Source organism: Nocardia sp. NPDC052566 (assembly GCF_044547285.1).
In the GTDB taxonomy this organism is placed as follows: domain Bacteria; phylum Actinomycetota; class Actinomycetes; order Mycobacteriales; family Mycobacteriaceae; genus Nocardia.
This window is the reverse complement of record NZ_JBIUAF010000003.1, coordinates 914400-1293504: the sequence shown is the minus strand read 5'-3', so window position 1 is coordinate 1293504 and position 379105 is coordinate 914400. Positions and strand designations below refer to the sequence as shown.

The 379105-nt window shown below is 68.1% G+C and carries 338 protein-coding genes, 3 tRNA genes, 1 rRNA gene, 3 pseudogenes and 1 riboswitch (1 of these 346 running past the window's edge); of the genes and pseudogenes, 143 read left to right on the top strand and 202 right to left on the bottom strand.

What is annotated here, in order from left to right:
* From ACIG5A_RS19660 to argS, 24 genes are all read right to left on the bottom strand, one after another.
* A 16S ribosomal RNA gene (locus tag ACIG5A_RS19660) occupies window positions 1-71 on the bottom strand; the annotation flags it as partial.
* A 449-nt stretch (window positions 72-520) separates the two neighbouring features.
* Window positions 521-1780: a UDP-N-acetylglucosamine 1-carboxyvinyltransferase gene (gene murA / locus ACIG5A_RS19655; protein ID WP_397241742.1), complete on the bottom strand. Its 1260-nt coding sequence runs from the start codon at window positions 1778-1780 to the stop codon at window positions 521-523.
* Between the two features lie 279 nt (window positions 1781-2059).
* Entirely contained in the window at window positions 2060-2641 is a 582-nt protein-coding gene (locus ACIG5A_RS19650; protein ID WP_397241740.1) for a cob(I)yrinic acid a,c-diamide adenosyltransferase, read from the bottom strand.
* A 120-nt stretch (window positions 2642-2761) separates the two neighbouring features.
* On the bottom strand, window positions 2762-3178 hold the full coding sequence (locus tag ACIG5A_RS19645; RefSeq protein ID WP_397241884.1) for a DUF2550 domain-containing protein: 417 nt from the start codon (window positions 3176-3178) through the stop codon (window positions 2762-2764).
* Window positions 3179-3834: 656 nt separating this feature from the next.
* Window positions 3835-4212 carry a F0F1 ATP synthase subunit epsilon gene (locus ACIG5A_RS19640; RefSeq protein WP_397241738.1) on the bottom strand — a complete coding sequence of 126 codons (378 nt, stop codon included), beginning with the start codon at window positions 4210-4212 and terminating at the stop codon, window positions 3835-3837.
* 6 nt (window positions 4213-4218) lie between these two features.
* Window positions 4219-5667 carry a F0F1 ATP synthase subunit beta gene (gene atpD / locus ACIG5A_RS19635; protein ID WP_397241736.1) on the bottom strand — a complete coding sequence of 483 codons (1449 nt, stop codon included), beginning with the start codon at window positions 5665-5667 and terminating at the stop codon, window positions 4219-4221.
* 22 nt (window positions 5668-5689) lie between these two features.
* A complete protein-coding gene (locus ACIG5A_RS19630; protein ID WP_397241734.1) occupies window positions 5690-6661 on the bottom strand; it encodes a F0F1 ATP synthase subunit gamma in 972 nt (323 codons plus the stop codon).
* Between the two features lie 54 nt (window positions 6662-6715).
* Complete coding sequence (gene atpA, locus ACIG5A_RS19625; protein WP_397241732.1) at window positions 6716-8356, bottom strand: F0F1 ATP synthase subunit alpha; 1641 nt, start codon at window positions 8354-8356, stop codon at window positions 6716-6718.
* Between the two features lie 52 nt (window positions 8357-8408).
* A complete protein-coding gene (locus ACIG5A_RS19620) occupies window positions 8409-9218 on the bottom strand; it encodes a F0F1 ATP synthase subunit delta (RefSeq protein ID WP_397241730.1) in 810 nt (269 codons plus the stop codon).
* Window positions 9219-9237: 19 nt separating this feature from the next.
* Window positions 9238-9795: a F0F1 ATP synthase subunit B gene (locus tag ACIG5A_RS19615; protein WP_397241728.1), complete on the bottom strand. Its 558-nt coding sequence runs from the start codon at window positions 9793-9795 to the stop codon at window positions 9238-9240.
* 5 nt (window positions 9796-9800) lie between these two features.
* On the bottom strand, window positions 9801-10049 hold the full coding sequence (locus ACIG5A_RS19610; RefSeq protein WP_397241726.1) for an ATP synthase F0 subunit C: 249 nt from the start codon (window positions 10047-10049) through the stop codon (window positions 9801-9803).
* A 76-nt stretch (window positions 10050-10125) separates the two neighbouring features.
* The gene (gene atpB, locus ACIG5A_RS19605) at window positions 10126-10974 is read right to left on the bottom strand and encodes a F0F1 ATP synthase subunit A (RefSeq protein WP_397241724.1); all 849 of its coding nucleotides are present in this window, start codon (window positions 10972-10974) and stop codon (window positions 10126-10128) included.
* Between the two features lie 268 nt (window positions 10975-11242).
* Window positions 11243-11695 (bottom strand): hypothetical protein, encoded by a 453-nt coding sequence (locus tag ACIG5A_RS19600; protein ID WP_397241722.1) that lies wholly within the window; start codon window positions 11693-11695, stop codon window positions 11243-11245.
* Between the two features lie 24 nt (window positions 11696-11719).
* Entirely contained in the window at window positions 11720-12865 is a 1146-nt protein-coding gene (locus ACIG5A_RS19595; RefSeq protein WP_397241720.1) for a glycosyltransferase family 4 protein, read from the bottom strand.
* Window positions 12866-12869: 4 nt separating this feature from the next.
* Window positions 12870-13535 (bottom strand): L-threonylcarbamoyladenylate synthase, encoded by a 666-nt coding sequence (locus ACIG5A_RS19590; RefSeq protein ID WP_397241718.1) that lies wholly within the window; start codon window positions 13533-13535, stop codon window positions 12870-12872.
* 329 nt (window positions 13536-13864) lie between these two features.
* Complete coding sequence (prmC, locus tag ACIG5A_RS19585) at window positions 13865-14809, bottom strand: peptide chain release factor N(5)-glutamine methyltransferase (protein ID WP_397241716.1); 945 nt, start codon at window positions 14807-14809, stop codon at window positions 13865-13867.
* A gap of 103 nt (window positions 14810-14912) precedes the next feature.
* The gene (gene prfA / locus ACIG5A_RS19580; RefSeq protein ID WP_397241714.1) at window positions 14913-15983 is read right to left on the bottom strand and encodes a peptide chain release factor 1; all 1071 of its coding nucleotides are present in this window, start codon (window positions 15981-15983) and stop codon (window positions 14913-14915) included.
* An 81-nt stretch (window positions 15984-16064) separates the two neighbouring features.
* Complete coding sequence (gene rpmE, locus ACIG5A_RS19575; protein WP_397241712.1) at window positions 16065-16295, bottom strand: 50S ribosomal protein L31; 231 nt, start codon at window positions 16293-16295, stop codon at window positions 16065-16067.
* 644 nt (window positions 16296-16939) lie between these two features.
* Window positions 16940-19009 (bottom strand): transcription termination factor Rho, encoded by a 2070-nt coding sequence (gene rho / locus ACIG5A_RS19570; protein ID WP_397241710.1) that lies wholly within the window; start codon window positions 19007-19009, stop codon window positions 16940-16942.
* Between the two features lie 311 nt (window positions 19010-19320).
* On the bottom strand, window positions 19321-20253 hold the full coding sequence (gene thrB, locus ACIG5A_RS19565) for a homoserine kinase (protein ID WP_397241882.1): 933 nt from the start codon (window positions 20251-20253) through the stop codon (window positions 19321-19323).
* A gap of 25 nt (window positions 20254-20278) precedes the next feature.
* Window positions 20279-21346, bottom strand: a complete 1068-nt coding sequence (thrC, locus tag ACIG5A_RS19560; protein ID WP_397241708.1) for a threonine synthase — start codon at window positions 21344-21346, stop codon at window positions 20279-20281.
* Between the two features lie 74 nt (window positions 21347-21420).
* On the bottom strand, window positions 21421-22773 hold the full coding sequence (locus tag ACIG5A_RS19555) for a homoserine dehydrogenase (RefSeq protein WP_397241706.1): 1353 nt from the start codon (window positions 22771-22773) through the stop codon (window positions 21421-21423).
* Window positions 22773-24191 (bottom strand): diaminopimelate decarboxylase, encoded by a 1419-nt coding sequence (lysA, locus tag ACIG5A_RS19550; protein WP_397241704.1) that lies wholly within the window; start codon window positions 24189-24191, stop codon window positions 22773-22775. Before lysA ends, ACIG5A_RS19555 begins: the two co-directional genes overlap by 1 nt.
* Before the next feature lie 112 nt (window positions 24192-24303).
* Entirely contained in the window at window positions 24304-25962 is a 1659-nt protein-coding gene (gene argS, locus ACIG5A_RS19545) for an arginine--tRNA ligase (RefSeq protein ID WP_397241702.1), read from the bottom strand.
* 103 nt (window positions 25963-26065) lie between these two features.
* Between argS and ACIG5A_RS19540 the strand changes: the two genes are divergently transcribed.
* The 3 genes from ACIG5A_RS19540 (at window position 26066) to ACIG5A_RS19530 (ending at window position 27923) form a co-directional block, all read left to right on the top strand.
* Window positions 26066-27040, top strand: coding sequence for a DUF3105 domain-containing protein (locus ACIG5A_RS19540; protein WP_397241700.1), 975 nt, complete (start codon window positions 26066-26068; stop codon window positions 27038-27040).
* Between the two features lie 4 nt (window positions 27041-27044).
* Window positions 27045-27752 (top strand): DUF305 domain-containing protein, encoded by a 708-nt coding sequence (locus ACIG5A_RS19535; protein WP_397241697.1) that lies wholly within the window; start codon window positions 27045-27047, stop codon window positions 27750-27752.
* Window positions 27753-27850: 98 nt separating this feature from the next.
* Window positions 27851-27923: transfer RNA gene (locus ACIG5A_RS19530), tRNA-Arg, on the top strand.
* 565 nt (window positions 27924-28488) lie between these two features.
* Here the strand turns inward: ACIG5A_RS19530 and ACIG5A_RS19525 are convergent.
* Complete coding sequence (locus ACIG5A_RS19525) at window positions 28489-29886, bottom strand: FAD-dependent oxidoreductase (protein ID WP_397241695.1); 1398 nt, start codon at window positions 29884-29886, stop codon at window positions 28489-28491.
* Between the two features lie 254 nt (window positions 29887-30140).
* On the opposite strand from ACIG5A_RS19525, the gene ACIG5A_RS19520 reads away from it, so the two are divergent.
* Window positions 30141-30614 carry a hypothetical protein gene (locus ACIG5A_RS19520; RefSeq protein WP_397241693.1) on the top strand — a complete coding sequence of 158 codons (474 nt, stop codon included), beginning with the start codon at window positions 30141-30143 and terminating at the stop codon, window positions 30612-30614.
* Between the two features lie 3 nt (window positions 30615-30617).
* Here ACIG5A_RS19520 and ACIG5A_RS19515 read toward each other — a convergent pair whose 3' ends face one another.
* A complete protein-coding gene (locus ACIG5A_RS19515) occupies window positions 30618-31076 on the bottom strand; it encodes a T6SS immunity protein Tdi1 domain-containing protein (protein ID WP_397241691.1) in 459 nt (152 codons plus the stop codon).
* 159 nt (window positions 31077-31235) lie between these two features.
* Between ACIG5A_RS19515 and ACIG5A_RS19510 the strand changes: the two genes are divergently transcribed.
* The 9 genes from ACIG5A_RS19510 (at window position 31236) to ACIG5A_RS19470 (ending at window position 40541) form a co-directional block, all read left to right on the top strand.
* A complete protein-coding gene (locus ACIG5A_RS19510; protein WP_397241689.1) occupies window positions 31236-31790 on the top strand; it encodes a hypothetical protein in 555 nt (184 codons plus the stop codon).
* A 25-nt stretch (window positions 31791-31815) separates the two neighbouring features.
* Window positions 31816-32640: a crotonase/enoyl-CoA hydratase family protein gene (locus ACIG5A_RS19505; RefSeq protein ID WP_397241687.1), complete on the top strand. Its 825-nt coding sequence runs from the start codon at window positions 31816-31818 to the stop codon at window positions 32638-32640.
* 114 nt (window positions 32641-32754) lie between these two features.
* Window positions 32755-34179, top strand: a complete 1425-nt coding sequence (locus ACIG5A_RS19500; RefSeq protein WP_397241685.1) for a metallophosphoesterase family protein — start codon at window positions 32755-32757, stop codon at window positions 34177-34179.
* 74 nt (window positions 34180-34253) lie between these two features.
* Entirely contained in the window at window positions 34254-34649 is a 396-nt protein-coding gene (locus ACIG5A_RS19495; RefSeq protein WP_397241683.1) for a nuclear transport factor 2 family protein, read from the top strand.
* Window positions 34650-34717: 68 nt separating this feature from the next.
* On the top strand, window positions 34718-35314 hold the full coding sequence (locus ACIG5A_RS19490) for a hypothetical protein (protein WP_397241681.1): 597 nt from the start codon (window positions 34718-34720) through the stop codon (window positions 35312-35314).
* 9 nt (window positions 35315-35323) lie between these two features.
* Entirely contained in the window at window positions 35324-36733 is a 1410-nt protein-coding gene (locus tag ACIG5A_RS19485) for a metallophosphoesterase (protein WP_397241679.1), read from the top strand.
* A gap of 144 nt (window positions 36734-36877) precedes the next feature.
* Window positions 36878-37903: an iron ABC transporter substrate-binding protein gene (locus ACIG5A_RS19480; RefSeq protein ID WP_397241677.1), complete on the top strand. Its 1026-nt coding sequence runs from the start codon at window positions 36878-36880 to the stop codon at window positions 37901-37903.
* Window positions 37904-37905: 2 nt separating this feature from the next.
* On the top strand, window positions 37906-39459 hold the full coding sequence (locus tag ACIG5A_RS19475; RefSeq protein WP_397241675.1) for an ABC transporter permease: 1554 nt from the start codon (window positions 37906-37908) through the stop codon (window positions 39457-39459).
* Window positions 39456-40541 carry an ABC transporter ATP-binding protein gene (locus ACIG5A_RS19470; RefSeq protein WP_397241673.1) on the top strand — a complete coding sequence of 362 codons (1086 nt, stop codon included), beginning with the start codon at window positions 39456-39458 and terminating at the stop codon, window positions 40539-40541. Before ACIG5A_RS19475 ends, ACIG5A_RS19470 begins: the two co-directional genes overlap by 4 nt.
* On the opposite strand, the gene ACIG5A_RS19465 is transcribed toward ACIG5A_RS19470, so the two are convergent.
* A tRNA-Cys gene (locus ACIG5A_RS19465) sits at window positions 40513-40584 on the bottom strand. The genes ACIG5A_RS19470 and ACIG5A_RS19465 overlap by 29 nt on opposite strands.
* An 85-nt stretch (window positions 40585-40669) precedes the next feature.
* On the opposite strand from ACIG5A_RS19465, the gene ACIG5A_RS19460 reads away from it, so the two are divergent.
* Window positions 40670-41218, top strand: coding sequence for a MarR family winged helix-turn-helix transcriptional regulator (locus tag ACIG5A_RS19460; RefSeq protein ID WP_397241671.1), 549 nt, complete (start codon window positions 40670-40672; stop codon window positions 41216-41218).
* Window positions 41219-41347: 129 nt separating this feature from the next.
* Window positions 41348-42406, top strand: coding sequence for an Hsp70 family protein (locus tag ACIG5A_RS19455; RefSeq protein WP_397241669.1), 1059 nt, complete (start codon window positions 41348-41350; stop codon window positions 42404-42406).
* Here the strand turns inward: ACIG5A_RS19455 and ACIG5A_RS19450 are convergent, their stop codons facing one another.
* The 9 genes and pseudogenes from ACIG5A_RS19450 to ACIG5A_RS19410 form a co-directional block, all read right to left on the bottom strand.
* Complete coding sequence (locus tag ACIG5A_RS19450) at window positions 42407-43183, bottom strand: enoyl-CoA hydratase (protein ID WP_397241667.1); 777 nt, start codon at window positions 43181-43183, stop codon at window positions 42407-42409.
* Complete coding sequence (mmsB, locus tag ACIG5A_RS19445) at window positions 43180-44070, bottom strand: 3-hydroxyisobutyrate dehydrogenase (protein WP_397241665.1); 891 nt, start codon at window positions 44068-44070, stop codon at window positions 43180-43182. Before mmsB ends, ACIG5A_RS19450 begins: the two co-directional genes overlap by 4 nt.
* Window positions 44067-45125: an enoyl-CoA hydratase/isomerase family protein gene (locus tag ACIG5A_RS19440; RefSeq protein WP_397241663.1), complete on the bottom strand. Its 1059-nt coding sequence runs from the start codon at window positions 45123-45125 to the stop codon at window positions 44067-44069. The genes mmsB and ACIG5A_RS19440 overlap by 4 nt, the downstream gene beginning before the upstream one ends.
* Entirely contained in the window at window positions 45122-46261 is a 1140-nt protein-coding gene (locus ACIG5A_RS19435; protein ID WP_397241661.1) for an acyl-CoA dehydrogenase family protein, read from the bottom strand. Before ACIG5A_RS19435 ends, ACIG5A_RS19440 begins: the two co-directional genes overlap by 4 nt.
* Before the next feature lie 3 nt (window positions 46262-46264).
* A complete protein-coding gene (locus tag ACIG5A_RS19430) occupies window positions 46265-47764 on the bottom strand; it encodes a CoA-acylating methylmalonate-semialdehyde dehydrogenase (protein WP_397241659.1) in 1500 nt (499 codons plus the stop codon).
* A gap of 99 nt (window positions 47765-47863) precedes the next feature.
* The gene (locus tag ACIG5A_RS19425; RefSeq protein ID WP_397241657.1) at window positions 47864-48832 is read right to left on the bottom strand and encodes a DUF2157 domain-containing protein; all 969 of its coding nucleotides are present in this window, start codon (window positions 48830-48832) and stop codon (window positions 47864-47866) included.
* Between the two features lie 246 nt (window positions 48833-49078).
* Entirely contained in the window at window positions 49079-49627 is a 549-nt protein-coding gene (locus tag ACIG5A_RS19420) for a hypothetical protein (protein WP_397241655.1), read from the bottom strand.
* 777 nt (window positions 49628-50404) lie between these two features.
* Window positions 50405-51187 (bottom strand): hypothetical protein, encoded by a 783-nt coding sequence (locus ACIG5A_RS19415; protein ID WP_397241880.1) that lies wholly within the window; start codon window positions 51185-51187, stop codon window positions 50405-50407.
* Window positions 51188-52377: 1190 nt separating this feature from the next.
* A pseudogene (locus ACIG5A_RS19410) lies at window positions 52378-53049 on the bottom strand (hypothetical protein); the annotation flags it as partial.
* A gap of 202 nt (window positions 53050-53251) precedes the next feature.
* Here ACIG5A_RS19410 and icmF point away from each other — a divergent pair.
* Complete coding sequence (gene icmF, locus ACIG5A_RS19405) at window positions 53252-56467, top strand: fused isobutyryl-CoA mutase/GTPase IcmF (protein ID WP_397241653.1); 3216 nt, start codon at window positions 53252-53254, stop codon at window positions 56465-56467.
* 60 nt (window positions 56468-56527) lie between these two features.
* Window positions 56528-57607, top strand: coding sequence for an amidohydrolase family protein (locus ACIG5A_RS19400; protein ID WP_397241651.1), 1080 nt, complete (start codon window positions 56528-56530; stop codon window positions 57605-57607).
* A 65-nt stretch (window positions 57608-57672) separates the two neighbouring features.
* On the opposite strand, the gene ACIG5A_RS19395 is transcribed toward ACIG5A_RS19400, so the two are convergent.
* The gene (locus tag ACIG5A_RS19395; RefSeq protein WP_397241649.1) at window positions 57673-58317 is read right to left on the bottom strand and encodes a DUF998 domain-containing protein; all 645 of its coding nucleotides are present in this window, start codon (window positions 58315-58317) and stop codon (window positions 57673-57675) included.
* An 11-nt stretch (window positions 58318-58328) separates the two neighbouring features.
* Window positions 58329-58760 (bottom strand): hypothetical protein, encoded by a 432-nt coding sequence (locus tag ACIG5A_RS19390; protein ID WP_397241647.1) that lies wholly within the window; start codon window positions 58758-58760, stop codon window positions 58329-58331.
* A 99-nt stretch (window positions 58761-58859) separates the two neighbouring features.
* Between ACIG5A_RS19390 and ACIG5A_RS19385 the strand changes: the two genes are divergently transcribed.
* The 4 genes from ACIG5A_RS19385 (at window position 58860) to ACIG5A_RS19370 (ending at window position 61991) form a co-directional block, all read left to right on the top strand.
* Window positions 58860-59510, top strand: coding sequence for a TetR/AcrR family transcriptional regulator (locus ACIG5A_RS19385; protein WP_397241645.1), 651 nt, complete (start codon window positions 58860-58862; stop codon window positions 59508-59510).
* Between the two features lie 98 nt (window positions 59511-59608).
* On the top strand, window positions 59609-61105 hold the full coding sequence (locus ACIG5A_RS19380) for a flavin-containing monooxygenase (RefSeq protein ID WP_397241643.1): 1497 nt from the start codon (window positions 59609-59611) through the stop codon (window positions 61103-61105).
* Between the two features lie 34 nt (window positions 61106-61139).
* Complete coding sequence (locus ACIG5A_RS19375) at window positions 61140-61547, top strand: DUF3224 domain-containing protein (protein WP_397241641.1); 408 nt, start codon at window positions 61140-61142, stop codon at window positions 61545-61547.
* Window positions 61548-61583: 36 nt separating this feature from the next.
* Window positions 61584-61991 (top strand): DUF3224 domain-containing protein, encoded by a 408-nt coding sequence (locus tag ACIG5A_RS19370; protein WP_397241639.1) that lies wholly within the window; start codon window positions 61584-61586, stop codon window positions 61989-61991.
* Between the two features lie 53 nt (window positions 61992-62044).
* Here ACIG5A_RS19370 and ACIG5A_RS19365 read toward each other — a convergent pair whose 3' ends face one another.
* Both ACIG5A_RS19365 and ACIG5A_RS19360 read right to left on the bottom strand, forming a co-directional pair.
* Window positions 62045-62809, bottom strand: coding sequence for a helical backbone metal receptor (locus ACIG5A_RS19365; protein ID WP_397241637.1), 765 nt, complete (start codon window positions 62807-62809; stop codon window positions 62045-62047).
* Window positions 62806-63381 (bottom strand): TetR/AcrR family transcriptional regulator, encoded by a 576-nt coding sequence (locus ACIG5A_RS19360; RefSeq protein ID WP_397241635.1) that lies wholly within the window; start codon window positions 63379-63381, stop codon window positions 62806-62808. Before ACIG5A_RS19360 ends, ACIG5A_RS19365 begins: the two co-directional genes overlap by 4 nt.
* Before the next feature lie 61 nt (window positions 63382-63442).
* On the opposite strand from ACIG5A_RS19360, the gene ACIG5A_RS19355 reads away from it, so the two are divergent.
* The gene (locus ACIG5A_RS19355) at window positions 63443-63628 is read left to right on the top strand and encodes a hypothetical protein (protein ID WP_397241633.1); all 186 of its coding nucleotides are present in this window, start codon (window positions 63443-63445) and stop codon (window positions 63626-63628) included.
* 186 nt (window positions 63629-63814) lie between these two features.
* Here the strand turns inward: ACIG5A_RS19355 and ACIG5A_RS19350 are convergent, their stop codons facing one another.
* Window positions 63815-64582 carry an SWIM zinc finger family protein gene (locus tag ACIG5A_RS19350; protein ID WP_397241631.1) on the bottom strand — a complete coding sequence of 256 codons (768 nt, stop codon included), beginning with the start codon at window positions 64580-64582 and terminating at the stop codon, window positions 63815-63817.
* On the bottom strand, window positions 64579-67362 hold the full coding sequence (locus ACIG5A_RS19345) for a DEAD/DEAH box helicase (RefSeq protein ID WP_397241629.1): 2784 nt from the start codon (window positions 67360-67362) through the stop codon (window positions 64579-64581). The genes ACIG5A_RS19350 and ACIG5A_RS19345 overlap by 4 nt, the downstream gene beginning before the upstream one ends.
* 151 nt (window positions 67363-67513) lie before the next feature.
* Between ACIG5A_RS19345 and ACIG5A_RS19340 the strand changes: the two genes are divergently transcribed.
* Entirely contained in the window at window positions 67514-67876 is a 363-nt protein-coding gene (locus tag ACIG5A_RS19340; protein WP_397241627.1) for a hypothetical protein, read from the top strand.
* A 1-nt stretch (window position 67877) separates the two neighbouring features.
* On the opposite strand, the gene ACIG5A_RS19335 is transcribed toward ACIG5A_RS19340, so the two are convergent.
* Window positions 67878-68696, bottom strand: coding sequence for a sulfurtransferase (locus ACIG5A_RS19335; protein WP_397241625.1), 819 nt, complete (start codon window positions 68694-68696; stop codon window positions 67878-67880).
* A gap of 224 nt (window positions 68697-68920) precedes the next feature.
* Between ACIG5A_RS19335 and ACIG5A_RS19330 the strand changes: the two genes are divergently transcribed.
* On the top strand, window positions 68921-70141 hold the full coding sequence (locus ACIG5A_RS19330) for a benzoate/H(+) symporter BenE family transporter (RefSeq protein ID WP_397241623.1): 1221 nt from the start codon (window positions 68921-68923) through the stop codon (window positions 70139-70141).
* 43 nt (window positions 70142-70184) lie between these two features.
* Here the strand turns inward: ACIG5A_RS19330 and ACIG5A_RS19325 are convergent, their stop codons facing one another.
* The 4 genes from ACIG5A_RS19325 to pdhA all read right to left on the bottom strand — a co-directional run bounded on the left by ACIG5A_RS19325 (window position 70185) and on the right by pdhA (window position 75339).
* Window positions 70185-71534, bottom strand: a complete 1350-nt coding sequence (locus ACIG5A_RS19325) for a nucleobase:cation symporter-2 family protein (RefSeq protein WP_397241621.1) — start codon at window positions 71532-71534, stop codon at window positions 70185-70187.
* Between the two features lie 152 nt (window positions 71535-71686).
* On the bottom strand, window positions 71687-73111 hold the full coding sequence (locus ACIG5A_RS19320; RefSeq protein ID WP_397241878.1) for a dihydrolipoamide acetyltransferase family protein: 1425 nt from the start codon (window positions 73109-73111) through the stop codon (window positions 71687-71689).
* Between the two features lie 134 nt (window positions 73112-73245).
* A complete protein-coding gene (locus ACIG5A_RS19315; RefSeq protein WP_397241619.1) occupies window positions 73246-74229 on the bottom strand; it encodes an alpha-ketoacid dehydrogenase subunit beta in 984 nt (327 codons plus the stop codon).
* Complete coding sequence (pdhA, locus tag ACIG5A_RS19310) at window positions 74230-75339, bottom strand: pyruvate dehydrogenase (acetyl-transferring) E1 component subunit alpha (RefSeq protein WP_397241617.1); 1110 nt, start codon at window positions 75337-75339, stop codon at window positions 74230-74232. It lies immediately after the preceding gene.
* A 150-nt stretch (window positions 75340-75489) separates the two neighbouring features.
* On the opposite strand from pdhA, the gene ACIG5A_RS19305 reads away from it, so the two are divergent.
* Genes ACIG5A_RS19305 through ACIG5A_RS19295 form a run of 3 tightly spaced genes read left to right on the top strand, consistent with a single transcriptional unit; the run spans window position 75490 to window position 77513 of the window.
* A complete protein-coding gene (locus tag ACIG5A_RS19305) occupies window positions 75490-76005 on the top strand; it encodes an Lrp/AsnC family transcriptional regulator (RefSeq protein WP_397241615.1) in 516 nt (171 codons plus the stop codon).
* Between the two features lie 34 nt (window positions 76006-76039).
* Window positions 76040-76654 (top strand): antibiotic biosynthesis monooxygenase family protein, encoded by a 615-nt coding sequence (locus ACIG5A_RS19300; RefSeq protein ID WP_397241613.1) that lies wholly within the window; start codon window positions 76040-76042, stop codon window positions 76652-76654.
* 52 nt (window positions 76655-76706) lie between these two features.
* Complete coding sequence (locus tag ACIG5A_RS19295; protein WP_397241611.1) at window positions 76707-77513, top strand: SDR family oxidoreductase; 807 nt, start codon at window positions 76707-76709, stop codon at window positions 77511-77513.
* Between the two features lie 9 nt (window positions 77514-77522).
* On the opposite strand, the gene ACIG5A_RS19290 is transcribed toward ACIG5A_RS19295, so the two are convergent.
* Both ACIG5A_RS19290 and ACIG5A_RS19285 read right to left on the bottom strand, forming a co-directional pair.
* Window positions 77523-77945 (bottom strand): acyl-CoA thioesterase, encoded by a 423-nt coding sequence (locus ACIG5A_RS19290; protein ID WP_397241609.1) that lies wholly within the window; start codon window positions 77943-77945, stop codon window positions 77523-77525.
* Window positions 77942-78895 (bottom strand): AraC family transcriptional regulator, encoded by a 954-nt coding sequence (locus tag ACIG5A_RS19285; protein WP_397241607.1) that lies wholly within the window; start codon window positions 78893-78895, stop codon window positions 77942-77944. Before ACIG5A_RS19285 ends, ACIG5A_RS19290 begins: the two co-directional genes overlap by 4 nt.
* An 80-nt stretch (window positions 78896-78975) precedes the next feature.
* On the opposite strand from ACIG5A_RS19285, the gene ACIG5A_RS19280 reads away from it, so the two are divergent.
* Window positions 78976-79824 carry an SDR family oxidoreductase gene (locus tag ACIG5A_RS19280; RefSeq protein WP_397241605.1) on the top strand — a complete coding sequence of 283 codons (849 nt, stop codon included), beginning with the start codon at window positions 78976-78978 and terminating at the stop codon, window positions 79822-79824.
* Between the two features lie 421 nt (window positions 79825-80245).
* Window positions 80246-81385, top strand: a complete 1140-nt coding sequence (locus tag ACIG5A_RS19275; protein WP_397241876.1) for an MFS transporter — start codon at window positions 80246-80248, stop codon at window positions 81383-81385.
* Here ACIG5A_RS19275 and ACIG5A_RS19270 read toward each other — a convergent pair.
* From ACIG5A_RS19270 to ACIG5A_RS19255, 4 genes are all read right to left on the bottom strand, one after another.
* Window positions 81363-82487 carry a DUF5925 domain-containing protein gene (locus tag ACIG5A_RS19270; RefSeq protein ID WP_397241603.1) on the bottom strand — a complete coding sequence of 375 codons (1125 nt, stop codon included), beginning with the start codon at window positions 82485-82487 and terminating at the stop codon, window positions 81363-81365. The genes ACIG5A_RS19275 and ACIG5A_RS19270 overlap by 23 nt on opposite strands.
* Before the next feature lie 129 nt (window positions 82488-82616).
* Window positions 82617-84029: an NAD(P)(+) transhydrogenase (Re/Si-specific) subunit beta gene (locus ACIG5A_RS19265; RefSeq protein ID WP_397241874.1), complete on the bottom strand. Its 1413-nt coding sequence runs from the start codon at window positions 84027-84029 to the stop codon at window positions 82617-82619.
* Between the two features lie 17 nt (window positions 84030-84046).
* Window positions 84047-84346 carry an NAD(P) transhydrogenase subunit alpha gene (locus ACIG5A_RS19260; protein WP_397241601.1) on the bottom strand — a complete coding sequence of 100 codons (300 nt, stop codon included), beginning with the start codon at window positions 84344-84346 and terminating at the stop codon, window positions 84047-84049.
* Complete coding sequence (locus ACIG5A_RS19255) at window positions 84346-85497, bottom strand: Re/Si-specific NAD(P)(+) transhydrogenase subunit alpha (protein WP_397241599.1); 1152 nt, start codon at window positions 85495-85497, stop codon at window positions 84346-84348. Before ACIG5A_RS19255 ends, ACIG5A_RS19260 begins: the two co-directional genes overlap by 1 nt.
* Window positions 85498-85970: 473 nt before the next feature.
* On the opposite strand from ACIG5A_RS19255, the gene ACIG5A_RS19250 reads away from it, so the two are divergent.
* The 3 genes from ACIG5A_RS19250 to ACIG5A_RS19240 are packed head-to-tail and all read left to right on the top strand — an operon-like array spanning window position 85971 to window position 87919.
* Window positions 85971-86420: an HIT family protein gene (locus ACIG5A_RS19250; protein WP_397241597.1), complete on the top strand. Its 450-nt coding sequence runs from the start codon at window positions 85971-85973 to the stop codon at window positions 86418-86420.
* On the top strand, window positions 86417-87256 hold the full coding sequence (locus ACIG5A_RS19245; protein WP_397241595.1) for a maleylpyruvate isomerase family mycothiol-dependent enzyme: 840 nt from the start codon (window positions 86417-86419) through the stop codon (window positions 87254-87256). The genes ACIG5A_RS19250 and ACIG5A_RS19245 overlap by 4 nt, the downstream gene beginning before the upstream one ends.
* A 9-nt stretch (window positions 87257-87265) precedes the next feature.
* A complete protein-coding gene (locus ACIG5A_RS19240; RefSeq protein WP_397241593.1) occupies window positions 87266-87919 on the top strand; it encodes a Type 1 glutamine amidotransferase-like domain-containing protein in 654 nt (217 codons plus the stop codon).
* Here the strand turns inward: ACIG5A_RS19240 and ACIG5A_RS19235 are convergent.
* A complete protein-coding gene (locus ACIG5A_RS19235; protein WP_397241591.1) occupies window positions 87900-88406 on the bottom strand; it encodes a GtrA family protein in 507 nt (168 codons plus the stop codon). The two genes, ACIG5A_RS19240 and ACIG5A_RS19235, sit on opposite strands and share 20 nt — an antisense overlap.
* 208 nt (window positions 88407-88614) lie before the next feature.
* Here ACIG5A_RS19235 and ACIG5A_RS19230 point away from each other — a divergent pair, with 208 nt between their 5' ends.
* The gene (locus ACIG5A_RS19230; protein ID WP_397241589.1) at window positions 88615-89973 is read left to right on the top strand and encodes an FAD-binding oxidoreductase; all 1359 of its coding nucleotides are present in this window, start codon (window positions 88615-88617) and stop codon (window positions 89971-89973) included.
* Window positions 89974-90001: 28 nt separating this feature from the next.
* Window positions 90002-90295 (top strand): annotated as a pseudogene (locus ACIG5A_RS19225) (GNAT family N-acetyltransferase); the annotation flags it as partial.
* A gap of 378 nt (window positions 90296-90673) precedes the next feature.
* Here ACIG5A_RS19225 and ACIG5A_RS19220 read toward each other — a convergent pair.
* The 5 genes from ACIG5A_RS19220 to ACIG5A_RS19200 form a co-directional block, all read right to left on the bottom strand.
* On the bottom strand, window positions 90674-103918 hold the full coding sequence (locus ACIG5A_RS19220; protein WP_397241587.1) for an amino acid adenylation domain-containing protein: 13245 nt from the start codon (window positions 103916-103918) through the stop codon (window positions 90674-90676).
* 19 nt (window positions 103919-103937) lie between these two features.
* On the bottom strand, window positions 103938-104654 hold the full coding sequence (locus ACIG5A_RS19215; RefSeq protein ID WP_397241585.1) for a DUF6875 domain-containing protein: 717 nt from the start codon (window positions 104652-104654) through the stop codon (window positions 103938-103940).
* Between the two features lie 391 nt (window positions 104655-105045).
* Entirely contained in the window at window positions 105046-106203 is a 1158-nt protein-coding gene (locus ACIG5A_RS19210) for an acyl-CoA dehydrogenase (protein ID WP_397241583.1), read from the bottom strand.
* 163 nt (window positions 106204-106366) lie between these two features.
* Window positions 106367-107053: a TetR family transcriptional regulator gene (locus tag ACIG5A_RS19205; protein WP_397241581.1), complete on the bottom strand. Its 687-nt coding sequence runs from the start codon at window positions 107051-107053 to the stop codon at window positions 106367-106369.
* Between the two features lie 54 nt (window positions 107054-107107).
* A complete protein-coding gene (locus tag ACIG5A_RS19200; RefSeq protein WP_397241579.1) occupies window positions 107108-107650 on the bottom strand; it encodes a GtrA family protein in 543 nt (180 codons plus the stop codon).
* Window positions 107651-107689: 39 nt separating this feature from the next.
* Between ACIG5A_RS19200 and ACIG5A_RS19195 the strand changes: the two genes are divergently transcribed.
* Both ACIG5A_RS19195 and purE read left to right on the top strand, forming a co-directional pair.
* On the top strand, window positions 107690-108910 hold the full coding sequence (locus ACIG5A_RS19195) for a 5-(carboxyamino)imidazole ribonucleotide synthase (protein ID WP_397241577.1): 1221 nt from the start codon (window positions 107690-107692) through the stop codon (window positions 108908-108910).
* Window positions 108903-109406 (top strand): 5-(carboxyamino)imidazole ribonucleotide mutase, encoded by a 504-nt coding sequence (purE, locus tag ACIG5A_RS19190; protein WP_397241575.1) that lies wholly within the window; start codon window positions 108903-108905, stop codon window positions 109404-109406. Before ACIG5A_RS19195 ends, purE begins: the two co-directional genes overlap by 8 nt.
* A gap of 11 nt (window positions 109407-109417) precedes the next feature.
* On the opposite strand, the gene ACIG5A_RS19185 is transcribed toward purE, so the two are convergent.
* From ACIG5A_RS19185 to ACIG5A_RS19175, 3 genes are read right to left on the bottom strand one after another with little or no spacing between them, the layout of a single operon-like run.
* The gene (locus ACIG5A_RS19185) at window positions 109418-110728 is read right to left on the bottom strand and encodes a sensor histidine kinase (RefSeq protein ID WP_397241573.1); all 1311 of its coding nucleotides are present in this window, start codon (window positions 110726-110728) and stop codon (window positions 109418-109420) included.
* A gap of 15 nt (window positions 110729-110743) precedes the next feature.
* Window positions 110744-111421 (bottom strand): response regulator transcription factor, encoded by a 678-nt coding sequence (locus tag ACIG5A_RS19180; RefSeq protein ID WP_195130004.1) that lies wholly within the window; start codon window positions 111419-111421, stop codon window positions 110744-110746.
* A 40-nt stretch (window positions 111422-111461) separates the two neighbouring features.
* Entirely contained in the window at window positions 111462-111989 is a 528-nt protein-coding gene (locus ACIG5A_RS19175) for a PH domain-containing protein (protein WP_397241570.1), read from the bottom strand.
* A 156-nt stretch (window positions 111990-112145) separates the two neighbouring features.
* Here ACIG5A_RS19175 and ACIG5A_RS19170 point away from each other — a divergent pair, with 156 nt between their 5' ends.
* On the top strand, window positions 112146-113099 hold the full coding sequence (locus ACIG5A_RS19170) for an acyl-ACP desaturase (protein WP_397241568.1): 954 nt from the start codon (window positions 112146-112148) through the stop codon (window positions 113097-113099).
* Window positions 113100-113202: 103 nt separating this feature from the next.
* Here ACIG5A_RS19170 and ACIG5A_RS19165 read toward each other — a convergent pair whose 3' ends face one another.
* Together ACIG5A_RS19165 and ACIG5A_RS19160 are read right to left on the bottom strand one after the other, a co-directional pair.
* On the bottom strand, window positions 113203-114003 hold the full coding sequence (locus ACIG5A_RS19165) for a biotin--[acetyl-CoA-carboxylase] ligase (protein WP_397241566.1): 801 nt from the start codon (window positions 114001-114003) through the stop codon (window positions 113203-113205).
* Between the two features lie 16 nt (window positions 114004-114019).
* On the bottom strand, window positions 114020-114187 hold the full coding sequence (locus ACIG5A_RS19160) for a hypothetical protein (RefSeq protein ID WP_397241564.1): 168 nt from the start codon (window positions 114185-114187) through the stop codon (window positions 114020-114022).
* Window positions 114188-114426: 239 nt separating this feature from the next.
* On the opposite strand from ACIG5A_RS19160, the gene ACIG5A_RS19155 reads away from it, so the two are divergent.
* From ACIG5A_RS19155 to ACIG5A_RS19145, 3 genes are all read left to right on the top strand, one after another.
* Entirely contained in the window at window positions 114427-116067 is a 1641-nt protein-coding gene (locus ACIG5A_RS19155; protein ID WP_397241562.1) for an acyl-CoA carboxylase subunit beta, read from the top strand.
* Window positions 116068-116221: 154 nt separating this feature from the next.
* Window positions 116222-116545, top strand: coding sequence for an acyl-CoA carboxylase subunit epsilon (locus ACIG5A_RS19150; RefSeq protein ID WP_397241560.1), 324 nt, complete (start codon window positions 116222-116224; stop codon window positions 116543-116545).
* 2 nt (window positions 116546-116547) lie between these two features.
* Window positions 116548-117180, top strand: coding sequence for a nucleoside triphosphate pyrophosphatase (locus ACIG5A_RS19145; RefSeq protein WP_397241558.1), 633 nt, complete (start codon window positions 116548-116550; stop codon window positions 117178-117180).
* On the opposite strand, the gene ACIG5A_RS19140 is transcribed toward ACIG5A_RS19145, so the two are convergent.
* The gene (locus ACIG5A_RS19140; protein ID WP_397241556.1) at window positions 117106-117885 is read right to left on the bottom strand and encodes a helix-turn-helix transcriptional regulator; all 780 of its coding nucleotides are present in this window, start codon (window positions 117883-117885) and stop codon (window positions 117106-117108) included. The two genes, ACIG5A_RS19145 and ACIG5A_RS19140, sit on opposite strands and share 75 nt — an antisense overlap.
* Window positions 117886-118051: 166 nt before the next feature.
* On the opposite strand from ACIG5A_RS19140, the gene ACIG5A_RS19135 reads away from it, so the two are divergent.
* Entirely contained in the window at window positions 118052-118966 is a 915-nt protein-coding gene (locus ACIG5A_RS19135) for a sulfurtransferase (RefSeq protein ID WP_397241554.1), read from the top strand.
* 195 nt (window positions 118967-119161) lie between these two features.
* The gene (locus ACIG5A_RS19130) at window positions 119162-120964 is read left to right on the top strand and encodes an acetyl/propionyl/methylcrotonyl-CoA carboxylase subunit alpha (RefSeq protein WP_397241552.1); all 1803 of its coding nucleotides are present in this window, start codon (window positions 119162-119164) and stop codon (window positions 120962-120964) included.
* Here the strand turns inward: ACIG5A_RS19130 and ACIG5A_RS19125 are convergent.
* A complete protein-coding gene (locus ACIG5A_RS19125; RefSeq protein WP_397241550.1) occupies window positions 120957-121232 on the bottom strand; it encodes a hypothetical protein in 276 nt (91 codons plus the stop codon). The two genes, ACIG5A_RS19130 and ACIG5A_RS19125, sit on opposite strands and share 8 nt — an antisense overlap.
* Window positions 121233-121309: 77 nt before the next feature.
* Here ACIG5A_RS19125 and ACIG5A_RS19120 point away from each other — a divergent pair, with 77 nt between their 5' ends.
* Window positions 121310-122245 (top strand): patatin family protein, encoded by a 936-nt coding sequence (locus tag ACIG5A_RS19120; RefSeq protein WP_397241548.1) that lies wholly within the window; start codon window positions 121310-121312, stop codon window positions 122243-122245.
* Window positions 122246-122657: 412 nt separating this feature from the next.
* Here the strand turns inward: ACIG5A_RS19120 and ACIG5A_RS19115 are convergent, their stop codons facing one another.
* Together ACIG5A_RS19115 and ACIG5A_RS19110 are read right to left on the bottom strand one after the other, a co-directional pair.
* The gene (locus tag ACIG5A_RS19115) at window positions 122658-124220 is read right to left on the bottom strand and encodes a protein kinase (RefSeq protein ID WP_397241546.1); all 1563 of its coding nucleotides are present in this window, start codon (window positions 124218-124220) and stop codon (window positions 122658-122660) included.
* Window positions 124221-124608: 388 nt separating this feature from the next.
* Complete coding sequence (locus tag ACIG5A_RS19110; RefSeq protein ID WP_397241544.1) at window positions 124609-127215, bottom strand: serine/threonine-protein kinase; 2607 nt, start codon at window positions 127213-127215, stop codon at window positions 124609-124611.
* Between the two features lie 42 nt (window positions 127216-127257).
* Here ACIG5A_RS19110 and ACIG5A_RS19105 point away from each other — a divergent pair.
* The 3 genes and pseudogenes from ACIG5A_RS19105 to ACIG5A_RS19095 all read left to right on the top strand — a co-directional run.
* A pseudogene (locus tag ACIG5A_RS19105) lies at window positions 127258-127647 on the top strand (DUF1707 domain-containing protein); the annotation flags it as partial.
* Between the two features lie 122 nt (window positions 127648-127769).
* Window positions 127770-128108, top strand: a complete 339-nt coding sequence (locus tag ACIG5A_RS19100) for a hypothetical protein (RefSeq protein ID WP_397241542.1) — start codon at window positions 127770-127772, stop codon at window positions 128106-128108.
* 4 nt (window positions 128109-128112) lie between these two features.
* Entirely contained in the window at window positions 128113-128766 is a 654-nt protein-coding gene (locus ACIG5A_RS19095; protein ID WP_397241540.1) for a Uma2 family endonuclease, read from the top strand.
* On the opposite strand, the gene ACIG5A_RS19090 is transcribed toward ACIG5A_RS19095, so the two are convergent.
* From ACIG5A_RS19090 to ACIG5A_RS19080, 3 genes are all read right to left on the bottom strand, one after another.
* The gene (locus tag ACIG5A_RS19090) at window positions 128767-129957 is read right to left on the bottom strand and encodes a hypothetical protein (RefSeq protein ID WP_397241538.1); all 1191 of its coding nucleotides are present in this window, start codon (window positions 129955-129957) and stop codon (window positions 128767-128769) included.
* 136 nt (window positions 129958-130093) lie between these two features.
* On the bottom strand, window positions 130094-131404 hold the full coding sequence (lat, locus tag ACIG5A_RS19085) for an L-lysine 6-transaminase (RefSeq protein WP_397241872.1): 1311 nt from the start codon (window positions 131402-131404) through the stop codon (window positions 130094-130096).
* A gap of 103 nt (window positions 131405-131507) precedes the next feature.
* Complete coding sequence (locus ACIG5A_RS19080) at window positions 131508-131960, bottom strand: Lrp/AsnC family transcriptional regulator (protein WP_397241536.1); 453 nt, start codon at window positions 131958-131960, stop codon at window positions 131508-131510.
* An 85-nt stretch (window positions 131961-132045) separates the two neighbouring features.
* Here ACIG5A_RS19080 and ACIG5A_RS19075 point away from each other — a divergent pair, with 85 nt between their 5' ends.
* The 7 genes from ACIG5A_RS19075 (at window position 132046) to ACIG5A_RS19045 (ending at window position 139240) form a co-directional block, all read left to right on the top strand.
* The gene (locus ACIG5A_RS19075) at window positions 132046-133575 is read left to right on the top strand and encodes an aldehyde dehydrogenase family protein (RefSeq protein WP_397241534.1); all 1530 of its coding nucleotides are present in this window, start codon (window positions 132046-132048) and stop codon (window positions 133573-133575) included.
* 64 nt (window positions 133576-133639) lie between these two features.
* Window positions 133640-133713, top strand: a tRNA-Met gene (locus ACIG5A_RS19070).
* Window positions 133714-133862: 149 nt separating this feature from the next.
* Window positions 133863-134162 carry a hypothetical protein gene (locus ACIG5A_RS19065; RefSeq protein WP_397241532.1) on the top strand — a complete coding sequence of 100 codons (300 nt, stop codon included), beginning with the start codon at window positions 133863-133865 and terminating at the stop codon, window positions 134160-134162.
* 113 nt (window positions 134163-134275) lie between these two features.
* Window positions 134276-135535 carry an MFS transporter gene (locus ACIG5A_RS19060; RefSeq protein ID WP_397241530.1) on the top strand — a complete coding sequence of 420 codons (1260 nt, stop codon included), beginning with the start codon at window positions 134276-134278 and terminating at the stop codon, window positions 135533-135535.
* Window positions 135536-135582: 47 nt separating this feature from the next.
* Window positions 135583-137937 (top strand): tetratricopeptide repeat protein, encoded by a 2355-nt coding sequence (locus tag ACIG5A_RS19055; RefSeq protein ID WP_397241528.1) that lies wholly within the window; start codon window positions 135583-135585, stop codon window positions 137935-137937.
* Between the two features lie 208 nt (window positions 137938-138145).
* Window positions 138146-138769: a hypothetical protein gene (locus ACIG5A_RS19050; protein ID WP_397241526.1), complete on the top strand. Its 624-nt coding sequence runs from the start codon at window positions 138146-138148 to the stop codon at window positions 138767-138769.
* A 15-nt stretch (window positions 138770-138784) separates the two neighbouring features.
* Window positions 138785-139240 carry an SRPBCC family protein gene (locus tag ACIG5A_RS19045; RefSeq protein WP_397241524.1) on the top strand — a complete coding sequence of 152 codons (456 nt, stop codon included), beginning with the start codon at window positions 138785-138787 and terminating at the stop codon, window positions 139238-139240.
* A 79-nt stretch (window positions 139241-139319) separates the two neighbouring features.
* Here ACIG5A_RS19045 and ACIG5A_RS19040 read toward each other — a convergent pair whose 3' ends face one another.
* The 3 genes from ACIG5A_RS19040 to ACIG5A_RS19030 all read right to left on the bottom strand — a co-directional run bounded on the left by ACIG5A_RS19040 (window position 139320) and on the right by ACIG5A_RS19030 (window position 144880).
* The gene (locus ACIG5A_RS19040; RefSeq protein ID WP_397241522.1) at window positions 139320-142793 is read right to left on the bottom strand and encodes an indolepyruvate ferredoxin oxidoreductase family protein; all 3474 of its coding nucleotides are present in this window, start codon (window positions 142791-142793) and stop codon (window positions 139320-139322) included.
* A 303-nt stretch (window positions 142794-143096) separates the two neighbouring features.
* Entirely contained in the window at window positions 143097-143936 is an 840-nt protein-coding gene (locus tag ACIG5A_RS19035; protein WP_397241520.1) for an SDR family oxidoreductase, read from the bottom strand.
* A complete protein-coding gene (locus ACIG5A_RS19030; protein ID WP_397241518.1) occupies window positions 143933-144880 on the bottom strand; it encodes a patatin-like phospholipase family protein in 948 nt (315 codons plus the stop codon). Before ACIG5A_RS19030 ends, ACIG5A_RS19035 begins: the two co-directional genes overlap by 4 nt.
* Before the next feature lie 68 nt (window positions 144881-144948).
* Here ACIG5A_RS19030 and ACIG5A_RS19025 point away from each other — a divergent pair, with 68 nt between their 5' ends.
* Window positions 144949-145590, top strand: coding sequence for a TetR/AcrR family transcriptional regulator (locus ACIG5A_RS19025; protein WP_397241516.1), 642 nt, complete (start codon window positions 144949-144951; stop codon window positions 145588-145590).
* On the opposite strand, the gene ACIG5A_RS19020 is transcribed toward ACIG5A_RS19025, so the two are convergent.
* Window positions 145580-146125: a histidine phosphatase family protein gene (locus ACIG5A_RS19020; protein WP_397241513.1), complete on the bottom strand. Its 546-nt coding sequence runs from the start codon at window positions 146123-146125 to the stop codon at window positions 145580-145582. The genes ACIG5A_RS19025 and ACIG5A_RS19020 overlap by 11 nt on opposite strands.
* Window positions 146126-146221: 96 nt before the next feature.
* On the opposite strand from ACIG5A_RS19020, the gene ACIG5A_RS19015 reads away from it, so the two are divergent.
* The 8 genes from ACIG5A_RS19015 to ACIG5A_RS18980 all read left to right on the top strand — a co-directional run bounded on the left by ACIG5A_RS19015 (window position 146222) and on the right by ACIG5A_RS18980 (window position 157168).
* The gene (locus ACIG5A_RS19015; protein WP_397241512.1) at window positions 146222-151189 is read left to right on the top strand and encodes a DEAD/DEAH box helicase; all 4968 of its coding nucleotides are present in this window, start codon (window positions 146222-146224) and stop codon (window positions 151187-151189) included.
* Between the two features lie 318 nt (window positions 151190-151507).
* Entirely contained in the window at window positions 151508-152284 is a 777-nt protein-coding gene (locus ACIG5A_RS19010) for a DNA-formamidopyrimidine glycosylase family protein (RefSeq protein WP_397241511.1), read from the top strand.
* A gap of 278 nt (window positions 152285-152562) precedes the next feature.
* Complete coding sequence (locus ACIG5A_RS19005; RefSeq protein ID WP_397241510.1) at window positions 152563-152736, top strand: hypothetical protein; 174 nt, start codon at window positions 152563-152565, stop codon at window positions 152734-152736.
* Window positions 152737-152795: 59 nt separating this feature from the next.
* Window positions 152796-154157, top strand: coding sequence for a hydroxysqualene dehydroxylase HpnE (hpnE, locus tag ACIG5A_RS19000; RefSeq protein ID WP_397241509.1), 1362 nt, complete (start codon window positions 152796-152798; stop codon window positions 154155-154157).
* 62 nt (window positions 154158-154219) lie between these two features.
* Window positions 154220-154795 (top strand): TetR/AcrR family transcriptional regulator, encoded by a 576-nt coding sequence (locus tag ACIG5A_RS18995; protein ID WP_397241870.1) that lies wholly within the window; start codon window positions 154220-154222, stop codon window positions 154793-154795.
* Between the two features lie 96 nt (window positions 154796-154891).
* Window positions 154892-155092, top strand: a complete 201-nt coding sequence (locus tag ACIG5A_RS18990; RefSeq protein WP_397241508.1) for a hypothetical protein — start codon at window positions 154892-154894, stop codon at window positions 155090-155092.
* Window positions 155093-155222: 130 nt separating this feature from the next.
* Complete coding sequence (locus ACIG5A_RS18985) at window positions 155223-155882, top strand: response regulator transcription factor (protein WP_397241507.1); 660 nt, start codon at window positions 155223-155225, stop codon at window positions 155880-155882.
* Window positions 155883-155923: 41 nt separating this feature from the next.
* Window positions 155924-157168 (top strand): sensor histidine kinase, encoded by a 1245-nt coding sequence (locus ACIG5A_RS18980; RefSeq protein WP_397241506.1) that lies wholly within the window; start codon window positions 155924-155926, stop codon window positions 157166-157168.
* Between the two features lie 21 nt (window positions 157169-157189).
* On the opposite strand, the gene glpD is transcribed toward ACIG5A_RS18980, so the two are convergent.
* Window positions 157190-158923, bottom strand: a complete 1734-nt coding sequence (gene glpD, locus ACIG5A_RS18975) for a glycerol-3-phosphate dehydrogenase (protein WP_397241505.1) — start codon at window positions 158921-158923, stop codon at window positions 157190-157192.
* Window positions 158924-159165: 242 nt separating this feature from the next.
* Here glpD and glpK point away from each other — a divergent pair, with 242 nt between their 5' ends.
* Window positions 159166-160665, top strand: a complete 1500-nt coding sequence (gene glpK, locus ACIG5A_RS18970; protein WP_397241504.1) for a glycerol kinase GlpK — start codon at window positions 159166-159168, stop codon at window positions 160663-160665.
* Here glpK and ACIG5A_RS18965 read toward each other — a convergent pair.
* The 4 genes from ACIG5A_RS18965 to ACIG5A_RS18950 form a co-directional block, all read right to left on the bottom strand.
* Window positions 160647-161834: a PLP-dependent aminotransferase family protein gene (locus ACIG5A_RS18965; RefSeq protein ID WP_397241503.1), complete on the bottom strand. Its 1188-nt coding sequence runs from the start codon at window positions 161832-161834 to the stop codon at window positions 160647-160649. The genes glpK and ACIG5A_RS18965 overlap by 19 nt on opposite strands.
* 136 nt (window positions 161835-161970) lie before the next feature.
* On the bottom strand, window positions 161971-163017 hold the full coding sequence (locus ACIG5A_RS18960; protein ID WP_397241502.1) for a hypothetical protein: 1047 nt from the start codon (window positions 163015-163017) through the stop codon (window positions 161971-161973).
* Between the two features lie 73 nt (window positions 163018-163090).
* On the bottom strand, window positions 163091-164083 hold the full coding sequence (locus ACIG5A_RS18955) for a hypothetical protein (RefSeq protein ID WP_397241501.1): 993 nt from the start codon (window positions 164081-164083) through the stop codon (window positions 163091-163093).
* 307 nt (window positions 164084-164390) lie between these two features.
* Window positions 164391-165791 carry an NAD(P)H-quinone dehydrogenase gene (locus ACIG5A_RS18950; protein ID WP_397241500.1) on the bottom strand — a complete coding sequence of 467 codons (1401 nt, stop codon included), beginning with the start codon at window positions 165789-165791 and terminating at the stop codon, window positions 164391-164393.
* Between the two features lie 402 nt (window positions 165792-166193).
* On the opposite strand from ACIG5A_RS18950, the gene ACIG5A_RS18945 reads away from it, so the two are divergent.
* Entirely contained in the window at window positions 166194-166670 is a 477-nt protein-coding gene (locus tag ACIG5A_RS18945) for a gamma-glutamylcyclotransferase (protein WP_397241499.1), read from the top strand.
* A 73-nt stretch (window positions 166671-166743) separates the two neighbouring features.
* Here the strand turns inward: ACIG5A_RS18945 and ACIG5A_RS18940 are convergent, their stop codons facing one another.
* The 3 genes from ACIG5A_RS18940 to ACIG5A_RS18930 form a co-directional block, all read right to left on the bottom strand.
* Window positions 166744-167910, bottom strand: coding sequence for a M20 family metallopeptidase (locus ACIG5A_RS18940; RefSeq protein ID WP_397241868.1), 1167 nt, complete (start codon window positions 167908-167910; stop codon window positions 166744-166746).
* Between the two features lie 17 nt (window positions 167911-167927).
* Window positions 167928-169157, bottom strand: coding sequence for a M20 family metallopeptidase (locus tag ACIG5A_RS18935; RefSeq protein WP_397241498.1), 1230 nt, complete (start codon window positions 169155-169157; stop codon window positions 167928-167930).
* Between the two features lie 65 nt (window positions 169158-169222).
* The gene (locus tag ACIG5A_RS18930; RefSeq protein WP_397241497.1) at window positions 169223-169924 is read right to left on the bottom strand and encodes an enoyl-CoA hydratase-related protein; all 702 of its coding nucleotides are present in this window, start codon (window positions 169922-169924) and stop codon (window positions 169223-169225) included.
* Between the two features lie 246 nt (window positions 169925-170170).
* Here ACIG5A_RS18930 and ACIG5A_RS18925 point away from each other — a divergent pair, with 246 nt between their 5' ends.
* The 3 genes from ACIG5A_RS18925 to ACIG5A_RS18915 all read left to right on the top strand — a co-directional run bounded on the left by ACIG5A_RS18925 (window position 170171) and on the right by ACIG5A_RS18915 (window position 172816).
* Window positions 170171-170950 (top strand): purine-nucleoside phosphorylase, encoded by a 780-nt coding sequence (locus tag ACIG5A_RS18925; protein ID WP_397241496.1) that lies wholly within the window; start codon window positions 170171-170173, stop codon window positions 170948-170950.
* Window positions 170951-170952: 2 nt separating this feature from the next.
* Window positions 170953-172494, top strand: coding sequence for a phospho-sugar mutase (locus tag ACIG5A_RS18920; protein ID WP_397241495.1), 1542 nt, complete (start codon window positions 170953-170955; stop codon window positions 172492-172494).
* Between the two features lie 94 nt (window positions 172495-172588).
* Window positions 172589-172816: a hypothetical protein gene (locus ACIG5A_RS18915; RefSeq protein WP_397241494.1), complete on the top strand. Its 228-nt coding sequence runs from the start codon at window positions 172589-172591 to the stop codon at window positions 172814-172816.
* A 6-nt stretch (window positions 172817-172822) separates the two neighbouring features.
* Here the strand turns inward: ACIG5A_RS18915 and upp are convergent, their stop codons facing one another.
* Window positions 172823-173446 carry a uracil phosphoribosyltransferase gene (upp, locus tag ACIG5A_RS18910; protein WP_397241493.1) on the bottom strand — a complete coding sequence of 208 codons (624 nt, stop codon included), beginning with the start codon at window positions 173444-173446 and terminating at the stop codon, window positions 172823-172825.
* A 145-nt stretch (window positions 173447-173591) separates the two neighbouring features.
* On the opposite strand from upp, the gene ACIG5A_RS18905 reads away from it, so the two are divergent.
* The 5 genes from ACIG5A_RS18905 to ACIG5A_RS18885 all read left to right on the top strand — a co-directional run bounded on the left by ACIG5A_RS18905 (window position 173592) and on the right by ACIG5A_RS18885 (window position 177101).
* Entirely contained in the window at window positions 173592-173915 is a 324-nt protein-coding gene (locus ACIG5A_RS18905; protein ID WP_397241492.1) for a type VII secretion target, read from the top strand.
* A gap of 3 nt (window positions 173916-173918) precedes the next feature.
* Window positions 173919-175022 carry a C40 family peptidase gene (locus ACIG5A_RS18900; protein WP_397241491.1) on the top strand — a complete coding sequence of 368 codons (1104 nt, stop codon included), beginning with the start codon at window positions 173919-173921 and terminating at the stop codon, window positions 175020-175022.
* Window positions 175019-175396, top strand: a complete 378-nt coding sequence (locus ACIG5A_RS18895) for a hypothetical protein (protein WP_397241490.1) — start codon at window positions 175019-175021, stop codon at window positions 175394-175396. Before ACIG5A_RS18900 ends, ACIG5A_RS18895 begins: the two co-directional genes overlap by 4 nt.
* An 88-nt stretch (window positions 175397-175484) precedes the next feature.
* Window positions 175485-175805 carry a YbaB/EbfC family nucleoid-associated protein gene (locus ACIG5A_RS18890; RefSeq protein WP_397241489.1) on the top strand — a complete coding sequence of 107 codons (321 nt, stop codon included), beginning with the start codon at window positions 175485-175487 and terminating at the stop codon, window positions 175803-175805.
* A 42-nt stretch (window positions 175806-175847) separates the two neighbouring features.
* On the top strand, window positions 175848-177101 hold the full coding sequence (locus tag ACIG5A_RS18885) for a primosomal protein (protein WP_397241488.1): 1254 nt from the start codon (window positions 175848-175850) through the stop codon (window positions 177099-177101).
* A 141-nt stretch (window positions 177102-177242) separates the two neighbouring features.
* Here the strand turns inward: ACIG5A_RS18885 and ACIG5A_RS18880 are convergent, their stop codons facing one another.
* From ACIG5A_RS18880 to ACIG5A_RS18870, 3 genes are all read right to left on the bottom strand, one after another.
* Window positions 177243-177914 (bottom strand): hypothetical protein, encoded by a 672-nt coding sequence (locus tag ACIG5A_RS18880; RefSeq protein ID WP_397241487.1) that lies wholly within the window; start codon window positions 177912-177914, stop codon window positions 177243-177245.
* A 113-nt stretch (window positions 177915-178027) separates the two neighbouring features.
* Window positions 178028-179125: an adenosine deaminase gene (locus ACIG5A_RS18875; protein ID WP_397241486.1), complete on the bottom strand. Its 1098-nt coding sequence runs from the start codon at window positions 179123-179125 to the stop codon at window positions 178028-178030.
* Window positions 179126-179297: 172 nt separating this feature from the next.
* Window positions 179298-180584 carry a thymidine phosphorylase gene (locus ACIG5A_RS18870; protein ID WP_397241485.1) on the bottom strand — a complete coding sequence of 429 codons (1287 nt, stop codon included), beginning with the start codon at window positions 180582-180584 and terminating at the stop codon, window positions 179298-179300.
* On the opposite strand from ACIG5A_RS18870, the gene ACIG5A_RS18865 reads away from it, so the two are divergent.
* On the top strand, window positions 180575-180952 hold the full coding sequence (locus ACIG5A_RS18865; protein ID WP_397241484.1) for a hypothetical protein: 378 nt from the start codon (window positions 180575-180577) through the stop codon (window positions 180950-180952). The two genes, ACIG5A_RS18870 and ACIG5A_RS18865, sit on opposite strands and share 10 nt — an antisense overlap.
* A 12-nt stretch (window positions 180953-180964) precedes the next feature.
* On the opposite strand, the gene ACIG5A_RS18860 is transcribed toward ACIG5A_RS18865, so the two are convergent.
* Window positions 180965-181366, bottom strand: coding sequence for a cytidine deaminase (locus ACIG5A_RS18860; RefSeq protein WP_397241483.1), 402 nt, complete (start codon window positions 181364-181366; stop codon window positions 180965-180967).
* 290 nt (window positions 181367-181656) lie between these two features.
* Between ACIG5A_RS18860 and sdhC the strand changes: the two genes are divergently transcribed.
* From sdhC to ACIG5A_RS18840, 4 genes are all read left to right on the top strand, one after another.
* Entirely contained in the window at window positions 181657-182055 is a 399-nt protein-coding gene (gene sdhC / locus ACIG5A_RS18855; protein WP_397241482.1) for a succinate dehydrogenase, cytochrome b556 subunit, read from the top strand.
* 82 nt (window positions 182056-182137) lie between these two features.
* Window positions 182138-182569 (top strand): succinate dehydrogenase hydrophobic membrane anchor subunit, encoded by a 432-nt coding sequence (locus tag ACIG5A_RS18850; RefSeq protein WP_397241481.1) that lies wholly within the window; start codon window positions 182138-182140, stop codon window positions 182567-182569.
* 14 nt (window positions 182570-182583) lie between these two features.
* Complete coding sequence (sdhA, locus tag ACIG5A_RS18845; RefSeq protein ID WP_397241480.1) at window positions 182584-184350, top strand: succinate dehydrogenase flavoprotein subunit; 1767 nt, start codon at window positions 182584-182586, stop codon at window positions 184348-184350.
* Window positions 184350-185117: a succinate dehydrogenase iron-sulfur subunit gene (locus tag ACIG5A_RS18840; protein WP_397241479.1), complete on the top strand. Its 768-nt coding sequence runs from the start codon at window positions 184350-184352 to the stop codon at window positions 185115-185117. Before sdhA ends, ACIG5A_RS18840 begins: the two co-directional genes overlap by 1 nt.
* Window positions 185118-185201: 84 nt before the next feature.
* On the opposite strand, the gene ACIG5A_RS18835 is transcribed toward ACIG5A_RS18840, so the two are convergent.
* Window positions 185202-185669 (bottom strand): DUF4189 domain-containing protein, encoded by a 468-nt coding sequence (locus tag ACIG5A_RS18835; protein ID WP_397241478.1) that lies wholly within the window; start codon window positions 185667-185669, stop codon window positions 185202-185204.
* A 118-nt stretch (window positions 185670-185787) separates the two neighbouring features.
* On the opposite strand from ACIG5A_RS18835, the gene ACIG5A_RS18830 reads away from it, so the two are divergent.
* Window positions 185788-186198, top strand: a complete 411-nt coding sequence (locus tag ACIG5A_RS18830; RefSeq protein WP_397241477.1) for a DUF2000 family protein — start codon at window positions 185788-185790, stop codon at window positions 186196-186198.
* A 7-nt stretch (window positions 186199-186205) separates the two neighbouring features.
* Here ACIG5A_RS18830 and ACIG5A_RS18825 read toward each other — a convergent pair whose 3' ends face one another.
* The 4 genes from ACIG5A_RS18825 to ACIG5A_RS18810 all read right to left on the bottom strand — a co-directional run bounded on the left by ACIG5A_RS18825 (window position 186206) and on the right by ACIG5A_RS18810 (window position 188650).
* Window positions 186206-186670: a DUF4189 domain-containing protein gene (locus ACIG5A_RS18825; RefSeq protein WP_397241476.1), complete on the bottom strand. Its 465-nt coding sequence runs from the start codon at window positions 186668-186670 to the stop codon at window positions 186206-186208.
* Between the two features lie 77 nt (window positions 186671-186747).
* Window positions 186748-187650: an alpha/beta fold hydrolase gene (locus tag ACIG5A_RS18820; RefSeq protein ID WP_397241475.1), complete on the bottom strand. Its 903-nt coding sequence runs from the start codon at window positions 187648-187650 to the stop codon at window positions 186748-186750.
* Between the two features lie 46 nt (window positions 187651-187696).
* Complete coding sequence (locus tag ACIG5A_RS18815) at window positions 187697-188380, bottom strand: RadC family protein (RefSeq protein WP_397241474.1); 684 nt, start codon at window positions 188378-188380, stop codon at window positions 187697-187699.
* A 66-nt stretch (window positions 188381-188446) separates the two neighbouring features.
* Window positions 188447-188650 carry a type II toxin-antitoxin system VapB family antitoxin gene (locus ACIG5A_RS18810; protein WP_397241473.1) on the bottom strand — a complete coding sequence of 68 codons (204 nt, stop codon included), beginning with the start codon at window positions 188648-188650 and terminating at the stop codon, window positions 188447-188449.
* A gap of 213 nt (window positions 188651-188863) precedes the next feature.
* Between ACIG5A_RS18810 and ACIG5A_RS18805 the strand changes: the two genes are divergently transcribed.
* A complete protein-coding gene (locus ACIG5A_RS18805) occupies window positions 188864-189760 on the top strand; it encodes a phenylalanine 4-monooxygenase (RefSeq protein WP_397241472.1) in 897 nt (298 codons plus the stop codon).
* Window position 189761: 1 nt separating this feature from the next.
* On the opposite strand, the gene ACIG5A_RS18800 is transcribed toward ACIG5A_RS18805, so the two are convergent.
* Both ACIG5A_RS18800 and ACIG5A_RS18795 read right to left on the bottom strand, forming a co-directional pair.
* Window positions 189762-190382, bottom strand: coding sequence for a TetR family transcriptional regulator (locus ACIG5A_RS18800; RefSeq protein WP_397241471.1), 621 nt, complete (start codon window positions 190380-190382; stop codon window positions 189762-189764).
* Window positions 190372-191886: an MFS transporter gene (locus ACIG5A_RS18795; protein ID WP_397241470.1), complete on the bottom strand. Its 1515-nt coding sequence runs from the start codon at window positions 191884-191886 to the stop codon at window positions 190372-190374. The genes ACIG5A_RS18800 and ACIG5A_RS18795 overlap by 11 nt, the downstream gene beginning before the upstream one ends.
* 138 nt (window positions 191887-192024) lie before the next feature.
* Between ACIG5A_RS18795 and ACIG5A_RS18790 the strand changes: the two genes are divergently transcribed.
* Window positions 192025-193305, top strand: coding sequence for a D-alanyl-D-alanine carboxypeptidase family protein (locus tag ACIG5A_RS18790; protein ID WP_397241469.1), 1281 nt, complete (start codon window positions 192025-192027; stop codon window positions 193303-193305).
* Window positions 193306-193311: 6 nt separating this feature from the next.
* Here ACIG5A_RS18790 and yhjD read toward each other — a convergent pair whose 3' ends face one another.
* Genes yhjD through ACIG5A_RS18775 form a run of 3 tightly spaced genes read right to left on the bottom strand, consistent with a single transcriptional unit; the run spans window position 193312 to window position 196396 of the window.
* On the bottom strand, window positions 193312-194331 hold the full coding sequence (gene yhjD, locus ACIG5A_RS18785) for an inner membrane protein YhjD (RefSeq protein WP_397241468.1): 1020 nt from the start codon (window positions 194329-194331) through the stop codon (window positions 193312-193314).
* Between the two features lie 37 nt (window positions 194332-194368).
* Window positions 194369-195400: a tryptophan--tRNA ligase gene (trpS, locus tag ACIG5A_RS18780; protein ID WP_397241467.1), complete on the bottom strand. Its 1032-nt coding sequence runs from the start codon at window positions 195398-195400 to the stop codon at window positions 194369-194371.
* 21 nt (window positions 195401-195421) lie between these two features.
* Window positions 195422-196396, bottom strand: a complete 975-nt coding sequence (locus tag ACIG5A_RS18775; protein WP_397241466.1) for an oxygenase MpaB family protein — start codon at window positions 196394-196396, stop codon at window positions 195422-195424.
* Between the two features lie 75 nt (window positions 196397-196471).
* On the opposite strand from ACIG5A_RS18775, the gene ACIG5A_RS18770 reads away from it, so the two are divergent.
* Window positions 196472-197113, top strand: coding sequence for a TetR/AcrR family transcriptional regulator (locus ACIG5A_RS18770; RefSeq protein WP_397241465.1), 642 nt, complete (start codon window positions 196472-196474; stop codon window positions 197111-197113).
* 57 nt (window positions 197114-197170) lie between these two features.
* Here the strand turns inward: ACIG5A_RS18770 and ACIG5A_RS18765 are convergent, their stop codons facing one another.
* Genes ACIG5A_RS18765 through ACIG5A_RS18755 form a run of 3 tightly spaced genes read right to left on the bottom strand, consistent with a single transcriptional unit; the run spans window position 197171 to window position 198980 of the window.
* The gene (locus tag ACIG5A_RS18765) at window positions 197171-197665 is read right to left on the bottom strand and encodes a barstar family protein (RefSeq protein WP_397241464.1); all 495 of its coding nucleotides are present in this window, start codon (window positions 197663-197665) and stop codon (window positions 197171-197173) included.
* Window positions 197665-198168: a ribonuclease domain-containing protein gene (locus tag ACIG5A_RS18760; protein ID WP_397241463.1), complete on the bottom strand. Its 504-nt coding sequence runs from the start codon at window positions 198166-198168 to the stop codon at window positions 197665-197667. Before ACIG5A_RS18760 ends, ACIG5A_RS18765 begins: the two co-directional genes overlap by 1 nt.
* On the bottom strand, window positions 198165-198980 hold the full coding sequence (locus tag ACIG5A_RS18755; protein ID WP_397241462.1) for an exodeoxyribonuclease III: 816 nt from the start codon (window positions 198978-198980) through the stop codon (window positions 198165-198167). The genes ACIG5A_RS18760 and ACIG5A_RS18755 overlap by 4 nt, the downstream gene beginning before the upstream one ends.
* A gap of 63 nt (window positions 198981-199043) precedes the next feature.
* On the opposite strand from ACIG5A_RS18755, the gene ACIG5A_RS18750 reads away from it, so the two are divergent.
* Window positions 199044-199940 carry an alpha/beta fold hydrolase gene (locus ACIG5A_RS18750; RefSeq protein ID WP_397241461.1) on the top strand — a complete coding sequence of 299 codons (897 nt, stop codon included), beginning with the start codon at window positions 199044-199046 and terminating at the stop codon, window positions 199938-199940.
* Between the two features lie 88 nt (window positions 199941-200028).
* Window positions 200029-200694, top strand: a complete 666-nt coding sequence (locus ACIG5A_RS18745) for a hypothetical protein (RefSeq protein ID WP_397241460.1) — start codon at window positions 200029-200031, stop codon at window positions 200692-200694.
* Between the two features lie 59 nt (window positions 200695-200753).
* On the opposite strand, the gene ACIG5A_RS18740 is transcribed toward ACIG5A_RS18745, so the two are convergent.
* From ACIG5A_RS18740 to ACIG5A_RS18720, 5 genes are all read right to left on the bottom strand, one after another.
* Window positions 200754-202016, bottom strand: coding sequence for an acyl-CoA dehydrogenase family protein (locus tag ACIG5A_RS18740; protein WP_397241459.1), 1263 nt, complete (start codon window positions 202014-202016; stop codon window positions 200754-200756).
* A 69-nt stretch (window positions 202017-202085) separates the two neighbouring features.
* Window positions 202086-202964: an SDR family oxidoreductase gene (locus tag ACIG5A_RS18735; RefSeq protein ID WP_397241458.1), complete on the bottom strand. Its 879-nt coding sequence runs from the start codon at window positions 202962-202964 to the stop codon at window positions 202086-202088.
* A gap of 24 nt (window positions 202965-202988) precedes the next feature.
* Window positions 202989-203867 carry a MaoC/PaaZ C-terminal domain-containing protein gene (locus tag ACIG5A_RS18730; RefSeq protein WP_397241457.1) on the bottom strand — a complete coding sequence of 293 codons (879 nt, stop codon included), beginning with the start codon at window positions 203865-203867 and terminating at the stop codon, window positions 202989-202991.
* A gap of 27 nt (window positions 203868-203894) precedes the next feature.
* The gene (locus tag ACIG5A_RS18725) at window positions 203895-204335 is read right to left on the bottom strand and encodes an SRPBCC family protein (protein ID WP_397241456.1); all 441 of its coding nucleotides are present in this window, start codon (window positions 204333-204335) and stop codon (window positions 203895-203897) included.
* 35 nt (window positions 204336-204370) lie between these two features.
* Window positions 204371-205576 carry a lipid-transfer protein gene (locus ACIG5A_RS18720; protein WP_397241455.1) on the bottom strand — a complete coding sequence of 402 codons (1206 nt, stop codon included), beginning with the start codon at window positions 205574-205576 and terminating at the stop codon, window positions 204371-204373.
* Between the two features lie 388 nt (window positions 205577-205964).
* Here ACIG5A_RS18720 and ACIG5A_RS18715 point away from each other — a divergent pair, with 388 nt between their 5' ends.
* Entirely contained in the window at window positions 205965-207614 is a 1650-nt protein-coding gene (locus ACIG5A_RS18715) for a purine-cytosine permease family protein (protein ID WP_397241454.1), read from the top strand.
* A gap of 288 nt (window positions 207615-207902) precedes the next feature.
* Here ACIG5A_RS18715 and ACIG5A_RS18710 read toward each other — a convergent pair whose 3' ends face one another.
* From ACIG5A_RS18710 to ACIG5A_RS18700, 3 genes are all read right to left on the bottom strand, one after another.
* A complete protein-coding gene (locus ACIG5A_RS18710) occupies window positions 207903-208547 on the bottom strand; it encodes a TetR/AcrR family transcriptional regulator (protein ID WP_397241453.1) in 645 nt (214 codons plus the stop codon).
* Window positions 208548-208621: 74 nt separating this feature from the next.
* On the bottom strand, window positions 208622-209179 hold the full coding sequence (locus ACIG5A_RS18705) for a TIGR03086 family metal-binding protein (RefSeq protein ID WP_397241452.1): 558 nt from the start codon (window positions 209177-209179) through the stop codon (window positions 208622-208624).
* Between the two features lie 34 nt (window positions 209180-209213).
* Complete coding sequence (locus ACIG5A_RS18700; RefSeq protein ID WP_397241451.1) at window positions 209214-210431, bottom strand: alpha/beta hydrolase family protein; 1218 nt, start codon at window positions 210429-210431, stop codon at window positions 209214-209216.
* A gap of 93 nt (window positions 210432-210524) precedes the next feature.
* Between ACIG5A_RS18700 and ACIG5A_RS18695 the strand changes: the two genes are divergently transcribed.
* Entirely contained in the window at window positions 210525-211106 is a 582-nt protein-coding gene (locus tag ACIG5A_RS18695; RefSeq protein ID WP_397241450.1) for a TetR/AcrR family transcriptional regulator, read from the top strand.
* Here the strand turns inward: ACIG5A_RS18695 and ACIG5A_RS18690 are convergent.
* Window positions 211080-212249: an MFS transporter gene (locus tag ACIG5A_RS18690; RefSeq protein WP_397241866.1), complete on the bottom strand. Its 1170-nt coding sequence runs from the start codon at window positions 212247-212249 to the stop codon at window positions 211080-211082. The genes ACIG5A_RS18695 and ACIG5A_RS18690 overlap by 27 nt on opposite strands.
* A gap of 267 nt (window positions 212250-212516) precedes the next feature.
* The gene (locus ACIG5A_RS18685) at window positions 212517-212726 is read right to left on the bottom strand and encodes a hypothetical protein (protein WP_397241449.1); all 210 of its coding nucleotides are present in this window, start codon (window positions 212724-212726) and stop codon (window positions 212517-212519) included.
* Between the two features lie 314 nt (window positions 212727-213040).
* Between ACIG5A_RS18685 and ACIG5A_RS18680 the strand changes: the two genes are divergently transcribed.
* Window positions 213041-214381 carry an FAD-binding protein gene (locus ACIG5A_RS18680; protein ID WP_397241448.1) on the top strand — a complete coding sequence of 447 codons (1341 nt, stop codon included), beginning with the start codon at window positions 213041-213043 and terminating at the stop codon, window positions 214379-214381.
* Window positions 214382-214640: 259 nt separating this feature from the next.
* Here ACIG5A_RS18680 and ACIG5A_RS18675 read toward each other — a convergent pair whose 3' ends face one another.
* Window positions 214641-215858 carry an NADP-dependent isocitrate dehydrogenase gene (locus ACIG5A_RS18675; protein WP_397241447.1) on the bottom strand — a complete coding sequence of 406 codons (1218 nt, stop codon included), beginning with the start codon at window positions 215856-215858 and terminating at the stop codon, window positions 214641-214643.
* A 303-nt stretch (window positions 215859-216161) separates the two neighbouring features.
* Entirely contained in the window at window positions 216162-217658 is a 1497-nt protein-coding gene (locus ACIG5A_RS18670) for an MFS transporter (RefSeq protein WP_397241446.1), read from the bottom strand.
* A 132-nt stretch (window positions 217659-217790) separates the two neighbouring features.
* Between ACIG5A_RS18670 and ACIG5A_RS18665 the strand changes: the two genes are divergently transcribed.
* From ACIG5A_RS18665 to ACIG5A_RS18655, 3 genes are all read left to right on the top strand, one after another.
* On the top strand, window positions 217791-218570 hold the full coding sequence (locus tag ACIG5A_RS18665) for a TetR/AcrR family transcriptional regulator (protein WP_397241445.1): 780 nt from the start codon (window positions 217791-217793) through the stop codon (window positions 218568-218570).
* 47 nt (window positions 218571-218617) lie between these two features.
* Window positions 218618-218728, top strand: a riboswitch (SAM riboswitch).
* 83 nt (window positions 218729-218811) lie between these two features.
* Window positions 218812-220140, top strand: coding sequence for a bifunctional o-acetylhomoserine/o-acetylserine sulfhydrylase (locus ACIG5A_RS18660; protein ID WP_397241444.1), 1329 nt, complete (start codon window positions 218812-218814; stop codon window positions 220138-220140).
* 115 nt (window positions 220141-220255) lie between these two features.
* A complete protein-coding gene (locus tag ACIG5A_RS18655; protein WP_397241864.1) occupies window positions 220256-221365 on the top strand; it encodes a homoserine O-acetyltransferase in 1110 nt (369 codons plus the stop codon).
* Between the two features lie 4 nt (window positions 221366-221369).
* Here ACIG5A_RS18655 and ACIG5A_RS18650 read toward each other — a convergent pair whose 3' ends face one another.
* Window positions 221370-222038 (bottom strand): TetR/AcrR family transcriptional regulator, encoded by a 669-nt coding sequence (locus tag ACIG5A_RS18650; protein WP_397241443.1) that lies wholly within the window; start codon window positions 222036-222038, stop codon window positions 221370-221372.
* Between the two features lie 182 nt (window positions 222039-222220).
* Between ACIG5A_RS18650 and ACIG5A_RS18645 the strand changes: the two genes are divergently transcribed.
* A complete protein-coding gene (locus ACIG5A_RS18645; RefSeq protein ID WP_397241442.1) occupies window positions 222221-223168 on the top strand; it encodes an oxygenase MpaB family protein in 948 nt (315 codons plus the stop codon).
* A 39-nt stretch (window positions 223169-223207) separates the two neighbouring features.
* Here the strand turns inward: ACIG5A_RS18645 and ACIG5A_RS18640 are convergent, their stop codons facing one another.
* Window positions 223208-223585, bottom strand: a complete 378-nt coding sequence (locus ACIG5A_RS18640) for a winged helix-turn-helix transcriptional regulator (RefSeq protein WP_397241441.1) — start codon at window positions 223583-223585, stop codon at window positions 223208-223210.
* Window positions 223586-223654: 69 nt separating this feature from the next.
* On the opposite strand from ACIG5A_RS18640, the gene ACIG5A_RS18635 reads away from it, so the two are divergent.
* Window positions 223655-224296: a nitroreductase family protein gene (locus ACIG5A_RS18635; protein WP_397241440.1), complete on the top strand. Its 642-nt coding sequence runs from the start codon at window positions 223655-223657 to the stop codon at window positions 224294-224296.
* A gap of 13 nt (window positions 224297-224309) precedes the next feature.
* On the opposite strand, the gene ACIG5A_RS18630 is transcribed toward ACIG5A_RS18635, so the two are convergent.
* Window positions 224310-224552: a DUF3017 domain-containing protein gene (locus ACIG5A_RS18630; protein WP_397241862.1), complete on the bottom strand. Its 243-nt coding sequence runs from the start codon at window positions 224550-224552 to the stop codon at window positions 224310-224312.
* A gap of 211 nt (window positions 224553-224763) precedes the next feature.
* Between ACIG5A_RS18630 and ACIG5A_RS18625 the strand changes: the two genes are divergently transcribed.
* Both ACIG5A_RS18625 and ACIG5A_RS18620 read left to right on the top strand, forming a co-directional pair.
* On the top strand, window positions 224764-225396 hold the full coding sequence (locus ACIG5A_RS18625; protein ID WP_397241438.1) for a carboxymuconolactone decarboxylase family protein: 633 nt from the start codon (window positions 224764-224766) through the stop codon (window positions 225394-225396).
* A 90-nt stretch (window positions 225397-225486) separates the two neighbouring features.
* On the top strand, window positions 225487-225951 hold the full coding sequence (locus tag ACIG5A_RS18620) for a tRNA (cytidine(34)-2'-O)-methyltransferase (RefSeq protein WP_397241437.1): 465 nt from the start codon (window positions 225487-225489) through the stop codon (window positions 225949-225951).
* Window positions 225952-225972: 21 nt separating this feature from the next.
* Here the strand turns inward: ACIG5A_RS18620 and ACIG5A_RS18615 are convergent, their stop codons facing one another.
* From ACIG5A_RS18615 to ACIG5A_RS18595, 5 genes are all read right to left on the bottom strand, one after another.
* Window positions 225973-226206, bottom strand: a complete 234-nt coding sequence (locus ACIG5A_RS18615) for a DUF167 domain-containing protein (RefSeq protein ID WP_397241436.1) — start codon at window positions 226204-226206, stop codon at window positions 225973-225975.
* Entirely contained in the window at window positions 226160-227140 is a 981-nt protein-coding gene (locus ACIG5A_RS18610; protein WP_397241435.1) for a DUF4349 domain-containing protein, read from the bottom strand. Before ACIG5A_RS18610 ends, ACIG5A_RS18615 begins: the two co-directional genes overlap by 47 nt.
* Window positions 227141-227214: 74 nt before the next feature.
* A complete protein-coding gene (locus tag ACIG5A_RS18605; protein WP_397241434.1) occupies window positions 227215-228189 on the bottom strand; it encodes a M48 family metalloprotease in 975 nt (324 codons plus the stop codon).
* 60 nt (window positions 228190-228249) lie between these two features.
* Window positions 228250-231567 (bottom strand): error-prone DNA polymerase, encoded by a 3318-nt coding sequence (locus ACIG5A_RS18600; protein ID WP_397241433.1) that lies wholly within the window; start codon window positions 231565-231567, stop codon window positions 228250-228252.
* A gap of 68 nt (window positions 231568-231635) precedes the next feature.
* A complete protein-coding gene (locus ACIG5A_RS18595) occupies window positions 231636-232085 on the bottom strand; it encodes a MarR family winged helix-turn-helix transcriptional regulator (RefSeq protein ID WP_397241432.1) in 450 nt (149 codons plus the stop codon).
* A 48-nt stretch (window positions 232086-232133) separates the two neighbouring features.
* On the opposite strand from ACIG5A_RS18595, the gene ACIG5A_RS18590 reads away from it, so the two are divergent.
* On the top strand, window positions 232134-232607 hold the full coding sequence (locus ACIG5A_RS18590) for a MarR family winged helix-turn-helix transcriptional regulator (protein WP_397241431.1): 474 nt from the start codon (window positions 232134-232136) through the stop codon (window positions 232605-232607).
* A gap of 100 nt (window positions 232608-232707) precedes the next feature.
* Here the strand turns inward: ACIG5A_RS18590 and ACIG5A_RS18585 are convergent, their stop codons facing one another.
* Window positions 232708-233163 (bottom strand): hypothetical protein, encoded by a 456-nt coding sequence (locus ACIG5A_RS18585; protein WP_397241430.1) that lies wholly within the window; start codon window positions 233161-233163, stop codon window positions 232708-232710.
* A 154-nt stretch (window positions 233164-233317) separates the two neighbouring features.
* Between ACIG5A_RS18585 and ACIG5A_RS18580 the strand changes: the two genes are divergently transcribed.
* A complete protein-coding gene (locus ACIG5A_RS18580) occupies window positions 233318-234268 on the top strand; it encodes an SDR family NAD(P)-dependent oxidoreductase (protein ID WP_397241429.1) in 951 nt (316 codons plus the stop codon).
* A 16-nt stretch (window positions 234269-234284) separates the two neighbouring features.
* Here the strand turns inward: ACIG5A_RS18580 and ACIG5A_RS18575 are convergent, their stop codons facing one another.
* The 3 genes from ACIG5A_RS18575 to ACIG5A_RS18565 form a co-directional block, all read right to left on the bottom strand.
* Complete coding sequence (locus ACIG5A_RS18575; protein ID WP_397241428.1) at window positions 234285-234851, bottom strand: hypothetical protein; 567 nt, start codon at window positions 234849-234851, stop codon at window positions 234285-234287.
* Window positions 234852-234926: 75 nt separating this feature from the next.
* Window positions 234927-235835 carry a sucrase ferredoxin gene (locus tag ACIG5A_RS18570; protein WP_397241427.1) on the bottom strand — a complete coding sequence of 303 codons (909 nt, stop codon included), beginning with the start codon at window positions 235833-235835 and terminating at the stop codon, window positions 234927-234929.
* A 62-nt stretch (window positions 235836-235897) separates the two neighbouring features.
* Window positions 235898-236650, bottom strand: a complete 753-nt coding sequence (locus ACIG5A_RS18565; protein ID WP_397241426.1) for an alpha/beta fold hydrolase — start codon at window positions 236648-236650, stop codon at window positions 235898-235900.
* Window positions 236651-236782: 132 nt separating this feature from the next.
* On the opposite strand from ACIG5A_RS18565, the gene ACIG5A_RS18560 reads away from it, so the two are divergent.
* Window positions 236783-237481, top strand: a complete 699-nt coding sequence (locus tag ACIG5A_RS18560) for a class I SAM-dependent DNA methyltransferase (RefSeq protein ID WP_397241425.1) — start codon at window positions 236783-236785, stop codon at window positions 237479-237481.
* Here ACIG5A_RS18560 and ACIG5A_RS18555 read toward each other — a convergent pair whose 3' ends face one another.
* Window positions 237482-239089, bottom strand: coding sequence for a DNA polymerase Y family protein (locus ACIG5A_RS18555; protein WP_397241424.1), 1608 nt, complete (start codon window positions 239087-239089; stop codon window positions 237482-237484).
* Between the two features lie 192 nt (window positions 239090-239281).
* On the opposite strand from ACIG5A_RS18555, the gene ACIG5A_RS18550 reads away from it, so the two are divergent.
* The gene (locus ACIG5A_RS18550; RefSeq protein WP_397241423.1) at window positions 239282-239506 is read left to right on the top strand and encodes a hypothetical protein; all 225 of its coding nucleotides are present in this window, start codon (window positions 239282-239284) and stop codon (window positions 239504-239506) included.
* 3 nt (window positions 239507-239509) lie between these two features.
* On the opposite strand, the gene ACIG5A_RS18545 is transcribed toward ACIG5A_RS18550, so the two are convergent.
* Window positions 239510-240253 carry a hypothetical protein gene (locus ACIG5A_RS18545; RefSeq protein ID WP_397241422.1) on the bottom strand — a complete coding sequence of 248 codons (744 nt, stop codon included), beginning with the start codon at window positions 240251-240253 and terminating at the stop codon, window positions 239510-239512.
* A gap of 294 nt (window positions 240254-240547) precedes the next feature.
* Between ACIG5A_RS18545 and ACIG5A_RS18540 the strand changes: the two genes are divergently transcribed.
* Entirely contained in the window at window positions 240548-241666 is a 1119-nt protein-coding gene (locus tag ACIG5A_RS18540) for a serine/threonine-protein kinase (RefSeq protein ID WP_397241421.1), read from the top strand.
* Between the two features lie 46 nt (window positions 241667-241712).
* Here ACIG5A_RS18540 and ACIG5A_RS18535 read toward each other — a convergent pair whose 3' ends face one another.
* Both ACIG5A_RS18535 and ACIG5A_RS18530 read right to left on the bottom strand, forming a co-directional pair.
* Entirely contained in the window at window positions 241713-242348 is a 636-nt protein-coding gene (locus tag ACIG5A_RS18535; RefSeq protein ID WP_397241860.1) for a response regulator, read from the bottom strand.
* Window positions 242349-242518: 170 nt separating this feature from the next.
* Window positions 242519-243874, bottom strand: a complete 1356-nt coding sequence (locus ACIG5A_RS18530; RefSeq protein ID WP_397241420.1) for a PspC domain-containing protein — start codon at window positions 243872-243874, stop codon at window positions 242519-242521.
* 523 nt (window positions 243875-244397) lie between these two features.
* On the opposite strand from ACIG5A_RS18530, the gene ACIG5A_RS18525 reads away from it, so the two are divergent.
* The 6 genes from ACIG5A_RS18525 to ACIG5A_RS18500 all read left to right on the top strand — a co-directional run bounded on the left by ACIG5A_RS18525 (window position 244398) and on the right by ACIG5A_RS18500 (window position 252010).
* Window positions 244398-245045, top strand: a complete 648-nt coding sequence (locus ACIG5A_RS18525) for an MspA family porin (RefSeq protein ID WP_397241419.1) — start codon at window positions 244398-244400, stop codon at window positions 245043-245045.
* 159 nt (window positions 245046-245204) lie between these two features.
* Window positions 245205-249278 carry an AAA family ATPase gene (locus ACIG5A_RS18520; protein ID WP_397241418.1) on the top strand — a complete coding sequence of 1358 codons (4074 nt, stop codon included), beginning with the start codon at window positions 245205-245207 and terminating at the stop codon, window positions 249276-249278.
* Between the two features lie 153 nt (window positions 249279-249431).
* Window positions 249432-251084, top strand: coding sequence for a PspC domain-containing protein (locus tag ACIG5A_RS18515; RefSeq protein ID WP_397241417.1), 1653 nt, complete (start codon window positions 249432-249434; stop codon window positions 251082-251084).
* Entirely contained in the window at window positions 251077-251286 is a 210-nt protein-coding gene (locus tag ACIG5A_RS18510) for a hypothetical protein (protein ID WP_397241416.1), read from the top strand. The genes ACIG5A_RS18515 and ACIG5A_RS18510 overlap by 8 nt, the downstream gene beginning before the upstream one ends.
* Window positions 251287-251390: 104 nt before the next feature.
* Window positions 251391-251639 (top strand): type II toxin-antitoxin system Phd/YefM family antitoxin, encoded by a 249-nt coding sequence (locus tag ACIG5A_RS18505; RefSeq protein ID WP_397241415.1) that lies wholly within the window; start codon window positions 251391-251393, stop codon window positions 251637-251639.
* The gene (locus tag ACIG5A_RS18500; RefSeq protein ID WP_397241414.1) at window positions 251636-252010 is read left to right on the top strand and encodes a type II toxin-antitoxin system VapC family toxin; all 375 of its coding nucleotides are present in this window, start codon (window positions 251636-251638) and stop codon (window positions 252008-252010) included. The genes ACIG5A_RS18505 and ACIG5A_RS18500 overlap by 4 nt, the downstream gene beginning before the upstream one ends.
* 13 nt (window positions 252011-252023) lie before the next feature.
* Here ACIG5A_RS18500 and ACIG5A_RS18495 read toward each other — a convergent pair whose 3' ends face one another.
* Both ACIG5A_RS18495 and guaA read right to left on the bottom strand, forming a co-directional pair.
* Window positions 252024-252473, bottom strand: a complete 450-nt coding sequence (locus ACIG5A_RS18495; protein ID WP_397241413.1) for a hypothetical protein — start codon at window positions 252471-252473, stop codon at window positions 252024-252026.
* Window positions 252474-252599: 126 nt separating this feature from the next.
* Entirely contained in the window at window positions 252600-254171 is a 1572-nt protein-coding gene (guaA, locus tag ACIG5A_RS18490) for a glutamine-hydrolyzing GMP synthase (protein ID WP_397241412.1), read from the bottom strand.
* 121 nt (window positions 254172-254292) lie between these two features.
* Here guaA and ACIG5A_RS18485 point away from each other — a divergent pair, with 121 nt between their 5' ends.
* The gene (locus ACIG5A_RS18485) at window positions 254293-255087 is read left to right on the top strand and encodes an alpha/beta fold hydrolase (RefSeq protein ID WP_397241411.1); all 795 of its coding nucleotides are present in this window, start codon (window positions 254293-254295) and stop codon (window positions 255085-255087) included.
* A 57-nt stretch (window positions 255088-255144) separates the two neighbouring features.
* On the opposite strand, the gene ACIG5A_RS18480 is transcribed toward ACIG5A_RS18485, so the two are convergent.
* A complete protein-coding gene (locus ACIG5A_RS18480; protein ID WP_397241410.1) occupies window positions 255145-256308 on the bottom strand; it encodes a GuaB3 family IMP dehydrogenase-related protein in 1164 nt (387 codons plus the stop codon).
* A 148-nt stretch (window positions 256309-256456) separates the two neighbouring features.
* Entirely contained in the window at window positions 256457-258001 is a 1545-nt protein-coding gene (guaB, locus tag ACIG5A_RS18475) for an IMP dehydrogenase (RefSeq protein WP_397241409.1), read from the bottom strand.
* 204 nt (window positions 258002-258205) lie between these two features.
* On the opposite strand from guaB, the gene ACIG5A_RS18470 reads away from it, so the two are divergent.
* Window positions 258206-258619 carry a DUF5319 domain-containing protein gene (locus ACIG5A_RS18470; protein WP_011207424.1) on the top strand — a complete coding sequence of 138 codons (414 nt, stop codon included), beginning with the start codon at window positions 258206-258208 and terminating at the stop codon, window positions 258617-258619.
* A 152-nt stretch (window positions 258620-258771) separates the two neighbouring features.
* Here ACIG5A_RS18470 and ACIG5A_RS18465 read toward each other — a convergent pair whose 3' ends face one another.
* The 3 genes from ACIG5A_RS18465 to ACIG5A_RS18455 form a co-directional block, all read right to left on the bottom strand.
* Window positions 258772-259896, bottom strand: a complete 1125-nt coding sequence (locus ACIG5A_RS18465; RefSeq protein WP_397241408.1) for an anti-sigma-D factor RsdA — start codon at window positions 259894-259896, stop codon at window positions 258772-258774.
* Complete coding sequence (locus tag ACIG5A_RS18460; protein ID WP_040864971.1) at window positions 259889-260467, bottom strand: sigma-70 family RNA polymerase sigma factor; 579 nt, start codon at window positions 260465-260467, stop codon at window positions 259889-259891. Before ACIG5A_RS18460 ends, ACIG5A_RS18465 begins: the two co-directional genes overlap by 8 nt.
* A 155-nt stretch (window positions 260468-260622) precedes the next feature.
* A complete protein-coding gene (locus ACIG5A_RS18455; protein ID WP_397241407.1) occupies window positions 260623-261534 on the bottom strand; it encodes a hypothetical protein in 912 nt (303 codons plus the stop codon).
* A 622-nt stretch (window positions 261535-262156) separates the two neighbouring features.
* Here ACIG5A_RS18455 and ACIG5A_RS18450 point away from each other — a divergent pair.
* The 3 genes from ACIG5A_RS18450 to ACIG5A_RS18440 all read left to right on the top strand — a co-directional run bounded on the left by ACIG5A_RS18450 (window position 262157) and on the right by ACIG5A_RS18440 (window position 263706).
* Window positions 262157-262450 carry a WhiB family transcriptional regulator gene (locus tag ACIG5A_RS18450; protein ID WP_040704593.1) on the top strand — a complete coding sequence of 98 codons (294 nt, stop codon included), beginning with the start codon at window positions 262157-262159 and terminating at the stop codon, window positions 262448-262450.
* A 427-nt stretch (window positions 262451-262877) separates the two neighbouring features.
* Window positions 262878-263453 (top strand): sigma-70 family RNA polymerase sigma factor, encoded by a 576-nt coding sequence (locus ACIG5A_RS18445; protein WP_397241406.1) that lies wholly within the window; start codon window positions 262878-262880, stop codon window positions 263451-263453.
* Between the two features lies 1 nt (window position 263454).
* A complete protein-coding gene (locus ACIG5A_RS18440; protein WP_397241405.1) occupies window positions 263455-263706 on the top strand; it encodes a hypothetical protein in 252 nt (83 codons plus the stop codon).
* Between the two features lie 75 nt (window positions 263707-263781).
* Here the strand turns inward: ACIG5A_RS18440 and groL are convergent, their stop codons facing one another.
* A complete protein-coding gene (gene groL, locus ACIG5A_RS18435) occupies window positions 263782-265392 on the bottom strand; it encodes a chaperonin GroEL (RefSeq protein ID WP_397241404.1) in 1611 nt (536 codons plus the stop codon).
* A 92-nt stretch (window positions 265393-265484) separates the two neighbouring features.
* On the bottom strand, window positions 265485-265784 hold the full coding sequence (gene groES / locus ACIG5A_RS18430; protein ID WP_397241403.1) for a co-chaperone GroES: 300 nt from the start codon (window positions 265782-265784) through the stop codon (window positions 265485-265487).
* Window positions 265785-266574: 790 nt separating this feature from the next.
* On the opposite strand from groES, the gene ACIG5A_RS18425 reads away from it, so the two are divergent.
* On the top strand, window positions 266575-268125 hold the full coding sequence (locus tag ACIG5A_RS18425; protein WP_397241402.1) for an Hsp70 family protein: 1551 nt from the start codon (window positions 266575-266577) through the stop codon (window positions 268123-268125).
* A gap of 20 nt (window positions 268126-268145) precedes the next feature.
* Here the strand turns inward: ACIG5A_RS18425 and tsaD are convergent, their stop codons facing one another.
* The 8 genes from tsaD to ACIG5A_RS18385 form a co-directional block, all read right to left on the bottom strand.
* The gene (gene tsaD, locus ACIG5A_RS18420) at window positions 268146-269189 is read right to left on the bottom strand and encodes a tRNA (adenosine(37)-N6)-threonylcarbamoyltransferase complex transferase subunit TsaD (RefSeq protein ID WP_397241401.1); all 1044 of its coding nucleotides are present in this window, start codon (window positions 269187-269189) and stop codon (window positions 268146-268148) included.
* Window positions 269186-269737 carry a ribosomal protein S18-alanine N-acetyltransferase gene (gene rimI / locus ACIG5A_RS18415; protein ID WP_397241400.1) on the bottom strand — a complete coding sequence of 184 codons (552 nt, stop codon included), beginning with the start codon at window positions 269735-269737 and terminating at the stop codon, window positions 269186-269188. Before rimI ends, tsaD begins: the two co-directional genes overlap by 4 nt.
* A gap of 34 nt (window positions 269738-269771) precedes the next feature.
* Window positions 269772-270452 carry a tRNA (adenosine(37)-N6)-threonylcarbamoyltransferase complex dimerization subunit type 1 TsaB gene (tsaB, locus tag ACIG5A_RS18410; RefSeq protein WP_397241399.1) on the bottom strand — a complete coding sequence of 227 codons (681 nt, stop codon included), beginning with the start codon at window positions 270450-270452 and terminating at the stop codon, window positions 269772-269774.
* 69 nt (window positions 270453-270521) lie between these two features.
* Entirely contained in the window at window positions 270522-270968 is a 447-nt protein-coding gene (gene tsaE, locus ACIG5A_RS18405) for a tRNA (adenosine(37)-N6)-threonylcarbamoyltransferase complex ATPase subunit type 1 TsaE (protein ID WP_397241398.1), read from the bottom strand.
* Window positions 270961-272046, bottom strand: coding sequence for an alpha/beta fold hydrolase (locus tag ACIG5A_RS18400; RefSeq protein WP_397241397.1), 1086 nt, complete (start codon window positions 272044-272046; stop codon window positions 270961-270963). The genes tsaE and ACIG5A_RS18400 overlap by 8 nt, the downstream gene beginning before the upstream one ends.
* Complete coding sequence (gene alr / locus ACIG5A_RS18395; protein WP_397241858.1) at window positions 272046-273197, bottom strand: alanine racemase; 1152 nt, start codon at window positions 273195-273197, stop codon at window positions 272046-272048. The genes ACIG5A_RS18400 and alr overlap by 1 nt, the downstream gene beginning before the upstream one ends.
* 687 nt (window positions 273198-273884) lie before the next feature.
* Window positions 273885-275345, bottom strand: coding sequence for an NAD(P)H-hydrate dehydratase (locus ACIG5A_RS18390; protein ID WP_397241396.1), 1461 nt, complete (start codon window positions 275343-275345; stop codon window positions 273885-273887).
* A 55-nt stretch (window positions 275346-275400) separates the two neighbouring features.
* Entirely contained in the window at window positions 275401-275658 is a 258-nt protein-coding gene (locus ACIG5A_RS18385; protein WP_397241395.1) for a hypothetical protein, read from the bottom strand.
* On the opposite strand from ACIG5A_RS18385, the gene ACIG5A_RS18380 reads away from it, so the two are divergent.
* Entirely contained in the window at window positions 275657-275887 is a 231-nt protein-coding gene (locus tag ACIG5A_RS18380) for a cupredoxin family copper-binding protein (RefSeq protein WP_397241394.1), read from the top strand. The two genes, ACIG5A_RS18385 and ACIG5A_RS18380, sit on opposite strands and share 2 nt — an antisense overlap.
* Window positions 275888-276008: 121 nt before the next feature.
* Here ACIG5A_RS18380 and ACIG5A_RS18375 read toward each other — a convergent pair whose 3' ends face one another.
* Window positions 276009-276476 (bottom strand): MarR family winged helix-turn-helix transcriptional regulator, encoded by a 468-nt coding sequence (locus tag ACIG5A_RS18375; protein ID WP_397241393.1) that lies wholly within the window; start codon window positions 276474-276476, stop codon window positions 276009-276011.
* Window positions 276477-276589: 113 nt separating this feature from the next.
* Here ACIG5A_RS18375 and ACIG5A_RS18370 point away from each other — a divergent pair, with 113 nt between their 5' ends.
* A complete protein-coding gene (locus tag ACIG5A_RS18370; protein WP_397241392.1) occupies window positions 276590-277777 on the top strand; it encodes an MFS transporter in 1188 nt (395 codons plus the stop codon).
* 117 nt (window positions 277778-277894) lie between these two features.
* Here the strand turns inward: ACIG5A_RS18370 and glmS are convergent, their stop codons facing one another.
* Complete coding sequence (glmS, locus tag ACIG5A_RS18365) at window positions 277895-279778, bottom strand: glutamine--fructose-6-phosphate transaminase (isomerizing) (RefSeq protein ID WP_397241391.1); 1884 nt, start codon at window positions 279776-279778, stop codon at window positions 277895-277897.
* A 36-nt stretch (window positions 279779-279814) separates the two neighbouring features.
* Here glmS and ACIG5A_RS18360 point away from each other — a divergent pair, with 36 nt between their 5' ends.
* A complete protein-coding gene (locus ACIG5A_RS18360; RefSeq protein WP_397241390.1) occupies window positions 279815-280672 on the top strand; it encodes a dienelactone hydrolase family protein in 858 nt (285 codons plus the stop codon).
* Here ACIG5A_RS18360 and ACIG5A_RS18355 read toward each other — a convergent pair.
* Entirely contained in the window at window positions 280669-281235 is a 567-nt protein-coding gene (locus tag ACIG5A_RS18355; protein ID WP_397241389.1) for a TetR/AcrR family transcriptional regulator, read from the bottom strand. The two genes, ACIG5A_RS18360 and ACIG5A_RS18355, sit on opposite strands and share 4 nt — an antisense overlap.
* Before the next feature lie 147 nt (window positions 281236-281382).
* Between ACIG5A_RS18355 and ACIG5A_RS18350 the strand changes: the two genes are divergently transcribed.
* On the top strand, window positions 281383-281799 hold the full coding sequence (locus ACIG5A_RS18350) for a YciI family protein (protein WP_397241388.1): 417 nt from the start codon (window positions 281383-281385) through the stop codon (window positions 281797-281799).
* A 6-nt stretch (window positions 281800-281805) separates the two neighbouring features.
* Window positions 281806-283080, top strand: a complete 1275-nt coding sequence (locus tag ACIG5A_RS18345; protein ID WP_397241387.1) for an RNA polymerase sigma factor — start codon at window positions 281806-281808, stop codon at window positions 283078-283080.
* Window positions 283081-283639: 559 nt separating this feature from the next.
* Here the strand turns inward: ACIG5A_RS18345 and ACIG5A_RS18340 are convergent.
* From ACIG5A_RS18340 to ACIG5A_RS18320, 5 genes are all read right to left on the bottom strand, one after another.
* The gene (locus ACIG5A_RS18340; RefSeq protein ID WP_397241386.1) at window positions 283640-283933 is read right to left on the bottom strand and encodes a hypothetical protein; all 294 of its coding nucleotides are present in this window, start codon (window positions 283931-283933) and stop codon (window positions 283640-283642) included.
* A 34-nt stretch (window positions 283934-283967) separates the two neighbouring features.
* Entirely contained in the window at window positions 283968-285599 is a 1632-nt protein-coding gene (locus tag ACIG5A_RS18335) for a hypothetical protein (RefSeq protein WP_397241385.1), read from the bottom strand.
* Window positions 285599-285907: a hypothetical protein gene (locus tag ACIG5A_RS18330; RefSeq protein ID WP_397241384.1), complete on the bottom strand. Its 309-nt coding sequence runs from the start codon at window positions 285905-285907 to the stop codon at window positions 285599-285601. Before ACIG5A_RS18330 ends, ACIG5A_RS18335 begins: the two co-directional genes overlap by 1 nt.
* A gap of 265 nt (window positions 285908-286172) precedes the next feature.
* Window positions 286173-286481, bottom strand: coding sequence for a DUF6802 family protein (locus tag ACIG5A_RS18325; protein ID WP_397241383.1), 309 nt, complete (start codon window positions 286479-286481; stop codon window positions 286173-286175).
* Window positions 286482-286550: 69 nt separating this feature from the next.
* Complete coding sequence (locus ACIG5A_RS18320; RefSeq protein WP_397241382.1) at window positions 286551-286745, bottom strand: PspC domain-containing protein; 195 nt, start codon at window positions 286743-286745, stop codon at window positions 286551-286553.
* Between the two features lie 147 nt (window positions 286746-286892).
* On the opposite strand from ACIG5A_RS18320, the gene ACIG5A_RS18315 reads away from it, so the two are divergent.
* A complete protein-coding gene (locus ACIG5A_RS18315; protein ID WP_397241381.1) occupies window positions 286893-288566 on the top strand; it encodes an ABC-F family ATP-binding cassette domain-containing protein in 1674 nt (557 codons plus the stop codon).
* 10 nt (window positions 288567-288576) lie between these two features.
* Here the strand turns inward: ACIG5A_RS18315 and ACIG5A_RS18310 are convergent, their stop codons facing one another.
* The 6 genes from ACIG5A_RS18310 to ACIG5A_RS18285 all read right to left on the bottom strand — a co-directional run bounded on the left by ACIG5A_RS18310 (window position 288577) and on the right by ACIG5A_RS18285 (window position 295876).
* Window positions 288577-288783: a hypothetical protein gene (locus tag ACIG5A_RS18310; protein WP_397241380.1), complete on the bottom strand. Its 207-nt coding sequence runs from the start codon at window positions 288781-288783 to the stop codon at window positions 288577-288579.
* A 63-nt stretch (window positions 288784-288846) separates the two neighbouring features.
* Window positions 288847-290220, bottom strand: a complete 1374-nt coding sequence (gene glmM, locus ACIG5A_RS18305) for a phosphoglucosamine mutase (RefSeq protein WP_397241379.1) — start codon at window positions 290218-290220, stop codon at window positions 288847-288849.
* 199 nt (window positions 290221-290419) lie between these two features.
* A complete protein-coding gene (rpsI, locus tag ACIG5A_RS18300) occupies window positions 290420-290935 on the bottom strand; it encodes a 30S ribosomal protein S9 (RefSeq protein WP_397241378.1) in 516 nt (171 codons plus the stop codon).
* Window positions 290932-291375, bottom strand: coding sequence for a 50S ribosomal protein L13 (rplM, locus tag ACIG5A_RS18295; RefSeq protein WP_397241377.1), 444 nt, complete (start codon window positions 291373-291375; stop codon window positions 290932-290934). The genes rpsI and rplM overlap by 4 nt, the downstream gene beginning before the upstream one ends.
* Window positions 291376-291540: 165 nt before the next feature.
* A complete protein-coding gene (locus ACIG5A_RS18290) occupies window positions 291541-293256 on the bottom strand; it encodes a hypothetical protein (RefSeq protein WP_397241376.1) in 1716 nt (571 codons plus the stop codon).
* 76 nt (window positions 293257-293332) lie between these two features.
* Window positions 293333-295876: an FHA domain-containing protein gene (locus ACIG5A_RS18285; protein ID WP_397241375.1), complete on the bottom strand. Its 2544-nt coding sequence runs from the start codon at window positions 295874-295876 to the stop codon at window positions 293333-293335.
* A 173-nt stretch (window positions 295877-296049) separates the two neighbouring features.
* Between ACIG5A_RS18285 and ACIG5A_RS18280 the strand changes: the two genes are divergently transcribed.
* Window positions 296050-297495, top strand: a complete 1446-nt coding sequence (locus ACIG5A_RS18280) for a metallopeptidase (RefSeq protein ID WP_397241374.1) — start codon at window positions 296050-296052, stop codon at window positions 297493-297495.
* Window positions 297496-297535: 40 nt separating this feature from the next.
* Here the strand turns inward: ACIG5A_RS18280 and ACIG5A_RS18275 are convergent, their stop codons facing one another.
* Window positions 297536-298831, bottom strand: a complete 1296-nt coding sequence (locus tag ACIG5A_RS18275; RefSeq protein ID WP_397241373.1) for an FHA domain-containing protein — start codon at window positions 298829-298831, stop codon at window positions 297536-297538.
* Window positions 298832-299113: 282 nt separating this feature from the next.
* Between ACIG5A_RS18275 and ACIG5A_RS18270 the strand changes: the two genes are divergently transcribed.
* The 10 genes from ACIG5A_RS18270 to ACIG5A_RS18225 all read left to right on the top strand — a co-directional run bounded on the left by ACIG5A_RS18270 (window position 299114) and on the right by ACIG5A_RS18225 (window position 312763).
* Window positions 299114-300208 carry a hypothetical protein gene (locus ACIG5A_RS18270; RefSeq protein ID WP_397241372.1) on the top strand — a complete coding sequence of 365 codons (1095 nt, stop codon included), beginning with the start codon at window positions 299114-299116 and terminating at the stop codon, window positions 300206-300208.
* 83 nt (window positions 300209-300291) lie between these two features.
* Window positions 300292-301485, top strand: a complete 1194-nt coding sequence (locus ACIG5A_RS18265) for a hypothetical protein (RefSeq protein ID WP_397241371.1) — start codon at window positions 300292-300294, stop codon at window positions 301483-301485.
* A gap of 45 nt (window positions 301486-301530) precedes the next feature.
* Window positions 301531-302718, top strand: coding sequence for a hypothetical protein (locus ACIG5A_RS18260; protein WP_397241856.1), 1188 nt, complete (start codon window positions 301531-301533; stop codon window positions 302716-302718).
* A gap of 8 nt (window positions 302719-302726) precedes the next feature.
* A complete protein-coding gene (locus ACIG5A_RS18255) occupies window positions 302727-303953 on the top strand; it encodes a hypothetical protein (protein WP_397241370.1) in 1227 nt (408 codons plus the stop codon).
* Between the two features lie 367 nt (window positions 303954-304320).
* Window positions 304321-305751 carry a DUF222 domain-containing protein gene (locus ACIG5A_RS18250; RefSeq protein ID WP_397241369.1) on the top strand — a complete coding sequence of 477 codons (1431 nt, stop codon included), beginning with the start codon at window positions 304321-304323 and terminating at the stop codon, window positions 305749-305751.
* 263 nt (window positions 305752-306014) lie between these two features.
* Complete coding sequence (locus ACIG5A_RS18245) at window positions 306015-307202, top strand: hypothetical protein (RefSeq protein ID WP_397241368.1); 1188 nt, start codon at window positions 306015-306017, stop codon at window positions 307200-307202.
* A gap of 13 nt (window positions 307203-307215) precedes the next feature.
* Entirely contained in the window at window positions 307216-308445 is a 1230-nt protein-coding gene (locus ACIG5A_RS18240) for a hypothetical protein (RefSeq protein ID WP_397241367.1), read from the top strand.
* A gap of 173 nt (window positions 308446-308618) precedes the next feature.
* Window positions 308619-309839 (top strand): hypothetical protein, encoded by a 1221-nt coding sequence (locus ACIG5A_RS18235; protein ID WP_397241366.1) that lies wholly within the window; start codon window positions 308619-308621, stop codon window positions 309837-309839.
* A gap of 15 nt (window positions 309840-309854) precedes the next feature.
* A complete protein-coding gene (locus tag ACIG5A_RS18230; RefSeq protein ID WP_397241365.1) occupies window positions 309855-311075 on the top strand; it encodes a hypothetical protein in 1221 nt (406 codons plus the stop codon).
* Window positions 311076-311191: 116 nt separating this feature from the next.
* Window positions 311192-312763, top strand: coding sequence for a serine/threonine-protein kinase (locus ACIG5A_RS18225; protein WP_397241364.1), 1572 nt, complete (start codon window positions 311192-311194; stop codon window positions 312761-312763).
* Window positions 312764-312856: 93 nt separating this feature from the next.
* Here ACIG5A_RS18225 and ACIG5A_RS18220 read toward each other — a convergent pair whose 3' ends face one another.
* The 4 genes from ACIG5A_RS18220 to eccCa (ACIG5A_RS18205) form a co-directional block, all read right to left on the bottom strand.
* Window positions 312857-313156 (bottom strand): WXG100 family type VII secretion target, encoded by a 300-nt coding sequence (locus ACIG5A_RS18220; RefSeq protein ID WP_397241363.1) that lies wholly within the window; start codon window positions 313154-313156, stop codon window positions 312857-312859.
* A gap of 28 nt (window positions 313157-313184) precedes the next feature.
* Window positions 313185-313499 (bottom strand): WXG100 family type VII secretion target, encoded by a 315-nt coding sequence (locus ACIG5A_RS18215; protein ID WP_397241362.1) that lies wholly within the window; start codon window positions 313497-313499, stop codon window positions 313185-313187.
* Window positions 313500-313645: 146 nt separating this feature from the next.
* The gene (locus ACIG5A_RS18210) at window positions 313646-315082 is read right to left on the bottom strand and encodes a type VII secretion-associated protein (RefSeq protein ID WP_397241361.1); all 1437 of its coding nucleotides are present in this window, start codon (window positions 315080-315082) and stop codon (window positions 313646-313648) included.
* A gap of 17 nt (window positions 315083-315099) precedes the next feature.
* Window positions 315100-319131 (bottom strand): type VII secretion protein EccCa, encoded by a 4032-nt coding sequence (gene eccCa / locus ACIG5A_RS18205; protein ID WP_397241360.1) that lies wholly within the window; start codon window positions 319129-319131, stop codon window positions 315100-315102.
* A 172-nt stretch (window positions 319132-319303) separates the two neighbouring features.
* Here eccCa (ACIG5A_RS18205) and eccD (ACIG5A_RS18200) point away from each other — a divergent pair, with 172 nt between their 5' ends.
* From eccD (ACIG5A_RS18200) to ACIG5A_RS18190, 3 genes are all read left to right on the top strand, one after another.
* Window positions 319304-320770: a type VII secretion integral membrane protein EccD gene (eccD, locus tag ACIG5A_RS18200; protein WP_397241359.1), complete on the top strand. Its 1467-nt coding sequence runs from the start codon at window positions 319304-319306 to the stop codon at window positions 320768-320770.
* A 203-nt stretch (window positions 320771-320973) separates the two neighbouring features.
* Window positions 320974-322368 (top strand): type VII secretion-associated serine protease mycosin, encoded by a 1395-nt coding sequence (mycP, locus tag ACIG5A_RS18195; protein ID WP_397241854.1) that lies wholly within the window; start codon window positions 320974-320976, stop codon window positions 322366-322368.
* Between the two features lie 106 nt (window positions 322369-322474).
* A complete protein-coding gene (locus ACIG5A_RS18190; RefSeq protein WP_397241358.1) occupies window positions 322475-323245 on the top strand; it encodes a potassium channel family protein in 771 nt (256 codons plus the stop codon).
* 45 nt (window positions 323246-323290) lie between these two features.
* On the opposite strand, the gene eccB (ACIG5A_RS18185) is transcribed toward ACIG5A_RS18190, so the two are convergent.
* A complete protein-coding gene (eccB, locus tag ACIG5A_RS18185) occupies window positions 323291-324775 on the bottom strand; it encodes a type VII secretion protein EccB (RefSeq protein WP_397241357.1) in 1485 nt (494 codons plus the stop codon).
* A gap of 112 nt (window positions 324776-324887) precedes the next feature.
* Between eccB (ACIG5A_RS18185) and eccE (ACIG5A_RS18180) the strand changes: the two genes are divergently transcribed.
* Entirely contained in the window at window positions 324888-326531 is a 1644-nt protein-coding gene (gene eccE / locus ACIG5A_RS18180) for a type VII secretion protein EccE (protein ID WP_397241356.1), read from the top strand.
* A gap of 3 nt (window positions 326532-326534) precedes the next feature.
* Here eccE (ACIG5A_RS18180) and ACIG5A_RS18175 read toward each other — a convergent pair whose 3' ends face one another.
* Window positions 326535-327095: an NADPH-dependent FMN reductase gene (locus ACIG5A_RS18175; RefSeq protein ID WP_397241355.1), complete on the bottom strand. Its 561-nt coding sequence runs from the start codon at window positions 327093-327095 to the stop codon at window positions 326535-326537.
* 73 nt (window positions 327096-327168) lie between these two features.
* Between ACIG5A_RS18175 and ACIG5A_RS18170 the strand changes: the two genes are divergently transcribed.
* Together ACIG5A_RS18170 and ACIG5A_RS18165 are read left to right on the top strand one after the other, a co-directional pair.
* Window positions 327169-328005 carry an NAD(P)H-binding protein gene (locus ACIG5A_RS18170; RefSeq protein ID WP_397241354.1) on the top strand — a complete coding sequence of 279 codons (837 nt, stop codon included), beginning with the start codon at window positions 327169-327171 and terminating at the stop codon, window positions 328003-328005.
* Window positions 328006-328113: 108 nt separating this feature from the next.
* Window positions 328114-329136 (top strand): GAF domain-containing protein, encoded by a 1023-nt coding sequence (locus ACIG5A_RS18165; protein WP_397241353.1) that lies wholly within the window; start codon window positions 328114-328116, stop codon window positions 329134-329136.
* Between the two features lie 106 nt (window positions 329137-329242).
* Here the strand turns inward: ACIG5A_RS18165 and ACIG5A_RS18160 are convergent, their stop codons facing one another.
* Window positions 329243-330250, bottom strand: a complete 1008-nt coding sequence (locus tag ACIG5A_RS18160; protein WP_397241352.1) for an NAD-dependent epimerase/dehydratase family protein — start codon at window positions 330248-330250, stop codon at window positions 329243-329245.
* Window positions 330251-330255: 5 nt separating this feature from the next.
* A complete protein-coding gene (locus tag ACIG5A_RS18155; protein WP_397241351.1) occupies window positions 330256-331074 on the bottom strand; it encodes an S-methyl-5'-thioadenosine phosphorylase in 819 nt (272 codons plus the stop codon).
* Window positions 331075-331286: 212 nt separating this feature from the next.
* On the opposite strand from ACIG5A_RS18155, the gene ACIG5A_RS18150 reads away from it, so the two are divergent.
* Both ACIG5A_RS18150 and ACIG5A_RS18145 read left to right on the top strand, forming a co-directional pair.
* Window positions 331287-332222 (top strand): DMT family transporter, encoded by a 936-nt coding sequence (locus tag ACIG5A_RS18150; protein ID WP_397241350.1) that lies wholly within the window; start codon window positions 331287-331289, stop codon window positions 332220-332222.
* Window positions 332223-332285: 63 nt separating this feature from the next.
* Window positions 332286-332609 carry a metal-sensitive transcriptional regulator gene (locus ACIG5A_RS18145; RefSeq protein WP_397241349.1) on the top strand — a complete coding sequence of 108 codons (324 nt, stop codon included), beginning with the start codon at window positions 332286-332288 and terminating at the stop codon, window positions 332607-332609.
* Here the strand turns inward: ACIG5A_RS18145 and ACIG5A_RS18140 are convergent.
* Entirely contained in the window at window positions 332606-333421 is an 816-nt protein-coding gene (locus ACIG5A_RS18140) for an NmrA family transcriptional regulator (RefSeq protein ID WP_397241348.1), read from the bottom strand. The two genes, ACIG5A_RS18145 and ACIG5A_RS18140, sit on opposite strands and share 4 nt — an antisense overlap.
* Before the next feature lie 238 nt (window positions 333422-333659).
* On the opposite strand from ACIG5A_RS18140, the gene ACIG5A_RS18135 reads away from it, so the two are divergent.
* Entirely contained in the window at window positions 333660-334568 is a 909-nt protein-coding gene (locus ACIG5A_RS18135; RefSeq protein ID WP_397241347.1) for a LysR family transcriptional regulator, read from the top strand.
* A 161-nt stretch (window positions 334569-334729) separates the two neighbouring features.
* On the opposite strand, the gene ACIG5A_RS18130 is transcribed toward ACIG5A_RS18135, so the two are convergent.
* The 13 genes from ACIG5A_RS18130 to infA form a co-directional block, all read right to left on the bottom strand.
* The gene (locus tag ACIG5A_RS18130) at window positions 334730-335641 is read right to left on the bottom strand and encodes a TAXI family TRAP transporter solute-binding subunit (protein ID WP_397241346.1); all 912 of its coding nucleotides are present in this window, start codon (window positions 335639-335641) and stop codon (window positions 334730-334732) included.
* A gap of 13 nt (window positions 335642-335654) precedes the next feature.
* Window positions 335655-337181: a sensor histidine kinase gene (locus tag ACIG5A_RS18125; protein WP_397241345.1), complete on the bottom strand. Its 1527-nt coding sequence runs from the start codon at window positions 337179-337181 to the stop codon at window positions 335655-335657.
* Window positions 337153-337812, bottom strand: a complete 660-nt coding sequence (locus tag ACIG5A_RS18120) for a response regulator transcription factor (protein WP_397241344.1) — start codon at window positions 337810-337812, stop codon at window positions 337153-337155. Before ACIG5A_RS18120 ends, ACIG5A_RS18125 begins: the two co-directional genes overlap by 29 nt.
* A gap of 46 nt (window positions 337813-337858) precedes the next feature.
* Window positions 337859-339304, bottom strand: a complete 1446-nt coding sequence (locus ACIG5A_RS18115; protein ID WP_397241343.1) for an MFS transporter — start codon at window positions 339302-339304, stop codon at window positions 337859-337861.
* Window positions 339305-339560: 256 nt separating this feature from the next.
* Window positions 339561-340394: an LLM class F420-dependent oxidoreductase gene (locus ACIG5A_RS18110; protein WP_397241342.1), complete on the bottom strand. Its 834-nt coding sequence runs from the start codon at window positions 340392-340394 to the stop codon at window positions 339561-339563.
* Between the two features lie 50 nt (window positions 340395-340444).
* Window positions 340445-341314, bottom strand: coding sequence for a tRNA pseudouridine(38-40) synthase TruA (gene truA, locus ACIG5A_RS18105; RefSeq protein ID WP_397241852.1), 870 nt, complete (start codon window positions 341312-341314; stop codon window positions 340445-340447).
* A 95-nt stretch (window positions 341315-341409) separates the two neighbouring features.
* Complete coding sequence (rplQ, locus tag ACIG5A_RS18100) at window positions 341410-341946, bottom strand: 50S ribosomal protein L17 (protein WP_397241341.1); 537 nt, start codon at window positions 341944-341946, stop codon at window positions 341410-341412.
* 49 nt (window positions 341947-341995) lie between these two features.
* On the bottom strand, window positions 341996-343054 hold the full coding sequence (locus tag ACIG5A_RS18095; protein ID WP_067785162.1) for a DNA-directed RNA polymerase subunit alpha: 1059 nt from the start codon (window positions 343052-343054) through the stop codon (window positions 341996-341998).
* A gap of 105 nt (window positions 343055-343159) precedes the next feature.
* A complete protein-coding gene (rpsD, locus tag ACIG5A_RS18090) occupies window positions 343160-343765 on the bottom strand; it encodes a 30S ribosomal protein S4 (RefSeq protein WP_397241340.1) in 606 nt (201 codons plus the stop codon).
* A 21-nt stretch (window positions 343766-343786) separates the two neighbouring features.
* Window positions 343787-344200 carry a 30S ribosomal protein S11 gene (gene rpsK, locus ACIG5A_RS18085; RefSeq protein ID WP_397241339.1) on the bottom strand — a complete coding sequence of 138 codons (414 nt, stop codon included), beginning with the start codon at window positions 344198-344200 and terminating at the stop codon, window positions 343787-343789.
* A 10-nt stretch (window positions 344201-344210) separates the two neighbouring features.
* The gene (rpsM, locus tag ACIG5A_RS18080; protein ID WP_397241338.1) at window positions 344211-344585 is read right to left on the bottom strand and encodes a 30S ribosomal protein S13; all 375 of its coding nucleotides are present in this window, start codon (window positions 344583-344585) and stop codon (window positions 344211-344213) included.
* Window positions 344586-344789: 204 nt separating this feature from the next.
* On the bottom strand, window positions 344790-344903 hold the full coding sequence (rpmJ, locus tag ACIG5A_RS18075; protein ID WP_011207363.1) for a 50S ribosomal protein L36: 114 nt from the start codon (window positions 344901-344903) through the stop codon (window positions 344790-344792).
* Window positions 344904-345020: 117 nt separating this feature from the next.
* Window positions 345021-345242 carry a translation initiation factor IF-1 gene (gene infA, locus ACIG5A_RS18070; protein ID WP_003418601.1) on the bottom strand — a complete coding sequence of 74 codons (222 nt, stop codon included), beginning with the start codon at window positions 345240-345242 and terminating at the stop codon, window positions 345021-345023.
* Window positions 345243-345581: 339 nt separating this feature from the next.
* On the opposite strand from infA, the gene ACIG5A_RS18065 reads away from it, so the two are divergent.
* Complete coding sequence (locus tag ACIG5A_RS18065; RefSeq protein WP_397241337.1) at window positions 345582-349268, top strand: AAA family ATPase; 3687 nt, start codon at window positions 345582-345584, stop codon at window positions 349266-349268.
* Between the two features lie 100 nt (window positions 349269-349368).
* On the opposite strand, the gene ACIG5A_RS18060 is transcribed toward ACIG5A_RS18065, so the two are convergent.
* Complete coding sequence (locus ACIG5A_RS18060) at window positions 349369-349821, bottom strand: DUF4254 domain-containing protein (RefSeq protein ID WP_397241336.1); 453 nt, start codon at window positions 349819-349821, stop codon at window positions 349369-349371.
* A gap of 221 nt (window positions 349822-350042) precedes the next feature.
* Between ACIG5A_RS18060 and ACIG5A_RS18055 the strand changes: the two genes are divergently transcribed.
* The 4 genes from ACIG5A_RS18055 (at window position 350043) to ACIG5A_RS18040 (ending at window position 354034) form a co-directional block, all read left to right on the top strand.
* On the top strand, window positions 350043-350852 hold the full coding sequence (locus tag ACIG5A_RS18055; RefSeq protein ID WP_397241335.1) for a GntR family transcriptional regulator: 810 nt from the start codon (window positions 350043-350045) through the stop codon (window positions 350850-350852).
* On the top strand, window positions 350849-351439 hold the full coding sequence (locus tag ACIG5A_RS18050) for a GNAT family N-acetyltransferase (RefSeq protein ID WP_397241333.1): 591 nt from the start codon (window positions 350849-350851) through the stop codon (window positions 351437-351439). Before ACIG5A_RS18055 ends, ACIG5A_RS18050 begins: the two co-directional genes overlap by 4 nt.
* Window positions 351440-351617: 178 nt before the next feature.
* Entirely contained in the window at window positions 351618-352787 is a 1170-nt protein-coding gene (locus tag ACIG5A_RS18045) for a hypothetical protein (protein WP_397241332.1), read from the top strand.
* 8 nt (window positions 352788-352795) lie between these two features.
* Window positions 352796-354034, top strand: a complete 1239-nt coding sequence (locus tag ACIG5A_RS18040; protein ID WP_397241331.1) for a hypothetical protein — start codon at window positions 352796-352798, stop codon at window positions 354032-354034.
* Window positions 354035-354058: 24 nt separating this feature from the next.
* On the opposite strand, the gene eccCa (ACIG5A_RS18035) is transcribed toward ACIG5A_RS18040, so the two are convergent.
* From eccCa (ACIG5A_RS18035) to eccD (ACIG5A_RS18025), 3 genes are read right to left on the bottom strand one after another with little or no spacing between them, the layout of a single operon-like run.
* Window positions 354059-358114: a type VII secretion protein EccCa gene (eccCa, locus tag ACIG5A_RS18035; RefSeq protein ID WP_397241330.1), complete on the bottom strand. Its 4056-nt coding sequence runs from the start codon at window positions 358112-358114 to the stop codon at window positions 354059-354061.
* A gap of 7 nt (window positions 358115-358121) precedes the next feature.
* Window positions 358122-359519: a type VII secretion-associated serine protease mycosin gene (mycP, locus tag ACIG5A_RS18030; protein ID WP_397241850.1), complete on the bottom strand. Its 1398-nt coding sequence runs from the start codon at window positions 359517-359519 to the stop codon at window positions 358122-358124.
* A 41-nt stretch (window positions 359520-359560) separates the two neighbouring features.
* Window positions 359561-361042: a type VII secretion integral membrane protein EccD gene (gene eccD / locus ACIG5A_RS18025; RefSeq protein WP_397241329.1), complete on the bottom strand. Its 1482-nt coding sequence runs from the start codon at window positions 361040-361042 to the stop codon at window positions 359561-359563.
* Between the two features lie 284 nt (window positions 361043-361326).
* On the opposite strand from eccD (ACIG5A_RS18025), the gene eccA reads away from it, so the two are divergent.
* Window positions 361327-363147 carry a type VII secretion AAA-ATPase EccA gene (eccA, locus tag ACIG5A_RS18020; RefSeq protein ID WP_397241328.1) on the top strand — a complete coding sequence of 607 codons (1821 nt, stop codon included), beginning with the start codon at window positions 361327-361329 and terminating at the stop codon, window positions 363145-363147.
* Window positions 363148-363166: 19 nt separating this feature from the next.
* On the opposite strand, the gene eccB (ACIG5A_RS18015) is transcribed toward eccA, so the two are convergent.
* Window positions 363167-364660 (bottom strand): type VII secretion protein EccB, encoded by a 1494-nt coding sequence (gene eccB / locus ACIG5A_RS18015; RefSeq protein WP_397241327.1) that lies wholly within the window; start codon window positions 364658-364660, stop codon window positions 363167-363169.
* Window positions 364661-364863: 203 nt separating this feature from the next.
* Here eccB (ACIG5A_RS18015) and eccE (ACIG5A_RS18010) point away from each other — a divergent pair, with 203 nt between their 5' ends.
* Window positions 364864-366600 carry a type VII secretion protein EccE gene (eccE, locus tag ACIG5A_RS18010; RefSeq protein ID WP_397241326.1) on the top strand — a complete coding sequence of 579 codons (1737 nt, stop codon included), beginning with the start codon at window positions 364864-364866 and terminating at the stop codon, window positions 366598-366600.
* Between the two features lie 93 nt (window positions 366601-366693).
* Here eccE (ACIG5A_RS18010) and ACIG5A_RS18005 read toward each other — a convergent pair whose 3' ends face one another.
* The 14 genes from ACIG5A_RS18005 to ACIG5A_RS17940 all read right to left on the bottom strand — a co-directional run.
* On the bottom strand, window positions 366694-366996 hold the full coding sequence (locus tag ACIG5A_RS18005; protein WP_397241325.1) for a hypothetical protein: 303 nt from the start codon (window positions 366994-366996) through the stop codon (window positions 366694-366696).
* Window positions 366997-367050: 54 nt separating this feature from the next.
* Entirely contained in the window at window positions 367051-367344 is a 294-nt protein-coding gene (locus ACIG5A_RS18000) for a WXG100 family type VII secretion target (protein ID WP_397241324.1), read from the bottom strand.
* A gap of 98 nt (window positions 367345-367442) precedes the next feature.
* The gene (locus ACIG5A_RS17995; protein ID WP_397241848.1) at window positions 367443-368225 is read right to left on the bottom strand and encodes an ESX secretion-associated protein EspG; all 783 of its coding nucleotides are present in this window, start codon (window positions 368223-368225) and stop codon (window positions 367443-367445) included.
* 5 nt (window positions 368226-368230) lie between these two features.
* A complete protein-coding gene (locus ACIG5A_RS17990) occupies window positions 368231-369217 on the bottom strand; it encodes a PPE domain-containing protein (protein ID WP_397241323.1) in 987 nt (328 codons plus the stop codon).
* A gap of 27 nt (window positions 369218-369244) precedes the next feature.
* A complete protein-coding gene (locus tag ACIG5A_RS17985; RefSeq protein ID WP_397241322.1) occupies window positions 369245-369577 on the bottom strand; it encodes a PE family protein in 333 nt (110 codons plus the stop codon).
* Between the two features lie 10 nt (window positions 369578-369587).
* A complete protein-coding gene (locus ACIG5A_RS17980; RefSeq protein ID WP_397241321.1) occupies window positions 369588-370919 on the bottom strand; it encodes a hypothetical protein in 1332 nt (443 codons plus the stop codon).
* The gene (locus ACIG5A_RS17975) at window positions 370916-371233 is read right to left on the bottom strand and encodes a type VII secretion target (RefSeq protein WP_397241320.1); all 318 of its coding nucleotides are present in this window, start codon (window positions 371231-371233) and stop codon (window positions 370916-370918) included. Before ACIG5A_RS17975 ends, ACIG5A_RS17980 begins: the two co-directional genes overlap by 4 nt.
* 137 nt (window positions 371234-371370) lie before the next feature.
* The gene (locus ACIG5A_RS17970; protein ID WP_397241319.1) at window positions 371371-371670 is read right to left on the bottom strand and encodes a YbaB/EbfC family nucleoid-associated protein; all 300 of its coding nucleotides are present in this window, start codon (window positions 371668-371670) and stop codon (window positions 371371-371373) included.
* 26 nt (window positions 371671-371696) lie between these two features.
* Window positions 371697-372092 carry a hypothetical protein gene (locus ACIG5A_RS17965; protein WP_397241318.1) on the bottom strand — a complete coding sequence of 132 codons (396 nt, stop codon included), beginning with the start codon at window positions 372090-372092 and terminating at the stop codon, window positions 371697-371699.
* Window positions 372083-372874: an ESX secretion-associated protein EspG gene (locus ACIG5A_RS17960; protein ID WP_397241317.1), complete on the bottom strand. Its 792-nt coding sequence runs from the start codon at window positions 372872-372874 to the stop codon at window positions 372083-372085. The genes ACIG5A_RS17965 and ACIG5A_RS17960 overlap by 10 nt, the downstream gene beginning before the upstream one ends.
* Window positions 372871-374691 carry a hypothetical protein gene (locus ACIG5A_RS17955; RefSeq protein WP_397241316.1) on the bottom strand — a complete coding sequence of 607 codons (1821 nt, stop codon included), beginning with the start codon at window positions 374689-374691 and terminating at the stop codon, window positions 372871-372873. The genes ACIG5A_RS17960 and ACIG5A_RS17955 overlap by 4 nt, the downstream gene beginning before the upstream one ends.
* Before the next feature lie 142 nt (window positions 374692-374833).
* Window positions 374834-375385, bottom strand: coding sequence for a hypothetical protein (locus tag ACIG5A_RS17950; protein WP_397241315.1), 552 nt, complete (start codon window positions 375383-375385; stop codon window positions 374834-374836).
* A gap of 11 nt (window positions 375386-375396) precedes the next feature.
* On the bottom strand, window positions 375397-376083 hold the full coding sequence (locus ACIG5A_RS17945; RefSeq protein WP_397241314.1) for a hypothetical protein: 687 nt from the start codon (window positions 376081-376083) through the stop codon (window positions 375397-375399).
* Window positions 376076-379105, bottom strand: the 3' portion of a protein-coding gene (locus tag ACIG5A_RS17940; protein WP_397241313.1) for a hypothetical protein. 4797 nt of this gene lie beyond the right edge of the window; the window shows 3030 of its 7827 coding nt (coding positions 4798-7827); the start codon falls outside the window, past its right edge; it ends in the stop codon at window positions 376076-376078. The genes ACIG5A_RS17945 and ACIG5A_RS17940 overlap by 8 nt, the downstream gene beginning before the upstream one ends.

The following is a 379105-nucleotide window of genomic DNA, read 5'->3' as shown; positions in this document are numbered from 1 at the left end:
TACCGCTCGACTTGCATGTGTTAAGCACGCCGCCAGCGTTCGTCCTGAGCCAGGATCAAACTCTCCGTTGAAGACTCTTGACTCGCCCGAAGGCGCAATCAGAAGAATTAACCAGAGTCCGAAAACCTTGGCAAAACAAAACGCCAGCAAAAAGATTTGCTGACTAAAATGTCCAACCTCTACACACGGGGGTATGAGAGGCTAGAACCAATAAATAATTGGCACTGACATTCATCGACACACTATTGAGTTCTCAAAGAACACACGCACACACCATCTCACGAGCTTTCGCCCGGTTGATCGGTGAGGCAACTTTTCAAGCTTAGCTCAGCAGTGATCCCAGATCAAAATCGGGGTCTCGTTGAGCTAGTGTGAGCGTCAGGCGCTCCTCGTACTACCTCGTGTCCCTGGCCTCTCGGCTCCGGGTCGGTGTCCGTGTCGCTCTGACTCGAATAAAGTTACGTGGCGGTGTGCACGATGTCAAATCGGCTGGTCAGGAACGTTTTTCGGAAACCGGAGATCAATCTGCCGCGCCGACCCGCTCCACCAAGCCGCCCAAAGCCTGCAGCTGCTCGACGAAATTCGGGTAACCGCGGTCGATGTGGAACACGTCGTGTACTTCGGTCACCCCGTCCGCGACCAGACCGGCGAGTACCAAACCGGCGCCGGCCCGAATATCGGACGACCACACCGGCGCACTCGACAAACGCGGAATACCGCGCACCACCGCGTGATGCCCATCGGTCCGCGCATCGGCGCCGAGCCGAATCATCTCCTCCACGAAACGGAACCGCGCCTCGAAGATGTTCTCGGTGATCATCGAGGTGCCGTCGGCGATCGCCGCGAGCCCGATGGCCATCGGCTGCAGATCGGTCGGGAAGCCGGGGAAAGGCAAGGTGGAGAAGTTCACCGCGCGCGGACGCTCGGCCTGCACGACGCGGAAGCCGTCCTGCTCGAACGAGATACGCGCGCCCGCGGAACGCAGCTTGTCCAGCACCAGCGAGAGATGCTTCGGGTTCACACCGGTCACCCGCACGTCGCCCATCGTCATCGCGGCGGCGATGCCCCAGGTCGCGGCGACGATGCGGTCGCCGATCACCCGGTGCGTGGTCGGCGACAACTGCTCGACGCCCTGAATGGTGAGCACCGAGGTACCCGCGCCGCTGATCCGCGCACCCATCCGCACCAGCATGTTGCACAGATCGACGATGTCGGGTTCGCGCGCGGCGTTATCGATCACCGTCTCCCCCTGCGCGAGCACGGCCGCCATGAGGATGTTCTCGGTGGCACCGACCGAGGGGAAGTCCAGCCGGATCCGCGCGCCCTGCAGCTCGTCGGCCTTGGCGACGACGCAACCGTGCTCGATCTCGCTGGTCGCGCCGAGCAGGCGCAGACCGGCCTGATGCATATCCAGCGGACGCGAACCGATCGCGTCACCACCGGGCAGCGCGACGACCGCGCGCTTGCACCGCGCCATCAGCGGACCGAGCACGCACACCGACGCGCGGAACTGCGTCACCGCGGGAAAGTCCGCGTGGTACTTCGGCTCGGCGGGCGTCGTGATGGTGACGACGCTCCCGTCGATCACCACATCGCAGCCGAGGCCGCGCAGCACATCGCCCATCAGCGGAACATCGAGGATGTCCGGGCAGTTGGTGATGGTCGTGGTGCCCTCTGCCAGCAGGGCAGCGGCCATCAGCTTGAGGACGCTGTTCTTAGCTCCCCCCACAGCGACTTCACCGACGAGTCGATTCCCGCCAGTAACCAAAAACCGTTCCATGCCGCCTCTCCGCGTATTCGGCGCACCGTTGCGTGCAAGGATAGTTGGGGCGTGGCCGCGCGGTACGCGAGCCAGCTTAGTTAGGCAGATCCCCAGTCAGTGTTACCCAGGTACTCACGATTTCACGCTCCCCCGCCTCCCCGCGGACTTCAGGCCAGACCTGGGTGCCACGAGTTTTGCGTCGGCGGCCGGCGGTGTCATCGTGACTGGGTTTTGGGCGTACCCGACGAGTTACCCATGTGCTCACGAAATCAGTTGCCCGGTTGTCGGAAAGAGATCTCATGTTGTGCTCCGGCCGCCGCCTGGCACCCACAACACATCGCCGCCCGGGTTGGCGACTCGGCTCAGGATGAACAGCAGGTCCGACAGCCGGTTCAGATACTTGGCCGGGAGCACGCTGGTGTCGTCGGGATGCGCATCGATCGCCGCCCAGGCCGACCGTTCGGCGCGACGGGACACCGTACGCGCGGTGTGCAGCAGTGCGGCCAGCGGGGTGCCGCCGGGCAGGATGAACGAATTCAGTGCGGGCAGTTCGGCATTGAATTCATCGCACCAGGCCTCGAGCCGGTCGATGTAGGGCTGGGTGATCCGCAGCGGCGGATACTTCGGCTCCTCGACCACGGGCGTCGACAGATCGGCGCCCGCATCGAACAGATCGTTCTGCACCTGCCGCAGCACCGTCAGAATTTCCGGTGCGGGCTGCCCGAGCGCGATCGCGACGCCGATGGCGGCGTTCGCCTCATCGCAGTCCGCGTACGCAATCAGCCGCGGATCGGTCTTCGCCACCCGGGAGAAATCGCTGAGACCGGTGGTCCCGTCATCGCCGGTTCGCGTGTAGATCCGCGTCAGATGAACGTTCACGACTGCGCCTCGCTGACGCTCGGCTCCGTCGCGCCCGTGGCGTGCTGTGACATGGTTCGCTCGCTCCGCTCGCTCACGGCCACCACCCTAGCCCTGATCACGTGACGATCGGATCCGGTATCAGCGCATCCGTCGGGTGCGGTCCGACGGGCGGGATTCGACCCAGGACAGGAATGCCGCCAGCGAACCGCGGTCGAGGGCGAGCTCGAAGCGGCCGTCGGTATCGGACACTCCGATCACCGCGATCTCGTCGGTCATGATGTCGTATTCGTCGCCGCGCGGACCGCGACGATCACCGATCTCGATGCCCTGGCGCCGGATCGTGGAATCGGGGCCGAGTTTGAGGCTGGATAACTTGAAGAAGACCATCCGGTCCTCGTCGTACCGAATCAGCCCGTGCCGCCAGCCCTGTCCCCCGCGTGCGGGCAGTACGCGCAGGATGGCGGCGGTGCCGCCGCGGCGCAGCATGATCAGCCGATAGGTCGAGGCCAGCGCCAGGAACACGAGCGTGAGCACCAGAATGATCAGGAGAACCATCCCGGTCTGCAATGCCGTACGTCCCTTCGCTTCGCCGCCGTGTCGTCCACACCGCCGTTCGGTCATTCAACCATGGACCCGAGTTTACAAACGGCGCAGCCATGTCATGAGCAAACGAACCCGTTCGGGCGGTCGGACCGCCGTCGTCGGCGGGCAGGCCCCCACCGTCCCCATCGGGGTGCGCCGCCGGATCCGGGTGGCAGATCCACGAACGGCCGCCGGGAAATCTCGAGCTTGGCAGCGATCGAAATACGCGCATACCGGAACAGACATCGGAATTGCCGACTCGCCGAAATATGCTTCCGCGGCACGACAGTCGGCCCGAATCGTGGGCAACACCCGCCGCGCCGGTTCCCGATCGTCCGACACAGCAGAGCAAGCCCCGAGACCCGTCAACGCGTCCATACCATGCCTGAGCTGCATCGTTGAGTGCCCGCGCCAGTGCAACACAGAAGGGCGCGGAACCACTCCACAAGGCCGAACCGGAATCACAAGAAGAATAGAGGCGCCATTTCTGCACTTGCCCACCAAATCGAGACAAGCACATGACACACCCGAACTACCGCACTCAGTTCCTTCCACGCGAAAAGATCGGCAAATACAGAAAAGCCGGTCATTCCAGAAGAATGACCGGCTTTCTGAACGGCTGAAAAGCGCTAGACCTCCGCGTTGGCCTCGACCGCGCGCACCTGAGCCTGTGCCGCCTTCTGCTCCTCTTCGGAAGCATCCTCGTTGGCGAGCACGGCGCGGGCCGCCTCGACGTCGACCTCGGCCGCGAACTCCGCGGACTCGGCCAGGACGCGGACCGTGGTCGCGGTGACCGAGAAGAAGCCACCGTGCACCGCGGCGACGATGCGCTCGCCCTCGGTCGGCACGATGCTCACGATGCCGCCCTCGACCAGCTGGCCGAGCAGTGGCTCGTGGCCCGGCATGATGCCGATCTGCCCCTCGGTGGTCTGCGCACTGACGAACGACGCCTGGCCGGACCAGAGCAGTCGCTCGACAGCGACGAGATCAACTGACATTTCCGCCATTGGTGACTACTTTCCGGCGATCTTCTTCGCGGCCGCCTCGACGTCGTCGAGACCACCGCAGGAGTTGAACGCCTGCTCCGGGAAGTGGTCGAACTCGCCCTTGCAGACCCGGTCGAAGTCGTCGATGGTCTGCTCCAGCGGCACAACCGAGCCCACCTGACCGGTGAACTTCTCGGCCACGATGAAGTTCTGGCCGAGGAACTTCTCCAGACGACGGGCGCGACCGACGAGGACCTTGTCCTCTTCGGAGAGCTCGTCCATGCCGAGGATGGCGATGATGTCCTGAAGTTCCTTGTACTTCTGCAGGATTCGCTTGACCTCGTTCGCCACCGCGAAGTGCCGGTCGCCGACGATCGAAGCCTCGAGGATACGAGAGGTCGAGGTCAGCGGGTCGACGGCCGGGTAGATGCCCTTCTGCGAGATCGGGCGGGAAAGCTCGGTCGTCGCGTCCAGGTGGGCGAAGGTGGTGGCCGGCGCCGGGTCGGTGTAGTCGTCGGCGGGCACGTAGATCGCCTGCAGCGAGGTGATCGAGCGGCCACGGGTCGAGGTGATGCGCTCCTGGAGCTCACCCATCTCGTCCGCCAGCGTCGGCTGGTAACCCACGGCGGAGGGCATACGACCCAGCAGGGTCGAGACCTCGGAACCGGCCTGGGTGAAGCGGAAGATGTTGTCGATGAACAGCAGCACGTCCTGGTGCTGCACGTCGCGGAAGTACTCGGCCATGGTCAGGGCCGAGAGCGCGACGCGCATACGGGTGCCCGGCGGCTCGTCCATCTGGCCGAAGACGAGGGCGGTGTCCGGGAGGACGCCCATCTCTTCCATTTCCAGGCGGAGGTCGGTGCCCTCACGGGTGCGCTCGCCGACGCCGGCGAACACCGAGGTGCCGGAGAACTCACGCGCGATACGGGTGATCATCTCCTGGATGAGCACGGTCTTGCCGACACCGGCACCACCGAACAGACCGATCTTGCCGCCCTTCACGTACGGGGTCAGCAGGTCGATGACCTTGATGCCCGTCTCCAGGATCTCGGTCTTGCCTTCGAGCTGATCGAAGCTCGGGGGCTTGCGGTGGATGCCCCACTGCTCGCCGTCGCGGCCGAGGCCGGGGGTGTCGAGGCAGTCGCCAAGGGCGTTGAAGACGTGGCCCTTGACGACGTCACCGACGGGCACCGAGATCGGCTTGCCCGAGTCGGTGACGGTGGCGCCACGGACCAGGCCGTCGGTCGGCTGCATCGAGATGGTGCGCACGATGCCGTCGCCGAGGTGCTGGGCGACCTCGAGCGTCAGGGTCTTGGCCACCGAGGCCAGGGCGATCTCGGCGTGCAGAGCGTTGAAGAGCTCTGGGATCGAGCCGCGCGGGAACTCGACGTCCACGACGGGGCCGATGACCCGGACGACGCGGCCTGCGGCGGCGCCGGTCCGGCTCGTGTTGTCTTGAGAGACAGCTGCGGTCATTGGTTGGGTTCTCTTCCTGCGCTTAGTCGCGGTCCGAGCTCGACGCCAGCGCGTTGACGCCGCCGACGATTTCGCTGATTTCCTGCGTGATCTGGGCCTGACGCACCGAGTTCGCCTCGCGCTGAAGCACACTGGCGAGTTCGTTCGCGTTATCGGTGGCGGCCTTCATTGCGGTGCGCCGAGCCGCGGACTCGGATGCCGCTGCCTCGAGCAACGACGCGTAGATACGCGTATTGATGTACTTGGGCAACAGCGCCGCAAGCAGCCGATCGGCGTCGGGCTCGAATTCGTACTGCGCCGTGACCTGTGCCGTAGGCGAGTCGGTCACGATGTCCTCGCCCATATCGAATTTTTCGTCGACGAAGCTCACCTGAATCGGCGCCAGGCGGCGCACCTCCGGGGTCTGCGTCAACATCGATACGAAACGGGTGTAGACAATATGCAGCTCATCGACGCCGGCGATGGTGTCCGAGCCACCGGGCGTCGGCACCTCACCATCGGAACCAGCCATGAAGCTGTCCACCAGGTGGTGGCATGCCTCCGAGGCGTCGCTGTACTTCGGCTGCTGCGAGAAGCCGAGCCACGAACCGACCAGCGGCCGGTTGCGGAAGGTGTAATACGTGAGGCCCTTCTTGCCCATCACGTACAGCACCGGCTCCTTGCCCTCGCCGCGCAGCGTGGTCATCAGCTCTTCGGCGCGCTTGAGCACGTTGGAGTTGTAGCCACCGGCCATACCGCTGTCACTGGTGATCACCAGCACGGCGGCGCGGCGCGGGTTCGCCCGCTCGGTCAGCAGCGGGTGCGCGAGGCTGGTCGAGGCACTCGCCAGCTCCCCGAGCACCTTGGTGATCTCTTCGGCGTACGGCTTGGCGGCCGCAACCCTGGCCTGGGCCTTGGAGATTCGCGAAGTCGCGATCAGCTCTTGGGCCTTGGTGATCTTCTTGATCGAATTCACACCACGAATGCGGGAGCGCAACTCACGCAAGCTTGCCATCGGTCACCCTCCCTTCATTCGCCAGATTCGGAAAACGCATCAGCGGACCCGCGCCTACTTCTCGACGTGCTTGCGGGTGACCGACAGCGACTCGACCTCTTCGTGGTCCAGCTCGCCCGCGGCCGCCTCGTTCACCACGCGGCTGCCGTCGGAGGCGAGGAAGCCGTGCTTGAACTTGTCGGTGGCGCTGCGAATCTGCTCCGCGGCCTCACCGTCGAGCGGCTTGCTGCCGCCCTGCAGCGCGTCGAACGCGCCCTGCGCGGTGCGGTGCAGGTCCTCGAGCAGCTCGCGGTTGAAGCGCCGGATGTCGCCGACCGGAACCGTGTCGTAGAAGCCGGCGTCGACCAGGTAGATCGAGACGATCTGGTCCTCGACCGCGACCGGCGAGTACTGATCCTGCTTGAGCAGCTCGACCCAGCGGGCGCCACGCTCGAGCTGCGCCAGCGACGCGGCATCGAGGTCGGAGGCGAAGGCGGAGAACGCCTCCAGCTCGCGGAACTGCGCCATTTCCAGACGCAGCGAACCGGCGACCTTCTTCATGGCCTTGGTCTGGGCGGCGCCACCGACACGGGAGACCGAGGTACCGACGTTGATCGCCGGGCGGACGCCCTTGTTGAACAGGTCGGACTCGAGGAAGACCTGGCCGTCGGTGATGGAGATGACGTTGGTCGGGATGAACGCCGAGATGTCGTTGGCCTTGGTCTCGATGATCGGCAGACCGGTCATCGAGCCCGCGCCCATCTCGTCGGACAGCTTGGCGCAGCGCTCCAGCAGACGCGAGTGCAGGTAGAAGACGTCACCCGGGTACGCCTCGCGGCCCGGCGGGCGGCGCAGCAGCAGCGAGATGGCGCGGTAGGCCTCGGCCTGCTTGGTCAGGTCGTCGAACACGATCAGGACGTGCTTGCCCTGGTACATCCAGTGCTGGCCGATGGCCGAACCGGTGTAGGGCGCAAGCCATTTGAAGCCGGCGGAGTCGGACGCGGGGGCCGCGACGATTGTGGTGTACTCCAGCGCACCGTGCGCCTCCAGCGCGGCCTTCACGCCCGCGATGGTGGAGCCCTTCTGGCCGATGGCGACGTAGATGCAGCGGACCTGCTTCGTCGGGTCGCCGGTCTCCCAGGCCGCCTTCTGGTTCAGGATGGCGTCGATGCAGACCGCGGTCTTGCCGGTCTTGCGGTCGCCGATGACCAGCTGACGCTGGCCACGGCCGATCGCGGTCAGCGCGTCGATGGCGGTGATGCCGGTGGCCAGCGGCTCCTCGACCGGCTGACGCTCCAGCACGGTCGCGGCCTGCAGCTCGAGCACGCGCTGCTCGTCGGCCTCGATCTCGCCGAGACCGTCGATCGGCTGGCCGAGCGGGTTCACGACGCGGCCGAGGAACTTGTCGCCGACCGGCACCGAGAGCACATCGCCCGTCCGCCGGACCTCCTGGCCCTCTTCGAGGCTGGCGTACTCGCCGAGGATGACGGCGCCGATCTCGCGGTCCTCGAGGTTCAGCGCGACGCCGAGCACGCCGCCCGGGAACTCGAGCAGCTCGTTGGCCATCGCCGAGGGCAGGCCGGAGACGTGCGCGATGCCGTCGCTGGTGTCGGTGACGACACCCACTTCTTCGATGGAGGTTTCGGGGGTGTAGCTCTGGGTGTAGCTCTCGATCGCGCTACGGATCTCGTCGGAGGAGATCGTCAGCTCCGCCATGTTTTTCCTGCTCTCGCTCTGGTCTCGAATGTCGGGGGGTCTGGGTTGCGCGCTAGGCCAGTGCCCTGCGCAGCCGCTCCAGTCGGCCGATGGCGCTGCCGTCGATCACATCGTCACCGATGTGCACGACCAGCCCGCTCAGCAGAGTCGGGTCGACCTGCACGTGCACGGTGACCTGCTTGCCGTAGATGCGCTGCAGCGAAGCGGCCAGCCGCTCGCGCTGCTGCGGCGTCAACGCGATCGCGGCGCGCACATGCGCGACGATCTGCTCGCGACGGGCCGCCGCCAGGTCGGACAGTTCGTCGAAGGCAACTCCGACGCCGGCCTTCTGCCTGGACACCACCTGCTCCGCGAGGGTCTGGGTGATGGTTTCGGTCTTGCCTGCCAGCAGGCCGCCGATCAGTTCGCGCTTGGCCGAGGCCGACTTCGCGCGATCCGCCAGCGCCTGTTCCAGGTCGGGGTTGTCGCCGATGATCCGGCCCAGCCGGAACAGCTCGTCCTCGACCGCGTCGAGCCGGCCGCTGTCGGCCGCCGACTCCAGCAACGCTTCCTGTCCGAGCAACACCAGGGTGTCGACCAGGTCGCTGGTCCTGGACCAGTCCTGGGCGACGGCCGTGGTCAGCACCGCCAGGGAGGCGGGGCTGACCTTGCCGCCGAAGACCCGCTCACTGAGCTCGGCGCGCACCGAGCCGGGCACCGACACGTCCGCGAGCGCAACACGCAGCGAACGCTGGTCGTCCAACACGGCGACTACGGCGAACAGTTCCGACCCCGTCGTGGCGGCCACACTGTCGCTTCCGGTCAGGGCCGCGCGAAGCGCCTCCCGTGACCGGGAGCGTGCCTCGCGGCTCGCTGCGTACATGCTTCTCACTTTCGCGTCGCTACCTTCCGACCCCGATGCCTGCATTCGACTCGTCGAGTTCGCTCAGGAAGCGCTCGATCGAAGCCGCCTGCTTAGCTTCGTCCGAAACCGACTGTCCGATAACCTTTTCGGCCAAATCGACGGCCGTGCGGCCGACCTCGGAACGCAGTTCGGTCAGGATCTGCTGGCGCTGGGCTTCCAGCTGGGTGTGGCCCGCGGCGACGATGCGGTCGCTTTCGGCCTGGGCCTCCGCGCGCATCTGCGCGAGGATCTGCTGCCCCTGGGTACGTGCGTCCTCACGGATGCGAGCCGCCTCGAGCCGGGCGTCGGCAAGCTGCTGCTGGTACTGCTGCAGCGTGAGCTGTGCCTCTTCCTGTGCGGCCTCGGCACGCTGGATGCCGCCCTCGATCTTCTCGGAGCGCTCGTCGAGCACCTTCATCAGACGAGGAATGACGTACTTGTAGAACAGCACGCCGATGATCGCAATGCAGACCACCGACCAAACGATGTCGTAGATCTCGGGGACAAGAGGATTCACATCCTCTCCGCCCGACGCGAGTACAGAGAACTCGTTCATCGGAATCAGAAGATGAAGCCGGCGACGAGACCGATGAGCGCGAGCGCCTCGGTGAACGCGATACCGAGGAACATGTTGGTCCGGATCTGGCCGGACAGCTCGGGCTGACGGGCAATGCCCTCGATGGCCTTACCGACGACGATGCCGACGCCGATGCCGGGGCCGATGGCCGCCAGACCATAGCCGATGGCGCCATAACCCTTGATCTTGTCGCTGTTGGTGGCGGCTTCCTGGGCCAGGTACGCGAGGCTCATGAGTTCCATTTCCCTTTCTGTTGCTCATCTGCCGGTCGGCCGATGTAGCAGGTTTCCGGTAGTTGTTTCGGTCGGGTCAGTGATCGGCAGCGTGCTGCGCGAGTCCGATGTACACGGCGGTCAGCAGTGCAAACACGTAGGCCTGCAGGAAGATGACCAGCAGTTCGAAGAGGGTGAATCCGAGTCCCGCGAGCAGCGAGAACGGGGAGAACACCTTCATCCACGCGGTGGCGTCGAACAGGAAGAACCAGGTCGCGCTGAAGAAGAGCACCAGCATGATGTGACCGGCAAGCATGTTCGCCATGAGTCGGACCGTCAGCGTGAACGGACGCAGTACAAAGGTCGAGATGAACTCGATCGGGATCAGCAGCACGTGCAGCAGGGGCGGAACATTCGGGACCACGATGCTGCTGCGCATGTAGGTGAGGAATCCGTACTTCTTGATGCCCACGTAGTTGAACGTGATGTAGGCGAGTACGGCCAGCACCAGCGGCATGCCGATTCGGGCGTTCGACGAGATGTTCAACCCCGGAATGACACCGGAGAAGTTCAGAAAGAGGACGGTGAAGAAGATGGTCGCGATCAGCGGAAAGTACTTGCGGCCGGATTCCTTACCAAGGACCTCGTCGCAAATCTGCTCCTTGACGAACACCAAACCGGATTCGGCGATGTTCTGCAGACCGCGCGGGACAATGCGGGGGCTCCGGAATGCGACAAGCATGAACGCGACCAGAACTGCCGTCATGAGGATGCGGATGAGCATCAAACGATCGAGCTCGAACGGCCCTGCATGGATCAGCACCGATGGAGGGAAGAAGTCGGACAGCGATGGCGCGTGGAACTCGCCCGCCATAGTGGTGACGCTCAGCGTTCTCTCCCGTGTTCGGGCCGTGGGTTCGGTCGTTCCCACGGTTCGATCGGACATTGACGATCAATTTGGTCGACTCAGGTCGGCTCGAATTTCGTCAGCAGCTGTGCGGCGCTCGCGCCATTGGCGTCTGTACGTGTGTCGGCGACATCGTCGACATGCAGAACCGGAACCCCTCAGAGCCCGGCACGGCAGTAAGCATAGCGGCCGGTAACAGGATCGCGGTGATCCCCCCTCGCGTCGGTGCTCGGGTTGCTTGGTCGCTTGCTTACCAACACTTTACCAAGTTATCTACGACGCTGTGTAGGTGGGGGAAGAATCGGGGTTACTCTCCGGTTCGATCGGCGTCGCCCGCGGGGGTCGTCACGTACGGAACCTTCTGGCGCAGAACGCCGTACGTCTCCGCGCCGAGCACGATCAACAGCGCGCCGACCACGGTAAGGAACAGCACGACCCGGTCGTAGAAATCGAACCGGTTGAGCACCGCGATCACGATCAACGCCACCAGCATCTTGCCGACCCAGCTGACCAGCATGACCAGGCCCGCAGTGGTCGGCGGCAGCTTCGCGCCGAACAACACGACGGCCGCCGTGGTGAGGATGAACCCGCCGCCGATCGCGGCGCCGATGAGCGCACCCCAGAGGCCCGACAAACCGGACACGGCGGACCCGATCGCCACCGCGAGCACCACCAGCACGGCCAGGCCGATCAAGCCGTAGCGCAGCGCGGAACGCAGCGGTGCGTCGGGACCGGGGACAGGGGTGGGCTCGAAGGTCACGGGTCCCGACTTTACCTTGGGCCTTTACCCGGGCGACGATCCGTCACTGACGGGCTGCTCCCGGCGCATGCCTGGAATCGCGGTCACCACGAGGGCGAAGACCAGGCCGCCCGCCATCGACAGCACCACGACGCGCCAATCCATCAGCGAGCTGCCGACCGCGCCGAACGCGAGCACGCCGACCCACAAATAGATGAGCAGAACCACGCGCCGGTGCGAATGTCCGATCTGCAACAACCGGTGATGTAAGTGCATTTTGTCCGGAGTCGAAAAACTCACTCCCGCACGCACGCGACGCACGATGGCGAGCAACAGATCGAGCACCGGAATGAACATCACCGCGCCGACGAGCAGCAGCGGCGAGAGCAGACCGACGATGTCGCGCCCCCCGTACCCCTGCAACGGAATTCGGCCCGACGCACCGGTCGACACCGCGGCGAGCATCAACCCGATGAGCATGGAACCGGAGTCGCCCATGAAAATTCGGGCGGGCTGGAAATTGTGCGGCAAGAAGCCGAGACACGCACCGGCCAGCGCGGCGGCAAGCAACGCGGGCGGATATGTGTCCACCGAGCCGCCCTGGTCATAGAGCAGGCCGACCGAGAATACGAAGACCGCGCCCGCGCAGATGAAACCGAGCCCGGCCGCGAGACCGTCCAGGCCGTCGACGAAATTCATCGCGTTGACCAGGGTGACGGTGATCCCGACGGTGACCAGACCGCCCGAGAGCGCATCGAGCACCACGGTGCTGTCGGTGAACGGGTTGTAGATGACGTACCAGCTCAGCCCCATCACCGCCATCACTCCGGCCGCGGTGACCTGGCCGGCGAATTTGGTGAGCGCGTCGAGACCCCAGCGGTCGTCGACGATGCCGACGAGCACGATCAGCGTCGCCGCGACCAGCACCGCCGGAATATCGGGCGCATAGTCGAATCCGCGCCGCAGCGCGGGCAATTGGTGCGCGAACAGCACGGCGGCGACCACGCCGACATACATGCCGACACCGCCCATCCGCGGAATCGGTTTGACGTGCACGTCGCGCTCGCGCGGCACCGCGACGGCGCCGAACGCGATGGCGAGCACGCGAATCCCCCCGGTGGCGAGGAACGTTACCGTCGCCGAGATGAGGAGCACGAGCAGCAGCTCGCGCAAGGGGACAACTGAACCCATGCAGTCACCGCGCCGGGGCGCTGCTCAGCGCCTCCGGGGACATACCGAGCACCTCGGCGATATCGGCGATGGGCACCGCGCCCTCGCGCAACACCCGCGGCTGATCGGCGGTCAGGTCGACGATCGTGGACGCGACGGCATGTTCGGCAGGACCGCCGTCGAGGTACACCCCGACGAGGTCGCCGAGCTGATCGCGGGCCTCGGCGGCGGTCTTGGCGGGCGGCTGCCCCGAAACGTTGGCGCTGGACACCGCGAGCGGGCCGACCTCACGGAGCAGCTCGAGCGCGACCGGGTGCAGCGGCATCCGCAGCATCACCGTCCCGCGCGTGTCACCGAGATCCCAGGCGAGCGAAGGCGCTTGCTGCACAACAAGACTCAGGCCACCAGGCCAGAACGCCCTGATGAGCTCGCGCGCCTGCGGGCGCACCGAGAACACCAGGCCATCGATGGTGTGCCAGGATCCGACGAGCACGGGCACGGGCATATCCCGTCCGCGGCGCTTGGCCGCGAGCAGCGAGCTCACCGCCGTCGAATCGAACGCGTCGACGGCCAGGCCGTACAGCGTGTCCGTCGGCAGCACCACCAGCCGCCCCGATTTCAGGGCACTCGTCGCTGCGGACAGTCCCGCGGCGCGCGAGTCGGGATCCGCGCAGTCGTAGACGGTACTCACGGCCCACAGCTTAGCTCCCCCGCCTCCCCGGGTTTTCAGGCCAGACCCAGGTGCCACTGCTGTCGTGCACGCGGCAGGCGGATTCCCAGGTGGGCAAGTTGGCCGGTCCCCGGTGAGTTACCCATGTGCTCTCGAAATCAGTTGTCGCCTTGGCATGACGGTGTGATCCGTCGCGGAATGCGCACAGACCCATGCAACAGTGCCGGGCTCCTGCATGAGTGCGAAGCGGCGTTTCGTCGCGCTGTTTGCAGACCGACGAGGATTGCGCGAGATCGCTGCCGGACGCGCGTTCGCCAGGGTCGACAACGGTGGCTGGGCAGCGGCCGCGGTCAGGCCGACGCGCGTCCGTCGGCACGCGTACGACGGGCCGTGACGAAGCGTGGTTTGCCCGCCAGATCAGGGTGTTCCACCACCTCGTCGAATTCGCCGCGGTTCATGAGCAGCGCGGCGAGACTCGACCCGTTGGTGTCGTCGTGTTCGATGGCGGTGGCGCCGCCGGGGCGCAGCAGGCGGGCGATGGTGGGGACCATCGCGCGGATGACGTCGAGGCCGTCCGCACCGCTGAACAGGGCCAGGTGCGGATCATGGTGGGACACTTCGGGTTCCAGCTCCGCACCGGCCGGGATGTAGGGCGGATTGGACAGCACCACGTCGACGCGGCCGATCAGCTCGGCCAGCAGCGCCGAGTCGGTGACGTCGGCGGCGTGCAGGGTGATCGCGGTATCGCCCGCCTCGATGCGGTCATCGGCATTACGGCGGGCCCATTTCAGCGCCTCCGGATCGAGCTCGACCGCATGGACCTCGGCATCCGGGCGGGCGTGCGCGACCGCCAGGGCCAGCGCGCCGGAGCCGGTGCACAGGTCGACGACCACCGGCGCGTGATCGTGCGGCAGCGTCTCCAGATGGGCCAGCGCCCAGGCGAACAGCAGCTCCGTCTCCGGGCGCGGCACGAAGACGCCGGGGCCGACCGCGAGGTCGATCTCCCCCATCGCGGCGAGGCCGGTCAGGTGCTGCAGCGGAATGCGGCGCGCGCGTTGGTCGATCAGCGCGCGGAACGCCGCGAGCAGCTCCGGCTCGACCATCGGCACCAGCATGAGCCTGCCGCGCTCGATGCCGAGCAGGTGCGCGGCGAGCTGCTCGGCGTCGGCGCGCGGGCTGTGCACCCCAGCCGCCCGCAACGTCTCGACCGCCTCATTCAGCGCCGGGCGCAATGCAATTCGGGGCTCGCCCGCCCCTCCGCGACTTTTGCCGGTCGTCGGTACCCCGTCGGTCACGTTCCGATCCGACGGTTGGGTGCCCCCTTGATTTTTGGGCGTGCCCGACGAGCTACCCATGTACCCACCAAATCAGTCGATCCGTTTTCGAAGCCATTCCGCGTTACTCTGCGGCCATGCGCGCTTCGCGGTCCGCTTTGCCCAGTGCGTCGAGCAGCGCGTCCATATCGCCGTCGAGGACGGCGTCCAGGTTGTGCGCCTTGAAGCCGATGCGGTGGTCGGCGATGCGGTTCTCCGGGAAGTTGTAGGTGCGGATGCGCTCGGAGCGGTCGACCGTGCGGATCTGGCTTGCGCGCCCGGCGGCGGCCTCCTGATCGGCCTGCTCCTCGGCCAGCGCCTGCAGCCTGGCGGCGAGCACCTGCATGGCGCGCGCCTTGTTCTGCAGCTGAGAACGCTCGTTCTGGCAGGTCACCACGATGCCGGACGGTAGGTGGGTGATGCGGACCGCGGAGTCGGTGGTGTTGACGCCCTGACCGCCCTTACCGGAGGAGCGGTAGACGTCGATGCGCAGATCGGTCTCGTCGATCTGCACCTCCTCGACCTCGTCGGGTTCCGGATAGATCAGCACGCCCGCCGCGGAGGTGTGGATGCGCCCCTGCGATTCGGTGACGGGAACGCGCTGCACGCGATGCACACCGCCCTCGAACTTCAGGCGCGACCAGACTCCGTCGCGCGCGGCGTCGCGGCTCTTGATCGACAGCGTCGCATCCTTGTAGCCGCCCAGATCGGAGACGGTGACGCCGAGCACCTCGACCTTCCAGCCGTGCCGTTCGGCGTAGCGCACGTACATACGGGCCAGATCGGAGGCGAACAGCGCCGATTCCTCGCCGCCCTCACCGGATTTCACCTCGAGCACCACATCGTCGCCGTCGTGCGGATCACGCGGGGCCAGCAGGTCGGCCAGCGTCTGCTCCAGCTGCTCGACCTGCTCTTCCAGATCGGGCACCTCGGCGGCGAAGGCGGCATCGTCGGCCGCGAGTTCGCGCGCGGCGGACAGATCGTCCTGCGCGGACTTGAGCTTGTTGTAGGTGGCCATCACCGGGGCCAGCTCGGCGAATCTCTTGCCGACCCGGCGCGCGGCGCCCGCGTCATTGTGCAGCGCCGGATCGGCAAGCTGCATTTCCAGACCGGCGTACTCGGCCAGAATGTCGTCGATCGCGGACGGTTGCGTCACTGTGCTTCCTTCTCTTGCTCCGGACCCATACAAAGCACCGACGCCCGGCCTGCGATGCAGGACCGGGCGTCGGCGAGGAAGCTACTTGGCGTCGGCGTTCTTGCCGGCACGCTTGCCGTAGCGAGCCTCGAAGCGGGCCACGCGGCCACCGGTGTCGAGGATCTTCTGCTTGCCGGTGTAGAACGGGTGGCACTGCGAGCAGACCTCGACGGTGATGTGTCCCGACTCCTTGGTGCTGCGAGTCTGGAAGGTGTTGCCGCAACCACAGACGACCGTGGTGTCGACATACGTCGGGTGAATTCCTGCCTTCATGGGTGTCCTCTCGATATTGGCCGCCGGGTCGTCCTGTCTGGACGTGAACCGGAGCCGACTTAGGCGGGAGGTCTGCTAGTTGAGCAGACGCAACGACCGTTCAGTATGCCAGACCAGCCGTTACGCTCCCAAAACGCCCCCGCCGCGCGGTTTGTTCCCCACGTGAACACAACGCCGCGCGGCGCCGCAACCCGCCAAAGCATTGCGCACCCCGTCCAGAGCGAGTCTTACGAGCGACCGTTCGCGGCCGCAATAAGACACAGGTAGTCCGCTACTCAGGAACACGAACAGCATCGTTCATAGAGTTTGGATCCTGAAGCAACGCGGGCACATCGGCGTGCCGAGACAGGAAGGAGAAACCCATGAACACCAAGGTCGCCCTGGCGATCATCGTGGGCCTGGTTCTCACTGTCGCGGCGGGCTGGCTTGCCGTACCCGATCGCCCGGCCTACGCGGCGCCGGAAACGACGTATTACAGCTCCGCGCATGCGGTTTCGACCGCATCCGGCGGTGCGGGATCGACCGCGCTGATCCTCGGCTTCCTGATCATCGGCGCCGCGGCAGTCGGACTCGCCTTCTTCAGCCCGCAACCGCCGAAGGGACCCCGCGTCGGCGGAGCCCCTTCGGCTGTTCGTGTGTTCTCGCTACTCGTCGAGCGCGCCCGGTGCGGTCTTGCTGACCTGCATCAGGAACTCGAGGTTGTTCTTGGACTTCTTCAGACGGTCGATCAGCAGATCGATCGCCTGATGCGAATCCAGGCCGGACAGTACGCGCCGCAGCTTGTGCAGCACCGCCGCCTCGTCGGGGCTGAGCAGTAGCTCGTCCTTGCGGGTACCGGACGGGTTGACGTCCACCGCCGGGAACACGCGCCGTTCCGCGATCTTGCGGTCCAGCTTGAGCTCGGCATTGCCGGTGCCCTTGAACTCCTCGAAGATGACCGTGTCACCGGTGGAGCCGGTCTCCACCATCGCGGTCGCGATGATGGTGAGCGAGCCACCGTTCTCGATGTTGCGCGCCGCGCCGAGGAACCGCTTGGGCGGGTACAGCGCGGTCGAGTCGACACCACCGGAGAGGATGCGGCCCGAGGCAGGCGAGGAGTTGTTGTACGCACGACCCAATCGGGTGATCGAATCGAGCAGCACCACAACGTCTTTGCCCATCTCCACCAGGCGCTTGGCACGCTCGATGGCGAGCTCGGCGACCGAGGTGTGGTCTGACGGCGGCCGGTCGAAGGTGGAGGCGATGACCTCACCCTTCACCGAACGCTGCATGTCGGTGACCTCTTCGGGACGCTCGTCGACCAGCACGACCATGAGGTAGCACTCGGGGTTGTTGGTCGCGATGGCGTTCGCGATGTCCTGCATGATCGTCGTCTTACCGGCCTTCGGCGGCGAAACGATCAGTGCGCGCTGGCCCTTGCCGATCGGCATGATCAGATCGATCACCCGGGTGGTCAGCTTGTTCGGCTGGGTCTCCAGCCGCAGGCGCTGATTCGGGTAGAGCGGGGTCAGCTTGCTGAACTCGGGACGCCGCTTGGCCGCCTCGACGTCGCCGCCGTTGACGGTGTCCAGGCGCACCAGCGGATCGAACTTCTGCCGCTGGTTGCTCTGCTCGCCGTCGCGCGGCGCGCGCACCGCACCGGTGATCGCGTCACCGCGGCGCAGGCCGTTCTTGCGGACCAGGTTCATCGAGACGTAGACGTCGTTCGGTCCGGCCAGGTAGCCCGAGGTGCGGACGAACGCGTAGTTGTCCAGCACGTCGAGGATGCCCGCGACCGGCTGCAGCACGTCGTCCTCGCGGATCTCGAGCTCGCGCGCCTCGCCACCGGCGGCGCCGCCCTCGCGGTCACGCCCACGACGACGCTCACGGAACCGGCGACCCCGCCTGCCACGACCGCCCTCTTCGTCGTCGCCGCCGCGACCACCGTCGCCACGGCCCTCACCGCGGTTGCCCGCGTTGCCGTTGCCGTTCTGGCTCTGGTTGCGGTCGCCCTGATTGCGCTCACCCTGGCCGCGCTCACCCTGGCCGCGCTCGCCCTGGTTGCGCTCGCCCTGGTTGCGCTCGCCCTGGTTGCGCTCACCTTGATTGCGCTCGCCCTGGTTACGCTCGCGCCGACGCTCGCCCTGTTCGGCATCCTGCTTCGGCTCGTCACCACGCGCCTCGGCGGGAGCGGCCTCGCCGCCGCCGGAACGCGCCTGGTCACGGCCGCGACGCTGCCTGCCACGGCCACGCTGACCCGCCTCGCGACCCGACTCCTCGGTGGTCTCGGTCGTGGCGGACGCGCCGGACGAGGTCTCGGCGGGAGCGGACGCGGTGGCCGGAACGGACTCGGCGACAGCCTCTTTCGCCGGAGCGGCGGCCTGCGGCGTGACATCGAGGGTCGCCTGCTCGGCCCGCGCGGGCGGGGTGTCCTGAGCCTTTTCCGGCTTCACGGACGGTGCGGCAGATTCGGCCGCCTTCGCCGTCGGCTTTCCGGCCTGATTTTCCTTGATGGCGGCGATCAAATCGCCCTTGCGCATTCCAGAGGTGCCTCGGATACCGAGCTCCCCCGCGAGCGCGCGCAACTGCGGCAACAACATTCCAGTCAGCCCCGATCGTGCGACGTCGGTTTGTTCGCTCATCTTCGAAATCTGTCCGGATTCACTTTCGCGGCCGCCCGTGGTCGTTGGGTTGGAATCCACCCCGGGTGTCGCGAGCAGGTCCGTATCTGTCACGGAAATCCTTTCCTTCCCTCGATTGCCGTGTGCTGTTTCGAGGGTTTCGTCCCGCAGTCCGGGCATTCTGCCGGACTCGGTTTCTGCCGTATCACCTGCCCCGCCGGAACCGGCGGCTTCGCCACCGGTAGTGAAAGGTGGGAGAGATCATTCCAGTTGCGCAGCTACGCAGCACCCCCATGGCCTGGAGGCTCGAGCCTGGAGCCTGCTGGAGCGATTGCCCTGATGAAGCACCGGCGTCTGATGCGCACGATGTACGGACTCGCTCAGGATAGCTGGCTATTGGGAATCTCGGCAAGGCAGACGCGCCGTCAGTAGGTGATGACGCCTTCTGCCACTCCGGGCTCGATCACCCGAAGGCCGTCCACGGTCGCGATTTCGCGGAGTTCCGCCGGAAAATCGCTGGTACACAGCGCGAGCACGGTCGGGCCTGCACCGGAAACGGTGGCCGGGATACCGGCCGCGCGCAGCCGCTCGATCCACGCGGTGGTCAGCGGCAGCGCGGGTGCGCGCTGGGTCTGGTGCAGCCGGTCCGCGGTCGCGGGCAGCAGCAGATCGGGCCGCTGGGTCAGCGCGACCACCGCGAGCGCGGCGCGGCTGACGTTGAACGCCGCGTCGCCGTGCGGCACCGACTCGGGCAACAAACCCCTGGTGTGCGCGGTGGCGGAGCGTTCCTCGGGGATCAGCACGACAGGTCGCAGCTCCGGATGCGGTTCGAGCCGCACGGCGCGATAGGCGCGCGCGTGGTCGGCCGCCACCTCGGTCTCGGTCCAGGACACCACGATGCCGCCGAGCACGCTGGCGGCCGCGTTGTCCGGGTGACCCTCGAATTCCGAGGCGAGCTGCACCAGGTGGGCGCTGTCGGTGGCCAGCGCTGGATCGAGCTGCGCCGCAAGGGCACAACCGGCCGCCAGGCCGCCGACCACGGCCGAGGCCGACGATCCGAGTCCTCGCGAATGCGGAATCGCGTTGCGGCACACCACATCGAGGCCATCGGCCCAGGCGCCCGCCGACTCCAGGCCGCGCTCGATCGCACGAACCACGAGATGCGAAGGGCCCCAAGGCACGTCGTCGGCGCCCTCCCCCTCGACCCGGATGGTGAGCCCGGAATCGGTGGTGCGCACCTCGATCTCGTCGTAGATGCCCAAAGCCATACCGAGCGAATCGAAGCCGGGGCCGAGATTCGCGGTGGACGCGGGCACCCGCGCGGTCACGGTGAGACCGGCGGGCAGCGTCCGCGACATCAATTGGCTATCACGCGAATTCAACTCAGGCCAGCTTCAGCTCGTGCGCCACGGCGATCGGATCGACCGCGATCGCCTGCACCTGCGGCATGCCGAGCAGCGCGGTGTCCGGATCCTTGAGACCGTTGCCGGTCACGGTGCACACCACGGTGAGCCCGGAATCCAGCCAGCCCTCCTTGCGCGCGGCGAGCACGCCTGCCACGCTGGCCGCCGAGGCGGGCTCGACGAAGACACCCTCGGTAGCCGCGACCAAGCGGTACGCCGCGAGGATCTCCTCGTCGGTGGCGGCGCGGAAGGCGCCGCCGGACTGCTCCTTGGCCTCCATCGCACCGTTCCACGACGCGGGCGCGCCGATCCGGATGGCGGTCGCGATGGTCTCCGGATCCTTCACCGGAGCGCCGTTGACCAGCGGCGCCGCACCGGCGGCCTGCACGCCGAGCATGCGCGGCAGCGAGGTGGTGATGCCGTCGGCGTGGTACTCGCGATAGCCGCGCCAGTACGCGGTGATGTTGCCCGCGTTGCCCACCGGGAGCGCGTGCACATCGGGCGCCTTGCCGAGCACATCGCAGATCTCGAACGACGCGGTCTTCTGGCCCTCGATGCGGGCCGGGTTCACCGAGTTCACCAGGCCGACGCTGGGGAATTCCGCGGTCACCTTGCGCGCCAGCTCGAGGCAGTCGTCGAAGTTGCCGTCCACCTGGATGATCTTCGCGCCGAGCATGACGGCCTGGGCCAGCTTGCCCATCGCGATCTTGCCCTGCGGGATCAGCACCGCGCACTCCATGCCCGCGCGGGTCGCGTAGGCGGCGGCCGATGCCGAGGTGTTGCCGGTGGAGGCGCACAGCACCGCCTTCTGGCCGCGGTACTTGGCGTCGGTCATCGCCATCGTCATGCCGCGGTCCTTGAACGAACCCGTCGGGTTCGCGCCCTCGACCTTCAGGTACACCTCGCACCCGGTGAGCTCGGACAGATGCGGCGCGGGCACCAGCGGAGTGCCGCCCTCGAACAGGGTGACCGGCTCCCACTCGGCCGCACCCGCCAGCCGATCGCGGTACGCCGCGATCAGACCTGGCCAGCGGGAATGCACCCCCACCTGCGGTTGCACACCAGTAGGCCCACCCGCCACCCGGCCACCACCCCTCGAGGAATCGCTACGCGATGCCGTAGTCATTCTTCGGTGCCTTCCAATCTGAGAACACTGGTCACGGATGTGACGGACTCCATCTCCGCCAGGGCGGCGACGGTATCCGCGAGCGCCGACTCCACGGCGTGGTGGGTAACCACGACCAGGCGAGCGCCCGTACCGTGACCCTCTTGGCGGACGGTCGAGATGCTCACCTCGTGCTTGGCGAATTCGCCCGCGACCTTGGCCAGCACACCTGGACGGTCGGCGACCTGCAGGTTCACGTGATAGCGGGTGGGCGTATCGCCGATCGGCGCGATCGGTAGCTCAGCATAAACCGATTCGCCCGGAGCCCGGCCACCGTAGAACTTGTTGCGCGCGGCCATCACCAGATCGCCGAGCACCGCGGAGGCGGTCGGTGCGCCGCCCGCCCCCTGGCCGTAGAACATCAGGCGTCCCGCGTTCTCCGCCTCGACGACCACCGCGTTGAACGCGCCGTTGACGGCGGCGAGCGGGTGTTTGCGCGGGATCAGCGCGGGGTAGACGCGCACCGAGACGCGCTCCTTGCCGCCCTCTTCGGGACCGGGCTCGCCGGGACCGGCGGCGACGCGCTCGCAGATGGCGAGCAGCTTGACCGTGCAGTTCACCGCGGACGCGGTCTCCAGATCCTCGGCGCTGATCTTGGAAATGCCCTCGCGGTACACATCGGCGGCGGTCACCCGGGTGTGGAACGCCAGCGAGGCCAGGATCGCGGCCTTGGCGGCGGCGTCGTAGCCCTCCACGTCGGCGGTCGGATCGGCCTCCGCGTAACCGAGGCGGGTGGCCTCCTTCAGCGTCAGCTCGTAGTCGGCGCCGGTCTCGTCCATCGCGGAGAGGATGAAGTTGGTGGTGCCGTTGACGATGCCGACCACCCGATTCACCCGATCGCCGGACAGCGACTGGATCAGCGGGCGGACCACCGGGATGGCGCCCGCGACGGCGGCCTCGAAGTACAGGTCGGCGCGGTTGCGCTCGGCGGCCGCGGCCAATTCGCCGGTGTAGTCGGCAAGCAGCGCCTTGTTCGCGGTCACCACGGATTTGCCCGCGTTGAGCGCGGACAGGATCAGCGCGCGCGCCGGATCGATGCCGCCCATCACCTCGACGACGAGGTCGACATCGTCGCGGGTGACGAGCGCGTCGGCGTCGGTGGTCAGCAGGTCGGCGGGGATGCCGCGGTCGACGGCCAGATTGCGCACCGCGACACCGCGCAGCACCACCGGTGCGCCGACGCGGGCACGCAGGTCATCGGCGTGCTCGCGCAGTACGCGCACCACCTCGGTGCCGACCGTGCCCATACCGAGAACCGCGACGCCGATCGGATGATCGGTTCCCCAGATACCGTTCTTCGCGTTCGTCATCACTTAACCTCCAAGCTGAGCAGGTCTTCCACCGTTTCCCGGCGCAAGATGAGGCGCGGTTCGCCATCCTTGACCGCGACCACGGCCGGCCGAGTCAATTGGTTGTATCGGCTCGACATCGAATAGCAGTACGCACCCGTCGCGGCGACCGCGACCAGATCACCGGGGCCGACATCGGCGGGCATCCAAGTGTCGCGGATGACGATATCGCCGCTCTCGCAATGCTTTCCGACCACGCGGGCGACCACGGGCTCGGCATCCGAGGACCGCGAGACCAGGCGGCAGTCGTAATCGGCCTGGTACAGCGCGGGACGGATGTTGTCGCTCATGCCGCCGTCGACGCTCACGTAGCGGCGGCGCAGGCCACCGTCGAGCGAGACATCCTTGATGGTGCCGACCTCGTACAGGGTGACCGTGCCGGGACCGGCGATGGCCCGGCCCGGCTCCACCGCGATCTTCGGTTGGGGCAGGCCGATCTGCGCGGCCTCCGTGGCGACCAGGTCGCCGATCTTGGCGGCGAAATCGTCCAGCGGCGGCGCGTCGTCGCTCGGCAGGTACGAAATACCAAGGCCGCCACCGAGATCCAGGGTCGAGATCTGCGCGGTGCGCTCGACGCCGAACTTGTCGATGGCGTCGTGCAGCAGGCGCAGCATCCGGCGCGCGGCGATCTCGAAGCCATCGATCTCGAAGATCTGCGAGCCGATGTGGCTGTGCAGGCCTACCAGGCGCAGGTTGTCGGCCTCGAAGACGCGCGCGAGCGCCTCCATGGCATCGCCGCCCGCGATCGAGAAGCCGAACTTCTGATCCTCGTGCGCGGTCGAAATGTATTCGTGGGTATGGGCTTCCACGCCGACGGTGACGCGCACCAGCACGTCCTGCACCACACCGGCGCGGCCCGCGATCGCCTCGAGCCGCTCGATCTCGATCAGCGAGTCGACCACCACGTGGCCGACGCCGGCGGCCACCGCGGCCTCCAGCTCCACGGCCGATTTGTTATTGCCGTGCAACGCGATTCGCTCGGCAGGGAAGCCCGCGTGCAACGCGATGGCCAGCTCGCCGCCGGAGCACACGTCCAGCGAAAGGCCCTCGTCGCGGATCCAGCGCGCGATCTCACCGCACAGGAAAGCCTTGGAGGCGTAGTGGACTCGGGCATTCGACCCGAAGGCGCGCACCATATCGCGGCAGCGGGAACGGAAGTCGTCCTCGTCCACGACGAACAGCGGGGTGCCGAACTGCGCGGCCAGCTCGTGCACCGGCACACCGGCCAGGTGCACGACACCGTCGGCGTCGCGAGAGGCGTTGCGCGGCCACACATGCGCAGGTAGGTCGATCATCTCCTGCGGATCGCTCGGCCGCTGCGCCAGATTCGGGGCGTGCGGGATCTCGGCATGCCGTGGACCCGCGGGGTGCGCGCTCATCGTTCCTCTGTTCCCTTCATCACCGCGGCCCCCGCGCCGCTGATCTCGAATTCGTGCAGTACCACGCCCGGCGCTGTGAACGCCGGTGTCGCGGTGGATAGTTCGCCGTCGTTCACATGCGCTCCGGCGCGCTGACACCCAGCAGGGCCAGGCCGTTGGCCAGCACCTGACGGGTGGCGTTGACCAGCACCAGCCTGGCGGCGTTCGTCGGGCTGACCGGCTCGTCGCCGAGCGGCAGCACACGCAGGTTCTTGTTGGTCTGGAACCGGTGGTAGGTACCCGCCAATTCCTCCAGGTAGCGGGCGATGCGATGCGGTTCACGCAGGCTCGCCGCGCTGGCCACCGCGCGCGGGTACTCGCCGATCGTGCGGATCAGCTCACCCTCTTCGTCCGCCGTGAGCAGCGCGAGATCCGGTGTCACCGAATCGTATTCGAATTCGGCGGCGTTGCGCCCGATCGATGCGGTGCGCGCGTGCGCGTATTGCACGTAGTAGACCGGGTTTTCGTTGCTCTGGCTGGTCCACAGGTTCAGATCGATATCGATGCTCGAGTTCACCGACGAACGCACCAGTGAGTAGCGCGAGGCATCGACGCCGATGGACTCGACCAGGTCGTCGAGGGTCACCACGGTGCCGGCCCGCTTGCTCATCTTCACGGCCGCACCGTCTTTGACGAGGTTGACCATCTGGCCGATGAGCACCTCGACGGTCGCCGGATCGTCGCCGAACGCGGCGGCGGCGGCCTTCAAACGGCCGATGTAGCCGTGATGGTCGGCGCCGAGCATGTAGATGCACAGGTCGAAACCGCGCGAGCGCTTGTTCTGGAAGTACGCGATATCGCCCGCGATGTAGGCGGCGTTGCCGTCGCTCTTGATGACGACGCGGTCCTGGTCGTCACCGTATTCGGAGCTGGCGATCCACCAGGCGCCGTCCTTCTCGTACAGATCGCCGGAATCCTTGAGCTTGGTCACGGCCTGCTCGACCGCGCCGGACTCGAACAGCGAACTCTCGTTGAAGTACACGTCGAAATCGGTGCCGAACTCGTGCAGCGACTTCCTGATCTCGGCGAACATCAGCTCGACGCCCTCGGCACGGAACAGCTCGAGCCGCTGATCCTCGGGCAGCGCGGGCGCCTCGGGATGCGCGGCGACGATCTTCCCGGTGATCTCGCCGATGTAGTCGCCCGCGTAGCCGTCGGCGGGGGTCGGCTCGCCGATCGCGGCGGCCACCAGCGACCTCGCGAACCGGTCGATCTGCGCGCCCTGATCGTTGAAGTAGTACTCGCGCACCACCTCGGCGCCCTGCGCGGCCAGGATCCGGCCGAGCGCGTCGCCGACCGCGGCCCAGCGGGTGCCGCCCAGATGCACCGGACCGGTCGGGTTGGCGGAGACGAACTCGAGATTGATCCGGGTGCCGTCCAGCGCGTCACCGCTACCGAAGCGCGCACCCGCCGCGACGACCTGCTCCAGGATCGCGCCCTGCGCGGCCTTCGCCAGCCGGATGTTCAAGAAGCCGGGCCCGGCGACCTCGGCGGTATCGATCCCCTCGGCCGCGCTCAGCGCATCGGCGAGCCAGCCCGCCAATTCCCGCGAATTCGCCCCTGCCCGCTTACCCACCTGCAGCGCTACATTCGTGGCATAGTCACCGTGTTCCGGATTACGGGGTCGCTCCACGTTGACCTGGTCGGGCAGGACTGAAGCGTCGAGTCCGCGTTCGACAAGCACCTTCGCCGCGGTCGCACGAAGGAGATCTGCAAGGTCAGCTGGAGTCACGAGTCTCTATCCTATGGTCTGGGCAGGTGTGCGCCTCGAGCGGGCACCATGGGGGCAACCTCGCACCACAGCGTTCCATCACGTGAAAAGAGCAGAACAAGCGATGCCGAACAGGACCAGCGCCAAGTCGGCCAAGGCCGTCAAGGCCACGGGAAAGCTATCCGCTTCCCGAAAAGGGAGTAAAGGCAGCGGCAAACTCGGCAAGCAGCGCAACATTCCCTGGGCCGTCCTCGGTGCCGCGGTCGTCATCATCGCGTTGATCGGCGGGCTCGCCTACAGCATCGTGCCGAAGTATCTCGATAAGGCCGAGCTGGAGAAGTTCACGCCGAGCGCGGAAAAGCAGGATCCGTCCGACAGCATCGGCGGCGTCACCAAGACGAAGTACGAGCAGGGCCTGCACGTCGCCGCGACCCAGCGGGTCGCCTACGACCATCAGCCGCCCTACGGCGGACCGCACGACAGCGCGTGGGCCACCTGCACCGGCATCGTCTACCCGAAGCCGATCCGCACCGAGAACGCGGTGCATTCGCTCGAACACGGCGCGGTGTGGATCGCCTACAACCCCGACAAGGTCGATGCCGCGGGCGTCGATGCGCTGAAGTCGAAGGTGCAGGGCAAGCAGTACACGATGATGTCGCCCTACCCCGGCCTGGACACGGCGGTCTCGCTGCAGTCGTGGGGGCACCAGCTGAAGCTCGACAGCGCGACCGACAAGCGCATCGGCCAGTTCCTCACCGCGCTGCGGCGCAATCCCTATGCCTACCCCGAGCGCGACGCGACCTGCTCGACGCCCGCGTTCGACACCAACAACCCGCCGCCGTTCGACGCCACCGCGCCCGGACCCGACGCGGTGCCGATGGACGGCAAGGGCGCGACCAAGGCGGTCGACGAGGCGCCGATGCCCGGCGGCATCCCCGGAATCCCCGGTGTGCCAGGGGTTCCCGGCGTGCCCGGTCTCCCCGGACTGCCGGGCGCGCCGGTAGTGCCGCCTGTTCAGCCCGCGCCTGGCGCGCCCGGTGTGCCTGGTGCGCCGACTCAGCCCGGTGCACCCGCGCCGGTGCCGCCGGCGGCCGGGTAGTCGGATGGCGGACGATCACGCGGTCTCCGAGGTCGGTGCGCAGCGACGCAATCAGCGCACCGCCCTGCTCGTACTCGGCGTGATCTGCGCCATCCTGGTCGGCGTCGCGATCGGCACGCTGATCCGGCTGCCGCTCGAACAGTCCGCCGAACCGAAGCCCGGCGCGGTCGACATCGGATTCACCCAGGACATGTCGACCCACCACGCCCAGGCCGTCGAGATGGCGGGCATCGCGCTCATCGGCTCCACCGACAACGACGTGCGCAGGCTGGCCTACGACATCCTCACCACTCAGCAGGGCCAGATCGGCCGGATGCACGGCTGGCTGGAGATGTGGGGTCAGCCGGAGCAGAGCGTCGACGGCTTCATGGGCTGGATGGTCGATAAATCCACCGGTGGCCACCACTCCGGCGCCGCACCGTCCGGCCACGCCATGTCCGGCCCGGTCTCGACGATGCCGGGCATGGCGACCCCGGCGGAGCTCACCGCACTGCGCCAGACCACCGGCCCGCAGTTCGACACCATGTTCCTGCAACTGATGCTGCGCCACCACCAAGGCGGCCTGACGATGATCCAGTACGCCGCCGAGTACGCCGACACCACCGCCGTCCGCGCCCTGGCCGACACCATGGAAAAAACCCAGACCAGCGAAGCCAAGCTGATCACCACCATGCTCACCACCCGCAACGCCACCCCCCTCCCCCCAACCTGAATCCCCCCAGCCGCCCCGCTTTTTGGCGCACGGCTCCCGATGCGATACGCTTGGCCCCGCCCGATCGGCAGCCCAAAGCCACCGATCGACTTATCCCCGCCCTCGTAGCTCAGGGGATAGAGCGTCTGCCTCCGGAGCAGAAGGCCGCAGGTTCGAATCCTGCCGAGGGCACAACGAAGGCCCCGACCATTCACGGTCGGGGCCCTTCTCATTCTCAGCTCACCTCGATGTCACGAGTTGTCACAACGTGGCCCAAAGTCTTCGCCGGGGACACAGGCGCCCACATGGCCGAGCCGCACGACACCTTCCCGTCCAACGGATCGGGCTCGCATACGGTATGCCAACCACCTACACTCGACCTTGTCACGCAAGTGATGCTGGACGGTGGGACGCCGCGGGAACGACGCCCCACCTGGTGGGTTTTACCCAGCCCGCATCCAGCGGACCAGCACGAGCGCTCCGGCGACCACAGCAGCGGCTGTCAAGACGATGCTGTAGTCGACCGGAGCCTCTTGCTTTTTTTCCGGCGATGTTTCGCCATTCCCCACCACCTCCTCACTGGGCGCGATGTCTGGACCATGTCCATCGCCCCTCGCCAGGAGGTGTGCTCACCCTGTGGCACCGGCGCGACAGGAATCGTTGGAAATCAACGGCTTCCATGACGCCGATGCTCGAAAGGCGACCGGGCGGTTCGGATATCTACCAGGAGGAATCGCGAGGCGGAGCGCTGCTTGGCTCAGATGCCTTGGGGGAAGGTGAAGAAGTAGGTCGGGTCGTAGGTTCGGCGGATCTCGGCCAGGCGTTCGTAGTTGTCGCCGTAGTAGGCCTGGCGCCAGTTCGGGAGGGTGGGGTCGGGTGAGTTGATGTAGGAGCCGCCCGAGGAGCTTTGCCGGAGGATGGTGCGGCCGGTTTCGGTCCAGTGTTGCGCGGCGGTACGCACTTCCGCCGTTGCGGCGGTGGCGCCTTCGGCGGTGAAACCGCCGAAGAAGAGGGTGTTGCGGTGGGGAAATGCGGTGGCGGCGTGGTCAATTCGGTTGCATGCGCCGCCCATGGCGCCGAGTTCGAGTGCTCGGATCTGACCGGGCGGGCGGTGGTCGTCGAAATGGGCTAGCAGCCTGGTGATTTCGTCGGCCGGCAGTGGGCGTTCGACGAAATGGCCTTGGGTCAGGACATATCCGTCGCGCGGCCAGATCGGGGACGTCGGGTCCGGTGCGTCGGCCTCGGCGACGCCGAACATCGCGGCAACGGTGTGCCAATGCGAGTTGGTCTGGATCATGCTGCTCGCGGGTTCCGTGCCGGCAAGCGCGGTCAGCTGACGTAGCCACGGCAGCAGGTCGGTATCCGCGCCGAGCCAGCCACCGCCGACCTGGACGGCGCCGCCTTCGTCGGCGTCCTCCCGCGCGACGCGCAGTGTGGAGGTGAGCTCATCCGGTGCCTCGGCCAGCAGTCTCTGCCAGGCGTCGAGCACGCGCGCCGCCGACGCCCACGGCCAAGTCAGCAGGTAGCTGGTGATCTCGCTGCTCGGCACCGGCTCGAAGGTCAGCGCGGTGACGACGCCGAAATTGCCGCCACCGCCACCGCGCAAGGCCCAGAACAGGTCCGGGTGGCGATCGCCGTCGCAGTCGACGACGGTCCCGTCGGCAAGCACCAGGCTCGCCGCGCGAAGCCGGTCACAGGTGAGGCCGTATTTGCGAGTCCACAGCCCAACGCCGCCACCCATTGTCAGGCCCGCGATGCCGACCGAAGGGCACAGACCGGTGGGAATCGTGATGCCACGATCGCGGAGCGCGCTGTGCAGGCCGAAGTTGTCCACGCCACTACCGACTTCGACCAGCCCGTCGGTGAATTCGATCTCGGCGAGTCCGCGTACGTCGATGACCAGCCCCGGGCCCGTGGAGTAGCCCGCCAGGCTGTGCCCACCGCCGCGCACGGCGACCGGCAGTGCCGCGGCACGGGCGAACAATACGGATTCGCGGACGTCGTCGGCGCTGGCGCAGCGCACCACAGCGCGGGGGCGGATGGTGTCGTACGCGACGATCTGCAGCGCCCGCGCCTCGTCGTAACCGGCGTCCTCCGGCAGCACGACGGTCCCGGCAATGGATCGCCGCAGCGCCGACCAATCGGCGTGGTTCATCGCATACTCACTTCCTCGTGGAGGTTTCGCGGATTCGCCCAGCGCGTCTGGCTCGGCAGTGCGCATCGAGCGACAGCGAACAGTACGCAAACCGGTCCGATGTGTCAGCTCATTTTCTCGCCGACCGCCATCGTCGCCGTGTCGGAGCAGATCAACGCGGATATACACCGCGAGTTCGATCGCGCGAATGCCCAGGAATTGGGGGCCGGGGAAATCTGTACGGGGTAGCGGGTTATGCCGCAGACTTGGCCCCGATGTATCAAACTTCCGCGATTGTTCCCGTGGCGCATCGGCGCTGGCTGCTCCGCAATGCCATTGTCGGCGCGGCGGTGGTGAATCTCGCCGTGGCCGGGATCCCCGCCGCGATCGTCACGCTCGACTACGCGGTGGTGCCGTTGTGGGCTACGCCGTTGATCGGGGGGCCGAGCATCATCACGCAGACGCTCGGGACGCTGGTCATGCTGCCAACCGTCACCACGGTGCTCAGTGCGGCGCATGTGCGCCGCGATATTCGGGCGGGGCGGCTCGCGCCGCTGGCGGGATTCGCGGTCCGGCCGCATCGGGCGACTTCGGTCGCCGCGCTCGGTTTAGCCGTATTCGCCTGTGCCGCAATAGCGTCCGGCGGGCTGGCGCCGCTGCACTTCGTGCTCTACTCGGCGATATTCGCCGCGGCCCTCAGCATCATCCTGACTCCGCTCATCGCACTGCGCGCCATGGCGCGCCAGTGATCGTCAGCCCTGGCCGACGACCTTGATGCGGGTGCCCGCGGGAATGTCGCGGACCTGCTGGTGCAGCTGACCGAGGATGCCGAGCGCGGTGACGAAGTCCACCACCTGGACATTGCCGACCGCGAGCGCGCCACCGAGGACCGGCGGATGCACGAAGTCGTAGACCTGGTCGGCGCTCGGCTCGAGCCCCTGCTCCGAGACCGCGAGCGCGAGCCCGGCGAGCAGGTACTTCTGCATGCCGTCGTCGGTGTTCAGCACCGCCTCCAACTCCTCGACGGAGTCCCAGACCCTGGTCAGCTCGCCGCCGATGGTGTCGAGCCACCACAGTCCGTCCTCGGCCTGGAGGAAGACATCGCCGAACGGCGAGGTGCACAGCGGTGTCTTCCCCGCCAGCCCGATCCACATCCAGGACGACAGCGCGCCCTCGTACTGCTCTCCGGTGAAATCCCTGATCAGTTCCACTCCGCGAACCTACCCCCGCGGAGCCGCCATGGCGGCGCACATCGAACGACACCCCGAACGGAATTGTTCGCCCCACCCGGGTGATTCACCCGGGATCGGCTGTCGGTGCGATCGGATATCGTGGCGCCGCAACACCATTGATACCGAGGGGGAGGTCCGATGACCGCGTATTTTCCGTTGTTGAAGCCCGCCGATTGGGAGCATCGCGAGCTGGTGCCGCATTGGCGAACCGGCCCGGCGGGGTCGAAGGCCCCGATTGTGGCGATGGCCGAGGATATAGGCGACGGCTACGCCATTACCGGTTTCGATCCGGAAAAGGACGATACCGAACAATTGTGGGCCGCGATGGCGGCCAATCTGGACGGGCTCCGATACGAGTGGTCGGTGAGCGAACTCGCCACGATCCGATTGATGACCTGCTCCGGAAACGATTTCGCCGCCGAGATGGTGCTGGATATCGCGTCCATGCGGCTGGCGCACGAACATCTGGCCAGCGATCGGCTGCTGGTCTCGGTACCACGGCGCACCTGCATCTACGTAGTGCCGTACCACCTGGATCCCGCTCAGGCACTGGTCTTTTCGCACGTCGTCCGCACGACGTACAACGACGACTCCTACGGCAACGCCCCGATCACCCCCGGCGTCTACATCGTCGAGGGCGGCCGGATCAGCGGGTTCATCGACGAAGCGGAGATGCTCGCCCCCGCGAGCTGATCGAGGCCCACTGCTAGGGTGAATTATGGCAGACACCATAATCGCAACCGAGGTGAGCGGATCGGTCATGACCATCACGCTCAACCGACCGGACAAGCTGAACGCGTTCAACTCGGTGATGCTCAGGGAGTTGGCCGAGGCATACACCGAGCTGACGCGGAACAAGGCGCTGCGCGCCGGGGTGCTCACGGCGAACGGGCGCTACTTCACCAGCGGCCTCGACCTGCAGGAGCTGGCGCCGAAGCTGGTCAACGAGGTGGTCGCGACCGCGCTCAAGCCGCTGCCGTTCGAGCTGGTCAAGGGGTTCGTCCCCAAGGGTGGCGTCGATCCGTGGGGCATCACCACCGCACCGTGCCCCAAGCCGATCGTCACGGCGGTGGAGGGACGCTGCTTCACCCTCGGCATCGAACTGCTGCTGAGCGCGTCGATCAACGTCGCGAGCACCACGGCGTCGTTCAGCCAGTACGAAGTGAGCCGCGGGCTGCTGCCGTTCGGCGGCGGCACCGTGCGCTGGCCGCTCGCGGTCGGCACTCACAACGCGAACCGGTGGACCCTGACCGGCGAGGATTTCGATGCCGCCGAAGCGCACCGCATCGGGCTGGTCCAGGAGTTGACCGCGCCGGGCGAGGCCGCGGCCAAGGCGCACGAGATCGCGGAAACCATTGCCAGGCAAGCACCACTCGGCGTGGCGGCGGTCTTGCGCAACGGGCGGCTCGCACAGGACAAGGGCGCGGCGAAGGCATTGAGCAAGGTGCGCCTGGAATTCGCGCGAATCCTGTTGAGCAAGGATGTACGTCGCGGCTTCCAGGCCTTCCGCAACCGCGAACAAGCCGACTTCCGAGGCAACTGATCACCGAGCATTCGCGAAAGCTATCGGTCGCGTTCACGACCGCGCTGAGCGCCGTCGATAGCATCGGCTCATCCGTGGAATCGGAGGACGAGCCATGCATCGCGAACAGCCGAGATGAGCCGCTACGGACCGTCCCGCCGGACGGTATTCGGCACCGTCGCACTGGCGGCCGCGCTACCCGCCCTGATCGCGGCACGGCCGAGTTACACACGGGCACAATCGAATACGATCATCGCCAATGATCTGGAGGTGGTCACGATCACCGACAGCTCGGTGGTGGTCACCTGGACGACGACCACACGCGGCGAGCACGGGCGGCCGCTGCCCATCCCCACCGATACCGAATTGCGCCTCGCCCCGGCCGATTCCGTGCGCGCACCCGTCGCGGTCTACTCACAGGCCGATCCCACACCGTTCCACTACGCCGAAATCCACGGCCTGGAACCGGGGCGCGGCTACCGATTCGAGGCGTGGTCGGCCGGAACGCGCGCGACGCCGGCATGGAACGTGACCACCCAGCGTGCCGGAACACCCGAATCACGCGGCGTATTCACCACTTTGGTACCGCCACCGGGGCGTCCGCTGCGCACCTTCGCGCTGGCCAACGATATCCACTTCGGCGAACCGGTGAGCGGCCTGGTGATCCGCGACCTCCCCCGCGCGATCCGGCAGGATCCCGGCCACCCGCCGTACTCGGAATTGATGCTTACCGCACTGCTGGACGACCTGCGTACCCCCGACCGCGCCGTCGACCACCTGATACTGGCAGGCGACCTCACCCATGAGGCGGCGCCCGCCGATTGCCGTGGCGTGCGGGCACATCTGGACGCGTGGGGCACCCTCGGCCGGGACTACTTCGTCTGCCGTGGCAATCACGATCGCCCGCATATCGGCGCCGAGTACGCGAGCGGCCCCCAACTACCCGGGCTGCCCCACCACGATTGCTGGGGCGCGGAATTCCATCCGCGCCAGGAATTGCGCTCGCACGATATCGGCGGACTCCGCGTGATCGGCCTGGACACCACCGAACTCGACGCGGCACGCGGCCGGATCGAGCCCGCGCAGTTCGATAACCTGCGACAACTGCTGCGCAGCGACAGGGACTGCCCAACACTGATATTCGGCCATCACCCGGTGACCAGGGATTCCGCCTACACCAATTTCGGCGGTCCCGGATTCATCCTCGACCGGCGCGGCGCCGCCGAACTGCACGAGCTGTATCGAACGGCGCCGGGCGTTTTCCTGCAGCACAGCGGCCACACGCATCGAAACCGCCGCAGCACACCGGATATCCCGATCGATGTGGAATTCCTCGAGGTCGCGGCGCTGAAGGAGTATCCGGGCGGCTACAGCATGCTGCGCCTGTACGAGGGCGGCTACATGGTCAGCTTCCACAAGACCCGCGGCGAAGCCGCCCGACGCTGGAGCACGCGAACCCGCAAGCAGTACTTCGGCTTACAGCCCACCTACGCACTCGGCAGCACCGCCGATCGCAATCACGTTGTGCACCGGGATTTTTCCGGTCTTCGCCCGGCGTGACCGAGGCCATGGCGTGGTGCGAATCGATCATCTAGTGTGATTGTTCTAGAACGATCACACTACAAGGAGTGCCGATGTCAACCACACTCGATGTCGTCAAGGGCTTCTACGCGGCCACCCAGACCCACGACGACGAGGCCATCGTGGCCATGCTGCATCCGGATTTCCAGGCGCGGACCGCTCCCGGCATGCCGTGCGGGGCGGGCGGCTCCTTCCACGGCACCCGCGATGCGATGATGCGCATCTGGGGCGCGGTCTTCCGCGATTTCGACACCGCGGCCTACGCCGAGACCTGGCAGGAAACCACCGACGGTACCGTCGTGGTGACCGGGCACTACCGCGGCGCCGCCCGTGCCACCGGCCGCGCCTACGAGGCCGAATTCGCGCACTTCTGGCGGGTCACCGACGGCCGTATCTCCTGGCTACACCAGTACACCGACACCGCGGCGTGGCGGGCCGCGCTCGAGTGAACGCACCGCGCTCACCGCGCGAGGTGCCGTAATCTTCGTGGCACGAGGGTGCGACGGAGGACGGGACGATGACATATCCGCCGGGCGGACAACAGCCGTACGAAGAACCGCAGTACCCGGGGCAGCCGTTCGACGGGCCGACGTCCTATCCGCCGCCGCCCGACTACCCGCGGCAGCCGCCGATGGCACCGCCTCCACCGCCGCGGCGCAAAAGCAAGCTCGGGCTGATCCTGGCGCTCGTCGCGGTGTTCGCCATCGCGGTCGTCGGCGTGCTTGCCGGCGGTCTGGTGCTCACTTCGCAGGGCAAGGGCCCCTTCGCCTCCGACGAGAAGCGCGTCGAGGCCGCGATTCGCGACTACTACCGGACCCTCGACGCCGACGGCTTCGTCGCGGCGGTCGGCAAGATGTGCGCCGCCGACCGCGCGGAGCTCGACGGGATGACCAACGAGCAGCGGGCACAGCTGGAGACGGCCAAGTTCGCGATCACCATCGACAAGATCGACAAGATCGTCGTCTCCGGCGATCAGGCCACCGCCCACATCACCGGCAAGCTGACGATGACGTTTCCCGGCGAGGAACCCGACTCCGACACCTCCACCGACGAGCACGTCAAAAAGGAAGACGGCAAGTGGCGGGTCTGCTCCTTGCAATCCGGCAAGAACTGACCGGCGCGGATGAGTCGGGACCAGCGAGCCACCTGTTGCGGACTGTCGCGCCGTAGCCTGCTGCGTGCCGCGAGCGCGGCCGCCCTGCTCCCCGTGGTGCGCGCGGGTTCGGCAGGCGCGCAACCGAATCCGCTCATCGCCACCGATCTGGAGGTGGTGACGATCACCGAGAGCTCGGTGATCCTCACCTGGACGACGCTGACACCGGGCCCGGCGGGCCTGCTGCCGACGGACGCCGGCACGGAGGTGCTGCTCGGCCCCGCCGACGCGACGCGCGCACCGGCGACGGCCTTCGCCGACGCCGAGCCGACCCCGTATCACTACGCGGAACTCGACGGCCTCGAACCGGGACGCACCTACCGATTCGAGGCGAGATCGAACGGCGTGCGCGCCACCCCGGCACTCACGCTGACCACGCTTGCCCCTGGAACCCCCGAGGCGACAGGCGAATTCACCACGCTGGTGCCGCCTCCCGGCCGCCACCTGCGCACCGTCGCGCTGGCCAACGACGTGCACTACGGCGAAGAGGTCAGCGGACTGCTCGTCGGCGACTTCCCGCCCGGCTTCCGCCAGGACGAGCCGCCCTATCCCGAGGTGATGCTGGCGGCCATGCTCGACGACCTGCGTCGGCGCGGCGCCGAAAAGCTGCTGCTGGCAGGCGATCTCACCAGCGAGGCGAAACCGGCCGAGGCGCGCGCGGTGCGCGCCCGGCTCGACGGGTGGGGCCGGTTCGGGCACGACTATCTCGTCACCCGGGGCAATCACGATCGCCCACACGTCGGGTACCGGGACTGCCCGGCGCTGCCGTCGGCCACCGACCACCAGGACTGCTGGGCCGAACAGTTCACCCCGCGCCAGCAGTTGATCGAACACGAGACCGGCGGCCTGCGCATCATCGGCCTGGACACCAGCGAGCTCGACGGCTCCGGCGGCAGCATCGAGCGCCCGCAGTTCGACCGCCTCACCGAACTGCTGCGCGCCGATCCCGATCGCCCGACGGTGCTGTTCGGCCATCACCCGATCACCATCGAGTCGGGCCTGACCAACCCCGCGGGGCCCGGCTTCGTCCTCAATCGGGCCGACAGCGCCGAACTGCAGGATCTCTACACGCGCTCCCCCGGCGTTTTCCTGCATCACAGCGGCCATACCCACCGCAATCGCCGCACCCGTCCCGACGCCCAGTGCGCCGTCGAATTCCTCGAGGTGGCCGCGGTGAAGGAGTATCCCGGCGGCTACTGCCTGCTCCGCCTCTACGAGGGCGGCTACACGGTCAATTTCTATAAAACCCGCACCGCGGCCGCCCGCCGCTGGAGCACGATCACCCGCGGTGAATACTTCGGGCTCGTCCCCGATTACACCTCCGGCACCACCGCTGACCGCAATCACGTTGTACTGCGGGACTTTTCGGGACTGTCCTGAATCATCGGCCGCGCGGGCCATTTCCGCCGCCGGACCGATACCATCCGCGCACGTCGCACGCGGTACGGTGCTTAGGTAAGCCTCATCATAGGCGGGTTATCAACCGCCGCGACGAGGGGACCGCGGCGTGTCGAAAGGACAAGCATGAAGTCGATCAGGTGGAAAGCGATTTCCGGAGCGCTGGCCGTAGCAGTGGCGGCACTCGGGGTAACGGCCTGCTCGAATTCCTCGTCGAATGACGCGAGTGAGATCACCGTCTACAACGCACAGCACGAATCGCTGACCAAGGAGTGGGTCGCGGCGTTCACCAAGGAGACCGGTATCAAGGTCACCCTGCGTCAGGGCGGCGACACCGCGCTCGGCAATCAGCTGGTCGCCGAGGGCGCCGCCTCACCCGCCGATGTCTTCCTCACCGAGAACTCCCCCGCCATGGCGCTGGTGGAGAATGCCGGGCTCTTCGCCGATGTCGACAAGGACACGCTGGCCCAGGTACCGGCACAGTACCGCCCGTCCACCGGCAAGTGGACCGGAATCGCGGCCCGCTCAACGGTTTTCGTCTACAACAAGGACAAGGTCGCGGCCGATCAGCTGCCGAAATCGCTGCTCGATCTGGCGCAGCCGCAGTGGAAGGGCCGCTGGGGCGCCGGCGTATCCGGCGCCGACTTCCAGGCCATCGTGGCCGGTCTGCTCGCGCTGAAGGGCGAGGACGCCACCAAGGCCTGGCTGAAGGGCATGAAGGACAACGCGACCGCGTTCCCGAACAATGTCGCCACCATGAAGGCGGTCAACTCCGGCCAGCCCGACGGCGGCGTGATCTACCACTACTACTGGTACCGCGACCAGGCCAAGACCAAGGAGAGCAGCGCGAACACCGCGCTGCACTACTTCAAGAACCAGGATCCCGGCGCGTTCGTCAGCGTCTCCGGCGGCGGCGTACTGAAGTCGAGCAAGAAGCAGGAAGCAGCGCAGAAGTTCCTGAAGTTCATCGCGGGTAAGCAGGGTCAGGAGATCCTGCGCGACGGCGATTCGATGGAGTACCCGGTCGCCGCCGACGTCGCGGCCAACAAGGCGCTGCCGCCGCTGGCCGACCTGCAGGCGCCCGCCGTCGACCCGAGCAAGCTCGATGCCAAGAAGGTCACCGAGTTGATGACGCAGGCGGGTCTGCTCTAGTCATGGCCGTCCGGACCGCTGTCGCCTCCGCCCGGGTCGGCCGACCCGGGCCGCTCGTCACGACCGTCGCGCTGCTGCTTGTGGCCGCGACCTTCGTGCCGCTCGGCTACATCGTGTCCACGCTGTTCTCCACCGGCCTGCACGATGCGGCCGAACTGGTGTTCCGGCCGAGAGTCGGTGAGCTGCTGCGCAATACGGCGGCACTGGTGGTATGCACGGTGCCGATCTGCGTAGTGCTCGGCGTCGGCCTGGCTTGGGTGGTCGAACGCACGAACGTGCCGGGAGCCGGGTGGTGGGGGCCGGTGTTCGCGGCACCGCTCGCGGTGCCCGCCTTCGTCAACAGCTACGGCTGGGTGAGCGTGTTCCCGACCATGCACGGGCTGTGGGCGGGCGTGGTCATCTCGACCATGTCGTACTTCCCGCTGGTCTACCTGCCCGCCGCGGCCACCCTGCGCCGCCTCGACCCCGCGGTGGAGGAATCCGCGCGGGCGCTCGGGTCGGGCCCGGTGGCGGTGTTCGCGCGAATCGTGCTGCCGCAGTTACGGTTGGCGATCCTCGGTGGCGGATTGCTGATCGCGCTCCATCTGCTCGCCGAATACGGCGCGTTCGTGATGGTCCGATTCGACACGTTCACCACCGCGATCTTCGAGCAGTACCAGTCCAGCTTCGCCGGGCCTGCGGGCAGCATGCTCGCCGGCGTGCTCGTGCTGTGCTGCCTGGTGCTGCTCGCGGCCGAGGCCGGCGCGCGCGGTCGGGCGCGCTACGCGCGGATCGGCAGCGGCGCGCCGCGCGCGGCGGCACGGGTCCGCTTGGGCGGCAGCACGATTGCCGTGCTCGCCGTGCTGGTCGCGGTGACCGCTGGCGCGCTCGGCGTTCCGCTGTGGACCATCGTGCGCTGGCTGCGCATCGGCGGCGCGCAGGTCTGGGATTTCACCGAGATCGGCCAGTCGCTGGGGCAGACCGTCGCGCTCGCGGCGCTGGCCGCGCTGCTCACCACGCTGTGCGCGTTCCCGGTCGCCTGGATCGCGGTGCGCTCCACCTCGGCGTTCGCCCGAATCATCGAGGGCGCCAACTACATCACCAGCGCACTGCCCGGCATCGTGATCGCGCTGGCCATGGTGACGGTGACCATCCGCTGGGCGCCGCCGCTCTACCAGACGATCAGCATGGTGATCATCGCGTACGTGCTGATGTTCCTGCCGCGCGCGCTGGTCAGCGTGCGCGCCGGGCTGGCGCAGGTGCCGATCGGGCTGGAGGAGGTGTCGCGCTCGCTCGGAAAGTCCGGGCCCGCCACCTTCTTCCGGGTGACGCTGCGGCTCACCGCACCGGCCGCGGCCGCCGCGGGCGCGCTGGTCTTCGTCGCCGTCGCCACCGAGCTCACCGCGACGCTGCTGCTGGCGCCCAGCGGAACTCGCACGCTGGCCATGCGGTTCTGGTCGCTGTCCGGCGAATTGGACTACGCGGCCGCCGCGCCGTACGCGCTGATCATGATCCTCGCGGCGGTTCCGGTGACCTATCTGCTGTTCACCCAATCCAGAAAGGCGGCCGGACTATGACAAGACTTGTCGTCAAAGACGTTTCGAAGAAATTCGGATCGACCCGAGTGCTCGGCGGCATCTCTCTCGACGTGCCGAACGGCACCGCGACCGCCGTGGTCGGCTCCTCCGGATGCGGTAAGACCACCCTGCTCCGCGTCATCGCCGGATTCGAGTGCCCGGACGCCGGTTCGGTCGCCATCGGCACGGAAACCGTTGCGCGGGACAAATTCTCGATGCCGCCGCAGCGACGCAACATCGGCTATGTCGCGCAGGACGGCGCGCTGTTCCCGCATCTGACCGTCGGCCAGAACATCGCCTACGGCCTGCGCAAGGGCCTGCGCGGCCGCGGCGCCAGCATAGGCAGGGTCGCCGAACTGCTCGAAATGGTCTCGCTCGACCCGTCTTACGCCGATCGCCGCCCGCACCAGCTCTCCGGCGGCCAGCAGCAGCGCGTCGCACTCGCACGCGCACTCGCGCGCAAACCGGACGTGATGCTACTCGACGAACCGTTCAGCGCGCTGGATGCCGGGCTGCGCGCCACCACCCGCCAGGCCGTCGCCGAAACCCTGCGCGCCGCGGGGATGACCAGCATCCTGGTCACCCACGACCAGGAGGAGGCGCTGTGCTTCGCCGAGCAGGTCGCGGTGATGCGCGAGGGCAGATTCACTCAGGTCGGCGCGCCCGAACGGGTCTACGCCGCCCCCGCCGACCTGTTCACCGCACGCTTCCTCGGTGACTGCGTCCTGCTCGACGCGGTGGTCGAGGCCGACATCGCCAAGTGCGCGCTGGGCAGGGTGCCGGTGCAGCCCGGCGCGCCGAGCGGTGAGGTCACCCTGATGCTGCGTCCGGAACAGCTTGTCGCCCATGTGGTTCCGGACAGCGAGCCGAGCAGCGGCGTGGTGCGCGATGTCGAATTCCGCGGCGCGGATGTGATGTTGACGATCGCGCTGGACGGCGATGCCGAGCCGGTGCGGGTGCGCAGGGCCAGTGTCGCGGCGCCCGCGTGCGGGCAGCGGGTGCGCCTGGACGTGCTAGGGGCCGCCGTAGCGTACGAGCGGCCCCTGCACACAGAGCGAGCGGCGGGAATTGAACCCGCGTAAACGGCTTTGCAGACCGTTGCCTCAACCACTCAGCCACGCCCGCCTCGCATTCCATGGTGCCGTCCGGCGCGCGGCGCGCCCACCGTTGCACTCACGATGATCCAAACGTCGCATGGGATGATCGGAATATGTCTCGGCCACGCCCACTTCCGCTCGATCCGATCGCGGAGGCCCACCGCCAGTGGACCGGCCACGGCTGGAGCGACGTGGCCGATGGCATGGCCGCGGTGACCTCGCTGGTACGCGCCCAGCAAATCGTGATGGCCCGGGTGGACGAGGCGCTGCGACCGACCGGTCTGACCTTCTCCCGCTACGAACTGCTGATGCTGCTCAGCTTCAGCAAGACCGGCGGACTGCCGATGGCCAAGGCCAGCGCGCGCCTGCAGGTGCACCCGACGAGCGTCACCAACACGGTGGACCGCCTGGAGGCCGCCGAGCTGGTGAAACGGGTGCCGCATCCGAGTGACCGGCGGGCCACGCTCATCGAAATCACCGATGCGGGAAGAGAATTGGTTGCCCGGGCAACCACCGAGTTGAACAGGAAGGTCTTCGCGCTGCCCGGCCTGCCGCCGGACCGGCTGCACACACTTCTGCAACTGCTCGCGGAGTTCAGGCATGCGGCGGGCGACTTCGATTCCGGCGATGATCCCGCCCGCTGGGAGCCCGCCGAGCAATGATCCAGCATCCGTACTGGTCGGTCCCCTACGCTCCCGAAAAGACCATCCGGTAACGGTCCGGCATCCAAGTAGCGAATTTCCCGCCCCGTCGGCTTGGCATGGGCGAATAAAAGGTTCACGATGGAAGCCATGGTGCTGGTCTTGGGGGTATCGGCGGGCGCTGGTGGCGCACGCGCGATGCTGACGCATTCCGATCAGCCACACCTCCCGCCCATCGATCGCTGCCAGGTGCCGCGCCGCGCGGGCGGCAGCGTCGAGGAGGCCGTCTTCGAGGCGATCCGCCAGATGAACGGTTCGGCCGAACGTCGCGACGAGCTCATCACCGGCACCGCCGTCACCTGCCGCTGTCCGCTGCACGCCGAGGCGATCCGGGCCGCCGCGGGCCGCGGCAGGCTCACCATCGTCGACGAACCGCTGGCCCAGCTGCGCTACCTGCGCTTCACCGGTCGATTACCGGACGAGGGCTCGGTGATCCTCTACGACCTCGGCAGCTCCGGCCTCACCGTCACCCACGCCGACTGCCGCACCGACACCATCCTGTCCAGTAAGCGCAGCACGGTACTCGGCGGCGACGGCTACGACGCGCTGCTGCGCTGGCAACTGGCCCGCGGCGGCGTGCTCACCGACAAACTGACCAGCCGCAGGCATCGTGAAGCGCTCAGCAGCGCGCGGGTGGTCACCGCGATGGACACCAGCTCCGGCGGCCGCGCCGTGGTCACCCGCAGCGACCTGGCCGAACTGTGCGCGGCGGGTATCCACCACTCCGCGTCGTTCGTGCGGCAGCTGATCGACGAGACAGGGGTACAGCCCGAGGCGCTCGTCCTGCTCGGCGGTTGCACGCGCAGCCCGGGCATCAGGGAGTCGATCACCGAACTGATCGACCTGCCGGTGATCTACGATCCGGAGCCGGAATACGTTTCGGCACGCGGCGCCGTGCTGCTCGCCGCCGAGCGCCCGGCCGGTGATGTGCGGATGGCGCGGGCGCGCGCGGGCGCGATGGCGGCCAAACTCGCGCCGGCGACCGTCGACCGCCGCAAGATCGCCGCGGCGGTCGCGGTCACCGTCGCGCTCGGCGCCACCATCGCGGGATTGCTTGCCATGGACCGCAATTCGGCACAGCCGGCGGACGGCGGAAATGCCACGACCTCGGTAGAGATCGTCGGCACTCCCACCAGGCCGAACCCGTGATCAGCGATTGGTGAACTTCGCCGGGCGCTTCTCGACGAAGGCGGCCATGCCTTCCTTCTGGTCCTCGATGGCGAACAGCGAGTGGAACACCCGGCGCTCGAACCGAAGTCCTTCGGCGAGTGTGGTTTCGAAGGAGCGGTTGACCGACTCCTTGGCAATCATGGTGACCGGCAACGACATCGACGCGATGGTCTCGGCCACCTCGAGCGCGGTATCGAGCAGCTGGTCGGCGGGCACGATCCGGGAAACCAGCCCGGCCCGCTCAGCCTCTTCGGCATCCATGTTGCGCCCCGTGAGCACCAGATCCATCGCCTTGGCCTTGCCGATGGCGCGGGTCAGCCGCTGCGAACCACCGATACCGGGGATGACACCGAGCTTGATCTCCGGCTGCCCGAACTTGGCGGTGTCGGCGGCGAGCAGGATGTCGCAGATCATTGCCAGCTCACAGCCGCCGCCGAGCGCGTACCCCGCGACCGCGGCGATGGTCGGCTTGCGGAACTGGGCCAGCCGGTCCCAGCGGGCGAAGAAGTCGTTCATGAACATGTCCATGTACGACTGCGGCTGCATCTCCTTGATGTCCGCCCCCGCGGCGAAGGCGCGCTCCGAGCCGGTGATCACCACGGCGCCGATCGCGTCGTCGCGCTCGAGCTCGTCGAGCGCGGCAATGACGTCGTCGAGTACCTGCGCGTTCAGCGCGTTGAGCGCCTTCGGGCGGTTCAGCGTGATCCAGCCGACACGGCCCTTGCGCTCCAGCAGAATCGTCTCGAATTCAGTCACTCGGCACCCTCGTGGTCGGAACGGTTACGGATATCGGTGACGATAGCCGAGAAGTCCTTCGCCGAATCCGTCTGGTTGAAGCGGGTGTAGATCGCCGCGGCGAGCGCGCCGAGCTGGCCGTCGATACCGTTGTCGCGCAACGCGTTCGCGGCAAGGCCGAGATCCTTGGTCATCAGCGCGGTGGCGAAGCCGGGCTGGTAGTCGTTGTTGGCCGGGCTGGTCGGTACCACGCCGGGGACGGGGGCGTAGTTGGTCAGCGCCCAGCTCTGGCCCGAGGCCGTGGAGACGACGTCGAAGAACGACTGATGGCTCAGGCCCAGCTTCTCACCGAGCACCAGCGCCTCGGACAGGCCGATCATCGAGATGCCGAGCAGCATGTTGTTGCAGATCTTCGCCGCCTGGCCGACGCCGGAGCCGCCGCAGTGCACGACCTTGCCGCCCATCACCTCGAGTATCGGCAGCGCGTCGGCGAAGTCGGCGTCGCCGCCGCCGACCATGAAGGTCAGCGTGCCCGCGGCCGCGCCGGCGACACCACCGGAGACCGGGGCGTCCAGCGCGCGGTGGCCCGCGTCGGTGGCGAGCACGGCCGCGGCCTTCGCGTCGGCGACGTCGATGGTGGAACAGTCGATGAACAGCGTGCCCGGCTTGGCGGCGGGCAGCACCTCGGCGTATACGTCGAGCACCAGTGTGCCGTTGGGCAGCATGGTGATCACGGTGTCCGCGTCGGCGGCCTCGGCGGCCGTCGCGACGACGGTGGCGCCGTCGCGCTCCGCCTGCTCCTGCGCCGCGGGCACCGGGTCGAAGGCAAGCACGTCATGGCCCGCCTTGACAAGGTTGGCGGCCATCGGCGCGCCCATGTGGCCGAGGCCGAGGAATCCGATCTTCACTGCTGTGTCTCCAAACCCAGTTCTTTGTCGCCCAATTCGGCGAAGTACGCGTCGACCTGCGCGGTGGTGACGTCGGCCAGGGTGGCGGGCGACCACTGCGGGTTGCGGTCCTTGTCGATCACCTGCGCGCGGATGCCCTCGACCAGATCGTGCGAAGACAGCGAGGCGATGGAGACACGGTATTCCTCGTTCAACACCGCCTCCAGGCTTTCGGCCGTACGGGCCGAACGCAGCGAGCGCAACGTGACCTTCAGTGCGACAGGTGATTTCGCGAGGATGTCGGCGGCGGCCTTGGCGGCCTCCTGCCCACCGTCGGCGTGCAGCCGCGCGACGATCTCCTCGACCGTGTCCGCGGCGTAGCAGGCATCGATCCAGCCCTGCTCGGCGAGCAGACCGGATTCCGGTGCCTGCGTGGCGAATTTGGCGATGGCAATATCCGCGGTCTCGGTGCGCAGCGTCTCCAGCAGCGCGGGCAGATGCTCCGAGGTCACGTAGTAGTCGGCGAATCCCGCGGCGATCGCGTCGCCCGCGTCCATCCGTGCCGTGGTCAGCGCGACGTGCGTGCCGATCTCGCCCGGCGTGCGTGAAAGCAGGTAGGTGCCACCGACATCAGGGATGAAGCCGATGCCGACCTCGGGCATGCCGATCTTGGAACGCTCGGTGACGATGCGGTGGCTGCCGTGCCCGGACAGACCGACGCCGCCGCCCATCACGATGCCGTCCATCACCACGACGTACGGCTTGCGGTAGCGGCCGATCAGCGCGTTGAGCATGTATTCGTCGCGCCAGAACACACCGCTCGGCGAATCCGTGCCCGCCGCACCGGATGTGGCGTCGGTGTGGATGGCGACGATATCGCCGCCCGCGCACAGGCCGCGCTCACCCGCGCCGATCACGGCGACAGTGTTGATCTCGTCGTCCTCGGCCCATTCCCACAGCGCATCGGTGATGGCAAGCGCCATCGGGTGATTCAGCGCGTTGATGGCCTTGGGCCGGTTCAGCGTGATCAGGCCCAGCCCGTCACGCTTCTCGATGATTACCTCAGGCTCACTCATGCCGCTCCTACCACCGAGCGGGCGACAACCACCCGCATGATTTCGTTGGTGCCCTCCAGAATCTGGTGCACCCGCAGATCGCGGACGATCTTCTCCAGCCCGTATTCGGCCAGATAGCCGTAGCCGCCGTGCAATTGCAGCGCCTTGTTGGCGACCTCGAAGCCCGCGTCGGTGGCGAATCGCTTCGCCATGGCGCACAGCTCGACCTTGTCGGCGGCGTCGGCGTCCAGCGCCGCCGCGGCCCGCCACAGCAGGGTCCGCGCCGCCTCCAATTCGGTACGCATATCGGCGAGCTGGAACTGCAGCGCCTGGTTCTTCAGCAGCGGGGCGCCGAATGCCTGACGCTCGGCCAGATACGGCACCGTCTTGTCCAGCGCCGCCTGTGCGCCGCCGACCGAGCAGGCGGCGATGTTCAACCGCCCGCCGTTCAGGCCGTTCATGGCGATGCGGAATCCGTCACCCTCCGCGCCGAGCATGTTGGCCGCGGGGACGCGGGCGTCTTCGAAGATCACCTGGCGGGTCGGCTGCGCGTTCCAGCCCATCTTCTTCTCGTTGGCGCCGTAGGAGACACCGGGAGTGTCGGCGGGCACGATGAACGCCGAGATCCCGCTGGCCCCAGCGCCTCCGGTGCGCGCCATCACCACGTACACGTCGGTGGCGCCCGCGCCGGAGATGAATTGCTTTGCGCCGTTGAAGATATAGTCGTCACCGTCGCGAACGGCCTTGGTGCTCAAGGCCGCCGCATCCGAGCCGACACCCGGCTCGGTCAGCGCGTAACTGGCGAGCAGTTCCATCGACGTCAGGCCGGGCAGCCAGCGCTCGCGCTGTTCGGCGTCGCCGTAGCTGTCGATCATCCAGGACGCCATGTTGTGGATGGAGATGTAGGCGGCGATGGCGGGGCAGCCGGTGGCGAGCTGCTCGAAGATACGCACGGCATCGAGCCTGCGCAGGCCCGAGCCGCCGACATCCTCGCCGATGTAGATGCCGCCGAGGCCGAGCGGGCCCGCCTTGCGCAGCACGTCTATCGGAAAGTGCTTCTGCTCATCCCATTCCAGGGCGTTCGGGGCGAGGAACTCGTCCGCGAAACCGCGTGCGGTATCGCGGATCGCACGTTCGTCGTCGTCGAGGATGAACATCGGCTAGTCCATCGTCGGGATGACGAAGGCATTGCTCTCTTTGAGGCCGGAGGGCCAGCGCTGCGTCACCGTCTTGGTCTTGGTGTAGAAGCGGATCGAATCCGGGCCGTGCTGGTTCAGATCGCCGAAACCGGAACGCTTCCAGCCGCCGAAGGTGTGGTAGGCGATCGGCACCGGAATCGGCACATTGATGCCGACCATGCCGACCTGCACGCGCGCGGCGAAGTCACGGGCGGTGTCGCCGTCGCGGGTGAAGATCGCGACGCCGTTGCCGTACTCGTGCTCGTTGGCCAGGCGCAGGCCCTCCTCGTAGTCCTCGGCGCGCAGCACGCTGAGCACCGGGCCGAAGATCTCCTCCTTGTAGATCCGCATCTCCGCGGTCACCCGGTCGAAAAGCGTTGCGCCGACGAAGTATCCGTCCTCGGCGCCGTCGACGGTCAGGCCGCGGCCGTCGACGACCAGCTCGGCCCCCTCATCGATGCCGATCTGGACGTAGTCGTTCACCCGGTTGACACCGTCCAGGCCGACCAGCGGGCCGAAATCGGCGCCGGGATCGTCGGAGCGGCCGATGTTGAGCTTGTGCACCCGCTCGGTCAGCTTGGCCACCAGGCGATCGGCGGTCTCCTCGCCGACCGGCACGGCCACCGAGATGGCCATGCAGCGCTCACCCGCGGAACCGTAACCGGCGCCGATCAATTGGTCGGCGACATCGTCGAGGTCGGCGTCGGGCATGACGATCGCGTGGTTCTTGGCGCCGCCGAAACACTGGGCGCGCTTGCCGTTCGCCGTCGCCGTCTCGTAGATGTACTGCGCGATCGGGGTGGAGCCGACGAAGCCGACCGCCTTGATCCGCGGATCGTGCAGCAGCGCGTCGACGGCCTCTTTGTCGCCGTTGACCACGTTGAACACGCCGGCGGGCAGTCCGGCCTCGAGGAAGAGCTCGGCCAGCCGCAGCGGCACCGAGGGGTCACGCTCGGAGGGCTTGAGCACGAACGCGTTTCCGCATGCCAGCGCCGGACCGGCCTTCCACAGCGGGATCATCGCCGGGAAGTTGAACGGGGTGATGCCCGCGACGACGCCGAGCGGCTGCCGCATCGAGTACACGTCGATACCGGTGCCCGCGCTCTCGGTGTACTCACCCTTGAGCAGATGCGGGATGCCCGCGGCGAACTCGATCACCTCGAGGCCACGCTGGATATCACCCTTGGCGTCGGCGATCGTCTTGCCGTGCTCCGAGGACAGCAGCGCCGCAAGGGAATCCATCTCGTCCTGCACCAGCGTCAGGAACTTCATCAGCACCCTGGCCCGCTTCTGCGGGTTGAACGCCGCCCATACCCGCTGCGCCTCCGCGGCATTCGCGACAACCGCCTCCACCTCGGCCTTGCTGGCGAGCGGCACCCGCGCCTGCACCTGGCCGATGTTCGGGTCGAACACGTCCCCGAAGTTGCCGGAGGTGCCCGCTACATGCTTGCCACCGATGAAGTGGGTGAGTTCGCGAACCATGCCAGTCCTTTCCACGCGATATGCGGCCATCCTATAGTTGGATGTCCAAGTAAATAGCGGGCAGGCTGCGAATGTGATTCATCCCACCCCGACGGCGGGCTAGTCGGTGCTCTTTTCCCTGGTCAGAAGGTAGGCCGCGACGGCGAGGACGATGGCGCCGAGGACAACAACGGTGACCGCGGCGGCCAGATTGTTGTCGGTCCACCGGGCCACGGCCTCGGTGACCGCGAGGGCGAGCGCAAGGCCGCCGCCGATGACGAGCACCAGGGAGCGATGCGTCGCGTAGAGCGCGAAGCAGGCGATCGCGATCAGCGCGGTCACCACATAGGCCCAGTGGTCGTGGTCGAAATCCAGTGTCTGCGCGGCGATTACGCTGATGACGAGGGCGGCCAGATAGCCAGCCCAGGTTTCGGCGATCACGCCGGCACGGGTGAGCGCGAACCAGGCGATGCCCACCGCGAGGACGCCGATGCTCAGCCAGGTGTCGCTCGCGTCCGTCCATTCGTCGATCAGCGCGAGCACGGCGATCGGGCTGAAGATCGAGCAAGCGAGCAGGCCGAGCACCGACGGGACGGCCGCATAGCCGAGGACGGCGACCGCGAGACCGGCGAGGAAGGCGAGCACGAGGCCGTTGCCGCTGCCGGAACTGTTGTCCAGAGCGACGCCGACCATTCCGGTGACGGAGACCGAGGTCAACGCGAACAACGCGCAGGCGAGGCGAACGCGCGCGGTGCGCGGGCCCTCGCCGCGGCGGAACAGCGCGCCGCGCCCGCCCGCGGACCACAATCCGGCGACCACCAGCAGTACCGACACCACCGCGAGCAGGCAGACCCGCCCGACCCTGGCCAGGTCCTCCCACGAGGACGCGACGACCAGGCCGACGCCACCGAGCAGCAGACCGGCGCCCGCGTACGCGGCGGTCTCGGCGAGCACCCTGCCCAGCGGCGGCCGGGACTCCGCTCGATCCTCCTCGATGGCCGCCGCCACCGCACCTAATTGCGCTTCGGTCAAAACGCCCTGGTCGACCAGCCGTCGCACGGCCGCCCCCACCCGATTCTCGGTCCCCATGTAGGCAGTATCGCCCCGCAAGAGCCCGGTAGTAACGATCTACGCCCGAACGATCAGATCGCGTCCGTCGCACGCTGGGTATGTGCCCAACCGGAGGGCAGGCAGCGAGATCCGACGGCGGCGATCCGGACCGCGTGGCCATGGCCCCGCCACGTTGCCCGAGATCGGGTGCGCTGCTCGGCGAGCGAGTGTGCACTCATGGCGGAGATACCGGCGATTCGCCACCCTCACACTCGGCGACCATTTCTATTCCTCGGGGCCGAGTTCCACGAGGGTTCCGGGGTGCGCGAGGGAGGCGACGGTGATGCGGCCGCCCTTGGCCTGATCGATGATCTGCCCCTGCCATGCGACGAAGCAGGAGGCGATCTCGCTGTTGTACGCGCGGGCCAGGATCGGCGCGAGCGTCTTGGCCAGATCGCCCTCGGCGGCGATGAGCTGGCCGCGATAGGGACCGTAGTACGGCAGAATCGCCTCCAGCACAACGGCTTCCACGCCTTGCACCCTGGCGATGAGCGGATCGATCAACGGCTGATTCGCGGTGATCACCGGTGCGATCTCGGCGAGCACCGGCCCGACCAGCTGCAAGATCGGCTGATAGACCGAGCCGAGCGCGAAGGCCTCCGAGGAGAACGGCCCCGCCAGCGGCGCGAGCCCGATCAGCGATGCGAGACCGCCCGACTGCTTCGGCGCGGGCCAGCCGAGCGGGCACGGCGGTTGCGTACCGACCGGCACGGCGGCGAACGGACTCGCCTGGCCCGGCACAGCGCTGGGCGCCCCACCCGGTGACAGCGGCACGGCGTTGTTGGGTGCACCCGGTGAAGTACCAAGCGGGACCGCCGAATTCGGTCCGGTGCCCGTACCGATCGGAACAGACGAACTCGGCCCGGGCGCCCCGTTACTCCCCTGCGTCGGCGCACCGAGCGGGACTGCCGCCCGCGGGCCCGTAGCGATCGGGACAGACGAACTGGGTCCCGGCGCCGCACCTCCTTGCGTCGACGGGCCGGGCGGCGCTGCCAGGCCCGGCGATGCACCAAGCGGCACAGCACTATTCGGCAACGACCGGGGTCCGGGAGTGGTAGCGGCGACCCCACCCAGCGGATGGTCTGCAGAGGGCGGTTGACCACCCGGTGCCGTAACCGCGTCGCCGGGCGCAGAGGTCGCACCGCCGGGCGCAGGCTCCACGCCCGGGGCCGCGGCCGCGGCAATCGCGGCGACCGACTGCCCCTGCGAAACCGCAACGGCGGCACCCTGATCGTCGTCCCGAACGATCAGCGTGGTGATCGCGACGGCACTGCCGACCACGGTCAGCGCCGCCACCGCGCGCACGGCGCGCACCCCGACGGTTCGCCGCGAAATACTCTTCAGGCTCATCGCTTCGCCCGCTTTCTATTCACTTCGGCGGCGGTCGGCCGCGCCGCCGATAGACCGGAGAACCGCCACTCCCGCGACATCGCCACGGCGGCAGCTGGTCCGCCCGGGCGAACGGCAGCTCGGGCGAAGCCACCATGGCGGCAGCTGGAATGCGGAGGGCGGATGATGCTGCTCGGATTCATCGGCAGTGCTCCTTTCAGGTCAGTTCGTTGGTGCCACAGGTGGTTTCGGGGCGGCCGAGTCGGGTTCGAAGGTGCCCTGCAGGTGCCAGACGCCGGTGAAGCCGTTGAAGGGGCCGCCGACGATCAGGCTTGTCCACTGGAGGGTGAACGCCCTGGTCTTCGGGTCGTAGCTGCCGGTGGCCGACGGGCCTTGGGCGGCACCGGATTTCGGCCGGTCGAACCACTGGTGGGCGACCCAGTCCCAGACCTGCTGCACCTGCTCGGCGCCCGCCACTTGCGGGCCCTGCTTCTCCGGCGGCTTCGGCGCGCCCTGGTTGAACTCCTGGTCGTTCCACGACGCGGCCCAGGCGGACAGATCCGCGGTGAGCTTGCCGTTGTCGTTGACGACGGTCGGCGGCGGCACCTGCCGCTGGGTCTGCGGATCGGTCGGATTCGTCGAGATGCCGAACTCCACGGCGAAGAACCTGGTCGGCTTCGTGATCGACGCGGAAAGCGAATTACCTTGCGCAAAACCGGGTTTCGGCTCGCTCTGATACCCGCCGACGCGCAGGCCACCTGCCGTCCCCGGCTCGAGCAGCGTCGTCGCCCCACCTTGCGCAGGCGAATCCCCATTGGGCATATACGGCCCCTTGTCCGGTGTCCCACCCGGCTGCACCATCCGGAACCAGGTGCCCGTGACGGTATCCCCGGATACCGCACCCGGAGTAAATCGCAGCAAACCCACCAACCGTTCCGGCGCGCTCGCCGTCGGCACCTCACCACCGCTGGAACATCCCGCCGCAACCAGCGTCCCGGTGACCATCAGCGCACCGATCCCCGCCCGCGCAACACCCCGACGAGCCGATGCACTCCACCGCGCAAGCGCACGCCGAGAGTCCACCGCGGAGTTGAAAGCACTGCGCACCAAGGGATCCCGACGGTCGCCAGATCGACGAGCAGACAACGCGGGGTGGTCCTGCCCAGGATTGCGAGCGGACGGTGCGGAATGCGGGCCCGCGGCTCGACGTGGGTTGCGCAGGCCGGACAGTGCGGCGGCCAGAGCCGAGACGCCGGGAATGATGTAGAACCAGGCGAGGCCGCGGAAGGCCGTGAAGCCGAAGGGTTTTGTGGCGTTGTTCAGGGCCACGACGGCGTCGAAGTTGGTGACGTTGTCGTTCATGGCGCCGATGAGGGCGGCGAAGCGGGAGGTCATGGGTTGCCAGCCGGATTCGAGGGCGGTGATGCCGGTGAGGTCGGCGCCGGGGTGGGCCGCGCGGACGTCGGCGGTGTATCTGCTGTTCAGTTCCCCGTCCGCGGCCACCAGGGTGACGAAGTAGCCCTGAAGTGTGCGCACCTCGTCGTGGGTGAGGATCGGAGTGAAACCATCGATCAGCGGCTGGGCCGCGGGTGCGGCGGGGAAGAGTCCGCCGGTGATCGGTACGGCGATCAGCGTGAGCGCCGCGAGCGCCGACGCCGCACGCCATGGCGCGCCGCGCTTTCCGTTGCGCGCCGCACGGAAGCCGAGGACACCCGCACCGGCGAGCACCAGGCCCGGCAGCGCCAACAGCCATGGTAGAGCACCGAATGACGCTGCACTGGAGAGCTTTTCGTAGTTCCCACGGTTGGCGTCGATCGCGTCGAGCATGCCGGACATCTCGGCGTGAATGCTCGGATAGTCACTCACGAACTGATCGACCCGGTCATAGCGTCCCGGCTGTTGATCATGTGAGCGCAGCGTGAGCACGTTGGTGCGCGCATCGTCGAGCACCTGAAGATCGGCGCGGTAGCCCGCGATGCTCGACTCGGTCATATACGGCGCAAACGCATCGATCATCGCCTCCCCCTTGACCGCGCGCAGGAACATCCCGGTCGCCAGGGGCGCCACGATCAGCAGCACGCCGAGCACGGTCAGCACCACGAACGGCCAGCGCGCCGCGGCGGGCGCCGGGGCCCGCTCCACGCTGGAGACGTAGTCCGCGTAGGCGGGCAGCCCGGAGGCGGCGGTCACTGCCCACCGCGGTATTGCCCGGCCAGATGCCACAGCCCGGTGAAGTTGTTGAACGGGCCGCCGACGATCTGGCTGGTCCATTCGATGACGAAATTGCCCGCGCCGTCGATACTTCCGCTGATCCGGCTGGTCTTGCCCGGCAGTCCGCCGCCGGGCTTGGGCGAGCCCTGGTTGAACACCTGGTTGTTCCAGGTGACCCCCAGGCTGCTCAGATCGCCCGACAGCTGCCCGCCGTCGGCGAACAGTTGCGGCAGCGCGGTGGCCGCCCCGGTCTGCGGATCGGTCGGGTTGGTCGCGGTGGCGAAATCGACGCCGTAGAAGCGGACCGGGGTGGTCACCCGCCCGGACTGGGCATTGCCCGCCGCATCGAACGCGGCGGCCGGCTGCGGCTGGTAGCCACCGCTCACCAGCCCGCCGTCGCTACCGGCGGCCAGCGGTGTGACGGTCTGATCGCTGCAGCGCGAATCGCTGTTCTGCAGGTAGGGCCCGCCCGCGTCGCCGGTGGGCAGGATCATCCGGAAGAAGCTTCCGGTCACCACGCCGTCGGCGCAGACACCGGGTGCGAGCGCGAACAGGCCGTTGAGCGGCGCGGGTTCCGCGTGCGCGAACGGGGCGACGGCGGTCGCGCAGCCGAATGCGGCCGCGACGGCGGCGAGTCGAGCGAATTTTCGAGCCATGACGCGTCCTTCTGAAGAGTGCAGATGGATTGCTTGTGCGGCCAGCACACTCATCGCAACTCGAGTCCGCGCAAATGTCGCGATTTGCATTCACGGTGAAGAAAACCCCGCCCGCGCCTTCATGGCGATGTGATCGGCATCACCGTAGTATTAGTTTGACGTCCTAGTATCGGGCGCCAACAGGACTCGCCGAAGGAATCCCGTGGCCGACACCGCACCGCATCCGCCAGCCAATCCCGTCCGCTTCGTGACCTCGGCCGCGCTGTTCGACGGGCACGACGCGGCGATCAACATCATGCGCCGCATCCTGCAGTCACAGGGCGCGGAGGTGATCCACCTCGGGCACAACCGCGCGGTCAGCGAGGTGGTCGACGCGGTGCTAACCGAGGACGCGCAGGGTGTGGCGGTCAGCTCCTATCAGGGCGGGCACGTCGAATACTTCGAGTATCTGGCCGACGCGCTGAAAAAGGCCGGGGCAGAGCATGTTCGAATATTCGGCGGTGGCGGCGGAGTAATCGTCGCCGAGGAGATCGCCAGGCTCGCCGAATCCGGGGTGACCATCTTCTCCCCCGAGGACGGGCAGCGACTCGGCTTGCCCGGCATGATCAATCAGCTGATCCGGGCCTGCGATGTCGACCTGTCCGCCGCGCCACCGGCGCTCGACGCGGTGCTGACCGGTGAGCGGGCCGCGCTCGCCCGCGCCATCACCTGCCTGCAGCAGGGTGCGCTGAGCGAGGCCGACCGGCAGGCGCTCGCGGCGGCGGCACAGGCCCGCCCGGTCCCGGTACTCGGCATCACCGGCACCGGCGGTTCCGGAAAGTCCTCACTCACCGACGAATTGGTGCGCAGGCTGCGTTCGGATCAGCAGGACAAGCTGCGGGTAGCCATCCTCGCGGTGGACCCGACGCGCAGGCGCGGCGGCGGCGCACTGCTCGGCGACCGGATCAGGATGAACGCGCTCGACGGCGATCACATCTTCTTCCGCTCGCTTGCCACCCGCGGCGGGCGCGAACTGCCGGACAATATCGACGCGATCATCACCGCATGCAAGGCGGCGGGTTACGACCTGGTGATCTTGGAGACGCCGGGTATCGGCCAGGGCGACGACGCGGTCACCGAGTTCGTCGACGTCTCGATGTATGTGATGACACCGGAATTCGGCGCCGCCTCCCAGCTGGAGAAGATCGGCATGCTGGATTACGCGGATGTGGTCGCCATCAACAAGTTCGAGCGCCGCGGTGGCGCCGACGCGCTGCGTGACGTCTCCCGCCAGCTGATCCGCAACCGCGAAGCCTTCGGTGCGACGCCCGACGAGATGCCCGTATTCGGCACCAGCGCGGCGACTTTCAACGATGACGGCGTGACCGCCCTGTATCAGCACCTGACCGGACTGCTCACCGAGCACGGTCTGCGCATGGAGCCTGGCGCGCTGCCACGGGTGAACACCCGCGCGTCCACCCGGTTCGCCCAGATCATCCCGCCCGCTCGGGTGCGCTATCTCGCCGAGATCGCCGAGACCGTCCGCGGCTACCACGCCGAGACGGCGATACAAACCGTTGCCGCGCAACGCCTTCAGCGGATCGAGCAGGTGGCGGCCGAGCTGCCGGAGGACACCGCCGTCGCAGAGCTACTGGAACGGGCGCGCACCGAGGTGTCCGCGAGCAATGCCGCACTGCTCGCGCAGTGGCCCGCCATCGCCGACTCCTACCGCGGCGACGAGCAGGTGGTCCGGGTGCGCGACCGGGAAATCCACACGCCACTGCGCCGGGAAACGTTGTCCGGCAACTCGATTCCCCGCGTCGCGCTGCCGCGGTTCACCGATCACGGTGAGCTGCTTCGGTTCCTGCGCGCCGAGCACCTACCCGGCCGATTCCCGTTCACCGCAGGCGTTTTCCCGTTCAAGCGCGACAACGAGGACCCGGCCAGGATGTTCGCCGGTGAGGGCGATCCGTTCCGCACCAACCGCCGCTTCAAGGTGCTCAGCGAGCACGCCGAGGCCAAAAGGCTGTCCACCGCGTTCGATTCGGTGACCCTCTACGGCCACGATCCGGCCGAGCGCCCCGATATCTACGGCAAGGTCGGCACCTCCGGCGTCTCGATCGCCTCCATCGAGGACATGAAGGCGCTCTACGACGGCTTCGACCTGACCGCGCCGACCACCTCGGTGTCGATGACCATCAACGGGCCTGCGCCGACCATCCTGGCGTACTTCCTCAATACCGCGATCGACCAGGCACTCGAGCGCTTCTCGGCCGCCGAGGGGCGCGAACCAACGGCGGCGGAAGCCGCGGCGATCCGAGCCGAGACGCTGGCGACCGTGCGCGGCACCGTACAGGCCGACATACTCAAGGAGGATCAGGGCCAGAACACCTGCATCTTCTCCACCGAATTCAGCCTGCGCATGATGGCCGATATCCAGGAATGGTTCGTGCGCAACGAGGTACGCAACTTCTACTCGGTATCGATCTCCGGCTATCACATCGCCGAGGCGGGCGCGAACCCGATCAGCCAGCTCGCGTTCACCCTCGCCAACGGATTCACCTATGTGGAGGCATATCTCGCGCGCGGTATGCGGATCGACGATTTCGCGCCGAATCTGTCGTTCTTCTTCTCCAACGGCATGGATCCGGAGTATTCGGTGATCGGCCGGGTGGCCAGGCGGATCTGGGCGGTGGCGATGCGGGATCGCTACGGGGCCAACGAGCGGTCGCAGAAGCTGAAGTACCACGTCCAGACCTCGGGCCGCTCATTGCACGCACAGGAGATGAGCTTCAACGACATTCGCACCACGCTGCAGGCGCTCATCGCCATCTACGACAACTGCAACAGCCTGCACACCAACGCCTACGACGAGGCGGTCACGACGCCGACCGAGGATTCGGTGCGCCGCGCGCTGGCCATCCAGCTCGTCATCAACCGCGAGTGGGGCGTCGCCATGAACGAAAACCCGGTCCAGGGCAGTTTTCTCACCGACGAGCTCACCGATTTGGTCGAGGCGGCGGTGCTCGCCGAATTCGACAGGATCAGCGAGCGCGGCGGCGTGCTCGGTGCGATGGAGACCGGCTATCAGCGCGGCCGCATCCAGGACGAGTCGATGCTCTACGAACATCGCAAACACGATGGCTCGCTGCCCATCATCGGGGTGAACACCTTCCGCAACCCGCACGGCGAACCACACCGGGTGCTCGAATTGGCCCGCGGCACCGAGACGGAGAAGCAGTCACAGCTGCACCGCGTCCGCGACTTCCAGCACCGGCACCGCGACGAGGCGCATGCCGCGCTGGACCGCCTCGACGCGGTCGCGCGGACCGACGACAACATTTTCGAGGTGCTGATGGACGCGGCGCGGGTCTGCACGCTGCAACAGATCACCGACACCTTCTTCACGGTCGGGGGCCAATATCGTCGCAATGTGTGAATCCGGCTGAGCCGCATGTGACAATCGGCGGGTCAACGGCGTAGGCGACGGGTCTCAGGCATGGACTTTCCCAATATCCGCATCATCGACGCGCATATGCATCAGTGGGATCCGTTCACCACACCGCGCGATTTCGGCCCGCTGGCCAAGCTGTTCCGATTTCTGCCGCTGCCGATCGATATGGCGATGCGGCTCGGACCGCGGCGCGATATCCAATTCGCCGGTGACCCTTCGGCTTATCTGCACCCGTACCTGCCATCGGATTACCGCGCCGACGCGGCGGATACCCCGGTCGCGGCCGTCGCCCATATCGAGGTCGAGTGGGCCGCCAAGGAACCGCTGGCCAAGGCCGACGAAACCGCGTGGGTGGCCCGGCTTCCGTTCGATGACGGCGGGCCCGAACTCGGCGCGATCCTCGGCAGCGCGGACCCGGCGGCGCCCGGCTTCGCGGCGGTGCTCGACGCGCACCTCGCGGCGTCCCCGCTGTTCTGCGGCATCCGCACCATGGTCGCGCACCATCACGATCCGGCGGTTCGGTCGTTCACCAAGACCGAAAGCGTGCTCACCACAGGGGAATTCCTGGACGGCTTCGCGCACCTCGCCGAACGCGAGCTCGGCTTCGAGGCTTGGGTGTATTCCCATGCGCTGCCGGATGTTTCGGCGCTGGCCCGGCGCTACCCCGAGGTGCCGATCGTGCTCAACCACCTCGGCACGCCCGCGGGCATCTTCGGCGCCGTCGGCAAGCGCACCGGGACGAATCCGAGCCTGCGCCGGGAGATCTTCGTCCGATGGCGCGACGATCTGGCCGAGCTGGCGAGTCATGCGAATGTGGTCGCGAAGGTCAGCGGGTTGATGATGCCGATCCTCGGCCACCCCGTACCACGGCGCGGCACCGCGACTCCCGTGTCCGTGCTGCTGGATCGGGTCGCTCCGCTCGTCGAACACGCGCTCGATGCCTTCGGCGCCGACCGGCTGCTCTGGGGCTCGAATTACCCGGTGGACAAACCGATTACGAGCATCGCCAACAGCGTGCGGACCATCGCCGAGGCGATCACCGGCCACGGCGGCGGCGCCACCGAGCTCGGGCAGGTCTTCCACGGCACGGCGGCGCGGGTGTACCGAATCAATTCCCCCAGTTGAGCTTTCACAACAAGAAGACGCTCACCGCGCGCAATGCGCAGTGAGCGTCTCCTGAAGCAGCACTGTCAGGCGGGATGCGCTGTCGCGAAGCCGTTGCGGCCCGCGAGTGCGGGCATCGCCAGCAGTGCCCGCACCGAGATCCAGCCCCAGCCGATGATCGAGCCCACCGCAAGCGTCAGGCCGCCCTGATCGGGACTGCTGAACGGCAGCACCAGGTAGACCACCGCGACCACCACCGTAACCACCGACCGAATCTTGTGTCCCTCGGCGTAATAGCGCCGTGCGAGCACCAGCAGCGCCGCGACGAGCACGACACCGGCGACGAGGGCAGCGACGCCGTGCAGGGTGCCGTGCCAGGTGATCTTCTCGTCACCACCGACCGGGTAGCCCTTGTACGGATCGGCGACGAACACGCCCGCGGCGACGAGCCCCGCACCGAAGACGGCGAGCAGCCGTGGCGCCCACACCCGCCCCGGCCCCTCGGTGAACACCCGCCGGAAGCCGAAAGCACCGAGGATGTAAAGGATTCCGGTGACCACGAAGTTGGCCATCTGCACCCAGCCGAGGTCACCCGCGCTGAGCTGGCTGAGCATATGCGGGCCGAGATCGAAGCCCGGCCTGGTCGCCGCCATGGTGAAGGCGACCACGAAGAACAGTGGCGTGGCCAGCACACCGCAGGCCAGCAGAAGATCGGTTCGCTTGTCGTACATCGTTTCTGTCCTTACCGGTCGATCCGGGTCATCGTCGATTCGTATCCCCCGCCGCCCGGATAGACCCAGGCGCCGGAAAGTGTGTTGCCGTCCGCGCTGAAGGTGCCGCGGTAGTACGCGGGCGACCCCTTCTGCCCACCCCAGATCGTCAGCGTGTCGCCCGCGAGCTCGTAGACGTAGTCGAGGGTGTCCCCCTCGCTGCTGTAGAAGCGCGTCTTCAGCTCGTCGCCGGGCCGTTCGGCGCCGAACGGCTTCTCCCTGCCGATCACTTCGAGGCCGCTGAAGGTGTGGCCGTCGTGGGTGAGCGCGGCTTCCTGGAGCAGGAAGTGCCCGCCGTCGAGCCAGCGGTAGGTGGAGGTGCCTTCGGCGCCGCCGCTGACCCGCCACGTACCGACCAGGCGGTCGAGTGCGGCCAGCGCGGCGTCGGTCGGATGGGTGGTCATCGGAGTTTCCTTTCGTCGCTCTGGAACTAGACGGTACAGTACTACAAACGGAACTGGATCGTCTAGTACTATCGAAGAAACGGAAGGAGAGCAGGGCTGATGCAGCAGATCGCACCGATGCCGAACGAGGGAACGAGGTCGGCGCAGCGGCGCGCGGCGATCGTCGACGCCGCGACCACCGTGTTCCTGCGCAAGGGCTACCCGGCGGCGAGCATGGACGAGGTCGCGACGCTGGCCGCCGTCTCCAAGCAAACCGTCTACAAGCATTTCCGCGATAAGGAGACGCTGTTCGTCCACATCATCCAGGGGCTGATGACCAGCGCGGACGAGGCGATCCAGAGCGCGTCGGACGCGCTCGGCGATTCCGCCGACCTGCCGCGCGATCTGCGCGCACTGGCCAGGGTGCTACTCGAGTCGCTGCGCAGGCCGCGGGTGCTCCAACTGCGGCGGGTGGTGATCGGCGAGGCAGAGCGATTCCCCGAACTCGGCCGCGCCTATTGGGATCTGGCATTCCAGCGCGGAATCGATTCGCTCGCCAAGGGATTCACGCGGCTCGACCAGCGAGATGTGCTGACCGTGCCGGATCCGGAACTCGCGGCGCAGCATTTCGCCGGGCTGGTGCTGTGGGGTCCGATCAACCACGCCATGTTCTACGGCGTGGACGATCCGGCGGCCGCCGCCGATATCGATCGGCTCGCCGACGCCGGTGTCGAAGCGTTCCTGGCCGCCTACGGACGGCGCAGCGGTTGACGCGCAGCGGTTGACGCCGCCGCCGGTCCGGCGCCTAATGGGAGACGGAGCCTTCGGTGTCTGTGACACCGAAGGGCGTTGGGACAGGAGATCGAACGATGACGTTCAGCCACCCCGCCGAGGTCGACCACGAGGTGATCATCGTCGGCGCCGGATTCGCCGGCATCGGCGCCGCGATCAAGCTGCGAGAGGCCGGATTCGACGACTTCATCCTGATCGACGACGCCGACGGCGTCGGCGGCACCTGGCACTGGAACACCTATCCCGGTGTGGCCGTCGACATTCCGTCGTTCAGCTATCAGTATTCGTTCGATCAGCGCGCGGACTGGTCGCGGGTGTACGCGCCGGGGCACGAGCTGAAGGCCTACGCGGAATCGTGCGTGGACAAGCACCGGCTGCGGCCGCGAATCCGGTTCTCCACCACCGTCACCGATGCCGCGTTCGACGAGGACGCGCGCTGCTGGCGGGTGCGCACCGATGCGGGCGACGAGCTCACGGCGCGCTTCCTGATCAGCGCGACCGGCGCGCTCACCCGGCCGAAGATGCCCGATATCCCTGGAGTTTCGGAGTTCGGCGGCGTCACCATGCACACCTCGCGCTGGGATCACTCGCAGGATCTGCGCGGTAAACGCGTCGCCGTCATCGGTACCGGGGCCTCTGCCGTGCAGGTGATTCCGGAGATCGCGCCGCGGGTCGAGCGACTCGTCGTCTTCCAGCGCACGCCGATCTGGTGCCTGCCGAGGCCGGACGCGGCGCTACCGACACCGATCCGCTGGGCACTGCGCGTACCCGGCGGAAAGACGGTGACCCGCTTGGTCAGTCAGGCCTACGTGGAGATCACCTTTCCGATCTCCGCGCACTACTACGGCACGCTGCCGATGGCCACCTTCGCCGAGCGCTCCGGGCTCGCGCACCTGCACAAGCAGGTGAAAGACCCGGTGATCAGGGAAAAGCTCACACCCCGTTACGGTCTCGGCTGCAAACGACCGAGCTTCTCCAACGACTATCTGGCCACCTTCAATCGCGACAACGTCGTCTTGGAGACCGCGCCGATCACCGAGATCACCGAAACCGGTGTGCGCACCGGGGATACCGAATATCCGGTCGACGTGCTCATCCTGGCGACCGGATTCAAGGTGATGGAATCGGGCAACATGCCGACCTACGGCCTGCGCGGCATCGGCGGACGCGATCTCGAAAAGTTCTGGGACGACAACAGATTGCAGGCCTATGAGGGTGTCAGCGTGCCCGGCTTCCCCAACTTCTTCTCGGTGATGGGCCCGTACGCCTACAACGGCTCCTCGTATTTCGCGCTGATCGAGAATCAGACCAGGCACATCCTGCGCTGCCTGCGGCACGCCCGCGCGGGCGGCGCGACACTGGTCGAGGTGACCGAGGCGGCCAACGCCCGCTTCTTCCAGGAGATGCTGGCCCGCCGCGGCGGCCAGGTCTTCTGGCAGGACAGCTGCGCGCTGTCCAACAGCTACTACTTCGACAAGCACGGCGATGTCCCGCTGCGACCGTCCACGACGGTCGAAGCGGCATGGCGCAGTGGACACTTCGATCTCACCGACTACCGCTTCGCCGCGACCTGAGCGGGTGCCGGTTGCTCGCGGTACGCTACCGCGCGTGAAAGCAATCGGTACCTTCCCCGCGGGCCCGTTCGTCCCGACCGATGTGGTCGCGGATCCGACCATCACCACCGCACTTCCGGTCAACGTCGCCACCGTCGCGAAGGAATATCAGGGCGAGATCACCGGGCGCTCGGCCACCGTATTCACCTCGGCCTTCGATCAGCAAGCGGGCGTCGGTACCTACATCGCGATGGAATCCTTCGACGGTGCGCTCAACGGTCGCTCCGGCACCTTCAACTTCGCGCATTCGGCGACCATCGCGGGCAGCGATCGCAGCAACGAGTTCTTCCTCATCGTCCCGTCCAGCGGTACCGGCGACCTGACCGGCATCACCGGCACCGGCGGCATGACCGTCGCCGCGGATGGCACCCACACCGTCTGGTTCGACTACGAACTGCCCTGACCCAGCGTGTCGGTACCCGTCGCTACCATCTGGCACATGAAAGCAATGGGTACCTTCGCCGTGGCCGCCTTCGTCCCCACCGACGTGGTGCCCGATCCGGCCATCGCGACCGCGCTGCCGGTCGGCGTCGCGACCATCGAGAAGGAGTATCAGGGCGCGATCACCGGCCGGTCGGCCACCCTGTTCACCTCGGCGTTCGACATGCGGACCGGCGCGGGCACCTACATCGCGATGGAGTCCTTCGAGGGCTCGCTCGACGGCCGGTCCGGCACCTTCAACTTCGTGCACTCGGCGACCACCTCCGGCGAGGACCGCGGCAACGAGTTCTTCCTCATCGTCCCGTCCAGCGGCACCGGCGACCTGGCGGGCATCACCGGAACCGGCGGCCTGTCCGTGGATGCCGAAGGCGGCCACAGCATCTGGTTCGACTACGAACTTCCGTGAATCGGTCGGCTCATCCACTCGGCGCTCACCCGGATCACCAGGGTCGGATCTCGTCAGCGCAGCGCGCGCTCGATACGTTCGGTGAGCGTGGCTCGCGCGGTGGCCAGGGAAGGGCCGTACCAGGTCAGTGCACGGCCCTCGACCAGGACGCTCGGAACGCCGGGAAATGCTTCCGGGCCATCGGTTTCGGTGAAAACGTAGGGTTCATCGGGTAGGACGGCGAGGTCGACGCCGGCGCGGAGTTCGTCCTCCGTCAGCCGCGGATATCGGTCGGCGCGGTCGGCGTGCACTAGGTGCAGACCGAGGCGGCGGGCCAGGTCGCCGGTGAAGGTATTGCGGCCGACCACCATCCAGGGATTGCGCCAGATCGGGATCACCGCGTTGCGCGATCGCGCCGGCGCCGGTGCGGCCCAGGACTTTTCGGCGTCGGTCAGCCATTTCGGGATACCGACGCCGAGTGCCTCGGCACACAGTCGCGACAGCGAGGTCAGCGCCTCGTCGACGGTCTCGATTCTGGTGACCCACACCGGAATTCCCGCTCGGCGCAGGCGATCCACATCGATACGCCGGTTCTCCTCCATATTGCACAGCACCAGATCCGGTGCCAGCTCGACGATTCGGCGCACGTTCGGGTTCTTCGTCCCGCGCACCCGTTCGAGCTGGAGATCGGCCGGGTGCGTGCACCAGTCCGTCACGGCGACAAGGAGTTCCGGGCAGGTGACCGCGACGGCCTCGGTCAGCGACGGCACCAGCGACACCACCCGCCGCACCGGCCGGTCGAGCGCGAGCGGCTTACCGAGATCGTCGACAGTGGTCACGGCTGCGCCGCACCCGAGCTCAGCTCCGTGACCACCGTCGGGGGCATGGTCAGCACCCGGCGGGCGAGCACGCCCAACTCCTCCGGCGGTACCGCAGGGAGCATATTTCCCGCACCGAGCACGAGCAGATAGAGAATCCGGGCCGTGTGCAACGCATCGACCTCGGCATATCCGCTCTCCTGCAACAGGGTTCGCAGAATGGCGAGCCGCGAGGCGTCGACCCGCTCCTTGGTCGCGGCGGCGACCGGATCGTCGAGCGCCCATGCGCGGATGGCGATCTCCAGCCGTGCCGGCTCGTCGTCCGCGAGCACCAGATCCATCAGCAACTCGAGGCGCCCGCGCGCGTCGAGCTGCTCCGCCGCCGCCACCTCGCGGATGTAGCGGGTGGTGTGCACCTCCTCGAAGTGCGCGAGCAGCGCCGCCTTGAAGCCCGACATGCTCGAAAAGTGATGGTAGAACGAGCCGGTACTCAGCCCGGTCGCCGCGACCAGCTTATCGATGGTCAGCCCCGTCGGCCCCGCCGTGCCGAGGATCACCAACCCCGAATCCAGCCATGAACTCTTGCCTGCCACACCGTCCAGCCTATAACATAACTTTTGTTCTGTTTTGGGATCGCTCACTCCGGAGGTCGCGATGACCGCGATTGCATCCACATCCTCCGTCACGTCCGCTCGCTGGGCAGCGCCCGTCCAGCTCGCCGCCGCCGCCGTGCTCTGGATCGCCTGCCTGTACTTCCCCGAACCCGTCATCGCGATGTCCGGACTCGCCGCGCTGTGCTTCGCCGCGGTACTGGTCGCCGGGCCACGCGCGCGGGTGTGAAAGGTTCGGCGAAAGGGCAGCGGCCGGGCAGTTCCCGACCCGACCAGGCGGGCCCACACTGAGAGAGGCACCCGGCACCGGGAGCCCGGCCCCCCGGTAACACCGGACGTGATCCCGTCCCCGAGGAAGTCGGGGGTAGCCGCCAGCCTCGATGCCGGGTGCTTGCCAAATCGGAAGACGGCCCGATCAGCGGCCGAATGTGTCGTAGAGCGCGCGCAGAGCGCGCAGGCCCGCCGCGGCCGTCTGCTCGTCCTCGGCGGTCATGCGCAGCGCCTTGCGCAGCAGTAGCGGATCCAGATCATCGATGGCCGAACGGAATTCGAGCTTCGGCAGGTCGGGCAGCGTGCCGCGGTCACCGTACGGGTCATCGGATCGCGGTTCGGCCGCTTCACGCTCGATCCCCGAGATGAGCGCGTCGAGATCCACCCCGCGCAGGGTGAGTATCTCCCTCGGCCGCTCGTCGAGCCGCTCGGCGATCACGTAGCACACCGCGGCAGCGTGTTTGCACGGCCAGCCGGGATCGGGACAGGTGCAGGAGAAATCCAGATCCGCCGCGGTGGTCGGCAGCAGATGTGGGCCCAAACCGGCCGGCAGTGCGCCCGAGGCGATTTCGGCGAGCATGCCGGGCGCCGCGCGGATGGTGTCGATGAGCAGCTCACGCTCCTCCTCGCGCAGCGGGCGGACGGTGAACACCGCGGTGAACGGACGCGGTTGGCTCCCTTGCACTTCCGCGGTCACCGCACCCGGATCGATCCGGTAGTTCACCACCTGCCCCGCCCTGGCGTAGGTGCGGCCACGGGCCAGCCTGCCCGGCTCGGCCATCGCCTCGACCGCGTCGATCAGCGCCTTGCCCCACCAGGTGCGGCCGAATCCGCCGCGCCTGCTGCGCGTGGTGACACCGCCGTCGACCGGCCTGCGCTTGCCGTACTGGCTGTAGTCGATGTAGACGTTCATTCGCCCACCGCCCCCGCGCCGAGGGTGAACAGCTCGCGCAGGTCGTCGGTGCTTAGCTCGGTGACCCAGTTCTCCCCCGCACCGACCGCGAGATCGGCGAGCTGGCTTTTACCGCTGATCATTTCGTCGATCCGCTCCTCGATGGTGTCCACGCAGACCAGCTTGCGCACCTGCACGTTGCGCCGCTGGCCGATGCGGAAGGCGCGGTCGGTGGCCTGGTTCTCCACCGCCGGATTCCACCAGCGGTCCAGGTGCACAACGTGATTGGCGGCCGTGAGGTTGAGTCCGGTGCCACCGGCCTTGAGCGACAACAGCATCAGCGGCGGACCGTCCTCCTCCTGGAAACCGGCGACCATGCCGTCGCGCCGCTTCTTCGGCACACCGCCGTGCAGAAACGGGATCGTGGTGCCGAAGCGCTCGGTCAGATAGGGCGCGATGAGGTCGCCGTACTCGCGGAACTGGGTGAACAGCAATGCCTTCTCGCCGTCGGCGAGCACCGACTCGAGCACGTCCTCCACCAGGGCGAGCTTGCCCGAGCGATGCGAACCGCGGTGCAGCACACCCGATCCGTCGCCGAGGAAGTGCGCGGGATGGTTGCACACCTGCTTGAGCCGGGTGAGCGCGCCGAGTACCGCGCCCTTGCGCGCCATCCCCTTCGCGTCCTTGATCTTTTTCAGCATGTCGTCGACCACCGCCTGATACAGCGCCGCCTGCTCCACCGTGAGGTTGGCGCGCACCGTCATCTCCAGCTTCTCCGGCAGATCGGAGATGACGGCGGGATCGGTCTTCACCCGGCGCAGCACGAACGGCCGAGTGATCGTGCGCAGCCGGGAGATCGCGTTCTCGTCGCGCTCGCGCTCGATCGGCACGGCGAAGCGCGCACGGAACGACTGCGGCGTGCCGAGCAGCTTCGGCATCGCGAAATCCAGGATCGAGCGCAGCTCCTCCAGGCGGTTCTCCACTGGAGTTCCGGTGAGCGCCAAGCGATGTCGCGCCGGGATCGACCGTGCCGCCCGCGCCTGCCTGGTACCCGCGTTCTTGACGTGCTGCGCCTCGTCGAGCACCATCCGCTCCCACTGCTGCCTGCCGAGTTGCTCTGCGTCCCTTGCCATCAGCGAGTAGGTGGTGATCACCAGATCCGCCTCGGCCACCGCGGCATCCAGCTCGCCACCGGACAGCCTGCCGACGCCGTGATGGACGAGCACGCGCAGATCCGGCGCGAACCGCTCGGCCTCGCGCTGCCAGTTACCGACCACCGACATGGGGCACACCAGCAGCGTCGGCCCCGGCTCCGCCGTCTCGCGCTCGTGCACGAGCAGCGCGAGCACCTGGACCGTCTTGCCGAGACCCATATCGTCGGCGAGGATCGCGCCGAACCCCAACCGGCTCATGGTGGCCAGCCAGGTCAGGCCGCGCTGCTGATAGGGCCGCAGCTGCGCCTTCAGGCCGACCGGCGGCGCGACAGGCTCGGCTTCCCGCTCGTGATCGAGGATTTCGGCGGCCCAGCCGGTCGCGGTGACCTCGGTGATCGGCACCCGGTCGACCCGGGTGCCCGCCAGCTCGCCGAACAGGTCGGCGAGGGTGATCTCGGAATCGTCGGTGTGCGCCGCGACGTAGCGTGCCGCGGCGGCGAGCATCTTGTGGTCGGCCTGCACCCATTCCCCGCGCAGCTGCACCAGATCCGATTTGGCGCGCACCAGCCGCTCCATCTCGGCCTTGGTCAGCACGGTGTCGCCGAGCGCGAGCTCCCAGTGGTACCTCACCAACCCAGGCAGGCCGACGATGCTCTCCGCGGCGGGCACGGCGCTCTCCACCCGCAGCCGCATGGTCGGCTCACTGATATTCCACGCGCGCGGTAGCAGCAGACGAATTCCATTGTCCTGCAAGGCATGTGCGCCGTGCTCCACCAGATCGGCGACCACCGCGGTCGGCAGCAGCAGGTCCAGCGATTGCGGATCGCTCGGCAGGTCGCGCAGCCGCGGATACACGCGCTGCGCCTCGCCGAGCTTCTCCACCGCCAACCGCAGCCTGGTCGGATCACCTTGCAGTGGAACGGGATTCGGCGCTTCGCCCGGATCGCGCAGGCAGACCTCCAGCCGCCACAGCGCCACCGTCTCGTCCTCGGTGCCGTAGTCGCCGTCCGGTTCGAGCAGCCGCAGCACCAGATCCGGTTCGTCACCGGTCATGCTGTCGCGCCAGCGCTCGAGCACCTCGGCGAGTTGATAGTTACCGCCGTCCAGCGCGGTATCGCCGACCAGCGCGGACACCAGCGGGTGCGATGCGGCGGAGGACGGCTCGAGCAGCATCCTGGCCAGCGGGTCGGCCAGCTCGGTGACCATGTCGTCGAGCACCGTCCGCGGCGCGCCCGCCACCCGCAGCGCTTGCGGCATGACCGCGGCCAGTTCGGCCAGCCAGGCGCGTTGACGCCGTCCGCCGACCAGCCGCCAGCGCACCCACCACTCGCCGTCCTCGCGGCGTAGTTCGGGCACCACCCGCCCGGCCCGCACCCACCGTTCGACGCCGTGCGCCACGTGGGCGAGAAATCGCAGATCCCCCGATACCGCGTCGATCGGCAGCCGCTGCAGCAGCGCCGTCGCGGCGGCCGCCGGAGCCATCGCATGCGCGCGGACCTGCTGTTTTGTCCCCTCCGGGGTCAGCACCTCGGCGCGATGGCGGAATTTGGACGCCGCGAGCACGCCGCCGAGCGGCTCGGGCACCGCGACCGGTTGCTCCTGCCACAGCAGCAACCCAGATCCCGGTGACCACAGACCGTGCAGCATTGGCCCATCCAAGCAGGTGCGACCGACACGCTCCGCGCGCCCGCCGCGCCCGCTCTCTGGATTTCTCGGCATAACGGGCACATACTGGAAAAACCGCTGGTCACGCATAAGAGCCGCAGCTGGGTGTCACACGGAAGCGGAGGGCAGCAGCATGACAATTCTGCTCCAAGTCCTAGAGCAGAGCTTCACGCCGACCACACCATGGGAACGGCGAAAATTCACCTTCGTCAACGCGGACAAAATCGTCGGGATGCGCCTCGACGGACAATCCGGCGTCTGGCTCGACCTGTCCCGCCCCGGTGAATCCCAGCGGCTGGCTCGCACCATCGACCCGCGCGAGGCGATCAACTTCCTGTTGGCCACCTTCGCCAAGATCGCCGAATGCGAGGAACGCGGCGGATCCTGGCTGATCGGACACGACGGGATGCGCACGGAGTCCATCGCGGCCACCCGCTTCCCGCATCGCGCGAGCGAGGTCGCCGACGACGAACTCCTCGCCCGCGCCTGGCTGTGAATCAGCCCCCGGTGGCCACCGGCCGCTTCGGATCGTTCGACCACTGCGACCACGATCCTGGATACAGCGCGGCCTCCACCCCCGCCACGGCGAGCGCCGCGATCTGATGTGCGGCGGTGACGCCGGATCCGCAATACACCGCGACCGGTCCGTCACCGAAACCCGAGAAGCGACTTCGCAATTCGTCCACGCCACGGAAGCGGCCATCGGCGTCGATATTGTTCGCGGTCGGCGCGCTCACCGCGCCGGGGATGTGGCCGGCCCGCGGATCGATCGGCTCGACCTCACCGCGATACCGCTCGCCCGCGCGCGCGTCCAGCAGCACGCCCGGCCACTTGGCCGCCGCGTCCGCGTCGATGGTCGGCAGCTGCCCCGGGGTCAATTCGACATCGCCCGGCGCGGGATCCGGCTCGGCGCCCACCGCGAGCTCGCCGCCCGCGGCGGTCCACGCGGGCAGGCCGCCGTCGAGGATCCGCACGTCCGCGATGCCCGCCCAGCGCAGCAGCCACCACGCGCGGGCCGCCGCCATGCCGCCGGTCGCGTCGTAGACGACCACCGGATCACCGGCCCTGATGCCCCAGCTGCGCGCGCACTTCTCCAGCTGCGCGACCTCGGGCAGCGGATGCCGCCCGCGCGCGGGGGACGGCGGGGCGGCGAGCTCGGTCTCCATGTCGACAAAGATCGCACCGGGAATGTGGCCGTCGAGATAGTGCTGCGGGCCGTCCGGGTCGCCTAGCGCCCAGCGCACATCGAGCAGGCGAAAACGATCGTCCGCCAACGCTTCCCGCAGCTCCTCCGGAGATATCAGCACCGCGCTCAAAGCTAAGCTCCTAGTCCAGAATCGGCACCATTGCACTGACTACGACCACCCTACGCATCCGGCCGTCGTGATGTCGGCGTACCCCGTGGGTACCGGGGAGTAAGGCGCGCATCGGATTCGGGCGCTCAAACCTGTGGACTGGACCCTTCGCTCGCCGCGAATTCAGGCCAGTTTTCGGGGATTGGCTGTGCCGGACCTGGGGTTTTCTCGGCAGGATCCCAGCAATGGCGAAAGTATTGACCGCGCCCGGCATACCAGTCGAGTCACCCGAATCGGCGCCACCGGCCGGCATCGGGCAGCCGCTCGGCGCGGGGATCGTGACCGCGCTGGTCGGGTTCGTCAGCGCGTTCGCGGTGGTGCTCAGCGGGCTGACCGCGGTCGGCGCGACACCGGCGCAGGCGGCCTCCGGACTGCTCGCGCTGTGCGTCACGCAGGCGATCGGCATGATCGTGCTCAGCTACCGGTACCGGATGCCGATCACGCTGGCCTGGTCGACACCGGGTGCGGCACTACTGGCGGGCACCGGCGCGGTCGCGGGCGGCTGGCCCGCGGTGGTTGGCGCGTTCGTCGTCACCGGCGTGCTGATCGTGATCACCGGGCTGTGGCAGCGCCTCGGCAACCTGGTCGCCGCGATCCCGACCGAGATCGCCCAGGCCATGCTGGCCGGCGTGCTGCTTCCGCTGTGCCTCGCGCCGGTGAAGGCCGTGCAGACCAGCCCGGCGGTGGTCATCCCGGTGATCCTGGTATGGCTGGTGCTGCAGCGGTTCGCCAAGCGCTGGGCGGTGATCGCGGCCTTCGTCACCGCGGCGATCGGCGCGGGCATCAGCATCGCGGTGCAACATCGGCGGCTCGATGTCGCGGCCATGGTGCCCGCGGTGGATCTGACCGTGCCGCACTGGAATTGGCAGGCGATGATCGGCGTCGCGGTGCCGCTGTACATCGTCACGATGGCCTCGCAGAACATTCCGGGCACCGCGGTGATGAGCTCGTTCGGCTACCAGGTACCGTGGCGCGCCGCGATGACCGTCACCGGGATCGGCACCATCCTCGGCGCACCGGCGGGCGGCCATGCGATCAACCTCGCCGCGATCAGCGCCGCGCTGTCGGCCGCGCCCGCCGCCCACCCCGACCCGAAGCGCCGCTGGATCGCGTCGTTCACCTCGGGCTGTGGCTACCTGGTGCTCGCTCTCGGCTCCGCCGCACTGGTCACCCTGATCGCCACCGCACCCAGGGGCACACTGGAAACCGTTGCGGGCCTTGCCCTTCTGGCCACGCTGGCCGCAGCCCTTGCAGGCGCACTGCGCGCCGAGGAGCACCGCGAAGCCAGCGTCGTCACCTTCCTCATCGCTGCCGCGGGCGTCGGCTTCCTCGGCATCGGCGCGGGCTTCTGGGCCCTCCTCGCAGGGTTGGCCGTCCGCCAGGTCCTGACCCACCGCACCAACTAAGCCCGCGCACCGATTGTGGCGCCCTCGGTGCACGGCGGAGTCGTCAGACTCGGGCTGGGACAGGCGGTTCGGGGGTGGGGTCGCGGCGGGCGAGGGCGCCGAGCCGGGTGTGGTTGAACAACAGGTTCAAGGCGAAAGCTGTGCCAGCGCCCAGGGTTACGCCGCTGGTGAGCAGGATCTGGGCCGAGGTCGGGAATTTGGTGAACATGCCGTGCACCATTTCGGGGAGCAGGCCGACGCCGATCGCGGCGGCGGCGATGGTGGCGTTGATCCGGTCGGAGAGATCGGCGCGGCGCAGGGTGTTCACGCCGACGACGGCCACGGTGGCGAACAGCACCAGGCCGACACCGCCGATCACCGGCTTCGGCACCGCGGCGACCACCGCGCCGATTTTCGGCACCACACCGAGCACCACCAGGATCACCCCGCTGGTCGCGGTGACGTAGCGGCTGAACACCCTGGTCGCCGCGACACTGCCGACATTCTGATTGAAGATCGTGTCGATGAAGGCGGTGAAGATGCCGCCGAGCACGCCGGACAGCCCGTCACCGATCAGACCGCGCGCCAAATCCGCCTTGCCGATGGGCTTTCCGGTGATCTCGCTGACCGCGAGCATGCTCGCCGTCGACTCCGCGAACACCACAGCCATCACGATGCTCATCGCCACCACCGCGGTGATCGGGAACTGCGGCGCACCGAAATGGAAGGGCTGCGGGACACCGGCCCATGCGGCGTCACCGATCCCCGCCGTCTGCACCAAGCCCATCGGAACGGCGATGAGAATGCCGACCACCAGTGCGATCAGCACACCGAGCTGTGACCACACCCCGCGCCCGACACAGATGAACCCGACCGCGACGAGCACCACCACGGCGGCGAGCCCGATATTGCCCGGCGACGCGAACGACGGCGCCTTCGGATCGGCGCCGACGATCAGCCCGCCCGCCACCCCGATCAGCGAGACACCGACCACGGTGAGCACCGTCCCGGTCACCAGCGGCGGAAACAACCGGACCACCTTGGCGAACGGCCAGGCCAGCGCGATCCCGATGACACCGCCGACCAGCATCGAGCCGTACACCGCGTCGAGCCCGTACTGCTTGGCGATCAGCACCATCGGGTTCAGCCCGACAAAGGTAGCGCCACAAATGATCGGCAACCGCACACCGGCCAACTTGCCGAGCCCGAGGCTCTGCACCAGCGTGATCAGCCCCGCGACCAGCAGATCCGCACTGATCAGCAGCCCGACCGTTGCCCGGTCCAACCCCACCGCCGCACCGAAAACCAACGGCACGGTGATACACCCGGTGTACATGATCAGAACGTGCTGAATGCCGAACGCGAGCTGCCTGCCGAACGGCAACCGGGTATCGACGGAATGCGCTACTCCCATAGGTACAAGATCTAGCCCGCGTTCTTTACGCCAACCGCCCCGAATGTTTCCCCAGCGTGACATCACGTCCTCCTGCCTTCCCGCACCCAGTCTGATTTCCCGCACACCGGATCGCAGGCGAAACGGTGCGCGGGAGATCAAAAGGTGTGCGGCTACAGGCGGCTGAGGAGGGTGAGCGGGTCTTCCAGCAGGCTGGCGGTGGTGGCGAGGAAGCGGGCGGCTTGTTCGCCGTCGATGAGGCGGTGGTCGAAGCTCAGGTTCAGGGTGGTGATCCAGCGGATCGCGAGCTCGTCGCGGAAGACCCAGGGGCGCTTGCGGATCGAGCCGAGGCAGAGGATGGCCGACTCGCCGGGATTGACCAGCGGCAGACCGGTGTCGACGCCGAAGACGCCGACGTTGCTGATGGTGAAGGTGCCGCCGCGCAGGTCGGTGGGGGTGGCGCCGCCCGAGCGCGCGGTGTCGACCAGCCAGCCGATCTCCCGGCACAGGTCGCGCAGGCTCAGCGACTGGGCCTCTTTGATATTCGGCACGAGCAGTCCGCGATCGGTGGCCACCGCGATGCCGAGATTCACGTAGTGCTTGGTGACGATCTCCTGCGCCTGCTCATCCCAGAACGCGTTGATACCGGGAAATTCGGCGAGTGCGGCCACCACCGATTTGGCGACCAGCGCCAGTGGCGTCAACGAGAGCTCGGCGAAGGATTTGGTGCTGCGCAGATGATCGAGCAGTTCCATCGACGCGGTGACATCGACGGTGACCGAGGTGCCCGCCTGCGGGATGGTGCGCGCGCTGGCGATCATCGCGGCGGCGGTGCGTTTGCGGATACCGGTGATCGGGACGCGCTCCTCGCGGACCGCGGGTCGGCTGACACCGGCATGCTGATCCGCCTGCGGCGCTGGGGCATTCGGTGTGGGGCGCTGCGCGAGGGAACGCGGCTGCGAGACCGGGACGGCGCCGCGGACATCGTCGACGGTGACCGCGCCGTCCGGACCCGACCCGGCCACGAACCACAGGTCGATGCCGAGTTCCTTGGCCAGCTTGCGCGCACCGGGTGTCGCGGCGGCCCGCGTCGCGCCGAGCTGTGGTCGCGCGTAGGGCGAATCCGGTTCGGTGGCAACAGATTCAGGAACGTATACGGTGGCATCGGCTCCGGGATCGGTCGCTCGCGTTTCCACCGGGGCCCGTTCCGTTCCGATCGCGGCCCCATCGGGTGCCGGTGACGTATCCGGCTGCGCGGCAGCGGGTTCGGAGGTCATCGCGCTCGGCCTGCGCCGTCGCGATACCGCCTCGCCCTCCGGCCCGTACCCGACCAATACCGAGGTCCGCTGTTCCTCACCGGCGGCCGCGGTCCCGTTCGCACCGCTCGGCATCGATTCGGGCGCGGGGGCTTTCGCATCGCCGGCCACCCGGATCAGCGGCGCCCCCACCAGCACCGTCTCGCCCGGTTCGGCGAGGAGTTCGACCACCTGCCCCGCGAACGGCGACGGCAGCGAAACCACCGCCTTCGCCGTCTCCACCTCCGCGATGATCTGATTCAACTCCACCGTGTCGCCGACGCTCACCGACCAGGACACCAGCTCGGCGTCGGAGAGTCCCTCCCCTAGATCGGGTAGCCGGAATTCCAGGACATCTCGGCGGGCAGTGTCTTCCACGTTGGCACCTCTCACGAGTTGAGGGACGCTGCGCTTGTCGATTCGCTCGCTGCGCTCGCTCATGCGGCGAGCGACCGATCGACCGCGGCGAGAATGCGGTCGGGATCGGGCAGGTGGTGCTTCTCGAGCTTAGCCGGGGGATAGGGGATGTCGAACCCGCCGACACGCAGTACCGGCGCCTCCAGGTGGTAGAAGCAGCGCTCGGTGATCCGCGCGGCGATCTCGGCGCCGAGCCCGGCGAAGACCGGTGCCTCGTGCACCACGACCAGCCTGCCGGTCTTGGTCACCGACTCCTCGATGGTGTCGAAATCGATCGGCGAGAGGCTGCGCAGATCGATCACCTCGAGCGAATGTCCCTCCTCGGCGGCGATTTTCGCCGCGGTGAGCGCGGTCGCCACGCTGCCGCCGTACGCGACGACGGTGGCGTCGGCGCCGGTCGCGCAGACCCTGGCCCGGTCGAGCGGCAGGTCACCGCCTGCGTCGAGCGCCGCGAAGTCGACATCGGCCTTGTCCCAATACCTGCGCTTGGGTTCGAAGAAGATCACTGGGTCGTCCAGCGCGATCGCCGCGCGGATCATCACGTACGCATCGGCCGGATTGCTCGGGCTCATCACCCGCAGCCCCGCGGTGTGCGCGAAATACGCCTCGGGCGATTCGGAGTGGTGCTCCACCGAACCGATGCCGCCGCCGAACGGAATGCGAATGGTGATCGGCGCCTTCACCTTTCCTTGCGTCCGGTAGTGAATCTTGGCCACGTGCGAGACGATCTGATCGAAGGCCGGATAGACGAACCCGTCGAACTGGATCTCGCACACCGGCCGGTACCCGCGCAGGGCCATCCCGAAAGCCGTTCCGACGATGCCGGATTCGGCCAGCGGTGTATCGACGACGCGGTTGTTGCCGAAGTCCTTCTGCAGCGTGTCGGTGACCCGGAATACGCCGCCGAGTTTGCCGATGTCCTCACCCATCAGCAGGACCTTCGGATCATCCTCCAGTGCCCGGCGCAGGCCGGTATTGAGGGCGCCGGCGAAGGTGGTTTTCATTTAGGGGACTCCTTCCGATGGCGCGGCCGACTCACTGGGATCGCCAGCCAAGTACGCCGCGTACTCCCGCCGCTGTTCGGTGATCAGCGCGTGCGGGGTGGCATAGACGTGGTCGAACAGGTCCATCGGCGCCGGATCGGGCATCTCGATGGTCGCGGTGCGGACGCGATGTCCGACCTCGTCGGCGTGCGCCTTGACGCGCGCCTCGAATTCCGGGTCGAGCAGCGATTCGCGCTCGAGCAGTCGGTGCAGCCGATCGATGGGGTCGCGGCGCGACCATTCCTCCAGCTCGGCGGACGGGCGGTAGCGGGTCGGATCGTCGGCGGTGGTGTGCGGTCCCATCCGGTAGGTGAGCGCCTCGACGAACGAGGGGCCGCCGCCATTGCGCGCCCTGGCCACCGCCTCCCTGGTGACCGCGAGTACCGCGAGCACGTCGTTGCCGTCGACCTGCACGCCGGGGATGCCGTAGCCGTAGGCGCGGCGCACGATCGGCGTCTGACTCTGCACCCGCACCGGCTCGCTGATCGCCCAGTGGTTGTTCTGGCAGAAGAACACCACCGGCGCGCTCCAGCTTGCCGCGAAGCCGAGCGCCTCGGCGATATCGCCCTGGCTGCTCCCACCGTCGCCGAAGTAGGCGATGGTGGCGATCTCCGCGCCGTCCAGATGCGCGGCATAGGCATAACCGGTGGCGTGCAAACCCTGCGAGCCGACGATGATGTTGGGGTTGGTCATATTGACCGCGTTCGGATCCCAGCAGTAGTGCGCCACTCCGCGCCAGAGTCTGGTGATCTCACTGGGATCGACGCCGCGGACATAGGCGACGCCTGCCTCGCGATAACTGCAGAACACGTAGTCGTCGGCGTGCAGCGCATGCGCGGAACCGACCTGTGCCGCCTCCTGTCCCAGCAGCGGCGCCCACAGCCCGAGCTGGCCCTGACGCTGCAGCGCGGTGCCCTCGGCATCGATCCGGCGAGCCACCACCATGTCCTCGTACATGCGGCGCAACTGCTCCGGGCCGACGTCGGCGACCAGTGCGGCGTGCTCGCGATCGAGCACGCGTCGACCGTCGGGCTGGATCAACTGAACCGGATACACAGACCTGTCTGGCATCGCTGGTCGCCTCCTTACGACAGGGCCGCGGGGCGCGTATGTGTCCTGTACCACATAGCTTCCACCAGAATGCGAACTGCGCAAGTGATAGACACGCGGTTGAGCAGAATGCTCAATTCTGGACGCCGGGATGCTGTCATACTGAGTCGCATGACCAGTCGAGAAACGGTCGACGTGACCCTGGACGCCACCGATGCCCGGCTGTTGCTGGAGCTCAACGCCAATCCGAGGGCAACCGGGGTCGAGCTGGCCGCGCGGCTGGGTCTGTCCCGCAACACCGTGCAGGCCAGGCTGGCCCGCTGGGAGGCGGGCGGCGTGCTCGGCAGCTTCGAGCGAAGGGTACAGCCGCGCGCGCTCGGATATCCCCTGTCCGCGTTCGTCGCGGTGGTTGTCGATCAGCATCAGCTGGATTCGGTGGTGGACGAACTCGCCGAGGTGCCCGAGGTGACCGAGGTGTGCGGCATGACCGGGCTGACCGATCTGACGGTCCGGGTGGTCGCCCAGGACGCCGACGATCTGTATCGAATCGCCGGGCAGATACTGAAGATTCCCGGCGTGGAGCGCACCAATATGGCGCTGGTTATGCGCGAGCTGGTCGGGCCGCGCGCCGCGCCGCTGCTCGACCGATTGGCTGGTTCCGGCCGGGCGGCCGCCGAATCTTCTTGACCTCCAGTGCGATCGAGGTTGGAGTATGGGCGGTATGACCTACATCGTCATTGACGCCACCGAGCTGCCCATCCCGCGAATCGACGAGTTCGTCGAGCAATGGCGGGCACGCGCCGAGATCATCAGCACCGCCGACGGATTCCGGGAGGCACGCCTGCTCCGCGCGGTCGCGCCGGACGCCGCACTGCCACTTGTCATGGTGGCGCACTGGGACAGTCGCGAAGCGAAGGACACCGCACTGAAAAATCCCCGTCTCGAGAACTCGGCCGCCGAGTACACCCAGGTACACGGCGGTGGGTACGAGATCGCCGCCGAATACCATTCCGGCACAACGGCCGATGGTTCCGGCGTGGAATTCGTCAACGCCTTCGAACTCCCCGCCGAGCGCATGGACGAATTCCTCGCCCACTGGCGCGGCCGCGCGGAAGTGATGGTCAAGGCGCCCGGGTTCCACTACAACCGGATGCACCGGGCACTCGACCCACAGAGCCGCTTCCAAGCGGTGAACGTGGCGCACTGGGCGAGCGCGGACGAGTGGCGGGCGGCGGGTGCGAACCCGGCCTTCCAGCAGCGCCTCGCCGCCGCACCTCCGTTCTTCACCGCCAACCCGGCCCTCTACGACGTGGCGGCGCGGTTCTCCCCACGCTGATCTTCGCACCGGACCGAGCCGAAGCCCCGAACTCGGCTACTAGGGTGCAGAAATGGAGATTTCGGGCAAGGTTGCGATCGTCACGGGAGCCGGCGCGGGGATCGGGGCGGCACTGGCGCGGCGGCTCGCCGCCGGTGGCGCGCGGGTGGTGGTCGCCGATATCAACGCGGCGGGTGCGGCCGAGGTGGCCGCGTCGATCGGCGCCGACGCGGTCGCCGTGGACGGTGATGTCGCCGACGAGCGGGTGATCCGCGCGATGATCGAGCGCGCCGAGACCGAATTCGGTCCGGTCGACCTGTATTTCGCGAACGCGGGCATCGGCGGCGGGCCAGGGCTCGACAGCACCGATCAGCAGTGGACGGCCGCGCTCGAGGTCAACACGCTCGCGCACGTCCGCGCCGCACGGTTGCTCGTTCCGGCCTGGATCGAGCGCGGCAGCGGCTATTTCGTGGCCACCGCGTCGGCGGCCGGGCTGCTCACCCAGCTCGGCTCCGCGCCGTACGCGGTCTCCAAGCACGCCGCCGTCGGATTCGCCGAGTGGCTGTCGGTCACCTACGGCGACAAGGGAATCGGCGTCAGCTGTGTCTGCCCGATGGGCGTAGACACCCAACTGCTGCACTCCGGTTTCGACGACCCGGACCATGCCGCCGACGCCGAACTCGCGATCAAGGCGGTCACCACCGCGGGCGCGGTGCTCGCGCCGGAACAGGTCGCCGAACTCGTCGTGGCAGGCGTTGCCGCCGAACACTTCCTGATCCTGCCGCACCCGGAGGTGCTGGAGATGTACCGGCACAAGGGCGCCGACTACGACCGCTGGCTCGCGGGCATGCGGCGATTCCAGGCCGCGCTGCGCGGGTAGCGGCCTGCGTCAGTCGGTGACCAGGGTTTCGGCGGCGGTGCGGATGACGGCCGGGATTTCCACCGGTTTGCGGGATTCGGCGTCGACGTAGACGTGGACGAAGACGCCGGTGGCGGCGAGTTCGAGTGCGCCGTCGGTGTCGCGGAAGATGGCCAGGTCGTAGGTGATGCTGGAGCGGCCGAGGCGGGAGATGCGCAGGCCGACCTGTACCTGGTCCGGGAAGCTCAGTGAGCCGAGGAACTGGCATGAGGTCTGCGCGACCACGCCGAGCGCGGGCAGGTCGCGGATGTCGGTGCCGGTGGCGTGCATCAGCCACGCGTTGACCGCCGTGTCGAAGTACGAGTAATAGGTCACGTTGTTCACGTGGCCGTAGTGATCGTTATCCGCCCAGCGGGTGGGGACCGGCCAGAGCACCGGATACTGCGTGGTCACCCGGCCGACGATAGCTCAGCCGCCGCGCCGCCATGGCGGTGGTCGCGCGGGCTGATGCCGAAGTGCCGTTTGAAGGCGGTGCTCAACGCGAACGCACTGCCGTAACCCACTTGGCGGGCAATGGATTCCACCGTCGCCTCCGACTCCTGCAGCAGGTCGGCGGCGAGCGCGAGCCGCCATTCGGTCAGGAACGCCATCGGCGGTTCGCCGACCAGATCGGTGAATCGGCGGGCGAGCGCGGCCCTGGATACGCCGACCGCCTCGGCCAGGCCTGCCACCGTCCAGCCGTGCGCCGGATTGTGCTGCAGCAGCCGCAATGCCTTGCCGACCAGCGGATCGCTGTAGGCGTGATACCAGGCAGGCGCGTCGTTGCGGGCGAACCAGGCACGCAGCGCGGCGATGAGAACCATATCGAGCAGGCGGTCGAGCACCACGGTCTGCGCGGGCTCGTCCTTGGTCGCCTCGTCGACGAGGATGTCGAGCAGCCTGGTGTCGAAATCGCCGCGCTGCAGCACGATGATCGGCGGCAGCGCGCGCAGCAGCCGCTGGCTCGCCGCACCGGCCGACTCGTAGGTGCCGGTGACCATCATGGTCGCGCCTGCCGGGTCGGTCCCCCATTGGCGAACACCGAGATTCAATGTCTCGCAGAGGATTTCACCGTCCGGCGTCTTCGTCACCTGACCGGGATGGATGATGATCTGCGGTTCGGTGGCCGGGTCGTCGGCGATGGTGTAGGGCTCGGGGCCGCGGAAGATCGCGACGTCACCGGCGGACAGCTGCCGTGGCGCGCCCTTGCCGGTGCTGATCCAGGCGCCACCGCGAATCATCGAGACCACCGTCAGCGGCGCCTGGTCCTGGATGCGCAGCGACCACGGCGGATCGAGTAGCGAGCACATCACGAACGCACCACGGGCGCGTGGACCTTCGAGCAGACTGGCGAGCGCATCCACGAGTCAACGGTAGACGATCGCGCATGATCATGAGCCGCTGAACTATGTTTCGTCGCGGCCCGCGCCGATGTACTAGAGGCATGACAAACAGCAACGCAAACCAGGCACTGACCCTCGTCACCGGCGGCACCGGCAAGACCGGCAGCCGGGTCGCCGAACGGCTCGCCGCGCTCGGCCACCCGGTCCGGGTCGGCTCTCGCAGTGCCGACATCCCGTTCGACTGGGCCGACCGTGGCACCTGGTCCGCCGCGCTGACCGGCGTCGACGCCGTCTACGTCGCCTATCAGCCCGATCTGGCCGTGCCCGGCGCGCCGGATACGCTGCGCGCCTTCGCGGCGGCGGCGAGCGCAAGCGGTGTGCGCAAGCTGGTGCTGCTGTCGGGTCGCGGTGAGCCGGAGGCGGTGGAATGCGAACAGATCGTGCAGGGCAGCGGACTCGACTGGTCCATCGTGCGCTGCAGCTTCTTCGCCCAGAATTTCAGCGAGGGCGCGTTCACCGACTACATCCTGGCCGGCGAGGTCGCGATGCCCAACGGCGATGTGCCGGAACCGTTCGTGCACGCCGACGATATCGCCGACGTCGCGGTCGCCGCGCTGACCGACGACCGCCACAACGGCGAACTGTACGAGCTGACCGGCCCGCGGGCACTGACCTTCGCCGAGGCGGTGGCCGAGATCGCCGCGGCCACCGGTCGCGAGATCGCCTTCATCCCGATCGGCCGAACGGAATTCGTTGCGGGCCTGACCGAATACCAGGTCCCCGCCGATGTGGTCAGCCTGCTCGACTACCTGTTCGGCACCATCCTGGACGGCAGGAACTCCGCGACCGCCGACGGCGTGCGGCGCGCACTCGGCAGGGAGGCAAAGGATTTCACCGATTACGCGAAGGAGACATCCGCCACCGGAATCTGGAATGCCGAGCGGCAGTGACGGGTTGGAACAACTGACACCCGTGGACATGGGTCTCAGCGCCGAGACCCACCCGAACCGGAACAACCGGGTCGACGTAGCCCCGGACCGGCACCGCGGAGGTTGGTCTCGGCGTCCTCGCCGAGCCCCTACGATTCGGCCCGCTCCCCTCACCGGCGGGCCAGTCGGGGCGCCGCGCTGCGCGGATGGCACCGCTGCCACACAGCCCTCGACTTCCCGCATGCGATTCGGGGTACGGGAAATCATGAGGTGCGCGGCCTGTGTCAGTCGGTGACACCTGCGGTGGCCGATCGACAGTCGGCACCACGGGATCGGTCGGCCCACTGCCGACGCGGTGATCGCCGGTACCGTCGGACTGGTGCCGACGCAAACGCTCGAGCGTCACCTCCGAGTCGCGCGCGCCGCGGTGTTCGCGGTGTTCATGCTCAACGGATTCATGCTCGCCATGTGGGTGGTGCATATCCCGGCGATCACCACCCGAACCGGGGTCGATCCGGCCGCGCTAGGCACGTTCATCGTGTTGATGGCGACAGCGGCCATAGTCGGAATGCGGGTCGCGGGGCCGCTTGCCGATCGGTTCGGCAGCCGGACGCTGGTCGGTGCGGCCGCCACCATCGGCTCCTCGGCGGTGCTCGGGCCCGGCCTCGCGACCAACCCGCTGACGCTGGCAATCGCGCTGTGCTGCTTCGGTTTCGGCAACGGCGCGCTGGACGTCTCGATGAATACCCAAGCGGTCCATGTGGAACGCGCCTACGGCCGCCCGATCATGGCCGCCTTCCACGCGCTGTTCTCCGGCGGCGGACTGCTCGGTTCGCTCATCGGCGCGGCAACGCTGCGCGCGGGCTTGGATGCCCGCCTGACGCTGTCGCTCGCGGCGGGCGCGGGCATAGTGGCCACCATCGCGCTGGTGCCGTGCCTACTCCGCGACACCAACGGGGCCGAATCGACACCTGAGGTCGTCGAACCGTCCCGTGCCGTTTCCGCACCGCGCGCGACGCCGAATCGGAGCCGAAAGGTGCTGGCGCTGGGCGTGATCGCGTTCGGAATCCTGCTCGCCGAAGGGGTGGCCAACGATTGGAGCACCCTGCACATGCGCGACCACCTCGGCGCCGACGAGGCGACGGCCGCACTGGCTTTCGGCGCGTTCTCGGTCACCATGACGGCGGGCCGGTTCACCGCCGACCGGTTCAGCGGCGCGTTCGGCCGCGTCGCGGTGGTGCGCTACGGCACCGCGCTCGCCGCGCTCGGCCTCACCCTGGTGATGGCGTCGCCGTGGATTGCGCTGACGCTGCTCGGCTGGGCGTTGACGGGCCTCGGCCTCTCCGGCGTTGTCCCGCAGATCTTCACCGCCGCGGGCAATCTCGGCTCGGCCACGGCGGCCACCGACATGTCGAAGGTCTTCGGCCTCGGCTACTTCGGCCTGCTCGCCGGGCCCGCCGTGCTCGGCTGGCTGACCCTGGTCATCCCGCTGACCGCGACCATGGCGGTCCCACTCGTCGTCGTCCTGCTGTGCTGCTGGCAGGCCGGAGCGGTCGCTCCTACAGGTACAGTCCCGGATTGACCTCGTCGGGACGGCCGGCATGAATCACGGTCTCGCCGTTGCGGAGAGCGGAGAGTTCGGCCAGCGTGGCACCGTCCGGATGCGGATCGGCGCCGGCGTGACCGGCACGAGCGAGCCAAGCGGCGGATTCGGCACCGGAGAGTCGGCCGACCTCGATCTGCGCCAGACAGCGCCCGGGACGCACGACCGCGGGGTGCAGCCGGGACAGGTCCTCATTGGTGGTGATGGCGACGAGGACGTCACGGCCCTGGCCGAGCATACCGTCGGTCAGGTTCAGCAGGCGGGAAAGCCCCTGTCCCGCTGCCTCTTTGGCCTCACCGCGAATGAGCTCGTCGCAGTCCTCCAGCACCAGCATGCGCCAGCGCTGCTGCTCCTCGTCGTCGCTGTGCACGCCGGCGGCGACCTCCATGAGGTAGCCGGGCTTGCCGAACATCAGCTCGGGATCGAGCACGCAGTCGAACTGGCACCAGGAGGCCCACGCACGGGCCAGTGCGCGCAGCGCGGTGGTCTTGCCAGTGCCCGGCGGTCCGTGCAGCAGCACGAGCCTGCCGCGGACCTCCGCGGCGGTGAGCGCCATCAGCTGGTCCATGGCGGTACCGGCATCGGCGGCGTAGTTGCCGCGGATATCGCCCCACGCCGGTGCGGAAATGGTCCGGCCGCGCCGGGACGGCCCGCGCGTATCCATGTACCAGAAACCCATTTCGATGGTCTCGGACACGGTGACCTGCGCGACCGCATCGCGGATCGATTCGGCGAGCACCGATCGCGCCAGCTCGTCGCTGACCGCGGTGACCTCGACCATCGCCGAACCACCTGTCCAGCGGATCGCGCGCAGCGTCCAGCCCGGCCCGACCGCGAGCAGCTGGCCGCTGTCGTCATCGTCGAGCACGGAGCGCAGCACCTGCGCCTGCGCGGGCCGCAGCGGCGCGTTCGGGTCGACCCGCTCCAGGTTGGCTTTGCGGGCGTACGGCTGATCGCCGCGCAGGAACGGGGCGAGCGCGAGCGCGTCGAGCGCGTCGCGGGTCGAATAGCTGGAGTCGATGGTCACGCCCCACGGCAGCCGCTCGGCGAGATCGTCCGAGGGCTCCCCCGGACCGATCAACCGAAGAGGCTCTGTACGTGAAGAAGACACTCGAAGCATGATCGCCCGCGCGCCGAAGCGGTGTCCACTGAATAAAACGACGGCCCGCCGACCTCGGGGAGAGGTCGGCGGGCCGTACGGCGCAACCGCCTACAGCGCCTTCAGTTCCTCGGTCACCGCGCCGACGGACTTCTTGGCGTCGCCGAACAGCATCGAGGTGTGATCCGCGTAGAACAGCGGGTTGTCGATGCCCGCGAAGCCGGAGTTCATCGAGCGCTTCAGCACGATGACGCTCTTGGCCTGGTCGACGTTGAGCACCGGCATGCCGTAGATCGGGCTGCTGGAGTCCTCGCGGGCGGCCGGGTTGGTGACGTCGTTGGCGCCGATCACCAAAGCGACATCGGTGCGGCCGAATTCGCCGTTGATGTCGTCCATTTCCTTGAGTGCGTCGTAGGACACCTCGGCCTCGGCGAGCAGCACGTTCATGTGGCCCGGCATGCGACCGGCCACCGGGTGGATCGCGTACTTGACCTCGACGCCCTTGGCCTCCAGTAGCGCCGCCATCTCCTTGACCGCGTGCTGTGCCTGCGCGACGGCCATGCCGTAGCCGGGCACGACGATCACCTGGTTGGCGTAGGCCATCTGAATGGCGGCGTCCGCGGCCGAGGTGGCCTTGGCCTGCTTCTGCTCACCATCGGAGGCGCCGGGAGCCGTTCCGCCGCCGCCGAATCCACCGGCGACGATGGCGGGGATGGATCGGTTCATCGCCTTGGCCATCAGGTTGGTCAGGATGGTGCCGGACGCGCCGACGATCATGCCCGCCACGATCATCGCGGTGTTGTTCAACGCCAGACCCGCCGCGGCGGCGGACAATCCGGTGAGCGCGTTGAGCAGCGAGATCACCACGGGCATATCGGCGCCGCCGATCGGCAGCACGACCATCAGGCCGAGCACACCGGCGAGCACCAGCACCGCGATCATCCACACTTGCGGCACACCATCATTGGTGGCGCCGATGCCGATCACCACGGCCGCGGCGATGGCGCCCGCGAGCAGCAGCAGGTTCAGCGGCTGCTGCAGCTTGCCGATGCCGATCGGCTTGCCGGGCAGGATCTCCTGCAGCTTGCCGAAGGCGATGAGCGAGCCCCAGAACGAGATCGAGCCGATGATCGCCGCGAACAGCGAGCCGATCACGATGTGGACCGTCGGCTCCTCGTCGAAGTGCGAAAAGCCTTGGCTGTTGATGAATTCCGACCACGCGATGAGCGCGACGGTGCCACCGCCGACGCCGTTGAACGCGGCGACGAGCTGGGGCATCGCGGTCATCTTGGTGAACTTCGCCGGCGGCACGCCGAGCGCGACGCCGACCACCAGACCGGCGACGATCAGGATCCAATTACTGGTGTGGCGCACCGAAATCAGCGTCGCCACCACGGCGATGACCATGCCGACGGCCGCGATCAGGTTGCCGCGCACCGCGGTCTTCGGACCGGTCAGGCCCATCAGGCCGTAGATGAACATGCCGAAGGCCACGATGTAGAGGCCGTTGACCAGGTAGGTCACATTGTCGAAGGTGTGCATTACTTGGCCGCCTTCTTGCCTTTGAACATGCCGAGCATGCGGTCGGTCACCACGAAACCACCGATGACGTTCAAGGTTCCGAACACGACGGCGATGAACAGGATGATCTGCGTGAGGATCGACGGGTTCTCGACATTGCCGAGCGTGACGAGCGCGCCGAGCACCACGATGCCGTGGATGGCGTTGGTGCCCGACATGAGCGGGGTGTGCAAGGTGTTGGGCACCTTGGAGATCACCGCGAACCCGACGAATCCGGATAGCACCAGAATCGCGATGTTGGCGAGCAGTTCGGTATACATCAGGCATCTCCGCTTACGTTTGTCGGTTCGCTCGGCAGGCCTCGCTCGTGCGTGACGCAGGAATCCGCGAGCACCTGATCACCGAAGTCGGGGGCGAGCTTTCCGTCCACCAGCATCAGTTCCAGCAGTGCCGCAATGTTTTTCGAGTACAGCTCGCTGGCGTGCTCCGGCATGGTCGCGGGCAGGTTCAGCGGCGAGGCGATGGTCACCTCGTGCTTGACCACGATCTCGCCCGGCTCGGTCAGCTCGCAGTTGCCGCCGGTCTCGCCGGCCAGGTCGACGATGACGCTGCCCGGCTTCATGCCCGCCACGGCGGCGGCGGTGACCAGCCGCGGCGCCGGACGGCCTGGGACGAGCGCGGTGGTGATCACCACGTCGAAGCCCTTGATCGCGTCCTCCAGCGCCTGCTGCTGCTGTGCCTTCTCCTCGTCGGTGAGCTCGCGGGCGTATCCGCCCTCACCGGCCGCGTCGATGCCGAGGTCGAGCCACTGCGCACCGACCGAGCGCACCTGATCGGCGACCTCGGGGCGCACGTCGTAGCCGGTGGTGCGCCCGCCGAGGCGCTTGGCCGTCGCGAGTGCCTGCAGGCCCGCGACACCGACGCCGAGCACAAGCACGGTGGCGGGCTTCACGGTGCCCGCCGCGGTGGTGAGCATCGGGAAGAAGCGGGTCGATTCCGACGCCGCGAGCAGCACGGCCTTGTACCCCGCGACATTGGCCTGCGAGGACAGCGCGTCCATCACCTGGGCACGCGAGATGCGCGGGATCGCCTCGACCGCGAAGGCTTGCACCCCAGCGGTTTTCAGCGCGCCGATCTGATTGTCGGCATTGCGTGGGGCCAGGAACCCGATCAGTGTCTGTCCCGCGGTCAGCTTGGCCACCTCGGCGTCGCTCGGCGGCGCCACCTTGACGACCACGTCGGCCGACCACGGATCGCCGATCGTCGCACCGGCTTCGATGTAGGCGGCGTCGGGAATGAGCGCACCGAGTCCGGCACCAGCCTCGACCACCACGTCCACGCCGTGCTTCAGCAGGCTGGGAATGATCTTCGGCACCAATGCGACTCGTCGTTCGCCCGCGTTCGACTCGCGAACAACTCCGACACGCGCGCCACGTGACGACGAATCGCCTACGCTCTGCGTTGTCTCCACTGTCTGACTTCCTTTTCGTGCGGGGGTCGAGCCTTCCGCGTTGATCGCTGAGGGCACTGCGTCGTCGGCACTTCAGGGGATATTACTTTTGAGTAAGTTGGCTTAAATCTTCGCAACTGTACCCGCCCCTGTGAATGTAGTTGAGATGCCCGTCACAGTTCGATGCCGGATTTCGGCGTTATGTCGGGATTCCGTATGGGATGACGGACATCGTGACTACCTCCGTACCCGTCCATCGATTCGATCGCTGTCGAGTTCGATGGTGATCGGCCCCGGTGTGCTGGGACAAGACCGAACGTCCAGGTCCATTACTTACCCGGAGGTTGGCGAACAGGTCAGACGGTCGGGGCGCGAACGAACAGTGACGGGCGTCATGTCCACGCCGTAAGGTCTGCAATGTGAGCGAGCTTGTGAGCGAACCATGATGCAGCGACGTCTGTCAGGCCGGAGCCGAGCGCCAGCGAGGCGCAGGCATGACTGACTGCGTCTTCTGCCGGATCGCGGCAGGCGAGGCTCCGGCAACGAAGATATACGAGGACGACACCCTGTGCGCATTCCTCGACATCCGGCCGATCGCCCGCGGCCACACGCTGGTGATCCCGAAGCGGCACGCCACCGAGCTGGAGGATCTCGACGCCGACCTCGGTGCGCAGATGTTCCGCGCCGGGCATCGGCTCGCGCTGGCCATCCGGCGCAGCAGCCTGTCCGCCGACGGCGCGAACCTGGTGCTCAACGACGGCACGGCCGCCTTCCAGACCGTGCCGCATGTGCACCTGCACGTGATACCGCGCAATCACGGCGACAAACTCCGCTTCGCGGCGGGCCTGCTGCTGCGCCGCCCGCACGAGCCGATGACCACCGCCGAAGCCATCAAGGGCGGCATCGCGGCGCTCGAAGCCGAGGACGAAGGGAAATCCGCATGACCGACCCGACCCTGGAGCGGATCGGGCTCACCGCCCGGCTGTCGGAGCAGTGGGACGCGATCGCCGCGCTCGTCGCCGACCTCGACGAAACCCGGTGGCGGACACCGTCACCCCTGCCGGGCTGGACCGTCTTCGACGTGGTCGCGCACGTGATCGGCACCGAATCCTGGCTACTCGGCGAGAAGCCGCCCGCACAGGATCCGGCGCAACCGAACGTCGACGTGCGCACGCTGCCGCACGTACGCCACGAGACGGCGGTATTCAACGAGATCTGGGTGCAACGGCTGCGGCCGCTGTCCGGCGTCCGGCTGCTCGAGCTGTTCGGCGAGGTCACCGAGCGCAGGCGCAAGGCGCTCGCGGCATTCGGTGACACCGAGTGGCAGGCCGAGACGCCCTCGCCGATCGGGCCGACCAGCTACGGCCGGTTCATGCGGGTGCGGCTGTTCGACTGCTGGATGCACGAACTCGATATCGCCGACGCGCTCGGCGTGCGGGTCGACGAGGGTGGCCCGCGCGCGGAGTCGGCCTTCGCCGAGTTCGCCGGATCGATCCCCCGGGTGGTCGTCAAACTGGGGAAAGCGCCCGCCGGATCCAGGGTGACCTTCGCGGTGACCGGCCCGCTGGCCAGGAATCTGCACATCCAGGTGGCCGACCGCGCCGCCTACGTCCCGGCGTTCGACGAACCGGCGACCGTCGAGATTCGTTTGGACTCCGGGCTTTTCGTCCGCCTCGGCGGTGGCCGGAGCACCGCCGACGACCATCGCGGCGAGATCGAATACACCGGCGACGCCGAGCTGGGTTCCCGCATCGCGCGCAACCTGGCCTTCACGTTCTGACGGCCCACTATGCGACTGTTCCTGTCCAGCTACCGATTCGGCGCGCACTACGACCGGTTCGCCGCGCTGGTCGGTGGTCCCGGCCGAATCGCGGTGATACCCAACGCCTGTGACTCCTGGGCCGATGCATGGGCCTCGGCGGTCACCAGCGACCTGGTGCCGCTGCGCAACCTCGGCTACACCCCCGAGGTGCTCGATCTGCGCGAATACCTCGGCCGCCCCACTGAAGTCGCGCGGCGGCTGGCCGAATACCCGGCGGTGTGGGTGCGCGGCGGCAACACCTTCGTGCTGCGCACCCAATTCGCCCGCAGCGGAGCCGATCTCGCGCTGCGTCGGCTGCTCGCCGAGGACGCACTCGCCTATGGCGGTTACAGCGCGGGCGCCTGCCTGCTGACGCCGGATCTGCACGGCATAGAGGCGATGGACGATCCGGACCAGGTGCGCACCACCTGCGGTGTCGAACCACGCTGGGACGGACTGGGTCTGGTCGATCGGCGGATCGTCCCGCACGTTGCGTCCGCCACCGACCCGAACGGCGAAAGCGACCGGCTCGCGCAGCGCTACCGCGCCGAGGGCGTGCCACACTGGGCGCTCACCGACGACGACGCCATCGTCGTCGACGGGACGCGGATCGAGGAGCTGATCACTCCACCGGCGACATGACCTCGGCCGGTTCGCGACGGCGGCGGAACACCACCCAGCGCATGGCGCTGTACATGTAGACCGCCTCGCACGCGCCCGCGAGCAGGCGCGACAGGTGGTATTCGAGACCGAGCGCGGTCAGGCCGCTGCCGACGCCGAGGATGAACGCGACGTAGTTGATCACGACGACCACCACGTACAGCGCGGCCTGCCTGCCGACCGGCGCGTGCGAGTGGAAGTTGAAGGTGCGGTTGAGCACGAAGCTCAGCCCGAACGCGCACGCGTAGGCGAGGCTGACCGACAGCCACACCGGCAGGCCGAGGCCGCCGTGCAAGCCGGTGAGCAGCGCCAGATCCACCGCGAAGGTAAAGCTGTTGATCAGCGCGAAGCCCAGGAAGGTCGGCGCGACAACACGATTCAGCCGCAGCGGCAGGCGGGCGACGACCGCGGCACACCACCGGTTGAACCGGTCCGCGATGCCGTCGGTCGTCGTCGCCAGCTCGTGCACGCGGCCAGCCTGCCAGCGCCAAGTGTCCGCCAGGTGAGCATCGGGCAAACTAGGCGGCCAGCGCGGTGACCCGCGCCGCAACCATAGGGCCGCAGGCCGTGCTTGTGCGGATCGACGGTGACCGAATCGCGGGCGGCGATGGGACCCTGTCACGGCCGATCGAACGCCGCATGCCCAGCGAGGGGAACCTAGCGTTAACTTAAGAGTTGTGGACCTGCATGATCTCATCGACAGCCTACCCGACGGCACGGTAGTCACCGATCCCGACCTGCTCGCGAGCTATCGGCAGGACTGGGCGCGCGACCCCGGCGCCGGGACACCGCTCGCCGTCGTCCGCGCGACCGGCACTGCCGATGTCGCCGCTACCCTGCGCTGGGCGCACGAGCACAAGGTGCCCGTTGTGCCGCGCGGCGCCGGTTCCGGGCTGTCCGGCGGCGCGACCGCGGTGGACGGCGGCATCGTGCTGAGCACCGAACGGATGCGTGCGATCACCGTCGATCCGGTCACCAGAACCGCGGTGGCACAGCCCGGTCTGCTCAACGCCGAGGTGAAACGCGCTGTCGCCGAACACGGTCTGTGGTACCCGCCGGACCCCTCGTCGTTCGAGATGTGCTCGATCGGCGGTAACGCCGCAACCAACGCGGGCGGGCTGTGCTGCGTGAAGTACGGCGTGACCACCGATTACGTGCTCGGCATGGAGGTGGTGCTCGCCGACGGCACGGTGGTGCGGCTCGGCGGGCCACGGCTGAAGGATTCGGCGGGGCTCTCGCTGACCAAGCTGTTCGTCGGCAGCGAGGGCACGCTCGGTGTGATCACCGAACTCACCCTGCGCCTGTTGCCCGCTCAGCCGCCGCAGAGCACCGTCGTCGCGACCTTCCCCTCGCTGACCACCGCCACCGAGGCCATTCTGGCGATCACCGGCACGCTGCGGCCGTCCATGCTCGAGTTCATGGATTCGGTGTCGATCAACGCGGTCGAGGACGAAATGCGCATGGGGCTCGACCGTTCCGCGGCGGCACTGCTGGTGGCCCGCTCGGACGCGCCGGGCGAATTCGCGAGGCACGAGGCCGAGATCATGGTGGCCGCCTGCGAAAAGGCCGGTGCGACAGAGGTTTTCCACACCGAGGATCCGGAGGAGGGCGAGGCATTCGCCGCCGCACGGCGTTTCGCCATCCCGGCGGTGGAGAAGATCGGGCCGCTCCTGCTCGAGGACGTCGGCGTTCCGCTGCCGCGCCTGGGGGACCTGGTCACCGGCATCGCGGAGATCGCGGCGCGCAATGATGTGCTGGTCTCGGTGATCGCGCACGCAGGCGACGGCAACACCCACCCGCTGATCGTGCACGATCCGGCCGATCCCGCGAACACCGAACGCGCGCACTGCGCCTTCGGCGAGATCATGGATCTGGCCATCGCGCTCGGCGGCACCATCACCGGCGAACACGGTGTCGGCAGGCTGAAGAAGGCCTGGCTGCCCGATCAGCTCGGCCCGGACGTGATGGCGCTGACCCGCCGCATCAAGGACGCGCTCGACCCGAACGGCATCCTCAACCCCGGCTCGATCCTCTGAGGGAACATTCCCGCCACCGAAGGAGTTTCACCCGATCATGACGACAAGGCTCGAGCACAACGTCGCCGATACCCGTTTCGAGATCTACATCGACGACACCCTGGCGGGCTATGCCGACTACGCGGAGCGCGAAGACCCGAAAGTGCGCGACTTCCACCACACCATGACCTTCCCCGAATTCCGCGGCCAGGGCGTCGCGGCCAAGGTCGTCGAATACGCACTGGACGACTCACGCGCCCAAGGCTTCTCGATCATCCCCACCTGCTGGTACGTCGAAAAGTACATCGCCGCCCACACCGAATACGCCGACCTCGTCGCGTAGGCCGCTACCTGGTCTTTCGACCGAAACGAAAGCATCCGGGAATCACCGGTATTCGTCGGTGAGCTCATCTAGTGTGGTGCCACCTCCCTTCGCGGGGCGGAGGACATAGGTCCTGACTCCGCGCCCAGGAGGGAGGTGTGGGTCTATGGGGAATCATCGAACGATTGCCGGAAGGCACCGGAAGAAGGTGCCCCGGTCAACTGGGCTGCTGTTAGCGCCAGCGTCGCCGCAGTTGCCGGGGCAATCTACTTCTTGGTCCGACGGTTGAGGACCAATTGATCCACGGGCAGGGCGTCTGTACAGGGCGCTCTGCCCCAACCGTCATCACTCAAGGTGACAGAAGCCACTGTACCTCGCAGCGGGTGCCGTATGCAGCGGCTATCGGCCCATTCGCAGGTATTCGGCCAGGATCGGGCCGATGGCCGCGAGTGACTCCGGGGTGATCAGTTTGTTGTGTTCGTGGCCGGTCTGGTGGTTGGTGATGTCTCCGGTGAGGTAGGGGCGCCAGGTGTCCGCGTTCGATGCCAGGCCGGGGCGGGTGTTGGTGCTGCTGAAGAAGAGGATGTCGCCGTCGAAGACGGCGGGGCGGTAGTCGGCCGACTGACGGATCAGGCGGAGATAGTCGTCGTAGAGGCGTTGCAGGTCCTCGGGTGTGAGAGCGGCGAAGGCGCCGCCCGCATCGCGCAGCAGTGCCGCGGCGCGCTCGGGTAGCGGGGTGTCGTCGGCGGCGGCGAGCTGGGCCGGGTCGATGCCGCCGAACTCGGCGAGCAGGAATTCGGCCGGTGCCATGGCGTCGTCGGTGAGCGGTTCGATGTCCGCGCGGCCGTCCATGATGACCAGGGCGGAGACGCGTTCACCTCGCCGCTGCAATTCGATCGCAACGGCGTGCGCCAGCGGACCACCCGCGGAGTAGCCGAGTATCCGATACGGGCCGAGCGGCTGGGTCATCAGGATCTCGTCGGCGTAGCGGGCCGCGCGTTCGGTCAGTGACCGGTCCGGTTCGTCGTCGGTGACGGCGGGCGATTGCAGGCCGTAGATCGGGTAGCCCTGATCGAGGTGCGGCACCAAACCGGCGTAGCCCCACGCCAATCCGATGGCCGGATGCACGCAGAACAGCGCGGGACCGTCGCCGGAACCGCGCAGCGGCAGCACCTGACGCAAAGCGGGATCCACTGCGGCGCTGCTGCCGTCGAGGATCCGCTGCGCCAGCGCGCCCGGCGTCGGGTCACCGAACATCCACTGCACCGGCATCGCGAAACCGAGCTCGTCCCTGATCATCGCGACCAGCCGGATCGCCACCATCGAGGTGCCGCCGAGCTCGAAGAAGTTGTCGTCCAACCCGACTCGGTCCGCGCCGAGCACCTGCTCGAACGCCGCGACGACCGCGTGCTCGGCGGTCGTCACCGGCGGCCGGTACGGCATGTCCTTGCGGTGCAACGCCGTTGACGGCGGCGCCTGGTAGACGGCGGTGCCGGGTGGCGCCGTCACGTCGAGCGCGCCGACCACGATCGCCGGATGCGCGGTGACCGCGTCGAGCACCTCGACATATCGCCGCGCCAGCGCTTCCGCGGTCTCCTCTTCGAACAGGTCACGGGAGAAGGTCAGCGTGCCGCGGATGCCCGCGGGCGCACCCTCCTCGTCGTGCTCCTCGACCAGCATCCACTCCAGGTCGAATTTCGCACCGACGGCGGGCAATTCGACCGGATGCACATCGAGTCCGGTGAACCGGATCTGCTCGTGATCGAAGTTCTGCAGCACAAGCAGCACCTGGAACAGCGGGTGGTGCGCGGTGGACCTGGTGGGCGCGAGCACCTCGACGAGCCGTTCGAAGGGGACGTCCGCGTTGCCGAAGGCATCCAGATCCGTCTCTTTCGTTGCGGCGAGCACGGTTTCGAAGGTGGCCTCGGCGTCGACGCGGCTGCGCAGCACCAGTGTGTTGACGAACATGCCGACCAATTCGTCCAGTTCACCGTCGCCGCGCCCGGCGATCACCGAGCCGATCGCCACATCGGGTTGCCCGGACAGCCGTGACAGCAGTACCGCGAGCGCCGCGTGCGCGACCATGAACACGCTGACCCCGTGCCAGCGGGCGACCTCCCTGATCCGTTGCTGCACGGCGGTGTCGATGGCGAAGTCCACCATCGTCGCACGATGGGTCAGCACCGCCGGCCGCGGATGATCGGTCGGTAGCATGGGCACGTCGGGCAGTCCGGCCAGCGCGCCGCGCCAGTATTCGAGTTGCCGATGGGCGACCGTGCCGGGTTCGGTATCGTCGCCGAGCAATTCGTGCTGCCACAGCGCGTAGTCCGCGTACTGCAGCGGCAGCGGATTCCACTGCGGCGCGGCCCCCGCCAGCCGAGAGGCCCAGGCCACCATCACATCCCGGGTCAACGGCGCCAATGACCAACCGTCGGAGGCGATGTGGTGGGTGACCACGATCAGCAGCGCACGCCCCTGGTCCGGGCGCAGCAGCCAGACCCGCATCGGCAGCTCGCGGGTCAGATCGAACCCCTTGGCGGCCAAGCGCATCGCGCTCTCCACCGTCGTGCCCGCGGCCACCTCGGCGACCTGCAGCGGTATCTCGATCTCGTCCATGCCGACGATGCGCTGGTACGGCTCGCCGGTGACGTCGACCGGGTAGACGGTGCGCAGCGATTCATGCCTGGCCAGCACGTCGGCCATGGCGTCGGCGAGCACCGTCGCGTCCACGTCACCGGACAGCTCGAAGGCTCCCGGCACATTGTGCGCGGGCGAGGACGGGTCGTAGCGATTGAGGAACCACATGCGCCGCTGCGCCGCCGACAGCGGAATGTGTTCCGGCCGTTGCCGCGGCCCCGGACGCGGGCCGGGCGGGGTGGCGGCGGTACGCACGGCGAGCGCGAGTTCGGCGACGGTCGGCGCGTCGAAGACGGTGCGCACCGGGATCCTGGCGTTCAGCGCCGCACCGAGCCGGGCGGCGATCCTGGTCGCGATGAGCGAATTGCCGCCGAGGGCGAAGAAGTTGTCGTCCAGGCCGATGCGCTCGATGCCGAGCAGTTCGGCGAAGACCTCCGCGATCGCCCGCTCGGTCGGGGTGCTCGGCGGGCGGTAGCGGCCGGACCGGATATCGGGCGCGGGCAGTGCGCGCCGGTCCAGCTTGCCGTTGGCCGTGCGCGGCAGCTCGGGCAGCACGATGATCGACGAGGGCACCATATATGACGGAAGTCGTTGCGCCACCTGGTTCTTCAGATCATCCGCGTCGAATGCCGCCGAATCCGCCTGCACCACATAGGCGACGAGCAGTTCGCCGACCGCGGGATCGGTGTACACCTCGGCGACCGCCTGCTCCACCGAGGGGTCGGCGAGCAGCGCCGAGGTGATCTCGCCGAGTTCGATGCGCAGCCCGCGCAGTTTGACCTGCAGATCGGAGCGGCCGAGGTAGTGCAGATCGCGACCGCGCCAGTAGACCAGGTCGCCGGTCCGATACATCCGCTCGCCCGGCGCACCGTACGGATCGGCGAGGAAGCGCGCGGCGGTCAGATCGCCACGGCCGTGGTAGCCGCGCGCCAGGGCGAGGCCCGACACATACAGCTCGCCGACCACGCCCTCCGGCACCGGCCGCAGCCGTCCGTCGAGCACCATGGCGCGCAGGCCTGGCACCGGCCCGCCGATGGTCACCTCGTCGCCGGGGGCGAGCGGCGCGCTGCCGGTCGCCCAGATGGTGGTCTCGGTGGGCCCGTAGTCGTTGAAATGCGTGCGCCCCGGCGCCGCCCAGCGGGCGACCAGCTCCGGCGGGCATTCCTCACCGCCGGTGATGATCGCCCGCAGCGCGGTGCCGACGGTCGCCGGATCGACCGACGCCAGCGCCGACGGCGTCAGCGCGATATGGGTAACCCGCTCCCCCGCAAGCAATTCCGCCAGTTCCACGCCGCCGAACGCGGTGGGCCCCGCGATCACCATGGTCGCCGCGGGTCCGACCGTGAGCAACAGCTCGAGCACCGCGGCGTCGAAACTCGGGGAGGCCAGGTGCGCGACCCTGGAGTCCGGCGTCGAGCCGAGCCGATCCCGCTGTATCTCGGCCACATTGGCCAAACCGGCGTGGGTGACGACGACGCCCTTCGGCCGCCCCGTCGAGCCGGAGGTGAACAGGACATACGCGGCCTGCTCCGGTCGCAGTGCCGCGCGCTCGTCCACTTCGATCGCGGATTCCTCGGTGGCGGCGAGTATTCCGGCGGTCGCCGGATCGTCCAGCACCAGCCAGCGCACCGCATCCGGCAGCGCGGGCGCGAGCGCCGCGGTGGTGATGCCGATCGTCGCGGCGGAGTCGGCGAGGATCTGCGCGATCCGCTCCGCCGGATAGGCGGGATCGACCGGGGCGAACGCCGCACCGGTCTTGGCCACCGCCCACACCGCGAGCACCGACTCGATGGAGCGGCGCAGCGCGAGCACGACCAGCGTCTCCGGGCGGGCACCGGTCCGAATCAGCGTTCTGGCCAACCGATTCGAGCGCTCGTCGAGTTCGCGGTAGGTGAGCGCGACCGTACCGTCGGTCACCGCTGTGCCGTCCGGGTTGGCGGCCACCGCCGCCGCGAGCAGTTCGGGCAGCGTCCGCGGTGCGGCGACGGCAGGCTCGCCGCGCGACAGCATCTCGGCATGTTCATCCCGGTCGAGCAGCTCGATATCGCCGACCGGCGCCGCCGGGTCCGCCACCACCGCGCGCAACAGCCGAAGCCAGCGCGCCGCAAGGCGCTCGACCGTTTCGGCGTCGAAAAGGTCGGTGGCGTAACCGATTCGCACCGCGAGCCCGCCGCCCTGCCGCTCCGCCACCGTGACACTCAGGTCGAACCGGATCGCCTCCTGATCCAGCTCCAGCGCGCCGACCCGCAGATCGGGCAGCGCGAATTCGACCGGCGCGAGGTTCTGGAAGATCAGCATGACCTGGACGAGCGGATGCCTGGCCGCCGAGCGCGCGGGCTCGAGCACATCGACGAGCCGCTCGAACGGCACGTCGGCGTTGGCGAGCGCGTCGAGATCGGCGCGGCGCACCCGGTCCAGCAGACCGACGAACGGCTCCGCCCCGTTCACCTCGGTGCGCAGCACCACGGTGTTGACGAACATGCCGACCACGGCATCGAGCTCGGCGGCGCCGCGACCGGCGACCGGGGTGCCCATCGCGATATCCGTGGTGGCGCCGAGCCTGGCGAACAGCGCGGCGAGCGTGCCGTGCAGCACCATGAACAGCGAGCTCTGGTTGGCACGTGCCAGCGCGTCCAGGCCCGCGGTGAGCTCGGTATCGATCGTCCGCAGCACCGTGCCCGCGCGCAGCGACGCCGTCGCGGGCCGCGCGCGATCGGCGGGCAGCGCCAGCTGATCCGGCAGTCCGGCGAGCGTCTCGCGCCAGAACTGAATCTGCCTGGCCAGCAGCGATTCCGGATCGTCGGCGGCGCCGAGCCGGTCGTGCTGCCACAGCGCGTAGTCGGCGTACTGCACCGCGAGCGGCGTCCAGACGGGCACGCCGCCCTGCCTGCGCGCGATGTAGGCGGCCATCAGGTCGCGCGCCAGCGGCCCCATCGAGAAGCCGTCGGCGCTGATGTGATGGGCGACCACCACGAGCACGTGCTCGTCATCCGAGAGACGGAACAGCCGCAGCCGCACCGGAATCGCGGCGGTCACGTCGAATCCCGCGGTGACAGCTTCGATTACCGCTCCGGGGAGCTCCGATGCCGCGGTCACGATCGGCTCGAGGTCGAGCGCTACCGCATCGGCGGGCAGGATCACCTGATGGCCGACGCCGTCGCGGGCCGGGTAGACGGTGCGCAGCGACTCGTGCCGGTCGAGCACATCGTGCAGTGCGCCGCGCAGCGCGTCGAGATCGAGCTCTCCGTTGAGCCGCAAGGCAATCGGGATGTTGTAGGCACCGGAATCGGGGTCGTATCCGTTGACGAACCACATCCGCTGCTGTGCGGGCGAGAGCGGGACAATCGGCGGCCGCGGCCCGCGCCGCGGCCCCGCCTCGGCCAGGCCACCGGTGACACGCACCCGCTCCGCCAGCGCGCGTACCGTCGGCGCCTCGAAGATCGTGCGCACCGGCACCTGGGCGCCGAGCGCCGCGCCGATGCGCGCCGCGACCCGTGCCGCGGACAGCGAATCGCCACCGAGCGCGAAGAAGTCGTCGGCCGCACCGACCCGATCACGGTGCAGCACCTCGCCGAACGCCTCGGCGATCACCCGTTCCCGGCCGATCGGCTCGACGTAGTCGGCCACCGCCAGTTCGGGTTCGGGCAGCGCACGCAGGTCGACCTTGCCGTTGCCGGTGAGCGGCAACGATTCCAGCACCGTCACCGTCGCGGGCACCAGATGCCGCGGCAGCCGCGCGGTGGCGTATTCGAGCATCCGTGCCGCCGTCAGCTCGGCGCCCGCGGCCGGGACGACATAGCTCGCCAGCGCGTGGCCGCCCGCCGCGCCGTTCCTGGCCACGGTGACCGACATGGCCACGCCGTCGCGGGTGCGCAGCACCGCGTCGACTTCGCCGGGCTCCACCCGGATTCCGCGCACCTTGACCTGAGAGTCGTTGCGCCCCACATACTCCAGCCGCGCGTGCGAGACGCGCCGGACGAGGTCGCCGGTGCGGTACATCCTGGCGCCCGGCGTCCCGAAGGGATCGGCCACGAACCGTTCCGCCGTCAGCGCCTGCTGGCCCGCGTAGCCGCGCGCCAGGCCGGGACCCATCAGATACAGCTCGCCCACCGTGCCGTACGGCACCGGGCGCAGCCACTGATCCAGCACCGCGAGCCCCATGCCAGGCAGCGGCGCGCCGAGGCCGATCGGCTCACCGGGGGCGAGCGGCGGTGTGCAGGTGGCCGCGGCCGTGGCCTCGGCGGGACCGTAGGAGTTCAGCAGCGTCCGACCGGCGCCGAGCCGTGCGGCCAGCTCCGGCGGGCACGCCTCACCTCCGGTGATCACCACCCGGACACCGGACATGGCCGCGGTCGGCACGGTCGCGAAGACACCGGGGGTGGTGATCACATGGGTGGCCGCGGCTTCCACGATCACCCCGCCGAGCTCGGCGCCCGCGCTCGCCTCCGGCGGTGCGATCACCAGGGTCGCCCCCGAGGCCAGCGTCCACAGCCACACCAGCACGGCGGCGTCGAAACTCGGGTTCATGCACAGCAATACCCGGTCACCGGGATGCGCGGCGGCGCGCGCGCCGATGCCTGCGACCAATCCGGACAGACCCGCGTGCGTGACCGCGACGTTCTTCGGCGTTCCGGTCGATCCCGAGGTCGCGATGATGTAGGCCGGATGACCGGCGCGCAGCGGTGCGCGCCGGTCGGCGTTCTTGATCGGCGCATCGGCCGCACTGTCGACGGCGGCGCGCAGCACCGGATCGTCGAGTTCCTGCCAGGACACCGAATTCGGCAGGTGCGCACGGTGTTCGGCATCGGTCACGCCGAATGCCGCGCCCGTGCCCGCCGCGATGACGGCGATCCGCTCCGCCGGATGCAGCACGTCGACCGGCACGAACGCGGCGCCGGATTTGGCGATCGCCCACACCGCGACGAACCACTCGACCGAGCGCGGAAGGGCAAGCAGTACGGCCGATTCCGGGCCGGCGCCGCGTTCGATCAATACCCGGGCCAGCCGGTTCGATCGCGCGTCGAGCTCGGCGTAGCCGAGTTCGGTCGTCCAGCCGCACACCGCGATTCGGCCGCGCCGCGCGCCAACGGCGAGCAGGTCGGGCAGCAGGCGCAGCGGTTCCGGCCTGGCGCGCAGCACCTCCGCGCTGTCGGCGGGCACGCCGCCGCGCACCTGCGCGACGCGCCGCGTCGGATCGCCGCTGAGCCGCTCCAGGATCCGCGCCAGCCGCCCGACCATGTCCACGGCCTCGTCGGCCTCGAAGAACCGCGGCGCGTAGGTGAGCACCAGCCGCAGCCGCTCACGGGCGTAGGCGGCCAGGGCGAGTGGATAGTGGGTGCCATCGCGGCCGCGGAAGTCCTCGACCCGCAGGCCGGCTCGATCGGTCGCCGCGGACAGCGCCGCCGCGTCCACCGGATACGACTCGAACACGGTCGCGGTGTCGAACAGCGGACCGAGCCCGACTTCGGCCTGGATCTCGGTGAGGCCGAGGGCATGCTGTTCGAACAGCGCGCTCTGCTCACGATGCACCCTGGCCAGCAGTTCGCCGACGGATTCGGCGGGCGAGAGCGCGATCCGGATCGGGATGGTGTTCACCAGCATGCCGACCATCCGCTGCGCCCCGGCCACTTCGGGCGGGCGCACGGAGACGGTCGCGCCGAACACGATGTCGGCGCCGCCGGTCAACTCGGCGAGCAGCAGGCCCCAGCCGACCTGCACGATGGTGTTCAGCGTGACGCCGCGTTCGGCCGCGGCGCGCGCGAGCTTCGTCGAATTGCGCTCCGGCAGCGGCACATCGATGCTGCGCGTCGGCGGCATGTTCGCCTCGCCCGCACGCAGGCGCCCACCCCTGGTCGGGGTGACCAGCGTGGGCCCGGACAGCCCGGCCATGGCGGTGCGCCACGCCGCCCGCGCGGCAGCGGCGTCGCGCGCGGTGAGCCATTCCAGATAGCGGCGATAGGACACCGGCGCATCGAGCACCGATTCCGCACCGGCACTTGCGCTTTCGTAGATGGCGAGCAGTTCGGCGAACAGCAGCGGCATCGACCAGCCGTCGAGGATCAGGTGGTGATTGGTGATCACCAGGCGCACCATGCCCGGTCCGCGCCGTAGGCAGAGGAACCGCAGCAGCGGCGGCGAATCCAGCTCGAACGGCACGGCGAGCTCGGCATCGGCCAGCGCGTCGCAATCCACCGGTCCGGCATCGACACAGCGCCACGGCAGCACCGGATCCGCGAGCACCACCTGCACGGCGGCGTCGCCGGTCGGCACGAACGCGGTGCGCAGCGCGTCGTGCCTGCGGACGAGCGCCTGCGCGGCCGCGGCGAGCCGGTCGGTGTCGATATCGCCCGCGAGATCGATCACCGCCTGCACCGAATAGCCGTCGGTGCGGCCACCGGCCAGCTGCGCGTGGAACAGCAGCCCGCGCTGCAGCGGTGCGAGCGGCCACACGTCGGTGAAAGCCGGGTAGCGCGACTCCCATTCGTCGATCTGGCCCTGGGTGGCCGACACCAGCGGCAGATCCGAGGGGGTGAACCCGCCGGCCCCCGGTTCGGCGAGCAGCGCCGCGATATCGGCCGCCGCCGACATCCAGTGGCGGACAAGCCGTTCCACGTCATGCCGGTCGATCACCGAGGACGTGTACTGCCATACCGCGTGCAGGACGGGGCCGTCCGCGCCGTCGATGGATACCGCGTCGAGCGCGATCACGGCGGTGGCGGGCAGCTCGGGATCGCCGGTGCCGCCCAGCTCGGTGCCCGCGGCCACCGGCAGCCACGGTCCCGCGGCGGCGCCGAGCACCTGCCCGAGATAGTTGAACCCGACCTGCGGCAGTGCGCGCAGCCGCGGACCGGTCTCCGGATTCAGGTAGCGCAGCAGTCCGTAGCCGAGCCCGCCACTCGGCACGGCGCGCAGCTGCTCCTTGACCGCCTTGATCGCGGTCGCCGGCCCGTCGAGGCCGGTCAGTCCGAGCCGCAGCGGCACCTGGCTGGTGAACCATCCGACGGTGCGGGACAGGTCGGCGCCTGGCACCGCGTGCTCCTCGCGGCCGTGGCGTTCCAGCATGACGAGCGCGGACTCGCGGCCGGGGCGCCACCGGGCCAGCGCGATCGCCAGCGCGGTCAGCAGCGCCTCCTCGACGCCGCAGCGGAACGCCGCCTGCATCCGCTCGAGCAGTGGCGCGGTGGTTGCCACCGGCAGTGCCACCTCGATGCGCTCGACATCGCGGCGCAGGTCCACCGCGGGATCCAGGTCGCGACGCCCGAGCGGCGGATCGGCGGCGGCGAGCATCCCGGTCCAGTAGCCGAGCTCATCGGTCCACGAATCCTCCAGTGCGGCAGCGGAAAGCGCGTGTGCCCAGGTGCGCATGGAGGTGCCGACCGCGGGCAACTCCGGCGCCAGACCGGCCGATACCTGCCCCCACGCGGCGATCAGATCGGCAATCACGATGCGCCAGGACACCGCGTCGAAAACCAGGTGGTGCACGACGATGGCGAGCCGCCCGGCACCGGCGGGTCCGGCGTCGAGCCAGGTCGCGGCGAGCATGCGGCCCGCAGCCGGATCGAGGCGGTCCTGCGCGGCGGTGAGCGCGGGCGCCACCACCACGTCGTCCTCGACGCACGCGGTGCGGGTGAGCAGCGCGCCCGCATCGACCTCGGCCGCGGGCCGCACCTCGAGCGCGCCACCGATCAGCCTGGCGCGCAACATATCGTGCCGATCCAGAACGGCCTGCATGATCCGTACGAGGGTGGGCCTGTCGATGCCGGGCGGCAGCGCGAGCACCATGGATTGCCCGAAACGCTGCCAGCCCGTCGGGTTGTCGAGCAGCCAGGACACGATGGGAGTGCGCGCCACCGTACCGACACCGGCACCCGGCAACTCGCGCAAGACCTTTCGCTGTTCCGTCGGCGCGGTGGCCACCCTGGCCAACCCCGCGGGCGTCGGATGTTCGAAGACATCGCGCGCCGCGAACACCAGCCCGGCGGCACGGGCACGCGACACCAGCTGGATGGACAGGATCGAATCGCCGCCGAGCGCGAAGAACGATGCCTCCGCGCCGACCTCTGGCAGGCCGAGCACCTCGGCGAACAGCGCGCACAGCACCCGCTCGGTCTCCGTGCCCGCCGCCGTGACCCGTTCGGGCACAACGGGTTCCGGCTCAGGCAACGCCTTGCGATCAATCTTGCCGTTACCGGTCATCGGCAGGGCGTCGAGCACGGTGATCGTGGCGGGCACCATATGGCCGGGCAGTCTGCGAGCGCAGAACTCACTCAGCGCCGACACATCGAGTTCGGTGCCGCGCGCGGTGGGCACCACATACGAGGCCAGCGCCGACCCGCCGACCTCGGTGCGCCGCAGCACGGTCACCGCGATATCGACCGAGGCGTGCGCGGCCAGCACCGCGTCCACCTCGCCCAGCTCGACGCGCATGCCGCGCAGCTTCACCTGGAAGTCGCTGCGGCCGACGTATTCCAGAATCGGATGACCGTTGCCCGACTCGGCGGCCACCGCGCGCCAGCGGACCAGGTCACCGGTCCGGTACATCCGGCTGCCCGGCGGACCGAACGGGTTCGCCACGAAACGCTCGGCGGTCATCCCGGCGCGCCGGGCATATCCGCGGGCCAGACCCGGTCCGGCGAGGCAGAGTTCACCGGCCGTGCCGATCGGCACCGGCCGCAGCCGACGATCCACCACGAGCAGCCCGACACCGGGAACCGGCGCGCCGATGCCCGATGGTCGATCCGAAACGAGCCCCTCGGTGAAGGTGGCCGCGACGGTGGCTTCCGACGGGCCATAGGAATTCACCAGCTTGCGACCGGGCCCGAACCGCGCAACCAGCTCCGGCGGGCACGCCTCGCCACCGGTGGACACGGCACGTATCCCGTCGAGCGCGTCCGCGGGCAGTGAGGCGAGCACCGCGGGCGTCGAACACAGTTGGGTCACTCGGAAATCGCGGATCGCCGCGGCAAGCCCGGCGCCCGCCACCGCGTCGTTGTCGGCGATCACCAGCGTCGCGCCGGACCCGAACGCGACGAACAGCTCGAGTATCGATGCGTCGAAACCCGGGTTCAGGCAGTGCAATACCCGCGATCCCGGCCCTGCCTCGTAGGAATCGCGCACCGCGGCAGCGAGTCCGGCCAGCCCGGCATGGGTGACGACGACGCCCTTCGGCGTACCCGTCGAACCGGAGGTGAACACGATGTAGGCGGAATTGTCCAGTGCCGCATGCGATCCCGGCTCGCGCCCGAGCCCGGTGGAATCCGCGAGAACGTCCGGATCGTCGAGCGTGATCCAGGTGATCCCGTCCGGCAGCTCGGGAAGCTGCGCGGAGACCGTAATACCCAGTCGCGCACCGGATTCAGCGGCCATCTGCGCGACACGGCCGGCGGGCACGCCATTGCCCACCGGCACATAGGCCGCACCGGAGCGCGCGACGCCCCACAGCGCGAGCACCGACTCCACCGAACGCGGCAGCGCGACAAGCACACTGGTCTCCGGCCCCGCGCCACGGTCGATCAGCCTGCGCGCCAGCCGATTCGACAGCACATCGAGCTCACCGTAGGACAGCGTGCGCTCTCCGCACAGCACCGCGGGCGCGGCGGGACCCGCGGCGCGCAGTCCCGCCTCGAGCACCTGGGGCAGCAGCCGGGGGTCCGGAGCTGCCGCACCCTGCATCCCGGCGGTCAGCTCACGCTCGTCGTCCAGGAAGTAGTCGAGCTCGCGCACCGGCGTATCCGGTGCGGCGGCGAGCATCGACTCGAACAGCACCATGAATCGGTTGTGGTGGCGGGCAAGCGATTCCGCATCGTAGAGCGCGGGATTGGCGTGGAAGTCGACATGGATCGGGCTCTGCGCGCCGTGCTGGTACAGGTTGACGAACAGGTCCTCGATCGGCCCCGAGGTCAGCACGTGCAGGCTCGACCGCACGCCGGTGAAATCGACCTCGGTGGGGAACAGCATGATGTTCACCACCGGGCCGACGAAGCCGCGCCCGCCCCCGACCTCGCCCTGTCGCATCTCCTCGTGCCGGAATCGCTGATGGCGCAGCGCGCCGGACACCTCGACCCGGATCGCGGCGACGATATCGGCGATCGTGCTGGTATCGGTGACCTCGACGCGCAGCGGCACCACATTGGCGAGCATGCCGCCCGAGCGCCGCAGCAGCGCGGTGGTCCGGCCGGACACCGGCAGGCTGAGCACCACATCCCGCTGACCGGTCAGCCGCGCGTAATACAGCGCGAGCGCCGCCATCAGCAGCGCGGGCGCACCGACCTCCAGCCGCTTGGCGGCACCGTCCAGCCGCTCGGACTGGTTGTCCGACAACATGATTCGATGCTGGCGGCCGAGCGCATGAGCCGGCGCCGCCGCCTCGACCAGGCTGCACCGGTCCGGCATGCCCGCCGTCCGCTGCGCCCAGTACTCGGCATCGGTGCGGAACCGGGACGAGTCGCGATAGCTCATCTCGACCTCGTGCAGTTCGCGCAGGCTCGCCGCACCGGCGGGTTTCGGCTCGGTGCCTGCCAGCGCCGCGTTGTACAGCTCGGCGACCCGGTACAGCAGGCTCGCCGAACCGAACCCGTCGAGCTCGATGTGATGGACCCGCGAGTACCACAGCACCCGCTGCGGGCCGACCCGGATCAGCGCGGAGACACCGAGCGGCTCGCCGAGCAGGTCGATCGGCGCGGTCACATCGGCGCGCATCCAGCGCATCGCCTCCGCATCCGGATCCGCCGCATCGCTCAGATCGAGGTAGGTCACCTCGGGTTCGATCCGCTGATCAACGACTTGCCAAGGGCGCGAGTCCTTTTCGGTGAGCCGCAGCAGGCCTGAGCCGAATTCGAGCGCGCCCTGCGTCGATGCCTTGCGCAGCAGCTCGATATCGAGCGGGCCGACCATCTCGATGTACTGCGCCTCGTACAGCGGCACCCCCGGGTCGAGCTGCTGGGCGTACCACATGCCCAACTGGGCAGGCGACAGCGGAAATTCAGTGGTCGAAACCTGATGTGTCATTACCCCGGTCCCCCCGGTGTCAATCGGCGCTCTGCCCTGCGGGCAGGCGTTCATCCCCCGATTCGGCCTGGTAGGCCGGTATATCCGTATCCGCGGCCGCGGTGAGTCGGCTGACCACCGCGTGCCGCACGTGCGCGGGCAGCGCAGGCGCGAACTTCTTGACGTAGGCCGACATCCACTCCGGCCGTTCCAGCAGGAACGGGAAGTCGGTGGCCATCATGGAGCGCACCACCAGCATCGGCACCGGCGCGTCGAGCGGACGGTAGTCCTTGTTCCACAGACCCGGCTGGTCGCAGCCGGGATAGAACTGCCCGAGCATGGCGCCCCGCTGCACGAACGTGCTCTTGAGCTCGTCGTGCAACTCGTCGATCAGCGAGTACTCGGTCAGGCCAGGCAGGGCGGTGATGAGCGTGCGCAGCACGGCCGCGCCCCCCTCGGTGGGCGGCAGCTCGGGAAACAGCTCCAGCGCGTCCTCGAGTACCAGCCGGACGAACGACGGCCACGGCCGCGCGCCCGCTATCCGGCCGACCCACATGAGATCCCGCCGGATCGAAGGTCCGACGTACGGGCACACGGGCCCATCGCGTCCGAGCTCCGGTGTCGTCTCGGTCAAATGATCTTCGGCCCAGGCCCGAACCACCCCGATGGTGCTTCTGGTGAATGGACACTCTATTTCGGTATTGGACAGCGGGATCCAATTCATCCCCGACCGCGGTCCGATAACGATCTTGGTCATGAGTCACCTCGTCACGTTACGTGATCGAGTATCCACCTATTGACCGACAAATTGCACGGGTATATCGGTACCCAAATTCCTGGGGCATGCGATCGAGAAATCAAGTGGGTAAACGTGTTAACGTGGCGGCCACTTCCGTCGATATAGCGCTTCAAGTGTCATGAACCGACTCTGAGCTGCAAAGATCACGCTACTACGCACACCGGTCAGCCGCTTATTAATCCCCGAAATCCCAACTGTAATAACTACTGTCGGCGAGGTAACGAATACGTCACCGATAACAGCGGAAGACAACTTCTCGGATTCGATTCCATTTCGGATCAGCTCGGCTGCCCCAAAAAACTGGGTGGCCGGGACCAAGTCCGAACCACCCAGTTGGAATTCAACGAAGTCAGCGCAGCAACGCCCGCGACATCACGACACGCTGAATCTGGTTGGTACCCTCATAGATTTGGGTGATCTTGGCGTCGCGCATCATACGCTCGACCGGGAAGTCGGTCGTGTAGCCGGCGCCACCGAACAGCTGGACCGCGTTGGTGGTGACCTCCATGGCCACATCGGAGGCGAAGCACTTCGCCGCGGCGGAGATGAAGCCGAGGTTCTTCTCACCGCGCTCGGCCTTGGCCGCCGAGGTGTAGACCATCAGGCGGGCCGCCTCGATCTTCATCGCCATATCGGCGAGCATGAACTGGGTGTTCTGGAAGTCGGCGATCGACTTGCCGAACTGCTTGCGGTCCTTGGTGTAGGCGATGGCCGCGTCCAGCGCGCCCTGCGCGATGCCGACGGCCTGCGCGCCGATGGTCGGGCGGGTGTGGTCGAGGGTCTGCAGCGCGGTCTTGAAGCCGGTGCCCGGCTCGCCCACGATGCGGTCGCCGGGCACCCGGCAGTTCTCGAAGTACAGCTCGGCCGTCGGGGAACCCTTGATGCCGAGCTTGTGCTCCAGCGGGCCGACCACGAAGCCCTCGTCGTCCTTGTGTACCAGGAACGCCGAGATGCCGTTGGCGCCCTTGTCCGCGTCGGTCACCGCCATCACGGTGTACCAGGAGGACTTGCCGCCGTTGGTGATCCAGCACTTGGAGCCGTTGATGACCCAGTCGTCGCCGTCGCGCTTGGCGCGGGTGCGCATGCTCGCCGCGTCCGAACCGGCCTCGCGCTCGGACAGCGCGTAGGAGGCCATCTCGCCGTTGACGATGTCCGGCAGCACCTTCTGCTTCAGCTCCTCGGAGCCGTTCAGGATCAGGCCCATGGTGCCGAGCTTGTTGACCGCGGGGATCAGCGAGGAGGAACCGCAGACGCGGGCGACCTCTTCGATCACGATGCAGGTGGCCACCGAGTCGGCGCCCTGGCCGCCGAACGCCTCGGGCACGTGTACGGCATTGAAGCCCGCCGCATTCAGCGCGGACAGCGCCTCGTCCGGGAAGCGGGAGTTACCGTCGACGTCCTTCGCGTGCGGGGCGATCTCCTTCTCCGCCAGGCCGCGGATGGCCGCGCGGAGTTCGTCGTGGAAGTCCTCGAGCTTGAACAGGTCGAAATCGGGGTTTCCCGCCATGGGGGCACACTCCTGTTTGTTTGGTCTTGATCGCTGCCGGTCCGCAGGCTTCGAGCGCTGTGCGGCACTCAGTGCCACATCTGCGCTCAGTATACGCCTAACGATTCACACCACATGCGAATACTTCGTGGCACTCAGTGTCAGCTACCACACTCGATCCAGGTCAGAGCGTACCGAGCTTGCGGCTGAGCAGATCGGCGACCTGCCGTGGCGGCATATCCCGCGGGAACACCGCGACCACCAGGTCGTCGGCCGAATGCCCGGATCCGCCGCCGCGCGGGATCGCGGCCAATTCGACCCGCAGATCCGCGGCACCCGCGTCGGATTCCCCGCGCACCATGCGGCGCAGCAGATAGTTGTGCGTGGCGGTCACCGCGGCGGTGAACTGCACGCGCGCGAGGTCCGGCGCATCGGGCAGCTTGTCGCGCAGATAGTCGGTGAACAACCGCTCGTAGCGGAAGACGGTGACGATCTCGCGCTCCCGCAGCGCGGGCACTCTGCGCACCACCTGATACCGCCGCGCGGCGATCTCGCGCCACTGGGTGAACCGCTCGAACACCTGGACAACGGCCGCGCACACGGCCTCCCACGGATCCTCCCGCGCCCCCGCCAGATACGCGGCGGCCTGCGTCAGCTGCGCCTCGTGATCGGCGAAGATCACATCTTCCTTCGACCGGAACTGGCGGAAGAACGTCCGCCGCGAGATACCCGCCGCCTCCGCGATCTCGTCGACCGTGGTCGCCTCGTACCCCTTCTCCGCGAACAACCGCAGCGCCTGATCCACCACGGTCAGCCGGAACCGCGCCGGATCCGCCCCGGGCCGCGCATGAGCGATGTCGTCAGATGTCACCGCAACACCGTAGCCACGGCCGGGCCCGCCCGGACCGATCCGGGCCGCGAAGGTCTAGCTGTGGCCGAGTTGTTCCTCTTCGAGCAGATCCTCGAACTCCTCGATGACCTCGTTGATCTCGTCGGGGAACACCCAGCGGCGCATCGCCCAGAAGCGGAAGGCCATCTGCAGCAGGTTGCCAATGATGAAGGCGCTGATGAAGTCGGCGATGTTCTCGACGGTGAAGCTGACATCGGGCTGGCGCAGGTCGAAGACGTAGCTCGAGATCCACAGCGGGATGAAGCTCAGCACCACGCCGACACCGCTGACCACGAAGAACAGCAGTGCCTCGTGGTGGCGCTCGCGGCCGCCGCGGTTCTTGAACGACCACTCGCGGTTGAGGATGTAGGACGCGATCACCGCGACGATGCCGGAAATGATCTTGGCGGTGACCGGCTTGGTCTCGAGCACGGTCCACTTCAGCGCGTAGAAGATGCCGCTGTCGATCACGAAGGTGGTGGCGCCGACGATCGCGAACTTGATCAGCTCACGGTGGCGGTACGCGATCTCCCGCAGCGGTTTGGGGAGGACGCTCACCACGTCGTCGACAAAAGACACAAGTTCCGAGTGTACCGGTAGAGGTCAAAGCCATCGGACATGACAAGATTGCCCGACGTGAGCACCCGTTCGTTCGATTCCTCGGCTTTGCCCACCGTGACCATGATCGGTGGCGGTCAGCTGGCCCGCATGACACACCAGGCGGCCATCGCGCTCGGCCAGCGGCTCCGGGTGCTCGCCGAGCACCTCGACGATCCGGCCGCGCAGGTCAGCCCCGACGTCGTGCTCGGAAGTCACACCGATCTCGCGGCGCTGCGCAAGGCGGCGGTCGGCTCGCACGCGCTCACCTTCGATCACGAGCACGTGCCGACCGAACATCTCGAGGCTCTGGTCGCCGAGGGCGTCAACGTGCAGCCGCCGCCCTCGGCGCTGATCTACGCGCAGGACAAGCTGGCCATGCGCACCAAGCTCACCGAGCTCGGGCTGCCGGTACCCGCGTTCACGCCGGTCGCCACGGTGGCCGAGGCGCTGCGCTTCGGTGCCGCGCAGGGCTGGCCGATCGTGCTGAAGGCGGTGCGCGGCGGGTACGACGGGCGCGGGGTGTGGATGCCCGAATCCGCCGCCGAGGCCGAGACGATCGTCACCGAGCAGCTGGCACACGGCGTCGAACTGCTCGCCGAGGCCAAGGTCGACTTGAAGCGTGAGCTGTCGGCCATGGTGGCCCGCTCGCCGTTCGGGCAGGCGGCCGCCTGGCCGGTGGTGGAGACCGTGCAGCGCAACGGCCAGTGCGCCGTGGTGATCGCGCCCGCACCCGAGCTGTCCGACCAACTCGCCACCGCCGCAGAGGCTTTGGCGCTCGAGCTGGCCAACGGGCTCGGCGTGGTCGGCGCGATGGCGGTGGAGCTGTTCGAGACGCGCGACGGCGAGATCCTGGTGAACGAGCTCGCGATGCGTCCGCACAACTCCGGCCACTGGGGCATGGACGGCGCGCGCACCGGCCAGTTCGAACAGCACCTGCGCGCGGTGCTCGACTACCCGCTCGGCGACACCAGCCCGCTGGCGCCGGTCACCGTGATGGCGAACATCCTCGGCGCGCAACAGGCTCCGGCGATGTCGATGGATGAGCGGCTGCATCATCTGTTCGCGCGGATGCCCGAGGCGAAGGTGCACATGTACGGCAAGGGCGAACGGCCCGATCGCAAGATCGGGCATATCAACATCCTCGGCGAGGACGTCGTCGTGGTGCGGGAGATGGCGGAGCGGGCGGCACATTGGATGTCGCACGCCGTATGGACCGATGGATGGGATCCACATGAGTGACGTTGTACAGGTCGGCCTGATCATGGGCAGCGACTCCGATTGGCCCACCATGGAAGCCGCCGCGGAAGCGTTGGCGGAGTTCGGCATTCGCTTCGAGGTCGGCGTGGTCTCCGCGCACCGCACCCCGCAGCGCATGCTCGACTACGCCCGCGACGCCGCCGGCCGCGGCCTGAAGGTGATCATCGCGGGTGCGGGCGGCGCCGCCCACCTCCCCGGCATGGTCGCCTCCGCCACCGCCCTCCCGGTGATCGGCGTGCCCGTCCCGCTCAAATACCTCGACGGCATGGACTCCCTGCTGTCGATCGTGCAGATGCCCGCGGGCGTCCCGGTGGCCACCGTCTCGATCGGCGGCGCCCGCAACGCGGGCCTGCTCGCCGTGCGTATCCTCGCGTCGGCCGACCCGGCCTTGCGCACCCGCATGGAACAGTTCCAGGCGGGCCTGGAAAAGATGGTCCTGGAGAAGGACGACGCCCTGCGCACCAAACTCCTGGGCTGACCCGGCTCCGGTTACCGAGGCTCGGTGACCTGAGCGTTTTGCGGGCGCGCGAGGGCGGAGGAGCCGAGGAAGACGGCGAACGAGGCGGGTTTGCGGCGCTGGAGTTCGAGGCGGCCACCGTCGGCCTCGACGAGGGCACGGGCGAGGGCGAGGCCGACGCCGGTGGAGCCGCCCGCGGAGAAGCCGCGGTCGAAGATGTGGGGGGCCAGTTCGTCGCGGACGCCTTCACCTTCATCGGCGACCTCGACGCACACCAGCGGTTCGCGGCCGCCACCGGGGACGACGGTGCGGACCGAGACGGTGCAGGTGCCACCGCCGTGCATGAGCGCGTTGTCGACGAGGACCGCGACGGCCTCGCGCAGCCGGGATCCGGTGATCGGCGCGCGCAGCGATTCGTCGCCGATCAGCGTCAGCGTGCGGCCCGCCTCGGAGAAGGGGTGCTTCCATTCCGCGACGACGCCGCGCAGCTCCTCCATCACCGGCACCGGGTCGCGGTCGGCGGCGTCCTCGTCGCGCGAGGCGCGGACCAGGTCGTCGATCGCGTCGGTCAGCCGGTCGACCTGCGCCATGGCCTCCTCGGCCTCGTGCACCACCTCGGGATCCGAATGCGCGGACAGCTCGTCCAGGCGCAGCCGGACCGCGGTGAGCCTGCTGCGCAGCTGATGGGAGACATCGGCGACCAGCGCGTGCTCGCGCTGCAGCCGCCCGGCGATCTCGACGGTGGCCGAATCGAGCACGTCGGAGACGCGATCCAGTTCGGAGATGCCGTGCCTGCGCGGGTCGGGCCGGAAATCACCCATCGCCAGCCGCGCCGCCCTGGCCGCCACATCGCGCAGCGGATCGGCGACCCGGCGCGCGGTGACCATGGCCACCGAGACCGCCGCACCGAGCGAGGCGAGCACCGCGAGGCCGACCACCGCCACCGCCTGGCGCTGCATGGCGTGCATCGGCGAGGACGGCACCTCGAGCCGCAGCGACACCGACGTGCCGAGAGACAGCGATTCGACCAGCGGATCACTCACCTCGGTGACCCCGACCTGTAATTGCGCCACGCTGTCGGCCGGCGCCGGATACACGATGGTCAGCTTGCCGCCCTTGGGCACGAGCGGCCGGATCGAGCGGGTGTCCAGCTCGCCGAGCACCATGCCGTCGCCGTGCTCCTGGTCGATGATCTCCCTGGCGATCTGATCGAGCCTGCCGCGCAGATCGGTGCGGGTGATGTCCTCCACCCACAGGAAGGCCGTGTAGGTGAGCGGCACGCCGAGCACCACCGTGGTCAGGGTGAGCACGGTGAGCATGGATCGCAGGATTCTGCGCCGCACGTCAGTCGGTGTTCATCAGTCGGTGTTCAACCGGAAGCCGACACCGCGGACGGTGACGATGCGGCGCTCGGCCATCGGGCCCTCGTCCCCGATCTTGCGGCGCAGCCAGGACATGTGCATGTCCAAGGTCTTGGAGCCGCGCAGTTCGGCGTCGCCCCACACCTCACGCAGGATGGTCTCGCGCGGCACCACCTGGCCCGCCCGATCGATGAGGACCTTGAGCAGCTCGTATTCCTTGTTGGCCAGGCCGATCTCGACTCCGTTCACCAGTACGCGGCGCGCGGCGGGCTCCAGCCTGATGCCGCCGACCTCGACGGTGTCGTCACCGATCCCGCTGCGCCGCAACAGCGCTCGTACCCGGGCCAGCAGTTCGGCGAGCCGGAACGGCTTGCCGACGTAGTCGTCGGCGCCCGCGTCCAGCCCGACGACGAAGTCGACCTCATCGGTGCGCGCGGTGAGCATCAGCACGGCCAGGTCGGCCCCGCGGGCGCGCACCTGGCGGCACACCTCCAGCCCGTCCATGCCTGGCAGCCCGAGGTCGAGGATCAGCAGATCGTGGCCGCCCTCGAGCGCACGGCGCAGCACGGCGGGCCCGAAGCTCTCGACCGTGACCGAGTAGCCCTCACGGCCGAGCGCACGCGACAGCGGCGCGGCGATGGCCTCATCGTCTTCGGCCAGGAGTACGGCGGTCATGTCCCCAGATTAGTGACCCGCGCCGGAAACGCCGCGCAGGTCACCGGTAGCCGCCGTTGTCGTCCCTGCCGCGCTCGACATCGAACACCTGGTGGTAGAGCAGCGCGTGCACCTGCTGGACGGACGGGATGTCGTCGTATTCGAGCGGCTCGGAGGAGGACGACTCGATGATCAGGGTGCCGGTGCCGAGCATCCGGTCGAACAGCCCGTGCCGGAACTGCACGCTGGAGATCCGGCTCATCGGGATGTCGATGCCGGTATGGGTGAGCACGCCCTGCCGGATCAGCACCCGCCGGTCGGTGATGATGAAGTGCGTCGACTTCCAGCTGATAATCCTTGCGGCACAACGCCATACGATGATGACGAGCCATACCGCCAGTATCGCGATCAGCACGCCCATGCGCACGGCGGGGTCGTCGATCTTGCGCGAGGCGACTCCAGCGCCGAATCCGGCGAGCGCGGTCACCACGATGAGCGTGACGATCGGCCAGAAGAGCATCTTCCAATGCGGATGACGGTGGAGTATCAGTTGCTCGTCGGGCGCGAGCACATCCTCCGGATAACCCATGTGCGCACCCTACCGCGTGAAGATGCCAGAATCGCTGACACCGAAGCGCGCCGTCCTGCACAATCGTGGCTTTGCGGGGGCCGCTGCTGCACAAGAGAATCCTGCCCGTTCGTCGTCTGTCCGTGTGATCAGCTTTGCTCGACTACAGGAGGCCGCGTGACCAAGGACCTGACCCAGCTGGAAATCCTCACCGAACTCGAACCGGTGGCCGAACAGAATCTCAACCGTCACCTTTCCATGGCGAAGGACTGGCACCCGCACGACTACGTGCCGTGGGACCAGGGCCGCAACTTCGCCGCGATGGGCGGAATCGATTGGGAGCCAGGACAATCCACGCTGACCGAGGTCGCCAAGGTCGCGATGATCACCAACCTGCTCACCGAGGACAACCTGCCCTCCTACCACCGCGAGATCGCCGAGAACTTCTCCACCGACGGCGCGTGGCGCACCTGGGTGGGCCGCTGGACCGCCGAGGAGAACCGGCACGGCATCGTGCTGCGCGACTACCTGGTGGTCACCCGCGGCGTCGATCCGGTCGCGCTCGAAGAGGCGCGGATGATCCACATGACGCAGGGCGCGCACTCCCCCGACGACTGGGGCGGTTTCCTGGAGAACGTCGCCTACGTCACCTTCCAGGAGCTCGCGACCAGGGTCAGCCACCGCAACACCGGCAAGGTCTGCAACGACCCGATCGCCGACCGCATGCTCCAGCGCATCGCCGCCGACGAGAACCTGCACATGATCTTCTACCGGACCATGTGCGGCGCGGGCATCGATCTGGCGCCGGACCAGGCGATGATGGCGATCACCAAGATCCTCACCCACTTCGTCATGCCCGGCGCGGGCATGCCCAACTTCCGCCGCAACGGCGTACTGATGGCCAAGCACGGCATCTACGACCTGCGCCAGCACCTCGAGGAGGTGGTGCAGCCGGTGCTCAAGCAGTGGAACATCTTCGAGCGCAACGATTTCGGCGCGCGCGGTGAGCAGGCACGGGACGAGCTCGCCGCCTTCCTGGAGAAGCTCGGCAAGGACGTGCTCAAGTTCGAGGAGCAGCGCGACCGGATGTTCGCCAGGGAAGCCGCGAAGGGCAATCTGCAACCGGCCTGAAACCACTACAGCCGCACACCTTTCGATTTCCCGCAGACCGATGGGCAATTAGGTCTGCGGGAAGTCGGAACGTGTGCGGCTGTTCTTTATCGAGCGGAGCTTGTCATTGGGCAGGGCGCAGATGGGTGACGTCGGCGGCGGAGACCGGCAGGCTGTCGATCAGCAGGCGGCCGGTGTCATCGATGTCGGTGGCGATGCCGGTGCGCACCTCGCCGCCGGGGAGTTCGGCGCGCACCTCGCTGCCGAGGGTGACGCAGCGCGCACGATAGGCGGCGGCGAGATCGGCGCTGGCCCAGTTCGCGTCCTGCCACGCGGTGAAGCGCGCGGCGAATTCGGTGAGCAGTGCGAGCGCCAACCGCGTGCGATCGACAGCACCGGCACCGGCCAGCGTCAGCGACGTGGCATGCGGCACCGGCAGTTCCGCTTCGGCGAGGCTCACGTTCAGTCCGATGCCGACCACAACGGCGGGCGCACCGCCGCCCGCCGCGACCTCGGCCAGAATGCCCGCGACCTTGCGCCCATCGATCAGCACATCGTTGGGCCACTTGAGATTCGCCTGCACGCCGGCGGTCGCGCGCACCGCGTCGACCACGGCGACACCGGTCAGCAGCGGCAGCCAGCCGAGCGCCGCCGGCTCGATACCGCGCAGCCGCACCAGCAACGACATGGCGATCTGCGCCCGCGGCGGGCTCACCCAGGTCCTGGCGTGCCTGCCGCGGCCCGTCTCCTGCGCCTCCGCGATCAGCACGCTGTGATCCGCGCCGGGGTCACCGGCCCGCGCGATCAGATCGGCATTCGTCGACCCGGTCGACTCGACCACATCGATCCTGGAAAAGAACTTCAGTCCCGGCGACTCGATGAGACTGCGCCGCAACTGCTCTGCATCCAACGGTGGCCTCTGCACATCGGCAGGCTACTCGCTACCCGACCAGGGCGTAGTCACCCACCGTGACCAGACGCTCGGCGGCCTCGTCGAGGTATTCGAGATAGTCCGGATCTGTGACGGCAGGCGCGGCGTGCCCCCTTCGCCCTCGGATGCTCGTCGCGGCCGTGGCGTATTCGGCGACGATTCGACTCCATGCCCACATTGCTCGCTCCTCCCCTGAGCCCGAAAATACGATGCTGCGAGTGTATTTCGGCACCGGTGCCCGGCGACAGCGATTTTCCGCGGGCACGGTCCAGGACGGCATGGCGCGACGTGGGCGAATGACCAGGAAGTTCACCGGGATTCGCGGGTCCGAAATATGATCTAGCTGCGAGTTCTCTACTCGTCGGTAGCCGGTGCTCGGTTAGAGAGAAGCACTGCCACTGGTTACACTCCGAAGCCATGACGAGTGTCCAGCAGCAGCCCGCGCAGGAATCGGCGGGCGCCCCCGATATCCACACCACCGCCGGGAAACTGGCTGACCTGCGGAATCGGCTGGAAGAGGCCAAGCACCCGATGGGTGAGGCCGCGGTCGACAAGGTGCACGCCAAGGGCAAGATGACCGCCCGCGAGCGCATCCTTGCCCTGCTGGACGAGGGCTCGTTCGTGGAACTCGACGCGCTGGCCAGGCACCGCAGCGTCAACTTCGGCCTGGAGAGCAACCGGCCGCTCGGCGACGGCGTGGTGACCGGTTACGGCACCATCGACGGCCGCGACGTCTGCCTGTTCAGCCAGGACGTCACCGTCTTCGGCGGCAGCCTCGGCGAGGTGTACGGCGAGAAGATCGTCAAGGTCATGGATCTGGCGCTCAAGACGGGCCGCCCGCTGATCGGCATCAACGAGGGCGCGGGCGCGCGCATCCAGGAGGGCGTCGTCTCGCTCGGCCTGTACGGCGAGATCTTCCACCGCAACATCCAGGCCTCCGGCGTGATCCCGCAGATCTCGCTGATCATGGGCGCGGCCGCGGGCGGGCACGTCTACTCCCCCGCGCTGACCGACTTCGTGGTGATGGTCGACGGCACCAGCCAGATGTTCGTCACCGGTCCGGACGTCATCAAGACGGTCACCGGCGAGGACGTCACCATGGAGGACCTCGGTGGCGCGCACACCCACATGACGAAATCCGGTGTGGCGCACTACGTCGCCTCCGGCGAGCAGGACGCGCTCGACTATGTCAAGGAGCTGCTGAGCTACCTGCCGAGCAACAACCGCGCCGAGGCGCCGCGCTACCCGGCCACCGACCCGATCACCGGCGCCATCGAGGATTCGCTCACCGACGAGGACCTCGAGCTGGACACGATCATCCCGGACTCGCCGAACCAGCCGTACGACATGCACGAGGTGATCCGCCGCCTGCTCGACGACGACGAATTCCTCGAGGTGCAGGCCGAGCGCGCGATGAACATCATCGTCGGCTTCGGCCGCATCGACGGCCGCAGCGTCGGCATCGTGGCCAACCAGCCGACCCAGTTCGCAGGCTGCCTCGATATCGACGCCTCGGAGAAGGCCGCGCGCTTCGTGCGCACCTGCGACGCCTTCAACATCCCGATCATCACCCTGGTCGACGTGCCCGGCTTCCTGCCAGGCACCGGCCAGGAGTACAACGGCATCATCCGGCGCGGCGCGAAGCTGCTCTACGCCTACGGCGAGGCCACTGTGGGCAAGATCACCATCATCACCCGCAAGGCCTACGGCGGCGCCTACGACGTCATGGGTTCCAAGCACATGGGCGCCGACGTGAACCTGGCCTGGCCGTCCGCCCAGATCGCCGTGATGGGCGCGTCGGGCGCGGTCGGCTTCGTCTACCGCAAGCAGCTGCAAGAGGCAGCCAAGGACGGCTCCGACGTCGATACGCTGCGGCTCGAGCTGCAGAACGAGTACGAGGACACCCTGGTGAATCCGTACGTCGCCGCCGAGCGCGGCTATGTCGACGCGGTCATCCCGCCGTCGCACACCCGCGGCCAGATCGTCTCGGCGCTGCGGCTGCTCGAGCGCAAGATGGTGAGTCTGCCGCCGAAGAAACACGGCAACATTCCGCTGTGATGCGCGCTACCCTCGGTAGGCCGCGCACACTGGTTACAGAGAGCATGAGTCGAGCTTGCGCCGTCCCGCCGGGGTTGATTGCGTCACCTCCAGGACATCGAGTTAGGGAACACGCCCGATCGAGGCAGAGAGAGGATCTGGCACTGTGACAGCCGTGGCAGAAGAAGATGTGTTGACCGCCGCCGAACTGGATCTCACAGTCGACCCGATCATGGACGAGGTCGAGTCGACCGTGGCCGCCGAGGTGGACGCCGTCCCCGCCGCGACCGAACAGCCGTTCATCCGGATCGAGAAGGGCTCGCCGAGCGACGCCGAGGTCGCGGCGCTGGTGTGCGTGCTCACCGCCGCCGCGAACAGCGCCGCCGCCACCGGGCCGACCGGCCCCCAGGATCAGTGGGGCCGCCCCACCCTGATGCACCGGGGATCGTCACCGTTTTCGCCCTACGCGTTCCCGGCACTGTCGCACCTGCGCGACTGAACGTGACAAGCCTGGTTCTCGCCTCCGCGTCACCGGCCCGCCGCGAGGTACTCCGCTCGGCGGGCGTCGAACCCGTCGTGCACATCTCCGGCGTCGACGAGGACGCCGTGGCCGCCGCGCTGCCCGCGGGCACCTCGCCACAGACCGTCGTCGTCGAATTGGCGCGGGCGAAGGCACGCGATGTCGCCGCCACTGCCGCGCTGCCCGCCGATTGCGTTGTGGTGGGCTGTGATTCGATGCTGCTGGTGGACGGCACCCTGCAGGGCAAGCCGCACACCCCGGAGGTGGCACGCGCCCGCTGGACCGAAATGGCAGGGCGCAGTGCGGATCTGGTGACCGGACACTGCGTACTCCGCCTGACGGACGGGGAGATCACCGCCGAGGCGGTCGACTGTAGTTCCACCACAGTGCATTTCGCGAAACCCGATCCGGACGAGCTGGACGCCTACATCGCCACCGGCGAGCCGCTGCAGGTGGCGGGGGCGTTCACGCTCGACGGCCTCGGCGGCTGGTTCGTCGATCGCATCGAGGGCGATCCGTCGAGCGTGATCGGGATCGGCCTACCACTGCTGCGCCGACTGCTTGGCGATGTTGGGGTCGGCATTGCGCAACTGTGGAGCCACCCGCCCGCCTGACGGCGCGATCATCGGCTCGACGGCAGGCTCGGCGACCACCGGGACCGGCGCGGGTTCCGGCTCGCGATGCGCGGCGAGCAGCTCCAGCCGGACCACGCACAGTTCCGGCTCGACGAACGGGTGCAGCCGCACGTTGATTTCGCCACGCGCGCCGTTGCGTTCGAGCACCTCTTTGATCAGGCCGAGATGCACGCCACACACCACCTCGGAGTGCGTACGGGCCAATTCGCGCAGCGGGCACGCGGTGAGCCGCACCATGGCCTGCTCGGGGGTCTCCGACGCGGGATCGCGCTCCGGCGCGAAGCCGAGCTCCGAGGTGAGCGTCATGACGACGTCTTTGGCGTCCTCCAGTGACTCCACCGGATGGTCGACGGCGTCGAGTTTCGCACCCCAGGCCCGGCCCGCGGCAATGGCCGCCTCCGAGCGCCTGCGCGGATCGGGACCGAGCTGATCAGCGAGAACCTGCGCCAACTCCTGATAGCCGACCGATCGCTGCACCGCGCTGTATCCGATGCGCGGGCGGCCGCGGCCGCGCGGCGGCTGCTGGAATTGCCGCACCAGGGATTCGCGGGTGAGTACATCCAGATGAAACCGAACGGTGGTGACGTGCTGCCCGGTGATTCTGGCCAGTTCCTGGGCATCGAGGGGCTCGCTGGCGCCACGTAGGATCGCGAGCAGTCGCCGCCGCGGCCAAGAATCGGACATAGCTCACCCCTCCTCCCGGGAGACTTTATCGGATGTGGGTGCGATTTATTCGCCCATTCAGCCGATTCGTGATCTGAAACGAGTTTCACTATCGCCCCACACATACCATCGCTGTGAGACCCGAACCGCCGTAACCACCGTCTACCACGCGTGAAGGACCACAATCGTGCCCGTTGCCCCGGACCCACAACCCGCATTCGGTGCCTACGCGCATCCTCACCGACTAGTAACCACAGAGTGGCTGTCGGCAAACATAGGCGCGCCGGGACTCAAGATCGTGGAGTCCAACGAAGACATATTGCTGTACGACATCGGGCATGTTCCGGGTGCTACCAAGATCGATTGGCGGGGTGATCTGAACGATCCGGTCACGCGCGACTATATCGACGGATCGCGTTTCACCGAACTGATGCGCACCAAGGGAATCGACCGCGACGATACCGTGGTCGTCTACGGCGATCGCGGCAACGCGCAGGCGGCGCACACACTGTGGCTGTTCACCCTGTTCGGCCACGAGGACGTGCGGTTGCTGGACGGCGGCCGCGACGCGTGGATCTCCGAGGAGCGCGACACCACCTTCGATCTGCCCTATCCGGCGCGCAGCGAATATCCGACGGTGCGCCGCGACGATTCGACCGCGCGCGCCTTTCGCGAGGACGTGCTCGCCCATCTCGGCAGCCCGCTGATCGATGTGCGCTCGCCGGAAGAGTATTCGGGCGAATTGATCCAGCCGCCGATCAATCCGGAGGACGCGGCGCTGCGCGGCGGGCATATTCCCACCGCGGTGAACATCCCGTGGACCGCGGCATTCGGCGCCGACGGGCGCATGCGCCCGCGCGCGGAACTCGACGTGATCTACGGCGCGCACGGCGCGCAAGACGACCTGGTCGTCTACAGCCGGGTCGGCGAGCGCTCCAGCCACACCTGGTTCGTGCTGACCTACCTGCTCGGCTTCGACACCGTGCGCAATTACGACGGTTCGTGGACCGAGTGGGGGAACTCCGTGCGGATGCCGATTGCCAAGGGGGATGAACCCGGCGAGGCGCCTACGGTAAGTTCTCGGAAGAGTCGAAGCCGGTAATACGCGAACGGCTTTCATCACATTCGACAGCGCGGTGTGATCCACCACCTACTGTTCAGTAGGACTGGCCGAGTTCGGCGTCTGTTGGCAGACTGCCTACACTCGCCCGAGACGTAAGTTGTGGACCACGGGAGCGGAGCCTGCGCAGCGACCTATCCCCCGCGAAGCGACCAAAGATTGCAACCAGGAGGCTCAGTGCCCAGCCATGCCAGCGCGCGGATCACGAAGGTACTCGTAGCTAACCGAGGCGAGATCGCCGTGCGCGTGATCCGGGCGGCCAAGGATGCCGGAATCGGCAGCGTCGCGGTCTATGCGGAACCGGACGCCGATGCCCCCTTCGTCAAGCTCGCCGACGAGGCCTTCGCCCTCGGCGGTCAGACCTCGGCCGAGTCCTACCTCGTGTTCGACAAGATCCTCGACGCCGCGTCGCGCTCCGGCGCCGACGCCATCCACCCCGGCTACGGATTCCTCTCCGAGAACGCCGACTTCGCCCAGGCCGTCCTCGACGCCGGGCTGATCTGGATCGGCCCGTCCCCGCAGTCGATTCGCGACCTCGGCGACAAGGTCACCGCCCGCCACATCGCCGAGCGCGCCAAGGCGCCGATGGCCGCGGGCACCAAGGACCCGGTGAAGAACGCCGACGAGGTCGTCGAATTCGCGAAGCAGTACGGCGTGCCGGTCGCCATCAAGGCCGCCTTCGGTGGCGGTGGCCGCGGCATGAAGGTCGCGCACTCCATCGAGGAGATTCCGGAGCTGTTCGAGTCGGCCACCCGCGAGGCGATCGCGGCGTTCGGCCGCGGCGAATGCTTCGTCGAGCAGTACCTCGACAAGGCACGCCACGTCGAGGCGCAGGTCATCGCCGACAAGCACGGCAACGTGATCGTCGCGGGCACCCGCGACTGCTCGCTGCAGCGCCGCTTCCAGAAGCTGGTCGAGGAGGCCCCCGCGCCGTTCCTCACCGACGATCAGCGCGCGCGGATCCACGCCTCCGCCAAGGCCATCTGCAAGGAGGCCGGCTACTACGGTGCGGGCACCGTGGAATACCTGGTGCAGGGCGACACCGTCTCGTTCCTCGAGGTGAACACCCGTCTGCAGGTCGAGCACCCGGTCACCGAGGAGACCGCGGGCATCGACCTGGTGCGTCAGCAGTTCCGCATCGCCAACGGCGAGGAGCTGGAGTTCACCGAGGATCCGAAGCCGCGCGGCCACTCGATCGAGTTCCGCATCAACGGCGAGGACGCAGGCCGCGGCTTCCTGCCCGCCCCCGGCCCCGTCGCGGTGTACAAGGAGCCGACCGGCCCCGGCGTGCGCGTGGATTCCGGTGTGGTGCAGGGCAGCGTCATCGGCGGGCAGTTCGACTCGATGCTTGCCAAGCTGATCGTCACCGGCGAGAACCGCACCCAGGCGCTGGAGCGGGCGCGGCGCGCGCTCGCCGAGTTCGAGGTCGACGGTCTGGCCACGGTCATCCCGTTCCACCGCGCGATCGTCGAGGATCCGGCGTTCATCGGTGACGGCGCGAAGTTCGACGTCTACACCAAGTGGATCGAGAACGAGTGGGTCAACACCGTCGAGCCGTTCACCGGTGGCGGCGCGCCCGCCGATGAGGACGAGGAACTGCCGCGGCAGAAGGTCGTCGTCGAGGTCGGCGGCCGTCGCGTCGAGGTCTCGCTGCCGGGCAACTTCACCGTCGGTGGCGGCGGGTCCGCCGCGGGCAACGGCGCAGGCGTGGTGCGCAAGAAGCCCAAGCCGCGCAAGCGTGGCGGCGCGGGCGCCGGTGCGGCCTCCGGTGACGCGGTCACCGCACCCATGCAGGGCACCGTCGTCAAGGTCGCCGTGGAAGAGGGCCAGGCCGTCGAGGCGGGCGACCTCATCGTGGTGCTCGAGGCCATGAAGATGGAGAACCCGGTCAACGCGCACAAGGCGGGCGTGGTCACCGGTCTGTCCGTCGAGGCGGGCGCCGCGATCACCCAGGGCACCGTGCTGGCCGAGATCAAGTAGGCATCGCACCGCCGCGGCCCGTCGACTCGACCGAGTCGACGGGCCGCTGGCGTATCGTCCGGCGGATCGTCCACCGGGTGCGGCACTGCATCGTTGCGGCGAGACCACTGTTCGCCTCGCGGGTTTGCGCGGAGGACAACGAGCGGTGCCGGTACCCGGCGGCGGCGCGGCCGCCGGTGAGCTTGCCGGTTTCCGTGCGCCCGTAGGCGCCGTCGGTACCGAGGAACTCGAATCGCGGCCGCGCGAGGTGCTGCCTGGTCGAGGACAAGTAAACAACCGGCGAATACCGTCCGGCGGGACCGCTGGTCTTCGACGCGCCTTCCGCGGCTGTCGTATCGTGGTCCGGTGACCAGTTCGTCGAGTGGGTCCGCCGTCGCGGACGTGATCCGCGGGCGCCGGGCGTCGGCGAGCCGCGACGACGGCAATCGGCTCGTGCTCGTCGTCGAGGGCGGCGGCAGTCGGGGCGTGTACTCGAGCGGGATGGTGTCCGCGCTCGAAGAGCTGGGTCTGTCAGGCATTTTCGACGCCGTCTACGGCACCTCCGCGGGCGCGATCAACGGTGCGTGGCTGCTGTGCGGGCGCGCGATCGCAGGCATGCGGGCATGGACCGATCCGGCGATCATGCGCCGCGCCATCGACCCGGCCAGGCTGCTGCGCGGGCGGCCCGCCTTCGACCTGCACTACCTGGTGCATCAGGTGTACGACGGCCTGGAGCCGATGGATTTTCCCGCGATCCTGGCCAACCAGACCACCTTTCACCCCATCGCCACCGATATCCACACCGGCCACGCCGTCGATCTGCACGAGCACATCGTCGACAAGCCGACGCTGATGACCGCGCTGCGCGCCTCGGCCGGTCTGCCGATCCTGGCGGGTCCACCGGTCCCGCTCGGTGGCGCGCAGTACTTCGACGGCGGCCTCACCGAAACCGTGCCGATCCGCAGCGCGGTGCGCGCCGGCGCCACCCACGCCCTGGTGCTGCGCACCCGCCGCACCGACGAGCGCCGCCCACCCGCCTCCCGGCTGCACAGCATCGTCGGCGGTGGCTACATGCGCATGCGCGCCCCCGGCGCATACCGCGCCTGGCTGCAGCGACCCCACCAGCAATTCATCGAAGACCGCTTCCTCGCCGACCAGGGCAACGCGGTCCTGCAGATCCACCCACCCCTCGGCTCCCCCGATATCGGCAGCGCCGCAACGGATACCGACCTACTCGCCAGGGCACTGCACATCGGCCGCCGCGCCGTCCACGACGCCCTCGCCGCCCTCCGCACCGCCTGACATCCCGCGCTGCCGCCGAGCGCAGTCGAATGGCCCTGCGACACGCCGTAATCGAGGGCCATATGACTGCGCTCGCCGGACCTCGTATCCCAGCGCCGCTGACCACTGCACCGGCTCGATGGCAGGGCCGCATCGGACCACGATGGGTGTGCACCGCGTGGAGCAGCCGAACCGAGCCGTCTGACACCACCCGGTTCTTGTCCGCCGAGCGCAGTCGAATGGCCCTGCGACACGCCGTAATCAGGAGCCATTTGACTGCGCTCGCCGGATCTCCGCCTTTCCGGCCGCAGCCCAGCTCCACGGGCCGGTCGCAAGGGTTGCCCGGCAATCACCCGGGGATCGGGCGAACGGACGCTCGAATCCCCGGCCGGACGCGCCTCGAGTTCCTCGGCAGTGCCCGCGGTCTCACCGGTTACCGATTCGCCCAGGGGAGGGACAGCGACGGGACGGTCACCTGCGGGATCGGGGCGTAGGGGTTCGGTTGCTCCTCCGGTGGGGAGTCGACCACCGCTACCGGTGATGGGGGTTGCGGGGCGGGGGCGGTGCCGTCCGGGTCGGCGAGGACCACCAGTGCGGCGCAGCCCGCGGCGAGCAGGAATGGGGAGAGCAGTAGGAGCAGGCTCCACAGGATGACTCGGGAGGCCATGCTTCTGCGACGTCGCCGCTGCGGCCGTTCGGGGGTGGGAAATACGCGTCGTCCACGGACGGGGGCTGGTGCGGGTCTGCGCCATAGGTACCACTGGCGCGGCTGCGGCGACCACAGCCGCGGATTCGGTGGGGCCACTGGTCTTTCGGCGCGCACGAGCGCGTGTGCCGGTGCGTGGCGGGTCTCGATCCGAGTGGGCGGCAGGCCCGCCTGGACCGTGGCGTTACGCCGATTCGACGCGCGGGTCTCGATCCGAGTGGGCGGCACACCCGCCGGGAACGCGCCGTTGGGGCGATTGGACGCGCGCGTCTCGACTCGGGCCGGGCGCATGCCGGGGCGATTCGTCGCCGGGTAGGGCGGGGGTGACTGCCGAGTCGCTACCTTGGTTGGCCGCGGCGGAGCCGGATAGCGGGTGGACGGGTCGAACGGCGGGTGGGTGGCGACTCGGGTCGGCGGTAGGCCGGGATCGGGTAGGTGTTTCGTCGGATTCGGCGGCACCGCGGCCGGTGGGTACGCCGCGCGATTCACCGCGATCCGTGCGGCGGTGGCGAATTCGCCCGCAGCCGAATAGCGCGCGTCGGGATGCTTGGCCATACCACGAGCGATGACCTCGTCCAGTTCGCGCGGGACGGCGGGATTGCGGACGGCCGCGCGCGGCGGCTCGGTGAGCAGGTGGGCGTGCATCTGCTGGGCCGGGTCGGTATCGCCGTAGGGGCGGCGGCCGGTCACGCACTCGTAGAGCACGCAGGCAAGCGAGTAGACGTCCGAGCGCGCGTCGGTCTTGCCGGTGAAGCGTTCCGGCGCCATGTACGCCCAGGTCCCCATCGCGAAACCGGTTGCCGTGATCGCGGTTTGGCCGGTGCGGTGCGCGACGCCGAAGTCGATGAGGAACGCGGCGCCGTCGGGCCGGACGACGATATTGGACGGCTTCACATCCCGGTGCACGAGGCCGGCACGATGGGCCGCGTCGAGCGCCGCCGCCACCTGTCCGATGATGCCGACCGCGACCGCGGGCGGTATGAGTCCGTCGGTGCTCAGCCGTGCCCCGAGGTCGGTGCCTTCGATGAACGCCATATCGATGAACAACCGGCCGTCGATCTCGCCGTGCGAGTGAATGGCGGCGACATGCGGGCTGCGCAGCGCCGCGATGATTTCGGCCTCACGCTCGAAGCGCTTGCGGTATCCGGCATCGGCCGCGAGTTCGGCAGGCAGCAACTTCAGCGCGACCCGGCGCTCCGCCACGGTGTCGTAGGCGAGCCAGACCTGCCCCATCCCGCCCTTGCCGAGCATTCGCTCCAGCCGGTACCGCCCGAACCCGATATCCCCCATCGCCGAACCTCCGTGTCACCGTTGACAAATCGCCGCAGCACACCGAAAGCCCAGCTCACGGTAGAAATTTCAAGCGCCGAGCCTGCCTTGGAGCCTACCGCCCAACCAACGCATCGATCATGTGACCTACCCAACGTTCTGGACACGACCGGCGCACCGGCGAAACCAATCGACTGCACCGAGAGACTGTTCCGCGAGCCTGGTCCGAGTATGCCGAACCACCGTCGGCCCCGAACGGCGCCGAGAACCGGTCAGCACGCCCTGTTCCGCGCGCCGAGCAGGCCGAGGAGGTGACAGGGCTCTGCCGCATATCGGGTCCGCCCGCGGCGGAAGTTCGTCGAGCGCGTCGAGAATTGCGTGGCGATCGAATGCTCGACAGTGCGACAGCTCAGGCGGGAGTCAATACGGTGACGGTGCCCTCCTTGTAGTTGGTGATGTAGGCGACGTGCGTTTGCGGGTCGACGGCGATGCCGGAGGGGTAAGGGCCCGCATCGATGCTCGCGGCGACCGTGTTGGTTGCGGTGTCGACGACCAGGACCGGTTCCGCCACTTGGCCGTTCGGTGTCGAGGTCCGCCCCTGCGCGTTGGTGGTGATCAGGGCGGTGTTGGCCTGCGGGTCGATGGCGATGTGCTGCGGGCGGGCGACCTTCACCGTGGCGGTGATCGCGTTGGTGCGGGTGTCGATCACGTAGAGGGATCCGTCGCCGACGAGGTAGGCGGTGCTCGTCTTCGGATCGACCACCACATCGGTGGTCGACTTGCCGAGTTTCAGCGTCGCGGTCACCGCATTGGTGCCGGTATCGATCACCGACACCGCGCTGCCCGGGTAGCTCGCCACATAGGCGGCGCGTGTCTGCGGATCCACCCCGACATCGGTGGCGTAGGAGAGACGTTTGACGGTCGCGGTCACCTTGTTGGTCCTGGTGTCGATCACCGAGACCGAACTGCCGGAGTTGTCGCCGACCATACTGCCTCGATTGGCGACATAGGCGGTGTGCGACGCGGGATCGAGCGCGATGCCCTGCGGATTCTCCCCGACACCGATGGTGGCGGTGACGGTGTTGCTCTGCGTATCGATGACGGACACCCGGCCGCTGACGCTGGCGACGTTGTCCGTGCCCGGCTGCGCCGGCACCGACGGCGGCGTCCAGCTGACATACGCGGTGTGCGATGCCGGATCGAGCGCGATACCGCTCGGGTACGAACCGATCTCGATGGTGGCGGTCACCCTGTTGGCGCGGGTGTCGATCACCGAAACGGTGCCCTGGTCGGGCTTGTCACCCGTGTTGACCACGTACGCGGTGTGCGCCAGCGGGTCGATGGCGATATCCGACGGGCCGGCGCCAACGGAGATCTTGGCGGTCACGGTCCGCGGCGTTACCGCGGTGACCGGGACAGGCGGCGGCGCCGGAGTACCGGCCGCACCGGGTGCGGCTTCGCCCGCGGCGGCACTACCCGGCGCCGTACTCTGACGCCAGAACCACACCGCACCGCCACCCGCCGCGGCGAGCAGCACGACCAGCGCAACCAGAGACAGCTGGATCATCTTCTTGCGTTTGGCTTTCGACGCCTGCCGCGCACGTTCCTCGCGCTGCCGCCCGGCCTGCGCACGCGTCCGCCATCGCGTATTCGCCTCTGCTCCATCCGCATCCGAACGCACCTCGGGCGAGCCACCTCGCGATGCGTTGACGGAACGTGGATTCCCCTCTTCCCCACCATGATTCGAAAAAGTCTCCGGGCCGTCCAGCCAGTCCTGCCGCCCGCCCACCGAACCGACCCCCGGCTCCACCCCCTGCGATACCGACCCGGGCCGATCGTCGGCCCACGCTTCGCGCGGCCCCACCGGATCCGAGTGATGTGTTCCCGAATATTGCTCCATCGCAGTGGAATTCGCGTACACGACCGCGTCGGACCGCGCAGCGCCCTGCGCGGAACCGTGGACTTGTGAATACGCTTCGGGCGCGCCGATATCGGGGGACGGCGGCAGTGCCGACGCGGGCAGGATCGGCAGCACCGCCGTCACCTCGGCATCCGCGAGCGCGCTCAGTGCGGCATAGGCGGCACGGGAGAAGTCGTCGGCGGTGACGTATCGGCGGTCCGGATCCTTGTCCATGCCGCGGGCGATCACATCGTCCAGCGCGGCGGGCACGGCCCTGTTGACGTCCGCCGCGAGCGGGGGCGGCACCGTGAGGTGTGCGCGCATCTGGTCGGCCGGGTCGGTATCGCCGTATGGCCTTCGGCCGGTGAGTGTTTCGTAGAGAACGCAGGCGAGCGCGTAGATGTCCGAGCGCGCATCGGCCTCGCCGCTGAAACGCTCCGGCGCCGTGTAGGCGAGGGTGCCGATCGACGGGCCGGTGCCGGTCAGCGCGGCCTGCCCGGTGCGGTGCGCGACACCGAAGTCGATCAGGTAGGCGAATCCGTTGGCGTCGACGATGATGTTGGACGGTTTGACGTCGCGGTGGATCAGCCCCTCCCGATGTGCGACGTCGAGGGCGGCGGCGGTCTGCGCGATGATGTCCACCGCGGCCACCGGGGTCAGCGGGCCGTCGGTGCCGAGCATCGTCGCGACGTCGGTGCCCTCGATGAAAGCCATGTCGACGTAGAGGCGGCCGTCGATCTCACCGAAGGTGTGGATCGGCACGATGTGCGGACTGCGCAGTCGCGCCGCGAGCCGCGCCTCCTGTTCGAACCGTCGCCGGTAGGTCTCGTCCTCGGCGAATTCGGCGGGCAGTACCTTCAGCGCGATTGTCCGGTAGGTGGACATGTCATAGGCGAGCCAGACCTGCCCCGTCCCGCCGTGACCGAGGGGCCGCTCCAACCGATAGTGACCGAACCGGTCCTCCCCCATTGCCGCGAATCCTCTCGTGTCCACATCGACAACGGCCGCGCGCACGACGAAAGTCGTAGCGCCCGGCCGTAATTGGAGCATAGTGCGCCGCACCGGCCGATGCCCGCGCACAGCGGCGAATCCGCCCCGCCGGACAGTGCTGGTCAACTGCCCGGCACCGAGGGCGGCGCGGAGGCTAGCCTTTGTTGTATGAGTGAGGTCCCCGAGATCCGCATCGGCACCGCGGAACGCGAGGAGGCGCTACAGCGGCTCTCGGATCATTTCGCCGCAGGCCGGCTCAGTGTCGCCGAATTCGACGAGCGCAGCGCGGTGGTCGCGACCGCGCTGACCCGCGGCGACCTGGAGCAGGTGTTCACGGACCTGCCCGTGCCTGCGGCCCCCGCCCCACCACCGGTCAAGAAGCCGAATGCGTTCCTGGCGGCATTGCCGGAGCGGGCGATGCCGGTGATCGTCATCGCGGCGATCATCCTGTTCTTCGTCACCAACCAGTGGCTGTGGTTCCTCGCCATCCCGCTGGCTGGCGCGCTGCTGTTCGGCGGGCGCCACAACCACGACGAACGCCGCCGAGGGCATGACAAGCGCCGCCGGGTAGATCTCGACAAGCACCAGCAACGCATCGATCGTCACCGGGATCGGCTGGAGCGCAGGCAGGACCGGCTCGACCGCCGCCACGGCAAGCCCGACGATCAGGACCGAGGCTGATGGAACCCGTCGAGATCAACGCGGGCGCCTGGTACCTGCGCGCGCTGCGCGCCGACGAACGCATCGATGACCGGCCCGCCCTCGCCGAGGGCGGCATCACCGATCCGGACTACGTCGCCATCCGCACCGCTCAGTGGGACGCCGAAACCCACTTCTCCTGGGCCGTCTGCGAACCCACCACCGCCGAACTCGTCGCCGAAATCATCGTCACCCCAACCGGTGACACCTCAGCCGACCTCTCCGGCTGGGCCCGCTCCGGCTACGAGCCCGCGCTCGAGACCGGCGCGACCGCGGTGCGCCGATTCATGGAGGGCGCCCTCGGCCTGCGGATACCATGACCACATGTCGATTCCGCACATCGAGCGGCCCGATCTCCCGGAGTACATGACCTGGGAGGAGCTCGAACGCCTTCCCGAGGAGATCGCGGAACAGATCGAGCTGTGGGATGGTCGTGTCGTTTGGGTGCGGCGTGGGCCTTCCGAGCACCAGGTTTACACAGCAAACCTGTTCAATGCTTTGCGCCGAGCCGCGCGAAAGTCGATGTCCGAGTGCCCAGAGCAGTGCTGGCAAGTCGCGCTCGAGACGAACGTCTTCTTGGGCAAGAGCGGGAAGTCCAATTTCCTCACGCCAGACTTCCTGGTGTTTCGATGCATCGAGGAATACAAGGACGTTCGCGCCACCGATACCCTGCTGGTTGGCGAAGTACACTCGCCCTCCAACACGCAAACCGACATTGAGGCCAAGAAGTTCCGCTATGCCAGCGCTGGCATCCCGTGGTATTGGGAGGTTGCACTCGCGCGCAACCCCCGTGGCATCGCAAGTATCCGCGCATATGTCCTCGAGACCGGCCACGGCCGGATACCGCAAGGTGTTCGTCCGCTACGCACAGCGAACTACATCGTGGCCGGTGAGTGGACGCCGCAGGACAACGAGAACGGTGTCGAGATCGATTTCCCGTTCCCGATCAGCATCCCCTGGTCGGACCTCGACTACTGATCAGCGCATGACGCCGGTGTGCCCGGTGGAGTAGCGGCCCGGCTGGGGCCAGACCGTGAGGCCGTGCGGGCCGCGGCCGACGGGGATCTTCGCCAGCAGATTCCAGTTGGCGATGTCGACCGCGTAGACGACGCCGTGGTGGCGGCCGGATACCCAGAAGATATTTCCGTCGGCGGAGATGTTGCCCATATCGGGGCTGCCGCCGCCGGGGATCTCCCACTTGCGCACCAGTTGATTGGCGGCGAAATCCCAGACCGAGATGGTGCCCTCGTGCCGGTTGGTGATCAGCATCTGCTTGGAGTCGCGGGTGACGTACAACCCGTGCGCCCCCTTGCCGGTCGGGACGAACCCGGTGTTCTCGAAGGTGAGCGCGTCGATGGTGTACACGCCGTCGGCCATCATGTCGGCGACGAAGAAGGTGCGCCCGTCGGGTGACAGCTTGACGTCCTGCGGCATGCCGGAACGCCCGCCCGGCAGATCGATCAGCTTGAGCTCTTTGCGCTGCGCGACGTCGAAAACCATCATGCGCCCGGCGAATTCGCAGCTGGCCACGGCGAAGCGGCCGTCGGCGGTGAAGTCCATGTGGTCGATGCCCGCACAGTCGGGCACCGCCATGGCGTGCACCTTCTGCCAGGTGCGCGGATCGTAGAAGTCCAGCGACTTGTCGGCCTCGGCGACGACGAGCGCGAACTGACCGTCCGGCGTGTAGTACATGTTGTAGGGATCGCGGACCGGCAGCGCGTCGCCCGGCTGTCCCGTACGCGGATCGATCGGCCGCAGGCTGCCACCGCCGATCGGCAGATCGTTGGTGACATAGAGGGTTTGCATGTCGTAGGCCGGCACCACATGCTGCGGCTCGGTACCGCCCGCGGGGAAGGTATCGATCACCTGGAAGGTGGCCGGATCGATCACCGAGACGGTGTGCGATTCACTGTTGGGCACGTACACCAGCGGCCGATGATCGGCCACCGCCGGGCTCAGTTCCCGGTTCGCGGCGTACACGTCGGTCGGCGAGAGCGGCGGCGGCATGCCGGGCAACAGGTTCGACATGTGCGGTGGCATCGTCGTGGCGGTTGCGGCCACGCTGGTGGTGGCCTGCGTACCCGCCGAACCCGCCTCGCTGATGGAGGAGCATCCGGCCGCCGCGACAACGGCGATCGATAAGAGCAGTGGTGCCGCACGTCGGTTCACGCGCTGCACCGTGCCAGGGTGTGGTGAAGACGAGATGACATGGCAGCGAAGCCTAGGCGCTGGTCACCTGATAGGGCGGCAATCCGCGCCGCGCGCCCGAATCATCCTGATTCGCAGCACATGTCATCTCATCGAATCACACCAGGTCGGCGAGCACCCGATCCAACGCGTCCACCGCGGTATCCAGCTCGGCGCCGGTGACGGTGAGCGGCGGACGGAAACGAATGCCGCGATCGCCGGTGCCGAGGATCAGCACCTGCTCACGCTCACGCAGTGTGGTGAGCACCCGGTCCCGTAAATCCGCCGAGGACAAGGTGATCGCGCACATCAGCCCGCGCCCGCGCGGTTCGGTGACGCTGGTGTACTTGTCGGCCAGCGTGCCGAGCCGGTCGAGCAGATGCGCGCCGAGCGGGCGGGACCGCGCGATGAGCTCATCGCGTTCCAGCACCTCGAGAATGCGCCGCACGCGCACCATATCGGTGAGGTTGCCGCCCCAGGTCGAGTTGAGCCGGGAGCTGACGTTGAAGACGTTGTCGGGCACCTCGTCGACGCGCCCGCCCGCCATCACACCGCACACCTGGGTCTTCTTACCGAAGGCGACCACGTCCGGCTGCAGGCCGAGCTGCTGGTAAGCCCAGGTACTGCCGGTCATCCCGACGCCGGTCTGCACCTCGTCGAGCACGAACAGCGCGTCGTTGGCGTGGCACAGCTCCTGCATATACCGCAGGAATTCCGGGCGCATGTGCCGGTCGCCACCCTCGCCCTGGATCGGTTCGGCGATGAAACACGCGATGTCGTGCCGGTTTTCGGCGAACGCGCGGCGCGCCTGGTCCAGCGCGTGCGCCTCGGCGGCCTCGATGTCGACGTCGTCGGCCAGGTACGGCGTGTCGATGCGCGGCCAGTCGAACTTGGGGAAGCGCGCGACCTTCACCGGATCGGTGTTGGTCAGCGACATGGTGTACCCCGTGCGGCCGTGGAACGCCCCGGTCAGGTGCAGCACCTTGGTGCCGAGTTCGGCTGGGCGGCCGTTGGATTCGTTGTGCCTGCTCTTCCAGTCGAAGGCGACCTTCAGCGCGTTCTCCACGGCGAGGCCGCCGCCGTCGATGAAGAACAGGTGCGGCAGGGCGGGATCGCCGAGCACGCGCGCGAAGGTGTCGACGAACCGGGCCATCTCGACGGTGTAGATGTCGGAGTTGCTCGGTTTGTTGAGCGCCGCGGTGGCCAGTTCGGCGCGGAATTCCGCGTCGTCGGCCAGTGCGGGGTGGTTCATGCCCAGCGCGTTGGACGCGAAGAAGCCGAACATGTCTAAGTAGGCGGTGCCGTCGAGTTCGTCGACCAAGCGGCAGCCGCGGGATTGCCGCAGATCAAGCACTAGGTCGAAGCCGTCGGCAAGGATGCTCGCGGACAAGATCTCATGTACCCGGTTGGGGGTGGTGACCGGTGTGATGTCACCACCCGCGCGGGTGCGCTCCAGTTCGAGGGTCACACCCCGAGGGTACGTAAATATTTACGGAATCTCTACAGATTTGCGTAATAAGTCCGCGTAACAGCTACTTGTCATAGAATGTCTGCAGAATGATGGTGCTTCGTGTCCGGACGTTGGCCGTCGCCCTGATCTCCTGCAGCAGCTGTTCCAGGTGCCGCGGCGAAGCGACTCGGACGAGCAACATGTAGCTTTCGTCGCCCGCCACCGAGTGGCACGCCTCGATTCCCGGGATGTGCTGCAAGAGTGCGGGCGCGTCGTCGGGTTGGGACGGATCGAGAGGAGTGATCGCGACGAATGCCGACAGCAACTGACCGAGCGCCTCGGGGTCGACATGCGCCGTGTATCCCCGGATCACGCCGCGCGCTTCCAGCCTGCGCACCCGCGACTGCACCGCGGACACCGACAGACTCGCCTTTTCGGCCAGGTTCGACAGGGTGGCCCGACCATCGGCCATCAGTTCACGAATCAGTAGCCGATCGATGTCGTCGAGCACGGGTCGTGCCGGTGTATCCGCCATCAGCGAAGGCTAACCCAGCAACCCCACCTCGGGGCAGAAACACCTATGAACTCCACAGCGGTCGAAAGGTATAGCGGAGCAACAGATGACAGACGTACTCGGCGATCAGACCACCCGGGAACTGGCGGAACGTGCGGCGACCCTGCTGCGCGCACTCGGCGCCGACGCACCGGAGCCAGGGGCCTTGGCGGCCCGCACCCCGATCACCGGCGGGCAGCTCATGACGCTGTCGGCAAGCTCACTCGACGAGGTGGACGCGGCCATCGGCCGGGCCGCAACGGCATTCGAGTCGTGGCGCACGGTACCGGCGCCGGGCCGGGCGGCGGTGGTGCGCAGGCTGGCCGAGCTGCTGGTCACGCATAAATTCGAGCTGGCCGAGCTGGTCACCTTGGAGGCGGGCAAGATCGGCGCCGAAGCCGCGGGCGAGGTGCAGGAGATGATCGACATCTGCGAGTTCGCCATCGGGCTCTCGCGCCAGCTCTACGGGCGGACCATGCCCTCGGAGCGGCCCGGCCACCGGCTGATGGAGACCTGGCACCCGCTCGGCGTGGTCGGGGTGATCTCGGCGTTCAACTTCCCGGTCGCGGTGTGGGCGTGGAATACCGCCGTCGCACTCGTCTGCGGTGACACCGTGGTGTGGAAGCCGTCGGAGACCACACCGCTCACCGCACTGGCCTGCCACACGCTGTTGCGCAGGGCCGCCGCCGACGTCGGCGCGGATCCCCAAGTGCACCAACTGATTCAGGGCACCGCCGAGGTCGGCGCGCGGCTGGTGGACGACGAGCGGGTCGCGCTGGTGAGCGCGACCGGTTCGGTGCGGATGGGGCAGACCGTCGCGCCGAAGGTGGCGGCGCGGTTCGGCCGCTGCCTGCTGGAGCTCGGCGGCAACAATGCCGCGATCGTCACGCCCTCAGCCGATCTGGAGCTGGCGGCGCGGGCCATCGTGTTCTCGGCGGCGGGCACCGCCGGGCAGCGGTGCACCACGCTGCGCCGGTTGATCGTGCACGCCGACGTGGTCGGGCCACTGCTCGAGCGGGTCGAGAAGGCGTATCGGCAACTGCGCGTAGGTAATCCGCTCGAGGACGGCGTGCTGGTCGGCCCGCTGATCAACGAGCGCGGTTATGCCGGGATGCGCGCCGCGCTCGACCAGGCGGTCGCCGACGGCGGCGAAATAGTCTGCGGCGGTGAGCGTGTCGACGGATTCGGCGACGACGCCTACTACGTGCGCCCGGCGATCGTGCGGATGCCCGCGCAGACGGCGGTGGTGCGCGAGGAGACCTTCGCGCCGATCCTCTACGTGCTCGCCTACCACGACTTCGACGCGGCCGTCGCACTGCACAACGCGGTGCCGCAAGGACTTTCGTCGGCGGTGTTCACCCGCGACCAGCGCGAGGCCGAACGCTTCCTCGCCGCCGACGGCTCCGACTGCGGCATCGCCAACGTCAACATCGGCACCTCCGGCGCCGAGATCGGCGGCGCCTTCGGCGGTGAGAAGCAGACCGGCGGCGGCCGCGAATCCGGCTCGGACTCGTGGAAGGCCTACATGCGCCGCGCCACCAACACCGTCAACTACTCCGACGAACTGCCACTGGCCCAGGGCATCCGCTTCGAGTGACCTGACCTGCCCACCGATACCGATTAGGTCGTACGGCCACCCGCGTGTAATGTTTCTCGTGCAGCGCGGGGTGGAGCAGCTCGGTAGCTCGCTGGGCTCATAACCCAGAGGTCGCAGGTTCAAATCCTGTCCCCGCTACTAGAGAACGGGCCTCGGAACCATTGGTTCCGAGGCCCGTTCTGCTTATGTTCGCAATTGTGTGAATTCGGGCATCGGGCACAGCGGCTGCCGGTTCCCGCTACGCTCGCTCCGCCAACCCCACGCGCTTCCGTCGAGGAGGTTTGTCGTTGCTGCTGTACACGTGCCTGAATGTGTGGTGTCTGGATTCGCGGCACGACACTCCGCTGTGCCCGTACAAGCCGCCGTCTCAGCTGGGGTCGATGACTCCGGCCGAACTGACGACGGTGGGGCACCTGCACCGGCTCAACGCGGCCGGCGCGTTCGACAGAGGCCCATTGCTGCCGCGCATCACCGTCAACCGGCGGCGCGCCCGGGTGAAGCGGACGTCCGCGGATCCTTGGCGACCGTTGCTGGTGTTCTGCCTGGTCATCACACTGATCGTGGTCGGGCTCACGTCCCTGCTGTGAAACCTGTCGGCAGCGCGAATCACTCTGCGAACCAGATGGATTGACGCCGCACCGGAGTCGGTGCTGGGCTGTTCGGTGCGCGATAGCCGCGATCGGACAGAAGGGCGGGCCGGGTGTCGGGGGCGGGCCGGACAGTCGAACGGGTCACCTACGCGGCCATTTTCGCCGAGCGCGAGTTCCGGGCGCTGTTCCTCAGCCGGTCGCTGTCCACCATCGGCGATTACCTCGCCCGCGCCGCGCTGACCATCGCGGTCTTCACCGAAACCGGGTCCGAGGCGCTGATGGGCGTCACGTTCGCCCTGACCGTTCTCCCCGACCTCATCGGCGGACCGCTGCTCGCCGGTCTCGCGGATCGGCTCCCCCGTCGCGCGGTCATGATCACCGCCGACCTCGGGCGCGCACTGCTGTTGCTGGTCATGGCGATTCCGGGGATGCCGCTGATCGCGTTGTGGGCGTTGCTGTTCGCGATCCGGCTGGTGGACGCGCCCTTCAACAGCGCATACCTGTCCACCATGTCCGTCGTCCTGCCCGGCAAGAAGCTGGTGCGCGGGTCCGCGATCACCCAGCTGGTCAACCACCTCTCGTACACGATCGGCTACGGCCTCGGTGGCGTGGTCGTCGCGCTCACCGGGCTGTCCCCCGTCCTGATGTTCAACTCTGCCACCTTCCTCCTGTCCGGGATCGTGATCCTGCTCGGTGTGCGTGCCCGCCCGGCCACCGCCGACGCCGATGCCCGGCCGACCCTGCTCGGATCCGCCCGTGCCGCAACCCGCTACATCGTCGGCGACCCACGGCTGCGGTTGATCATGCTGTTCCCGTTTGCCATCGCGACCACCCTCGCGACCGAGACGCTCGCGGCACCGTACGCGGCACAGATCGACCACGGGCCCGCCGTCGCCGGATTGCTGATGGGCGCGGGCCCCGCGGGCATCGTCATCGGACTGTGGCTGCTCCCCATGCTCATCCCCGACCAGCGGACCCGGCACCTCGCGGTCCTGTCCGTCATCAGCTGCGCCCCGCTGGCACTGTTCTTCACGGTGCCCGCGGCAGCGATGGCATGTGCGCTGATCGTGATCTCGGGAATCGCCCTGTACTACTGGATTCCACTCGCCGCCGATTTCACCCAGGCCATCCCGGACAGCATGCGCGGCCAAGCGGTCGGCCTGCTCACGACAATGATGCGAGTCACCCAGGGCTTCGCCATCCTGATCTTCGGCCTGGCAGCGCAGTACGTCCAGTCCGCAACGGTGATCGCGTTTTCCGGAACGATCGGCACGATCATGGTGATCGGCCTGTCTCTCGCCTGGGCGTCGGCAAACCGGTCGGCACAACTCACGCCGGCATCCGACACCGGCGCGAAACCGGGCTGCTGAAACGTCTTTCGGCTTACCATGCAGCCAATCGGACGATGGGGGCGACGATGAGGCTGCCGGATCGCTCGACGTCTCGGGCGGTGCTGATCGGAACGTCGCACTACCAGGCGGATTCGGGCTTCGAGCGACTACCGACCGTCGCGCGGAATCTGATCGAACTCGCCGAGGTGCTGCGTGAGCAGACGGAGCTGCCGGATACGAACATTCGCGTTGTCGCGGATCCGGCGGACAGTGCCGCGTTCCTCGGTGCGCTGCACCCGGCCGCTGCCGAGGCCGAAGACCTGCTGCTGTTCTACTTCTCGGGACACGGTGTCGCGTTGCGGGACAACGACCTCGGGCTCACCCACGGTGGTTCGCGGAGTGCCCATCCGGCGTGGACGACGGTGCCCTATCGGCTGATCCGGCAGGAGATCCTCGACTCCCGCGCCAGAATCAAGCTGGTCATCCTGGACTGCTGCCACAGCGGAAAGGCCTTCGCCGCAGGAACTTTGGCGGCGGCCGAGCAGAACCGGGCTCTCGAGGAGCTCGCCGGAATCGACGGCAGCTACGTGCTCACGGCCACCGACACGAAGACCAAATTCGCCGCGGCGAGGGGTGCGCTCGGCTGCACGGCTTTCACCGGCGCACTGGTCGAAGTGCTGCGGACGGGCCCACCCGCGGGGATGGAGTACCTGACGGTCGAGGTCGCCTATCGGGAGCTCAAAGCCACGATGCAGCGTGCCGGTCTGCCGGTGCCCCAGGCCAGCGGCCGCAATACCGCGCTGGCGCTCGCACTCGCCCGAGCCGCCGCCGACACCGGCGGGTACAGCGCCGACGCCATGTACCGCAGGGCCGAGGACTATGCGCAGGCCGGGCGGGACGACGAGGCGCAGCGATGGTACCGCGCGGCCGCCGAACTCGGACATGCCGCGGCGATGGGTGATCTGGGGATACTGCTGGAGGACCGGGGCGAGGTCGCCGACGCCGAAACCTGGTATCTGCGCGCGGCGAACAACGGCGATCCGGTCGGCATGTACCGGCTCGGGATCAGGCTGGCGCAACGCGGACAGGACGCGAAGGCCGAGCGCCTGTATCGACAGGCGGCGAGCAACGACCACGCCGCGGCGGCATACGAACTCGGCGCCATCACCGAGGCGCGCGGCGAAGTCGAGGAAGCCGAGGGCTGGTTTCGGCAAGCCGCGGCAGGTGGATACGAACCAGCCATGATGGCTCTTGCGCGCATAATGCAGGGCCGTGGGGAAACCGAAGAGGCCGAGGATTTCTACCACTCGGCCGCCGACAGCGGAAACACCACGGCGATGGAGCATCTCGGCTGGATACGGTACAACCGCGGCGAAATCGACGGGGCCGAACGCTGGTATCGCGCGGCCGCCGAAGGCGCGAACGCATCTGCGATGGAGAGTCTCGCCTCGATACTGCGCCACCGAGGCGAACTGACCGAAGCGGAACAGTGGTATCGACGCGGGGCCGAAGCCGGAAACGCTTCCGCGATGGCGCATCTCGGCTCGATACTGCACCGACGAGGCGAACTGACCGAAGCCGAGCAGTGGTATCGACGCGGAGCCGATAACGAAAACGCCGCGGCCATGGTCGATCTCGGAAATCTGTTGGCGGAGCGCGGCGAGGTTTTCGAAGCGGAGAATCTCTACCGCAAGGCCGCGGGCAGCGAGAACGCCATTGCAATGGTGTACCTTGCCGACCTGCTCGACGTTCGCGGCGAGAGCATCGAGGCACAGCAGTGGCTCAGACGAGGGGCCGACCTCGGCAACACCACCGCGATGAATCGGCTCGGCGCCATGATGGAGCGCCGAGGCAATATGGCCGCTGCGGAACACTGGTACCGGATGGCCGCCGCGCAGGGCAGCAGCGCGGCCATGGTGGATGTCGGCTGGCTGCTGGAGCGGCATGGTTCGATCGCCGAGGCGGAGCGCTGGTACCGGCGCGCCATCGAGGGCGGAAACCTCCACGGCATGAACAACTTCGGCACACTGATGGAGCGCCGTGGCGCGCTCGCCGAGGCCGAACAGTGGTATCGGAAAGCCGCGGAGGGTGGGAGTCTGCTCGCCATGGCGAACCTCGGCTGGCTGCTGTACCAACGCGGCGAGATCGCCGGTGCCACCCGGTGGTACCGTGCGGGCGCCGAGACCGGAGACGCCGACGCCATGAACAACTATGGCACCTTCCTGGAGCGACGCGGGCACCTCGCGGACGCCGAGGGGTGGTACCGCAAGGCCGCGGAGAGCCAGCACCTCGAGGGTATGAACAATCTTGCGCGCCTACTCGAAGGGCGCGGCGATCTCCCCCAGGCCGAACAGTGGTATCGGCAGGCAGCCGATGGCGGCAACGCCGACGCGGCCGCCAATCTCCGCGCCCTCCTGGAACGCCGCCGCGGGCAGTCGTAGCACTGCACCGTCCCCTATCCGGAGTCCGCCGAGATCCTGCGGCGTTGGAAGAGCAATGCCCGGCTGGCGGTCCGGGCCTTGTGCGTGGGTCGTGGATAGGGCACGAGCTGCCAGCACCGCGAAAGTCGTTGCATTGCCGCAGTAATGAGCTGGTCGCTCGCATCGATGAACCGATTGGTTTGTTAGCGGTATCGGTTTGGGAGGTCGAATGAAGGCACTGATTCTGGCGATCGCGGCGGTTGCCGCGGTGGGCGGGCTCGCGGGATGTGCGACCGAGAACGGGAAGACCGCGGCCCCGTCCGGCACGAATGTTTCGAGCCCGGCGACAGCCGACGGTTCGACGCAGGACAACCAGGGCGGCTCGCCAGGCACCACCAAGGCGAAAGCGCCGCAGGCCACCAGCACGACACTGCCGTCGCGCGACGACGCGAACGTCGACGCACGTGATTTCCAGCAGGGCGACAAGTTCTACTTCCAGTCGCCGAGCGGAAATATCCTGTGCGGGTTCATCAATGCCGACGGCATCGGCACGGGCTGCCAGGTGATCAAGGCCACGGTGGTTCCCGATGAGCTGAAAGGCTGTGGTACCCAGCCGAATCGGACGGTCGCCGCGGAGATCAACGGCGGCAGAGCGAAGTTCCGCTGCCTGACCCAGGGCCTGTTCGTCGGACAGCCGCCCCACGGCAGCACCCAGGGCGGCGGCAAGGTCCTGGAATACGGCCAGACCATCATCGTCCGCGGCACCGCGTGCACCTCACTGACCTCCGGCGTCCGCTGCGATTCGGGTGGGCACGGATTTCTCATCGCCGCCGACGCGCAATCGCTGTTCTGATGCTTCGATGAGTTCATGACCGACACCGAATCTCCTCGCATCGTGACCGCGAGCCGCGAGATCGCGGCCGGGGCGGGACAGATCTTCGAACTGATCGCCGACCCGGCACAGCAGCCGCACTGGGACGGCAACGACAACCTGGCGCAGGCCGCGGCCGGACAGCGCGTGCACGCCATCGGCGATGTCTTCGCCATGACCCTCACCATAGACACTGTCCGGGAGAACCATGTGGTGGAGTTCGAGGAAGGGCGCCGCATCGCCTGGCTCCCGGCAGAACCGGGTCAAGAACCGCCCGGCCACCTGTGGCGCTGGCAACTCGAACCACTGGGCGAAGCGCGCACGCGGGTGACCCACACCTATGACTGGACACAGCTGACCGACGAGAAACGCTTGCCGCGCGCCAAGGCGACCACCGCCGACAAGCTCCTCGCATCGATCGACAGGCTCGGTGAACTCGCCGAACGCTCCTGAGCGACAACGCGAAACGGCCCGGAGCACAAGGCTCCGGGCCGTTTTCTGTGCGGTCCGGGGGCGTCAACCCGGACCGGTCTCAGACGCGCGGGGGCTCGATGCCCAACTCGCGCAGGCGGTTTCCATAGAGTTCGACGTTGGCGAGTTTGATGTCCTCGTAACCGCGCACGATGTCGGTGAGTGCCGCGGCTTCGACGGCGCGGTCGTAGTCGGCCGGGTCGAGGTGGTTGGCGAGGCTGGTCACCATCTCGGTGTAGTGGGCGAGCAGTTCGCGTTCCACCCGGCGGACGTGGGCGTAGCCGAAGGGATCGAACTTGGTGCCGCGCAGGCGCTTTCCCTTCGCGAGCACGCGCAGGGCGAGGTGGCTGCGCGGGCCGAGGCCGATCTTCTTCTTGCGGCCCATGGCCCGCAGGATCGGCGGGTGCAGCCGGTAGGTGAGGTTCGCGCCCTCGGGTAGCTGGGCCGTCACGTCGTCCAGGAACGCCGGGTCGGTGAGACGGCGGGCCACCTCGTACTCGTCCTTGTACGCGGTGAACTTGTACAGGCCGCGAGCCACCTCCTCGCTGAACTCGGTGCGGGTGGTCACCCGCCGCTGGGCGTCCCAGATGTCCTGCACGGTGCGCACGTACTCGCGGGCGATCCGCACGCCCTGGAAGCCGATCAGCTCCACCGCGCGCAGCTCGACCAGCCTGCGGGTCTCCCCCGTCGCGGTCAGGCTCGCGAAAAGCTCTGCGGGCACGGCGATCTCGGCGGCCTTGCGCTGCTTCCTCGCGGTCGCGGCGGCGAAGGTGTCCGGCTGGGCGATGGCGACGCGGCCCCAGCGGAACGCCGCGATATTGGCGTTCACCGCGACACCGTTGATCTCGATGGCCTCCTCGATCGCGGCGGCGGGCAGGCGCAGGCCACCGGTCTGGTAGGCGGCGCCGACCATGAGGAAGTTGGCGGCCGCGGTATTGCCGAACAGCACCTCGGCGGCGGCGAGCGCGTCGAACGAACGCACCTCGCGCGACACCTGCTCGAGCCGGGACAGCAGGGTCTGCTCCTCCGGGTACCGAACGGCCTTGTCGTACACCATGTCCCCGGTCGGGGTCTGGCTGGTCGACGCGACGGAGACCGTCGTCACCTTCGAGCCGTACGCCAGATTCTTGTTGTCGGTGGCCGCGAGCAGATCGAACGCGACGATGCAGTCGGCCGAGCCGGGCGTTAGCCGGTTCGCCGGCTCCAATTCCCCTGCGACGAAACGCAAGTGGGAGACCACCGGGCCCGCCTTCTGGCTCAGGCCGATCTGGTCCAGGCTGGCCACCTCGTAGCCCGCGCGCAGCGCGGCCGTCGCGAGCACCTGGTTCACGGTGACGATACCGGTGCCGCCGATACCGGCGAGGAACACATTCTGCGTCGTGGTCGGCGCGCCGTCACGGCGATCGGGCAGCACGGGCGGCACGGCCCGCTGAACATCCTTGCGCTTCTTGGCCTTGCCCGGCTCAGGTAGCTCCACCGTGACGAACGACGGGCAATCGCCGTCCATGCAGCTGTAATCGGTGTTGCACGAGGTCTGGTCGATGCGGGTCTTGCGGCCGAATTCGGTGTCGACCGGCTGCACGGACAGGCAGTTGCTCTTGACGCCGCAATCGCCGCAGCCCTCGCACACCGCCTCGTTGATGACCACCCGGGTGGTGCGCACCGGCAGCGTGCCGCGCTTGCGCTGGCGGCGCGCGTCGGCGGCGCAGTGCTGGTCGTAGATGAGCACGGTGACGCCGGGCATTTCGCGCAGCGTTCGCTGCGCCTCGTCCAGCCGATCCCGGTGCCACAGCACGGTTCCCGGCGCAAGATCGCGCTTGCGATACTTCTTCGGCTCGTCGGCGCAGATGATGATCTGCTTGACGCCCTCGGTGGTGAGCTTGTGCGTCAGCATCGGCACCGCGAGCGCGCCCTCGGCGTCCTGTGCGCCGGTCATCGCGACGACGTCGTTGTAGAGCAGCTTGAAGGTGATGTTCACACCCGCGGCGATACATGCCTGCACGGCGAGCTGCCCGGAGTGGAAAAACGTTCCATCACCGATGTTCTGGAACAGATGCGGCACCGAGGTGAACGGCGCCTGGCCGATCCACTGCGCGCCCTCGCCGCCCATCTGGGTCAGGCCGGTGACCTTGCTGTCCTCGCGACCGGACATGGTCACCATGGTGTGGCAGCCGATGCCGCCGCCGGCCAGCGAACCCTCCGGCACCGCGGTGGAGCGGTTGTGCGGGCAGCCGCTGCAGAAGTAGGCGGCCCGCTTGGCGGGCAGCACGGACAGCGACAGCGGCTGCGGCAGTGGCCTTTTCGTCTCGAGGTAGCCGTCGAGCGCGCGGCGCAGCGGGCCGATGATGCGGCCGGTGGTCAACTCGCCGTCCTGAGCGAACAGCGGGCGGCCCGTGGCATCGCGCTTACCGATGATCTGCGGCGCGTCGGCCGTGCCATACAGGATGTCGCGAATTTGGGTTTCGATGAAGGCGGTCTTGTCCTCGACGACAATCAGCCGGGTCAGGCCGTCGGCGAACTCGCGCACGCGATCGGGCGCGATCGGGAACGGCATGCCGATGCGCAGCAGCCGGACCCCGGCGCGCAGCAGTGCGGCGTCGTCGACGCCCAGATCGATCAGCGCCTGCCGCACCGCGTCGAAAGTGGTTCCGGTGGCGGCGATTCCGATCGTCGCCGCCGGTGGATTCACCTCGATGACGTCGAGTTCGTTGAGCGCGCTGTATGCCTTGACGATCTCCCACCGCGGCCCGTACAGATCGGCCTCGGCGATCACGCTGTCGGTCGGTGCGGCCATCGGGCGCTGCAGGTAGCTGAACGGCCGCCCCTCCCACTCGATTTCGGGCACCACGATGTCGATGTCGCCGACCTCGCCGTCCACCGTCCACGCGCCGTCGGCCACGTCGGCGACGATCTTCAGCGCGACAAGGCATCCCGAGGCGCGCGACAGGGCGACGCCGTGCAGGCCCATCGTGATGATCTCCCTCGCATTGCGCGGGAAGAGCACCGGAATGTTCAGCGCGGCGAGGGAGCGCTCGCTGACCGCGGGCACGGTCGAGGATTTCGAGGCCGGATCGTCGCCGACCAGCAGCAGCACCCCGCCGTCGGCGTTCGCGCCGTACATGTTGGCGTGGCGCAGCGCATCCGTCGACCGATCGAGGCCGGGCCCCTTGCCGTACCAGACGCCAACGACGCCGTCGTGGGTGGCGTTGCCCGCGGGCAGCTGGGCCTGGCTGCCCCACACCGAGGTGGCCGCGAGCTCCTCGTTCAGTCCTGGCACGAAGGAGATGTCGTGCTCGGCGAGCACATTCGGCATACCGGCCAGCATCTTGTCGACGCCGCCGAGCGGGCTGCCCTGATAGCCGGAGACGAAGGTGCCGACGCGGCGGCCCGCGCGCAGATCGCGGACGTGCTGTTCGACCAGCTGTCTGGCAATCGCCTGGACACCGGTGAGTACTACGGTTCCGGCACCGACGCGATAGCGATCGGCGAGGTCGTACGGAGCCGGGATCAGTTCGCGGTCAGCGAGCTCGGTCATTCGGTTCCACCCGTCTGCTCGGGCACCGATCGGGCGCCGTCGCATCGTTGTGCACTTAACGCCGATATCCTGTCTCGGAGGCGCGAAACGCACAATAGTGGCCAGAATTGTTGCTCACATTGCGCAATCACGACGCACACCATTGGGCATCGACTGAGCATGATGCTAGGCGAATTGTGACCCCGGACACGCAACGTCCGATTCGGGCGAGTCGACCGATGGCGCGGATTCCGCGGCGACCGCGGCTACGACAACGGCCCGGAGATGCACTCCGGGCCGTTGGACGCTTCTACCGCTCGGCGATCACTTGGTGATCGAGCGGACCTGCTCCTCATATTTGGCGCGGGTCTCGGTGTCGGCGGGGTGTAGGGCGCGCTCACCGTCGAAGAGCCTGCGCACGAGCCGGACCGCGCGCTCGGGGGCGGCGGCCAGGGCCACATCGATCGGGCCGAGATAACTCGGGACGGCGACCTCGGCCTTGCGGGTACCGCAGGTGTGCAGGATGGCGGCGGCGACATCCTCCGGATCGACGGTGGGCATGCCCTTACCGAGCGTCATGCCGGAGGACAGGCGGGTGCGCACCGCCGACGGCATGACGGTGCTGACGCTGACGCCGTACTCGGCGAACTCCAGCCGGGTGGCGGCCGAAAGGCCAACGGCGGCAAACTTGCTCGCGTTGTACACGGCCAGGCCGGGCAGCGGGAGCTTGCCCGCGAGCGAGGCCACGTTGACGACATGCCCACGGCCACGCGCGATCATGCCGGGCACCACGGCGCGCATACCGTTGATCAGGCCCCACACGTTGATATCGATGGTGGCGTGGCCGACGGCGTCGGGTTCGTCGAGGAAGGCGCCCGCGGGCATCACACCGGCGTTGTTGACCAGGATGTCGACGCGGCCGAACTCGGCGACGACCTCGTCCCACTGGTCGCGGACGCGCACGTCGAGTTCGAATGCCTTGGCGCCCAAGGCCGCCGCGGCGGACTCGGCGGCCGCGGTGTCCACATCGCCGATGGCGACCTCGGCGCCCTTGCCCGCGAACAGCTCCGCGGTGGCCTGGCCGATGCCGCGACCCGCGCCGGTGATCAGCACGCGGGCGCCCTTCAGATCGATCTCCGGGTAGCCGTGTCCGAGGATTCTCATGCGAAAGCTCCTTGTGCGAGCGCCCGGCGCGTACTGCGCAGGCTGTGTTCGAAGGTGTCGAGGCGGCGGCGGGCATCCATGAAATTCGGACCCATCACCGCGAGGTCGTCGGCGGTCGCGCCGAGGAAGAGCACGCGGGTGCCCGCCGCGCGCACCTGGGCGATTTCGGCAGCGAGCTTGGCGCTCATCCGATTTCGCAGCTGACGCTCGAACCGGTGGCCGATATTCGACGCGGGCACGCGGCCCGCCGAGGCCATCGGCGCGAGCACCACGAGTTCGTCGAGCTGTTGTGCGGCAAGCAGATCCACCGACGCGGTCGATGCCGCGCCGCCGTCGAGGTAGCCGCGCTCGCCGATCCGCACGGGCGGGAACCAGCCGGGAACGCCCCAGGAGGCGCGCAACGCCGCACCGAGTGGCGCGGCGGGCGCATCGGGGGAACCGAATGCGACGCGCTGCCCGGTGCCGATGTCGACCGAGACCAGCCAGGTCGCCGGGTGTGGCACCCAGTCACGGCCGGGGTTCAGCCCGTCGGCGAGGCGCTGCAGCCACGCCGCGTCACCGGCACCCTTGGGCAGCAGCCCCGCCCCCGCGGTGAGCAGTGCCTGCCCGGAACCGAGCCCGCGCACGGTCAGCCGCGGCGCGCCGAGCCACGGTCGCGGCAGCGGTGGCAGCCTGCCCGGATCGACCCGGATGTGCTCGGCCAGCACCGGATTCGTCGCGGCGCCGCGCTGCATGGCGACCAGCTCGTCCACCGCGATTCCGCTGCCGAGCATGGTCGCCAGCTCCGCGCCCGCCGACGTGCCGATGAGCACGTCGGCTGTGCGCGGATCCCAGTCGAGTTCCTCGGCCACCGCGTCGAGCGCGGCCACGATCCACGCGGCCCCGAGCGTGCCGCCACAGCCGATGGCCAGGCCACGCCGCTGTGACCCGTTTTTGTTACCCATAGTTCTAGACACTAGCAGCTTTCAAATACTGGCGGTATCCGAAATCTGTCAGTACGTAGAATCGGGGCATGGCACGTCTGACCCGCTCCGAAAGCCAGGCCCGCACCAGGGCAGACCTCGTCGCGACGGCGCGCGACCTGTTCCTGGCCGACGGCTACGCGAAGACCAGCCTCGAGCGGGTCGCCGAGGAGGCCGGCTACTCCAAGGGCGCGGTGTACTCGAACTTCCGCACCAAGAAGGAGCTCGGCCTCGAGGTGCTCGAGCTCATCCACGCCACCAAGTTCGGCGAGGTGACCGACCTGATCGCGGCGGGCGACTCGCTCGACGACCGGCTGGCCCGGTTCCAGGAGTGGGCCGAGCGCACCGTCGGCGATGTCGGCTGGACGCTGCTCGAATTCGAGTTCGCCACCGTCGCCCGCGACGATCCCGAACTGCAGGCCGCGCTCGTCTCCAGCCTCGGCGTGGTGCGCGGCGCCGTCGCGACACAGATCCAGGACCTGGCCGACACACTCGGCGTCGCGCTGCCGATGCCCGTCGAGGACGCGGCCTCGGCGGTCCTCAGCTTCGGCATCGGCCTCGGCATGCAGCGCGCCATCGACCCCTCGGTGCCCGCACGGCTGATCACCGACGCCCTGCGCATGCTGCTGACCGGCGGTGACGGCCCGCTGCGCGGCTACGCCGCGAACGACGCGGGCGCCGTCACGCGGTGAAGTGCAGCGTCCACTCGCCGCGATAGTGCAGGCGGGTGACGCTGCCCGGCGGAATGTCGATGCGCCAGAACGATTTCGGCGGCGCGTCCAGGGTCACCAGCAGCGCGGCGCGGATCACCGCGGGATGGGTGACCGCGATGGTCGACATCCCGTCCGAAGCGATCTCGGCCATCCAATACCTGGTCCGTTCGATCACGTCCATCACCGATTCGCCACCGTGGCCGCGGAACTTCGGGTCGGTGAGCCAGGCGTAGAGCTCGTCCTGCGGCACCGACATCAGTTCCCCGCCGCGCCACGCACCCGCGTCGAGATCGCGTAGTCGGGTGTCCTCCTCGCCGGGCAGACCCATCAGCGCGGCCGTTTCGACGGCCCTGCGCTCGGGCCCGGTGAGCACTCGTGCGGCGGTGAGCGGGCCCGCGGCCGAGATTGCCCGGCGGCCCGCCTCGGTCAACGATTCGTCGACTGGAAAACGTGCCTTTCGCATCGCCTCGGTCATGCCATGGCTGACCAGGTCGAGTCTGAGCACCTTTTGCACGGTTGGAAGCGTACGGCGCTGGGTACGTAGCCGTACTTCGATTGCTCCGCCTTCGCTGCCACAACAGTTGTCGGTGCCCGGGTGCAGACTGAAGCAATGGCCCAGTTCTCCACCGCCACTCAGGAGTGGTTCGACGGCGCCTTCCCCGCGCCGACCTCCGCTCAGCTCGGCGCATGGCAGGCCATCGCGGCGGGGGAGCACACGCTCGTCGTCGCGCCGACCGGTTCGGGTAAAACGCTGTCGGCATTCCTCTGGGCGATCGACCAATTGGCGGTGCGGGAGCGGCCCGCGGTCAAGGCCCCTTCCGCGGGCACGTCGGTGTTGTACGTTTCGCCGCTGAAGGCGCTCGCGGTGGATGTGGAGCGCAATCTGCGTGCTCCGCTGGTCGGTATCACCCAGACGGCGAAGCGGTTGGGGCTCGATCCGCCGGAGATCACCGTCGGCGTCCGGTCGGGCGATACCAGCGCGGCGGACCGCAGGTCGATGCAGCGCACGCCGCCGGACATCCTGATCACCACGCCCGAATCGCTGTTCCTCATGCTCACTTCGGCGGCGAAGGAGTCGCTGCGGAATGTGCGCACGGTGATCGTGGACGAGGTGCACGCGATCGCGGGGTCCAAGCGCGGGGCGCATCTGGCGTTGTCCCTGGCTCGGCTGGATCTACTGACATCAGCGTCGCGCAGCGACTCGATGGGGGGTGGTGGTCGGGCGACGGGCGGGCCGGAACGTCCCGCGCAGCGAATCGGGCTGTCCGCGACCGTTCGTCCGCCCGAGGAGGTGGGGCGGTTCCTGGTCGGCAGCGCGCCGATCACCATCGTCTCCCCGCCCGCGCCCAAGACCTTCGACCTGTCGGTCCGCGTGCCCGTCGCGGATATGACCGAGCCGGGTGAATCCGATCAGCCAGGGTCGATCTGGCCGCATGTGGACGAGGCGATCGTCGATCTCGTACTGGAACACCGGTCTTCGATCGTGTTCGCGAATTCGCGGCGGCTGGCCGAGCGGCTCACGGCGCGGCTCAACGAGGCGTACGCGGCAAGACTCGGCGAGCCGGTCGACGCTGTGCCCGATGCGGCGCTCGCGGGGCCCTCCGTGGTTACACAGGCTGCCGCCTACGGGCCTGACGCTCGCGCCGGGCACAAACCGCCCGCCCAGCTCGGGGCGTCGACCGAGGTGGTCCACGGCGCCGAGCAGCTGCTCGCGCGGGCGCACCACGGCTCGGTCAGCAAGGAGCAGCGCGCGATCATCGAAGACGATCTGAAAAGCGGGCGGCTGCGCTGCGTCGTCGCCACCAGCAGCCTCGAGCTCGGTATCGATATGGGCGCGGTGGATCTGGTGGTGCAGGTCGAGGCGCCGCCGTCGGTGGCGAGCGGGCTGCAGCGGATCGGGCGGGCCGGACATCAGGTCGGCGAGATCTCGCGCGGCGTGCTGTTCCCGAAGCACCGGACCGATGTGATCCATTGCGCCGTCGCCTCGCAGCGGATGACGGCAGGGCAGATCGAAGCCATCCAGATCCCGGCGCATCCACTCGACATCCTGGCCCAGCAGACGGTGGCGGCCTGCGCGCTGGAACCGATCGATGTCGACGCGTGGTTCGACACGGTGCGCGGGACAGGCAGTTACGCGACATTGCCGCGATCGGCCTACGACTCGGTGCTCGATCTGCTCGCCGGGCGCTATCCGTCGGACGAATTCGCCGAACTGCGGCCGCGGCTGGTGTGGGATCGCGACGCCGGCACGCTCACCGGGCGGCCCGGCGCGCAGCGGCTCGCGGTGACCTCGGGCGGTGCGATTCCGGACCGCGGGTTGTTCGCGGTGTACATGGTGGGCGAGAAGGCCTCGCGGGTCGGCGAACTCGACGAGGAGATGGTCTACGAGTCCCGGGTCGGCGATGTGTTCGCGCTCGGCGCGACCAGCTGGCGGATCGAGGAGATCACCTTCGACCGGGTGCTGGTGACGCCCGCGTTCGGCCAGCCGGGGCGGCTGCCGTTCTGGCACGGTGACGGGCTCGGGCGGCCGGCCGAATTGGGTGCGGCGCTGGGCGAATTCGTGCGCAAGGCCGGGCAGGCGGACACGAGTGGCGGCCGGGCGGCACCGGGAACAGCCGCGACCGCGGTGCCGGGCATGTCCCGAACGGCCGCGACACGAGCGGGGAAGGGACGCAAGAGCCAAGCGGATGACGACGACTTCACCGGGATCATGCGCGCCGCTGGCCTCGATGACAACGCGGCAGCGAATCTGCTGGCGCTGATCGATGAGCAGCGTACGGCGACAGGGCATTTGCCCACCGACAAGACGCTGGTGGTCGAGCGATTCCGGGACGAACTCGGCGACTGGCGGCTGGTGCTGCATTCGCCCTATGGCCTGCCGGTGCACGCACCGTGGGCATTGGCCATCGGCGCGCGGCTGCAGGAGCGGTTCGGCGTGGATGTCGCGCCGAACGCCTCGGACGACGGAATCGTGGTGCGACTGCCCGACACCACCGACGATCCGCCGGGCGCGGAACTGTTCGTCTTCGAACCGGACGAGATCGATGACATAGTCACCGAACAGGTCGGCGGCTCGGCACTTTTCGCGTCCCGGTTCCGCGAGTGCGCGGCGCGCGCGCTGCTGCTGCCACGCCGCGATCCCGGCAAGCGGGCGCCGCTGTGGCAGCAGCGGCAGCGTTCGGCTCAGCTGCTCGACGTGGCCCGCAAGTTCCCCGACTTCCCGATCCTGCTCGAGACGGTGCGCGAATGCCTGCGCGATGTCTACGATCTGCCGTCGCTCCGCGATCTGCTCGGCCGGGTAGCCCGCCGCCAGCTGCGGCTGGTCGAGGTGGAGACCGCGACACCGTCACCGTTCGCGAACTCCCTGCTGTTCGACTACATCGGCCAGTTCATGTACGACGGCGACAGCCCACTGGCCGAACGCCGCGCCGCCGCACTGTCTTTGGACTCCGGCCTGCTCGCCGAGCTGCTTGGCCGAGTCGAGCTGCGCGAACTGCTCGACGCCGCGGTCATCGAACAGACCGAGCGAGAGCTGCAACGACTCACTCCGGAGCGGCACGCACGCGATGCGGAAGGCCTGGCCGATCTGCTGCGACTACTCGGACCACTGACTCCCGAGGAGGCCGCAGCGCGTTGCGTCGGCGCGACAGAGCCAGCGAACACAGAAGACAGCAGCGCTGCGACGGGGAGCGCGGCGGACGTCGACGGCGGACCCGAAGCACCCGCCGAGGCGGGTAGTGGCGGGCTGGCTCGTGAATGGTTCACCGAACTGGTGAAAGCCCGGCGCGCGCTGGAGGTTTCGTTCGCGGGGCGGACCTGGTGGGTCGCGGTCGAGGATGCTTCGCGACTGCGGGACGCGCTCGGGGTGCCGCTGCCGATCGGGACACCCGCCGCGTTCATCGAGCCCGTCGCCGATCCGCTCGGCGATCTCGTCGGGCGGTACGCCCGGACGCACGCGCCGTTCAGCACCGAGGCGGTCGCCGCGCGCTTCGGTCTCGGCACCGCCGTGGCCGCTACCGCCCTGCATCAGCTGACGCTCGAAAAGCGGGTGGTGGAGGGCGAATTCACGCCGGGAGCGGCGGGCTCCGAATGGTGCGACACCCAGGTGCTGCGCAGGCTGCGCCGCCGCTCGCTTGCCGCGGCACGACACGAGGTGGAGCCCGTCGCCACCGCGGCGTTCGGCCGCTTCCTACCGTCCTGGCAGCATGTCGGCACCGGCGAGCTGCGCGGTGTGGACGGCGTCGCCACCGTGGTGGAACAGCTTGCCGGCGTACCGATTCCGGCGTCGGCATGGGAATCCCTGATCCTGCCCACCCGGGTACGCGACTACTCCCCCGCCTATCTCGACGAGCTCATGGCCACCGGCGAGGTGATCTGGTCCGGCCACGGCTCGATCACCGCCAAGGACGGCTGGATCGCCATGCACCTGGCCGACCAGGCCCCGTTCACCCTCCAACCCCCCGACGAGATCGAGCTGACCGAAGTCCACCTGCGCCTACTGACCGCACTCGGCGCCTCGATCGCACCGTGGACACCGCTACTCGCCGAGGACGGGACAGCCACGGTCGGGCCCCCAGTGATCGACCGCCCAGTACTGCTCGACGAACCGCAGCCCCCCGCGCCGCCGATGCTGCCGCCGGTCTTGCATGGCGGCGGCGCGTACTTCTTCCGGCAGCTTTCCGATGCGACCGGGCTACTCGACGATGCGCGGGTGACGGGGGCGCTGTGGGATCTGGTGTGGGCCGGGATCGTCGCGGGTGACACGTTCGCGCCGGTGCGTGGGTTGCTGTCCGGGACCGCGCGGACCAGCACCGCGCATCGGACGCCGCGGCGGATACCACGGGGACGCGCGTACCTGCCCCGGCAGTCGATGCCGACGCGGTCCGGGCCGCCCGCGGTGGCCGGACGCTGGTCGCTGCTGCCGGATCGGGTGTCGGACAACACCGTTCGCGCGCATGCGACGGCGGACCAGCTGCTGGAGCGCTACGGCGTATTGACCAGGGGCTCGGTGCAGAACGAGGGCGTGGCGGGCGGTTTCGCCCTCATGTACCGGGTGCTCACCGAATTCGAGGACCGCGGTCGTTGCCGCCGTGGGTATTTCGTCGACTCGCTCGGCGGCGCCCAGTTCTCCACCACCGATGTGGTCGACCGGCTACGTTCGTTCGACACCGAGCGCGTGCGTGCTACCGAACGCTCCGAGCTGGGCAAACCCCTCGCCCTGGCGGCCACCGATCCGGCCAATCCCTATGGCGCGGCGCTGCCGTGGCCGAAGGGCGACGGCGACAGCGGCCACCGCCCCGGCCGTAAGGCGGGCGCGCTCGTCGTCCTCGTCGCCGGTGAACTGGTCCTCTACCTCGAGCGCGGCGGCAAAACCCTGCTCACCTTCACCGAGGACCCCGCCGCCCGGGACACCGCCGCCCGCACCCTCGCCCAGCTCGTCCACGACCGCCGCGTCGAATCCCTCGTCATCGACAAGGTCGACGGAGAATCCGTGCACGGCAACACCTTCGCCACCTTCCTCACCGACGCCGGCTTCGCCAACACCCCCCGCGGGCTGCGCCTGAGGCGACAACCGTGAGCAGCGGCCCCCGCCTGCGCCGCTCAGGCGTCGACAGTGCCTATCGACGCAGCCGTTCCGGCGTGCCCGTCGTCGCCCCGGCCGACGGAGTTCCGACGCAGGGCGACGCCCCCGCCGCGCCCCGCGGCGACAGCGCCCACAAAAGCAGCTGTTTCGCTGCTCCCGTCGTAGACCAGGTCGACGGAGATCCCTGGCAAGGCAACCCCGTCCCGACTGGTCGTACCGAGTCCTTCTGCTCCGCGCCGCACCGCGTCAGGTTCCCGCGCTCTCCGGGCCGAAGCAGCTTCGGCCACAACATCGCACGGGCTGCGGAGCAGCATGCCTGAGGGAGATACGGTTTTTCGCACCGCGGAGCGGCTGCGGGCCGCGCTGGTCGGGAAAGAGCTGACGCGCAGTGATTTTCGGGTGCCGCGTTATGCGACGGTGGATCTGGTCGGGCAGCCGGTGGACAGCGTCGGCAGTTACGGCAAGCATCTGTTCGTCCGGACGCCGACGGTCAGCATCCACACGCACCTGAAGATGGAGGGCGAGTGGCGGGTGTTCCACTGCGGGCAGCGGTGGACGAAACCGCGGGTGACCGCGCGGGTGGTGCTCGGGACGGCGGAGCTCGAGGCGGTCGGGTTCGCACTCGGCACGGTCGAGGTGCTGCGGCTTGCCGATGAGCATCAGGCCGTCGATCACCTGGGTCCCGATCTGCTCGGCCCGAATTGGGATGTGGCCGAGGCGGTTCGGCGGCTACAGCACCAGCCCGGCCAGCCGATCGGCCTCGCCCTGCTCGACCAGCGCAATCTCGCGGGCATCGGCAACATCTATCGCAGCGAAATCTGCTACCTGCGCCGCGTGCACCCGGCCACCCCGGTGGCGGCGGTCCCCGACCTGCTCGCCCTGGTCAACGAGGCCCACCGAGTGCTGAACACCGCCGCCGCCCGTCCATGGCGCCACCTCGCCTACGGCCGCACCCGCCGCCCCTGCCAGCGCTGCGGCACCCCCATCGTGGTCCACCTCCTCGGCGACACCGCCCCCGACTCCGACCGCCTCGCCCGCCGTGAACGCGGCGTCTATTTCTGTCCGCGCTGCCAGCCGCCACCGACCTGACCCGCCGTTCGGACTACCGATCCGGCCCGACGTCCGCCGACCTGCCGACCGGATCCGACACGGCCGCCTGTGACGCCGAAGGTGCGCTCAGACGGGAGCCACTCGCGATTCGCCGCCCTGAGTGCCCGCTCGGCGACCATCTCCCCCTGCCTGACGCCGCGCGGCGACCCGGCGAAACATTGTTCTCGATGTAATTTGCCATCCAGTTGCTAACGCTCAAGGCTCGGCGCGCGACAACCCTTGCGGCCGGCCGAACAGACGACAGGAGAGCAGGGCACATGGTGGCAGCATCGAGAACGGGCGGACGCATGTTCCTCGCGATTGCTGCCCGGCTACTCGTGACCGCGCTCGCCGTGCTCGCCACGACGATCTTCAGTTACCTTCTGCTGCATCCGGATTCGACGGGATCGCAGTCGACGCCACCCGCCTCGGTCGCCCCGCCGCACCCTTGACCGGCCCACACCTCAGGTCTAACTTACAAGTTGTCAGTTAGACCTGAGGGAGTGCGGCAATGAATGATCCGCGACAGTATGTTGTCATCGGCGGCGGCCTGGCCGGACTGGCCGCCGCGGTCTGGCTGGCCGAGGCGGGCAAGCAGGTCACCCTGCTGGAACGCCGCGGCCGGCTCGGCGGACGCACCCACGCGATGAAGGTCGACGCGGCCGACGACCTGCCCGACAACGGCCAGCACGTCATCGCCAGCGGCTACGACCATCTGTTCCGCTATCTGACCAGCGTCGGCACCCGTGAGTACGTCCGCTTCCCGCAGCGCGCCACCCTGCGCTGGCCGGACGGGCGCAGCGTCACCATGGCCACGAAGGGCCCCGCCGCACTGCGCACCTTCTTCGGCGCCCATCCCGACGCGAGCCTGATCGAGCGCGTGCGCGCGGGCATCGCCACCGTCCGCCTCGGCTGGCAGTGCCTGCACCAGCCCGCCGATCTCGCCGACCTCACCACCGAGCAGTGGTTCCACCGCATCGGCATGCCCGCGAAAGCGCGTGAGGCACTGTGGGATTGGCTCGCCCTCGGCGTCGCGGCCGAACCGGTGCAGCAGGAGTCGGCGAAGGTGCTCGCCGATGTGCTTGCCACCGGCATCCGGCTCGGCATCAAGCATCGGCGGCCCGCGACCATCGGCTATCCGACCACCGACCTCGACACGCTGTATGTCACCGGCGCCCAACGGGTTTTCGAGCGCTACGGGGTCACGGTGCGCCATCGCGCTGTCGCCAGGCGCATCCACATCGCCGACGGCAGAGTGACCGGAGTCGCGCTGGCCGACGGCAGCATCGTGCCCGCCGACGCGGTGGTCTGCGCGGTCCCCAACTCCAATGTCGGCGGCCTGCTCGACGAACTGCCCGAGCACGCCGAACTCTATGCGGCCGCGGACAAACTCGGCTACACCCCGATCGTCAGCACCAACCTGTATCTGGACCGCCCGCTCGGCACCGCCGCCGAATTCGAGGCGCTGATCGGCGGCACCGGCGTCATCGACGAGGTATTCGACCGGCAGAAGATGACCGGCCGCAGCACCGACCGGGCGTGGCTGTACTGCCTGACCACCAGCGGCGCCTACGAGCAGATCCACAAGTCCAACGAGGAGATCGTCACCGAGCAGATGGCACTGCTGCGCCGCTACTATCCGGCCGCCGAGGAGGCGAAAGTGCTTCAGGGGCATGTGGTCCGGATGCCGAAGGCGACCTTCTCGCAGGTCGTCGGCACCCACGGACTGCGCCCCGACCAGCGCACCTCGGTGCCGACGCTGGTGCTGGCCGGCGACTGGACCGCGACGGATTGGTCGGCGACCATGGAGAGCGCCGTGCAGAGCGCCGCGAGGGCGGTCGATCTTCTGCTTGCGCTACCGTCTGTGCCGTGACCACAGCGGGGGGAACGGACCCGGAGGCGGCAGCGGAGCCGCCCGCCGCACCGAAGCGGCGCATGTCGGCGGCCGACCGGCGCGCCCAACTGCTCGACGTGGCACGCGACATCGTGGCCACCGAGGGCTTCGGCGCCGTGACGATCGACCGGGTGGCCCGCGAGGGACAGGTCGCGCGTGCGCTGGTCTATCAGCAGTTCACCGACCTGTCCGGGCTGATGACCGCACTGCTCGATCGCGAGTCGGCGATCGCGTTCGCCGGGGTGCGCAGCGTCGACTGGTCCACCGATGCCGCCATCGATATCGATGCGGTCGGCCGCGGCGTGCTCGCATACCTGCACGCCGCTCCGACCAGCTGGCAGATCATGCTCAGCCCGCCCGAGGGCGGCCCGCCGGGCCTGCGCGAGCGGCTCGAACTCGGCCGGGCCTACGCGCGCACGATCGGCGCCCGCCACATGTCCCGCTACACCGGCGTCACCATCGACCCGAACGGCCCGACCGAGCGAATCCTGCTGGCCGCCACCGAGGAACTGGCCCGCCTGCATCTGGCCGATCCGCAGCGCTATCCGGACGAGCTGGTGCTGCGCTATGTCCGCACACTGGCCGACTGGGCGGCCGGCGTGGAAAATCCCCGCTGACCCGCCCGCCAGGCGGCATCACGAAATTCTCATGGAGCACTTGGTTACCTATCTCCGGCGCACAGAACGGGCGCCGCTAGGAGGAGGAGAACCACCATGAAGATCAAGTCCGCGATCGCCGCCAGCGTGTTCGTCATCGGCGCCCTCGCCGCGGGTACCGGTATCGCCAACGCCGCGTGGATCGGCAACTACGCGACCTACGACGGCTGCGCCGCCGACGGCAACTCGCCCAAGACCGGCGGCACCCAGTGGGAGTGCGTCCAGGCGGGCGACGGCTGGGATCTCTACACCTACTGAAATTTTATAGGTTTATCAAGGGGTAGGGGTGGCCCGAGGGGCGTCGGGCCACCCGCAATACCGTTAGCTCAGCGAACAAAAGTGAAACAAATATGGTCCTCGCTGCTGAGCGGCCATATCATCAACGCTCGTGCGAGTACTGGTGGTAGAGGACGATGAGGGCCTTGGCCTGGAAGTGGCCGCTGGCCTGCGCTCGGCCGGATTCGCGGTCGACCTCGCCAACCATCTCGCGGACGCGGACTTCAAGACCTCGGTCAACACCTACGACTGCCTCGTCGTCGACCGTGGCCTCCCCGACGGGGACGGTCTCCAGCTGGTCGCCGCCAAACGGCAGGCCGGGCACAGCGTGCCGGTGCTCATGCTCACCGCGCGCGACGGCATCGCCGACCGTGTCGCCGGATTCGAGCACGGCGCCGACGACTACCTGGTGAAACCCTTCGCGCTGCCCGAACTCACCGCACGCGTGCGCGCGCTGTGCCGCCGCCGCGAGCATCCGGCCCCGGCCCGGCTCATATTCGGCGATATCGACATCGACCTGCCGCGCCGCCGCGTGATGCGCGCGGGCATTCTGCGCTCGCTGACCCCCAAAGAGTTCGCCGTGCTCGAACTGCTCGCCACCCGCGCGGGCAACGTCGTCTCGCGGACCGAACTCATCGAATGCTGCTGGGACGAAATGGCCGAGCCCGCATCGAACGTCGTCGACGCCGTGATCGCCCAGCTGCGCCGCAAACTCGGAGCTCCCCCGGTGATCGAAACAGTTCGCGGCACCGGCTTCATGATCGGAATCTGACCATTCGCACCACCATCTCCACGTCAGATGCCCGCCCTGCCGTGGCCCGGCTACGCCGGACCCGCTGGCAGCTGACCGCGCTGATCACCGCGATCACCGCGACCTGTTTGATCATCCTCGGGCTCGTGGCCGCCACCATCGACGGGCGCTCACGCGACAAGACCGTCGACGACTCCCTGGATCGGGTGACGACCGCGCTGTGGCACGGCGTCAATCTCAAACCCGAAGAAGACGTCATCGACACCGACCAACTCAAGAAGTACGACGTCGCGAACGGCGATATGGGCGTACTGATCCTGACCGCCAACAGCGACGGCAAGTGGGTCGACACCTACGACCACCTGCGTTCCTGGATGCCGAGCGAAGAGAGCACCAGGGCGCTGGCCGACGACGTGTTCCAGACGGACCAGACGCTGTTCCGCAACGACGTCGACAGCGTCGGGCGCCCCATCCGGCTCGCCGCGCGGTCGCTGACCTTCGAGGACACCGAGGTGCGCGCGGCCATCATCGTCGGAACCAATCCCGGTGCGCGCGACAAGGATCGGGCGCTGCTGCTGTGGGGTCTCGTGGTCGGCGGGCTGGTGCTCGTCATCGCGTCCGCCTGTGCCGCACACGTGCTGTCGGGACGCAGCCTGCGCCAGGCCGTGGTGATGGTCGACGAACAGGAACGCTTCCTCGGCGACGCCGCGCACGAATTGCGCACGCCGCTGGCCACCTTGCGGCTGGTCTCCGAACCGCGCAGGCGCACACCGCACGAGGTCGAGCGCGCGCTGCTCGACGCGCGGGCGCTCGGCGACCGGATGGAACGAATCGTGGCGGGCCTGCTCGCCCGCGCCAGAATGCAGGCAGGCGTCACCAAGATGGAGCGGGTGCAGCTGCTGCTGGATCAGCTCGCCGAATCGGTGGTCGAGGAATTCCACGGCAAGAACATCGAGGTGCGCACCGAACCCTCGGTGGTCGTCGGCGATCCGGCACTGCTGAGTCTCGCGGTGCGCAACCTGGTCGAGAACGCCATCACGCACGGTGCGGTCAATCCGAACGCGCCCGTCGAGGTGTATGTGGCGCAGGGGCGGGTCAGCGTGCGCGATCACGGCGCCGGGCTGAATCCGCAGGTGTCGAGCAATCCGTTCCAGCGGGGCGTGACCAGCGGGCGCGGCAGTGGCATCGGGCTCGCGCTGGTTGCCTGGATCGCGGATCTGCACGGCGGTAGCGCGAGCATGGAGCCCGCGGCGGGCGGCGGCACGATCGCCTCGATCGCGCTGCCACCGCCGCCGCTCAGTTCCTGACGTGACCGAGTTCCTGACCTACTAGCTGTCCAGCGGGACCGGCTCCAGGATCTCCGGGCGGGGTTCCGGAGCCGCGATCCGCAGCGCGTCGGCGGACGTATCGTCGGGCTGGGTCTGCGAGCGGACCTCCGCGTCGACACGGGCCTGGTAGGTCTTCACCTCACGGTCGATCTCGTCCTCGTCCCAGCCGAGGATCGGCGCGACCAGGTTGGCCACCTGCTCGGCGCAGTCCGCGCCGCGATGGGAGTACTCGATGGAGATCCTGGTGCGCCTGGCCAGGATGTCGTCCAGATGCAGCGCGCCCTCGGCGGCGGCCGCGTACACCGCCTCCACCTGGAGGTAGGAGGGCGCGTCGGTAATCGGCTGCAGCAGTTCGGGTTTGCCGTCCGCCAGTGCCATCACCTCGTCGATGAGCGAGCCGTAGCGGTCCAGCAGGTGCTTGATCCGGTACGGATGCACGCCGTACGCCTCGGCCAGCTGCACCGTCTGATTCACCAGCGCGAAATAGCCGTCGGCGCCGAGCAGCGGCACCTTCTCGGTGATCGACGGCGAGACGCGGGCCGGAATGTCCTGTGCCGCTTCGTCTACCGCGTCGTAGGCCATCACCCGGTAGGTGGTGTACTTGCCGCCGGCGATGCCGACCAGGCCGGGCGCGACCCTGGCCACCGCGTGTTCGCGCGAGAGCTTGGACGTCTCGTCGCTCTCCCCGGCCAGCAGCGGCCGCAGGCCCGCGTAGACGCCGGTGATGTCGCCGTGCGTCAGCGGGGTGACCAGCACCTGGTTGACGTGATCGAGCAGATAGTCGATATCGGCCTTGGTCGCCGCGGGATGAGCGAGGTCGAGATTCCAGTCGGTGTCGGTGGTTCCGATGATCCAGTGCGCGTCCCACGGAATGACGAACAGCACCGAGGTCGGGGTGCGCAGGATGATGGCGGTATCGCTGACGATGCGATCGCGCGGCACCACGATGTGCACGCCCTTGGACGCGCGCACATGGAACCGGCCCTTGTTGTGCGAGAGCGCCTGCACCTCGTCGGTCCACACGCCGGTCGCGTTGATCACCACGTGCGCGCGCACCTCGCTGGTCCGCCCGTCCTCGCTGTCGCGGATCTTCACCCCGACCACCCGGTCGGCCTCGCGGAGGAAGCCGACGACCTGGGTGGAGGTGCGGATCACCGCGCCGTAGTGCGCGGCGGTGCGTGCGACGGTCATGGTGTGCCTGGCGTCGTCGACGACGGTGTCGTAGTAGCTGACGCCGCCGATCAGCGAGGTGCGCTTCATGCCGGGGGCCAGCCGCAGCGCGCCCGCGCGGGTCAGGTGCCGTTGTCCCGGAACGGATTTGGCGCCGCCCATGGTGTCGTACAGCACCAGGCCCGCGGCCACGTACGGCCGCTCCCACGCCCGGTGGGTCAGCGGATAGAGGAACCGCAGCGGTTTGACCAGATGCGGCGCCAGCGTGGACAGCGCGAGCTCGCGCTCGCGCAGCGCCTCGCGCACCAGGCCGAATTCCAGCTGCTCGAGGTACCGCAGGCCGCCGTGGAACATCTTCGACGAGCGGCTCGACGTGCCGGAAGCCAGGTCGCGGGCCTCGACAAGCGCCACCTGCAGCCCGCGGGTCGCCGCGTCGAGCGCGATGCCCGCGCCGACCACGCCACCGCCGATGACGACGACGTCGAAGTGCTCCTTACCGAGCCGCTCCCACGCCGATAGCCGCTGTTGCGGGCCGAGGAACTGCGATTCCGGTTTCTTGGTCATGCTCGACTCCTCCAGCCGACGCCTGCGTCGGGTGTAGACGACGTTTGGGTCTTCTCCGGGCACACGATCGAGCTGCTCTGGTACAGGCTATGCGAATCGCTACGGATCTCCGGTTCCCGCGCACTATCCGTGTCGCCGACCACTACCGATGGGTAACCAAGATCGACACTAACGCAGCGCCGTCCGCGCCGCGAGGGACGCAAATGGGACACACCGCGCGCTTCGTTTAGTAGCCTGCACGAATGCGTCGCTATATGGCCGCCATCGATCAGGGCACGACATCGAGCAGGTGCATCGTCTTCGACCGGCAGGGTCGCGTCGTCGGCGTCGCCCAGCGCGAACACGAGCAGATCTTCCCGCGGCCCGGCTGGGTCGAACACGATCCGGAATCCATCTGGCGCAATACCGAATTCGTCCTCGGTGAGGTACTGGAGCGCACCGGTGTCGCCGCGGGCGAGATCGCCGCGGTCGGCGTCACCAACCAGCGCGAGACCACGGTGGTGTGGGATCGCGCCTCCGGCAAGCCGATTCACAATGCCATCGTCTGGCAGGACACTCGCACCGACCGGCTGGTCACCGAACTCGGCGGCGACCTCGGGCCGACCAGATACCAGGACCGCACCGGCCTGCCGCTGTCCACCTACTTCGCCGGGCCGAAGCTGCGCTGGATCCTCGACCACGTCGACGGCGCGCGCGAGCGGGCCGCGGCGGGCGAGCTGTGTTTCGGCACCATCGACAGCTGGGTGCTGTGGAACCTGACCGGTGAGCACATCACCGACGTGACCAACGCCTCGCGCACCATGCTGATGGATCTGCGCACGCTGCAATGGGATCCGGACATCTGCGCGGAATTCGGGGTGCCGGAATCGATGCTGCCGCGCATCGTGAGTTCCTCGCAGGTGTACGCGGAGATCAACTCCGGTCCGCTGCAAGGCATTCCGGTGGCAGGGATACTCGGCGACCAGCAGGCTGCGACCTTCGGACAGGCCTGCCTGTCGCCCGGCGAGGCCAAGAACACCTACGGCACCGGCAATTTCATGCTGCTCAACACCGGGACGACGCCGGTGCTCAGCAAGCACGGACTGCTCACCACGGTCTGCTATCAGCTCGGCGCCGAGGACGCGGTGTACGCGCTCGAGGGCTCCATCGCGGTGACCGGCTCGCTGGTGCAATGGTTCCGGGACAACCTTGGCATCATCGGGTCCGCCGAGGAGATCGAGCCGCTGGCCGCCAGCGTCGCCGACAACGGCGGCGCCTACATCGTGCCCGCGTTCTCCGGGCTCTTCGCGCCGCGCTGGCGCCCGGACGCGCGCGGCGTGATCGCCGGGCTCACCCGTTTCGTCAACAGGGCGCACCTGGCGCGAGCGGTGTTGGAGTCCACCGCTTTCCAGACCCGCGAGGTGGTCGACGCGATGCGCGCCGACGCCGAATCCGAACACCTCGACCTGGAGCTGACCACCCTCAAGGTGGACGGCGGCATGGTCGGCAACGACCTGCTGATGCAGTTCCAGTCCGACATACTCGACGTGCCCGTCGTGCGCCCGGTGGTGAACGAAACCACCGCGCTCGGTGCGGCTTACGCCGCAGGCCTCGCGGTCGGCTACTGGTCGGGCACCGACGACATCCGCGCCAACTGGGCCGCCGACAAGACGTGGTCGCCGACCATGTCCGACACCGACCGCGACGACCACCTCACCGCATGGAACAAGGCGGTCGAGCGCACCTACAACTGGGTGGACTGAGCGGCGCGGGCCAGGCGGTCGATGGCCTGTTCCAGGGTCGCCGCCTCGGAGGTGGTGAAGCACATGCGCATCGAGTTGCGGTAGCCGCCGTCGACGGCGAAGGCGGAGCCCGGCACATAGGCGACGCCCGCGTCGAGCGCCTTGGGCAGCAGCGCCTCGGTGTCGGTGCCGTCGGTGAAGTCGGCCCAGACGAACATGCCGCCGGAGGCGTCGGTACAGGTGGCGCGGTCGCCGAAGCGAGCGCGGAAGGCATGCACCAGCGCCTTGGCGCGGGCGCCGTATGCCGCACGGACGGTATCGATGTGGGCGGTGAGCCAGGCCTCGTCGGCCAGCAGTTCGGCGGCGATCTGGTGGGTGAGCGCCGAACCACACAGGTCCGCACCCTGTTTCAGCAGTTCGACCGCGCGGCACACCGGATCGGGCGCGACGAGCCAGCCGACCCGCAGCGCGGGCGAGAGGATCTTCGACGAGCTGGACAGCCGAATCACGTTGCGGGAGTAGGTCGCCACCGGCGCGGGCGCCGGATTGTCGAACCACAGCTCACCGTACGGATCGTCCTCGATCACCCAGAAGCCGTGCGCGTCGGCCAATTCCGCGAGCTCGCGCCGCCGCGCCGGGCTCATGGTGACACCGCCGGGATTGTGGAAGTTGCTCACCGTGTGCACGAATGCCGGGCGCTCACCGCGCGCGAGCAGTTCGGCGAGCAGATCCGTGCGCATGCCCTCGCGGTCGAGCGGGACCGCGACGATGCGCGCGCCGGCGGCCCGGAACACTTGCAGTGCACCGACATACGCCGGATCCTCGACGATCACCAGCGCGCCGGGATCGAGCAACACCTCGGCGAGCAGCGAAAGCGCCTGCTGCGAGCCGTGTGTCACGAACACCTCCTCGACCGGCACGGTGCGGCCGAGCTTCGCCGATTCCCGCGCGGCGAGCACCGCGCGCAGCGCGGGCCAGCCGGGCGATTCGGTGTACTGCAGGCAGCTGTTGTCGCTGAGCGCCCCTTCGGCGGCCTTGGCCAGCCGCTCGCGCGGCATCAGGTCCGCGTCCGGCAGTCCGCCCGCCAGGCCGATGATGTCGGCGCGGCTGGTGAGCTTGAGCAGATCGCGAATCGCCGAGCTCTTCAGCTCGCCGAGCTTGTTCGCGAGCGGTGGGAAGACCGGCGACATGGAAACCTCCGAAGAATGCCCTGATGCGGGGATGCTCCCACTGTCGCATACGAGCGATCATGGGATGAAATTCGTTTCCCGAATGATGGGACCGGCGGACGAACAGGCGGACCGGCGACGGTCGCGTGCGGTGGAGCTAGCGCTCGCCGATGGACTTGACCAGGTACTTGTCGTCGCGGTGTGCGGTGACCACCGTCTGCTTGTAGACGTTGGTCGTACCGTCCGGGCGGTGCTCTGTCAGATCGACGTCGTAGGCGCCGGAGCCGACATCGGTGATCCGCACGCAATGGGTGGTGCCTGCGGGTATCTGCTCATCGATGGCCTTCTGGATGATCTCGGCCGACGACACGTTCTCGTTGTCGGGCGCGACGAACTTCCTGGCTCGCTCGCCGCTGCGCTCGACATAGAACGCGTACTGGAAGCCGAAGATCGCGCCCGCGCCGCTGGCGGTGTCACCGGGGCCGTTGCCGACCGTCACCTTTCCGTCCTTGCTGGCCGGACAGCTCAGCGTCGCACCGGGGCTCGCCTGCGGCGTCTTCGGCCCATCGGGCTCGTTGCCACTGGTCAACGCGATGATGAGGGCGGCGATGCCGACCAGCACCGCGACCGCGGCGACGCTGCCGGACACGATCAACGGCGTGCGGGAGCGCTGCTTCGGCGGCGGCGGCGCGGCCCGCTGGAAGCTCGGCGCCAGCCGCTGCGCGATCGGATCGTCGGCCCACGACAAGCCCGGCGGCGACGCGGGCGATGCCGGCGGCTCGGCCGGTTCGTCCGCACGGTTCCACCATGTCTCGCCCTGGGGTTCGGCGGGCATGGTCGAATGCCGGACCGTCGGATCGGAGGACGCGGGCGGCTGCGCCGGGGTCACCGGCGGCGCTGGAACAGGCGGCGCCGGGAAGACCGTGGTGTCGGGCGCACGGTACTGCGGTGCGGGCGGCACCGCGTCGGAGGCCGGTCGCCAACCGAGCTCGGGATGATCTGCGGCGGGGTCGGGCCACTGCGCGCCGCCGGATTCGGCCACCGGTCCACCGAAGCCGGCGACGGGCGGGCCGAACTCGGTGACGGGCGGCCCGAATTCCGCTACCGGAGGCCCGAATTCGCCGCCCGCGGCGGAGATCGGCGGGCCGAACTCGGACGCGGAGCGGTCGGACTCGTTGTCCTTCGCATCACCCTCGGAGGCCACGCCCCATCCTTTCCCCAAGACACATGGGTGGGGCGGCCGCGAACGGCCGCCCCACCCATCGAATCAGTACGTGTCAGTACTGCAGCGACCCACCCCACTGGCTGTGCACGCCACCCACGTCGACCGACTGCGGCGCCACATCACCCGGCGGCACGATCGGCGGCAGTTTAGCCTGCCTGGCGGCCTCCAGCGCCTCGGCGCCACCGGGCTGGGACTGAATCCAGTGCTCCACCGCGGCCTTCGCCATATTCAGCTGGGTGGTGTCGAGGATGGTCTCGGACTTGTTGTCCGCCAGGCCCTCGCCACCGGTGTAGCTGGTGACCTTGATGGTGTTGACGTCGATGAACTCGACCGACAGACCGGCCTCACCGACGCCGGTCGGCGTGCGGTAGCCGATGGTGCCTACGTAACCGGCCTGGTTGCTGAAGTGGTGGGTGTTGGCGACGAAGCCGGGCAGCACCGCGCCGCCGTCGACGTTCGCGCCGACCTCGAGGTGCGGGCCCTCCATCTCGACGACCGGAGCGGCGGGCGCCGACTCCAGCCGCGGCGACTGCCAGCGCGGGTTCTGCACCACGGTCTGCGTTTCCGCGGGCTCGGCCGGTGTGCCGGTATCGGCACCGGGGGTGGCGGGCTTCGCGGCACCGGGCTCCGCGGGCTTGGGCTGCTCGACGCCGGGCGCCGGATTCGGAATCGAGGCGGGCTTGTCCTGCCCGCTCTGTCCCGGCACCGGCAGCGGCGCGACACGCGGGGTGGTCACACCGGGCTGCGTCGGCGAACCCGGCTTAGTGCCCGGGTTCGGCATCACCTGATTCGGATCCGGGGTGGTGACGCCGGGCTGGCTCGGGCTCGGGCTCGGCGACGGCTTGGTGGTCTCCGGCTGCTTCTGCTGATCCGGCTTCGGCGTCTCCGCGGTCGGCGCGTCGTTGCCGGTGCCCGGCTGGGCCGGGGCGGTCGGCGGCACGGTCGGGACGACAGTGGGCGGATCGTTCGGAGCTGCTCCGGCGGGAGCGGCGAAGAGGGTGGCCACGGCGGCCGCGGTGGCCAGTGGCAACGACGTGCTCGCCATCGCTCGCTCTACCCGAGTCGGCTTACGATGTTTCACTTTTCGCTATCCCTTTCCCGAGCGCGACCGGGCCCGGCCGCGCTCAGTCGTCCCTGACGAGACGCTCGGTCACGGAACGACCCGGGGGCTTTCGGCGCTCCCGGTTTGGAAAAGTGAACTCCCCCAACACGACAACCACACGACCGCCCGTCGATCGCATCTCTTGCGGGAAGTGAACCACAAGTGAGCCGGACAGGCAACGCGAACCAAACGCACCAAATGACAAGAACACTCGCGAATGCAAGCCCCCTGAATCAGCGGCGGCCCGAGATCAATCCAAGTCGTCGTGGCGCATCAGCTGACGGGCCGCTTCGGTCACCGAACCGGTGAGCGACGGGTATACCGAGAACGTCTGCGCGAGATCGTTCACGGTCAGATTGTTCTGTACCGCAAGGGCGATCGGCAGGATCAGCTCGGACGCGATGGGCGCGACGACGACGCCGCCGATGACCACACCGGTCGCGGGACGGCAGAAGATCTTGACGAAACCGCGGCGCAGGCCCGACATCTTGGCGCGCGGGTTGGTGTTCAGCGGCAGCATCACGGTGCGCGCCGGTACCTCGCCGTTGTCGATGGCGGTCTGGCTCACACCGACGGTGGCGATCTCCGGACGGGTGAACACCGCGGAGGCGACCGTCTTCAACCGGATCGGGCTGACGCCCTCGCCGAGCGCGTGGTACATGGCGATGCGGCCCTGCATCGCGGCCACCGAGGCGAGCGGCAGCAGGCCGGTGCAGTCGCCCGCGGCGTAGATGCCGGGCACCGAGGTGCGCGACACCCGGTCCACCCGGAGATAACCACCGCGGTCGAGTTCGATGCCGACCCGGTCGAGGCCGAGGCCGCCCGTGTTGGGCGTGGAGCCGACGGTCATCAGCGCGTGTGTGCCGGTCACCGTGCGACCGTCGGACAGCTTCACCACGATGCCCTCCGCGGTGCGCTCCACCGCGTCGGCGCGCGCGTGCTTGACCAGTTCCACACCACGCTCGGCGAACGCGTCCTCGAGCACGAGCGCGGCATCCTGGTCCTCACCGGGGAGCACCCGGTCGCGGCTGGACACCAGCTTCACCCGCACACCCATTTCGGTGTAGGCGGAGACGAATTCGGCGCCGGTGACACCGGAACCGACGACAACCAGGGTTTCCGGCAGCTCTTCCAGGTCGTAGAGCTGGCGCCAGTTCAGGATGCGCTCGCCGTCGGGTTCGGCGCCGGGCAGCACCCGCGGGCTCGCACCGGTGGCGATCAGCACCACCTCGGCCTCGACGATCTGCTCGGTACCGTCGGCCAGCTTCGCCAGCACCCGGTGCGCGAGACCGAAGACGGGATCGAGCAGTTCACCGCGGCCCGGCAGCAAGGTGACGCCGGCGGCCTGCAGTTTGGAGCGGATATCGGAGGACTGCGCCAGCGCGAGTTCCTTCACGCGCGCGTTCACCTCGGGCAGCTGGATCTGCGCCTGGCTCGGGTCCAGGGTGATGCCCAGGGCACGGGCCCGGCGCAGATCGGTGCGCACACCGGTCGAGGCGATGAATGTCTTGGACGGGACGCAATCCCACAGCACGCACGCGCCGCCGATGCCGTCGCAGTCGATCAACGTCACCGAGGCGCCGTGCTGAGATGCCACCAGCGCCGCCTCGTAACCGGCCGGTCCGCCACCGATGATCGCAATGCGGGTCATTGATACCTCCGCTTCGAGCAGTTGAACCGGGATCTCCGGTACCCCCATACGTTATCGGGCGAGCACTCCGCAACCCCCATTGGTTCACACTGTTCGCGGCCCCAACCGCCCGATAGAGAGCGACGTCACGCGCCACCGCCGAACACGCCCATCCCGTGGTCCGCGAGCAATGTCACGCTCCCAGCCCCGTACAGCGCGAGTCTTACGAGCGCCGTTCGCGGCCCGTCTCGCGTCCGAGCGGCCGAAGCGCATGCGCCGAAGGCGCGAGTCTCGGCCGCTCGGACGCGAGACACCAGGGGGCCGCGAACACGCCGCGCCGCAGGCGCGGCAAATCAAACACAGGCGCGGTAAATCGAACACAGTTATGGGTGTTCTCGGTGAGTTATTGGCTACCCTTTCCTGGTGCCGATCTACGCCGCCTATGGGTCCAACATGGACTCATCGCAGATGCTCGAGCGCTGTCCGCACTCCCCCCTGTCCGGAACGGGCTGGTTGGAGGGCTGGCGGCTGACGTTCGCCGGCGATGACATCGGGTGGGAGGGGCCGCTGGCCACCGTCGTCGAAGAGCCGGGTTCCCGGGTCTTCGTCGTGCTGTACGACGTGTCCCCGGAGGACGAGCAGCGGCTCGACCGCTGGGAGGGCTCCGATTTCGGGATACACAAGAAGATTCGGCTGCGGGTCACCCGCAGCCCGGAGGTCGGGACCGAGCCGACCCTGGCATGGCTGTACGTGCTCGACGCCTACGAGGGCGGCCTGCCCTCGGCAAGGTACATCGGCGTGATCGCCGACGCCGCCGAGAAGGCGGGCGCGCCAGAGGATTACGTGCACGCGCTACGCACGCGCAACAGCCGCAATGTCGGCCCCGGAAACTTCGGCTAGAGGCAAGAACGGCCGCCCCGATCGGGGCGGCCGTTTCGCGAAGTGTTGTTCAGTTGCTCAGGATTGCGACTACTCAGGCTTGCAACACGATGTTGCTGAGCACCCGCACACCGACGGCCAGCGCACGCTCGTCGATATCGAACGTCGGCTGGTGCAGGTCGAGCTGCTCGCCGTGTCCGGACCAGACGCCGAGGCGGGCCATCGCGCCGGGCACTTCCTCCAGGTACCAGGAGAAATCCTCGCCGCCGCCGGACTGCATGGTGTCGGCGAGCGAGTCGGCGCCGAGTTCGCGGATCGCGTTCTCGAACATCCTGGTCGAATGCTCGTCGTTGACCACGGGCGGTACACCGCGCTTGTAGTTGAGCTGATAGCGCACCCCGGTCGGGGCGAGCAGCCCGTCCACGATCTCGCGCACCATCGGTTCCAGCAGCGACCAGGTGGCGTGGTCGCCGGTGCGCACGGTGCCGGTGAGCATGCCGGTCTGCGGAATCGCGTTGGGCGCCTTGCCCGCCGAGACCGCGCCCCACACCATCACGGTGCTGGTGCGGGGGTCGATGCGGCGGCTGAGCAGCCCGGGCAGTCCGGTGATCACGGTGCCGATCGCGTAGACCAGGTCGCTGGTCAGATGCGGACGCGAGGTGTGCCCGCCCGGTGAGTCGAGCACCAGCTCGATGGTGTCGGCGGCCGAGGTGATCGCGCCGACCCTGATGCCGACCCGGCCGACCTCGAGCCGGGGATCGCAGTGCAGCGCGAAGATCCGGTCGACGCCCTCCATCGCGCCCGCGGCCACCATGTCGATGGCGCCACCCGGCATCACCTCTTCGGCGGGCTGGAAGACGAACCGGACACCGACCGGCAGGTCGAGCTCGGCCAGCGCGAGCGCGGTGCCGAGCAGGATCGTGGTGTGCGCGTCGTGCCCGCAGGCGTGCGAGACGCCCGGCACGGTGGAAGCGAAGCTGAGCCCGGTGAACTCTTGCAGCGGAAGGGCGTCCATATCGGCGCGTAATCCGATGCGCGGTCCGTCCATCGGCCCGATGTCACAGAGCAGGCCGGTGCTACCCGGCATCTTCTGCGGCGTGAGTCCCGCCTTGGTCAGCCAGGCCGAGACGAACTCGGTGGTGGCGAACTCGGTGCGGGAAAGCTCAGGGTTGGCGTGGATGTGCCTGCGCCACTGGACCAGATCGACCGTGTGCTCGGCCAGCCATGCCTCGACCGCTTCCTGCCCGGTGGTCGATACCACCGAGCGGCCGGTAGTGCTCACCGGTGCTCCTCCTGTCGTTGAACTAACCGTTGCAACAACCTGTCTTTGTGTTCTCCATCGCGGGCGACGGTGATAGCGGTACGCGCGAGCGCGAGCGCGCCGTCGGTGACCGCGCGATCCGCCGAGGCATTGACGCTCGCCTCGGCGAAGCCTGGTTGGTGTGTCACTGCGCCACCGGCATCAATGCCGATGACCGGGTGGATGCCCGGGATGACGTTGGTGACGTTGCCCATGTCCGTACTCCCGAGCGGTCGCTGCGCCTCGAGCTCCGGTGCGATCGGCACCCGCCCCAATCCGGTTATCTGTTCGCGGTAGGCAAACAGTAACGCCGGGTCCGGGGTCAGCTCGGTATATGTCGGCGCGACCGTCCGGATTTCGTGTGTGCAGCCGGTCGCGAGGGCACCCGCCGCGAAGCAATCCGACGCCCGTCGCATCAGATCGTCGAGGGATGCGGAGTCGACTGCGCGTAGGTAATACAGCAGTTCCGCACGTCCGGGCACGATATTGGGGGCTACGCCTCCGTCGCCGACTATACCGTGCAGTTGCTGTCCGGGCTGGAGATGTTGCCGCAGCAATCCGAGGGCAACCTGGGTGACGGTGACCGCGTCACCGGCGTTGCGCCCGCGCTCCGGCGCGGCGCTCGCGTGCGCCTCCCTGCCGTGGAACACGATCGACAGATCCGACATGGCCAGCGACCGCGCGCCGACGATGTCGAAGGGGCCGGGATGCACCATCATCGCCATCGCCACGTCGTCGAACACGCCGTGCTCGAGCATCAGCACCTTGCCGCCGCCGCTCTCCTCGGCGGGCGTGCCGAAGACGAGCACGGTGAGGTCGAGCGCGTCGGCGACCTCGGCCAGGCCGAGCGCGGCGCCGACCGCCGAGGCGGCAATGATGTTGTGCCCGCAGGCGTGTCCGATCTCGGGCAGCGCGTCGTACTCCGCGCAGATGCCGACGGTGAGCGCGCCGCTGCCGTAGCTGGCGCGGAAGGCGGTCGGCAGGTCGGCCACACCGGTCCGGATCTCGAAGCCGCGCTCGGCCAGTGGCGCGATGGTCTTGGCGACGCTGCGCGATTCCTCGAACGCGAGCTCGGGCTCGGCGTGGATGGCGTGCGAGAGCTCGATCAACTCCGCGGCCGCGGCCGAGATCGCCTTGTCCGCCGGGGCATAGGCGACCGTGCGGTCCTCGCCTGGCGAATCATCTCGGCCGCTGCGCGGTGGTGGCATGGCACACAGTGTTGCACTGCGTCACGAATCGGGCGCAGCGGGTCGTCAGGTACGCCGACGGGTTATCAGCCGGCGAACGCCAGGTTCTCCGGGGTGGTCGGCACCGCGAGACCGGCGAGCGCGGTGGCGTGCAGCGCGCTCTTGATGATCGGCAGATTCGGCTTGCGGTTGCCCGCCAGTGCCGCCGCGCGGGCGACGGCGCTCGCCAGCAACGCATCGGCATCGGCCTTGGCATCGACGATGCCCGCGGCGATCGCCTCGTCGGCCGGGTAGCGGTAGCCGGTGGTCATCGCCTGCACGCAGACCTGGTTGGTCAGCCGCTCGGTCAGCAGGGCGTTCATGCCGACGGTGAACGGCATGCCGAGGTGCACCTCGGGCAGGCACCAGAAGCCGCGGTCGGCGCGCATCACCCGGAAGTCGTGCGAGGTGGCCAGCATGGCGCCCGCGCCGAAGGCGTGGCCGTTGAGCGCGGCGACGGTCGGCAGCGGGAACTGCAGCAGGCGGGTGTAGAGCGAGTGCACGCGGTCCAGGTAGCCGTAGCGCGCGTCCCAGTTGCCGAACAGGTAGTCGGTGTCGAGACCGTTGCTGTAGAACTTGCCGCTCGCGGTGGTCACCAGCGCGCCGGGCCCTTCACTGGCCTCGACCTTGTCCAGCAGACCATGGAATTCATCGATCCAGTCCGGATGGAAGCGGTTCTCACTGTCGGTCTGCCCCTCGTTCCCGAGGTACAGCACGAACACATCTCCGTCACGTTCCAGATACGGCATGCGAGCAGATTAGCGCGCCGCGCCGCCGGTCTTCTACTCACGGGTAGCAATCCTCACAGCTACCGCGCTCGACCGTCGAACACCCGATTCGCTCCGCCGGAGGGCGCACCCCTTCAAAGCACTGAACACCCCGTCCGGAGCGAGTCTTACGAGCGACCGGTTGGCGGCCGTCAAGGGCCGCCAACCCGTGCCGCCGGAGGCGGCACAAATCCAACACAGCGCGGCAGATTAGATACAGTTCGTTACATGCTTGCCGAACAGGCCGCTCAGGCGATCGCCGAACGTACTGGAGTGCAGCGCCACCGGGTCGCGGTGGTGCTCGGATCGGGGTGGCAGGAGGCGGCCGCGGAGATCGGCACGCCGACGGCCTCGGTGCCGATGCCCGAACTGCCCGGGTTCGGGACGCCGAGCGCGCAGGGGCATGTCGGCATGGTGCATTCGGTCGCCGTCGGCGACACGCCGGTGCTGCTGCTGATGGGCCGCCAGCACCTGTACGAGGGCTATCAGCCGACCGAGGTGGTGCACCCGGTGGCCGCCGCGGTCGCCGCGGGCGCCGAAACCGTGCTGCTCACCAATGCGGCGGGCGGCATCAGGGACGGCCTGCGGGTCGGTGAGCCGGTGCTCATCAGCGATCATCTCAACCTCACCGCGCGCACCCCGTTGACCGGCGCGACCTTCGTCGATCTCGTCGACGCCTGGGATCCCGAATTGCGTGCGCTGGCAAAGGATATCGATCCGAGCCTGACCGAGGGCGTGTACGCGGGCCTGACCGGGCCGCAGTACGAGACCCCCGCCGAGATCAAAATGCTGCGCACCATCGGCGCCGACCTGGTCGGCATGTCGACGGTGCTCGAGGCCATCGCCTGCCGCGCGCTCGGCGCCAAGGTGCTCGGCATCTCGCTGGTGACCAATCTGGCCGCGGGCGTGACCGGCGCGCACCTGTCGCATGCCGAGGTGCTCGCCGAAGGGCACGCCGCCGCACCGCGATTGGGCAAACTGCTGCGCGGCGTGCTGGAACGGCTGTAGCCGTGCTCCGGTTCGGCACGGCCGGGCTGCGCGGGCCGCTGCAAGACGGTCCGGACGGGATGAACGTCGATACGGTGTCGCGGGCGACCGCGGGCCTGGCGGACTGGCTGCGCGGGCGCTGCCTCGGCGGCGGCGTTGTCGTCGTCGGCCGTGACGCGCGCAACGGCTCCGCCGAGTTCGCCGCCGCCACCGCGGAAATCTTTGCCGCCGCCGGTTTCTCGGTGCTGACGCTGCCGCGCCCGCTGCCGACTCCGCTCGTCGCGTTCGCGGTGCGCGAGCTCGGCGCGGTGGCCGGTGTGCAGATCACCGCGTCGCACAATCCGGCGACCGACAACGGCTACAAGGTCTACCTGGACGGCGGAGCGCAGCTGATCCCGCCCGCGGACGCCGAGATCGAAACGGCGATCGACGCGGTGCGCGAACCGATTCCGCGCGCCGATCCGGCGGCGGGCGGCCTCGATCCGCGGATCACCGCCGCGGTCGGCGACGGAAACGACGCGGGCGAGGAACTGGTGCGCCGGTATCTTGCGCGGGTCGCGGCGCTGCCCGGGGCGATCGGCGGTGCGGGCGCGCGCGCCGATATCCGGATCGCGCTCACCGCGCTGCACGGGGTCGGCGGCGCGACCGCGGTGGCGGCGCTGCGCGCGGCCGGATTCGCCGATGTGCACGTGGTCGCCGAGCAATTCGAGCCCGACCCCGCGTTCCCCACCGTCGCGTTCCCCAATCCGGAGGAGCCCGGCGCCACCGACCTGTTGCTCACGCTCGCCGACCGCGTCGGCGCGGATCTCGCGATCGCGCTCGATCCCGATGCCGACCGGTGCGCCATCGGCGTGCCGACCCCGGCGGGCTGGCGGATGCTGCGCGGCGACGAGACCGGCGTGCTGCTCGGTGACCGGGTGCTGCGCACCGCGCCGCCGGATGCGCTGGTGGCCACCACGATCGTGTCCTCGCGGCTGCTGTCGAAGGTGGCGACGGCGCGCGGCGCGCGCTACGCCGAGACGCTCACCGGCTTCAAATGGCTCGCCAGGGCGGGCGACGGCCTGGTCTACGCGTACGAGGAGGCGATCGGCCACTGCGTCGACCCCGCGGCGGTGCGCGACAAGGACGGCATTTCCGCCGCCGTGGTCGCCGCCGATCTGGTCGCCGCGCTGAAGGCGGCCGGGCGATCGCTGATCGACGAACTCGACGACTACGCGGTCGAATTCGGGCTGCACGCGGGCGATCAGGTCTCGCTGCGGCTCGCCGACGTGGCCGACGGCGCGGCCATGGTCGCGCGGCTGCGCGCGGCGCCGCCCGACGAAATCGCCGGTGCGCCGGTCAAATACACCGACATGTCGCAGGTGCGCGGCCGAATGCGCACCGACGCACTGGTTTTCGAGGGCAGCTCGGCGCGCATCGTGATCCGTCCCTCCGGCACCGAGCCCAAGCTGAAGTGCTACCTGGAGGTCGTCGAACCGGTCGACGATCGGGCGGGCCTGTCGGCCGCGAGAACCAGCGCGGCACAACAGCTCTCGGCGCTGCGCGCGTTCTGCGAGCAACTCTGACCCGGCCGCGGGCTCCCATACCCGCCGCCGGGCCCGAAGATGACCTTCGGCCGATTCCGCGACCAGCGCGGACACGCTCAGGGATCATCGCTGAATGGAGGAATTGCATTGCACCCACTGCGGTGCGACGGGGCTGGAGCTCGGATACATCGAGGACACCGGCCTATCCGCGTGGGCACGCGCCCGGTGGATTTCCGGACCGCTGCAGCGCAACCGGCTAGGTGGCGTGCAGCGATCAGGGGGCCTGCGCTATCCGATCGACGCCTATCGGTGCCGCGAGTGCGCACATCTGGAACTGTTCGTCCAGCCGGACGGTGAGTGAGCCGGGCTAGCGCGGCCCGAATTGGCGGTCACCGGCGTCGCCGAGGCCGGGGACGATGTAGGCGTCGGAGTTGAGTCCGGCGTCGATCGCGGCGGTGACCAGGCGGACCGGCAGTCCCGATGCCTCCAGCGCGGCAATGCCTTCCGGTGCGGCGACGACGCAGATCGCGGTGATATCGGTGGCGCCGCGCGCGGCGAGCAGCTCGAGCGTGTGCCGCATCGAGCCGCCGGTGGCCAGCATCGGGTCGAGGACGTAGACCGGGATCTCGGACAGATCGTCGGGCAGCGATTCCATGTACGGCACCGGCTGATGGGTCTGCTCGTCGCGGGCGATGCCGACGAAACCGACCCTCGCGTCGGGGATCAGCTCGGCGGCGGCCTCGACCATGCCGAGCCCGGCGCGCAGGACCGGAACGAGCAGCGGCGGCGCGGCGAGGCGCGCGCCCTCGGCGAACGCGACCGGCGTTGTCACCTGGAATGTGGTCACCGGCGCCTCGCGCAGCGCCTCGTAGATCAGGATGCCGGTGAGATCGCGCAACGCGGCGCGGAAGACCGGATTGGCCGATCGGAAGTCCCGCATGGTGGTGAGCAGGGCGGCGGCGAGTGGATGAGCCACGGTGTCGGTGCGCATGAGGGAACGATAAAGTCGGTTCGGGTTCACCGCCGATCCTCCACCCGATTTTTCTTGTGCGGTGCGGGAACCGATCGGGAAGAGGGCGCGTCGAACTAAGTGGATGACGTACTCTGCCTGGGAACCACAGATGGGGGAAGCTCTGATGCGAAAGATGTCTGCGGACACCGAAGGCATCGCAGCCTATGCCGCGAGTGCCGATGTGATGTCCGGTGAGATGGCCGCGGCGGGCGTCAGCGCGGCGGGGGCGGAACCCGCGCTTCTCGGCCCGATCTTCGGCCTCGTCGGCGGCGATTTCATGGCCGCCTACGCCGCGGTGCACGCGGGACACGTCGCCGCTATCGGCCAGCTCGCCGCGGTGCTCACCAGCATCGGCGGCGCGACCTCGGTGGCCGCTGCCGCGCTGACCGAAACCGACCGGAGCACAACGGACGCCATCACGTCCGCGAGCTCCGGACTGGACGTGTGACTCATGCTCGATCTCAGCGCACTGGCCACACCGCTCTTCGATCTACTCGCCAGCTTCGGGCCCGGCGTACTGCCCACCGACGGCCCCGCGGACCAGCTGCGCCGGACCTCGACCACCGTCGATCAGGTGCACCAGCTCGGGCGCGACAGCATCAACGCGATGAACACCGCGTGGGACGGCGTCGCGGCCGATGCCGCCACCGCCAAGGCACTGCGGGTGCAGACATCGGCGGCCACCATCTCCGATCGCGGCAACGACATGGCAACCGTGGTCGGCCAGGCCGCCGCCGAGGTCGAGACGGGCAAGAAGGACCTCACCGGCATCGCGCAGTCGTTCGTCGACACCGTGGCCAAGACCGGGCCCGCGCTGGCCACCCCGGAGGGGCTCGCCTTCATCGTCGGCTCCGCCATCGACCATCTGAACCAGGCGCTCGGCGTGGTCGGCCGGGTGCAGAACGAGCTCGGCACGCACACCGCCGCGATGTCCGAACTCACCCCGCCGCCGCCCACCGCGCCCGCGCTCGCGGGGGTGGGCACACAGGCCACGCAGGGCGTCCAGCAGGTGCTGTCCGCGGTGACGGGACTGGCGGGCAGCGCGGGCCAGACGCTGAGCGGGCTGCTCAAATCGTCCAGCACGGCGGGCACGCCGAATACCCAGGGCTCCTCCCCCGGCACGCAACAGGCGCCGTCGACACCGGGCAAGCCCACCGGCACCGGGGTGAAGATCCAGCTACCCGACGGCAGCATCGTCGAGGCGCCCAACGAGAAGGCCGCGACGGCCGTGCGCGCGGCGCTCGGCGCCGTCGGCACGCCCTACGTGTGGGGCGGCAATACACCGGGGGTCGGTCTCGATTGCAGTGGGCTCACCCAATGCGCCTACGGTGAGGCCGGCGTCGACCTGCCACGGCTGGCCAACCAGCAGAGTGTCGGCCAGCCGGTGTCACCGGGCGACCTGATGCCGGGCGACCTGGCCATCTGGGATGGCCACGTGGCCATGGTGATCGGCAACGGGCAGTTCGTCGAGGCAGGCAACCCGGTCCAGATCAGCGCGATTCGAACGGAGAACATCGGCATGGACTTCTACGGCTTCTACAGGCCGACGGCATGAGCGAGCGCAGCGAGCGAAATACCGGCACAGCTGCGCCGAAGCCACCGATCCCCAACGTCACAGTGGCGGGTAGCACCAACAGATCGGGCACCATCTCGGTGCGCGCCACCGACCAGGGCATGCCGGTGGAGATCACCTTCGAGCGCAGCGAATACCGTTACGGCGCACAGACTCTGGCGAACGAGATCCTGCGGCTCACCCAGCGCTCCACCATCGTCGCCAAGGCGCGCCGACGCGAGCAACTCGCCGAATCCGGCATGCCGGACGACATCCTCGACAAGCTCGGCCTGCCCACCCGCAAGGCCGCTGTCGACGAACTCGACCGCATCGACGACGCCGACACCGGACCGACGACCTGGATGAGGCCCGTATGAGTGAGCGCAGCGAGCGAACAATGAGCACAGCCACCGTCGCGGTCATGACGGAGCCGAGCGCCGGCGAGACACGGTTATGAGCGCGGAGATGGATGCTCTGGTCGCACAGGCGACGCAGAAGCTGGAGGCGTTGGAGGCCGCGCTGTACGGCCTGAAGCAGGTGCGCGGCCGGTTCACCACCGAGGACGGCGCCGTGTCGGCCGAGGTCAACAGCGATGGCGCGCTGGTCGCGCTGCAGCTGTCGGAGTCGGTGACCGCCATGCCGCCCGCCGAGGTCGGCCGGCTGATCCTTTGGGCCTGCAGGCAGGCCGCGGAGGACGCGGGAACCCAGCGCTCGAAGGTCGTTGCGACACTGAACGAGTCGTTCGTCCCCGGCCAACAGGACGCGCCGGGAACACTTGGGGGGTAGGCCGGATAGTGCCTGAGCCGGAAGCTCGATAGGCTTCCGCACATGGCTTCTGGAGACATCGTCCCGATCGAGCTCGGCCTGACCGACGGCGATCTCGTCACCCTGTGGGCACCGCGCTGGCGAGACGGTGACGACGAGTGGGAGGCGTTCCTCGGACACGAGGACTCCCTCTACGGTTTCGAGACCGTTGCCGAGCTGGCCGCGTTCATCCGGACCAACTCCGACAACGACCTCGTCGACCATCCCGCATGGAAGGTGGTCGCCGGGCTGTCGGCCGTCGAGCTGGAGCCCGAGGAGAATTTCACCTTCGATCTGGTCGCCGTGCCCGAACTGGCCGCGGGCGATCCGGAGGTGGACACCGTCGCCGAGCTGGAGGACACCCTCGGCATGGTGCGCAATATCGGCGAGGTGTGCGAGCTGGAGGTGGTGACCAAGTTCTTCGGGTCGCATCCGGTGCTCGGCGCGCTGCCCGGCGGGGTCAGCGCCTTCGTCGGCCGCGACGGCGAGGAACTCTGGGACCAGATCGGCGCCGCCATCGCCAAGGACTGGGACGCCGTGCTCGACGCCATCGACTCGGTGGTGCGCACCCCGGACGTGGACGCGGAGGCGGTCGCCGTCGCGGAGGCCGAGCTGCTGGCCGCCGAGGAGAACGTGGTCGACGCCGACGATGCGGCCGACAGCGATGAGGACGAGGAGTTCGAGGCGGTCGACCTCGACGAGGAGGACGACGAAGACGAGGACGAGGACGACTCGTTCTGGAGCGAGGTCGGCATCGACCCGGTCAAGATCGTCACCGCCGACGGCACGTACTTCACGCTGCGCTGTTACCTCGACGACGAACCGATCTTCCTCGGCAAGGACGGGTCGATCACCGTGTTCGGCTCCGAGCGCGCGCTGGCCCGCTACCTGGCCGACGACCACGAGCACGATCTGTCGCGGGTGAGCACCTACACCGATGTGCAGACCGCCGCGGTGGACGGTTCGCTCGAGGTCGAGGTCACCGAGGAGAACGTCTACGTGCTGCCCGGCCTCGCCGACGATCTGGCCGAGGGCCCGGAGACCGTCGACGTCGAACAGCTCGATCTCGCGGTCGAATTGTTCACCGACGCAGCCGATTACGCCGAGGACGACGCGGTCGAGCGTGCACTCGCCCAGTCCACCCCGCTCGGCTGGTACGTCTCCTACCTGCTCAACCCCGACCCGACCCGGCTGGCCCCGAACCCGCCGTTCGCCGACGAGGCCCAGGGCTGGCGGGAGCTGGAAAGAGCGTTCGAGGCCAGACTCGACCAGCAGTAGCGCTAGTTCAAGCGGAGCTTGTCCGCCTCCCCGCGACTTTTGGCCAGACCGAGTGCCTGGCCAGTCAGCGTTGGCGGCCGGCGGTTGGCACCGTGGCTAGGTTCTGGGCGTACCCGGCGAGTTACCCATGTACTTACGAAATCAGTTGATGCGTTCCTGGTTCAAGCGGATCCAGACCTGTTCCGCGCGTCCGAGGAGGCGGTCGTCGGCGCCGTAGAGGGCGGTGGCGGCGTAGGACTTTCGGCCGTGGTCGCCGTGGTTCTCGCCGACCGCCACGCACGGTTCCCCGACCTCCGGGAGTGCGTGCACGGTGGCGGTCATCGACCCGAGGACGGCGGGCCGGTCGAACATATCGGGCAGCGACCAGCCGCCGGGACAATCCATCGCGGCCCACATCAGCGCGGTGTCCACCGGCAGCGAGTCGTCCGGCGTCCACGGCGCAGCCACCCGGCCGTCCCCGACGGCCCCGGCCTCGATACGCAGACCGTCCTGGCGAGCGCTGCCACACACGAAGCAGGACGAGAACATCTCGTTGCCCTGGTAGGCACTCGCCGCCACAGTCGCCTCCGCGAGCGAAACCGCCTGCGGCACCTCACGTTCGAACGCTCCGCCGCGAGACTCCGCGATCAATGTCGCGCCATCGAACAGACTGCCCGCATGCACCCGCAACGCGATATCGAGCGGCGGCGGACTCCGCAGCACCACCGTCACCGCGTCCTCATCCCGCTGCCCGGCAAGCAACCCCGCCACATAACCACCGTTACCGGAATCGGGCGGGCCGTTGAACCGTCTGGGGATCCGCAAAACCTTCACGGTTAGCCACGCTAACTTGCCGCGCCTTGTCGCAGCTGCACACCCCTGTGCGAGCTGCACACCCTTTACAGAGGGTGTGCAGCTGCGACAAAGGTGTGGACATTCGGCCTGCGCTAGCCGAGCAGGACGGCGTAGCCGGGTTTGATGATGTCGTCGATGATGCGGAGGCGTTCGGGGAAGGGGATGAAGGCGGACTTCATGGCGTTGATGGTGAAGCGCTCGAGGTCGCTCCAGCCGTAGCCGAAAGTGTCGGCGAGCTTGAGCATTTCGCGACTCATGCTGGTGTCGCTCATGAGGCGGTTGTCGGTGTTCACCGTGACGCGGAAGCGCAGGCGCGCGAGCAGATCGAAGGGATGCTTGTCCAGCGAGGGCACCGCACCGGTCTGCACATTCGACGACGGACACAGCTCGAGCGGAATCCGCATGTCCCGCACGTAATTCGCGACCAGCCCGAGCTGAGCGTCCTCGATCGCGCCGGGCACGGTGATGTCGTCGGTGATGCGCACGCCGTGGCCGAGCCGGTCGCAGCCGCAGAACGCCAGCGCCTCGTGGATCGAGGGCAACCCGAACGCCTCACCCGCGTGAATGGTGAAGTGCGCGCTGTTGGCCCGCATGTATTCGAAGGCGTCCAGGTGGCGGCTGGGCGGGAAACCCGCTTCGGCGCCCGCGATATCGAAACCGCCGACGCCACGATCGCGGAAACGCACTGTCAGCTCGGCGATTTCGCGCGAGCGCGCGGCATGGCGCATGGCGGTCAGCAGGCAGACCACCACGATCGGCCTGCCCGCGGCGGCCGCCGCGGCCTCGCCCTCGCGGAACCCGGCGAGGGTGTGCTCGACCACCTCGTCGAGCGTCAGCCCGCGCTCCAGATGCTGTTCGGGTGCGAACCGCACCTCGGCGTAGACCACACCATCCTCGGCGAGGTCCTCCGCGCACTCCCTGGCGACGCGGCGCAACCCCTCCGGGGTCTGCATCACCGCGACAGTGTGCGCGAACGTCTCCAAGTAGCGTTCCAGCGATCCGCTGTCGGCCGCGTCCCGGAACCAGGCGCCGAGGGTGGTGGCGTCGGTCGCGGGTAGCTGGTCGTAACCGCAATCGGCGGCGAGCTCCAGCACGGTCGCGGGCCGCAGGCCACCGTCGAGGTGGTCGTGCAGCAGCGCCTTCGGAGCTTGGCGGATCGAGGCAAGGGTCAAAGGCATCGGTCCTGTCATTCCCACACGCTAGCCGCTCCGCCTCCCCGTGTCTTCAAGCCGGACTCAGGTGCGACGTAGGCAACGTCGGGGGCCGGCGGTGTGTCGGTGGTCACGTCAGCCCGTACCCGCCGAGTTACCCGTGTACTCACGAAATCAGTTGGCTCACAGGCCAATGCGGCGCATCAGCACTTCAGATTCCGATCCGGTCGAGCAATAGCGGAGTGGCCGCAACCTTTTCGGCACCGATGGTCACGGCATCGCCGAGCGCGGCGAGCGCCCCGGGAATCGCCTCCGTCGTATCCGTGTGCACGGTGAACAGCGGCTGCCCCGCGATCACCGAATCGCCCGGCTTGGCATGCATTTCGACGCCGGCGCCCGCCTGCACCACGCTGCCCTGCCTGGCCCGGCCCGCGCCGAGCCGCCATGCGGCGATGCCGACGCCCATCGCGTCGAGGCGGGTCATCGTGCCGTCCCGCTCGGCACGGACGATCTCGGTGTGGCGCGCACGCGGCAACGCGGCATCCGGGTCGCCACCCTGGGCGCGGATCATCGACCGCCAGTGGTCCATCGCCCTGCCGTCGGCGAGCACCTCGGCGGGATCGATATCGAGACCGGCGAGCGCCACCATCTCCCTGGCCAGGGTCAGCGTCAGCTCGACCACATCGGACGGCCCGCCGCCCGCGAGCACCTCCACCGATTCGGCGACCTCGAGCGCGTTGCCCGCGGTACGGCCGAGCGGGGTATCCATCGCGGTCAGCAGCGCGACCGTGCGCACGCCCGCGTCGGTGCCCAATTCGACCATGGCCGTTGCCAATTCGCGAGCACCGTCCTCGGTTTTGAGGAATGCGCCCGAGCCGACCTTCACATCGAGCACCAGCGCCGAGGTGCCCTCGGCGATCTTCTTGCTCATGATCGAACTGGCGATCAGCGGCACCGATTCCACGGTGCCGGTGACATCGCGCAGCGCGTACAACCGCTTGTCCGCGGGCGCGAGATCCGCGCCCGCCGCGCACACCACGGCGCCGATCGCGGGGTCCGCCAATATCTCTCGCATCCGCGACGCCGAAATATCGGCCTGCCAGCCGGGAATCGACTCCAGCTTGTCCAATGTGCCGCCGGTGTGCCCCAATCCGCGCCCTGACAACTGTGGCACCGCCGCACCGCACGCCGCGACCAGCGGCGAAAGCGGCAGCGTGATCTTGTCGCCGACGCCGCCGGTCGAATGCTTGTCGACGGTCGGGCGCGGCAGGCCGGTGAAGTCCAATCGCTGCCCCGACGCGATCATCGCCGCGGTCCAGCGCGCGGTCTCCCGCCGCGTCATACCGCGCAGCACCACGGCCATCGCCAGCGCCGACATCTGCTCGTCGGCCACCACCCCGTTGGTGAAACCGTGCACCACCCAGTCGATCTGCTCATCGGACAGCTCCCCGCCGTCCCGCTTGGTCGTGATGATCGAAATCGCGTCCAGTGCCGTCACCCGGCAAGCATGGCACGGGACACCCGTTCGTCCCCTGGTTCTTGCCGGTCGGCTTCGATAGCCTTCCCGCATCACTGATTCGAGGATTGGGGGTAGCAATGTCTTTTATCGACTTCGATCGCCGACTCGGCACGCTCGAGACGCGCATCGTCGACGTCGAGGAGTGTCACAGGGAGTCGATCCTGGCGCTCAAACGGCATGACGCCAAGACCGACATCGTGAGCAGGCGACTGATCGACGGCATGAATCGGCTGGGGAGCGGCATGGCGCTGATGATGGAGCGGATGGGCATTGCCCACACCGGCTTCCCGGAACTGACCATGCCGACCGAGGAAGAGATCGACGCCGAACTCGAAGAGAGTTCCTGACGGAGTCACGCCCTACAGCTGCCCGGCGTCCAAGTCCTCGGGACCGAAGGCGTCGGGCAGCAACGTACGTAGTGGAACGGGCCCGTTCTTATGGTCGATCAACAGATCCGGCCCGCCGTGTTCATAGAGGAGCTGTCTGCACCGCCCGCACGGCAGCAGAATTTCGCCGCGGGAATCGGTGACCGAGACGGCGAGTAGACGTCCACCGCCGCCCGAAATCAAGTTACCGACGAGTACACATTCGGCGCAGAGGCCCAATCCATATGAGACATTCTCCACATTGCACCCGCGCACAATTCGGCCATCGGAACTGTGAGCCGCGGCGCCGACCGGAAACCGCGAGTACGGCGCATAGGCATTGCGCATAACTTGAATCGCATTGTCGCGCAAGACATTCCAGTCGACTTCCGGCATCTGCGGCCTCCACGGAGCTCGGCTTCACCAGGCCGCGCGAGTACCGCGACGCAACCCGTTACGCATCAAGAAAGGTAAACCTAACTCCGCCGACTGTAGCGCAACGCACGGCACGGCGAATTAGTTCCGCGATTCAGAGGGGATTAGAGTCCACAACAGATCGGTTCAGGTTCCCGGCGGCGGGCACGCGCTTCGGAACAAAGCGCAGCCACCTGGGCATTTGCCCTCCACGCAGCCGGAGAAGGACCTGCCAACCGGGTCCATCAACGACGTTGGAGGCACCGCACTCTATGACCACGATTGAAGCTCCGGCCCAGCCGAAGCGGAAGACGCTGTACCGAGGCGACCCTGGCATGTGGTCCTGGGCGCTGCACCGGATCACCGGCGTCACCCTCTTCTTCTTCCTCTTCGTGCACGTGCTGGACACCGCGCTGGTCCGGGTCAGCCCGAACACCTACAACGAAGCGATCGAGACCTACAAGAACCCCATCGTCGCGCTGATGGAGATGGGCCTGGTCGTCTGCGTGGTCTTCCACGCGTTCAACGGCCTGCGGGTGATCCTGGTCGACTTCTGGTCCAAGGGACCGAAGTACCAGCGCCTGATGCTCTGGATCGTCCTCGCCGCCGTAGTCCTGGTGGCCGCCCCGGCGATCGGCCGCATGTTCTTCTACCTCTTCACGGAGCACTGATCATGAGTGAGCGAAGCGAGCGAACAATCAACACAGCCGCACCTGCGGTCATGTCGGCGCCGAGCTTCAGCGAGGTGCAGGCATGAGCGCACCCGTCCTCGGTAAGTCTTACGACCGGCCCGCGAGCCTGGATCTCCCCCGCTCGCCGCGCGCCAAGTCGAACAACAACTTCGAGAAGTACGCCTGGCTGTTCATGCGCTTTTCCGGCGTGCTGCTGATCGTGCTGATCTTCGGCCACATGTCGATCATGCTGCTGCTCGACGGCGGCGTGAAGCGGCTGAACTTCGGCTTCGTCGCGGGCCGCTGGGCCAGCCCGTTCTGGCAGATCTGGGACCTGACCATGCTGTGGCTGGCCCAGCTGCACGGCGGCAACGGCCTGCGCACCGTCATCGCGGACTACTCCCGCAAGGACTCGACGCGGTTCTGGCTGAACACGCTGCTCGCCATCTCGATGATCCTGATCGTCGGCGTCGGCACCTACGTCATCTTCACCTTCGACCCCAACATCAGTTAGGAACAGCGACTTCGATGAGTGATCCCCGGATTCAGGAGCACCGCTACGACGTCGTCATCGTCGGCGCAGGCGGCGCGGGCATGCGGGCGGCGATCGAGGCCGGGCCCCGGGCGCGCACCGCTGTGCTGACCAAGCTGTACCCGACGCGCAGCCACACCGGCGCGGCCCAGGGCGGCATGTGCGCCGCGCTGGCCAATGTCGAAGAGGACAACTGGGAGTGGCACACCTTCGACACCGTCAAGGGTGGCGACTACCTGGTGGACCAGGACGCCGCGGAGATCATGGCCAAGGAGGCCATCGACGCGGTGATGGACCTGGAGAAGATGGGTCTGCCGTTCAACCGGACCCCCGAGGGCAAGATCGACCAGCGGCGCTTCGGCGGCCACACCCGCGATCACGGTAAGGCGCCGGTCCGCCGCGCGTGCTACGCCGCCGACCGCACCGGCCACATGATCCTGCAGACGCTGTACCAGAACTGCGTCAAGCACGACGTGGAGTTCTTCAACGAGTTCTACGTGCTCGACCTGGTGATGACCGACACCGAGCGCGGCCCGGTCGCCACCGGTGTGGTCGCCTACGAGCTGGCCACCGGCGAACTGCATGTCTTCCACGCCAAGTCGATCGTGTTCGCCACGGGCGGCTCGGGCCGGATGTACAAGACCACCTCGAACGCGCACACGCTGACCGGCGACGGCATGGCGATCGTGTTCCGCAAGGGCCTGCCGCTGGAGGACATGGAGTTCCACCAGTTCCACCCGACAGGCCTGGCCGGTCTCGGCATCCTCATCTCCGAGGCGGTCCGCGGCGAGGGCGGCATCCTGCGCAACGCCTCCGGCGAGCGCTTCATGGAGCGCTACGCCCCCACCATCAAGGACCTCGCGCCGCGTGACATCGTCGCCCGCTCGATGGTGCTCGAGGTGCTCGAGGGCCGCGGCGCCGGACCGAACAAGGATTACGTCTACATCGACGTGACCCACCTCGGCGAGGACGTGCTCGAGGAGAAGCTGCCCGACATCACCGAATTCGCCCGTACCTACCTGGGTGTCGACCCGGTGAAGGAACTGGTGCCGGTCATGCCGACCTGTCACTACGTGATGGGTGGCATCCCGACCCGCATCCGCGGCGAGGTGCTGCGCAACAACACCGACGTGGTGCCCGGCCTGTACGCCGCGGGCGAATGCGCGTGCGTCTCGGTGCACGGCGCCAACCGTCTCGGCACCAACTCGCTGCTCGACATCAACGTGTTCGGCCGCCGCGCCGGTATCGCCGCCGCCGAGTACGCGCACCGCACCGAGTTCGTGGACATGCCGGAGAACCCGGCGCGGATGGTGCAGGACTGGCTCGCGCTGATCCTGTCCGATCACGGCAACGAGCGCGTCGCCGACATCCGCACCGAGCTGCAGTACACGATGGATATGAACGCCGCGGTGTTCCGCACCGAGGACACCCTCAAGCAGGCGCTCACCGATATCCACGCGCTCAAGGAGCGCTACACCCGGATCACCGTGCAGGACAAGGGCAAGCGCTACAACAGCGACCTGCTCGAGGCCGTCGAGCTCGGCTTCCTGCTCGAGCTGGCCGAGGTCACCGTGGTCGGTGCGCTCAACCGCAAGGAATCGCGCGGCGGTCACGCCCGCGACGACTACCCGGACCGCGACGACGTGAACTTCATGCGGCACACGATGGCCTACAAGGAGGGCGCGGAGCTCATCTCCGATATCCGCCTCGACTTCAAGCCGGTGGTGCAGACCCGCTACGAGCCGATGGAGCGTAAGTACTGATGACTGCCGTACTCGAGACCCCGTCCAAGCCTGCACCGGTCCCCGACGGTTCGACCATGGTCACCGTCAAGGTCGCCCGGTTCAACCCGGAGGACGACAAGGGCGCGCACTGGGAGTCGTTCCAGGTGCCGGTCCTGCCGTCGGACCGCTTCCTGAACGTGCTCATCTACATCAAGTCCTACCTCGATGGCACGCTCACCTTCCGCCGCTCCTGCGCGCACGGGGTGTGCGGTTCGGACGCGATGCGGATCAACGGGGTGAACCGGCTGGCCTGCAAGGTCCTGATGAAGGACATGCTGCCCAAGGACGGCAAGTCCATCACCGTCACCGTCGAGCCGATCCGTGGCCTGCCGACGGAGAAGGACCTCGTGGTGAACATGGAGCCGTTCTTCGACGCGTTCCGCGCGGTGAAGCCGTACCTGATCACCTCGGGCAACGAGCCGACCCGCGAGCGCATCCAGAGCCAGGCCGACCGGCACCGGTTCGACGACACCACCAAGTGCATCCTGTGCGCCTGCTGCACCACCTCCTGCCCCGTGTACTGGAGCGACGGCAGCTACTTCGGCCCGGCCGCGATCGTGAACGCGCACCGCTTCATCTTCGACAGCCGTGACGAGGGCGCCCGCGAGCGCCTCGACATCCTCAACGACGTCGAGGGCGTGTGGCGCTGCCGCACCACCTTCAACTGCACCGACGCGTGCCCACGTGGCATCGAGGTCACCAAGGCCATCCAGGAAGTCAAGCGCGCCCTGCTCTTCGCCCGCTGACCCCCCGCCCGCACAAAGGCCGCCTTCATCTTTCGATGGAGGCGGCCTTTGCCGTTGGGTGAGCAGTCGTGGCGTGATCAGCCGTTACGCCCTCGGCAGGGTGCGCCCGCCCGGGGCCGAGGGGCCGCCGCCGTTCGCGGTGCAGATCGACAGTTTGACGTGGGCGGCGCTCGGGGTGGCGGAGCCGAGGCTGGGGAATTTCGGGGCGCGGGGGCCGAGGAAGTTGATCGCGGTCTGCTCGGCGTCGGACTTGTTCACGCCCCAGGCCCAGGCCAGGCTGCCGTCGGGCGCCTCGGCCACCGCGCCACAGGCGTTGACGAAATAGACGTACGCCGAGCAGTCGCGACCGCCGCCGCACTGCTCATCGGCCAGGCGACCCGCTTCGGCGGGAGTGGTCACGTTGACCGCGTAGCCCAGGTTGCCGGTCTGGAACGAAATGGCAATCGCGCCATAGTAATCAACGCCCGCGTCGGCGACACCTCCGGCGAAGCCGGTCAACGCCGCGGCCGACACCATGGTGAATGCCGCGGCGGCCCAACGGGATATGAACATAGGAGCCCCTCCGGAAATTCGAGACCACTCATACTGACCGATGAGTCGCTTTTTCCCAAGGGATATCCGCGCACCAGCGTTCAAGACCGACGGCGGGCCAACGGCGGACGATCGGGGCATGACCAAGACCAAGACCAAGATTGCCGTCGTGCTCAGTGACGAACTCGCCACCTGGCAGAAGCTGAACGTGACCGCGTTTCTCGCCAGCGGGATCGCGGTCGGCTGCGAATCCACCGGCGAGGCATACCAAGACGGCTCCGGCGTGAAATACCTGCCGATGTTCGCGCAACCGGTCCTGGTCTACCTCGCCGACGCCGCGCAACTGCGCACCGTCCATCAGCAGGCGCTCGCCCGCGACCTGCCCGCCACGATCTACCCCGTCGACCTGTTCGACACCTTCACCGACGAGGACAACCGCGCGGCGGTCCGCGCCGTGCCCACCGACCAGCTGCGGCTCGCGGGCCTCGCCGTGCGCGGACCGCGCAACACGGTCGACAAAGCCCTCAAAGGCCTTGCGCTGCACCCGTGAACGAGGTTCACGTCCGCGCGACGGCGCTTCCGCTCGGCGTGGACGATCCGCCCTCGACGGTGCACACCGCGAGTTCGACGCGCGCGGCGCCGGGGGTGGCCGAGCCGGGATTGGGGAATTTCGGGGCGCGCAGCCCGAGCAGATCGACCGCGCTGCGCCCGGTGTCGGCGCGGTTGACACCCCAGGTCCAGGCCAGGCTGCCGTCCGGCGCCACCGCGACCGCGCCGCATGCGTTGACGAAGTTCACGTACACACCGCAGTCGACCCGCCCGCATTGCTCGATGGCGATGCGTTCGACCTCGGCCGCGGTGGACAGGTTCACCGCGTATCCCAATTCCCCGGTCTCGAACGAGATGGCGATGGCGCCGTACCGATCGCCGCCGCCTGCGTGGGCTGTGCCTGCCGCGGCCATGGTCGATGCCGTGGCCGACATCGCGGCGAACGCCACGGCGGCCCAACGAGATATGGACATGTCAGTCCCTCCGAATGAGATCGAGAACACTCATCCTGATGGACGGAACGCGTTTTCCCAAGGGCGAATATCTACCGTTACCGAGCCGAGTCGACAACATCGCGAACGGCCTGGACAACGGCATCGGGTTCGTCGAGCTGGATGGTGCTGTGCTTGGCATCGGGCAGCGCACGGTACTCACCCCGCGAGAACGTTTGCGCCATCGCGGAATACAGCGCCTCCTTGCTGTCGGCGAGCTCACGCGCCGCCTTCTTGGACAGCACGAGCCGCTGGCCCGCGTCGGCGCCGAGCGCGCCGAGCGCGATGAACGGGACATCCGCCACCTTGCCGCCCGCGCGCAGCTCACCGGCCAGCGCGACCGTCGTGCCGCGCTCCTCGGCGCCGATCCGCATCCACTCCGGGTCGACGTGCCCGGCGACGAGTGCGTCGCGAACCGGCGCGGGCCATGTGGCGAACATCTTCTTGTAGAAGGGCCGCGACAGCAGCCGGATGAGTCCGGTCTGGACGCGGCCGGGGATCGCGGCGGGCGTCTTGTCCAGGTGCAGGCTGTCCGGCATGTAGGTGTCCCACTCCTCATAGAAGGACTCCAGCGCGACCAGTCCGGCCACGTCGTCCGGGAACAGCTGGGCGAAGCGACGCGTGTAGGCGCCGCCGAGCGAATGCGCGACGAGCACGTAGGGCGCGGGCACCTCGGCGACGCGCAGCAGCTCGCGCAGTTCGATCGCGACTTGCGCCGCGGTGCGCGGCAATTCGCGCCGATCACTCCAACCGGTGCCGCCGCGGTCGTAGAGCACCGAGGTGGTGAACTCCGCGATCCGCTCATGAATGTTCAGGTAGTCCAGGCCGACAGCGCCTGCGCCGGGCAGGAACACCACCGCGGGTCCACCCTCGCCCGCGCGGTGCAGGAAGAGCCGGCGTCCGTCCACCTTGTAGAACTGCCCGATCGGCGGGACGACTGCCGACTCGCGTACCTGCTCCACGCTTTCCTCCTGTCGCGGCGTCGCCGCCCGGTTCGTTCCGGCGCCGTCACTCCCCGATGCGTGGCAGCGGTGTCGCGCTGACCCAGCGCTCGCCCGCGACCACCACGTGATCGAGGAAACGCAGGCCGACGGTGCGCGACGCATCGCGCAGCAGGGTGGTCGCGCGGCGGTCGTCGAAGCTCGGACTCGGATCGCCGGAGGGGTGATTGTGCACGACGGCGAAGGCGCGGCCGTCGTGGCGCAGCACGGTGTTCAGTATCTCACGCACCGGAACGGCCACCTGATCGATCGCCCCCTCGGCAACGAATACCGTGCGCCGCAGGTGATTCTGCGCATCACAGACCAGTACGAGCAGCCGCTCGACGCGCGCGCCCGCGAACAGCGGGCGCGCGGCGGCGACCACATCGGCCGCCTCGTCCAACCGGAACCGCGGCTCCGGGCTGACCCGCGCCCTGGTGCCGAGCTGGAAGGCGGCGATGATCGCCGCGGCCTTGGCGGGCCCGACACCGGCCCGCCGGGACAGTTCCTCGGGGCGCGCCGCCGAAAGACCGGCGATGCCACCGTGTTCGGCGAGCAGGTCGGCGGCGAGTTCCAGCGCGCTCTCACCGCGCCTGCCCTGGCCGAGCAGCAGCGCGAGTAGTTCGCTATCGCTCAGGGCATGCGAACCGAGGGTGAACAGGCGCTCCCTCGGACGTTGACCGATGGGCAGGTTGGCGATGGGTACCGACATCAGCGACCCCCTCGAAGACGGTGGAGGACTTGGATATTGCCAGGCCCCACCGACAAGGTCGGGCGGCTATACCTCGACCGCGAGCACCTCGGGTACGGTCGAGCCGGACAGCGCGATACCCGCCAGCTTCTCCAGGTGCCGCAACTGGCGGTCGTGGACGACGATCCGGCGCAGCGCCTCGTTGACGGTGGCGTTGCTCGTGCCGGTGCCCATGATGGCGGCCGCGGCGGCGAGCAGCTGCTGGTCGAGATCGATCCGCACGGTTCTCATGCGTCCTCCTTCGTACATTCGCCATCTTGCGCCATGGCCGCCCTCGGCGCGCGGTAATGATGCAACTTTCATTCATCCAGGCCCGGATACCCGCGGCCCCGGTCAGGCGGTGTTCGGTCAGTAGTGACACCGACAATCCAGGCCAACTAGACAATTTGTTCAGCTGGCGTGGCGTTTGTTGTCGGCAAGGTAAAGCGGTGCTTGCATCGAGATATGTTCACCGAGGCCCAGCTCTACTCCCCGGTCACCCGCACCGGCGACGGTGATGTGACGGTGCATCTCAGCGACGAGCACCCCGGCGTGCACGACCCGGAATACCGGGAGCGCCGCAACGCGATCGCCGCCATGGCACTGGACTACGCACCGGGCAAACCACTCCCCCGCATCGACTACACCGAGGAGGAGCAGGAAGTTTGGCGGATCGTCTCCGCCGAGCTCGCGCGCAAGCACGAGAAGTACGCCTGCGCCGAGGTATTGGCGGCATCGGCCGCGCTCGCCCTACCGGCCGACCATATCCCGCAGCTGGACGAGGTGTCGGCGGCACTGTCGCCGCTCACGGGTTTCCGCTACGCCCCGGCCGCGGGCCTGGTGCCGCTGCGCGAGTTCTTCGGCTCGTTCGCCGATCGAATCTTCCATTCCACCCAGTACATCCGGCATCATTCCGCGCCGCTGTACACCCCGGAGCCGGACGCGATCCACGAGGTCATCGGGCACGCCAATCAGATAGCGAGCCCGCGCTTCGCCGATATCTACGCCACGGTCGGCGCGGCCGTCGCCCGGCTCAGCACCGAGAAGGCGCTGAAGTTCCTCGCCAACGTGTTCTGGTTCTCGATGGAATTCGGCGTGGTCCGCGAGCAGGGCGAAGTCCGGTGCTACGGAGCGGGTCTGCTCTCCTCCTACGGTGAGATCGAGGAGTTCCGGCACGCCGTGCACCGCCCGCTCGACGTGGTCGCGATGGGCACCGCGGTGTACGACATCACCCACTATCAGCCGATATTGTTCTGCGCCGAGTCGATTTCCGAGATCGAGGACGTGATCGGCGGCTTCTTCGAGACCATGGACGACGAGACGCCGCAGCGCATCGTGCACGCACGGCACGCGCGGATGTGATTCAGGACCGATCGGTGGGCTCGCGCCTGCCGATCGGCATCCCCGCCGCCAGGAATTCGACGACGCGGATGATCTGCTCGGGGCTGAAGGGCTCGATGTTGATCAGCGCGAGCATCCCGCCGGTGATGGCGCCCGCGAAGGCGCGCACCTCCCAATCGTCGGCCGCTCGCCCGGTCCTGGAGGCCACGATCTCCGAGACGAGGTTGAGATTGCGGTCGAATTCCCTGGCGATGGCGCCACGCAGCTCCGGATCGGAGTAGAGCAGCCGGATGCGCTCGGTCTCGAAGGCGAGCTCCTCGGGTGAGAGCATATCGAACGCCGCGATCGTCGCCCGCTTGAACGCCTCCAGCGGCGACACGTCGAGCGGTTGATCGTCCAACGCGCGGAACATGATCGGGTCGAGGTCGTCGGCGAGCGCCAACTCCTCCTTGGACGGGAAGTAGCGGAAGAAGGTGCTCGGCGAGACGTCCGCGGCCGCCGCGATCTGCTCCACCGTGGTCTCGCCGTAGCCCTGCTCACGGAACAGCCGGAACGCCTCTTCGCGAATCGTCCGGCGGGTCCGTTCCTTCTTCCGCTCCCGCAGGCCCGGTGCGGGCCCGGCGCCAGGTAGCTCAACCGACATGAACCGATTGTGCCGCATCCGGTTCCACCGGCTCCGCCTGCGCCTTCGGCCTGATGAACAGCACCGCGACGGCGGCGGCGACCAGGCAGATGGCCGCGCACACCCACAGCATCGCGCCCATGCCGCCGAGGAAGGCGCGCTGCACCTGCTCGAGCAGTTGCCCGTCGCCGAGGCGTCGCGCGGCCGCGACTCCGGCGCTCACACCGTCGGAGAACGGTTCCCGGTCCAGCGGGCCGAGTTCCGCGCGGTACTGATTGGCCAGGATGGTGCCGAGCACCGCGACACCGATGGTGCCGCCCGCCTGGCGCAGCGCCTGCAACAGGGCCGAGCCGGAGCCGGACCGCTCCGCGGTGAGCTCACCCATCGCCAGCCCCAGCGCCGCGGGCATCACGAAGCCCATCCCCGCGCCGAGGACGGTGATCCACAGCGCGGTGTACCCATAGCCGCTGTCCACGCCGGTCAGTGCGCCGAGGCCGAGCCCGCAGGCGAGCAGGCCGAACCCGATGGCGAGCACCACACGGAGCCCGAGCTTGGGCAGCAGCTTGCCGACCAGCCTGCTGCCGACGATGAGCCCGCCGATCAGCGGCAGCAGCCGCAGGCCGCTGCCGAGCGCGTCGGCGCCGAGCACCGCCTGGAAGAACTGCGGCACGGTGAAGAACATCCCGAACATCGCGAAGTTCACCAGGATCAGAAATACCGTGCCCCAGCGGAATCCGCCGTTGCGGAACAGGCCGAGATCGATCAGCGGCTGCGTGGTCTTGCGCTGCCAGGCCGCGAACAGCGCGAGCACCGCGACACCGGCGCCGACGATCGACCACGCAGTGCCGTCACCCCAACCCTGCTCGCCGACGCGAATGAAACCGTAGGTGAGCGCGAGCATCCCGAGCGCGGAGAGCAGCACGCCCAGTAGATCGACTTGGAAGCGCACCTCGCTGCGTGATTCGGGAACGAGCACGGCCACGGCGATCGCGCCGACGATCACCAGCGGCACATTGATCAGGAATACCGAACCCCACCAGAAGTTCTGCAGCAGCCACCCGCCGACGATCGGGCCGAGCGGCAGGCCGATGGCCGTCGAGGTGATCCAAATGGTCAGCGCGCGTTGGCGTTCCATCGGGTCGGGGAACATCGCGGGCAGCACCGACATGGACAGCGGCATCATCGCCGCCGCGCCGATACCGAGTGCGGCACGCGCCGCGATGAGCAGTCCGGCCGAGGTCGCCAGCGCGCAGGCGACCGATGCGACGCCGAACAGCAGCAGCGCACCGAGCAGGACTTTCTTACGGCCGTAGCGGTCGCCGAGCGCGCCGGCGGGCAGCATCAGCGCGGCCAGCGCCAGCGTGTAGGCGCTGCTGAACCATTGCAGCGCACCGGTATTCGCGTTCAGGTCGACGGCGAGGGTCGGCAGGGCGACGGTCAGGACGGTGACGTCGAGACCGATGGTCAGCATCGCGAGCGCCAGCGCACCGAGTGCGAGCCAGCGGCGTGGCGAATCGTTCTTCATGGTCCCTCCAAAAATGACAGAAGCAACTTTTTGATAGTAGCTCTCATTTACTAGAGGCTGTCAATACCTATTCGGTGACCATCGCGCGGCCCCGCTCATCCGGCGAAAAACCGACCGGATCGCATAGGCTCGCAGCCGATGAAAATCCGGGACTTTCGCCTACTCACCGCGGTCTGCCTCGGGTCCGCGCTGATCGTCGCCGCCGCATCGGGGCCGCAGGCACTCGCGGCGCCGAGCACAACGACCACGCCGTTCACCACCCCGAACACCGACGGCTGCCCGCAGAAGACGGCTCCGCCGCCACCGATCGACGAGTCCGAGGTGCCCGCGCCTGGGCAGCCGACCCCCAAGCCGCTGCTGATCCCCGCGCCGCCGATCGGCGGCGCCAGAATGGGCGAGTGCGGCCTGGTGCTGCCGAAGGGCGCACCGCCGGTGCCGCAGGACATTTCGGCGACGGCGTGGCTGGTCTCGGATCTGGACACCGGCGAGGTGCTCGCGGCCAAGGACCCGCACGGGCGCTACCGGCCGGCCAGCACGATCAAGGTGCTGCTCGCCACGGTCGCGCTGCGCGCGCTCGACCTGAACAAGGTGGTGACCGGCACCCAAGACGACGCGAACATGGACGGCACCAAGGTGGGCATCGGCCCCGGCGGGCGCTACACCAACCGCCAGCTCATGCAGGCGTTGATCATGGCGTCCGGCAACGACGCCGCGCACGCCATCGCGGTCCAGCTCGGCGGTGACGCGGCCACCGTGGCGAAGATGAATCAGCTGGCAGGTTCGTTGCGCGCCTTCGACACGCGCACCGCGAGCCCGTCCGGGCTCGACGGGCCCGGCATGAGCACCTCGGCCTACGACCTGGCACTGCTGTTCCGCGAAGCGCTGACGATCCCGCTGTTCGCCGAGTTGATCCACACCGAACAGGTCGACTTCCCCGGCTATCCGGCCGACCCGAAGATCACCGGCGACAAGGACCGCCCCGGCTTCCCGATCGGCAACGACAACCACCTGCTCTACGAGTACGACGGCGCGATCGGCGGCAAGACCGGATACACCGACGACGCGCGGCAGACCTTCGTCGCGGCGGCCAAGCGCGACGGCCGCAGGCTCGTGGTGACGCTGCTGAAAGCCGATGTGCAGCCGCTGCGCCCGTGGGAGCAGGCCGCCCACCTGCTCGACTACGGGTTCGCGCTACCGCGCGGCACCCAGGTCGGCAAGCTGCCCGACAAGAGCGCCGAGCCGCCGAATACCGCTGTGCCGCTTGCCTCGCCGCCACCGAAGGAGGACGACCAGGCGGGCGAGCAGCCCGCCCACGAGCAGCACGGCTCGGGAACGCGCACCGTGCTCGCGGTGGGCGGGATAATCCTCACGCTCGCACTGCTTTTGGGCGCGCGAAGGATCAACCGGCAGCGCCGCTGAACCCGGTCAGCGGCGACGCAGCCCGGAAAGCGCAAGCGCCACAAGGGCGCCCGCACCGAAGAAGGCGGCGCCCGCGCCCGTCGACAGCTCCCGCGCGGTGGCCCGCGGCCGGATGATCGCGGGCGGGGGCGGCGGGATATCGGCCTCGCGCAGGTTTTCCTTCGCCGTCGCCGCCCATGCGGTGGCGAACAGGATGATCCGATAGGTGATGTAGCTGAACACCATCAGGCCGATGATCGAGCCGAAGGTGGCGCCCGCCGGACTCTTCAGCACGACCTGCAGGTACAGCGACGCGAAGTACTTGAACACCTCGAAGATCACCGCGGCGATCAGCGCCGCCCTGGCCGCGCTGCGGAAGGTGACCGGTTCGCGCGGGAACCGCGCGATGATCCACACGAACACGGCCCAGCTGGCCAGCAGGCCGAGCAGCACCGAAACCAGGATCAGGAAAAGCCGCGCGCCGGGCAGGTGGGACAGGTGCATGCGGACGAGCAGCCGCGCGCCCAGGGTGCTCGACGCGAGCGCGGACAGCGCGGCCGAGACGATGAACGCCAGCGCGAGCCCGACCAGCGCGCCGAGGTCGGACAGCTTGGTCAGGAACCAATTGCGCTCCTGGGTCTTCTGATCCCACTGCTCGGTGAGCGCCGCGCGCAGGTTGGCGATCCAGCCGAGCCCGGCCCACGCGCCGACCAGCAGGCCGATCACGCCGACGCTGGTGCGTGAGTCGACGGCCTGATCGATGAGATCGTTGAGCTGGCCGCCCAGCGAGCCGGGAATGTTCTCGACGATCTTTTTCTGCAACTCGATGAGCAGATCGGGGTGGCGCGACAGCACGAACCCCGCGATCGCGAAACCGACCATCAGCAGCGGAAACAGCGATAGCACGGTGAAATACGTGATGCCTGCCGCGTAGAAGTCGCCGCGCTGCCGCTGATAACGGCCCGCGGCGCGGACCACGTGATCCAGCCACGGCCGCGCCTGGATCCAGCGTTCGATCCTGGCCTTCGTGTCATCGATCCACTGCACCCGCTCACCCCTTCGGATTGCCTCGCGGGTGAACGGGTCAGCGCGGCAAGAAACCGACCCGGTCGTAAACCTGTGCGAGGGTGTTGCCCGCGATCTCGCGCGCCCGCTCGGCCCCTGCGGCGAGGATGCGGTCGAGTTCGCCCTGATCCGACAAATACTCTTGCACCTTCGCCTGCAGTGGCGTGACAAATTCGACCAGCGCGTCGGCCACGTCGGACTTCAAATCGCCGTAGCCCTTGCCCGCGTAGTCCTGTTCGAGCGTGACGATCGCCGTACCGGTCAGCGAGCTCAGGATCACCAGCAGGTTGCTGATGCCCGGCTTCCGCTCCACGTCGTAGCGGATCTCGCGCTCGGTGTCGGTGACCGCGGAGCGCACCTTCTTGGCGGTGACCAACGGAGCGTCGAGCAGATTGATCAGGCCCGCGTCGCTGGACGCCGACTTGCTCATCTTCGCGGTCGGATCCTGCAGGTCGTAGATCTTCGCGGTGCCCTTGACGATGTGCGCCTCGGGCACAACGAACGTCTTCTTGTACCGAGTGTTGAAGCGCTGGGCCAGGTTTCGGGTCAGCTCCAGGTGCTGGCGCTGATCCTCGCCGACCGGCACCTGATGGGCGCGGTAGAGCAGGATGTCCGCGGCCATCAGCACCGGGTAGGTGAACAGGCCGACGGTCGCGTTCTCCGCGCCCTGCTTGACCGACTTGTCCTTGAACTGGGTCATCCGGCCGGCCTCGCCGAAGCCGGTGAGGCAGCTGAGCACCCAGGCCAGCTCGGCGTGCTCGGGCACCTGGCTCTGCAGGAACAGCGTCGACTTCTTGGGATCGATACCGAGCGCGAGCAGCTGGGCGGCCGCGGCCTTGATCTTGTGGCGCAGTTCCTTCGGATCCTGCGGCACGGTGATCGCGTGCAGATCGGGGATGAAGTAGAGCGAGTCGTACTCGTCCTGCATGCTGACCCAGTACTGCAGCGCCCCAAGGTAGTTGCCGAGATGGAACGAGTTGGCGGTGGGCTGGATCCCGGACAGGACGCGCTGCTTGCGCTCCGCGCCCGTGGCTGGTGCAGGACTGGACATGTCCCGATCTTGCCACGTGCCTCACGCGGTGTGTCGCGCCGCCCAGTTCCGCGAATCGACCCCGGGCATGCTCGGCCGCCCCGTACGCGCGAGGTCGTGTTCGCTCTGCGAGACCAGCTTGTAGACGGGCGCGCTCGGCCCGGCCAGCGTGCCGCGCAGCACCCGTGGCACCAGCGGCGGTGCGATGTGCGCGGCGCGGATGCCCTGGGCCAGCGTCCGGTAGGCGAGTTCCTCGGCCAGCCCCCAGCGCATGCCGTACATGCCGCGGATCCGCGCGGGCAGGCTGCCCTGCACCAGCAGATAGAACGCGGACACCACCTGGTGCACGCCGAGCCGCTGCCGGTAGGGCACCACCTGACCGGCCAGGTAGGAGCCGACCAGCTTGGCCTCGTCGGTGAGGAACAGCTCGTCCGAGGCGAGATAGGCGTCGAAGGAGTCACGGAATTCGCGATAGCTGCCCGGCGCGGCGGTGCGCGGCATGCCGAACAGCTCGGCCCAGCGGACGTAGTCCTGGTAGAGCCCCTCGCGCTCGCCGCCGGTCAGCTTGCGGACCAGCAGGTCGTGCATGACCTCGGCCGAATCGAAGGTGAAGGCCATGGTCATGTACATCAGGTGCGGGTCGTGCGCCGCGTAGGCGGTACCCGCTGGATGATGGGTGCCCGCGTCCTCGGGGAGCGTGCCGACGACCTTCGCATGCTTCCTGTGGGTGAAGGCCAGCGCGCGATCCGCCTCGTCCTTGCTGCCGAGGAAGACCGCCTCGAAGAGGTGACCGGTGAGCGCGAGCCGGGTGTAGGGCGTCATCCGGTGCTCGGTGTTCTCCGCGGTGCCGACGTAGAGCAGCGGATGCACCGCACCGATCACCAGGGCGCGCTGCCCGTAGGTCAGGCCGACCGCGCGCTTGCTCATGACGCGCCGCGCCATGGAGTTGTCGGCGAAATACCCGGGACCCGACATCACTGCCTCCTCGTCGAGGGGTGCGATGGACGCTGAGACCATCTGGCAACAGCATCCGCCAGATTGCCAATTCTGGCAAGACCCTCTGCCAGAATTGAGACGTGCCAGAATCGGGCTGTGGGTTCACAACGCACGTATGGCGGTATCTCCGCGGAGGCGCGGCGCGCGCAACGGCGCACCGCGCTGCTCGATGCCGCGCTGGAGATCGTCGGCACCCTTGGGCTCGCCAAGCTGACGGTGTCGGGGCTGACGGCGCAGGCCGGGCTCAACGAGCGCTACTACTACGAGAGCTTCGACAGCCGCGACGCCGTGCTGACCGCGCTGCTCGATCGCATCGCGGAGGAGCTCGCCGCCGCCATCGTCGAGGCGCTGCGCACCGCGCCGCCGGATACCAGGGGCACCGCCAACGCCGCGGTCGCCGCGGGCATCCACCTGCTCACCGACGATCCGCGCAAGGCGCGGGTCGCGCTGATCGCGGGCATGGCGACGCCGGAACTGCGTGCGCGCACCAACCAGACGGTGCGCGTATTCGCCCGCATGGTGGCCGCCGAGGGCAGCGACTTCTACGGCCTCGGTGACCGAGAACCCGACCCCGCCATCGACTTTCGCGCCACCTACCTGGTCGGCGGCCTGGTCCAGACCCTTACCGCGTGGCTGCAGGACGACCTGCCGATGACCCGCGACGAGCTCATCGAGCACACCACCGACATCTTCGTGCTACTGGGCGAGGACTTCGCCGCCCGGATGCGCGACAAGTAATCCCGAACGAGGCCTTCGTCGGCTATCCGACCTCCGGATCGGTGCGGAAATAGCCGATCACAGTTCGAGCGCGACCGCACGCAAGGTGCTCGGTTCGCCCTGGAGCACGACACGGAAGGCGATGGCGTGGCGGGCGAAGTACGTGGCGCAGTCCCGGACGGCCTCGGCGAACCACGGTCGCTCACCCGGCTGATCGGCGAGCAGGACGGACGAATCACGGATCACGGCAACGTATCCGGTGCCCTCGCCGACGAAATCGGGGAGATCGCGCAGGCATTCGTCGAAGGCGTCCTTGTTCGCGCCGAAGTAGTACGGGAACTGGAAGGCGGCGGCGAACTCGTCGAAAACGCCCGCGACGGTACGCATCTTGGCGCCGCGCAGCTCACGCAGCACATAATCCGACGGTGCGCGGTAGCGCACGGCGCTGAACTCGTCGGCGTCGAGGGCGAGCGCGCCGAGCACGGGCGGCGGCGCGGGCGGCGTGCCGCCCGCGATGGTCGCGGTGACGGCGGGGCGAGCCAGGAACTGCGACAACGGGATCGGCGTCGGCATCAGCGCATCCTCGTGAAGGTCTCGTAGTGGTCACCGGTGTACCAGGCCGATCCGTCGCTGCCGGTGACGATGCGTTCGGCATCCCTGGATTGCCCGCGTCGCTTGGGATTGACGTCCCACTCCTGATAGGTGACGCGCTTGCCCGCCGCGTCGGTGCGCGGCAGCGTCCCCGCACGATTCATCCACTGCTCACCGCCCTGGGTGCCCGGTGCGTTCGCCGAACCGGGCCAGCGGCCCGCATCGATCTCGGTCAGCGTCGCGTACGCGCGATCGGGCACGCCGGGTGCCCGCGCGACCGGAGCGCCGGTGCGTGGCGGGCCGTCGGGCGTGCGCGGCGGCGCGAGCAGCGCCGAACTCGTCGCGCGTGCCGTCGTGGTCACCGCGGACGTGGCCTTGTCGTCACCGCCGCGGTCACGCAGGAAGATCAGCGCGACGAGCAGCAGGAACACCACGCCGCCCAGCGTGGCGATGGTGCGCATCCGACCCGTCGGGCCGAGGTTCATCGGTATTGCACCGTGACCGGCGCGTGGTCGGACCAGCGCAGGGCGTAGGTGTCGGCGCGCTCGACCACCGCCTGCTTGGCCCGCCCGGCCACCTCGCCGCGGGCCAGCTGGTAATCGATGCGCCAGCCCGCGTCGTTGTCGTAGGCCCGGCCGCGATAGGACCACCAGCTGTACGGCCCCTCGACGCCCGGGTACAGGGTGCGCACCACATCGACGTAGCCCGCGGCGAGTATCTCGTCGATCCACGCGCGCTCGCCCGGCAGGAAGCCCGCGTTCTTCAGGTTGCCCTTCCAGTTCTTGATGTCGAGCTCGGTGTGCCCGATATTCCAGTCGCCGCTGATCACGAAGTCGCGCGTCTGCGCCTTCATCCGTGCGCCGACCTCGTGCAGGAAGCGGTACTTCTCCTCCTGCATCGGCGTATCCGCCTCGCCGGTGTGGACGTACACGCTGGCCACGGTCAGCTCGTCGAAGTCGGCCTCGATATAGCGGCCGGTGCCGCCGAATTCGGCGCTGGGGACCCAGCGTCCGTCCACCTCGCCGCCGATGCCGATCCGCACCGCGCTCGGCGGCCTGCGCGACAGGATGCCGACACCGGCTCTGCCCTTCGCGCCCGGCTCCGCGTGCGACAGATGCCAGCCCGCGTCGAGCGCGGGCGCGAGTGCGGCGCGGGTCTGCTCGTCGGTGGCCCTGGTCTCCTGGACGCAGATGATGTCCGCCTCGGTGGCGGCCAGCCATTCGAGCATCCCCTTGCCCGTTTTGCCAGTGGCCGCGCGGACCCCGTTGACGTTGACAGTCGAGATGATGTTCGGCACCTGACGACCGTACAATGCTGGTCAGATGAACCGCCCCGGACATCGCCGTCCAGGAAGGGGTGAATGACGATGACGTCGCACACCTCCAAGTCCCCCGCCGCCGCCAAGCGCGCATCCACCGCCGTGAAAACGCAGCGGCCGCAGCCGATCAAGGCGTTGCACCTGGGTTCCGGAGATCCGCTGCTGTTGTTGCACGGATTCATGGTGTCGCCGCACTGCTGGGAGCAGACGGCGACCAGGCTGGCCTCGCAGTGCGAGGTGTTCGCACCGGCCTTCGCGGGGCACTGGGGCGGCGGGCCGGTGGACCGCTGGTCGGTCGACGTGCAGGTGCTCGCCGACCGGATCGAGGATCAGCTCGACGAACTCGGCTGGCGCACCTGCCATATCGCGGGCAATTCGCTCGGTGGCTGGGTCGGCGTCGAGCTGGCGCGCCGCGGCCGGGCACGCACGCTGACGCTGATCGCCCCGGCGGGTGGCTGGCACAATCCCTCGCTCACCCAGCTGCGGATCGGCCTGAAATTCCTTTCGCTGCTCCCGATCGTCGAAATCGGTAAGCGGATCGGCGATTTCGTCGCCGACAACTACCTGGCGCAGCGCATGGCCCTGCTGCTGCTGAGCAAGAACGCCGCTGCCGTCTCCCGTCGCGAGGTGGCCGCGACCATCACCGCGACCTTCCACTGCGCCGCCATGGTCCCGATGATCCTCGGCAACCTGCGCGCGCCCGGCGTGGACGACCTGTCCACTCTCACCACGCCGGTGCGCCTGCTGCTGTGCGAATACGACCGGGTCATCCCGCCGCGCGTCTACGCCCGCCGCTACCTCAGGGAGCTGCCCGACTCGGCCGACCGCATCCTGGTCAACGGCGTCGGCCACGTCCCGATGCTGGAAGCGCCGGACCGCATGGCCACCCTCATCGCGGAGCACGTCTACGCGAGCCGCACCCACCTCCGCGCGGTCTGACACGGGGGATATCCACAGGTCAGGAAGTTATCCCCATTCACAGAAAGGGGTATGGGCGCGTCGCGGGAAGCCAATTACCGTTGCCGCCATGGCGATAACACAGCGCGATCACGAGATCACTCAACTACGTGGCGATGTCGATGGGCTGTACGACTTGACCAGCGCGGTCGACGAACGGTCCAAGCGGGCTCTGTGCCGGATCGGGGGCGTCGACGTGCGGCTACGGCGAATGCAGCGGTCGACCGGTTCGCAACTGGGCGTCGTCATCGCCACGCAGCGCATGCACGGCGACCGGCTCGACCGCATGGACGCCGAACTCCACCGCGTCTCCGACAAAGTCGACCACCTCGAAACCAGGTTCGACACACTGGAAACCAGATTCGACACACTCGAGGCCAGGTTCGACGGACTCGAAGCGCGATTCGACACACTCGAAGCACGATTCGATCGGCTCGAGGCCAGGGTCGACGATCTCGAGACAAGGTTCGACGGACTCGAAGCGAGGTTCGACGGACTCGAGACGAGGTTCGACAGCCTCGAAACAAAGTTCGACGGGCTCGACGCGAAGTTCCGAGGGCTCGGGGCACAGTTCAGCGGACTCGAAACGAAAGTCGAAGGGCTGACGGCGAAATCCGACCAGCTGGCGGTGAAGTTCGACGACATCGCCGAGACGGTCGGCGGAATTGTCGCGAAGCTCGGCGCCCTCGACACCATTGTCGAGCTGCTGCGGCGGCCGGGCTCGTCGCCGCTGTGAAGGCGTGTCACCCGGGCGGGCCAGGCCGCCCGGGCGGACCGGTCGTGCGGGAACGAAACCTACTGGCCCAGTAGGCCCTTGGCGATGTGGGTCACCTGGATCTCGTTGCTGCCCGCGTAGATCATCAGCGACTTCGCGTCGCGGGCAAGCTGTTCCACGCGGTACTCGGTCATATAGCCGTTACCGCCGAACAACTGCACGGCCTCCATCGCGACCTCGGTCGCGGCCTCGGAGGCGTACAGCTTCATCGCCGAGGCCTCGGCCAGCGTCGGCGGCTTGCCCGCGCGCCCGCGCTCCAGGGTGTTGAACACCATGTTCTGCACGTTGATCCTGGCGATCTCCATCTTGGCGAGCTTGAGCTGCACCAGCTGGAAACGGCCGATCTCCTGTCCCCAGAGCTTGCGGTTCTTGGCGTAGTCCAGGCAGAGCCGGTGGCATTCGTTGATGATGCCGAGCGCCATGAACGCGACACCGATGCGCTCGGCGGTGAAACTGGAGCGCGCACTGTCCCTGCCGTCGCCGCCACGGTGCTCCTCGGTCTCGCCGAGCAGCCGATCGCGGCCCAGGCGGACGTTGTCGAAGAACAGCTCCCCCGTCGGCGAGGCGTGCAAGCCCATCTTCTTGAACGGCTTGCCCTGGGTGAGCCCCTGCATGCCCTTGTCGAGCACGAAGGTCAGCACCTTGCGCTCGCGCTTGTCCCCGCCGTCGCCTTCGTCGAGCTTCGCGTAGACGATCATCACATCGGCGAACGGGCCGTTGGTGATGAACGTCTTCTGCCCGTTGAGCAGGTAGTCCTCGCCGTCGCGCCGGACATAGGTCTTCATGCCGCCGAATGCGTCCGAGCCCGAATCGGGTTCGGTGATCGCCCACGCCGCGAACTTCTTCGCGGTCACGATGTCGGCGAGCCAGCGTTCCTGCTGCGCCAGCGTGCCGCGCGACATGATGGTGGTGGCGCCGAGTCCGATGCTGACGCCCATCGCGGTGACCAAACCCATACAGACGCCCGACAATTCACCGATCAGCACCGCCATCAGCGATTCCTGACCGCTGAACGGGCTGCCGCCGCCGGAGGACTTCTTCCGCTCCGGAGCCGGTTCGCCCGCCGCGGCGGCCTCGGCCTTGGCGCGCTGCTTGGCAAGCAGCTTCTCGATGGCCTCGCCGCCCATGGCGTCGATCCCGAACTCGCTGAACAGCTTCCGGATGATCGGGTACGGCGTCAGCTCGCCGCTGTCGAGCGCGTCCAGATGCGGGCGGATCTCCTTGTCGATGAATGTCCGCACGGCATCGCGGATCATCACATCGGTCTCGGACCATTCGAACATCGTTGTTCTCCCCTCCGGGGATGGCAGCAGGCGGAGCTTGCGGAGCCTGCGGGGTGGGTAAACACAGCGTCAGGGCAGCCTGGCGGCAATGTCGTCGATGAGCCAGGGGCCATCGGCCTCGATCGTCTTGACGTCGTGCCAGCCGGCCAGCTCGGAGATCGCGCCGCCCTGCACGGCGAAGACCTTGCCGGTGATCGCGCACTTGTCCGAGGCCAAGTATGCGACCAGCGGGGAGATGTTGGCCGGACTGAAGGCGTCGAATTCGCCCTCCTCCAGGTATTCGGCCTCCGCGGCCATCATCTCGCCCATACCCGGAGTGGCCAGGGTGAGCCGGGTGCGCGCGATCGGGGCGATCGCGTTGACCCGGACGCCGTAGCGCGCGAGCTCGTCGGCGGCGACCAGGGTGAGCGCGGCGATACCCGCCTTGGCCGCACCGTAGTTGCCCTGCCCCGCGTTCGGCACGGTGGTGCCGGAGGCCGACGCCGTGTTGATCACGGCGGCATTCGGCTGGTTGCCCGCCTTGCTCTGGTCCTTCCAGTACGCGGCGGCGTGGTGCAGCACCGCGGCGTGCCCCTTCAGGTGCACCGCGACGACCGAATCCCACTGCGCCTCGTCCATGCCCGCGATGAACGCATCGCGCAGGATGCCCGCGTTGTTGACCACGATGTCGAGCCCGCCGAGCTGCGCAATCGCCTGCTCGACAACGCTTTTCGCACCGTCCCAGGTGGCGATGTTGTCGGTGTTGGCGATCGCCTTGCCGCCAGCGGCCACGATCTCGTCCGCGACCTGCTGCGCCGGACCGGCATCGATGCCCTCGCCCGCATTGCTGCCACCGAGGTCGTTGACGACGACGGCCGCGCCCTCGCGGGCGAACAGCAGCGCGTGCTCGCGTCCGATGCCGCGCCCCGCGCCGGTGATGACGGCGACTTTTCCTGCCAAAGCACCCATGTGCGTGTTCCTGTCTCTGTGTGGTCAGTCGGCGATCTCGGCCAGGCCGTCGCTGAGGACGACGTCTTCGCCGCGCACGGTTTCGAAGGCGTAGGTGCTGACCCCGTTCGCGGAGCCGACCCGCCAGATCCGGGTCTCCAGGTCGTCGCCGGGGAGGACCATCTTGGCGAAGCGCACCGCGAATCGCTTCAGCCGGTGCACATCCGAGCCCGCCACCTCGGTGAGCACCGCCCACGAGGCGAAGGCCATGGTGCACAGGCCGTGCGCGATGATGCCGGGCAGGCCCGCGTCCTTGGCGACCTGCTCATCCAGGTGCAGTGGCACCGGATCGCCGGAAGCCGGTGCGTAGCGGAAGGTTTGGTCGTCGTCGACGTGCTGGGCCACCACGGCGACCGGATCGCCGGTGCGCAGGTTCTCGTCGAACTTGTGCGCAGGCGCGGCGATTCCGACGGATTTGCCCGCGTCGATGGCACGGAAGAAGGCGGTCAGGTACTGCTCGTTGACCAATTCCCCTTCCGCGGTGCGGCATTCGATGAGGATGGTGATGGTGGTGCCATTGGCGAGGCTGGTGTAGCCGATCGCCTTGGCCCGCGAAACCAGCCGGTCGCCCGGCGCGATCGCGCGATGGAAGTGGAAGTCCTGCTCGCCGTGCACGACCCGGCCGAAGATGTCCATCGGGGCGACGTCGATGACCGGCATCATCATCGCCTCGAAGACCGGGACGATCGCGAAGACCGGCGAGGCGACCTTGCCGGCCAGGTGCGCTTCGACGGGATCGTTGGTCGCGGCCGCGTATTCGGCGATCCGCTCGCCGGTTACCTCGAACTGTTCGTCGTCACACCAGGTTTCGAGTCCGCTGTCGTCGAACTCCACCAACCGGGACGCGGTGGTCTCCGCTGTCATCGCGCTCTCCTTGTCACACTCGGCGGCTCAGGCCGCGACGGCCAGCGCGTCGAGCTGCTCGAGCGTCTTGTCGAGCTGCTTGAGGCCGTCCTTCTCGACCGCCTTGCCGAGCGCGCCCTTGATCAGCGCGCCCTCGAATTCACCGGATACCGACACGGTGGCGCCGCCGCCCTCCCTCGGCTGGATGTCGAAGGTGAATTCGGTCTTCACACCGGCCATTCCGGTGCCGCCGAGGGTGAGCTTGCTCGGCGCGTCGACCGCGACGACAACCCACTCCATCTTGTTCGCCATGCCGAGCATGACGATCTTCGCCACCAGCTTGGACCCCTCGGCCAAGACGGCGGGCGGCTCCTCCATGAAGCGCTCGTGGATGGAGAACCACTTGTCCCAGGTCTGCGGGTCGGCGACGACTGCCCACAGCGCCTCGGGGGTGGCGTTGACGTCCTTGGTTGCTTCGATGTGGCCCATGGTGTTTCTCCTGAAACGGTTGTGGTGGAACGGATTCAGCGCTCGGCGCGCTGGTAGGCGGTGACCACCGCCGCGCCGCCGAGGCCGATGTTGTGCTGCAGCGCGGCGGTGACGTTGTCCACCTGCCGCTTGTCGGCGGTGCCACGCAGCTGCCAGGTGAGCTCGGAGCACTGCGCCAGGCCCGTCGCACCGAGGGGGTGCCCCTTGGAGATCAGGCCGCCGGACGGATTGACGACCCACTTGCCGCCGTAGGTGGTCTGGTTCTCGTCGATGAGCCTGCCCGCCTCGCCCTCGGCACACAGGCCGAGCGCCTCGTAGGTCAGCAGCTCGTTGGCGGAGAAGCAGTCGTGCAACTCGATGACCTGGAAGTCCTCGGCGCCGAGCCCCGCCTGCTCGTAAACCTTGCGCGCGGCTCGGACATTCATGTCGTAGCCGATCAGGTTCTTGGCGGTGCCGTCGAAGCTGGACTGGAAGTCGGTGGTCATCGCCTGGCCTACGATCTCCACCGCCTGCCCGGCGAGGCCGTGCTTGTCCACGAACGCCTCGCTGGCGAGGATGACCGCGCCGGAGCCGTCGGAGGTCGGCGAGCACTGCAGCTTGGTCAGCGGGTCGTAGATCATCCGCGAGCCGAGGATGTCGTCGAGGGAGTACTCGTCCTGGAACTGCGAGTACGGGTTGTTCACCGAGTGCTTGTGGTTCTTGTAGCCGATTTTGGCGAAATGCTCCGGGGTGGAACCGTATTGCTTCATGTGCTCACGGCCCGCCGCGCCGAACATCCACGGCGCCACCGGGAAGAGCACCTCGGAGATCTCCGCGAGCGCCATGATGTGCTTGGCCATCGGCTGTTCGCGGTCGTCCCAGGTGGATCCGAGCGACCCGGGCTGCATCTTCTCGAAGCCGAGCGCCAGCGTGCAGTCGGCGAGGCCGCCCCGGATCGTCTGCGCCGCGAGGTAGAGCGCGGTGGAGCCGGTCGAGCAGTTGTTGTTGACGTTGACCACCGGGATGCCGGTCATGCCGAGCTCGTAGACCGCGCGCTGGCCGGAGGTGGACTCACCGTAGACGTAGCCGACGTAGGCCTGCTCGACCTGGCGGTAGTCGATGCCCGCGTCCGCGAGCGCCTTCGTGCCCGATTCGCGCGCCATATCCGGGTAGTCCCAGTCGCTGCCGTCCTCGTTCTTGCGACGGCCCGGCTTCTCGAACTTCGTCATGCCGACGCCGACGACGTAGACCTTGTTCGCCATCGAACTCCCTCACGTTTGGCCGTCCGCCCCCGGGACGAACGACGGTGGACGATCCGTCGGATCGAACTGCAAACAAACATACAGAGCTGTATGTAACTGCGCAAGAGATTCACCCAGGGGCCCCGCCTCCATTGATCAATGCCGAGGCCGTTGCGATGTGGTCGCCACATACAGCTGGATGTGTATGTGCAGCCAGTTGACGCTGGTAGACCGCCTCGCCGCCACGAAGCCGCCGACCGCGCGAGCGGCATCGCCGCCGATCCCTGTGACCCCCCTCACGTTCCGAGCGGACGTAACAGCGACGTAATAGCCGGGAAATTCCCCGACCACAACCGTGGGCGAACTTCTAAGGGTTGTTGTTTTACCTGGTGGGGTTGAGGAGAAGAACGTGGTCGAAGTCGATACCCGGCCGTCGGATTCCGACGGGATCGCGGCGGCGAAGGAAACCCTGGAGGACTACACCCTGCGCTTCGCACCGCGCAGCTACCGCAAGTGGACCCCGGCCGTGGTCGGCATCTCGGCCCTAGGCGGCATCGCCTACCTGGCCGACTTCGCGATCGGCGCGAACATCGGCATCGCGCACGGCACCGGAAACGCGTTGCTCGGCATCGGCATCTTCGCGATCGTCGTGATGCTCACCGGCTTTCCGCTCGCCTACTACGCCGCGCGCTACAACATCGACCTCGACTTGATCACGCGCGGTAGCGGATTCGGCTACTACGGGTCGATCGTCACCAACGTGGTGTTCGCGTCGTTCACCTTCATCTTCTTCGCGCTCGAGGGGTCGATCATGGCCCAGGGCCTGAAACTCGGCCTCGGCGTGCCGCTGTGGCTCGGCTATCTGGCCTCGACGCTGATCATCTTCCCGCTGGTCATCTACGGCATGAACACGCTGTCCAAGCTGCAGGTGTGGACGACGCCGCTGTGGCTGCTGCTGATGGTGCTGCCGTTCGGCTTCCTGCTGGTGCGCCACCCGGATTCGGTGTCCTCGTTCTTCGCCTACGGTGGCGAGAACGGTTCCGGTGTCAGCGTTTCCGGCACGCTGCTGGCCGCAGGCGTATGCCTGTCGCTGATCGCGCAGATCGCCGAGCAGATCGACTATCTGCGTTTCATGCCGCCGCGCACGCCGGAGAACGCGCGCAAGTGGTGGGGCTGGATGCTGCTCGCCGGTCCGGGCTGGGTGCTGTTCGGCGCGGCCAAGCAGGTGGTCGGGCTGTTCCTCGCGGTGTACCTGATCGCGAATCTGCCTGCCGCGCAGGGCATCGCGAACCAGCCGGTCCATCAATTCCTGGAGATCTACCGCGATATGGTGCCGGGCTGGCTGGCCATGACGCTGGCCGTCGTGCTCGTGGTGATCAGCCAGATCAAGATCAACGTGACCAATGCCTACTCCGGCTCGCTGGCCTGGACCAACTCCTACACCCGGGTCACCAAGACCTACCCGGGCCGGCTGGTCTTCCTCGCGGTGAACCTGGTGATCGCGCTGATCCTGATGGAAGCCAACATGTTCGACTTCCTCAACAACATCCTCGGCTTCTACGCCAACTGCGGCATCGCCTGGATCGTCACCGTGGCAACGGATATCGCGGTGAACAAGTACCTGCTGAAGATCTCGCCGAAGACCCCGGAGTTCCGGCGCGGCATGCTCTACGACTTCAACCCGGTCGGGCTGGTCGGCTTCGGGCTCTCGGCGCTGCTGTCGATCATGACGTTCTTCGGCCTGTTCGGTGAGCTGCTGAAGCCGTACTCGCCGATCGTGGCGGTGGTCGTCTCCTTCGTCGCGACACCGCTGACCGCGATCGCCACCAAGGGCAAGTACTACCTGCGCCGCGCCGACGACGGCATCGACCTGCCGATGTTCGACGAGCACGGCAACCCGTCGGGCGAGACGCTGACCTGCCACGTCACCGGGATCGAGTTCGAGCGCCCGGACATGATCGCCTCGGCGGTACCCGGCCCGGCGGGCGAGATCCAGTACATCAGCTCACTGGCGCTGTCCACGGACAAGCACGGGGTGCACCTGCTGCCCAGGCAGTAAACAGCCGACAGCGGCCGCCGGGCGAATCGCCCGGCGGCCGCTGTCGTATCTATCGGCCCGTCTCTAACGGTCCACGGCGCTTATTCGTCGCCGCCGCACTGACAGGGCCCACCCGACTGGCAGCCGCACTGGCAGCTCGGATCGCAGTCGCATCCGTTCTCATCGCGCGTCGAAGCATGCAGGTTCATGATCAAATCTCTTCTCTCAGTTCCCTCGGCGTCATGCTCTGCCGGTCACCGGCGTTGGTGACCGGCACATGCTAATCCTCGGCACCGGCGAACACCGCGACTATTCGATGATCCGCATGCCGGGCAGCGCGGCCTCGGCGATACCGCGCAGATGCGCCGACGCCCGCCGCCAGCGCCGATGCGCCCGCTCGGTGTCCGGATCGATGAAGTTCGAGACCAGAATGCCGCGCAGTGCGTCCATCGCGGTGTAGATGAAATCGCGAGCTTCCTTGCGCCGCATCTCATCCGGCACGAACCGGGCGACCGCCATCAGCACCGCGTTGTTGACGAACGGCTCCACCTTCTCCATCGCCGAGGCGAGCACCGGATCGGTGCGCCCGGCCACCCACAGCTCCGCCGTCGCGATGAACAGCGGCCCCTGATGTAGCTCCCACAGGAAGTCCAGGGCGGCGCCGACCGGATCGTCGCCGGTCTGCACCTTGGCCATCTCCCGCATCGCGGTCTCCGCGCGCAGCTGCGCCAGATGGCTGATGGCGGCCACCACCAGGTCGGTCTTGGAGCCGAAGTGATGCACCTGCGCGCCGCGGGTGACCCCGGCCCGCTCGGCGACCCGCGGTGTCGTCGTGCCCGCGTAGCCGTATTCGACCAGGCAGTCGATGGTCGCGTCGAGCAGCCGCGTGCGCATCTCGGTGCTGCGCTGCTCCTGGGTGCGGCGCTGCTGTTTCGCGACCTCGATCCGTGCCATCCGGCGATTCTACGCTTACATACAGTCCTGTATGTTGATGCGCTCCGGCGCGTCCCCCGGCCCGGAGGGCGTGGTCAGGGTTTCCGGCCCGCGTAGGCGAACAGCTGCCGGTGCGGTGGCGCGTCGAGCGGCGCCGCCAGTTCGGGACCGAACATGCCGGGCCGGCGAAAGCTGTCGAAGTCCACGTCGCGCATCATCGACAGCAGTTCCGCGCACAACCGCTGATCGACCAGATCGTCACGGCCCGTGGCGATCGCGAGATCGACACCGTGCACGACGAGCTCGGTGAGATGGATGACCGCGGCGAAAGGGCCGGGCACCGTGCCGAAGCCGAGCCGCACCGCGGTTTCGAGGACGTCGGGGCGGCGCCATGCGGCACGGTCGAGCTCCGCCGCGGCGGTGTAGGCCCCGTGCGGATCCGTGCCGAGCCAATCCGATTCGTGCTCGGCGCCGGGATCTTCGCCGCACAGCTGCGCGGCGAAGATCCGCATCCCGCCGACCAGGTGATTGAGTTCCGTTCGCAGGTCCCAGTTTTCGCAGGGCGATGGGGTGTCGAGCTGTTCGGCGGTGATGGCGCCGACAACGGCCGCGGTCATGGTGATGGCTCGATCGATGCGGTCGATGGTGGTCATCGTCTTACTCCAAAGATGGTGATCGCCTGCGGAATCAGTTCGGGAGGAGGATGTCGTCGAGCCAGTCGCAGATGCGGGCGAACGCCAACCGCGCCGCGCCGGATTGGCAGTGCGCGTCGCCACCGAGCTCGGGGCCGAACTCCAGCAGCGTCTTCGAGCAGGTCAGGTGCGCGTAGAGCTGTTCGGGTTGCCCCGCGAAGAAGCCGTCGGCGGCACCGGCGCAGACCAGGGTGGGGCAGCTGATCTTTTCCGCGATGCCCTCACGCACGTGGTAATCGAGGTAGGAGGCGGCGAACGCACGTGGCGTATCGACCCCCATGACGTACATGCCGTGCGAAAACGCCCAGCGCATCACCGGATTGGCGGCCATCGCACCGGCGAGAGCGGCGTCGATCTCGGCATCCTCGGGAGCACGCAGCCTGCGCACGACCTCGGCGCGGTCGCCGGGAACAGCCGCCCCGGCGATAGCACCGAGGTCGTAGACCCCATCGACGGCGATGAGGGCGGCGACGCGCTGATCGAAGGCCGCGGCACGCGGGGCGAGCACACCGCCCATGCTGACGCCGAGCAGCGCGATCCGGTCGGCGTCCACCTCGGGACGCTCGATGACGAAGTCGAGCACCGGGCCGACCACGTGCTCCCAGTCCGGACGGAAGGTGAGGCCGTGGTGGTGCCGCGTCCCCGGCTGGCCGGGGCCGTCGAAGGTGAGCACGTTGTAGCCGCGTTCGATGGCTGCGGCCGCGCCGAAGAAGTGCATCTCCTCCGCGGTGCCGTCGAATCCGTTGTGCATCACCAGGGTCGGCCTCGGCGCGCCCGAGGCGTCGGCGCGGTAGAAGTAGCCGGGCAAGGTGGTGCCCTCGTACGGGATCCGCACCGGCTCGATCATCGGATCCGATAGTTCGGCCGCCGCGGCGAAGCAGGCGACCGAGGCGTCGTAGGCATGGGTGATGCGCGGGTCGGCGGGGTTGCCGTGCAGGAAGAACTCCGCGGACCGGTAGTAGTTCGACGCGCGCAGGAAACCGTCCCTGGCGCTCACCCGGTGACCACCCGCCAGCGACTTGCGCGCCTCGGCGGCGACCAGGTCGGCGGTGGCCAGCCATTCGTCGTGCCAGCTGTCGTAGTCACCCTCGGTGATCCGCTGCACGGTCACCACGATCTCGCCGAAATCGGCTCCGCCGTAAGCGATATGACCGAACGAGCGCAGTGTCTCGTACCAGAACGAGTGGTCGTTGGGGAAGAAGATCGGTTCCATGCCCTGCTCCTAAACGCAGTTCGTAGCGGCGTTAAAACGAGATTAGGCGCAACCGACTGCAAACGCAAGTGTCAGCTGCGTTAAAGTGGGGACATGACAGAAGAACCCCGTACCCGCCCAGGTGGGCGCAGTGCCCGAGTGCGCGCGACGGTGCACCAGGCGGTCACCGAACTGGTCGCCGAACGCGGGTACGGCAACTTCACCGTCGGCGAGGTCGCGGCGCGGGCCGGGGTGGCCGACACCAGCATCTATCGGCGATGGGGCAATCTCGAGGCGCTGGCCATGGAGGTGGCGGTCGACCGGCTCAGCACCGAGTCATCGATACCGGACACCGGCAGCCTCGACGGCGACCTACGGGCCTACGCCGTCCAGGCGGCGCGAGATGTCAGCGGCCCCAACGGATTGGCGCTGCTGCGCACGATCCTCGCGCTGCTCGACACCGGAACGGCGGGCATGCGCGCCCGCGACCAGTTCCTCGCCGAACGGGCGAACCAGCTGCAGCGCATGCTCGATCGGGCCCGCGCACGCGGCGAGCAGGCGCCCGAGGTCATCGAGGTGGTGGACTTCATCCTGGCGCCCATGTACATCCGGGTCCTGTTCGGCATCGGTTCGCTCACCACCGACTACGCCGAGACGCTCGTCGACCGGCTATTGCAGGCCGGTGCGAACGAGTGAGCTGCGGCGGGTGGCCGCGCGTGCGGTCCAGACCGTGATGGCGAACAGCACCACGCCGACCACCGCGAGCCCCGCACCCACCGTGGCGGGGGCCGTGTAGCCGAGACCGGCGGCGATGACCAGGCCACCGAGCCAGGCGCCCGCGGCGTTCGCGATGTTCAGCGCGGCATGGTTGAGCGCGGCGGCGAGGGTTTGCGCGTCGGCGGCGACATCCATCAGCCGCGTCTGCAAACCGGGAGCAAGCGAGGCGCCCGCCGCGCCGACCAGGAACGCGCCGAGCGCGGCGGTATACGGATTGTGCGCGGCCGCAACGAAACCGGCGAGGATGACGGCCATCGCGATCATCGACACGAAGATCGAGCGGTCGACGCCGCGGTCGGCGAGCACGCCGCCGACGATATTGCCGACCACCATGCCGACACCGAACAGCGCGAGCACCAGCGGGACCAGGCCTGCCTTCATGCCCGCCACATCGGTGAGGGTGGTGGTGATGTAGGTGTAGACGGCGAACATGCCGCCGAAGCCGATCGCGCCGACCAGCAGGGTCAGCAGCACCTGCGGGCGCCGCAGGGCACCGAGTTCGGTCATCGGGTTGGTCGTCTTGATGCCGGTGAGTTCCGGCACGAAGCGAATGAGCGCGGCCACCGTCGCGACGCCGATCACCGCGACGACCACGAAGGCATTGCGCCAGCCGAGGTGCTGGCCGAGCCAGGTCGCGGCGGGAACGCCGACGACGTTGGCGGCGCTCAGGCCCAGCATAACCGCAGCAACCGCTTTCGCCCGCTGCCCCACCGGCGCGAGCGTGGCGGCCGCCAGCGAGGCGACACCGAAGTACGCGCCGTGCGGCAGCCCGGAGACGAACCGGGCGAGCACCAGCGTTTCGAACGAGGGCGCGACAACCGAGAGCGCGTTACCCACGGTGAACGCCACCATCAGTAGCACGAGCAGTTTCTTGCGCGGCACCCGCGCGCACAGCGCGGCGATCAGCGGAGCGCCGATCACCACACCGAGCGCGTAGGCCGACACCGCGTGTCCCGCGGTCGGCTCGGACACTCCCACGGCGTGCGCGATATCCGGCAGCAAACCCATGGTGACGAATTCGGTGGTACCGATCCCGAACCCGCCGAGCGCGAGCGCGAGCATGGCGGGGATATGCCAATCCGTCCGCTCGGCCTCAGGGCGTGCGGGATCAAGAGTGGCTACGGGACTGGTCACATATTTATGAAACCGGCCGATGGGAGGTTTCGCTTCCCGAGCAAACGTGAGTTCGGACACCATGCCGTTAAGAAATCGTGCAGGTCAGCGGCCTAATTCACGCAATTCGGGCGAACCGGAGCACCCGCCGGTTCTCGCCCGGACTTCGGCGCGGTCGCACATCCGCTGTGCGACCGCACGCCTGACCGGTAGGTGCTACTGACAGTTCGCCGGGCCCTGGTTCATCATCACGAGCTTCAGGATCGTGCACACGATCGACTGCGCGGACGAGCCGGTGCCATCGGCCACCTCGGTCGCGGACGCGGCGGTGGGCCGCGAGACGACCTCGGCCTGCGCGGGCGCGAGCGGCAGTAACACGGCACCGAACACGAGCGCGCCGACGGTGAGGCGGGAGACCAGCTTCATTGTGAATATGCCTTTCTGACAATGCTTTTCGGGTCTTGCAGAACGGGCCCACTGGATAGTCGACCACCGGGGACGGCTTGTTACACGCACCCTTCACTTCCCCATCGAGAGCCGGTGCGGAGGTCGACCGCGGACGATAAGCTCGTTGTAAGCGATTGCCAGGCGGGCGAAAATAGGCTCCGGTCATCGGAAATCAACTGTCACGCGCCGCATTCCTGCGCGGCGCCCTCGGGGTGGGAGCGGCCGCGGTGGTCGGCTCCGGATCGGGCGTGCTCGCCGGCCACGCCATGGCAGCGCCGGGAGATCCTGTCCCCGTGGGAGATTGGGATGGTCTGCGCGCCGCAGTGCGCGGGCGTGTTGTATTGCCCGGCGAGGGCGGCTTCGCAACGGCCAAGCAGCTCTTCGATACTCGGTTCGACGCAGCCGCGCCGGTCGCGGTCGTACAGGTGACGAGCGAGCAGGATGTGCAAGCGGCAGTGGACTTCGCCGGTGCGCACGGTCTCACCGTCACGGTACGAAGTGGCGGGCACTCCTATGTCGGCGCGTCCGCGGCCGATTCGACGCTGGTCATCGATATGCGCGGGCTGAACGACGTCCGCTACGAAACCGGCAGCGGGTCATCGGGTTCGGCGGTGGTCGGGGGTGGTGCTTCGCTGTACGCGGTCCACCAGCGGCTCGCGGAATCCGGGCAGACGCTGCCGCTGGGCAGTTGCGCGACGGTGTCCACCGGACTGACCCTCGGCGGCGGTGTCGGCGTCGAATCACGCAGGTACGGACTGTCTTGCGATCGACTGGAGCGGGCAAGGCTCGTCCTCGCCGACAGAAAACTGGTCGAGGTCTCGGCGACGAATCAGCCGGATCTGTTCTGGGCGCTACGCGGCGGTGGCGGCGGACAGGTCGGCGTCGTCACCTCGCTCACCTACCGGACGTGCCCGGCGATCACCAAAGACATTGTGCAGCTCACCTTTCCCGGTGCTGCGGTGGCCCGTGTGCTCACCGGATGGGCCGATTGGCTACGCACCACCGACCGGGACACCTGGGCCAATATCGTGCTCGGCGCGAACGGCGCGGGCGGCGTCACCTGCCGGGTGCTGCTCGTCTGCCCGGCGGGCAAGGGCGATCCCGCGACCACGACGCTCGCCGCCGCCACCGGCGCGGTACCGCTGACCACGAACCGCCGCACATTCCAGCACCTCGACGCGGTGCGGTTCCTCGCGGGCGACACCGACCCACCGCGCACCGTCTTCGTCGCGGGTTCCGATGTGGTGCCCGAGCTTTCCATCGAGGTCGCCGCGGCCGTCGCCGAAACACTCGGGGACCGTTCGCGTTCCGGGCTGAGCGGCGGCGTGATCCTCGATCCACTGGACGGCGCGGTGCAGGACATCCCGATCGGCGACACGGCCTTCCCCTGGCGCAAACACACCGCGGTCATGCAGTGGTTCGTCGCCGAGCCGAACGATCCCGGCGAAGCGGCCCACTGGATCACCACCGCCCACGATCGCCTCGGCGCCCACTCGGTCGGCGGCTACGTCAACTACCTCGAGCCCGGCTACACCCCCCGCCGCTACTTCGCCGAAAACCTCGACCGCCTGCGCCGCATCCGCGCCGTCACCGACCCCGTCGACCGCTTCCGCTCCTCCCCCGCCCTCTGGTAACCACGCCCCGCGCGGCGTGACCTCCCGCGCACCGATTCCGCCGCCGCGCACCCGTTTTCGCGGCGATCTGTGACGGCCGGTGCGATCCACGCGCGGCAACGCGAAACATCCGTGGCGAGAGTCGTGCGGGGTGCTGCGGATACAGCTCGGGCACCCGTCCCACCGGATCGGTGGCGCGGGTGCCCGTTCAGTGTCGCCCGGCGCTGGGTTCGGTCCCAGCGCCGGGATCGGGTCGAGCGTTTCAGCTCGCCCCAGTGGCTCAGCGCAGCGCGCGAGCCAGGTTCGCGTCGAGCGCGCCGAGGAATTCCTCGGTGGACAGGTAGCCCTGATCGCCGCCGACGAGCAGCGCCAGGTCCTTGGTCATCTGGCCGCCTTCGACGGTCTTGATGACGACATCCTCGAGTGCCTGCGCGAAGCCGATCACCTCGGGGGTGTTGTCCAGCTTGCCGCGGTGCTCGAGCCCGCGCGTCCAGGCGAAGATCGACGCGATCGGGTTGGTCGAGGTCGGCTTGCCCTGCTGGTGCTGACGGTAGTGCCGGGTGACGGTGCCGTGCGCGGCCTCCGCCTCACAGGTACGGCCGTCCGGGGTGAGCAGCACCGAGGTCATCAGGCCGAGCGAGCCGAAGCCCTGCGCCACGGTGTCGGACTGCACGTCGCCGTCGTAGTTCTTGCAGGCCCAGACGTAGCCGCCCTCCCACTTCATGGAGGAGGCGACCATGTCGTCGATCAGGCGGTGCTCGTAGGTCAGGCCCGCCGCGTCGAACTGGGTCTTGAACTCGGCGTCGAAGATCTCCTGGAAGGTGTCCTTGAACATGCCGTCGTAGGCCTTCAGGATGGTGTTCTTCGTGGAGAGGTACACCGGGTAGTTCTGCTGCAGGCCGTAGTTGAACGACGCGCGCGCGAAATCGATGATCGAATCGCGGAAGTTGTACATGCCCATGACGACGCCGCCGTCCTCCGGCATCTTCACGACCTCGTGCTGGATCGGCTCGCTGCCGTCCTCCGGGGTGAAGGTGACGGTGACCGTTCCGGCCTGGTACACCTTGAAATCGGTGGCGCGGTACTGGTCACCGAAGGCGTGGCGGCCGATGATGATCGGCTTGGTCCAGCCGGGCACCAGGCGCGGCACGTTGGAGATGATGATCGGCGCGCGGAAGATGGTGCCGCCGAGGATGTTGCGGATCGTGCCGTTGGGCGAACGCCACATCTTCTTCAGGCCGAATTCCTCGACCCGGGCCTCGTCCGGGGTGATGGTGGCGCATTTCACGCCGACGCCGTACTTCTTGATGGCGTTGGCCGCGTCGATGGTGACCTGGTCGTCTGTCTTGTCCCGGTACTCGATGCCGAGGTCGTAGTACTCGAGGTTCACGTCGAGATACGGATGGATCAGCTTGTCCTTGATGAACTGCCAGATGATCCGGGTCATCTCGTCGCCGTCGAGTTCGACGACGGTGCCTTCAACCTTGATCTTGGACATGGATCTTCGTGTCCTCCTAGGATGGTGCCCTCATTGCACGGCCAGGCGAACACGCTTGTGAGCGGACCCCAGCTGTTCCAACAGACAACGTATATGCCACGCGTTGTCGGCGAGGCATGTGGTGCAAACAAGACAAGCGTACTGCTGCTAACGATCTCCTCGCGCGGGGAGCCCGAGTTACTCGCAAGTAAGCAGCGAGTACTCGCCGCGCCGTCATCGAGACGACAACCAAGACTCCCATAACCCGCTGGTAAAAGACGAGGTCCGCATCACAAGTGATGCGGACCTCGTACCGTACTGTCGTCAGACTCCGACGTGGATCGGGCGCGCCCCGTCCTCGGCGCCCTCGATCAAGCTCGACGGCTTGTCCCGGATCATGAACGCGATCACCGGCACGGCGGCGAGGAAGAATCCGGCGCCGACGTAGAACGCCACGTCGTAGCTGTGGATCGAGGCGCGGGCGATCAGGTTGTCGATCGTCGCGTGACCCTCGGCGTAGGACTTGGCGGCCTGCACCGAGATCGTGGTCAGCAGCGCGGTGCCGACCGCGCCGCCCACCTGCTGCGCCGCGTTGAGCAGCGCGCTGGCCACGCCCGAGTCCTCCTCCTCGACCTGGTGCAGCGCCACCGTCTGCATGCCGACGAACAGCGGGCCCATGCCGAGCGCGATCAGCACCTGGGCGGGCAGCACGCTCGCCGCGTAGCTGTCGCCGTAGCCGAGCTGGGCGAGGAACAGCAGGCCTGCCACGCCGAGCACGGCGCCGACGACCATCAGCGGCCGCGGGCCGAACTTGGGCAGCAGCGCGCTGGTGATGCCCGCGGAGATCGCGATGCCCGCCGGGAACGGCAGGAAGGCGAGGCCCGCCTTCATCGACGAGTATCCGAGCGTGACCTGGAAGTAGTAGCTCAGGAACAGGAACATCGCGAACATGGCGATGGGCACGAGCAGCGCGGCGAGGAAGGCGCCGCCACGGTTGATCTCACCCGGAATGTGCAGTGGCAGCAGCGGATTCGCCGAACGCCGTTCGATCGACACGAAGGCGGCGAGCAGCGCGACACCGACGACGAGCAGGCCGAGGGTACTGCCGGCCAGCCAGCCGTCCTCCGCGGCGCGGGTGAAGCCGAACACGATCGCGATCAGGCCGAGCGTCACGGTGACCGCGCCAGGCACGTCGTAACCGCCGGTCCGCGGAGCGGGCACATCCTTCACCACCCACGCCAGCGCACCGATCAGGGCGAGCAGCGCGATCGGGGTGTTCACCAGCAGGCACCAGCGCCACGAGGCGTATTCGGTGAGCGCGCCACCGGCGATCAAGCCGAGCGCCGCGCCGCCCGCGGAGATGCCCGCGAACACACCGAACGCCTTCGCGCGCTCACCGGGCTCGGTGAAGGTCACCGAGAGCAGCGACAGCGCCGCAGGCGCGAGCAACGCCGCGAACGCGCCCTGCAGCGCACGCCCGGCGAACATCTCGATGCCGTTCTGCGCCAAGCCGGCCAGCGCGGACGCCGCCGCGAAGCCGACGAGACCGACGATGAAGATCTTGCGCCTGCCGACGTAGTCGGCGAGGCGGCCGCCGAGCAGCAGCAGGCCGCCGAAGATCAGCGTGTACGCGGTGAGCATCCACTGCTTGTTGCTGTCGCTGATGTCGAGGTCGTGCTGCGCGAACGGCAGCGAAATGGTCACGATGGTGGCGTCGAGCACCACCATGAGCTGGGCCAATGCGATGACCCCCAGGGCGAACCAGCGCGCCCTGCTGTCTTGCTTCCCCGGAACTGCCCCCACCGGTGCGGTCTCCGCCACCTTCGTCTCCTCATCTCTCACTTACCGAGCCATACTGTCATTTGGCGACATTTGTCGTCAAGAGCAAAATGTCAGCCTCAGACATTTGACGGTTACGGACAGAAGAACGGCCGGTTGCGATAGGCTGTGCGCATGCTCGAGTCACCAGCGCAGACCGGCGAGAGCGTCATCGCGGACCCGACCGCGAGCGCCGAGAACACCGCCGCCGACCAGCCAGCAGCAAATCGAAAGCAACCCATCGGCCCGGTCGGCGACCAGCCCGCACAGCTCGGCCTGCGTGAACGCAAGAAGCAGCAGACCCGCACGCGGATCATCGAGGTGGCACTCGATCTCTGCGCCGCGCACGGCTTCGACGCGACGACACTCGAGCAGATCGCCAACGCGGCCGATATCTCCGCGCGCACCATCAACCGGTACTTCGAGACGAAAGAGGACATCATCCTCGGGCCGGTCTTCGACTTCGGCCGCGAGGTCGCCGAGGCGCTGCGCGGGCTACCGCCGCGCGACAACCAGCTGGAGTCGCTCTGCGAGGCCTTCCTACAGGTGGTCGATCGGGCCGCGCTCGGCGAGGGTCCGGTGCCGTTCCGGCAGTTCCAGCAGCTGCAGCGGATCATGCGCGCCACACCGTCGGTGGCCGCGCGGCAGCACGAATTCGTCGAATCCAAGAACGCGGCGCTCACCGACGTACTCGCCGAACGGCTCGGCGTCGCGCGCGACGCGATGTCGGTGCGGATGGTCCTGTCCACCTGGCAGCTGATCGGCCAGCTCGGCATGGAGTGCTCCGTCGACGCGGTGATCGCCACCGATCTGCCCAATGCGGCCGAGGCCGCTCGTTCCGCGCTCACGACCGCCTACGACGAGTTCGTGCGTAGCTGTGGCGGGGCACGACCCGTCGACGCGTTCGTGAAATAGCGGACAGATTTCGATCGTCGCGCCGCCGCCGGTTACCATGTGCGTCAGGTCATGAGTGCCAGCGCGAAGCCCCGGCTCGCTGGTCGGCAACCCTCCAGCTGCGGTGGGGTGCTCCGGGTGATGACCGGGCTCCCGATGGTCGGGAGCAAGCGCGCTGTCAGGAGGTTCGTCGAAATGTGTTGTTGTCCACACACACCTCGATAACAGACCTTCCTGCGCACACATCAGTTGGAGTTGAGACATGAGTGACCCCATCGCGCCCGCGTTCGACCCCGCGCTCTGGTCCTTCGAGACCAAGCAGATCCACGCGGGCCAGACACCGGACGAGAGCACCGGCGCCCGCGCACTGCCGATCTACCAGACGACGTCCTACGCGTTCCGGGACACCGATCACGCGGCCGCGCTGTTCGGGCTGGCCGAGCCGGGCAATATCTACACCCGGATCATGAACCCCACTCAGGACGTGGTCGAGCAGCGCATCGCCGCGCTGGAGGGTGGCGTCGCGGCGCTGCTGCTCGCCTCCGGGCAGGCCGCGGAGACCTACGCGATCCTGAACCTGGCCTCGGCGGGCGATCACATCGTGTCGAGCCCGCATCTCTACGGCGGCACCTACAACCTCTTCCACTACTCGCTGCCCAAGCTCGGCATCGAGGTCTCCTTCGTGGACGACCCGGACGATCTGGCGCAGTGGCAGGCCGCCGTCCGCCCGAACACCAAGGCGTTCTACGGCGAGACCATCGCCAACCCGAGCAGCGCGGTGCTCGACATTCCCGGCATCTCCGGTGTCGCGCACGCGGCCGGGCTGCCGCTGATCGTCGACAACACCGTCGCGACGCCGTATCTGATCCAGCCGCTGGCGCACGGCGCCGACATCGTTGTGCATTCGGCGACCAAGTACCTCGGCGGCCACGGCGCCGCGGTGGCCGGCGTGATCGTCGACGGCGGCGCCTTCGACTGGACCGTGCGCGACGCGAACGGCGAGCCGCGCTACCCCGGCTTCACCACCCCGGATCCCAGCTACCACGGCGCGGTGTTCGCCGATCTCGGCGCGCCCGCCTTCGCGCTCAAGGCGCGCGTGCAGCTGCTGCGCGATCTCGGCGCGGCGATCTCGCCGTTCAACGCGTTCCTGATCAGCCAGGGCATCGAGACACTGAGCCTGCGCATCGAGCGGCACGTGGCCAACGCGCAGGCGGTGGCCGAGTTCCTGTCGACGCATCCCTCGGTCGACGCGGTGTACTACGCGGGCCTGCCGGATTCGCCCTGGTACGACCGCGCCAGGCAACTCGCGCCGAAGGGCGCGGGCGCGATCGTCGCGTTCGAACTGCGCGGCGGTGTCGACGCGGGCAAGAAATTCGTGGACGCGTTAGCCCTGCACAGCCACGTAGCTAACATCGGGGATGTGCGTTCCCTGGTGATCCACCCGGCATCGACCACGCACTCGCAGCTGACGCCGGCGGAGCAGCTCGCCGCGGGCGTCACGCCTGGGCTGGTCCGGCTCGCGGTGGGCATCGAGGGGATCGCCGACATCCTGGCCGATCTGCGGGCCGGCTTCACGGCGGCGGCATCATGAGCGCGCGCAGCGAGCGAACCGAAGACACAGCACCCCCGGGCGCGACGGAGCCGAGCGCCAGCGAGGCGGAGGCGTGACCGTGGATACCCAACCGAGCACTTTCCGGTCGTCCGGGGTGGCGCTGCCACCCCCGGACGGGCGGCTCGGCATCATCCCGATCGGGTCGGTCCGGCTGGAGAGCGGCGCCGTCATTCCGGACGTGCACCTGGCCGTGCAGCGCTGGGGCGAGCTGTCCCCCGCGCTGGACAATGTGGTGCTCGTCGAGCACGCGCTCACCGGCGATTCACACGTCACCGGCCGCCCTGACGACATCCACGCGCTGCCGGGCTGGTGGGACGGCATGGTCGGTCCCGGCGCACCGCTGGACACCGACGAGTGGTGTGTCATCGCGACGAACGTGCTCGGCGGCTGTCAGGGCAGCACCGGCCCAACATCGCTGGCCCCGGACGGAAAGCCATGGGGCGCACGGTTTCCGGAGATCTCCATCCGCGACCAGGTGACCGCGGAGGCGGTGCTGCTCGACCTGCTCGGCATCGGGCGGCTCGCCGCCGTCGTCGGCGGGTCGATGGGCGGCATGCGGGTACTGGAGTGGATGGTCGGCACGCCCGAGCGCGTCGGCGCCGCGCTGGTGCTCGCGGTCGGCGCGCGCGCCACCGCCGATCAGATCGGCACCCAGACCACCCAGATCGCCGCCATCAAAGCCGATCCGGACTGGCAGGGCGGCGATTACCACGATTCCGGCCGCGCACCGATGACCGGTATGGGCCTGGCCAGGCGCATCGCGCACCTGACCTACCGCACCGAAGCCGAACTCGACCACCGCTTCGAGAACAGCGCGCAGGCCGACGAGGATCCGTGGCGCGGCGGCCGCTACGCGGTGCAGAGCTACCTGGATCACCAGGCCGAAAAGCTGTGCAACCGTTTCGATCCCGCGACCTATGTGCTGTTGTCGGAGGCGATGAACCGGCACGATGTCGGCCGTGGGCGCGGTGGTGTCGCGGCCGCGCTCGCCGCGACGCCGGTACCGTGCGTGGTCGGCGGCGTCGATTCCGACCGGCTGTATCCGCTACGGACGCAACAGGAATTGGCCGATGGCCTGCCCGGCTGCGACGGGCTAGAGGTCGTGCACTCCCGCGACGGCCACGACGGCTTCCTGACCGAGGCCGCCGCGGTGTCGAAGCTGCTGGTCGAGACCATGCGCATGGCCAAGCTCGCCCGCGGCTGAAAGATCAGTTGCCGCCAGATTTTCCAGTCGACTGAGAACTGACGAGCAGCCCGACTATGGCCTGCACGAAGCCTTCGATGCGCGCGCGGGGATACTCGCCGGGGTCGCTGACCGCGAGCCTGCCGAGCATCTCGGCGATGGTCAGCAGCGAGTTGGTGAGCAGGCCGGAATCCACGGTCACCCACCGCGGTTCGAACGCGAGCCCCATCCGGACCAGCGCCTCGGCCTGATCGAAAATGCCCGCCCGCGAATTCCGCACCGCCTCACGGTATTCGTCCGGTGCGTTGCCGGGACCGGCCAGGATCAGCCGCCAGCGCGTCGGATTCTCCAGTGCCACACCGACGAACGCCTCGACCGTGGCCGAGGCGGCGACCACCGGATCGGCGCCGACGAGATCGGTCGGCAAGGTGTCGGCGACCTGTTCGAGCCCGCGCTCGCGCTCGCGCTCCAGCAGCGCGGCCACCAGCTCGGCACGCGTCTTGAATACGGTGTAGAGCACCGGTTTTCCGACACCGGCCTGCTGCGCCACCGCTTCCATGCTCAGCTCGTGCAACTCCACTCGGCTCAGTACCGCGAACGCGGCGTCGAGTAGCTGGGCGCGGCGCTGCTCGGGAGGCAGGCGTGGCGCGTAGCGCCTGCGCGGCCGATCCGCCGCGGTGTGCGCTGTGGTCACTGCCGTGTCACCTCCATCGATCCATCCTGGCAGGCGCGGCCGCCGCTGGGAATCGGGCCGTTGCCGCAGAATCAGTACAGACACAAATCTTACGCACCCGTTGTATTCAATGCATCCAATTGCTACGGTTGCGTTGTATTCGCCGCCGATAGTCCGGTCGCGCACTGCAAAGGAGCACGTAGATGGCCTTCGATCCGACCACTCTCCGCCGGGACGATTACGGGTTCTTCGGTCCCGACTCCCCCAGCTGGAAGATCTGGACCGCGCCGACCGCGGTGATCGGGTTCCAGCGCGCGGTCGTCCTCGAGCACTTCGACCCGTTCCTGACCGCCGCCGTCGCCGATTCGCGCGGCATCTACAGCGACCCGCGCAAGCGCCTCGACCACACCTTCTCCTACTTCCTGATCGCCGCGATCGCGGACGGCCGCACCGCCATCCAGGCCGCCGAGCACCTGATGAAGGTGCACGCGCCGATGACGGGCATCGAGCCGATCAGCGGAAACCGCTACAGCGCGAACAGTCCGGAGACCCAGCTGTGGATCCACATCACCGGCTGGCATTCGGTACTCAAGGCCTACGAGGTGTTCGGCCCCGGCCCGCTCAGCCCGGCGGAGGAGGCGCGCTACTGGGACGAATGCGCGATCGCCGCCGAACTGCAGACCTGCAACCCGGACGACGTACCGCGCTCGCGCGAGGAAGTGCGCGCCTATTTCGCGAAGGTGCGGCCGCGGCTGTGCACCTCGGAGCGCGCCGAGGAGGGCATGCACCACCTGCTGTGGACCTCCTATCGCAACGGCGCCGGGATCTCGTATGCCATTGGGAGCAGGCTGCTTTCGCTGGCCTCGGTGGCCACGCTGCCGAAGTGGATGCGCAAGCTCGGGCGGTTCGATCGCCCCGGCATCGTCGATCTGGCGATCAAGCTGCCCGCCAAGGTGCTGGTCTGGGGATTCTCCCGGTTCAACTCGTTCGGCCTGCTCACCGCGGCGCCGTTCATCGCGCCGATGGCGGGGCAGATCCTGAAGGAACATCTGAACGCGCAGCCGCCGACGGAACTAAAGACCGTCACCCCGTCCGAGGCCCGCAGCCTGTACGGGACCATGGGCAGGCGCGCGGTGGCCGAAGTCGGCTGAGCGACAACCGATCCGGCGGTGTCCCGCGGGGTGACACCGTCAGATCGCGGCGGCCCGCCTGGCGGCTTCGATCTCGTTGATGTTGGTTTCGATCCAGTCGCGCAGGGCCGCGATCGGGGTGCGCAGACTGCGGCCGAGGTCGGTGAGTGCGTATTCGACGCGCGGCGGGACGGTGGGATGCACTGTGCGCGTGAGGAATCCGTCCGTCTCCAGCTCGCGCAGGGTTTGCGTGAGCATCTTCTGCGATACGCCTTCGATCCGGCGCTGCAGGTCGGTGTAGCGCATGGTGCCGTCCGCGAGCGCGTCGACGATCAGCACCGTCCACTTCCCCGCGATCCGGTCGAGCACTTGCCGCGTAGGACATTTGGCCGAATAGACGTCGGCGGGCAGCCCCGAACCCTCGATCAGCGTACGCACGATATCCATCGTAACGCACTAAAAAGTGCCTTCTTCCTAAAAGAGAGTGACTCTCTGATAGTTAGAAACATGAACGCACAGACACTTTCGGTTCCCGCCGCGATCCGCGCCCGCCGCACCGTCCGCCACTACCGCCCCGATCCGGTGCCCGCGGAGCTGCTCGACGAACTGCTCGACCTCGCGACGCAGGCGCCGAGCGCATGGAACATGCAGGACCGCTCGATCGTGGTGGTGAGCAGCGAGACCGGCCGTAAAGCGTTGTCGGAGGCCGCCTTCGGTCAGCCACAGCCGCTGGAGGCGCCCGTCGTGCTCGTCTTCGTCGCCGAGACCGCGGCATGGGAGGCGGCCAACACCGACATCTCGGCGCAGGCCACCGGCAGCGGCGCATGGAACGAGCAGTTCACGGCCATGTTCGAATCCCGCGCGGAGTTCCACTCGCTGCGCGATCGCGGCCTGATCCGCGAGAACGCGGTGAAGAACGCGATGATCGCCGCCACCTACGTGATGCTCGCCGCGACCAGCCTCGGCCTCGCCTCGGCCCCGATGAACGGCTGGGACCCCGAACTGGTGAAACAGGCCATCGGCATCGCCGACCGCGACGACCTCGCCATCACCGTCATGGTCACCATCGGCTACACCGACGCCCCGCCGCCCCACCCCGGCCGCCGCCCGCGCGAACGCACCGTCCACACCGAGCTCTACGCGGGATGACCGGAGACGCGCCCTAGACCCCGAGGGTGTTGATGGTGGCGGCGATGAAGACGATCGAGGTGCCGAGCAGGGTCAGCGCGCCGACGTCGAATGGCTTGCTGCGCACCGCGAGTAGTCCGACGCGCGCGGTGGGCAGGCACAAACGGAACGCGGCGGCCAGCAGGGTCGCGCCGCCGAAGAACAGCGCACCGCGCCGCCAGCGGTCGGAGGCGACGAACACGATGGCCAGCACGACGACCAGCAGCACGACGACCATCGGCAGGTGGCAGCGCAGGAACTGCTCGCCCCGGCTGCTCCCGCCGGAGGTGTCGACTTCGGTCACGCCGTCGATTCTTGCAGATCCCGCCCGCCCGCCGGCGCGACGCCGCCGACCTCGAGGAGGCACTCCGGCGTCAACCCATTGAAATGCCCTACTACAGGGCGTAGTTTCAAAGGAGGTTCGAGATATCTGAACATAAGGGGTGGCGATGCGAGCCTTCACGCGAATTTGGCACTATCTCCAGGCATTTCGGCAGGCGAAGCGCAACCGGTCCGACCTGACCGGCTGGCTCGTCCGGCGGCCGCAACTGCTGTCCGCCACGATGGCGTACGAGACAGCGCTGCTGTTCAGCAACCGCCTCGATCCGAGGCTCAAGGAGCTCGCCGAGCTGAAGACCGCGGGACTGGTCAGCTGCGAGTTCTGTCTCGATATCGGTTCCGCACTGGCCAATTCGTCCGGCATCACCGAAAAGCAGCTGCTCGACCTGCCGCGCTACCGAACCAGCGACGCGTACACCGACCTCGAGCGCCTCGTCCTGTCGTTCGCCGAGGCCATGACCTCGACCCCCGCCGTCGGCACCATCCTCACCGACCTGCGCACCGACCTGCTGACCCACCTCTCGAAATCCCAACTGACCGAACTGGCCGCGGCCATCGCCTGGGAAAACCAGCGCGCCCGCCTCAACCAGTCCCTCGGCGTGCGCCCCACCGGCATGGCCGACGGCAACGCCTGCGCCCTCCCCGAACCCCCGGCCGCCCAGTGGCCCGTCCGCGACCACCACACCCCCGACCTCATCCAACTCGCGGAAAATCCCCCGGCGTATCCCCCGAACATCGGCTGAGCGCGGTCCGGAGTCCTACCCCGCCGCGCCTGCTGCCCCACCGGATGGCTCGTCGCCGAGTTGTCGCAGGCACCTGGTTGACTGGCTGTCGTGTTCCATTTGATGTTCCATGAGCCCGCTATTCCCGGGAATACCGGGAATGCGATTCGGCTGGTCGCCGGGACCGGGTGTGAGCTGCATCTGATCGAGCCGTTGGGGTTCGATCTCTCCGAGGCGAAATTGCGGCGGGCGGGGCTGGACTACCACGATCTGGCCTCGGTGACGGTGCACGCGAATCTGGCGGCGGCGTGGGACGCGGTACGGCCGGAGCGGGTGTTCGCGTTCACCACGCAGGCAAGCACCCGCTACACCGATGTGGCGTATCGCGAGGGGGATGTGCTGCTGTTCGGGACCGAACCCACCGGACTGCCTGCGGAGGTGCTGCGGGATCCGCATGTCACCGATCAGCTGCGGATCCCCATGCTGCCGGGACGGCGTTCGATGAATCTGTCGAATGCCGCCGCCGTCACCGTCTACGAGGCGTGGCGCCAGCTCGGATTCGCGGGCGGCGGGTAAGACAGTGCGGCACAGATAATTTCAGAGGTCGATCGCGAAGCGTTTGAAGCGGGAGGTGGCGCCGGCGGAAAGGCGGACCGAACTCTTCGAGACGCCGTAGTGCTCGGCGAGCAGTTCGATGGCCGCCTTGTTCGCCTTACCCTCGACGGCGGGCGCCCGCACGTACAGCTGCAGGGTGCCGTCGTCGAGGGTTTCGACGAGTGGGCCTTTACGGCTGTTCGGTTTGATTGTCGCCCGGACGACCCTCGGGGGCACCTGTCGCTCCTGTCCCAGCACCCGGCGCGGCTGGTTGCGTGACCGGAGCGGGTCCGGTCGGTCCGGGAGTCGATTGTCCCGCATCCTTGCCGCGCCGCCGCACCGCCGCCACGATGCCCCACCCGATGGCGCCGAGCACGGCCAGGAAGCCGAGCCACGGCAGCGCCCTGCCGAGGAAGACCACCGCGTCCTTCAGCCAGTTCACCAGCGAGTGCCAGCCCGCGACGAGCCCGTCCCAGAAGCTGTCCGGCCCCTGCTCGGAAGCCTTTGCGGTGCTGGTGATCTCGATGGTCAGCGTGGACAGCGAGACCTCGTCGTCGAGGCGGCGCTTCTGCGCGGTGAGGCTGTCCAGATCGGCCTGCCTGCTGGACAGCGCCTGCTCGGCGGCGAGCAGGTCGGCGGTGTTGGCGGCGCGGGAGATGAGATCGCGCAGCCGGTCGACCGAGGCCTGCAGCGCACGGATCCTGGCGTCGAGGTCCTCCCATTTCATGGTGACGTCGTCGCGGTCGGTCTTCACCTTGGTGACCTTGCCGATGCCGCCGAGGCCATCGATGAACTTGTCCGTCTTGTCGGCGGGCACCCGCACGTTGAGCGCGGCCTCCGCGGGATCGTCGCCGTTGCGCGGCTGTTCGGTCCTGCTGTCGATCCGCCCGCCCGCCGCACGCACCTGATCGGCGATCTTCCCGGCCGCCTCGATGGGATCGTCGGCGACGATGTCGACGCTGCCGGTGATCACCTCCTTGCGCGCCGGAGCGTTGTTGTCCTGCGCGCCTTTCCCCGCGGGGGACTGTTCACGCAACCCCGGCGGAGCGGCAGGCGCCACCGTGTAGGCGCTCGCCCGATCCGGCGCCGATGTCGAACTCTTCTCGCTACCGCAGCCAACCAGCACTGCCAGCCCCAACAGCCCGATACACACCACAGCAAGCTTTCGCATGATTCGCAGCGTAGCGGCTGCTCAGCTGGGAAAAGGCCGACATAACCCTTCTCTAGAAGCTCTCTAATACTTCCTTAAAGTTCGGTGCCGCAAGGGCGCTCGCGCATCCGATCCTCGATCGCGCGCAGCCGCCGCGACATCGGCGGATGGGTGCTGAACAGGCGATCGCGCACCGCGAGCACGCCGCTGGGTGGCGGCGGGCTGGATTCGATCCAGCGCCGTAGCGCGGCCATGAGCGCATAGCCGTATCCGAGATCGACCGCGACCAGATCGGCGGCCGATTCCTCGCGCCGCGACTGCGCGGCCCTGGCCAGTGGCTCGACGAACAGCAGGACACCGAGCACGGCGGCACCGCCGTCCCGCAGCACTGGTATCGACGCGAGGACGGCGGCTACCGCGGCGCCAACCGCCACGAGGAACCGGACGGCGGGCGCACGGTCACCCAGAAATTCCAGTAGCCGTCCGCCCCGTTCGCCCAGCCGCCGCAGGAAGACAGCCGGCATGGCGAGGCATACGTCGAACAATCGGGCTCGCGCGTCGACCACCAGATGGTGGCCGAGTTCGTGCGCGAGTATCGCCTCCAGTTGTCGCGGCGCGAGTTTCGCGATGGCCCAGCTGGTCGCGCCGACCATGCGGGCCGGCGCGGCGAAGGCGTTCAGCTCGTCGGACTGCTGCACCCACAGCGAATAGGGCCAGCCGTCCAACCCCGGCCTGCTCGTGACGTTCGCCCAGGCCGCCGCCAGCCGTTCGGTTTCCGGAGATACCGGCGCCCGCAGCCGAAAGGCCCTGCGCGCCAACCCTTTCCTATTGGGTCGGAACCAGACCCCGTTGACGACCACGGCGCCGAAATACACCCAGAGCACAGCGATCACCGCCGCCGCCCACCGGCCGACCAGCTCGCCGACGACGAAAAGGACCAGCAGGCTGAGCAGCAGTGTCGGCAGCGTCAACAGCAGCGTGGGCACCGGTGACAGATATCGGTTCTTCGGCGGCAGCGCTGGCATATCGTCGCGCTCCGGCGCACCGTCGGTTTCATAGTGAACAGGCATGGCATCAACCCCCCGGTCCGGCCTGCACCCTCGATGGTACTGCGCGAATCGCGCACCGGCTCAGCGGAAATCGCGGGACTTCGAGTCGACGCGCAGGTCCATCCGTCGCAGGTGTTCGGCGACGACGCTGACGGCGCCCTCGGCGTTCTGCACGCGGCCGCGGATGAGCAGAGCGGGGGCGCTCTGGGCGAGACGGCGGTAGCGGGCCCACAGCCCGACCGAGCAGACCACGTTCACCATGCCGGTTTCGTCTTCCAGGTTGAGAAAGGTGACACCGGCGGCGGTGGCGGGCCGCTGGCGGTGCGTGACGGCGCCACCGACCAGCACGCGGGCGCCGTCGGGGACGTCGAGCAGCCCCGACGCCGGGATGACGCCGAGGGCATCGAGTCGGCTGCGCAGGAATTCGGTCGGGTAGCTGCCGGGCGAGACGCCGGTGGACCAGACATCGGCGGCGGCCAATTCCAGTGCGCTCATACCGGGCAGTGCGGGGGCCGCGGTCGCGGCGCCGGTGCCAGGCAGGCGGTCGGGGCGTTCCCCTGCCGCCGCGCCCGCCGCCCACAGCGCCTCCCTGCGGGTGACGCCCAGACTGCCGAGCGCACCCGCGGTGGCCAGCGATTCCGCCTGCGGCACAGTGAGTTCGACGCGCCCGGTGAGATCGAGGAACGAGGTGTACGGACCGAGTTCACGCGCGGCGACGATCTGCTCGGCGAGCTCGTCGCCGATATGCCGGATCGTGGCCAATCCCAGCCGCACCTGAGCGCCGCGCGCCTCGAGGGTCGGCTCGGCGCGGCTGGCATTGATGTCGGGCCCGTGCACCAGCACCCCGTGCCTGCGGGCGTCGGCGACCAGCGACTGCGGCGAGTAGAAACCCATCGGCTGTGCCCGCAGCAGCCCGGCGCAGAAGGCCGCGGGATGGTGCAGCTTGAACCAGGCCGAATAGAACACGATCGAGGCGAAGCTCTGCGAATGGCTTTCCGGGAAGCCGAAATTCGCGAAGGCGTAGAGCTTCTCGTAGATGCGGTCGGCGACCTCGCCTTCGATACCGTGCAGATCGCGCATACCCTGGTAGAGCCGGTTTTTGAGGCGCTCCATGCGTTCCGGGGAGCGCTTCGACCCCATGGCGCGGCGCAGCTGGTCGGCCTCGGCGGCGGTGAAACCCGCGACATCGACGGCCATCTGCATGAGCTGCTCCTGGAACAGCGGAACGCCGAGGGTGCGCTCCAGCGAATTCTCCAGCGCCGGATGGTCGTAGACGGCCTTCTCCAGCTTGTTGCGCCGCCGGATGTAGGGATGCACCGAGCCGCCCTGAATCGGGCCCGGCCGGATCAGCGCCACCTCGACCACCAGGTCGTAGAAATTCCTCGGCTTCAGCCGCGGCAGCGTGGCCATCTGCGCGCGCGACTCCACCTGGAACACCCCCACCGAGTCGGCGCGCGACAGCATCTCGTAGACGGCGGCTTCCTTCAGATCGAGCGCGTGCAGCTCGACGGTCTTGCCCTCGTGCTCGCGCACCATGTCGATCATGTAGTGCAGCGCGGAGAGCATGCCGAGCCCGAGCAGATCGAACTTCACCAAACCGACTGCCGCGCAATCGTCCTTGTCCCACTGCAGCACGCTGCGGCCAGGCATCCGCGCCCACTCCACCGGGCAGACGTCGGCGATGGGGCGGTCGCAGATCACCATGCCGCCGGAGTGGATACCGAGATGCCGTGGCAGCCCCTCGATTTCGGCGGCCAGGTCGAGCACTTCGGCGGGGATGCCGGTGTCGGTTTCGCCGCCGACGCCGGTCCAGCGACTCACCTGTTTACTCCAGGCGTCCTGCTGTCCGGGCGAAAAGCCCAGTGCGCGTGCGGCATCGCGGACGGCCGACTTCCCGCGATAGGTGATCACATTGGCCACCTGGGCCGCGTATGCGCGGCCGTACTTGGCGTAGACGTGCTGGATCGCCTCCTCGCGGCGATCGGATTCGATGTCGACATCGATATCCGGCGGACCGTCGCGCTCCGGGGACAGGAACCGTTCGAACAGCAGCTGATTGGCGACCGGGTCGACATTGGTGATGCCGATGGCGTAGCAGACCGCCGAATTGGCCGCCGAGCCACGGCCCTGGCACAGGATGTCGTTGTCCTTGCAGAAGCTGACGATGTCGTGCACCACCAGGAAGTAGCCGGGGAACTTCAACTCGGTGATCACCGCGAGCTCGTGCTCGAGCTGCCGATACGCCTGCGGGTTCGCCGCGCGTGGACCATAGCGGCATGCGGCGCCCGCGAGGGTGAGCTCGCGCAGCCAGGAGTTCTCGTCGTGGCCGTCCGGCACGTCGAACGGCGGCAGTTCGGGGGCGATCAGCCGCAGATCGAAGGCGCATTCGCGGGCCAGCGCCACGCTGTTCTCGATCGCCTGCGGTATCGCGGCGAACAGCTGCGCCATCTCCGCGCCCGAGCGCAGGTGCGCACCACCGGCGGGGGCCAGCCAGCCCGCGATGTCGTCGAGACTGCGCCTGGCCCGGATCGCGGCAAGCGCCATTGCCCGGCGCCGCTGCGCCGGCGCGGCGAAATGCGCTCCGGTGGTGGCGATTACGGGTAGGCCGAGGCGCTCGGCAAGGGTGAACAGCTTGGCGTTGCGCTCATCGTCTTCCGGTATGCCGTGGTGCGTCAGCTCCACGCTCACCCGGTCGGCGCCGAACCGCTCCATCAGATCACGCAGCGCCGCCTCGGCCTCGGGCAGGCGGGCGCCGCCCGCGCGCAGATCGCGTTCGAGCGCTTGGCGCACATGGCCTTTCCGGCAGCCGGTCATGATGTGCCACTGCCCGCCCGCCGCCGCGGTGAGCGCATCCAGGTCATAGCGGAGGATGCCTTTCTCGCCCGCCGCCAGATGCGCGGCCGCGATCTCGCGGGAGAGGCGGCGGTAGCCCTCCTGACCGCGCGCGAGGACGAGCAGATGTGGCCCGGCGGGATCCGGTGAACCGGTGCGCGGGGCCGAGTCCTGCGCCGCTCCGAGCGATAGCTCCGCCCCATAGATCGTCGGCATCCGCCATTCCTTGGCCGCCTCCGCGAAGCGCACGGTGCCGTAGAAGCCGTCGTGATCGGTGAGCGCGATCGCCGCCAGGCCGAGCCGCACCGCCTCCTCCACCAGTTCCTCGGGCTGACTCGCCCCGTCGAGGAAGCTGTATGCCGAATGCGCGTGCAGTTCCGCGTAGGGCACCACCGGCCCCTCGGGCCGCCGCACCGGCTCGGCCAGGTATTCCCCGCGCTTGCGCGACCACGCCGGGCTGTCGCCGCCGTCGCCCGGATACATCGCGTCCGGATTCGTCCGGCCCGGCCGCCCGGACAGCACGCGCTCCATCTCCGCCCAGCTCGGCGGCCCATTACCCCACCCCACCACATCACCTCCTCGATCTCGAACATACATTCGAATATCCAGGATGGATACGCGGGGGGGCGGCACACTTACGCCACGGGCGCGTCGAGATGCGCGGCGACCCGTTGGAGCAGGCTCATCAGCACTTCGTAGTCCTCGGCCGAGAGGCACTCCATCATGCGCACCCGCTCCACCCCGATCCGCTCGGAAACGCGCCGGTGAACCTCCCGGCCCGCCTCGGTCAGCTCGACGACATCCGCCGCATCGATGCGGATCCAGCCGTCTTCGGCGAACCGATCGGCGTACGGCCGCATCGTCGGCTCGTCGACGGAAAGAAAGGGCGCCATCGCCTGATCGATATCGGCGACCGAAATCGGTTCGCAGGAAATGGTGTTGAGCACCTGCCAGCCACGCCGAGCCAGGCCGTCACCGGCCAGAAGGCTGCCGAAGCGCTCCTCGATGGCGCGGTCGATGTGCTTGAGCCAGTAGCCGAGCGGGCGTTGTTCGCGAACATCGGGCAGTTGCGTCATGCCTGTCACGAGAACCTCCATTACATGTATTTTTACAACAAATGTAAAATAGCATGCATGTCGCGGAGAGACCAACAGGAAGCCGTTGCCGCCGTCGAGCGGGCCATGGTGGCGATTCGGCGCAGCCAATCCCGGCGCTCGCTGAGCCGCATGGCGCCACCGGACGGCGACAAGCCGATCGACCCGACCCTGTTCGGCGTGCTCGACACCATCGAGGCCGACGACCGGCCATGCGCCGTCAACGACATCGCCGCCGCACTCGGCGTGGATCAGCCGAGGGCGAGCCGCCTGGCATTGCGCGCGGAGGAAGCGGGATTGGTGGCGCGCGAGGCCGACCCCACCGACCGGCGGCGCACCTTACTGACGCTCACCGGTCTCGGCCGCGAACAACTCGACCGCACCCATCGGATGCGCCAGGCACTCTTCGCCCAGGTGATGGCGGACTGGCCGGACGCCGATCGCACCGAATTCGCCCGGCTCATCACCACATTCGTCGCCTCGTTCACCGCGCTGACCACCGCGGCCGAATAGCGCGGCGCACAGGTCGAGCGGACCGGGGCGGGGCTCGCCGAATCGAGCTCGCCCGCCCCGGTCCCATTGCCATAAAGCCCTGAATGCGGTGCGGCCGTGACTAGTTGGTCGGCAATGGATCCGTGGAGCCGGCGGCGAGGGCGGCATCGACGTGATCGAGGCCGGAGCGGATGACCTCGCCGTAGGCATCGTCGGCGAGGATGTCGAGATGGCCGCGCGCGATGGTCAATTGCATTCTGGCCATGTCGAATTCGCCGACGCGGCGGTGACTGTCGGCCAGGTTCAGATACAGGGAGGGCAGGAAGCCGCGCATGCCCTCGTCCAGCGGGACACCGGGACCGAAGATCGCCGCGAGCGCCCGCTGATCCCAGAGCAGCGCATCGGCGGCGGCGTCCTGCACATCGGCCAGGTGATGCGCGATCACGCAGCGGTGCAACGGATCACCGCCCTCGCCGAGGTCGCGCCACAGCGTGAGCAGCGCGTCGCGCGCCGCCACCGGGTCCTCGCCGCCGAGCCGCACCGCGGCAAAGATGTCCGCCATCCGATCCTCCGCCATGCGCAGAGTATCGCACATATGTTCGAAGGATTCGAGCGCCGCTCGCCCGTTTCGCCACACTCGGCCGACCCACCCCCGACGTGACGGATCCCACTTGGCGGGTAAACTTACTTGAGAGTAAGTTCGTGTCAACTCGACCTGCAAAGGAGCAGCGATGACCGAAGGCCGCACTCGCCGCACGCGCGACCTCACCGGACGTCACGTCCTGATCACCGGCGCCTCCTCCGGCATCGGCCGGGCGGCGGCGCTGGCCGTCGCGGACAAGGGCGCCATCCTGTTCCTGCTCGCGCGGCGCGGCGACGAGCTCGCGGCCGTGGTCGAGGAGATCCGCGACGCGGGTGGCACCGCCTACGGATATCAGTGCGACGTCACCGATTCCGAATCCGTCGACGCCACCGTCAAGGCCATTCTCGACGAACACGGCCATGTCGACATGCTGGTGAACAACGCGGGCCGTTCCATCCGGCGCGCCATCCACCGCTCCACCGACCGGCTGCACGACTTCGAACGCACCATGGCGGTCAACTACTTCGGCGCGCTGCGGCTGACCCTCGCGCTGCTGCCGCAGATGCGCGAACGCAAGTTCGGCCACATCGTCAACATCTCCAGCGCGGGCGTGCAGGTGGCCACACCACGGTTCGCCGCCTACCTCGCCAGCAAGGCGGCGCTGGACAAGTTCACCGAGGTGGCCGCGGTCGAAACCATGGCCGACGGAGTCACTTTCACCACCATCCACATGCCGCTGGTGCGTACCCCGATGATCACGCCGAGCGGTGATCAGGGCCCGTCCGAATCCCCCGAATGGGCGGCCGCGACCATCGTGCGCGCACTCACCGAGCGCCCCAAGCGCATCGACGTGCCGCTCGGCACCTTCGCCGAATACGGCGCGCTACTCACCCCCAAGCTGCGCGATCGCATCCTGCACCGCTACTACCGCGCGCTGCCCGACTCACCCGCCGCCAAGGGCGAACTGGCCGACGACAGCGATGACGACGCGGAACCCCTTGCCGCGCAACCCGAGCCACGCCAGCGGTCGACCGCCCGCAGGGTCACCGGTACCGCACTGCGCCGCGCCGCACGCTGGGTTCCCGGCACTCACTGGTGAGCGCGACCGGCCGGCGTCAGCTCGGGATCCGATGCGGGTCGGGCAGGTAATGCCAAGCCTGCCTGCGTAATTGGCCGAAGGTGCGGAAGCCGGAGACCGGCGTGTTCGCCGCGACGGTCAGCTGCCGCGCCCCGAGATCGACCACGACGGGCAGTACGCCCGCACCCCACCGCGCCGTCGCGGTCACGCGCGACGGCGCCTCGGGATGCACCCGCTCGGAGACCAGCACGGCGACCGACAGCGCACCGCCGCGACCCGTGCCCGCCACCGCGCGCCTGGCGAATTCACGCACCCGGCGCGGGAAATCCTCGGCCGCCGCGAGCGTCACCCGCTCCACCGCGGCCACCGCGAGCAGCAGCTCCCGCGTCGAACCACGAGTGCCGAGCCTGACCGCACCACCGAACGCCCACAGCGGATCGATCCACAACTGCCCGGCCCGCACCTCGTCCGCCCGCAGCCGCTGCGCCACACCGTCGATGTACGCCTTCACCACCGGCCCGACCGGCGCCGAGACCGGTGCGGCACCGTAGTAATGCCATGGCGCAGTCAGAGATTGCGGCGGCAGCACCGGTGTCGTCGTCACTCGAACTCTCCCTACCCACGCGATCACGGCCCCAAGGCACCCTACCCGCGCGGCAGGGGTGCGGCAGCCCGGCCGCTAGGGCAGGAGTTGGATCGCGTCGGGGACCAGGGCGGTAACGGGTTTGGCGGCGGCGCCACAGCTGGCTTGGCGCGGCGGATAGGCGACAGTGCGTGCGGTGACGCGCCAGCGGCGGCCGTCGCGATGGGTCACCACCGCCGCGCCGGCCGCGGTGGGATCGGTGGTGACCGATTCGGGTTCGGCGCACACGACGAGATCATCGACACCAGCGGAAAGCTGTTCGCGCACAGCGAGTTCGGCGATCTGCTCCAGCGGCTTGTAGCAGCTGCGGCCGCGCAACCCGGCCAGCGAGACAGCCCCGCGGCGGGTCGCCGCGATCGCCTCGGCGATCGCCGCCGCGTCGACGCGACCATAGGTCAGTCCGGACGGCAGCAGGACGACGGCGGGCGCGAAACGGTGACCGCCGGTGTGCGAGCACTCCCAGACCTGGGGATGGTCCGCGGCGAGGGTGGCGGCGATCGGACGGCCGAGCAGCGCGCAGCACTGGTCCCGTTTTCCGTGCGCGCAGACCAGCACCACCGGATCGGCCACCGGCGCACCGATTCCCGGCGGCGGACCGGCGAGCAGATGCAGGTCGATATCGAGCAGCTGCCGCAGGTCGGTGATCTCGAGCCGCTCGCACCAGGAGCCCGCCGCCCGCGAACTCGCGAGCAGAACGGTTCTGGCGCCGGTGAATTCGTTGCGACCCGGCCGCCGGATCAGCGTCGGCCTGACATGCGCGGCCTTCGTGCGCGCCGCCAGCTCGGCGGTGATCGCCGCGCCGAGCACTTCGTCGCCGATCACATCGCGCCCCCACGCGCCCGGCTGCTCCACACACAACCACCCGGTCACATGGGTCGCGCTGCCCGGCAGCGGCTCATCGACCGCCGCCGCGGCCGCGCACGACAATCCCTCGAACGTGGTCATGGGTCAGACCGGCTTCAGCGCCGGGTGATCGAGGGCGGGCACCGTTTCACTCTAGTAATGCCTCATACGGCGAGGAAGGGCAGGACGGCGGCCTCGAATTCCCGGTAGCGGTCGCGGTGGATGCTGTGGCCGCAGGTGAAGGCGGCCACCGTGCAGTCGGGGATGGCGGTGCGCACGATCGCCAGCTTCTCCGGGTCGACCATGCCGCCGGGCCCGCCGCGCAGGACCAGCGTCGGCGCGGTGATCTCGGTCAGCCGGTCCCACCATTCCGGGTTCGGCTTGCGGAACTGCTCGAGCGCGGTGCGGGTCATGGACCGGTCGAAGGCGAGTACGGCCCGCGGATGGCGCAGCACGCTGGTCGTGGCGTGCCACAGCTCCGGAACGGTCGGAAAGCGGCGAGTCAGCTTCACTTCCTCGGCACCGGAGCGCAGCGGCAGCGGGCATTCCTCGATGACCAGGCGACGCACCAGGCCGGGACGCTCCTGGGCGACGCAGGACACGGCGTAACCACCGAGCGAATGCCCGACCAGATCCACCCGGGTGAGCCCGAGGTGATCGCAGAGGTTCAGCACGTCGGCGCCGAATTCGCCGAACAGGTAGGAGTCGGTGTGCGCGCTGCGGCCGTGTCCGCGCAGGTCGGGGACGATCACGCGGCGGCCGGTCCCGGCGAGCACGCGGGCGAAATGGTCCCAGGTGTGCCCGTCGCCGCCCATGCCGTGCACGAGCAGCACGGGGACGTCGTCACCCGTGTCACCGGTATCCCGATACGCGATCCGCACGTCGGCGAACGCGGCCCTCGCGGCAGTCAGCTCCACGATCTCCGAGGGTACTTGGCGAGTTATGCGCAGGTCTGTGAGTTGTCGGAGGAATCACTGCGTCATACGGATCACTGCGCCTGCCGAAAAACGCCTGGCGCGAGCCGACGGACGTGCACGAGACTCGGCCCCATGCCGTCTTTCGCTGACTTCGACCGCCGCAACTACCCCACCGTCGACGTCGCCACCGGATACAACGGATGGGCCCCGACCTACGAGCAGACCGTCATGGACGAGATGGACCTGGCACTGCTGGACCGGCTGCACGCCCCGGACTGGTCGCGCGTGCGGCGCGCCGCCGACCTCGGCTGCGGGACCGGCCGCACCGGCGCGTGGCTGCGCACCCGCGGCATCCCCCACATCGACGGCGTCGACCTGAGCGCGGGCATGCTCGAACGGGCACGCGAGCGCGGCACACACACCACGCTCACCGAGGGCGATGTACGCGACACCGGATTGGCAAGCGGAGCATACGATCTGGTGATCTCCTCGCTGATCGATGAGCACCTGCCCGAGCTGAAACCCTTCTACACCGAGGCATTCCGGCTCGCCGCGCCCGGCGCCACCTGCGTAATGGTCTGCTACCACCCGCAATTCATGATGGTGACCGGCATGCCGACGCACTACACCGCCGCCTCCGGCACACCGCTCGCCATCGATACCCACCTGCACTTGTTCAGCGAACACGTCTCGGCGGCAATCGCCTCCGGCTGGACCCTGGCCGAGGTGGAGGAGGCGCTGGTCGACGACACCTGGCTCGCCGCCAAGCCCAAGTGGTCCGAGCTGCGCGGCCACCCGTTCACCATGGCACTGGTCTGGACGCGCCCGTAATCAGTCGTAAATGCCTTCGGCGCGCCAGGTTTCGCCGTGATAGATGAGCAGCAGCGCGCGGGCGTCGGCGGGTTCCACATCGAGCTGGACCTGCGCACGGGCCAGCACCCCGATATCCGATTCGAGGGTCCACCAGCGTTCGTCGATCGGCCACGGGCCAGCCCATCCGGTCAGGCACCACTGTTTGCTGCCCCACCGCAGCCGCGACGGCAACGCGCTGAGCAGGCCGCGGTCGGTGACGCGAACCGGGGTGCCGTCGGCGGTGGTCAGGTGCACCTGCGGGCGGTTCACCAGGACGACGGCCGGGGCGGGTTCGGGGAGCTGGCCCGGCCACGGCAGGGTGGGGTCGGCGGCCGGAATCGGCTCGTCGCCGAGCGCGACCATGGTGATGCGCTCGGCGGGGCCGCGGCCGCCGCTGAGCACGCCCAGCTGCACCGCCTCACCGCCGAGCAGCCCCTGCACCCGGATCAGCACGCGGCGGGCGCGTTCATCGGTTTCGCCGACGCCGCCCCACAGTCCGAGCTGCAACGCGGCGGCCGCGACCACCTCCACCGGTTCCAGGCGCAGCAGGGTGATCGGCGCGGTGGGCCTGGCGCCGTCGCGCCGGGTGAGCCAGCCGTCCAGTTGCCAGCGCACCCGATCGGCGGTGCCCTCGGGGGTCAGCGGCTCCGCGCAGCGCCAGATGCGCGAGAGTTCTTCGCCCGCGGCGGTTTCCGCGACCACCGCGAGCCGGGTGCATGCCACGCCCGCCGCCGAGAGCTTGGCGTGCAACCTGGTGGCGAGCATGCGGCCGGCGAACGCGGCGGCGTCGACCCGTTCGATCGGCGGATCGCAGCTGTAGGCCACGGGCAGGTCCGGCGACGGCGGCCGCGCGGACGGCCTGCGCTCCGGTAGTGCGCGAGCACAGCGGTGCGCCAGCATCACGTCGGTGCCGAAGCGCGAGGTGACCTCGGCGGGCGAGAGCGCGGCGAAATCGCCGACCCGGCGCAAACCCAAGCGGTGCAGCAGGTTCACCAGGTCGGCGCGCTGCGGCGCGGCCAGGCTCGGCTCGACCGCGAGCTCGCTCACCGGCAGCGGCGCGAGGTACTCCGCCCCACCTCCGCGCGGCACGATCGCCCCGCGCCTTGCCGCGATCACCGCCGTCGACAACTCGTCGGCGATACCGATCTGTGCCTCGACGCCGACCGCGGCCACCGTATCGATCAACCGTTCCGCCGCCGCCTCCTCGGATCCGAAGAACCTGGCCGCACCGCGCGCGTTGAGCACGAGCAGCCCAGGCCGCAGCACCTCGACCCCGGGCACCGTCGCGTCGACGGCGAGCACCACCGGCTCGAACAGCCGCGCGTCCCGATCGGGATCGGCCTGCGCCAGAAACAGATCGGGGCATCGCGCCTGCGCCTCACGCCGCTTGAATCCGCGCCGCACCCCCTCGGCGCGCGCGAGCGCCGAACACGCGACCACCTTGTTCGCGGCGAGCACCGCCACCGGCCGCGTCGCGGGCAGTTCCGCCAGCGCGGCCGCAGCGACCGCGGGCCAATCCTGGCACCACACCGCGAGCACCCGTTGCTCCCCGAGCGCCGGGTTCGGCTTCCGGTCACGGTGCCGCACCGGGCACATAGTGCCTCACCTCGCTCACCGGATCGGCGGCCACGCTCGGCGACTGTCGCGTACCCGCCCCGGGGTGCGTGCCAAAAGCTGTCGGGCGCAATAAGATCGGCGACCGTGTACACCCACACCGAAGCACAGAGACGTGCTGCCCGACTCGACGGTCAACCCATCCGCCGAGGAGAACGGCACCATTTGGACCGGATAGCCGAGGCGAACCTGGACCGGTTCGACACCGGATCGGCACGTCAACGACCCGAATCGGGCGCGCGCCGCCGCGAACGCCACAACCTGGAGTACCTGGCGGACACCAACCCGGGCCGATACAGCACCGGCCCCGTCGCCGGACCGCCCGTCGCCGACCGGCTCGGCCGTCCATCGACCCCGGCACGCAGGCACACCACCGACCAGGACAACTGAACGTCACGAGGCCGCGCCGCTGGCGTCGAGCGGAAGTTCGGTGACCGGAGCCGCCTGTTCCACGGCAATCCACTCGACGCGGCCCGCGGTGGGGCGCAGCACTATTCGGCCGTGCCGCGGCGGCGCCGATCTGGTGCGGACCTCGACCTCGAGGCCGACGGTGCGCACCCGGCCGGAGCCGACGCCGAGGCCGCCGTATCCGGCGGTGCGCGCGGCGATGCGCATGGCCGGGTTGCTCCAGTGACCGTCGGTGACCACCAGGGTGGCGCCCCTGCTGCGGGCGCGGGCGGCGATCACCCTGGTACGCGCGGGTGCGACGGCGCCGCCGCCGAGGCCGAGCACGATCAGATCGAGGCCGTCGAGCAACACGGCGGCCACCTCCACCGGATCGGGCCCGGGATCGGCGACCACCGCAAGCCGCTCCAACTTCGCCCCCATCTCCACCGCGGCGAGCAAACCCAGCCGCGGCACCCCGACCAGGGCGGCATGCCCACCGCTCTCGGTCACCGCGGCCAGCAACCCGGCGAGCAACGAACTCGCCCCCGTGTACGCCACGACGGAACCCTTCACGAGCCCGCCTTCCGGCAATAGCCCGGCAAGCGCGGCGGGCACCGCGAGCGGCTCCCGGCGCAGCTCGGCCGACCTCGGGACCCGCGCGGCGGACAATTCGCCGCGACCGGGCACCGCGGCCATCTTCCTGCGCAGTTCATCCAGTGTCTGATGGTGCGATTCCGCATCCGAACCCATCCATACCACCCACTTCCCACGATGGACCCAGGGGCGAAGCATGCGGAGCGGCCCGACTTCCGCCAGCGCCAGCACCGATCCAGCTATCGATCCGTATCGAATATACGTTCGATACATCCTCAGTAGAAACCCACCCCCGAATTCCGTCAAGAACACCGCGCGGCAGCACCACGCCACTTGCTCACCACCGGTGTCCCCACCAGGACACTCCCAACGCACCGGCCCGAAGCCGCAGGGAGGCAGGCGAGCACAGAATCAGGCCAGCTATTACCTAATTCGGTTACCCTGCACACCATGATCGATCGCCCCCGTCCCATTGTCGGCCCGGACTATTTGGTCGCAGGCCGCTATCGCCTCCAGTCCAAGGCGGGCGGCGGCGGGATGGGCGCCGTCTGGCTCGCGCACGATCGCCTGCTCGATCGGGATGTCGCGATCAAACAGGTACTTTCCACGGCCGGACTCGCCGAAGAACAGGCGAACGAAATCCGCAACCAGATCATGCACGAGGGCCGGGTCGCGGCGAAGCTCTCGCACGAGCACGCCATCGCCGTCTACGACGTGGTGCTCGAGGCGGGCGAGCCGTGGCTGGTGATGGAGCACCTACCCTCACGCAGCGTCGCGAAGGCGTTAGCGTTGGTCGATACGCTGCCGCCGATCGAGGTGGCGCAGATCGGCGCGCAGGTCGCCGACGCGCTGGCCGCCGCGCACGCCGCGGGCATCGTGCACCGCGACATCAAACCGGGCAATATCCTTGTCGCCGACCGTGGTCCGGTCGTCGGCATGGCCAAGCTCAGCGACTTCGGCATCTCGCGCGGCGCGGGCGATGCCTCCGATGAGGAGGGTGTCATCGTCGGCACCCCCGCCTACCTGCCGCCCGAGGTGGCGCGCGGCGCACAGCCGACCAGGGCCAGCGATGTGTTCTCGCTCGGGGCGACGCTGTACACCGCGATCGAGGGCCAGCCACCGTTCGGACTGGACGACGATCAGGACGCGGTGGTCCAGCGCGCCGCGATGGCGCAGATCATTCCGCCGAGCCGCAGCGGTGTCCTCACCGCCGCGCTGCTGCACATGATGGAGCCCGCGCCGCAGCGACGGCCGACGATGGCCGAGGCCAGGGACGAGATCCTCACCGCCGCTTTCGGTCCGGGCACCGGGCCCTACATTCTCGGCGCGCCGGTGCGCACCGAGGACGGCACCATTCCGGCGTGGGCGGCGCGCAATTCCGCATCGGGCCTGCGCAGCCCGCATTCGGCCCCGCTGCCGCGGCCGCACCGCAATCATCAGCCCGCGGGCGCGGCGCCCGCACCCCAGCGCGCCAAATCCGCGCAGCCGAGCAACGCCCCGCTGGCGATCGCCATCGGCCTGCTGATCGGTTTGATCATCATCATCGGCGTCATCATCGCCGTGGTGTAGACGTTCAGAGGTAAATCATTGCGCCGCAGGGACGCTCGGGCGATCCTCAGTCGATGCGTCGGCGGTGCGCCCAGCGGGTCAGCGCGTTGCGATTGGACTGCTGGGTCTTGCGCAGCACGTTCGACGCGTGGGTTTCTACGGTTTTCACCGAAATGAACAGGGTTTCGGCGATCTCGCGGTAGGTGTAGCCGCGGGCGAGCAGGCGCAGCACCTCGAGTTCGCGCGGTGTCAGCGAATCCAGTTCGGGATCGAGCGGCGGCTCCGGCACCGGCGACTTGCCGGTGAACGAATCGAGCACGAACCCGGCGAGGCGCGGGCTGAACACCGCGTCGCCGCCCGCGACCCGGCGGATGCCATCGGCCAGTTCGGTGCCCGAGATCGTTTTGGTGACATAGCCCCGCGCACCAGCCCTGATCACCGCGATCACGTCCTCGGCGGCATCGGACACGCTCAGCGCCAGGCATACCGGCCCGTCCTCGATACCGGACAGCACCGCGACGCCACCGCCGTCGGGCATGTGCACATCGAGCAGCACCACATCGGGTTCGGCGGTATTGATTCCGGCGATCGCCTCGGCGACCCCGCCTGCCTCCCCGACCACCTCCATGTCGGCCTCGCGGCTCAGTTCCGCGCGCACCCCGGACCGGAACACGGCGTGATCATCGACGAGAAAGACCCGCACAGCCACCTTTACTTCTCCCTTCCGCCACTAAGTCACGCTACGAACCGGCGGTCGAGTGCCCTGCTGAATTCTGGACGGCTCCCGCGAGGCGCCCATGTTCGTACGAAATCAGCTGTCCGGTTCATCCTGCCGTACGGCCGCGCGCTCCGGTGCTCGCTCGGCCCATCGCGTCATCCGCCGGAACGCTCCGGCGGTACCGTCTGATGTAGTCGTTCGGTCGCCGCGTCGGGCGAATCCTGTGGCGCGCCGTGGGAATTCGGCTCGTCCCGCGCTTCCTGGTCGCCGGAGTCAGTGCGCGGCATGATGATCCGCACCTCGGTACCGCGACCGGGCGTGGACAGGATCTCCACCTTGCCGCCGCGCCGCTCGATCCGGCCGCGGATGGATTTCGCCAGGCCCTGCCGATCCTGCGGGACGGCGGCGAGGTCGAAGCCTGCACCACGGTCGCGCACGAAGACGCTCACCTGATGCGGTTCGGCCTCGGCGAACAGGTCGATCTCCGGTACACCCGCGTGTTTGGCGGCGTTGACCAGCGCCTCGCGGCTCGCGCCGAGCAGCGCGGTGAAATGCTCCTTGGGCAGGCCGGATCCGGTGTCGCCGCCGTCCATCGTGACATCGCCGACGGTCACCGGGGTCACCTTCACCCCGTGCTGATCCTCTACCTCGCCCGCGATGGTGCGCAGGGCGGCGGCCAGGCTCGACTGCGCGGGCCCGGAATCCTCGAACAGCCATCGGCGCAGTTCCCGCTCCTGGCTGCGGGCCAGGCGCGCCACCTCCTGCGGGTCATCCGCCTGGCGCTGGATGAGCGCGAGCGTCTGCAGCACCGAATCGTGCAGATGGGAGGCGATCTCCTCGCGTTCCTCGTTGCGAATGCGCGCGGCGCGTTCGGCATTCAGCGCGCGCACCGTGCGCAACCACAGCGGCACCGTCAGCAGCCCGACCCCGACCAGGGTGACCGCCACCGCGACCAGCGCCGACCCGAGCGAGCCGAAATCGATCCTGGCGAGCACGACGACGCCGAGCCCGACCACGATCAGCGTGGTGCCGCCGATGATGCGCGACCAGGTGACCACCGAGGGCTTGGCGGGCAGCCCGAGCAGCGACTTCGGTCCGTCACTGTCGTATTCGCGCCACACCAGCGCCGCGCCGACCGCGACGACGACGACCGGCGCGAGCACCCGCGCCGCGGTACCGCTGAACAGCCAGGCCACCGCGACCGCGAGGCCGAGCCCGAGCAGGGCGAGCCCGATCGCCTGACGGCGCTCCTCCCCCGTCGGTTTGGTCGCGTCGGCGCCGCCCGGGGTGAAGATCCACAGCATGCCGTAGCCGAGGATGCCCGCCCCGGCCAGCGCGGAAAGCAGCACGAACGCCATCCGCACCTTGAAGACGTCGACCCCGAGGTGGTCGGCGATCCCGCCGGCCACCCCGCCGACGACCCGGCCGCCCGAACGTCGCGTCAACCGCGAATAGGTCGACTCCTCGAGGATGTATCCCCGGGAATCGAGGGCGGGCGCGGACGGGTACATATATTCGATACTGGCACGTCGCACCGACAGGTAGCCATGGGGAATCACCCTGATCTTGCATAGGCCCCGGCCTGCCACAACTGACTCGGACACCGGCGGCGGAGCGATTGCTGGCCGATCCGACAAAGTCCGCCGTGTTCACGCGCAGCCACCGCAATCCGGATGTAGGGTCGCCGCAGCGTTTTCCGCAACGCGCTCCGACCCGGGGTTCCCTGCCCCGCGCCGTCCGGTCCGGACAAAAAATCCTCGCTGACCTGGGCGTCTCAGATAGTCCACAGAAACGGCTCGCCGTCCTGACCGGACACCGGTGAAATCCATCGCCAGTAGACCGCCTACCGGACCGGATAACTGCCCCCACCCTCATCTCCCAGCGGTTTCATCACGCCGGACCGATCTCGGCGCTCGGCCGGACCGACCTGCCCGACCTACGTTTTTGACGGGTCGAAAACGTCCCGCAAGACACCGCATCGGGGCACTCCGAGGCGGTTGCGCTCCTCCGGGAGCAAGGTTCTGGGGAGGAACTGTGAACATCAAGTCCGCACTGGCCACCATCGCCACCATGACCGGCCTCACGCTGGCAGCGGCAGCACCATTCGCCAACGCGGGGGGCATGGCGCCACACGAGAAGACCGTCACCACACCCGAGGGATTCTCGTTCACCGTCGGCCACATGGATCAGTGGTTCAACCCGATCGCACCGCTGAACGGCATGCCGACCAACCGGGAGGTGTTCCTGGACAACACCTTCTACGGCCGGGTCGACGGCTCCTCGACGGGCACGCTGAAGGCCGGGTACCTGTTCGCCTGCGGTGTCGACATCACCTCGACGGTCACCCTCGGCGCCAAGGTCGGGCTCAACGCCTCGGTCACCTTGAACACGGGCAGCAGCGGTGACTCGTCCTCGTCGAGCGCGAACGCGAGCATCGGGCCGACCTTCCAAGTCGGCGCCGGTATCGACCTGTCCATCAAGCCGGGCCAGATCCAGCGGGCCGAGGTCGGCACCAAGGAGATCGGCCCCGGCCGCTCCGGATCCTTGGTCAGCAAGGACTTCCACCTGCTGGCGAAGGATTGCGGCGGCCCGCTCACCATCAGGTCCTATGTGTCCATCGAGGCGAGGTCACCCGAGGTGACCGGCACCGACGTCGTCTACGGCGACCCGATCTTCCTGTAGGCGAGTGAAATTCGAGCGGCGATGCGGCACCGCACCGCATCGCCGCTTCCCGCGGGTCGGCATCCGCGGAAACTGCGAACCTCATCTCAGGCGGATATCAGCCACATTCCGTTAAATTGTCGCTATGTTTGTGTCGCCCAGTACGTCCGGTGGGCGCATATGCTGACCGGGGGGATCGCCGACGACGGCGCCGAAATCCGATCGCCGCGCGCGGTATTCACGCAGCGATTCGCCGAACTATATGCCGCGGCGGGCAATCCGACGCTGCGCCGCGTGGCCTCCGCCGCCGAGACGCGTATGCACGCCGCCCGCGGCGCAGGCGCAGGCGCAGGCGCCGCCTCCGCCCAGCGGATCAGCGATTGGAAGGCGGGCCGAAATGTGCCCGCCCGCTTCGAATCCCTGCTGCCGGTGGTGCTGACCCTCATCGACCTGGCCAAGAAGTCCGGCGGATCACTGCCTGCGGCGCTGCTCGATCCGCGTGAATGGCAACGGCTTTGGCAGGCATCGACCACCTGGACATCCGACGACGACACCGTCTGCCCGTATCCGGGACTCATGTCCTTCCGCGACAGCGATCAGGACTTCTTCTTCGGCAGACACCACGCCACTACCGATTTCACCGACCTGGTCCGCGATACCGTCGCGACGACCGGCGGGATCATCACCCTGGTCGGCGCCTCCGGCGCGGGTAAATCCTCGCTGCTCGCCGCCGGGCTCACCCCGGCACTCACCCGGGCGCCACACGACTGGGTGGTCGCCACCGTCACGCCCGGCGCCACCCCGCTGGCCACCCTGGCGAAGGCGCTGCGCACCGAACAGCTCGGCGAGGTGCACCCGCCCCACACATCCGACGCGGTGCCGCGGACCCGCACCGCGCGAACCGAATCCGTCGACGACACCCTGGCCGCGGTAAACGAATGGGCCGCGGGCCGACGCGCGTTGCTGATCATCGATCAGTTCGAAGAGTTGTTCACCACCTGTCCGGACGAACACGAGCGTGAAGACCTGCTCACGGTCCTGGAACGCTGCGCCACCAGCACCGAAAACATCGTCGGCGTTGTGCTCGCTCTCCGCGCCGACTTCTACGCCCAGTGCCTCGCCTACCCCGCGCTGCAGGACGCACTGGAACATCGCAACCACCTGCTCGGCCCGATGCGCATCGACGAACTCGCCCAGGCGATCACCGGCCCGGCCGAGCGCACGGGACTCAAACTCGAAGCGGGACTGGAAGAGTTGGTGATCACCGAGCTCTGCGGCCTCGGCGATCACGAGAACAAGCAGAGCTACGATCCCGGCGCGCTGCCCCTGCTCTCCCATGTCATGGCCGCGACCTGGCAGCACCGCGAGGGCCACAAGCTCACCGTCACCGGCTACCGCAAAGCCGGCGGTGTGGTCGGCTCCGTCGCGGCGACCGCCGAACAGGCGTGGAGCGAACTCACCGACCCGCAGCAGCTCACGGCCAAGGAACTGCTGCTCGGCCTGGTCACCGTCGGTCACGACTCGCGCGACACCCGGCGCACGACCACCCGCACCGAACTACTACAGCGGGTGGCCGACACCGAGTCCGCGACAACGGCTTTGGAACTGCTCGCGCGCACCCGGCTGGTCACCCTCGACGCCGACGAGGCGTACTTCTCCCACGAGATCGTGCTGGACGCCTGGCCGCGGCTGCGCACCTGGATCGACGAGGACCGCGTCGGCTACCTGGTCCGCCAGCGCTTGGAAGCCGATGCCGCGGAATGGAATTCCACCGGCCGCGACCCCTCGCTGCTGTACCGGGGCACCCGGCTGGAAACCGCACGCGTGCACGTCGATCCGCCACCGGTCGGCGGCCCGGCCCGCACCTTCCTCGATGCTTCGCTGGCCGCCAGGCAGCAGTCCACCCGCCGTTCATCGGTGACCAAGGCGCTGCTCGCACTGCTCGCCGTCGCACTGCTCCTACTCGGCGGCGCCGCCTACACCCAGACCAGAATCGCGGCGCAGCAGCGCACCGACAAGGACTTCGCCGCGGTACTGGAGCAGGCGGATCGGCTACAGACGATCGATCCCTCCCTCGCCGCACGGATGTATCTGGCCGCCGACGCGATTCAACCCCGCGCGGCGAAAACCCGCACCAGGCTGCTGAGCACGCAGAACACGCCGCTGGCCACCACCGTCACCGAGCACCCTAATGTCATCTGGCAGGTGGCTTATCGCCCGGACGGCCGCGTGCTCGCGTCGGTGGGACACGAGGGCAGTGTCCGGCTATCGGATGTCGCCGACCCCGAAAACCCGAAACCGCTCGGCCGCCCGCTCGACGGTTCCGCGCGCCGGATCACCTTCAGCCCGGATGGCTCGCTGATGGCTGTTGCGGGCCAGCAGGATTCACGATTGTGGGATGTCCGCACGCCGGAGACGCCACGGCCGCTCGGCACGCTCACCACCGCCGCCATCCCCGTGCTGCAGGCGGCATTCAGCCCCGACGGGCGGACGGTCGCGACCCAGACCCGCGACACCGTCGTGCTGTGGAATGTCGAGAACCCGGCGGCGCCGAGGCAGGGGCCGGTACTGCCGATACCCGAAAGCGGCTCGCTGCGCGGCACATTGGCGTTCAGCCCGAACGGCCGATTGCTGGCGGTACCGCTCGACGGCAGAGCGGGCGACCCCGCCGACAATGGATCGGTACAGCTGTGGGACGTCGGCAATCTCGCCGCGGTAGCACCGATCGGCCCCGCGCTCGGCGCGGTGAACAGCAGTGTCGAAGCCACCGCGTTCAGCCCGAACGGCTTGATCCTTGCCGTCGGCAGTGGTGACGGCTCACTGCGCTCGCGCGAACCGGACAGCGAAAAGAACAGCGGCACCGTCCAGCTGTGGGGCCTCGAGGATCCGGCCCGCCCGCGGCGCATCGGAACGCCGGTACCTGCCGGCGAATCGAGTTTGTCCGCAGTGGCTTTCGCACCGGATGGGCAGACACTCGTGACCTCGACCCTCGGTGAGACGAAACTCTGGAGCGTGCTCGACCCCGCCCGCCCGACGCAGATCGGCGAGCACTTCTCCGTGGAACCGACCACCTGCCGCTACCCGGATTCGACATTCCCGTGTTCCGGCGGGGCGCACTCGCTCGCCTTCGGCCCTGATGGACGCATGCTGGCCACGGGGAATTCCGATGGGAGAGTGCGGCTGTGGTCGCTGCCCTCGGCGCATACCGGCGTCTACTCCACACTGCCGCCGCTGTCCGACGCCGGTGGCGATCGAATGGTCACGAAGGCAGGCAAGGGGCGCATCCAGATCTGGGATACGCACGACCCCTGGATACCCCGCCGGGTCGGCGACGTCGACGCGGCACCGGAATACAGTCCGCTGCACCTCAGTCCCGACGGCCGCACCCTGGTGCTGTCGAGCCTCAGCGCCGACGGGGCCGCCCAGGAGACGATGCTGGTCTTCGACCTGTCCGATCCGGCGAACACCCGCAGGGTCGCGCAGTGGACGATTCCACGGAACGCCTACAGATCGGCCGAGTTCAGCCCCGACGGGCGGCGAATGGTGACGAGGGTCGACAAGGGCGCGCTCGAGGTGTGGGATATCTCGGACCGGTCCGGACCGGTGAAACTCGGTGCCTCCCCGCCGGTTTCCGGGTATCAGACCATGCGGCTCAACCCGGACGGCACGATCCTCGCGGTCAGCTCGGCGGTGCTGTCCCGTTCCGCGAGCCCGACCGCGCTGTGGAACCTGTCGGACCCCGCCAAGCCGACCCAGCTGGGACCGCCGCTGCCCGAAACGCCCGCCGGAATCAACTACATTCGGTTCTCGCCCGATCGCCGCACGATGATCCTGCAAAGCAACGAAACCTTCCAGGTCTGGGATATCGGCGATCCGGCGAGACCGAAGGCGGTCACCGAGCCGATCACCGTGCACAGCCAGTCCATCCAACCGCCCGAGTTCAGCCCGGACGGCACCACACTGGCCATCACCGGCGCGGATGGCGCGGTATGGCTCTGGGATTTCACCGACCGCACCAAGCCGCGGCGCATCGGAGACGCGATCACTCTCCAGGCCACCGGCCAGTGGTCTGCCCGATTCCATCCCCGCGGTGACTATCTCCTGGGTCAGGGCCCATACGGTGAGCTGAGGGTCTGGGACCTGAACGAACAACACGCCACCGCCCGCATCTGCGCGACCACCCGTGGCGTGCTGACCCCCGAGGTCTGGCGCCGCTACCTACCGGATGTCCCCTACCGCGCCACATGCGACTGACCGATCCCTACCAGACAGTGATCGGTGACAACACGTGCCGCAAACTCGCCTACGCTCCGCCGTGCGGCTGACCGGGTAGCACTCAGGGATCAGGTGCAGTTTCAGGGTTCCCCCCGATGCGCCTGAGCGGCGGTTCGGCCCACCATGGAAGCCATGACGAGAACGAGCTTCGGCGATCAGCTCCAGCAGATGTGGCGCACGCGCCCCGTCCGGTTGCCGCGGCGCGGGCCGATCGCGGGTGTCGCGGCGGGATTCGGCGAGCGCTATCACGTGGATCCGGTGCTGGTGCGGGTCGCGCTGGTGGTGTCGACGATCTTCGGCGGGGCAGGCATCGTGCTGTACCTGCTGGCCTGGCTGTTGCTGCACGAAGCGGGCGACGAGGCGTCGGCGGCGGAATCGCTGATCGGGCACGGACGCAGCTCGCAGTCGACCACCAAGACCGTTGTGCTCGTCGTCGCGCTCGCCATCGCGGTCAGCACCATGGGGCCGGTCGGGGTCGGGCTCGGCGGCTCCGGGCTGATCAGCATGGCGCTGCTGCTCGGCGGCTGGTGGATGCTGCACCTGCGCAATCCCGAACCGCCGCCGGGTACCGCGCAATCGAACATGTTCGGCGGGCTTTATCCGGACGGCGGCATCAACGCGACCGGATATCCGGGTGCGGTGTTCCCGATGACCATGCCGACCCGCACCGATGCGTACTCGACCAGCGTGTACTCGCCCTACACCAAGCTGCCGGACGCGTACGTACCCGACAATCCGACGACTGTCCTCCGCCCCGAAGGTGATTCGACGGCGCAGGCCGACGCCGATACCGCGGTGCTGCGCGCCGATGCTGTCTCGCAGACCGGCGAAGCGAACACCGCCGTATTGCGCAAGGACGACGAGGGCGGCGCTTCCATTCCGGTCCAATCCGCCTCCGGCACACCGACGTCCGTGATCCCGAGTGGTACACCGTCACTGAGCAAACAAGATTCGTCGCCATCGCGGGACAACGACGCCCCGCGCTCCGGAGCGACCGGCAACGACGCCGGTCCCCGGAAAGGTGAATCAGGCACAGGCGAATCAGGGTCCGGCACTGGTGGATCCGCTCCGGTCATGAACGCGCCGGCGATCCCGGCGCCCACCGGTCTCGGCACCCCGCCCTCGTGGGACCCGCTCGGCGTAGCCCCGCTCGCCTGGGACCTCCCCGAGCTGAGCCCGACCAAAACCGTTGTCGCCCCGCCACCCCCGAAACGCCCACGCTCCCGGCTGACCCCGGTGGTGATCGGCCTGGCCATCCTCGCCGCGGCGGGCGCCGGTGCGATCGCCGCCTCGGGCATCGAGTGGATGACCCCGGGCCGGATCGGCGCGGTCGCGCTGGCCGTACTCGCCCTCGGCCTGATCGCCGGTGCGTTCCTGCGCCGCGGCTACGGGCTGCTCGTGCTGACCGCGCCGCTGGCCGGGTTCGTCGTCCTCGCGTCGCTGGTCGGCCCGATCGACTTCGACAACGGCGGCGTGGGCGATCAGGCCTGGGCTCCGACCACCACGGCCGACCTGCAGGACAACTACGAGGTCGGCGCCGGATCCGCGACACTCGACCTACGGACACTGAACCTGACGCAGAGCCGGACGGTCCATGTCTCGGTCGGGCTCGGCGATGCCCGCGTCCTGCTACCGCCCAACATGCTGGTACGCACCAAGTGCGACGTCAGCTTGGGTGACCAGAAATGCCCGACCGGCCTGACCGGCGAGCAGAAGCCCGATGCGCCCGTACTCGATCTCACGGTCGAGGTCGGCGCCGGAAACGTGGAGGTGACCCGTGGCTGATCAGCCCGATACGAAGCACACCCGGCGCGGCCCCTCCTCGGCCCTGCTGATCGTCGGCCTCATCGCACTCGCCGTGAGCGTCTGGGCCATCGTCGGCCCCGCCGCCCTCCCCTCCGGCACCGTCATCCCCTTCGGCTGGATCCTCGTCTTCGCCGCCATCATCACCGGCGGCCTCCTGGTCCTCTCCGGCCGCCGCCGCTGATTTCCGATACCCGCACAGGGCCCGGCCTGCACGGCCGGGCCCTGTGTTGTTCTGCCGCCAAAGACCGATAGCCAGGTAGACTAACCCTTAGCTAAGGAGGCCCGGTGGCAGCTGAGCAGTTCAATATTCACGAAGCGAAAACACATCTCTCGCGGATCATCGACAGAGTCGAACACGGCGAAGAGATCGTCATCAGTCGTGCGGGCACCCCGGTTGCCAAGGTTGTCCCACTACATCCGACTCGCCCACGCACCGGCCGCGGCTCACTGCGCGGACATCTTGTCCTGGACCGCGATTGGGACTCGAACGAAACCAATGAGGCCATCGCCACCGACTTCTACGGCGCCGAATGAGACTGCTGCTCGACACTCATGTCGTGCTCTGGTGGCTCGCCGACGATCCGGCCCTGCCCAAGGAGATGGCAGCGATCCTGGATATCGAGCCAGAGATCTACATCAGCGCGGCGACCGTGTGGGAAATCGCGATCAAACAGAGTCTCGGCAAACTGCCGGGTCCGGAGAATCTTCCGGAGCTCGTGCGCGACAGCGAGTTCCGCCTCCTCGCGATCACCGCCGACCACGCCATTGCCGCGGCGCGGCTGCCATTGATCCATCGCGACCCCTTCGACCGGATACTCATCGCGCAAGCAAACCAGCAAGAACTTCGACTGGTGACGCATGATGCGATGATCCAGCGCTACCAGGTACCGCTGCTGCCGATCTGATGGGCCGGATTGGTCACTCCAGGTAGGCCGGGCAGTCGAGATGCTCTGTGATGCGGGCGAGTAGGCGTTGCATGCCTATTCGCTGTTGGTCTGCGGCCTTGCGGCCGAGCACGGAGAACATCAGGCGGCCGGTGGCGCCGGTCGGGAATACCTGTTGAGTCAGCCTGGCGCCCTTGGGATGTGGGGTGACCTGGCATTCGGCGCGGAAGCCGAGGGGGTTCTCGACGGTCAGGAGCGCACGGGCCCGGTCCACGTCGACTCGGATTCCCTTGGGGTGTCCGGTGATCGGGGCACGGAAATGGTTCGGGCCGCCGGTCAGCGTCATCTCCGGTTCGGGGCCTTCGGCGAGGAAGAACGCGTTGTCCGGGCCGATCGGGCCCGCGTGCACCGTGGTGAGCAGCTCGACCAGCGTCGCGTGTGGCGCCTCGACTACGCCGGTAATCGTGCAGAACGCCTTGGCCATACCCACCCCCGTGGACTCGACGACACCATCGACGCTACGCCGCCCGCGCAAAACAGCGCACCCCCCGATACAGAGTTACCTGTACCGAGGGGTGCGCTGAACAACCTTGGGCCTAGCCGCCTTCCGTCACTCCCACTCGATGGTCCCCGGCGGCTTGCTCGTCACGTCGAGCACTACCCGGTTGACCTCGGCGACCTCGTTGGTGATGCGGGTGGAGATGCGCTCGAGCACCTCGTAGGGCAGGCGGGTCCAGTCGGCGGTCATCGCGTCCTCGCTGGAGACCGGGCGCAGCACGATCGGGTGACCGTAGGTGCGGCCGTCGCCCTGCACTCCGACGCTGCGCACATCGGCGAGCAGCACCACCGGGCACTGCCAGATCTGGCGATCCAGGCCCGCGGCGGTGAGCTCCTCGCGGGCGATGGCGTCGGCCTGGCGCAGCGTGTCGAGGCGATCGCCGGTGACCTCACCGACGATGCGGATGGCAAGACCGGGGCCGGGGAACGGCTGGCGCGCAACGATTTCCTCCGGCAGCCCCAGCTCACGGCCGACCGCGCGGACCTCATCCTTGAACAACAGCCGCAGCGGCTCGACGAGCTCGAACTCGAGATCGTCGGGCAGGCCACCGACGTTGTGATGGCTCTTGATATTCGCGGTACCCGCACCGCCACCGGACTCGACGACATCCGGGTACAGCGTGCCCTGCACCAGGAACTCGACCTTCGGCGTCGCCCCGCCATCGGATTCGGCGGCGACGACCTCGGACACCGCGTCCTCGAAGGACCGGATGAACTCCCGCCCGATGATCTTGCGCTTCTCTTCCGGATCGGTGACGCCCTTCAGCTCACCGAGGAACTTGTCCACCGCGTCGACGGTCACCAGCTTGGCGCCGGTCGCGGCGACGAAGTCCTGCTGCACCTGCTCGCGCTCACCGGCCCGCAGCAGGCCGTGATCGACGAACACACAGGTCAGCCGGTCCCCGATGGCGCGCTGCACCAGCGCGGCGGCGACCGCGGAGTCGACACCGCCGGACAGCCCGCAGATCGCGTGCCCGTCACCGATCTGCGCACGCACGCTGGTGATCAGCGAGTCGGCGATATTGGCCGGGGTCCAGGTGGCCGGGATACCGGCGAGTTCGTGCAGGAATCGGCTGAGCACCTGCTGACCGTGCGGCGAGTGCAGCACCTCGGGGTGGTACTGCACGCCGGCGAGGCGCCGCGCCCTGTCCTCGAACGCCGCGACGGGCGCGCCCGCGCTGGTGCCGGTGACGTCGAAGCCGGCGGGCGCGTCGGTGACCGCGTCGCCGTGGCTCATCCACACCGGCTGGATGGTCGGCAGGCCGCCGTGTAGCAGGCCGCCGTCGATGTTCAGTTCGGTGCGGCCGTATTCGCGGGTACCGGTGTGCGCGACGGTGCCGCCGAGCGCCTGCGCCATCGCCTGGAAGCCGTAGCAGATACCGAAGACCGGCAGGCCCAGGTCGAACAGTCGCGGGTCGAGCTTCGGCGCGCCTTCGGCGTAGACGCTGGCCGGTCCGCCGGACAGGATGACCGCGAGCGGCCGCTTCTCGGCGATCTCTTCCACGGTGGTGGTGTGCGGAATCACCTCGGAGTACACACTGGACTCACGAACCCGCCTGGCAATCAATTGGGCGTATTGCGCACCGAAGTCGACGACGAGGACGGGTCTCTGGGATTCTGCCACCCGCACAGTCTAAAGAAGCAGCCCAGCGGCCTTCGTGGCGGGACCGAGCGCCCGGCGGAGCGGGTGGCAAGCCCACTGAATCCTCCATCGCGCCCCCACACCGCTGGTTATCCTCTTGCTCGTGCCATTCGCCCGCGCGATAGACGCCGACATCCACTACGAGGACAGCGGCGGCGACGGGCCGGTGGTGCTGCTTGCACACGAATTCTTCATGGACCGAACGATGTTCGCATCCCAGGTGGCCGCGCTGGCGCCGGAATTCCGGATCGTCTCCTGGGATGCCCGCGGCCACGGCCGGACCAGGGACGAAGGGTTGCCGTTCACCTACTGGACCGCCGCGCGCGACGCGCTCACCGTGCTCGACCATCTAGGCGCCGAGAGCGCCGTGGTCGGCGGCACCGCGCAAGGGGGGTTCACCGCGCTGCGCACCGCGCTGATCGCACCGGAGCGGGTGTCGGCGCTGATCCTGATCAGCACCGACGCACACGGCCCGACACCGGAGCAGTCGACCGCCACCCAGAAGTTCCTGGACGAGTGGTACGACGACGACTCCCGCGAGGCCGCGGTGGACCGCTTGGCCTCCTGGCTGATCGGCGACGACGACTGGTACCGCGAGATCTGGACCAAGCGCTGGCTGGTCCGCGACCGCCGCGGCATCGAGGTCGCCGCAGGCTGCCTGCTCGGCCGCGATTCGGTGCTGGAGCGGCTGACCGAAATCGACTGCCCCGCCTTGGTGATTCACGCCACCGATTGCGGCATCGCCCGCGACCGCGCCAAACAGCTGGCCCGCGGCATCGGCGATTCGACCTACGTGGAGATCGCGGGCGCCCGCCTCGCGGTCACCATGACCCACCCCGAACCCGTCAACCACGCTATCCAGCAGTTCCTGCGTGCACGCACCGCGCCTGCCACCTGACAGGCGAGCGCCCCGCACCGAACTCGGTGCGGGGCGCTCGAAAAGCGTTGCGGCGGCTCAGGCGCGGACGCTGAGCCCGACCTTCTGGAATTCCTTGAGGTCGGAGTAGCCCGCCTTGGCCATCGAACGGCGCAGGCCGCCAACGAGGTTCAGCGAACCGAACGGATCGTCGGACGGGCCGTAGAGCACCCGCTCCAGGCTCGGGCGGACCGGATCGCCCGCATCCTCACCGCCGAGGTCCCACGGGTCGTCCACGTGCAGCAGCGAGCCGCGCGGCACCGAGGGATGCGCCGCGGACGACGGCCAGTACCAGCCGCGGCCCGGCGCCTCGGCGGCGACGGCGAGCGGGACACCGAGGATCGCCGCGTCGGCGCCGCAGGCGATGGCCTTGGCCAGCTGACCGGAGGTGGCGATATCGCCGTCGGCGATGACGTGCACGTAGCGCCCGCCGGTCTCGTCGAGGTAGTCGCGGCGCGCGGCGGCGGCATCGGCGATCGCGGTCGCCATCGGCACGCCGATGCCGAGCACCTCACCGGTGGTCGTCGCGCCGGGGTAGGAGCCGTAGCCGACGATCACACCGGCCGCGCCGGTGCGCATCAGGTGCAGCGCGGTCTTGTGATCACTGACACCGCCGGCGACGACAGGCACGTCGAGCTCGGCGATGAAGGTCTTGAGATTCAGTGGTTCGTCCCCGCCGACGTGCTCGGCGGAGATGATGGTGCCGTGCACCACGAGTAGGTCGATCCCGGCCTGCACCAGCGCGGGCGTGAGCGCACGCGCGTTCTGCGGGCTGACCCGCACCGCCACCGTCACACCGGCGGCGCGCACCTGCGCGACCGCGGCCGCGAGCAGATCCGGCTGCATCGGCGCGGCGTGCAGTTCCTGCAGCAGCGCGACCGCACGCTCGTACCCGCCCTTGCCGACGAGCTCGAGCAGCTGATCGACCTTGGCCGCGACATCGGCGTGCCTGGCCCACAGGCCCTCGCCGTTGATCACGCCGAGGCCGCCGAGCCTGCCGAGCTCGATGGCGAACTCGGGCGACACCAGCGCGTCGGTGGGGTGCGCGAGGCACGGGATCTCGAACCGGTAGGCGTCGAGCTGCCAGGCCAGCGATACCTGCTTCGACGAACGGGTCCGCCGCGAGGGAACGATGTCGACGTCGTCCAGTTCGTAGGTACGCCGGGCGGTCCGGCCCATGCCGATCTCGACCATGTCGCGCACGTCTGTACTCCTTTGTTTGATGTGCCGCTCGTAAGACTCGCTCCGCACGGATCGGGTCGGTAGCGGGCCACGGTAGGCACGACAGGGGTACCCACGCCCGACTCGGATGAACTCGGCGCGTCGGGTCGCCGAGCCGGATCCGAGCCGACTAGCCGCGGCCAGTGTAGTTCGGCGCCTCGACCGTCATCGTGATGTCGTGCGGGTGGCTCTCCTTGAGTCCCGCGGCGGTGATCTGCACGAACTGCTTGTCCTGCAGATCGGCGATCGACTGCGACCCGGTGTAGCCCATGGCCGCGCGCAGGCCGCCGACGAGCTGGTGGATCACCTGGTTGACCGGACCGCGGAACGGCACCCTGCCCTCGATGCCCTCGGGGACCAGCTTGTCCTCGGCGAGCACGTCGTCCTGGAAGTAACGGTCCTTGGAGTAGGACTTGGCCTGGCCGCGTCCCTGCATGGCGCCGAGCGAGCCCATACCGCGGTAGCTCTTGAACTGCTTGCCGCCCACCAGGATCAGCTCGCCCGGCGATTCGGCGGTGCCCGCGAGCAGCGAGCCGAGCATCACGGTGGACGCGCCCGCGGCGATGGCCTTGGCGATATCGCCGGAGAACTGGATGCCGCCATCGGCGATCACCGGCACGCCGTGCGGCTTGCACGCGGCGACGGCCTCGAGGATCGCGGTGATCTGCGGCGCGCCGACACCGGCGACCACGCGGGTGGTGCAGATAGAGCCGGGACCGACGCCGACCTTCACCGCGTCCGCGCCCGCCTCGACCAGCGCGAGCGCGCCCGCGCGGGTGGCCACGTTGCCGCCGACGATCTGGATACGGTCACCGACCTCGGCCTTGACCTTGGTGACCATCTGCAGCACGCCGGCCTGGTGGCCGTGCGCGGTATCGACGATCAGCACGTCGACACCGGCGTCGGCCAGCGTCATGGCGCGCGACCAGGAGTCCTCGCCGACGCCGATCGCGGCGCCGACGAGCAGGCGGCCGTCGCGGTCCTTGGTGGCGAACGGGTACTGATCGGTCTTGACGAAGTCCTTGACGGTGATGAGCCCGCGCAGGCGGCCGTTGCCGTCGACGATGGGCAGCTTCTCCACCTTGTGGCGGCGCAGCAGGCCGAGCGCGGCCTCCGCGGTGACGCCCTCCTGGGCGGTGATCAGCGGCGCCTTGGTCATCACGTCGGCGACCCTGCGGTTCTGGTCGACCTCGAAGCGCATGTCGCGGTTGGTGATGATGCCGACGAGCGCGCCCGTCTCGTCCACCACCGGCAGGCCGGAGATGCGGAACCTGGCGCACATGGCATCGACCTCGGCCAGCGTGTCGGTGGGACGACAGGTCACCGGATCGGTCACCATGCCCGCCTCGGACCGCTTCACGGTCTCCACCTGCGCGGCCTGATCGGCGGCGGCGAGGTTGCGGTGCAGCACACCCATGCCGCCCGCGCGCGCCATCGAGATGGCCATCCGCGCCTCGGTCACCGTGTCCATGGCGGAGCTCACCAGTGGAGTGCGCAGCCGGATCTCGCGGGTCAGCTGGCTGGAGGTCTCCACCGAGCTCGGGATCAGATCCGAGGCGGCGGGCAGCAACAGCACATCATCGAACGTGAGGCCGAGCATGGCGATCTTGTTCGGATCGTCACCACCCGTAGGAGGGCGGACTGCGATTCGTTCGCCCGGCACGGGATTACTCATTCGGATCGACCCCTCCTGGACGTCGATAGCGACAAGACACCCGGGTCGGGTGTCGCGGCGGCTGATGGGATGGACGGTAAATGGCTCTGCGGCCTGCGCACCATGGTATCTGTCCGGCAAATCACTCGATCAAGTGAGGCCACAAGGGAAACTGGCACGCCGCATAGCTGGCGAAGACCACCCTGTTCTGCGTACCGTGGGGGTGTGCGTGACCATCTACCACCTGGCTTGCCGCCGGATCCGTTCGCCGGAGACCCCTCCGACCCGTCCGCCGCGCTCGACGCTATCGAGCCCGGCGAGCCGCTGGATCCCCACGAGCGCCTTGCGGTCGAGGAGGATCTCGCTGATCTCGCAGTCTATGAGGCCCTACTAGCGCATCGCGGCATCCGCGGGCTGGTGGTCAGCTGCGAAGATTGCAGGCAGGACCACTACCACGACTGGGACATGCTGCGCGCCAACCTGCTTCAGCTGTTGGTGGACGGCACGGTCCGCCCGCACGAGCCGGCCTACGATCCGACGCCCGAAGCGTATGTCACCTGGGACTACTGTCGGGGCTACGCGGACGCGTCGATGAACGAGGCGTTCCACGGCGACGGATTCGACGGCTTCGACAGCTGACGGGCCCCGGCACGAACATCAGCACTCCGAGCGCACTGGAGTGACGAAGACGACAAAAAGCCGACCGCCGGTCGGCGATCGGTTGTCGTCCCATGCATCTGAGAGTTGTGGTGCCGGTTACCCGCTCCGCGCGGCTATCCGCAACGACGCGGCTAGCTACCCGGAACGGTGAAACCAGGACCGACCGACCCGCTCGGTAACACGAGCGAGCCGGGTGTACTGCCCGAATTCGGCGACCGCGGCGCAGGGTGTTGCGGCTGAGTCGGCGCGCCGGTGTCCACCGTCGGCTCGACCACCGAGGAGGCCACGGTGGTCGGCGCGACAGTCGGGGGTTGGGCCGGCGTCGATGGCTCGGCAGTCGTGTTCGGCTGCGTCGTCGTCGGCACCGTCGTGGTCGGTTTGCCGCCGGTGGTGGTCGGCGGGGTGCTCGGATCCGTCGTCGGCTTGCCGGTGTCACCCGGCTGGGATGAAGGGCCGGTCGGCTCGGTTCCCGGATTCGGCTTCGGCGTGCCGGAAACCGTACCGTTGTTGCCTGTCGACGGCCGGGTATCCGTGCTCGGCTTCACCGGGGTGGTGATCGGCGCAACCTGATCGGCCACCTCCGGCGACACCTTGCGCAGCTCGGCGAGCAGCGCGTTGAAGCGGACGACCAGATCGTCCTGCTTCTGAGTGTCGTTGACCTGGGTCGCATTTCGCTTGGCACCATCCAGCTTGGCCTTGACCTGCTCGGGGCTCGCGCCCTGGTTGAGCAGCGTCTCCGCCGCGGTCAGATCGTCGTCGGTGCGTTGCACCACCGTCGTCTGCGCCTGCTCACTGAACACGACTTCCTTGACCCGCCACAGCGGATCACCCGGCTCGGCGTTGTACGAGAACGCCGTCATCCCACCGATGACCAAAGCCAGTGCGGCCGCGGTTCCGGCAATGGGACGCAGTAGCCGTAGTCGCCCACCGGTCTGCGCGTTCACCCGGACCTGTCGGGCGCCGATCTCCTGATTGACCGCTGCCACGATCGCATCGAGATCGGGCTCGTTGCGCATCGGCGGAGTGATCAACTCGGCCCGCCAGCTGGCCAGCAGCGTGGCGAGCTGATACTCCTCCACGCTGTCGGTCTGTACCGGACCGTCGCTGGCGATGGCATCGATCAGCGCATCGTCGCGGCGGACCGCTGCGATGTCGACCGGGCCGGTATCACCGGACGCCTCGGCGTAGGGACCGCTGTTGTGCGATCCACGCCGCGCCTTCCAGTCGCCCCGACCGCGCTCGCCATCCCTAGCCATACATTTCACCTGCCCTCGCCACTTGAGACTTGAGTTTCGCGAGTGCCCTGTGCTGGGCGACTCGTATCGCGCCCGCCGTACTGCCCACGGCGACCGCGGTTTCTTCCGCTGACAAACCCATGACCAAACGCAGGATCAGGATCTCTCGATGTTTTTCCGGAAGCGTGGCAAGCAGACGATTCATCTGCCGGCTTGTTTCGGATTCGAGAGCGCGCTGTTCCGGCCCCTGGTCGGTGGATATGACATCTGGTACTTCGGCCATTGCCTCCGCCTTGTTACGGGCGGCATTGCGATGAGCGTCGGCGACCTTGTGCGAAGCGATTCCGTATACGAAGGCCATGAAGGGCCTGCCCTGGTCCTGATACCGGGGCAAGGCGGTCATCACGGCCAGACAAACCTCCTGCGCAACGTCATCCGCGGAGAGCTGTCCACGCTCCGCGGCACCGATCCGCGCGCGGCAGTAACGCACCACCAGCGGGCGGATCATCTCGAGTACCTGAGCTAAAGCGGATCTGTCGCCCTGCGCAGCGGCAGCGACGGCGAGGTCCAACTCTTCGCCCGTGTGCGTCATCGTCAGAGAATTTCCTGGCGTTACAAGTGGCACGGCCGGTGATGACCAGTGCTTCCACCGGTGGGGCGGAACGGATCTAACAATAGCGATACACACCACGGAACCGGGCAACACGGTCGCCTTCTGGCGGCAACCGCTAACGGGCCTCGGGCGAACTACCAGGCATCGGCGGGTCGGAACCGGCCGCCACGACGGGCGATGATCTGCGCGCACGCCGCCGCCTCGGCGGCGGGACCGCCGTCGGAGGCCGTGTCGTCGACGGCCAGGCCGGCACGCAACATGGCACCGGCCCAGCGCAGCGGGAGCAGCTCGTGCGCGCGGCAGAGCCCCGCCACGGTGGTGGCGAGTTCCGCGGCACGATCGTGTTGTCCCGCTGCCGCGTTGGCCGCGGCGAGCAGCAGCATGGACTTGACCCGGTGCCGGAGCGATGGCGCCCGGCCTGCCAGGGCTACGGCCGTCTCGGCGGCCTCGAGCGCGGGCATACCCCCGGCGAGCGCGGTCTCGGCGGTCACCCAGTGCCACCGGATATTCGCGCGCCAGCCGATCCGGTCCCCTGCCAGCTCCTGACCACGCTTGAGCAGCCGGGCGGCCAGCGCCAGGCGACCGGTGCCGAGCGCGTCGGCGGCGAGGCCCGTGAGCGCATCGCACAGCGCGGCTGTCGAATCAGGCGGCGACGCCGGCTGATTCGCGCCCGGCTCCGTGCGATTTCCGTCAAGACGGCCGCGATCGGGTGCGGCCGCGACGAGGGGCAGGATGAGCGCGGCGGCCCTGCCGTCGTACTCGGCGGCCTTGGCGTGCCACCCGAGTTGACGCAGCAGTGAACCTTCGGTGCTGTCGGCCAGCGACCTCAACACCGGACCCGACGAATTGTTCGCGCGAATTCGCCGCAGTTCGGCACGCGCCGCGGCATAACGGCCTTGGCCACCGAGAATCACCGCCCGCAGCCAGTGATCGTGCGGATTCGCGGCCTCCGGCAACCCGGCAGCGGGGTGGCCGGGCCGGGGGCCGAAGGCCGCCTCGACGAGCGCGTCGGATCCGGAATCTGTCGGTGGAGCTGGCTCGAACACGGCCGAACTCTATCCTGCGCACACCGGACCGCCGGGCGCGCCGAATCGCCGCCACCACCCTGGCAACCACACAGCATTTCGATGCGCCGGATCATGTTTCCATCAAGTAAAACTCATTCGACAATGCGGGAGCGCCCTCGATTCGAATTCACACGCGTTTCGCGCAATTAACCTCAGCGCCCCGTTCACGCCATCTGCCGCGCCCCGAGCGATCGACGCGGTGCACCCCGCTGTGACGGACTCCACGTGGCAGCGGACGGCGCATGTACCGAACCATAGCCGAAAACCGCCGACGACCTGCGTTGATGTTCCCAGTAACGGCAAGATGAACACCCGGCGGCCGCTGGTCAACCGATCAGTATCACTGAAACCAATGCGAAAAGTAAACAGTTAGAAGGTTAAATTTGGCATCCAAAGATTTGGAAAACTGCTGCGTCGAACTATTGACGGAATTTCACGCTTGGACCTAACGTAGCTCATCGCCACGGTCGGCGCCGCGCGAAATTGCAGCGACCGCAACGGGCGAGGCCAAGGGCATCGCCGATCAGGCGTGTGGCCCCGACACTTGCAGAACAACTGCTCGACAACGCCGACGAGCTCGCATCACGAGGAGTTCACCACCATGCCCATGCCGACCCACCTTCCCGGACCGAACGCCGATGTCTGGGACTGGCAGATGCGGGGATCCTGCCGCGGTCAGGACTCCGCGGTGTTCTTCCATCCCGACGGCGAGCGCGGGCGGGCCCGCACGGCGCGCGAGATGCGCGCCAAGGAGATCTGCCGCAGCTGCCCGGTGCTGATGCAGTGCCGCAGCCACGCGCTGAAAGTGAGCGAGCCCTACGGCATCTGGGGCGGCATGTCGGAGACCGAGCGTGAGATGCACGCCAGGCGCAATCGGCGCCGCATGGCTGTCTGAAAAATCCCTTCCCATCCACACGCCGCGGCGCGCCGAATTCCTGGCAAACAACCGGCCACTGCAAGATCACCGGCCGAACCGCGGCGGGCGATCGTGCCGGGCGGTTCATATCCGACACCGGCGCGGGCATCATCCGGTCACCACCGATGCGCTCGCTGCCGCGACGGCCAGAAGCCGCGATACTGTCGGTCCGGCGTTTCGCGTGAGGCCTCGGCGTGTCACGGCGTGTCCCTCGATTGGACGCTTGGCGTGTCGAGATTTCCCGCAAAATCGCTGGGCCACAGTCGGTTTGCCGCACCCCCCAGCGGAAGGGAGGTCATCGCGCCGCGCTACGGTAGTGACCGATGACACAGAATGGAGCGTTGTGACAACGCGGCCACCGGCCGCAGAGGGCGACTCGTTCCGAAGAGATGCCTTCCCACCGAGAGTGGATTCTGCGGTCTCGGCCCGCGCCGCCGAAAGTATCGAACTCGCCGCGCTGCTCGACCGCTGCGGCCGGTCCGACCAGGAAGCCTTCGCCGAGCTGTACGACCGAACGTGTGCGCGCGTCTTCGGCCTGGTGCTACGGGTGCTACACGATCCCGGCTACGCCGAGGAGACCACGCAAGAGGTCTACCTCCAGATATGGCGCACCGCAGCGAGTTTCGACCCGGCAAAGGGGTCGGCCGTGACCTGGCTGATGACGCTCGCGCACCGCCGCGCCGTCGACCGGGTACGCGCCGAGCAGGCCCACACCACGCGCGAAGTCGCTTACGGCATACGGGTTCTCGGCAACGAATTCGACGAGGTCACCGAGGAGGTCGAGCGCAGGCTCGAACAGCAGGCCGTGCTGGAAGGCCTCTCCACACTGACCGAGACACAGCGCGAGGCGATCTCGCTCGCCTACTACGGCGGACGCACCTACGCTGAAGTAGCCCACTATCTCGGAGTAGGGTTACCGACCGTTAAGTCCCGAATTCGGGACGGATTGACACGACTGAAAAGAAGTTTGGGGGTGACGTGAGATGAACGAAGGCCAGGTCGATCTCGCGCACACCGTCGCGCTCGGATCGATCGACGACGAGGACCATCACGCGGTGCAGGAACTGCTCGACTCCGAAGACCCCGCCCTACGTGCGGCATTCATCGCGGAGGTGCGGTCGACCCGAGAGGCGCTCTCCGCACTGACCGAAACCACCGCAGCCAAGCCACCCGCCGCCCTACGCGGCCGCCTGCTGACCGCCATCGCCGCGGAACAGCCCCCGGTCGCCTCCTAATACTCAAAAGCGAAGGCCCCCGGACACATCGGTCCAGGGGCCTTCTTTCGGTCTGCGCTCAGTGCGAATGACCGCTCAGTGCGAGTGACCGTGGTGGCCGTGGTCGGCGGCCTCCTCGGCCGGCTTGTCGACCACGGCGCTCTCGGTGGTGAGCACCATGCGGGCGACCGACGCGGCGTTCACGACGGCCGAGCGGGTCACCTTGACCGGGTCGACGACACCGTCGGTGAGCAGATCGCCGTAGGTGAGGGTGGCGGCGTTGAAGCCGTCCTTGCCCTCGGTGACCTTGCTGACCACCACGGCGCCGTCCAGGCCCGCGTTGCTGGCGATCCAGTACAGCGGCGCCTGCAGCGCCAGCCGGACCACCTCGACGCCGACAGCCTCGTCGCCGGACAGCGAGTCGCGCAGCTCGACCAGCTTGGCGGCCGCCTGCACCAGCGCGGTACCACCACCGGGCACGATGCCCTCGTCGACGGCGGCCTTGGCCGCGCTCACCGCGTCCTCGACCCGGTACTTGCGCTCCTTGAGCGCCGTCTCGGTGGCCGCGCCGACCTTGATCACCGCGACGCCGCCGGACAGCTTCGCCAGCCGCTCCTCGAGCTTCTCCCGGTCCCAGTCGGAATCGGTGGCCTCGATCTCGCGGCGCAGCTGCGCGCCGCGGGCCGCGATGTCCTCGGCGGTGCCCGCACCGTCGATGATCGTGGTGTCGTCCTTGGTGACGACCACGCGACGCGCCTTGCCGAGCACGTCGATGCCCGCCTCGCGCAACGTGATACCCAGATCCGGGTTGATCACGGTGCCCGCGGTGACCACGGCCAGGTCGTCCAGGAACGCCTTGCGACGGTCACCGAAGAACGGCGCCTTCACCGCGACGGCCTTGATGGTCTTGCGGATCGAGTTGACCACCAGGGTGGACAGCGCCTCGCCCTCGACATCCTCGGCGATGATCAGCACGGCCTTGCCGGACTCGGCGATCTTCTCCAGCAGCGGCAGGAAGTCCGGCAGCGAGCTGATCTTCTCGCGGTGCAGCAGGATGAACGCGTCCTCCAGCACGGCCTGCTGGCTGTCGCCGTCGGTGACGAAGTAGGGCGAGAGGTAGCCCTTGTCGAACTGAACGCCCTCGGTGACAACGAGTTCGGTCTGCAGCGTCGAGGACTCCTCGACGGTGACGACGCCGTCCTTGCCGACGGTGGTCAGCGCCTTGCCGACCATCGCACCGATCTCCTCGTCCCGCGAGGAGACGGTGGCGACCTGGGCGATGGCCTGCTCGCCGGACACCGGGGTGGCCGCGGCGAGCAGCGCCTCGGAGACCACGTCGGCGGCCTTGGCGATGCCGGAACCGAGCACGATCGGGTTGGCGCCCGCCGCGACGTTCTTCAGGCCGCCGCGCACCAGCGCCTGGGCCAGCACGGTGGCGGTGGTCGTACCGTCGCCCGCGACATCGTTGGTCTTGGTGGCGACGCTCTTGACCAGCTGCGCGCCGAGGTTCTCGAACGGGTCTTCCAGCTCGATATCACGCGCGATGGTGACACCGTCGTTGGTCACGGTCGGGCCACCGAAGGCCTTCGCGAGCACGACGTGGCGGCCGCGCGGGCCGAGGGTGACCTTCACGGCGTCGGCGAGCTTGTCGACACCGCGCTCCAGCGCGCGACGAGCCTGCTCGTCGAACGCGATCTGCTTTGGCATGTAGTTGCTCCTGTGATTCAGCGCGAGTCCAGCGAACGCACTCCGCCCCGGGTCACGAAAGACACCGGGGCGGAACGCATGTGCCTGATCGGCTACTTGGTGACGACGGCCAGGATGTCGCGCGCCGACAGGATGAGGTACTCCTCGCCCTGGTACTTGATCTCGGTGCCGCCGTACTTGCTGTAGATGACGACGTCGCCTTCCTTGACGTCGACCGGGATGCGCTCACCCTTCTCGGTGACGCGTCCGTCGCCGACGGCGATGACGGTGCCCTCCTGCGGCTTCTCCTTCGCCGTGTCGGGGATGACCAGGCCGGAGGCCGTCGTCGTCTCGGCCTCGTTGGCCTGGACGAGGATCTTGTCCTCGAGCGGCTTGATGTTCACGCTCGCCACGTTGAGCCCTCCACTTTCAGGGGATTTCGGTCGTATGGAACTGTTGTCCCTGACCATCGGTTCGGTCATGATCTGACCCTGCGCATAGCCCCGTCGTCGCGGGTGCCGGGACCCCTGCCCAGTAGTCGAATCGCTGGCACAAGCACGTACACAGTGCCACTAGCACTCTATACACGAGAGTGCCAGCGCTCAAGGTGTGGGTGTGCCAGAGATCGGATCGGCGACCCCTCCGAGGTTACGCAAGCCACCGCCGCCGGGACGGCCGCGCAGGCGGCCAGGTTTAATTGCTGACGCCAGCGCTCGACTCGCGCACCGACAGGCCGCTGACACGCCGCAGCAAACGCGCACCCTCTTCACAAGAGATCGGTAAATCTGTAACGTTCGGATAACGGATTGTGACAGTATTGACGACGGTTGCTGTCCGGCCACCGTGTTCGTCACGAACCGGCGTCATCGGAGACCACGCATCGTCACGGAACACCGTCGTCGTAGCACTACCGCGTTGTAGCACCACTGCGTTGTAGAACCACCCGGCGCCACAGCACCTGGTCGTAGCTCTGCCGCGCCGCCGCACCACCCCCACCGCACCAACACCACAGCGTCACCCGTTTCACCGAACAGCTTCACCAGAGAGCAAGCAGCACGTGATCCAAGGCCGGTCGCCGCGACCCATCCGGACGACGGTCCGGCCGGATCCCGAGTCCGAATCGCTCGCCAACCACGCGGCGGTGCGGCAGTCCATTCGAGATGGTCGGCAACTCCAGGACCATCCGCTCGAAGGGAGGTGAACATGCGAACATCCCTCGGCATCTCGGCCGGGAGCGAGGTCGTGTGCTCGGCGCTGGTCGCCACCGCGTCCACCGGGTCACAGACCTTCGACTACCGTGTCGTCTCCGCCGACCCCGCCCACTCCGATCTCGGCGATCTCGTGGCCTCCTCCATCGAGCTGATGACCACGCAGCTGCCGACGACGCAGGCGCACGATGTCGTCCATCCGGTCGGTGCCCGCTACGCGGGTGCGCAGCCCTTCGCCGTCGAGCCGATCACCAACCGCCCGCCGACCAGCGTCGCCGTCGCCTACCGCAGCAAGGAACAGGCGCAGGCCATCCGGCTGGCCACCGGCAAGCAGCAGAACCTGAAGCTGGTCACCGAGAGCGACGCCGCACTCACCTACCTGCGCCACACCGGCCTGCTCGACCGCTACGGCACGGTCGCCGTCGTCGACCTCGGCGCGTCCGGCCTCACCGTCACCGTGGCCGATCAGGCCGACGGCACCGTCCTGCGGTGCGAGCGCACCACCACGATCAGCGGCAACGCCATCGACGATCTGATCTATCACCACCTGGTCGACCTGCACTACGCCCGCCGCGGCACTCGACCCAACCGGGGCATGCTCACCAACCGCGGCCGCGCGGCCAAGGAGCACCTGTCCGTCGCGCCCGCGGTGACCATCGACCATGTCGCCGGGCAGCCGCTCAAGCTCACCAGGGCCGATTTCGAGGAGCTCATCGCCGACCTGCTGCGCGAGACCGCGGTATTCGCCGCCTCGGTATTCGCCAGGGCGCCGAGGTTTCCGGAATCGGTGACCGTCATCGGCGGCGGCGCCAATATCCCCGCGGTGGTCACCACGCTGGGCACGCAGCTGGACGTACCGGTGCTCACCGTGCCCGACCCGGAGTCGGTCATCGCCAAAGGCGCGGCGCTGGTTGCCGATTCGGTGCAGCCCTCGGTGTTCCCGGTCGCCGCGCTGAGCGCCGATGCGCCGGTCGGCACGTTCACCAAGGTGGTCGGCACGCTGGCCGGTGCGATCGTGGTCGTCGGGCTGGTCATCGGCTACGGCGTCAAGACGTTCACGCCCACCTCCGACGATCAGATCTCCCCGGCGGGCACCACGAGCAGCACGAGGCTACCGACGCCGCCGTTGAGTGTGGTGCCGCCGACCAGTGCGGGCGCCACCAGCCCGAACCTGGAGACCGGCAGCAGGCCGACCAACAACCTGCCCTCGGTCACCCAGGATCGCGGGCAGCCGCCGGTCACCAGGACCAACCCGGCGCCGACCACCACCGCGGGCCAGCAGCCGACGCTGCGCCCCGACCCCAACCTGCCGCCGATCCCGTTCCCCGAGCTGCCCGGCCTCCTCGGCCCGCTGCTCGGCACGCCGATGGCCCCCGCCCAGGGCGGCTCCTCCGGCTCCGATCACATCGGCACCCAAAACCCCGCCCCCACCTGGACTCCCGGCCCCAACCAGGCCCCCGCCCACACCCGCATCCCCCTGCCGCCACGCACCGGCTCCTCGAACAACAGCGCGGCGCCCCCGGAACAACTCAACCAATCCGACTGAGCCGCACCGCCATCAGGTGCTCAGCGGACCTGGCTGGTGGAGACCGCGAGGCCGGGGTCGGTGGCTACGGTGAGGGCGGAGGGGGAGGCGCCGCCGCCGATGACGTGGGCGCCGAGCGCGGCGATCATGACGCCGTTGTCGGTGCACAGGCGGGGTTTCGGGACGCGAAGGCGCAGACCCGCTGCGGCACAACGCTCCTCGGCCATCGAGCGGATGCGCGAGTTGGCGGTCGCACCGCCGCCGAGCACTAGGGTGTCCACACCGACGTCCTGGGCCGCACGAATCGCCTTCATGGTGAGCACATCGGCGACGGCCTCCTGGAAGGAGGCCGCGATATCGGAGATCGGCAGATCCTCGGCGGTGAAACCGTTCTGCTGCGCCGCCTCGACGTAGCGGGCGACCGAGGTTTTCAGGCCGGAGAAGGAGAAGTCGTAGCGGGCATCGCGCGGTCCGGTCATGCCGCGTGGGAACGCGATCGCGCGCGGGTCGCCGCCCTGCGCCGCCGCGTCGAGCGCGGGACCGCCGGGAAAGCCGAGGCCGAGCAGCCTGGCCACCTTGTCGAAGGCCTCACCCGCCGCATCGTCGATGGTGCTGCCCAATTCGACGATCGGCTCGGCCAGATCGGTGACGTGCAGCAGATGCGTATGGCCGCCGGAGACCAGCAGCGCGACGCACGGCGGCATCGGACCGTGCTCGAGCGTGTCCACCGCGACGTGCCCGCCGAGATGGTTCAGCGCGTAGAATGGCACATCCCACGCCGCCGCATAGGCTTTCGCGGCCGCGACGCCGACCAGCAGCGCCCCGGCCAGGCCGGGGCCGATGGTGACGGCGAGCGCGTCGGGCTTGGCGATGTTCGCGACCGCCAGCGCGCGGCGCATCGCGGGCACGATCGCCTCGAGATGTGCGCGGGAGGCGATCTCGGGCACCACACCACCGAAGCGAGCATGCTGATCGACGCTGGAGGCGACCTCGTCGGCGAGCAGCTCACAGCTGCCGTCCGGGTTGCGCCGGACGATGCCGACTCCTGTTTCGTCGCAGGAGCTTTCGACACCCATGATGATCACGACAACACCTCGTTGGCGGCCGGAGGCCTGGAGTCGGCGGCAGCGACGGCAGCCGCGGCGGCTTGCGCGTCGCCGACCAGTGGGAAGCCCGTCAGCTCCGGCCTGCGCATGGTGTAGGCGTCGGCGCCGCTCGGCTGGTAGTAGTTCTTGCGCAGCCCGATGATGTGGAAACCGTGCTTGGCGTAGAGCGCGATCGCGGGCGTGTTGTCCGTGCGCACCTCGAGGAATACCGGCCCGCCGCGCTTGCCCGCCTCCGCGAGCAGCGCCTCCAGCAGCAGCGTGCCGATACCGCCGCGGTGACAGGTCGGGTCGACGCCGATGGTGTGCACCTCGGCCTCGGGGTGTTCGTCGTCACCGAGCAGCGCGACACCGGCGTAGCCGATCATGCGCCCGTCGTCGTCGCGGGCGGTGATGTAGCGGTTGTGCGGGCCGGCCAGCTCGGAGCGGAACGCCACCGCCTGCCACGGATCGTCCTCGGGAAACAGCAGCTGCTCCAGTTCGACGCAGCGCTCGATATCGGTGTCGGCCATCGGCTCGATCCGGATCATGACCGCACCCCCGCGTCGCGGGTGCCCTCGCGCACTACGCCCCCGTCCGGTCGAGCGTGCGGAAGCTGTTCTCCACCGCATCCGGCCTGCGCAGGTAGAGCGGCACCAGCGGTTCCGGAACGGTGAACGCGAACAGCTGGGGCGCGGCCATCTCGACCAGCCCGGCCGGGGACGGCGTCTCCACCGGCAGCACCGGCAGATCGAAGAAATCCACGTGTGAGGCGGAGCCCGCGATCACGGTGGCCTGGCCGGGATCGAGCTCGCCCGGCTTGCTGACATCGGGTCCGGCGATGCGGACACCGTCGCGGTAGCGCGCCCAGTACACCTCGCGGCGCCGGGCATCGGTGACCACGAGCAGTTCGGCGCCGTCCTTCAGATCGCCCGCCGCGTCGGCGGCAATCGCGTCGAGGCTGCAGACGCCGTACACCGGGACACCGAGCGCGTCACCGAATGCCGCGGCCGTCGCCATCCCGACCCGGAGGCCGGTGAACGGGCCTGGGCCGATGCCGACCACGACCGCCGCGATATCGCTCCTGGAACGACCTGTCTCACTGAGGCATTCGAGGATCTGCGGGGTGAGGACCTCGGCATGGGCGCGAGGATCGACCCGCACCCGGGAGGCGACGGTGCGCACCTGGGCCGGGGTGGCCTGCTCCAGTTCCACCAATCCCGCTGTAACGGCGGGTGTCGCGGTGTCGACAGCTAGTACAAGCATGATTGCCCCAACGATACCGGGTGGTAGCTGCGCCCGGTGCGGAGCTACCTGGTAGTTAATGACGGGTGGTCAGCCCACCCATTCCCAAATCGCGGTGCGCACCTCGGAGTCCGGCTCCCGCGACAACATCACCCGCAGGTGCCGATCGGCCAGATGCTCCACCACCCCGCGGCCCCATTCCACCACCACCACAGCCTGATTCAGGTCGGTGTCCAGATCGAGCGCGTCCAGCTCGTCCAGATCACCGCTGAGCCGGTAGGCGTCGACGTGCACCAGCGGCACCGCACGGCCGCCCTCACCCGCCCGATGCTGCCTGGCGATGATGAATGTCGGCGAACTCACTCGGCCCTGTACCCCTAGCCCGTCGGCGATACCGCGAGTCAGCGCGGTCTTGCCCGCGCCGAGCGGACCGTCGAGCACCACCAGATCACCGGCGGCCAACTCCGAGGCCAGCTCGCGGCCGAGCGCCTCGGTGTCGGCGACGGTGGGCAGGATTCGCTGAAAGCGCTCAGCCACCGACGACCTCCGATTCCTGTTGCGATGATTCGATCGCGCCCGCCCGCACCAGCAGCCGGTCGAGCGCGGCATTGACGATATCCGGGAACTGCAGGTGCGCCATGTGCGCCGCGTCGGCGAGCCGGACGAGTTCGCTGTTCGGCAGTGCGCGGGCCAGCGCACGGGAATTGCGGAACGGGATCACCAAATCATGCACGCCGCCGAGGACGAGCACCGGCGTATCCACCAGCGTCGGCAGCGCCGCCGATTCGTCGTGCAGTTCGAACGCCTTCAGGAATTTCACGATGGTCTCGACCGGTGTGCGGTCGATCATCAGGGTGGTGAACCGGGACAGCGTCGGGCTCACCGCGCCGTGATAGGCGCTGACATGCAGGATCGGCGTGATCACATGCCTGGACGCCGCGCGGCTCGCCTGCACCAGCGTCGGCGCGGTGTGCACCGCGACCCGGAAGCCGTCGATCGCCGGACTGCGCAGCAGCTGGGTGAGGCCCGCCGAGGTGACCTCCGCCGCGGCGGTGGACAGCAGGCCGATGCCGATCACCCGCGCCGCGAACAGTTCCGGGAACTGCGCCGCCGCCGCGAGCACCGCCATACCGCCGAGCGAATGACCGACGAGCACCACCGGCCCGGTCGGCGCCGCGGCCTCGATCACCGCGCCGAGATCGCGCCCCAGCTGAGCGACGGTACAGCTCTCGGTGCTCGGCGCACCCGAGCGGCCGTGGCCGCGCAGATCGAACAGCAGGAGCCGGACCTTTGGGCCCCAACGCTTTTCCAGGTCGCGGCGCTGAAAGTGGAAGGACTCCATGGTGTTGCAGAAGCCGTGCACGAAAACCACGGTGACCGGGGCGTTCTCGGGCCCGCACGTGCGGGTGGCGAGCTCGACGCCGTCCTCGGCGAGGACGATGCCCGAGCGGTCGCCATCGATCAGTTCGAAGTTCTCGTCCCGGTATTCGTCGCGGCGCGCGGGCCACAGCACCCTGGCGCCGATCCGGCGCAGCGCGTGCCCGCCTGCCAGCGCGGCGACCACGCCCGCGGTCGCCAGTCCCCCGCGAACCGCCGCGCGTGACCGCCGCCGCATCAGTTGTCGCCCGCCGCTTCGTCCCCGCCGATATAGCGGCGGACCACCCGGCCGCGCGGGGAGCAGACGATTTCGTAGTGGATGGTGTCGAGCAGATCGGCCCAGTCCTGGGCGTGCGGCTCGTTCGGGCCGCCGCCGAACAGGATCGCGGTATCACCCGCGGTGACGCCCGCCGCGTTGTCGCCGAGATCGACGACGAACTGATCCATGCACACCCGGCCGACATTCGGGCGCGACGCGCCACCGAGCCATACGCTGAAGCGGCCGCTGAGCGGGCGGAATACACCGTCGGCGTATCCGGCGGGGATGAGCGCGACGGTGGTGTCGTGCGGTGCGATCCACTGGTGGCCGTAGGAGACGCCCTCACCGGCGGCGACCCGCTTCACCAGCATGACCCGCGCCTGCCAGGTCATCGCCGGGCGCAACCCGAAGTCGGAGATCTCCGGCACCGGGGAGAGGCCGTACACGGCGACGCCGGGGCGGACCATATCGAAGGCCAAGTCGGGGCGGGTGAGCGTGGCGGCGGAGTTCGCCAGGTGCACCAGCTCCGGTTCCAGGCCGTGCTCCTCGGCGGTCGCGATGGCCTCGACGAACCGGTCGCGCTGCACGTCGAGCATCGGATGCCCCGGCTCGTCGGCGTGCGCCAGGTGGGAGAACACGGCGCGGAACCGCACCACCTGCTCGTCGACCAGATCGCGCAGCACCTTCAGCACGTCCGGATATTCGTCGGGGGCGATGCCGTTGCGATTGAGGCCGGTATCGACCTTGAGGCTGACCGTCGCGGTCGTACCGAGGCGACGTGCGGCCTCCTCGACCGCACGCAGATGATCGAGCGAGGAGACACCGATCTCGATATCGGCGGCGATGGCCGCGCCGAAGTCGGCGTCGGAGTTGTTGAGCCAGGTCAGAATCGGCACGGTGATCCCGGCCGCGCGCAACCGCACCGCCTCACCGACCGTGGTCACCCCGAGCTCCGCGGCCCCCGCCGCCACCGCTGCCCGGCCCACCTCGACCGCGCCGTGGTTGTATCCGTCGGCCTTCAACACCACCATCACCGCGGCGCCCCCGGCGTGCTCCCGCAGCACCCGAACGTTGTGCGCGATGGCGTCGAGATCGACAATCAGCTCGGTGCCGCCGCTGTTCGCCTTCAGGCCGGACTCGGTCCCGCGATCGTCAGCGGCCGACGGTCGCGTTCCTGGTTGAGTTTTGGGCGTACCCGATGAGTCAGCTCCCCCGCCACTCCGCGCCTTCAGGCCAGACTCGGTGCCGCGATCGTCAGCGTCGGCGGCCGGCGGTCGCGTTCCTGGTTGAGTTTTGGGCGTACCCGATGAGTTACCCATGTGCTCCCGAAATCAGTTGTCGCGTGTTTTTGGCCGAGTTCGTTCCGTCGGATTTCGTTCGAGTCTATTGGCGATGCCTGCCGCACCCGAAGTCAGTCACCCGATCGCACCCGTGAGCCGCCGCTGCGGGCAACGGCGCGGAGGGCTCGAATGCCGAGGCAGGCATGGTCGGAGTCGCCGCATCACCCGATGTCAGTGATCCACCACACAGGGCGAACCTTCCAGCGTCGACGCATGTTCGGCGGGTGCGCGTGGACACCGTGATCGGGCGGAGGTGTCGGTCATCTGATGCAGACCCGGCATCGTTCGCACCGAGCACAGGCGAGCCACCCGTTCCTGATGGATCGAGAGCTAAGCGATGGTCCGCCACTTCCTCTGGAATCGAAATCGGTGGCCCAGCACGCAAATGCTGGATCGAGGCGCAGCGAGCATCAGAGCCGTGACGGACACGTCACCGTGTCGATTGACATATGGCGGGCTCGGGCACGTAGCCGGGACTCACCACATGGGCGAGGTGGGGTCAGGGGCTAGGGCGCGGAGGGTGCGGATGGCCGGGCGGAGGTGGTGCAGGAGCGGGGAGGCGGAGATGGGGGCGGCGGCGGGGTGGGTTTCGTGGGCGGCGAGGTTGGCGGCGAGGGCATGGGCGCGGGCGGCGGCCGCGGCGGACCAGGCGGGGGCGCGGCCCGCGGCGAGGAGGGCGCCGATGATGCCGGAGAGAACGTCGCCCGCGCCCGCGGTCGCGGCCCAGGAACCGCCTGCTTCGTTGACCAGTACAGGGCGGCCCGGGGTGGCGATGAGAGTGGCTCGGCCCTTGAGCAGGACGGTGACCTGCCAGGATTCGGCCAGGTCACGGACGGCCGCGACGCGGTCGGGGCCGATTTCGTGACCGGTGAGGCGGGCGAATTCACCTGCGTGCGGGGTGAGGACGGTGGGGGCGGTGCGGGCGCGAACCAGGTCGGGGTCGGCGGCCAGCAGGGTGAGGCCGTCGGCGTCGACCACCACCGGGAGGTTGGTGGCGAGGACTTCGGCGAGCCGATTGCGTGCGTCGGTGTCGGTGCCCGCGCCGGGGCCGAAGACCCAGGACTGCACGCGGCCCGACTTCGAGATGCTCTCGGCGGCAACCACTTCCGGAAAGTTGGCGAGTACGTCCCCGGGATCGGCGCCCGCATAGCGGACCATGCCCGAGGTCGCCGCCACCGCCGCGCCCGCGCACAGCACGGCGGCGCCGGGATAGGCGGGGCTGCCCGCGAATATGCCGGTCACCCCCTGGGTGTACTTGTCGTCGGCCGGGCCGGGGACCGGCCATTCGGCGCCGATCGAGACGGGTTCCAGCGCGGCGAGATTCGGCTCCGGTAGGCGTAAACCGATGGGCACCAACTCGATTCGCCCGCAGTACGGCGCGGCAAGCACGTGCACCGGCTTGTAGGCGCCGAACGCCACCGTGACATCGGCGCGGACGGCGGGGCCGGTGACGGCGCCGGTATCCGGGTCGACACCGCTGGGCAGGTCCGCGGCGACGATCGGAACATCGAGCGCCGCAACGAGTTCCGCGGCGGCCGGGCGCAGCGGCCCGCGACCGGAGATGCCGACGATGCCGTCGATCACCACATCCGGTGCGCCGCTGTCGTCGCTGATTCGCCCGCCCGTCTTGCGCAGCGCGGCAAGACCTTTCGCATGCGCGCGCGCCGGGTTCAACAGCACCGCGGTCACCGCGACCCCGCGACGGCGCAGCATCGAACCGGCCCACAGCGCATCCCCGCCGTTGTCACCGGATCCGACGAGCAGCGTCACCGCCCGCCCGGCGATTCCACCGGTCCGCGCCCGCAACTCGGCCGCGACGACGGTCGCGAGCCCATACGCGGCCCGCTGCATCGGCACCCCGTCGGGCACCCTGGTGAACAGCTCGGCCTCCGCGGCCCGCACCTCATCGGCGGTGAAATAGCCCCGCTGCATGGACATCCCGCACTCGCCTCCATGAGTCGTTCAGCATCGCCGGCATATTTGCCGACCCCGGCTACGAGGCCGCCCGGAGCGCGGCGCGGGGTGGCGACGACTGCAGACTACGCTTGGCGATCGTGCCCATCGCCCATCGCCGTACCAGGTCCCTGCAGGTCGCCGTCGTGTCCGCGCTGGTGGGAGCGCTAGTGCTGTCCGGGTGCGGCAGTGGCGATTCCGGCTCCGGCTCGCCGACGACATCGGCGGCCGCCTCGAGTGCGGCGAAGGCGCCCGGCGACACGAAGCCGACAACGGTCACCGTGAACGTCAGCGACATGAAGTTCTCCCCCGCCGACCTCACCGTCAAAGTCGGCGACACCGTCACCTGGAAGTTCAGCGACAAAGTCCCCCACAACGTGCAGGGCATCGGCGACAAGGCCATGGGCATCAACAGCCCCATCCAGCAAAAAGGCGAGTGGAGCTACACCTTCACCGTCGCAGGCGCCTACCGCTACCTCTGCTCCCTCCACCCGGAAATGCGCGGCACCATCACCGTCGAGCAGTAGCCCGCCCACCGACCGATCCCGCGCACCGACCGCCTTGCCGCGCACGAATCTCGCGTGCATGCAGTGCGCGGCGCTGCGAAAGATGCGCGCCAGGGAGGCGCACAGGGTGGGAACCCCGCGGTCAGGCAGGGTGGTGCGCAGCGGCGTTGAGGGCTTCGACGGCGGCGACGAGGGGGGCGAGTTCGGGGTCGGCGGCGGCTTGGCCCAGGGCGCCGGCGAGGGCGGCGTCGTGGGTGGGGCGGGCCGCGTCGAGGAGTTTCGTGCCCGCGGGGGTGACGTCGGTGTAGATGCCGCGGCGATCGTCGGGGCAGAGGTAGCGGGAGAGCAGGCCGCGGTCTTCCAGGCGGGAGACCAGGCGGGTGGTGGCGCTCTGGCTCAGCACGACCGCGTCGGCGACCTGGTTCATCCGCAGGTGGCCGCCGACGCCGTCGTGCTGGCGGCCGAGCACGACCAGCAGCGAGTACTCACGCACGCTCAGGTCGTGGCTCGCTTGCAGGGCGCGTTCGATCTGCGCCTCGATGCGCGCGTACAGCAGCGATAGCGCGTACCAGCCATCCGCCAGGCCGGTCAGGGCGGCATCCGCAGTCATGTCTCCCAGGATAGCCGACGTCTGCAATAGCCCGCGCTTGCAATTAGCGCGCGTCTGCAATTATTGTTGGCGCTTGTAAAGCTCAGGCGCAACAACTTGTGGAGGCTCACGTCATGCCGCTCGCACTCCTCGCCCTGGCACTCGGGGCATTCGGGATCGGCACCACCGAATTCGTCATCGTCGGCCTGCTGCCCGACATTGCCGACACCTACGCGGTGTCCATCCCCACCGCGGGCCTGCTGGTCACCGGTTACGCACTCGGCGTGCTGGCGGGCGCACCGGTGATGACCGGCCTCGGCACCAGGGTGTCCCGCAAGCGCATGCTCCTCGGCGCACTGCTGCTGCTCATCGCGGGCAACGTATTGTCCGCTGCCGCACCCACTTTCGGGCTCATGCTGACGGGACGGGTGGTCGCCTCGCTGGCGCACGGCGCATTCTTCGGCATCGGCTCGGTCGTCGCAGGCAATCTGGTGAGCCCCGACAAGCGCGCAAGCGCCATCTCGATGATGTTCACCGGGCTCGCCGTGGCCACCATCGTCGGCGTTCCGCTCGGCACACTGCTCGGCCAGCAGTTCGGCTGGCGGCTCACCTTCCTGCTCGTCGCGCTGGTCGGGCTGATCGGTTTCGCCGGTGTCGCCGCGCTGGTGCCCGAACAGCCCGCGCCGCAGAACGCCAGGCTGCGCAATGAAATCGCCGCGCTGGCCAACCCGCAGGTACTGCTCGCCATGGCGATGACCGTGCTCGGCTTCGGCGGCGTCTTCGCCGCGATCACCTATCTCGCGCCGATGATGACCGAGGTCACCGGCTACGCGGAGTCGTCGATCACCTGGCTGCTCGTCCTGTTCGGCCTCGGGTTCTTCCTCGGCAACCTGATCGGCGGCAAGTTCGCCGATCGCCATCCGATGCCGATGCTCTACGCCTCGCTCAGCGGGCTCGCGGTGATGCTCGCCGTATTCACGGTCACCGCACACAACAAGGTGGCCGCCGCGATCACCGTCGTGCTGATCGGCGCGCTCGGCTTCGCGACCGTCCCCTCGCTACAGAAGCGGGTACTCGACCATGCGGCAGGTGCGCCGACCCTGGCGTCCGCCCTCAACATCGGCGCCTTCAACCTCGGCAACGCGATCTCCGCGTGGCTCGGCGGCGTCGTCATCGCCGCGGGCTTCGGCTACACCTCCCCCAACTGGGTCGGCTTCGGCCTGGTTCTCGTCAGCGTCGTGCTGGCGGTGATCTCCGGCGCCCTCGAACGCAACACCACCAGTCGGCCCGTCACCCAGACCGAACCCCTCGTCCCCGCCTGATCCCGAAGAAACCAAAACCCCGGAGTCCCAACGACTCCGGGGTTTGTCGTTACCTGAGTTCCTGATGTTCTCGGAGTGCAGCTGTTGCGCCGCAACCACACTGGCCGCGGCGGACAACTATTCGACGGTGACCGATTTGGCGAGGTTGCGCGGCTTGTCCACGTCGTAGCCGCGGGCCTGGGCGATCTCCGCGGCGAAGATCTGCAGCGGGACCGTGGACAGCAGCGGCTGGAACAGGGTTGGTGCCGAGGGGATCTCGATGAGATCGTCGGCGAACGGGCGCACCGTGTCGTCGCCCTCCTCGGCGATCACGATGGTGCGCGCGCCGCGGGCCTGGATCTCCCGGATATTGCTCAGCAGCTTGGAGTGCAGCACCGCGCGCCCCTTCGGCGACGGCATCACCACGATCACCGGCAGCCCGTCCTCGATCAGCGCGATCGGACCGTGCTTGAGCTCACCCGCCGCGAAACCCTCCGCGTGCATGTACGCGAGTTCCTTGAGCTTGAGCGCGCCTTCGAGCGCCACCGGGTATCCGACGTGGCGGCCGAGGAACAGGATCGTCGACTCGTGCGCCAGCTGCCTGGCGATCGCCCGCACCTGCGGTCCGGTCTCCAGCACCCGCTCCACCAGCTTGGGCATGCCCTCGAGCTCGGCGAATTCGCGCGCCACCTCGTCGGGGTACTTGGTGCCGCGCGCCTGCGCCAGCGCCAGACCGACCAGGTAGTTCGCGGCCACCTGGGCGAGGAACGCCTTGGTCGAAGCGACACCGATCTCCGGCCCGGTCCTGGTGTAGAGCACCGCGTCCGACTCGCGCGGGATCTGCGCGCCATTGGTGTTGCAGATGGCGAGCACCCGCGCCTTCTGCTCCTTCGCATGCCGCACCGCCTCGAGCGTGTCGGCGGTCTCGCCCGACTGCGAGATCGCCACCACCAGCGTCGAACGGTCCAGAACCGGGTCGCGGTAACGGAATTCGCTGGCCAGCTCCACCTCGACGGGCAGCCTGGTCCAGTGCTCGATCGCGTACTTGGCCAGCAGGCCCGCGTGATACGAACTGCCGCACGCGACGACGAACACCTTGTCGAAATCGCGCAGTTCCTGATCGGCGAGGCGCTGCTCGTCGAGCACGATCCGGCCGGAGCCGTCCTCGTCGTGGCTGAAATGCCCGATCAGCGTGTCCGCGACGGCGGCGGGCTGCTCCTCGATCTCCTTGAGCATGAAGTAGTCGTGGCCACCCTTTTCGGCGGCGGCCAGATCCCAGTCGATGGTGAACGGCCTGGTGCGCGCACCGGCGTCGTTCCCGTCGAAATCGATGACCCGGTAGCTGTCGGCGGTGATCACCACGGCCTGGTCCTGCCCGAGCTCGACGGCCTCGCGGGTGTGCTCGATGAACGCGGTGACATCGGAGGCGATGAACATCTCGCCCTTGCCGACACCGACGACCAGCGGGCTGGAGCGGCGCGCCGCCACGATCATGTCCGGGTGGTCGGCGTGGGTGAAGACCAGCGTGAACGCGCCCTCCAACCGGCGAACCACGGCGAGCACGCTCGCGGTGAAATCCCCCGCGGTCGGCCCGGCCGCATAGGCGCGCGACACCAGGTGCACCGCGGCCTCGGTATCGGTGTCGCTGCGCAGCTCGACGCCCGCGTCCTCCAGTTCACGGCGCAGCGGGATGAAGTTCTCGATGATGCCGTTGTGCACCACGGCGATTTTCAGCGCCTCGTCGCGGTGCGGGTGTGCGTTGCGGTCGGTCGGCGCGCCGTGCGTGGCCCAGCGCGTGTGGCCCATACCCGCGGTGCCGACGAAGCGTTCGGTGCCCGCTTCCGCGAGTTCGGCCTCTAGATTCAGTAGCAGTCCGGCCTTGCGTTCGACCGCCAAACCGCCCTTGCCATCCAGGATCGCCACGCCCGCGGAGTCGTATCCGCGATATTCCATGCGCCGCAACGCGTCAACCACCACGCCGAGCGCGTCCCGGTACCCGACGTAGCCAACGATTCCGCACATGGCTCCCCAGACTACTTATCGGATAACGTTCACGTCGTGTCGGCGTCTGTGAAATCACTCCTGAGCACCCTGACCAGCCGGGGCCCGCATCGGGTGCTGCGCGGGAACCTGGCCATCGCGGGTCAGCCCGGGGTGGTCTATACGCCCGAATCCGGGCTGAACCTGCCCGCTGTCGCCTTCGGGCACGGCTGGCTGACCGGCGCCGCCAACTATCGGCAGCTACTCGAGCACCTCGCATCGTGGGGTTTTGTGGCGGCCGCCCCCGATACCGAGCGCGGGCCGATTCCGTCACATCTCAACCTGGCCACCGATCTGCTCACCACCCTCGACATCTGCACCGGCGTGCGGCTCGGCGACGGCGAGATCAGCGTGCACCCGGACCGCCTCGCTCTCGCCGGGCACGGCATGGGTGCGGGCGCGGCCGTCATCGCGGCCGGGCAGCGTCGGGTCGCCGCGGTGGCGGCGCTGTTCCCCGCGCCGACCGCGCCGTCGGCGGAGGCCATCGCCCCCGATATCGACACGCCCGCGCTGATCCTGGCCGGCGGCACCGATATCGAATCGGTCAGCTCCAACGCCATCCCGCTGGCCGCCGCCTGGGGCGGGTCGATGGTGCTGCGCGAAATCGACGCCGCCTCGCACAACGGCATCGTCGAGGGCCGTCGCGCACTCGCCGCCTTCGGCGCGGGCAAGCACGAGTCGAAGACCGCGCGCACCACCCGCGCGCTGCTCACCGGCTATCTACTGAACAAACTGTTGCGCGACAAGACATATGCCCCCTTCGCCGACCCCGAAGCGGTCATCCCGCACACCACCCTCGTCGACCCGGAAGCCCCACGCGAGGAAGAAAAGCCCAAACTCTCCGTAGGCCAACTCGCCTCCCTCCTCCGCCGCTAACCCGGCGGGCGAAGGGCGTCGAGGGCCAGGTCGATGAAGCGGTGCCAGTCGCCGATGGCGTCGCGGCTGATGGTGGCCACGGCGCCGACGAGCATGTAGAGGTCGGCGACGGTGGCGTCGGAGCGGATAGTTCCTTCGGCGCGGCCACGGGAGAGGAGTTGTTCGCCGAGTTCGCCCAGCTGCGTGCGGATTTCGCCGCGCGGCTCGGTATCGCCGAGCACCGACTCGATGGCGCCGGAGAGGGCGCGGCCCCGCTCGTGCACCTCGGCGACATGAATGAGGAACTCCGCCACCGCCTGCCTGGTATCGGGATTGGGTAGGCAGGCCCGGCGAACATAGTCGAGGATTCCGGCGAAGCGCTGCTCGGCGACGGCCTCGATAAGTGCCTGCCGGGTCGGGAAGTGCCGGTAGACGGTGCCGACCCCGACGCCCGCCTCGCGCGCCACATCGGCCATCTGCACCGCACCGCCGCGCGTGGTGAACAGCGCGGTGGCGGTCTCCAGCACCTGGTCGCGATTGCGCGCCGCGTCGGTACGGAGTTTTCGGCTTGTCTCGCTCGGCATCCTCGTTCTCCGTGTCGCAATGGGTAATTCGCAGGCTACCTGGCCACCACACGGACAATGAGCCGGTTGTCGATCCAAGCCATTCCCCGCTCGACCTAAAGGTGAGAGGGTCCGAGAGAGGCCCGGCGAACCCAGGGAGACGAACCCATGAAGTACATGCTGATCTGGCGCGCGACCGACGAGTCCTACGGCGACATGGACATGGATTTCGACAAGATGCTCGAAACCATCGGCAGATACAACGACGAGATGATCCGCGCGGGCGTCCTGCTCATGGCGGAGGGACTCGAGGACGCGGCCGAGAGCGTGGTCGTCGACTTCTCCGCCGAGACGCCCGTGGTCACCGACGGTCCGTACGGCGAGACCAAGGAGCTGTTCGGCGGGTTCTACATCCTCAACGTGGCATCGAAGGAGGAGGCCGTCGAATGGGCCAAGCGGTCGCCGTTCACCGGGCCCGGCCTCAAGTCCGAAATCCGCAGGATCACAACGATCGACGAGTTTCCCCAGGACAACGAGTGGATCAAGAAGGAGCGGGTCTGGCGCGAGGCCACGGGCCAGCTCTGACCGCCGATGACCGAGACCGATCGTGAGGCCGTCGCCGCCGTCTGGCGGATCGAGTCGGCGCGGATCGTCGGCGCGCTCGCGCGCTACACCGGCGATTTCGCGCTGGCCGAGGATCTCGCCCAGGAGGCACTGGCCCAGGCACTGGTGACCTGGCCGCACGACGGCGCGCCGCGCAACCCCGCCGGATGGCTGTTCACGGTCGGCAAGCGCCGCGCGATCGATGCGTTCCGCAGGCGCGCGGCCCTCGACGAGCGGTACACCGCCCTCGCCCACGACCTGGGCGAGGGCGGCGCCTTCGCCGGGAGCGCGCCCGCCGAACCGGCCGAGGATGTGCTCTGGGATCCGGACCAGATCGATGACGACGTCCTCGCGCTGATGTTCATCTCCTGTCATCCCGTGCTGTCGCGGGAGGCGAGGGTGGCGCTCACGTTGCGGGTGGTCGGCGGCCTGACCAGCGACGAGATCGCCAAAGCGTTCCTGGTCCCGACCGCGACCGTGCAGGCCAGGATCACCAGGGCGAAGAAGACGCTCGGCGCGGCCAGGGTGCGCTTCGAGGTGCCGTCGCCCGAGGAGCGCGCCGAGCGACTCGGCTCGGTGCTCAGCGTGCTCTACCTGATCTTCACCGAAGGCTCGTCGGCCAGTTCCGGCGCCGACCTGATCCGATTCGATCTCGCGAGCGAGGCACAACGCCTCACCCGCATCGTGGCCCGGCTGATGCCGAACGAACCCGAGGTCTACGGCCTGCTCGCACTGCTAGAGCTGACGGCGGCACGCTTCCCCGCCCGCACCGGATCCGACGGCGAACCGGTGCTGCTGGAACACCAGGACCGCCGCCGCTGGGATCGCGCCGCGATCCGCCGAGGACGGGCCGCGCTCGCCCGCGCGGAACAGGTCGGCCGCGGCCTCGGCGCCTACGGTTTACAGGCCGCGATCGCCGAATGTCATGCCGTCGCACCCACTGTCGACACGACGAACTGGGAGCGCATCGTGCTCCTCTACGAGGCGCTCGGCCGACTCGCCCCGTCACCGGTGGTCGACCTCAACCGCGCCGTCGCCGTCTCCATGGCGATGGGACCGGCCGCGGCCCTACCGATCCTGGACGAGCTGACGGCCACCGAGGCCCTGGCCAACTCACACCTGCTCCCGAGCGTGCGCGGCGAACTACTCACCCGCCTCGGCCGCACCGCCGAGGCACGCACCGAATTCGAACGCGCGATCCGCATGTGCGGCAACGAACGCGAGCAAACAGTCCTGCGCCGCAAGCTCACCGACCTCGGCTGATCAGCCACCCGCCTCGACGAGCTGGCGCCCTACCAACCCACATCAGCTACCGCAGTGTGCGCGGCAACTACTCACCCGCCTCGGTCGCACCGCGAGGCACACACCGAACCGGCGCACACGATCCGGCGTCCGGCGGATGATGTGCCGCCAGGCGCCGCGATCATCGGCTACCGCGATGCGGTGCGGCAACGAACGCGAACAGCGTTGCGGTGCATGCTCTCCGACTCGACCAGCGCCGCGCCCAGATAGCCTCGAAGGTGATCGAGATCCGTCGAGCGCAGTCAAATGGTGGCTGGATACGGCGTGTCGCACCGCCATTCGACTGCGCTCGCCACCCTCTCGGCGTGTCGCGCAGCGACACAACAGGGTTCAAGGCCAGCGTGCATTGAGGTAGCAGCCACACGCACGTTACCTACACCAGTGAACGTTGATCATGGAGCTCCGGCATCGAGCGCAGTCGAATGGCCCTCGGACACGGCGTGTCGCAGGGCCATTTGACTACGCTCGACGAGCTAGCCGGATCGATGGTGCCGCACCCACTTGGACGGGGCGCCAGTTGTCAGATCAGCCAGCTCTTGCGCCGGTAGTACGCGGACTCCTCGTCCTCGTCGTCGATGGGGGCCACGTTCTCGTTGGCCTTGCGGGCGGCGATGGAGCGGGCGATCGCTTCGCGGGCTTCGGCTTCCGCCTGGGCCTTGGCTTCGGCTTCGGCTTCGGCGCGCGCGAAGGCCTCGCGAAGTTCCTTGCCTTCTTCGCTTTCCCGCTGCCTGCGCTCCTCGGTCTCCATCTGCAATTGCGATATGAAGCGACGGTTTGCGTCCATGATGGCTTCGATGTCGTCGGCGCCGCTCATCGCCTGCAATCTCCTTGCGCTGGTTCACGTTCTCTCACAGTGGTCCCGCCTCGGCGAGTTGCGCACCACTGTCGAAGGGCTTCTCGGGCTGCGTGCCCTGCGGCATCGGCTGCGGACGATGCTGGCCGTCCTCCTCGCGGCGGGTCGCCGGTGGTGCGCCCAGCGAGGTACCGGGCTGGTTCGCGGGCTGGCCGGGATTGTGCGTGGTGTCGGCCGGTTTCGGCTTCTCCGGCGCGGTATCGGGCTTGGGCACGTCCTTCGGATCGTCCATCTTGATCACGGGATTACCGTGCTGGTCGATCGCGAGCTTGAACTCGTGTGGCTTACCGTCGTCGCCCGACATCAGCAGTTTGGGCTGACCGTCCGCACCCACCTCGATCTTGAGATGCTTTCCGGCGAGATCGAATTCGGCCACCGGCTTGCTGCCCTGCGTCTTGGCGTCCTGCGGCTTGCCGTCCTTGCCCTTGTCGGCGTCGTTCGTGTGGTCGCCGGTCTTATCGGCCTGTTTCGGGTCGAGCGTGTTCTTCAGCTGTTCGATGGATTTGTCGACACCGTCTTTAATGACGCCGGTCAGTGTCGTAAGCCCTTGGGTGAGTGCGGTATTGAGGCTGCTCGCCGTGGACGACAACTGCTTTGTCACCTGGCTGAGCGCGGCGAGACCGTCCACCGACGAGGTGGTCGTTGTCGACGGTGTGGTCGTTGCCGGGGTGGTCGTCGGCGGCGGCGTCTGCACCGTGCTCGGAGTCGTCTTCGCGGGATCAGCCGTCCTGGGCGAACTGGAGGGCTCTGGGCCGGGCGTCGAGGCACCCGGTGTCGAGACGCCCGGTGTCGAGGGATTGGTCCCGAGCGCTTGATCCTTGGTCGACGGTTTCGCGGGCTGACCGGGCAGCGGCAGGTCGCCATCGCCTGGATATGCCGAGTCGCTGAGCTTGTTCAGCTCGGCGACGAGCACGCCATAGGTACCTGTGATGTCGGTCTTGGTCCGTTCGCACAGACTCAGGAAATCCGCCACGGTCTGCTCGACATGTGGGCAGAAGACATCCCGGAACCACTCATAGCTCTTCTTGTAGGTGTGATTGTCCGACTCGTCGAGCGCCAACCCCTCATCCAGGTGCAGCTTCCACTTCTTCGCCGATCCGAAGCGCAGGTCGATTTCGCTCCTGCTCGCGCCGTCGATATCCGGATTCTTGGGGTGCCAGTAGATCGACACCACAGCCGCTTTTCCAGCGACGAGCTGATGCAGGGCGCCGATCGCCGCGGACAACGCCGCTTGAACCTTCTTGACGCTGATGAGATCTTCATTGGCCCGGCCGAGCTGTTGTCCCAGCTTCCCCTTGGCGATGTCAGCGGCCTCGCCCTCCGGCCACACTTTGGCCAGCGCGCCGTTCAGCGAGATCTGTGCTTGGTACTCCGTGCCCGCTGCCTGATCGGCGCCGATGAGAGCGACCAGCAATTTCCCCAATGAAGCGAGTTCCATATCGCGTTCTTGGTCGTACTTCGCGTAGAGATACGAAGGGGAGGGCAGTTTTCCCGCACCCAATCCGAGCTCGTCATGCACCTTCTGGTACTTCGGCAGGTAGTGCTCGAAGTACTGCAACCCGCTCGCGCCGCCGTCGAGCATCTCGTTCGCAGATGCGCCCGCGGGCGCCTCGTAGCCGTACGTCATCAGAAATCCACCGCCGCGGCGATCCTGTGCACCGTCGCGTCATCGGTCTTCGTATAAGCATCGGCGCACGCGACGAACTGCGCCCCCGTCACATCCACCGCGGTCCGCCAGTTCTTCAACCACGCGCTGAGGTGGACCAGCGCATCGTGCACCTTCTGTCCCTGAGGCCCGTATTCCCTCCCCGCCTGGACGGCCCCGAAATCAACCTTCTCGATCTCCGTAGCCTGGTTCCCGAGCTTCTCGGCGGAACTACGCAACTTGCCGCCCAGCTTCTGCAAATTGACCGGATCGACCGTGACACCACTCATCGACTACACCCCTCCATCCTCGGATTCCGACGCGCGCTCGCCGAGTGTCCCCATACTCTCTTCGACGCGGTCGCGCCCCGCGCGGTTCCATCGAATCATTCCGGCGTTGAGGTTCGGCACCCCGGTGTCCAGGTTCCGCAGGTTCCAATGATCCGCACGTGTGCCGCGCGGATCATTGCAGCCTGCGGCCTATATGTCCCCTCGGAGGGGATGGCGTTCGGGGGCCGTTGCGGGACAGTCTAGTTGGCCGTGACCGGCCAGGACACTACTTGCCGAGCGTGCCCTGGTCGGTGCGGATCCATTCGGAGGTGCCGTCGGGGTGGCGGTGGAACTCCCACGCGGCGTAGTCGCCGTCCTTCTCGATGACGGTGAGGTGGTCGGCGAAGCCGTCGTGGTCGTAATCGGTCCAGACACGCAGGCCGTGGTCGTCGGAGGTGGTGATGGTGTCCAGGGTGCCGTCGCCGTCGATGTCCTGGGTCGGGTGGTGCAGTTCGACCGTTCCCATGTCATCGAGTGGAGAGGAGGCGTCGACGCCGGGTAGGTCGAGGCCGGGGAACTCGCCCGAGGTGATCATCGCTCCTCCTCGCGGTCAGCGGGTTTCGCTCCATCCTGTCACCCGCGAGTCCCCCGCGCAGCCGTGTGGTCAGTACTTCTTCGGAATGATCAGCCAAAGCACCAGGTAGATGACGAACTGCGGGCCGGGCAGCAGGCAGGAGAGCACGAAAAGCAGCCGGACGACGTTGGCGTTCCAGCCGAAGTATTCGGCGATGCCGCCACAGACACCGGCGATCCACTTGTCGCTGGTGGAGCGGGTCATTCGGCGGGTGGGGGCGGTCATTGTTTCTCCCTCGTTGGCGTGTTTCTCTACGCTTCCCACTCTGCCGAGAAACCCGCGCCACCACATCGGTCCCATGACCCATCCGCACCCTGATTTCTCCAGGCCCCGATCTCAGGGTCGAACCCTGAGCACGGCACAATCTTGCAGGTGAGTACCACTTTGCACGCGCGCGGATTGTCGGCCGGACACGGTGAGCGGACCCTGTTCGCCGATCTCGATCTGACGCTGGCGCCGGGCGATGTGATCGGCCTGGTCGGGGTGAACGGCGCGGGCAAGTCGACCCTGCTGCGAATGCTGGCCGACCGGCACGCCCCCACCGGCAGTATCACGCTGAGCCCACCGGACGCCACCATCGGCTACCTGGCGCAGGAGCCGGAGCGCGTCGCGGGCGAGACCGTACTCGAATTCCTCGGCCGCCGAACGGGTGTCGCCGCCGCACAGCAGACCATGGACGCCGCCGCTGAACGCCTCGCCGACGGCGGCGAGGACGAATATTCACCGGCACTGGAACGCTGGCTCGCACTGGGCGGCGCGGACCTGGATCAGCGCGCGCAGGAGGTGGCGGCCGACCTCGGCTTGATCGACAGCCTGCCCAACGGCATGGACACCCCGATGACCGGACTGTCCGGCGGACAGGCGGCACGCGCGGGCCTGGCCTCGGTCCTGTTGTCCCGCTTCGATATTCTGCTGCTCGACGAGCCGACGAACGACCTGGATCTGGACGGCTTGGCCCGCCTGGAACAGTTCGTCACCGGCGTGCGCGAGCCGCTGATGGTGATCAGCCACGATCGAGAGTTCTTGGCGCGCACCGTGAACCGGATCGTCGAACTCGATCTGGCGCAGCAGCAGGTCGGCGGCTACGACGGCGGCTACGAAGCTTATCTGATGGAACGCGAGATCGCCAGGCAGCACGCGCGCGAGGCATACGACGAATACGCCGACACCAAGGCGGGTTTGGAGGCGCGCGCCCAGATGCAGCGCAACTGGCTCGAACACGGCGTCCGCAACGCCAGGCGCAAGGCGAAGAACGATTCCGACAAGGCGGGCCGCAAGATGCGCGCCGAGTCCACCGAGAAGCAGGCCGCCAAGGCGCGCCAGACCCAGCGGCGCATCGAGCGCTTGGACGTGGTCGAGGAGCCGCGCAAAGAGTGGGAGCTGCGGATGACGATCGCCGCCGCGCCACGCAGCGGCTCGGTGGTCGCCACGCTCTCCAACGCGACCGTCACCCGCGGCGAGTTCACCCTGGGACCCGTTACCACCCAGGTGGATTGGGCCGACCGCATCGTGCTCACCGGAGCGAACGGTTCGGGCAAGTCGACGCTGCTCGGCCTGCTGCTCGGAAAGCTGAAGCCGGACACCGGAACCGCGGCACTCGGCTCCGGCGTGCAGATCGGCGAGGTCGACCAGGCACGCGGCCTGTTCCGCGGAGCTTGCGGAGCGGACATCGGCACCAGCAACGGAACCGCCTCGCTGGCCGACACTTTCAGCGCCGAGATGCCCGATTGGCCCGACGCCGAGGTCCGCACCCTGCTGGCCAAGTTCGGCCTGCGCGGCCCGCACGTGACCCGCCCGTGCGAAACCCTCTCCCCTGGCGAACGCACCCGCGCCGCCCTCGCCCTACTTCAGGCCCGCGGCGTCAACTTGCTCGTCCTGGACGAGCCGACCAACCACCTCGACCTGCCCGCCATCGAACAACTGGAGCAGGCCGTCGAATCCTTCACGGGCACACTGATTCTGGTCACCCACGACCGCCGCATGCTCGATTCGATCAGCGCCACCCGCCGCTGGCACATGGCGGACGGACAACTGACCGAGCACTAGCCCCCGGGGCTCAGTACCCCAATGCCGATGTGTCCCCGCCCAACTCGCCGTAGCGGTACTCCAGCGCCATGATCTCGTCCAACAGGTCTTCCTGTTTCGCGAGCAGCCGACTCGCGAGCGCGTGATCCCCGCGCTCGTTCGCCGCGGTCAACTGCTGCCCGATCTGCCGATATACCCGCCGGAGCTCGTGGATCTTCTCCAATAGACGTTCGCTCATGTCACCCCTCCTGACCTTCAGGATGACACGAACGCTCCGCTTCCGGACCAGAACCGCACGCGGTCAGACGGAGGCGACCTGCTTGGCGAGATCCTCGGCGAGTTGCTGCGCCTGCGCCGGATCGGTGGCTTCGACCATGACGCGAACCAGCTGCTCGGTTCCGCTGGGGCGCAGCAGGATTCGGCCGCTGTCGCCGAGTTCGCGCTCGGCTTCCAGCACCGCCTCCAGCACCTCGGGCGATGCGGCGACCACGGCCTTGTCGCTGACCGGAACGTTGATCAGCACCTGCGGCACCGTGCGCAGCACCGAGGCCAGATCGGCCAGGCTGCGGCGGGTCTGCGCCATCCGTGCCATCAGCTTGAGTCCGGTGAGGATGCCGTCACCGGTGGTGCCGAAGGCCGGGAAGATCATGTGCCCGGACTGTTCGCCGCCGAGCGCGTAACCGCTGCGGCGCAGTTCCTCCAGCACGTAGCGGTCACCGACGGCGGTGGTGAGCAACTTGATGCCCGCCTCGCGCATGGCGATGTGCAGTCCGAGATTGCTCATCACGGTGGCGACCAGGGTGTCCTCGATCAGGGTCCCTTCGGCCTGCATGGCGAGCGCGAGCACCGCGAGGATCCCGTCGCCGTCCACCACCGCACCGGTCGCGTCGACGGCGAGGCAGCGGTCGGCGTCACCGTCGAGGGCGAGCCCGAGGTCGGCGCCGTGCTCGAGCACCGCGGCGCGCACCTGATCCAAATGCGTAGAGCCGCAACGATCGTTGATGTTGAGGCCGTCGGGTTCGGCGTTGATGGCGATCACCGTCGCGCCCGCCTCGCGGAAGGCGGCGGGACCGACCTCGGCGGCCGCGCCGTGCGCGCAGTCGACCACGACGGTGAGTCCGGACAGATCCTGCCCGGTGGCCTCCACCAGATGTTCGACGTAGCGCTCGTGCGTGCTGGCGACGCTGTACTGCTCGGGAATGACGAGTCCGTGATCGCGCGCGCCGGAGGCGCCGAGCACCCGGCCGATACCCGCGCCGGTCGGCCGCAGCGGCGTCTCGTCGAGCAGGGCCTCGATCCGGTCCTCGATCTCGTCGTCGAGCTTGTGCCCGCCGGCGGCGAAGATCTTGATTCCGTTGTCGGGCATGGGATTGTGCGAGGCGGAGATCATCACGCCGAGGCACGCGTCGTAGAGCCCGGTGAGGTAGGCGACGGCCGGTGTCGGGAGCACGCCGACCGAGAGCACGTTCACCCCGGCCGCGGTCAGTCCCGCGATCACCGCGGCTTCCAGCATTTCGCCGCTGGCGCGTGGATCACGACCGACGACCGCGAGCGCTCGCTTCTTACCGCGACTCAGGATCTGCGCGGCGGCACCCGAAATCCGCAGCGCCAGTTCCGGACTCAGCGACTCATTGGCAAGCCCTCGGACACCGTCGGTGCCGAACAAACGTCCCATACCTCGCCCCTCATCGGTGGATCCGCGGCGTACGCGCCGGGCCCGGAGGCGACAGGGCCCGCCGAACGCCGCAGGATAAATACAGCACGAGAGCAGGCGCCAGACGTGCTGGAAGCCTGCTCTCGTACAGCTGCCGCGTCGACCGTACCGCCTCCGGCACCACCAGGGTGCCGGAAGACGGCGGCCGACGTGGCCAAAATCAGCGCTTCGAGTACTGAGGCGCCTTACGGGCCTTCTTCAGGCCGTACTTCTTACGCTCGGTCGCACGCGGGTCACGCGTGAGGAAGCCGGCCCGCTTGAGGGCGGGGCGGTCGTCCGGGGTGACCTCGATCAGCGCGCGGGCGATGGCCAGACGCAGGGCGCCTGCCTGACCCGACGGGCCGCCGCCGACGAGGCGGGCGTGGATGTCGAAGGACTCGGTGCGCTCGACGGTCACCAGTGGCGACTTGACCAGCTGCTGGTGCACCTTGTTCGGGAAGTAATCCTCGATGGTGCGGCCGTTGAGCACGAAGTTGCCGGAGCCGGGCAGCAGGCGCACGCGAACGACGGCCTCCTTGCGGCGGCCGACGGTCTGCACCGGGCGGTCGATCACGACGGGCGCGAAGGTGGCGGGCTCGGCCTCGTAGCCGTACTCCTCCTCGACGACCTCGACGGTGCCGTCGGCGTCGACGATCTCCTCGACGATGTCTTCGGTGTATTCCTCGGGAGCGGTCACTGGGCCACCTGCTTGATCTCGAACGGAACGGGCTGCTGAGCCGCGTGCGGATGGGTCGGGCCCGCGTACACCTTGAGCTTGCCGGCGATCGCGTTGCCGAGCTTGTTCTTCGGGATCATGCCCTTGACGGCCTTCTCCACGAGACGATCCGGCCGGGACTCCAACACCTGACCGACAGTGCGCGACTTGAGGCCGCCCGGGTGCCCGGAGTGGTGGTGGATGAGCTTGTCCTGCTTCTTGTTGCCGGAGATGGCAACCTTGTCAGCATTGATGATGATGACGAAGTCGCCACCATCGAAGTTCGGCGCGTAGGTCGGCTTGGTCTTGCCACGCAGCAGATTCGCTGCCTGAACGGCAAGGCGGCCGAGCACTACGTCAGTGGCGTCGATGACGTACCACTTGCGGGTCACGTCACCAGCCTTGGGGCTGTACGTAGGCACAGTGCTTCCCTGTCTGTAGTCGGTGTTGCCGGCCAAGCGTGCGGTCGAGTTCCCCGGCGGCCGGTGGAGACCCGGGGCTCGATGTCCGATCGGGCAGAAAACTGCCTGGTCGTCCACACGCCAACGAGCCACGATACCAGCCGCCTACCGCCAACCCGAAACCGGTCAGATCTCGAACGGCGGACCGGGGTCGACCACTCCCGGCTTGCCTGGCACCCGGTAGCGCAACGTGTCGATACCGGACGGCGCGCAGTCCGGCTCGGCCTCCTGCGTGCCGCGCACCTGGTCGATGCCCGGATGCTGCTCGGGGTGAGCGCGCGGGGTGAGCGGGCACGCGGCGGGCGGTGTATCCAGCGCCGTAGGCACGATCCGGTCCTGCGCGGGCAGCGCCACCGCGGCGAGCGCGACCGCGCCGATCACCGTCGGCGCACCGAACAGGTTGCCCTTCATCTTGTTCCACAGCTTGCCCTTGCGCGGCTTGCCCTCGTCGTCCTCGGGCTCCTGCGGCGCCTGGCCCGCCGGGTACGGACCGCGCGGGCCGAGCGGCGGCACCGGGCCGCCGGGCAGCGGGCCCGAGGGCGGGCCGTACTGCGGCGGGCGGCCCATGACCGTCGTCGTCTCTTCGTCGGGGTGCTGGTTCGGTGGCCGGGTGAAACGACTACCCAGTTCGGCGAGGTTCGGCGGCAGTGCGCCGCGGCCGACCCGCGCGGTCGGCTCGTCGCCCGTCGGCTGGGTGGTCGGATAGCCGGGGCCGTAGGTCACCACCGGCGCGGCCGAACGGGGTCCGGTCGACTCTGTCCGGGATGGCGGTAGGTCCGTTCGGTGCTGCGGCGCCTCGGCCTGCCGCTGCGCCGATTCGGCCTGGCGCTGCGCCGCTTCCGCCTGCCGCTGCGCCGAAACCACTTGCTGCTGAGCGGATTCCGCCTGCTGCTGGGCCGAGGCCACCTGCTGACCTGCCGGGTCCGTCCCCGGCGGCAGGTCCGCATGGACCTGATGCGCCTCCGAACGGGCCTCCGGCAGGTCCGCGTCGGGTTCCATCGCGGCGGTATCGGTGACCAGCAGATGCGCGGCGCCGAGCACCAGCGCGTGCATCGGATGGTCGGCGACCTGCAGCCGGTGCCCGAGATGATTCTGGAAGGCCAGCCGCAGCGCGTCGTTGAAACAGACATTGCCCGCGAGCAGCAGCGTCGAGGTGTCCGCGCCGATCGAGCGGGCCGCGGCCATCACCTCGATCACCACATTGTCGGCGGATCGCGCATCGCGCATCGCGTCCGGCGCCACCGGCACGTCCACCGATTCGGTCGGCTGCTCGTCGTCGCCGTGCACCGCGACGACGAGCATGGTTCTGCCGTCGGAGTACACGCCGGTGGCGCCGACGCCGTGCGGATGCCGCTCATCCGGCGCGGCGACCAGGTTGAGCGCGCGCACGTAACCCGACAGCGCGACGCTCTCGGGCAGCGGTTCCACCGTGACGTCGAGTTGCTCGACCAGCCTGCAGTAGACGTCGACCTTCTCGTCCGGCCAGCCGTCCGGGAAGGGCAGCGCCACCAGATCCGGTTTGCCGCGCAGATATTTGCCGATCGCGGCGAGGGGGTTGTACATCCTGGCGCGGAACACCAGCTCCGCGGGCCAGGTCGCACCGGCCACCACGATCTGCGGGTGCCCGAGGATGTCGCGCACGTCCGCGATCGCCATGCCGAGGTCGGGCCGCTGCCGGTCGACACCCGCGGTGTGCAACCGGCCCGACGAATCCGCCAGCAGATAGGCCGGCGGCGTATACGTGCCTTCCACCTGCACCGGACGGATCGGTGTGCCACCGCCGCCCGCCGACACGGACACCACATCCCAACCGAGATGCACTGCCCCTACTCGCACTGTCACAGGCTTAAGTCTGCCTGGTACGCGCGAGACGTGCTCGGCTGTCCACACAAGACAGGCTGCGACATGGTTCGCTCGCTCATGCGATCGCCGACTTCTTCAGCCGCAGCCTGCGCCACGTGATGATCGCCAGCACCAGCGTGATCACCAGCAGGACCGCGATGTCCAGCACCCATGTGCCCGCGGCGTGGTTCCACAGCCGATCAGGTTGCGCGTTGATGAACAGTCCGCGAAGATCCACCGTCGACGCTCCGGCGGCATAGCCCCAGCGCGCGGGGAACAGCCACGAGACCTGTTCGAGCACTACGCGTCCGGTCACCGGAATCATGCCGCCCGCCATCACCAGCTGGCACATGATCGCGACGACCAGCAGCGGCATCACCTGCTCGCTCGATTTGGCCAGCGACGACAGCAGCAGGCCGACCACCACACAGCAGACGGCGGTCAACGCGATGTCGATGTAGAGCTCGGCACTGCCCGAGGAGATCACCGCACCATCGCCGGGCCGCTTCTTCCCGGCGAGCACGATCGCGACGAGCACCGCCGACTGCAACAGCGCGGCGAGGCTGAACACCATGATCTTGGACCACAGATATGCCGAGGGCAGCAGCCCGACCGCGCGTTCGCGGTGGTAGATGGTGCGCTCACCGACCAGGTCGCGCACCGTCAGCGTCGACCCCATGAAGCAGGCGCCGAGGATCAGTACCACGAGTAGCTGCTGGGTCTCGCTGCCGCCGTTCGGCACGAAGCTGCCGTCGGGCAGCTGCGTCAATCCGCCGCGCTGGAAACCGTTCTTGCCAGGCACCACCAGCGAGAGCGCGCCGAGCACGAACGGCAGGATGAGCAGGAAGGCCAGGTAGCCGCGGTCGGCGAGGATCAGGCGAATCTGCCTGCGCGCCAGCGTGGTGAACTGTTTTCGGCCACTGGATTTCGGACCGGTGCCGGTGCCGGTCTGGCGCGGCGCCGGAGGTGGCGGCGGTGGCACGACCGCCTGTCTGGACCGGTAGGCGGCGAACGCCTGGTCCGGATTGTCCGCCACCCGCCCGAAGATCTCCGCCCAGTCGCTGGTGCCGAGCGCGGCGCCGACACCGGAGGGATGCCCGCAGTAGGCGGTCTTGCCGCCGGGTGCGAGCAGCAGCACCTGATCACACATGTCCAGATGCGCCACCGAGTGCGTCACCACGATGACGACGCGGCCCGCGTCGGCCAGCTCGCGCAGCATCACCATGACCTGACGGTCCAGCGCCGGGTCGAGGCCCGAGGTCGGCTCGTCGAGGATCAGCAGCGAGGGACCGGTGAGCAGCTCCAGCGCGACCGAGGCGCGCTTGCGCTGGCCGCCGGAGAGCCGGTCGACCCTGGTGTCGGCGTGTTCGGTGAGCGAAAGTTCTTTCAGCACACCGTCGATCACCTTCTGGCGGTCGGCCTTGGAGTTGTCCGGCGGCAGCCGCAGTTCGGCGGCGAAGCCGAGCGCCTGGCGCACGGTGAGCTGACGGTGCAGCACATCGTCCTGCGGCACCATGCCGATGCGCGAGCGCAGCGCCTCGTATTCGGCGTGCAGGTTGCGGCCCTCGAAGGTGACAACGCCGCCCGAGGGCAGGGTGGTGCCCGCGATGAGTTTGGACAGCGTCGATTTGCCCGCGCCCGACGGTCCGATCAGCGCGGTGAGCGTGCCGCGCCCTGCCTGCATGTTGACATCGACGAGCAGCTGCTTGTTGCCCTCGACGGTGAACCCGACCCCGTGCACGTGCAGGCCCTGCTCGGCGACCGGCTTCTGCCGGTGCACCAGCGTGCCCTGCTGCACGACGAAGTCGATATTGCCGATGGTGATGATGTCGCGCTCGCGCAGCACCGTCTGCTCGTGGCGGTGGCCGTTGACGAAAGTGCCGTTGGCCGAACCCAAGTCCTCGATGGCGAGGCCGTCGTTGGTGGCGATCAGGCGGGCGTGCCTGCGTGAGGCCAGCGGATCGTTGACCACGATCTGGTTGTCGGTGGTGCGGCCGATGCTGAGTCCACCGGGCGGCAGCCGGTCGGCGCGCGCGATCGGCGCGGTGGACGGCCTGGCCCGCACCGGCGGCAGCATCGAGGTGTCGGCCTTGGTGGTCATGTTGACATTCGGCGTCTGCTGGACCGGCGGCGGCGCCACCGGCGGGCGCGAAACCTGCTGCGGGCGGGGCTGTCCGGTCGACGGGCCTTGACCCGGGGACGGGCCGGGTCCGCCCGGCGAACCGTGCGGACCGGAGGACGGACCGCCCACCGGGGGGCGCTGCTGGGTCGGCGGCGCCTGCTGGGCCGGGGGTCTGCGCTGCGGCGGGGCCGCGGGCAGCAGATGCAGCAGCGGCCCGCTGATCGCGTCACCGAGCCGCACCTGCGTCGGTCTGTCGATGGACACCGGATGCGTCAGCCTGCGCGCATCCACGAAAACGCCGTTGGTGCTGCCGTTATCGGTGAGCACCCAGGCACTGCCCTGCCAGGCGAGCGTCGCGTGCACCCGTGACACCAGCGGGCTGTCGACGAACAAGGTCACTTCGGGTGCGCGGCCCATGGTGATCTGCTTGCTCGAATCGAAGACCCGTTCGGTTCCATCATGGCGCACGGTGATGGTCTGCGCCCCCGGTGAAGACATGCAGCGGATACTATTCCATCACCCGGACATCGGCGGTGCCCCCGACGCGCCCTTTAGACGCAGTCGGCGCAGCCGTCCTCAGCCTGCGCACGGCCGGAGCGAATGCGGAGGTACGCCTTTTGCCCGTTCCGGCGACCGATATGTGAGCGATGCCGGCCGACATAGGGGGAGCCTTGCCGAAACTTCGAGCGACCGTTCTCGTTACGGTCCTGCTATGCGCCGCGGCGCTGGTGACGGGCTGTACCAACCTTGTCGACGGGCGCGCGGTCTCGGTATACGACGATCCCTTCAAGGTGGCCGGGCTGCCGACGACCAACGGCCCGAGCGGCCCGCGCGGCGGCGTCCCCGACAGCTCGCTGACCGCCGTCAACGGCGACGGCAGCGCGACCGACGCGCTCGCGCTCAACGCCATCGAGGACATCCAAACCTATTGGCGCGGTGCGTTCGGCAAGGAATTCCAGGGCGAGTTCGCACCGGTCGACAAGCTCATCTCGTGGAACGCGAAGGCCCAGCGCGGCGAATCGCTCGAGTTCTGCAAGGAGTCCACCTTTCACCTGGTGAACGCCGCCTACTGCCGGCTTGACAACTCCATCGGGTGGGACCGCTCGGTGCTGCTGCCGACCATCGAGGACACCTTCGGCAAGATGTCGGTGGTCATGGTGCTCGCGCACGAGTACGGCCACGCCGTGCAGGCCATGGCCAAGATCGTCGCGCCGCGTGACCCGGTGATCGTGAAGGAACAGCAGGCCGACTGCTTCGCGGGCGCGTTCATCCGCAATGTGGCCGAAGGCAAATCGAAGCACTTCACCATCAACACCTCCGAGGGCCTCAACCAGGTGCTCGCCGCGACGGTGGCCATCCGCGATTCCAATCCGGACGATCCGGAGAGTGTGCACGGTTCGGCGTTCGAGCGGGTGACCGCGGTGCAGATCGGTTTCACCGATGGCCCGAAGGGCTGCAAGGGCATCGATATCGATGAGATCAACACCCGCCGTGGCAATCTGCCGCAGAGCTTCAACGGCGATCAGGGCCGTGGCGAATACGAGGTGACGAAGGATGTGCTCGTCGAGCTGACCAAGGCGCTCGCCTTCATCCTGCCGATCAAGCCGGAACCGACCTACACCTACAGCGGCGCGAAGATCGACTGCCGCGGCGGCAAGCCGACCCCGCCGGTCTCGTACTGCCCGACGACCAACACCATCGCCACCGACCTGCCAGAGCTGGCCAAGCGCGGCCAATCCAATGCCGACGACAGCGATCCGCTGCCGATCAAGGTGACCGGCGACTACAACGCCTACGTCGCCTTCATCGCCCGCTACACCCTCGCGGTGCAGAAGTCGCACAACCAGAGCCTGGTCGGCGCCAAGGCCGGTTTGCGTGCGGCATGTTTATCCGGCGTGGTCACCGGTAAGCTCGCGCAGCCGGGCCGCTCCCCCGCGCAGGGCGATATCTCCCTTGCCGCAGGCGATTTGGACGAGGCGGTGTCCGGGCTGCTCTCCGACGGTTTCGCCGCGAGCGATGCCGACGGTCAGACGGTGCCGAGCGGATTCTCCCGTGTCGACGCGTTCCGCGCCGGTGTGCTGAACGGCGAGAACACCTGTATGTCGCGGTACTCCTGAATGTCGTCGCGGTACTCCTGAATGTCTCAGCACTCCTGAGCTAGCGCCCGAACGGCGGCGGCGCCGCGTGCTCGAAGCGCAGCACCCGGTTGCCGATCATGATCTCGGTGCCGGGTACCAGCACCATCGGCTGGTTCGGCGCCAGGCGCACCCAGTCGCGATAGCCGGGCAGCCGAGTGCGCGTTCCGTTGGTCGATCCCCGATCCAGCACGGACACATCCCAATTCACCAGCATGATCTCCGCGTGCGCGCGGGACATGCCGCCGGAGGTGTCGTCCACCCGCAGCGGCACCAGGCCGCGCTGCGCGGGTTCGGAATTCTCGGGATCGCGGCCGAGCACGGCGTCCGCGGCCAGCATGAAGGTCATCCCGTCGTCGAGGATCAGCATGCCGAGCGGCGGCCGGACCACCTCGATGACCGCCTGCGTCTGATCCACCGGCATGCCACACACCGTGCAGAACGCCGAGCGCGGATCGCTGGGATGCGCACGCGCGCACTTGAATCCCATCACTTTGACCGTGAGCGCGGTCGCCTTCGCCGTCGCCTCCAGCCGCCGCTGCAGATCCGGGTCGGGGCGCGGAGCCGGGTTGGTTCCGGTGAGCTGGGTCTGCGCGAAGTGCGGGTCGGCGGCCTGCTGCGCCTGGGGTGAGTCGAGCATGGCGGTCGCCGCCGCCGTCCGGGCCGCGGGGCGCGATTCGGGTTCCGGCTCGGGACGGTACACGGGTTCGGAATCGATGCGCGCCGTCGGCGGCGGCACCCGCGGGGCGGCATCGGTCGCGGCATCCGGTGCGCGCTTGCGCGCGCCGACGCTCCAGACGATCGCACCGCCCGCCTGCGCGATGCCTTCGACCAGCCAGCCGACGCCGCGTTCCTCCGGTAGATCGGGTACGCGACCCTTGGCGTCGTCGACGAACAGCGCGATCGCGCGCGCCGGTGTCGCGGCGACCCGGTCGATGGTGAACGCCGCATCGCTGCCCCGATACCGCTCCACGCCGCCGTCGCTCGCGAGCACCGCGGTGACCGCGCCGTGCAGGAAGATCGCCACCCCGCCGGTCTCGGCGGGCGAAAGGATGCCGAAATCGATCGGCTCCCCCGGGCTGATCTGCTCCGCGGTCTTCATCAGCCAGCGGGTGGCCTGCCTGGCCACCAGCGCGCCGTGCCCGCTCGAATCATGTTCGGACGCATCGCGAACCAGCTCCGCCAGCGACTCCAGCGCGACGACCGCGGGCGAATCCTGGGTCGGCCTGCCCGGCCCACGGTGCGCGACCACCACGACGGCACCCGCCAACCGCGCGACCACATGGTTTCCTGAGACAACCTCGACCTGCCGATCCATCAACGCGATCGGCCTCCACGAGGAGCACGGGGCGGGGTTGTCAACACACCACAAGGGTATAGGGATGCACCCTTCAAGGGGCCCATCGCCCGGCGTCCGTCCGGTAACTTCATAGGCAATATCGGGAGGAACGAGGGGCCTGCCATGTCTTGTAGAGCACCACTTCGAATTTCACGGATTCGCCGTCGGGGCATCGTATTCGGCGCGGCCTGTGTCGCGCTCGCCGGACTGTTGACCGGTTGTGGAGCGGTAACGGGGAAACCGCTCGCCGGTGAGCTGGATGTGCGCAAATTGGAGGTCGGCATCTATCCGGTCGACAAACACAAATACGACATCGATGTCGCGAGCAACGGACCCGCGCTCGAAGGCATCCGAATGTCGGAGGCCGTGGTGCCGACGATGCGGATCGACCCGACGCTCAACGTGGGACGCTTCGCCACCGTGATGCTCACCCCCGAGGACGCGATCAAGCAGCTGTCGGATGTGTCCAAGCCGGTGCTGGAGAAGCGAAAGATGATCGTGGCCTACTCCTATGTCGGCGGCGACCAGGCCTCCAGCGGCGCCACCGAGCCAGGCAAGGACGGCACCGTCATCGGCACCGTGCTGGTCCGCTTCGCCGAGGCGAGCACCGCGAAATCCGCCGCAAAGGAGTTGGAGGACGTCGACTTCGGCGTATCGCCGGACAATCGCAGGCTGACGTCGAGCAAGTTCAAGGATGCCCTGCTCCACTGGCGTCCTGGCGTCGCAAGCATCGGCGTCTACATGCCGTACAAGGAGTTCGTCATCTCGCTGCTCATCGAGCAGCCGCGCGCGGACAGCAAGGAACTGATCGACTGGGCGGACAAGACCCTCACCGCGGCGACCGCGCAGCTGGACAAATTCCAGGCGACTCCCGCCGATAAGATCGGCGCGCTGAAGGCCGATCCCGACGAGATGCTGGCCAGGGTCGCCGTCGCGGAGCGCAAGGACCGCAAGCCGGATGCCGAGACATTCGCCTCCTACGGCCCGAATTTCCTGGTCACCGAAGCAGGCGATCAGGCGAAGTGGCAGCGCGTGCTCGACGAGACCGGCACCGACCGCTACGCCATCGCCGACACCACCTTCGTCGCGCGCACCAGGGATCGCACGACCGCGCCGGTACTGCTCAAGGAGCTGCACGCCGCCAAGAGCGATCACTACGACGCGATCGACGCGCCGCGCGATGTCCCCGGCGCCAAGTGCGAGGTGCTCAACGCCAAGGGCGATCCGAAGGAAGAGTTCAAATACCGCTGCTATGTCTCCTACGGACGCTACGTGGCAGGCGTCAACAGCGACCGCGAACCCGATGTGCGCCAACGGGTTGCGGCTCAGTACGCGCTGCTCGCCAACAGCCTCTGAACGAGCCACGATGATGTCTTGCTGACTTTTCGCTCATGTCCGGCGGCATACGATGCCGCCGGACACGAGCGATTGGGGACCACGTGTACGGCATCAGGAGATCACTCTCGGCGGGCGCGGCGTTCGCACTGCTCATCGGCGCGCTCACGGCCTGCGGCACAACGACTTCCGAGGTAGCACTCACCGAAACGAGACAACCCGAGGAAGTCGCCGCCATGCGGCTGGCCGACTATGTGGTCTCGGCCGGCGATCTCGATCCGAAGCTGATCTACGGCGTGCGGCCGAAGGTGCTGAAGCCCGGTGGCCTGACCGACATCCATGGATCCAAGGCCATCATGGAGCCGATCGCGTACAAGAACCGATTGCTGTTCGGCCTTCAGGACATCGGTTGCGCCGGTTGCCTGTTCGAGGTCGATCCCACCTCGAACTGGCTGACCGAGTCCGACTCGGCCACGACCATGGTGTCCACCGCGATCATGCAATTTCCCGACGCGACAAGCGCGCAGCGGGCGGCGGCGGAGTTCTACGCGGCCGATCTCGCCGCCAACCGGAGCCGATATCACTTCTACCCCGCGAACGAGCCTGCGCACCTGCCGAAATACACCGACGTCAAAGCACACTGGCGTCCCGGCTCCCCCTTCCTGCGAACCTTCTCCGCGCACGGCTCGTACGTGGTGAGCTTCGTCGTCTCCACCCCACGGCCCGAGCTCGACGCGCTGATCTCGTTGACCGAGAAGGCCTATGACGCCCAGCTGCCGCTACTGGATCGGCTGAAGCCACTCACCGAAGACGAAATGCGGCGACTGCCAGTCGATCCCGACAACCTGCTCGCCAAAGTCGTGAATCCCGACGGGAATACCACACCCAGCGCCGACTTCCACGGCGTACTCGGCGTGCGCGGCAGCCTGCTCTGGTCCCTCGACCGAGATTTCGCGCAGCGCCGCTTCACCGCGATGAAGGCCGACAAGGTCGCCTTCCATTCCACCGGCCTGCACCAGAACAACATGGTCGTCCGAACCAGCGACGACGCGGCCGCCAAGCAGGTGATCGCCGATCGGATCACGGTCACGCCGCGGCTGTTCGACGCGGCGGCGCCCTCCCTTGTCCCCGATTCCGCCTGCGTCGAGAACAAGGTCCGCGAAACCGAGTCCACCGATAGACGGTTCACCTGCATGGTCGCCTACCGCCGATACGTCGGATTCGCCGAAAGCGACGAACTGGCCGACGCGCAGCAGCGGGCAGTGGCCCAGTACGCGCTCTTCGCGAACAGTCAGTAAACTGCGCGGCGACAGACCTAGATCGGGGGATTCGCTGTGCAATCTATGCCGGGCCGACTATTCGGCGCGCTGGTAATCGCGGGGGCGCTCGCGGTGGGCGCGGCGTGCGGATCCGAGACGCCGCAAGCGAAAACCGAGCCGCCGGTAGATCTCGCGCAGCTGGACGTCGGGGGCTTTGCGACCCAGCCGCGTCCGCTCGGCAAAGTTCACAACCAGGACCAGGCGCGGGTGGTCGAGGCCGAGCGACTCGCCAACTTCGTGCCGTTGCCTGCGGAGATCGACCCGAGGTTCGTGGAACGGTCTCCGTTCGTCGGGGCCGTATTCCTCGATCCGCGAAGCTCGCTCGGCAAGATCATGGCGGTCGACCGGTTCGCCGAGGTCGCGCCGGATTTCGTCGCCGGATTCACCAGCACCGCGAGCACCGAGCGCGACAACATGGGCATCGACCTGCTCAACTCGATATTGATCTTCCCGGACGAGCAGAAGGCCACCGCCGCGGCCGAGGCACTGGAGCGCGCCGACTTCGAGGCGGGCGCCACCAATGAACCCGTGACGATCCCCAAATATCCCGCCGCGCACGCCCACTGGCAGCCGACCAAACAATCCATCGGATCCTTCTTCGCCACCGGCAGATACGTCATCTACACCTGGATCTACGACTACATGAAGATCTTTCTCGCGAAGGTGGATCAGCCCACGCTCACCGCGCTGGTCGAGAAGAGCCTCGACAAGATCGTCCCCGCGATCGCGAAGTTCCCTGGCACACCGGTCGACAAGCTGATGGATGCCGAACTGGACCGGGACGGCATGCTCGCCCGCAACCTGCAGCGACCGAGCGACGACAGCTTCACCGAACCGCCCGGCGCCTACGACGCCAAGGTGGCGGCACTGGTCACGACCCCATACGACAAGGTACGCAAGGCGATCGACGAGTACGGCGCCGACAAGATCTCCCTCGACGCCGTCCAGGTGTGGCGGGCACGCGATGCCGAGTCGGCGGAGAAACTGCGCGCCGATCTCGGCGGCCTCACCAAGAAGTACAGGAGCGCCCCCGGACCGAGGAACCTGCCCGCCGGCCACTGCCGGGAGTACATCGGCCGGGAGAAGCTGGCCTTCCGCTTCTACTGCTCGGTGTCCTACGGCCGCTACGCCGCCTTCTCCTGGTCACAGCAACTGACCGACGCACAGCAGCGGATCTCCGCCGAATACGTAGTGCTGGTGAACGCCAAATGAGAACTCCCATGCGCACATTCGCGGCAACACTGGCGGCTGTCGGGCTGGCCGTCACACTGACCGCCTGCGGCTCGACCGTGTCCGGTACCTCGCAACCCGCCGAGCTCGACATTCGCAAGCTCGACGTCGGCAACTACCCCACCGTGCCGCTCAACGCGCACGACGACGACTATCGCCCGGCCTTCTACAAGATGCATGAGGTCGCCGCCACCCGCCTGACCGACTACGTCACCTCGGCCTACGACATCGATCCACGCATGAAGTACGGCGGCCTGGCCACCACTCTTTCGGCAGGCGTGCTGCCCTGGGAGCTCGGGCCGGAGAGCATCATGGTGCCGGTGGCCAAGCAGAACAAGATGTTGTTCGGCTTCAAGGTGGCCGGCGGCGACAAGAGCTTCTCGATCAACGGCTACCAGCCCTGGCCCGCCAAACCGGAGCAACACAAGAACTCGACCACCGTCGCCACCACGGTCATGCAGTTCCCCGACGCCGACCGCGCGCAGCAGGCAGCAGCCCAGTTCTACGACGCCGACTTCGGTGCACTCCAAGAGGTCAACCAGCCCGCAACGCTCACGAAATACCCTCAGGTCAAAGCACATTCGCAGCCCGGCTCGCCATTCCTGCGCACCTTCCTCGCGCACGGCCCCTACGTCGTCTCCTTCCTCATCTCCACCCCCAGCGGCGATATGAGCGGGCTGACCTCCCTGGCCCAGCAGGCCTACGACACCCAGCTTCCGATGCTCGACAAGCTGAAGCCGCTCACCGAGGAAGAGGTGCTCCTGCTCCCCTGGGATCCTGACCACCTGCTGACCCGAACCCTCAACCCGCACAACTACGAAGGCCCCTACAACGGCAACGATCGAGGACTGTTCGGCCCGCAGGGCATGCTCGCGTTCGTCAACAATCGCGAGTTCACCAAGAAACAGTTCACCGCCATGAAGGCCGACAAGTTCGCCAGCCTCGAAGGCACCCTGGTCGCCCACGTTCCCGACGCGGCCACCGCCAAAAAGACTGTCGCCGAACGCATCACCCTCACCCAGATCAAACAGCCCGCGGAGGCACCACCCAACGTCCCCGACTCGGCCTGCGTCGAAAACCAGCCCGAACCCCGCGTCAAACGCTTCACCTGCGTAGTCGCCTACCGCGAATACGTCGGCTTCGTCACCAGCGACCAACTCCCCGACACCCACCAGCGCGCCGCCGCCCAGTACTCCCTCTTCGCGAACAGCCATTAGGTCGTCTCCCTTCGCGGTAGGGCTTACCCGGCAAAGGGTTTGCCTCCAGCAGTGCTGGGCACGTCGCCTGCCGTCCCCGGCGTGGCAGTCGAGCCGGGTGCATGTACTGGACTTCCAGCCGAGTCATCGGGCTGTGGCGCCGTTCTCGAGATCCAAGATCGTCGATGAATGGTGAGTGGGTGGCGGGAATCAGGCGGCCAGGACGCGAGCGTTGGAGTGGAAGGCGGAGGCACCGGCGTGGTGTGAAAAGGTGCAGTTCAGATGGGGTTTTCGCTGGACTAGGCCGGTATAGTTCGGATAGAATTCGTTCATGTGTTCGAGCGATCCGGCTGATCTTCAACGGGGTATCGCCCCGTTGAACACGGCCATGACCGGACTGCTCGACCGGGATCTGACACCACTGTCCGATGATGACGTGGTCGCGATGGTGCGCGATCTCGAACAACACAAGCGGATGGCCGTCGCGCTGGAACACCGCCTGTATGTGGAGGTTTCGGATCGCTCGATCCCCGGGCGCACCGGCGCGGGAACCTTGAAGCGGTTCCTGATCGAAACCCTGCGCCTGTCCCACACCGAAGCCGGAGCCCGGGTCGCCGCGACCACCCAGTTGGGGTCGTTCCACACCATGCACGGCGAACCGATCGAACCCCGCATGCCCGCCACCGCCACCGCGCAAACCGAAGGCGAGATCTCGGTCGAGCATGCACGAGTGATCCACAAAGTGTTGAACCGGATCCCCGGCTGCACCGACAACCCCGAATACGAAGCGGCCGAACAGATCCTGGCCACCGCGGCCCGCGACCTCGAACCCGAGAAAGTAGCCCAGGTCGGCGAGAAAATCCTGGCCTACCTCGACCCCGACGGGCAAAAAACCGATCACACCGACCGGCAACGCCGCCGCGAACTCACCCTCGGTATCCAACACTCCGACGGCATGTCAGCCATCAAAGGCATGATCACCCCACAACTACGAGCCCTGCTCGACCCCTGCATCGCCAAACTCGGCCGCCCCGGCATGAACAACCCCGACGACCCCGAAAGCCCCCGCGGCGACAGCGAACACATCGACCCCGACCTGCTCACCGCCGCCGCCAAACGCGACACCCGCACCACCGCCCAACGCACCCATGACGCGCTGCTGGCACTGCTGGCCCCCGGTGTGTCCCCCGACAACCTCGGCTCGCACCGTGGTTTGCCGGTCTCAGCGATCATCACCATGAGCATCGACCAGTTGGAAGACGCCGCTGGTGTCGCCACCACCGCCACCGGCGGCACCGTCCCCATCGAAGACGCCATCGAAATGGCCGCCACCGCGAAACCCTATCTGGCGATCATCGACCGACACGGTATGCCACTACATTTCGCGCAAGGCAAACGATTGGCCTCACCCGCACAACGACTGGCACTGATCGCCGCCGTACGCGGCTGCACCCGCCCCGGCTGCAGCGCACCCGCCAGCACCACCGCCGCCCACCACATCCGCGACCACGCCAAAGGCGGACCCACCACCATAGAAAACCTCACCCTCGCCTGCGACCACTGCCACGCCCTCATCCACGACGGCCCCGGCGGCTGGAAAACCATTGCACTAGGCAAGGATTCGAAATACCCAGGCCGAACCGGCTGGATCGCACCACCCCACATCGACCCCAACCAACAACCAAGAGTCAACCACCACCATCACCCAGGTGAGCTACTCGCCGAAACCCTCGCCAGAATCCACCACCGCGACGAACAAGACCGACAACAACACCGCAACTGGCTACAACGCATCCAGTCCCGACCAGACACGGCCTGACCACCGCTGCCCACACCAGGTCGATGCGGACGATCACGGTAACTCCACGCCGCCCACCACCACGCCCCCAATACACCCTCTTCGCGAACAGGCAGTAGCGCGTCTCCCCTGAGTCATCACCGCACGACGCCGCCCGACAGAGTGCTATCTTGCTGGGCAAGCGGGCTGGTCAGGGGCCGGGTCGAGGTAGGACTCCGCGATCAAAGGGGGAGCGTGTGCGTCTTCGCGTGAGATCGGCGCGTAGTAGAACGATGGTCGCTGTGATGGTGACCGGGGTGCTCACGGTGGGCGTCGCGTGCGGGGACAATGCGCCGGGTAGCAAGTCATCGACGACAACGGTCGATCTCGCTCAACTGGACGTGGGGAATCTGGCGACTCAGCCGAAGCCGTACGGCAAGGCCACCAGCATCGATCAGGGCCGGATCGTCGCGGCCATGCGGCTGGGCAACTATGTGCCGCTGCCGATGGAGATCGAGCCCGAAGTGGCCTACTCCCCGGCCGCGACGTCCGGGGTTCGCCTGTTCACCGACTTCGACTCGGGAGCGATCAGCGGCAGGATGACCGCGCCCGCGGCGCGTCTCAACGAGGCGGCGAAGGGATTCCTTTCGGGCTTCGTCAGCACCGGCCGATCCAGCGCCAAGCCCACGTTGTCGTACGAACTCGACAACGTGGTGATGCTGTTCGATACCGAAAAGGACGCCGGCGCTGCGGCAAACGAGCTCGCGGCCGCAGAGATCGGCACCGCCGCCGACAGTCGATCCGTGAAGATCGGGAAGTTCCCTACGGCACAGACGCAGACTCTTCCTGATAAACCCGGGCTGATTCGGTCGTGGTACTCGGTTGGCCGGTACGTGATCTTCACTTACATCTACGACAGCGTCATGGCTGAGCTCAAGGTTGTCGAAGAATCAAAGCTCGTCTCGCGCATCGAGAAGAGTATTGATCTCATCTCCCAGCGGGTGAAGGATTTCCCGGCACCTGCCCCCGACAAGCTGACGGACACCGATATCGACCTCGACGGCATGCTGGCACGGGCGCTGCCGACCGTGGTTTCCGACCAGTCCCAAATCGGCATCCCTGGTGTCTACGACCGCCACGGCGGGTTGCAGCTGTCGAGCTATCCCAGGGGTGATGTCAAGCTCTTCGAGGAGACCGGCGTGGATCGTGTTTCGTGGAAAGGCAATTTCGTCTACCGTGCCCGTGATGCGGCGGGGGCGCAGCGGATAGCCGACGAACACGGGAAGCTCAGCAGGTACTTCCGCCGAGTGGAGCCACCGAAGGGCCTGCCCTTCGCGAGCTGCCGGGAGTATCGCGGGAGCCAGGCGCAGGCAATCAAGTTCTACTGCACCGTTTCGTATGACCGATATGCCACCGAGGTGGCCGCTAACCAACTCGCAGACGCGCATCAGCGAGTATCGGCGCAGTACGCCATCCTGGCGAACAGCAAGTGAGGCGGGGCAGCCGATGAATTCACGCCGAATCCGAAAGTCGTACTGCGCGATCGCGATCGCTGCCGCAGCAATGATGCTGGCAAGCTGCGGCTCGAGCACTCCGGGAACACCCGCCGCCGGCGAGGTCGACGTCCGGAAGCTCGATGTGGGGAACTACTCCACCGCCCCATTGGACTTTCGCTTCACGTACAACCCGCGCTTGGCGACCGGCAAGCAGCTTGCGCTGATGCGCCTCGCGGATCACGTAGCAACCGGCCTGGAGATCGATGCGCGGTTCAAATACTCGAACGGCCTTGTCCCCCTCGCCGACCCCACCGCGGCGATAGAACTGCTGGCCGACGCCAATAAACCTGTGCTGGAGCGCAACGGGATGTTGTTCGGCCTCGGTGCAGGCTCCAGTGAGCGCACGCCGGGGAAAGACAACAAGCCCCCAGCTGACAGCGCCTTCTCCACGATCGTTGTCCTGCAATTTCCGACCGAGGGCGCCGCCAGACAAGCAGCCACGGAGATAGAGAACATCGATTTTTCGGTAGCCGCGGACAGGAACGAGCGCGTCCCGCTGTCGAATTACCCCCAAGCTCGGTCGCACTGGCGCCCCGGCGTCAGCACCATCGGCTCGACCATGGCCCGCGGCCACTACGTCATCAACCTTTACATCGGGCAGCCCGATGCGGATGTCAAAGGCCTCGCTGCGCTCGCAGAGAAGGCCTACGACGCGGAAGTCCCACTGTTGGACGCGTTGAAACCGCTCACCCTCGACGAGACTCTCCGGCTCGACTACGACCCCGACGGAATGCTCAGACGCACACTGAATCTCGAAGGATTCGGCACGCCAGACTTCCAGAACCAACTGATATTGGGCCAACGAGGTTTCCTACATGAAACTCTTGATCAGAATTACTGGAAACGCCTTGCGGCAGACGTAGGTTTGGACAGATACGCACTGTCCGCAAACGGCCCCCGCAACACCTCAAAAGTAGTCCGCACCCGCGACTCCGACGCGGCCAAGACACTGGCAAGCAAGATTCTCGAGCAAAACTATCCCGGTGTCGCGGATTCTCCCGCAAATGTTCCGGAGAGCAAGTGTGGCGAGGGTCGATCCGACCAGTTCGAGTACCAAGACAAGCGGTTCCGTTGCGTCGTCCGATATCGGCAATACGTCGCCACGGTGGAGAGTGCCCAGCTCACCGACGCTCATCAGCGTGCGGCGGCTCAGTACGCTCTGCTCGCCAACAACCAGTAATGGCGACGCGATTCGGCCTGGTCCGGCACAAGGGAGCCGAGTCGCCACCGTGTCGCACTCTCCCGCCGAGTGCTATCTTCTCTGCAAGCGCTGGTCCTGGTCGCGTTGGGAGTGGCATCAGGACGTACGACGACCGCTGTGCGCGGTCGGGTTGGCGACGGAGGGGTAGAACGATGCGGATTGGTCGAGGGCTGTTCATGGCCGGGCTGGTCGCCGCTTTGGCCGTGACCACGGCCTGTGGATCCGATTCGGGCGGCGCGGCACCAACACAACCAAAGGTGGATCCGAGCCAGCTGGATGTGGGAAATCTAGCGACCAAACCCAAGGAGTACGGCAAGCCGACCAGCCTCGATCAGGCGCGGGCGGTGGTGGCCATGCGGATGGGCAACTACGTGCCGCTGCCGATGGACATCATCGGCGAGGTGAAGCATCCGCCGCCCGCGACGTCCGGGGCGATCCGGCTGTTCATCGACTACGGCTCCGGCGCGATCAAGGGGCGGATGAAGGCGGACACCCAGCGCTTGTCCGACACTGCGCCCGGGTTGATTTCGGGATTCGTCAGTGCGGGCAGGTCCAGCGACAAACCGACGGTGTCCTATGAGCTCGAGAATCTGGTGATGCTGTTCAACACCGAACAGGACGCCACCCGGGCCGCCGACGCCATGGCCACGGCGGAGGCCGACACATCCCCCGACTACGAATCCGTTTCGATCGGTAAGTTCCCGGCGGCGCATGTGCTGACCACGAAGGACCAGCACTGGCAATTCCGGTCATGGGCCGCCACCGGCCGGTACGTCATCTTCACCTATATCTATGACAGCCTGCTCGGCGAGCTGAAGGAGCAGGACACGTCGAAAATGGTTGCGCGCGTGGAGAAGAGCATCGAGACGGTCTCGGCGCGCATGAAGGACTTTTCCGCACCGGCGCCCGACAAGCTGATGGATCAGGACATCGACCTCGACGGCATGCTGGCCCGTGCGCTGCCTACCGTGACCGATGACCAGGCCCAGCGCGGCATTCCCGGCGTCTACGACCGGCACGGCGGTCTCCAGCTGTCGGGAGATCCCGGAGCCGATGCCAAGCTGTTCGAGGAGACCGGCGTCGACCGCATCTCCTGGAAGGGCAATCTCCTATACCGGGCCAAGGATGCTGCCGCGGCCCAGCGGATCGCGGCCGAACACAGCAAGCCGAGCAAGCTGTTCCGTCGGGTAGAGCCGCCCAAGAACCTGCCGTTCGCGCATTGCCGGGAGTACATCGGCGGGCAGGCCGCCGCGATCAAGTACTACTGCACGGTTTCCTACGATCGCTACGCGGCCGACGTAGACGCGAATCAGCTCGCGGACGTCCATCAGCGGACGTCGGCGCAGTACGCGATCCTGGCGAACAGTAAGTAAGGCGGGGGGAATCCGATGAATGCGCGACGAATCCGGACGTTGTTCGGCGTGGTCACCGCCGTCACCACCGCGGCGGTCCTGGCCGGCTGCGGTTCGAATGCGGCGGGCACCGCCGCGCCGGGCGAGATCGACGTCAGGAAGCTGGACGTCGGCACCTATTCCACCACCCCGCTGGACATCCGGTACACCTACAACCCTCGCCTCCAATACGCGAAGCAGCTGGCGATCATGCGGCTGGCCGACAACGTGGCCGTCGGCCCGGATATCGATGCGCGGTTCAAGTACGGCACCGGCGGCATCGCGGTGACCGACAGCACCAAGGCCATCGATGTGCTGGCCGACAAGAACCGCCCGGTAGTCGAGAAGTACGACATGATGTTCGGCTACGCGACCGGCAGCAGCGAAAAGGCGCCGGACAAGAACGGCAAGACCGGGAAGGACAGCGCGTTCACCACTGTCCTCGTCATGCAGTTCCCCGACGAGAACGCCGCCAAGCAGGCCGCCGCCGAGATCGAGGAAACCGACTTCGCGATCGCGGCGGATATGAACCAGCGCGTATCGCTGCCGAAATATCCCGACGCCCACACGCACTTTCGGCCCGGCGTCTCCAGCATCGGCTCGACGATGGCTCGCGGCAGCTACGTGATCAATCTCTATCTCGGACTACCGAATGCCGATAAGGCCGGGCTGACCGATCTCGCGCAGAAGGCCTACGACGCCCAGGTTCCGCTGCTCGACGCACTGAAGCCCCTGAGCCGGGAAGACATGCTCCTGAAGCTCGACTACGACCCAGACGGCATGCTGCGGCGGACGCTGAACCCGACCGCGCTCGGCCTGCCGGATACGAATAGTCAGGCCTATTACAGTCTTCGGGGTTTCCTCTCCCGGAATCTCGACCAGGACCAGCTGAAGCGCCTGATGACCGAGGTCGGCATGGATCGCTACTCGCGTTCGGTCTCGATCAACGAGTCCGTGCTGTATCGCACCCGCGATGCCGCGGGCGCGAAGGTGCTGCTCGGCAAGCTCATCGAGGGCAGCTATGCGGCTCCCGCCGATGCGGTGCCCAATGTTCCCGGCGCCAAGTGCGGTGAGCGAGCCGCCGCGGATACCAAGCGCAAGCGATTCCGCTGCGCCGTCACCTATCGGCAGTACACCGCGACGGCGGAAAGCGATCAGCTGACCGACGCGCAGCAGCGCGCGGCCGCGCAATACGCATTGCTCGCGAACAGCCAGTAGCAGCGAGGCACGGCTCATGCGATCGTCAGGGAAGCGACCACCATCGGAGCGACGCACTATGCTCCGACAAGGCAACACGCGGCGTGTCTGCTGATGCAGGACAGGAGACAGTAGGTATGGCGATGAGTCCCGGCACCATCGTCGGTGGATACCGCGTCCAGCGGGTCCTCGGCGCCGGCGGCATGGGCACGGTCTATCTGGCCAAGCATCCGAGTCTGCCGAGGATGGATGCGCTCAAGGTGCTCAGCACCGAGCTCAGTCAGGACCGCGAGTTCCGCGCGCGTTTCGAACGCGAAGCCAATCTCGCTGCGGGCCTTGACCATCCGAATATCGTCTCCGTTTACAACCGCGGTGAAGAACACGGGCAACTGTGGATCGCCATGCAGTACGTGGATGGGATCGACGCCTCCGACGAGCTCGCCCGCGACCCGCATTCGATGAACCCGCTGCGTGCGCTGCGCATCATCAGCGAGGTCGGCAAGGGCCTGGATTACGCGCACCGCAAGGGCCTGCTGCACCGCGATGTGAAGCCGGCCAACTTCCTGCTGTCCAACGAGGACGGCGACGAAGAGCGGGTGCTGCTCACCGATTTCGGTGTCGCGAAGTCCAACGACGACACCAGCGAGCTGACGCAGACCGGCAGCTTCGTCGCCACCATCGCCTACGCGCCACCGGAGCAGCTGTCCGGCCAGCCACTCGACCACCGGGCCGATATCTACAGCCTGGCGTGCGCCTTCTTCAAGCTGCTCACGGGCCGAAACCCTTATCCCTCAACGCAACCCGCCATGGTGATGATGGGTCACCTGCACGAGCCACCGCCGTCGGCCACCGCGGTCAACCCGGGCCTGCCGCCCGCCATCGACTACGTCTTCGCCAGGGCGATGGCCAAGAACCCGGCCGAACGCTTCAGCACCTGCCGCGAATTCACCGACGCCGCCGCGAATGCCCTTGTCCCCGGGTTCAATCCGGCGCCGACGAACACCTCACCCACCTATCCCATTCAGGTCTTCGATCAGCATCGCCCGATCACCGACCCGCGCGTCGCGCTGACGGGCCCCGATCAGGTGACCACCAGGACCACCGTCGGTGCACCGCCGAAGAATCGCAAACCGCTGCTGATCGGCGCGGGTGTACTGGGTATCATCGTCGCGCTGGCCGCGGTCATCGGCATCTGGACGCAGAGCGGCGGAGACCGCGATACCCCCGCGACCACGGCCGCGCCGACCTCGAAGCTGGCGCCGCTGCCGCAGGCTCGAATCGACAACCCGGCCTTCAACGGTAAGTCCATCATGATGGTGGATGTGACCAGCGATGGACTCGCCGACTCGGGCATGGCCATCTACACCATCCCGAGTCAGCAGACGACGTTCCTCGGCGAGCTCGGGTTCGTCTACAACGTGACGTTCACCGGTAAGGACGGCGACCCGAATCCCCGCCCGGTGTCCAAGGACGACAAGTACTCGACGTTCAACAACATCACCACCGGCTACATCCTCGCCGTCCGCAGCGACCCGAAAGCCGGTGGCGGTGGCCTGCTCGGTCTTCCGTCCTCGCTGACCAGCGCCAAGGCCACGGTCATCGTGGTCGATGACCCGGCTACGGTCTCCGCGTTGCGGAACTGGTCGAACAATTCCGAGCAGACGCTGCTGGACAAGCTGGTGCCGATCCTGCGTAACCGCGTCAGGTAGGCCGCTCGGCGCCAAAAAGCCTCGCGCACAAACAAATCGGGCCCTCGACACCGAATCGCGGTGTCGGGGGCCCGATTTGGTTAGGACGCTCTGTCAGGCACCCAGCATGGAGGCGTTGGAGCCGTCCTGGGTCCGCATGGCAGCGTTGCCTTCCTGAACAGCGACACCGATCTGCTTGAGCGTTTCGTTCAGGCTGGTCGACGTGGCGTTCCACTTGGCGTGCAGCCCATCGAAAGCGCCCTGAGCCTCACCGGTCCACTCGGTACCGCTGGTCTTAGCGACCTGATCTTTCAGCTCGTCAATGGCCGAAAGAATCTTGCGGGCCGTCGCCTGCATATCCATCGAGTGGGATTCGACCTCGAGAAACCTGTGGAAAATTTCGCCATCTTGCATTGTGCTACCCCTCTCAGAAATTCGTTGGTCAGCTCAGGCCCGCGAGGGATCCGGCTTTGAGGACATCGTCCCGGTTCAGGGAGTCGGCCTTCTCCACGTTGACGGCCGACTGGGCGACCTTCTCGCCGTGGTCACGCAGGGCGCGCACCATCTGGGTCGCTTCGTCCCGGTACTGCTGGATCACGCGGTCGAAGGCCGGCCGCGCTTCCGGCGAACGCCATGCCGTCAGAAGGGCTTCCTTCTGAGCGTCGAGCGCGTTGAGCATGCCGTTGATTTCCCCCTCCTTCATGTCCATGTACTGAGACAAGCTCATTACGCCAGAGGTCTGCCTCAACTCACCCATTGCGACTCCTTTACTACGTTGTGTCTGTGGGGCTCGGTCTGCGGAGCCTCCCCGGCTCACGCTCAGCCCAAAAGCTCTACATCTAGATTGGACGACTCTTGCATCCAATCGGTTCCATCGATTGCGGAGAATTTTTCAAGAGGATGTCACGACGCGACCACCAGATGTGCCGCGAACTGTTCGCACACATGTATCGCTATGTCTCGCCCCCCTTCCAGATACTGGCAACCAAGGCTGACCTGGGTATCGCGGTCGATCGTAACATGCCACTCTACCTGCGATTTGTCTCCAGGAAGCTCGTTATAGGCGAGCCCAGGGCGCCCACCGAATACGACATCACGGCGCAGATCGGTCACCGTTCCGCTCGGTCGCTGCTTCAGTTGAGCGTCGAGATTTGCCGCCACTTGCTCATAGCCGGACCCTGAGGTCAGCGGGTTCTGAATCACGGTGATGCGCTGGCGAGTGCCGTCGTCCGGCACCAGCACGACCCGCGCATCCGCCGCCCGATCGTTGGGCCCGACCCTGTGCCAGCCGACCGGTATCTGCGCGGTGAGACGGCCGAACGTTTCCGTGGTGGGACGGTGGCTGGTCGGAGCCGGCGGTGGTGCGGCGGACACCGTCGATTCCACGACAGGGGTAGGTTGTGCCACCGCCGGAGCGTCATCTCGACGAACCGCGAAGACTATCCCGGCGGCTACGACGGCGATGGCGGCCGAGAGTGCGGCGACGGTAAGGAGGGCGGCACGCCGGTTGCGCGGTGGCTTCGTCGCGGCGGCACGTTCACGTAGCGAACCGAACCACTCCGGCGACAGCGATTCGGTGCCGCGTTCGATTCGCGCACTCGGCATCGACTCTTGGTGTGGCCCAAGCAAATCCGCACCCGCGATGGGGCGAACGTCCAACGGTAGAGGGCAGGTGGCGACGACAGCCGTCCGGATGCGCTCCAGCAGGGCTGGGTCCGAAACCCCCAGTACCAGAATGGAGTCCGCATCTCGACCATCGGCGAACAAGCGTGTGATCAGATCGGCGAACCGGTCGGGGCTCCGCTCGTCCGCGGTGAGATCGGCGCTACCGACCGTCGGCTCGTGCTCACACGCCTCGATCCAGGCCTCGTCACCGCGACAGCCGACGAGGCTCGCTGTCGTCGACAATGGGCTCACCTCGATCACCGCGATTTTTTGATGCCGAGCGCCATCACGGCCGACCATGGCCGCCCGGGTAGCGATGGTGTCCAAGACTACGTCCGGTGCGATATTCCGAGCAGCCGTACCGAGAATTTTCCGGCGCGAGGCACCCCATGACGAAGGATGCACGACAGTAATGCTCGAACACCGGTCCCAAATCCGAAGATTTGTTGACGTCGTGTAGAAGATCGCCCGCAGCGCCTCGTCGACCGTCGGCCATCGCGGCAGGAATCCGATGCGTCCCGCCGAGATCAGCCGGACCACGGATACCGCCGGTGACGGCAGCTCCAAAGGTTCACCGACGACGAGAGTTTCGCCATTGCTGCCCGGCAGGACCGAGGGAACCGTATCCCAGTGGGTGGTGCCGCTGCGCGCCCAGAGACGCGTATCGGTGATCACTACCTCGGCCGGGGAAGTCACAATTGCGGCATCCACGCGAGCTGGATGAGGCCGGTTCCACTTCTGGCAACCAACGTTCCGCGTCCCGGCGGCATCGCGCTCGGCCGAACGGTGCCGAGCAGGTTGCCTTCGTCGCGGTTACCGCTCATCACCAGGCCGGCACTGGCCAGATCACGCATCCGCGAGATGACCGGTTCGTACAGAGCGCGGGACGCGCCACCGGAGCGCCGGGCGATGATGACGTGCAGACCGATATCCCGCGCGTGCGGGAGGTAGTCGACGATGGCTGCCAACGGGTTTCCGGTCGGCGTCGCGACCAAGTCGTAGTCGTCGACGATGACGAATACTTCGGGCCCGCTCCACCACGACTTGTCGCGCAACTGTTGCGGCGTGACCGACGAATCGGGCATCCGCCGTTCCAGCACACCGGCCAGGTCGTCCATATTGGTTTGGAACATCGGCGCCGACGACGCGTACGCCGACATATTCGGATTCTCGGCGATGCCGAGTAGCGAGCGCCGGTAGTCACAGATGATCAGGCGCGCCTGCTCCGGCGTATTCGATTCGATGATGCCTTCGCAGATACTCCGCAGCAGCGTGGTCTTGCCGCATTCGGTATCGCCGAAGATCAGGAAGTGCGGGCTCTCGGTGAAATTGAGATACACCGGCGCCAGCTCGGATTCGTTGATGCCGATAGGAATCTGCAAGTTCCGCTTGCTTGTGTCGGCGGGCGGCCAGTCGCCGAGCACCTGAAGCAGGTTCTCTCGTGCCAGACGCTCCGGCAGCATGCGAACTGTCGGCGCGTGGCGCCCAGCCAAAGTCGCCGTGATCGCCTCGACCGCCGCGGCGACGCCGACGCTCAAATCGCCTGCTTCGGACACACTGTCGATGCGCGGCAATGCCGTCAGCATGTGCAGCGCGTCCGGCGTGATGCCGCGACCCGGGCGCCCCTGCGGGACCAGCCCGGCCACCCGGCGACCCAGGTCCGAGTCCATCGGGTCACCGAGCCGCAGCTCGATCCTCGTACCGATCTGGTCCTTCAGCGCCGGACGCGCCTCGGCCCAGCGTGCCAGCGCGATGACCACGTGCACGCCGTACGAAAGACCCTGCACCGCAAGGTTGGTGATCTGCTGTTCCAGCTCGTCGAAGTCCTGGCGGATGCTGCCGAAACCGTCGATCACCAGGAACACGTCACCGAACGGGTCCTGGTGCGCGCCCGCCGCGGCCGCACTGCCGGCCGGGTCGGTGGCGCGCAGCCGCCGGAATTCCGGCATCGATTCGATGCCGAGCTGCCGGAACCTGGCCTCGCGCTGCCGGATGATCGTGGTCATCTCGGCGATGGTGCGGCGTACCTTGTTCTCGTCGAGGCGGCTGGCGACCGAGCCGACATGGGGCAGGCCCTCGAGGCTGACGAGCGTGCCGCCACCGAAGTCGAGGCAGTAGAACTGCACCTGTTCGGCGGTGTGCGTCAATGACATCGCCATGATCAGCGTGCGCAGCGCGGTCGACTTGCCGGACTGCGGGCCGCCGACGACGGCGACGTTGCCGCGCGCGCCGGACAGATCGACGATCATCGGGTCGCGGCGCTGGTCGTACGGGCGGTCGACGATGCCGACAGGCGCGCGCAGCGTGGCCACCGCGTTGTATTCGCCGGTGAGGATGGAGCGCGGGATGAGCTGATCGAGGGTCGGCGCCTCGTCCAGCGGCGGCAGCCAGATCTCGTGGGCCGGGCGGCCGTAGCCGCGGATACGGGAGACCAGCATGTTGAGGTTGGAGATCTCCTCGCCCTCGGGCTGGGCCTCCGGCTCGAAGCGGGTCTCCTGCGGCAGCGGGATGCGGTCCGCGGCACGGAAATCGACGTGGCTGGCGGTGAATTCGCGTGCTTTCACGTCGATTTCGCCGGCCTGGCCCGCGACGGTGGTATCGCGCTGCGAACCGCCGCCGACGTAAGGGCCCGATACGTAGGAAGACTGGAAGCGCTGGATCTCGCCCGCGTCGGACTTGAGGTAGCCGCCGCCCGGGTTGTTCGGCAGGTTGTAGGCGTCGGGAACGCCGAGCACCTGACGGGATTCGTTGGCGGAGAAGGTTTTCAGGCCGATCCGGTAGGAGAGGTGGCTTTCCAGGCCCTTCAGCTTGCCTTCCTCCAGGCGCTGCGAGGCGAGCAGCAGGTGCACGTGCAGCGAGCGGCCGAGTCGGCCGATCATCACGAACAGTTCCGCGAAATCCGGGTGCTGGGTGAGCAGTTCGGAGAACTCGTCGAGCACGACGAACAGCGCGGGCAACGGGTCCAGGTCGGCGCCCGCGGCGCGTGCCTTCTCGTATTCGGAGACGTTGGCGAAGTTGCCCGCGGCGCGCAGCACCTCCTGGCGGCGGTTCATCTCGCCGGCCAGCGCGTCCTTCATCCGGTCGACGAGGTCGGCTTCCTCTTCCAGGTTGGTGATGATCGCGGCGACGTGTGGCACGCCGTCGAGGCCGAGAAACGTTGCGCCACCCTTGAAGTCGACGAGCACCAGGTTCAACTGGTCCGGCGAGTGGGTGGCGAGCAGGCTGAGCACCAGGGTGCGCAGGAATTCCGACTTACCGGAACCGGTGGCGCCGATGCACAGGCCGTGCGGGCCCATGCCGTTCTCGGCGGCCTCCTTGATATCGAGTTCGACCGGATGTCCGTCGGCGCCGACACCGAACGGCACCCGCAGCCGCTCCCTGCCGTAGCGGGGGCGCCAAGCGCTTTCGGGGTTGTACGCGCCGATATCGCCGAGGCTCATCAGCTGGCTCCAGGTCGAGATGACCTCGGAATCGTCGTGTTCGACATCGCTACTGCGTTGTGTCGCAGCGCGATACGGCGCGAGGCGGCGAGCGACCTGCTGCGCCTGCTCAGGGCTGATCCGATCGATCTGCGCGAAGCGCTCCTGGTTGCCGGTGGTGGTGCTGCGGCCGATGGCCTCGCCGTTCTCGACGATCACCTTGATGCCGCGCGACATCGCCAAACGCGGTGCGTAGCCGCACAAATCGAGGATGGTGACGCCCTCGTAGCCGGATTCGCGCAGCTGGTCGTCCTCGGCCTCCAGCAGACCGCCGTCGACCACGATGATGATGTGCACCATGTTCGCGTTGGCCGGTTGGTTCCTCGAGTAGCGAACGCGGTTGCCGATCAGCGGGTACAGGCCCGCGGTGGCCTCACGGATCGAGCCGTAGAACATGCGCTGGGTGCCGATGCCGTCCTGCGCGTCGGGATGCTGCGTGTGCGGGAGCCACTTGGTCCACTCCCACTCCCGCGCGGTGTCCGGGCCGCACACGATGGCGACGAGCACCTGATCGGGGGCCTGGAACATGCATAGCTGCAACAACATCGCCCGCGTCATATCGCGGGCTTGGGCGCGGTCGCCGTCGAGGGCGATGGTCGCGAAACCCTTCACCGCGACGGCGGTCGGCAGGTCGGGCACGGTGGAATGAGCGCGGACGAAGCGGCGCAGCGAGACCGCGGCGATCGGCTCCAGTTCCTCGACCGGGCCGGTCTCCGGCGCGACGAGGCGGGTCGCGAGCCGCTGCCCGCCGACGCCGATGCGGGCGTGGCAGAAGTCCTTGTCACCCGCGCGGCGTTCCCACATGCGGCTGGTGCCCGCGAGCATCCAGATCAGCGCCGGTTCGGGGTGGCTCCATTCGACCGAGGCGCGCTGCTGCGCGGCCGTCTCGTCGACATCGCGGCGGACCTGGTCGAGGTAGCGCAGATAGTCCTTGCGGTCCTCGTTCGCCTCGGCGGCGCGCGCCCCCTTGCCGCCGCCCTGACCGGCGAACATGCCGACCATGGACAGGACCATCATCATCGGGAACATCATGCTCATCGGATTGGAGGCGATGCCGCCACCCTGCGTGAAGAGCAGGGCCATCATCCCGACCATGCCGACGATCATCACGAACGGCATCAGCTTGAGCAGCAGATTGCCCGGTGTCACCCTGGGGATCTCGGGCGGCGGTTGCAGCGTGACCTCGCCACCGGGAGAGCGTGGCATCTCCCGCCGCGCGCGACGCTGGAACCTCACCGTGCTCATGAACGAAAATTCCCCCTTTTCGCAAGCTGTGATCCGGGCTCAGTGTAGAGCGCACAGCCGACATGTCGTACAGTTCGACCAGCATTCTGCTGCCCGAACGGTGGGTTCGCAAGCGCGGCCCTGCCGCTGCGAGCCCGCGGAAACCCGAGGTAGAGGACCAGTTGGGGGAAGCTTGACGCACGCGCGACTCGACCATATCGACGAAGAATCCGCGCGCGGTATCGTCCGCGCACCCGACTTGGCCAGGGTGACCATCCTGGCCAAGCACACCCAGGTGGATATGGCGATCCCGGTCGACGTACCGGTCGCCCTGGTCATCCCGAGCGTCGTCGACATGGTCGCCCAGCACAGCAGAACCAACGACTTCGACAACGAGGGCGAGCGCTACGAGCCCGCGGACTGGGTGCTCGCCCGCATCGGTCATCCCCCCTTCTCCAATTCGCTGAGCCTCGGCGAGCACGGCGTGCGCGACGGCGAGCTGCTGATGTTGGAGAGCGCCTCGCATACCGCGCCGACGCCGCTGTTCGACGACATCATGTACAACGTCGCGATCGCCGACACCGACCACTACCGGCACTGGACGCCGAAGACGGCGCGGATCACCGGTTCGGTGCTCGCCGCGGTCACCATGCTCGTCGGCTGTCTCGGGCTGTTGCTATCGCCGGATGCGCTACCCGGCTATGTGAGCGGATCGGTCGCGCTCGGCGTGACGATCCTGCTGGTCGTCGCGGGCATGGTGCTCAGCCGCATGTACGGCGACACCGCGACCGCGCTGGTGGTCGGCGGCTGCGCGCTGCCGCCCGCGTTCACCGCGGGCATGCTGATCGTGCCCGACCATTACGGCTGGGCGCATATCCTGCTCGGCTCGGTGTTGTTGGGCGCCACCGCGATTCTCGCGTGGCGGGTCACCGGCGTCGGTCTCGCGCTGTTCATCGGCGCGGCGACGCTGGCGATCTACGCGGTGCCCGCCGCGCTGGTCGGGCTGCTGACCGCGCAGCCGGAGCGGGCCATCGGGGCGGTCGCCGCCGCACTCGGACTGGCCGGACTTTCACTCGCGCCGCGGATTTCGATGCTGCTTGCCAAGCTGCCGCTGCCACCGGTGCCCTCACCGGGCACGCCGATCGACCCCACCGAGGACGATCCGGATGATCACCGCGCGCTGCCGACCATGGCGGTGCTGCGGGCGAAGTCCGAACGGGCACGGATGTATCTGGCCGGGCTCGTCGCGGCCACCACGTTTGTCACCGTGGTCGGCGCGCTCGCGGCCGCCGATCCGCAGGCGGACAGCCCGTACTGGCAGGGCATCGCGCTCGCGCTGGTCTGCGCGGCGGTGCTGATGTTCCGCAGCCGCACCTACGCGGGCGCGGAACAGGCCGTGGTGCTGATCGCGGGCGGCGCGGCGATTCTGCTGATCATGTTGGTTGGCGCGAGTTTCGCGATGGAGCAGCCGCTCGCGGTATTCGGTGCGGCGATGGTCATCCTGATCGCGGCGCTGATCTTCGGCATCATCATCCCGAACCAGTCGGCGACGCCGCCGATGCGGCGCGGTGTCGAACTGCTCGAGTACGCCTTCGTCGCCGCCGTGCTGCCGCTGGTGTTCTGGGTCGCCGACCTCTACGCCCTCGTCCGCAACCTGTGATCGGGCGGGCGACTCGCATGCGCTCGACACGACGCGAGGGTGATGCTCAGGCCAGGCAGGTGGCTCGACTGGGCTTGACCGCACATTCGAAGAGCAACGGAGTGGATTCGGCTGAGACCATCGGGCGGATGACTCGGGAAAAGCTGGCCCAGTACATGATTGGTGGTGGCCGGGTGCCTGCCCGGCGTCGAACCCAGGCCGGGATGCGTGTGGCCATCGCCGCGGTGGTCCTCGGGTTGGGCATGTCGTTCGGCGGTGGATTCGGTGTCGCACATGCCGATCGGCCGCCTGCGGTCGATCCAGGCAAGCTGCCGCCGGGTGATCCCGCGGTCCCGCCGGACAAGACCGAGATCCCGGCCAACACCAGCTGCACCAGTATCCGAACCGGTGGCGACGGACCGACCATTCCGGCCGCGCAGCGATCCCTCGATCTGGAGCACGCCTGGCAGTTCTCCCGTGGCGAAGGGCAGCTGGTGGCAGTGATCGATACCGGCGTCGCCCGCCATCCTCGGCTCCCCGGCCTGACACCGGGCGGCGATTTCGTCGCCAACGTCGGTGACGGTACGGAAGACTGCGACGGGCATGGAACGTTCGTCGCGGGCATCATCGGAGCGAGTCAGATTCCTGGACAAGGGTTCTCGGGCGTGGCACCAGGGGCGCGGATCCTCACTATCCGGCAGTCCAGCAGCAAGTTCCAAAAGGAAGGACGCTCGCGGGAGAAGTCACCGGAGGACCTTCCGGACGCCTACGGCAACGTCCGGACGATGGCGTCGGCCATCCGACGCGCCGCTGACATGGGCGCCTCAGTAATCAATATCTCCGAAGTCGCCTGCGCCCCCAAATCCACTCCGATGGACGATGGCGCGCTCGGTGCTGCGCTGCGCTATGCCGCCGTGGACAAGAACGCCGTAGTGGTGGTCGCCGCCGGGAACAGCGACAAATGCAAGGGCAGCAACCCCGTGCTCGATCCGCTGAACCCCACTGCGGATCCGTGGAGCAAGGTCGAGATGAACGTCACCCCAGCACGTTACGACGACTACGTACTTGCGGTCGGCTCGATCAATGCAAACGGCGCACCCTCGACGTTTACCGTCCCCGGGCCATGGCTGAGTGTCGCCGCGCCCGGGGAAGAGATCACCTCGCTCGACCCACTCAGTGCTGGCACCGCCATCGGCACCGCCGACAATCAGGGGAACCAACAGCCGATCAGCGGCACCAGCTTTGCCACGCCGTATGTTTCGGGTGTGGTCGCGCTGGTGCGCGCGCGCTTCCCCGAGCTGTCGGCGCTCGACGTGATCAAGCGGATTCAGGCGACCGCGCACGCGCCCGCCGAGGGGTGGAACCCGTACATCGGCTACGGCGCGGTGGATCCCATCGCCGCGCTCACCAACGAGGTGCCGAACACCCTGCCGCCGAAGAATCCGAGCGCACCGAAGAGCAAGCAGCTCGCGGTGCCCGCTCCGCCGGTCCCGCCGGACAACCGTGCCCGCAACGTGGCGCTCATCGGCACCGGAATCATCGGTGGCGCACTGATCTTGGGCTATCTCGCCTCGTTCCCGATCCGCCGCCGCTTCGGCGTGCAACCGGACGATATGTAGCAGGCCAGCTGATCCGGTGTCAGCAGTGTGCCCGGTCGATATGTAGCGTCCGATAGCCATGGGACGCTAGATAGTTACCACGCTCGATCGATACAGGTAGTTGCCCATGACCAGCCCCGAGTCGAATACCGGCGACCGCGGAATCAGTCGCAGACAGGCATGGGAGCAGGCCACCAATATCCCGATGGCGGCGCTTGCCGTCGTCTTTCTCGGCGTCTACGCATGGCATGTGCTCGACACCGGGGCATCGCCGGTACTCGACGCCTGGCTCACCCGCGTCGACGTGCTGATCTGGGTGTTGTTCGCCGGGGATTTCGCGGTGCGGCTGTGCCTGTCCAGGAATCGCTGGCAGTTCGTGCGCTCGCATCCGGTGGAGCTGCTGATCGTTGTGCTGCCGCCGTTCCGGCCGCTGCGGCTGCTGCGGGCGGCGCTGCTGCTGCTCAACGCGCTGCATCGCAAGGTGACCCGGGCCCGGCTCGCGCTGTTCGTCGGCGCCAGCTCGGTCCTGTTGCTACTGCTGTGCAGTCTGGCGTTCTTCGACGCCGAATACGGCATGCCGGACAGCAAGATTCACAATTTCGGTGACGCGCTGTGGTGGTCGATGGTCTCGGTGACCACCGTCGGCTACGGCGACGTCTACCCGGTGACCACCGAGGGCCGCCTGATCTCCCTGATCCTGATGACCTGCGGCATCGGCCTGATCAGCTTCGCCATCGGCACCACGACCAGCTGGGTGATGGACCAGCTGAAGACCGTCGAGGAGACCACCGACCGCACCGACCGCGAAATCGGCCGCCTGATCGAGGAAATCCGGAACCTGCGCGCGGAAGTCGCCGCGCTGAGGCGGGCCGATCAAGATCATCAGGAACTGAGGTAACTCGCCTCTCGCGATTTACCTACGCCAGTTCCTGATGATCTAGGACTACTTCTGGGTGTTGACTGCGGGCTGCTTGGCGGGCGAGGCGTCGGGGGCCACGCCGTCGTGGGAGACGACGGCTTCCTCACGGCCCAGGGTGGGGCCGGGGGCGAGCAGGCCGACGATCGGCCACGGCGCGGGCTCGGGGGTGACGCCCGCTTCCTTGTCCATACCCAAAGCCTTTGCCGCGTCGGCGTTCTTGATGCCGTAGCGGACGCCGGTATCGGCGATGTAGAACTGGCTGTCCTTGCGCTTGCTGTCCGGTTCGATGCCGGTGGTCTGCACGAAGGCGCCGGTGCCCGGCTTCAGGTAGACCGAATCGGCAAGCACGCCTTTGCCATCCGACTGTGCCAGCGTGACCAGCTTCGCACTGTCCGGGATCGGCAGGTTGATGCCGGTGATCAAGGACAGTTCGGCGCTGTTGCCGGAATCCTTGCCCGCCACCGTGATCGGCTTCCAGGACAGGCAGCTCACCGGCTGATCCTTGGCCTGCAGGACGGCGGGCGCGATCTCCGGGTAGCTGTCGACCTTGAGCGCGCTGGACACACTGGCCCGCGTGCGCTCGGCCTGATCGATGGTGGTGCCCGCGGACGAGGACGGGTTGGCGTTGCGGATGATGTCGGCGGTCAGCGGGGAAACGGCCTGCAGACCGTCGCGCAGCACCACATAGTTCTGGGTGGCGCCGGTCGACACCTGCACCACCGAGCCGATGCGGTGATTGCCGATCGCGTAGGACGGCACGCCGCCCGGATCCTCGATCTTCGGCGGAATGATCGGCAGCACTTCGGGAATCGCGTTCAGCAGGCCCTCACCGATGGGCCGCGGGCTGGCGCCGGTGATGTTCAGCGCGTCGGTGACGGCGCGGTCCTTCATGTCGACGCGGGCGCGCTTGTTGTCGTACAACAGGTAGGTCGCGTCCTTGCCCTGCGCGAGCAGCGCCTTGCCCTTCGGCAGCGTCGATGCCTTGGCGCCGAGGTCGAGATCGCCCGCGAGCACCGAGGTGGTGAAGCTGTTGCCGCCATCGATCTTGATCTGGTTGCAGACGGTCCACGCTCTGCCGTCGCCGTCCTTGTCGAAGCGCAGCGAACCGGGCGCGCCGGGAATGCCGATCAGCGAGCCGCGCGCCTTCTTACCGAGTTCGGACTCCTTGACGATGGCGGGCTTGTCCGCGGAGCCCGCGGCGAGCCGCGCCGAGGCGAGGTTCATCGCCGGATGCACCACATCGTCGAGCACCACATAGATCGCGCCGGAATCCTTGCCGACGAGGATCTTGTTGCTGCCGATCTTGTCCTGCGGGCGCAACAGCGCGAGCACACCGCAACCTGCCAGCACGACCAGCGCGAGCACCAGTCCCACCGCGTAGGCGCGCGACTGCGAGCGCATCGGGTCGTGCAGCATCCGCACATCCCGGCGGACCAGGGCATGTTCCATTCGGCGTACCAGGAAGCGGTAGCCGCTCACCTGCCACCGAGTGGTGGGTTTCGAAGGCATTATTCCCTCCCCGAACAGTGCTCACGTTCGCCGAACACAGTACAGTTCCCGGGGACTCTTGTTCAGCTAGGCCGACTCGAACCGGCCGACACCGGGTACTTGGGGGACCACGATGGCCGAACCTGTCGGAGCGGGACCACGACCGCTCCTCGGTCGCATCTCGATGCGGAACCTGCTGGTCGCGCAGGTCATCGGAATCCTGGCGGGCGTGGGGGCGCTGCTCGCCGGCTTGGCCGCGCTGCCCGCGCTCGGGGTGGCCGTCGTCGTCGCACTGCTGCCGCTCATCCCGATCGCCAAGCGCACGGTACTGGACTGGATCGCCACCTGGTGGCGCTACCTGACCCGCCGCGAATACGAGCTCGGCGACACCGTCGACTTCCGCGGTACCGACGGCCGCTCGCTCGGGTTGTACTGGGACGGCAGCCGGGTCGTCACCGTCGTCGAGGTGCTCGCACCGAAAGGCGGGCTGACCAGGATCGCCCGCACCACCGTGCACGCCTCGCATCTGCTGCCGCTGCCCGAACTCGCCCAATGCCTCAACCAGCACGACATCCTGCTCAGCGGCATCGACATCATCAGCCACGGCCACCGCAGCCGCTCCGGCACGCCCGCGGGCAAGATCTACGAATCGCTACTCGGGCCGCTGCCCGCCACGGCGCACCGCACGGTGTGGCTCGCGATCAGCTTCGACGCGGTCGACTGCCCGGAGGCGGCGGATCGGCGCGGCGGCGGCAACGAGGGCGCCTCGCGCGCGGTAACCATTGCGACACAACGGATCATGCGCGCACTGGAGGACGCGGACTGTAGCGCGCGCATCCTCACCGCACCGGAGATCCGTAAGGCGGTCCTGCAGATCACCGGCGGCTTCGACCCGCGTGCGCTCACCCATCGCTGGCGCTACGCCGAGATCGGCAACAGCGTGAACATCGGCAAAGCGGTCGACCCGCAGCGCCTCGGCTCCGACCTGCTCGCCCAGCTGTGGGTGCCGCCCTCGCGCGGCACCACGGTGACGGTGCGGCTGCGGCCGGGCAGTTCGGCGGAATCGGTGAGCATCGGCTCGGCGTGGCGGCTCACCGCGCGCGAGCTACCCGAGCGCAGCAAGCTCGCGGGCATGGTGTCGATGAACGGGCGGCACCGCGACGGGCTGCTCGCCCACCTGCCGCTGGCCATTCCCGGCCTGGACGACACCGTGCCGATGGCCGAATATCCGGTCGACGTGATCGGCGCGCTGCACCTGCCTTCCTCCGGCTGCGGTCAGTTGATCGGCTCGGACGACGAGGGCCAGGGCGTCGCGGTGCGCATCGTCGGCACCGGCATCTCGACCGTGTACCTGGCGGGCGAGCTGTATCTGGCGCAGCAGTTGGTGTTTCGCGCGCTCGCGGTCGGCGAGCGGATCCTGGTGCGCACCGATCGGGCGCACGCCTGGGAGAACCTGGTCACCACGATCGGCAATCCGGAGCGGCTCACCATCGCGGTCGAAACCCACCAGTCCGACGCGGGATTCACCGCGACCGTGGTCGACGGCGTCCTCGCGCCGGCGCCACACGCCGGTGTCACCACCATCTACGTCACCGGCGATCCGATGGGCTGGCCTGCCACCCGCCCCGACCTCTCGATCTACCAGCCCGGCGCCATCGGCAACCACGTCGTCCTGCGCACCGGCACCGCCCAGGTCGACCTCACCCTCGTCTCCATCCCCCGCGAAGCCACCTACATCGGTCACCCCCGCGGCCGCCGCGTCCCGGTCAACCAGTAGTTTTCAGCCGGGGTAGGGGTCTTCGGTGCGGGCGGTGCGGAGATGGCGGGCCCACCAGGCGAGTTGGCGGAGCATGCGTTCGGCGGCGTCGATGGCGGCGCCGTCCTGGGTCGCGCCCTCGGCATCGAATTGGCGTTTGGCCTGGTGGAAGCTGACGGTTTCGCGGATCGAGACCATGTGGATCTCGGCGACCACCTGACGCAGTTGCTCGACGGCGCGCAGGCCGCCGGACAGTCCGCCGTAGGAGACGAAACCTATTGGCTTGGCGCGCCATTCGCGCTTGGCGGTATCGAACGCGGTCTTGAGCGAGGCCGGGTAACCGTGGTTGTACTCGGAGGTGACGACCACGAAGGCATCCGCCGCGGCCAGCCGGGCCCGGTACGCGTCGACCTCCGGGGATTCGGTGAGATCCGCGGGCAGCGGCGTATCGATGAGATCTATGACGCCCGTATCGAATTCGGGCCGGGCCCGCACCGTCCGCAGGAACCAGTCCGCGACCACCGGAGCGAACCGCTCCGGACGCACGCTGGCCACGATGACCTCTAACCGCAGCGGAGTGTCCACCCCGCGAGCCTAACCGCGACCTCGGCGACGGTTCGGCGTGCGGCGGGGGTGATCGGCTGGAACGCTGGGGTTCATGATTCTGGTGACGGGGGCTACGGGGAATATCGGCACGGAACTGGTGCGGGCACTCAGCGAGGCGGGGCAGCGGGTGCGGGCGGTGGTCCGCGATCCGGCGAAGGCGGCACTGCCCGATGGCGTCGAGGCCGTGGCGGGTGATCTCAACAAGCCGGAGACCTTTGCTGCGGCGTTGGATGGGGTGCGGGCGATGTTCCTGCTACCCGGCTACGACAACCAGGACGATCTGCTCGACCGTGCGAAGCGGGCGGGGGTCGACCACGTGGTGCTGCTGTCGGGTGGTTCCGCGGCGCTGGAGGATCTGAACAATGCCGTCTCCAGCTATATGACACTGTCCGAGCGAACGGTGCGCGCCTCCGGGCTGTCGTGGACGTTCTTGCGGCCGCGCGCGTTCATGTCCAACGCGCTGCGCTGGCTGCCGCAGCTGGCCGAGGGGGACGTGGTGCGGCTCGACTTCCCCGAGGTGCCGCTGGCGAGTATCGATCCCGCCGATATCGCGGCCGTGGCCGCCGTTGCGCTGACGGGTGACGACCTGACCGGCCGGGTCCTCGACCTGACCGGCGGTGCGGCGCTGCTGCCCGCCGAGCAGGTCGCGATCCTCGGCGAGGTGCTCGGCCGCCCGCTCGTCGCACAGGGCCTGACCCACGAGGAGAGCCGAGCACAAATGACCGCGACCATACCGCTGAAGTACGTGGCGGCGTTCTTCAGCTTCTACGTCGACGGCGTCCTCGACGAGACCACCGTTCATCCCACCGTGTTCGAGGTGACGGGCCGCGCGCCCCGCACCTTCGAACAGTGGGCACGCACCCACGCCGAGGCGTTCACCCCGCGCTGACGTGGGCGTTGCGGCCGTGGCGCGCCGTTGCGTGACGCAGCCGTCCCCCCGCGTGCTCCCGATTTGCCGGATCATGCACGATATTCACTGGCTATCGACCGTGGAGGCATGAGGTTCGACATCGGGAGGGGCGAGGTGATCAAGGGGCGCTGGCTGTTGATCGAGACGCTCGGCCGTGCCGAAACGTGGTCGGTGGTCGCCGAGGGGACGGCGCCGCGCGAGTGGAAGTCGTTCCAGCGTTCGGTGCCGTCGCGGTTGCAGCCGCTCGTCGCCACCGCGTACACCTCCGGCGCGATCGTCGATCAGCAGATGCCGCAATCGCGCCACGCCTGGTCGGGACGGCGCGTCCAAGCCGTACCGGTGCTCGGGCCGGACGAGCGGGTACACGCGGTCAAACTGTGGCTCGGCGCCGGTGATCCGCCGCCGCAGACCGGGGTCGCGCCGTTCGTCATGGATGCCCGCACCCGGCTGATCGAGACGCTGCCCGAGGGGCTCGGCCCCGGCTTCCCGCGCGGTCCCGTGCGCTGGACGGGCGCCGAATCCTTCGCCGCCATCGAACGTTTCGACGCCGCACTGGAATTCACCGCCACCATCGCACGCTCCGCACCGGGCTCCCGCTGGATGGGCATCGCGACGATACGCGCCGCGGCGGGCCCGCGCGCGATACTGCTCGCCACCCGCAACGGGGAGACCGCCGCGACCGGCGAGCACTGGTCCGGCATCGCCGTCGACGTCACCGACACCGTTGCACCACAACAGAAGTCGTTCGAAGCGACAACCATCGACCTGCTGCGCAGCGCCCAGCCCAACCTCTATATCGCGATCGTCGACACCGCACAGTTGCGCCTGATCCGCTGGGTCACCGAGCCGGTCCCCGGCATCCGCTGGGGCGCAGGCACCGACGAGCGCACCACACCCCACCCCACCGACCACACCCGAATCCTGACCGCCCGCAACGAAATCCTCACGGGTGCGAAGCAAACCACCCTGGCCGCGATCCGTTTCGCCTCCACCCACGACAACTGGATCACCGCCGACCTCGAGATCACCCCCCTCCCCGGCGGCACCCCTGGCGCAACGACCCCCGAATTCGCCTTGGTCCAAATAGAAGTCCACAACACCCCCGGATAACCCTCCCTGAACGCACCGATTTCACCGCCGCGCGGGAGCAGCATCACGCGGCGACAGAGCAGAGTGTGGGCGAGACGCACTCGAACCCGAGGCGGCTAGCGACGGGTCAGGACGGGGCGGGGGCTGGGGTGGCGAAGGCGGGGAGGCCCTGGGTGGGGGTGGTGGCGGCGGTGAATTCGAGGGCGCGGCGGGCGCGTTCGGGGTCGGGGACGATGTGGCGGACGTCGGCGAGATTGTATTGGCCGGTGACGATGGGGGTGGGGGCGCTGCGGGCCTTCGCCATGAGGGAGGCCACTTCCCAGAGGGTGATGGGACGGCCGGTGGCGATGTTGAGCGGGACGAAACCGGGGAGGCGGCGGTCGACGGCGGCGACGGTCGCCGAGGCGGCGTCGTCGATGTGCAGGAAATCCCTTACCTGGCCGCCGTCTTCGAAGACGTGCGGCCCCTTGCCCGCGTCGAGTGCGGCGCGGAATTGCCCGACCCAGCCCGCCCGCGCACCCTCGCCGTAGACATTGGGCAGCCGCAGCGCGGTCACCGCGGCGCCCGTCGCCAAACCCCAAGCGAGCGCGTGGTTTTCCTGCGCAAGCTTGCTCGTCGCGTAGAAACCGCGCGGCCGCAACGGCGCGTCCTCCCCCACCGGTTCCCAGGTGAGCACCTCACCGGTGTGTGGCGCGCGGTGGTCGAACAGGCCGCGATCCAGATCGGCGCGGCGGCGCAGCCCGGGAAAGAACTGTCCGCCGCGCGTGCCCCGATAGCGTCCCTCGCCGTACACCGCGACCGACGACGCGAGCACCAGATGCCGCACCTTGGCCCGCGCCATGGCGTCGAGCAGCACCGCGGTGCCCACCTCGTTGTGCTGCGCGAACTCCGTCGCGCCCTTCGGCGCGGTGACGGCCGCGAAGTGGCAGACGGTGTCGACGCCGCTCAGCAGCGGCTCCACCTTGTCCGTATCACGCAGATCGATCCGCGAAACCCCTTGCGGTGGTTGCGCGTTCGGACCGTGCACCGCTTCGAGCAGCAGATCGAGGGCGATCACCTCGTGCCCGGCGGCTTCCAGGGACTTGCGCACGTTCGACCCTATGAAACCGGCGGCACCGGTAACCAGCACTCGCATGGGGATTACGGTAGCTCGAACGGCAGCGACACTCCCGCGTGGACACGGCACCTGTCGCAGGTGTCCGTTCCGGTGACCGCCGAGATCGAGCGGCGGACGAGCTCCTTGAACGGCGCGAGGTTCTTCTTGAACTCGGCGAAGACGTCGGTCGCGTGCACGCCGTCGCCCTCCTCCAGCCCCGCGTCCAGGTCGGTAACCAAAGCGACTGCGGCGTAGCACATTTCGAGCTCACGGGCGAGCACGGCCTCGGGATGACCGGTCATGTTCACCAGATCCCAGCCCTGCCCGGCGAACCAGCGGCTCTCGGCGCGGGTGGAGAAGCGCGGGCCCTGCACCACGACCATGGTGCCGTTCGGCTTCACCGGCAGCGCCGCCGCGCCCGAATCCTCGGATTTGATGACGGCGGACCGCAATTCGTCGCAGTACGGGTCGGCGAAGGAGACGTGGACGCCGCCGCCGTCGAAGTAGGTCTGCGGGCGCCCGGAGGTGCGGTCGACCAGCTGATCCGGCACCGCGACGGTGCCGGGCCCCCAGTCGGCGCGCAGGCTGCCCACCGCGCACGGCGCGATGATCCGCCGCACGCCCAGCGAGCGCAGCGCCCACATGTTCGCCTGGTACGGCAGCGTGTGCGGCGCGAATTCGTGGTTCTTGCCGTGCCGCGGCACGAACGCCACCGGCCGTCCTTCCACCTCGCCGATCGCGATCGGCGCACTCGGCGCGCCATACGGCGTCTCGACCTCGATATGGGTCGCGTCGTTGTCGAAGAAGTCATAGAAGCCACTGCCGCCGATGACGGCGAGCGCGGGCCGGGGAAGCGAGCTCATGGTCCTAGATTCTCCCCGGTTCGATCACCGTCGCGCACCCGGGTGGCCACCGTTCGGTTCGATATCACTACGGCGAACTCGCCAGCGTCTATCGGGCAACCGCCACCCATCTGGCTCCACTAGACAATAGTCAGGCATGCTCTGGATACCACCGCTCGGCGGTGCGTAGGAGATGATGGGGCGAACGAGAGCGGTGAGTGGTGGAGGTCGGGTTGTCGCGGGCTGGTGCCGGGGTGTGGTTGACGGTGTTGAGCGGGTTGTCGTTCGCCACGTCCGGGCCACTGGTGAAATCCGTACTCGCAGAGGGGTGGTCGCCGGGTGCGGCGCTGGCGGTGCGGCTGACCGGAGCGGCGGCATTGCTGCTGACGTTGGCCGTGTGCGTCGATCCACGTGGCCTGCTCGGGATCCGGCAGCACCTGCGGACCGTCGGCGCCTTCGGCGTGGTCGCGGTGGTCGGCGTGCAGGCGACGTTCTTCCTGTCGCTGCAGTATTTGCAGGTCGGCGTGACGCTGATGCTGCAGGCCTTGGCGCCGATCGTGGTGATCGGCTGGAGTTGGGCGGTCCGCGGCGACAAGCCTTCGCGTTCGGTGCTGTTCGGCACCGCGCTGGCGCTGGCCGGTGCGGCACTGGTGATCGACGTGTTCGCCGCCGGTGGCGTGAGTCTGCCAGGGGTCGGCTGGGCACTGCTGTCGATGCTGTGCAATGCCGCGTTCTTCCTGCTGTCCGAGCGCACCTCGGATTCGCTCAGCCAGGTCACACTGCTCGGCTCGGGACTCACGATCGCGGCGGCCACCGCTTGGGTGCTGGTCATCACCGGCGTGCTGCCGGGAGTGGTCGGCAGCGGCACCGCGCGCCTCGCCGACCACGACATTCCAGTGCCGTTGGCGCTGACACTGCTCGTGCTGAGCACCGTGACGGCCTATCTGGCCGGGGTCGCGGGCGCCGCGCGGATCGGTTCGACGCTGATGTCGCTCGTCCTGCTCTGCGAGGTGTTGTTCGCGGTGGTGCTGTCCTGGCTGCTCGTCGGCGAATCGGTGCGCCCGGTGCAGATGGCAGGCGGCGTGCTGGTGATCGGCGGCATCGTGTTCGCCCGGCGCGGTGCCGACGCGCCCGCGCCCGCACCGGCGCGCGCGCCCGCGCTGACCTGACAATTCACCCGGAACCATGTACCCTCGGGGGGTATTATTCGATGGACGGCGAAGGAGACAGTCGTGACCACACCCGCTCATGACCATGACGCACACGACCACTCTTCGCACGGCTACATCACCGCCAAGGACGATTACCTCAAGCGCCTGCGCCGCATCGAGGGACAGGCCCGCGGGTTGCAGCGGATGGTCGAGGAAGAGAAGTACTGCATCGACATCCTCACCCAGGTGTCCGCGATGACCAAAGCACTGCAGGCCGTGGCGATGGGTCTGCTGGAGGATCACATCAGCCACTGCGTGGTCGACGCGGCGGTCGCCGGTGGCCCCGAGGCCGAAGCCAAGATCAAAGAGGCCACCGACGCCATCGCCCGCCTGGTCCGTTCCTAGCGGGTCCAGGCGCCGCGCACATAGTCGGCGAAATCGCGTGGCGGACGGCCCAATCCACGGTCGATACCGTCGCCGACGTGCGCGTTGCGGCCGTCGAGCACCGTGGTGAACAGGTAGATGAGGAAGTCGACCAGTTCGTCGGGCAGGCCCTGCGCCCGCGCCGCCGCGGCGTAGTCCTCGGGCGAAACCTGGATGTAGTCGATCCGGCGCCCCGTCGCCGCGGCGATCTCGCCGACCGCCTCGGCGAAGGTGAGCAGCCGCGAGCCGGTCACCTCGTAGATCTGGCCCGCGTGCCGGTCCTCGGTGAGCGCGGCGACCACCAGCTCGGCGATGTCGTCGACATCGATGAACGGCTCGCGCACCTCGCCGACCGGCAGCACCAGCTGCCCGGCGGCGATCTCCGCCGCGAAGTGCCCCTCGCTGAAGTTCTGCGCGAAGAAGCTGGAGCGCACCACCGTCAGGTCGGCGCCCGTCTCGGCGAGCAACTTCTCCGCCGCCTGCGCCTCCTCCTCGCCGCGCCCGGACAGCAGTACCAGCCGCCGCACGCCCGCCGCGACCGCCGCGTCACCGAGGGCGCGCACCGCGAGCGGCGCGCCGGGCACGGCGAGGTCGGGCTGGAAGGTGATGTACGCGGCGGTCGCACCCGCCAGCGCCGCACCCCAGGTCGCGGTGTTGCCCCAATCGAACGGTGGCTCGGCCGCGCGCGAACCGGCCCGCACCGGCACTCCCCGCGCGCGCAGCCGCTGCGCCACCCGGCTGCCCGTCTTGCCGGTTCCGCCTACCACCAGCACCTTTTCGGAGATTTCCGTCATCGCGCCCTTCTCCTCATCACATTCAGCCTCATCACATTCAGCCTCATCGCACTCGCACAGCCGGGACAGCTGTCACACGAGCATCGGCAACGACGGCCGCGCGAACAATGCCGCATTGCGCAACAATCGTTTAGCTCCGCTCAACGTTTCGCCGAGCGCGAACCTCACCAGTGCCTGCGGAACAAATCACGGGACGCGGCGGTAGATACGTGGGCACCAACGAGATCGAGGAGTCGGCGTGGAGCGGTACGAGATCGAGGCGTTCCTGACGCTGGCCGAGGAACTGCATTTCGGCAGGGCCGCCGAGCAGCTGCGGGTGTCCACCGGACGGATCAGCCAGACCATCCAGAGCATCGAACGCCGGATCGGCACAGCGCTTTTCGAGCGCACCAGCCGCCGGGTGGCACTCACACCGGTCGGCGCGCGGTTCCGTGACGAGCTGCGCCCCGGCTACGACCTGATCCAGCAGGCGGTGCGCGCCGCCACCGCCGCGGGGCGCGGCGTGCCCGGTGTCGTCTCGGTCGGCTTCACCGGGCCGGGCTCGGGCAAGTTCGTACTGGACGCCGCGGCGATCCTGAGTGGTACGTACCCGGAGACCGAAGTGCAGATCCGTGAACTGCCGCTGTTCAAGGGCATTGCCGCATTGCGCGACGATCTCGTGGAGGTGGTGCTGAGCTGCGAACCGGTCGACGAGCCCGACCTGAGCGTCGGCCCCGTGCTGCGGCGACTGCCGCTCCTGCTCGCCGTCCCGAACGCGCACCCGCTCGCCCGGCGCGACGCGCTCACCATCGAAGACCTGGCCGACATCACCCTCATCGGCATCCCGAGCTCCTCCCCCGCCATCGAACTCGGGCCCCAGCACACCCAGAGCGGCAGACCGATCCGGTACGGCCGCACCGCCAAGACACTTCAGGAGGCGATCAGCCTGGTCGGCGCGGGCGAGGGCGGTTTCCTCGTCGGCGACGAGGGCCCCTGCTTTCGCACCCACCCGCACGTCACCTATGTGCCCATCGAGGACGCTCCCGACCTGGAGAGCCGCCTCATCTGGCGCACCTCCCGCGAGAACGCCCGCATCCGCGCCTTCGCCGAAGCCGCCCGCACCGCAAGCGAAACCCCCTGCCACAGCACCCGATCCGCCGCCCGCTGACCGCGCCGGCACGCGCCGCAGCGGCACAGCCCGGTTCCGGATGCCGCCGCGACGATTCGCGTGCCGCACACGAGCTGCACTGCCGCGCACTGATTTTCTGGCTATTCGATGCGCGGCGGTGAGACGCAGGCGCGGCGTCGCGGGCTCGGCCGACCCGGTGGTCAGCCGTGCCAGTTGCGGTAGACCGCGGCGGCACCAGGGTGCAGGGGTACCGGACCGGTGCTGATGAGCGAGCGGCCGTCGAGGAACTGGGTACCCGCTGCCTCGATGGGCACCAGCGAATCCGCTTGCCACACCAGGAGTTCGACGATGGCGGCCGCGGCGGCGTCGGACACCGTCGGTGCGGCGAGCAGCAGGTTGGTGACGCCGATGGTGTGTACCGCGGCGGCGCCGGGGTAGGCGGCCGCGGGGACCTCGACGCGGTCGTAGACCGGGCCGAACAGTTCACGCATGGGCGTCGCGAAATCACCGAGGTCGATCAGGCGCATCCGGTCGGGGACATCGAGCAGTGTGGTCGGCACGCCGCCCGCCCACAGCAGGGCGTCCGCGTCGCCGTTGATCACCGCCGCCACCGACTCGCGCAGCGGCCGATGCGCGACATCCACATCCCGCATCGGGTCGAGGCCCGCGGCGCGCAGGATCCGGGAACCGGTCAGCGCGGCGCCCGAGCCTTCCGCGCCGAGGTTCACCCGCGCACCGCGCAGATCGGCGACGGTACGGATCGGGCTGTCCGCGCGCACCGCCAACTGCAGATAGTTCTCGTAGACCCGCCCGAGCGCGAGCACCTGCTCCCCCGAGCGGCCCACCGAATCCGCAAGCGCCAGTGCCGCATCCACCTCACCACGGGCCAGCAGCGTCAGATTCGCCTGCGAGCCCGCCGTGGTCACCGGCTCGATCCGCACCTCACCCGATCGCTCGGCCGCGGCGGCAAGTTTGCGCCCGAACGCGTGATAGAACCCGCCGATCTCGCCGGAGGCCAGCCGCACCGTCCCCGCGCCCTCCGGACCACACCCGGCAATACCCACGGTGGCCGCCGCAGCGGCCAACCCCAAGAATCGCCGTCGATCCATCATCACCGCACCCTATTCACTGCACTGGCACGGCCGGTAGTCGGACTGTCACCGCGAGCCCCCGCGGGTCGACGGCCTCGACGGTGAGGCTGCCGCCACGGGCCTGCGCGAGCGCGGCGGCGATGGGCAGACCGAGCCCCGATCCGCCGACCGCCGCGGTGGAGCCGCGGAAGAAGCGGGTGGTGAGCTTGGCTATTTCGTCCTCGGGCACACCGGATCCGTTGTCACGCACGATGATATCGACGCAGTCGTCGTGGCGGGAGACGATGAGCTCGGTGCGTGCGCCTGCCCCGGCGTACCGGCACGAATTGCTCAGCGGCACATCGAGGATCTGGGCGAGCACATCGGCGGAGACCGCGGTCTCCGCGGTGATCACCGCCAATTCGGCGACCAGATCCATCCCGGCGTTCTCGAATGCCGAACACCAGGCGTCGAACCGGTCGGCGACCACTTGCACCGCGTCGCAGTGGTTTTCGGCGGTGGCGGTGGTGATGTCGAAGGCGGCGGGCGTCTCCGCGACGGCCAGGTTCAGCAGACCGTCGAGCAGCGCGGTGAGCCGGTCCACCTCGGCGCTGGCGCCACGGAAGGTCGACACCGCACCCTCGGGGATGTCCAACTCCAGCGAATCGAGGCGAATCGCCAGCGCGGCGAGCGGATTTCGCATGGCATGCGCGGTATCGGCGACGAGCTGACGTTGCGCGTCCACCGAATCGGCGACGGCGAGCGCCATGGCATCGAAGGATTCGGCGACCGCGCGCATCTCCGGCGGACCACCGTGACGCCGCGCGATCGAGACCGGCGCTGGCGCGTCGGCACGCGGCTTCGGCAGCGTCGCGGTGAGATCGGCGACGGCATCCGACAGCGCGGCGAGCGGGCGGAGCACCCATCGGCTGAAGAGCAGGGCGAGCGCCATGAAGAAGGCCATCGCCATGGCGGCGCCGATCGCGATGACCAGCCAGGCCCACGCGATATCGGCGCGGGCCCGCGCGGTCGACGCCTCGATCACCACGGCGCCGTTGACCTGCAACCCGGTGCCGACCGGCCGCGCGACCAGCATGGTCGGCGAACTCCACGGGGTGAGCCGATCCACCGCGTGCGGGCGTTGATTGCGCCGGGCGGCGGCCACCGCGGCGACGACGCGGGCATCGCCGACATCGGCGCCCGCGTTCACCGCGACCGCGCCCTTGGCATTGATCACCAGCACGTTCTCGCCGTACAGGTCGTGATAGCGGTTGATCTCGTCGGCCAGCGCCCGCACATCGCCCGCGGCGACCGCGGCATCGGCGAGGGTGGCGAACCGATCGGCATCACCGGATCGGCCGAGCACCAGTTCCTGGGTGCGGCTCGTCGCCACCGTCAACGACAACGGCACCGCGAACGCGAGCACGGCGATCGCGGCGAACACCGTCAGCGCGATGAGCAGCCTGCGCCGCACTGTCCGCCTCTCCGCGTATTCAGGCCGGACCGGGTGCCGCGACAGCAGCGTCGGCGGCCGGCGGTCGATACCGGTGGGGTCATTGTCCCCACCGGTATCCGTAGCCACGGATAGTGGTAATGAGCCCTGGACGATTCAGCTTGGCCCGCAGGCCGGTCATGTGGACATCAAGGGAACGCGAGACCGCGACGAACGCGTCACCCCAGATGCGGTCCATCAGCTGCTGGCGGCTCACCGCGGCGCCAGGGCGCTCGACAAGTGCCTCCACCAGCTCGAATTCCTTCTGTGTCAACGCGATCGGCACACCGCCGACCTCGACGACGCGCGCGGACAGATCCACCCGGACATCACCGGTGACCACCTCGGCGCGCGCGGGCTGTGCCGCGACCGCGGCCCGCCGCATGACGGTCTCCAGCCGGGCCATCAGCTCGGCGATACGCGGCGGCTTCACCAGATAGTCGTCCGCGCCACCGCGCAGTCCGCGCACGATGGAGCGCTCATCGCTGCGCGCGGTCAGTATCAGCACCGGGACCGCGCTCACCTCGCGCAGCTGCCGCAGCACATGCAGACCGTCCCCGTCGGGGAGCCCGAGGTCGAGGATCACCGCGTCGTAGCCGCGATGCGCGGTGAGCAGATCGGCGCCCCGGCGTTTTCGTTCCGCCTGGAACCCACGGGCGTTGAGCGCCTCGACGAGCGCATCGCCAACGCCGTCGTCATCTTCGACCACCGCCAACCGCACGCGCCGATCCTCGCACAAACGAGGATCGGCGCGTACCTGTGGGCCGTCAGCTTCGAACGGACGTGAGGTCACGTTCCGGCTCGGGCCCAGCCGCTCCGACAACGCCCCCAGTAGCGGTGTCGAGCTCGGCTTCGATGGTGGATTCGGACGAGGTCTCCCGCATGAAGAAGTAGGTGACCAGCGAGATCAGGATGCAGCCCGCGACGTACCAGAAGAACAGCGACTCGTGGCCGCGATCCTTCAGGAACAGCGCGACGTACTCGGCGGTGCCGCCGAAGATCGCCACGGTCAGCGCGTAGGGCAGGCCGACGCCGAGCGCGCGGATCTTGGTCGGGAACAGCTCCGCCTTCACGATGGCGTTGATCGAGGTGTAGCCGGTGATGATGACAAGCGCCAGCATCATCAGCGCCCAGGCGCCGATCGCGTTCTGGGTGTTCTTGAGCACCGTCATGATCGGGACGGTGGCCAGCGTGCCCGCGATACCGAAGAAGATCAGCAGCTTGCGACGGCCGATCTTGTCGGACAGCGCACCGGCCAGCGGCTGCAGGATGACGAACACGAGCAGCGCCATGAAGTTGATCCACGCCACGGTCCCCTTGGGGATGTGCGAGCTGTTGATCATGAACTTCTGCATGTAGGTGGTGTAGGTGTAGAACGCCACCGTGCCGCCGAGCGTCAGGCCGACAACGAGCAGGCATTCGCGCGGGTACTGCAGCAGCAGTCGCAGCGAACCGCGCGCCGCCTTCGGCTTCGCGGCCTCGACGCCGAGCGAGCTCATCACGTCGTTCCTGCTGTGCACCAGGTGCCCGTCGGGGCCGTCGGCCTCGGCGCTCACGGCCTCTTCGAACTGGGTCGACTCGTCCATGCTGCGCCGCAGCCACATCACGATGAGCGCGCCTGCCGCACCGATCGCGAACGGGATGCGCCAGCCCCAGTCGTTCATCTGCGCGGAGCTGAGGAACTGCTGCAGGATGATCTGCACGCCGAGGGCCGTCAGCTGGCCCGCGACCAGCGTCACGTACTGGAAGCTGGAGTAGAAGCCGCGCTTGCCCGAGGAGGCCACCTCGGACAGATACGTTGCGCTGGTGGCGTATTCACCACCGACCGAGAGTCCCTGCAGCAGCCGCGCGAGCAGCAGGACCGTCGGCGCGAGCAGGCCGATGGTCTGGTAGCCGGGCGTCACCGCGATCAGCAGCGAGCCCGCCGCCATCACGGTGACCGACAGCGTCAGCGCCGAACGGCGGCCGAACTTGTCGGCGTAGCGGCCGAGCAACCAGCCGCCGATCGGGCGCATGAGGAAGCCGACCGCGAAAACGGCAGCCGTGGAAAGCAGTTGGGCCGTCGAATCTCCCTTGGGGAAGAACGACTTCGCGAAGTACACGCTGAACGCCGCGTAGACGTACCAGTCGTACCATTCGACCAGGTTGCCGATGGAACCGCGAAGCACATTCGCGATGACCCGGCGCTCGCCCGTGGGCTGTGTCGTAGTCACTTGATCTCCTCCTTCGACGCGACGACGCGTCAACTGGAAAGAGTGTGTCTGCTGTCACAAGGTCAACGGAAGCGGGTGAAGACTTTCCTTACAGTCCCTTAGGGCGATCGAAACCGCAGGCTGGGACGTTTTCACCGCGCTAGCACAGCAGCGGGCGATCCAGCGAGAGCGCCTGCGGCACAACGTGGTTCACCCGGCTCACCGGCGCATGCTCCGCTGTCGGCGACCTCGGCTGTTCGTTCCTCCGCGGTGGCCGCTAGGCAACCTCGCGCAGCAGGGGTGCGAGCGCGCGCAGTGTCGCCTGCCCGTCGTCGTCGAGCACCTGCAGCGCGACGTGGTCGGCACCGGCACGCAGATGCCCGGCGAGGTGATCGACCACCGCGGTGGCATCGCCGTGCGCGACGAGTTCATCGTAGAAGTGGTCGCTGCCCGGCTTGGTCAGATCCTCGTCGGTGAAACCGAATTTCCGCAGGTTCGCGGTGTAGTTCTGAAGTCCAAGGTAGAAGTCGACTCGCGGCCGCGCGGTGGCACGTGCGCGCGCCGGATCGGCATCGAGGACGACCTTGTGCTCGGTCGCCAAAAGTGCTTTGTCCCCGAGGATTTCGCGCGCGCTCGCGGTGTGCGCGGCGGGCACCAGATACGGCAGCGCGCCCGCGGAGCGCCGCTCGGCGAGCTTCAGCACTCGCGGACCGAGCGCGGCGAGGGCGCGGGCCTCAGCGGGTACGCCCGCCTCATCGAGTGCATCGAGGTACTCGACCAGCGCGTCGTACGGTTTCTTGTATGCCGCGGCGATTTCCGGATGGCCCGCGCCGATACCGAGCAGGAAGCGCCCGGGGAACCGCGCTTCGATCCGATGGAACGACTCGGCCACCTTCGCGGCGGGCTCGGACCAGATGTTGACGATGCTGCTCGCCACGGTGATCGTCTCGGTAGCCGCCAAGAGTTCCTCGGCCGCGACAAGATCCCCCGGCGGGGAGCTGCCGAGCCACAGCGTGCCGTAGCCGAGCGCTTCCAGCTCCCGCGCATCCTCCGAACCGAACCCACCAAAGGGCCGCCACACACCGAACCGTCCGAGTTCCTCAAAAGCCATGATCGAAACGAACCACGTACCCCCTGCCCGTATTCCGCGGCAGCGATCCGTCAGTCGCCGCAGCAGCCCTCGGCGACGGGAACCGTTCGGACTTCGCGGGTTTCGGCGTTGCGGGCAGCCAGGTCGGCGTCGGCGGGGTAGTCGACGGCGATGAGGCTCAGGCCGTGGGCGGGGGCGACGGTGACGGAGCTGGCGCGTTCGGTTTCGTCGAGCAGAGCGGCGACCCAGTCGACGGTGCGGCGGCCCTCGCCGACCGCGAGGATGGCGCCGACCAGGCTGCGGACCATGGACCAGCAGAAGGCGTCCGCGCTGACGTAGGCGGTCAGCGCGTCACCGGAGCGCTCCCAGTCGAAGCGCTGGAGTTCACGGATGGTGGTCGCGCCCTCGCGGCGACGGCAGAAGGCGGCGAAGTTGTGCAGGCCGAGCAGCTTCCGGGATGCCGCGCGCATGGCGTCCAGATCGACGTCTGAGCGACACGGGACGATGCCGCGGGCCTGGAGTGGCTCGGCGCCGTACGGGGCCGTGGTGAGGCGATAGGCGTAGTGGCGGCGGATGGCCGAGAACCGGGCATCGAATTCGGGCGGGGCGAGCCGAGCGCCCGTGATACGCACATCCTTCGGCAGGAAGCGCGCCATCCGGTACACCAGCTTCGCGCCGTCGAACTCGCCGGTCGTATCGAAGTGCGCGACTTGGCCTTCCGCATGCACACCGGCGTCGGTGCGACCGGCGACGGTCAATTGGATCGGCTCGCGGAACACCTTGCTGAGCGACTCCTCCAGCACGCCCTGCACGGTCCGCAGCCCCGGCTGGCGCGCCCAGCCGATGAAATCCGTTCCATCGTAAGAGATGTCGAGCCGGACCCGCACCGACGGCCGGTCGGGGGCCTCGGCCGCTACCGGCACTGCTCCGAACGATTCCACCGAATCCTCCACGGTCTCAACGGTTTCTGGCGATACGAACGAGCCCGCCGACCCGGAGCGGGTGGCGGGCTCGTTCGAGAACTCCGACGTGGATGTCAGGCGTCCTTCTTGTCCTCAGCGGCCTCGTCGGCAGCCGGGGCCTCGGCCTCGGCGGTCTCGGCGACGGCCTCGTCGGCGGTCTCCTCGACAACCTCGGCGGCCTCGGCGACGGGGGCCTCTTCGACCTTCTTCGACGCGGCAACACGGCGAGCGCGATCGGCCTCGTTGGTCACGGTCTTCTCCCGGACCAGCTCGATGATCGCCATCGGCGCGTTGTCACCCTTGCGGGGCAGCGTCTTGGTGATGCGGGTGTAGCCACCCTCGCGGCCCTCGAACGAGGGACCGATCTCGGCGAAGAGACTGTGCACCACGTCCTTGTTGCGGATCACCTTGAGCACCTCGCGGCGGTCGGCGAGGGTGCCGGCCTTCGCCTTGGTGACAAGCTTCTCGGCGTAGGGGCGCAGCGCCTTGGCCTTGGCCTCGGTGGTCGAAATACGACCGTGCTCGAAGAGCGCCGTGGCCAGATTGGCGAAGATCGCCTTCTGGTGCGACGCCGACCCGCCGAAGCGGGCACCCTTCTTGGGCTTGGGCATTGTTTGTTCTCCTTGTGTGAGGCCGAGCCGGGGTGCCTACCCCAGCGGCCTAGAGCTGTTCGGTCTCGGCGTAGTCCTGCTCGCCACCGTCGGTGTCACTGAACGTGCCGCTGTCGCTCCACGTTCCAGTGCTCGCGTCGTAACCCACCACGGAAGAAGGATCGAACGACGCCGGGCTGTCCTTGAGCGAGAGGCCGAGCGCGTGCAGCTTGACCTTGACCTCGTCGATGGACTTCTGGCCGAAGTTGCGGATATCCAGCAGATCCGACTCGGTGCGGGCGACGAGCTCGCCCACCGTGTGCACACCCTCGCGCTTGAGGCAGTTGTAGGACCGGACGGTGAGGTCCAGGTCCTCGATCGGCAGACCGAACGAGGCGATGTGGTCCGCCTCGGCCGGCGAAGGGCCGATCTCGATGCCTTCGGCTTCGACGTTGAGCTCACGGGCCAGGCCGAAGAGCTCGACCAGGGTCTTGCCCGCCGAGGCGAGCGCGTCCCGGGCGCTGATGGAGTTCTTGGTCTCCACGTCCAGGATCAGACGGTCGAAGTCGGTGCGCTGCTCGACACGGGTGGCCTCGACCTTGTAGGTCACCTTGAGCACGGGCGAGTAGATCGAGTCCACCGGGATCCGGCCGATTTCCGCGCCGGACGCCTTGTTCTGCACCGCCGGGACGTAGCCGCGACCGCGCTCGACGACGAGCTCGATCTCCAGCTTGCCCTTGTCGTTCAGGGTGGCGATGTGCATATCCGGGTTGTGCACGACAACGCCGGCGGGCGGCACGATGTCACCGGCGGTGACGGTGCCCGGACCCTGCTTGCGCACGTACATCGTGACCGGCTCGTCCTCCTCCGAGGACACGACCAGGCCCTTGAGGTTCAGGATGATGTCGGTGACATCTTCCTTCACACCGGGGACGGTGGTGAACTCGTGCAGGACGCCGTCGATACGGATGCTCGTGACCGCGGCCCCCGGGATCGAGGACAGCAGGGTACGCCGCAGCGAGTTGCCGAGGGTGTAACCGAAGCCCGGCTCAAGCGGTTCGATGGTGAACTTCGAGCGGTTCTCGGCGACGACCTCTTCGGTCAGCGTCGGACGCTGTGAAATCAGCATTAGGATCTTCCTCCTCTACGGGCGACCACTATTTGACGCCCACGTTCTGGGGGTTGTGCGTGGCCGATTGGAGAACCGGCCACGCACCAGCAGCGTGAAAGCTGTTTACTTCGAGTAGTACTCGACGATCAGCTGTTCAGACAGCGGCACATCGATCTGAGCGCGCTCGGGCACCTGGTGGACCAGGATGCGCAGGCGGCCCGGGAGGACCTGGAGCCAGCCGGGGACCGGACGGTCGCCGACGGTCTCGCGAGCCACCTGGAACGGCAGCGTGCCGAGCGACTTCTCCTTGACATCGATGATGTCGTACTGGGTCACCTGGAAGCTGGGAACGTTCACGCTCTTGTTGTTCACCAGGAAGTGACCGTGGCTGACCAGCTGGCGAGCCTGACGACGGGTGCGGGCCAGACCGGCGCGGTACACCACGTTGTCCAGACGGCACTCGAGCAGACGGAGCAGGTTGTCACCGGTCTTGCCCTTGAGGCGGTTGGCCTCTTCGTAGTACCGGCGGAACTGCTTCTCCATGACGCCGTAGGAGAAGCGAGCCTTCTGCTTCTCCTGCAGCTGGAGCAGGTACTCGCTCTCCTTGATCCGCGCGCGGCCGTGCTGGCCGGGCGGGTAGGGGCGACGCTCGAACGCCTGGTCGCCGCCGACGAGGTCGACGCGCAGACGACGCGACTTGCGGGTGATGGGGCCTGTATAACGAGCCATTTGTTATCTGTTCCTTTCCCGCTAGACGCGACGACGCTTGGGCGGACGGCAGCCGTTGTGCGGCTGCGGGGTGACATCGTTGATCGTGCCCACCTCGAGGCCTGCGGCCTGCAGCGAGCGGATCGCGGTCTCGCGACCCGAACCCGGGCCCTTGACGAACACGTCGACCTTCTTGACGCCGTGCTCCTGCGCCTTGCGGGCGGCGTTCTCGGCAGCGAGCTGCGCGGCGAACGGGGTCGACTTGCGCGAACCCTTGAAGCCGACGTGGCCCGACGACGCCCAGGAGATGACGTTGCCGGTCGGGTCGGTGATCGACACGATCGTGTTGTTGAACGTGCTCTTGATGTGCGCGTGGCCGTGCGGGACGTTCTTCTTGTCCCTGCGACGCGACTTCTGGGTCTTCTTGGGGCCGGAGGCCCGACTCTTCGGAGGCATCCTTTATCCCCTACTTCTTCTTGCCGGCGACGGTGCGCTTCGGGCCCTTGCGGGTGCGCGCGTTGGTCTTGGTGCGCTGGCCACGCACGGGCAGGCCACGACGGTGGCGCAGGCCCTGGTAGCAGCCGATCTCGATCTTGCGACGGATATCGGCCTGCACCTCACGGCGCAGGTCACCTTCGACCTTGAGCTCGGGCGAGCTCTCGATGTAGTCACGCAGCTGCGTGACCTGGTCGTCGCTGAGGTCCTTGCTGCGCAGGTCCGGGCTGACGCCGGTGGCCGCGAGGATCTCCTTGGCGCGGGTACGGCCGATGCCGTAGATGTAGGTCAGCGCGATCTCCATGCGCTTTTCGCGCGGGAGATCAACGCCCATGAGACGTGCCATGTGGCAGGTTCCTTAATGTTGCGGAGGTCTGCTCCCTGTCCGTTCCCCTCGTCTTATGGGGCACCGGCCTCCGTACCGGTGGTAGGCGCACACGCCTTTCGAGCGTGAGCCCGAAATACCGCAGCGTGCGGCTGGAGCTGGGAGTTCTTCTTTATTGTGGCCAAGCCGATCTAAGCGATCAGGTGCCCGGCGGTGCTGCTGGAATCAGCCCTGACGCTGCTTGTGGCGCAGGTTGTCGCAGATCACCATGACTCGCCCGTGACGGCGAATCACCTTGCACTTCTCGCAGATCTTCTTGACGCTCGGCTGAACCTTCACGTCCGTCCAATCTTGTTGTGGTCCACAGGTGCGTGAACACAGTTTTTCCCCAGCCTGACGGCTGGGGAAGTCTCTGTAGCGGGTCTTACGACCCGAAGGCGACCGCGCGAGGCGCGATCACTTGTAGCGGTAAACGATCCGGCCGCGGCTCAGGTCGTACGGCGACAGCTCGACGACGACACGGTCCTCGGGGAGGATACGGATGTAGTGCTGCCGCATCTTCCCGCTGATGTGCGCGAGAACCTTGTGACCGTTCTCGAGCTCGATCCGGAACATCGCATTGGGCAGCGGCTCGACAACTCGACCCTCGACCTCGATGGCCCCGTCCTTCTTCGCCATGTCCTCCGCGATCCCGGTTTACGCTCAACCTGGTTTGTTTTGCTGGTAGCTGTCCGAGTGAACCAGTCAGTTGACCTGACGGGAGGCACGCGAACAGTCGGCACGTAGGTGCACCGCCGCTCCAGCTTACCGATATGCGCTCGATCAGGCAAAAATGGGCCGTCCCGAGCGGGGTGATCCGCCCCATAGCGGCGCCGAAGGATCGCGTAAACTGGCCGCTGTTCTGGTTATAGGTCGAGGAGCCTTCAAGGGGGACGCGTGAGTCGCAACAATGACGGCCTCCCTATGCTGCCGCCGTGGCTATCAGAGAGCGAAGTCACAAGCGGCTACGAAGCACCGGTGCAGAACCTCCCGCACGAGGATCTCATCGACGACACGCCCGCCCCGCGGCGCGGCCGCTTCAAGTCCCGCGGCACCGAGGGTGAGCGGCCGGAGCCCCGGCCGGAGAAGAAGCGCAAGGGTTGGCTGCGCGGCCGCGAGGAACAGGGCGGACAAGAGCAGCCCGCGCCGCAGGGACAACCACCACAGCTGGGTCCGCGCTCCTATCCGGATGCACAGGAACAGCCGCCGCAGGCGCGCACCGAGGCACCCGCGCCGCCGGTGCAGCATCCCGACAGTGCGTGGCAGTCCGGGCCGGAACGTGCCGAGGGGGCCCGCCAAGGCCTGCCGACGCGCAATCCGCGACAGCCGTCCGCGGCGTTCCAGCCGCTCGGCGCCAAACCCGCTGAGGAGCCGGCGCCGACCGAGGCCGTCGCACCGGAGCGCCCCGAGCTGCCACCGCAGCCGCCACTGCCGGATCCCCCTGCGACGCAGGCCCATTCGCCGCAGGCCCCGCCCGTCGGCGAACCACCAGCGCCGGAGCTCGACGCGTCGCCGCCGTGGCTGGCCGGTCCGCAGCACAGCTGGAACGAGACCGAATCAACTGCCGAACGTGGCCCCGTCGCGCCGCCCGCCCGGCTCGAGATTCCGCCGCCGCCAAGCGAATTCGCGGCGCGCGGCGAGGCCGAACCGGAGACCACTTCCGACGATACCGACGAGCCGGACTGGCTCGCGGGCCCACCCAAGGCCGAGCAGCCGGAAGCGCTCGAATCGGACTCGGCCGCAGCAGGTTCCGCGCCCTCCGAGGTCGGCAGTGGATCCGAGACCGCACCGGCCACCGACGACAACGGCACTGCCCCACAACGTTTGTCCGATGACGGCGGGCGTGACGCATTCCCGGACGATTCGGATCCCGAACCGGCACAACGGGATAGCGGCCCCATCACGCCGGGCTGGGTGACCTCCGGTGCGGAAAGCGGGGCACCCGGCCGGCCGACCGGCCGCCACCGCCTCCCCCCGGACTATCAGGTCAGCGAAGCCGCGGCCGCCGCATACGCCCAACTGGCCGGCGGCTCACACACACCGAGCGAACACGCCTTACCCGGCGCACCGGACGAACCGTCACGCGCGGAACTCGAAAGCTCGTCACCAGGCCAGGAGTCCCACCAGCCAGGCGATCCGCACCCGATTCCTCCCCTTCCGAGTGAATCGTCACGTGACACATCCGCATCGGAGCCGGATCTCGACGAACCCGCCGGTTTCACCGGCGCCGATCAGCCGGACCCGACCGCCCACGGACCAGCCCTCGACCAGTCGGCCGCACCCGGCTCGGGAGACAGCGAACTCCCGGACTGGGCCACAGCACCGCAAGGCGCGGCCGACCACGGACAACAGATCCCCGGCGGTCCCGGCAACGACAACACCGTTCTCTACGGACGACCGGATTGGGCCGAATCCCCCATCGCCGGACCACCCGCCCCTGGCATCGATCAGCGGCATCCGTACGCCACGGATCAGCCACCGCAGGGTGCGACAGGACCGCAGCCACCGGGCAGCAACCCGTCCGAAGCCACCATGGTCCATGGCCGAACAGCCGGACCACACGCACCCGGCCTCGACCACTCGAGCCCCTACGGTGCAGACCAGCACGCACCCTACGGCCAATCACCGCAACCCCCTGCGGATTACGGGCAACCCGGCGTCGGACCACACGCGCCGGGCTTCGACCAGCAGGGACCGCAAGGCGCAGGCCAACCACCACAGAATGTGGGCGGCTTCAGCCAGCGGGTGCCCGACTCGGCACCGCTGGGCGACGCCGGGCAGTCCGACAGCACCATGGTCTACGGGCAAGCGGGCACCGGGCCGCACGCGCAGCGCGCTGACCAGCAGAACCCCTATGGCAGCCAATCGGCGCAGGGTGCAGATGGTTTCGCACAGCAGACACCGGGCTCGGTGCCGCCCGGCGGTGATCACGCCGGTACTGGACAGTCGGACAGCACCATGGTTTACGGGCAACCCGGCGTCGGACCACACGCGCCGGGCTTCGACCAGCAGGGACCGCATGGCACAGGCCAACCACTACAGAATGTGGGCGGCTTCAGCCAGCAGGTGCCCGGCTCGAGCCAGGCTGGTCCGCACGGCCAATCACCCGAAATCCCTGGGGGTTACGGGCAACAGGTGCCTGGGGCGCCGGATAGCACCGTGGTTTACGGGCAGGCGGGCACTGGGTCGCAGGCGCCGGGCGCTGACCAGCAGAATCCCTATGGCACGGGCCAATCGGCGCAGGGTGTGGGCGGTTTCGTGCAGCAGGCACCGGACGGGGCGCACGCTCCTGGAGTAGAGCCCGGTCCGCACGGCGGGTTTACACAGATCCCTGGGGGCTACGGCCAGCAGGCGCCGGGTTCGCAATCGCCGGACGGCACCGTGGTTCATGGACAGCTGGGCGGCGGATCGTATGCGCCGGGTGCTGACCACCCAGGTGTTCATGGCCAATCGCCGCAGGGCGCTGTCGGTTACGGGCAGCCGGGGGTTGGCTCAACCGCGCCCGGCGGCGATCAGGCGGGGGCGCACGGCCAGCCGCCGGTGGGTACGACGGGCTACGGACAGCCCGGAGCCGGTTCAGCCGCGCCGGGTGGTCAGGCGCCGCAAGGGTATGGGCAGCCGGGGGTGCAGCACGGGCCGCAGGGGCCGCAGCAAATTGCTTATGGGACTGGGCAGTTGCCGCCCTGGGGGGTGCCGGGTGGGCAGCAGGCGGGGTATCGGCCGCAGCAGGGGCCGCCGCCTTCGCTGGATGATGTGCCGTTGCGGCGGGCTACCAAGGCGCCGGGGTCCGGATGGCGTAAGGCGGTGCATCATGCGTCGCGCGGGGCGATCAATCCCGGGATGTCGGCGGAGGAGCAGCGGCTGCAGGAGCTGGTCGCGCGGATCAGGCAGCCGGTGCGCGGCGACTATCGGATCGCGGTGCTCTCGCTGAAGGGTGGCGTCGGTAAGACCACCACCACCATGGGACTCGGGTCGACGTTCGCGTCCATCCGTGGCGACCGGGTGATCGCGGTGGACGCCAACCCCGACTTCGGGACGCTGTCGCAGCGGGTGCCGCTGCAGACCCGCTCGACGGTGCGCGATCTGCTGCTCGATCCGGCGATCCAGCGGTACTCGGATGTGCGCAGGCATACCTCGCAGGCCACGAGCAGGCTGGAAGTGCTTGCCAGCGAGCGGGATCCGGCGGCGTCGGAGGCGTTCAGCGAGGACGAGTACCGCGCCGTCGCGCGCGTACTGCAGCGGTTCTACAACATCATCCTCACCGACTGCGGCACCGGGCTGATGCATTCGGCGATGTCGGGCGTGCTCGACCTGGCGCATTCGCTGGTGCTGATCTCCTCCCCCGCCATCGACGGGGCACGCAGTGCCGCAGCGACTTTGGATTGGCTGTCCCTGCACGGGCACGACCATCTGGTGCGCAACGCGGTGGTGGTGATCAACTCACCGCGGGCCGGTTCGCCGAACGTCGGCATCCAGCAGCTGCGAGAGTACTTCCTGTCCCGCTGCCGCGCGGTGCACATCATCCCGTTCGATTCGCATATGTCCGAGGGCGCCGAGATCGACCTGCACCGGCTGAACAAGCAGACCAAGCGGGCCTACGTGGAGCTGGCGGCGACCGTCGCCGACGATTTCGCCACCGATCACCGCCGCTTCGACGGCCGCTAGCGACTGAGCCGTAAACGCCTCACGGCCGGTAGGAGACTGAATCTCCTACCGGCCGTGAGGTTTTCGCGCCGCGAGGGGGTCGGCGCGTCGGGCGTGACTGTTACCACTCCGGTAGGCGGCGCCTGCCCGCGAGCACATCGCGGATCAAGTCGTCGTAGGCGTCGGCCAATTCGGCGAGATGGTGCCACGCCCCGTGCAATAGGTCATCGTGCGCGTCGAGCGTCATCAGCGCGTGGTGGGCACGCACCGACGACTCGGCTAGCCGGTCGATCACCGCGCCGACGGTTTCGGTATGCAGGGTCGCACCGAGCCGGTGCCTTGGCACACTACGGGTGACCCAGTCGTCGATCGCCATCACCAATTCGATTCGGCGGCGCTCGATTTCGATGATCGCCGTCGGATCGGTGTCCACCGATCCACCCCGGCCGACCAGCCGTCTCTCATGCAACACGGCCAGATCGCGGGCGAACCAGAGCAGCGGACCACCGACGACGCGGTGCCCGCGACACGCCCGAACAAGTAGATCCGAAGTCGGAAGCAGTCCGGGACTCACGGACTGCACCTCCGAATCGACACACCTCGATGTGTCGGGGAGAGCCATTACCACCGTAGATATATCCGAACCTGCCACGTTGCCTCGCCGTCATCGCCGCACAACACCGGATCAGGACGTTCATTACAATAAACCTCTGAAGGCCCCTGTCAAGCGTTACCGGGCCGTAGGAAGTCGGAAAGAGTACACTTCGTTACCTGCACGACCAACCGAGGAGCAAGATGGCGGACGGTCCGACGTATCACCGGATCGCAGACCTCCTCCGCGAGGAGATCCGCGCAGGCAAATGGCAGCCGGGAGATCGACTGCCCAGCCACACCGAACTGGCCGATCAGATGCAGGTTTCGATCACTACCGCCCGCAACGCAATTCAGGTCTTGGTCACCGAAAATCTGGTATACACCGCCACTTCCCGCGGCACCATCGTGCGTAATCAGGAAGTGCTGGAATCCGTTGTCACCGACCCAATTAGACCGGATCGGCCGCAATCTCCGCACGATATCTTCGAAGAGATCGCGCGCGGCGCGCACCGCGAACCCGCCAAGGAGTTCAGTGCCAAGATGGAGCCGGCCAGCCCGGAGGTCGCGGTGTGGCTGGGGGTGCCCGAGGACTCGTGGGTGCTCGCCCGCACCGTGGTGCAGCTACTGGACAACGAGCCGTGGTCGTGGGAGGTGAGCTTCTATCCCCGAGACCTGGCCGAGGCCACCGGAATCGACTCGCCGCACGATATCCCGGAGGGCACCACCCGGCGGCTGGCCGACCGTGGCCATGCCGAAACCGCGCATCGAGACACGCTGGTCGCCCGGCCGGCCAGCGCAGAGGAGGCCGTCGTGCTCGGCGTCGCCACCGGCACGATCCTGCTGGACCACCTGCGGATCGGCGCCAATCATGAGCGGGTAACCCGTGCTACCAGGCATCGGTCGATCGCCAGCCGCAATCGCATCGCCTACGAGCTAGGCGACGCCGAGGGCACCTATGTCATCCGCAGCACGCTCGGCGCCTCGTACAGGCCTGGTATCTCTTTGCCATGACTACCGTGCTCCGCCAAGCGACATTCGGCGATCTCGGCCTGATCTGTCGGCTGCGGGTGCAGCGCACGGCGTGGCTCACCGCACGCGGTTCCGACCAGTGGACGGTGGCAGGCCGCGGGCTCCCGATCGAGATCTTCGCCAGGACGGTCGGCCGCTCCCTCGACGCGGGTGAGACCTGGATCGCCGAGGTGGACGGCGGGCCGGCGGGCACCATCACCGTCAACGAGCGTGCCGACCCCGGGCTGTGGTCGCCGTGGGAATTGACCGACGCGGTGATCGTGCATTTCATGATCGTCGATCTTCGCTTCGCCGGTCAGCGCGTCGGGCACCGGATGCTGGAACACGCGGGAATGCTTGCGCACCTTCATCATCGAGCCTGGGTACGACTCGATGCGTGGACCACGAATACCGATCTGCACGACTACTACCACCGCGCCGGATTTCAATTGGCGCGAATCGCCGGACCGCTGACTTCCGGCCCTTCTCGCGCGTTATTCGAACGCCGCACCGACACATGGAAATTCGATCAGGCCGCATTACAGGAAATCGAAACGCTTTCCAGCGCAAAGCAGCAACTTATCTCTTGAAAATCCCTCGACAACAGACCGCGAGTTTGCGGCACAGCGACGATACCGACCGAATAAGCGAATAGCGCTCGCGTTGCGGACTCTCGAGTTCTTGTGGCACAGTGAGTCCCGAGGCTGGCGGGAGCAGTCCGTCACCGCTGCATATGGTTTGCCCGAGGGGGGATCCTTGCGGAGTTCGATGTGTTTGCTTGCGGCCGGATTGATCGCGCTTTCGCTGACCGTGGGCTGCGGGTCCGACACTCCAACGGCACCGGAAGTCGACACCGGCCAGCTCGACGTCGGGGCCTACTCGACCAAGCCGGTGCCGTTCGCCGATCCCGATTCTCCGGACATACCACGCTATTTCGAGGCGCAGCGGCTGGCCAACCGGATGCCGGTGCCCGCCGACACCGACCCCGCGTTCAAGTTCCAGCGCGCCGGTTTCGCCTTCGTACGCACCGACGCGGAGAACTTCGACGCCGACGCCAAAGACGTGATCGCCGGTTACGCCACCACCGGACTGTCCAACGAGGACGACGACATCGCCATCGAGATGGACACCACGGTGCTGGCATTCCCGGACAGCGCGGCGGCGGCGCGCGCCGCGACCGCGCTGGCGAAGACACAGCTCACCACCAACGAGCCCGTGCCGATCGAGAAGTACCCACAGGCGAGCGCGCACTGGCGACCGTCCACTCAGCAGCTGCGAACCTGGTATGCCAGTGAACGATTCGTCATCGTCACCGAACTCACCGACAACGCGAAGCGGCAGCTGAAGACGAGGGATGTGCCCGCGCTCGCCCGGCTGACGGAGCGCAACATCGACACCGTCGCGCGCAGGCTCGCCGGCTATCAGCCGACCGCACTCGACAAGCTGGGCACCGTGCCCTTGGATCCGGATCGCGTGCTCGAGTACGCGGTCGGCCGCCTGGAGTCGGTCAATCGCACGGGCAAGGAGAAGTGGTTCGGCGGGCGCGGCGTGTACGACGGCCCGGCCGTGTACGACGGCAAGGGCGGCCTGCATCTCGTCGGCGATTCGGCCAGCGGGCGAACGATGTTCGAGGAGAACGGGATCGATCGCGTCGCGTACAACGGCGGCTACCTGTTCCGCGCCAAGGACGCGGCGGCCGCGCTGCGGGCCCGTGACTGGAACGCGGAGCTCGGCAAGGACTACAAAACCGCCGAAGCCCCGAGGAACCTGCCCGCGGCCCGCTGCAAGCAGAGCCGAAAGACGTCGCGTTCCGCCAGTGTTCGCTACATCTGCGTGGTCGCGCACGGCCGGTTCGCGGCGTCCGCGGTCGCACCGCAGCTGATCGACGCCCAGCAGCGGATCTCGGCGCAGTACGCCCTTCTGGGCGCCATCGAGTAGGGGGACACTTGATTACACGACGCATGGGGCTGCTGGCGGCCACTGCGGCCGTAGCGCTGACGGGCTGCGCCGCTCCGCTGCCCGGCGATCCGCACGCGGGCGAAATCGATGTGCGCACACTCGATATCGGCAACTACTCCACCGAACCGCTCGATCTGCGCACCCGGTACAAGCACAACCCGACGAACGGCAAACAGCTCGCCGCCATGCGCCTGGCCGACCATGTGGTGACGGGCAGCGATATCGACCCCGACATCGGGTACCAGTTGCGGTGGAGCGGTGTCGGTTCGGCATGGGGCGCGGTGCTGTACGAGGACCTGCTCCCCAAGGGCGCCGAGGAGGTGCTCGACCGCAACGGCATGCTGTTCGGGTTCAGCTCGGCGGCGACCGCCGAGATCTCGGGCAAGACAGGAGAACTCGACTTCCACCCCGAACAGCAGCACGCCGCCAAACGCGCCAGGGTCGCGGTTCTGCAATTCCCCGACGAGGATTCGGCCCGGCGCGCGGCCACCGAGTTGGATGTCGCCGACTTCGCGGCGGACGCCGACCAGAATCAGCCGGTCACGCTACCCAACTACCCTGGCGCGCTGGCACATTGGCGCCCGGACTGGCCGAGCATCGGTACCACCATGGCGCACGGCCGCTACGCCGTCAGCATCCAGTTGCGGCTGAGCACGCCCGACCTGGCCGGCCTCACCGCACAGGCGGAGAAGGCATACGCCGCACAACTACCGCTGCTGGATTCGCTGAAGCCGCTGAGTGCCGAGGAGGTGCTCCTGCTCGACTACGACCCGCAGGGCATCCTGCGCCGCAGCTTGAACGTGAACGGCGAGAGCAGGCCGGCCACAACGGAACACGCGGCCTTCGGATTACAGGGCTATCTGCACACCAGGCCCGACCGCAGCGTCAAGGCGATGTACGCGAAGGCGGGCGCCGACGTCTTCGGCATCAACCGCCTCCCCGGCAGTGGAGATCAGATGACCACCATCCGCACCCGCGACGACGAAGCGGCGAAGGGTCTGGCGCGCGATATTTTCGCCGCGCCAGGACTGAAGGTGATCGAGCCACCGGCGAACATTCCGGACGCCACCTGCGTCGACGACAGCCCGCCCGGTGAGAAGTCCTGGCCCAAGTACGTCTGCGTGGTGCGTTACCGCCGCTACGTGGCGCACGTGTTCAGCAACCAGGTGAACGACGCACGGCAGCGCGCGGCGGCGCAGTACGCGCTGTTCGCGAACAGCCAGTAGCGGTTCGCGAACAGCGACAGGCGATTACAGCGGCGGGAGATAGGCGAGCTGCACCATCTCCTGGCCGTGCGACCGCGAGACCAGCGTGCCTCGGCCGGGTGGCAGCTTCGACGGGCGAATATCGCCGAGCACCCTGCCCTCGTCCTTGGGACCGCTCATGAGCAGTGCGTCGACCGACATATCCTTCATGCCGCCGAGCACATGGTCGTACAGCGCGCGGGTGACACCGCCCATGCGCCGGGTGACGATCAGGTGCAGCCCGACATCCCTTGCCTGTGGCAGGAATTCGACCAGCGGCAGCAGCGGGTTGGAGGTACCGGTGCCGAGCATGTCGTAGTCGTCGACGAGGACATAGATATCCGGGCCCGTCCACCAGCTGCGTTCGCGCAGCTGCTGCGGGGTGATATCGGAAGGCGGAATCCGCTTGGCCATGAACCGCGCCAGCTCGTTCATCATCGAACCGGACGTCTGCGAGGAGGTCGAGTAGCCGCCGAGGCGGTCCGGGTCGACCACACCGAGCATGGTGCGCCGGTAGTCGATCAGGATGATCTTGGCCTGCTCCGGGGTCGAGTTCTCGGCGATGCCCATCGCGATGTTGCGCAGCAGCGTTGTCTTGCCGCACTCGACGTCGGCGAAGGCCATGAAGTGCGGTTCGGTGTTGAAATCGATGATGAACGGCGACAATTCGTTCTCGCCGAGGCCGACGAGCGCCTGGTTGGGGCCGAGCTCGATATCGCGTTCGGCCGCGATCGCCCGTACCTCGTCGCGGGTGATCTGCAGCGGCAGCATGCGCACGACGGGCGCGCGCCGCTCTCCGTACAGTTCGGTCAGCTGGGTCCTCGCCTCCGATACGCCGTCCATCAGCGTCGCGGTATCGGAGTTGGAGTCCATCCGCGGCAGCGCGATGAGCATGTGCAGCTCGTCCGGGGTCAGACCGCGTCCCGGTCGCCCGACCGGCACCAGAGCCGCGGTGCGCCTGCCCATTTCGGAATCCGACGGGTCGCCGAGGCGCAGTTCGAGCCTGGTGCCGATCTGATCCTTGATCGCGGGCCGGATCTCGGCCCAGCGCGAGGCACCGAGGATCACGTGGATGCCGAACGAAAGGCCCTGTGCACCAAGGGCATTGATCTGCGGCTCCAGTGCCTCGAACTCCTCGCGCACGACCGCCCAGCCGTCGATCACCAGGAACACGTCGCCGTATTGGTCCGCGGCGAGCGGATCGTCGGGCGCGGCGTCGGTGCCGTTGATCAGCCTCGCCTCCAGCTGGGCGTACTTGCGCCGCCGGAAGTCGGTCATGGATTCGATGCCCAGCTGGCCGAAACGCTCCTCACGCTGGCGCATCAGCGTGGTCAGCTCGGCGATGGTGCGCCGCACCCGGTCGCTGTCCAGACGACCGGCGACCGAGCCGACGTGGGGCACGCCGTTGAGACTGGTCAAGCTACCACCGCCGAAGTCGAGGCAGTAGAACTGCACCTGCTCCGGTGTATGGGTGGCCGCGGCGGCCATGATGATGGTGCGGATCGTCGTCGACTTACCCGACTGCGGACCGCCGACCACGGCGATATTGCCCTGGGCACCGGCCAAATGGATGGTCAGCACATCACGGCGCTGCTCGTAGGGCTTGTCGATGATGCCGATCGGCATCCACAGCTGGCCGTGCCGGTTGACCGGGGAACGCCAATCCGGATCGGGCAGCAACATATCCACCGTCGGCGACTCGTCCAAGGGCGGCAGCCACACCTCGTGCGCCGGGCGGCCGTGTCCGGTAAGGCGTTTCACCACCACCTCGAGCAGCGAGTCGGGAATGCCCTCGGCCTCGCTGCCCGCAGCGCCGGGCGGCGGCGGCAGATCGGGCAGGGCTGGTCGCACCGGCTCGGGCAGTTCGGGACGTTCCGGAATCGCGACCGGGCCCGCGGTGAACTCGGCCGGCGCCTGGCCGCCGACCAGGCGGCCGTCGACCTTCCTGGTGCCGGTCGGCGAAACATACGGCCCGGAAACATAGGTGGTGTTGAACCGCAGCGGATCGTCCGCGTCGCTCTTGAGGTAGCCCGAACCGGGGATGCCGGGCAGGTGGTAGGCATCGGTGATGCCGAGCACGGCACGAGATTCGTTGGCGGAGAAGGTACGCAGGCCGATCCGGTAGGACAGGTGCGAATCCAGGCCGCGCAGCTTGTTCTCCTCCAGCCGCTGCGAGGCGAGCAACAGGTGCACGTGCAGCGACCGGCCGAGGCGGCCGATCATCACGAACAGATCCGCGAAATCCGGTTTCTGCGAAAGGAGTTCGGAGAACTCGTCGACGATCACGAACAGTGCGGGCAGCGGATCGAGCGCGACGCCCGCGGCGCGCGCCTTCTCGTAATCGGTGACGTTGGCGTAGTTTCCGGCCGCGCGAAGCAGCTCCTGGCGGCGGTTCATCTCGCCGGCCAGCGCGTCCTTCATGCGGTCCACCATCGAGAGTTCTTCCTCGAGGTTGGTGATGACCGCCGCGACGTGCGGCAGCGGGTCGAGGCCGAGGAAGGTCGCGCCGCCCTTGAAGTCGACGAGCACCAGGTTCAGCGCATCCGGCGAATGCGTGGTCACCATCGAAAGCACCAGCGTGCGCAGGAACTCCGACTTACCCGAACCGGTCGCGCCGATGCACAATCCGTGCGGACCCATGCCGTACTCGGCGGATTCCTTGATGTCGATCTCGACCGGCGTGCCGTCGGGGGTGGTGCCGATCGGCACCCGCAGCCGCTCACGCGCGGTACGCGGGCGCCACACCTTGGCCGGATCGATCTGCGCGGCGTCCGGAATCTTCAGCAGCGCCATCAGGCCGGGATCGGCGCGGGTGTCGTCGCCGAGGCTGACGATCTGGGCCGCGGTAGCGATCCGGAACCTGGCCAGGCTCCTGGCGAACGATTCGCCTTCGGCGATGCTGACTTCGTCCGCGGTAGCGAACTTTTCGACACCGGTGGCACTGCGCGCGCTCACCTCGCCGTTGCCGACCACAAGCTGCAGGCCGCGGCGCGCGGCGAGGCCGTTCTCCGGCGCGGTGAGGTCGAGCACGGTGACCGAGTCGAGGCCGGACTCGCTGATCAGTCGCTCGGTGCCGTTGACGTAACCGTCATCGATGACGACGACAAGATGCAGCCTGCCCTGGGTCGGCTGTGGGTTGCGCATGAACCGGCCGCGCTCGAGCAGCTCCGAGGACAGCGCGGTCTCCAGCTCGGCCAGCGAGCCGTACATCATTCTGGCCGAACCCATTCCGTCTCGGACCGTCGGATGTTGCAGGTGCGGCAGCCATTTCGCCCAGGCCCAGGCCGGATCGTCCGGTTCGGCACAGACGATGGCCACCGCGACATGGTCGGGCCCGTGAAAGGCGGTGAGCTCCATCAGCATCGCGCGTGCCAGCATCCTGGCCTCGGTGCTGTCGCCGCCGAGGTTGATCGCCGGGAAGGCGCGCAGCGATACCGCGGTGGGCAGGTCGTGCACCACCGAGTGGGTGCGCACGAAGCGGCGCAGCGCGACGGTGGAGACCGGCTCGAGGTCTTCCAGCGGCCCGGTCTCCGGCCTGGCCAGCTTGGTGGCCAGGCGATGACTGCCGACCCCGACGCGCACATGTCCGAAGTCCGGGTCGTTCGGGCGCCGCTCCCACATCCGGCGGGTGCCGATCACCGAGGGCAGATCGATCGGTTCCGGATGACTCCAGGTGAGCGCCTCCAGCTGCTTGTTTCCGGTGCGCCGCACCTCTTTTCGCATCTGATCGAGGTAGCGGAAGTAGTCCTTGCGTTCCTCGTTGAGCTCGGCGGCGCCCTTGGGGCCCATGCCGCGCATGCCCATCATCATGCCGCCCATGGACATGAGCATCATCATCGGAAACATCATGCTGAACGGGTTCTGCAGCAGGCTGCGCCCCATCATCACCATGAACGCGATCATGCCGACGACCGCGACCACCATCACGACGGGCATCAGCTTCATCAGCAGCGGCGCGGGCATCGCCCGCTGGATCTCCGGCGGCGCGTTCAAGGCCACCTCACCGCCAGGCGCACGGGGCGGGGCGATGCGGGGACGGCGCACGAAACCTTCGGTAACCATTGATCCTCTATCGATCTGTCGCGTCGGATTCGAGATCGTCGACGGCGTAGCGACGCTGCCGCCGGAATGGAACAGTCAGCGCCGCACCGATTCCGAGCGCCGCGAGACAGGTGAGCGAGCCGATGACCGCGACCCGGCGCGGCAGCGGATCCGGTCCGGGCGGCGTCACCGGCGCGGCGATGGGGCGGCCACGATCGGCCCCCGCGGTCGGCGGCTTGTCCGGCAGTTGCGCGGTCAGCGCGGCGACCGGGTCGATCAGTCCGGCGCCGACCTTGTCGTCACGTCCGGCGCCCTGGGCGTGCGCGGTACGCACGATGCGGTCGATCACCTGGGCCGCGTTCAATTCTGGGAACCTGGCGCGCAGCAGGGCGGCCAGCCCGGCGACATAGGGCGCGGCAAAGCTGGTGCCCTCGATCGGGCGCAGCCCCTCCTGGGTCGGAATACCGTCGACCAGACCGACCCCGCCGGGTTTCGTGTCCAACGAGACGATCTGCCTGCCGATGGCGGCGACCCCGACCCACGGCCCGTTCAGCGACAGCTGTGATACCGAGCCACCGGGATCAATCGAACCGACGGCGAGCACATACGGCGTGAACCACGCCGGGCTGGCGATCGTCGATACCGAGGACCAGCCGCTGCGTTCGTTCTGTGTCTGGCAGGCGCCGTCGGACTGCAGGTTGCCCGCGGCCGCCACCACCACGACATTGCGGTCGTAGGCATATTTCACCGCGGCGCCGAGCGTCGCGTCGGCGGTATCGGATCCGGCCGTGCTGCAGGCGACTTCGGAGATATTGATGACGGTGGCGCCCATATCGACGGCGCGCACCACCGCACCGGCCAGCGTGAGCACGTTGCCGTAACCGGAGCTGACGATCGAGCCGGGCGTCTGCCCGTTCTGGCGCTGCCGATCCTTGGGTTCGTATGCCAGGCTCAACTGCCTGATGGTGAGGATCTCGGCATCGGGCGCGACGCCGGCGAACGCGTCGTCCTGGCTCTGCCGCGCCGCGATGATCCCCGCGACGATGGTGCCGTGCCCATCGCAGTCGACGGTGCCGTCGGTATCGGAGACGTAGTCACCGCCCGGTTGCAGCAGGGGCAGCCGCGGATGCCGGGCGACGCCGGTATCGATGACCGCGACCTTCTGGCCCGCGCCTCTGCTGAACTGCCATGCCGTCGGTAGATCGAGCACCTTCTGCGCCAGCGGCGGCTCGGCTGGATTGCCCTTGGTGAGCACCGGTTCCGCGCAGACGACGCGCTGCTCGGTCGGTTCGAGCGGTGCGGGCTTTCCGCTGAGACCCTGCGCGGCACCGAGCGCGCCGGGATCGATGGTCGGCGGCGGGATGGCTCCGGCCGGCGCCTGCCCACCGAGTAGGGCGGCACCGGCGAACCAGGCGGCGCACACCATCGCGGTGCCGCGCCACCTCCCGGGCCGCGACGCCCGAGCGGTCATATGTTCCTGGCCATCGCATACACACCCATCAGCCAGAGCACCAGCGGGATGATCGAGACGATCAGCAGGTACTCGGCGATTTCCATGATTCGCCTGGTCACCGGCGTCACCTCCAGATGCGGTCCGATCACCCCGAAGGCGACGACCACCACCGCGAATCCGAGCAGCAGCCCGGCCGCGAGCAAGGAGAGGTCGGCATCGCCCAGCGCGAGTCCGGTCACCAGCCCGAGGACGATGGCCGCGCCCGCGCCGATCAGCGTGGCCGCCTGCGCGAGATCGGCGAACGAACGCCCGCGCGTGCAGAGAATGATCGCGGTGACGACGGCGAGCACGGTGCCCTGCCACTTGGCCTCGCCGAACGGGTCGGCCGCGCCGAGCGCGCCGACCACCGCGGCGATGGCGGAGCCGATGAGCATGCCGGTTTGGTATTGGTTTGCCGCACGGGCCCGTTCGCCGAGTCCGGCGGCCGACGGCAGTGCGGTGGCGCCGATCGCGCCGATGCCCTCGATGGTCGGCCGCGGTTCGTGATCGGCCGGGTCGATCGCCGCGCCCGCGGTCGGCACCGGCGGCACCGGCAGCCTGGCGAGCACCGCGGCCAGCCGCGGCACCAGTGAGATCAGGATGATGGCCGCGACGATCAGCGCCGCCGCGATCTTCGCCGGATCCGAATCCCAGATCATGCGCACGGCCGCGCTGATCCCGCCGAACAGCGCGATGGTGACGGCCGCAGCGCACAGCGCGGCTCCGGTCGCGGTGGCGCGGTAGGCGACGACCGCCGCCACCAGCAGCACCGAAAAGCCGAGCAGCAGATGGGGACTACCGAGCTCGCGCGGCACGAACAGGGCGGCGCCGCCGAAGAACAGCAGTAGCCCGCATAGCGAAAGCCAGGTCGCGGTCAGCGTATCGGCGTATTTGCGCGCGGCGATCGCCGCCGCGACGGTGATTCCGATCGCGACGCCGGTGACCATGAACGGCGCGATCAACGTGTCCGACTGTGCGCGGTCGCGCACCAGCATCGCCAGCGCGAGCACGACCGCGGCGACCGCGGCGAGCAGCCCGGTCCAGCGGGCCGAAACCGCCGACCAGCCACGGAAGTCCACGGAGGTGAGCCGCGATACCGCATCGATCACGTCGTCGAACAGCGCGGGCGATTCCTTCGCGGTCACCGACCGCAGCACGAGCAGCTCGCCGTCGTACACGTCGGATTCGGTGAGCGTGCGACTCGGCGCGATGGCATCGCGGCCGAGTCTGGCCAGCGTCCAATGCTCGGTCTGCAGCGGTGTTCCGCCGTCGTCGCTCTCCACCACATCGGGGTTACGAGAGGCGATGAGGGACACCAGATCACCGATGAAGGTGGCGATGGGCACCGTCGCGGGCAACCCGACATCGAGCTGGGTGTTCCCCCCGATGACGGATACTCGGCACAGTTCGGGTTCGGCGGCACCCAAGCCGCCGCTACTCAGCGACTCCGTCAACACGATCCTGACACTTGATGAAGCAACCTACCTGTCGAAACCACTACGACTTCGGCTTACTCGCGCCGTTTACGCTCGTCGGCGCACGTGGCACGTGGCGGCCGCATGCGTAGCGACCGTCCGACAGCGAAACCAATCTATCGGACATACCGTGCGACCGCGATCGCAACCGATGTACCTTCGCATTCCCTTAAGACGCCAGCCCCTCGAGTCGCGCACCCCTATAAGCTGGCCGGAAGATGAACGCACGCAATAGCTCACACGATGACTTCTAGGGATCGACTCCAATGACCGGCAATCGCCAAGCACAGCGCGCCTTCGACGCCGGGATCCTCTCGCTCGGTCTGACCATCGATGGACAGGAATCCGCGCGCGATCTCGACTATGCGAAGTTGGCCTTCCAACGCGCGACCGAATGGGACCCGACCATGTGCGACGCGTGGCTCGGCCGGGCCGCCGCGGGCGAGGTCACCCGCGAGGTGCTCTACAACCTCTACAAGACCAGCGGCACTTCGCTGTTCCGCGAACAGCGCAGGCTCGGCTTGCAGCCGCGCTCGCTGGGCGGGCGCTTCCTCGCCGGGCTCTACATCGATTACCCGCTCGCCAGCCACACCGAGATCTGGCTGGCCCAGGCGGCACAGCTGATGCAGGACAAGGAGTACGACGAGGCCGAGCGGGTGCTCGACGAACTCGCCGCGCACCGGCGCAGCATGCTGTCGGATCCCGACCGCGAGGCCGACGATCGAATCAGCGCGTATATCCGTGGCGTACTGCACTTCACGACCCAGCGCTGGCCGGATGTGATGGCCGTGCTGAACGGTTCGGCCGAGTGGGACGACGCCTATCTGGCGGCGGGCGCGCACGTGATGGTCGGTTCGGCCTGTGCGCAGCTCGGGCTGTTCGGCGAGGCGATCCGCCGGATGCAGCAGGCGGAGAACGGCCCCATCCCGGCGGCGCGGACGACGGCCATGTTCTGCCGCGGCCTGTGCCTGCGCGAGACCGGCAACGAGGAAGAGGCGCAGGCGCTTTTCGAGAAGGTGTATTCGCAGGCACCGGATTTCGCCGCGAACACCACCGCCATGCGTGATCGCGGCTACCGGATCACGGTGACCACCAGGGAATCCATCGACGCGCGCACCGATCGCTGGGATCCGGCCACCGCACCGTCGGTGGACGCGATGCAGCAGGAAGAGGCCGAGGACCGCGCCAAGAAGATCCTCGCCGAGGCACGCGCCGAACTGGACAAGCAGGTCGGCCTCGCCGCGGTGAAGACGCAGGTGGCCAAGCTCCAGGCGACCGCGCAGCTGGCCAAGATCCGCGCCGAGAAGGGGATGACCAATGTGGCGCGCGGCAACCACCTCGCGTTCACCGGCCCGCCCGGCACCGGCAAGACCACCATCGCGCGCGTGGTCGCCAAGATCTATTGCGGCGTCGGCCTGCTCAAGACCGACAAGGTGGTCGAGGCCAAGCGGATGGACTTCGTCGGCCAGCACCTGGGCAGCACCGCGATCAAGACGGACAAGCTGATCGATACCGCGATGGACGGCGTGCTGTTCATCGACGAGGCGTACACGCTGATCCAGACCGGCCTGTCCGGCGGCGACGCGTTCGGCCGCGAAGCCGTCGACACGCTGCTGGCCAGGATGGAGAACGACCGCGACCGGCTCGTCGTGATCATCGCGGGCTACGACGGCGAGATCGATCGGCTGCTCGCCGCCAACGACGGTCTGGCCTCCCGTTTCGCCAAGCGGCTGCAGTTCCCGTCCTACACCCCGGACGAGCTCGGGCAGATCGGCGAGATCATCGCCAACTCACGCGATTCCGAACTGTCCGAGGACGCCAAGCGACTGCTGATCGAGGCCTGTGGTCGGCTGTACAACACCGAGAGCGTGGATCAGAGTGGTTCGCCGCGCCGCGGTGTCGACCTGGCAGGCAACGGACGTTTCGTGCGCAATGTGATCGAATCCGCCGAGGAGGAGCGCGAGTTCCGTTTGGCCACCGACGATTCGCTGGATCTGAGCGTGGTGGACGCCGCGGTGCTGATGCGGATCGAGGCGCCCGATATGCAGGCCGCGCTGAGCGGCGTACTCACCTCGCTCGGCGTCTGACCCGCCCCCTGCCCACGGGCTACTTACCCGTGGGCAGGATGTCGTGGCTGATCAGTGCCTCGCCCTTGGACAGCGTCGGGCCGGGGACCAGCTGACCGACGATGGCCCACGGGGCCAGCTTGGGTGCGGCGGTCATGCCGAGGATCTGGGCGGTTTCCAGGTCGGGAATTCCGTAGCGAATCCCGTTGTCCGCCACATAGAACAGCCCGTCGCGGCGGGGGCTGCCCGCATCCATCCCGGTGATACGGACGAACTCGCCGGTGGTCGGCGGGATGTAGGCGGCGTCCACCCGGTCACCGACGCCGTCCGCCGTGGCCAGGACGACCGGCTTGGCCGCATTGGTCAGCGGCATTCGCGCCCCGGCGAGCAGGCTCACCTGAGCACGATCGGTCGGGCCGTCGGCGACGCCGCCGCTCTGCTGGGTCTTGGCCCAGGCGACGCAGGCGACGGGCGCGTCCTCGGCGGTCAGGATCTTCGGCGTGCTCGCCGGGAAGTGATCGAGCGGAAGCTGGTGCAGCACCGGCATATTGGTCAGCACGTCCGGCGGCACCGACTTGATCTCGCGCATGTTCTGCGAGTTCGCCGTGCGCAACACCTGCGCGGCGAAATCGCTGACCCGCTGCACACCGTCGGCCAGCACCACATACAGCTCGGGATGATCGGTGCGCCCCATGGCCGCCACCGCGATCACGCCGCCGATCGGTACATCGGACAGCCTGCCCGGCCCGGGCTGACCCGCCTGCGGTATCTCCGGCGCGACCAGCGGCGGCACCGCCGAGGCGGCGTTGAGCAGCGCGGGCCCGACCGGACGTGGTTTGGCCGCACCGAGATTCAGCGCCCTGGCGAGCACCGAGTTACCCGGGTCGAATTCCGCGCGCTTGCCGTCATAGATCAGATAGGTCTTGTCCGACCGGCGCACCAGCAGCGCCTCCACCGGGTCGGTGGTCCGAACGCGTTCGTTCAGCTCGGGTTTGCCCGCGATCACGGTGGTGACCACGCCCGCGGCCGAGGCGGCGCTGCCGGTGCTCGACAGCATCACCGTCTCGCAGAGCGACCAGTCCGACCGTCCGCCCTGCGCCGAACCGGGCAGTGCGGCCGGTGCGCCGGGAATGCCGAGCAGCGGGCCGCGCGGCAGCCCGGAAAGCTTGCTCTCCTTCACCGAATTCGGCGATTCGCCGCTGCCGCTGATCAGCCGCGCGGAAGCCAGATTGAGCACCGGATGCAGCGTGGTGTTCTTCTCCTCGTCCTGCACCACGACGTAGAGGGCGCCGCTGTCCTTGCCCATCACGATCTTCGATTCGCCGACCGAGCCCTGCGGGCGCAGGAACGACAGGATGGCCGCGCCCGCCACCACCAGAATGCCGAGCACCGCGCCGACGACCATCGAGCGCGACTGCGAGCGCATGGGATCGTGCAGCATGCGCACGTCGCGGCGGACCAGCGCGTGATCGAGCCTGCGCAGCAGGAATCGGTAGCCATTGACCTGAGCCTTGGTGGTCAACTGAGCCGGCACGTGATCTCCATCGGGTTGCGGCGTGTCGCCGGATCGGCGGTCCGGAATTACCGTATCTGGCTGGCCGCCGGTGTCAATCGGACGCTTGCGCCGGACCCCGCGAACACCGTTGCGGCGCGGTACTGTTAGCGCAGACAAAACCCGGCGCCCACGGTAACCGGCGCCCGGTATTTCGATCCTGACGAATAAGCGTGAACGAGGCTGTGAACGAAACGGAAAACTCCGAGAACACCACGCTGCGCGATCCCGAATTCTGGCTGTTCCGCCAGATTCCCCTGCGGCTCATGATTCCGCTCGGGCTGCTCGCGGCCCTTGCCGCCTGGATTGCTGTCGCGTTGCGCGCACCGCTCTGGGCCGTGATCCTCAGTGGCGCCGCCGTCCTGCTCCTCGGTGCGGTGCCGGTGCGTAAGCGCTACCCGCGCAACCTCGTCGGCATGGTCGCCCGCGCGCTGGCCTACCGCTGGCGGCGCACCAAACCCGGCCCGGGCGACGCGGGCCCCGCGGCCTTCGATGTGCCGCTGCCCGAGGGCGGCAGCTACGGCATGCGCTGGGACGGCGGGATGCTGATCACCATGCTGCGCGTCGACACCCCGCCGGACGGGCTGACGCTGCTACGCCCCGGCGCGCTGAGCACCGATCAGGTCATTCCGCTCACCGAAATCGCCAAGTGCCTCGGCCAATTCGATCTGGCGCTCGCCTCCATCGATGTGATCAGCACCGGCGCGCGCACCGTCGGTGACAGCTCGGTGGCCCAGCTCTACGGCCGCATTCTCGGACCGCTGCCCGCCATCGCGCACCGCACGGTGTGGCTCGTGCTCCGGCTGGATCCGCTGGCCAATGCCGAGGCCGTCGACAACCGCGGCGGCGGCGGCACCGGCGCGCTGCGCGCCGCCATCATCGCCACCAGGCGGGTGGCCAATCGGCTTGCCGCACGCGATATCTCGGTTTCGGTGCTGACCGCGGGCGAGATGAACAGCGCGGTGCGTGAGCTCACCCGCGGCATCGCGCTGGAGGATTTCACCGAGACTCCGAAATCTCTTGTGCACGACGGCGTCCACCTCACCAGCTATGAGATCGGCCCGGAACTGGTCGGCGAGCGCGGCTTCGCGGATATCTGGGCGACGCCGAGCCTCGGCACCACGGTGACGGTACGGCTGCGGCCCGGCCGCGGCAACAGCCGCGACACCGCGGCGCAACCACCGATCACGGTGGGCGCGCTGGTGCGTTTCGACACCCGCGAGGTACCCGAGATACCGCCGGTGCCCGGCCTGCGCCCGCTGCCGGGCAGGCAGTACCGAGCCCTGCTCGACTGCCTGCCGACCCGGGCGGGCGGTGGCGAGGTGGAAAGCGCGGGCAACTACCACGGGCCGCTCTCGGCGCTCGCCGGCATCGAACTGCCCACCGCAGGGTGCGGGCAGTTGATCGGCGCCGACAACGCGGGCCAGGGTATCGCGGTGCCGCTGATCGGTGAGGGCACAAGGCATCTCGAGGTGATCGGCAAGCTGGACCTGGCCCAGCAGGTGATCCTGCGTGCCATCGCGCTCGGCGCGCACACCATCGTGCACACCGATCGCCCCGAGGCGTGGAACTCCATGGTGGCCAATGTCGACTCGGCGCATTCGCTCTCGCTCGCACCGCGTTTCGCGGGCGCACCGCAGGGACCACCCGCACCGCCCACCGCCGCCCACCGCAACAGCGCGACCGTGGTGGTGTTCGACGGCATCGCGCCCGCCACGCTGACCGGCGGCGCGACCATCGTGCACATCCGCGCGCCGGAGGAGCCGCGCGGTCAGTTCGGCGCCGATATCGTGCTGACCCAGGATCCGGCCGCACCGAACCTGATCACCGTGCGCACCCCGAACGCCAGCGCGACGGTCAACATGGTCACCACGCCGGACGAGATGTGGTACATCGGCGAATCACTCACCGCGGTCAGGTAGTCGACGGGAATCGAAAAGGGCCGGTCGGAGCGATTTCGCTCCGACCGGCCCTTTCGTCAGATCGACACGGCCATACGGCCTTTGCCGATCATCTCATGCGTACATCGAGAAGCCGTCGCCGACTTTGACGTCGGTGCTGATGGCGCGGCGCAGCGCGCCCTCCACCGCCGCGGCGACCGCGTTCAAGGTCTTCAGCGTGTCGCTGAACTCGTTATCCCACTTGGCGTGCACCTTGCGGAACTCGCCGAGCGAGCCTTCGTTGTCCGCCCAAGCGTGTTCCATCTTCTTCGCCGCGGTCTGCATGTCGTGGCCCTGCGCGACCAGCGTCTTGAAGTGGTCGTGCAGCTCGGTGTACAGCGGTTCGATGTACGTGGGGTCATACTGCATATCAGCCATGATTGCTCCTTCGTGTGGCTTCGTTACCAGTCGGCTCGGCAGTCGGTGCCGGTGTCAGTAGATGTTGAGCGCGTTCTCGTTCTCGCTTTCCATGTCCTGGAACTGCTTGGTGCCATGGCCCACCTGCAGGGTGATCTCGTCGAGGACCTTCTTCAAGCGCTCGGCCTCGTTGTGCCAGTTGTTGGCCGTCGTGTTGAACGCCGCGAACGCATCACCCCGCCAGCCGGGCCGGGCCGCGTCGACCGCGGTCTCGATGCGCTGAATGGTGGCGCGGATGTGGTCCACCGCGAGGCCCATGTCGTTCTTCGCGGTGGTGACGAGGGCTTCATTCTGAGTTGCACCAGCCATGCCGATACACCTTCCTTCTCGATTGTCGCTGTATCAGAAGGTGATGCCGATACGGCATCACCCGAGTTCGAGGTAACTTCGTCGGATTCGTCATCGGATTACTGCGGCAGCCACCTTCCCTCGGGCAGCATCTCGATCAGTGCCGAAATCGCCTGCGCGATCCGGTGATCGGTGCCCGATGTCACCGTGGACCAGGCACGCTGATCCGCAGCCATCCCGGGCGCGGCGACGATGCGACCGCGACCGGTGTCATAGACCGCGACCGCGCCGTGCGGCCGGGTGGTCGATCCGTCGAGGTGGGCGTAGGCCACGATCTCGGCGTAGGCATGGCAGGAGGCGAAGGCCATCCCGTAGGCGATGGCGTCGCGATCGGCGACGCCGAGCGCGTAGACCGCGTCGGTGTAGTCGGCGGAGGTCTCGGCCGCGGCGAGGCGTTCGCTCAGCTCGTCCGAGGGCGCGCTGAAATTCACCACGTCGGCGGGCTCGCACCGGCCGAGCGCGGCGACCAGCGGCCGGATCAGCGCGGCGCCGGAGCCGTCGGCCCACACGGCGCCGATCTCGAAGTCGTCACCGGTGCGCACGGCGAGCGCGTGCTCGTTACCACGGCGCGCCAGGCAGATTCGAACCGGCGGGCCGCCGGTGAAGACCCGGGCGACCAGCTCACGATCCGGCTGCGCCAGCGTATGCATGGCCAGCGCGAGCGCGTGCTCGACCTCGCCCTCGTCGTCCAGCACGCCGGAGGCACGCAGCGCCGACACCGCGCGCCGCTGCGCCGCGGTCCACTCGTCGAACGAATCCTGTTGCGGGCCGACCGAAAGCACCAGCGGCAGGGTCTGTACGCCGAGCCGCTCGGCGACGGCGAGCAGTCCGTCGTTGGTCATGGTGGTCACGAACCACCCCCGGCCGCGACCGGACCGCTCGGTGCGGCCGGTTCCGGCGCACCGAGCACGGCGGGCGCGGAGACCACGCCGAGTTCCTGACCGAAGGTATCCATTTCGACGACCGCGGCACGGGTTTGGTATTCCTCGTCCTGTGTCGCGCCCGCGGCGGATCCGAGCGCGCCGACCGGCGCGAACGGGGTTCCGGCCGCGGCTGTTGCCGCGGTGGCCGTGGTAACCGGCTGCGGGACAATCGTTTCGGTCGTTTCCACCGACTGCGCGACCATTTGCGGCCGATACGACCCCAGTGGTCGCACAAACGCGACCGGGCCGAGCATGCCGGGCATCGCGACACCGGGCATGCCCGCGGTCAGGGCGGACTGCGTCGACTCGGCCGCCTGCGCGGTGGCCTGCTCGGCCGCCAGCGCATCACCCGGCGCTATCGTCGGCGGTTGTTCGTGCGGCCACGGCGTGGCCAGCGGCTCGGTCGATGCCTCATAGCTCTGCATCACCCGCGCCGCGGCGGCCTTGGCCAGGTCGTCCTCCGCATCGGTATGCGCGGCAACGGCTCTGATCGGTGCGCCGAGCATGGCCGAGATCCGCTCCAGCGCGCGCTGCGCCTCCTGGATGGCGGCGATATCGACCGAGTTCGGCATGGTCAGCCGGGCGAGCTGGTATGCGGCGGCCTGCTTCTCGGCGCGCAGCGCGTTCTCCGCCGCCGCCTTGGCTGCCTCGGTGAGCCACTCGCGCAGCAGCGAGATCTTGTCCAGCACAGCACGACTGGTATCCGAATCCCATGCCGTGCCGAGCGCGGCGACGATCTGCTGATACTCGAGCACCGCCGTACCGAAGGCCGCGGCCAGTTTCGTCCAGGCCACACCCGCCTCGGCCATCGGTATCGCACCCGGCCCGGTGGACAGTTCGCGCGTCAGCCGCTCCGGCTCACGCGCGTTCCAGACCACCCCGGTGAAGCCGGGTCGCGGTGGTTCGATCATCGCAGCTCCGTGTATCGGATAACGGGATCAGGCCGAGCCGACGCCGCCGAGCGCATCGACACTCTCCGATTCCGCGTTGCCGAACTGGATCGCCTGCGACCGCAGCGACGCGGCCAGCTTCCTGAGCTCGAGCGTGCCCGCCGACGCGCTCTCCGAATACGACACGGCGACATCGGTCATCGTCGCCGCCGCGCGCAGCGAGACCTCGTCGATACCGGCGGGTGCCACTCGCAACGCGGGCTCGCCCGCGCTCAGCTCGCGTTCCAGCCGCTCCGCCAGGCCGTCGAGCCGCGCGGCGGCATCGCGCGCCGCCGCTGGATCGAATTGCACACCACCGAAAGCCACACCACTGTTTGCCATGACGACCTCCTCAGAGGGTGAGTTCCTTGTCCGGCGGTGGTTCGGTCACGTGTTCAGCCGCGCCGACCACCGGCAGCGAGACTCCATCGAGATTGCCGACAACTTCGTCGCCGTGTTGCGCGTTGACCAGGAATTCGGGATGGGCTCCCGCATCGCCCGCGGCCCGCGCGCCGAGCAGACCGCCGCCGGCGCCGCCGATGGGCATCATGCCCGGGCTCGCCGACGAGCCGACCGGGGCCGACCGCATCATCGTGGGTTCCACCGCGGGGGATCCCTGCCCCATCGAGGCGGCGCCGGGCAGCGAACCGGCGGCCCTGGTACCCGACCACGGGCTCAGCGGCGCCTGCGCGGGAGCGATCCCGCCGACGGCGCCGACACCGCCGAGCTTGCCGCCGACACCACCCTTGGCATCGTGCTCGAGCCCGTTCCGCTCCCGCTCGCGATCTTCCTTTTCCTTGGTTTCCCTGTCCTTGTCCCTTGCCGCCTGCTCCTTCGCGAGCATGGCCTGGCTCTGGGCCAGCTGAGTCGCCGACTGAACACCGGTCTGCGCCATGGTCATCAGCGGCGTGAGCATCTGCATCAGCTGCTGCATGCCCTGATCCGCGCCGCCACCGGCGAGGCCCTTCGGCGGCTTGGTCACGGGAACCTTGCGACCCGTCGCGGTCATGTTGGCCGAGTGCCCGGTCAGTTCGATGCGGGTCTTGGCCACCGTCGCGAGCGCCTCGGTGATGGTCTCGGCGGTCGCGGCCACGATGAACAGCTGGCCACCCGGCGCGCCTGCCATCGGCGCCGCGATGGCCATCTGCGTCATGTATTTGGCGACGATCGCCGCCATCAGCGCGGCGCCGACGCCGACCGAGGTGGCCGCGCCGCCGAGGACGGCTTTCTCACCCACGCTCTGGGTGGCGAGGTCGGCGCCGTTGGCCGCCGCCTGTCCCGCCTTGCCCGCGGCCTGATTCGCGCCCATGCCCTGCCACAGCGACATCAGCACCTGAAGGGCGCTGGTGCCCACCGTCATCGCGGTTTGCAGTGCCTGGGTGATACCGGTCAGCGCCTGAGTGGGGTCGACGGGGGCGCCGCCCGCCCCCGGATTGGCGTTGGCGCTCGTATTGAGCACGCCGGTGCCGAAACTGCTCGCCAGATCCGTGATCGGCCGGGTGAGCGCGGCCAGGTCGATGACCGGCAGCGGCGGCATATCCGGCAGTGGCGGCAGGCCGTTGATCTGCGGGAGCTGCGGCAGCCCCATATCTTTCAGGATGTCGTTGACCGGACGATCGATCAGCGGCGCGAGCGCACTGCCGCGCAGCAGGTCGACGATCGACGGGTCGACCTGCGCGTTCATGCCTGCTTATGTGTGTTGTAGAACTCGGTGCCCGAGGTCATATCGGTGCTCTCGTATGTCCCGGCACTCTGGTGCGCGGTGAGTGCCGTGGCCGCGTACACGTTGGCCAGTTCGAGAACCGATGCCGCATGGTTGCCCTGGGCAACGGCGAAAGCGAAGAGGAAGTCCTGGCCGATCAGGCCGAACACGGGTGCGGCGGCCGCCATGGTCGCGGTCTGGTCGAAGGCGCCTGCCGCGGCGACACCGGTCGCCATCGCCACTGCGGCGTCTCCGTACGCGCGAATCGCATCAGGTGCTGCTACGAGTTCGCTCATCGAAATCCCCGATCCTGTAATGCATTTGATCAACTGTGGTGAACATACCAACCGATTTGCGACGTCGGGTAGGCAGTTTGCAGAAACTTAAGGTTTCCCTGACGAAATACTGATGTGCTCTGGTAAACGATCGATGTCTACTCGGCGACCTCCTCGTTGAAGGCGGTGATCAGCTCGCCACGCGCGGTGAACGCGCGCCGGGCGGCGCCATGGGTCGCGGCCAGTAGCGCCTGCTCGAACTGCTCCGGCGTCATCTTCGAAACAGCCTGGGAGAACTCGAGATTCAGCAGCGCACCGTTGCCGTCCACCTCGGCGGTGATCGAATCGTCCGGTGCGGACTCGCGCGCGGTGACGGCGGCCATGTCATCGGCGAGATCACGCATCCGATACAGCCGTTTCTGCACGCTGGCCACCAGGTCGTCCATGGTTTCGTACATCGGGCTCAGCCCTCTCCGCTCCGGTCCTATACCGAGCGCAACCAGCTGCGCGGCTCGGTGTCGTATTCTTCCTCTTCCGCGATCTCCTGGCGAGCCACCTCTTCTCGGGTCGGTAACCCCATCAAGGTCAGCATGTCGCCGGTCATGCCCGCGGCGGCCAATTCTTCCCGCTTGGCCAGCCCGGCGCGATTCGCCGCCTGCTTACACAGCCGCAGCACCTCGGCCGCCAGCGCCTGTGGATCGCGGCGCAACTCGGATGGCTCGATCGAGATGCCAAGAGGCAGACCCTGATCCGTGGTCCGCACCGAGATCGACCCCGATAGCGAGGCCGCGGTCCACTCGGACAACCCCGCGGGCTGCTTGCCTGCCTGTTCCGCGTCCATATCCATCAGCTCCACTTCATCGCCGCCACTCAGGCCCATTCGTCCTTGATCGCCCTGACGACGGTAGCGATCTCGGTATTGATCATCGCTACCAGACGCCTGGCGTCGACGCCGCTCGCCACCCGCGGGCTGCCCGGCGGGACGGCGTAGCGGCCGTCGTCGACGACATCCCACCAGCCGATCTGCTGCCGGAGCATGCCGCGGGGCCCGAATCTCGATCTGCCCTGGCCGATCTCGATCGCCCCCCTGGTGGCGGCAGGCCTGGCGAGGAACTGCTCGGCCCGGCTGGTCACCGAATCCTCGAACGTATCCCACACATCCGAGTTGCCATAGGAGTAGTCCGGCTCGCCCGCACCGGATTCCGGCGGCGCGACAAGCAGCACATCGGCGTCCCTACCCGCCATCGCCTCGGGCAGCGCCGCGACGACGGCCTCGGCCAAACCGAGCGCGTCGCCGCGCGTGATCTCGAATCCCGCACTGTGCCAGATGGTTTTGCCAGGAAGCTGGCGCACGACATACCCTCGGTCGCCTTTGCGCGCGCCATGCATCCGAATACGCCCGTCCGGCTTCTCCGGTTCGGCGGCGTCCCAGCCGTACACCGCGACGCGGATATCGGCGTTCGCGAGATCGTCCATCAGCTCCGCGAGTGCGTAATCGCGCCGCGGGCGCAACGCGTCTCGCGCCGCGTTCTTGGCCGCGTCGAGCACATCCCAGTCGGGTGCGTCGCTGGCGAAGGTGAGCGGAAGCGGGAGGAAATCATCGTTGATCTCCTCCCAGAGCACCAGGAACTCCAGGTCGGTCAATGTCCAGGCCGAACTCATGTTTCTTTCTCTACGACAGGCTTGACGACCTTCGGCGCCTCGCCGATCGCCTGCTCGAGCGCCTCACTGGATTCCAGATAGTCGGCGCGCTTGTACTCCCGGTTCTGCCCGTGCCCGGCACCGTGCGCGGCGGGCCCCATCGCACCCGGCGCGCCCGGCGCACCCGCCGTCGCGGCCAGGCCGGTGCGTGCCGACGCCGCAAGCACATCGGTGGGCAGCCCTGCCCGCGGGAACAGCTTGGCGGCCTGTGCCGCCTCGCGCGAGAGCTGCGACAGCGGCGAGCCAGCTCCGGGGCCAGGGCCGGGACCCGCGCTGAGCCCCTTGGCCGCGGCGGTGGTCAAGTTGGGTGGGATGCCGAGCCCCTTCGCCAGGTCCTTCGCCTGATCCGTCAAACCCTTCTGCATGGCCTGCTGGGCCGCCTGCATACCTTGCTGCGCCGCCTGCTGGGCCGCCTGTTGGGCGGCTTGCGCGGCCTGCTGCGCGGTTTGCTGTTGTGCGCGTTGCTGTTCCGCGACGCGCTGCTCCTGCGCCCGGTCCTCCGCGGCCTTCTGCTGCTCGATGGCGCGCTGCTGATTATCGGCCGCCTGCTTGCGCAAGAGCTCCTGCTGCTGGTCGAGCGCCTGCTGCTGATTGCGCAGCACCTGCGCGGTATTGCCGGTGTTCTTGCCAGGAGTACCCGGGGTGCCGGGAGTGCCCTGTGGGTCGTCCGGCGGCGGCTTCGGCGGATCGGGCTTCTGCACCACCGGGTTCTTCGGCGGGGTGAGTACGGTCAGCGCATTGGAGGCGGTTTCGATACCGGTCTTGTACGAGGTGTCGATCGCGGCGATCGCGTTGTTGCGCGCGGCCGTATCGTCGATCTCCTTACCCTCCGATTTATAGGTGCCGTTTTTCTCCGTCGTGGTCCACGACATATGGTTCAGCGCCGAGCCGACATCACCGATCGCACAGGCCATCTGATGGCCCACCCAACCCAAAGTGTTACCGACCCAGTCCATTTCGGTCGTCAACTGAGTGATTTCCCCGGCATAGGCCGCACTCGATGCCACCGCGGCTTCCTTGCCGAAGCCGGACCATTGACTACTCGCCGTCGTCAATTCGTTGCCGAAATCGGTGAACGACCTGTTCAATTCGCCCGCCAGCCAGCTCCAGAGCATGGCCTTCAACTGGTGCTTCTGATCGCCTTTGTAGTTATAGAAGGTTTGGAACTCGCTCATCCAACCGAGGGTGCTGCCCGGTTCCGGCTTTGCCGGGCGCGGATCCTTCGCCCGCCCCTGCTGATCGGCGGCGGAAGGCGGGCTGTCCATCTTCATCTTCTTCGGATCTCGCTCCCAATCCTGCCAATCCTGGCCCGGGATCCGCTGCCCGACCTCCGGTTTGGGGACGAAGAACTTCTCCCCCACGTGTCGGCCCATATTGTCCTTGACCACGCGGTTCGCCGTCGCCGACCGCGCGATCCCGTCGAAGACGCCCGCCGCTTGATCGTCCTGGCCGTGATAGCTCTTGTCGGCGAGGACGAACGCCTCCCCGAGATCGGTGAGTATCTTGACGTGATCGCCGAGTATCCGGTCGAGTTCCTGGCCGCGGGTGCTGAACTTTTCCGCGAGCGCCGAACCCGATGGCAGGCTGCTGATCGGTTCCAGCGCATTGAGTTTGTTGTCGACCACCTGCTTGCGTGCCGATACGACGGCGGCGAGCAGCGTCGCGCACACATTGGCGAGCTTGTTCCCGACGCCGTCCGGCAAGGTCAGCGGGTCGGTGGCATTCGTCGCGTAACCCCGCAGGGCCTGCCCCAGATTCGGTTGGTCGTTCTCACCCACCGCGAATCCTCCTCCTCGGATCGCTGCCGTCGGCAGCCCGTCCCCCAGGTGTCATCCTGACACGTTTCGTCCCTTGGTAATTGAACATGCGATGTCTGAAATGTGAACCACCGTGCCAGATTCGCCTTGCCGCCATCGCACGTCACCAACCACCCGAGCGCTCCGCGTAGTAATCGCGCACCGCGGTCAACCGGAGCCGGGAGAATCGCCCGGGTTCGCTCTCGTAGACGGCACGGCCGTCGAGCGAGGTAAATGCCTCGGGCGGGACCGATTCGGCGCCGGGCGGGATGAACTTGAGCACTTCCTCCAGCGCGGCGAGTGCGGTGGCCAGCGCATGACGGGCGGTACGCCTCGCCTGTTCGTCGAGCCCGGCGTGGTCCATCGGGACCTGCTTCGCGGCGACCTCCGAATACCACAGCCACACACCGGGATCGATCAGCTGCGAGGGCTCGTCGGCGCCGAAGCGGACCGAAGCGGCGGGCGGCGGTATCTCGTCGGGCAGCCGGAATTCGTAGACGCGCTCGGTGCCGCAGCGTGCGCAGGTACCCGTGTAGCGGCTGGCGAGCACATCATCGACGTAGACGACCGAACTCTTGAACCGGCACCGGGTTTCGCCGCAGTTCGGGCACGGCTGCAGGTCGAGAAACAGATGCGCCTCGGCGTTGGTGCGCGCCAGCGGCAAGGTGATCGGCACAGCGTGATCCTTCATCTCGAGGACTGATTGCGCAGTTCGGGGTACTGGTCGCGTTCCCAGCCTGCCAGCGCGCTGACCGCGAGCTCGCCCCGGCCGTCGCAGACCGGGCACACCCGTGCGCCGTGGCATTCGCGGCACTGCTCGCGGCTGCCGCTCGCGCCGAGAATCCAGCCGCGGCTGCGGCACAGCGGGCACCAGCCGAGGCCGACGCACTCGTAGCACAGCAGATGCCCGTCGCTCACCGTCTCGGCGATCTTCACCGGTACCGGCGGCACGAACTCCTCGAGTTCGTACAGCGGCCTGGTCGCGGTGTCGCCGGTGTAGAGCACCCCGCCGAAGCCCTGCTGGATGCGCACGCTGATTTCGAATCCGTCGCGGATACCGGTGGCATGTAGCAGCGGTGTGCGGCCCTTGCGCTCGATCGTGCCCCGCTCGACGGTCCAGCCCGCGGCCGTCAGCCAGGCGGCGGCCCGGTCGATGAGTTCGGGGGTGTTCAGCTCGGCGGACCGGTCGACGGTCACCGTCACCTTGTCCTTGTACTGCAACTGCTCCTGCCAGTCGGCGACGACCGGATCACGTTCCGGCAGGTCCGGCACCTGCTCGGGGGTGATCTCGGCGGCCAGCTCGCGGATCTGCGCACGCAGCCACGCGCCGTCGCGCGCCAACTGTTCCCGCGCCCCAGGAATCTCGTCAGCCATTAGTTCGTCCCTCCGGCTCGTACTCGATCACCATACGGTGATCCGGTCGTGGCGGGATGAAACGTGCCATCGCGGCGGCATCCATGGTGTTCCGCGAGCCGGTGTCGATGGTGTAGTCGTAATCCTTGTTTCCTTCCGCGCTGAACAGGGTGTACTCGCGTATCCGGAATTGGCCGGGCAGGTCATCGGGCAGTTCCTGCAGCGCATCCCAGAGCTGGGGGCCGGTGATGTGGCCGCGGTTACCGCGCTCGCCACCCGCGTCTTCCGGCTTCATATCCCACTGCACCTCGATCCGGCCGCCCGGCGCCAGGATGCGTGGCAGCCGTTCGGCGAGTGCGGTGTAGTACGGGTCCGCCGGGTGCGCGCTGACATTGTTGATATACAGGCGCGCGACCGCGCCCTTCGTGCCATCACCCAGGACGGCGCCGTGCTCGAGCAGATCGCCGAACACCATGACGCTGCCCGCCTCGGTGAGCGGGCCGGGATCGAGGATGCCGAAGCCGCGGCGGCGCTGAGCGCGCAGCACCAGGTCGTCCACGAGTTCGGTCTTGATGATCAGGCCACCGCCCGCGCGGTCGGCGGTCGGTGTCATCTCCACCGCGAAGGCGCCGCGGCCGACACCGACATCGATGGTGTGCCCGCCCGCGCGGGCCGCCGGGACCGAATCGCGCATGCGATGCTCCAGCGGCTGGTCGACCGTGTCGAAGACATTCTGCTCGATCGGCAGCCGATGCGCGGGCCGCGGGCGCGACCAGACCTCGACAGCGGACCGGCCTTCCACCGGGTTGTGCAGCACCACGGCGTATTCCACGTTGATGCCGTGGTCGGCGGCGCCGCGGTTGGCACCGTCGATGTCGTGCAGGAAATCGTGGAAGCTCTGCTGCCGGTCGCCGAGCGACATGCGACCGGTGGCGTGGTCGAGCACACCGGCGTGCGGCGCCGGCCCGTGCGCCAATACCTCTGCGGCGGTGTGCATCCGGGCGAATCCGTCACCGAAGGCCGCATGGAACTCCGGTGGCATGCTCGCGCGGAACTGGTCGACAGCGCTGTGCAGCCCCCGCGGCGTCGGGCGGGGATGATTGATCGCGTCGTTGAGCGGATCCAGCGCCGAGAGCAGCTCGCCCATGCCGACCGTGCGGCGCGCCGCCGCCAGGTCACCGTCGGTGAACAGCGGATCGAAAACCCTGCGCGACAGCTCTTCACGCATCCGGCCGGACAGCGCCGCGGACTCCGCGCGCAGCAGATCGGGTGCGTACGCGCCGGTCAATTCCCGCGCCAGGCGCCCGAGGTGCTCGGCGGCGGCCTCCTGGAATCCGGTGGTACTGAGGTCACGGTCGAAAACCGGTCGCGCACCGAGCAGTCCGTCCTCGCCCATGCCGAGCTCCAGCCGATGCGCAAGCACCGGAGCATGCGACGCGAGCAGGTCCCACTCCGGGGTCCCCGGCCCGTCGCCGAGGCCGAGATGATCGAGCAGGTCCGCCAGATCCCTGCGCAGCGTCGTCGATTGGCCGGCCCGCGCGGGATCGAACGTCGAGCGATCGACGTGCGCGGTGAGCACCTCCGCCTCGGCATAGCGGCCACCGAGGTGATCGGTCAGCGCCGCGGGTCGCTCGCTGACCGGGTCGCGTACGACCCCCGGTTCGCCGTCGAGCCGGATCTCGGTGAGCTCGTGCGCCACCGCGCGGGCCACATCGTGATCGCGCGCCCGGGGCGAGACGAGCACGTCGTAGCCGGAATGGTCACTGCGCTCGGTGAATTCGGCGACCGCACGCTCGAGCGGGTGCTCTGCGACCCGCACCTCGACGGTGCCACCGCCGGGTAGCACCCAGTGGCCCTGCTCCGGGTTCCACGCCATATCCTTCGGCGTGATCAAGCGCAGGTTGTCCCGAATCTCGCCGGCGAGGCGATCCGGGGACAGGTCCTGCACGCTGTCGCGGGCATCGCCGCGAAATTCGCCGAGGTTGCCCGCCGTGCCGCGATGCGGTTCGCCGGGCCCGTGCTCGGCGGGAGGTTCGTAGGCGATCACCATCCGGTGCTGCGGGCGCGGCGGATTGAAGCCGGCGACGTCGTCCGGGTTCACCCGGTTCTTGGAGGCCGCGTCGATCGTGTAGTTGTAATCCCGGCCGACCGGGTAGCCGGGGTCCTGGATCTCGAAGAACCGCTGTGCCCGACCCTGATCCATCTCCTGAATCGCATCCCACAGCAGATCGCCGCGGATGTGCCCGCGATTGCCCTCCTGGCCCCCTTCCTTCTCCTGGGGGCTCATATCCCACTGCAGCTCGATCCGGCCGCCGGGGGCGAGCAGGCCGGGCAGTCGCTCGGCCAGTGGAAGATAGTGGTGCGGTTCGAGTTTGGCGCTGACGTTGTTCACGTAGTACCGAGCCACGCCGCCCAGCTCGCCGTCACCGAGCAGGTGACCTTGGGACAAGAGGTCGGCGAACACCATGACGCTGCCCGGCTCGGTCAGCGGGCCAGGATCCAAAAAGCCCATATCCCTGCGCCGCTGGCTCTTCTGGACCAGTTCGTCGGCCAGCTCCGTCTTCAGAATCAAGCCGCCGTTCGACCTGTCGGCCCGCGGGGTGAGCTCGACCCCGAAAGCGCCGCGGCCGACGCCGACGTCGACGACGTGCCCGCCACGGGCAGCGGCGGGCACGGATTCGAGTGGTCGCAGCGGAATAGCCTCGTTCGCCGGACCGAATACGGTGTCCGCCAGCGGAAGCCGGTGCCGCGGTTGCGGCCGCGGCATCACCTCGACGATCGACCTGCCGCCCACCTCCGTGTGCACCACCGCGGTGTACTCGACGTTCAGGTTGTGTTCGGCGGCACCGCGATTGGCACGGTCGATGGCGTGCAGGAACTCCGGCAGCGACATTCGCTCGCCGCCGATCTCCACCTGCCTGCTCGCGTAGTCGAGCAGACCGGTGGCCGGCGCGCGTTCGGCGCCGAAAGCATCGGCCGCCGTGCGCATCCGGTCCAGCCCGCCGTCGCGGCCGAGCGCATCCCAGAACTCCGCGGGCAGCGC

Excerpts from the sequence above, each read along its gene's own strand:
- murA (WP_397241742.1), bottom strand. The coding sequence starts at position 1,780 with ATGGAACGGTTTTTGGTTACTGGCGGGAATCGACTCGTCGGTGAAGTC.
- ACIG5A_RS19645 (WP_397241884.1), bottom strand. The coding sequence starts at position 3,178 with ATGGTTCTCCTGATCATTCTGGTGCTCACGCTCGTGTTCCTGGCGCTG.
- ACIG5A_RS19640 (WP_397241738.1), bottom strand. The coding sequence starts at position 4,212 with ATGGCGGAAATGTCAGTTGATCTCGTCGCTGTCGAGCGACTGCTCTGG.
- atpD (WP_397241736.1), bottom strand. The coding sequence starts at position 5,667 with ATGACCGCAGCTGTCTCTCAAGACAACACGAGCCGGACCGGCGCCGCC.
- ACIG5A_RS19630 (WP_397241734.1), bottom strand. The coding sequence starts at position 6,661 with ATGGCAAGCTTGCGTGAGTTGCGCTCCCGCATTCGTGGTGTGAATTCG.
- atpA (WP_397241732.1), bottom strand. The coding sequence starts at position 8,356 with ATGGCGGAGCTGACGATCTCCTCCGACGAGATCCGTAGCGCGATCGAG.
- ACIG5A_RS19620 (WP_397241730.1), bottom strand. The coding sequence starts at position 9,218 with ATGTACGCAGCGAGCCGCGAGGCACGCTCCCGGTCACGGGAGGCGCTT.
- ACIG5A_RS19615 (WP_397241728.1), bottom strand. The coding sequence starts at position 9,795 with ATGAACGAGTTCTCTGTACTCGCGTCGGGCGGAGAGGATGTGAATCCT.
- ACIG5A_RS19610 (WP_397241726.1), bottom strand. The coding sequence starts at position 10,049 with ATGAGCCTCGCGTACCTGGCCCAGGAAGCCGCCACCAACAGCGACAAG.
- atpB (WP_397241724.1), bottom strand. The coding sequence starts at position 10,974 with ATGTCCGATCGAACCGTGGGAACGACCGAACCCACGGCCCGAACACGG.
- ACIG5A_RS19595 (WP_397241720.1), bottom strand. The coding sequence starts at position 12,865 with ATGGGTTCAGTTGTCCCCTTGCGCGAGCTGCTGCTCGTGCTCCTCATC.
- rpmE (WP_397241712.1), bottom strand. The coding sequence starts at position 16,295 with ATGAAGGCAGGAATTCACCCGACGTATGTCGACACCACGGTCGTCTGT.
- thrB (WP_397241882.1), bottom strand. The coding sequence starts at position 20,253 with ATGTCGCGGACGCTGCCCGCCGGTCTCACCGTGACCGCGCGGGTGCCC.
- ACIG5A_RS19555 (WP_397241706.1), bottom strand. The coding sequence starts at position 22,773 with ATGACGAACGCGAAGAACGGTATCTGGGGAACCGATCATCCGATCGGC.
- lysA (WP_397241704.1), bottom strand. The coding sequence starts at position 24,191 with ATGAGCGCGCACCCCGCGGGTCCACGGCATGCCGAGATCCCGCACGCC.
- ACIG5A_RS19540 (WP_397241700.1), top strand. The coding sequence starts at position 26,066 with ATGCCGAACAGGACCAGCGCCAAGTCGGCCAAGGCCGTCAAGGCCACG.
- ACIG5A_RS19535 (WP_397241697.1), top strand. The coding sequence starts at position 27,045 with ATGGCGGACGATCACGCGGTCTCCGAGGTCGGTGCGCAGCGACGCAAT.
- ACIG5A_RS19525 (WP_397241695.1), bottom strand. The coding sequence starts at position 29,886 with ATGAACCACGCCGATTGGTCGGCGCTGCGGCGATCCATTGCCGGGACC.
- ACIG5A_RS19520 (WP_397241693.1), top strand. The coding sequence starts at position 30,141 with ATGTATCAAACTTCCGCGATTGTTCCCGTGGCGCATCGGCGCTGGCTG.
- ACIG5A_RS19510 (WP_397241689.1), top strand. The coding sequence starts at position 31,236 with ATGACCGCGTATTTTCCGTTGTTGAAGCCCGCCGATTGGGAGCATCGC.
- ACIG5A_RS19505 (WP_397241687.1), top strand. The coding sequence starts at position 31,816 with ATGGCAGACACCATAATCGCAACCGAGGTGAGCGGATCGGTCATGACC.
- ACIG5A_RS19500 (WP_397241685.1), top strand. The coding sequence starts at position 32,755 with ATGAGCCGCTACGGACCGTCCCGCCGGACGGTATTCGGCACCGTCGCA.
- ACIG5A_RS19495 (WP_397241683.1), top strand. The coding sequence starts at position 34,254 with ATGTCAACCACACTCGATGTCGTCAAGGGCTTCTACGCGGCCACCCAG.
- ACIG5A_RS19490 (WP_397241681.1), top strand. The coding sequence starts at position 34,718 with ATGACATATCCGCCGGGCGGACAACAGCCGTACGAAGAACCGCAGTAC.
- ACIG5A_RS19485 (WP_397241679.1), top strand. The coding sequence starts at position 35,324 with ATGAGTCGGGACCAGCGAGCCACCTGTTGCGGACTGTCGCGCCGTAGC.
- ACIG5A_RS19480 (WP_397241677.1), top strand. The coding sequence starts at position 36,878 with ATGAAGTCGATCAGGTGGAAAGCGATTTCCGGAGCGCTGGCCGTAGCA.
- ACIG5A_RS19475 (WP_397241675.1), top strand. The coding sequence starts at position 37,906 with ATGGCCGTCCGGACCGCTGTCGCCTCCGCCCGGGTCGGCCGACCCGGG.
- ACIG5A_RS19470 (WP_397241673.1), top strand. The coding sequence starts at position 39,456 with ATGACAAGACTTGTCGTCAAAGACGTTTCGAAGAAATTCGGATCGACC.
- ACIG5A_RS19460 (WP_397241671.1), top strand. The coding sequence starts at position 40,670 with ATGTCTCGGCCACGCCCACTTCCGCTCGATCCGATCGCGGAGGCCCAC.
- ACIG5A_RS19455 (WP_397241669.1), top strand. The coding sequence starts at position 41,348 with ATGGTGCTGGTCTTGGGGGTATCGGCGGGCGCTGGTGGCGCACGCGCG.
- ACIG5A_RS19440 (WP_397241663.1), bottom strand. The coding sequence starts at position 45,125 with ATGAGTGAGCCTGAGGTAATCATCGAGAAGCGTGACGGGCTGGGCCTG.
- ACIG5A_RS19435 (WP_397241661.1), bottom strand. The coding sequence starts at position 46,261 with ATGTTCATCCTCGACGACGACGAACGTGCGATCCGCGATACCGCACGC.
- ACIG5A_RS19430 (WP_397241659.1), bottom strand. The coding sequence starts at position 47,764 with ATGGTTCGCGAACTCACCCACTTCATCGGTGGCAAGCATGTAGCGGGC.
- ACIG5A_RS19425 (WP_397241657.1), bottom strand. The coding sequence starts at position 48,832 with ATGGGGACCGAGAATCGGGTGGGGGCGGCCGTGCGACGGCTGGTCGAC.
- ACIG5A_RS19415 (WP_397241880.1), bottom strand. The coding sequence starts at position 51,187 with ATGGTCACCGGGACGCTGGTTGCGGCGGGATGTTCCAGCGGTGGTGAG.
- ACIG5A_RS19400 (WP_397241651.1), top strand. The coding sequence starts at position 56,528 with ATGGACTTTCCCAATATCCGCATCATCGACGCGCATATGCATCAGTGG.
- ACIG5A_RS19395 (WP_397241649.1), bottom strand. The coding sequence starts at position 58,317 with ATGTACGACAAGCGAACCGATCTTCTGCTGGCCTGCGGTGTGCTGGCC.
- ACIG5A_RS19390 (WP_397241647.1), bottom strand. The coding sequence starts at position 58,760 with ATGACCACCCATCCGACCGACGCCGCGCTGGCCGCACTCGACCGCCTG.
- ACIG5A_RS19385 (WP_397241645.1), top strand. The coding sequence starts at position 58,860 with ATGCAGCAGATCGCACCGATGCCGAACGAGGGAACGAGGTCGGCGCAG.
- ACIG5A_RS19380 (WP_397241643.1), top strand. The coding sequence starts at position 59,609 with ATGACGTTCAGCCACCCCGCCGAGGTCGACCACGAGGTGATCATCGTC.
- ACIG5A_RS19370 (WP_397241639.1), top strand. The coding sequence starts at position 61,584 with ATGAAAGCAATGGGTACCTTCGCCGTGGCCGCCTTCGTCCCCACCGAC.
- ACIG5A_RS19355 (WP_397241633.1), top strand. The coding sequence starts at position 63,443 with ATGACCGCGATTGCATCCACATCCTCCGTCACGTCCGCTCGCTGGGCA.
- ACIG5A_RS19350 (WP_397241631.1), bottom strand. The coding sequence starts at position 64,582 with ATGAACGTCTACATCGACTACAGCCAGTACGGCAAGCGCAGGCCGGTC.
- ACIG5A_RS19345 (WP_397241629.1), bottom strand. The coding sequence starts at position 67,362 with ATGCTGCACGGTCTGTGGTCACCGGGATCTGGGTTGCTGCTGTGGCAG.
- ACIG5A_RS19340 (WP_397241627.1), top strand. The coding sequence starts at position 67,514 with ATGACAATTCTGCTCCAAGTCCTAGAGCAGAGCTTCACGCCGACCACA.
- ACIG5A_RS19330 (WP_397241623.1), top strand. The coding sequence starts at position 68,921 with ATGGCGAAAGTATTGACCGCGCCCGGCATACCAGTCGAGTCACCCGAA.
- ACIG5A_RS19325 (WP_397241621.1), bottom strand. The coding sequence starts at position 71,534 with ATGGGAGTAGCGCATTCCGTCGATACCCGGTTGCCGTTCGGCAGGCAG.
- ACIG5A_RS19315 (WP_397241619.1), bottom strand. The coding sequence starts at position 74,229 with ATGAAAACCACCTTCGCCGGCGCCCTCAATACCGGCCTGCGCCGGGCA.
- pdhA (WP_397241617.1), bottom strand. The coding sequence starts at position 75,339 with ATGCCAGACAGGTCTGTGTATCCGGTTCAGTTGATCCAGCCCGACGGT.
- ACIG5A_RS19305 (WP_397241615.1), top strand. The coding sequence starts at position 75,490 with ATGACCAGTCGAGAAACGGTCGACGTGACCCTGGACGCCACCGATGCC.
- ACIG5A_RS19300 (WP_397241613.1), top strand. The coding sequence starts at position 76,040 with ATGACCTACATCGTCATTGACGCCACCGAGCTGCCCATCCCGCGAATC.
- ACIG5A_RS19295 (WP_397241611.1), top strand. The coding sequence starts at position 76,707 with ATGGAGATTTCGGGCAAGGTTGCGATCGTCACGGGAGCCGGCGCGGGG.
- ACIG5A_RS19280 (WP_397241605.1), top strand. The coding sequence starts at position 78,976 with ATGACAAACAGCAACGCAAACCAGGCACTGACCCTCGTCACCGGCGGC.
- ACIG5A_RS19275 (WP_397241876.1), top strand. The coding sequence starts at position 80,246 with ATGCTCAACGGATTCATGCTCGCCATGTGGGTGGTGCATATCCCGGCG.
- ACIG5A_RS19260 (WP_397241601.1), bottom strand. The coding sequence starts at position 84,346 with ATGTATACCGAACTGCTCGCCAACATCGCGATTCTGGTGCTATCCGGA.
- ACIG5A_RS19250 (WP_397241597.1), top strand. The coding sequence starts at position 85,971 with ATGACTGACTGCGTCTTCTGCCGGATCGCGGCAGGCGAGGCTCCGGCA.
- ACIG5A_RS19245 (WP_397241595.1), top strand. The coding sequence starts at position 86,417 with ATGACCGACCCGACCCTGGAGCGGATCGGGCTCACCGCCCGGCTGTCG.
- ACIG5A_RS19240 (WP_397241593.1), top strand. The coding sequence starts at position 87,266 with ATGCGACTGTTCCTGTCCAGCTACCGATTCGGCGCGCACTACGACCGG.
- ACIG5A_RS19220 (WP_397241587.1), bottom strand. The coding sequence starts at position 103,918 with ATGACACATCAGGTTTCGACCACTGAATTTCCGCTGTCGCCTGCCCAG.
- ACIG5A_RS19215 (WP_397241585.1), bottom strand. The coding sequence starts at position 104,654 with ATGACCAAGATCGTTATCGGACCGCGGTCGGGGATGAATTGGATCCCG.
- ACIG5A_RS19210 (WP_397241583.1), bottom strand. The coding sequence starts at position 106,203 with ATGGCGGGAAACCCCGATTTCGACCTGTTCAAGCTCGAGGACTTCCAC.
- ACIG5A_RS19195 (WP_397241577.1), top strand. The coding sequence starts at position 107,690 with ATGACAAGATTGCCCGACGTGAGCACCCGTTCGTTCGATTCCTCGGCT.
- purE (WP_397241575.1), top strand. The coding sequence starts at position 108,903 with ATGAGTGACGTTGTACAGGTCGGCCTGATCATGGGCAGCGACTCCGAT.
- ACIG5A_RS19180 (WP_195130004.1), bottom strand. The coding sequence starts at position 111,421 with ATGACCGCCGTACTCCTGGCCGAAGACGATGAGGCCATCGCCGCGCCG.
- ACIG5A_RS19175 (WP_397241570.1), bottom strand. The coding sequence starts at position 111,989 with ATGGGTTATCCGGAGGATGTGCTCGCGCCCGACGAGCAACTGATACTC.
- ACIG5A_RS19160 (WP_397241564.1), bottom strand. The coding sequence starts at position 114,187 with ATGTGGGCATGGAGTCGAATCGTCGCCGAATACGCCACGGCCGCGACG.
- ACIG5A_RS19155 (WP_397241562.1), top strand. The coding sequence starts at position 114,427 with ATGACGAGTGTCCAGCAGCAGCCCGCGCAGGAATCGGCGGGCGCCCCC.
- ACIG5A_RS19140 (WP_397241556.1), bottom strand. The coding sequence starts at position 117,885 with ATGTCCGATTCTTGGCCGCGGCGGCGACTGCTCGCGATCCTACGTGGC.
- ACIG5A_RS19115 (WP_397241546.1), bottom strand. The coding sequence starts at position 124,220 with ATGGGGGATATCGGGTTCGGGCGGTACCGGCTGGAGCGAATGCTCGGC.
- ACIG5A_RS19100 (WP_397241542.1), top strand. The coding sequence starts at position 127,770 with ATGGAACCCGTCGAGATCAACGCGGGCGCCTGGTACCTGCGCGCGCTG.
- ACIG5A_RS19095 (WP_397241540.1), top strand. The coding sequence starts at position 128,113 with ATGTCGATTCCGCACATCGAGCGGCCCGATCTCCCGGAGTACATGACC.
- ACIG5A_RS19080 (WP_397241536.1), bottom strand. The coding sequence starts at position 131,960 with ATGGCGGATACACCGGCACGACCCGTGCTCGACGACATCGATCGGCTA.
- ACIG5A_RS19075 (WP_397241534.1), top strand. The coding sequence starts at position 132,046 with ATGACAGACGTACTCGGCGATCAGACCACCCGGGAACTGGCGGAACGT.
- ACIG5A_RS19055 (WP_397241528.1), top strand. The coding sequence starts at position 135,583 with ATGAGGCTGCCGGATCGCTCGACGTCTCGGGCGGTGCTGATCGGAACG.
- ACIG5A_RS19050 (WP_397241526.1), top strand. The coding sequence starts at position 138,146 with ATGAAGGCACTGATTCTGGCGATCGCGGCGGTTGCCGCGGTGGGCGGG.
- ACIG5A_RS19045 (WP_397241524.1), top strand. The coding sequence starts at position 138,785 with ATGACCGACACCGAATCTCCTCGCATCGTGACCGCGAGCCGCGAGATC.
- ACIG5A_RS19040 (WP_397241522.1), bottom strand. The coding sequence starts at position 142,793 with ATGACCGAGCTCGCTGACCGCGAACTGATCCCGGCTCCGTACGACCTC.
- ACIG5A_RS19035 (WP_397241520.1), bottom strand. The coding sequence starts at position 143,936 with ATGAGAATCCTCGGACACGGCTACCCGGAGATCGATCTGAAGGGCGCC.
- ACIG5A_RS19030 (WP_397241518.1), bottom strand. The coding sequence starts at position 144,880 with ATGGGTAACAAAAACGGGTCACAGCGGCGTGGCCTGGCCATCGGCTGT.
- ACIG5A_RS19025 (WP_397241516.1), top strand. The coding sequence starts at position 144,949 with ATGGCACGTCTGACCCGCTCCGAAAGCCAGGCCCGCACCAGGGCAGAC.
- ACIG5A_RS19015 (WP_397241512.1), top strand. The coding sequence starts at position 146,222 with ATGGCCCAGTTCTCCACCGCCACTCAGGAGTGGTTCGACGGCGCCTTC.
- ACIG5A_RS19010 (WP_397241511.1), top strand. The coding sequence starts at position 151,508 with ATGCCTGAGGGAGATACGGTTTTTCGCACCGCGGAGCGGCTGCGGGCC.
- ACIG5A_RS19005 (WP_397241510.1), top strand. The coding sequence starts at position 152,563 with ATGGTGGCAGCATCGAGAACGGGCGGACGCATGTTCCTCGCGATTGCT.
- hpnE (WP_397241509.1), top strand. The coding sequence starts at position 152,796 with ATGAATGATCCGCGACAGTATGTTGTCATCGGCGGCGGCCTGGCCGGA.
- ACIG5A_RS18995 (WP_397241870.1), top strand. The coding sequence starts at position 154,220 with ATGTCGGCGGCCGACCGGCGCGCCCAACTGCTCGACGTGGCACGCGAC.
- ACIG5A_RS18990 (WP_397241508.1), top strand. The coding sequence starts at position 154,892 with ATGAAGATCAAGTCCGCGATCGCCGCCAGCGTGTTCGTCATCGGCGCC.
- glpD (WP_397241505.1), bottom strand. The coding sequence starts at position 158,923 with ATGACCAAGAAACCGGAATCGCAGTTCCTCGGCCCGCAACAGCGGCTA.
- glpK (WP_397241504.1), top strand. The coding sequence starts at position 159,166 with ATGCGTCGCTATATGGCCGCCATCGATCAGGGCACGACATCGAGCAGG.
- ACIG5A_RS18965 (WP_397241503.1), bottom strand. The coding sequence starts at position 161,834 with ATGTCGCCGGTCTTCCCACCGCTCGCGAACAAGCTCGGCGAGCTGAAG.
- ACIG5A_RS18955 (WP_397241501.1), bottom strand. The coding sequence starts at position 164,083 with ATGGCGAGCACGTCGTTGCCACTGGCCACCGCGGCCGCCGTGGCCACC.
- ACIG5A_RS18950 (WP_397241500.1), bottom strand. The coding sequence starts at position 165,791 with ATGACCCGCATTGCGATCATCGGTGGCGGACCGGCCGGTTACGAGGCG.
- ACIG5A_RS18935 (WP_397241498.1), bottom strand. The coding sequence starts at position 169,157 with ATGCCACCACCGCGCAGCGGCCGAGATGATTCGCCAGGCGAGGACCGC.
- ACIG5A_RS18930 (WP_397241497.1), bottom strand. The coding sequence starts at position 169,924 with ATGCCGTATCTGGAACGTGACGGAGATGTGTTCGTGCTGTACCTCGGG.
- ACIG5A_RS18925 (WP_397241496.1), top strand. The coding sequence starts at position 170,171 with ATGCTTGCCGAACAGGCCGCTCAGGCGATCGCCGAACGTACTGGAGTG.
- ACIG5A_RS18915 (WP_397241494.1), top strand. The coding sequence starts at position 172,589 with ATGGAGGAATTGCATTGCACCCACTGCGGTGCGACGGGGCTGGAGCTC.
- upp (WP_397241493.1), bottom strand. The coding sequence starts at position 173,446 with ATGCGCACCGACACCGTGGCTCATCCACTCGCCGCCGCCCTGCTCACC.
- ACIG5A_RS18905 (WP_397241492.1), top strand. The coding sequence starts at position 173,592 with ATGCGAAAGATGTCTGCGGACACCGAAGGCATCGCAGCCTATGCCGCG.
- ACIG5A_RS18900 (WP_397241491.1), top strand. The coding sequence starts at position 173,919 with ATGCTCGATCTCAGCGCACTGGCCACACCGCTCTTCGATCTACTCGCC.
- ACIG5A_RS18895 (WP_397241490.1), top strand. The coding sequence starts at position 175,019 with ATGAGCGAGCGCAGCGAGCGAAATACCGGCACAGCTGCGCCGAAGCCA.
- ACIG5A_RS18890 (WP_397241489.1), top strand. The coding sequence starts at position 175,485 with ATGGATGCTCTGGTCGCACAGGCGACGCAGAAGCTGGAGGCGTTGGAG.
- ACIG5A_RS18885 (WP_397241488.1), top strand. The coding sequence starts at position 175,848 with ATGGCTTCTGGAGACATCGTCCCGATCGAGCTCGGCCTGACCGACGGC.
- ACIG5A_RS18875 (WP_397241486.1), bottom strand. The coding sequence starts at position 179,125 with ATGACAGGACCGATGCCTTTGACCCTTGCCTCGATCCGCCAAGCTCCG.
- ACIG5A_RS18860 (WP_397241483.1), bottom strand. The coding sequence starts at position 181,366 with ATGCCGGAAGTCGACTGGAATGTCTTGCGCGACAATGCGATTCAAGTT.
- sdhC (WP_397241482.1), top strand. The coding sequence starts at position 181,657 with ATGACCACGATTGAAGCTCCGGCCCAGCCGAAGCGGAAGACGCTGTAC.
- ACIG5A_RS18850 (WP_397241481.1), top strand. The coding sequence starts at position 182,138 with ATGAGCGCACCCGTCCTCGGTAAGTCTTACGACCGGCCCGCGAGCCTG.
- sdhA (WP_397241480.1), top strand. The coding sequence starts at position 182,584 with ATGAGTGATCCCCGGATTCAGGAGCACCGCTACGACGTCGTCATCGTC.
- ACIG5A_RS18840 (WP_397241479.1), top strand. The coding sequence starts at position 184,350 with ATGACTGCCGTACTCGAGACCCCGTCCAAGCCTGCACCGGTCCCCGAC.
- ACIG5A_RS18835 (WP_397241478.1), bottom strand. The coding sequence starts at position 185,669 with ATGTTCATATCCCGTTGGGCCGCCGCGGCATTCACCATGGTGTCGGCC.
- ACIG5A_RS18830 (WP_397241477.1), top strand. The coding sequence starts at position 185,788 with ATGACCAAGACCAAGACCAAGATTGCCGTCGTGCTCAGTGACGAACTC.
- ACIG5A_RS18825 (WP_397241476.1), bottom strand. The coding sequence starts at position 186,670 with ATGTCCATATCTCGTTGGGCCGCCGTGGCGTTCGCCGCGATGTCGGCC.
- ACIG5A_RS18815 (WP_397241474.1), bottom strand. The coding sequence starts at position 188,380 with ATGTCGGTACCCATCGCCAACCTGCCCATCGGTCAACGTCCGAGGGAG.
- ACIG5A_RS18810 (WP_397241473.1), bottom strand. The coding sequence starts at position 188,650 with ATGAGAACCGTGCGGATCGATCTCGACCAGCAGCTGCTCGCCGCCGCG.
- ACIG5A_RS18805 (WP_397241472.1), top strand. The coding sequence starts at position 188,864 with ATGTTCACCGAGGCCCAGCTCTACTCCCCGGTCACCCGCACCGGCGAC.
- ACIG5A_RS18800 (WP_397241471.1), bottom strand. The coding sequence starts at position 190,382 with ATGTCGGTTGAGCTACCTGGCGCCGGGCCCGCACCGGGCCTGCGGGAG.
- ACIG5A_RS18795 (WP_397241470.1), bottom strand. The coding sequence starts at position 191,886 with ATGAAGAACGATTCGCCACGCCGCTGGCTCGCACTCGGTGCGCTGGCG.
- ACIG5A_RS18790 (WP_397241469.1), top strand. The coding sequence starts at position 192,025 with ATGAAAATCCGGGACTTTCGCCTACTCACCGCGGTCTGCCTCGGGTCC.
- trpS (WP_397241467.1), bottom strand. The coding sequence starts at position 195,400 with ATGTCCAGTCCTGCACCAGCCACGGGCGCGGAGCGCAAGCAGCGCGTC.
- ACIG5A_RS18775 (WP_397241466.1), bottom strand. The coding sequence starts at position 196,396 with ATGGTCTCAGCGTCCATCGCACCCCTCGACGAGGAGGCAGTGATGTCG.
- ACIG5A_RS18765 (WP_397241464.1), bottom strand. The coding sequence starts at position 197,665 with ATGCCGACGCCGATCCCGTTGTCGCAGTTCCTGGCTCGCCCCGCCGTC.
- ACIG5A_RS18760 (WP_397241463.1), bottom strand. The coding sequence starts at position 198,168 with ATGAACCTCGGCCCGACGGGTCGGATGCGCACCATCGCCACGCTGGGC.
- ACIG5A_RS18750 (WP_397241461.1), top strand. The coding sequence starts at position 199,044 with ATGACGATGACGTCGCACACCTCCAAGTCCCCCGCCGCCGCCAAGCGC.
- ACIG5A_RS18745 (WP_397241460.1), top strand. The coding sequence starts at position 200,029 with ATGGCGATAACACAGCGCGATCACGAGATCACTCAACTACGTGGCGAT.
- ACIG5A_RS18740 (WP_397241459.1), bottom strand. The coding sequence starts at position 202,016 with ATGTTCGAATGGTCCGAGACCGATGTGATGATCCGCGATGCCGTGCGG.
- ACIG5A_RS18735 (WP_397241458.1), bottom strand. The coding sequence starts at position 202,964 with ATGGGTGCTTTGGCAGGAAAAGTCGCCGTCATCACCGGCGCGGGGCGC.
- ACIG5A_RS18730 (WP_397241457.1), bottom strand. The coding sequence starts at position 203,867 with ATGACAGCGGAGACCACCGCGTCCCGGTTGGTGGAGTTCGACGACAGC.
- ACIG5A_RS18725 (WP_397241456.1), bottom strand. The coding sequence starts at position 204,335 with ATGGGCCACATCGAAGCAACCAAGGACGTCAACGCCACCCCCGAGGCG.
- ACIG5A_RS18720 (WP_397241455.1), bottom strand. The coding sequence starts at position 205,576 with ATGGCGAACAAGGTCTACGTCGTCGGCGTCGGCATGACGAAGTTCGAG.
- ACIG5A_RS18710 (WP_397241453.1), bottom strand. The coding sequence starts at position 208,547 with ATGGCACGGATCGAGGTCGCGAAACAGCAGCGCCGCACCCAGGAGCAG.
- ACIG5A_RS18705 (WP_397241452.1), bottom strand. The coding sequence starts at position 209,179 with ATGACCACCATCGACCGCATCGATCGAGCCATCACCATGACCGCGGCC.
- ACIG5A_RS18700 (WP_397241451.1), bottom strand. The coding sequence starts at position 210,431 with ATGGAACCGATCTTCTTCCCCAACGACCACTCGTTCTGGTACGAGACA.
- ACIG5A_RS18695 (WP_397241450.1), top strand. The coding sequence starts at position 210,525 with ATGACAGAAGAACCCCGTACCCGCCCAGGTGGGCGCAGTGCCCGAGTG.
- ACIG5A_RS18690 (WP_397241866.1), bottom strand. The coding sequence starts at position 212,249 with ATGCTCGCGCTCGCGCTCGGCGGGTTCGGGATCGGTACCACCGAATTC.
- ACIG5A_RS18685 (WP_397241449.1), bottom strand. The coding sequence starts at position 212,726 with ATGAAGCTGGTCTCCCGCCTCACCGTCGGCGCGCTCGTGTTCGGTGCC.
- ACIG5A_RS18675 (WP_397241447.1), bottom strand. The coding sequence starts at position 215,858 with ATGTCCAAGATCAAGGTTGAAGGCACCGTCGTCGAACTCGACGGCGAC.
- ACIG5A_RS18665 (WP_397241445.1), top strand. The coding sequence starts at position 217,791 with ATGCTCGAGTCACCAGCGCAGACCGGCGAGAGCGTCATCGCGGACCCG.
- ACIG5A_RS18660 (WP_397241444.1), top strand. The coding sequence starts at position 218,812 with ATGAGTGACCCCATCGCGCCCGCGTTCGACCCCGCGCTCTGGTCCTTC.
- ACIG5A_RS18645 (WP_397241442.1), top strand. The coding sequence starts at position 222,221 with ATGGCCTTCGATCCGACCACTCTCCGCCGGGACGATTACGGGTTCTTC.
- ACIG5A_RS18635 (WP_397241440.1), top strand. The coding sequence starts at position 223,655 with ATGAACGCACAGACACTTTCGGTTCCCGCCGCGATCCGCGCCCGCCGC.
- ACIG5A_RS18630 (WP_397241862.1), bottom strand. The coding sequence starts at position 224,552 with ATGGTCGTCGTGCTGCTGGTCGTCGTGCTGGCCATCGTGTTCGTCGCC.
- ACIG5A_RS18625 (WP_397241438.1), top strand. The coding sequence starts at position 224,764 with ATGCGAGCCTTCACGCGAATTTGGCACTATCTCCAGGCATTTCGGCAG.
- ACIG5A_RS18610 (WP_397241435.1), bottom strand. The coding sequence starts at position 227,140 with ATGCGAAAGCTTGCTGTGGTGTGTATCGGGCTGTTGGGGCTGGCAGTG.
- ACIG5A_RS18605 (WP_397241434.1), bottom strand. The coding sequence starts at position 228,189 with ATGCCTGTTCACTATGAAACCGACGGTGCGCCGGAGCGCGACGATATG.
- ACIG5A_RS18590 (WP_397241431.1), top strand. The coding sequence starts at position 232,134 with ATGTCGCGGAGAGACCAACAGGAAGCCGTTGCCGCCGTCGAGCGGGCC.
- ACIG5A_RS18585 (WP_397241430.1), bottom strand. The coding sequence starts at position 233,163 with ATGGCGGAGGATCGGATGGCGGACATCTTTGCCGCGGTGCGGCTCGGC.
- ACIG5A_RS18580 (WP_397241429.1), top strand. The coding sequence starts at position 233,318 with ATGACCGAAGGCCGCACTCGCCGCACGCGCGACCTCACCGGACGTCAC.
- ACIG5A_RS18570 (WP_397241427.1), bottom strand. The coding sequence starts at position 235,835 with ATGACCACGTTCGAGGGATTGTCGTGCGCGGCCGCGGCGGCGGTCGAT.
- ACIG5A_RS18560 (WP_397241425.1), top strand. The coding sequence starts at position 236,783 with ATGCCGTCTTTCGCTGACTTCGACCGCCGCAACTACCCCACCGTCGAC.
- ACIG5A_RS18545 (WP_397241422.1), bottom strand. The coding sequence starts at position 240,253 with ATGGGTTCGGATGCGGAATCGCACCATCAGACACTGGATGAACTGCGC.
- ACIG5A_RS18540 (WP_397241421.1), top strand. The coding sequence starts at position 240,548 with ATGATCGATCGCCCCCGTCCCATTGTCGGCCCGGACTATTTGGTCGCA.
- ACIG5A_RS18530 (WP_397241420.1), bottom strand. The coding sequence starts at position 243,874 with ATGTACCCGTCCGCGCCCGCCCTCGATTCCCGGGGATACATCCTCGAG.
- ACIG5A_RS18520 (WP_397241418.1), top strand. The coding sequence starts at position 245,205 with ATGCTGACCGGGGGGATCGCCGACGACGGCGCCGAAATCCGATCGCCG.
- ACIG5A_RS18515 (WP_397241417.1), top strand. The coding sequence starts at position 249,432 with ATGACGAGAACGAGCTTCGGCGATCAGCTCCAGCAGATGTGGCGCACG.
- ACIG5A_RS18500 (WP_397241414.1), top strand. The coding sequence starts at position 251,636 with ATGAGACTGCTGCTCGACACTCATGTCGTGCTCTGGTGGCTCGCCGAC.
- ACIG5A_RS18495 (WP_397241413.1), bottom strand. The coding sequence starts at position 252,473 with ATGGCCAAGGCGTTCTGCACGATTACCGGCGTAGTCGAGGCGCCACAC.
- guaB (WP_397241409.1), bottom strand. The coding sequence starts at position 258,001 with ATGAGTAATCCCGTGCCGGGCGAACGAATCGCAGTCCGCCCTCCTACG.
- ACIG5A_RS18465 (WP_397241408.1), bottom strand. The coding sequence starts at position 259,896 with ATGGCTAGGGATGGCGAGCGCGGTCGGGGCGACTGGAAGGCGCGGCGT.
- ACIG5A_RS18460 (WP_040864971.1), bottom strand. The coding sequence starts at position 260,467 with ATGACGCACACGGGCGAAGAGTTGGACCTCGCCGTCGCTGCCGCTGCG.
- ACIG5A_RS18450 (WP_040704593.1), top strand. The coding sequence starts at position 262,157 with ATGCCCATGCCGACCCACCTTCCCGGACCGAACGCCGATGTCTGGGAC.
- ACIG5A_RS18440 (WP_397241405.1), top strand. The coding sequence starts at position 263,455 with ATGAACGAAGGCCAGGTCGATCTCGCGCACACCGTCGCGCTCGGATCG.
- groL (WP_397241404.1), bottom strand. The coding sequence starts at position 265,392 with ATGCCAAAGCAGATCGCGTTCGACGAGCAGGCTCGTCGCGCGCTGGAG.
- ACIG5A_RS18425 (WP_397241402.1), top strand. The coding sequence starts at position 266,575 with ATGCGAACATCCCTCGGCATCTCGGCCGGGAGCGAGGTCGTGTGCTCG.
- rimI (WP_397241400.1), bottom strand. The coding sequence starts at position 269,737 with ATGATCCGGATCGAGCCGATGGCCGACACCGATATCGAGCGCTGCGTC.
- tsaB (WP_397241399.1), bottom strand. The coding sequence starts at position 270,452 with ATGCTTGTACTAGCTGTCGACACCGCGACACCCGCCGTTACAGCGGGA.
- ACIG5A_RS18400 (WP_397241397.1), bottom strand. The coding sequence starts at position 272,046 with ATGCGGCGGCGGTCACGCGCGGCGGTTCGCGGGGGACTGGCGACCGCG.
- ACIG5A_RS18390 (WP_397241396.1), bottom strand. The coding sequence starts at position 275,345 with ATGTCCATGCAGCGGGGCTATTTCACCGCCGATGAGGTGCGGGCCGCG.
- ACIG5A_RS18380 (WP_397241394.1), top strand. The coding sequence starts at position 275,657 with ATGAAGTTCTCCCCCGCCGACCTCACCGTCAAAGTCGGCGACACCGTC.
- ACIG5A_RS18385 (WP_397241395.1), bottom strand. The coding sequence starts at position 275,658 with ATGTCGCTGACGTTCACGGTGACCGTTGTCGGCTTCGTGTCGCCGGGC.
- ACIG5A_RS18375 (WP_397241393.1), bottom strand. The coding sequence starts at position 276,476 with ATGACTGCGGATGCCGCCCTGACCGGCCTGGCGGATGGCTGGTACGCG.
- ACIG5A_RS18370 (WP_397241392.1), top strand. The coding sequence starts at position 276,590 with ATGCCGCTCGCACTCCTCGCCCTGGCACTCGGGGCATTCGGGATCGGC.
- glmS (WP_397241391.1), bottom strand. The coding sequence starts at position 279,778 with ATGTGCGGAATCGTTGGCTACGTCGGGTACCGGGACGCGCTCGGCGTG.
- ACIG5A_RS18355 (WP_397241389.1), bottom strand. The coding sequence starts at position 281,235 with ATGCCGAGCGAGACAAGCCGAAAACTCCGTACCGACGCGGCGCGCAAT.
- ACIG5A_RS18350 (WP_397241388.1), top strand. The coding sequence starts at position 281,383 with ATGAAGTACATGCTGATCTGGCGCGCGACCGACGAGTCCTACGGCGAC.
- ACIG5A_RS18345 (WP_397241387.1), top strand. The coding sequence starts at position 281,806 with ATGACCGAGACCGATCGTGAGGCCGTCGCCGCCGTCTGGCGGATCGAG.
- ACIG5A_RS18340 (WP_397241386.1), bottom strand. The coding sequence starts at position 283,933 with ATGAGCGGCGCCGACGACATCGAAGCCATCATGGACGCAAACCGTCGC.
- ACIG5A_RS18335 (WP_397241385.1), bottom strand. The coding sequence starts at position 285,599 with ATGACGTACGGCTACGAGGCGCCCGCGGGCGCATCTGCGAACGAGATG.
- ACIG5A_RS18330 (WP_397241384.1), bottom strand. The coding sequence starts at position 285,907 with ATGAGTGGTGTCACGGTCGATCCGGTCAATTTGCAGAAGCTGGGCGGC.
- ACIG5A_RS18325 (WP_397241383.1), bottom strand. The coding sequence starts at position 286,481 with ATGATCACCTCGGGCGAGTTCCCCGGCCTCGACCTACCCGGCGTCGAC.
- ACIG5A_RS18320 (WP_397241382.1), bottom strand. The coding sequence starts at position 286,745 with ATGACCGCCCCCACCCGCCGAATGACCCGCTCCACCAGCGACAAGTGG.
- ACIG5A_RS18310 (WP_397241380.1), bottom strand. The coding sequence starts at position 288,783 with ATGAGCGAACGTCTATTGGAGAAGATCCACGAGCTCCGGCGGGTATAT.
- glmM (WP_397241379.1), bottom strand. The coding sequence starts at position 290,220 with ATGGGACGTTTGTTCGGCACCGACGGTGTCCGAGGGCTTGCCAATGAG.
- ACIG5A_RS18285 (WP_397241375.1), bottom strand. The coding sequence starts at position 295,876 with ATGTCTTCACCGGGGGCGCAGACCATCACCGTGCGCCATGATGGAACC.
- ACIG5A_RS18275 (WP_397241373.1), bottom strand. The coding sequence starts at position 298,831 with ATGGATCGGCAGGTCGAGGTTGTCTCAGGAAACCATGTGGTCGCGCGG.
- ACIG5A_RS18260 (WP_397241856.1), top strand. The coding sequence starts at position 301,531 with ATGCCGGGCCGACTATTCGGCGCGCTGGTAATCGCGGGGGCGCTCGCG.
- ACIG5A_RS18255 (WP_397241370.1), top strand. The coding sequence starts at position 302,727 with ATGCGCACATTCGCGGCAACACTGGCGGCTGTCGGGCTGGCCGTCACA.
- ACIG5A_RS18250 (WP_397241369.1), top strand. The coding sequence starts at position 304,321 with ATGACCGGACTGCTCGACCGGGATCTGACACCACTGTCCGATGATGAC.
- ACIG5A_RS18245 (WP_397241368.1), top strand. The coding sequence starts at position 306,015 with ATGGTGACCGGGGTGCTCACGGTGGGCGTCGCGTGCGGGGACAATGCG.
- ACIG5A_RS18240 (WP_397241367.1), top strand. The coding sequence starts at position 307,216 with ATGAATTCACGCCGAATCCGAAAGTCGTACTGCGCGATCGCGATCGCT.
- ACIG5A_RS18235 (WP_397241366.1), top strand. The coding sequence starts at position 308,619 with ATGCGGATTGGTCGAGGGCTGTTCATGGCCGGGCTGGTCGCCGCTTTG.
- ACIG5A_RS18230 (WP_397241365.1), top strand. The coding sequence starts at position 309,855 with ATGAATGCGCGACGAATCCGGACGTTGTTCGGCGTGGTCACCGCCGTC.
- ACIG5A_RS18225 (WP_397241364.1), top strand. The coding sequence starts at position 311,192 with ATGGCGATGAGTCCCGGCACCATCGTCGGTGGATACCGCGTCCAGCGG.
- ACIG5A_RS18220 (WP_397241363.1), bottom strand. The coding sequence starts at position 313,156 with ATGCAAGATGGCGAAATTTTCCACAGGTTTCTCGAGGTCGAATCCCAC.
- ACIG5A_RS18215 (WP_397241362.1), bottom strand. The coding sequence starts at position 313,499 with ATGGGTGAGTTGAGGCAGACCTCTGGCGTAATGAGCTTGTCTCAGTAC.
- eccCa (WP_397241360.1), bottom strand. The coding sequence starts at position 319,131 with ATGAGCACGGTGAGGTTCCAGCGTCGCGCGCGGCGGGAGATGCCACGC.
- mycP (WP_397241854.1), top strand. The coding sequence starts at position 320,974 with ATGCGTGTGGCCATCGCCGCGGTGGTCCTCGGGTTGGGCATGTCGTTC.
- ACIG5A_RS18190 (WP_397241358.1), top strand. The coding sequence starts at position 322,475 with ATGACCAGCCCCGAGTCGAATACCGGCGACCGCGGAATCAGTCGCAGA.
- eccB (WP_397241357.1), bottom strand. The coding sequence starts at position 324,775 with ATGCCTTCGAAACCCACCACTCGGTGGCAGGTGAGCGGCTACCGCTTC.
- eccE (WP_397241356.1), top strand. The coding sequence starts at position 324,888 with ATGGCCGAACCTGTCGGAGCGGGACCACGACCGCTCCTCGGTCGCATC.
- ACIG5A_RS18170 (WP_397241354.1), top strand. The coding sequence starts at position 327,169 with ATGATTCTGGTGACGGGGGCTACGGGGAATATCGGCACGGAACTGGTG.
- ACIG5A_RS18165 (WP_397241353.1), top strand. The coding sequence starts at position 328,114 with ATGAGGTTCGACATCGGGAGGGGCGAGGTGATCAAGGGGCGCTGGCTG.
- ACIG5A_RS18160 (WP_397241352.1), bottom strand. The coding sequence starts at position 330,250 with ATGCGAGTGCTGGTTACCGGTGCCGCCGGTTTCATAGGGTCGAACGTG.
- ACIG5A_RS18155 (WP_397241351.1), bottom strand. The coding sequence starts at position 331,074 with ATGAGCTCGCTTCCCCGGCCCGCGCTCGCCGTCATCGGCGGCAGTGGC.
- ACIG5A_RS18140 (WP_397241348.1), bottom strand. The coding sequence starts at position 333,421 with ATGACGGAAATCTCCGAAAAGGTGCTGGTGGTAGGCGGAACCGGCAAG.
- ACIG5A_RS18130 (WP_397241346.1), bottom strand. The coding sequence starts at position 335,641 with ATGATGGATCGACGGCGATTCTTGGGGTTGGCCGCTGCGGCGGCCACC.
- ACIG5A_RS18110 (WP_397241342.1), bottom strand. The coding sequence starts at position 340,394 with ATGGCTTTTGAGGAACTCGGACGGTTCGGTGTGTGGCGGCCCTTTGGT.
- rplQ (WP_397241341.1), bottom strand. The coding sequence starts at position 341,946 with ATGCCCAAGCCCAAGAAGGGTGCCCGCTTCGGCGGGTCGGCGTCGCAC.
- ACIG5A_RS18095 (WP_067785162.1), bottom strand. The coding sequence starts at position 343,054 with ATGCTGATTTCACAGCGTCCGACGCTGACCGAAGAGGTCGTCGCCGAG.
- rpsD (WP_397241340.1), bottom strand. The coding sequence starts at position 343,765 with ATGGCTCGTTATACAGGCCCCATCACCCGCAAGTCGCGTCGTCTGCGC.
- rpsK (WP_397241339.1), bottom strand. The coding sequence starts at position 344,200 with ATGCCTCCGAAGAGTCGGGCCTCCGGCCCCAAGAAGACCCAGAAGTCG.
- rpsM (WP_397241338.1), bottom strand. The coding sequence starts at position 344,585 with ATGGCACGTCTCATGGGCGTTGATCTCCCGCGCGAAAAGCGCATGGAG.
- infA (WP_003418601.1), bottom strand. The coding sequence starts at position 345,242 with ATGGCGAAGAAGGACGGGGCCATCGAGGTCGAGGGTCGAGTTGTCGAG.
- ACIG5A_RS18055 (WP_397241335.1), top strand. The coding sequence starts at position 350,043 with ATGGCGGACGGTCCGACGTATCACCGGATCGCAGACCTCCTCCGCGAG.
- ACIG5A_RS18050 (WP_397241333.1), top strand. The coding sequence starts at position 350,849 with ATGACTACCGTGCTCCGCCAAGCGACATTCGGCGATCTCGGCCTGATC.
- ACIG5A_RS18045 (WP_397241332.1), top strand. The coding sequence starts at position 351,618 with ATGTGTTTGCTTGCGGCCGGATTGATCGCGCTTTCGCTGACCGTGGGC.
- eccCa (WP_397241330.1), bottom strand. The coding sequence starts at position 358,114 with ATGGTTACCGAAGGTTTCGTGCGCCGTCCCCGCATCGCCCCGCCCCGT.
- mycP (WP_397241850.1), bottom strand. The coding sequence starts at position 359,519 with ATGGTGTGCGCCGCCTGGTTCGCCGGTGCCGCCCTACTCGGTGGGCAG.
- eccA (WP_397241328.1), top strand. The coding sequence starts at position 361,327 with ATGACCGGCAATCGCCAAGCACAGCGCGCCTTCGACGCCGGGATCCTC.
- ACIG5A_RS18005 (WP_397241325.1), bottom strand. The coding sequence starts at position 366,996 with ATGGCTGATATGCAGTATGACCCCACGTACATCGAACCGCTGTACACC.
- ACIG5A_RS18000 (WP_397241324.1), bottom strand. The coding sequence starts at position 367,344 with ATGGCTGGTGCAACTCAGAATGAAGCCCTCGTCACCACCGCGAAGAAC.
- ACIG5A_RS17995 (WP_397241848.1), bottom strand. The coding sequence starts at position 368,225 with ATGACCAACGACGGACTGCTCGCCGTCGCCGAGCGGCTCGGCGTACAG.
- ACIG5A_RS17990 (WP_397241323.1), bottom strand. The coding sequence starts at position 369,217 with ATGATCGAACCACCGCGACCCGGCTTCACCGGGGTGGTCTGGAACGCG.
- ACIG5A_RS17985 (WP_397241322.1), bottom strand. The coding sequence starts at position 369,577 with ATGGCAAACAGTGGTGTGGCTTTCGGTGGTGTGCAATTCGATCCAGCG.
- ACIG5A_RS17980 (WP_397241321.1), bottom strand. The coding sequence starts at position 370,919 with ATGAACGCGCAGGTCGACCCGTCGATCGTCGACCTGCTGCGCGGCAGT.
- ACIG5A_RS17975 (WP_397241320.1), bottom strand. The coding sequence starts at position 371,233 with ATGAGCGAACTCGTAGCAGCACCTGATGCGATTCGCGCGTACGGAGAC.
- ACIG5A_RS17970 (WP_397241319.1), bottom strand. The coding sequence starts at position 371,670 with ATGTACGAAACCATGGACGACCTGGTGGCCAGCGTGCAGAAACGGCTG.
- ACIG5A_RS17965 (WP_397241318.1), bottom strand. The coding sequence starts at position 372,092 with ATGGGCCTGAGTGGCGGCGATGAAGTGGAGCTGATGGATATGGACGCG.
- ACIG5A_RS17960 (WP_397241317.1), bottom strand. The coding sequence starts at position 372,874 with ATGAGTTCGGCCTGGACATTGACCGACCTGGAGTTCCTGGTGCTCTGG.
- ACIG5A_RS17945 (WP_397241314.1), bottom strand. The coding sequence starts at position 376,083 with ATGGCTGACGAGATTCCTGGGGCGCGGGAACAGTTGGCGCGCGACGGC.